Here is a 461,373-nt window from a genome sequence, read left to right as displayed (position 1 = left end):
AGCTACTTTATTTATTCAATCAGAGGTCCCTGCTCACGCCCAGGCAGGATGGATTATGCAATGTGTTGCCTATATTGGAGAACTTGAAAGAATGACACAATTTAAGGATAAATCTACTGGTAAAGAGGCTGTGCAGGCAAGTCTTTTAACTTACCCGCCACTCATGGCTGCGGATATCCTCTTATATAACACGAATCTTGTACCTGTAGGTGAAGATCAAAAGCAACATTTAGAATTAACACGAGATTTAGCTGAAAGATTTAATAAAAAATACAGGGACATATTGACTATCCCTGAGATTAGTATTCCTAAAATTGGTGCTAGAATTATGTCATTGCAAGAACCAACAAAAAAAATGAGCAAATCAGATCCAAATAAAAAGGCAATTATCACACCATTGGATGACCCAAAACAGATTGAGAAGAAAATTAAGAGTGCTGTCACCGATTCAGAAGGAATTGTTAAATTCGATAAATTAAACAAACCTGGTATATCTAACTTATTATCGATTTATTCTATCCTAGGTGGTAAAACAATATCAGAAATTGAAGGAATGTATGAAGGGAAAGGATATGGTGATTTTAAAGGCGATTTAGCAGATGTCGTCGTAAATTTCTTTCAGCCTATTCAAGAAAAATACTATGATTTACTCGAATCATCAGAACTCGATCGGATTCTAGATGAAGGTGCACAAAAGGCAAATCTAGTGGCAGCTAAAACCCTTAAAAAAATGGAAAATGCTATGGGACTTGGTAGAAAAAAAAGATAACAACAAAAAGCCTGACCCACAAAAGATATGGAATACATATCTTTTGGGTCAGGCTTTTAATTTACTTTCGGACCGTGCTCCATTTCCCAAAGCTTTTCAAAAAACGGCTGTCCTTTTATTAAATTTTCACAAAATGTCTCGTGTCGCTTAGACCACCCATACTTTGTTTCCTCAAACAATTGTTCCCATGCAGCTTCAAAATTTAATTCTTGAATGGTTGAATAATGCTCTGGGCACCATTCGGTATACCAATATCTAACTTCTGCTTCATTACTAGATGAGAGCAATTGATCTAAAGCCATAAATAACAGTTGTTTTAATTGACGCTCTTTTCTTGTTAAACCTCTCATTAGTTCTGGTTCAGGTGAGAGAATATGATAGTCCTTCATTTTTTCATGTTCATAAAAATGATATTTAGTAGCCTCATGTTGAGCAATCATTTCGTACACCAATTGCTCTTGTCTAGGTATTAACCGACTTTTTCGAATCGGGATATTATAGCCAATTGTATCAATTGCTAAGATCCCAATTCCATCAGTTACCACGAAGCAATAGTCAAGCTGAACTCTTTCATGGTTTTTTCTTAAATAGGCTTTCTGATAAATATCATCTAGAAGTTGTTGAGGTAATTCCGACAAATCGTTTTCAATGTACTTAAACAAAACAGGCTCAACTTTTATCAGTGGTACCTGATCTAACAGTTCCACCCCGTCATCCTTACGCCATTCATGAAAGTGACATACATTATAACCGTTTTCTTCCCCTTCAAACCAATTTACCCATACATCATGAAGATACAACATTTTACAACCCCTCACTTCAAGAAACTGTTTGTAAATCAGTATGGGCAGACCTTAGTTAAATTATTCCTTTATATATATTTTGCTCCAATTTCAATGAATGATCTACTTTTTTAGAACCTGTCCTATTATATATCTTATGTATATGGGTAAATGATATTGGTTATTCCCGAATGAAAAGAATCACAAAAAAATCCACCACATGAATGGCAGATTTTATCTTTTTGATTTTGGATTGAAAGCATCCTTTAGTCCTTCTCCGATAAAGTTTATCGATAAAATAGTAATCGTTATAATTAATGCCGGCGGTACCCATATCCAAAGCTTAAATTGGAGAACATCCGGCTCGTTTGCCGAATTCAACATATTTCCCCAACTTGGAATTTCCTGAGGCACACCAAAGCCAAGAAAACTTAATCCTGTTTCAGCGACAATCATTGTCGCAAATGTAATTGTTGCTTGCACGATAATGGTAGATAAAATGTTTGGTAATAGATGTTTCATAATTACTTTGGCTGGTGAACAACCAATTGAAATAGCAGCCGTAATATATTCATTTTCTTTTTCGGCGAGGATTTTACTACGGACAATCCGGGCGATTCCCCCCCAGCTTAACAAGCTAATGGTGCCGATTAATACCCATAACCCATTTACTTTTCCAAAAAGAATGGCATTAAGGACTATTACAAATACTAGAAATGGAAAGTTTAAGATAAAATCAGTAAATCTCATTAATATACTATCTACTGTTCCACCAAAATAACCTGAAATAGAGCCGATCAATGTCCCAAGTATAATGACAAATAATGTACAACTCATTCCAACTAATAACGATATGCGGCCCCCATAGAGTAATCTTGTAAAAACATCCCGACCGGCTTTATCCGTTCCAAGCCAATGATCACCCGATGGTTCTAACGACATTTGACCAATATTAATTCTAGTAATATCTGCAGTTGTAATAAAAGGAGCTAGTATCGAAACAATAGTAACAATTAATAAAAAGATAAAGCTGACCATTGCTAATTTATTTTTTACAAATTTCTTTCTAGCAATGGCAAAAGGAGATAAACTTTTTTTCGGGGGTGTGACGGTAACATTTTTTTCGTATTGTGTTACAACTTTCATTTTTTCTCCCCCTAATCTAGCCTAATTCTCGGATCTACAACACCATATAATACATCTGCTACTAAATTGCCGATAAGTGTTAAGAAAGAGAAAAACATGGTCAATGTCATTAATACCGGATAATCTCTTGTCCCGACAGACTGCAGGAATAATTGTCCAAGACCTGGATATGTAAAAATTGTCTCGGTGATAATAGCACCACTAATAATGGCGACAATATCAAAGCCTAAAAAGGTTATAAGTGGGATAATTGAGTTTCTTAAAATATGAACATTGTAGATCTTACTTTCCGGAGTCCCTTTTGCACGAGCAGTACGAACATAATCTTTACGGCTATTTTCAATAATATCGTTACGTAAAAATTGCGTATAACTTGCTGTACTTAATAATCCAAGTACGATAGCAGGTAAAAAAACATGGTGAAAACGGCTTAGCCACCATTCTAATGTTCCATCTGTAACACCAATGTCTACTGAGCCATTAGATGGAAACCAGCCTAACTTAAATGAAAAGAAAAAGATGGCGAATACCCCTGCAATAAAGGATGGAATGGCCAAGCCTATGTAGTTTAATCCTCCTATTAGGTTATCCATTAAGGTATACGGCTTTCGACCTGCATATGAACCCATAAAAAATGCAAGGACGTAGGTTATTAAGATAGCTGAAAGGCCTAATAGTATGGTGTTAGGGAGACGTTCTCCAATAACCTCAGATACAGCAATTTTGAATCGTGTTGATTTCCCAAAATCCCCCTCCACGAAACCACTAATCCAACGGAAATACTGCTGAGGCATCGGATCATTGTATCCCAATTTCTCACGCATTTCTGCGATGTATTCTGGATTTGTATTTCTTGGATCAATCTCTCCACTAAGAGAATCCCCCGGCATTAATTTTGCCAAGGAAAACACTACTATGGAAGTAAGGAGTAACATTGGAATCATTCCCAATATTCTACGAAATGCATATTTCAACATGTGCATTCTCCTTGTCTATAAGCTTTGGTAACCACAAGCTGTATATCTCGTGTTCAAATGGGAGAAGCAAAGTCTTCTCCCATTTGAAGTTCAAAATTGAGTTGTCAGTATTAGTAAGCCTTTAAAACAAATTGTATTAACTTTTTAGAAAACTGTTCTATTGTTTTATCCACCATTCATTTGGACGGTTCATACCAGATACGTCAAATTTAACTTCCTGCACTCGCTTGCTAACAGCCATTGTTTCTTCTAGTTCAGCAATTGGTAATGCCGGAAGATCTTGCATGAATAGTTTTTGCCATTGTACATATAGATCCTTACGTTTTTCGTTATCTGTTCCAACAACACTGATATCAAGTGCTTGATCCAACAATTTATCACTATCCGCATTTACCCAGCGTGGATAGTTCCAAAGTGCTTTTGAGCCCCAAAGTGGAGTTGGATCTGGATCTGCACCAGTTGACCAGCCTCCGAAGAATACTTCCATTGATTTGTCCGCTTTTTCAAGCATTTCATAGTAAAGATTTACATCAGTCATCGTTAATTTAGTTTTCAATCCAACAGCTTCCCAATATTGAGTCATTGCTTTGGCACGAGATTCAAAAGTTGGGTTATCCGTTGCATAGTGGCTGAAGTTTACAACGAATTTCTTACCGTTTGGATCTTCACGGAATCCATCGCCATCAACGTCTTTGTAGCCTGCTTCATCTAATAGTGATTTAGCTTTTTCCGGATCATATTTGTATTGCTCTAAATCTTCATTAGGTGCTGCAATCCAATGGTTTGTCGGAATTGGACGGTTTACAGGCTTACCTACACCAAAGAAGAACGCCTTAACCCATTCCTCACGATTGATTGCATAATACATTGCTTCACGAAGCTTTTTCTCTTGGTATTTTGGTTCGTTCATGACGTTTTTCTTGCCATCCCAAGTACCTAATCTGAAACCAACATAGTAATAGCTTACGCCAGGATAAGTTACTGCGTTTACATTATCAAGCGCTTTAACTTGATCAATAATACTAGGATGGAAAGAAGTCATATCAAGCGTTCCATTTTTAAGTTCTCCTACGGAAAGAGATGGGTCGATCACTTTAACAACGACTTTTTCGATATGCGGTTTGCCTCCGAAGTAATCATCAAAGCGCTCCATTTCAACTGATTCACCGGGGATAATTTTAGAAACTTTAAATGGTCCTAAACCAACTGGCTTTGTACGAACCTGTTCAGACCCCATCATATCTTTTACAGCAATTCCTTTAAATGCAGTACGGTTCATAGGGTATGTCCAAAGATTATCCAAGTTGTTTACACGGGCCTTATCGAATGTAATTTGAATGTGGTAATCGTCGACTACTTTAATACCAGCGATTTCCTTTGTTTTACCATCATGATAATCTTGTGCACCCATAATGTTTCTTACGTTATCAAAGCGCGGACCTTCATAATCCTTGTCAGCAACAACTTTCAAAGCGAATTCCCAATCCTTAACTGATAATTCATCCCCGTTGTGCCATTTAACACCTTGTTTGATTTCGAAGTCAAACACTTTATTGTCTGCTGTTTTCCATGAGGCTATATGTGGTTGTGCCTTGAGGTTCTCATCATAATCAATTAAGTTTTCATCAAAGAAATCAATTACATATGCATCAGTTTGTGTACCATAAAAAGAGTAGTTAAATTTACCTTCAGGTGCCGAATCCAGTGCATATACAAGTGTGCCGCCATCCTGTGGCTTTTCGGATGTTTCGCCACTGTTACCTTCATTTTCATTTTTCTTAGTACCCGCTTTTTCACCGCCGCTGCAAGCTACTAAAAATGCGGAAAGAACCAGCATTAATGCTGCTAACATAAGCATACTTCTCTTCTTCATTTGTTTCCCCCCTAATTGTTTTATATTTTTCCTTTTGCTAATGACTAGCTCCAGCCCCTAAGCACTTTCACTTTTCTAGTAAAGGTGGCAAGCTACTCGATGAGAGGGCTTCACCTCCTTTAATACTGGCTTACTTTTAGAACATTCCTCCATTGCCATTGGGCAGCGAGGATGGAATGTGCATCCAGAAGGAGGATTGATAGGGCTTGGCACATCACCTTTTAATATGACCCGCTCCTTTTTCACCCTGGGATCTGGAGTTGGAATAGCTGAAATTAATGCCTGTGTATATGGATGGAGAGGTTCAGCGTATAGGTGGTCTTTATCCGAAACCTCAACCATATTCCCTAGGTACATAACACCTATTCGGTCACTCATGTGTTTAACAACACTTAAGTCATGCGCAATGAAAAGAAAAGTAAGATCAAATTCTTCCTGTAAGTCCTTTAACAGGTTTAATACCTGTGATTGGACTGATACGTCTAGTGCTGAAACCGGTTCATCGGCAATAATTAATTTGGGTTTTAATGCTAGAGCTCTTGCTATTCCAATTCTTTGGCGCTGTCCCCCAGAAAATTCATGGGCATACTTGTAATAGGCATCGGGCGGCAAGCCTACTTTATCTAACAAATCCATGACTTCCCGTTTTAACTCAGCTTTATCTTTTTTTGAAAAATTATAAATGGGCTCTGCAATTATATCTCCAACCATTTGCATGGGATTCAAGGAAGCATAGGGGTCCTGAAAGACCATCTGCATATCTTTTCGAATCTCTCGAAGTGATTTACCAGTTACTTTGGTAATGTCTTTTCCATTAAAGAGAATTTGTCCCCCCGTTGGTTTAAGTAAACGAAGAATGGTTCTCCCTGCCGTAGATTTTCCACATCCGGATTCACCTACTAGTCCAAGAGTTTCTCCTTTTTTTATCTCAAAAGAGATATTATCTACCGCTTTTACATTTCCAATAGTGCGCTTGAAGAACCCACCTTTGACTGGATAATAGGTTTTAAGATTTTTAATCTCTAATAGATTTTCAGATTGAGAGGAAGAATGGGGTTCCTTTTTATGTATATAAATGGTACTCATTTTTTCACCCCTTCTCTTGGCTTGCTAGTTTCAAAGAGCAAACAGGCAACCTCATGGCCTTGTTCAACATCTTCAAGCAAAGGGGTAATTTTAGTGCATTCAGGCATGGAGTTTGGACATCGATGGGCAAAACGGCAGCCAATTTTCGGCATATTTATAAGCGATGGGACGATACCTTTAATCGAACTTAACCGTTCTTCTTGTCCATCCATTTTCGGGATTGCCCCTAAGAGCAAACTTGTATATGGATGTTTAGGATTATGGAAAAGTGTATCCACATCGGTCCGTTCTACAATCCTTCCAGCATACATCACCATTACTTCGTCACACATTTCAGCAATTACACCCAAATCATGTGTAATCAAAATAACAGACATATCATTTACGGTTTGTATATCTTTTAAAAGTTCGAGAATTTGGGCTTGAACGGTAACATCGAGGGCAGTGGTTGGTTCATCAGCAATTAATAATCTGGGTTGACAAGCAATGGCAATGGCGATCATGACGCGTTGTCTCATCCCGCCTGATAATTGGTGCGGATACTCATCAACGAGTTTTTCTGGCCGAGAGATGCCAACACTTTTCAATAAGGCGATCGATTTTAACCGAGCCTCTTTTTTAGTAATCTTTGTATGGTTAAAAAGGACTTCTTGGAGTTGATATCCAATTGTAAAGACTGGATTTAATGAGGTCATTGGTTCTTGGAAAATCATGGAGACGTCTTTCCCGCGAATTTTATTGATTTGTGATTCGGACATTTTCTCAAGATTTAGTCCATCAAAAATGACTTCTCCTGATTTTATTTTTCCACTTCCTTTCGGTAGTAACTTCATAATGGAAAGGCTCAAAACAGACTTACCACAACCAGATTCTCCAACAATACCGATAATTTTCCCTGGCATTACATGGAAAGAAACATTTTCTACTGCATTATAATCAGTTCCGTCAATATCAAAAGCGGTCTGTAAATTTTTCACTTCAAGCAATGGTGCCTCTTTGTGCAGCGATTTTTTTGCGCTCATAGTACACCTTCCAACTTTTTTAATTATTCAGTTTATTCTATATATTCAATAAAATTCTATTACAGAATTGTTACAATTGCAAGATTTTTTTGCACAATTCCTAATATATGTTATTTCACCATTAAAAAAAGCCTTATTTTACTGGCTTTTTTCGAAGGTTTTATTATAGTATTCTAGATATTTTATTGCAGGGTTTATAAAAGATAGTTTTGTAGAATAATTATTGTTTTTGTAAAAATGTTCAACCAAATGATATCCTGCAGCATAACCTAATAGATTTGGCAGTCTTCCTCCACCATAAAGTAATTCATCGTGTTTCTTTTCAAATTTTTTTGTGTTTAGCTGTTCTTTCAAATATTTCTCCCAAAAATTTAATAACTCTTTTTCTTTATACATACGGCACCATGGAGCTAAATATTCCCGTCCACAATTTTTTAAAACTGCATATTCTGCCAGTCCTTCTATGATAATGGAATCAAGCAAAGTATAGTCTTCCAGCTTTTTATCTAACAACCTAAGCCGGCAGACGTGGTGGTATTCATGAATCATAAGTGCCTCTACTTCTTTTGGGTCATCATAGGTAGAGAGAAAAAGAAACATTTTATCTGGGAACGAAACACCAGCCTTGCTTTTAACTTCTCTGATAAAAAAACCTCCTGACTGTGCTACTGGAAAGAGAAAAATTGGTATGTCAGGGCCATTCCATTTATGTTTATATTTATTAAATAGACGCTCTACTTTATCCCATGCTTTTTGTTCCTTCATCTGAACAAGATTGTTCCTTGCGGCCCTAGACGGCCGATACATCCCAAAATCCATCAATTGATTATAAATTTCCTTTGCGGTTTGTTTTTTAAAATATGGCTCTAATCTTTCACAAATCTTAACTGGTCTGTCAATCTCCACCTCTAACCATTGCTCTGTTCGAATGATTCCCATTACTTCACCCCATTTAACTTCACTCACCCTCTGATCAGTTTATTAAATGTAACCAAAAGTGGTTCATGTAATTCTGAGGTATTATTTCTCAAAAAAAATTCGACCAGAAATCATCTCCGGCCGAATTTTTTTCTTATTCATATTTTTTGAAAACAATCGTTGCGTTGTGGCCGCCAAAGCCTAGCGAATTACTCATGGCTGCCTTAATTTCTTTCGAACGTGCTTTATTGACTACATAATCTAAGTCACATTCAGGGTCTGGTGTTTCATAATTCATAGTTGGCGGAAGGATGCTGTCTCTTATTGCTAAAACAGTGAAAATCGCTTCTACACCACCTGCTGCACCTAGAAGGTGTCCTGTCATAGATTTAGTTGAGCTGATTGCTAATTTATATGCATGTTCGCCAAATACTTCCTTAACCGCAAGGGTTTCAAACTTGTCATTATATTCAGTACTAGTCCCGTGCGCATTCACATAATCAATTTCCTCAGGTTTTAATCCGCCATCATTAATAGCCATTTTCATTGCACGGGCACCACCTTCACCACCAGGTGCTGGTGCAGTTATATGATAGGCATCACCAGTTGCCCCATAACCAATAATTTCGGCATAGATTTTAGCACCACGTGCTAAGGCATGATCAAGTTCCTCCAGAACAATGATCCCGGCACCTTCACCAATAACAAAGCCATCGCGGTTTTTATCGAATGGTCTGCTTGCTGTTTTCGGGTCTGGATTTGTCGAAAGAGCGGTATTCGCGCAGAAGCCTGCGACAGACATTTTTGTGATTGGTGCTTCCGCTCCACCGGTCACCATTGCATCTGCATCGCCGCGTTGAATTACTTTAAAGGCATCACCAATGGAATTAGTTCCTGTTGCACAGGCTGTTACTGTACAAGAATTGAAGCCTCTTGCGCCGAGTATAATTGAAACCTGTCCTGTTGCCATATCAGGAATCAACATTGGTACAAAGAATGGGCTTACACGCTTGTAACCTCTCTTCTGAAATATTTCGTATTGCTGTTCAAATGTTTCCATTCCGCCGATGCCAGAACCAATCCACACTCCAACACGATGGGAGTTATCTTCATTAATTGTTAAATTAGCATCTTTTACTGCCATTAATGCCGATGCAACTGCAAACTGTGTAAAACGGTCCATTTTGCGTGCATCTTTTCTATCCATAAAGGCTTCTGGGTCAAAATCAGTAGATTCTGCGGCAACTTTTGCAGGATATTCATCTGCATTAACTCTTGTCAATGGCCCAATCCCTGATTTACCTTCTAATATGTGCTTCCATGTTGTTTCAGCATCATTTCCTAGTGGCGTTACTGCACCTATGCCTGTTACAACGACCCTGCGTTTTTCCATGTTATCTATCTCCTTCATTTCGTATCTTGTTTCGTATGGTTATTTATCAAAAAAATTCTCTTTATTTTCCCCATCTAATGGCAATTGCTCCCCAAGTTAAGCCTCCGCCGAAGCCAACCATGACAATGAGGTCATCATCTTTAATTCTTCCCTCTTCTAAATCTTCCACAATCGAAATTGGAATCGATGCAGCAGAAGTATTACCATATTTATTAATCGTTTTGGACATTTTTTCGACTGGCAGATCTAATCTTTGTCTAGATGCTTCCATAATACGAATATTGGCTTGATGAGGAATAAGGAAATCAACATCATCCTTTGTTAAACCTGCTTTTTCGAGAACATTGATACAGCTTTCCCCCATTTGCCTTACAGCAAATTTGAACACTTCTCTACCATTCATAATAATATATTCATCCTGGTAAAGGTGTTTTGATCCAGTCCCATCTGCCCCAAGCTCAAAGGAAAGGATTCCGCGATTTTCTGAAACAGGTCCAATAATGGTGGCACCAGCGCCGTCCCCAAACAATACTGCCGTATTGCGGTCACTCCAGTCGGTAACTTTCGAAAGCTTTTCCACGCCAACGACTAAGACATATTTATAAACTTCGGTTTCAATGAATTGTTTCGCTGTCACAATTCCGTACATAAAGCCAGCACATGCTGCACTGACATCCATCGCTGCCGCCTTTTTTGCTCCCAGCCTTTCTTGAATTCTGCAGGCAACCGATGGAAAAGGAGTATCAGGTGTAACTGTAGCTACCAAAATTAAATCAATTTCTTCAGCGGTAATTCCAGCATCTTGAATGGCCTTTTTTGCTGCTTCAAATGCCATATCTGATGTATTTACATCATCGGTAGCAATTCTTCTTTCTTCGATACCTGTCATCGTACGAATCCATTCATCAGAGGTATCCATTATTTTTTCTAAATCCTTATTGGTGACAATTTTCTCTGGTAAATACCTGCCAATCCCAACAATACCTGCTTTCACAAGTTCCAACTCCTTTTTTTCGCAAGATTCTCTATATCCTAAAGTTTAATATCAATTATTATGACTTGGTACTAATTTTATCAAATAAAGCCTATTTTAAGCAACTGTTTCTTCTTATTTCACTCTCCGCAAAAGTATATTCCATTAAATAAAATGGCTCAATTAAACTTGGCAGTTGATTTACGCTTCAGGCGCTTCGCTCCAATCAACTTGGCTGTAAAATCAACAATAATCCTTAACATAGCAAAAAAAATAAATAAGCCCCCTATTACGAGAGCTTACTTCCTCTTTATAGTTCTTTTCGACCTTCAGCTAGACCGAGTTCATATGCTTCTTGCATGACCTTTGTAAAAAGATTCATGAATGGCTCGATTAATTCCATTGATAATTCCACACCAGCCGTGTCCAATTGTTCCTTTGCTTCTGGTAAGTATTTCATCGCGATCTGCATAAATTGAAATGTTTTATCTTGACTGTTCATATGTACTCCTTCAATTTTTCATTTTGGCAAGTTTCCTGTTTTTTTATAATCTTCAATTTGATTGTTTATCTTCTGAATGAATTCTTTGTTTACATAAGGACTAAATTTACCAAGTGAAATAACATTGTCTTGAAAATCATAGGAAAGGTTTCCTGTCTTTAGTTCCCCTTTATTGTATAGATCTGCAACCTTTTCATATAAAATGTCTACCTGCTGTATGGTACTTGTTAATACCGTAGATTCACCTAAATCAGATTGGTCCGAAACGTAACCGATTACATACATGCCGTGTTCCTTTACCGTTTCTATTACTGGCACATTAAACCCGTCACCAGCAGGATAAATCACATCAATTCCCTTTTCCATCATGTCATTTGCTAATTGAACGGCTTTTATTTCATCATCCCAATTTCCTACATATTCTATACTAACATTCGTGTTTTTATTTTCAGCCAAAGCCCCCTGATAGAAGCCCTCAATCTCTGGCTGCCATTCATATGCAGCTATAACACCGACATTTTGTGCTTTTGACATATGTGCAGCTACCATTCCTCCAAAAAAACCCATCGCGTGTGCTTTAAAATTCAGACTAGTTGTGTTTTTGTTTTTAGCATCACCATTAAAACTAATAAAATGAATATCAGGATAATCCTTAGAAAGATTATTAAAGTATTCAGCATATTCAGACCCATGGCCGAATATTAGATTTACTCCTTTTTGGTCAAACTCTTCTACTGCACGTTCGACAACTGCTTCTGAATTCATCCCTTCTTTATAAAACACATCCACATCAAATTTTGACTGTATCTTTAACAAACCTTTAAAGCCCTTCGTCCCCCATACTTGGTCATTGACCGTTTCGGGTACTAACAATCCAACCTTTTTTATTTTACCTGTAGGTTTTGTAGCTCCGCAGGCACCAAGCAAAAAAAGGCATAAAAGTATGATTCCGAAACGGTTTATCATTTCATGCATCTCCTTTGTACTGTTGCCATTTCTATAACACGTTTCCTTTACATTATTAATTTATAGAACAAAGGAAAATAATTCTATGACTGCTTTTTCCAATTTTATTCTAACCTTTCAACAAATAAATGAAAAGACAATTTTAACACCACAACACATCTGGATCTTTTTTTTATGGTCATATATTTCATGATTCTTTCAAACAGTATGCCAAGTGCCTTATAAACGATTATCATACAATCGCTTCACATGTTCCATTTGTGCCAGGATAGAAGCTGAAATTGGGGTAACCTTTCTTACTGTTACTTTTAATACTGGAAGATCATCTTGTATTGATGATAAGTTACTTAACCGAGCCTGACTTTCATCGATTTTTAGGTAAGAAGCACATCTGATCCATTGGTCATCACTTCCACTTTCAATCAAATAACTGCCAGGTTTTGCTTTCTCTATGATTTCTAAGATTGATTCTATGGCATCATCAACAAAAATGACATCGTTTGTCCATTCCCGTTCTTCATGAGTTATATCTGTCTTTTTAAATTTGGAAACAATAGCTTGTTGAAACAAAAAAGCTGACGGCTGCCATGGACCATAAATAGCAGGTAAATACAATATCTGTGTATTCTTTACTAATCCGTTTATCTTACTTAGGAATCCCTCAATTTCTTTTCCCCTAAATGTTCTGGTAAGCATTTGAATTGGAAGAATAAAAACGATATTCGCATTTTTGTTATTGTCCTCTATATACTGAATTATCGGCTTTGTTACCTCTTCATTTTGTAAAATTTGTTCCTTTTTAAGCATAAATAAATCATATATCGAAAATATAAGCCTTGTATTACTTATGTCTTCTCTAGGACTATTCTCCAAATCGAATAACGATTTTTCCAGAAAGTTTGCATTTCGACCAACTTCAAGTCTTTTTTCATCAAGAAAATCTAAATTATCAAACTCATCTATATGAACGCCAATGACCTCTATTCCCTTATTCAGCAGGTTTTTGCCAACATGAAAACCAACAAAGTCAAACATCCCAAATATAATTGCCTTGTCCATAAATTATTCCTCCCCATACTTACCTTAATGAATCCTATGCGTATCGCTAAGGAATTATTTCTTTTTGGGGAGGACCAGCCTAGCCTAGAGGATCGTTTCATGTTTGTTGAAAAACTTTAACATCATTTGGCCAAGCTGTTGTTTTTTTTCAGGAAGAATGAAAGTAGGGTTTATTTCTGAATTACTGATTATTTGAGGATACACTTTAGATTGGTTATACGATTTCCCCCCTGACAGGACATGAATAATTTTAACTGGACATCCAAATTGAAGATTTATTTTATCATCCATACTAAAAATATGGTTTTCGAGTACTTGTTGGTCCATTTGATGCGCTGCTACTAATTCCCTCATTAACTTTTTATAAAAGAATTTATGTTCCTTTTCTTGTTCAAGATAGTTTTTCAAGGAAATAATGGGATTGAGCAGAATAATTGACCGTATCCGCCCTTTCATTTTCTCCATTAAACTTATGGCAACCAGTGCCCCCATACCTTCGGCTAAGATATGGATTTTGTTATTAAGTATTTCACTTCTTATCACATGCTGGTATAACCTCTCGGCAAGCTCAACTGCATTATTGCTCCCCCAGTTTCGCCCATATAGATTTGAGGAAAAAATGGTATACCCTTTTTCTTTGAGCTGGTTAACAATGGCTAACCTTCCTTCATTTTGTGTCCAAAAGCATTTACTTTCATCGACAAAATGTCTTTCATCTCCAATTATTAAGATCCCAAATCCGGTAGGCTTTTCAGGGTAGTGAATAATATTCCATTGGGTATCCATCTGAAAATTACGATTCTCCATAGATAAATCTCCTTTTACATATTTCCTCACAGTATTGTATGCCGTCTTATTAAAGATGAAAGGGGGGTTAGCCTATTTTTATTAAGCTCATCTGGAAAATCAGTGGCCACCCATTTAAAAATGGAAAATGCTCGGAAAAGCCTGAATGGTATTACTTACCACTGGTGTAAGTTTCACTTTATCATTTCAGAATCATATGATAATATAAATTAAGATGTAAAATAGGTTAGAGGTGAAAAATAGTGCGATTTTTTTGGACCTTTTTCTGGTCATTTCTTTTAGTGCAAATGCTTACATATGTAGTAAGTGCAATGACTGCAGGTGCTAAATATGAATTTATGCCTGCTGCTATTGCTTCAGTTGGGGTAACGATTTTGATTTACATTGCTGCTGCAATAATTCCTAACGAGCCTGCGACAAAACATTAAGAAAAAGGTCATCCTATCAAATGGATGACCTTTTTTTCTATAGGAATTTAATAAACCGATAAAGTAATTTGACCGTCGTTAATATTTATTTCCACTCTTGACTGATCATGTAACTTGCCAGCGATTATTTCACGGGCTAGCTTGGTTTCAATGTTTCTTTGAATAAATCGTTTTAAAGGCCTTGCCCCATAAATTGGATCAAATCCATTTACGGCAATGAATTCTTTTGCTTCCTCATTAATGATTATATCAATTTGTTGATGCTTTAACCGATTTTGAAGTTCTTTCATCATTTTGACAACGATATTCTTAATTTCGTCCAATGATAGCGGCTTAAAGAGGATCGTTTCATCAATTCGATTTAAAAACTCAGGACGGAAATGTCCCCGTAATTGACTCATCACTTTCTCCCTTACCGCTTCAGAGATTTCAACCTCGGTTTCACTTCGTTCTAGTAAAAAATGTGAGCCAATATTAGAAGTCATAATAATAACTGTATTTTTAAAGTCAACGACACGCCCTTTTGAGTCAGTAATTCTTCCGTCATCAAGCGCTTGTAAGAGAATGTTAAATACCTCAGGATGAGCTTTTTCAATTTCATCCATTAAAACAACAGAGTATGGTCTTCTCCTTACTGCTTCCGTCAACTGTCCTCCTTCTTCATAGCCAATATAGCCTGGAGGGGCTCCAATTAGGCGGGAAACAGCATGCTTCTCCATATATTCAGACATATCGATACGTATAATATGTTCCTCACTGTCGAATAAAGACTCGGCCAATGCTTTCGCAAGCTCCGTTTTCCCAACACCTGTCGGGCCTAAAAATAAAAACGATCCAATTGGTCGCTTAGGATCCTTAATTCCAGCACGAGCCCTGAGTACTGCATCTGCCACCAAATTTACTGCCTCATTCTGACCGATGACTCTTTCGTGTAGGATGGATTCCAATTTTAACAGCTTTTCTCTCTCCCCTTCTACTAGTTTAGAAAGAGGTATTCCTGTCCATCTTGATACGATATTGGAGATTTCTTCTCCAGTCACTTCTTCACGAAGTATACGTTCGTCCTTAGCAGTTGCCCTTTCGAGTTCCTTTAGCTCTTTTTCTGCTAACGGAATTTGACCGTGGCGAAGCTCTGCCGCTCGGTTTAAATCGTATTTATCTTCAGCTTGTTGCAGCTCCCTGCGAAGTTTTTCCAGTTGTTCCCTTTTCTCCTGCAATTTCTGTATACTTTGTTTCTCTTGAAGCCATTTTGCCTTCATTTCATTGGCTGTTTCTTTTAAATCAGCTAGTTCTTTTAGGAGAGCCTCCAGCCTCAACTTGCTTCCGTCATCAACCTCTTTACTTAAGGCAGCTTCTTCAATTTCCAATTGCATTACCCTGCGTGTTACTTCATCTAATTCGGTAGGCATTGAATCTATTTCAGTACGTATTAAAGCACAAGCCTCATCGACTAGATCAATTGCTTTATCAGGCAAAAAACGATCGGTGATATAACGATCAGATAATGTGGCGGCAGCAACCAAGGCATGGTCATGAATTTTAACACCGTGATGCACTTCATATCGTTCTTTTAGCCCTCTTAAGATTGAAATGGTATCTTCAACGTTTGGTTCTTGGACCAGTACCTGCTGAAATCTACGTTCAAGCGCTGGATCCTTTTCGATATATTTTCGGTGCTCATCTAGAGTAGTTGCTCCAATACAATGAAGTTCACCACGGGCAAGCATTGGTTTTAACATATTGCCTGCATCCATCGCGCCTTCCGTCTTACCGGCTCCTACTATCGTGTGAATTTCATCAATAAATAACAATATTCGTCCTTCACTTTTTTTGATTTCATTTAGGACTGCTTTCAATCTTTCTTCAAACTCACCTCTAAATTTGGCTCCAGCAATTAACGCACTCATATCCAATGAGAAAATTGTTTTATCCTTAAGTCCTTCCGGTACATCCTTCCTAACTATCCTTTGTGCCAACCCTTCCACAATAGCGGTTTTCCCTACACCAGGTTCACCGATTAAAACAGGATTATTCTTTGTTTTCCTTGATAATATCCGAATTACATTGCGGATTTCAGAATCACGGCCAATAACTGGATCCATTTTTCCTTCTTTAACCTCAGCAACAAGATCCCGTCCATATTTTTTTAGTGCTTCGTATCCTGCTTCTGGATTTTGTGATGTCACTCTTTGGTTCCCCCTAATTTCTTTAATTGCTTGCAAAACTTTGTCTGGTTGAATTCCAACGTTTTGTAAAAGCCTTCTCATTTCTGAATCCTTCGCGTATACTGCAGCTAACAGAATATGTTCAACTGATAAATACTCATCAGAAAACTTTTTGGCAAACTCCTCGGCACTGACAAAAAGTTTTTGCAGCTTGGCTGTGATATAAAGTTTTCCTTGTTCAACCCCACTTCCTGTAACCTCTGGTTTTTTAGCAAGAGCCTCATTAAGGTTCTTTCTAATTTTTTCGGGAGGGATACCTGACTTTTCTAATATAGAAGAAATGAGACTATCTTCTTGGTCCATTAAACATAAAAACAAATGGGGTTCATCAATCTCTTGATGATTTTTTTTGATAGCCAGCGACTGAGCATCCATTAGCCCCTTTTGTAACCTTTCAGTCATTCGATTCATGTCCATTTTTTACCACACCCTCTTTGACCAATTCTGACCTTTTCTTTTATTATAAAACTTCCTATATAAAAAGTAAATTTTTGCAAAGAAGAATATCGGCAAAAATTGCCTACAGACGCCTAGGTTCAGGCAAAAGAAAAAGCCACCCCATGGATGACCTTTTTCTTATTTATTCATGGTTTCCGCTGATATGTCCAAACACGTTCATCATTTGAAGTCTCAGGAAATGCATCTCCTGCTTTTAGCCTTATTTTTTTGGGATTATTAACATTGCTTCCAGTATCTCCAACTTCAATATAAACACCATTATTTGGGGCTTTACTCCCTGACTTAAACTGACGATTTTGGCCCATTCTTTTCCCTCCTTTGCTTCACATTCCTTATTATTACCCTTTAACGGGTTGTCATTATTGGAATTTCTTGCAAATTATCTTATGAGTCGACATTATTTCCGAAGAAATACGTAAAGATTAAACAAATTTTTGACGATTGTATGAACTTATCGCACATTTGTTGCTAATTATTCTTTGTTAACAATATAATTATAGTATTATCTAGCAAATTTAACCTTGACTGTCATTTTTTAAAATCAAATGAGCATTGAATTCGTACCTTTAAAGGTGGTTATGAGTATGCAGTCAGTAAAAGAAATGCCGGTAACACTGTCCCATCTTTTAGATACCGTTCACCATATAAAAAAAGTTGAAAAAGGTACCTTTTTATTTCAAGAAGGATCTGTAGCCGATGAATTGTATATTGTTCAAAGTGGCATACTTCAAATCAGCAAGATCATCCCTGATGGAAGAGAACTTACGTTAAGAATGTGCTCGCATGGTGATTTTGTTGGTGAATTAAACTTATTTTCCCCTTCTTCAAGATATTTATTAAGTGCACGTGTTGTCGAGAGTGGTGAAGTAGCCGTTATTATGAAAGACACGCTTGAAGAAAAACTCTCACAAAATCTGGCACTCTCATTTGAATTCATAAAGTGGATGAGTCAGCAATATCGAAAAACACAAACCAAGTTTCGTGATTTGGTTCTTCATGGAAAAAAAGGGGCTCTTTATTCCACACTTATTCGAATTACCAATAGTTATGGAATTAAAACCAATAAAGGAATATTAATTGAATTACCACTAACCAATCAAGAGTTAGCCAATTTTTGTGGTACATCAAGAGAAGTAGTAAATCGCTTGTTGAGTGATTTACGTAAGGCTGGTATCCTGTCAATAGATAAAGGAACAATTACTATTCATGATTTAGAGTATTTAAAACGAGAAATTGATTGTGAAGATTGTCCAACCGAAATCTGTAAAGTTGATTAGAATTGCTGCTGGCAAACAACTTAAAATAAAGCAAAAAAAATCGGTCATATCGACCGATTTTTTTATTTTAATGGCTATGTTAAAGCTCATTGCTGATTTTGGCACATGTTGATTGGAGCGGAAATCAGCCAAGTGTAACATAGCTCTTATTTTAATAAGATTATTTGAATCACCATGATCGTAAAGAATATAGCTGAATTTATTATTTCGTAAATGCCAATTTGTTTTGGCGATAGTGGTTTCCCATAAAATATAATAGCTCTCAGAAGACTTGGGATAAATGCTATTGCAACGATCCAAAAGCCAACTCCGAACCACACTGCCACTAAAAGAAAATGGTAAATCCATGAAATCCATTTAAATTGGGTATTCTTCTTCTCCCTAATCATTGTTTTGACATAAAAAGTACAGCCCACAAAAAACAGGACCGAAGTTACAAAGGCGAAAACAAGTGTCTCTATGTTCATAACACCGTGTCCTAAATAACTGCTTGCTAATCCAGCAATTGAAAAGGCAAAAATAGCAGAGATGTCATTCATAGAAGCACGGTCTTGATTTTTGGAAGTAAAGTAAGCATTTATTATAAAAAACGGAATCATTAGTAGACCAAAATAAAAAATCGTTGGTCTTTCCAAAAGAGGAATAAGTAAAAGTAATAGGGATGGAATCATATATACAATTTAGTATAAAACTGAAGTTTTTTCTTTTTAAATAAAAGAAGCATCGGATAGGTCGCCAAGTATAATAGGAGCCATCCAAAGAAAAATGGGACATGCTTCCACATAAACCCTCCTTCAATGACACCAAGCCAAAAAGGGATGATTAGCATTGCCCATGCACCATGTTGTTTCGGTAAAAATAACTTCATCATTTTCACTCCTCTTCCTTGACTAACCTAAATATAAGCCAGCTAAGCGGAAAAATAAGTGAAACACATCACATAATTACAGTAAAAAAGAAGGACTCCGCCTTCTTTTTGTGACAAATTTGTTTAGGTTAAAATGGAAGTACATCAAATCTATATCATCTACTAGGTAACTTCAATCTTCTCTAGGTCGGTTATCTGATGAGTGATTGCTGTATTTCCATTAAAGACCCATAATTCTATTTTAACAAACATTATATCCCCTAATTTGTATTGTAGAGTATATCCATATTTCAAGCTGTGATAAAAGTAACAGATTTGACAATTTTATTAACTTTTTTGATCAATATTATGAACATACTCTTGAAGTACTTGCGCAGTCCAGATTAATGCACCTCCATCGTTGATATGAAAGGTGGGCACTTTGATTCTTGATGTGATTTGCTCCTGCATTTCTTCCTTCCAATATACAATAGCAGAAACATTACTTACGGTATCTAACAAAGAAAGGTCCCTTTCATCTCTTAATAGCAGTAACTTCGGGAAGGACTTTAACTTATAACCTTCGATTAATATTACATCTGGATGAAAGAATTTCATTAACTCGATCTGATCTTCTAGTGATGGATAGAAATTGTCAGCCTGTAACATTAAACTTCCATCTCCTTCAACAATCGAGGCAAGTGCACCTGCATTTAGATGTTTTTCTGTATCTTTCTGCGGCAGGGCTGCAAGCCTGCCTCCATGACCATGATGCTTAATCGTAACTGTTTTAAGTCCTTTTTTTACTAAGTCTTCGATTAGTTTGGCTGTTATCGTGGTTTTACCACTATTTTGATAACCAACCACCTGAAAGACGACAGGCTTTACCACGGCCACAAACTGCCAACCTGGTCTTCAAGCAGGAGGACGTCCACTTCACTTCCGGCTGTAAAGCCTCTAGTTCCGCCTGGAAGAATCATCAACGAATTTGCTCCAGAAAGGCTCATAATAATGTTAGACTTGTCAAGTCCACTCGGTGTTGCCTTTAGTCTTCCCGCATCTATAAACGTAGAACTTCGGACAAACCTTGTAAATGGATTGGCTTTAGGAAAATCGACTTCTAAAAGTGCTTGCTCTTTACGAAGGTGAGGTTTTTCTGAAAAAAGCATCCTACGGATAATTGGGCGGGCAAACAATTCAAAGCCTACATAACAAGCCGAAGGATTACCCGAAAGCCCAAAGAGAAGCTTCCCATTGTGCTGTGCAACCGTCGTCACACTTCCAGGCCGCATGGCAACTTTATTAAAGAAAACCTCTGCCCCAAGCTTTTCATAAATAGCAGGCAGATAATCAAAATCCCCAACTGAAACCCCACCGGTGGTAATTAATAAGTCTACTTCATTTATTGCTTTTTGGACTGCTTCAAAGCAAGTGTCAAATTCATCAGGAAGCTTTCCAAAATAGTGAACAATGCCTCCCGCTCTTTCAATTTGGGCTGCAATCATATGTGAATTACTATTACGAATTTTTCCTGGAACCAAGGCTTCATTTACTTCTAAAAGCTCTGTCCCTGTTGCAAACAAACCAACACGTGGCTTTTTCGCAACGGACACTCGTTCATATCCAAATGTTGCAAGCATGGCTTGAATTCCAGGATTTATCAATGTTCCTTTTTTCACCAAAACTTCACCCTGCTTGGCATCTTCACCACTGAACGAAACGTTATCACCCTTTTTAAAGCTGCGTTTAATGGACATATATGGGATTCCATTCTTTTCGTAGGCCTTAGCCACCTCAAACATAACGACAGCATCTGTTCCTACTGGCATCATTGCGCCAGTCATAATCCTAACAGCTTGGTGCTCTCCTATTACTTTAGTAGAAACCATTCCTGCGCCGATGTGATCGACCACTTCAAATTCAACTACATTGGATAGCGAAGCCTCACGTGTATCGATTGACCTAACAGCAAAGCCATCATACGGTGCACGGTCAAAATGGGGCACATCGCTAGTTGCGATCAAATCCTCCGATAAAAAGCGGCCAAAGCTTTCATTTATCGAAACTTGTTCGGTCACACCAAGTAATTGATATTCCATTATGCTTTTGACCGCTTCTCCAATTGGTATCGGTCTTCTTCTTTCGAACAAAATAATCAGCTCCTGCCTTAAACAAATATCTATCCATTGTGATATGTACTAATAGTCATCGACTAATCAACATTATAAGCTTATTAAAAACTAACTAACATATCAAATGTCACAATATAAAAGAATCTTGCCAAAAAATATAAAATCATAGGGAATGTGTGATTCAGGTCACCTAGTTTTTTTCTATTTTACATTATGATTAGGTTAGATTTAATCTTGGACTTTGGGAGGAAATTAAAGATGAGTTTCACAATTACACCTATTTCATTAGTTAAAGATATTGTTAACGAATTACCTAAAACAAGTGATGTTTTTAAAAAGAACCGAATCGATTTTTGCTGCGGTGGTAATACCTCATTAACAGAAGCAGTTGCTCAAAATAAGCTTAACCTTGATACTTTGTTAGATGAATTAAAAGAAGTTTTTGAAAAATACGAAAACACCGAGAAAGATGTTGAAGTTTGGACTAATTCTGATTCAACTACAATTATTGATCATGTTATTTCAAACTACCATCGTGTATCTGAAGAGGAACTAACTATGCTAAGTCCCTATGTAACGAAGGTTTCACGTGTCCATGGAGATAACCATCCAGAGTTACTAAAGGTTTACGAACTCTTCTATGAATTCAAAAAAGAATTGATGGATCATATGGCGAAAGAGGAAGCTGTTGTATTCCCATTAATTAAGCAGCTTGCAGATGGAACCGTGGAGAATCGTGAAGAAGCAATTGCAATGATTGTTGAATTAGAAAAAGAACATGACCATGCCGGTGAAATTTTAAGAGAGATCCGTGCAGTAACTACTGACTACACTCTACCTCTGGATGCATGCGGTACGTACCGATTAGTATATGCACGCTTGGAAGCGTTAGAAGGATTAACCTTTATGCATGTGCATCTTGAAAACAACATCCTATTTCCTAGGTATCTTTAATAAAATCAACAGTCCGCTTTTCTTAAAGCGGGCTGTTTCTTTATAGAACAAAAGGCGCAAGCGCCCGTTTAGCTTCGTATGGACTGGAGCGCTCCAACTGAGATAAAGGAAACACGGAGAGCGTTAGCGCATTCGTGCTTGACTTATCATAGGGCGGAGAGCGAAGTACACTAGCAGCTAGGCGCTGGAGCTGGATTCAGAGAACTATTTCAAGTTATCCACAATAAATAATTTTATAATTTTCTATCCAACAAAAAAACTCTCTTCATGGAAGAGAGTTTAACCACCAATATAGGACATTTCTATTTTTTTACGGTTTTTGTGCGTTTCGGCTGTTCGTTCGTCTGAATATCTGTCATCTCTTCCATTCCAAATGGCGCTCACCCGCTCACGGATTTCTTCATCAGAGGCACCGTTTCTCATAAAATTACGGATATCATGCCCATTCCCATTAAATAAACAAGTAAAAATCTGACCATTCGCTGAAAGTCGAGAACGAGTGCAACTTGAACAAAACGATTCCGAAACAGACGTGATAAATCCTACATTCACATCTTTATCTTTATAACGGTACACCTTCGCCACTTCTCCGTAGTAGGCTGGGTCAACAGGTTCAAGATCAAATTGTTCTTTTAACAAATAATAAATCTGTTTTTTTGTAATAACATCATCCATTTTCCAGCCGTTCGTGGAGCCAACATCCATGAATTCTATATAGCGAAGCTCCAGACTGTTCTCCTTGCAGTACTTTGCCATTGGAATAATTTCAGTATCATTCAAACCTTTTTTGACAACCATATTTATTTTGACCCCAAGACCTGCCTGTTTCGCTGCTTCAATGCCTTCCAAAACTGGCCCAGTTCCAACCCCACGCCCGTTAATTTGGCCAAACAATTCATCGTTTAAGGTATCAAGGCTGACATTTACTCTTTTGAGTCCTGCTTCCTTTAAATCTTTGGCAAATTTCGGCAGGAGCACACCATTCGTCGTTAATCCGATATCAAGTAAGCCCTCAATAGCTGACAGCTTCTTAACAAGAATGGGCATATCTCTTCGAAGAAGAGGTTCTCCTCCAGTTAGGCGAATTTTTTCCACACCCAAATTAACAAAAATTTTCGCTATTCGTTCGATCTCTTCATAGGATAGCAAAGCACTTTTAGGAAGAAACTCAAAATCAGGACCAAATTGATCTGCTGGCATACAGTATTGGCAACGGAAATTACATCGATCAATTACAGAAATTCTTAAGTCATGCAATGGTCTATTTAATTTATCTTTAATAATGGTTTTTTCCATTCCATATCAACTCCATTATTTTTGGAACCTAATGATATTCAGTGTACCAGTCTTTAGATAAAAAAACTGTTACTTTATTCACTATAACAATACTTTTTAATACAATTCTTATCTTAGCAGATGTTTTACAATCTATAAATAACTGTTTTGGAAAAAAATTTCCTCTACAGATTTTATTCATTTAAACGATAATTCAAAAAGAAAATAAATAAACATGATTAATTTCATATGAGTTTTCACTATATTGTCATTGTTTACTTCTTCTTATTGATTCCTCATGAGATAAAATGGTACTAACAAACTAAACATTGATCACTTTGGAAAATAGATGGTTGTTAATATGACACATTGAGGTGAAGCTGATGACAGCAATAATGAAACCAACTCATTCAATTGAAATAAAAGAATTGCTTAAATTTGCAGACCGGAAATTTAAAAGTGAAAAAGGAAGCTTTTTATTTCAAGAAGGAATGCTTGCGGAAGAACTTTACATTATCATTTCCGGCAAAATTCAAATCAGTAAAATTACTTCAGATGGCCGTGAACTTTCATTAAGAATTTGTGGAGAAAATGATATATGCGGGGAATTAACCCTATTTACTGATAACCCCAGATATTTATTAAGTGCAATGGTTCTTGAAGAAGGAGAAATAGTAGCAATAAAAAAGGATATAATCGAAAGTGAAATTTTCCAAAACAGTAAGCTTGCTTTTGAATTTATGAAATGGATGAGTGATCATCTCCGGAAAACACAAACAAAATTTCGCGACCTCGTTTTAAATGGAAAACGAGGTGCCCTTTTCTCAACTCTTATCCGTATGTCGAATAGTTATGGTATTCAAAAGGATAATGAAATCTTAATAGATCTGCCGTTAACCAACCAAGAACTTGCCAACTTCTGCGGTACATCACGTGAGAGTACAAACCGTATACTTAGTGAACTAAAGAAAGATAAAATCATTTCAGTTAAAAAAGGAAAGATCTCAATATTGGATTTACAATACTTAAAAAATGAAATCGACTGTGAAAATTGTTCTGCCGTTTATTGCAATATCGAATAGGATGGCCTTGACTTATTTGCAGTTATCTATATACGCAAGGCTGTCTCACTATAATGAGGCAGCCTTTTTTTTCAGTTTTAATTACTATACTTGCTTTTCTCTTAATAATTTAGGAATATAAACGCAGAATGGCTCGCTTTCTAGATAATCTCCAGTCATTGCATAAGCTCTAGACCTTGATCCCCCGCAAACATGACGGAATTCACAGACACCACATTTCCCTTTAAAAAGATCTGGATTTCTTAATGATTGGAAAATTGGTGATTCACGATAAATTTCAGCTAATGGCGTTTCCCGGATATTACCCGCTTTAACGGGTAATAGTCCGCTTGGATATACATCGCCAATATGGGAGATGAAAACAAAACCATTACCATCATTAACACCTTTTGGTGCTCGTCCTAAACCATCGATAGAGCCTGTTAATCCTTTTTCTGTTAATGCGCTTAAATACTCAATCTCATCTGTTGTTTCCTTCGCTTCGCGCATTTTTTGTTGAATCACAACACGTCTATAGTGCATGGCTTCTGTTGTTTTGATATCAAAAGACACGCGCTTACTTAAATCATATAGCCATCTGAATACTTTTTCATGTTGAACTGGAGAAATCATATCTGATTGTTGACCTCTTCCTGTTGGCACTAGGAAAAAGACACTCCATAACACACATTCTAAATCTTCAACCATTTTTGCCATTTCATCAAGGTAGTCAATATTGTAACGGGAAATCACCGTATTAATCTGAATGGGTAATCCAACTTCATGCAAATATTTTATTTTTTCCATGGTAAGGTCAAATGATCCAGCTGTTCCCCTAAAATGGTCATGAATCTCAGCCCTAGGACCATCAATACTAAATGCCCAGCGAGCAAGACCAACTTCTTTTGCTTTTTCAATTGCTTCTTTTGTTACATTTGGTGTCGCGCTTGGGGTCATTGATACCCGTACGCCTTTTTCAACTGCATATTTCGCAATATCAAAAACATCTTCTCTCATCAGCGGGTCTCCGCCAGTAAAAACAAGCATCGGATTGTTCATTTCATATATTTGATCAATTAGATTTTTTCCTTCTTCAAATGATAGTTCACGTGGATCCCTTTTATACTGTGCATCGGCACGGCAGTGCAGACACTTTAATTGACAAGCTCTAGTGAGTTCCCATATTACGATAAAAGGGTCTTTATTAAAATCTCGGCTAATAGCCATATGAAACGCCTCCTAATAACGGCTATTCAAATCCAACAGCCTTATTAATCTGTATTATAAAGGTGTTTATATTTGAAAAAAGTGAACTATCTCACATTCTGTATGCTAGATATGTCTGAAACGTGAAGAAAAATACAAAAACAGCAGAAAATCTGCTGTTTCTAAAAAATACGCTTATTTTACTGAGAGTTCAAAAGCCTCTAATTAAGCTTAGCGAATTCCTAATGCGATTTTCGCATAACGTGACATCATTTCTTTATTCCATGGAGGATTAAAAACAATATTTACTTCTACTTCTTTGATCTCCGGAATGTCGGCCAATGCCCGTTTAACCTGGTCAACAATTGTTCCAGCAAGTGGGCAGCCCATTGAAGTTAACGTCATGGTAATCGTTACGTTTCCTTCTTCATCCATTTCAGCATTATATACTAATCCTAAATTAACAATATCTACCCCTAGTTCAGGGTCAATTACTAGTTCTAAGGCACCCATGATATTTTCTTTTAGTTCTTCATTCATGTTTTATCCACTCCTTCATTATCTTGTCCCACACTATTATAGCAAATGATTAAGTATGCTAAGATTGAGACTTAGTTAAAAAAAGTATATAGTTTTTTTATATCTTTTGGTGTGAATTTTTTTACAGTTTAGATATAAAATTGTTAACATAGTAAATATAGGAATAAGAAATTCCACTAAGTATTAAATTCATAATTGCAGTGTAACATGTATATAAATTTTTTCCTAAAGCGACGCACTTTATTAGCGATGAAAATTATAATTAGAAGGAGTTATTATGACAGATAGACACTTAATTGCATTAGATTTAGATGGGACATTATTAAAAGATGATAAAACGATATCATTAAAAACACACGGAATTATTAAAAAAGCAAGAGAACAAGGTCATATCGTTATGATTGCAACAGGAAGGCCTTATCGTTCCAGTGAGATGTACTATCGGGAATTGGATTTAGACACACCGATTGTCAATTTCAATGGAGCATTTATGCATCACCCTCGAAAACCTGATTGGGGATTTTATCATGAACCTCTTGATATAAAGGTGGCAAAAGAAATTGTGGAAGCGTGCAGAAGTTTCCACTTCCATAATATAATTGCCGAAGTGATCGATGATGTTTACTTCCATTATCACGATGAAAAGCTGTTAGATATTTTCAACTTTGGCAATCCAAAAATCACTACGGGAGATCTGGCAAATTATTTAAATGATTCACCCACGAGTTTATTAATTCATACAGAGGAGGATCAATTAAAGATAATTCGCGAACACTTATCGGCCGTCCATGCAGAAGTTATCGATCATCGCAGTTGGGCCGCTCCATGGCATGTGGTTGAAATTATAAAGGTTGGCTTAAGTAAGGCTGTGGGGTTAAAAAAGGCTTCTGATTATTATGGTATTCCCGCTGAGAGAATTATTGCGTTTGGCGATGAAGACAACGACCTTGAAATGCTTGAATTTGCTGGGCATGGGATTGCCATGGGAAATGCAATCGACAAAGCGAAAAATATTGCTAATGACGTCACTTTAAGTAACGAAGAAGATGGTGTTGCTCAATATTTGGCAGATTTGTTAAATATAAAATATTAATACTCATTTCACCATTGTTTACCTAAATGAACCTCCCCCTTTTGGTACATACTATTTTTTGAGGCAGCGTTGCTGTTTCAATATGAGCTATGAGCATATTGGAGGGATTCGAATGGGTAAACGAAACAAATCAAAACGCTTTGTCCAGCAAGGAGTGGATACGGTCAGTAAGCATGCTGAACGTATTCCTTATCACATGACTTACGCTGAAGCGGAAGCTCAGAAGATGTCCAATGTGCAAGAATCCTCGCTTGGAGGAATTTAACATGGGAAACCAATTGTTCCAAGAAGCACGAAGATTTGTTGAGATGGCGAAGTCTGCCGACCCAGCTGATCTTGATTCTGCTGTCGCGAAAGCTAAAAATGCATTAAGTTCTGCTTATGCAAATTCGACTGTAGCAGAACAAGCGCAGCTCCAACAAATGCAACAAGAGCTTGAACAGATGACTTAAAAAGAAAAGCGGAGGCACCTACGGGCGCTTCCGCTTTTCTTTTTATTCCTTACGAAAAAATCCATAGATATTGGTTGTTTGAATGATATTTGTAAAGGCATTGGGATCCACATCCTTAAGGATCCTTTCCAAATCAAAGAGCTCATAGCGTGTAATAACAACCATCAACATTTCTCTTGCTTCGTTTGAGAACGCACCTTTTGCTGGTAGAATCGTGATTCCTCTTACAAGTTTTTCTTGTATTGCTTTTTTCATGACATCAGCCTTTTTGGTAATAATTATTGCAGTGAGTTTTGCATGTCTAGTATGAATGGCGTCAATCACTCTTGTCGAAGTATATAAAGTGACAAGTGTATAAAGGGCTTTCTCCCAGCCATACAAAAATCCTGCTGTTATAATAATCACTCCATTTATAACCAACATATAGGGTCCAATCGGCTTATCTTTCATTCTCGATAAAACCATTGCAATGATATCTACTCCGCCTGTTGAAGCTCCCCATTTTAACGTAATCCCGACGCCAACAGCTTGGATGACACCACCAAAAACAGCATTTAGAAGAATATCATTCGAAACTTGTTTAATAGGAATTAGTATTAAAAACAACGAGGACAGAGCAACACTTATAAAGCTATAGACGGTAAAGGATTTCCCTACCTTTTTCCAGCCTAAAATGGCCACAGGAATATTCAGCAATAATAATAAGAACCCTAGTGAAACATGGATAGGAGTATAGTCACTTAACACCTTTGAAAGTAGTTGTGCTATTCCAGTAAATCCACTTGAATAAATATTTGCCGGTACTAAAAATAAATTCATCGCTAACGCACCTAACAATGAGCCCGCTGCCACCACTGCCAGTTTTTGCGCCTGGAGCCATATCATTTCAATTTCCCCCTTTTTATGTGATTGTCAATCCATTAATACTTTTGTGGTGATTGCTAATTGTATTTTTATGGTGAAACCGATAAACTGAAACTATAAATTAGCCTGAAAGCAGGTGAGCTTCATGCAGGTAAGAATACTAGCTGATAGCGCATGCGATTTACCAAAAAGTTTTTATGAAGAGAATCATGTTACTTTATTTCCTTTAAAAGTCGAGATTAATGGCAAAGAATTTGAAGATGTAAAAACAATTGATCCAAACACCGTCTATGAGGCAATCCGTAATGGCGTTGTTCCAAAAACATCTCAAGTCTCCCCACTTCTGTTTGAGGAAGTATTTACCGAAATGGCAGAAAAAGATGAAGATGGGATATACATAGCTTTTTCTTCAGCATTATCTGGTACATATTCAACCGCTGTTATGATTCTTGACCAAGTGAAGGAAAAATATCCAAATTTTAAGTTAACAATTGTCGATACAAAATGTGCATCGCTTGGATTTGGTCTTGTGGTTAAAGAAGCAGCATTACTCGCCATGAAAGGTGTCGATAAAGAAACAATCTTAGAAGATGTTGTTTTTAGAAGCCAACACATGGAACATCTTTTTACTGTTGAAGATTTAGATTATTTAGCAAAGGGTGGCCGAGTATCAAAAGCATCTGCCTTCCTCGGCGGATTATTGAACATTAAGCCAATCTTAAATGTGGAAGCCGGAAAACTTGTTCCAATTGAAAAAATCCGTGGGAAGAAAAAAATGATGCGCCGTATCATCGAAATTATGAAGGAACGCGGGGCAAATATGAAAGACCAGGTGATTGGGATTAGCCAAGCCGATTGTGAAGAAACCACATTAGAAATGAAAGTAATGATTGAAGAAGAATTCCATCCAAAAGAGGTATTCATTTCTTCCATTGGCTCTGCCGTTGGGTCACATACAGGTGCAGGAACAATCGCCATTTTCTTCTTAAATCAATTACCATCTTAATAAAAAAATGAGTGAGGTGCGCACCTCACTCATTTTTCATTACTCTATTTATGGTCTGTCTGCTTGGAGTATTGATTTTTTCCAGCTTGACGATTTTTTTCGCGCATCATATTCTTTTCATGGCGAAGGGCATTGTTGTCTTTTGCTTTTTTATCGTTGTCTGATGTATGTGGCATATCCTTACCCCTTTCAAATAGATTCACTTTAGTTTCTGTCAATTTGAAAAGAGTATGTAAAAACACATTAATCTTTCTTTACATATGTCCAGTTGCCCTCTTGGTATACCCTGCCCTCTTTCATAAGCTTACCAAGGGCCCGCTTGAAGGCACCTTTGCTCAAATCGAAGCGATCTTTAATATCTTCAGGCATGCTTTTATCGTTATAGGGCATGGCTCCATTTCTGCTCATAAGATATTCATATATCCGTTCCGCATCTAGATCCTGCGATTCCTCTTTCCTTGCTAGTAAAGAAACATTAATTGTTCCATCTTCCTTAACGTCAATAATCCTTCCCTCAACCTTTTCACCTATACGGGGCTCTTCTGGTCTTTGTGATTCATGAATGAAACCTTTGAACCCTTCTATTGTAAAGATCCAGCTGCCTACTTTAGCTGTACGATAAATATGTCCCTGCACATTTTTATTGAAATTTTCTCTTGTTGCTTTTACGGAAATAGACTCAATTACTTGGTCACTGGCAAGCTTCGCGTAAAGAAGGTAATTGCTGCTTAGCTTTAAAGTTATGTAGACTAAATCTCCTGGCATTGGCCATACTGTCTTATGCACAGGCAAATCATCGATTCCTAACAAAATATCCTTTGGAAGTCCTATATTGATAAAGACGCCAATTCTGGGATTTATGTCCGTTACTTTAACCCAAGCATATCGTCCAATCGCAACCTCAGGAATAGTCGTTGATGCAGAGATTCGACCTTCTGAATCAACATAAAGAAACACTTCAACCTGATCCTCTTCTTCTAATTCTTGATTGGCTTGATTTATATGCAGCAAAACATCTTCATTACCGTCTGTTAAAAAATAGCCAAAGGATGCTTTACGGGCGACTGTTAATGTGGTTGTTTGACCAATAAGTTCATTTAAAGACATATATAACTCCTTCTTTCTTTTTCGGAGAATTTTCCTAAGCGGTTGTTACAACTGCTATATTTTACTATAATGTACCCATAAAGGGAAACTTTAGCAGGCTGGGTTTCACATATCGTTATAAAATGGAGGTTTTGTTATGTCAAAAGATAGCTCATTTGATATTGTATCTCAAGTAGACTTATCTGAAGTTTCAAATGCGATTGCCCAAACCATGAAGGAAATTGGCACTCGCTATGATTTTAAAGGCAGTAAAAGTGAAGTCTCACTTGATAAGGAAAAAGAAGAGCTTGTTCTTATTTCAGATGATGAATATAAAATGGACCAGCTTAAAGATGTTTTATTTAGCAAATTGATGAAACGAAGCGTTCCCGTTAGAAATCTTGACTATGGGAAAGTCGAAAAAGCATCAGGCGGAACTGTTCGCCAAAGAGCCAAGCTTGTTCAAGGTATTGATAAAGAAAATGCCAAAAAAATCAATACAATTATTAAAAATAGTGGCGTCAAGGTAAAAAGTCAGGTACAGGACGACCAAGTTCGTGTTAGCGGTAAAAACCGCGATGATTTACAAAAAATAATCTCCCTCGTGCGCGAAGCGGACTTAACTGTAGATGTCCAGTTTATTAATTATCGGTAAAACAAAACGGCGGAAGGATTTAAAATCCTTTCGCTTTTTATTATCTTTATTTTTCATAATTTAACCCATTTAACTAAAACTAATTGTGAGTAAACACTTGGAGGTTTTAGTAAATGAGCAACAATCAAAATAAACAAAAGAATATCTTTCCACCTCAGCATCAGAACCATCAACCTGGTATAGAAAGTGAAATGAATCCTCGGCCTATTTCAGTTGATCCTAATTATAAGCCTGGAGGAAAATTAGCAGGGAAGACAGCGATTATTACTGGAGGCGACAGTGGTATTGGGAAATCTGTTGCTATTTATTTTGCCAAAGAAGGGGCAGATATTGCTATTGTCTATTTAGAAGAGCATCAAGATGCAGAAGAAACTAAACAAATGATTGAAGCCGAGGGCCGAAGATGTCTTCTTTATTCGGGTGACATTGGCAATGAAGATTTTTGTAAGGAGATTGTCAATAAGATTCATTCTGAGTTTGGCCAATTAGATATACTCGTCAACAATGCAGCGGAACAACATCCGCAAAAAAGCTTATTGTCTATTACTTCGGATCAATTGGAAAAAACGTTCCGAACGAATATTTTCTCCTTTTTTTATATGACTAAAATGGTGCTGCCTTTTTTAAAACAAGGGGCATCCATCATTAATACTGCCTCGATTACTGCTTACAAGGGGAATGAACAATTATTGGACTATTCAGCTACAAAAGGTGCGGTTGTTTCCTTTACCCGCTCTTTAGCGATGTCTCTTGCACCTCAAGGGATTCGTGTTAATGGTGTGGCTCCAGGTCCCATTTGGACACCACTCATTCCATCGACTTTCCCTGCAGACCAGGTTGCAGCTTTCGGATCAACTACCCCAATGGGGAGAGCAGGACAACCATTTGAATTGGCCGCAAGCTATGTTTTCCTAGCTTCAGATGACTCCTCCTATGTAAGCGGGCAAATGATTCATGTAAATGGCGGAGAAATTATCAATGGATAGAAAAGCGGAGGCGCCCGTTTAGCGGCGTATGGACTGGAACGCTTTAACTGAGATAAAGGAAACACGGAGAGCGTAAGCGCATTCGTGCTTGACTTATCGTAGGGAAAAGAGCGAAGTCCACTAGACGCTGGGCGCCGGAGCTAGACAGTTATCTAAGTTCAAATACTTATACTTTTTTATCTTTTAAAAAAATGTCGGGGATTTCCCCGACATTTTATCTTCTTCGTTTCCTTATTTTATAAAGAAATAAGAAACACAACAGGTATACAACGACTACGCTAGCAATTAATGAGAATTTGATGCCACTTTTCTCAGCTAAAATATATACCTCAGAATTATCCCGATCAAGGATGATCATGTATTTATTATCTTCACTTTTAACTTTATCTCCTGCCAACAGGCCCCGCAGCTCTTTTCCACCTTCAATTTGCCTATTTGTTAAAGTAACACTTTGGGATTTACTCGAATTATTGATGGCAATTATTGACGTTTCACCTTTATAAACTCGTTTATAAACTGCCATTCCCTTTTGATCATAGAGCATTTCCATTGTCCCTCTTGTTAGCGACGGAAGCTGATTTCTTAATTCACTCACCTTGGTAATATAATCAATCAGTTCCTTTTCCGCTCGAAAGCTCATTTGCCCACGGTTATCCGGGATTTCTCCCCCATTTAAAGCAATTTCACTTCCATAATAAAAGAAGGGGATTCCAGGCGTCGTATAAAGATAAACCAATGCAGTTTTCCAGCGTGAGCCTGGGAATTGTTTCTTTGCCACAATATCACTCGTAAATCTTGACGTATATTCGTTATCCATAAAATTTGCCCTTAATAAGGCGTTCTGACCATTATCAGCATCCGAATAAAGTGTGCTGAAAGATTGATCCGTACCTGCAAACGTTTTTCTTAACTTTTCACTATACGAGTAATCAACTACACTATCTATTCCGGCACTTTCATACTCTTTCAGATTAGTTGAGGTATTTTTTGACATGACTCCCAACAGAAAGAAATCCTTTTTTTCTTTCTTAACTTCAGTTGAAAAATCTGTCCAAAAGCTTACTGGAACATAATTTACTTCTGGTAGACTAAGCCCATCAATATCTGTTTTATTAATCCACCATTTTGCTGCATCAATTAAGTATTTTTTTACTTCAGGGTTGTCCTGATTAAGGTCAGGCAGGCCATCCGACCAGTCCATTTCAAGCTCCTTCTGATTTTCATTTCCAGCTAGGGTATCCTTTTTTTTATGAAACCAGTCCTGCTTATTAGTATCACTTAACCATGGATGTTCCGCAGCTACATTATTCGTCACAAAATCCATGATAACCTTCATCTTTCGCTTATGCGCTTCTTTTACAAGCGTTTGGAAAGTCTTAATTGTGCCAAAATGCTCGTCCACTTTGTAAAAATCATTCACCCAAAAACCATGGTAGCCATTCTTCGCATTGTCAACTATCGGAGATAGTCGAATCGAAGTAAATCCCATATCATGGATGTAATCCAATTTATCAATAATACCTTGGATATCACCGCCGTTATATGCTAATGGGTCTTTGGCATTAACATCGATGTCATTTTTTCTATCCCCGTCGTTAAAACGATCTACCATGATAGAATAAACGGATTCATCCTGCCACAAACGTTCTTCCTTTTCAACAGCAGCATTTGCAGGAAATGATGAATTTAGTAATAATAGCATTAAAATCAGTGTAATTTTTTTCATAAAGTTATATCCTCCTCTAAAAAAAAGAAGAGGATATCCTCTTCCCTACACCATTTTAATCTAATCAAGTCCTTATTCCAAATATTAATTCTTCGTTTTATCGGAAATTCATTTTTAATTTACTATGTTAATATTGTAATCCTTAAACCATGTGTGGAGCTGCACAAGATATGCTAATAACTGTGGTCCTGTCATCAACTGCCCAAACCAAGGTTCTTGAAATGAATTACCACCAGACTTGACGATACTCTCAAGCTGTTCTTTATTAAAAAATTCATGCAATGCTGAGGATTTATCTTGTAATATATTTTCCACCAGTTTTTGAACGGCAATGGTATAGGCAGGATTATGTGTTTTTGGATAAGGGCTTTTTTTCCGGTACAATACTTCCTCTGGTAATATACCTTCAAAGGCTTTTCTAAGAATCCCTTTTTCCCTGCCTCGATACATTTTCATGTCCCATGGGATATTCCATACATATTCGACAAGACGGTGATCAGCGAAGGGAACTCTGACTTCCAGGCTTGCGCCCATGCTCATTCGGTCTTTTCGATCAAGTAATGTCGTCATAAAATTAATCATATTAATATAAAATAATTCTCTGCGCTTAGAATCTTCCCCGCTTTCACCCTCTAGCCTCGGGGTTTCGGCGACCGCTTGATAATACTTTTCCATTACGTAGTCATTTAATTTTAATTTTTCCTGCCAATGCGATTTCAACAAATTTTGTCTTTCTGATACAGATCTCATCCACGGAAATCCTGGACGTTCTAAGTCTTGTTTTCGATGGAACCAAGGATACCCCCCGAAAATTTCATCAGCACATTCCCCTGAAAGGCTGACAACAAAATCCTGTTTAATTTCTTTACAAAACCATAGTAACGATGAATCCACATCAGCCATCCCTGGAAGATCTCTGACATGTGTAGCTTCCACCAAATCATTGACTAATTGCTTTTGAGTAATAATTTTGTTATGGTGCTTTGTATTAAATTTATTCGTTATCATTTGAATAAATTTCCCATCAGCATCCGGCTGGAATTCATTTGAAGAAAAGAATTTATCATTACCTTCATAATCGATTGAATAGGTATGGAGCTGTCCTTTGTTCTGCTCTTGGAAACCCTTTGCGGCAATGGCCGTTATGATGCTAGAATCTAGTCCGCCAGACAAAAAGGTACTTAGAGGAACATCGGAAACAAGCTGCCTTGTTACGGCATCGGTGACTAAATAACGAACCTTTTCTGCTGTTTCTTCCACATTATCCTTGTGTTGACCACTTTTTACATTCCAATATCTCCAAATTTTTAAACCATTTTTTGAAAATGTTAATGCATGGGCTGGTCTTAGTTCTTTAATCCCTTTAAATACACCAGACCCCGGTGACCTGGAAGGGCCGATTCCAAAGATCTCAGCAAGCCCCTCTTGATCAATTTCTGTTTTCACTTCTGGATGGGCTAAAATAGCCTTGAGTTCAGAGGCAAATAAAAGCCCCTTCTTGTGTTCTCTGAAAAATAATGGTTTGACTCCTAAGCGGTCACGTCCAATAAAGAGTTGTTCCTTCTTACTATCCCAGATGGCAAATGCATAAATCCCATTCAAGTAATTGACACACTCTTCCGCCCATTCTATATAGGCAGATAATAGAACTTCTGTATCAGAATGACCTTTAAATGAATATCCTTTAGTATGGAGAACTTTGCGGATATCTTCTGTATTATATAGTTCTCCGTTGTAGCAAATGGTGTAATGGAACCCGTCTTTTTGTTTGGACATTGGCTGCCTTCCCCCTTCAGGGTCAACAACAATAAGTCTCTTATGGCCAAAAGCGACATGTGTCTCAGACCAGATATTAGTCTCATCAGGTCCTCTTTTTGCCAGTGTATTGGTCATTTTTGTAAGTGTACCCGCTTCGTTCTTAATTGATTTATCATAATCAATCCAGCCTGTAATACCACACATTTCCTATCACACTCCTCAATAACAGAACTACTGTACATGAATTCATGTTTTTATAGTATTCAGCCCATAGGAAATGGTTAATTGTCCATATAGAAAAGCGGAAGTGCAATGAAGCAACAAACAGTTAAATGATTTAAAAGATAATACTTTATCTTTCAGTTATAAAATTTCATGAAGATGTCTAAAAAGAATATGATAGCATCTGGCACGGAGGTTAATAATGAATCGACAACAACGAATGAGACTTTACGATTTTCAGGAAAGAGCATACACAGAAGGAACTGTTGAACAAATTAATGAACAATGGATTTTTTTTGATGAGGAAACAGAGGAAGCTGAAATGTTAGATGATTACCTTCAGCAAGAAATAGAAGTCTTCCGAATGAATCGTTGGAAGAAAGGTAAATTGTATGAAACAGGAAAGGTCCGAATTGGAAACGAATCAACGATGCTTCGTAACCATGATTTAGTAAGAATTAGGAAACATTTAATTTATTCGCTTGAGAGGCTTTTAGATGGGATCAATGATGATGCTTTTTTTCAATTTGTGACCACTTTAAACTCCTTAAACTTTTCTATTTACGATTGCATCTATTGTTACAACCATTTATCCTTCTTATCGGATGAAAACCGCAAGGATGGAGTTAATTTTCTGGTTTTCGATAATCAGGAGCAAATTTGTAATGTCCAGCACCACTTTTGTTACTTTGAAAAAGTTAATGATCGATTTGAATTTACATTAAATACCGGAAAACGATTAGTAATCGAAAAAATGATCTCATAAGAAAAAGGCATGGGCACCGCCCACGCCTTTTTCATTTGGAAACAATTTAGTTCCCGATGTATTTTGAATAAAGCAATTTTGCTTGGACCACATCATTTGTCCCATGGATCAATACACGTGCATCTTTAAACACGACAATAGAAATATCTTCTTCAGGTGTAAAACGGATTAAGTAGTCATTCCCTGATACTTTACCACTTTTCTTAAGATTCGCAGCCACCTTTTTTACATCTAGTTCGCGTTTATTTCTTGGATTGATTTGGATTGTATTACGCCCACAAAGTGTCGTATAGGCGACCTGGAGTTCCGAGGATCGATCTAAAAAATCAAATTGATGATTTACACATGTCGGGCAATTTGGATTTCTACCCTCTGAAATATCCATTTGCATGGTGGTATAATCCCAAATATCAATTTGTTCTAGATTAGGTGTAGTTTTTTCATCAACTAATATTTTCATTGCTTCCATGGCTTGAAAGGAACCGATAATATCCGTTAATGGTGACAATACTCCGACTGTATCACATGTTTCCCCCGTCCCAGATGGGACATGCGGAAAGAGACAGCGGTAGCAGGGTGTGATTCCGGGTTTTATCGTGGTAAACATGCCCCTTGAACTTACAGCAGCACCATGAACCCAAGGGATTCCGAACTTAACGGCCACATCATTGATTAAAAATCGTGTCATAAAATTATCAGTACCATCAACGATACAATTAAATTCCTTTAATAATTCTTCTGCATTATCTAGATTTAAATCGGCAATTACAGTGTCGACTGTAATAGTAGAATTAATTTTATTTAATCTTTTTTTTGCAGCAATTACCTTTGGGAGCTGTAATTTTGCATCCTCTTCATCAAAAAGTGTCTGCCGCTGCAAATTTGATAGTTCAACCAAATCCCTATCAATTAACCTTATATAGCCAACCCCTGAACGAACCAGATGGTTTGCGATTACCGTGCCAAGTGCACCAACCCCGACAATTGCCACTTTACTATTTTGCAATTTCATTTGTCCTGACTCGCCAATCTGTTGAAAAAGAATTTGTCTTGAATAGCGTCCTAAATCACTCATGATCCACCTCTTTCCTAAGATAAAATGTAACCATGCTCCGCAAAAGGAAAAGTTATATTACTATTATCTTACCAAATTATGCTCGATTGTCTTTTATAAATATTTAAATTTTAAAAATAATGGAAAAAAGATATAATTAATAATGGGTTTTAGTATAATTTGGGAGGAATCTCTAATAACAATATCTAATATTATAAGAGATTAGTATATATTTTTTTAATATGGGAATGAGGGGGAAAAACTTTGAATCTAGGCGGTTTTAAAAACAAAGAAGTATTAGTCGACTTAACAAATGGTGTGGTTGATTACAGAGGAATCAACCAAGATGATGCAGTTAAGTACATAGGTGGTCGTGGCCTAGGGGTTAAGTATGTTTTAGATAACGGCCCTGAAGTCGAGCCATTATCTGCAGAAAACATCATTTGTATTATGACAGGCCCTGTCACAGGCTCACGTTCTTCGATGAGCGGACGGCTTTGTGTTGTTACTAAATCTCCGCTGACTGGTACGGTAACGGATTCACACATCGGCGGGTGGACTGCAGCGCGGCTCAAATGGGCAGGTGTGGATAATATTATTTTTTCAGGAAAAAGTGACAAGCCTGTATACCTATTTATTGAAGAAGGTAAAGCAGAGCTTCGTGACGCTTCAAACCTTTGGGGAACAAGCACACGTGCCTTTATTCAAGCAATGAAAGACGAACACGGTGAAGAAGACCTAAGTGTTATGACGATTGGTCAAGCAGGTGAAAACACCGTCCGCTTTGCTGCATTTATTAATGAGCATGACCGTGCTGCAGGCCGTGGTGGTACAGCTGCTGTTGCGGGCTATAAAAAATTAAAAGCAATTGTTATCAAAGCTGCTCAAAAAGGCAATATGCCACAACCAAAATTAGATTCCGATTACAAAGATGCCAATAAAAAAGCTGTAAAGGCGATCCTTGATGGCGGCTTAACGGCACCTAATAAAGGCGGATTATCCGTATATGGAACAAATGTATTAACCAACTTGATCAATGAAGTGGGAGCGCTTCCAACAAAGAACTCCCAATTAACACACTGGGATGAAGCTGAGAAACACAGTGGTGAATATTACAACACTAATTTACGTGTTGCTAACAAGACATGCCATGCCTGCCCGGTTGGTTGTAAAATTGAGGTAGAAGTAAAAGATGGTAAATATAAAACACGTGTAGAGAGCATCGAATTCGAATCCGCTTGGTCACTTGGATCAAACTGTTTATTAAGTGATGCAGAAGCGATTTCATATATGATCGACCGCTGTAATGAATATGGTCTTGATACAATTGAACTTGGACATTGTTTCTCCGTTACTATGGAAGCTTTTGAAAAAGGGATTATTAATCAGGAATTAATCTGGGGCGACGCTGATTCTATGATTGAATTAACCAAAAAAATCGCTTACCGTGAAGGATTTGGCGGCGTACTTGCTGAAGGGCCTGCACGTGCAACAGCACTTTGGGGTGCACCTGAATTATCAATGTCTGTTAAAGGCCAATCCATCCCTGCCTATGATCCTCGCGGCATTCAAGGTATTGGACTTGGTTATGCTACAAGTAACCGCGGTGCATGTCACCTTCGTGGATACACTGTAGCCAGTGAAATTGCCGGTATTCCTGAACCAACTGACCGATTAAAGCCAGAAGGAAAAGGCGAATTACTAAAAGTATTCCAAGATATGCTTGCATTCTCAGATTCTATGAATATTTGTAAGTTCTCATCCTTCTCAGAAAACGCAGAGCATTATGCAGAGCAATATAGTTCAATGACTGGAGTTCAACTAACAGCTGAGGATGTTATGAAGGCTGGGGAAAGAATCTATAATCTTGAACGTTATTACAACAATCTTGCAGGCTTTAATAAACGTGAAGATGACTTCCTTCCAAAACGTTTTACAGAAGAACCAGCGTCTGGAAACAGTGCGGGCCATGTAAGCCGGATGGATATCATGCTAGAAGAATATTATCAAGTTCGCGGCTGGAAAGACGGCCTCGTTACAGATGAAAAGCTTCGTGAATTAGGAATTATCGATCCTGAAGTAAAACAAAGTGTCTAAGAATTAATTTAGAAAGCTTCTGCACAAGTGCAGAAGCTTTTTTTCAATGCGTAAGTTTTTGAACTTAGATAACTTGCTTGCGCAAGCTCCTAAACAGGCGCTAATGCTATTCTTAATTAACCGCCAATTCTTGTTGTTTTATAGCGGTAATTTTTGATTAACACATCTAGAGCATGATCGTCCTTTGCACAAAATCGAACTTGGACGGTATTCACCTTAAAACTTGAAGTAAAAGAAATTTCCTTTTCCGAAAGTATTTGTCCCTTCCAGTTATCCGCCTCATAGACGTATGGAAACATATCTGTTCTCTGTAAAGCTCCAAGTTCTTCAAAATACAGACCAAGATGTTCAATTCTAATACCACGAAACTCTAATTCTCTGATAACCATATCAGCCACCTGCAACAGGCGGAAAAAGAGCAAATTGATCCTTTTCTTCTACTTTTGTCTGAAGGTCATCAAGGTGGATGATATTTCTTCCGTTGACATAGACATGAACAAATGGAAGCAGTTCCTTTTCAGTTGTAAAGATTTCATCTTTTAATAGTGGAAACATTTCTATCATTTTATCAAGTACATCTATTACCCGTTCACCATCAGGCTGAACGTCTACCGTTACCCCACCACATATTTGCCGGAGATTAGCAAACACTTTTACGAGCATATGGATCCTCTCCTCTCTACTAATTTCAATATTAAGACCAAACTAAGCAGTTGTCACGATGTTTATCATTTTTGCAAATATAAAAAGACTGCCGAAATTCTCGGCAGCCTTTACTAGTTACATTAGGTTTTATGGGTGTAAAAATGACATTGGTAATTTTGCAAAGCCTAGGTATAATACAAGCACCCATGCAATGATAAACTGAATCCAGAATACAGAAGTTCTTCTGTCATTAGCCACACGGCCAAGGATCATTTCAAATAATCCGATTATCCATAGACCTACAACTGCTTTTAAAATATACCACACATCAATTCTGTAAACCGAAAACAGAAGTCCTACACCTGTTGCTATTATAACTAAGTATAATACTCGTAAGATCATTTGTAGAATTTTAAATCCTTTTGCTTTTCCACTTTTATGTAAGGAAAGTGCAATGAAAAATAAAATTAAAGCTAAAACCCATGCAGTGATATGACCGTGAATCAATATAGTACCTCCTAATGAATGAAATTCATTTATTTCGACCTTATCATACCATAAATCTTTGATAAAAACGAAAAAAGTAAGTCAATCTAGTAACAAACATGGATATGTTACCCTACTATTTTGAGGTGTTTAACGAGTGCCTATTGCTTAATGGTATTTTTAAGTGTTCCGATTTTTTCAATGGTGACTTCCATCTGATCGCCAGAGGATAAAAATTTAGGAGGCTTAAACCCTTTTCCCACCCCTGCTGGTGTACCGGTCGCAATAATATCGCCTGGTTCAAGTGTCATCCCGGCCGAAAGAACGGAGATAACCTCCTCAATCGGAAAAATAAAATTCTTTGTATTTGAACTCTGTCTTACTTCCCCATTTACAATTGTTTCTATATTTAAATGGTTGGGATTTTCTATCACGCTTTTATGGACAATCCAGGGTCCCATTGGACAGGTAGTATCCAAGCTTTTACCAATGAAAAATTGCTTGTGTCTTGATTGTAAGTCTCGTGCGGTCACATCATTCAGAATGGTATAACCAAAAATGTAGTCGAGAGCCTCTTCTTTTTTTATCGCCCTTCCCTTTTTACCGATGATGACAGCTAACTCACCTTCATAATCAAGTTGATTCGTTACATCTTGATGGTTTAGCACTGTTTCATTCGGTCCAATAACAGTTGTTGGGGCTTTCGTAAAGACCATTACATGTTCCGGGATATCTGCTTCACTACCCATTTCAATCGCATGCTCTGCATAATTTTTTCCTACACAGAAAATATTCTTGTTTGGTCTTGGAATAGGAGCAAGCAAGGTGACTTCATCCAATGAGACATATAAAGATGCAGCATGCGCACCACTAATTACCCAATCATGCAAACCTTGGACTTGTTCGATAAAACTTTCTCCTAAATCGATACATTCCTGCAATGAAGATGGGAAACTTCTCTTCCCTGTCCTTACTTCTTCAGCAGGATTTAGTAAAAGGACTTTTGATTCATCTGAGTCTACTAAACCAACAAACGTTTCATGATTATGTTTGACTGTTACAAATTTCATCGGTTTCACCTCAATTTATAGTAATTACACTTTATATATTAAAAGAAACAGATGAACCGAACAAATATAAAGAATCAAAAATGTTGATCCCTAATTAAAAGGGAATCAGCCCTTAACTATTTTTAAAAGTATCGATAAATTGGATGATTGCCAGTCCTAACAAAACGATAAATAAACTTGGAAATATGAAAAGAACTAACGGAAAGAGCATTTTGATTGGTGCTTTCATAGCCGTCTCTTCCGCCCGTTGCTTTCTCTGTTCTCTGACTTCATTGGATTGAACTCGGAGCACTCGAACCATGCCGATTCCTAATTTTTCAGCTTGTAAAACATTACTGATAAACGCTCTAACAATATCTACATCAAGCCTATCTCTAATACCTGCTAATGCTTCCCTTCTGGTTTTCCCAAGCCGAATTTCTTCCAAACAACGATGAAATTCGTAAGCGAGGACCCCCTCTTTTTTTGAGATAACCTTCGACACTGCGGCATCAAATCCAAGTCCTGCTTCAAGACTTACTGTTAAAAGGTCCAATATATCAGGAAATTCCCTTAAGGCATGACGACTTCTCGCCTTTGTTTTCTTCTTTAAATATTGGTGAGGTGCAATGAAACCAAGAAGAAACCCTGCCAATATAAAGAGGACAATGGCCCCAGTTCCAGCATTTAACAGTGCTCCATATCCTCCAAATATAAGCGGAAGAACAACTATTGATACGATCTGAACAATCCGAAAATCAACAGCAGTCATACCAAAAGGATTTCCAGCCAGTTGAAGCTTTTGATCTATTTTTGCTTCTTTTTCCCCTGGCATTCTCTTTTTAAAGCTTTTTTTAAAATCAAGAAATAAGGGTTTAATAAATCTTACAAAAAACGATTGTTGTTTTTCACTCTCTTCTACTTCCAAGGGATTGGATTGTTCATTTAGTAAGAAGAAATTTACTCTCTCTTTTACATTGTCCTTTTTTTCAAACCTAATCAAATAAATCCCATAAATGCTCAAGCCTCAGTTTCCAATTTATTTGGGCGAATCAATCACATTACCTGCGCCCATACATAGGATGTAGAAGATACTATGAAAAAAGGGTGTTGAAAATGCCAGCGATTGTTGGAGTTGCACAGGTCATTACACTTGGCAGCAGTTCTGTTTTCCATATTGGAGATGTTTATAAAATTATGCCATTTTCTACTGCAAAAACCTTTTCCGGTGCTGGTTCCTTTAACACAGGGGATAGCTTACAGCTCCATAATAATGTTAGTTCCACAAATACCCATGATTCAGATGTTTACGATCAAGGAATTGCACTTAATGCTTAATGAATGGGTGATTTTCAAATGAATTTTTATATCCAGCAGACCATTCAAATTAATTTCATTAAAATTGGCGGGATTACCAATTCCTCAGTCTTACAAATAGGCAGTGCTGGAATTATCAAACCTACATCTCATTTATATAATACCGGTGGCTTTACACAACCAGCACCACAAACGCTTCAACCTTCAGGCGCATCATTAGGGGCACCATCAGTACCATTACAAGCCGCCGTTAGAAAGCAGGATATGTCAGCCTCCCAAGCAAACGAAACTTGATAAACCATTGGTGAAATAATTGTGAGGTGATTACATGTATCAGGATTATTCCCAATATCTTCAATGGCTGCAGATGTGTATTCAAGCACAGGAGCAGAGAATCCTAGCTTTAGAGAACGCTCTCCAAAAAATGAAAGAAGATATGAAAAAATTAAATGATAAAAAGGCTATCCATGTTGACAAAATTGAATATAAATTTGATCAATTGAAAGTTGAGACGCTTGAAGGCACATTAAACATAGGGCTGAACCCATCCGAATTAGCAGGAATCGAAGACTTCGCAGTACAAAATCAATCCTTATCCACACCAATATCACCCAAACATCAAATGCAAAGATCAATGAAAATTGAGGAAGCTATTTACAGATATTTAGAAACGGATCTACCTCAATTAGTAGAAAATGCCCAAAGGGAATTAACCGTTCAACCGAATGATGAATATTTATCGTTCATAAAACAAGACATCATTAAACAACTTCCTGGCAGAATTGAACAACATTTAAACACCCATTCCGCTAGTAGCCGCTCCTTTGAAAATGCCCCTTCCGACGATTTAATTATTGAAGGATTAAAAAAGGAGATTCAAAATGGGGTAATGGTTTTTTTCAGCAATTTACCTGAAAATTTGAAAGGAATGAAAACAGAATGAACTTTGAGGTTTATAACCGAGAACTCTTTGTCGAAAATATAAAAATCACTGGGGTAGCAAGTTCATCGTTAGTCATGGTAGGAGATACGGAAACGATACAGTTGGCCTCAACTTTTGATACCCCTGCAGAATCGTTAATCATAGGTCCTTTTGTTCCCCTCTCACCGGAGTGACCAACATGTTGCAGAGAACCTCTTGTGTAGACACTATAAATATTAAAATTGTCTCTTTTGCCTCTACGGTACAGCTAGGGGATTCCTGTATCATCAATGGACTTTCAAGAGCACTCGCTGTCCAAAGGGAAACCGATGTATTTTATGGAAATGAAGGGAATTTATCCCCTTACCGAGTCTATTCTGAACCTATTCCTTTTCAACCTATCGATGAACCTTTTTCATACGCCCGCCAAAATCCCAACCCACTAATTAGGGTAGGTAAAATAGATATTATCGCGATATCTTCAGCTTCCATTTTACACGTTGGGAACAGCCGCCATGTTTCCATGGAGACTAGAATTAAGCATATTCGACAGTTACTTCCTATTCCTAGAAAAGAAGAAGAAGTAGAAGTACAGGGACAAAGATAAAAGCATAAGTTACGTTAAGGGAAAATGCCGGGAATATACTAAAAAAGGATGTTTGTCATGCCAGCGATTATAGGTCCAGTCCAAATCGTTAACGTAAGTGGAGGTATTGTGCAATTTGGCGATGCCGTGTATATCTCTCCAAAGAGCGCCTCTAAGACGAATGGGGGTTCCGGTGCATTTAATACCGGTGGATTTATAGTAAATAATTCCGGGTTAAGCGGGACCAATGTACTTGATACAAATGTAATTGACCAGCCAATTGCAGGGAATAATTAAAAAATGACATAAACCATCTAAATGGTCTATGTCATTTTTTGTTTACTTAATCCTTTTCAACCTTCAAAAGATGGGCCCCATCAAAGAAAAATAAATACCTTTCTGTGACCTTTCTTTTCCAAATTTGTTCAATTGCTCTTGTATATAAGTTAATTTGCATCTTGTAACGGTCTTCAAGTATGGACTTTGCTTGGTCAAACCCACCTTTATACCTGTCGGAAATTTGATCCGTTTTATAATCGACCAAAATAAGACCGTTTTCATCCTCAAAGACACAGTCAATGATCCCTTGCACAAAAACAGATTCTTCTTCATCCTTCCAGGTGGGGTACACATCACGAGCAGGCATGGAAAGGGTAAAGGGAACCTCTCTGTTGATTGCTTTTGCGTTAAAATATCTAATCCCTAAATCTGAATGAAAGAATTGAACAATTAAATTTTTGTCAATGACTTCTGCTTGGTCTGGGGTTAACAATTCGTTGTTTACCATCCATGTTAACTGTTCCTGGAGAGATTCTTGACTAACTGAATTGGTTAAATCTACGTGCTGCATAACCATATGCATGGCAGATCCCCGTTCAGCTGGACTTAATTGCTTTTCCTGCATAAATTTCGGGCGTTTAACTATCGACTTTTTATAGTGATTCACATGGTTCACAAGGTCCGTCCCACTTTGTTCATCTGCCATTTCTCTTTGGCGTTTCATTTCAGAAACGGATTGCTTGGAGCGATGGGCTGCGGCATTTGAGAAGGAATACTCCCAGTCTAAGCGTAACTTAATTTCTTCATCAAATGGCGACGTGGCTGGGACATGTTCCCCTTTTTGGACCATTTCAAGAAATTGGTCTTCATTCTTCCCGATTTCTAATTCCGTCTTCTTGATTTCTTCTGCACTTATTAGAGAAATTTTCCATGAAGAAGGATGACTTGTAATTTCCTCAGGAACAAGGGCATTTCCCGTACTACTAAGCCTTAGTTCATTGGCTTCCTGATGGCGAACAAGCGCTGGTCCAATCCAGTCAATATAGCTTGAAACTGCTGCCCGCTCATAATCCTTAAACAACCATTCTGTATGGGAGGAAACTTCATTCCATTGGTCGATTTTTTTTTGCGCATCTTTAAGCGTAGCCGTTAAATAAAGTTTTTCTTTCGCCCTTGTCATCGCCACATATAACACGCGCATTTCTTCCGCGAGCATCTCCATTTTCTTTTTTCGCTTAAAAGCAATTTGCGGTAAGGATGGGTAAGAAATCCTTTTTTCCGCATTTACATACTTAGATGCAAATCCGTATTCTTTATCGAGCATATATGGTTTCCGAACATCGGCCATATTAAAAGTCCGTGCCATTCCCGCCATGAATACAACGGGAAATTCAAGTCCTTTACTACTATGGATGGTCATAATCCGGACAACGTCTTCTTGCTCACCAAGTGCCCTTGCTGCACCAAGATCGTCCCCTCTTTCAATCATTCTCTCGATAAAACGAAGAAACCTGAACAGTCCACGGAACGATGTTTGTTCGTACTGTCTAGCTCTGTCATATAATGCCCGTAAATTAGCTTGGCGTTGTTTTCCCCCTGGTAAACCGCCGACAAAGTCATAAAACTGGGTATCACGGTAGAGCTGCCAAATTAACTCAGACAACGAACCCTGTCTTGCCACCTCGCGCCACTCTGCTAGAAAGTCATAAAAGCGGCGCAGCTTTTGGTAAAATTCGGCCGTATTTTTGGATTCTTTACTTTTGCAAAAAGCGGTAACAGCCTCCCAAAAGGAACCTCGCTTCTGATGAATGCGGATGATTGATAGTTCTTCTTCGTTCAACCCAACGATGGGTGAGCGTAAAACAGCTGCAAGCGGTATGTCTTGGAAGGGATTATCAATAACTCGTAGTAATGAAATCATAATTGCCACTTCGGTTGCATTAAAATACCCTGTTGAAAGATTAGCATAAATAGGAATCCCTTGTTGCTTAAACTCTTCGATAATTTGCGGAGCCCAAGTCATTGAACGGAGCAGGATGACCGTATCCCGATACATAAGTGGCCGATTGGATTTCGTTTTTGTAGTATATACGGGTGCTCCACTTGCAACTAGTTCTTTTATTTTAGAAGCAATTATCCTCGCTTCGAGTTGGGATTGTTCAAGACCGATAGCATCAAATTCTTCTAGTTCTGACACCTCTGTCTCGCCTTCCGTTACAGGCGACTCATTATCCTGTGCATTTTGATCAATAAGCAAAAGTTCTACCGGATAGGGCTCATCGTCTGGATACGGTGCGCCAGCACGCAATTCTGCCGCCTCATCGTATTCGATTTCACCAACTTTAATCCCCATAATTTGTTTAAATAAATAATTGGTTGCATCGAGCACTTCTTTTCGGCTTCGGAAATTTCTTGCTAGATCAATACGTAGTCCCGTAGTATCTCCATCGGCTTTAAAGCGATTATACTTGCCTAAGAAAAGGTTCGGCTCAGCCAAACGAAAGCGATAAATCGACTGCTTAACATCTCCGACCATAAACATATTACCATTTAACTCATCCTTTTTAGTTACAAGCTTTAGGATCGTTTCCTGGACCATATTTGTGTCTTGATATTCATCGCAATAGACCTCTTTAAAATGCCTTTGGTAAGCGAGTGCCGCCTCGGATGGAAGAAATTCTCCCTCTGCTGAGATTTCCTTTGTCAAAATTGCTAGGCAGTAATGCTCTAAATCTGCATAGTCTACAAGCCCTTTTTCTCTTTTTACCTTTTCAAACCGCAGAGAAAATTCTTTGACAATATGAACTAGCGTTTCTATTAACGGCCGTATCTCATCCATATCACGTAAAAAGCTTTCAGGCTTTCGCGTAAATAGCTCTTCTTTGATATCTTGGATTTTTTTCTTCGCTTTTTCTCGGAGTTTTTGGGCCTTTTCTGTCAGCTCTTTATCATAGTGGTCACCTTTCACTTGCTTTGCCCGTGAAAAAGACCAGGTCTGCATTGCTTGATATAGAGTTTCCCATGAGTCCTGCTTGGCAAGAAGAAGAGTATCAATCATCTTTAAATCATCTAAAAAGTTTTCAGCTCTCGGTGCCGGTCCGCCAGGGAGCTTTGTTACTTCTAATCCCCGCTTAATCATTTCTCTGGAAGCTTCTAGTTGCAACTCAATATCAAAAAGAAGTGCCTGAATAAAGGAGAGTTCGGCTAGATTATTAATAGCTGAAACATCATACATACGAATGATTGACTTTAAATATTGGTCCGGTAAGGGATTAGAGCGTGCAAAATCGTATATCGATCGAACAATATCCATTAATGCGGCATCACTTCGATCACTTGTGAATGAATCGACCAAGTTGAAGAATGCCTCATTATCTTTTTTCCCGTATTCTTCTTCAAACAACTCGTCCATCACTTCATCTCGGATTAATTGTGCCTCTGTTTCATCGGCAATTCGAAATCCGGGATCGACATCGATTAAGTAATAATACTTTCGAATCACTTCCATACAAAAGGAATGAAGTGTTGAAATCGATGCTTTATTTAATAAGCTCAGTTGCTTTCTTAAATGCCGCGACCACGGGTCTTCATCAATGGCTTTTTCTAACGCTTCCCCAATCCGATGGCGCATCTCTGCAGCTGATGCGTTCGTAAAGGTCACCACCAATAATTCATCGACATCCATCGGGTCTTCTTTTGCGAGAATTTTTTGGATCATTCTTTCCACTAGGACTGCTGTTTTTCCCGAACCTGCTGCTGCAGCAACTAGGATGTCTCGATCCTTTGCCATAATTGCTTTCCATTGGTCGTCTGTCCATGTCACGTCTTCTGGCTTAGGCGGTATGACGAAATTGTTCAAGATTGACGTACCTCCTTCCTAATTAGTTCTAAAACATCTTCCTTCGAGTGGGGTGTGAGAACCCGGAATTGATTCGTTTCAATTGATTCATCAAATTGACATACTGATTTATAAGAACAAAATGTACAAGGTGTTTTGTCCTTTAATTTATAAGGAGCAATGTCTATTTGACCATCAATAATGGCGTTACCTGTTCTCTGATATAAATTCCGGACATACGTTTTCAGATCGTCAAATTCCGATAAACTAGCAACCTTGGATTTTTTGGATAAATTTCCATCCTTTTTTATTCCTGCGGCAATAATATGTGAATCACCTGATTCAAGTGTTTGGTCCATAAGCCGGATCACATTTTGATCGCTTAACATTAATCCATTCATCTTAAACTTTTTCATCATTTCCTTTTCAATTTCATCAATCGTTAGCATTTTAGTTGTATTAATGAATGGATTATGAACGTGAAAATAGAGGACACCTGCAGGACTAGCTTTCATCTCAACCAATTCATTCGAATGGGTCATGACAATATCAAGGTAGGTTAACATTTGCAGAGCAAGTCCATAATATACTTCACTAAAATTGACATCCTTTTCACTTGATTTATAATCAATCACTCGTAAAAAGACGCTGTCGTCTTCTGCTTTTGCCTGATCGACTCTGTCAATTCTTCCGGCCAATTCCATTCTCTTTCCATTTTTCAGTGAAAATGTTAGTGGCGGCAGTTTTCCATTGGGTCCAAAGCCTAATTCCAAACCAATCGGTGAGAATCCACTTACTTTTGCATGCTCACTTAACACGACAGAAGCTCGTGTAATAATTTGCTCCAATTTCCGTTTAATATAATGATGGCGCTCTGAGCTTAACAATATTTCGTTTTGCAATTTAGGGGCTAATGACTTGACCGCTTCCTTAGAAAGGTTTTCACATTGTTTCCTCGACAGCTCGGCCCAAGAAAGATTTTGTTCATTAACAATATCTGCAATCTGCTTTAATGCCGCATGAAACAGCTCCCCAATATCCGGAGCCTCCAAACGAAACACTTGCCGGTCACGAAGCTTTAGTCCATGCTGAGCGAAATGAGAAAATGCGCAGGAGTTATATAATTCCATTCTAGAAACACTGGCTTGAATGGCCTCACCATATAATTCATCCGCTGAATCTTTAGAGAGCTGTACGGCTGAATTTGTATAAAAAAGGCTTGATAACACTTTCTGAGCTTTGCCCTTTCCCGAACTTCCAAGGTAATAGTTATATACATCCCACCATAAATTTGAAATGGGGTACCCTCGCTTTTTCCATTGAAGCTGCGCATTAAGGAAAGATAACGTCGTTGTAAAATTTGAAATAAAGCCTAGTTGACTGGGCTCCGAAACTTGTGATGGGTCTGTCAAATAAAATAGCTCATTAGCATCAGGAAACATATCTTTTATTCTCTTAATATACGAAGATGGAATTAACGCTTTTCCTTCATCATTCGCAAGTGGATAACTAACATAAAGGGCTTCTGATGGTGCTGTAAAAGCTTTATAAGCAAGAAAATTTTCATCCAGCAAACGTGTCCGGCTGCTTGGTGCGATTTTAACACCTGTTGCTAGGAGCATTTCCCTGTCTTCATCAGAGAGGATTCCTTCATCAGATATTTTTGCAGGCAAAATTCCTTCATTGACGCCAACTACGAATTCTACTTTGATTTCATTTAGCCTTGATTTTTCTAAATCCCCAATCAGTACCTGATCAAGTGCCGGCGGAATAAGTGAAAAATGTAAGGATTCGAATCCTGACTCTAAAACAGCAGTAAACGCCTTTAATGTGACTTGCTCTTCCCCTAGAATTTCAACATATTGGTCCAGGAGATCAATCACAGCATTCCATACTTGTTCATGCTCCCGCATTTTTACAAGATTACCTTTTTCTTCGGCAGCTGCTTTCCATTTTTCAAGCTTTGTTGGGACATCCAATTCCTCTAGCAGCAAATAGATGGCTTCACAAAACTTTCTGCCTGAATCCGCTTTTTTCAAACGTCTTGATAACCGTAAAATGGGTGCAGTTACCATAAGCTTTAATTCATTTAACTCTTGTTCCATTTCTTTTTCTAGATCTGTTTGCGAGTTTACCTCTAATTCCAGTCCTCGAATGCGTCGATAACTCCAACGCTCTTTTTTCGTCCATTTACTTCCGTTAATTCCGTAAGCTAAACAATAATTCTCTAGTTTATCCATTTTCTCACGCATTTTTGCCGGCTTTTCTTGTAGTGGATATAGCAATTCTGTCTTGATCACTCTGAACACCGGCTCATAGCGCCAGTAGGAATTAATGACTTCAAGGCTTGAGCGAATGAATTCGATCAATGGATGGTTCAGCATCGTTCTTTTTTGGTCAATAAAATAGGGAATCTGATAATCGTCGAAAACTGGCTCAACAATCTCATGATAGTCCCCGCCATTTCGAATTAATAAAGCGATATCCCGGTACCGGTATCCCTTTGTCCTGACTAATTGGCGAATCTCTCTTGCAATCCCTTCAATCTCAGCTCTACGGTTTACGGCTTGGCAAATATTAATTTTTGTCTCACCAACATATGATACTGCAGGCCGGGCATCAAATTTTTCTTCAAAATGACTTAAAGACGGCTCTGTCCATTTTCTTTGTTCTTTTAGAACAACAGACTGCTCGATTTCAATACCATTAGCTTTAGCTAAATCATAGAGAGAATAACTAGTCTCACCTGATAAGCGAAACAGATCAAGCTCGTCCGGTGGAGAATCAATCGAGAGGTGATCAGTCGTCAATGCAATTGAAACGTTTTTACAATGTTTCATCAATTCGATCATTACTTGATATTCCTGCGGTGAAAAACTATAAAAACCATCAATATATATTTCTGCATCTTTTAAATATGAAGAGAAGGATACTTTCTCGGATAGGAGTTGAAAGTAATCCTCCGAATCGATATATTTACCAAAAACTTCGTCCTCAAACTTTTTATAGATCATTTCTAAATCTTGTAGTTTATCATTTAACGCATTGGAATCTTCACCCGATAAGGATGAGCCTTGAATTAGCTCCTCTGGCGTAATACAGTAACGTTTAAATTCTGTTATCATTTGCTCAAGCTTCTGGATAAAACCATTCTTATCTGCAGCTCGCTGAAAAAGCTTTAGTTGTTCCTTTTGCTCATCGATGATTTTGCGTATTAACATACTTATCCCGACACTACTTAAATGTGTTCGGCTAATCCCGCCTGTTTCTTGCAAGATACGCCACGCCAAGCGGGAAAAACTATAAACTTGGGCACGAATCATTCCGCTAATTGCCGGGTCAGTTGCCAAGCGATATTCAGATAAAAACGTCATCTGTTCTGGAACGATATAAATGATCGGTGTCCCATCTGGGTTTTCCACAAGCCGCCCCTTTATTTCATCAAGGAACATAGCTGTTTTTCCGCTTCCTGACCGACCGATTACCATTCTTAATGACATGTAAAAACCTCGCTTTCCACAACCACTCATAAACTTTATATCTCTCATTCTACCATAAAACAAGCACAAACGTTTGTATTGCGATAACACAGATTAGAGGCAAAAATGGTAATTTTATGACAGAAAAAAAACACGATTTAATCATCGTGCTCCTCCCTTAATCTATTCATCTAAAAATGGACGTCCATTTCATTTATTGGCCAATAACGTAAATCAACTTTGCCGACAACTTGACTAGCTGAGATAAAACCGAATTGGCGGCTGTCCCAACTACCTAATCGATTATCACCAAGGACAAACAATTTTCCATCAGGAACTATATTTTCACCGGTTATTTCCTTTAAACTGAAATCTCCAGTAATCCTGATTCCAGGTGATTTTTGTTTATAAACATTTAAAAATGGCTCTTCGTACTTGTGCCCATTTATATACAGTAGATCATCACGATATTCAATTTTATCCCCTGGCAGCCCAATAATACGTTTGACAAAGTCCTCTTTTTCATTGGCATGAAAAACGATGACATCAAATCTGTTCAATTCCCCGACTTGATAACCAAGCTTGTTGACTACCAGTTTGTTACCATCCTGCAGCGTCGGCATCATCGATTCGCCTTCTACCACATAATTTGAAAAGAAAAATGTACGAATAAAAGCAAAAATAATGATACCAATCGCAAAAGCCTTTGCCCATTCCATGCCTTCCTTTTTCCATTCAATCTTCATTAAAGCTCCTCCGTTTCTCCTGCTTATAATTTCTATCTATTTCACCATTATGGTCAGTTTCCGTGCCCTTATTCATTCTGCCTTCAATTCTTTTACCAACATACCAAAGAATGAAAATAACAAGCAATACTACAACAGTCCGAAGAGGCTTCGTCAGTAATGACTGAATATCATAGCCAACAAAACTAATCGTGAAAATCATCACCATTTTCCCAATACACACGGACAGCATGTATTGGGAAAATCGAATTTTGGAAAGACCAGCGACAATGTTAACAACTGCCGAGGGTGTAAATGGAAAACAAAGCAGTAGAAAGAGTGGGCCAAACCCATGACGATCTACCCAGTCCATTAGCTTACGGACTTGAGGGTGCTTAGGTAAAAAGGATAATAACCTTTTTTGCCCATACCTTCTAATAAGCGAAAATACGAGCATTGCCCCGATACAGGCTCCAAGCCATGAATACAAAAATCCTAACCAAAGTCCAAAGGCACTGGCATTAGCCATTACAAATAAAAACAATGGGAGAAATGGCAAGAATGCTTCAATGACAATAAGCAATACGCCTGGTATGGGTCCAAGGGCTCGGTATTCTTGAATAAGACTCATAATATGTTCAAGCGTAAACCATGCTTTTAATGATTCAATATCCATCCGGTTTCTCCTCATTTTTTACTAATTAGCTGTGCCTATGATTACTTTGTAATAAATTGATGGAGTGCCTCTTTATTTTTTTCGACATTGATCTCTAATACGGCTCCCTCCCCTGAGACTCGAGCATCGGAATAGCTATTTTCAACAGGAATCCGTAACGTATCGATATTTCCTCGATCATTCGAAAAGAAATCTTTAGCCATAAATGTTATGTCGGAAGTGCTCATATTTGTATTCACATAAGGCGTGACAACACCAATTAGCTTCGGGAGTTTTGGAATCGTTTGGAGGCCCATCAATTGGTCCCCAATGGCCTTAACCGCTTTTTGTTGACGTTCTACCCTTCCAAAATCACCAATCGCATCATGACGGTAGCGGACATACCCGAGCATTTCTGCTCCATTTAATTTTTGCAGACCTGGTTCTAAAGTGACATCAATATTTTTTGACATTTTCTTTTCTACATCGATTTCTACACCATTGGGAAATGCTTCATCAATTAGTTGCACAAATCCTTGAAAGTCCACAATGACATAGTATTGGAGGTCAATATCAAAATTTTGCTTAATAGTTTGTCTCATTAATTCTGGACCACCGCGTGCGAATGCGGAGTTAACTTTATGCTTTCCATGCCCCGGAATCTCAAGGTAACTGTCCCTCATAATAGAAGTTAGTTTAAATGTTCCTTTGTCTTCATTATAATGAACAATCATGATTGTATCTGCCCGAGATTTTTCCTTTCCTCTAGCATCACTACCAAGAACGAGGATATTTGTCCCCCCATACTGATCCTTTTTTCCTTCGAAATCATAGACAACATTAGATGCTTTGTTATTCATTTTTTTTAATGATTGGTTAACGCCCTGCTTGTATTGATAATAAGCATAACCTGCCCCTGCACCTATTATCAGTAAGAAGACAAGTAAAACGGATGGCCATCTTCTCTTTTTCTTGGTTTGATATTTATCAGATCTCATTGTTTATCACCTATTCATCCAGGTTTTTTATTCTTCTAAATTTATAACTGTTTTTTCTTTTTCAGGGTTTCTTCATTTAATTCATTTTCCCCTATCAGATATCCTTCTATTAATAAAAACTTTCTCATATATCAACTAAACATTTCAATAAATAAAACTCGCCCAATGACGAGTTTTTGTAAATGGAAAGTCCTATTGCTTTTGACGGTTCTTTTTTGTAAAATAAAGAAGAACATTTGTTCGTTTAATATAGAAAGGTGTGACTGGAAAAATGACCAGAATCCCCGAGGATGATCGAGACATAATGGAAAAGGCTATGTATTTACCAATGGTTCTAATTATCTTAAACAGGGATTTAACTGTAGTTGCAAATAGCCCGTTTAAATTAAAACAACCATATTTGGATTTGATTGAGGAAACGATGAAGGAGATCCAAAGGGAACTTGCTGAGGTAAAACTATATATGAAAAAGAATAAGCTTCAGGTGATTGAAACAAAACGGGACGATGCTTTTACGTTGTACAGGTTTATTTATAAAGGCTATGAAGAAAATCATAATTACTTTAATCCAAGAATCCGCAACAAAGTCCAAGAATTAATGGAGGCCTATTTATTAAAAAAACATCTGTCCCGTTAAAGTTAAGAAAATTCAACCCTTTATTTCGGGTCTTTTGAATGGGAATCAGCATCATATTCACGGGATCTTTCTAAGGCATTTAACGATTGGGGCCCGTTAGGCTGATAAAATAACTTTCTCCCATTACTTTCTATTCTTTGCAAAAGTTTTGTTTTTAGTAATGAGGTTCTTAACATTTGCCCCTCAATTGTACCAATTGGAACTGGAAAAATGTGAGATTGCTTATTGCGGAAAATAATCATCGTTTTCTTAGAGGATACGCGACGATAACACTCCACATGCTCAAGTGAAATCCATATACACTCAGGAGTTAGCGGCGATACGGTAGGAAAAAAATAGATGTGGTTAATTGGTTCAATAACAATTGGGATTTTTCGAGTATAGCCAATTAGTTGTCTTGTTCCCTTTTTCCTGCTTTCGTAATCAACACCAAAATAAACGCAGCCTTTTTTGATGATATCCAATGGCTTAAAGGGTGACAAGAATTCATCTTCTAATTCTACTGCACGTGAATAAATTTTCCCTCCATATGTCACCGGTTCTACAAACATCGTCCACGTATTTATCTCATATTCTTCGATTTGAGGATGCTTCAACCCATTCAACTCCTTTTCATATTATCCACCATATCTTACCACTACTGGTTTTTAATTCCCTCACTTTTCTGAATTGTTCCTAATTTATTCACAAAATTCATGTCAAAGAAATATTTATCAGAAAATTATAAAAACTAATGATATTCTTCAAAAAAAACCATATAATTTTAAAAAGCAACAGAGGTGATTTTCATGAATGAAAAATCATACACGGAATTAATGAAACTAGGAGCCATGAAACGAAATCGTCTGAAAGAGAACTTCGTCCAAGATTTATACATCGAAATGCTGTTGTCCGAAATTCAACTAAAAGTAGAAAAAGAAAAATTATTACAGAAAATTGATGTGGCCATTGATTGTCAAGACAAAAAGTCATTCCTCCTTCTATCCGGACAGCTCAATGAAATCAACAAACGATTTGGAACGTAGAATTTTGTTAAAGCCGTCATAGATTGACGGCTTTTTCATTGTATATTTTTCTAACGCATAAATAGAAAATGTAAGTGGACGAAGGCTCGTAAATAACATATTTTTGTAAAAAAAAAGACTGTAGACATATCAAAATGTCTCAGCCTTCCATGGATTGTATTTATTTGTTCCTTTGTTTAACTTCATAATCTTCAAGCATCGAAATTCTATCAAGCATTGAAGGATGGGTATAGCGGAAAATTTTCACCAATAGCGGTGGATTTACTTGACTTAATCCAGAGCGGGTTAATTCCTGAAAAGAAGTAATCGCTGCTTCTGGATTTTTGGTCATCTCAATCGCATATTTGTCAGCGCGTGTTTCCTGATAACGAGAAGTAAAATTCGTCAGTGGACTTGCAGCAAATAGGAGCATCGAAAGAATCATAAAAAATAATGGAAGTGATCGGATATCTCTAACGTCTGAGATATTTAATTCCTTGCCCCAGCGTCTTGTTGCCCAATTCATAATCCGATACGTCAAATACAATCCGAGCAGCGAAATTAGCAAATATCCAGCAATTCCAAAGTAAATATGTTTCTCGACATAATGGCACATTTCATGAGCCATTATAAATAAAATTTGATCATCTGTTAATTTATTTAAGGTAGTATCCCACAGGACAATCCGAGCATTAGAGCCAATTCCTGTAACATAGGCATTTAAAGCATTCGTTTCCTCTGACTTATTCACTTCAAAAACATTTTGTGCTGGAATATCAGCCTTATCGGCCAAAGTCAGTATCTTCGTTTCCAATTCCTTATTTGTTAATGGATAAAAGTCATTGTATAACGGGTCAATAACAACTGGCTGGAGAAACATCATAAATAATGTAAATGGAATCGATAAAAGCCATCCATAAAGCCACCACCGCTTTTGACTTTTCTTCATGAGCCAGTATAATACGGGGACAATGATCAACCATGTCCCATAATTAAGCCAAAAGTCAATCAACTCATCCTTCATCCAGGAAGCGAAGGTTTGAGTTGAAATATGATATGTTTTTGATAAAGAAAAACTAATATAGCTGAGAGGAAATGTCGCCAAATAAGCGAATACCGATAACCAAATAAGATAAATGGCTGTTTGAAGGAGCTTATATTTTGATGAGTTTTCCGCCCAGCGCTTGAATGCCTTGGAAAAACCAAATAATAAAATTAAGAAATATAAAAGCCATTCAAACGGAGTAGATAGGAAAAATAATAAATTCCTTATTTTTGAATACTCCTCGCTCAGCATAAGTTCCCTGCCATTTAAAAAGGTTGTCGGGTCCGCCTTTGATCCTTCGAATTCAAATGGCAGGTTTGTATCGGCAAAATGGAATAAATACCAATAAAAAAATAATCCATATAGAATGTAGCCCATAACCGCATAGACTCCCATTTTTCTCGCCATATTTGTCCTCCTTTGTGTACAGACTCTCTATACTTAGTTTAGTTAAAAAAGGACAAATTAGAACTGTAAAAGTGACCTGCCCAACTATTTAAGAATTAGTTACTGACAGTTTTGGCTACTTGTGCCTTTAGTGCCCTCCTTAATATTTTCCCAGTTGTATTTTTTGGAAGTTCTTCGATAAATTCAATCGAAGATGGAAGTTTATATTTAGCCAAGTGTTCCCTGCAATAATCTAGTAATTGTTCTGCCGTTAGCCCTGGATTCTTACTTACAACATAGGCTTTAACAGCCTCACCAAGATTTGGGTCTGGAACGCCGAGGACAGCCACTTCTAGGACATCCGAATGGTTATAAATAACCTCCTCCACTTCTCGCGGGTAGACATTATAGCCTCCAACAAGGATTAGATCCTTTTTTCGGTCGACAATATAAAAATACCCATCTTCATCCATTCTGGCGAGGTCACCGGTATGAAGCCACCCATTCCGAATGGCCGCCGCCGTCTCATCTGGCATTTTATAATACCCCTTCATTACATTGGGACCACGAACAATAAGTTCACCCACCTCACCAACGGGTACTTCCTCACCAAGCTCATTAAGAATTTTATTTTCGACACGCAGGATAGATGTTCCAATTGAACCGGGCTTGCGCGGGCGGTCTAGCGGATTAAAGCAAGTAACAGGTGAAGCCTCCGATAAACCATAACCTTCAGATACTACAACATTAAACTTTTGTTCGAAATTCTTTAAGAGGGCAAGAGGCAATGAAGCTCCTCCTGAAATACATAAGCGTAAGGATTTTAGGTCATCAGGATTGCCATCAGGAAATTGGAAGAGGAAATTATACATGGTCGGGACACCAGCAAAAACAGTCGCCTGATTATCTTTGATAAGCTCAAAAATTTCCTTTGGACTAAATTTGGGTGCAATTAATAGTGTCGCCCCACTTAATAAAGGTGCATTTAAAGCAACTGTCAAGCAGAAAACATGGAACATCGGCAGAACCGTTACTATTCTATCATCGGGATTCATTTTCAAGTATTCGCTGACATCTTTAGCGTTACTATACAAATTCTTATGAGTTAACATAGCACCTTTTGGTTTGCCAGTTGTACCCGAGGTATAAAGAATAATGGCTGTATCATCGTCTCCGAGATTTGGTCCCTTAAAGTTTAATTCTCCAGAAGCCACGATCGCTGTAAACGATTTCATTTTTGCAGAGCCTGAGAGGTTATCAATTTTCGATTCTATTCTGCTATTTGGGGTCGTTTCACAAAAAATATAATGCTTAATTTTAGGTAGGAAAGTATGCACTTTTTCGACTAACGGAATCGCATAGTCATGAGCGATCACTACTTTGACATCGCCATTATTTAATATGTAGCTAATCTCATCTGCAGTATAAATAGGATTCACGGGAATAACAGTTACCCCTAACCGTAATGCCCCATATAAGCTGATTACAAAGTGAGGGGAGTTACCCAACAATAATGCGATATGATCCCCCTTTCCCACCCCTAATTTTTCGAGACCCGATGCAAATTTCGTAATTGCCCCATCCAATTCATCATAAGTACATATTTGGTCCATAAAATGATAGGCCGGTTTAGTGGAAAAGTTCTTCGCAGATTCTTCAAACTGTGATAAAAGATTCATATTTCTCCCCCTAAGTTGAATGAATACTCATTCATAAAATTGTTGCAATTTTCTAAATTTATTATATTAAAAGAAAGTAATCTATTCAAGTATAATACTAAAAATTCACACAAAAAGGAAAACACAGCGCAATAAACGCTGTGCCCTGATCTTAGTATAGTAAGTTTAAAAACTCATCTTTCGTAACACTTCCAAAGTAATGGGTTGTATCAATATCTGCAAGCGCCTTGTCAATTTCATTTTTTCCGTAGCGAGTGCCTGTTAACTTCTCCTCAATTTCACTTACCTCACCAACACCAAAAAAGTCACCGTAGATTTTACAATTTTCAATGACACCTTTATTAACTTCAAGGCGGACATCAATGGAGCCTACTGGGAAGCGGTGAGAGTGCTGTAGATTGAACTTAGGTGATTTCCCATAGTTCCATTCCCAGTTTTGATAGCGTTCTTTTGATAGCTGGTAAATCTTTTCCCAATCCTCGTCCGTCAAAACATATTCTGGTATTTCATCTTGCCCTTCAAAAATATTCTTTAACAATAAAGACCGGAATTCATCAATTTCCACCTTTTCAGTAAGAAACTCAGAAATATTGGCAACCCGGCTGCGGACTGATTTAATTCCTTTTGATTCGATTTTATCTTTTTTTACTTTTAAAGCTGATACTACATTTTCGATTTCTGAATTAAGCATCAATGTACCATGGCTAAACATTCTGCCCTTTGTTGAAAATTGGGCATTACCAGAGATTTTTCGACCTCCAATCTCTAAGTCATTTCTGCCGCTTAATTCCGCATTTACTCCTAATTTTTTCAATGCTGCCACGACCGGTTCTGTGAATTTACGGAAGTTGTGAAAACTTTCCCCGTCATCCTTGGTAATAAAACTAAAGTTTAAATTTCCAAGATCATGATAAACCGCTCCACCGCCTGAAAGCCTGCGGACCACTTTAATTCCATTTCCTTCCACATACTCCGTATTAATTTCTTCAATAGTATTTTGATTCTTTCCAATTATGATAGAAGGTTCATTTATGTAAAATAATAAATATGTTTCATTAATATCAAGATTCTTCAGTGCGTACTCTTCGATTGCCAAATTTATCTGCGGATCGGTGATCCCTTTATTATCGATGAAAAACATAGTTTACTTCCCCTTCTTATAGTGAAATAGATTGAAATTCTTCTGCAAGTATGATTATACCAGTAAATTCACTGGCAGCCTCGGTGATTAACTCAGTTATTGAGCCATAATGCGGCAAATGGGTAAGAATTAATTGCTTAACATCAGCTTTTTGAGCAAATTTTCCAGCGTCGATACTATTCATATGTCCTGCCGACTTACCGTTTTGATGTCCGTAAAAGTTGCACTCACACAATAATACATCCGCATTCCGACTAAACTCGATAAATTCTTCCTTAAAGGAGCTGTCAGCAGTGTAGACGATTGCTTTTCCATTTGCCTCTATTCTCATTGCATAACAAGGGACTGGATGGTCTGTTTTTAGAAATGAAACCTGAAATGGACCAACTGTGAGAATCTCACTAGGATTATAGGCTACTCCTTTTGTAATCTCTTTATAGGTTAATTTGCTAAATTCATATGGATCCATATCATGACCATATAGAGTTAGTGTTGGGGTCTTCTTTCCTAAAAACCCTTGGATTAATCTCGCATGCTGCAAAACACCAATATCTGCAATGTGATCGGGGTGATAATGCGAAAGTAAAACAGCATCCAGTTCTTCGGGCTGGATAATATTTTGGAGCTTAGAAAGTACCCCGCTTCCACAATCGATTAATAGACGAAATCCCTCATGTTCAAGTAAATAACCCGAACTAGCCGCATTCAGTTTCGGATATCCACCCCAAAAACCAATAACCGTAAGTTTCAAATTAAACTCCTCCAATTCAATGTTTATATTTCTAATATACTCAAAAAATGATTTCTTTTCAGTATAGTACAAAAAACCAGCCGCATTTTTTTCACGGCTGGTTTTTTATTAATTATTCATTCATTTGATGTTTATATTTGTGATTCAATCTTATTGTAAAGTAAGCAATGGTTCCTACAGAGAAAATAAGCATAAAGCCTATTAGAATCATGAAATTTTGCCACATGAAACTGTAATCGCCACTTGAAATAACAGCCTTAAAGCCTTGAACCGAATAGCTCATCGGCAGATAGGCATTGAAATGCTGTAAGAAGTTCGGGATTAACTCAAGCGGGAATGTTCCGGCGCTGGTAGTTAATTGTAAAATCAAGACAATAATCGCAATAAAGCGGCCAGCATCGGCAAATACCGAGACAAGGAGCTGAATTAACGCGATAAACGTTAAGCTTGTTATTATTGAAAAAAGAATAAATTTTGGTACGCTTTGTACATCTAGACCTAATCCTCCAAGGAGAATCACATCTGCCAATAAAGCTTGGAAAATTCCAATCCCAGCCATGATTGAAAACTTACTAGAAAACCAGTTAAATCCATTGGCCGGAGCAATCGCTGTATCACGAAGTGGAAAGACAATTGAGAGAAGAAGTGCACCTACAAACAAGCCTAGCGATAGGAAATATGGTGTAAATCCCGTTCCATAGTTTGGCACATGATTAATTTTCTCACTATCGAGCCTTACCGGATCTGCCATCATATTATAAGTCTTTTCATTTGAGTGAACCTTTGCAACTTCCTTTCCACCTTCTGATAGTTTATCTGCTAATTCCTTGGCCCCATTAGAAAGTTTCGATGTACCGTCTTTTAACTGCCCGGAACCATCTGCCAATTGTCCCGTTCCAGCTGTTAGGGCAGACGCACCCGCTGTTAATTGATTCATACCATTTGTAAGATCCGCGGCCCCTTTTTTCAGATTTCCCGACCCTGATGCTAATTGTCCGGTTCCTGTGGTAATTTTATCAGCACCATCTGCCAACTGACTCATTCCTTCAGAAAGATTGTTGGTGCCATCTGTTAATTTTGATGAACCTGCATATAAATCATGGATCCCTTTTTGCAATTCCTGCTGACCGCCATTAACTTTGCCAATGCCGGCAATTAATTGATCAAAATAAGGGGTTGTTTGAGCTTTAATTTTATCCTCTAAGCCCTTCGATGAACCTGCTAATTTTCCATCCACCCCTGTTTTGAATTGGTTAAAACCAGCCTCCATTTTAGGGTTAAGTTCTGATAAAATTTGCTGCTCTAGCTGTTCTTTCGTTGGTGCATTTTTTTTCTCATTAGCCATTATTCCTTGAACCAGTGCTGGATCCACTTTGTTCTCAATTAAGGTTTGGGCTAGTTTCTGCATTTTCTCTGTTTGTTGCGTTATTGTTTGATCCGCAATTTGGGATGCTAATGTGTTAGTTAACTGTGATTGAAATTGATCAATACCCGAATTAAGTTCTCCAACACTTCCAGTCAATTCTTTTTCAATTCCTGCAGCAATCCCTGCGGGAAGGTCACGTTTTAATTGTTCTGCACCTGCAGATACCTCCTTCGTTCCATCAATAAGCAACGGAAGATTGGCATCAGCTTTGGCTAGACCTTTTTTCAACTCAGTCGATCCTCTGGCTACTTGTTTAGAGCCGGAAGTTGCTGCCTTCACACCATTGTCGAATTCAATCGACTTTTTGGCTAAAGTAGAAAGTCCGTTATACAAATCCTTCGATCCAACTGCAAGCTTATTAGATCCGGCATCAGCAGCTTTCATTCCATCGTTAAATTCACTTGTTTTTTCAGCAAGGGTTGCTAGCCCATCATTTAAATCCATTGAGCCCTTTTCAAGGTCAACAGAACCATCACTTAACTGGACTGCACCATCGCTCGCCTTTACAACACCATCGGCAAGCTCACTGATTTTATCAAACATGGTTTCAGCATAAGTTTCAGTTACCTTTTCAGCAACAGCTGTTTTGATTTTTTCTGCAGCCGTGGCGCCGATTTGCGCAGATAAGAAGTTATAACTTTCATTAGGTGTATAAACCAATTCCAGCTTTTCCGGTTGCTCATCCAATAAAGTTGTCGCATTTTTTGAAAAATCCTTGGGGATTTCGATGACCATATAATATTTCTGTTCTTTTAAGTTATCGTAGCCCTCTTTTTTACCCACAAACTCAAACCCAAATTGTTTATTTTTCTTTAGCTTAGATACTAAATCATCACCAAGCTTCAAATGGGTCCCATCGAGCGTTGCACCCGCATCTTCGTTGACAACGGCAACTGGAAGTTCATCAAGTTTTGCGTATGGATCCCAGAATGCCCATAAAAACATTCCTGCATATAATACGGGGACAAACATGACAGCAATAATTGGGATTAACACTTTTTTATTTCTTACAATAGCAAGGAGCTCTTCCTTAAATAGCATGTTTTTCACTTATGACCCTCCTTTTAAATTTATGACTATTTTGTTCATTTAGTCATTTTTGTTTAAAAAATTAGGACTATCCCATAGACAACCCTAAAATTGACTATTAACCTACCTAATAAATTATGACCACTTGAACAATTCGGTCATTTAATACTTTTAGAGTATACAATGATTCCTGCCTGATTGCAAGCAGAAAAAAGGAGCTGTTATCAATGAACAGCTCCTTTTGAAAAATCTTTTCTTGTTAAAAACTCCAGGACGTCTTTGACAGCTGCCTCTCCTTGATCAATACAATCCGGAAGTCCAACACCACCATAAGAAGAACCTGCTAAAAATACACCAGGTAGATCCGTTTTCATATGCTTTAAAATGTCAGCTAAACGTTGTTTATGTCCCACTGTATATTGGGGCATTGAATTTTTCCAACGTGAAATGATTGCAAAATCCGGATTCATTGTGATGTCCATCGTTTTCTTCAAGTCATCTAGTACAATCTTAATAATTCTGTCATCAGAGAGGTCAACGATGGTTTCATCTCCAGACCTCCCAACATAGCAGCGGAGTAATACTTTCCCTTTCGGAGTTGAATGATCCCACTTTTTATGTGTCCAAGTACATGCAGTGATCGAATAATCACTATTTCTAGAAACAACAAAACCTGTTCCATCGATGTCATTTTTCACTGCCTCTTCCGGAAATGCTAAAGCTACTGTTGCTACTGAGGTAGAAGGGACTAATTTCAAAGGATCAAAAAAACTATACTCTGCAAACATCGCCTGTGTTATTTTATGAGGAGTCGCTGCAATGACGCTATCTGCCACCATTGTTTCCCCATTATTGAGATAAACTTCATACTTATTCTCAACTTTGGTGATTTTGTCTACACGATGTCCTTTTAAAATAGATATTGGATCCAATTTTGCTTCAATGGCTTCTGCAAAGGATTGAAGCCCCGTTTTAAATGTTAAGAAAGCGCCTTTAGCTTTTTCCTTACTTACAGGTTTGCTGGGTTGGGCAGGGGTAGATTTTTTCATGCCAATGATCAGGCTTCTATATTTCTGTTCTACCTCATAGAATTGCGGGAAAGTAGACATGAGGCTTAATTGATCTATATCACCGGCATAAATCCCAGATAATAATGGTTCAATTAAATTTTCGACAACCTCATCGCCTAGTCTTCTTCTGAAGAATTCGCCTAATGATTGGTCTCTTCCGCTTTCGGACCGAGGTAAAAGGAAATCTGCCGCAGCTCTTAGTTTACCAGGAATAGAAAAAAGACCTGTTGTGAGAAAAGGTCCTACTTCCGTTGGAATTCCCATGATCGAACCACCGGGCATTGAGTGAAGTTTCTCGTTAACTAAAACGAATGATTTTCCCGTGGAATTATGGACTAATTGATCATCCATCCCTACTTCCGCAGCTAACCTGGAAATACTTGTCTTTCGTGCTAAAAATGAATCCGGGCCTCTCTCAATCGTATAACCATCCCTGACAACGGTTTGCATTTTGCCACCGAGACGGTGTGATGCTTCGATGAGTTTAATTTCATACGGGAGATTATGTTCTTGAATTGCTTTTTGAAGATAAAAAGCTGATGTGAGCCCAGCAATTCCTCCCCCAATGATAATAATCTTTTGTTTTTCTTCTGCCACGGTACTCACCTTCTTCCACTAATCTGAATCTTATTCAGCTGTCATTTTAAGAACAACTGTCGACAATGCATCAATAAATTCTTCCTTTGCATTCGGCATTTCCGGTCGATAATAGCTTACACCTAATTCTTCCGTCACTTTTCTACATTCATAATCATTATCATAAAGCACTTCAAGGTGTTCAGATACAAACCCTACAGGTGCATAAACAAATGCCTTATAATGATGCTCTTTATATAAATCCCTTGTTAAATCCTGAACATCTGGACCCAGCCAAGGCTCAGGAGTTTGCCCAGCACTTTGCCACCCAACAACGTATTTTTTTACCCCAGCCTGTTCAGCAATTAAGTCAGCTGTTTCTTTCAGTTGACTCGGATATGGATCCCCAAACTGCAAAATTTTCTCTGGCAGACTATGCGCTGAAACGATGAGAACTGCATCAGCCTTTTCTTCTTCAGGCATTTGGTCAAAGATTTTTTTAATCTTTCCTGCCCAATAATCGATAAACTGTGGTTCCTGATACCAGCTTTCAATTGTTCTTATCTTTAGCCCGCCTAATTTTTCTGCTTCTTCTTGGGCTCTTCCATTATAGGATTTTATGCTAAAGGTTGAAAAATGCGGAGCAAGAACTATACTTACAGCCTCTTCGATCCCATCAGCATGCATTTGATGAACAGCATCTTCAATAAACGGCTGGATATGTTTTAGACCAAGATACATTTTGAATTCTATATTTTGTTGGATTTTATTTAGATGTTCTTCGAGTTTTTCTGCTTGCTCGAGTGTGATCTTTGCCAAAGGGGAGATCCCGCCAATCGCTTCATACCGACTGCGAAGCTCTTCAATCATTTCTGGAGTTGGCTTCCGGCCGTGGCGAATATGTGTATAGTACCTCTCTAAATCATCTAAGTTATATGGGGTACCATATGCCATTACCAGCAGACCCATTTTCTTTTTTGTCATGTCCGCACCTCATTTTAAAGTCTCTTCGCTTTTCCGTATTCAATGTTGGACGACTGATTAGGTTGGGGGCCAATAAAAGCTGGAGTGCTCTTAATGACCCAATATCAAGCAGCCCATATTATTGTGCCAAAAAATTGGACTGCTTACCAATTTAAAGACTTAAGATGGAAACTTAACGACTGAGTTTTGATGCTGAATACTCATGGACAAATGAAGTTAATTTTTTCAACGTTTCTGGGTTAACTGAAGGGAATACACCGTGACCCAAATTAAAGATGTAACCATCTTGTGCCATTCCTTGGTCTAATATTGCTTTCGCTCTTTCTTCGATTACTTCCCATGGAGCTAACAAAATAGCCGGGTCAAGATTGCCTTGAACGGTTTTATGAATGCCCATTTCCCTTGCCTCGTGAATTGGCAAGCGCCAATCTAAACCTACAACATCAAGTGGCAGGTCATTCCATTCTAATGCAAGATGGCTAGCACCAACGCCGAACATAATTAACGGAACATTTTCCTCTTTTAATGAAGTAAAGATACGATTCATGACAGGCTTAATGAAATAACGATAATCCTCTACATTGAGTGCTCCCACCCATGAATCAAAAATCTGGATGGCCCTTGCACCAGCTTTAATTTGGGACTTTACATATGTAATGATCATGTCCGCAAGTTTTTCCATAAGTGCAAACCATGCCTTTGGCTCGGTGTACATAAACGCTTTGGTCTTATTATAGTTTTTAGAAGGGCCGCCTTCGATCATATAACTTGCCAAAGTAAATGGTGCACCAGAAAAACCGATTAATGGCACGGATAATTGCTCTTGGGTTAATAATTTAATTGTGTCCAATACATAAGGAACATCTTCTTCTGGATTAATTTCGCCTAGTTTTTCAACATCTGCTAAAGAACGGATCGGATTGTCAATAACTGGTCCAATCCCACCTTTTATTTCTACCTCCATACCAATCGCTGGCAGGGGTGTCATTATATCTTTATATAAAATGGCCGCATCGACGTTATATTGTTCAACAGGCAAGCGCGTTACATACGCACAAAGCTCAGGCTGGTGAGTGATTTCAAATAAGGAATACTTTTCTTTAATCTCTCTGTACTCTGGTTGTGAACGACCAGCTTGGCGCATATACCATACAGGTACATGGTCAGTTTTCTCACCTCTGGCTGCTTTTAAAAATGTTTCATTAATCGGTCTTGTCATTAGGGTAGTCCACCTTTCAAAAACATGTCTGTTGTCCATTTTAATATATATAGCATGAATTTAAAACTTACTGATTCTTTCTAAACTGTATTTACTATATCTATTAATCCTATTTGTGTATAGATAACGCTATTAACTGTCAAAAAAAAGTCGTTTTTATGGTTTAAAATTCGTTAAATCTGCAGGCTTACTTCCCAATATTTTTTTCACTTTCAGCTCTCACCACTTGATGCAATTTTCATATTCTGTATTACATCCAACAGGGCTATAGCCCCCCTGGGTGAAAGAAAGGAGGAAATTGTATGATTGTCGAGCTTACTGCTCTTCATTGGATATATGTGACCTTTATTGTTCTTATTATTGGGTTTATGGTAATGAGAAGGGACACATCCATTGTTTGTATCGTAGGTATTTTCCTAATTGCTATCACAGCAACCGGTTCGTTAAGTCATTCGATAAGTAGTATTTTCAACAGTTTCAGTTATGCCATTACAGAATTATTATCTACTATTCTTGTTATTTCAATAATTGTAGCGATGAGCAATACATTAACGGTAACCGGAATTAATGATGTCATGATTTCACCTTTTCGAAAACTTATTCGTAACCCAACTCTCGCCTATTGGACAATAGGAATTCTAATGATGATTATTTCCTGGTTCTTCTGGCCTTCCCCTGCTGTTGCACTTTTAGGTGCCGTCCTTCTTCCAGTTGCAATTCGAGCAGGACTTCCTGCCCTTGGTGTTGCCATGGCAATGAACTTGTTTGGTCATGGAATAGCTTTATCGGGTGACTTTGTGATTCAGGCTGCCCCTAAGCTTACCTCTGATGCAGCAGGTATTCCAATTCAAGATGTCATTAATGCCAGCATTCCATTAGTATTTATTATGGGTCTTGTTACAACCGTTACGGCATTCTACTTCTTACGAAGGGATATGAAGCGTGGTGTTCTAACCACTACAACTTCTGTCAACTCGGATTCGCCTTCGAGCAGCACTGACCATCCTGCGCTTTTATCACTTGCTCAAAAACGCTTCTTTGCTATATTAGTACCATTATTATTTGCTGCAGATGTTGCCGCCATGTCAATCCTTGATTTAGCAGGTGGTGATGCCACAGCATTAATTGGTGGTACCTCCATTCTTATTCTTCTGTTAATCACTTTAACGAGCCATAAAAATAAAGGCTTAGAAAAAACAACCCAATATTTAATAGAAGGATTCCAATTTGGTTTTAAAGTTTTTGGTCCTGTTATTCCAATTGCCGCGTTCTTCTATTTGGGTGACGCCGGATTTGGGAAAATCATTGGTGACTTTTTACCGAAGGCTTCCCAAGGGATTGTCAATGATTTAGGCGTTGCTCTCGCGAATATCGTTCCGTTAAGCAAAGAAGTTGGGGCGATTACCCTAACTACTGTAGGTGCCATCACTGGTCTGGATGGTTCAGGCTTTTCAGGCATATCGCTTGCTGGATCCGTTGCCAGCCTATTTGCTGTGGCTATAGGTAAAGGTGCTGCCACATTGACTGCACTCGGGCAAATCGCTGCTATATGGGTAGGCGGCGGAACACTTGTACCATGGGCGTTAATCCCGGCTGCCGCTATCTGTAATGTTGATCCATTTGAACTAGCCAGAAGAAACCTCCTACCAGTTGTGATCGGTCTCGTCGTGACAACGATTGCAGCAATGTTTCTCATTTAATCCAAGTAAAGAGGCTGATCCAGTGATCAGCCTCTTTACTTATTTTATACGTTTTTTTAAATAGGTATATATTTGAATCCAAATCACTACCCAAAGATAACCTAAGGCATAGCCTCCAAGGACATCGGAAGGATAGTGAACATGTAAAATAATTCGGCTAGCACCTATTAATAATAGTAAGATGGTTGTAATTGCAGCAATGGTTATTTTTCCTGCCTTTGATTTTGTTCCCTCAATTAAAAGATACGCAATCATAAAATAAACAATCATCCCTACCATGGCATGACCGCTCGGAAAACTGTAGCTTTTCACATTGACAAGATGTTCAAGGTCTGGCCTAGGTCGCTCAAAAAGATCTTTTAAAAGCTTACTAATTTCATTACCTAATGCTATTGATAAAGCCAGAACGGCAGCACCAACATAGTTCCTTTTTTTTAGTAGTAACCAGGCTAACGCTAGCAAGGCCACAACCCCAATCCCTTTTTTATCTCCCATTTCTGTTAGTTGAATAAAAAATGGAATGATTGTCTCAGGTACATGTTACAGCAATAAACATAAAAATAAAAGAAGGATTCCACTTGTTTTGATTTTTCCCCATTCCCCAAACCCTTTCCTGCATCTATCTAGTAGAAATTCTAATAAAAGTATAATGAATAGGAATATAAAAATCTACTTTATAGGATAAAAGTGATAAAATAGTTTGAAAATACATTCTTTATTTCTGAAAAGTTAGGGGGAATCGATTTGTTAAACAAGCTGTTTGCTGCCTTAGAAGGGTCATATGAAGAAATGGTTGCCTTACGCCGTTATATGCACCAGCATCCAGAGTTATCTTTTAAGGAATATAATACAGCAAAATTCATTCAATCCTTTTATGAGAAGCTCCAAATTGAAGTAAGAGTTAACGTGGGTGGTAATGGTGTAGTTGCTAAGGTTTATGGAAAGAAGCCTGGTAAAACGGTTGCATTACGCGCTGATTTTGATGCATTACCCATTCAGGATGAAAAGGACGTTCCATACAGATCCTTAGTTCCAGGAGTGATGCATGCTTGTGGACATGATGGTCATACAGCTACTCTCCTCGTCCTTGCAAAAACAATCAACGATTTAAAAGAGGAATTGGAAGGCACATATGTTTTTATCCATCAACACGCTGAGGAGTATGCTCCTGGTGGTGCGATTTCAATGATTGAAGATGGATGTTTAGATGGTGTTGATGTGATTTTTGGTACTCATTTATGGGCAAGTGAACCGACGGGAACCATCCAATATCGAACCGGACCAATCATGGCGGCGGCTGACCGCTTTGAAATTGACATCCAGGGTAAAGGCGGTCATGGTGCCCAGCCACATAAAACGGTAGATGCCATCGTAATTGCTTCTCAGCTTGTTTTAAATCTACAGCAAATTGTCAGTCGCAGGATTAATCCGATTGATTCCGCTGTTGTCACCATTGGCTCTTTCACGGCACAGAATGCCTTCAACGTAATAGCTGACAAAGCGCATCTCATTGGCACTGTGCGGACCTTTAATGATAGCGTCCGTCAATTTATCGAGGATGAAATGGAAAGAATTATTGCTGGTACATGCTCTATGTCAGGCAGTTCGTATGAATTTAGGTTTGATCGGGGCTACCCTGCGGTGGTCAATCATGAGAAAGAAACCGCTTATTTGACTTCCTGTGCACAGAAGGTCGCAGAAGTAACCACTATCGAAGAAAGCGAGCCGCAAATGGGCGGTGAAGATTTCGCCTATTATTTGCAAAACGTGCCAGGTACATTCTTCTTCACTGGAGCAAAGCCGGTAGGCAGCGAAACTGGATACCCTCATCATCACCCCAAATTTGATATTGATGAAAAGGCAATGTTAATTGCAGCGAAAACATTGGGTGTGGCCGCAATAAGTATTCATGGTAATGATTAAGGAAAATCCCCTGCACTCAAATTGAGTCAGGGGATTTTTGCAGTAGTCTTAATCGATAGGCATTCATAGCTGTTTCTCCTAAATGCTTAAGGAGATTGTGATTGGCATAAGCACCGACAAAAGCTCCAATGCCCGGGACTAGTTGGAGCATTTTAGCTAAGTCGATATAATCCCGATACTCCTGCTGAAACTTGCGCCAATCCATTTCCACAAGAACCCGCTTTCGATTCTCCCAGTTTTCAATTTCATCTAGTGTACTCTTACGGATGTCCTCACTTGAAAATGCAAGCTGAAAAACATGAAGAATAAAAAGTCTTTCTGCATATTCCTTTGTACTAAACCCATAGATGGATGCTGCTTCAAATAGAAATTTCATCTTAATGGAAAGCAGTAACGGAAAGTCAGCTAGTCCAAGCAAAATACCACCAGCCCCAGTCCCCGCACCTTCAATCATCGCTGTCTTTTGAAAAGAAGCAATTTTTTTAACTGCTAACTCATCTCTTTCTGCAAGCGTTAAGCCACGTGCCTGATCTTTACTGGTTGTCACCTGCGAGCCGAATAACGTTGCTTTTACCATTGCTTTGATACTTTCTGTCATTACCTCATGAACCTTTTCAGGAATTAATTCATTTATTTTCCCTTGAGCTTTTTTCGATAATCGGTTCATCATCCCTGAACGTCTCGTTAATTTTCGTTTCCACTCTTCGACTTCCTCAAAAACCTTTAATTCATACTCGTTCATTGGCAACCCCTCCACAATAATAATATGCATACATTCGAAGTTCTCCGCCCAATAGTTTCACAAAAATCCCCTTTTATGATTTAAAAGGGGATTTCCGATTATGATTTCAATCGTTTACTAGCGTAAAAATAAACAAAAACATAGCTAAAAACAAGTCCAGCACCTAAAGATAGCAACGATATGAACAAATCACCTTTAAACAATATAAATAATGAAAAGATGACTGCTTGGATCACTAAAATGGTCATTAATAAAGAGTAAAATGCTCCTGTTTTATATTTTTGTTCCACAGGATATAAGTCTACCCATAGTTTATTTTGATGATGATTCCAAAGTGGAAGAAGCTGAAAACCCGTTAAATATAAGAATAAAATTCCAAGTAAAATTTGACCTAACCCAAAAGAAATAAAATAAATCGCAAGTGCACCAATTACTGTTAAGCGCGTAAAGAGTCCTAGATAATCAGATGACCGTAAAAAGGCTCTCGAAAACAAATAATGATAGGTCTTATCGCGGGAAAAGGCAATTCGGTTAATGAATATATCTAACCATTTTCTTCTTTTTACCGTATCCCTTAATTTTGGCACGTCTGTAAACATATTCGCCAGCCGGTAAAAGGACGCCATCCTTTTCTCTTCTTGATTAATTAATAAATCCCATTTAAGGCCCATTTTCTTAGTTTGAACATAAAAGTAAAAGTAATAAAAAATACAAACTACAACAATTAGCAATAGGATAAAAATACTCGCATGTTTAAATAACAAATATGTAAAAGTTGCATTTATTAAATAGCGAACAAAGATATCCCATCTATGGATAGAAGATTGTACGAAAAAGTCGATTCTCCAGCTAGTCGCTAAATTCCAAGCCTTTAAGGCCAAAAGTATAACTAGAAAGGGGATAAATGAACGGAAGCCATTACTACTTATTTGGGCATACATTGGCATCAATACTGCCAACAACATAAGGAGAAGATACCCTTGAAAAACAAGACTCGTTCCTCCTGAACGAAGAAAATACCCTTTTAATTTTTCCTCAAGCGGGAGTATAAACACCTGATCGGCTTCAAGCAGGAAATTGTAAACTGGACTATAGGTTAACAAGATACCTATCAATACAGCGATAATTATTTCTGCAGGAAAACCATCTGTAAGAGTTTCAATCCACTTTTGATAATAAAATGAGGCCGTTCCAATTAAAAACAATAAAACAACGACCAGATGCCCATTGAAAATATAGCGTAAATACCTGCCTAAATCTTTAATACGACCGCTAGCTCGGTCTTTCCAAAGCTTTTTTTCATCAAACATAATTTTCTTCCTTTGTTAATTGAATATACAAATCATCTAAAGAAGCAGCTGGCATGGAAAATTGCTCCCTCAACTCCTCAAGCGTCCCTTTTGCACGTATTTTTCCTTCATGCAAAATCACAAATCGATTACAATACTTTTCCGCAGTGGCCAAAATATGAGTGGACATTAAAATACCTGCACCGTTATCTTTCACTTTTTTCATTAAATCAAGTAGGGATTGAATACCCAGTGGATCAAGACCAACAAAAGGTTCATCAACAATATATAGAGACGGCTGAATTAAAAATGCACACATAATCATTACCTTTTGTTTCATGCCTTTAGAAAAATGGGCAGGAAACCACTTTAAACGCTTTTCCATACGAAATTCTGTCAGCAATGATGTAATACGCTCTTTATAAGTAGCCTCGTCAAGACCGTACGCCATTGCCGTAAGTTTCAAATGCTCCTCAAGGGTCAATTCTTCATATAAAACCGGGGTTTCTGGAACAAACGTAAACATTTTACGATAAGCTTCTTTATTTTCTGTAAAGGTTTGTCCATTTATTTTTACTGCACCACGGTGTGGTTCCATTAATCCAATAATGTGTTTTATGGTTGTACTTTTGCCCGCCCCATTTAATCCAATAAGGCCGACAATTTCTTTTTCCTTTACTTCAAAGGAAACATCTTTTAAGACAGGGTTTCGTGTATATCCCCCGACAAGATTTTCAATCATTAATAAAGACATTTGCAACGTCCTTCCTAAGCACGATTATTTTATTATTTTAACAAATTGTCCTTGATAAAAATAGAAATTCAAATTTTTATCTTTTTTTTGTATATTTCTTTTCACATCGGACATCATAATATTCGAAGGGGAAATAACTTACTTCGATGAAGCGATTCATCAAAACTTGAGATGAGGTGTCTGTCAAAGACAATTTACATTTCAAATAAGTGAGCTTCCAATTCGTTTCAGATAAGGGGATGGTTGTTTTGTACCATGTGCACAGTAACCATTTTGAGTTCTAGTAACACCAAGTAACTGTTTATCTTAAAAAAATAAACATTAAATGAGGTGTTTACCGCAGATCGCTACCTGTTTTTATAAGTTGGGAAAACATATAAAAACACTATAGGGGATGGTCAGCTTGAACAATAATGTCTCTTTATAAAAAACACTCTATGAAAAATGAGGTGTTTATCAAAGAACACTCCTATTGAACGTACCTTTTGAAGCAATTCCCCTTCGAGAGGGCAGGATTCCACGCGGATCCTGCCTTTTTCTTTTTGGAGTTTGTATGGTAAAATAATACAAACCAATTAGAAGGGATCGTGTATGTAATGAGCGATTGTATTTTTTGTAAAATTGTTAATGGAGAAATTCCATCCGCAAAAGTTTTTGAGAATGAGCATGTATTAGCCTTTTTGGATATTACACAGGTAACTAAAGGACATACATTAGTTATTCCGAAAATACATAAGGAAAACTTATTTGAACTAACTCCAGAAATTGCCAGAAACCTTTTTGAAGTGGTCCCTGCCATTGCGAATGCCTTAAAAAAAGAATTTGAACCGATTGGATTAAATACGCTAAATAATAATGGTGAACATGCCGGTCAATCCGTATTTCATTATCATATGCATTTACTTCCGCGTTATGGAAAAGGGGACGGATTTGGAGCTGTATGGAAAAGTAATCAAAGTGAATATACTTTCCCAATGTTAGAAGAAATGGCTGCAAATATTAATAATCAAGTGTAAAACTAAGTTATTTTTAATTGTCTGAAAATTATATCTTTATTATTATTATATAATTATGTTATAATGAGAGCAGGTTTTTCGCTGCAGGCGACTAGAGCACTGCAGGAGGAACAAATAGATTAGTATAGCAGAGGAGAGAAGAGAAATGAATACGAAGAACATTGTAATTTTAGCACTATTAGCGGGGATTGGGGTGGTCTTGCATACGGTAATGCCAAGTTTTCTTGGAATTAAACCTGACATGATGCTTGCTATGATGTTTTTGGGAATAATCCTTATTCCTGAGATAAAGAGTGTCTTGCTCTTGTCCATTGTGACTGGAGTATTGTCTGCATTAACAACTGGATTTCCAGGTGGACAAATTCCTAATATCATTGATAAGCCCATCACTGCTTTGGTCTTCCTCGGTTTATTTTTATCCTTAAAAAAATACCGAAACTCTATTGTAAGTGTTGCCGTCTTAACTGCGGTTGGAACTGCTGTTTCAGGGACAATCTTTTTAACATCAGCATTCTATCTTGTAGGATTACCTATGTCTTTTACCGCACTATTTGCAGCAGGTGTTTTGCCGGCCATTGCACTCAATACCGTTACAATGGTTATTTTGTATCCAGTAGCTCAATCAATTGTTAAGCGAACTAAATTAACAACACCTTCCGTCATTCAAAAATAATGAACGGGATCCTTTTTAAGAAAAGAACCCAGAGGGGTTCTTTTCTTAATATACTTTCTATAAAAAATAGGTGATCATTACAGCAATTACCAGACAAATCCCTCCACCTCCAGCTAATGCAAATGTTCTTTTCTTTAATATTTGTTTAGGTGGATATACACCGGGGCTTGTTAATCTTAAAAAATATTTAATTGCTCCTAATAAAAAGATCGCACCAAAAATTAAAAAAAGGGTTGCAGCAAGCTTCATCTATCTTATCCCCCTATTTAGTTTCAAAAATTCGACCATTTGTTGTAACTATTTATATGTTTAGGCGTCCATTCCTATGAACAGGGTCTAATAAGTTAATAAAGGGATGACTGGAAACTGTTCTTTAAACAAAATTTTAGAGTGAATTTTCTAAATGTTGCTATTTTTCGGTGGATCTAGTCAAAACATATGATTCTTTTCAAGAATATGCATATTTTTTTAAAATTCAATAGGATATTATTCTAATTTTTAAAAATTTTGTGAATTTATACTTTATTAATTTTTACTTTATTGGCATAATGAAAATAGAGAAATATAAAGTGGGTGAAAATGGGGATGACTGAAAAACAATATTCAATGAAGGAAGCGATGATTTTTACTCAGAGAGTTGCACAATTAAGTAAAGCCTTGTGGAAATCGATTGAGAAAGATTGGCAGCAATGGATAAAGCCTTTTGATTTAAATATTAATGAACATCATATTCTATGGATTGCTTACCATTTAAATGGGGCTTCTATATCGGATGTGGCCAAGTTCGGGGTTATGCATGTTTCAACAGCATTTAACTTTTCGAAAAAGTTAGAAGAACGAGGTTTGCTTCAATTTTCAAAAAAGGAAAATGACAAACGTAATACTTATATCCAGCTTACTGAAAAGGGTGACGAGATTTTACTTCAACTAATGGAAACCTATGAGCCAAATGGCAATGCTGTATTTTCTGGTGCTTTGCCGCTTCGTGACTTATACGGCAAGTTTCCAGAGATTGTTGAAATGATGGCGATCGTCCGAAACATTTATGGGGAAGATTTCATGGAAATCTTTGAACGTTCCTTTCATAATATTGAAAGTAGGTTTGTTGAAGAAGATGGTAAGCTAAGAAAATCAAAAAATACTGAACAAGAACTCGTTTAATATTGTTTTATAAGTACTTTACCATCTCTTGAAAAAGGGGTAAGTAAAGCTTTTGCGTTAAACACGCGTTAATTACTTCTCTTATATTTAGCGTAGATGGTAATGATACAGATAATTCATGAAAAAGCGGATGGAAGTACACATACCCCTCCGCTTTTTGTTCTTCCATTTTTAGGTTCATTTTGTCACATAAAGAATAAAACTTCTCTATTTCCTGTTCGGTAATCCCATTTTCAATTATTAGTTTATATAATTCAAGCTTTGGATCATTAAGCAACTTTAATAATAGCTTTTGATGATATTCAAGCAAGTTTATTCTTTCCAGTAATTCATATTCATTCATCCTATTGCCCTCTTTTCAGAACTTTAACATTTTTATATGTTTATTATTAACCTTTTAAAACATTGGGTAAACCATTTTTAATAATATCAGGTAAAATTTTTAATTAGGTGTTCCAGACAGAATATAAATGGTTAATGCATCCATTAAGAGCCTAACATTCTTCCATTCTTTTTGACTATCTTTTTTGGGTGATTTTTGATATTGTATTAATCATAACACGTACATCAGGGAGGGAATCATTGATGATCTCCATTTTTATTGTCTTCGCTATTTTTATCTTGTTTTATGTAAATAAAATGACCAATTCACTCTGTATCCAAAAAGAAATTCCTGAAGAAAACCAACATAAGGTGTTTCGTACCATAAATATCCTAATTACGATTCTTCTGATCTCTTCATATTTGGAAATTTTATATACATAATCCAATTAGAATGCTTAGCGAGCGAAGGGATTTGTATTCATTAAAAATAGAAGCGATGAGAGCATTTCTCATCGCTTTTAGTTTGGTACTTTTATTAATAAACCCAAGAAGCTCCGATGATAATTAATAAAATGAATAGGACAACCACTAAGGCAAATCCTCCACCGTAACCTGCTCCACCAGACATATATTTACCTCCATTCATAAATGTTTAATTTGGTCTTACCAAATCCAAGAAGCCCCTACAATAATTAATAGTATGAAAAGTACTACAATTAGAGCAAAGCCAGCTCCACTTCCATGGCTCATCGTAATACCTCCTTTTTCATTTACTACGATATACTATTCAAACCGTATTCATTTCGTTTAGGCACTTCCCACTTTTTTTGAAATGATTTTTAGGCTGCCTTTTTTATAAATTTCAAAAAATAAACATCGTTATTATTTTTGCAGTAGTTCCCATTTATGTTATAGTAGAGTTTGTGGACAAGAATTTACTGTTTAGGAGAGATTTCATCATGAAAAAATGGTTATTAGCCCTTTCATTGGCTGGTGGAGTACTTGCATTAACTGCATGTAATCAAAGCGGATCTGATACAGTGGCAGAGAGCAAAGTTGGTAACGTTACGCAAGAAGAACTATACAATACAATGAAGGATAAATACGGGGACCAAGCCCTTCAGCAGCTTGTATATGAAAAAGTTCTATCTAAGAAATACAAGGTTACTGATAAGGAATTAAATGCGAAAATCGACCAATTAAAAACAGATCTTGGTGCAAATTTTGAATCTACGCTTGCACAATATGGTTATAAAAGCGAAGATGACTTGAAGAAAACGATGAAGCTCGGTATGATGCAGGAAAAAGCTGCGATGAAAGGCGTTAAGGTAACTGAAAAGGAATTAAAGGATTACTACGCTACTTATCAACCTGAAATAAAGGCTCGTCATATCCTTGTTGCTGATGAAAAAACAGCAAATGAAGTGAAGAAAAAACTTGATGGTGGAGCAAAATTTGAAGATATGGCAAAACAGTATTCAACAGATGAAGGTTCTAAAGCAAACGGCGGGGACTTAGGCTGGTTTGGAACTGGAAAGATGGATCCTGACTTCGAAAAAGCTGCATATGCTTTAAAAGTCAATGAAATTAGTGCTCCAGTAAAATCACAATTTGGTTATCATATTATCCAATTAACAGATAAAAAAGAGAAAAAACCATACGCAGAAATGAAGGACGAAATTGAAACTCAAGTAAAATCTTCTAAATTAACTACAGAAGAAATTAATAAAGCTATGGAACGTGAACTTAAGGCTGCTGATGTAAAGGTTAGTGATAAAGACTTAAAAGACGCACTTAAACCACAAACAGGAGCAGCAACTGCTGCACAATAAGAAATGAAAAAAGCGGAACGCCTCCTATGGGCGCTTCCGCTTTTCTTATTCACCTGTTGCCTTAAGTTCTTCTTTTAGTTCTTCTTTAAGTTCTTCCTTCAATTCCTTTTCTCTCTCCAGGCGTTTCATATAGATCTCGCCTTCCTGCTCAATGTTTTCCATTTCCATTAGTCGCTCTTCTCTTCCTGTTTTCAGTGCCATTAGTGCACTCACTACAATACCAACCACAACAGCATATACCCAAATAGGAATAGTCAATTTTTCTTGCTCCTTTCTTAGTGGTTGTCCACCTTTACTAAATGATATTCCCTTAAAATGAAATTATTCATATTACCTTTTAAAGCAAAAAAAATAACCCAAATGAGGGTTATTTTATTTATGAAAAACTGGCTTATAAAAGGAACGATTATCCAAGGCGAAAATCCGCTCGGTAAATTCACCTGGCTTCACTCTTTCTAATGCACGGTCAAGCATATTCATTTTTGCATCAAGATTATCGATATAATGTAAAATCTCAGCTTCTTTAATCATTGGCGGTTTTGGACTGCCCCATTCTGCTTTTCCATGATGACTTAAAACAAGATGTTGGAGAATAAGGACTTCTTCCCCAGAAATACCGAGTTCTTCAGCTGCTTTGCCTATTTCATTAATCATAATCGTAATATGCCCAAGCAGATTCCCTTCAATCGTGTAGACCGTCGAAATGGGACCGGAAAGTTCCAATACTTTACCCATATCATGTAAAATAACCCCTGCATAGAGTAAATCCTTGTCAAGGCTTGGATAAAGCATGGCAATTGATTTGGCCAGATCAAGCATACTGACAACATGATATGCAAGTCCTGACACAAACTCATGATGATTTTTAGTTGCTGCTGGAAACTCTAAAAAAGCCGCCTGATGCTTCTTAATTAAATGTCGTGTAATTCTTTGGATATTAGGATTTTTCATTTCAAAAATATACTGAGTGAGTTTGCCTGACATTTCTTCTTGGCTTAGTGGAGCGGTCTCCAAGAAGTCATCCAATTTTACGCCATCTGACGGCCCAGTACGGCGAATTTGACGGATTTTAAGCTGACTTTTCCCTCGATAACTATGCACATCACCTTGTATTTTTACAATGCTTTGTGGTGCATAACTCTTTCCATCCTCTTCATTAACATCCCAAAGCTTTGCTTCTATTTCCCCGCTTTTATCTTGGAGAATTAGTGTTAAAAAAGGTTTGCCATTACTTGCAATTCCTTTAGTAGAACTTTTTATTAATAAAAAAAGTTCCACCTGTTCCCCTACTTCATGCTTTAATATTCCTTTACCCATAATTTCACGTCCTTTCCACTAGTAAGAGTATAACATATCCAATTATCACTCTATGAAATTATCTGAACAGCACCTTTTTCTAAAAAAAGAACATTTTCCCTTGGGAAATGTGGAAGTAAATGTTTATGACAAGTGAAAAATAATAGTTGATTTCGCTCCAGCCCTTTTAGTAGTTCTATCACTTTTTGTGTTCTATTTGCATCAAAATTTACAAAACTATCATCAATAATAATTGGGAGCAGATGTTTCTCATATAACGTAACTGCAAAGGCAAGTCGAATGGCTACGTATAATTGTTCCGTTGTAGCTTGGCTTAGTTCATTTGCTTCAAATATAGTACGATCCTTGCGCTCAACTAAAAAACCCGATCCTGTGTCCTGTAAGTGAATCCTATGATAGTTGCCATCAGTGAGAAACAATAAATATTCCTCTGCTTTGGAGAGCATCATTGGTAAATGAATATTTTTATACTTTTCAATCGTATCTGAGAGGATCTCTTGTGCTAAACAATAGACGGACCACTCTTTCGCTGCCTCTTCAAATTCAAATTTTTTCTGCTTGTAGTGATGGAGAATATCTGAATAAATGCCGCCCTCTTCTAGGACTTGAATTTCATACTTAATGGAAGCTTGTTCTTCCAGAATTTTTTTTAATTTTGCTTGTAATAATTGGACCTCCTGATTACATTCAGTCAGTAATTCATCACTAGGTCGCATTTGGAGGAAGTTTTCCCGTTCCTGTTCAGAGAGAATCGAATATTGTAGTTGGCTCTGCAGTGATTCTAATCTTTCAGTCAGCTTTACTTTCTTTTCTGCCTTTGCTCCAAGTTCATAAAATTGATGTTCCGTTTCCACCTGTGCAGAAGAGATAAGTTTTTTATATTCTGAATGCAGATGAGACAACTCCTGAGACTTTTGACTTAAATCAGCTTCAAGGTCGGTAAGCTTAGCTAGTCTCTCTTGACTCGTTATTAGCTTGCTATGTTCTTCTTTCAACTTGTTTCGCAATACATAGGCAGCATTATACAAATCTAAACCTTTTTCATTTAAATAAAGCTTCTCAAAATGATGGAGGCTCTTTATTATTTTTTCCTGCTGCTGATTTATTTGCTCAATTCTTGAATGTAATTGTTTTTTCTCTCTATAAATCAACTTATAGTGTTCAATTAGTTCAAATGCTTCAAGTAAAAAGGAATTTGCAATATATTCAGGAATCCTTAATTCATTGCTAATTGATAACAGCTTTTCTTTATTTTGAGCTGACTCCAATTCCCATTGTTCAAATTTTGCAATGACCTTTTCATATTGAGCTTGCTGCTGCTTTAACTTCATTTTTACTATTTGCAGTTCTTCTTTCCTCTGGTTATCAAGCTCTAACTGCTCCTCAAGATTTGTTATTTCTATATATTCAGCTGATTGGAGTATTTTCGTTAACTCTTTTTCCTTTTCTCGTAAACCGTTTAATGTTTGATTTAGGTCTACTTCCTTCGATTGCTTCTTCGTTTTAGTCATAAAAATGGCTATTAAAATACACCCTAGTAAACCTAAAGTAACTAAAAACCATTGCTTTGAAAGTATGCCATACAGTGTTACAGCAGCTAGAATAAACTCAAAAAGATAAAACTGAAGTTTCTTCTGCTTATCTTGCTTTGCTGAAGTAGCTTTATCTCGTTCATTTATCTGTTGATAGAATTCTATTTTGTCTTGTAAGGCCCCTAGTTCTCCTTCAATGCTCTTCTTATCATTTCCCGAAACTAACTTCTCTTCAAGCCGCAACCGTTCCTGTACAGTTAGAACATGTCTCTCTGCTAGTCGGACCTCTTTTTCTATTTCTTCTAAATTGCCTTTTTCTTCTTGATATTGATTTTCTAATTCTTCCTTTACTTCTTCTAGCCTTTGAACTTTCCGAGAAACTACATCAACTTGGTTTTTCATATAAATATTTGTATTAATAGAAAAGATATTTTCCTCATTTAAATTTAAATGAAGCTTTTCTTTAGTTATAGAAAGCTCTTCTTCAATAGTTAAAAGTTTCGTTTCGCATTTCAGTTTCTCCTGTTTTAATTGCTCAAAGAGCGGGACTTGGTCAAGCAGGGAAAGAAGAGCCGGCTCGTTTTTTAGAAAAGAATGGTCTGGCTGAATCATCGCTATTTCTTTTTTTAAAATTCCAATTCTTTCGGTCATACTGTTAATCTCAGCACGATAAGGATGGATGAGTTGATTTATGTTGTCGACCCGTTCAATACCACGTGCCGGAAACCCAATCTCTCCTAGTTCCTTTAGCTCCTTCGATGTCCACTTTTCGTCCTTGACGGTGGATTCGATCCTTTTCCATTCATTTAGTAATTCAATCATTGTCCCAAGCTCCTGTATAGACCCGTTTATTCCGGTTAGTTCTTCCTGGAGCATCTCTTTCTTTTCTATTAAATTTGAATAATTTTTATTTTTTGCTTCTGCTATTTTCAATTCTTCATTGATTTCATGAAGTGCTTGTAACTTTTCATTTAATAAAGGTTTCTTTCCTGAAGGCTTAAAGCGCGCATCTAACTCTTTTTGCAGGAAACCTTCTGTTTTTGACAACCTTTCAGTTCCTAATGTTCCAGCGGAAAATAGGAATTTCCCTATCTCTTCACTTTTCATTTGATGGATATTTTGCAAACCATGCAAATTAAAAGAAAAAATAGCTTGAAATAAGCTTTTATCAAAGTTTCCAGTTAATTCTTTAAGTAATTCCTCGCCGCCCATCCTACCATTGTCCAAAACGACCTTGACATCGCCGGCAGCTTTTCCTTTAACACGTTCAATCACAGCCCCGCCGTGACTTTCATGATAAATTCTAATTTTTCCGCCGTATTTGGTACTATGTTTTGGCTCATATCGGAGCACTAATGATTGTTGTTTTGTAGGAAAACCGAATAGGATGCCATGGATAAACGCCATAATTGTGGACTTACCAGCTTCATTTTCTCCATAGAAAACTTGAAAATCGTGAAAGTTGGTAATTTGGACATTCTCTAATTGGCCATACCCGTATATGTGTAGTTCGAGGATTTTCAAATCTTCCTCACACCTTCCCTAAGCTTGATAAAGTAATTGTATAAGCAACTTCTCTGCTTTTCCGACTAGTTCTTTTTGCTCTGCAGCAGTAAACTGAGCTAAATATTTTCTCCCTAAATGGTGTTCGTACAATGGAGCCAAAGCATGCTCCACATCGTCATATTGGTCAATGGTATCAAAGAGCTCTGCATAAAAATTAGCGTCCCTTTTCATTTGTTCTTTATCTATTTGCTGACTAACTGTGATGGTTAAGTCGACAATCCAAACAAATGATTCCTCATCTTTTTCATCCTCTAAGAGAAGCTCTAAAAGTTCGGCATCGACGCTTCTTTTTTCCCGTTCATCGTCTAATTGGATATTTTTCAAAACAAGAGATAATAGCGTCCCCTTCTGTTCCTTCCGTACACTATTGATTTGAGTTTGGCATAATTGTAATAGTTCATGAAAACTTCTGGCTGAAGATCCATCAACCACTGCCTCTTCCCAAATAATATCAGCCGTTTCTAAAAAGGTCATTTTCAAATCAAGTTCGGTTAACGAAACATAATAAATTCCCTTTACTCCTGTTTCTTTCTTATTTCTACCTTGGATATTGCCTGGATAAATGATCGGCGGTTTATCAGATAGGATCGTTCTTTTATGGATATGGCCCAATGCCCAATAATCAAAATCTTTTCGAAGCAAATCACTAACTGTAAAAGGAGCATAGTTATCATGCTCAACCCCAGAACTCTCATTTCCATGAAGAATTCCGATATGGAAGTCGGCTCCTTCTTTCTTTATATAATCATCTATTTTTCTATCAAAGACATGTCTCGTCGGATAACTAAAGCCATATAGATGGATGATTTCTCCGCTCTTTGTATGTAAAACTTTGGTTCCTACCTCATTATTAAAAACATGTACATTTGGTGGCATGTCGAGGTGAACCCAGGATCCGTTTAAATGATCATGATTACCATGGACGATATAAACAGGAATTTCTTTTTCTGCAAGCTTTTGCATCTCGGTCCGAAAGCGGGATTGTGCCCGCAAGCTGCGGTCCTCACCATCGAACAAATCGCCTGCTAATATAACGAAGTCAACCTGATGATAAATCGCAGCTGCCGTAACCTTTTTTAAGGCTGTAAACGTACTTTCTTTCACTCCTAAAAAGATGTTATGCGGCAAATACTTTAATCCAACCATTGGGCTGTCTAAGTGCAGATCAGCGGCATGAATAAACGATATCTTTTTCATAAAAAATTCCTTTCCTCATCTTTTCTCCATTGTAGCACCTCTGAAATACGAATGCACGTTCTTGTTAATCGTGGGATGAAAAAATAAAGAGCTTTTACCCTGGGGTAAAAGCACAAACTTTTAACCTTGGTAATAGCTCAAACTTTTAACCTTGGTAAAAGCTAAAGTTCACCTTTATTCTTTCTTAGTTAACTGTAATGCTTTTTTAATATCTTTAAAGGAGTTTGACTGTCCATACATTAAGACGCCGCCACGATATACGCGGGCTCCAAATAACGCTAAGAAAATAATAGTTGTTACAAGGATAGCTATTCCTAATAGAGCCTCCCAGACTGGAATTGTCAACATTCCAACACGCAGAAACATGATCATTGGTGTAAAGAACGGTATATATGATGTTATCGTGATGAACGGTGCATCAGGCTTTCCCAAGCCAAACATAGCAATCATAAATCCAGCAACAACGAGCATGGTCATTGGCGTAATCATTTGCTGAACATCTTCAATTCTGCTGACAAGTGACCCGAGAAATGCTGCAAGTGTTGCATAAAGAAAATAGCCTAGAATAAAGAAAATGACCGCGTACACGATCGTATCTCCAGGGATATCACCAAAACCATATACACCAAAAAAACCTCCTTTTAAGGATTCCATATTTTGTTTAAGCGAGAAATAGCCTACAGACAGGAAGACAGCAAGTTGTGTCAGGCTTAAAAGACCTATTCCGATTATTTTTGCAAACATTTGCTTAATCGGTGAGACACTTGATATTAAGATTTCCATTACCCTTGAAGATTTTTCTGTCGCAACTTCCATCGCAATCATATTTGCATACATAATAACTGAAAAATAAATGATAAATAGCAAGACGTAGACAAGACCCCTTGCTTGATCTAATTCCTCCTCTGTTTTTGCGTTCTTCTCAAGAGCAATTTTCTCAAAAGAAACGGGTTCATAAAGCTTTTGAAGCTGGACAGGTGTCAGATTGATATGAGAAGCTGCAAGCATTGTTTTTAATTGCTGGAGGCTCGTTTGAAGATCAGTAAACAAGGCTGAATCAGCAATACTCATGGCTTTAAATTGTGCTTCTGGCAGTTTTTCATCATTGAAACTGAGCAGAAGAATTCCTTGATAATCTCCCTTTTCTACCGCTTTTTCAGCTTCAGCTTCACTGCCCTCGTAAAGAGACAGTTTAATATTTTTATTAATTGATCTAACTTGTTTTTCCAATGGTTTGTATAATTGTCCTGTTTCATCTAAAACAACAACCATTTCTTTCCCATCATTTTTATCAAATAAATCAATGATATTTGATAAGTTAGTTAAGACTAAGACGATTACAACCGTTAAAAGGGTAGTGATGATAAAGGATTTTGTTTTTAATTTGTTTAAATAAGTATGGAACAAAATAATCCAGAAACTATTCATAAGAGTCACCTACTTTCTCAATAAAAATATCATTTAAAGAAGGCTCTTCAAGAGCAAATTTCCGAATAAACCCTTGATTTACTATCTCTTTAAGAATTTTTTCGGCTATGTACTCTCCTTCAATTTGTAGATGAATTCCTTCCATAGTAGGTTTTGACTTAACAACACCAGAATAACTTTTTAAGGAATCTAACGAAAAATCGGCATGGATAACCAAGTTCTTTTTACCAAACGACCGCTTTATTTCTTTTAATGAACCATGGACCACTGGACTTCCTTTGTGTAAAATGCAAAGATGCTCACACATTTCTTCTACATGTTCCATCCGGTGACTCGAAAACACGATGGTTACTCCACTTTCTTTTAAGGATAAAACTGATTCCTTCAGCATTTCCACATTTACCGGGTCAAGCCCGCTAAATGGCTCATCGAGAATTAATAATTTCGGTTTATGCACGACAGCAGCAATGAATTGAATTTTCTGTTGGTTCCCCTTGGAAAGTTCTTCGACTTTTTTATTCTCATACTCTTGAATTTTAAATCGCTCAAGCCATGACCTTAATTCTGCAAGTGCCTCCGTCTTTTGCATCCCTCTTAATCTTGCTAAATAGACAATTTGGTCACGGACTTTAAGTTTTGGATACAAGCCTCGCTCCTCCGGAAGATAACCGACTAAGTGACTCGAAGAATAATCAATCGGCTTCCCGTCCCATGTAATCTTTCCACCGCTAGAATCGAGTAGACCTAAGATCATACGGAATGTCGTTGTTTTTCCTGCTCCATTTGCCCCTAAAAAGCCAAACATTTCTTTCTCTGGTATTTCTAAAGATAAATCGTCAACAGCAACAAAATCTCCAAACCTTTTCGTGACATGTTCAAGTATCAGACCCATTTCACACACTCCTCTCCATTTAATTACGAATATTGCACAAAATGGTTTCACTTTCTTTTTGCGCTTTTTTTTTAATTATGTGAAAATATAAAGTAACATTAGTTTATTAAGGGGTTGGTGGAATGAAGACTTATAAATTAACAGCATTTGAAACCACTGGAGAAAAGATTTTAGATGAAGCTATTCAGGCTGAACATGATGAGGCTGCAAAAGAATTAGCCAAAAAGATGTTAGCTGAAAAAAACTTATTAGAACGTACACATCGCTGTACCTCGCCAAGTGGAAAGTTAGTACTGTTTCATTCTTAAAAAGGCTAAAAACAAAGAAGCCGGGTGGCTTCTTTGTTTACTTTCCTATAAATCTAGGTGGCCTTTTTTCAATAAATGCTTGAATCCCTTCTTGGTGGTCAATCGTTTCACGCATTTTTTGTTGGGAGAGTTTTTCTAATTCTAATATTTTTAGTAAATACGGACGATTCATGTCTGCTAATATTTTTTTTGTTTTTATCATTGCTTGAACCGGTTTGCTTAACCAATCTGCGATTCTAGCATCTAATGTCTCCTGAAGCGTCCCAGTCGCTACCTCTTCAATTAACCCCAACTCCAATGCCTCAACAGCATTCATCATTTTACCGTCCCAGATTACGTGTTTCGCTTTTGCTTCTCCTAATTTTTTCTCTAAAAAGAAATGGGCACCTCCATCAGGAATCAAACCAATTCCGATAAAATTCATTGCAAACTTACTAGTCTTTTCGGCAATGACATGGTCTGTAGCTAATGCTAGGCTGAATCCCAAGCCTGCTGCTGCCCCTGATACAGCGCTAATCGTTAATTTCGGCATACTATAAAGAGTAATAATAAGCTCACTAATGCTATCCATGACTGGATAAAATTCGTTTTCATTCATGCTTGAAATCATTGTTTTAATATCACCGCCGGCTGAAAAGGCTCGACCTTTTCCGGTTATTACAACAATATCAATTTCATCGGATTCACTGATTTCTTTAAGCTTGCAGACAAGCCCCCTAATCATATCTGGGTCCATTGCGTTTAAAGCTTCGGGTCTATTCATTTCTAATGTTGCAACACGGCCAGCAACCTTCACATTCACCTTATCAGTAATAAAATTAATCGACATGCCCAACCCTCCAATCCTCTTGTCAATTCCATTATATAGGGAATTGATGGGATAAATAAATAAAAGTTTTTTAAATATAGTGAATTTTCCACATTTTATTTTTTATTCTTATGCACAGCCAAAAGAACAAAGGAATATCCCTTGTCCTCCTTACTTATGCTTTTCGAATCCTATCTTTTTGCATTTGATCCCTTAAAGTCATCTTCAGGAATTTTCCAACCGATGTCTTAGGAATTTCATTTAGGAAGAGGATATCATCAGGAATCCACCATTTTGCAAATTGCGGCTTTAAAAAATCCAATAGTTCTTCTTTCGATGTTTTCCCCTTATATGCCTCTTTTATAACGACACAGCCTATTGGACGTTCTTGCCATTGCTCATGTGGTACAGCAACAACCGCCGCTTCAAAAACGGACTCATGTGCCATTAATGCATTTTCTAAATCAACCGAAGATATCCATTCGCCACCGCTCTTTATTAAGTCCTTTGTGCGGTCGACAATTTTGACAAAACCTTCTTCATCGATTGTGACAACATCCCCAGTATGAAGCCAGCCTTCACGGAAAGCATCCTTTGTCCGTTCATCTTTATAGTATTCAGAAGCAATCCATGGACCCTTGATACACAATTCGCCCATTTCTTTACCATCCCATTTGACCTCTCCAGCTTTGCCAACCACTTTTAAATCTAAGCCTGGGACAAGAATTCCCTGTTTGGCTCTTATTTCTAGCCTTTCCTCTGCATCTAACTCTTCTTGATAGCTTTTTAAATTTGAAACAACAACTAAGGGACTAGTCTCTGTCATCCCATAGGCATGCATGAATGGGATATTATGCCGTTGTTCATAGGATTTAATCATTCCTTTAGGTGCTGCAGACCCACCGCATAATACCCCTCTTAAACTGCTCATATCATAGGATCCTTCATCTAGTTCTTTTAATAATCCAAGCCAAATGGTTGGAACCCCAGCCGTTATTGTTACTCGTTCCTGTTCAATGAGTTCTGCAATCAATTTAGGTGTGCAATATGGGCCTGGCAAAACAAGCGATGTTCCAAACCAGACCGCTGCAAATGGCATCCCCCATGCATTGGCATGAAACATTGGGACCACTGGAAGTGCAATGTCCTTTTCACTTAAAGCTGCGCAGTCGGCAAGTCCAAGAGCCATACTATGTAGAAAGATGCCTCGATGCGAATATACCACTCCTTTTGGATTACCAGTAGTAGCCGATGTATAACACATTCCAGCCGGATCATTTTCATCAATATCAACAGGGTAATGGAAAGTAGGATCGGCTTCGGATAATAGACTTTCATAATGATAGACTGGGGAGAGTGTTGTTTTAGGTAGTTCTTTTTCATCGGTCATAATGATAAAAGCTTTAACGGTTTTCAATTCTGAGGCACATTTTTCGAGCAATGGAAGGATGTCCGAATCAACGAGGAGAATCTTATCTTCTGCATGATTAATAATATAGGAAATATGCTGTGGGGAAAGGCGAATGTTTATTGTATGTAAAACAGCCCCCATACACGGAATAGCAAAATAAGCTTCTAGGTGGCGGTGATGATTCCATGCCAGTGTTCCGATCCGTTCGCCTTTTGATACGCCTAACTTTACCAAGCTGCTTGCAAGCCTTCTTGTTCTTTCAGCAATTTGTTTGTAAGTAAATGTATGGATGCCACTTGCAGTCCTTGATACAACTTTTTTCTTTGGAAAATACTTTTCTGCCCTTTCCATCATTTGTGTCATCGTTAAAGCGGTTTGCATCATAGATATATCCCCTCCTAATATGAAAGCGTTTACCTAAATGAATACAAAAAATATGGTCAACTTTATAAATTATTCGTCATTACGATAGATTATTCCATTATAAGAAACGGGATTACACGAAAAATCCCATAAAATAAATTCATATAGTAGAAGTTATTCTGGATAAGTAATTCAAAACAAAAAAGATATCAACGGCAATACCACTGATATCTTTACAAGGGTTATTTTTTAATAATGTTCATCCTTCTTAAAAACTCAATTGGTTGCTGTTTTCTAAAATGTTCTTTGACCATATAAGCTACACCATGTTCATTCTCTGACCTGGTAACCCAATCGGATGCTCTCTTTACTTCGAAATCGGCATTCCACATTGATACTCCAAGACCTACGGCTTCAAGCAATGGAATATCATCTAGACCATCACCGATATAGACCATTTCTTTTCGATGGATTCCAAGTTGGCTCGCTAGGTAGGATAAACCTGATAACTTTGAAACACCCACGGGTACAATATCTAACCGTAACGAGTCAAGCTCAATCAATTCAATCTCCGTAAACATTTTTCTAAGCGCCTTTTTGGCATCTTGAAGGTCACTCTCTTCTTCAAAATATACTTCAATCTTAGGGGGGCTCACTGGTTGGTCATGTAAATATTCCGATAGTGATGAAACAAATTGCTGCGAATAGAAGACTGGATCTCCTGAGGTAAAAACGGTTTTAGCCAACAAATTATTATTTAATTTTAATTTATTTGCTAATGAAAATTGTTCGTGGACTAGACGTATTTGACATGGCAGGGCCTCTAAGAAGCTCACTGTATCATAGGTTATATCTTCATTTATCCTTTTCACATAAATTGGTTTGTCCTCTGAACTGGCAATAAAAGCGCCTTGATGAGTGATTAATGGTGATTTTATTTTTAAGGCCTTCGCTACTTTCCTTGTAGAAGGAAAACTCCTTGATGTTACGAGTGTGACATAGATCCCTTTTTGTTGAACATATTCGATTGCCTCTTTTGTTGATTTATGGATTTTCCCATTTGTTTGAAGAAGTGTGCCATCAATATTTAAAGCAAGCAAGCGATAAATCATTACGTTGCCCCCTGTTCTTGGTGAATTAGCCTTTATATCACTTTTATGATTTTTTAGGCATTTATAGAACAGAAAAGCGGAAGCTTTACCTTGCAGGCATATTGACCAAAGCATAGTCATGGTAGGGCTGAAATTATTAATTGATTGTCCCTGCTAACTGGCCTGTTGATTTCCGCTCCGGGCACTCTCTTTCCGCGGGGAGGTAAATTAACCTAAAGCATTGCAACATTCTTTTTCTAGCCCAACTAAATCTTCTGATAAAAGTACATCAATAGACACAAATTCATATTCACTTTGGCAAAACTCTTTTGGCTTAAACATTGATTTCACACTTATTCTTAATATTTTTTGGCTGTTTTAGAAGATAATGTTGTTATAAATTAATGATCAGATAATTAAAAAGGATATTTTGTGTAAAATTACACTTCAGCATTTGAACATTCATGATATATTAATCGTCTTTTTCCTTCAATGAGCGAATTTTAGAGTTTTATGAGCGAATATTGGGCTTCAATGAGCGAATAATGAGCTTTTATGAGCGAATCTCGTGTTTTATGAGAGAGTTTAAGAAGCAACATTCTTTTAGAAAAGAGCGTATTTTTTAGATGAGTTGAAGAGCTTAAATTGAATACTACACCGTTGATTGGAGCGGAAGGCGCGAAGACTCCTGCGGGAGTACGGGGCAGGGGAGACCCCGCAGGATCAAAGCGACGAGGAGGCTCCCCGGCACGCCCGCGAACCGCACGCGCCTGGAGCGCAAATCAACAGACTAGTTGAAAATCTATATATTATTATTATTACAAATTAACGCGGTGAATTATTAAAGAAAGGGAATAAAAGAAAAGGCTATCGAAAGTTTTTCGACAACCTGAGCCTTCGGTCACTTTTCCCAAGGCTTTTCTAACTGAGTTTACATTTTTCCATAAAGGTCTTCTAATGGTTTCATGATCACTTTGTTTAATTCCCCAATAACCATGCTCATCCGTTGTTCCGCTTGCATAAGTTGAGCAATTTTTCCATTTTGCTGAACGAGTCCAACAGTTGATTGTGCTTGTTGTACCTCTTGTTCTGATATATCCTGCCCCATCATTTGTTTCTGTTGCAGGTCCATTTGGATTTGACGGAACTTATCAAACATCTGTTTTGCTGCTGGATCAGCATTTACCTCTTTATAAGCTTGCTGTAGTTGGGTATATTCTTCACTTTGACGAATGGCTGTTTCTAACGCATAAGCGGAATCATATAAATTAACTGCCACTTGTACTCACTCCTTTTTAATGATGTCTAGCTCCAGCGCCGCTAAACGGGCGCTTCCGCTTTTCTATTCTGAATCAACTATAACAAACTATTCACTTAAATGCGAGAATGTTAATATCACCATCTAGATTAATGTTACATACATTACTATATCAACTAATGCCTATAAGCTCTAGGTAGAAATTGAGGAATGCTTATGTTTTTTCCAATAACTCCAATAACGATTAAACCAAGGAAACAAAAAAATAAAAATGACTGCTTTGTGCAAATGTCCAACCAATTGTTTACCAATTTACTAGTGAATCATAACCTTGACTTAAATATCAAATTAGGACACAAGACGATAAAAACAAAAGTCAAAACGATTGAAATGGACCCAAATATGATGCTTATACCCGAAAATATCTTAAAAGATTTTTGTCTCCCCATTCAGGAATATAAATTTCAGGCTATCTATCATCCTGATTTACTTACACTTGAGCTTGGGCCTGTGATTGGACTATTAACTGATTTCCCTTCAAATGAGGAAGAGGAACCCCATTTTCGTTCTATTCACGCTTTTTGCGAGGAGCTTCATCATGGAATTACCGAGATTGGCGGCTTTTTTTATGTTTTTTCCTATGATCAATTTTTAAATCGTGGGTATTACCTTATAAATGGGAAATGGAGTCCTTTTGAACATCCCTTGCCAGATGTAATTTACAATCGAATCCATTCCCGCAAACTTGAACACTCTGAGCCATTCAAGCATTTCCGTAATAAACTTGAAGCCTTGCTGATCCCACTTTTTAATGAACGCTTTCTTTCAAAATGGGAAGTATATAATCAAATATTTCATGAGAAACATCTTTTTCCGTTTTTACCAAAAACCAAAATTTATACAAAAGAACACTTATATGAACTTACTCAAGAATTTGAAACGGTATTTATCAAGCCAGTTCATGGCAGTCAAGGCAGAAATATTATGAAATTGAAAAAGGAAGAAGATAGCCAATTCTCTTTACAAACCTCTATCGCTGCTCTTAACGATAGATCTAGAAATAATTATCTTTTAGATGAAGTCCACCAACTTATAAAGCAAATACTTCATAATCGTTTTTATATAATTCAACAGGGGATAGAGTTAGTTACTTATGAATCCTGTGCCATGGACTTTAGAGTTTTGTGTCACAAAACTCTAAACAACCATTGGCAAGTTACCTCGATTGTGGCAAGGGTCGCAGCGGAAGATGAGTTCGTTTCTAACATCGCTAGGGGCGGGAGAATCCTCAAACCCTTAAATGTTCTACGTACCTGTTTCGACCAAAAAAAATCTGTAGAAGTGTTTGCACTTATGAAGAAATTAGCGCTTGAAACGGCTTCGACTATTAGTGGTTCTTCAACAGGGATAACCGGAGAATTAGGGATCGACATCGGGGTCGATCAAGAGGGACAGCTGTGGATAATAGAAGTAAACTCTAAACCTTCTAAAAACTTTGAGGATGGGTTAGGAAAAATTAGGCCGTCTGCTAAGGCGCTCATCCAATTTTGTACGTTGCTTGCATTTGAATCTACAATTGTAAAGGAGGATCATTAAATTGATTGCATTTGGAATAATGACAGTTAGCATGGAAAGTGAACAGTCCTATATAAACGAAATCGCGAACCTTGCAGAATCCTGTGGGATGGAATGCTACCGCTTCATCCCTTCAAAAATAGATCCGCTGACACTTCAAGTAAAAGGGGAAAAATTTAATTCAACTACAAAATCCTGGGTCGACAGTGAATTTCACATTCCAACGATTATTTATGACCGTTGTTTTTACGGTGATGATGAGCATTCCAAACAATGCATTCCGATTGTATCTTGGCTAAAGACCAGAACTGACATAACCTTTTTAGGATATGGGCTGCCAAATAAACTAGAACTCTATGAAGAATTAAGAAAAACAGTTTTATCGGCTTACTTACCTGTAACTCAATCTGTTTCCGATACTAACATCGTATTAAATGTATTAACAACAAAGAAAAGGATTATTTTAAAGCCCATTAACGGATCGCAAGGGAATGGCATTTACTATTTGAAAAAAAATGAAAAATCCTTTCATGTTAAAACTGAAAAACAAAAGAAGATTATTTCACGGATTTTCCCAAATGAAACGAAGCTAACCCAGTGGTTACAATCGCTCATTTGTAATCGTCAATACTTACTGCAACCTTATCTTGAATTATCAAATAATGAACTGCAGCCCTTCGACATTCGCGTCCTACTGCAAAAAAATATGGATGGGAAATGGAGCGAATTAGGAAGAGGGATTCGTAGAGGAAATACTGGCGGTATTTTATCAAATTTAAGTGCTGGTGGGACCGTCCTCCCCTTTGCCGATTGGTCACCTTCTCTCCCACCTGCTACTAGGGAATATATTAATCAAGAATTAACATACATTCTCACCAATCTTCCTCCACTTCTTGAAAATGCATTTTTACCATTATTTGAACTCGGAGTAGATATTGGCATCGCGAAAAATGGTTCAATCTGGATTTTGGATGTAAATTCGAAACCAGGGCGAAAAGTGCTCTTGCAAACTCAACCAGACCTTAAAGATTCTCTGAACCTAGCCCCATTGCTTTACGGGAAACACTTAACCCTGATAGATTCAAAAGAAAGGAAGAGCTATTATGAGAAAACATTATCTCATTGAAGTTGCTCAAAATGATCAATTAGTTGTTTTCTGTCCTCCATCATTTCTTAAAGATAAAGAGATCACAAGGATTGCCTTTGGTTCGAGATCCATAGAAGTTGATTTTATTCCTCATCCTGATAAGGATGACCGGGTTTCGATAAGCAGAAAAATTCAAAAAGCACTCCATTTTCCTAATTTCAACACTCCACTTCATGTCTTTTTCAATAACCATAGTCTTATTATCGGTCCACTTGTAGGTATTTTCACAGCGGGATTTACCTCACTGCCTTTGGAACCTATTGGTGAAAGAACATTGTTCTTTTCAAAACTTCTATCCGTTAATAAAATGGTGGGTGCTTTACCTTTTGTATTTGGAGAACAGCATATTGATTGGGACCAAGGAATCATAGAAGGGTACATTTTTCAAAATAATGCATGGGAGACGCTTGAAGTGCCTTTTCCTAATGTTATTTATGATCGGCTGCCCAATCGGAGAAGTGAAAATAACCCAAAATTAATTAAGGTGCGTGACCGCTTGCAAAAGGAATACCTTATTCCTTGGTATAATCCTGGATTTTTTAACAAGCTTGATATTCATGAAAGGCTTATTCAAGATGACATAGTTGCAAGCTTCCTACCAGAAACACTGCCATTTACATCCTTCTCCTCAATCGAGACTATGCTTTCTACCCATGGCCATGTTTTTATTAAACCTAAAAATGGCAGTCTTGGTTTAGGTGTTCACCAAATAATATATGACAAGCACACCGATGATTATTTTTGCCGCTACCAAGATGAAAGTGGTGTAAATCGTTTGCGGAGATTTTCAAGTTTAGAACGATTGATGGGTATCGTATTCGCAAATCAATCACTTGAAAAAATGTTGGTACAGCAGGGCATAAATTTACTCAGAAGCGAATCAAGACCAATTGATTTTCGCGTCCACACGAATAAAGATGATCTGGGAAATTGGCATGTATCAGCGATTGCAGCGAAAATTGCAGGCCCTGGCAGCGTAACCACTCATAAAAGAAGCGGTGGTGATGTTAAAACGCTCGAAGAAATATTCTCAGGGGATGAACGTACTTTGTATAAAGAAAGACTCTCTCATTCCGCCCTTCTTTTAAGCAGTTCTTTGGATAGGAATGTAGAAGGCATTATTGGTGAGATTGGTTTTGATTTAGGTATCGACCGAAATGGAGATGTTTGGCTCTTTGAAGCAAATTCCAAACCTGGAAGGACCATCTTTGCTCATCCCGAATTGAAAGATTTTGATTTGCTAACGCGTAAATTGTCCATTGCGTTTGCTGTCTTTCTTACCGAGCAATCATTATTACACCCAGAGGAGTTATTCACATGAAAGCCAATCAAGCAGGGCCACTGATTGGTATTATGTCAGCGAGAAAATCAAATGGTTCTATTGCGGGTAATGGCCCGCTTTTTATAGCATTACAAAAGAAGCTTATTTCACTTGATGGAATAAGCTTTGTCTTTACTCCGGAAGATGTAGATACAGATCATATTACTGGCTATACCTATTCACCTGATAAAAATCACTGGGTTAAGGAAATATTCCCCTATCCTAACCTGGTTTATAATCGGGTTCCTTTCAGAAAGTCAGAACAAAATCAGCAATACCAACGTTTTTTTTCGATTTTAAAGGAGAAAAATATCCCTTTTTTCAATCCATGTTTTATCGATAAATTTGAGTTATATGAATTACTTAAAACCCATCCGTTTTTGCAAACCTTTTTGCCGCAAACAATCCTCATCCAGCAAAAAAAGGACTTGATCACTTTTCTGCAGAAGCAAATAAGCATATATTTAAAACCTACGCAATCATCGAAAGGAAAAGGGATTTTCCGCTTAAAGTTGATGGGTTCTTCCAAGGTTCAATTAGAAGGAATCTATCTTCAGGAAATTTATAAATCCTTTAATCATTTTTGGGATATCTGGGGCAAGGAGCTACTTGAGAAAAACTACCTAGCCCAAGAGGAAATAACATCAGCTGAATACGAAGGTAATCGTTTCGACTTTCGTATCCTTGCCCACGCAGATGAAGGTAAGTACATTTTAACTGGGATTGGGATTAGGCAATCACAAGAACAAGGAATTACTACTCATATACCCTTCGGTGGGAGGCTCTTGCCCTATGAAATTTTGCATTCTGAAAAGCATGATCAATTTATCGAAACAATTATCCCTTATATTGGAAGGGCATTATCTGACCGATTTGGCTATTTCGGTGAATTTTCCATCGACGCTGGGGTAAGTAAAACGGGGCAGTACTATATTTACGAGGTAAATTCCAAACCCATGAGCTTTGACGAACACGAAATAGAAGAAAAGAAAATTGAGCAACTTTGCCGCTTATTCTTCCAACTCTCAAATTTTCAGATCTGATAAAAAAATTGACAGAAAATTCTATTTAAAAAATCTCCCAAACAAGTTAAGCTAATAGTAAGTAAATTAAAAGGGGGATTTCACGATGTTAATGCACTTTCAATTCAAGCCATTATTTGAAAATAAAAATATTCCGGGATGGAATTTTTCCTTTTATCATAAAAAGCAAAGAGTCACCGGAATTTATCATCAAACTGGGAATATAGAATGGACAACAAATGTGCCTGAACGAGATGAGATCGAGGCATTATCAAGCCAAATCCATGAACTGATGCTTTACCATGTTTATGAATAGTGTAATACCGGGATCTTAAAGCGTATGAAAACTCATCTTTTCCACAAACTAGAAATAGTTTACTGAAAGGGATGATGGTTATGGATAAAGGAAAAGACAAGGTAACGGATTTAGGTTCTGCTTATGAAGGAAGAGATAAGGTGTTCATGGATGTGGACCGTATGATTAACGAAGGCATGTCTGGTGGTTCTGTCCATTCACGCCATGATACAACTAATATCGAAGAAGCCCATGAGTTCCTTGAAGAACAACCACCCTATGAATGCGATTAATCTTTATTACCACCATATATGATAGGCTAGCCCGTATTAACAAAGGCTAGCCTTTATTATTTTTTTGCTTTTATCAACTACTGTATAATAAATGAATCAAGTAAATATTAAAAAACGGGGAAATCAACCATGTTAAAAAAATTATTGTCTATTTATGAGAATTCCATTTTGTTTCAAGATAAGCCAGTGAATCCCTCTGAACAATTTTATATCTTCTATAATGAGATTGAAAACGAATGGATCGCTATTCCTAAAGCTGTGGTAACTGAAAAGGAATTAACCCTTCTTAAAACAATTTACCAATTAGTTGAATATAAAAATCCTGCGAGCAATTCCGCTGCGAAGGGATGGGATACCTATTTATTATTGGATGGTCCTCTCCCGACTTGTAAACCTGAGACGTATCTTCGTTTCATTCAGTTTCAATTTAACAGCGATGATACGAATCAAAGCGAAATTGAGTCTGCCTTAAAAGGCTTTTTTTCTGAAGAAGTCATAGTTATCTGGGAAAACAGCAATCGAGGTATTGTCATTGAAGCAGGCAGCGCAATTGCTCTGACAGAAGAAGATTTGATTTCAATGACTGAAACATTAGAAAGCGATTTTTATGTAAAAATTTCTATTTTTTCCGGAAAGTTCCATCCTTTTTCCAATCAACTCCGCGCAAAATATCTTCAGGAGAAAGAATACTTCTCTTTTGGGATTGCGAATCTTGTGAACCACTTGAATATCTTTACATTTGAGCGTGTTTTCCCAGCCTATTTAGCTTATCACTTGCCGGCTGATTTAAAACAAATGGTCAATCAAGTAATCTTTGGGGTATTTAATGAAGACACAGAGATGTATTCAACAATAAAAGTCTTTCTTGAGAATAATTTAAATGCCAGCTTAACGGCAAAAAAATTGTATATTCATAGAAATACACTTCAATACAGGATCGATAAATTCATCGATAAATCTGGAATCCAATTAAAGGATTTTTACGGTGCCTTTACAGTGTTTTTAGCGTGTTTACTATTTGAGCAGAGTCTAGAAAAGTAACAACCTGCCCAAAAAAGCGCTTTCAATCTTTGTGCACTCTGTCCATACTGATTTTCGCCCTCTAATTGTACAATATTGTTAACAAGATAAAGGGAGGAATTACTAATGGCAGAGTTAAAATTAGATCACATTTATAAAATTTATGATAATAAAGTAACCGCTGTTCAAGACTTCAATTTACATATTGAGGATAAAGAATTTATCGTATTTGTTGGACCATCTGGGTGCGGAAAATCTACCACACTTCGAATGATTGCTGGTCTTGAAGATATTTCAAAAGGTGATTTTTACATTGATGGTAAAAGAGTGAATGACGTAGCACCGAAAGATCGTGATATCGCCATGGTTTTCCAAAACTACGCTCTTTATCCACACATGACGGTATATGATAACATGGCATTCGGTTTAAAACTGCGCAAGTTCCCTAAAGATGAAATTGATCGTCGTGTACAAGATGCTGCAAAAATTCTTGGTTTAGAGGCATACTTAACCCGTAAACCTAAAGCTCTATCTGGTGGACAGCGTCAGCGTGTAGCATTAGGACGTGCCATTGTCCGTGATGCAAAGGTATTCTTAATGGATGAACCTTTATCAAATCTAGACGCAAAGCTTCGTGTTCAAATGCGTGCTGAAATTGCAAAACTTCACCGCCGCTTAGATACAACTACTATCTATGTTACGCACGATCAAACTGAAGCAATGACAATGGCTACTCGACTAGTTGTTATGAAGGATGGTGTCATTCAACAAGTTGGTTCACCTAAAGAAGTGTATGAAAAGCCTGAGAATGTCTTTGTCGGTGGCTTTATCGGCTCTCCAGCAATGAACTTCTTTAACGGAAAACTAGAAGATGGAAAATTTGTGATTGGAAAAACATCTATAGCCGTTCCAGAAGGAAAAATGAAATATCTTCGTGAACAAGGCTATGTTGGAAAATCAATTATTCTTGGAACTCGCCCTGAAGATATTCATGATGAGCCAGTTTTCATTGATGCATCTGCAGGTACAAAAATTAATGCTAACGTTGATGTTGCAGAGTTAACTGGTGCAGAATTAATGATCTATTCAAGCATTGGCGGCCAAGATTTCGTAGCCCGAGTTGATTCCCGTGGAGATATTCATCCTGGCGATACATTAGAACTAGCTTTTGATATGAACAAAGCACACTTCTTTGATGTTGAAACAGAATCAAGAATCCGCCCATAATTAAGAACCGATAAGCCCCGTTCACGAAACGGGGCTTATTCTTTTATAAAGAATACTTCTTCTTTATTACAGGAAGGACATCGATACACATGGGGACACTTTTGACCTGAATTTGTATCAGGATACCCATCCTCCATCTTCATTAGATCTATTTCCATATATGGACTATAATCATCATAAAAATCCATGAGACGTCCACTCTCCATCATAGGTTCACCGCAACTTGTACATAATAAGTAAGCTTCCCGAAAACCATTACATATTGGGCATACAGACATACAAATCACCCTTTTGTTTAGTTGATATTCTTAGTTTGTGTTAACTTGCAAACCATATGTGATGGAATCAATTACCAATTAAATTCTCGAATAAGTCTTTCCGTTTTAATCATAATAAGTATTACAAAGCAAGCAACACCTACTTACAACGATGGATGAAACCAAAAAGGGTAATAGCCGGTGCAAGTCCGACTCATCCAACCAAACAAAAGACAATGAATGAATCTCCAATTTGTAGAAGCTTATCAAAGGTAACATTGATAACATGGGTTAGGCCAAGGCGGCAATGGTTTAATCTCCATTATGGTTCAATTCCATACTGACCCCAAACTTATTAAGAGGAGTGTTATTCAACTATGGCAAGTAACAACAACTCTAATCAACTTCTAGTCCCAGGCGTCGAGCAAGCTCTTAGTCAAATGAAGTATGAAATTGCTTCAGAATTTGGTGTAAATCTTGGTGCTGACACTACTTCACGTGCCAACGGATCTGTTGGAGGAGAAATTACAAAGCGTCTTGTAGCAATGGCTGAGTCTCAACTTGGCGGATTCCAACGCTAATTTTTAGAAAAACCCAGTAAATACAAATAAATATTATGGCTAAGCCCCCTCCTTTTGGAGGGGGCTTTCATTTTGTTTAAATCATATTTTCAGGCATGACCCATTTTGAAAACTGTTCTTCTGTAACATAACCTATTTTTATGGCCGCTTCCCTTAATGAGCAATTATCTTTATAAGCAAGTTTGGCAATTTCTGCTGCCTTTTCATAGCCAATATGAGGATTTAACGCTGTAACCAACATCAAAGATCGGTTTACATGCTCTTTGATCATTTCTTCATTGGCTTGGAGACCTAAGGCACAATTTTTATTAAATGAATTAATTCCATCCGAAAGGAGCCTGATTGATTGGATAAAATTATTAATTATAACTGGTTTAAACACATTTAACTCAAAATTCCCTTGGCTTGCCGCAAAACCGATGGCGGCGTCATTCCCAAAAATCTGGCACGCAATCATCGTCAACGCTTCACTCTGAGTAGGATTAACCTTCCCCGGCATAATTGAGCTCCCTGGCTCATTTGCGGGAATGCTAAGTTCACCGATTCCACTGCGCGGCCCACTAGCAAGCCAGCGGACATCATTAGCCATTTTCATTAAATCAGCTGCCAAAGCTTTTAGCGCCCCATGAACATGAACAATTTCATCGTGACTTGTTAATGCGTGAAATTTATTCCCAGAGGAACCGAATGGATAACCTGTAAGCATGGAAATCTGCTCGGCAGCCTTGTCCCCAAACTGTGAGGGAGCATTGATTCCTGTACCAACCGCTGTCCCTCCTATCGCCAAATCAAGCAGATACTGGGTTGCCTCTGTTATCATCCTTTCACATTTTTCAAGCATTACCCGCCATCCGCTGATCTCTTGTCCCAGCGTTAGTGGTGTTGCATCCTGCAAATGAGTTCTCCCTATTTTGATTATTTTTGAAAAATCCTTCTCTTTTACAAGTAGCGTGTTTTTTAATTCTGAAATAGCAGGAAGGAGATCCTCAACTATTTTTGTATAGGCAGCAATATGCATTGCTGTTGGAAAGGTGTCATTGGAGCTTTGTGACATATTGACATCATCATTCGGATGGATTTTTTCAAGATTGGCTTCTTGCTCTTTTAAATATTCATTCGCCCGATTGGCAATGACTTCATTGACGTTCATATTGGATTGAGTACCACTGCCTGTTTGCCAAACTACCAATGGAAAATGTTCATCTATCTCTCCGTTATGAATAGAATCACATACTTTTATGATTGCTTTCATTTTCCTTTCGCTGAGTTTTCCTAATTGAAAATTGACAATTGCGGCAGCTTTTTTAATAAAAACCAGACCATAAATTAATTCCAATGGCATCTTTTCGGTGCCAATTTTAAAATTTTCCTTACTTCGTTGTGTTTGCGCACCCCAATATTTATCTACTGGCACACGAACCTCACCAAGCGTATCTTTTTCGATTCGATAATTTTCCACGTGTCATCCACACCTCACAAATTCGTATACTTCAATATATATACCCATTCCTACCCATTTTATTAATCAAATTACAATTATTAAGGCCATGTTGATTGGAGCGGAAGGGGCGAGACTCCTGCGGGAGTACGGGACAGGGGAGACCCCGCAGGCGCTTAAGCGCCGAGGAGGCTCCCCGGACCCGCCCGCGGAAAGCGAAGCGCCTGGAGCGGAAATCAACAGACAAGTTAAAAAGAGTATAAAAAAACTGCAGACACTTGTCTGCAGTTAATAATTTAATGTTTAATGATTGTATATCCGATATAATAAGAAAGGATTAAAAAACTACCGATCAATAGTACTACTGAATACTCTGACATATACATCCCACCCCGATATTATTTAAATACTTAAACATTTTTAAAATATCACAAGCGGCGGGTTTGACAAGTGATGATTATTACACATTATTGACTAAGAGGTGAACATTTTGTGAACATTTGCCTTTTTGGTGCAACGGGCAGGGTAGGCACAATCATTTTAGAAAATGCTATGTCCCAGCAACATTCTGTAACTGCACTAGTGAGAGATATGAAAAAGCTAAACAATATTGGTGCAGGTCTTAAGGTTAAGACAGGTAATGTCCTAAATGAAACAGACATTACGAATAGCCTAACCGGTTCAGACGTGGTTATTAGTACATTAAATACAAATGGCACCACCACACTGTCTGAATCGATGCCATTAATCATTAAACATATGAAAGAGCAGGAAATAAAACGAATTATTACAATTGGTACAGCAGGAATTCTGCAGGCTCGTTCTGCCCCACATTTATATCGTTTTCAATCATCTGAGTCGAAACGGAAAAGCACTCGTGATGCGGAGGAACATTTAAAAGCCTATTTAATGCTAAAAGATTCTGGACTTGATTGGACGGTTGTATGTCCTACCTACTTGCCTGTAGGTGAAAGAAAAGGGTATTACAGGTACGAAAAAGACTTTCTACCAGATCATCCTTCTTCCATCTCGATTTATGATACGGCTGATTTCGCCTTTCAACAGCTTTTTAACAATCAATTTATTGGCTCGCGAGTGGGACTTACTTATTAAGAAAAGCGCAAGCGCCCGTTTAGCGGCGTATGGACTGGAGCACTTTGACTGAGATAAAGGAAACACGGAGAGCGCTAGCGCATTCGTGCTTGACTTATCGTAGGGAAAAGGGCGAAGTACACTAGCCGCTGGGCGCTGGAGCTAGACAGTTGTCTAGATTCAAAAACCTATACTTATCTTGTGGAAAAATGGCCCCTTAACAAATTTCGTTAAGAGGCCATTTTCCTATCCTGCTAGATCTGTGCTGCCCTGCTGAAGTTGATACATCTGATAATATTTCCCCTTATTCTCCATCAATTCATCATGTGACCCCTTTTCAACGATCGTCCCTCGATCCAATACAATTATTTGGTCCGCATTTCGAATCGTTGATAGCCTGTGGGCAATAATAAAGGTTGTTCTCCCTTTTTTCAGGACATCCATAGCCTCTTGAATCACTGCTTCTGTCTCTGTATCAATACTAGAAGTGGCTTCGTCAAGAATTAGAATCGCAGGATTAAAGCTAAGCGCGCGGGCAAAAGAAATTAACTGCCGCTGCCCGCTCGAAAGGGTACTTCCTTTCTCAAGAACAGGTTCATCATACCCATTTTCTAAATTTTTGAATACCTTTTCTGCTCCAACATCCTTTAATGCTTTCTCGATTTTTTCTTTTGTAATCGAAGGATCATTAAGACTTACATTGGAAGCAATCGTTCCTGTAAATAGATAGGGATCCTGTAAAACGATGCCCATATGGTTTCGGATCGTTTGACGTGGGATGGATTCAATATCCCTTCCATCAATCGTAATTTTCCCCTTTTGACAATCATAAAAGCGGAAAAGTAAATTCATGATCGAACTTTTTCCAGAACCTGTATGACCAACGAGGGCAACTGTTTCACCTTGCTTCGCTTCAAAATCAATATTCTTTAGCACGAATTCTCCTTCTTTGTATCCAAACGAAACATGATCAAATCTTACATTCCCTTTAAAACGAGCAATCCGCTCACCACTAACATTTTCCCCTGGCTCATCCATCAACTTGAATACTCGTTCACCGGCCACAAGTGCCTGCTCTAAATTAGCCAATTGATTGACAATCCCCTGAACAGGCTGGAAAAGGCGGTTGATGTAATCAACAAAGGCATATAGCATCCCAAGTGATAGGATAGTAGAAGTATTCAGTGCCTGGCCCCCGAAATACCAAATAAATGCCACAAAAATGAGATTTCTTAATATCCCAACCAGATTATGAGAGGTTAATGCATTTAAACTTAATAGCTTATTCTGGTACGTAAAATGTTCATGGTTAATTTTTTCAAAATCTGCTTTTGATTCTTTTTCACGATTGAATGCCTGAATAATACTCATTCCTTGGATGGATTCATTGATGGTTGCATTTATATCGCTATTCCTGGACCGGATGACTCGGTTATATTTAGAAGCATACTTCCGGTAAATTAACATCCATACATATAAAATTGGCAATAACAATAAACAAATCGCTGCAAGCTTTACGTTCAAAATAAACAAGGCAACATATATACCGGTAATATATATGGCACTAGTAAAAAAGGTAGCAAGAACTGTTACGTATAACTCACGGATTGCTTCAGTATCATTTGTGATTCTTGCTACCACTTTACCTGCAGGCAAATTATCAAAATAATGAATCGGCAGCCGTTGTATCTGACCATAGACATCTTCGCGCATTTTTTGAATAATGCGGTTGGCTGATTTTTGTAATAAAAAACGTTCACCGTATTGAAAAACGGCTGATATAACCAAGAGTCCAAAATAGATGGCCAATAGTTGAAAGATAGCTGGAATCTCTGGCTCGTAAAAGGACAATGTTTCAGACCCCTTTAGGGTTTTCGCCTGATACTCTGCCTTTCGCACACCATTTTTAATCTCCAAAATTCCTTCTTTTAAGCTTCTCTTCCCATCAAATTCAGGTTTTTGGTCAATGAAAACGAACTTGGAACCGACTTGCAAAATTTGAATTTGTTTTCCCTTTTGTTCTGATTTAGATAAATATTTTTCTCTTGTGTAAAATTTACCGTCATAATTCACTGCCCGATTGCCCCTTGCCGTTTCATACCAAACAGATTCAATCCCTAATATATGCTGATCAATAATATTTTTAGCAATAAACGGTCCTGCAAGGTCGGTTCCGACAGAAATGGTCAGCATAAGCAATGCCGCTATAATAATTTTTTTATAAGTAAAAGCGTACCTGGTTAATCGCTTCCCAGTTGTCATGCTGATACCCCCTCCTCAACCTTACCTGCAATCTGTTGGCGGATAAATTGTTCCTTATACCACCCATCTTGTTCGATGAGCTGTTCATGTGTCCCCTCTTCAACAATTTTGCCTTCATCAAGGACGATAATATGGTCTGCGTGCTGGATAGCAGACATTCGGTGAGTGGTAATAATGGTTGTTTTATCTGTTCTTACTAGGCGGATATTATCAATAATTTGTTTTTCTGTTTTCGCATCAACGGCTGATAAGGAATCATCGAGAATTAGGATTTCTGGATTTTTGATAAGCGCGCGGGCAATCGAGATCCGTTGTTTTTGTCCTCCTGATAAGGCCACACCCTTTTCTCCTACGAGCGTAGCTAATCCTTCTGGAAGCATTTCAAGATCCTTACGGAACGCCGCTAAATCTATGGCTGTTTCTAACTCTTCTTCGCTAGAATCTGTCCTGCCGAAAAGAATATTGTCTTTCACACTTCGAGAAAACAAGACATGATCTTGGGGCACATAACCAATCCAGTTGCGGACTTGATTCAAGGTTTGTTCCTCTAATGATACCCCTGAAATGGATACCTCACCGGTTCCAAGTGGATATTGCCTTAATAACTGCTTAATAAAGGTGGTCTTTCCTGAGCCCGTTTTACCTACAATTCCTAATGTTTGCCCCTGAAGAAGTTTAACATCCACATTTTTTAGATTGTCATTTTTAGAAGATGGATACCTGAAGGTTACCTTTTGATAATCAATACGATCCGCTGTAGCGATTGCAACAGGTTCGAGTGGATTGCCAACTTCTACCTTATAATTAAGTGTCTCATTCACACGGTCTAGTGAGGCATTCCCTCGTTGCATCACATTGATTAACTCACCAATAGCAAACATTGGCCATATCAGCATCCCTAAATACACATTAAAGGAAACCAGATTGCCTAATGTAATCGTTTGATGGAAAACCAAATAAGCACCATACCCGAGACCTATTAAATAGCTTATTCCTACAAGCACCTTTATCGTGGGATCAAATAAGGCATCAATTTTTGCAACCCTAATATTCTTATGGTAAACATCCTCCGTGAGTTGATGAAACCGATTACTATCGGCCACTTCTTGAACATAAGCACGGATGACCCTAACTCCTGCGACAGATTCAAGCACCCGGTCATTCAATTCACCAAAGGCATCCTGAGCGTCCATAAAGCGAGTATGAATTCTTTTTCCATAAATTTTCATTAAAATGGCCATAAATGGCAGCGGGATAATGGCCGCTAATGTTAACTTCCAGCTAATGAAAAGTCCCATTGTCAACAGCAAGGTTAACATCCAGACGCTAGAATCCACTAGAGTTAGGATCCCAAAACCTGCTGTAATGGAGATGGCTTTTAAATCATTTGTAGCACGTGCCATTAAGTCCCCTGTTCGATTTTTTTCATAAAATCCCGGGGTCATTGCTAATAAGTGCTTGACAAATTGAGACCTGAGTTTCCTTTCAACGAGGAAGGCCCCCCCAAATAAACGATACATCCATACATAGGTGACCGCATAGGATGACACCATGATTAATAAAAGGAAACCGAGGTACCTGAGAATTTTCTCTTTACTTATAATACCGACATGAATATCATCAATCGCCATTCCAATTAATTTTGGCGGCATCACATCCAATATACCGACTAAAATTAATAGCGTTATTGCGATCACATATCGTTGCCAATTTTCTCTAAAAAACCAACTTAATTTTTTTAATACCGCAAACATAACTGAATGCCCCCTTATGTTTTACTATCCGCCTTCTAGCGCCTCCGTTGTCTTTCCAATCCTGACTAATTCTAATTTCCCCATCAAATTTACCTCCCTTAAGCACTTTTATCTATAAAAAAAGACATACCGCAGTAGTGCAGTATGCCTCCTTTTAAAAAAAGGGACTAAAAAACACACATTACGTATCAAATAAAACGTAACCTGTGTTTTTGTCATTTATTAATTTTCGCGTCTAAAATTAACTGGAAAATTCTTCAGGACAGGTTACATTCAAATATTCAATTGGTAAAAAAGCTTGATTGAATTTAATCATTTTTGTAACCCTCCCTTTCCTATTTTTTCTTCCTTTGTTAGATTATCACCAGTTTATTTGAAAGTCAATTCCCATTTTTCAGAATTGTTTTATATATTGTCTATTACGATAAAAATATTAGTGACCCTTACTATTCCCTTTACTCTTCCACCTCTTCTTCCACTTTTCCTTTTGCTTATTCCACTTCTCTTCCCATTTCTGAACCTCATTATTAAAGTTCTCTTGAATATTCCCCCGTTTCTTCGCCTCTTTTTCCTGCCTTTTCTTCTCTATCAATGAAGCAATATGTGGGACATTAAAGCTTTCCGATGGCGTATTCTTTAGTGCCTCCGTCATCGCTTCACGAAAAACAACCGCAGAACCATTATTGCTAGTAGGAGTTATATAATGCTCGGCATCTGTTTTATCATAGCCAACCCAGATGGCTCCAACCAGCTGTGGTGTATAACCCACAAACCATTGGTCCTTTACACCATTGATTCCCTTGATTGGAACCTGAGTTGAACCTGTTTTCCCTGCCGTTTCTCGGCCAGGTATTTGTGCAGCACTTCCTGTTCCTTGTTCAACTACACCAAGGAGCATTGTTGTCATATTATCGGTAACAGCTTTTGTAGTGACTCGCTCCTTTTTTGTTTTCCACTCGGCGATTACATTCCCGTCTGCATCAACAATTTTCTTGATTGCATGGGTCTTCACTCTTACACCATGATTCGGAAAAACAGCAAAGGCTTCTGCCATGTTCAAAGGAGAAACACCTTTATGCAAGCCTCCTAGGGCAAGTGATAAATTACGGTCATTTTTGTCCAATGAAATTCCAAAACGTTTTACAGATTCTAACCCTTTTTCGATTCCCAATTCGTTTAATAACCATACTGCTGAAACATTTTTTGATTCTTTTACGGCTTCATACATCGGTACTTCTCCAGCATATTGATGATCGTAATTACTCGGTTGATAATCGCCAAAATCCATAGGTTCGTCCTTTAACATATCGGTGATTTTCCAGCCATTTTCCAGTGCAGGTGTATAAACAGCTAATGGCTTAAAGGAGGATCCTGGCTGTGCTTCTAATTGTGAAGCACGATTATAGCCCCTAAAGGTGTGTTTCCCTCGACCGCCAATAATGGCCCTGATCCCGCCTGTCTTTGGATCAACTAATACTCCGCCACTCTGTATAAGGAGATCCTTTCCTTCTGGAAATAATGTATCATTTTGATACGTCTTTTCCATTGCTGTTTGCATCACCGGTTCCAGCTCTGTATAAATTTGATAGCCGCCTGTTAGTAATTTATCCTGTGATAAGCCATATTGGTTGATTGCTTCATCTAATACCTGATCAACATAGTATGGGAATTTACCTCGGAACAGGTCCCCTCCCCTATCGTTCAAAACCACCTTTTCATGCTTCGCCTTCCCATATTGCTGACTCGAAATATACCCTTGTTTTCGCATTTGAGTTAATACTAGATTTCGCCTTTCAGTCGCTTTCTCCATATGTTCGTACGGATTTAAGGCAGATGGCGCTTTAATTAACCCTGCGAGTAAGGTAGATTCACTGATTGATAGGTCTTTCACTTCTTTGGCAAAATATTTGCTGGCGGCAGTTTTTATTCCCCATGCACCATTTCCAAAGTAGATTTGATTTAAATACATTTGGAGGATTTCGGGTTTCGAATACTCCCGTTCAATTTGCAGTGCTAAAAAAACTTCCTCCATCTTCCTGTTTAAAGTTTTTTGTGATGTAAGTAGAGTATTCTTTGTCAATTGTTGAGTAATGGTACTTCCGCCTTCGACCATTCCCCCTGCTTTTAAGTCACGGATGAGTGCCCTAGCGGTTCCAATTAAATCGACACCCTTATGTTGATAAAACCGACGATCCTCAATGGCAATGATGGCATTTTTCATTGAATCAGGGACCTGCTTGATTGAGACGCCTTCATTTTTATTGGCCGACACTTTACTTGCTACATCCTCATTTACATCATAAAACACTGTTGCTTGGGGCAGCTCGTTTTTAAGTCCAGAAATATCTGCATCCTTGGAAAAATAATAAAGAAGACCGAAAAAACTTAAGACGAGAACCAATACTGATAGCACTAATATTTGTAGTAAGTGCCACTTTTTCCAATTTGTAAAAATGGCACTAACTTTATCTTTAAATACCAAATGAAAAACATCCTTTAACTGTAATCTATAACAGGTATACTTTTTGATTATGGGGTTGATTTTATGATGGTTTTCTATGAAAGATAACTCCACCGATTAGTATTCCACAAAAAAGAAAAAAGATGGGCAGAATTCCCATCTTTTCAATGTCTTTTATTCATTTTTTGTCAATTCTTTAAAGCGTTGTCTTGAAAGCTTTTCATCAATACTGCTAAAGATGCGGTAATTTCTTTCATCTAAGATGCGAAAATGTTTACTTAGAATATTTTGTTGAAGAATATAACCGTTTTTCTTTGATAATACTCTCCACCAGATCCTGCCGCCAAACGTTTTTGATTTACGAATATCTATTCCTTCGCGGGCAACCGTTTCTAACACTTCGAGCGGTTCATTTCCAAATAAGAATTGGACTGTTTCCGTTTCACGAAAAAGAGCGCAAATCGAAACAGCGGTAGACCAGTTGGCAAGAACTCTGCCCTTCTCAATTTGAACAAGTGTTTTCTTTGAGACACCAATGATTTCTGCCATTTTATCCTGAGTATAACCTGCTTCGGTTCGTATGAGACGAAGTTTTTCAGAAACCTGCATCATAATTTCATCCCTGGTCACGTTCAGCCCTTCCTTCAATTGCAACTAGTGTAATTTTACACTAGATTGTCGTATCATTCAAATATTATCATTAAAAAACTGCTACCTCATGGATAGCAGTCTTTTAATAATTATTGTATTTTAGGAGGGATGCCGCACTTGCTAGAACATGAATCTTTCAAATCACATGCGCCGCATTTTCCCTTTTTCGATTTATGAATAAACCTGACTAAGGCCCAGCTCGCGTATCCAAAAATAGCTGCCCCTATCAAAATATTGGCAATCATTTGTTCCACCTCTTTTAAGAATTACACAAGTGCAAACAGTTTGCCACCTTGATAGATAATCAAAGAGAGGACATACGCGATAGCAAATGCATAGATCATTGAAAAAGCTGTCCATTTCTTTGAATTCGTTTCTTTATAGATTGTTGCAACCGTCGCTAAGCATGGAATATATAACAATATAAAAACCATAAAACTATAAGCTGCAAGCGGTGTATAATAATTTGCCAATAAACCTTGCAGACTTGCATCGTTCGGAACAAAATAGATGATATTCATGGTAGAAATAATTGCTTCTTTTGCCAAGAATCCAGTAATTAACGAAGCGGATGCCTGCCATGTTCCAAAACCAATCGGATCAAAAATTGGCGCAATAACATTTCCAATTGCCGCTAAATAACTATCATCCATGTCAACCTTTAAACCATTGGGACCCGCATATGATAGCAGCCAGATAAAGACAGAACCAGCAAAAATAAATGTTCCAGCCTTTCTTACAAATCCTTTCCCTTTATCCCATGTACTTCTCCAAAGTGATTGAAATTGGGGCAGTCGGTAGGGCGGCAGTTCAATAACAAATAATGAAGTTTCTGATTTAAGTACAGTAGAAGAAAAGACTTTTGCCAAGGTTAACGCAACAATGATGCCAAGTACATACAGGCTAAGGACAACCAATGCTTTATTTCCTGCAAAAAACGCTCCAACGAATAATGCATATACCGGTAATCGTGCCGAGCAAGACATTAACGGAGTTAGTAAAATGGTTAACAGCCTCTCCCTTGGTGTTTCAATTGTTCTTGCTGCCATTATTCCTGGTACATTGCAGCCAAAACCAATCATCATTGGGATAAATGCCTTTCCATTTAAGCCAACTGATTCCATAATCCGGTCCATTACTAATGCGACTCGAGCCATGTACCCTGAATCTTCTAATAAAGATATAAAAAAGAAGAGGATAAAAATTTGCGGTACAAAGACGAGAACCCCGCCTACCCCTGCAACTAAGCCTTCAATAATTAACGCATGAATAAAATCGGAGGCATGGATAGCAGTGAATACCTTCTCAAATCCTGCCGTAATCGGTCCAGTTAAAAATCCATCCAAAAGATCAGATAATGGTGTTCCGAGCCAATCAAAAGTCAACATAAACATAAAATACATGAGCAACAAGAAAATTGGCATTCCTAAAAATCGATTCGTAACGATACTGTCAATTTTTTCAGAAAGAGGAATATCTGAATTACTTTTCCTAGCAACTTCCGCGAAAATCTTCTCGATTACTTCTTTTCTTTTTTGATAAATATAGTTGGCTAAAGATTTTACATCATATTGTTTCTGTAATATTGATTCAAGATTTGCCGTAATAGTAGTTAGCTTAGTTACATCTACACTGCTATTTAAATAGTCTCTGACGTATTCATTTCCTTCAAAATATTGGATCGCTAAAAAGCGTGCAGAAAGTCCGGTTTTTCCATTTAACATACCGGTCAATGTCACAATCGCTTCTTCGACCTCTTTTCCGTAGTAAACGAGGTTCTTTTTGACAGGCTGGATTGATTTTGTTGAGATGACATCTACTAGTTTGTCACAGCCTTTACCGCTTCTTGCCACCACCGGAACGACTGGCACCCCGAGAAACTTTGAAAGCTTTCCTGCATCTATTTGAATCCCGCGCTTATTCGCCACATCAATCATATTAAGTCCAATAAGGGCAGGCTTTTCAAACTCTAGCAATTGCAAGGTCAAATGTAAATTACGTTCTAATTGTGAAGCATCTAATATATTTAGCAGGCGATCAACGGATTCATTCAAAAAGAAGGATGTAACCACTCCTTCATCCTTTGACAGCGGATTAAGTGTATACACACCTGGTAAATCAATTAAATGGCCAATATTATTTTTAAAAATACCAACTTTCTTTTCAACGGTTACGCCGCTCCAGTTACCAACATACTCATAGGATCCTGTTAGATTATTAAACAATGAAGTTTTCCCAGTATTGGGATTTCCAATTAGAGCGATTTCCATTATATTTTCTCCACTTCAATCTGAACTGCTTCCCTACGGCGGATACCGACACATTGTCCACATGATTCAATCATAACTGGCCCGCCAAATGGCATCACACACTTCACACACACTTCTGAGCCTTCTGTGATCCCTAAGTCAAGTAAACGTCTTTGCACTATGAGACCAACTTGAGAAAGATTAACGATTTTCCCTTTACCCCCTGCTTTTAACAATCCGAACATTTATATCACCCTATCTATGTTAATTGAGAATGATTATCTTTCTATATGCCATTTTAACACTTATTCGTAGGTAATAAGCATAATAAATTTGTCAAAAGTTCGAAATCTTTTGTGGCTTTTACAAGGAAAATATAAACTGAGTGATGCTAGATTTTTTTCTTATTTTCCCATATGATCCTTGTATTATGATTAAATGGGAAGTAACACTCTTTATGATAAAATAAAGAAGGATTTTTGCTTTAATCATCGAATTTACACTGTAAGCAGTTTTGTCAATAGCATAGGGGGAAAACGGCATGTTCACGGAAAGCCAAACGGATTTAATTGACTATTTTAATCAAAATAAACAGAAATTGATTCAAGAATGGGAAAATGCTATTGTTACCAATAAAGCAGACCCTTTTAAATTGAAGATTCATGAAAACGGAGCCGCCTTACTCGAAGCTTTGCTTAATATGCATAAAATGACTAAGCAAGAGCTTTTAAACATTATCGAAAAGCTAGCCATAGAAGTTTCGGAAGAAAGAGTATTGGCTGATATTAACCTTGGAGATTTTGTTTATAATGTAAATCTTGGGAGAACAGTTTTATACAGCTATTTAGGTAACACTGGGATCCCATGGTCAGATATGCAAGAAGCGTTAAACAGGATAAATTTTTGCTTTGATAAATTTTTATACTATGCTGTTTCACATTACTCTGAAGCAAAAAACAAAATCATCGAAGAAAAAACAATGCACATCGATTCTACCCATCAGGATCGATTAACACTACTCGGCCAGATGACATCAAGCTTTATTCATGAGTTTAGGAACCCACTAACATCTGTTCAAGGATTTATTCAATTGCTGAAAGCTGATTATCCGGATATGAAATATTTAGATATCATTTCTAGTGAATTGGATCAACTTAATTTTCGTATTTCGCAATTCTTACTTTTATCAAAAAAGGAATTAATTGGAAAAGAAAAGGATGACTTCAATTTAAATAAATTAATTGATGAAGTATTAAACTTTCTATATCCAAGCATTCTCGATGGAAAAGTAAAAATAAGAAAAGAATTAAGTGAAGATATTACTCTTAATGGGTATGCGGATGAAATTAGGCAGGTATTAATTAATATCATATTTAATGCGATTGATGTATTAAATCATGATGAGAATCCCACTCCAACAATTGAGATCAATAGCAGTCTCAAAAATCAGTCCATCAAAATCAATATTTCCAATAATGGTCCAGTGATCCCAGCTGAACTTAGAAAATCCATTTTCGAACCATTTTTCACGACAAAAAAACTGGGTACAGGTCTTGGTTTGTTTGTATGTAAAGAAATTATTGAAAAACATAAAGGGAATTTAGATTGTGATTCCACCCCTGATAAAACTACATTTTCGATTAGCTTACCAGTCACAGCCATCAATAGTGGCAATGAACATGGTCATTCATAGTCCTATTATCCAATCCCACTTTCATTAAAGCAGGGATTTTTTTATTTCTCTTCAATATATCTTCCGTTATAGACTCCTGTTGCATATGATGAACTAAAATTTTTATCAGGAGATTAGGCCCATGTTTACATTAAAGGTTGATAATGAAATTGAGCTTCAGTTGTTTCAGCAGCATCACGCCTTAATGCTGTATAAGATGGTTGAGGAGAATCGTGAACATTTACGTGAATGGATGCCCTGGGTGGATAGCATGAACTCCCTTTATCAATTTGAGTCGATTATTCCCGTATGGCTGTCCCAGTTCTCAGAAAATAGCGGATTAAACGTAGGGATACTCTATAAAGGTGAACTAGTGGGCTCAATTGGATTACATCAAATTGATTGGCATAACCGTATGACAAGTATCGGTTATTATCTTTCCAAAAATGCAGAAGGTCATGGGATCATGACTCGTTCCGTTCAATCCCTTATAAACTATGCCTTTTTCACATTAGGCTTAAACCGTGTTGAAATTCGCTGTGGTATAAAAAACAAAAAAAGCCGTGCGATTCCTGAGAGATTCGGTTTTGTAAAGGAAGGGATCATTAGAGACGGCGAACAATTGTATGGACAATTTCATGATCTTTTTGTTTATAGTATGCTTGCCCGCGACTGGAATAAAAGAATTGCCTATTAAAAAATGTCTAATTACAAATCGTTGCATGCTGCCCATTGGCAGCATTTTTTATAGGCCGATTTGCTAATAGAATTTTTTTTTGAAATAATGTATACAGTAAAACGTAAGTGAGGTGGCAAACCTTACCTTTTGTAAGGTGATAGATGATTTGGATGAATGTAATTATTATTGTTATCCTAATAGCCTTTACCGCACTTTTTGTCGCTTCTGAATTTGCGATGGTAAAGGTTAGAACAACAAGAATTGATCAATTACTGTTAGAAGGAAACCCAAAAGCAGAAGCAGCAAAGAAAGTCATTTCTAATTTGGATGGATATTTATCGGCTACTCAGGTTGGAATTACAATCATCTCCCTAATATTAGGATGGCTGGGTGAGCCCACTATTCGAAAACTGCTAGATCCCGTTTTTGAATGGATTCAATTACCTTTATCTTTAAAACACATTATCTCGTTTATCATTGCTTTTATTGCTATAACCTATTTCCATGTTGTAATTGGAGAATTATCACCAAAAACGATAGCGATTCAAAAAGCAGAAGAAATCCTCTTGTTTTTTGCTCGGCCGTTAATCCTATTTTATAAGCTGATGTATCCCTTTATTTGGATTCTTAATCGTTCCGCCAGATTTGTTACTGGACTGTTTGGGATACAACCGGCATCTGATCATGATATCGTCCTTTCGGAAGAAGAACTGCGTTTAATCCTTTCTCAAAGCTATGAGAGTGGGGAAATAAATCAATCTGAATACCGTTATATGAACCGAATTTTTGAATTTGATAACCGGATTGCGAAAGAAATTATGGTTCCGAGAACTGAGCTTGTAACTCTATCCAGGGATGCCTCAATGGAAGAAATTATTGAAATAGTCAAGGAAGAAAAATACACTAGATATCCCCTTATTGATGGTGACAAAGATAATATTTTAGGTGTTGTTAATATTAAAGAGGTCTTAACCGATTGTATTCAGCAAAAATGTACCGGCGAAAGACCGCTAATCCCGTATCTTAAGCCAGTCATTCATGTCATTGAAACAATTCCCATTCAGGAACTACTAGTCAAACTGCAAAAAAACCGATCACACATGGCCGTTTTATCTGATGAATATGGAGGGACAGCAGGAATTGTCACTGTCGAAGATATTCTTGAAGAAATTGTTGGTGAAATACGGGATGAATTTGACTTGGATGAACTCCCACTTGTTCAGAAAAAAGCAGATGGTCATTTTATTTTGGATGGAAAAGTACTGATAAGCGAAGTAAACGATCTACTGGGCACATCACTTGATGAGCAAGATGTAGACACGATTGGGGGTTGGTTTTTAACACAAAAGTTTGATGTACATAAAGGTGATTCCATCGAAAACGACGGATTTGTATTCCAAATTAATGAGATAGAAGGTCACCATATCTTATATATTGAAGTTTATAAAGCAAAAACAGAACCAAAAAAAGTAGAAGTGGCTCCTGAATAGGAGCCAGTATTATTTTATATAATTTTTGTAATATTTCGTCTTTACTGTTCATATTCACTATGTTTTCCCATAAAATATAGTTATCAACCAATATACTAACCAGAACGTTTGACTGTACGGTTCAAATTCTTTATAATTATTGTTAATTTACAAAATTGTCGAGGTGGTATAATGACCATTAGACGAGATTAGCAGAAAACTAGATATGAGTATATTGTGATACGAGTTAATTTTTTTTATTAAACTGGGAGGTGACTCCTTACCTGTCTAAAAACGGGATAAGGGAACTTATTTGGACATATTTAACTTGGTTATTATAGCCATTTTAATTGCTTTAACTGCTTTTTTTGTAGCTTCAGAATTTGCTATTATCAGAGTAAGAAGCTCAAGAATTGATCAGTTAATCGAAGAAGGAAATTCGAGTGCTGTGACTGCTAAACGAGTGATTTCGAACCTAGATGAATACCTTTCTGCCTGTCAGTTAGGAATTACCATTACTGCCCTTGGATTAGGTTGGCTTGGTGAATCGACATTTGAAAAGATCCTGCACCCTATTTTTAAAGGCCTGCATATTCCCGAAAGTTTTAACCAAATATTATCTGTAGGCTTTGCATTTGCAGCGATTACATTTTTACATGTCGTAATTGGTGAACTTGCACCTAAAACATTGGCGATCCAGAAAGCAGAATGGATTACCCTGATGATGTCACGTCCGCTCATCCTTTTTTATAAGGTGATGTTTCCTGTAATTTGGCTGCTTAATGGCTCTGCACGAATTACAACACGTTTTTTTGGGCTTAAGCCTGTTTCTGAAAACGAAATCGCCCATACAGAGGAAGAGCTTCGAATTATTCTATCTGAAAGCTACAAAAGTGGTGAAATTAACCAATCAGAGTTTAAGTATGTAAATAAAATTTTTGAATTTGATAACCGGATTGCCAAAGAAGTTATGGTCCCTAGAACGGAAATCGTTTCCTTATCTAAGGATGATACATTAGAGACATTTCTTCAGGTTTTACGTGAAGAAAAATTCACACGGTATCCCATCATTGATGGTGATAAGGATCATATAATTGGGCTTATTAATATAAAAGAAGTTATGACTGATTTAATTGGTAATGAAAAACTAGCTGAACGGACTCTAGAAAACTATACACGACCAATAATTAGAGTAATAGAAACGATTCCTATCCATGACTTATTAGTAAAAATGCAAAAAGACCGTGTTCATATGGCGATTTTAATGGACGAATATGGCGGTACTTCCGGGCTGGTTACTGTTGAGGATATCTTAGAAGAAATTGTTGGGGAAATTCGTGACGAATTCGATATGGATGAAATTCCAGAGATTCGCAAAATTAAGGAAAACCATTATATTATCGATTCTAAAGTATTAGTTAGTGAGGTCAATGATTTATTGGGAGTGGAGATTGACGATGAAGATGTCGATACGATTGGCGGTTGGATTCTAACCGAAAATTACGAAGCAAAAGAAGGAGACATCCTACTTCATGATACCTATTCCTTTAAAATTCTCGATATGGAAGAGCACCATATTAAATATATTGAGGTCACGAAAAATGCCAATAATGGTGAGGCAGTTAGCTCACAAGTATCAATATCCAATTCAGAAGTGCTATCTTAAAAAACTTCCTAAACCAGATCGTTTTCCGGTCTGGTTTTTTTGTGGAGAAAAAAAAGATCAGATTGTTTGTATCTGATCTTTTTATCTTATGAAAAAAAATTATTTTGTTTTAATAATTATCATATCCTCTTCAACTTTTGCGATTTTAACTAAATGTGAATCAAGACGTCGATTAATATGCTGTATATCGCTATTGTTTGATTCTTCAATCCGCTGAAGTGATTCTTTAATATCGGAAAGGTCAATTTGGTTTACTTCTACACGGTGTTCAATGCTATCCATCTTTTCAAGCCTTGATAGTCGTTTTTCAATATTATCTAGTGTTTCATTGAATGTTTGAATTAAGCTTTTAATGTCAGTAACATTCTCTGTTAACTTATCGAACTCCTTCACCATTGTAAAACCCCCTTTTTTCTTGCCTTAATCGTAACATTATTTTCACTATATATATGTTACAATATCAGCAACACTTGTACGGTAGATTAAATGGTCATAAAAAATTAACTTTTCCAAACTCTTAATACATATCCACCACATCCACACTGATCAATGAATTTAATCTTTACTTGATCAGGATACAACTCCTCTAGTAGAGGCTGTATATAATCGACAGGATTTCCAAATGTTTCAGCTGTCACTAGATTTACAAAGTGCCCCTTTTTCGTTTCTTCCACTGCCTGCAATGCATCTTTAATGATCAGATCAATATTAAATTCATATTCATCATGCTCTAAATCCTTCGTCCAATCTTTATCCATATAATCCTCCATAAAAGATATATTTATTAGTTATATTTAAACCTTTTATAAAAAATAAGTAGTGACTCTTCGCATACAAGTGAACATTTTAAGGAAAAAAAATGAACATTTTTAAAAATTATGATACCTGAAGAAAGTCCGTGAATAATATCACATGCAAAACTAAATAAAAGTTATACTCTTTCAATATAGGGAAATGGGAATCAATTTTTATCTAGGTTCTTTTTTTACATCCATTTCTTTCCTTATGAATCATTACCTAATAGGAAAAGGTTGGTGCATTTAGATGTTTATTTCTATCGATGAAAGAGCTGCCTCATGGTTCACAAGAGAATTCGAATTTCATAAACCATTTAGCATTCGGATGTTTCCTCAATATGCCGGTTTTGGAATGAAGCATAGAGGATTTAGCCTTGCTTTTTCAGCAGAAACACCTGCTAATGTTGGTTATACAATTGATGTAAATGGAATTACCTTCTTTGTTGAAGTCAATGATGTTTGGTTTTTTGGAGATACCGAAACTTGCTTAACGATTGATAATGACTCAGAGGAACTATTGGTCCAATATAATGAACTTGCAAGCTCAGCCGTATCTTAAAATCAAGATAATTACTAACTAATTAAAGTATAAAAAAACAAGCCAGCATCGTACATCTGGCTTGTTTTTTAGTTTCATTAGTTTACTTGCTTATCTAGGCTTGGCGGCAGTAATTTTTCACTTTCGAATACTTTCCCAAGTTTTTCTTCAGCTTGTGTTAAGCTTGCTGATGCTGCATCAAGATTAGGAACATCTTTTTTCAATTCATCAGCTTTTGTTTGGTAGGAAGCGGCATAATCTTTAATAGCTGAGTCAAGGTCTGCTTTTTTATCCTTTAATTCCGCAGGCACTTGATAATTATTTAATTCTGTTGCAACAGCCGCTGCTGCTTCACTCGCTTTAGCCCGGTCTTCAGCAGTTGGTAATTCCTCAGGCTTGGCATCTTCCTTAGTTGCCTTTGCGACATAAACATTTAAATCAGTATCTTTTGCGTTAATTTTATTTCCAAGATCCATATAAAATTTGACTAATTCCTTTTTTACATCCACTTTTGGTGCTGCTTCTTCCTTTTTTTCCTTCTTATCTGTTTTTGATTCATTATTGCTGGAACATGCAGTTAGACCAATTGCCATAGCTAGTGCAAATAATAATACAAAAAACTTTTTCATTTCTATTCCCCCTAATTCTCTATTTAATAAACCTTGTATATTTTACAACATAAATTTAGACGAGAAAAGTAAAAGGGTCACAAAATTTAATTTTAAAGTTCCATCAACAAACTTACATTTATTGCTGGCTCTATTAGCCAGTGCTATATCCCAAGGATTTGTCGTCGCAGCTCTTGATCTGTGCCAATATTACTCTGGCAGGCGTTCTGCATTTTTATGGTTGTCATTCATCTGTACTGTTTTTATAGAATTTTCTGCTTCTTTGCTCTTTTGAATTGATCCTTTAACACAAGGTTAATTATTTTCAGTTAAAGCAAGAGCATTTTCTTAAAGAAGAACCTAAAATACAATTTTATATTACCGATCTTGATGGACTGATTACACATATAAAACCTCAGAAGAAGAAAATGGAAAACACCTCTCACAGTTGAGAGGTGTCCAGACTGTCGACAAATCCGAAAAACTTGGGTTTGCCGGCAGTCTTTTTTATGTCTTTGTTAAATTGTTTGTTGATTTGCGCTCCAGGCGCTTCGCTTTCCGCGGGCGTAGCGGGGAGCCTCCTCGGCGCTTAAGCGCCTGCGGGGTCTCCCCTGCTCCGTACTCCCGCAGGAGTCTTCGCGCCTTCCGCTCCAATCAACAAGTTTTAAAATCAATAATGACCTTTAAATCAGTCCTTTGTATAATTAAGATACAGACATATAGATGAGGTGGATGAAATGCTAACTAAAAATACACAGATGAATCGTGATCAAATAGAAATGATAGCTTTAGAACAAGTTGTACCCGCGAACCACTTGGTTCGTAAGATAGAAGCTGCTATTGATTTTTCATTTATCTATTCACTTGTTCAAGATATGTACTCATCTGAACGGGGACGTCCGAGTATTGACCCTGTGGTATTGATAAAGATGGCTTTCATTCAATATACCTTCGGTATTCGCTCTATGCGTCAAACCATTGCAGAAATCGAAACGAATATGGCATATCGTTGGTTTCTCGGCTTTGGTTTTTATGATAAGGTACCTCACTTTTCAACGTTTGGTAAAAACTACGAGCGACGCTTTAAGGATACTGATTTATTTGAACAGATATTCTATCGTATTTTAAAGGAAGCCTCAGAAAAGAAATTGATTAGTAGCGAGCACGTATTTATTGATTCTACACATGTTAAAGCTAGTGCAAATAAGCGTAAATTTGAAAAGAAAGTAGTTCGAAAGGAATCGAAGGTTTATGAAACACGTCTACAAGAAGAGATTAATAAAGACCGGGATGATCACGGAAAAAAGCCATTTCCTCCAGATAAATTTGAAAAAGAAGAATTAAAGGAAATTAAAGAAAGTACCACTGACCCAGAAAGTGGTTATTACGTAAAGGATGAGCGAACGAAACAGTTCGCATATTCATTTCATGCGGCTTCGGATCGAAATGGTTTTGTTTTGGGTGCAATTGTAACCCCGGGGAATATCCATGATAGCGTCATTTTCGAGCCACTACTTGAGAAGGTCATTGAAAAACACGGGAAACCTGAAGCTGTTGCTGCTGATGCTGGATACAAAACACCTGCTATTGCTCAATTCGTAATTGAAAATGATATGACTCCTGCATTACCATATACACGACCTCGTACGAAGGACGGTTATATGAAAAAACATGAGTATATTTATGATGAATACTACGATTGTTATATCTGTCCGCAAGGACAAATACTGAAATATGCAACGACGACGAAGAATGGAAAGCGTCAATACTTCTCTAATCCGTTTGAGTGCCAAAATTGTCCTTTACTTTCAGAATGCACGCAGAGTAAAGAACATAAAAAATTGATTGAGCGACATGTTTGGGAACATTACATAGAAGAAGCCGATCATCTTCGTCACACACAAGAAAATAAAAGCATTTACGCAAGACGTAAAGAAACGATTGAACGGGTCTTTGCGGATGCTAAGGAAAAGCATGGTATGCGTTGGACAACCTTAAGAGGCTTAAAAAAATTGTCCATGCAAGCGATGCTTACTTTTGCTGCCATGAACTTGAAAAAGATGGCCAGCTGGACGTGGAAAGGTCCAGAATTGGCGTAATAATAGTCAAAGGTAGGTCTAAATTTTGCTCTTATGAGCAAAAATCCAATAAAAAGGCATCCGAATGGGCTCATTCGAATGCCTTTTGTCTACAATCTGAACACCTCTCACAGTTGAGAGGTGTCTTCATTTCTATTCGGTGCTTTAACAAATAAGTCTATAATAAGTAATTTTTTTTGCTTTTTTTTCTGTAAAATTGAGATAATAGCTTTAGACAATAATATACTCAAAAAACGAGGGGTTTAATAATGTTAAATCGTAAGAATAAAACACGGCATTTAGCGACAATTTTTCTTGCTGTGATGGGAATCGGCTTTTTAGCCACTATTCCGATACAGAATTCAATCTGGGGGAGCATCCTACAAGGGGGATTTGAAGCCGGTCTGGTAGGAGGACTGGCTGACTGGTTTGCGGTAACCGCATTATTCCGTCATCCACTAGGAATTCCTATTCCACATACTGCTCTCCTTCCCAAAAATCGTAACAGAATTATTGCTGGAATAATTTCAATGTTAGAAAATGATTGGCTAACAAAAGAGAGTATTCGAAAAAAAATAGACACCATCAATTTCACTAAAAAACTATTTGAGATCATCTATAATGAATTACCATCACAAGCCGTTCAAAAGTCTTTCCTAATGATTTCTAAACATTTAATTAAAATATTTGATATAAAAAAATTTGCTCCGCTTCTAGAAAAAGAACTAAAATTACGAATCAACGATTTGGATAGCAAGAATTATCTCCCCTTGCTTATCGACCAGATTAGTATTAGAAAATATGATGAAAAAGTACTAGATTATATTCTAAAAGAAATTGATGAATGGGCCAGGAAAGAAAGTACAAAATACAAACTTGGTGGGTTGGCTGTAGATGCGGTGGAAAATATTAAGGCAGATGGTTTTATGCAATTTGCCTTAAAGTCATTTAGCAACCTTGTTAATGAAGAAAAGCTAGGGAACATTATCCAAAGTCTTATTCTAAAAGGTGTAGCCAGCTATAGTGACCCCTTAAATCAAAATAGACATACCTTAATGATTCATATGAATAAAAAGCTGCAATCAATAAAAAGTGATGAAAAGATTTATGAAGAACTTAATAACTTTAAATCCCAGCTAGTAGATAAATGGGAGTTGCAAGAACAAATTACTGATTTATTAAGTCAGATCCAGCAAAAAGCTTATGACTTTGTCGAAAAACCTGCCTTTTATGATGATTATCTCCTCCCTTTAATTAAAAAGGGCTTAGAAGGTATCGAATTAAATCCAGAAAAAGTGAACGTTATTGAAGCTTGGATTAAAAATCATATTTTTAGTTTTGTTGATAAAAATCATTCAAAAATAGGAATGCTTGTTAAAGAAAATTTAGAAAAACTAGATGATAAAACACTTATCGATATGGTTGAAACTAACGTTGGAAAAGACCTTCAATGGATCCGTGTCAATGGTGCAGTATGTGGATTTTTAATAGGGATTGTTTTAGTAGGTATTAAAGCACTTTTTTAATGCTTTGCAAAAAAAGCTACCATTTATTGGTGGCTTTTTTTCGTCCATGAAATTCTTGCTTCGTCCTCTTGAAATCAAAGTTATTTTTCAGAGTATGTCAACATAATTAGTACTGTAGTCATATCTTTTAGGTTAAAAAGAGGAGGCGGGAAAATGGCAATTAGGTTGATTAAAATTTCTGTTGTGTATTTTGTCATTGGGGTTTGCATGGGTATGTATATGTCAATGACGGAAAGTTTCGACTTCACACCGGTCCACGCCCATATTAATTTATTAGGTTGGCTGACTATGGCTGTCGCTGGTCTCATCTATGTTGGTTTTCCAGGTGCTGCGGAAACAACACTGGCAAAGGTTCACTTTTGGCTTCATAATATTTCTCTTCCCATTATGATGATTGGACTCGCTTTTTTAGTAACCGGAACGGAAAGTGCCGCGCCTGCAGTAGCTACAGGTGGGACCTTGATGGTATTAGGTATCATTGTCTTTGCAATCAATATCCTTAAAAATGTAAGGAATTGAGTTGCTCCTGTTGTCTATGATATTATTTATTTTATTTCGTCCAGACAAAAGACGCCTTTTCTGGCGTCTTTTTTATTCTAACGGTACGTTTGCATGAATTTCTTTCTTAGTTTGGCTTTTTCTTCATCAGATTTCTTGTAATCATAATTATAAATTGCGCCTTCCCAATCACCATACATTGGGTTTGGAAACAGAATCAGCTTTTTACCGAATTCCTCTCGATATCTGTCCACTGCTTGATTTCTTTCTGAAACGGATAACACATCAAAACCACTAAAATCTCCAAGGTTATCGCCAAATAATAGAAGTATTTCATGTGTTCTCCCTACTTGCCTGCGGCGCGTTTCTTTCCCAATTTCACCAGGCTGCAGTAATAATACATGGTCTGAATCAGCTTGGGGTGCACCTACAATCTGTAAATTTTTAATAGCTGCAGTTTTTTGTGATTCATAACGGTTGGAAATGTAATAAATCTCTACACCTAAAGAATTTGCATAATGCAAAAACTCTATTGCCCCCGGAAGTGGTTTTGCTTTAGTTCGATTGAACCATTCATTCCAATTAAAAGGAATTTTTCTTCCGGCAATTACATACCTAGCTTGGTGTGGGCTGTTATTTAAAATGGTTTCATCGATATCAAGGACAATTGCTGGCTTTAAGTTATTTTTCCCCCTTTCTTTTTTCATGATTTCGTCCAATCTCATCCTTCCAATGTTATAGCCTTGATAATATAACCCTTTTGCTTCCCCGGCGCTTTGAAACCAAAGTACCGACATCGTATTTTGTTCAGCCAAGTTTGCCGTTGTTTCTGCATTTGCAACAACTTTATAAAATGAAAGTGTTAAAACAATGGCCATAATCAGGACAGTTATTCTCCTCAACAACAAAACCATTACCTCCTTTAATTGACAATGTTAGTATGTGGAATCGCAAAAATCTCCATCCATCTATCGGGTTATGTTCTTTAATTGTCACTTTACTTCATTCCACTTATCGGATATATTTTACTTATCAACCGATAAGTAAATTTACATGAAGGGAATTCATTTTATGGGTAAGAACAATAAACAAATAGGAGCTATGGATCACAAGGAAACATACCAAACGATTATTAATACTGCTCAGCGCTTATTCATGGAGTTAGGTTATCGGGCAGTATCTACCAGGAAAATTGCACAAATTTGTGGAGTCACACAGCCAGCTATTTATCATCATTTTAAAAATAAACAAACGCTTTATGTTGCTGTCATGCGGCAAACTCTTCACCATACAGAAGCGGACCTAAAAGCTATCTTAGCCGAATTCACCTCATTTCAAGAAAGGTTTACTCAAATTGCAATCTATATGATGATTCATTTTGAAATCGATATGGCACAAATGTTTCATGACATTTCTCATGAGTTAGGCCCTGATGACCAACAACTCATTCATCAATGGTGGATGGAAGGTTTTTTTATGCCTGTCGTAAAAATGATTAATGATGGAATCTTAGAGGAGGAAATTAAAAATCCAGCATTGCTTAATACAAATTCAACCGAGTTAGCCTATTTAATATTAAATATAATTAAATCGATTCTCCAGCCTGAAACTACTACAAAACTATCCAAAAAACAGCGGCTTACAATGGCTGAGGAAAAAGCCAAGTTAATGGTTGAAATTTTTATTAATGGAATTAGGGCATAATTTTTTTGCCGGCAACTTATCAATTGATAAGGAAATAGATTGGAGTGAAAGACATGGAGAAAAAATGGTTTAAAATGTATGGCAATGCTGTAAGCGGGAAAAAAGGAAGATGGATAGTTCTTATAACATGGCTGTTACTTGTAGCAGTATTGAATGTTACTCTCCCACAAGCAGATTCCCAAAAGAATGAAATGGCACAAAATTTAGAATCACATTCTCCATCTCAGCAAGCCAAAAAAGTCGCTGAGAAGGAATTCCCGGCTACTTCAGGTACTCCTGCCCTATTAACCTGGTATAAATCAGCTGGAATTACTGATGAAGACCTTTCACTCATTCAAAAATATTCCAAGGAATTAGATAAAAATCCAGTAAACTCACTGGATTCCGTCGTGCCCTTTTATCAATTCCCTCTCCCTGTTCTTAAGCAACAGCTCTCACAGGATGGCACAACGTTAATTTTGCAAATGCACGAGGAACGCGCGCTAAAGAAAAGGAGAACTGTAGCACCTCAAAAAAGTAAAGCGGGATTTGCTGCACGACTAGGGAATCTAATCGTGAAAAAACCACTCCACTTGATGGTAATCACATTATTATTTTTAGGTGTTTTTGCCTTTTTTTCAACCAAGATAATCTATACCTATGATACTTTGTCTTCTTTTCCAAAGGATATGCCATCAAGAGAAGGCTTCAAAATAATTTCAGAGCACTTTAATCCTGGTGACCTGGCCCCAGTCCAAGTAATTGTCCAAACAGATGGAAAAGCCAACACTGTAAAAGAGGATTTACAGAAAGTATCCTTTGTTGAACTTGTTTCTAAGGGAATAAAAGGCTCAAAAAATTCAAATATAATAAGCTATAATATAGAAATGAATGTCAATCCTTATTCAAATAAAGCAATGAGTCATATACCAGACCTTCGGAATAAGGTTGAAAGGAGCTTAAAAAGGGCTGGAATTACGCATGCTTCTGATAAAGTTTGGATTGGGGGTCTAACAGCTGAACAATACGATACCGAACAGACAACCAATCAGGATAGCCGCATCATCATTCCGATTGTCATTAGTATCATTGCTGTTTTGCTGCTTGCATATCTACGTTCACTCACTGCAACAGCCTATTTAATTGGAACTGTTCTTTTATCTTTCTTTAGTGTACTTGGACTTGGCTGGGTACTTCTGCACTATATTTTCGGTGTTGAAGCAATCCAAGGTTTTATTCCGCTTTATGCCTTTGTGTTTATTGTTGCATTAGGGGAAGATTATAATATCTTTATGATTTCGAGCATATGGAAAAAAAGCAAGCAGTTACCACTGCCTCAGGCTATTAAAGAAGGAGTCGCTGAATCCGGATCTGTTATTACTTCAGCTGGAATAATTCTAGCAGGAACCTTTGCCATATTAACAACCTTGCCTATTCAAGTACTTGTTCATTTTGGTACGATCACTGCTATCGGTGTTTTATTGGACACCTTCATCGTACGGCCATTACTTGTACCATCGATTACAGTCCTGCTCGGCAAATGGGCATTTTGGCCTTCAAAACAGCACATTGAAGCGGTAGAACGTAATACTGCACATGAATAATTCCAACAAATAAAGCAGTGGGTTGCCCCACTGCTTTTTCCTAATCCTATTTCAAATAGTTTATTAACTAACTCGTTCTTCAACATTATTTTTGATTGAATCTCGTTTATGAAATCCTTTTGCATAATAAACTGCAACCAAGAATACTAGGAATAATGGTCCAATTACTAATGCAATCCTCGTATCAGGATTATAAGCCATTAACCCAATGACAAAAGCTAAGAAGGCTAATGAAATATATGAAGTAAATGGGAAAAGTGGCATCTTATATTTTAAAGCTTTCGTCTCAGTCGGCTTTAAGGTCTTACGATAGCGAATTTGCGATAAAAGAATGACTCCCCACGTCCAGATCGCACCAAAGGTCGCAATACTAGTAACCCATGTAAAAACTTTTGCAGGAACAATATAATTTAAGACGACGCCAATCAATAACGCACCGGCAGAAGCAACTACTGCAATCCCTGGAACACCACTTTTTGTAACCTTCGCGAAATTCTGTGGTGCCTCACCATGCTGAGCAAGGTTAAATAACATCCGTGCCGTACTAAAAATCCCACTGTTACAGGACGAAAGTGCTGCTGTTAGTACGACGAAGTTAATAATACCTGCTGCTCCCGGTATCCCGATTTGTTCAAAGGTTAGTACAAATGGGCTTCCTTTTGTACCAATTTCCTCCCATGGATAGATAGACATAATAACAAATAAAGCACCCACGTAAAAAATTAGAATACGCCAGAAAACAGAATCGATTGCTCTTGCAAGAGATTTTTCAGGATTTTTAACCTCACCTGCAGTTACCCCAATCATTTCAATCCCTAAATAGGCAAACATAACCATTTGTAAAGATAATAATACGCCTTTAATCCCATTAGGGAATAACCCGCCATGATCCCATAAATTCTTAATTCCAGTAGCAATACCACCGTTGCCAATACCAAAGAAAATCATTCCTATACCAATGGCAATCATCGCAATAATCGTAACAATTTTAATTAGCGCAAACCAAAATTCTAATTCACCATACGCTTTTACCGCAAGGAAATTGACAGTCGCCATAACCACCAGTGCGGTTAGTGCCCAAATCCACCGTGGAACATCCGGATACCAATACTCCATGTAAATTCCTACAGCTGTAATCTCTGCCATACAGGTAACGACCCATAAAAACCAGTAATTCCAGCCTGTTATGTATCCAGCAAGTGGCCCTAAATAATCCCGTGCATATTTACTAAAAGAACCTGCAACCGGTTTTTGAATTGCCATTTCTCCCAGTGCCCGCATGATAAAAAACATAATCAGTCCTGCAACTGCGTATCCAACTAAAATACCTGGTCCGGCCATCTTAATGGCTGTTGCAGAACCAAGAAATAATCCCACCCCGATGGCTGCCCCTAAAGACATCAAGGTGATATGCCTTTCTTCTAACCCACGATGAAGCTCTTTCCCATGAGTGCTTTTACTCATATAAATCCCCCTTTATGAATAAACTTCAAAATTTCTCTCATCCCATGAAATAATTTTGTCACTTTATTAATATATCAATGTTAGCCTATACTTTTAAGCCTTTTTTTAATAATTCCTCCTTTTTTCCTAATGGTAACGCTTTCAAAAGAGTAATTATTAAAATTTTTACTCTTTTTGGATTACTTGAAATAATTTTAACATTATTTCATATTATTTATTTTGTTAAAATACATGAAATTATTTTATATTTTTTGTAAAATTAAACAAAGGCATTTTATGAACTGAACAAGACTACCATATGTCATTATATATTAATCCGGGGGTAATCATTTTGAATACTAGACTACACGATCCATTTAAGACTGCCTTTGATAGCTTAGATGAATTTGCCGACCTTATTAGTCAGGTACTAATGTGCCCTATTACAATTGAGGATGCAAACCACCGTCTACTTGCCTATAGTACACATGATGAACGTACGGATCCAGCAAGAATTTCTACCATCATAGGCCGGAGAGTACCGGAAAAAGTCATTAATCAATTATGGAAAGAAGGAACGATTCCTGCTTTACTTAAGACCCAAGAGCCCATCCGTGTGAAAAACATGAATGATATAGGGCTTAACCATAGAGTCGCAATCTCAATTTGGAAACAAGATGAAGTGATCGGATTTATTTGGGCGATAGAAATTGATAAATCATTAACGGCTGATGATTTCACCCTTTTAAAAAAAGCAGCAGATTCAGCAAAAAATAAACTATTACAGCTTCAGACGAGAAAGAACAAAAAAGAAGAACGTTCACAAGAATTCTTTTGGAAACTATTAACAGGTCATTTGAAAACAAAAGAGGAAATTTCCGAACACTTCCATTCCTTACAACTAACACCGCCGACCTCTTATGCGGTTCTTGTGTTTCAGTTCCAAGAGAATATCACGAACAAAGTAGAGCAATCCATCTCATATCTTTTGAAAACAAATCAACGGATAAAAATTACTCTTTATACAATAGACTGCAATCAACTAATTCTATTGGTATCAGTTACTAATATTGAAAACCCCTTCAATGAACTTGATCAATTTGCGAAATTCTTTGTCCTGCAAATGAGTGAAAGATATGGAATAAAGGCGATCAATCCAGGCTTTAGCAGTATTAAAGAGGATTATCAAAAAACAAACAAAGCATATAAGGAAACATTGGCGGTTTTATCAATTAAAGAAAAATTCCCAATTGAAACTAAGGACATTTTTAATTATCAAAAGCTTGGAATATATCAAATTTTTGATCTTATTTTAGAAAAAAGACAAACCGAAGAATATGAAAATTATTCCTTAAAACTGCTTCATGAATATGACCAAAAACACAACAGCAATTTAATTGAAACTTTAGAGGTTTTCTTAAATAAAGATAACAACATTAATGATGCAGCCAAGGAATTAAATGTCCATGCTAACACATTAAATTATCGGCTTAAACGAATCACCGAAATTGGTGATGTAAATTTCAAGGATCCCAACCAAAAAATGATCCTCTACCTAGATTTAAAACTGGAAAAATATCAGGGGATTTGAACTTTTTGTGAAAATCCCCAAAAAGAATGAAAATCTTTCTCTTTTCTAAACAAAGAAATTCTCTGGCAAACATTCTATACTTTAGCCATAGCAAAACACTTTAATGTAACTAGGGGAGGAAATAAGATTATGTTTATAGGTGTACCTAAAGAAATTAAAAATAATGAAAATCGTGTAGCACTAACTCCAGCAGGTGTTGTTTCATTCCTAAATGCCGGCCACACTGTGTTAATGGAAAAGGACGCTGGAATTGGAAGCGGTTTCACTAACGACGATTATGCTAAAGCTGGTGCTGAGATTATAGATAGCGCTGAACAGGTATGGACAAAAGCAGATATGATTATGAAAGTGAAAGAGCCTCTTTCAAGTGAATATAAGTACTTCCGCCAAGGTTTAATTTTATTTACTTACTTACACCTTGCAGCTGAGCCAGAGTTAGCAAAAGCTCTTAAAGAAAAAGGTGTTATCGCAGTTGCTTATGAAACAGTTTCTGTAAACAGGACTCTTCCACTGCTTACACCAATGAGTGAAGTAGCTGGACGCATGGCTGCTCAAATTGGCGCACAGTTCTTACAAAAAAATCATGGTGGTCTTGGAATTCTCCTTGCTGGTGTCCCAGGAGTTAACCGTGGAAAAGTTACCATTGTTGGTGGTGGGATTGTTGGAACCAATGCAGCTAAAATGGCCATCGGTTTAGGTGCTGACGTAACAATTATTGATCTAAGTGCTGACCGTCTTCGTCAGTTAGACGACATTTTTGGAAATCAAATCAAAACATTAATGTCTAATCCTCTCAATATTGCTGAAGCAGTGGCAGAAGCTGACCTTCTGATCGGAGCAGTATTAATCCCTGGTGCAAAGGCTCCTAAGCTGGTTACAGAAGAAATGGTTAAATCGATGAAGCCTGGTTCAGTGATTGTCGATGTTGCGATTGACCAAGGTGGAATTGTTGAAACAATTGACCATGTGACAACACATGACAATCCAACCTTTATCAAACATGGGGTTGTACACTATTCTGTTGCAAATATGCCTGGTGCAGTTCCAAGAACTTCAACAATAGCACTAACCAATGTTACAGTTCCATATGCATTGCAAATCGCAAATAAAGGGGTTTTCAAAGCCATTTCTGAAAATGCTGCATTATATCTTGGCGTTAACGTTGCCAACGGAGAAATCACTTATGAAGCAGTAGCAAAAGATCTAGGGTTTGACTATGTAACAGTTGAAAAAGCATTAGAAAAAGAACTAGCTACGATTTAATTGTTGTTATTCCCCTCAAGAAACTCTTGAGGGGATTTTTGATTAAAGGGGATGGTTTTCATGAATCAATTGAGTTACCGCGATACATGGGCTGAAATTTCACTAGACCATATTAAAAATAATTTTCTACAGTTTAGGCAGTTTGTTCACCCACATGCAAAAATCATGGCAGTGGTTAAAGCAGATGGATATGGACACGGGGCCATTGAAATTGCAAAAACAGCGATTGAAGCTGGTGCAGATTATTTAGCAGTTGCTCTTGTAGATGAGGCCATCAAACTTAGACTGTCTGGGATCACACAACCCATTCTCGTACTCGGGTATACTCCGACACGTTCGATTCGGGCTGCCATTTTAGAGAATATTACGCTAACAGTCTTTGACCATGAAGTATTGGATGAAGTCATTGTCCAAGCGGATAGCTTAAGCAAAACTGCTTCTATTCATTTGAAAATTGATACCGGTATGTCCAGGATTGGCGTTACTTCCAGTGATGATGCACTAATTCTTGCGAAGAAGGCCATGAAAGCAACAAATGTTTGTCTTGAAGGGGTATTTACTCATTTTGCTAATGCAGATAGTGAAAACAGTGACCTTACATATGCACAGTTTAATAAATTTCAATCAATAGTAGAATATTTGGAAAATAACTGTATTTATATACCCATAAAACATTGCTGCAACAGTGCTGCAACAATGAAATTCCCAGAAATGCATCTGGACATGGTTCGAATTGGAGTTTCCTTGTATGGGTTATATCCAGATGCTTCGTTAAAAAACCACTCCATCCAGCTAAAGCAGGCCATGACCTTCAAAACGAAAATTGCAGCAATAAAAAAAGTAGCAGCTTCACAAGCAATCAGCTACGGGTGGACTTGGAAGCCGGAAAGAGTAAGTCTTATCGCAACCCTTCCGCTTGGATATGCTGACGGACTTTCCCGTCTCCTATCAAACCGTGGGAAGGTTTTAATTCATGGGCAAAAATCTGCTATTGCAGGAAGGGTGTGCATGGATCAAACGATGATCGATATTACGGATATACAAAATTGTTCTGTTGGTGATGTAGTCACCATATTTGGAGAAAGCTGCTCTTCTTTTCAGTCCGTAGACGAAATTGCCCATTTAATGAGCACCATCAATTATGAGGTTGTTTGTTTAATTGGGAAAAGAGTCCCCCGAGTGTATGACAACTACAATGAACTATTCAAACCTGCAAAGAATGTACAAAGTAATTTATTATTTTAATAACAAAGGCAGCTATTTCGACTAGCTGCCTTTGTTTTGTAACACTGTGTTTATATCTCCAATTACATTAGGTCTGCCAATTGAATAATATTCAACTGGATATTTTTTTATAGATTCTAATTGAAAGCAATTTCTCCCGTCAAAGATAACGGGTTCTTTCATTAACTCATGGAAGAGATTTAATGGAACATTTTTAATTTCATCCCACTCAGTTACAATAAACGTAAGGTCAGCATTCATAAGAGCTCGCTCGACCGTATCTGCATAAGAAATTAGCTTTCCTAAAACCTTTTTCACATTTGGAATAGAGACGGGATCATAGGCAATAACTATCGCCCCTTCTTGAACTAGACGCTTGGCTAACTTAATCGAAACGGCTTCCCTGATATCGTCTGTATTAGGTTTAAATGAAAGCCCCAGTAATGCAACTTTTTTCCCACGTAAACTTTGAAATCGGTTCAGGGCCTTTTCCACTAGTTTAAGTTCCTGTCTTTTATTAACTTTAATAACCTCCTCAATGAGGTTAAAAGCTTCTCCCGCATCATTACCCATTTGAACTAGTGCGTGGGTATCTTTCGGCAGGCATGAGCCGCCAAAACCTACTCCAGCCTTAAGAAATGATGATCCGATCCTTGAATCCATCCCCATTCCAAATGATACGTCTTCAATATTTCCGCCAACATGTTCACAAATACTTGCGAGTGCATTTACGTAACTAATTTTTAAAGCTAAGAATGAATTTGATGCTATTTTTATTAATTCAGCACTATTCGTATCCGTTTTAAAAATGGGAATACCAAACGGCTGATATAATTCTTCCAACGAATGGAGGGCTTCCTCACTATCAGATCCAATAATTATCCGATCCCCGTGAAAAGTATCATAAATTGCCGACCCTTGGCTGATAAATTCAGGATTGGAAACGATTTGAAATTTAAGACTTGTTTGCATTTCGGATTGAATCCAATTTTTAATTTTTGCATTGGTTCCCACTGGTACCGTACTTTTTGTAACGACAATGACGTTATTTCGCTTTATTGACCTGCCAATTTCTTTAGAAATCTGTTCAATATATTGTAAATCAAGGGAGCCATTTTCATTTTGAGGAGTTCCTACTGTTATTATGATGATTTCAGCCAATTTAAAGCCAATAGCAGGGCTAGTTGTAAACCGTAACCGCCCCTCCTCCATATTTTTCAACATCAGTTCATTTAATCCTGGCTCATAAATTGGAGGATTCCCATTGTTTAATGTACTTACTTTATGATGGTCCTGGTCTACGCAAATCACATCATGGCCGATGTCTGCTAAACAAACCCCTGTAACTAGTCCAACGTATCCTGTTCCAGCAATGGCTATTTTTTTCAATGAAGATTTTCCTTTCCTTATTGAGTATTTCTTATTAATTACTACTCAGTTCATTGCTCCATCCATTTATATAAAATTATTTCATGATAAACTGGATCAAAAAGTCCGTTGGAATGAAAAGTTGCTATCTTTTTGATTTTCCCATCTATTGAAATACCTTGTGACCTAAATCCTTGAATCACTTTATCTGTAAGTAGGACGGTCCTGCCTTGGAAATATTTCGCATCATACCGGAAATATTGATAAGTTTCTATCCTTTTGTGTGTATATGGAACCTCTAAATACTGTAACACCCTCGTTTCTTCCCATGTGTAGAGTATAACAGGTTCATTCATTTTCTCAATAAATGCATTCATTTTATAAACAGCTGGAGGTTCTTTAGCTTCCGTCGCTAATAGGGTTACATTTTGATTTACCTGATGGCCAAGGACGAAAATGCTGAGTCCCACTACTAGAAAAGGGATTCTTTCTGAAAAAAGACGAATACAAAGGAAAAATATCAATAAGACCGCAAGCGGGAGCGCATGTCTTGCTTTTTCTACATTTTGAGCCAATAGTGCCCAACCAAAATAACTGCTAAACAATATAAAAAGAAGGTTCATAAATGGCCATCTTTTTTTTGTTTTTTTGAACGCCCTAATAAATATATAAATGAGAAGGAAAATATAAATGACAGCACTAAGCACAGATTCAGTTGCAATTCCTGTCCATAAGATGTTCTTTGAGGAAAAAATGATAAATCTATCAAAAAAACCAATATTAGCTGCCTCTACCGTTCCTCCCCAATCATTGAAATGACCGCTGGTAAACGCTAAAGAAAGCTTAATAAAACCGATGATACTCCCCTCAGAAATGACAAGACCAATTACCCATATTGCTTGAAAGATGACTCCCGAGATCAAGTAATATATGATCTCTTTCATTTTTAATCCATCTTTTTTTACTTTCCAATAAAACAGAAAGATTATACCGATTGCAAAGGGCAAGTAGGAAAGGCGAATTCCTAGCATAAGACTCAAAAAACCTAATGGTATTAAGATCGCTCTTGAATTTTTTTTGTTTAAAGCAAAAAGAAGGCTCCATAAATACCACCAAAATGCTGCCAGTGCCGCTCCTTCTGACATCGGCTGATTAACCATAATAACACTGTAGCTTGCTGAATAAATAAGTGCTGTAGATAAACTAGCAAATGATCTCTGTATGAATCTCCTGGACAACTTATAAATGGGAAAAACAGAACTAGCATAACAAAAGACATTAAAAATCGTTAATGCTTTTGATGGGTCCATCACAAACAGATGAATGAATTTCCCTCCTAAAATAAAAAAGGGATATCCAGGGAAGTGCGGCTGCATAGCCATTAAATCATAGCGCTTCACTGCCAGTGCAAAATCTACCTGATCCCACGAGGAGGTATATGGATTAATAAAATACAGTTGAGATATAAAAACAATAATTATAGCTGCAACACTTATCACTAATAAAAAGGGATCTTTTAAATTACTTTTTAACAATAAATATCCACCACCTGATCTAGAGAAAAAGTACAAGGCATCGGCCTTGTACTTTAAATGTTCAAAAATTCATTTCACTTGTGTCTCAAGAATTTTAGTTGTCTTTGAATTCGTTTTATTCGTTTTATTCGTTTTATTCGTTTGCTTGCTTCCTGCAGGTTTGGAAGAGGTAAGCAATAAAATTGCGACAAAGTATCCGATATAAGCCAATATTTCTTCAATAGAAGGCATGGAAGAATAGCCGAACAGCGCCTTTAGAAATATTCCAATATCCCCGGATAAAAGCGGAGCCGAACCAGTATCACGAAGGTAATGTGTGTAATCAATCGGATGCTCTGGCAGGAACCATGTTAGATCATATACATGTGGAAGAACACTGCCAATGATGTTAAGGTCCTGCATCATAGAAATCGCTTGAACTAGTAGTCCTGCAGAGATAAGAATAATAAAAGCACCGGTTATCTTGAAGAAGCTGCTTAACGGAATCCTCATCGTTCCTTTAAAGAACACATAAGAGACAATGGCGGCTATGGCCACTCCAGTAATTGCACCCCATCCTTGCATTGCAGCACCGATGTCTCCCCCTGTAATGGCAGCAAAAAAGAACACAGTTTCAACACCTTCACGAAGGACCACAAGAAAGGAGTGGATAACCATCCCCACTACATTACCAGTAGAAATAAACTTATTCATTTTTCCTTCCATGTTTCCTTTTAGATCACGGCTGTGACTAGCCATCCAGAATACCATTTGGGTTAATAATACGGTCGAAACTAGCATAATGCCTATTTTCAAGTACATTTCGCTTCCCATTGCGGCGAATCCAGTAAAGACAATTTGAAATAAGAGAGCTACCCCGACACTTGCTAAAACTGCAAGACCTGCTCCTAACCAAACATATTTCGTGTAATGCTTATGGTCCACTTTTTTAAGATAAGTAGTTATGATGCCGACAATCAACAAAGCTTCTAATACTTCACGGAATGTAATTAATAGAGCTTGAATCTCCACAGCCGTTTCCCCTCCCGATGGTGTTGTTTCAGTTTCTATTTTCTTCTTCTGCGGATAACAACTATCAGTACAGCTATTATTAATCCTGCGATTAATACTAGTGGTATCCAGTTTCGGATATTCGAAATATCCGTCCAGTCCTTTTTAGCAGTCCCAGCTTCTGTAGCACTTTCAGAAAAATGCCCAACTTCAAGGCTTTTTAAATTGAATTCAGTTTTTAATGAGTTTAGAATCTCGTCTTTATTTTCCTTAAATGCGTCTAAATTCGCCTCTTTTTTCCCTACACCAAACAATCCGGGATTACCCAATGCTTCAAGGGCCTGATCAAAATCCGTTCTGATTTTCTTATCATTCTCAGGTTTTTCAGCTTCCACTTTAGGAGACAACGCATCGTATGTAGCAAAGGCTTTAGCTAGGAGTCTTTTCGTTGTGTCATATTCAGCAAAGTCCTTTTCAATACTCTCTAAACGCCTCGCAATATTTAAAACCAGTAGTTTTTCCATATTGTCAATGGTAGCTTCCTTGTCCTTATCTTTAAGGTTACTCAGAATTAGCTTAGCAGGCTCTTGGCCCATATGCATATCAATCTCTTCTTTAACAGTTTCAAAGTTTTTTTTGGCGGAATTGTAATTGGGAGGATTCTCATCAAGCTTCACTACCATTTCTTTGTACACCTCAGCAACCTTCTCCTCATTCGGATCACCATAGGAATAGGCAAAAGCACTACTTAAAGGAATGCTGTAAAAAATAAATGCGAAAGTAAAAAATAATCCAAAAAATTTTTTCATTAAGAATTTCCCTCCTACATGGATAATGATAATGATTATCATCCTCGCTGTCAATGCAAGGATTTAGAATGTCACATATTTATCATATTTATCTTACTTATTAATCTCCCTTGCTTTCAACAGGTGTAATTCCCTGTCTCTTGCACCAGATGTTGTCCTATTATGGATCACCTTTTTCACTGGCCTCCTCATTTCTTTTAAAATGGCAGGTAAGACCGATGTCATATAACTACGAAACTTGATAAATGATTCCCCTGCTTTACGGACCTGATATCGAATTGGGACTTCTTTCATCCGAAAGCCTTTTCTAATGAGATTCAGCGTGACAACTTGTGCATAATTGTAATCATGAACAATTTCAGCTTCTTCCATAGCTTGTTTAGAAAAAGCTCTCATCCCAGACTGTCCATCATAAATCCATTTTCTTAGTAAAAGAGCTTGTAGAAACGTAAAACAATAATTCCCGATTCTCCTGTTCCACTGCATTCCTTCAATAGTTCCAAGGAAACGGGAACCCATTACATAATCAGCTGTTCCCATTAAGATGGGTTTGACAATATCAGGAATCTGATCTGCAGGGTATTCATTATCAGCATCAATCATGACACCAATATCTGCTCCATTTAAAACACAAAGCTCCAGCCCTTTACGAACAGCAGCACCTAATCCAAGGTTTTTAGCAAAGGTATGGACATAATCTGCCCCTGCTTTCCAGGACTGCTCGACCGTTCGATCATTAGAGCCATCATTTATCACTAAAACCTCTACTTTCACCTTTGGATCGAAATCTCTTGGTATTTTTTGAATGACTTGGGCAATCGACTCTTCCTCATTGAAAGCTGGAAGAAAGACAATTACTTTTTGCTGCTCCATTGATTAAACATCCTTCCTTACTGCCTCTATTAATACTGGTCCACGGCTGTGACTAGGATATGGTGCCCCCAACAAATAGGAAATCGTTGAAGCGAGGGAAACCAAGCTATGCTTTTCCTCCACACTTTTTCCTGTTTCAATAGACGGACCATACATAAAGAACGGTACGAATCTTTCACCTTCATCGAGGTGGCCATGTCCACCAATCCCATCAGCTTGACCATGGTCAGCACAAACAATAAACGTGTAATTTTCAAGCTTACCTTTCTCTTTTAACCACTCAAAATATTCTTTAACTAAGGCGTCAGCCTCTTCGATTTTTTGAATATATTCGTTATATAATACACCTCGGCTATGTCCAGTTTGGTCTGTACTTATTAATTGCACAATTTGCAAATCAGGATCTTGTTCTTCCATGATATTTTTCGCTCGATCAATAATTTTACGATCGACAACATTATTGTGCATTACGGCTGTGAATGTCTCTACATCCTTTCCAAAGGAATCAACGAGATGGGCTACCGCTAATAATGAACCCTTTTTCCCTACTTTTCTTAATGTGTCAAATACGCTCTCTACTTTAATACCCTGCTTCCAAACCATATTCGACTTGATTCCATGTTCAAATGGGTATGTCCCTGAAAACATCGATGAAAAACAAACGACAGTTCTTGCTGGGTAGACGGTTTCCATTCTAGTATAGTCTGTTCCATTTTTTCTCAAATAGTCGAGAAAGGGAGTGTTCGCTTCTTCAAAACGCTCTTTCCTCATTCCGTCAATGACCATAACAATAACTTTCTTATTAATGGCATCTGTCCGCTCATCAACATTAGAAGTAAAGGTAGGGATAATCTTCGGCTTCCAATCGAACAGATTTTTATGAAGAATCCAAGAAAACAATAGAATTCCTAAATAGAAGAATACGATGACTCCAATTTCACTTCCCGACCAGGTTTGCTTCTCAATAGTCAAATTCCAAAGTGATAATAACAAAAGAAACTTTGGCAGTTGTTCTTGGGCATTTCCACTTGTTGAATCACTATTTTTTAAAACGAGCTTCCAGAACCGGGTAAAATTCAGCCATGAGGTGCCGATGCGCAAATGATAATAAAATGTGCCCCAAAAAAAGACTGTAAAAAAGAAATATAAACCAATACCAGTAAAAAGCAGACTAAGATTCACATGATCCCAAATGATAAGAAAGGCTGTAAATGGGATCCATAAATAGTTTCTAAGAAATAATGGATAATCGTACAGGTAGTAAATAATTAATAGAGGTAAGATGGCTAATAACCCTAAGAATAGATCTAAACTGTAAGAAGGGGATCCCAACTTAGATAGGGAATAAATCAACATGGTACCGATTGTAAATATTGGAGTAAACGGCTTCCCTTCATTCAGAAGGTTCCAACACCTTGCCGCAACTTTTTCAAAAGAAGATGCTTTTTTCATTTTTGTCTTCCTCTCATTCTTAGAAACACTTTTATTTGTTTAAAATTTGATGCAGGTGAATGAATCAATAGCAGGAAACCAACGAAATAGGAAAAAATAAACTTATAACTATGGCTAATAAGAGCAACCATATATCCATCCTTTGTCGGAAACCCAAAACTTGTTAAAGCCGCGGTCATGACTGATTCGTATGTAGATATTCCCCCAGGTGTAATTTGAAATACCTGCCCACCGACAGTAATAGAATTGACCCAAATTGACTTATAAATAGAAAGACCATCACCTAACGAAGCTGTTACCCCCCACAAAACAGCGCCTTCCATAGCCCAGCTTAATCCAATTAAGAAAAAAATATAAACAAAATTCCAGCCCTTAAAGCTTGTTCTTAATAATAAGATATGCTTTTCCACAAAGAGTGGACAGTATTTAAAGACTATAAATCCTCCTATTAGAAAGCTTAAACCTAAAATAAGCAATACTCCTAATGACAAATGAAAGATAAACGCTTTGGAAAAAGCAATTAGTCCTATTATGGAAAATAACATTAGGAACAACATATCAAGCGATCTGAGCACAACTACAGAATGCGCAGAAATATCAGGACTTATGTTTTTTTCCTTCCAGGACAACACCCCTACCCTAACCGCATCCCCAACCTTTATTGGAGTGATATGATTTACGAAAAGACTTAAGAGAATGCCTTGTAAACAGCTTATAAACTTGGCTTTCTTTCCTAGATATAATCTCCACGCCTCAGCTCTGAGGATAAATGAGGATAGGTATCCCACGGTAACAACTATGATAATCAAAGGATTACCCAAGAAAAATTTTTTGGACCCATTTAAGAAGTTTTCAGCATGAAAATATCGCCAGGACAACAGGATAAAAATTCCTGCCAGAATGAATCCCATCACTTTAACCAAACGTTTAACTGATTTCCGAAACATGCTTTTTGGCCCATTCTATTGTTTTAGCAAGTCCCTCTGAAAAAGATATTGATGGAGTAAATCCAAGCTGTTGATGTGCCTTCGAAATATCCGCCCATGTGGAATTGACATCCCCTTGGCGAAAACCACCTTGTTTTACAGTTATATCAGGAAAATGCTGCTTTAAATACTCAACTAATTCCTCAATAAAAATCGGTTTACCAGACCCTATATTATAGGTACCGACCCTTTCAGTTTGGTTAAAAGCACTAATGATCCCTGTTATACAATCTTCTATATATGTATAGTCTCTAGCCGTTCTATTTCCAAACAATGTAATTTCCTGTTTATTCAGCAAATTTTTAATAAATCCTGTTATGGCCATATCTGGCCTACCCCAGGGTCCATAAACGGTAAAAAAGCGAAGGATAGAAATTTTATAGTCAAATATTGAAGAATAGGCATGGCAAAAGGATTCAGCCCCAAATTTAGCTGCTGCATAAGGAGATACCACCTTTCCCATCGCCATCTCTTCTTGAAGCGGAACGTTCTTTTGTTCTCCGTAAACCGATGAGGAAGAAGCAAAAATAAAATGTTTTACGTTTGATTGACCCGCAAATCGCAGTGCATTAATGGTGGCTTTAATATCATAGTCAACATACTCATTTGGGGCCGCTATTGAATGTGATACACCAGGAATGGCCGCTAGGTGTATTACCATTTCTGGCTTGTAGGAAAGAAAGATTTCCTTTACTTCCGCTTCGTCATTTATAAGACTTTTTTGAAAGAAAGCGAACTCTCCTGCTCCACGTGCAAATTCTAGCTGACGTTTTTTCCTAGCAACAGAATAGTAAGAATGCAGTTCATCGATAATTAAAACCTCATGGCCTTCTATTAACAATTTCCTTGTAAGATGGGAGCCAATAAACCCTGCTCCGCCAGTAACAATTACTTTCAATGTATAACACCTCTATACCTAGTTGGTCATCACGACTTATTATGTACATTATTCTCTCATATCAGAGAAAAAAGGAAAAACCTTGCGTAAGTTAACAAGGTTTTTCCTCTGCATTATTTCGCTTTTTCTACGATTGTATTCAGAGTGGAAATTAACTCGTTCAATTGTGCTTCACCAGCAGCTTTATCTTTAGCTTTTGCTGTTTCAACATATTTCTGTGCTTTTTCAGTTAATGTCTTATAAGCATCTTCACCAAGAAGGGTTTTGATATCTTCACCGATGATATCGATAAATAACGCACCCTCTAAACCAGTGATAACAGCTTTATCTTCGCCAAATAATTCTTTACTCTCACCGTATTCATCAATAGCAATTTTCGCAAAACCACGTACGAACGCTTTGTTAACAGCTGCTGGATCAACTGCTTTTACATCAGATTCAAGATTGAATTGTTTTTCAATGAAGGCAGTTTCATCAGCTGCATGCTTGCTCAAGTAACTGCTTAGAGATTGGTAAAATGCCCAGCCTTCTGCTTGCTCTACCTTAGCAAGTGCAGCGTCTTTCCCCGCTTCAGCTGCTGCCTTTGTTGCATATCCGTTTGGAAGTGCACCAGTTGCGAGATAGAAAGTCTTCATTAATGTTTTGTCAACCACTTGCTTACCTAAGTTAAAGCCCAGTTGATCATTATTTTTAACCGCTGTCTCGATTTCGCTGAATCCACCATCAATTACACTAACAAGGGTAGTACCATATGCAGCATCACGTTTTTCTACAGTTGTTTTAAGAATGGCATAATAATTTTTTGCTTCTTCTAGTTCTGCATTCACTTCTTCTGTGTTACCCCATTTTTCAGTTACTTCTGTAAAATCGTGTTTAATCGATGTATAAAATACCTTTTGCATTAATTTATCAAAGAGTTGTTTGACGACTACTTTGTCCATTGATCCGTCTTTACCTGCAGATAGAGCAGCAGTGATTTTTTCGTCGATCGTGTCTTCAAATTCTGCGTCACGTTGTTGAACTAGCTCTTTAAAATTCTTATTATATAAATCTGTTACTTTATCAAAATCAACTTCTTTTCCTTCTTTAGCTTTTTCAAGTTCCGTAGTAGCTTCAGTAAATACATCAGCATACGCTACTTTTTCTTTTACTTCTGTTTCTTTCTTCTCTGCTGATTTTTCTTTATTTTCTACTTTTGGTTTGCTAGCTGTTTCTTCCGCTTTCCCACAAGCTCCAAGAACTAATGAAAGGGCTGCCATAGCTGCTAGAAGTTTAAATTTGATCGACATTTTGTTTCCCCCGGTTTGTTTTTTTATTTTGTTGATAATGATTATCATTCACATTTATGATTATAAAGAGAATGATTATCAATGTCAATGATATTTAAAATTTTGTAACAAAAAAGACACTATTTAAAAAATAGTAAATAATAGAAAAGCTATCTTGCAATCACAAGATAGCCTTTATCTTCTATAAATTCTTACTAACTTTAATTATCTCCTCAAGATCGCTCCAATGTTTAATACGTGGTAAATCCAGATGCCGATTATAGGATTGATCCCTGAGAAAAATTTTAATTGATTCGTTTAATAATGTATTTAAAACCTCTGGTTTATCATCAAAATAATAATCGAGTTTTAACTTTTTAATGATTTCTACCTTTTCATGATCCTGCATTCCATAAAAAAACCTCTCCTCATGAACAGGAAAACCGTTTTCTATTAACCATTCTTTCGTTCTTTCCCCATGTTCTTTGGGTCTTGCCGTAATATAATAGATTTCATGCCCCTTCTTCTCTAGTTCTTGTAATGTTTCAACAGCATCTGGAAAAGCAGGACATGACGTATAATAAATTTCTTCTAAAGAATTGCGCCACATTTCTTTCCCTTGTTCATCTGTTAATCCAAAGGGTCCATGTATCTCCACTCGTTTTAAGTTATGAAAAACTTCGATCGGAACATTTTGATTCAATCTTTGATTGTATATGTTAAAGGCATACTCGCGTAGATTTATTAATGTATCATCGATATCAAAACCAAATCTCATCACAAATTTTCCTCTTTTGAATAATTCGGATAGCCAATAAATTTATAGTCTTTTCCAATTTTAATGATCGATGTATCTACTAAATCGACCGCATCTGCCATTTTCTCAATTCCTGATCCTTCCAGGAAAGTAGGTGCATGCCTTCCACCAATTAATTTGGGTGCAAAATAAAGAATTACTTTATCAATACATTTATTTTCAAGAAAAGAAGCATTTATGGTGCCCCCACCTTCAATTAATACAGATGAGATAAGGTGCTCACCTAATATCTCCATGACTTCCTTAGGATCTACTTTTTCCACCCCATTGGTAGGAAAGACTTTCATCCCTAAGGACTTTAATGTTTTTTCCTTATCCTGATCATATTTCTGACACGTAAATATCCAAGTTTCAGCAAGGTTATCTGTTACAACTTTTGAATCTAAAGGGATCTTTAAAGTAGAATCCAAAATAACACGAATTGGATTTCTTCCATTCGGAATTCGCGCCGTCAGTTCCGGGTTATCTTTTATTACTGTATTAACCCCTACAAGAATGGCCATATTTTCATTCCTCAGAAGATGGACATCATGTCTGGATTGTTCCGAAGTAATCCATTTACTGTTTGATGCATAAGTGGCTATTTTCCCATCTAAAGTAATCCCTGATTTTAAGGTGACAAATGGTTTTTTCTCCACAATGAATTTATTGAATACTTCATTCATCTTTTGGGATTCCTCTTGATGAACCCCGATTATTACTTCAATTCCTGCGTCTTTTAGAATTTTTACTCCATTCCCTGACACAACAGGATTTGGATCAAGTGTGGCAATAACGACTGTTTTAATACCGGCTTCTACTATTGCAACAGCACATGGGCCTGTCCTGCCATAGTGGGAACATGGTTCTAATGTAACATAAATGGTTCCGCCTTTTGCTGCTTCGCCAGCCATACGGAGAGCGTGAATCTCAGCATGAGGTTCGCCAGCTTTTAAATGGGCTCCGATTCCCACTACTCGGTTATCATTCACAATCACAGCCCCTACTAGTGGATTTGGGTCTGTTTGGCCTTTCATTGCACTAGCATTTTTTAGAGCTAACTCCATATAAAATTCATGGTTAGTCATTTGGACAAGTCCCCTTATCTCCTATATGACCTGACTTATTTACTTTTGTCTGCAGATATTTTTCGTTATACTCTGATACATCTCCCCACAAAGGCTTTCTGCCTGCTACCTCTAATCCAGCATTTTTTAATGCTTCCAATTTTTTTGGATTGTTAGTAATAAGTGTGACAGGTTTAGAGCGTAATGCTTTAAGGACTTGAATAGCATCCCCATAGTTTCTAGAATCATCAACAAAACCAAGGCCTTCATTCGCTTCAACTGTGTCATAGCCGTTTTCTTGAAGAACATAGGCCATTGCCTTACTGAATAAGCCAATTCCTCTTCCTTCGTGGTTAGCTAGATAAAATAATGCCCCTGTTCCATGTTCGGAGATCATTTTCATTGATTGTTTTAATTGAAATCCACAGTCACATCGCTTGCTTCCAAATATATCTCCCGTATGGCAGATGGAATGCATTCTAATAATGACATCATCTTCATATTCAAAGTCACCATAAACTAAAACGCTTGATTGTTGAAACTCTGCTAAATTTGCAGAAGATAACTTATCAATAATTCTTTCAAAATCCTCTGTTACTTCATCACAATTTAGCCAACAATACCATTTGAAGACAACTGTTTCTCCGTATAAATTAACAGGAAGCCGGATCGGCCCTACTAAATATATCGCACCTTTTTCTGTTTTTATTAATTGAATTTTGTCTTCTAAAACTGAAAGAACTTTAGAATTAAGAGCTTGTTTCATTTATTTATCCCCTTTTTAAGAATAGTTTTAACTACATTAACAAATACATTCATGAAATGATTTCCTCTCTCCTTTTACGAGTAAATAAAAAGAGGCTATCTTGATAGTACAAGATAGCCTTAAGAAATTACAAATATTTACGATGGACTCCTTTACCATCATAAGAAAATAACATTTTTCTATCTTCAATCATCGATTCGATATGAACAGGTCTGCCCCAAAGCTGTTGGATATATGGAAGAACTTTTTCTAGATATTTAACGTCGAGTTCTACCCCTTCATACCAGTGTTTTAGATATAGTTCCCCATTTTTTAAATAATCGCCATCATTGACAGTGATGTAAGGGAAACCTCCATTTACGCGCATATTTACAAGTTGATCACGAATCTGTTCCCATTGTTTATCAACAATTTTGTAGTCTCTTCCTTGTTTTTGGAAAAGATACATATCTTCTCGCATGACAAGGTCCTTATTTAAGTAATTGCGAAGAAAAGATATATCGGATTCTACTTCACGGACCTCAAACATTTTTTCCCGCCCTGATCCTGGAACCACGCCTCTTCGCTTCATCTCTTCCGTTGGATTGTTATAGCGTTCTTCAATATCCTCAAAAATCTTTATCCCCAGGTAATAAGGATTAATGCCCGTTTTTGATGGCTGTACAACTCCCGCATTCAATTTAGCAAACTCGATTGCCTCACCGCTCGTTAAATCCATTTCCCGTAAAATTCGTTGATGCCAATAGGAAGCCCAGCCTTCGTTCATAATTTTTGTTTCAAGCTGCGGCCAGAAGTAGAGCATTTCCTCCCGCATCATTGTTAAGATATCCCGCTGCCAATCCGCTAACTCTCTGCTATATGTTTCAATAAATAGCAACAGATCCTTTTCTGGCCTTGGAGGAAATTTCTTTTTCCGCGGTTGATTGGTCTCCTTTTTATCTTTTTCATCCAATCTCCACAGATCATCGTATGGAGTTGCTACTTGAAGCTCTAGGTCATCATCTTCCTCGTCGTCTCCAATGGACCAAGATAACTTAGGCCTCATAAGCGATGGGTCTATATGTTCATCAATAGCCAATACCGCATCTAAAAAGGTTTCCACCTCTTTTTTACCATATTGAACTTCATATTGATGAATTCTTTCTGCTGTGGCAGCCATACTTTCGACCATATCACGTTTTGTATTTTGAAAACGAACATTATTTTTAAAGAAGTCACAGTGTGCTAAAACATGGGCAACAATTAGTTTATTTTGAATAAGTGTATTGGAATCAAGCAAAAAAGCATAGCATGGGTTTGAATTGATAACTAATTCATAAATTTTACTCAGCCCTAAATCATAATGAAGTTTCATTTTGTGGAATTGCTTGCCGAAGCTCCAATGTGAAAATCGAGTTGGCATACCATAAGCCCCAAATGTATAAATAATTTCGGCAGGACAGATTTCATAACGCATTGGATAAAAATCTAAACCAAACCCGGTTGCTATTTCAGTGATTTCACTGATCGCATATTCGAGTGAATTACGACCTTCCACATTCATTTGGCCATTCCCCCTTTTCCTCTTACCACAATGTATGAAGTAAAAAGGGGAATGATGAAACAAGATAGAAAAAACAATAGGCAAGTATTGCTTTAATCAGGGATTTTTTTGGCTTCCTCAGCAAGTTTCAGGCCAACATATCGATTCCGTTTCCATTCCTTTTTAAAAATAGATAAGGGGGGATTTGTTTCGCCAACTAAATAACATATCTCAATTGTCATGGCAGGTCTGTGATAGGTTGTGATAAACCAATCCGTGAAACCGCCACCTACTGCGTCTTTTTCTGGCTTCGTTAATTTATAGCCAGTTATTTTCGATATCTGTTTAGCAACCAGTTTATCTCGTTTAAAATGCTTGCCATTTTTATAATTCCAAAAAATTTCTCTTCCCGCTGTATGATACGCGACTGCAATCGATGGGTTAATTTCGTTTATAAATTTCGTTAAGGAGAGTACTTCTTTCGATTCTAACGGTTTTTCTCCTTTATAAAATTTGTAGGAGGGTGATGCAGGATCTTGATTAAGACGATCCCACCCAGCTGGATATTGCCTATTTAAATCAATGCCCATTCCGTTTGCTTTCCATCGTTTAAAGTTATCTGATCCATCATTCATTTTCATCAAAAGTTTCTGATGTTTAGATGGAAAATTTTTAAGATTATTCTGTTGAATGGCCACTCCATCTGGATTTAACATTGGCACAAACCATAATGATACTTCATTAAGAATATGATTGGATTTAAATCCGAAAAGACCCTTCTCCTCATAGGAAGCTGTATAAGACTCAAGCATTTTCATTAACATTAAGCTTGTCAGCCACTCTCGCCCATGATGCGAACCAATCAAAACGACATTTTTCTTCCCTTTTCCCAGCTTAATTGCCCAAATATCCCGACCAAAGTGTGTTGTTCCGATCGATTTGATTTTTACTTTTTCTTGATACTTTTCGTTAATTTTTGAAAGGTCATTTTCTAACATTTCATAAGAATATGGCTTATTGGTCTTAACAATTTTAGCGTTTGCAACATTTTCCAGTTGAAGGGATAAAAAGAGCATGACGCAAATAATAATTTTTCCCATATGACCTCCACCTTGTTCAAAATGAAAATAATTTATACAGGTAAATGTTGAAAACCGCGTAAACAATGGGTGTCCAACATTTTCTGTGAAAGTTATCGTCAAAATATCATACAATAATCTCAACTCCTAATAAGGAGGAGATAAAACAAATGAATAAAATGGATTATGATCGAGCGTTATATTATACACATCGATCTGAGTGGGATAATTTGCTGATTTTAATGGTACGAACAAAAGACCAATTTTTATCGAAAAGAATTGAACAATTCCTGCATGCCTACAATTTCGAACGTGATTACAGTGTAATTGAAACCAAACTATATAACCTTCTTCGCTACATTGACCATGCGAATGAAACCGTAGAGCCTGACCCTAATGAGATACCGATGTATAGTCTTTCCTAAAATGATAAGTGAATACAATTTCTGACTGAGAAACTTTTTACAACCGGACCAAAGAATTCCACCAAAAAAAACACGGCCTCCTGAAATGGAAGCCGTGTTTTATTTTCATATTGATGTTCTTAGATCGTATAAAGATTGGACTAAATTTCTTGAACCATTTTCATTTTATCGTCAACTAAAGCCATAAAATCATTTTCAATCGATTTTAGTTTTATCTTGCTTTCTTCTAAACTTTTACTATTGACTCCAAAATAGAATTTCACCTTCGGCTCCGTTCCTGATGGTCTTAAACAAACCCATGAACCATCCTCGAAAGTATATTTTAAAACATTCGATTTTGGTAAATCAATTTCTTCTTCTCCATTATTCTTTACACGGATGCTTGTTAAGTAATCTTCAGTCGTGAAGGTGGTCAGGTTTCCAAGACTCGTAATTGGCTCAGATCGGAAGGAAGCCAATAATTGTTGGATTGTCTCCGCCCCTTCCTTTCCTTTTAAGGTTAAGGAACGTAGGCCTTCTTGGTAATAACCATACTTTTCAAATACTTCCATCATTCCTTGATAAAGGGTTTTTCCTTGTTTCTTATAAAAAGCACACACTTCGGTTGCTAGTAGAGCCGCTTGGACTGCATCCTTATCCCTGGCAAAGTCACCAATTAAATAGCCATAGGATTCCTCATATCCAAATAGAAATTTCAAATTGCCAGTGGTCTCATATTCATTAATTTTTTCAGCGATAAATTTAAATCCGGTTAAGACATCAACTGTTTCTAAATCATAAGCTGTAGCAATTTTCCTGCCAATTTCTGATGTAACAATAGTTTTTAAAACAACTCCATTTTCCGGGAGTGTTCCTTTTTCCTTTTTCTGTGTGATAATGTAATCAAGTAACAAAGCACCTGTTTGGTTTCCTGTAAGAACAATATATTCTCCTTCAGGATTGCGCACAGCAATACCTAATCGATCGGCATCGGGATCTGTAGCAATGAGAAGATCCGCTCCTACTTCTTTTCCATCACGAATGGCCAATTCAAAGGCTGCATGCTCTTCAGGGTTAGGACTTTTTACAGTCGAGAATTCCGGATCTGGAAGTTCTTGTTCTTTAACGATTGTTACATTTTTATAGCCCAATGCAGATAAAGCAGCACGGACAGGCTTATTAGCAGTTCCATGTAAAGGGGTAAAGACGATTTTAATATCAGTTTCTTCAGCAAGGTTTGGATTCTCTGAAATAGTTCTTAATTTCTCAATATAAGCATTATCAATTTCAGCACCGATCGTTTTAATTAATCCGGCAGCTCTTAAGTTTTCTTCACTATCAACCTCAATTAGTAATTCATTCTCGATCTCATTTACCTTGGCAATAACCTTGTCTGCTCCATCTGGCGGAAGTTGGCCGCCATCTGAACCATATACCTTAAATCCGTTATATTCAGGCGGATTATGGCTTGCAGTGATGACAATTCCTGAAAAGGCATTTAAATATCTTAGCGCAAATGATAATTCAGGGGTAGGCCTTAATTCTTCAAATACATATGTTTGGATTCCTTTTGAGGCTAACGTTTTAGCGGCCTCCATTGCAAATTCTGGTGACTTATGACGGGAATCATAAGCAATCACAACACCGCGTTGTTTCGCTTCTATACCTTGGTTTTCTATGTATCCTGCTAAACCAGCTGAGGCTTTGCGTACAGTATAAAGATTCATTCGGTTCGTACCGACACCGATTTCGCCTCTCATACCACCAGTTCCAAATTCTAAGTTCTTATAAAAAACCTCTTCTAGCTGCCCTTCATTCTTCTCTATTTCTGTTAATTGATTTCTTAATTCAGTATCTAATCCTTCAAACTCTATCCAACTTTTTGCTTTCTTCTTCCAATCCATAGGTGTCCCCTCCAGTTTCTGTCTACTCTATATTATTTCTAATTCCATGTTTGTTACTCCTTTAAAAATCTACTGAAATTAGCCGACAATTTTCGCAGGAATATATAATTGTTATTTTCTTTCCTTTTACTATATTACCTTAAAAATACTCATTACTAATAGAAAAAAATAAAAGCCTGCAAGTGGCAGACTTTTTTTTCATTATACTAGCAACTCATTATCAGCATTAGAATAAATACTTAGCATGTTTGCTCTGAAACATTTTGCCTCTTCAAAATGTTCATATTTAAATGGAAAAAATATTCCAAATTCCTGTAAGGTCTCAACATTCTTATTAAATAATAATGTATACTGAATATCAAGTTGAGAGGCCTCAAGAATAGAGATTAATGTTTGAATACTTGTCATTACCTGAAAGGCATCTTTTAATGTGTTAAAATCTTCAGATATATGCAAAACCTTTAACTGTTCAAATTGATTAATTTCCTCATCGGTATAGTAGAGAGGAAAAATATTGGAATAGATGTACCTCACCAGTTCATTAATTTCTTCTTCCTGACTTGGTGTGGAGGCAAAAACAATTTTCACTTTTAACCCACCTTTGCCATCGCTTATTTCTGTCTGATTGTATATCATAAGAATAACATAACAAAGCCTGTATTTACGGTGGTAATTATAACCTGAAGGAGAATTAAATGCTAAAAACAATGCGAATGGGTGAATGGTTTCAACTAACGGTTCCTTTGGAATGGAATGGAAGAACCATTGCTGATATTTTTCGAAACGTATGGGGAGCCCCCAAAAAATTAACTCATTCTTTTAGAATGGAAAATAAGGTTTTACTAAATGGAGACCAGGCTAACTGGAATATCCCTCTTAGTCATGGTTCGAAGCTGCAAGTTAAACTTTTTGAGGAAGAAGAATTACTAATCACACCAAACTATATAGATGTTAACATCCTTTATGAGGACGACCATGTATTGGTTCTTAACAAACCGCCTTTTATGAATACCCATCCGAATGACCCAAACGCCGATCTATATACTCTTGTTAATGCGGTGCAATATTATTTGCAATCAAATGGGGAAATAAGAAACATTCGGCAGGTTCATCGATTAGATCGCGATACATCAGGTGCCATCCTTTTTGCTAAACATGCTTTAGCTGGTGCTATTTTGGACAATATGCTCGAAAAACGGGAGATTAAAAGAACCTACATTGCTCTGGTTCATGGGATAGTTAAACAAAGAAGCGGAACAATTAAGGATCCAATCGGCCGTGACCGCCATCATGCAACAAAAAGAAGAGTTTCTCCAACAGGTCAAGAGGCACTTACCCATTACATGGTCTTAAAGGTAGACAAAGACAAACAACGATCCTATGTAAAATGTTGGCTCGATACTGGGAGAACCCATCAAATCAGAGTTCACTTAAGTCATCTCGGACATCCTTTAGTTGGAGATACTTTGTATGGCGGGAAAGCAATTATTAAAAGACAAGCACTCCATGCAGCAAAGCTTGAGTTGATTCACCCATTTACTCAGGATAAAATTGTATGTCATGCTCCATTTTTAGATCAACCTGCTATTTTTAACGAGATTGACATATATTCAATTTAGGTTATTGAACCACAAACCATTGAAAAAGCCTCCTGGTTTAGGAGGCTTTTTCAATGGTTATTTATCTGTTCTTCTAAAGGCTCGCAAAATGAAGCTTACCAGCAGAACCAATACAGCAGCGCCAATGATTGCAGGAACTATTGCAAAATCAGCCACATGCGGGCCCCAGTTACCTAAAATCGCTGTCCCAAGCCACGCCCCAACAAATCCAGCTATGATGTTACCAATGATGCCGCCCGGTATATCTCTTCCAACGATAAGGCCTGCTAACCATCCAATAATCCCACCAATAATTAATGCCCAAATGAAACTCATTTAGAACACTCCTTTTTAGTATTCAATTATTTGTCTCAGGCAGTATTGGAAAAGTAACTTAATTTTCATGCTACCTGTACCTATAAAGTACCCTATTTTCATTTTTATACTCAGAAAAGAAAAAATCTTACAACCTTCCTTTAATACATAAATCAATGAATTTAGGCAAAAGTAAAAAGGTCTCCATCTTAAAAATGAACTATTCGAAAAATTCCAATGTTAAGTTTTTGTAAAGTTACATAGAATTTGTTTCTTTTTTCGACATTTTTCAGATAAAATATTTAAGTTAGTCTACAAGACGTTTTAAATTAAAATGGGGGTAATTACATGGCATTTAAAAAAACTGATAAATTTATGGCATTACTTAGTAATATTTCTGCGAACCTTAAAGAAAGTGCAAATTTCTTCACTGACTATAAATTAAAAAATGTGAGTGATTTGAAAATTTTCTCAGAGAAAATGAAAGAACTGGAAACAAAAGGAGATACATTCGTTCACGAGGTAATCAAAGAATTGAATGATGCTTTCATCACTCCAATTGAACGTGAAGACATTCTCCATCTTGCGATGAGCATGGATGATGTTCTGGATGGCCTTGAAGGATGTGCTGCATTATTTGAAATGTATTCCATTACTAATGCAGATGACTATATGAAGAAATTTGTGGATGCTATACAAGCCAGTGTTCATGAAATTGACAAAGCGGTTGAACTGCTTTCAAATAAAAAGTTACAACAAATAAGAGAACATGCGATTAAAATAAAAGATTATGAATCCAACTGTGATAATATCTTACGCCAGTCGATTAAAAATTTATTTACGGTTGAAAAAGATCCAATCCGTATTATTCAATATAAAGAAATCTACGAAAATCTTGAAGATATCGCAGACTATTGCCAAACCGTTGCTAATACACTTGAAACCATTATCATGAAAAATGCTTAAGGAGCAAATATATGAGTGTTGTATTAATTCTAACGATTTTAATTGTAATAGGTGCCCTGGCATTTGACTTTATTAATGGATTCCATGATACTGCAAATGCAATCGCAACTTCTGTATCAACAAAAGCCCTAAAGCCACGCCAAGCAATTTTGCTGGCAGCCGTAATGAATTTTGTTGGTGCTTTGACATTCACAGGCGTAGCCAAAACCATATCTAAGGATATTGTTGATCCATTCTCACTAACTGGTGGTCATACCGGATCAATTGTTATTTTTGCGGCGCTGCTATCGGCTATTATTTGGAACTTACTCACATGGTATTACGGTATTCCAAGCAGCTCTTCCCATGCAATTATTGGTTCTATTGCTGGTGCGGCAATTGCTGCCAAAGGATTTGACGTAATAAAAGCAGAAGGTTTTAAAAAAATCCTCGAGGCATTAGTCCTATCACCGATCTTAGCTTTCACAGTTGGGTATATTGTTTACAGCATTTTTAAAGTCGTGTTTAAGAACTTCAATTTAACAAAGACAAACCGAAACTTTCGTTTTATCCAGATTGCTACTGCAGCATTACAATCCTATTCACACGGAACAAATGATGCACAAAAATCCATGGGTATTATCACCATGGCTCTGTTAGCTAATGGTTATCTACATACTGATGAGGTTCCTTTTTGGGTACAGCTCTCTTGTGCGATTGCAATGGGACTTGGTACCTCCATTGGTGGATGGAAGATCATTAAAACAGTGGGTGGGAAAATTATGAAGATCCGTCCGATTAATGGTGTCGCTGCAGATTTAACGGGTGCCGCCATCATTTTCGGGGCCACCTATATCCATTTACCAGTTAGTACAACCCATGTCATCTCTTCAGGGATACTAGGGGTAGGCTCTGCACATAGACTTAAAGGTGTAAAATGGGATACAGCTCAACGGATGTTAATTACCTGGGTCATTACATTACCAATAACTTCCTTATTAGCAGGTATCATTTATTTTATTTTGAATATCTTCTTTTAAAAAAACAACCAGGAATTTTTTCTCCTGGTTGTTTTTTTAATCATTTATTATAGTCATTTTTTTGGTGATATCACTTCTAAATGCCTCGAACTTTCATATTTTTATGTTAGAGGACAAGTTTTGAGGTGAGATTGTGAAGGAAAAAATTGCAGCTATGCTGCTTGGGAGTTTGCTATTGAGTCTTGGGGTAAATGGATTTCTAGTTCCCTATCACTTGCTAGACGGAGGGGTAATCGGCTTAGGGCTACTCATTCATTATTTTTACGGATGGCCGACTGGTCTAAGTATTATCCTTTTAAGTCTACCTTTATATGTCTTAGCCTGGTTTTTTGAGCGACGCTACTTCTACTTTAGCCTCCACGGACTTATCATTTCTTCGTTTTGTATTGATTTTCTTTCATTTATGAACGGTAAAATACAATTAGGTATATTACCCAGTACAATAATTGGTGGATTACTTGTCGGCATTGGCATCGGTCTTATGCTTCGTTATGAAACAAGTACGGGTGGGACTGATTTACTGGCTCAGATTCTAACCAAATTCACTTCAATAAATGTAGGTATCATTATTTTCTTAATCGATGGTCTAGTCATAACGAGCGGCATTCAAATAGTCGGTTTAGAAAAATTTTTTTATTCCCTTCTTACGATCATATGCGTCGGCTTTATGACGACCTTAACTGTTAGTGGTAATAATAATGAGCATTTTCCTTACTATTGAGAGATAAGAGATTTAAAAGAAACGCTGGCTCTTTGCCAGCGTTTTAATTTGTATTCTAACCATCCTTAATTTCCGTCGTTCGAAAGGCCTCTTTCATGATTTCATAGGATTTTTTCAACCGTTCATAAAAGGCTGGCTCCTCCCACTTTTTCCAACTGTAGAAAAATGAATCAGTTTGATGCAGCTGATTATTAGTTATTTTAGGAAATGTCTGCTGGACCTTTCCATTCTCAGTTGTCACAATAGCAACCCTAATTCCGCTTGTTTCAACGTTGCTTGATAAGCCACTTTCCCACACATTTCCCATTACTTCTCTTAAACTAGGGTCCTTCACATTTAATAGCTGCCATGGAATCCTTCCTTCGAAAACCTTCTTATCCTTACTAATACTTACATCGGTTAACGAGTCGAATTCTTTATTTTGGGGATTCGCATTCCCAAACTTCAGTTTTCCAGTTTCGTATCCCTCAAAAGGAATGATTGTCTTTGTTGTCGGTATCGTTAATTCCTTATTAAGGGCAAGTCTAATGGGATGAAACACTCCATTATTCTTCTTTCTTACATATGATTGTTCGTCAATCAACTTCAACAGATGAGCATACTGATAATAGTATGTATCATAATAACTATCAACCAATATTCTTGAATTATTAGTTCCTGTAAGTTTTATTAAAAAATCAATTCCATAGTCTGTTTTTATAAAACTCTTACCTGCTAATGGTATATTAGTTTGCCCTTGCTTATTGTTGGTATCAAGTAATAGGAAAGTTCCTTGGTTACCAAAATCAACGGGACGATTATATTTTAGAAGAAAATATAAATACCCATTATCCGAAGAAAACCGAACTTCCTTTAAAGTGTCTTTCTTATTTTTGGTAAGATAACTTTTCCTAACTCCAGCTAAGTCCCAATCCTTTGAGACACCGTCAACAATGATTTCTTGTTCCTTTTTTCCTGGTTCAAAACCTTTTAAACCAAAATGCTGTTCATTTGTTTGCATGTTATTCCAGTATGGCCTTCGATCTGGGTTATCAAAATCCATAGTGTTCCAAGTCCGTTTAAACCATTCATCCTGCCAGGCGAAGACAAGCCCACCCATATATCCTTCTGAAACAATCGATTGATATAGATACTTATTAATATTCCCTTGTTCCTCTTCCGAACGAAACCCTTGGTTCATCCCATAAGCGTTCTTATGGGTTAAGCCTCTAGAAGCCGGCACACCAAATTCAGCAACAAGTACTGGCATTTGATGGGCAGCACGCAGTTCATTCAGATAGCCGGCATAATTGTTTTTCTTCCCAGTCTTATCAACATAGTTAAGGTACGACTCTTCAAAGTTTAGAAAGTCAGGATAGTATGGGTATATATGGTAGGATGCAAATAAACCTGAAGAAAACAACTTGGATGCTTTAATATGATTGGGATTAACCGATACCATGTCCTCATTCTCAAGCGGTTCAGCAGGATGCTTTAACATATCTGTAGTTAACCAGTTAGTAAAACTCATCGAATGCTGCCACATGTATTTATCGGCTTCATACTCAGCAGCATAGTCCATTAAACCAGCCAGCCAGACTTCAAAGGGATTTGCCCTTTCCGTTTTAAAGTAATCCCCTTTAAATTGACCGATAGCTGAATGCTTTTCATTTGTGTTCATAACCATCGCAGGATCCCATTCTGTGCCGACAATTATTCCGAGGACATATTTTGAAATGTCATATTTATAAACACCAGAAGCATGACCAGACCGCTCAGGAAGCTTAGCCTTTCCATGGATAATATCAATCATATTTTTAATTTCCAGCTTCGCATCCTCTAGATTAACTTTGGCAAAGGCGTCTTGGGTTTGAATGAGATTTTCCTCATTAACCCAGGTACCATGAAATAGAAAGAGCGGCTTTTTAGCAATTTGGTTATATTCATAAAAGGCTTCATAAAATTGTGGCGGGTGAAGCGTATAAATTCTGATGGCATTGGCATTCATTGCGCCAATTTCTTTAAACCATCGGAAGTATTCTTCCTTGGTAATTGCCGTCTCCCCAGGAAAATATCCTGGCTTTCCAATCCCCATGTTCACGCCCTTTATTAACAGATTCTCCCATTTCCCATTCTTTTGAACCTGTATATAGGAATCTCCTGTTTGGCTATTTGACTTTATTCCATCACGGTCTGTCACTTCTACTTTTTCTTGATTCGCTATGTGGTGCAAGCCATTTTCTAAGATGTCCTTCATCATTGGAACGTATGTTTCCCAATAAAAAGACTCGTTTGCTCCAACATTCCTTTTCCATGTATCCAAGCCCTTTGTTTGGTAAATTTCAGGAACTTCGGATTCGTCTGCATAATCTCCTGAGAAATAATAGGAGGAATACTTAGCATTTTCGTGATAAATAACTGCAGGAAAATGGGATGGGATCCCATATTCTTTTAGCGTTTCCTTTGCTTGCTTTGATATTGGCAGCTGATAAGCTGCAAATATTTCATCCTTATCTTTAGCATCTATAATGTCGAACCAATAGGTATACTTCCCATGAATATCGCGTGTAAAATGTTTCTTTCCTGTATCTGTTAATTGAAAAAGAAGCCCCTCATCATGAACATCCTTTTTCCCTATTACAACTACATAATTATTTTTACTGACAAAAACGAATCCCTCACCAGTAAAGGACCATTTCTTATTTTGTTTCTCATAATTCTCCTTTACCCATTCAGGTACTTCCGTACTTTTAAGGTCCGAAAAAAATCGTCCAATCCAGCCAGACCATTCTACATTTAGTAAATTAGAAATCTCAGCTTTGGCGGTTTCTGATGTAGGGCTCGCAAAGGTATTAAATTCAGCTATTAATGTTTTTCCCTTTGACTGGATAAGTGCTTTTTCAATTAGATTGACTTCGCTTGATTTAAGTCCTCCGTATATTTTTTCGGATCTTTTTCCCGACAGATTCTGTCCGAAAAACTCTTCTTTATAAACCCCGTATTGGTCTGTTAAATAGATAACATCATATTTTTTTAAGTCCTTAGGCAGGGGGGCAATCGTATATTTCTGTCCTTCTTTTGGTTCAAACCCCTTATAGTCATTTATCACCGAATATGGTCTTTGTCCATTTTTATAATATTTAGCATTGTTTAATATCCAAACAAGCCCCTTATGTTCTCTGTAGGAAGGATTTGGCACAGTCTTGTCGATAATTAATACGTTTAATTTTTTTACAGGCTGAATTTGCCATAGCCAAAAGGGGCAAGTCAATATAATAAAAAAAAGTATTGTATAAATGATTAAATAGACTTGTTTTTTCATTCGGAAACACCTTTTCTCTTCATTTCTCCCCAACTTCTATCCCCAATTATCATTTGCCATATTCCCTCGCATCGCCAGAGCACAGTCATAGGCCTGTACCATATAGTTTCAGTTAAAGAGTATAAAAATAGCTTGATGATATCTGTTACTTTTGGATACCTTGTTAAGCTCCATTCTTCTAAAAGAACAGCGGTCATTGAAAAAATAGACCCATATAAACAGGAAAGAAGAAACAACAAAATAGAAAATTCAACATAGATCCCGCCCAAAAATAAACAAAGGATCATAAAAAGATATCCTAATAATTCAATAACAGGACCCAAAAATTCAACAATCCAGAAGTATGGAAAAGATATAAGACCAATCGATCCGTATTTTGGATTAAATGTTATCTTTCTATGAGTCCATAAACTTTCAAACAGTCCTCTATGCCAGCGTCTCCTCTGCCTGCGTAAAAATGTAATGTCTTCAGGAACCTCAGTCCAACAAACTGGGTCAGGAACATAAACAATCTTTTTCTTTGTTTTCTTTTCTTTTAAGAGTCTATGAATCCTCACGACTAATTCCATATCTTCCCCAACCGTATCTGTTTTATAACCACCTGCAGCAATCACCCAGTGCTTGGAAAAAACACCAAACGCCCCAGAAATGATTAATAAAAGATTGTGGCGACTTAAGCCAATTCTCCCCATCAAAAAAGCTCGTAAATATTCGATGATTTGCATTACGACCAATGGTTTATTGGATAACCCGATTTTTTGAATATGTCCGTTAATGATTTGGCAGCCATTCGCGATTCGAACACTCCCACCTGAAGCAACAACTTCTTCATTTGAATCTATTATAGGCTTCATCACTTTTAAAAAGGCATCTGGCTCAAGAACTGAGTCGCCATCTAAAGAGCAAAAATAAGGGTAATGGGAAAAGTTAAGACCGACATTAAGCGCATCCGCTTTTCCCCCGTTTTCCTTGTCAATAAGAAACAAATTTGATAAAATGTCTGACTGATAAATTTTGCCAATTGGTTTTGTTTCCACCTGTTTTCTAACCACTTTTTTTATTTCCTTCATACCATAGTGTTCAATCACTTTTTCAAGTGTATGGTCAGTTGACCCATCATTTACCACAACCACTTCAAATGTAGGATAATTAACACTTAATAATGAGCGTACACTCTGAACAATACCTGCTTCTTCATTATAAGCAGGTACGATAATTGAAACTGGTTTGGTATAAAATTCATCCGAGTAATCTTCATAAGCTTGAACTCTGTCTAGTTGGTATTCCTTCCGAAGCTGAAAAAAGGAAATAACCAAAATAACAGAGTAAAAAGAAATGACAACTACCATATAAACTGCTATAAACCAAGCAAAAACAGTTACAACATCTCCCCATTGCAAAATTATCATTATTTATACCCCTTTATGAAGCCATTCCCAGGCCATGTCCTTGGCAAATGCATCCTTTGATGTTTCAAATACTTCCCGCAAAATCTCGTGCCCATTTGGAAATTGACAGATTGATTGGCCGGCCTGCGATCGAACCCACCATGTTTGATCATGTAAAAGTTCAATCAATCTCGATATACCTTTTACTTCTTTTAATGAACCCACAAGTTTAGCGGCTACCATTCTTTCTTCCCACTTGGTGGAATATAGAAGTTCTAAATAGGGATCTGGATTTTTTACATAACCAATTTCCGATAATGCCTTTAAGGATCTCAGCTTGATTTCCCCTTTATAGTTGCAAAAAATATTTTCAAGAAAAGATAAATAATTAATCTCCTTTTTCATCGAAATTACATCAAGAATTGCTTTTTGTAATGGTGGGCTGCTTTTATGAAAATGTAGAATAAACTGTTCAAATTGTTGTTGCTCGAGGCGTATTAAGATATGACGATACTCGAATTCGGATAAAGAATTGTAGTGGATTGTCAGCATTTCAAATAAATTTTCATATTGGAATAAAGCTAGGATTCTCAAGGTATGAATAAGTTCTTCATGGGAAATTCGTTTTTTCTGGGATAGCTTATGTATATCATCGATAAGTAGGCTTAGTTTGAAATCCTCAATATGATAGAGGGTATTCATCCGTTGACTCCACTTTTTGCTTTTAAGCTGCTTATGATAATACTCTGCTAAATACATGGATGCTAATTCTGATAAACGTTTCTTTTCATCCTCACCCTCTAAAACTTTACTATACATGCTTAGAAGTTTTTCGGTGGCTTTCCGTTCAAGAACTGATTTAGGATTCATTCCCCTAGAATATCCTCCCTCCATAAGCATCGTAAAAAGGATGGATTGATAATTTTCTATATATTGTTCAATCGCCTTTCTGTTTTTAATATCTATTGCTTTTCTTATCGTTAAGTATATTAGTAAAACCATTAATAACCCTAAAATGGTTATAGTTAGAATTGTTAGGAAAAATAACTCATTTCTCAGCATTTTATTTCATCCCTTTGATTAACCGTTCTATCCTAGATTGAAGTTCTTTAATACTAAAAGGTTTGGTCATATAATCATCTGCTCCAAGCTTTAATGCACGTTCAATGTCTGTTTCACTTTTTCTCCCTGTCAACATAAGGACATGAATAATTCTTCTATTTTCTATTTTTTTTACTTTCTGGAGGATTTCGATTCCATCCATGACAGGCATGACACCATCTAGTATTAAAAAATGATCTCCTTTTTCCGCTAAGCGCTTAGATTCAAAAAATTGAAGACCATTTTCAAATGCCTCAAGGTTCAGTTCGTAATGATTAAAATCCATTACCTTAAGTATTCTCATTAGTATTGTTCGAATAATCGCATCGTCATCTATAACCGAAATGAACAAGGTTTTTTTTTTAATTTCATTAAATAAGCCCATAAACGCTCTACTCCCTGATTGAAAATCATTCACTTTTGATGAACAGACCTTCTCGGTATTTGATTCATTGCTTTTACTATTCCCTTTTTTTCTAACAGTTTGAATGTATCTAAAGTTTATTATTAATAAAACCGTGTGTCACGAGTAAAATACAGAAAGTGTCGAAAAATAATATTTTTTGTCGAATTTCCCTGATTTTGAAAGTAGAAAAAAGGGATCCATCAAATTGGATCCCTTGAGTGCTGCTTATATAAGATTTTTTACTTTATTTGTGCAGTTGTCCATTGCTGCCAATATCGATCCTCTAAATTGCTTTTCCTCAAGGGTAACAACTGCTTCAATCGTTGCACCGCCTGGGGTACATACATTATCCTTAAGTTCACCAGGATGTTTTCCAGTCTCAAGAACCATTTTTGCTGCACCCAGTACGGCTTGAGCAGCTAGTCGATAAGCCTGATCCCTAGGTATTCCCTGCCTTACTCCTCCATCTGCCATAGCTTCTATTAGCATATAAACATATGCTGGTGAGGAACCACTGATTGCAGGTACGGCATCCATTAGTTTTTCATCTAGACGTTCGGTTTTACTAAAGGTGTGGAACACACTCTCTATCTCATTTATCTCGTTTTCGGAGAGATATTCATTTGCACAAATTGCACTCATTCCTTCTCCGACCACAGAAGGAGTATTGGGCATTGTTCGAACAACCTTTACTTGGAATCCAAACGACTGTTCAATATCTATTAATGTAATTCCGGCTGCAATCGTTACAATGATTACAGACTGCTTTATATCATTTTTTATTTCTTTTATGACAGTGTCATAGAGATCAGGTTTAACTGCAAGTATGAGTATGTCTGCAAACCTAGCAACGTCCCTATTATTTAATGAAGTAATAATACCGTATGCTCGTTCAATTATTTCAATCGTTTTTTCTGTATTCGCACTAGCCATGATGTTTTCTTTTGGAATCATTTGTGAATTTACAATTCCCCCCATCATAGCCTGAGCCATTTTTCCAGCTCCAATAAAACCTATTTTTTTCTTCATGTTAACTCCCCACCTATTTATACATTTCATTCTCCAGTACGATTATATTTTCTGCGTACGTAGTTCTCCCTATTTCTTTTGTATTTTCAACCAACCTATATATATTATCACAACATTGTTTTGCACCAATAACTAATAACGGCACACCGATAAAATCAATTTTTAAACCTCTTGAGAAAAATCCCCCCATGGACATTGCAAAAGGTACCGTTGGTGAAGTATTGGAGAAGACAATTTTCTCATCAAATTTAAATTTCTCTTGCAGCAACAAACACATTTCTTTTAATGCAGGAACCACATATTTGTTCCTTTTCCGTCCGATAGTGTATACAGAATGTCCATCTTCATCGATCCCATGGAAAATAATTTTCCCAAAATCGGCTTTTGTTAATTTATTAAAATATTTCACATTTAATATTTCTTCTTTCGTAAGTTTCCGTTCAGATTGTGGTAAATGTTTTAAGTGATAAGCTGCAGCTAAAGAAGTTGTATGTGTCCCACCAAAATCATTATAGATATAAATCATGGTATCATCCTTTATTTTTACTATGTATATTATGCACAATTAAGCAACTGCCAATTCCTGTTACAGTCCAAAGCAAAAAAGAAGTTTACCACAAAGGATAAACTTCTTTTACTTATTTATTTAAATCTTTAGGTGAAAAAGCTCCTGGAAGTAAGTCTTTTACTTTGAGTTTTAAAATATCACCCTTTAAGTTTGTTAGCACTACTTCCATTTCTGCATCACAAAGTTCTGAAATCACCTGACGGCAAGCCCCACAAGGTGAAACTGGCCCTTCAGTATCCGCCACAACAACGAGCGAATCAAATTGTTTTACACCCTCAGAGTACGCCTTAAACAAAGCCGTTCGTTCAGCACAGTTCGTCATGCTGTATGATGCATTTTCAATGTTACAACCATGATAAACTTGACCATCCTTTGATAATAGGGCTGCACCAACTTTGAATTTTGAATATGGTACATAAGCAAACTCTCTCGCTTTTTTCGCTTCAACGATTAAGTCGTTTTTTTCCATCATGTTCACACTCCGCCAAGGAAATTTAATGCTGAACTATTTTTGTAATCCATTCAAGCAGGACGCCGCCAAAATACACCCCGAAAACACCAACGACAGCCGAAAATACTGGAGGTGCAGGTAACGGAAGCTTTAAAAATTTAAACAACATACCAACTATTAATCCGGCAATTAATGCCATTATTACGTCTCTCATCCAATAAACCTCACAATAGTTTTTTAGTAATTGCTTAAAGATTGCTCACCTTTACTGATTGAAACACCAGAACTTGCACCAATGCGAGTTGCTCCAGCTTCTACCATTGCAATTGCGTCTTCACGACTGCGAACCCCACCAGAAGCCTTTACGCCAATTTCAGGTCCGACTGTTTGGCGCATTAAGCGAATATCCTCGACTGTTGCACCGCCTGTAGAAAAACCAGTAGAAGTTTTTACATAGTCTGCCCCAGCTTTTACAGAAATTTCACATGCTCTTATTTTTTCTTCTTTTGTTAACAAGCAAGTTTCGATGATTACCTTTACCAATGCTTTTCCCTTTGCAGCCCCCACAACTGCAGCAATATCTCTTTCAACCAAATCATCTTGCTTATCTTTAAGCGCAGCGACGTTAATCACCATATCTATCTCGTTTGCACCGTTATCAATGGCATTTTTTGTTTCAAATGCTTTTGTTTCTGATGTAGTTGCCCCAAGCGGGAAACCAATGACTGTACATACTTTCACTTCTGGGGTATCTGCAAGCATTTTAGCTGCAAAATTTACCCAAGTAGGATTTACACACACCGATGCAAATAAATATTTTTTCGCTTCTTCAACTAATTTTCCAATTTCTTCTTTTGTTGCATCTGCTTTTAATAATGTATGATCAATCATCCTAACAACATTTTGAGTCATAACCAATCTTCCTCCCTGTTTCCTGTAAATTTATATAAAGATTTTAATGGCATTTATCACAATGTAACTATATCAAACGCATTGAACATTTGTAAATACATTTATGAACAAATGTAAAAATTAATTTTTTAATTCTTATCAAGCAAGAATTGTGCTGTATATTGATCCGTTACGAGCACATTGGCGTACCCGCCTTTTAATGCTCCGTAAATTCCCTCAATTTTATTCGGACCTCCGGCTACAAGAATGGAATGGTCCTTTTTCTTTAATTCATTAAGATTTACTCCCAGTGTCCTTTCATTTAGGCTCTCGTTGCATACTTCTCCAGATTCATCAAAAAAACGCGAGCAAATATCACCGACTGCCTTTCCATAAAGAGACTTCAAGTCACTTTCTGTAAAATAACCTAACTGAAATAGTAAAGAGTTGGTTTTAATTGGACCAATCGTAAAGAGAGCAATATTGGCCTGCCTTCCTAGCTCGAGGATTTTTCGAATATGGCGATCAGCCTCCATTGCCTGTTTTACAACGACATGATCGACAATTGCAGGAAGCGGTAGGTTATGGGGAGTTGTATGAAAGGCCTTGCCAAAAAGATATAAAATCTCCGATGCATAGGTATTTGTTTCAGCGTGGCTAACACCGCCCTTTAATTGAACAACCTTTACCCCTTTTACAAATTTCTGCTTGAGTTCAACCGCAACATGGTATAAAGTTGTTCCCCAAGTCACCCCAATTATGTCGTCATCCTTGACAATTTCATCAAGATAAACAGCAGCTTTTTCACCTAGATAATTCTTTATGATGTGATCTTCATATTGTGGAATCGAAGCGACAACCGCCTTTTTAAGATTGAACTTTTGTTCAAGCTTCATCGCAAGATTCTCAACATCTTCTGTAGGATCCAAAATATTGATTTGGACAATACCATCACTTTTCGCCTGCTGTAATAGACGGGATACAGTAGGGCGGGAAACTCCTAGCTTCTTGGCAATTTCGTTTTGATTATAATCCAATAGATAATATAACTTTGCTGCTTCAATGACTTTCGCTAATTTTTCACGATCCACTGCTATCACCCTATGTTTTAATATTTTCTTAATTGTAACAAAAAAAACAAATGATTTCATTTATATTTTACATTTGTAAACACCATCTTGAATTTAATTTCAAAATATTTAAAAGTGGGCTTTATTAGGACGGTGAATTTTCATCATCTAATATGGGGAACATTTATTAAGATATTTATCTGAGTTGTTGACAATACAAAAAGACATGAAAAAGTCATCCGCTAATCATCAGTTCTTCTGTATACTGAAATAAGGAAAATGATTCCTTTTGAGGAGGCGATACATTGCAGAAATTAGGAGGATATATATACCGTAAACGTAAATGGGTACTCGTATTTTGGATTTTTATGATCCTGTTATTAGGATTTTTTGCATTAAAATTACCTTCAGTTCTTAGTGGAAATGGTTTTGAGTATAAAGGCGAATACAATCATACACGTAAACTCCTCGAACAAGACTTTGGACATCCTAAATCCTCCATTATCCTTGTGTTTGAAAAAGATAAAACGGTTAGTGACGACAATTTCAGGAAGTTCATTCAGGATATATTTGAAAAAATAACGGCTATTCATGACAGTGAACAAATGATTCTTCCTTTCGATCAGGACGGGATGGTAAAGGATAATTATGCCTATGGACTTCTTACTTTTAAAAAGAAGGCGGAGAATCTTGGAAAAGAAATTAACCAATTAAAAGATGTACTTGAAAATAAAAAGGGCTTAAAGGTCACCATGACTGGTGAACCAATTATTGTTCAAGACCTAAATACTGCGAGTCAGGAAGATTTAGCAAAAGCGGAAATGATCGGTTTGCCGATTGCCTTAATCGTTCTTATCCTAGCGTTCGGAGGTCTTGTTGCTGCCTCGCTCCCGATTGTAATCGGTGTTGTTTCGATATTATGTACAATGGGAACCGTTTACTTTTTTAGTTATGGTGCTGATTTAACCATTTTTATATTAAATATTGTTCCAATGATCGGGTTGGCACTGAGTATTGATTTTGCTTTATTGTTTATCAATCGATATAAAGAAGAACTAAAAACCAACTCCATTCAGTCTGCACTTGAAATAACAGTTTCAACCGCGGGACGATCCATCATCTTTTCCGGCCTTTGTGTTTTTATTGGCTTATCGGCTCTTTGGTTTATCAAAATTGATATCTTTCAAAATGTTGCGCTAGGCGGGATGACCGTAGTGTTAATTTCTGCCGTTTGTGCATTAACCTTTCTTCCTGCATTGCTTGCCATATTGGGAACCAAGATCAACAAATTAAGTATACTGCCCTTGGCAGACGAGCAAACAAGTATATGGTACCGATTTGCTAAGATTGTGATGAGGCGCCCTATTCTTATGACAGTTGCAGCCCTTGTTATTCTTTTGGCAGGATTGATACCTCTTAAACAAATGGTTTTAGCAATTCCTGGTACTGAATCTCTGCCGCCAAATTACCCTTCACGAACCGCTTTGGAAGTATTTAAGGAACATTTCGTGGCAAAAGAAGAACGCGATGAGAAAAAAGTGACGATGGTCCTAGAAACAAAAGGCAGCATTCTTGAAAAAAACAATCTTGAAAAAGTAAGTGAAGTGATAAAAAAACTTGATAACGAGAGGCTCGTAAATTCTATAAACTCACCATTTTCAGCCACAGGATTACAGGATGTGGACCAACTTTATCAAGTCCTCACCATTGGGAAAAATGCCAAGATGGCTCCTATTTATGATTACTATATTAGAGATAATAAAATGCTTATCGAGGTGTATTTAAAAACAGGCGAACATTCTTCTAAAGCAAGACGATGGGTAACTGATTGGTCTAATAAAGATTTAGGCTTAAAAGCTTCGTTTGGCGGACCCATAAAATTTGAGCAAGAAATTTTTTCGGAAATATTCCAAAAAGCTCCCTACGGATTCTTATTGATTGTCATTTCTACGTTTGTAATATTAATGGCAGCTTTCCGCTCGATTCTAATTCCATTGAAAGCCATCCTAATGAATGTGTTAAGCCTGGGCTGCACCTTCGGAATTGTTGTCTGGATTTTCCAGAAAGGTCATTTAGGAATCACACCAGTTGATATTGCCTTAATTTTACCTGTGTTTGTTTTTACACTTGTGTTTGGTCTTTCAATGGATTACGAAGTATTTCTCATCTCGAGAATACAGGAATTCTATTTAAAAACAAGAGATAATAGTGAGGCTACAATTTCTGGTTTGACTTATACCAGTAAAATTATTACCTCAGCCGCTGCCATTATGATTGTCGTTACTGGTGCCTTTGCTTTTACTGGGGTTATGCCTGTTAAGCAATTAGGGGTGGGAATTGCCACTGCAATTTTCATTGATGCGACGATTGTGAGGATGGTCTTGGTGCCAGCCTTAATGAAGCTGCTTGGCGATTGGAACTGGTGGTTTTTTGGCAAAAAAAATAAAAGACTACATAGATCAAGTAAAAAGCCAGCGTAATTTGGCTGGCTTTTACGTTAATTAGCTTTTCATAGTTTATATGTTCTTAGAAAAAAGTTCATTTGGAATTTTGCTTAAAACCACATATAAGCTTACCGGTTCTTTTCCATTATTATTAAAAGACATTTCTTCTTCGCTATTGACATGAATCAAATCTGCCTTCTGTCTCTCGGTTAAGGCAAGATTAATAGCAATCTCCGTTTTCCCGCTTCCAAAATGACCGGATAGAATGGTTATCTTTATATTTGGGCTCAACTATAACGTCACTCCCTTTTTCTGAAAGTGTAAGCGTTTCTAATAAAACACTTTAGGAAAAGCCCCAAAAATAATTCTCTTTATATTATATGATAAATATAGCTCAAACCGCTTTGATCAAAGTCACATTTCACTGGAGTGTCAAAAAGAATCATAATTCTATTAGAAATATGAATACTAAGAATACCTTTTAAAGCCAGATTCTGAAGGAGGTATTCATTTTGCATAAAAAAACTTTTCTTATCCTTTTTCTTTTATGTCTTTCGCAAACTTCCTTTTTGTCGATTGCAGAAAGTACACCAAATCAACAAGGCGTAGTTGATTTACGTATCCTGGAAACAACCGATTTGCATGCGTCTTTAATCAATTATGATTATTATCAAACAAAAGCAGACAACCGAATTGGACTTGTAAAGACAGCAACACTTATCCGCACTGCAAGGAATGAAGTCCAAAATTCTTTATTGTTTGATGATGGAGACCACCTTAAAGGAAATCCCCTTGGAGAGTATTTGGCTAGAATTCGGGGAATTCATAAGGGAAAAATACATCCAGTTTATCGTGCCTTTAATTTTTTGGACTATGATGCAATTGCCATTGGTAATCACGAATTTAATTATGGACTAGATTTCTTAAATGCCGCCATAAAGGGTGCCAAGATGCCAGTCATCAATGCAAATGTTTTCTCTGTTAAAAAGAATAAACCCTATTTTACCCCCTATGTTATTTTAAAAAGGAATGTGGTTGACCAAACAGGAAGAAAACATGAACTAAAGATTGGGGTCATCTCATTTATGCCAACACAAATCATGAAATGGGATAAGGCGAATCTTGAAGGGAAGATTACTGCAAAACCGATTGTTGATACAGCGAAAGAATATATACCGATCATGAAGTCTAAAGGAGCGGATATCATTGTCGCCCTTGCCCATACAGGAATCAGCTACGAGCCATATAATGCTGAATCAGAAAATGCTGTCTATTATTTAACAAAAATCCCTGGAATTGATGCCGTGTTAGCTGGACATTCACATAGCGTCTTCCCAGGAGCTGTTTTTAAAAATTCTCCTCATACCAACATAAAAATGGGACAAATAAATGGAAAGCCTGTTGTAATGGCAGGGGCCTTTGGAAGCCGACTTGGGATTATTGATCTCAGACTCCAAAAAAGCAATGGTACGTGGAAGGTAGTAAAAGGGACATCTATAACTAGACCCGTTGCTGATGAGTCAGGAAACCCTCTTGTAAGGAAGGATAAAGGACTATATAAGTTAGTTAAACCTGAGCATCAGGAAACGGTAGATTTTATTAAAAAATTGGGGCTTTAATAAGCAAAAGATTTTCTTTACATCCAAAGTATAGTTTTATAAAATAATGTAGAATATATATTTGGTGTTTTTATTGGGGGAGTCTGTCAAACAGGCTCCTTTTTGTCATTTTTTCACTAATGTACTGGATAAAATACTGGGGAGAAGAGGTCGCTACATGTCAACACAAGCACTAATCGCAATTGGTGTATTTTTAATTACATATGCCTTTATTGTCACAGAAAAGATCCATCGCACGATCATTGCCATGACCGGCGGAATTATGATGGTATTACTAGGAATTGTTGGGCAGGAAAAGGCACTTCATCATATCGATTTTAATACACTCGGATTGCTAACCGGTATGATGATCATCGTTGCTATAACTTCTGAGACTGGTCTGTTCAAATACATAGCTATTTGGGCTGCTAAAAAAGTGAAAGGGGATCCTTTAAAAATCTTGCTGGCGCTCGGTACCATTACTGCATTGGGTTCAGCGTTTTTAGATAATGTGACAACGGTACTCTTAATGGTTCCAGTTACATTCAGTATCACAAGACAGCTTCGAGTAAATCCGATTCCCTTTTTAATTACCGAAATTATCGCATCCAATATTGGAGGAACATCCACACTGATTGGAGACCCTCCGAATATTATGCTAGGCAGCGCTGTGAAGGAACTTACCTTTATGGCATTTATTAATAATCTTACAGCCATATCATTCTTTATCCTATTCGTTAATATTGGAATATTAGCATTCATTTATCGGAAACAGCTTCGGACATCAGAAGAATTAAAAGCTAATCTTATGGACCTGGATGAAAAGGAAGAAATAACGGATAAAAAGTTATTAATCAAATCATTAATTGCCCTTTTGCTGACGATTTTGGGATTCTTCCTGCATCAACTGCTTCACATTGAATCAGCAACTGTCGCATTGGCCGGTGCCTTTCTGCTTCTTCTCTTAACAGGGGAAAAATATTTAGATAAAGCATTTTCAAAAGTAGAATGGACAACTATTTTCTTCTTTATTGGACTGTTCGTATTGGTATCAGGTTTGATAGAAACAGGGGTGATTTCGTTATTAGCAGATTACTCTGTACACCTTACCGGGGGTGATGTTACTTCTACATCGATATTAATTCTCTGGGTAAGTGCCATCGCATCTGCCTTTATTGATAATATCCCGTTTGTCGCTACAATGATTCCGATGATTAAAGATATGGGAGAATTAGGAGTAAATAATTTAGAACCACTTTGGTGGAGCCTTTCGTTAGGGGCATGTCTTGGTGGAAACGGTACATTAATTGGTGCCAGTGCCAATGTAATTGTTGCCGGGCTAGCAGCGAAGGAAGGGCATCCGATTACTTTTGGTAAATTCTTGTTAATTGCCTTCCCATTAATGATTTTATCGATCATAATCTGTACGGTTTACATTTATCTAAGATATTTAATTTAGGGGGAGTATGATGAAGGTAGATTATCGATATGATGAGCAGATTCTGGAATTAAAGGAAACAGCGAACGGCGATGATTTTGAATTTACCCTTACTTTTGTTGATAACAATTGGAAGAAAAAGGTCGGAAAAATTCGCGAGTATTTTGATGAAAATAATATCTTAACTGATATCCATTTCTATATTCACCCAAACAATAGGTTTCAAATAATCGTAAGAAAAGACTTTTATAATGAATTTTTAATACAGTTGTTTAGACAACAAATAGTAAAAGAGATTAAATGGATCTAAAAAATGGCTGCCATCAATCTGGCAGCCATTTCTATTATCGTTTAAAGTCTTAATTTTTAAGTTTCTTAAAGCATTTCACGACATTTTCAACTGTGAAACCATACTTCTCAAGTAATATACTTTCAGGCGCAGATGCCCCGAACTGATTGATGGCAATGACGCTGCCATTGTCCCCAATATATTCTCTCCATCCAATTGACGAACCCATTTCAATAGCAAGACGTGATTTAATATTTTTTGGAAGGATTGTTTCTTTATATTCAAGCGATTGTTTCTCAAAACGATCCCAGCTTGGCATACTTACAACTGATACAAAAATCCCTTCACTTTCAAGCTCTTTTTGAGCTGCCATCGCCAAGGACACTTCGGATCCTGTTGCAAGCAATAAACCGCTAGCATTGCCGTTTGCTTCTGAAACAACATATGCACCTTTTTTAACACCTTCATAAACCGTTTGTTGTGGAACCGCTAATGTCGGTAAGTCCTGACGTGTTAAAACAAGGGCTGTTGGCGTATCTGTGCTTTCCATTGCTAATCTCCAAGCGGCAACAGTCTCCTTCGCATCCGCGGGGCGAAGAATGGAAATTCCCGGCATTGCACGTAATGCTGCTAGCTGTTCAACTGGTTCATGTGTAGGTCCGTCTTCACCTACAGCGATGCTATCATGTGTAAACACATAAGTAACAGGAAGCTTCATTAAGGCAGCTAGACGAATTGCTGGACGTAAGTAATCAGAGAATACGAAGAAAGTAGAACCAAATACTTTAACGCCGCCATGAAGAGCCATCCCATTTAGTGCGGCACCCATTGCGAATTCACGCACTCCGAACCAAATATTGCGACCTGCATAGCTATCAATATAGTAATTTTTTTCTGATGTAATAAGTGTTTTGTTCGATCCTGCTAAATCAGCAGACCCCCCCATAAAATGTGGGACAACATTTGCTGCCGCATTCAGTGTTTTCCCCGATGATACGCGAGTTGCGATTTTTTCTCCTTCTATAAAAACTGGTAATGCATCATCCCAATTTGCCGGAAGCTCTCCAATGATCGCCGCTTCAAATTGCTTAGCGAGCTCTGGGTAGTTCTTCTTATAAATCGCATATAATTCATTCCATGCATTTTCTTTGAGTTGTCCATCTAGCGTAAATAACTTGAAATGTTCTTTTACTTCTTCGGGAACGAAAAATGGTTCTTCATTGTCCCAATTATATGCAGCTTTTGTTAACTTAATTTCTTCTTTTCCAAGTGGAGACCCATGGGAAGCAGACTTACCAGCTTTATTAGGAGAACCATAGCCGATCACGGTTTTAACCTCAATTAAAGTAGGGCGATTCAACTCTGCTTTTGCTTCTTGTAATGCTTTTTGAATAGCATCAGTATCATTTCCATCTTCTACACGAATCACTTGCCATCCATAGGCTTTAAATCTATCCTCCACACTTTCAGAGAAAGATAAATGCAAATCTCCGTCTAATGAAATGTCATTTGAATCATACATAACAATTAGTCTTCCAAGTTTAAGATGACCCGCCAGGGATGCTGCTTCAGCAGATACACCTTCCATTAAATCACCATCTCCACAAATACCATAAGTATAATGATTAACGATGTCATATCCCTCTTGATTGTATGTAGCTGCAAGATGTCTTTCCGCCATTGCCATCCCCACAGCCATAGCAACCCCTTGTCCTAATGGCCCTGTAGTTGCTTCTATCCCAGGAGTATGACCAAATTCAGGGTGGCCAGGAGTTCTGCTTCCCCATTGACGGAAGTTTTTCAAATCATCAATGGTTACGTCATAACCGAATAAATGTAATAAACTATATAGAAGCATTGATCCATGACCTGCTGATAAAACAAACCTGTCTCTGTTAAACCATTTAGGATTCACTGGGTTATGATTCATTTCTTTTGCCCAAAGCGTGTAAGCCATTGGGGCTGAACCCATTGGCATGCCGGGATGACCAGAGTTGGCCTTTTCGATCCCATCAATCGATAAAGTACGAATGGTATTTATTGCTAATTGATCAAGTTTTGTTCCATTAAGTAATGTTGTCATGTGCTATTACACTCCAAATCTATTAAAATTGTATACCAACCTTGTTATAGAGCAGTTTGAAAGGCTTAGTTTACATTACCCAAAGCCTTCCAAACCATTTCGTAAACCTTTTTCAAGGGAATGTTATGTAGTTGTGCAATGCTTTTGCATTCCTCAAACTCCGGAGCTCTTTGCACAACATGTCCTTCATAAATTCCTTCTTTTACTGTCACTTCACCCCACTCAGTTGTAACCTTCCTAAACATTCTTTCTAACCGGTGTACTGTTAACGGATAATAACGTATTCCTAGTGTGGTGGTTTCCTTAAAAAGGATTTCCTTCATTGTATTTATATGTTTCTGCGAGCAAAGTAATTGAAGTAATACGCCTGGTCTATTTTTTTTCATATAAATCGGAGTATAGAAGACATCATTAGCGCCAGCTTCAAACAGCAAGTCCATCACATAGCCAAGCCATTCTCCAGGAATATCATCGAGATTAACTTCCATTTTGACCATCTGATCATCAAGATGCTCATTACTGGGAGGAAGATGAGAGACCATTGAATCATTTCCTTTCTTTCATAAAAAGGATTTAAGAGCTATTTTTCTATTCCCCAATGATGACACGGAGCACATTGGGATGGTTTATAAAGGTCTTCGTTCCAGCACCATAACCAATGGATGTAACCTTCATGGATGGTATGGGGCAAAATTCTTCTGCCAGTACAGCGACAATCGCTGCCCCCGTTGGAGTAGTGAGCTCGAAACGAATGTCCGATTGTTCAATTGGTACACCTTTCAAAATTTCAAGAGTAGCCGGTGCAGGGACAGGATAAATACCATGGTCAATATGGATACGTCCAGTTCCTACTGGGATGGGTGATGACTTGATTACGTCTATTTCTAATTGATGAATTAAGATAGCAGCTCCTAAAATGTCAATAATCGAATCTACTGCCCCTACTTCATGAAAATGGACCTTTTCTAGTGGAATTCCATGGATATGTCCTTCTGCTTCACCGATTCTTTTAAAAATTTTTAAAGCCATTTCTTTCACTGGCTCAGCAAAACCAGCACTCTCAATTAATCCAACAATATCCTTATATGCACGGTGCTCATGATGATGGTGCACATGTTCGTGGCTATGACTGTGATGATGGTGATTATGATCATGGTCATGGTCATGATTGTGGTCATGATCGTGCTCATGACCGTGCTCATGGACATGTTCATGATGGTGTTCGTGATCATGGTCGTGTGTATGGTCCTGAACATTATTCAATAGCACCACGTCAAATTTGGTACTTGTAATCCCATTCTTAATTAGCTTTGTCCATTTCAACTTATATTCATCATCAATATGAAGTTTTTTTAATTCTTCTACTAACCGATTGGGATCTGCTCCGGCATCGATAAGGGCTCCAATGACCATATCTCCGCTGATACCTGAAAAACAATCAAAATAAAGTGTTTTCAATTTTTTCTGGCCCCTTTTTGTGCAAGTTGATCAATTAATACTGCGTTATATCCCCCTCCAAACCCATTATCAATATTCACGACACTAATCCCGGATGCACATGAATTTAACATGGTTAATAAGGCAGATAGTCCATTAAAATTTGCTCCATACCCAATACTTGTTGGGACTGCAATTACAGGATGTGATACAAGTCCGCCCACTACGCTTGGAAGTGCCCCTTCCATACCTGCAACTACAACGGAAACCGTGGCATTTTGAATTTCCTCAGCATGGCTTAACAGGCGATGAATTCCAGCAACACCCACATCATAGATACGATGGACCTTGCTTCCTAATACTTCAGCCGTCACTGCAGCTTCTTCTGCAACCCTTAAATCCGAGGTTCCTGCACAAATCACAGCAATATACCCTTGTGAATCCCCCTCACTCGCATAGTCCTCTTTCCAAAAAAGAATTTGTGCTTCTACTTTGTAGATAAAATCAGGGCAAGAACGTTGGACAATATCTGCCTTTTCTTTGGAAATTCGAGTGACGAGCACTTGGTTGTTTCGAGCTCGTAACACTTGAATAATTGAAACGATTTGTTCAGTCGTCTTCCCTTCACCGTACACGACCTCTGGGAAACCTTGACGTTTCTTACGATGATGGTCAACTTTAGCAAATCCCAAATTTTCAAATGTTGCTAATTGCTCTTTTGCTTCTTTAACACTTAGGGTACCTCTTTGAACCTGCTCTAAAATTTCTTCAAGCATTCGTTCTCCCCCTTAATATTCACTTCAAAAATGTTTTGTCATTCCACTTGCCAATTTTTCATAGTTCTCATATATAATTCTATATTTTTCACTATTTTCCTTAATAGGAACGATTGCTTTACCCATTGGAATATTCTTTTTAATCTCTTCAAATGAATTGACTTTACCAGTTGCCACTAAAGCTGTCCAAGCTGCTCCCCATGCTGCACTGTGATAGCTCTCCGGCACATAAATTTCCGCATCGAATACATCTGCCATCATTTGCAGCCACAATGGAGATCTGGATAAACCACCGTTAGCATATATCTTTTGATGTTTCCCAGCTAACCTCTCTAATGCTTTGCCAATTTGAAAGAGGTTAAAAGTGATTCCTTCTAGAACAGCTCGGATAAAATGTTCTCTTTTATGCGTTACAGATAATCCAAAGAAATTCCCTTTTGCCCGTTGATTCCAAATCGGCGCTCTTTCGCCATTTAAATAAGGGTGAAAGATGATTCCGTCTGCGCCAAGCGGAACCTTTTCTGCATCGGCAAGGAATTCGGAGAAGTCTCTTTGGTCGTTCAAAAGGTCTTTTAACCATTGTAAGGCAATCCCGCCATTATTTGTTGGACCTCCAATGATAGAAAAATCTTCAGTAAAGGAATAACAAAAGGTTTCTTGATTTTCACTTATCTTAACGCCTTTTGTGATTTGTCTGATGGCCCCGCTAGTTCCAACTGAAACGGCAACTTCACCAGGGAGAATCGCTCCAATTCCCAAGTTAGCCAATTGGCCATCGGCAGCACCAATCACAAAAGGAAGTTCCGGGTCAATTCCCATTTCTTCGGCAATTTGTGGATTAATCCCTGTTAATATCTCAGTTGGAGGGACAATTCTTGAAAGCTGACCATCATGAATATCCGTTAGAGATAATAATGTTTGATTCCAAGTATGTGTGGCAGGGTTAAATAAACCTGTCGCAGATGCCATCGAATAATCAATAACCCGCTGATTAAACCAGCATTGTAGTAAATACTCTTTAATCGACATAAAGTACTTTGCCTGGAGGTAGGGTTCATATTTTGTTTCTTTCATCCATAACAACTTAACGAATGGTGTCATTGGATGAACCGGTGTTCCTGTGTTTGAATAAACCTCGTTACCCATTGTTTCTATCACTGATTCTGCTTGTAGATAACTTCTTCCATCAGCCCAAATTAAGGCCGGAGATATTGGACAGCCATTCTCATCTACACAAATCAGGGAATGCATTGCAGCTGAAAACCCGATTGAAATTAATTCATTTTTCTCAATACCAGCTTTTTGGATCGCCTCTTTGATTGCTTTTACAGCTGATTGTTCAATCTCAATGGGGTCTTGTTCCACCCATCCTTGCTGTGGATAATTGAATGTGTTCATTCTCTCGGCTTCTGCGATTAATTTACCTTGTAAGTCAAATACGCATGCTTTAACACTTGTAGTTCCGATATCAAGTCCAATTACAACTTCTCTTGACATGCTTCCTCTTCCTTTTCACATAACAATAAGTAATATTGAAGTTTATAATGTTCCTTTATTGCTATTTATATTATGTTAAAATAAGAGGCTTTGGACGATCCAAAGCCATTTTTTTAATGTACATTCCTAAGACAAATAGCGGAGCAGTAAGCTATTCAGATAACACCTTATTCATGCTTCCACTCTGATATCCAATTAAATCTAAGGTGATATATTTGTAACCAAAACCTTGAAGTGCTTTCACGATCGAGTCATGATTTTCAAGAATCGCCTTCATATCATTAGGTTCTACTTCGATCCTTGCAATATCCTGATGTGTTCGGACCCGTACCTGATGGATATCAAATGATTTTAAATAAGCTTCGGCTTTTTCAACCTTCGTCAGCTTTTCTTTTGTAATATATTCACCGTAGGCAATTCTTGAAGAAAGACAAGCTAAAGATGGTTTATCCCATGTCGGCAAACTAAATTCCCGGGAAAGTTCTCTGATCTCCTGTTTAAACAGATTAGCTTCTAGGAGAGGACCGCGTATCCCCTTTTCTTTAGCGGCTTGCATACCTGGTCGAAATTCATTCATATCATCAGCAATGACTCCATAAACTACATTTTGAAATCCCTTTTCTTCCATAACTGGAATTATGTGATCAAATAAACTGCTTTTACAAAAATAGCATCGATTTTTATTGTTTTCCGCGTATCCTGGGATTGCGAGTTCAGATGTTTCAATCACTTGGTGCCTGACACCAATTTGATTTGCAAGTACTATTGCCTCTTCAAGCTCACTAGAAGGGTAGCTTTCAGAGTCTGCTGTAATGGCGAGAACATGTTCAGCACCTAATGCGTTCACAGCAGCCTTTAATAGAAATGTACTGTCCACTCCTCCTGAAAATGCTACAACCACGGATTCCATTTCTCGGAGAATAGACGTTAATTTTTCGTATTTCTCTGTTAGCATGGTCCTTTTCTCCCCCTATCCCTCATCTAATATAAAGTCAGCCATTGTTAATTTATTTATTGAGCTGTAGATTTATGTGTACCTTGGATTATATAGTCATGCTGCCAAAGCCGCCATCAACCCGGACGAGGGTTCCTGTTACGAAACTTGACGCTTTCTCAGAAGCAAGCCAAACAGTAGCACCTTGTAACTCTTCCGCCTCACCAAAACGATTCATTGGGGTATGTCGCATGATTGATTCAATGCGTTCTTTGTCTAAAATTTTTCGGTTTTGTTCTGCAGGGAAAAATCCTGGAATAATTGCATTGACACGAATCCCATTTGGAGCAAATTCACGTGCTAAAAACTGTGTAACGCTGTTAAGGCCTGCTTTTGATACGGAATAGGTAAACACTCTTGAAAGTGGTGTTGTTGAAGAAACGGATGAGATATTAATAATGCTTCCTTTTCTATCCTGCTCAATCATTTTCTTCGCAAAAATCTGGCAGGTTAACACAATTCCTTTTAAATTTATATCCATAATTTTGTCCCATTCGTCCATACCAAGTTCAAAAAATGGTGTAGCACTATTTGTACCTGGTGCATTTAAAAGAATGTCCCAGCCGCCGGACCATTGTTCAATTTCATTCGCAACGGTAATTAAAGAATCCTTTGAACTAACATCTGCAGAAAATGCCTTTGCTTCCCCGCCGTTCTCTTCAATTTCCTTGACAACTTCCTCTGCTTTTTCAAGATTACGTCCTACAATCGCAACTTTTGCCCCTTGAGAAGCCAAGCCTTTTGCCATCGCTGAACCCAATACACCATTTCCACCAATTGCGACTGCAACTTTTCCACTTAAATCAAATAAATTTGACATCATTCTTCTCCCCTTTGTTCTATTAAAATAAATTTCCATTTTCATTAAAAGGAATATCATAAAGATCTGAACTTAGTTCCATATTTGGATGCTGTTTTACATATTCAAGTAAAGGCTCAGACACTTCAATTTCACTTAACACTAATGTATTTTTAATGCGGACTAATTTGACATTTCTAAAATCTAAAATATTACATGTTTTAATAGCCGCTTGGATCGCTTGTTTATCGTTTGGTAATGTCGTAGCAATTTTTGTAGGTGCAACAACGGTTGAAGTTAAACCATTTGCATAAGTTCCTTCTTTGTCCATCTTGTCTATTAGCCGTTGTGTCGTAAAATCAGCCGTTCCTACGCCATTGGCATTACCCTCTGATTGATGTGTTACATCGAGCACCACCATTTTGTTAACCTCAGGTCCACCAGATGCATACGGTGTTGGATAACGTCCCGTAATATTCGGATCCATACCATCCCCACTAATATTTTTACCGATTTCATCAATTACAAGGACATCCAATTGATCAAAGAAAAGCTTTGGTAATAACTCTTTTGCTTGTTTTTGAAGTTCATGTTCTCTATTAATAATCTCTTCTGGAGTAAGTACATCAATAATTGCAACTTTATCAAATGCATTTTCAACTGTTGCAACTCCGAAAAGTATGGGGGTCTCTTCCATGATGATCTTTGCCATGGCTGGTACATTTTCTGCCATATATTTAAATCCCATTTGATGACAGGCTTCTGCCCCTTTTTGCTTTCCTAATCCAATGCTAATCATCTTCATAATTCCACTTTCCACTGGTCCACGAAAAGCTGTATGTGGTTTCACACGATTAATAACAACGATTCCGTCCGCTTCTGAAGCAAATTTATCCACATAAACTGGTAATCCATTCGGCAGCTCACTAATCTTTACTACATCCATTGAAGATCGAATCTCACAACCAACACTTTCTTCGTTTACACCAAGATGCGCTAAAACTTCGCGTTGACCCTCTGCAGTCGCCCCCCCGTGACTCCCCATACTTGGTACAATGAATGGTTTTGCTCCTAAATCTTTAAGAAACTTGACTGTTACTGCAGTAATTTCAACGAGGCGATCAAGTCCGCGGCTGCCAACAGCAACCGCAATTTCCATCCCAGGCTGGACTTTTTTCTGAATATGTACTTGCTGTAATTGTTCCTTCAGCGTAGTACCAAGGTCATCAATCTTTGTGTTATCAAAGTGAACTTTGACCTTTGCCATTTTAGGAACTGGAATATCTTTTAATAATTCTTGTAGGATACCCATGTTTGTATCACTCCTTTTTTTTACCTATTAAAGTTTTCCTCATTCTATTACATTCCATGTATTGATGAGGCTATAATGAAATCCCCCTGTAATCCCTTACAAAAGAAACTAAAAAAAAGTATTATTTATTAATTTGTTTACCAAACAAACTAATTACTTGTATAATATCATTATGGCTAAATTACGTCAATATTTATAAGTTATTTCCTTTTAAAAATAGCAAGGAGGTTCTTTATGCTCACAGGAGATGCAGCATTTATCAAAAAGATGAACATGTCTTTAATCTTAAGTAAAATTATTGAGCATAAATTGATATCTAGAGCGGAGCTTTCAAAAATTACAGGATTAAATAAAGCAACGATCTCTGTACAGGTATCAGATTTATTGGACAAAGAATTAATTATTGAGACACAACAGGAACACAAAAGTTTGGGGAGAAGGCCAATCATGCTCTCAGTTAACAGAGAGGCAGGTTTTGCTCTGGGAATCGACCTAGATAAAAATTCCATTACTTTTACCATATCGGATTTAATCGGTACTTCCGTTCAGACCGATATAATTGAACTTCAAGTATCTGATTATGATGTCATTCTTAAGTTATTAATAGAACAGATTACTTGTTATAAATTTAAATTTGCCCATACTCGTTACGGTCTTGTTGGAATTACCATTGGAATACATGGAATTGTGAATAAAGATGAAATGATTGATTTTGTCCCTCAACACGGTTGGCGAAACAAAACCTTAAAAAAAGACTTAGAAAATGAAATAGGAGTCAATGTTTATATCGAAAATAATGCCAACTTATGCTCCATTGCGGAAAAGGTGTATAAGCACCACCAAAGTAACAACTTATTATCTGTCAGTTTGTATTCCGGAATTGGTCTTGGATTTATTATCAATGGTGGATTATTCAAAGGATTCCACGGTTACGCTGGTGAGATTGGGCATATGATTGTCGTTCCAAATGGACTCCCCTGCCGATGCGGAAATTTGGGATGCTGGGAACAATACGCTTCCGAATTGAGTTTTATTACCCAATTTGCTGAAAATCAAAAAGAACTAGCTTTCAACCTTGAAGATTTTCAAAATCGGATCAATGAACATGACCCTGTTTTCCTCAAAGAGATAGATCGATTTATTATGTATCTATCTATTGGATTAAATAATTTAATTAACCTTTATAATCCTGAAATCTTAGTGGTAAATAGTGAAATCCTTCGTTTATATCCTAATGCAGCTGAAGAACTTAAAGCCCATCTCTCTTCTTCAATTAGCCATTATTCGGATTTGTTGATCTCAGAATTTGGCAAAAGGGCGTGTATCATGGGTGCCTGTGCTTTGACCATTCAAAACTTTTTAGAGGTTTCAGAGCTTTGTTTAACTTTGTGTGAGGAAAGCTTTCTCGATAAATAGAATAACCAAAAAGTAACTATAAGCCTTCATTCCAGAGGGCTTTTTCTTTTTCATTTGGAATGAATGAAATAGCGAGAAAATCGGCGTAATTATAAGAAATAGGTTGATGTGAACACTTTCATAATCAATGTTCCCGTTTTCATCGCGTTTGTTTCCGTTTTCAGTGAGATTGTTTAAATATTGATAATGAATGATAATAAGAGTATCAAATTACTAGGAGGAATTGTAATGAAATATTTAATTAATTTAGTAGTTAAACAAATTGAAAAAAATGGTGAATACATACCATTTCATCTATCTGAACCTGTCAGAACCAATTCACGAAAATAAAATGTGAATTGGTTTTTTTTTTGAAAAAAAGAAAGTGCCTGACACCATAGTGCCTGACACCCAATTTACTTCATATCTTTTTACGGTCGTTTTAATTTTAAAACCATTCGCCAAATCCTAGTTTTCTCAGGTGATTTGCTGAAATTTCTAGGCACACAAATGGGTCACGACCATACGTATTATCTTGTTCTACCAAGAAATATTGTGCCCCACTTTCAAGACCTGCCTCAGTAATCGCTTTGATATCAAGGTTTCCTTCCCCAAGTTCAGCAAATTCAATCGTATTCGTAAAGACTTGCATGAATTTAACCATATCCTTAAAGTCTACTTCACTTAAATCCATCTGTCCGATCCGATAATCTTTCAAGTGCAATAGAGAAATCCGACCAGCATATTTTTTAACAAACTCGATTGGATTTTCACCAGCTCTTTGAATCCAGTGAACATCTAACTCAAAACCAAGCTTAGAGGTATTATTTTTAATGATATCCAATAAATATTCACCATCATATTTTTGGAATTCAAGGTGGTGTGTATGATAATACAATTCAATTCCATACTCTGCCAATCTATGAGCCATCGCTTCAGCTTTTTCAATAAATTCCATAATTTTATCTTTATGACCCATACAAGTTAACGGCAGCATTCCAATTCGTAAAAAATTACAGTCCAATGTCTTACAATCATTAACAATTTTTTCAAAGTCATTCGTTAACGTCTCGCCAGGCGCACCAGGTAGCATGGGTTCTAAAGCAGCAGAAAGGGCAGCAATTTTGATATCAAAATCTTCACTTGCTCTTTTTAACTCCTCTACGTTTTCTGTAGTCATTGGAATTTGTGATACTTCTACAGCACCATATCCAAGCTCTCTTACTTTTCTCATTGTTTCATAGGCACCAAGTTCGTCCACTTTGCCTTTTAGCATCATCATTTGAACGCCAATTTTACCTTTTTTCATGGTTACCCCTCCATTTTTATTGTTTGTTTTGTCTCGGATGATTTTCGAATTGCATCAATCATTTGAATGGAAACTAATGCATCCTTTGCATGAACATATTCATGAGTATTTTGGGCGACGCAATTATAGAATTGGTTAATAGTTTTGAAATGGCTAGCCCCATAATAGAATTTGCTTCCAGGCAGTCTCGCATCCTCCACCAATTCTACCTTTTTACCCTCTTCTGTCACTCTCGTAAGAATGCTATCTTTGATGTTGAATTTTCCCTTTTCTAAGACTACCTCTAGCTCGACACTTGCATTTTCTGCATTGGCATTCGTAGAAAAGAATAACCCCTTTGCACCATTTTTAAACTGAATATGAGCCGACGCTGTATCTTCGACTTCAATTCCGTAGTCCAATAACTGGTCAATGGTTCCTCTTATTGCTTCAATTTCACCGCCGAGCAGCTGAAGTAAATCTAAGGTATGAAGAGCTTGGTTAATCATTACGCCGCCGCCGGCATATTCCATTTGACCCCGCCAGGGCTTAATATCATAATAAGCCTTTGGTCTAAACCAAGGTACCAAACCCTTTACTCCAGTGATCTTGCCGTATTCGCCGCTCTTAACCATTTCTTGAAGCATTTCAAAAGTTTCATTATATCGGTTTTGTAAACACACGCCGATTTTAACTTCACTGTGTTCTTCCTCAAGTTTTACAAGTGCCTGTCCCTCTTCAGTGTTCAAGCCAAGCGGCTTTTCTTGAAATACATGTACTTCCTTTTCTACACAAGCTTTTGTTACAGGGTAGTGTAAGTAGTGGGGCAGACAATTATGGACACAATCAAGGACTTCTTTTTCTAGCATCTCATGATAATCTGTATAAAAGTTTACCCCAGGTACGGTATCTTTTAATGATTCATTAATATCACAAACTGCCACTAACTCAGCATTTGGGTTAGCTTGTATAGCTGGAATATGAATTTTAGAAATATCTCCAAGTCCTATTACTGCTACTTTTAGCATCAGCCTATCCCCTTTGCAAACAAACTCATGGCATGAAGGCTATGAGTTCGTTTGAATGATAAATCTCTTAAATGTCTATGATTATTTTCTAACAGGATACTTATTTTCTTCTTCAATCTTTTTATTTAATTCTGCTAAATAGACCTCTTCATCAATCGGAAGCTCAACTTCTTTACCTAACCAGCTTGATAAGTGGATAGCATTTGCCAAGGCTACTCCATTGATCCCATCGCTTCCAGGCGCGATTAATGGTGTGCCATCTATAATATTTGCTGCGAAGTTCTCCAAGACAGCAATATGTTGGCCGCCCCAAACACTTTCGAATACAATCTCTTCTGTGCTATAAATATCTGAAGTGTCTCCACCCATGAAAATACTCATGACATCTTGCATGTTCATCGTAGCATTCATTTCTGGTTCAGGTTTGTTAAGTCGTTTGATGGTAATTTTCTTGCTGTCATCAACAACGATTTTTCCGTTGTCTCCTAAAATTTCAAAACGGTCCGTACCAATAATGTCATGTGTCGCTGTAATAAATACACCAGTAGCGCCATTACCGTAGTCAAACATAGCTGTTACTTCATCTTCAACTGCAATATTACGTTGGTAACCGTATTTCACATTCGAATAAACCTTTTTAGGCATCCCGCAAATCCACTGAAGTAAATCAATTTGGTGTGGTGCTTGGTTGACTAGAACACCGCCGCCTTCGCCGCCCCATGTTGCTCTCCATTCACTTTGATCGTAATAACCTTGTGGTCTCCACCATGTAGTAATAATCCAGTTTGTACGGCGGATTTTACCAATTACATCATTATCAATAAGCTCTTTCAGTTTTTGATAAAGTGGGTTCGTTCTTTGGTTAAACATGATCGCATAGGTTAACTCAGGCTTTGTAGCGGCAAATTCATTAAGTTCTTTCACCTGTTTTGTATAAACACCTGCAGGCTTTTCAACCAATGCATGGATGTTTCTCTTCAACGAATCAATCCCCATTTCAGGGTGCAGGTAATGAGGTACACATGTCACAACAGCGTCAACTTCACCGCTTTCAAGCATTTCAATATAGTTATCATAAAAAGGAACATCAGGATATTTTTCTGCTGCTACTGCCTTTTTAGCTGGGTCGTTATCACAAATTGCTCCAATCACCATGTTTTTAACTTTTCCTTCTGAAATAAATTGAGCGTACGCTCCACCTTGCGCTCCTAGTCCAACAATACCTAATCTTACAGTTTTCATAATTATTTCTCCTCGCTTTCTATTTTTTGAAGAATTTCTAAAAGTGCTTCATATTGAAGCTTATAGCCGCCTGCACCATCGAGACCTTTGTCATCCTTAATAATCTCTGCAGCATCCTCCAGTTCTAAATCCTTTAATGAATCAAATAAAACGAGATGTGGTTCAAGCGTTAAGAAGCCTTTGTAACCGCTTTGAATAAATTGTTTCAGGAGCTCAGGTATTTTCCCTTCTCCAGTCCCACAGACAACATTTTGACTGTCAGATGTTACAGCATCCTTTATGTGTATATAAACAATCTCATTCTTTAAGAGATCGTAACACTCCTGTGTGTCCTCACCGCACTGTACGAAATTAGCGAAGTCGAAAATCCCTTTGAAGTAAGGAGAACCAACCTCTGTTAATATCTCATGACAGCGTCTTCCTATATCACCAAAGATATCCTTTTCATTTTCATGCAGTAAAATAACATTGTATTTTTCAGCAATGGCTGCATATTCCTTAAGCTTACTAACGACTTCCTTACGATATTGGTCGGCATTGTCGCCCTTAGGAATATAAAAGCTAAATATACGGATATATTTACAATTTAATAAGTTGGAAATTTGACAAAGCGTGTCCAACATGACCTTTTGATGGGCAAATCCATCTTCATCGTTTATGAACACCTTGCCAATTGGCGACCCTATTGAAGAAACACCGATACCTGCCTTTTGAAGCCGTGGTTGTACATTATCTTTAATCTCATCAACGGTATAATCACCAATATTTTTCCCATCAATACCGCGTAAAGAAAGATAATGCATACCAAGATTTGAGACAACTTCAAGCTGGGTATCAAAATCAGAAGAGATTTCATCTGAAAAGCCTGAGATCATTAAGTCTTTATTCATTTAGGAATGTTCCCCCTTTTTCACAGTAATGTTGCTAGAAATTTTATTTTTACGATAACGTGACGGTGTGGTGCCCACCTTCTCTTTAAAATACCGACTAAAATGGGCAACACTCTCGAAGCCAGTTACCCGTGACACCTCTGTTAGCGTTCGATCAGGCTCCATTTCCAACAAATACTTCACCTGATTGAGCCGGCACCCCATTACATATTCCATCACCGTAAAGCCAGTGATTTCCTTAAACACATGCGAAGCATAATACTTACTCAGATTCAACTCTGCAGCCACTCTATCTAAACTTATTTTTTCGCTATAGTGTTCATTAATCCAAGACGCAATGGCCTCTGCATGATGTTCCTTTTCAGTCTTTTTACTTGTTACTTGAGATAATTCTTTTTGACTCATTTTAAAAATTCCTAACAATAATTGAACTAACTCAAGTTTCACTTCGGCTTCTAATAGTTCATTTTTCTTGCCGGTTCGTTGCATTTCTTCATTAATTTGTTCCAACGACGCGGCGATTTCCTTTATCCGTCCATCAACAAATTGTCCCGCTTCATCATATCGTGTTCGCAGCAAACAATTGTTAAGTTTCTTAAAAGGATCTAACAAATTTGGGATTCCAAGAGCTGTCAATAACTCTTGCAGCCACGTAGGTGAAAAATGAAGCATACTCCTTGTATACGTGCTGCCTGTCCTCGGGTTCGGTTTATGCAATGTCATACCATCCAAAAGAATGATATCACCAGGCTGTAATTCATAAATCCTATTATTAATTAAATACTTACAATCACCCGAATGAAAAAAATAGATCTCATATTCTTGATGTGAGTGAAAATTAAATATGTTGGACTCCATACCTTGTACTCGGTAGAATGCGTTTATCCATTCATCCATTATTTTCCTTCTGTTAGGAGATATATTCCACTCATCCATTACTCTCACACCCTTATAGGTAAGCGTTAACAAATTAATTTGTTAACTTAACATACTATTATTATATTGCACTTAGAAACTAAAATCATTCTCTAAAACTGCTTAAAAAATAGTTGATTTTTGACTCACATTGCTTTTTAATAATAAATTTAAGGCAACCGACTATAAAAAAAAAGAGACGAAACCAGCCCCTATTGAGCTAGTTTTGTCTCTTTTGAAAGTGGTTCAAATCAAACTGCTTATTCCATCCAGTGTGTATGGAATACTCCTTCTTTATCAACACGTTGATAGGTGTGAGCACCAAAGTAGTCACGTTGTGCTTGTAACAGATTAGCAGGTAAAGTTTCAGTCCGGTAGCTGTCATAATAGGCAATCGCGCTAGCGAATGAAGGTACAGGAATACCACGTTCAATTGCCACAGCAAGAACTTGACGTAATGGCTGTTGATAGTTTTCTACAATTTCTTTGAAGTATGGATCTAACAATAAGTTTCTTAATTCAGGGTCGCGATCATACGCATCTTTAATCTTTTGTAAGAATTGTGCACGAATGATACAGCCTCCGCGGAAAATCATCGCGATATCACCGTAACGAAGATTCCAATCGTATTCTTCAGAGGCAGCACGCATTTGTGCAAAACCTTGTGCATAAGAAACAATTTTACTCATATATAATGCTTTTCGAACTGCTTCGATTAATTCTTCTTTATTGCCTTCAAACGCCTTAACTTCTGGTCCATTAAGAACCTTACTTGCCTTAACACGCTCATCCTTCATTGCTGAAATAAAGCGGGCAAATACAGATTCAGTGATAATTGGAAGTGGAACACCTAAGTCTAAAGCATTTTGGCTTGTCCATTTACCAGTACCCTTTTGACCAGCTGTATCGAGGATTAAGTCAACCATTGGTTTACCAGTTTCTTCATCCACTTTTGTAAAGATATCAGCCGTAATTTCAATCAAATAGCTGTCTAATTCGCCTTTATTCCATTCAGCAAAGACCTCATGAAGCTCTTTTGCATCTAAACCAAGGACATTTTTCAAAATAAAATAAGCTTCACAGATTAACTGCATATCTCCATATTCAATTCCGTTATGAACCATTTTCACATAGTGACCCGCACCATTTGGACCAATATACGTACAGCAAGGATCGCCCTCTACTTTTGCAGAAATGGCTTCTAAGATTGGTTTAACAAGGTTATAAGCCTCTTCTTTACCGCCTGGCATGATAGAAGGACCTTTTAATGCGCCTTCTTCACCACCTGAAACGCCAGTTCCGATGAAATGGAATCCTGCTGTCTCTAGTTCCTTATTACGTCTGATTGTATCTTGGAAGAATGTATTCCCACCATCAATTAGGATATCGCCTTCTTCAAGAAATGGCTTTAAAGAGTCGATGGTTGCATCTGTTGCAGTACCAGCTTTAACCATTAATAAAATTTTGCGAGGCTTTTCTAAAGAATTAACGAATTCTTCAACAGAACGTGCACCTACAAAGTTTTTTCCCTCTGCTTCATTCTTTAAAAACTCTTCTGTTTTATCGTATGAACGATTAAATACAGCAACGGAATATCCACGGCTTTCAATATTTAGGGCAAGGTTTTTACCCATAACAGCTAAACCAACTACACCAATTTGTTGTTTAGACATACTATCCCTCTTTCATTATTAATACTATTTAGATAACCACATTTCTTTCATTAATACAATTAAAAAGTGCTTTTTTAGCGTCTTAAAAAATATTTTTCGGCATTATCATAACAAATATTCCTTACCATTTGCTCCATTTGCTTCATGTCATTCGGCGCTAACCCTTTTTCAACCCAATCACCAAGGAGGTTACACAGAATTCGGCGGAAGTAATCATGACGTGCATAAGATAGGAAGCTGCGAGAGTCTGTCAGCATACCGATAAAGTGACTGAGTAATCCGACATTTGCAAAATCCTTCATTTGTCTCTCCATACCATCGATATGGTCTAAAAACCACCAGCCAGAACCTAATTGAACTTTTCCTGGAATCCCTTCTTCATAGAAGTTACCCATCATTCCTGCTAGCATAACATTGTCTTTTTGGTTCAAGTTAAACAGTACTGTTCTCGGCAATGCATTTTCTTGGTCTAAGGAATCTAGGAAACGAGATAATCCTTCTGCCATATTAGTTTCTCCAACTGAGTCAAATCCAACGTCAGTTCCAAGAAGTTCTTTCATTCTTGTATTATTGTTTCTCATCGCTCCCATATGGAGTTGCATAACCCATTGTTTCTCGGCATACATCTTGCCAAGCTCTTTTAATAAGTAGTAACGGTAAGAAACTAATTCACTAGTTGAAAGCTCTAAGCCGCTTAATCTTTTATTGAAAATTTCTTCAATCTCTTGTTTTGTAGATTCCACGTATTCCATATTTTGAATGTCATGGTCCGATGCGCGACCTCCGTTTTCATGGAAGTAGGCAATTCGTTGCTTTAACGCTGCTAATAATGCGTCAAATGAATCCACGTTTACACCTGAAACTTGTGTTAATTTTTCAATCCAGCTAGCGAAAGTTGGACGTTCAATAAAAAGCGCACCATCTGGACGGAATGTTGGAGCAATAATTGTTTTAAAGGTCTCATCATTTTTCAATAATTGATGGAATTCTAATGTAGAGATTGGATCATCCGTCGTTCCGATAAACTTTACATTTGATCTCTCAATTAAAGCTCTTGCACTGAATTCAGGCGTCTGTAACTTTTCATTACATTCTTCCCAAATTTCACGAGCTGTCTCAGGACTTAATACTTTATCAATACCAAAGACCATTTTTAATTCTAAGTGCGTCCAATGGTATACTGGGTTTCCAATTAAATGTGGAACTGTCTCTGCCCATGCTGCGAATTTTTCCCAATCACCTGCATCTCCGGTAATGTATTCCTCTCCAATACCATTCATGCGCATTGTTCGCCATTTATAATGATCCCCACCAAGCCAGATTTGAGTAATATTTTCATATGACTTGTTTTCCCATACTTCCTTCGGATCTAAGTGACAGTGAAAATCAAAAATTGGTGAAGATACTGCGGCATTTTCATAAAGCTTAACTGCAGTTTCTGTATTTAACAAAAAGTGTTGATCCATAAATTTTTTCATCGAATACCTCTCCTTTAGATAGAAATTCATACGGTTAATGCACATCTGTAACCCCTTACAGAAATATATAAGTATTTGTTATCAGATAGTTCTCTTTTAATTTGTTTATTAAACAAATTAATTACATTCCTAATTTATCATGTTTAATATGTTTAGTCAATTAACTATTTAGGAATTAATAGAATAATAACGACCTTTTAATGAAAGAACTGATATAATAAGGATATAAACAAAGGAATGCACGAAATGGAGGATAAAAATGGTTACTGGTGATGCGGCATATATAAAAAAAATTAATCGCTCTTTAATCCTTAGAGAAATTGTTAAAGAAGGAATGATTTCGAGAGCAGATCTATCCAAAGCCACTAACTTAACAAGAGCAACCATCTCAGCACAAGTTGCAGACTTATTGGAAGAAGGGCTTATTATAGAGACACAGCTTGAGCATTTTTCGGTTGGAAGAAAGCCGATTATGCTCTCATTGAACGGACAAGTTGGCTATGCACTTGGTATTGACCTTGATTATGGTCAAATATCATTTACATTATCAGACCTTCTTGGCGGTCCTGTTTCATCTAATATTATCAAAATAAATACTGCAGATTATACAGAGATACTTCATCTTTTAATTCAACAAATCAAAAAGTTCAAAGCAGATTACACTACGAGCCGCTATGGTATTGTAGGAATTGTTATCGCCATCCATGGTCTAGTTACAAAAGACGAAGAAATCCACTATGTTCCACGGTTTAATTGGCATGACATTAATCTCAAGCGTGATTTAGAAAGAGAATTTGATTCGGCTATCTACCTTGAAAATAATGCAAATCTAAGTTCTTTTGCCGAAAGGGTCTTTGTGCACCATGAAACAGACAACTTGTTATGTGCGACCCTCTATTCTGGGATCGGCCTAGGTATGATGATGAACAATGAGTTTTTTCGAGGGAATGACGGATATGCTGGTGAAATAGGTCATATGATTGTTGTTCCACAAGGTAAACCATGCAATTGTGGAAATAAGGGATGCTGGGAAAAGTATGCTTCAGAATCGGCCATTTTTGAACATTTATCTAAAAAACGACAAATAAAGAATCTAACTTACGAACATATTCAAAAGTGGCTTAATGAAGGCGATGTGGAAGTGCACGAACTGATGGAACAATTCCTTTTTTATCTTTCCATTGGATTGAATAATATGATTAACATGTATAATCCAGACGTACTCGTGCTTGATAGTGAACTGTTGCGTATGTATCCGGACTCTCTAGATAAAATTAGTGGAAATCTAAATTCTTCAATTAGTCATTACCGGGAATTAATGATCTCTACTATCGGGAAAGAATCCTGTGTCCTTGGGGCATGTGCACTTGCTATCAAACATTTTCTTGATGTCCCGATGTTAAATTTACCCTATGAGATAAAATCCAACCGAATTGGAAGCGCACTCATTTAGAACATGATTACTTCTTCTTTCAAGGGAAAAACCCCTTTTAGCTAGTGCTAAAAGGGGTTTTTAACGATGTTTATTACGCACTTTTTAAACTATCATTCACCTTTTGTTTATCTTTAAGTTCATCAACAATCTTTTTATAAAGATCCTCTGTTAAATTATACAGAACAATTAAGATAACCGCTGCAATTAAGTTTAGTCCGGCTGGAACGAGGAACATAAGCCCTTTAATACCAAGGAGTGCGCCAGCAGTTTGTTCTGCATTTGGAACATAACCTATTAATCCAAGGGCAACGCCAGGAATAAAACCAGCTAACGCCTGTGCTAGTTTACGGAAGAAACTGTAACTTGAATATACAATCCCTTCTGTCCGTTGTCCTGTTTTCCATTCATGATAATCCACTGCATCCGCAACCATTACCCATGGTAAACCTAGTGCAAAGCTAAGACCTAAGCTTCCAATTGTAAGTAATATAAGGAAAGTCGGTACGTTAGCTGGTAGAACAAAGTTTGCAACATCCGCGGCAATTCCAATAAAAAGACCGATAATAAATGTTTTCTTTTTTCCAAGTCTTTTAACAAGTGCTGGAATAAAAAATGAACCAATGACAGCGATTCCAATACTAGTAAATGAAAGCAAAGACATAAGACCTGAATTTCCTAAATTATATTGTAAGTAATATAACTGAACAGCTGTGCGTAGGTTACTCCCAGCAACCATAAACAAACAAACGAAACAAAGAGCAATTAGCGGTCTATTACTTAGCAATAATTTGAAGAGTTTTGACATCGGAAGCTTTTCTTCTTCTTTTTTAGGCACCCTAATCACATTTTCATTTGTATTACGATAGCAAATATAATGGAATATGACCCCAATTAACGCCATCGAACCGATTCCCACAGTATATCCTAATTTTTGATCTGGAAAATATAAAACAATTGGGATAACAACCATCCCCGAAATAAGCATTGCAAATTGGCTGCCAATAGCTCTGAAGGATCCAAGAGATGCACGATCCACAGAATCTTGGGTCATGGAAGCTGCGAGTGATCCATAAGGAATGTTAACAATGGAATACGACAACCCAAAGGCCATATAGGTTATAAAAGCAAATACAATTTTTCCTGTATCTGAAAAGTCAGGTGCCATGAAAGAAATGATAGTCATAATAGCAAGCGGAATCGATCCAAATAAGATGAACGGCCGGAACTTACCTCGTTTACCTACCTTCCGTTTATCCACAAAAGCACCTACTGAGGAATCTGCAAATGCATCAAAAATCTTTGATACTAAAAATACGAGGCCGCCCCAATAAGCCGAAATTCCTAAAATATCTGTATAGAACTTTAGCAAATAAATTTGCCCCATATCAAACATAAAGCCGTTACCCACATCACCTAAACCGTAGGAGATTTTTTCTTTTAAGGTTAATTTTTTTTGGGCACTATTCTCCATCATGACTCCCTCTTCCTTCTATAATAATTAAATGTGTTTTAGCTGTAACCCTTTTCAAAACTACAAAGAATAAATGTTTAAATCTTTGAGCTTGAAAAAAGGTTTTTTAATTTGTTTAATAAACTAACAAATTAACTTCATTGATAGAATACCACCGTCGACAAATTTCGTCAATAATAATTTGTAAGCGTTTATCATCCTATTCATCCCATTTATTAACATTTATCCAGTAAAGATCAATAAGGGAGTTCATAGCATAACAGAAAAGGCTCCGATTCGCATGAAATCGGAGCCTTTATTTACCTATTTAATTTTAGCCTTTTCTCTTTTCAGCTAAATCAGCTGCAAGTTGTGCTGTACGCTTTTTGTTTAATGGATAACAGAATACAATAATTAGGAACACAACAGCAAGTGTGATTGCAGGTACTAGAGTTCCAAGTGTATGAATTCCTTGAAGCGTATCTGCTGACTGTGCTTTAAGAGTTGGATTATAACCGACTGCTGCGATTGCTGCACCGCCAACACCACCGGCAACTGCTTGACCAACTTTACGTGCCATAGAATAGATCGAGTAAACGGTTCCATCTTCACGTAAGCCAGTTAAATACTCATGATAATCAATAACGTCAGTAACGAAAGCCCAAATGACAAGGTTGAAAATACCATAACCAAACATTCCAACGGTTAAAATTCCGATAAATTGTGTTGCTGTTATGTTAGGAAGGAAATATAGAACTCCGTATACAATAGCAGCAAGTAATAAACCACCAGAAGCCACTTCTTTTTTACCAAATTTCGCAACTAATGGTTTAACAAATGGCATACCTACAAATACTGCAATAGCTTGAAGAAGACCAACCATACTTAGTGCTTTAGCATTTCCAAAGTAATCCTTAAATAAATAAACGTTTACTGCACCAATTAACATAAAGACAACCAGGAACAATAATGAAGCAATAAGGAACCAAATTAATGGTCTGTTTTTTACAAGACCTTTCATTGTTTGTCCTAAGTTCATCTGTGGTTTAGTTGTTTCATTCAATGTAATCCGTTCAACCGATAATTTATAACAAGCCATATAACAAGCAAGTGCAAGTCCACCGAAAATTAATGCAGCTAATATGAAGCGATTAGCATCTGGTCGGTTGTTAACAAACAAAATCATAGGACCAACCACGTTAATAATTAAACCGGCCAAGTTTCCACCTAATGTTCTCCAGCTTGATAGTGCTGTACGTTCAACAGGATCGCCTGTGATAACTGAAGCCATTGATCCGTAAGGAATATTAACTGTACTATATAGTGTTCCCCAAATAATATATGTTACGTAAGCATAAGCAAGATAAAATCCATCGGACATTCCTGGAATGTGAACAAACATTAAAATACCAGAAATAACAAGCGGGAAAGACATTCTAAAAATCCAAGGCTTGAATTTGCCATTTTTCCCTGCTTTTCTTGTATCAATAAAACGGCCCCATGAAACGTCTGCTACTGCATCCCACAAACGGGCAAGTAAGAATAAACCACCGACTGCAGCAGGATTAATATGAAAGACATCTGTATAGAAAACCATTAAGAATGCGGCAACTAGAATAAAGAAGAAATCGTTCCCCCAATCACCAAACATATAACCAAGTTTGTCTTTCATTCCAAACTTTCTAAATTCATTTGCAGAACCTTGTACCTCAGCCGATTTTTTTGCAAGTTGACTCATTTTTTACCCCTCCATTATGCATTTAATTTGTAATTCACCCCGAAAGCTATACGTTTAACTCCATGAAACTTTAGAACTCTCAATACTTTGAAACCCTTTTCAAAACAAATTATAAAAAAGACAATTAGTGCACTTCTTTTAATTAGTTTATTGAACTAATTAATTAGTATAGTTGTATCTTATCATCGACTATTTACTCAGTCAACAACTTTTTGTAAGCGTTTAATTAAAAAATATTCCAATTATTAAAATCCCTTCTCTTACGTGATCAAGTGCTTAAGATAGTTTGAAGTCAGAAGTAGTATATTGATGTAATTAAAAGAAAACGACACTTAATGTTCAAGGACGTCACCTGTTGTTCAATATTGAGCAAGTTATTTATTACCTTTAATACAGGAATCCTTTTTTAATCTAACTTTGTCATAAATATCTAATTCATAGTATAATTGGAAGATGCAAATAATTCATGAAATAATATTGCACAATAGCTCTAAGAACTTTATTCACTATTCCAGGAGAGTATTCATGTTAAAAGATTTTGTTTCAAATGGCGCACTATTAATTGCTTCCTTTTCTATTATGGGAGTGTTATTTAAAGATAAGCCAATAAATCCTTCCTCTCCGCTATCCTCAAAATTATATTGGGGACTTTGTTTTGGAGTTCTAGGGAATATTTTAATGACGTTTAGTATTCAAATTAACGCAACCACAATTGCTGATCTACGCCATTTGGCAATAGTGATCGCTGCAACTTTCGGTGGGTATATCCCAGCAATATTGGCTGCTGTCCTTATTGCAGCAGGAAGAATCCTTCTTTTTGGTATGAATGAATCTTCCTTACTGGGAGCAATCGGGGCTGTACTAACAGGCATCCTCTGTGGCGGAATCGCAACATTAAACTGTTCCAGAACTTTAAAGGCTTTCATAATGAATCTGATTGGTTTGTTAATTGTTTCAATCATTTTCATTATCAGAATTGACAACTTCCCAACACTCAAAAATGTTTTAACCATACATTATTTAATTTCTCTCATTGGTGGTTTTTTTGCTTATCATTTTTTTGTCTTCGTGGTGAAGTCATACGAAGTACAAAATCAGTTAAAGCATAATGTCATGAAATTGAAGGAAACAGAAGAACGTTTTCGCCTCATAGCTGAATATTCCAGTGACATGATTACAATGCACAACGAAAAAGCCGAATATATTTATATTTCACCCGCTGTAAAAGAAATTATTCATTTTGAGTACACTGAACTTCTCGGAAAAAAAATGGAGGTTTTTATTCATCCAGATGATGTTGCCCAAACAAAAGACATGTTTGAAAAAGCACTTCATGAGGGTGTGGCTGAATCAACTTACAGGTACCGTACGAGTAAAGGAGATTATGTTTGGATTGAATCTACTTTAAAGAGTGTTCACTTCGAAGAAGATGGAAGTAAGAAAGTCATTATTGTATCAAGAAATATTACTGATCGAAAACTTACGGAACAAAAACTACAAGAGGCAAATCAATTACTCAATCAACTATCCTACTTAGATGGACTAACAGGGATTGCCAACAGAAGATATTTTGATGAAACGCTTGAGAAAGCATGGGCTAATTCTTCTATAAGTCATACACCAATCACATTAATTATGTTTGATATTGATTACTTTAAAAAATACAACGATACATACGGCCATCTAACTGGAGATTTTTGCTTACAATCAATTGCACAAGCTATTAACAATCAAATAGCTGTTAAATCTCATTATACTTTTTGCCGTTATGGAGGGGAGGAATTTGCTCTCATCTCTCCTTCTACAACCATGGAGGAAGGGATGAAAATTGCTTATCAAATTCAGGGGACAATTAAGTTACTTAAAATTCCCCATATTAGTTCTGACATTGCTGATATTGTTACGCTAAGTATTGGATTTGCCACAATGGTCCAACAACTTTAGAAAAACCGCAGGCATTAATCCAAATGGCTGATTCGGCATTATATTTATCTAAGACAAAAGGTAGAAATACAATTTCATCCTCTCATTTAAGCATGGAAGGCTTGTAAATAATACAAGCCTTCCTTTTTTTATCAAATCCAAACATATTTTTCTAAATATTATGCAAATTTTGTTGTATAATGCGGAAAATACATGTAAAATTTTCCTATCAGCCCTTTTTGGATGGTGATGACAATGGAAATTACGAAACATCTTTTCTTTAACCTCTCAATATATATCGTTTTATTGTTTTTTGTTTAATTTTTTTCGATAATTATAAAAAATTCACCCTATCCAAACCCTCACTAACATTCTTTTTTATTGTCATGTTATGGTTATGTATTCAATTCTCATACAATCCAATTTCATATGCTCGATATGATTTAAGGATTATTCCTTTGGTTTTGGGGGCCCTTTATGTTGGAATTGGCCCGATTCTAATTGGGGCAATTATTATTATACGGGGTTTCTATGGCTTTGATTCAGGTTTTTATCAAACAATGTTGCTTTATGTACCTCTCACAGTAGTATTTTGGCGATTATATCCTTGGTTTTTAAAGCAAGTGCCAGCACGCCGCATTTTCGTGACAGTATGTTTGGGAATAATCCTCGGCATAGTGACAGTTATTGGGATGAGTTTCGCCCATCCCCATTACTATTGGCTGGATGCATGGACTGCGTTCTTATTCATTCCCTCTCTCGGAATTGGGATCATTTCATATGGGATTGAATTTGTTAGAAGAAATAATGAAATGCAGCAGCAGCTGATTAAAGCTGAAAAGTTAAAAGCAGTTGAACAAATGGGAGCTGCCATTTCCCATGAGATTCGAAATCCACTAACTGCAGCTAGCGGGTTTGTTCAGCTCCTGCAAGATGATTACCTTTCAAGGCATAAGCGGAAAGAATATTTATCTATCGTAAAAGAGGAATTAATTTCGGCTGAACGGGTTATACAAGATTATTTAACCTTTGCAAAACCATCGATAGAAGCGTTTGAGGAACTAAATGTAAAAAGTGAATTACGGCAAATAATTAATATTCTTCAGCCCTTAGCCAATCAAAATTCAGTCGAGATTAGCACAGACTTTTCAGTGATTGGGTTTATAAAAGGGGATGGGCAAAAGTTCCGTCAATGCTTTGTGAATGTCCTCAAAAATGCAATTGAAGCAATGCCTAATGGAGGTTATTTAACTGTTACAACTGAGTATAGTAAAAACAATGTAACCATTAGTGTGAAGGACACTGGTGTAGGAATGACCATAGATCAGCTAGAGCGATTAGGAGAACCATTTTATTCCACAAAAGGAAAAAATGGAACAGGCTTAGGTATGATGGTGGTTTACAGCATTGCACGTGCAATGGATGGTACGGTTTGGGCTGAAAGTGAAGTGGGAATGGGAACCACTTTTCATTTTAAATTTCCAACGATTTCGTCGATAATGAAAAAAGAAAATAATATCATTTAAAAAGCAAACCGACAGAAGACTAACTTTTGTCGGTTTGCTTTTTACTTTATTTGCCAATAAACATTTGGGTCCAGTGTTTGCCTGTCGCTTCAAATCCTACCCCAATATGAGTAAAATTTGAACTTAAGATATTTTTACGATGCCCTTCACTGTTCATCCAAGCAGTTACTACTTCTTGTGGCGTTCGTTGTCCTTGTGCGATATTTTCACCTGCAGATTTATAAGTCACGCCAAAGTCTCTCATCATGTCAAATGGTGATCCATAGGTTGGGCTTGTATGTGAAAAATAATTTTTTTGCTGCATATCCAACGATTTTTTCTGTGCAACACTGTTTAACTGTGTGTCAGCCTTTAAAGCAGGAAGTCCGTTTTTACTGCGTTGGGCATTTGTTAAGTCAATTACTTGTTGTACGTATTGACTAACTGTCCCAGTAGCCGGTGCATTATTTTGTGTAGTAGTTGGCTGTTTTGGTGCCGGTTGGGCTTGTGGTGGTGCTGGCCGTTGTTGCTTCGGTGCTGGCTGTTGTTGAATTGGTGCTGGTTGTTGAATTGGTGCTGGTTGTTGTTGGACTGGTGCTTGTACATTCGGTCTTTGCTGCTGAATATAAGGTTGGATCTGTTGGAGTGCCAAATTACCTAGACTAGGATCGAGACGAATAAACTGGTACTTTGCATCTTGGATTAATACCGCCCTTGTATGAGGGTATTGATTACTGTTCAAATTTGTTTGATATGCAGAAATCATATCATCATTGTTTTTGTAATATTTCTTGTTTTTTCGATTATTGTTATAAAAATTTACATCAGAATCAGATTCGCTGTTATTATTGTTCGTGTAATCCTCAGTCAAAGGACCATTGTGGTCGATCCCATCATCTCTCCCATTACGTACATCCATATAAGGGGTATTGATTCTGTTATTGGTGTTCATTCCTATACGATTTGACCCTTGATCATTTATTTCTTTATTATCATTGTTATTACAAGCAGCAAGGCCCATTGTTAAGACCGCTGTTAAAAGTAACCCAACTGGTTTTTTTATCAATCGAAATACCTCCTTCTGAAATTCATGTTGCCTTCATAGTGTTAATGTTTTTCAAAGAAAGTATTGATGGAAAATAAACGTATTTAATAATCGGGCATAATCACAATTTTCCACAAAAAAAACCAACTATTGAAACTGTCGGCTTGTTTTTAAGGGGTCATTTTTCCAGCATTGGAATCCGGCCTTTATATTTGTTAATAAGATCTCGATTATGTTCTTCGGCACCATCTGCATTGCCACTTTTAAAGATTGGCGGTTCAAAATTATTTTCAATCATTATGCGGATCGCTTCAACCATTATTCCGTTAACAATTGCTGTCCCTATAACCGTTGAACCAGAACCAAAGTTTACACCAAGTGACTCGTGCTCCATTAATGCATCACCCACTTTAATATGATTATCAATGGAAAGGTCCGCCGTATGATACAAATATTTACCACTTTTATGTCTTGACTTCACTGTTTTTGTATAAACATACGATGTGACGCTAATGACAAATGCACCTTTATCTTTAGCAATCTCGGCCACATCAATTGGCACAGGATTCCTGCCAGAGGTTGATGCGACAATGACAACATCTTGAGGTTGAATCTTCACATTTATCATGAATTGTTCTGCAAAATCATTTTCTTTTTCTAATTGAGAGGAGCGAACCGCCCCTTTATGCAGCATTAAATCTTCTATTAGGATTGGATTAATTGGAACCAGTCCACCAGCTCGGTAAAATAGTTCTTCCCCAAGCATATGGGAATGTCCGCAACCAAAAACATGAACAATCCCATCCTTTTGGATGCACTTGGCCACTTTCTCTGCAGCTATTTTGAGGTTTTCATTTTCATCTTTTTCGATTAAGCTTAATAATTCTTTAAGCTTAGAAAAATAAAGATTGAACAAGATAAATAATCTCCTTTGTTTTCAGCGTTTCATCTGAATCATAAACTTGTAACGATCCGCCCGATATACAGATTTAACAAATTCAACCGGGGTAGTATCTTTAAGAAAAGTATTTCTTTGGATTAACATGACTGGTGACCCTTTGCTGATCTTTAAATAATTTGCCTCACTTTGGCTGGCAATTGATGATTCAATAATCTGAGAAGCGCTATCAATTTTTAAGTCTAACTGTCCTTCAATATGTGCGTATAGGGATTCATTTACAATTTGTTCCGTAAGCCCTTTAACGAGATTTGCTGAAATATAATTTGTTTCTAAGGCCATTGGGACACTATCTGCCATACGAATCCGTTTGATTTCATATACGGGTCCATATTCAGAAATCAAAAGCTGACCTGCTATTTGTTTTGTCGCCGGAATAATTTCAAAGTGGATTAATTGGCTCCCTGGTTCCAATCCTCTTGCCTTCATATCTTCTGTGAAGCTTGTTAATCCCTGAAGGGGCTGTTCGATTTTTCTTTCTGCAACAAATGTTCCTTTTCCTTGCAAACGATATAAATAGCCCTCATTTACTAACTGTGTAAAGGCCTGTCTAACTGTCATCCGGCTAATTTGATATTTCTCCGCATATTCTCTCTCAGGAGGGAGAGAATCACCAGGTCGCAATTCGCCGTTTTCAATTAACTCTTTGATATATCCTTCAAGTTGATAATAAATTGGGATGGGAGAATTCTTATTAATCATTTTCCTCCAACTGCATCCTTTCCTTTACATTGGCACCTTTTCGCTATAGTGAACCTTTAGATCTGCTATTGCCGCTTTATCTGCAATAATTGTAACACAAGGATGATTTTTCAACACGGATGCAGGAAAACTTTCATTAATTTCGCCGTTCAAAAGTCTAAACAGTGCTTCTTTTTTCTTTTCACCTGAAACGAGAAGAAGAATTTCTTTGCTTTTCATAATGGTTGCAATCCCCATCGTAATCGCTTTTGTAGGAACCTCTTCAATTCGGTTAAAAAATCTTGCATTTGCTTGAATGGTCGAAGGTGCTAACTTTACAATATGCGTTTTGGAATCAAAGGAAGTCCCTGGTTCATTGAATCCAATATGCCCATTACTGCCAATTCCGAGAATTTGTAAATCAACGCCACCATGCTTAGCAATTAAATCTTCATAACGATCACATTCTTCTTGAAAATCAGCAGCAATTCCGCTTGGAATATTTGTTTTAGCTTTATTCATATCAATATAATTAAAAAGTTGGTTATTCATAAAATACCGGTAGCTGTTCTTATTATCACCTGATAGTCCCATGTACTCATCCAAATTAAAAGTGGTTACTTTCTGATAAGAGGTCCCATTCATTTTGTGATCCTCGATTAGCCTTTTATAGGTTCCGATTGGTGTCCCACCTGTTGCTAATCCAAGTTTAATACTTGGATTCTGAACTACCTTTTCAATGATAAATTCAGCCGCTCTGTTACTCATTTGTTGATAATCTTTTACTTCGATAATTCTCATTTTGAGTTTTCCTCCCTATTAAATGCAATTGCCCCATGGCAAAGTGTCATATAAACTTCCATTTCTTCATCAAGAATGACAATGTCTGCGTCTTTTCCAACAGCAATACTGCCTTTCCGATCATAAATATTCAACTGCTTTGCTGGATTCACGGAAGCCATTTCAATTGCGTCTTCAAGTGGACAGCCAGTGTAAGCAATAATATTTTTTACTGCATGCCCCAATTTTAAAATACTTCCTGCCAGGGTTCCGTCCTCAAGGATCGCTTTTCCATTTTTTACCGTTACCTCTTGACCACCAAGATCATATTTACCATTTTTCAAACATTTTGCACGCATGGAATCGGTTATTAAGATTAACCCTTCACTTTGTTTTTGTTTGAAAGCAAGTTTTACCATTTCCGGACGAACATGCACCCCATCCACGATAATTTCAGCCTTTAATTCGTCTCGTAAAAAAGCTGCACCCACGACACCGGGTTCACGATGATGCAGTCCCCTCATTTGATTAAAAAGATGGGTTACGTGATTTGCGCCAGCATCAATGGCTTCGTCAACCTCATCAAAGGTTGCATCGGTGTGACCAATTGATGCAATGATCCCATTTGACTTTAAATATCGAATCATTTCTAGTCCACCTGGACGCTCTGGGGCAAGTGTGACAAGTTTAATATTTCCATTTGTGAGATTTTGCCATTTTTGAAATAAAGCAAGGTCTGGGTCAATAATATGCTGAATCGGCTGAGCCCCTGCTCTTTTTGAGTTTACAAACGGACCTTCAAGATGGAGGCCAAGTATTTCGGCCTTTCCAATTGATTGCTGCTCTTCAATGTATTGCCCTGCATTTATTAAAGCATTTTCAATTTGTTTACCTTCTTGAGTCATTGTTGTAGCTAAAAAACTCGTGGTTCCTTCTTTCGGTAAAGCTGTAACCATTATGTCCAGTGCTTCCTTAGTGGCGTCCATCGTATCAGCACCATTGACCCCATGAATATGAACATCGATTAAACCGGGAATTGCTTTATAGTGCCCAGGAAGCTCAATAATTTCAAATTCATTTTCCTTTTCAAGTTCTTCCATTGATCCGATTTCCACTATTTTTCCGTTATTTATTTTAATAAATCCATTTTCAATTAATATATCTTCTGAATAAACTTGGACTCCCTTAAGCAAAATATGACTAATCTGTTGAATCATTGATATTACTTCCCTTCAGGTAATTCTACAACTATATTCTAGCATCACCTATTTCTAGTTGTCTATACCAATTTTATCTGATGAAAAAATTAAAATCCTCCACTTATACTAACCATATGATAGTAAAGGAATGTAACTATCTATTATAAAATTTTTAAAATTGGTATAGACATCTATAAACGTTTAGTGGTATATTTACTCATGGAAAAGCGCTTACACCAATCATCAATTATTTTGATGGAATACTTCATTTTATAGTTAATTTTTTTAAAACTTTAGTTAGGAGGTAATACGATGAAGAAATATTTACAAAGAATTGGTCGTTCATTGATGTTACCTGTAGCTGTTTTACCGGCTGCAGCCATTTTGATGGGTATTGGTTATTGGATCGACCCTACAGGTTGGGGGGCGGATAGTCCGCTAGCTGCTTTCTTAATTAAAGCTGGTTCATCAATTATTGATAATATCCCCATCCTATTTGCTGTTGGGGTAGCACTAGGGATGGCGAAAGAAAAAGATGGTTCATCTGCGTTAAGTGGTCTAGTAGCTTACCTGGTTGTAACAACCTTGCTTTCAACAGGATCAGTGGCATTGCTACAAGGAATTAAACCAGAAGAAGTGGATCCTGCGTTTGGAAAAATCGGAAATGCCTTCGTTGGTATTATTTCGGGGATAGTCGCATCAATGATGTACAATCGATTTAGTCATGTGAAGCTTCCGGATGCTTTAGCATTCTTTAGCGGGAAACGACTCGTTCCAATTATGACAGCGGTTTCGATGTTAGTCGTTTCTGCAGTATTATTCTTTATTTGGCCGCCAATTTTTACAGGATTAGTTTCTTTTGGTAAAGGGATAAGTGGATTAGGTGCAGTTGGCGCTGGGCTATTCGGATTCTTCAACCGACTACTAATTCCAACTGGCTTACATCATGCCTTAAACGCAGTGTTCTGGTTTAATGTTGCAGGAATCGATGATATTGGTAATTTTTGGTCTGGAAAGGGAGTAAAGGGAGTCACAGGAATGTATCAAGCCGGCTTCTTCCCGATCATGATGTTTGGTTTACCAGCAGCAGGGCTGGCAATGTATCATACAGCTAAAACGAAAAAGAAAAAGCAAGTAGCATCCTTAATGCTGGCAGCAGGTTTCGCTGCATTCTTTACTGGGGTAACAGAACCATTGGAATTTGCATTTATGTTTGTAGCACCAATGCTTTATTTGGTGCATGCGGTATTAACAGGTATTTCATTAGCGATCGCAGCTGCATTTCATTGGACAGCAGGATTTGGGTTTAGTGCCGGTCTAGTAGACTTTGTTTTAAGTTCAAGATTGCCGATGGCAAACCACCCTTATATGTTAATCCTTCAAGGTTTAGTGTTTGCGGTTATCTACTATTTCTTATTCAGATTCATCATTACGAAATTCAACTTAATGACTCCTGGACGTGAAGAAGATGATGAGGAGTCTTCTGATGTTGTAGTTGCAGCAGGTGAAAGTAAATTTGCCGCAATGGCCGCACAGATATATGAAGGATTAGGTGGAGACGCAAATGTTACTTCTGTAGACAATTGTGTAACGCGCTTAAGAATGGAAGTAAAAGACATGAATGCAGTCGACCAACAAAAAATTAAAGCGACTGGTGTACCTGGAATCAATATCGTTGGGAAGCAAAGCATTCAAGTGATTGTCGGAACCAATGTACAATTCGTAGCAGACGAAATTATAAAATATCGTAATGGGACCAATAAATTTGATAAGGCTGGAATTAATTCGGATTTAGCACAAAAAGTGGCGGCTCCTACTGAAACTAATGAACTCTCACCACTTTCTGAAAAAGATTTTGTTATGCCAATCGAAGGGGAAATTATCCCGATTACTGAAGTGCCAGACCAAGTTTTCTCACAAAAAATGATGGGTGAAGGCTTTGGAATTATTCCATCTAAAGGTACTGTCGTTTCACCAGTGGACGGCGAAATCATGAATATTTTCCCTACTAAGCATGCAATCGGAATTAAATCAAAGCAAGGCTATGAAATCCTTATTCATATTGGCTTGGATACCGTTAATTTAAAAGGTGAAGGCTTTAATGTACTTGTAAAAGAAGGACAGCAAATAACTAAAGGTCAGGAAATCCTGAACTTTGATCTAGAATTCATTAAGAAATCAGTACCATCAGCTGTTACACCAGTTATCTTTACAAACTTAAGAAAATTAAATGTAAAGAAACAAGGACACTCAGCCCAAGGTCAAGACGGAATCCTATCAATTGAATAACAACAACGGCAGGTGCCAGGCACCTGTCGTTTTTTGGATAAAATGACTGAATATCAACTCAGCGATATTCAAATACTTATCAACTTGTGTTTTCGGAGCCCGCAACTTAACAAAGCTCACCCACAATTTTTGTCCCGTGAACTTCACTAATATTTAACATACTTGCTATATTATTTAGGTTCTTGTTAGTAATTCCCCCGCCGGGAAGAATAATAATTTTGTCACCCGCAAAATCCACAAATTCCTTCAAACGGCTAAGGTTGTCTTCGATTGATTTAGTACTAGGTCCTCCGTGTGTTAAAATTCGATTCACTCGATGTTTCACAAGCCAATCAATAGCTTCAAACTGATATTCATTTTTTATCTGATCAAACGCCATGTGAAAGGTTACATCCAGCCCTTTCGCAGATTCTAGCAGTTTGAGCATGGCATCCTCATCAATCCAATCAGAATCATTTAAGCAGCCAATCACCACTCCATCTGTCCCTAACTGTTTGAAATGGGCAATATCAATTTGCATAATCTCAATTTCTTCTTTAGTATAAGTAAAGTTTCCGCCTCTGGGCCTAACCATGGTCATTACCTTCGTATTTTTGGAGTGACAATATGAAATGGTTTTTGCAGCTACCCCGTGACTAACAGTAGTGCCTCCGACAGATAGGTTGTCACAAAGCTCAATGCGATGTCCCCCCTTTTCAATAGCCACAGGAACCAAAGTAAAATTCTCTACACAAACTTCTTTTAGCATATACACCCACCTTTCATATACAACTCAAAGAATACTCCAGGAACACTAAGCAAATCAAATCTCATGTTTTCTTGCAGGTTCATCATGTTATCCTACAAGAAAAAACCATTCATGAACCTTCCTACTTTCCCCCTATCACCCTGTCATCTTTACCAATTCCACAAAGCTTAATGTAAAGTAAATTGTAGCAATAGAAAAAAACGACTGGTGCCTGACACCAGTCGTTTTTGTTAAGCGAATAATTTCTCTTCTTCTGCTTGGAAAAAGCTCTTCATTGCATGAAATACATCTGCTTTTTGCTTAAGAATATAGTAGCGGAATTGATCATCTTTAATGTTCTTATAAGCCGACATTAAGGTTGAATGGCGGTTGTATTGGTTTACCTCTCCATACCCGAACATGTTTGACACCTTCATTAATTCTTCAACTAGCTTCACGCAGCGGGCGTTATCCGATGTGAGATTATCACCGTCAGAGAAGTGGAATGGATAGATGTTGAACTTTCGTGGATTGTATTTGGCATCAATGATTTCTAAGGCTTTGCGGTATGCGGATGAACAAATCGTCCCACCGCTTTCTCCTTTAGAAAAGAAGTCCTCCTCAGTAACAACTTTAGCCTCAGTATGGTGAGCAATAAACTCAATTTCCACTGTTTCATATTTTGTTCTTAAAAAGCGTGTCATCCAGAAGAAAAAGCTGCGTGCCATATATTTCTCCCATATCCCCATACTTCCACTTGTATCCATCATTGCGATGACCACCGCTTTTGAATCCGGTTTAACTACTTCATTCCAAGTCTTAAATTTCAAATCATCCTTATAAATAGGGTGAAAAGCAGGCTTCCCGCTCATTGCATTCCTTTTAAATGCAGACATCATCGTTCGTTTCTTATCGATATTCCCCATTAAACCTGTTTTTCGTATATCGTTGAATTCAATATTTTCAACGAGATGCTCTTCCTGTTCTTTTCTCTTTAAATTTGGAAGCTCTAACTGTTTAAATAAAGCTTCCTCAAGCTCCATTAATGATACTTCTGCCTCAAAATAATCTTCGCCTGCTTGGTCTCCCGCGCCTTGGCCTTTGCCTGGTCCCTTTTGGCCGCTGGAACCGTCACGTGCTACGACATCACCTACTTGACTGTCACCATCACCTTGGCCCACGTGTTTGTTTTTGTCATAATTATAACGAATTTTATATTCGTCCAATGAACGAATCGGAATTTTTACGACATCTCGACCATTAGACATAATTATGCTCTCTTCTGTAATTAAGTCTGGAAGATTGTTGCGAATTGCCTCCTGGACTTTTTCTTGATGCCTTTGTTGATCATCGTGGCCTTTACGGTGGAGGGACCAATCTTCTCTTGAAATGACAAATTGATGGTTGTTAACTGACAATGTAAACCCCTCCTTATTAATTTATTAGTTTCCAAAATGCACAAATTTTTATCAAATACATATTATAACTCGAGTGAAAAAATTAAGATAAATATGGATTACTTTATCCTATGCAGAAAAATAGAATAATTTACAAATTATTTTGACAATTGTGCTTTTACCTACTAAATTGGACAAATTATCAATGTGGATGCACCGAGGTTTATCCTTACCTTAATAAGGAAAAAAATAGACTGACAGATTTCCTTCTGCCAGTCCTAGCTATTTTAATCCACTTATCTATTTAATAGACTTCCAACATAACGCAGCAATTCATTAGCTGATGTTGTATTATAGCCATGCTCATCAACTAACCTGGCAACCACGTTATTAATCTTTTTCAATTGCTGTTCATCAGGTGTTTTCGATGAAGTGGTAATTTTTACTACATCCTTTAAATCGGCAAACAATTTCTTTTGAATAGCTTCACGCAGGCGGTCATGAGAGTTATAGTCAAAACGTTTGCCTTTTCTTGCAAAAGCAGAAATTCTTATTAGTACTTCTTCCCTGAAAGCCTTTTTCGCATTTTCAGAGATGCCGATTTGTTCTTCAATGGAACGCATGAGCTTTTCATCTGGATTGATTTCTTCTCCAGTTAGTGGATCGCGAAGCTTTGATTTGTTGCAATAAGCTTCAACATTGTCAAGGTAATTATCCATTAACGTTTTAGCTGACTCTTCGTATGAATAAACAAATGCTTTTTGGACTTCCTTCTTGGCAATATTATCATACTCTTTACGGGCTAAAGAGATATAATTCATATAACGTTCACGTAACTCTGTAGTGATGGACGGGTGTTGATCCAGCCCATCTTTTAATGATCTTAATACATCAAGTGCATTAATTGAAGGTATTTCTTTACGAATGATCGTGGATGAAATCCGGTTAATCACGTACCGAGGATCAATACCACTCATACCTTCATCTGGATATTCCTTTTTAAGTTCATCTACATCCGCCGTATTAAATCCTTCCACACTTTCCCCATCATAAAGTCGCATTTTCTTAAGTAAATCAATATCGCCTTTTTTCGGTTCCTTTAAGCGGGTAAGAATAGTAAACATCGCTGCTACCTTTAACGTATGCGGTGCAATGTGAACATCAGAAACATCACTCTCATTAATCATCTTTTCATAAATTCTTTCTTCTTGTGACACCTTCAAGTTATAAGGAATAGGCATAACAATAATCCTTGAGTGGAGTGCTTCATTTTTCTTATTGGAGATAAAGGAACGATACTCCGTTTCGTTCGTGTGCGCTACGATTAGCTCATCAGCACTAATTAAGGCAAACCGGCCTGCTTTGAAATTCCCCTCTTGAGTTAGAGACAACAAGTGCCAAAGGAATTTCTCATCACACTTTAACATCTCCTGGAATTCCATCATTCCTCGGTTCGCCTTATTAAGCTCACCATCAAAGCGATAGGCACGTGGGTCTGATTCTGAACCGAATTCCGCAATGGTTGAAAAATCAATACTTCCTGTTAAATCGGCAATATCCTGTGATTTCGGATCGGACGGGCTAAATGTTCCGATTCCGGTACGTTTATCTTCGGAGAAGAAGATTCTTTCTACTAATACATCTTCGATTCGTCCACCATACTCCTGTTCCAGACGCATCATATTCAATGGAGAAAGATTACCTTCGATGCGAATTCCATACTCATCATGGAAATCCTTGCGTAAATGATGTGGAATTAAATGAAGTGGATCTTCATGCATTGGGCATCCTTTAATGGCAAACACAGAGCCTCTATCCGTCAGAGAGTAAGCTTCAAGTCCCCTTTTTAGCATGGTAACAAGAGTTGACTTCCCTCCACTTACAGGACCCATTAATAACAAAATACGCTTCCTTACATCCAGCCGTTTTGCTGCCGGATGGAAGTATTCTTCAACAAGCCGTTCCAGCGATTCCTCTAAACCAAATAATTGATTGCTAAAGAATTCGTACTTTTTCGTCCCTTTTTCTTCAGTAATTCCTGCATCTTTAAGCATATTATAAACTCGTGAATGTGCCGACTGTGCAACCCATGGCTTCTCTTTCAACAACTGTAAATAATCTGCGAATGACCCTTCCCACCGTAGCTTTTCTTCTTCTTCGCGATACATCTCGATTTTTTTTAGAATATCCATAAGGCCCTCCCCCTGTAGGTTAATCAGAGACGATTAATATACTCTATGCTGATAAGCTTTTGAACATGCCTACCATTGTAAGTAGCGTCTATCTTTTTTGTATTAATAAAAAGAATCTCCCTCTTTTCATTTTTATCAGATAGGCTATAATAAAACTATATGTGTGATAAAAATGAAAAATGTATGACGAAGGAGGATTACATAAATATGAACACTTTCATCGTTTGTTTAGTAATGGTCACGTTTTTAGCGGCAATCTTCACATCAGGTTATAACGACAAACCAGGTTCTTCAAAATAAAAAAACTGCCAAACGGCAGTTTTTTTATTTAAGATTAAGTTTATTTTTTTGAACAAACTCCTTCATATACATTCTACTCTTCCTATCAAGCATAATAGCCATTTGTTCAGACCAGCGGTCCTTTCTTTTCCCTTCGGTCCGCTCTTCATAGTAGGACGAAATCAATTCATCATATTTTTGCAGTTGAGTAAGATAAACTTCAGTGTTTTGTTCATATTCATCTTCATGGTAAACATGTTCATAAGGGAGCCTAGGTTTTTTGTCTGTCAATTTGGTTGGTACTCCAACAGCTAGTCCAAACAAAGGAATAACCCGCTCAGGTGTCTTTAAAAGCTTTTTAACTTCTTCTAGGTTATTGCGAATTCCACCTATGTAACATATTCCTAACCCAAGCGATTCCGCTGCAATAGCTGCATTTTGTGCAGCTAAAGAAGCATCTATTAGAGCAACCATGAACTTTTCAGTACTTTCGATAGATGGAGTAACATCTTTTTGTTCCTTCTCCCCAATAATGGTGTGACGATAAAGATCGGCGCAAAAAACAAAAAAGTGACCATTTTTTTCAACATATTCTTGGTTACCAGCAATCTCAGCTAATTTTTTCTTTTTCTCTTTGTCCTTAACGCCAATAATAGAGTAGGCTTGAATAAAACTTGATGTTGCCGCTGCTTGAGCACTAGTAACAATCGTTTTGATTTGTTCATCTGTTAATGGCTTGTCCTCAAAATGACGAAGGGAGCGATGATTAAGAATTGTTTGGATAACTTCATTCATGACAAACTTCCTTTCATTTCGTAAAAAGGAGGCCCGATAGGACCTCCTTTTATTATTTTAGATGAGCATAGTTTTGCTGACGAAGTGCTTCATAAATAAGAATGGCAGCTGTATTGGATAAATTTAAAGAACGAATATTTTCATTCATAGGGATCCGCAAACTGACGTCTTTGTTATTTTCAATAACGTCTTTCGGAAGTCCTGTCGTTTCCCGTCCAAAGATAAAATAGTAATCTTTGCTTGAATTACTATAATCAAAGCTGCTAAAAGGCTTTTGACCAAATTTTGTGATATAAAAAAAATCACCGCCAGCATTCTTTTCATAAAAGTCATCAAGTGAATCATAGTAGACAATATTAACGTGTTGCCAATAATCCAAACCTGCTCTTTTTAACATTTTGTCATCGGTCGAAAAACCTAATGGACGGATTAAATGTAAATTGGTATCTGTTCCGGCGCATGTTCTTGCTATATTTCCTGTATTAGAAGGGATCTGTGGCTGATATAATACTACATTTATTGACACGTTTCTCACCTCGAAAAAAAAACTCTACATGCCATTATACCACTATGATATATCCTTTCAATAATGATGCATTTTTAACCCAGAATCGTATAAAACTTATATTTTATTTTAGGTGTGTAGGCAGATGAATCTTCATATGCCCAATACCTCATTCGGCTATTATAAGTATGGGCGTTCACTAACGGCATTCCATGTGCATCCTTACCCGTAACAATTGTATTATGATTAAATCGTCCATCCCCTTCAAAATCGTAACAAATTACATCACCTAATAATAATTGATCAGGACTGCTGACTTCCCGTGCCCGTAAACCACTTTTAGAATGTGCAAAATAAAGCTTAAATGAGTGTGCCACCGCCCAGCTATAACTCCAATTCTTATTTTGGAGCCACCACCCTGTACCCCGATTTGGATAGCCTCTCATCGGGGCTTCGCCCGTATGGAGGCATTGTGAAATAAAATTGGTGCAATCATTCTCAAATTTTTTGTAGGCAGGATTGTAGGTATTCCACCAGCGTTCCGCATATTGTACAGCTTTTAAGCGGTTGTATTGAAAGCTTAACCGTTCATCACTATCCTCTAAGCTCTGTGTAATTGGTACTTGATAAGGCTCATGATGTTCATAAGGATTGATTTCCTCATCCATCACTAAAGCCTCTTTATAAAACTTGGCTAATCTTTCTTCGACTTCTTCCTCCATGTAAAGAATACCTTTTTGCTTAATTAAATATTGATAATGAGCATGATATTTTACTGTTTGAAATTCATCCTCTTCATTTCTTTCTATTATTCTGCCGGCTGCTTTTACTTTGACAATTTCTGCAGACCTTTTTGACATTGCACTTTGTTTTATTTCAGCCTTTGGAAAAAATACTTTATGTGTTCTTTTATCGGAGACAAATTGATTTACTCTTTTATCAAATAAATCTTGTATCAAATGAAGCATATTTCTCACCCCTTTCTCTCATACATATGAGAGAAGACAGGATTTCAATCAAAAAAAATGAGCGAACCCTTGAGTTCACTCATTTTTACCTATAATAACTTAAACCTTTTTCTATTTCATTTTGTACTTCCAGATCAGTTTCAAGCTCTTGAGCTTTTTTTAAGGCAGCAAAAGCAGTTTCACCGCCAATTTTCCCAAGGGCCCAGGCAGCTGTTCCTCTTGATACTGGGCTTCCCTCATTTTCTAATACATCCACTAATTGGGGAATTGCTGTAGTATCCTTAAAATGTGCAAGCGCGATAATCGCATTCCGTTGAATCGGCTTTTTCCCTCGCCATGATCCAGCAACGGAACCAAATTTAGATTTAAATTCCCGATTACTTAATTTTAAGATTGGCTTTAGTAACGGTTTGGCAATATCAGAATCTGCTTCAAGTTCCTGATGAAAATGAAAATTCTTCCCCTTGTTAACCGGACATGCTGTTTGGCAGGAATCACAGCCATAGACGCGGTTACCGATTTTGTCTCTAAACTCATCTGCGATAAATGTTTTTGTTTGTGTTAAGTAAGAAATACAGCGCTGTGCATTAATTTGTCCACCTTGTACAAGAGCCCCTGTTGGACAAGCATCCAAACACTTTGTGCATGACCCGCATTGATCTTCAATTGGTGTATCTGGTTCAAAAGGGATACTAGTAATCATTTCCCCCAGATAAACATATGATCCGAACTCCGGTGTAATAATGGAACAATTTTTTCCGCTCCAACCAATTCCAGCACGCTCGGCAACAGCGCGGTCTGAGAGTTCTCCAGTGTCAACCATCGATTTTATTCTAGCTTCTGGTATTCTTACTGAGATAAACTCCTCAAGTTTGTGTAGCCGGTCATTTAGAACATGATGATAGTCGAGACCCCAAGAGGCCCTGCTGAAAATCCCTCTTCTCTCACCCTTTTTACTCTCAACACGGTTATTCATTTTTGAAGGGTAAGCAATGGCAATGGAAATGATCGAACGAGGTTCCTCTAGTAATAATGAAGGGGTCACTCTTTTCTCTATATCTGGTTCTTCAAATCCTGATTGGTATTTGAGTTCCTGTTGCTTTATTAATCGGCTTTTCAATTCAGTGAACGTGTCTGCGGTTGTGAAACCAATTTTATCGATTCCAATTTCTTTACTATAGGCGATGAGTTCTTCCTTTAAGTTTAGGACATCCATTTGATCCCCTCCTTCCCTAGAAGTCATTTATTTAATAATTAGCTTGTTATATTATTAGATGCGCATCTATTTATGATAAACTATTTTCAAGAAATTTTGGAGGTGAAATGGTTGGAAATTCAACTCTCACAGGAATTATTTGAGCAAATACCTAACTTTAAACTGGGGATAATTGAATATAAAGATATTATGGTCGGGGAATCGCAGCAAATGATAAAAGGAAGACTACAGCTTTTCCAAGAATCTATTTATTTTGATTTAGAAAATAAAAATGTTACTGAACTCTCTGGCATACAGGAATGGCGTACTATTTTTAAAAAGATCGGTAAAGACCCGAACAGGTATCGACCCTCAGTAGAGGCGTTATACAGGAGAGTACAAAAACAAAATTACCTTACTTCTGTTCATAGTGCGATTGATATTAATAATTTTTTCTCTTTCCAATATCAAGTACCAATCGGAATATATGACCTAGATCTCATAAAGGGGCAGGTGAGCATTCGGTTGGGAACGGAGGGTGAGGAATATACTGGATTGAATGGGCGAATAAATTCTTTAAATCGTCTAATTGTATCTTGTGATGAACTGGGGCCATTTGGTAGTCCGTTCGTTGATTCTGATAGAACACCAGTAACTTTTGCTACTAAAAATGCCCTGCAAATTATTTATTTGAGACCTTCAACCGACGTTGAAAACGCGATGAAATTAACAGAATCTTTAATGAACATGTTTACAAAATTACATGGAGGAGAAGCTTCCTTCCAAATCCTTAGGTGTCCATAGGGCATCTTTTTCTTTGTATAGAAAAAAACGCAATGCATCGTTCTCTTATGTAACGATACACTGCGTTAGTTAATATGTATGGAGCGGGTGATGGGAATCGAACCCACTACATCAGCTTGGAAGGCTGAGGTTTTACCAGTAAACTACACCCGCATTAATAAGTGACAAATTTTTGAATCATCAACTGACCTTTTCTATATTACACACTATTTTTAGTATCGTCAAGGGAAAAACGCAAACTTTGTCGAATTTATTTTGTTACATAGAAAATGATCTAACACAGTATTTTCTATGACTAGCCATTTTCACCAGCGAGGGGCACGAATAGATTCTATTATCCTTTAACATAGCAAATAACTTAGCTGTGACTTTTTTAGTGTATTAGTGGTCAATAAAGCACCAAATTTTCGCAAAAAAAAACACTTCTCAAATTAATGAGAAATGTTCTTTTAAAACAAAATGATACCGGTGATCGGGGTCGAACCGATACTCCTCACGGAACACGATTTTGAGTCGTGCGCGTCTGCCAATTCCGCCACACCGGCGAGTATAAAATTGTTTTGATAAAGCAATGCCGAGGACCGGAATCGAACCGGTACGGTAGTCACCTACCGCAGGATTTTAAGTCCTGTGCGTCTGCCAGTTCCGCCACCCCGGCAAAATCTAATTACCTATTTTTATCCATACCTAGCAAATGTTTTATGGAGGCGGCAACCGGATTCGAACCGGTGGTAAAGGTTTTGCAGACCTCTGCCTTACCACTTGGCTATGCCGCCATATACATTGGAGCGGAAGACGGGATTCGAACCCGCGACCCCCACCTTGGCAAGGTGATGTTCTACCACTGAACTACTTCCGCAAATTGGCTGGGCTAGCTGGATTTGAACCAACGCATGTCGCAGTCAAAGTGCGATGCCTTACCGCTTGGCTATAGCCCAATGTTATTTTAATTATTTAATAATCATATTATGGGGCGACTGATGGGAATCGAACCCACGAATGCCTGAACCACAATCAGGTGCGTTAACCACTTCGCCACAATCGCCACAATATAATTGGCAGGGGTAGTAGGAATTGAACCCACACCAAAGGTTTTGGAGACCTTCGTTCTACCTTTAAACTATACCCCTATAAATGGTGGAGGGGGACGGATTCGAACCGCCGAACCCGGAGGGAGCGGATTTACAGTCCGCCGCGTTTAGCCACTTCGCTACCCCTCCACATATTATATTCACTGTGTAACTTCTGGTGCCGGCGAGAGGACTTGAACCCCCAACCTACTGATTACAAGTCAGTTGCTCTACCAATTGAGCTACCCCGGCGTTATTTTTAGTATAAATGGTGGCTCAGGACGGAATCGAACCGCCGACACAAGGATTTTCAGTCCTTTGCTCTACCGACTGAGCTACTGAGCCAACATTAATGGCGGTCTGGACGGGACTCGAACCCGCGACCTCCTGCGTGACAGGCAGGCATTCTAACCAACTGAACTACCAGACCAATTGCGGGGACAGGATTTGAACCTGCGACCTTCGGGTTATGAGCCCGACGAGCTACCGGACTGCTCCACCCCGCGACAATGAAATTAACTTATTATTATCATGCTCATAGTTGGCATGGACTGTATCAATCTCAGAAGGCCTATTCAAGCAGCAGTTCGATTGATACAACTCGCAGTTTATTCATTGAAGCAACGCTCGTTGCTTCACCCCGCGACAATAATAATTATATGGTGGAGGATGACGGGCTCGAACCGCCGACCCTCTGCTTGTAAGGCAGATGCTCTCCCAGCTGAGCTAATCCTCCACATTAATGAAAGTTATTTTTCGCTAGTGCGTAAAAAACTTTGGTGACCCCTACGGGACTCGAACCCGTGTTACCTCCGTGAAAGGGAGGTGTCTTAACCGCTTGACCAAGGGGCCATATCTTTTAAAGAAATTATGGCGGAGAGCAAGGGATTTGAACCCTTGAGACAGGGTTACCCGCCTACACGATTTCCAATCGTGCTCCTTCGGCCACTCGGACAGCTCTCCATAATGGCTCCGCAGGTAGGACTCGAACCTACGACCGATCGGTTAACAGCCGATAGCTCTACCACTGAGCTACTGCGGAATAATAATACTACAGCCTGGCAACGTCCTACTCTCACAGGGACGCGTGTCCCAACTACCATCGGCGCTGAGAAGCTTAACTTCCGTGTTCGGTATGGGAACGGGTGTGACCTTCTCGCCATTATTGCCAGACCATTTATTCGACACTATTTTATTATAATGTCTTTTTCATATTTTTCAAGAGGAATTTTTTTTTTTTTCATTCCCTCAAAACTAGATAATGCAGAAGAAGTTTGTAAAAACGAGCTGCCTTAAAAAATATGGTTAAGTCCTCGAACGATTAGTATCAGTCAGCTCCACATGTTACCACGCTTCCACCTCTGACCTATCAACCTGATCATCTTTCAGGGTTCTTACTAGCTTGCGCTATGGGAAATCTCATCTTGAGGGGGGCTTCATGCTTAGATGCTTTCAGCACTTATCCCGTCCGCACATAGCTACCCAGCGATGCCCTTGGCAGAACAACTGGTACACCAGCGGTGCGTCCATCCCGGTCCTCTCGTACTAAGGACAGCTCCTCTCAAATTTCCTGCGCCCACGACGGATAGGGACCGAACTGTCTCACGACGTTCTGAACCCAGCTCGCGTACCGCTTTAATGGGCGAACAGCCCAACCCTTGGGACCGACTACAGCCCCAGGATGCGATGAGCCGACATCGAGGTGCCAAACCTCCCCGTCGATGTGGACTCTTGGGGGAGATAAGCCTGTTATCCCCGGGGTAGCTTTTATCCGTTGAGCGATGGCCCTTCCATGCGGAACCACCGGATCACTAAGCCCGACTTTCGTCCCTGCTCGACTTGTAGGTCTCGCAGTCAAGCTCCCTTGTGCCTTTACACTCTGCGAATGATTTCCAACCATTCTGAGGGAACCTTTGGGCGCCTCCGTTACTCTTTAGGAGGCGACCGCCCCAGTCAAACTGCCCACCTGACACTGTCTCCCACCCCGATCAGGGGTGCGGGTTAGAATTTCAATACAGCCAGGGTAGTATCCCACCGACGCCTCCACCGAAGCTAGCGCTCCGGCTTCTCAGGCTCCTACCTATCCTGTACAAGCTGTACCAAAATTCAATATCAGGCTACAGTAAAGCTCCACGGGGTCTTTCCGTCCTGTCGCGGGTAACCTGCATCTTCACAGGTACTATAATTTCACCGAGTCTCTCGTTGAGACAGTGCCCAGATCGTTACGCCTTTCGTGCGGGTCGGAACTTACCCGACAAGGAATTTCGCTACCTTAGGACCGTTATAGTTACGGCCGCCGTTTACTGGGGCTTCGATTCAGAGCTTCGCGTGAGCTAACCCCTCCTCTTAACCTTCCAGCACCGGGCAGGCGTCAGCCCCTATACTTCGCCTTGCGGCTTCGCAGAGACCTGTGTTTTTGCTAAACAGTCGCCTGGGCCTATTCACTGCGGCTCTTCGAGGCTATTCACCTCAAAAAGCACCCCTTCTCCCGAAGTTACGGGGTCATTTTGCCGAGTTCCTTAACGAGAGTTCTCTCGCTCACCTTAGGATTCTCTCCTCGCCTACCTGTGTCGGTTTGCGGTACGGGCACCATTTATCTCGCTAGAGGCTTTTCTTGGCAGTGTGGAATCAGGAACTTCGGTACTAAATTTCCCTCGCTATCACAGCTCAGCCTTATGCGAGAAGCGGATTTGCCTACTTCCCAGCCTAACTGCTTAGACGCGCATATCCAACAGCGCGCTTACCCTATCCTCCTGCGTCCCCCCATTGCTCAAACGATAAAGAGGTGGTACAGGAATATCAACCTGTTGTCCATCGCCTACGCCTTTCGGCCTCGGCTTAGGTCCCGACTAACCCTGAGCGGACGAGCCTTCCTCAGGAAACCTTAGGCATTCGGTGGATGAGATTCTCACTCATCTTTCGCTACTCATACCGGCATTCTCACTTCTAAGCGCTCCACCAGTCCTTACGGTCTAGCTTCAACGCCCTTAGAACGCTCTCCTACCACTGACATCTACGATGTCAATCCACAGCTTCGGTGATACGTTTAGCCCCGGTACATTTTCGGCGCAGAGTCATTCGACCAGTGAGCTATTACGCACTCTTTAAATGGTGGCTGCTTCTAAGCCAACATCCTGGTTGTCTAAACAACTCCACATCCTTTTCCACTTAACGTATACTTTGGGACCTTAGCTGGTGGTCTGGGCTGTTTCCCTTTTGACTACGGATCTTATCACTCGCAGTCTGACTCCCACGGATAAGTCTTTGGCATTCGGAGTTTGTCTGAATTCGGTAACCCGATGAGGGCCCCTAGTCCAAACAGTGCTCTACCTCCAAGACTCTTACTACGTGAGGCTAGCCCTAAAGCTATTTCGGAGAGAACCAGCTATCTCCAAGTTCGATTGGAATTTCTCCGCTACCCACACCTCATCCCCGCACTTTTCAACGTGCGTGGGTTCGGGCCTCCATCCAGTGTTACCTGGACTTCACCCTGGACATGGGTAGATCACCTGGTTTCGGGTCTACGACCACATACTCATACGCCCTTTTCAGACTCGCTTTCGCTGCGGCTCCGTCTCTTCAACTTAACCTTGCATGGGATCGTAACTCGCCGGTTCATTCTACAAAAGGCACGCTATCACCCATTAACGGGCTCTAACTACTTGTAGGCACACGGTTTCAGGAACTATTTCACTCCCCTTCCGGGGTGCTTTTCACCTTTCCCTCACGGTACTGGTTCACTATCGGTCACTAGGGAGTATTTAGCCTTGGGAGATGGTCCTCCCTGCTTCCGACCGGATTTCTCGTGTCCGGCCGTACTCAGGATCCACTCAGGAGGGAACGAAGTTTCGACTACAGGGTTTTTACCTTCTATGACGGACCTTTCCAGATCGCTTCATCTACCCCGTTCCTTTGTAACTCCATGTTGAGTGTCCTACAACCCCAAGAGGCAAGCCTCTTGGTTTGGGCTATGTCCCGTTTCGCTCGCCGCTACTCAGGGAATCGCGTTTGCTTTCTCTTCCTCCGGGTACTTAGATGTTTCAGTTCCCCGGGTATGCCTTCAATACCCTATGTATTCAGGTAAAGATACTGTTCCATTACGAACAGTGGGTTCCCCCATTCGGAAATCTCCGGATCAAAGCTTACTTACAGCTCCCCGAAGCATATCGGTGTTAGTCCCGTCCTTCATCGGCTCCTAGTGCCAAGGCATTCACCGTGCGCCCTTTCTAACTTAACCTAAAAGATTATTCTCTTACTTACATAAGAGAGAAAACTAAAATGGCTTTGACTCGGTTCTTACATTGACTTCTTCATTACGATTATCTAGTTTTCAAAGAACGATTAAAAAAAGCTTTGAGAGAATTGTACTCTCAAAACTAAACAAACAAAGATCGTGTCACAAACTGTTTTGTCTGGCTCACAGGTCCAGCTTTATCCTTAGAAAGGAGGTGATCCAGCCGCACCTTCCGATACGGCTACCTTGTTACGACTTCACCCCAATCATCTGTCCCACCTTAGGCGGCTGGCTCCTTACGGTTACCCCACCGACTTCGGGTGTTACAAACTCTCGTGGTGTGACGGGCGGTGTGTACAAGGCCCGGGAACGTATTCACCGCGGCATGCTGATCCGCGATTACTAGCGATTCCGGCTTCATGCAGGCGAGTTGCAGCCTGCAATCCGAACTGAGAATGGTTTTATGGGATTGGCTAAACCTCGCGGTCTTGCAGCCCTTTGTACCATCCATTGTAGCACGTGTGTAGCCCAGGTCATAAGGGGCATGATGATTTGACGTCATCCCCACCTTCCTCCGGTTTGTCACCGGCAGTCACCTTAGAGTGCCCAACTGAATGCTGGCAACTAAGATCAAGGGTTGCGCTCGTTGCGGGACTTAACCCAACATCTCACGACACGAGCTGACGACAACCATGCACCACCTGTCACTCTGTCCCCCGAAGGGGAACGTCCTATCTCTAGGAGTGTCAGAGGATGTCAAGACCTGGTAAGGTTCTTCGCGTTGCTTCGAATTAAACCACATGCTCCACCGCTTGTGCGGGCCCCCGTCAATTCCTTTGAGTTTCAGCCTTGCGGCCGTACTCCCCAGGCGGAGTGCTTAATGCGTTAGCTGCAGCACTAAGGGGCGGAAACCCCCTAACACTTAGCACTCATCGTTTACGGCGTGGACTACCAGGGTATCTAATCCTGTTTGCTCCCCACGCTTTCGCGCCTCAGCGTCAGTTACAGACCAGAAAGCCGCCTTCGCCACTGGTGTTCCTCCACATCTCTACGCATTTCACCGCTACACGTGGAATTCCGCTTTCCTCTTCTGCACTCAAGTCCCCCAGTTTCCAATGACCCTCCACGGTTGAGCCGTGGGCTTTCACATCAGACTTAAAGGACCGCCTGCGCGCGCTTTACGCCCAATAATTCCGGACAACGCTTGCCACCTACGTATTACCGCGGCTGCTGGCACGTAGTTAGCCGTGGCTTTCTGGTTAGGTACCGTCAAGGTACCGGCAGTTACTCCGGTACTTGTTCTTCCCTAACAACAGAGCTTTACGACCCGAAGGCCTTCATCGCTCACGCGGCGTTGCTCCATCAGACTTTCGTCCATTGTGGAAGATTCCCTACTGCTGCCTCCCGTAGGAGTCTGGGCCGTGTCTCAGTCCCAGTGTGGCCGATCACCCTCTCAGGTCGGCTACGCATCGTCGCCTTGGTGAGCCGTTACCTCACCAACTAGCTAATGCGCCGCGGGCCCATCTGTAAGTGTCAGCCGAAACCGACTTTCAGCTTTTCCTCATGAGAGGAAAAGGATTATCCGGTATTAGCACCGGTTTCCCGGTGTTATCCCAGTCTTACAGGCAGGTTGCCCACGTGTTACTCACCCGTCCGCCGCTAATCAACAGGAGCAAGCTCCTATTGATTCGCTCGACTTGCATGTATTAGGCACGCCGCCAGCGTTCGTCCTGAGCCAGGATCAAACTCTCCAAGAAAGTTGATTAGCTCATTTGTTACGTTGGCTTAGTTTCTTAATTGAAACTAAAATTTTTATTTGTTTGCACGATTTTGTTTGTTTAGTTTTCAAAGATCAATTTCTCATTCGCTCGTAAGCGACTTTAATAATATAACACAAAGCATTTGAAAGTGTCAATAACTTTTTTTAAAAACCGCCACTTACGAAAACATCATTTAGTTTGTTTCGCAGCGACGGTTATTAATATACCAAGTAACAACGAAAAGGTCAATAGGTTTTATTGCTTTTTTACGATAATTTTTTATTGAGTCGATAACCTCTATGAAAAACACCTTGGCCCTTCGTTTCAATATTAACTACATCTATCAAATGTTTATCAATTAAATATTCAAGAAGCACTCCCAAATCGACTGAGTATGGGATCAACTCTTCTTCACTCATAATTTCATTAAACATCCAAATTTCCTTACGACTAAGAATATCTAACAAATGGACTGTCCCAATATTTGTTCTCGAATGGATCATGAACTCGCTCGCAAGGAACAGCAGCTCAAGTCTTTTCTCAAGCGTTTCTTCGCTATAGACAAGTTCTTCGTATAGTTTATAAATTTCTGGTTCAATCTGTTTTACTTGATTCCAAACAGTCAGTTCTGGATGGAGTCCATTTTCTAATATGGCTAACCTGGCAAGATGGTGCAGCGAATGGACAACATAGTTGTATGCATCTAAAAACTGATGACCTTCAAACAAAGCTTTTCCATCCACATATCGCCGAATCAATTTGGCAAATTCTAAACCCATTTTTATTTTGCGTCCGTTAAAAGGAAATTCTCGCAATTCCGTTTTTAAATTGGCTACGTATTCGTTTCGATCAAAAATAATTTTTGCCTCATGAAGCCATTCAAATATTTTCCGATTCGATCCTAATAATAACCACTCTTGCAACTGCGCTTCTGTGATGATATGCATTGCTGCCTTTTTATCGTAGTAAGTATAGTGCTTAATGAATAGCGGCTGATCCGCTTCTTTGACAAGAACTAAAAGAATTTCATCAAATGAATCTGTTATGTGGCTTAACTTTTGTTTTTTTTGTACCATTAATACTCCAAGAGTATTTAATTGGCTCGCCCTTTCTTGATAAATAGGCCGAAGGATGTCTTCCATCTTCATTCCTCCATTTTTTTCAGGTAGCAATATAAGTTCGACAAGGAAAACAAATCTCCTTCTTTATCCAAAGACAAATTTCGACATTCTTCTACCTAGATTTTTCTTTTCTATTTATAAATATGGTATAGTTTTCTCTAGGAGGGAGTTACATGGCAAAATATTCGAGTAAAATAAATAAAATTCGTACCTTTGCATTATCGTTAATTTTCATTGGTTTCATTGTTATGTATGGTGGTATCTTTTTTCGATCTTCACCACTTATTATGACCATTTTTATGATTTTGGGTCTTCTTTTTATTATTGCCAGTACTATTGTTTATTTTTGGATTGGAATGCTTTCTACAAAAACCATCCAAGTAAAATGTCCAAGCTGCGGTAAGCATACTAAAATGCTTGGTAGAGTGGATATGTGTATGTATTGTCGTGAGCCATTAACCCTTGACCCTAATTTAATAGGCAAGGAATTCGATGAGTCCTATAATAAAAAATCCTAAAAATAAAAAGAGGAAGAAGTAAACCAATCTGCAGAATAGCTGCCATGGATTACTTCTTCCTCTTTTATTTGCAGCAAAAGACTGATTTTTTAAAAATCAGCCGCCCTCCTATTTAATGCATCTCTTTACTTGCGCACTCTGGGCAAGAACCGTAAATTTCCATGCGATGATTCTCGACCTTAAAGCCGGTTACATGCGATGCTAAGTGCTCCACTTCATTTAAGCCCGGATAAAGAAAGTCAACAATTTTCCCACACTTCTCACATATCACATGATAATGATGGGATGTTACAAAATCAAAACGGCTGGAGGCATCTCCAAAAGTTAATTCCTTAACTAGACCCACTTCACGAAATACTCGTAAATTATTGTAAACTGTCGCCACACTCATATTAGGGAATTTTCCCTCTAGAGCTTTATAAATATCATCTGCGGTAGGATGTGACATCGAGTTTATTAAATATTCAAGTATCGCATGACGCTGCGGAGTAATCCGTACCCCTGTTTCTTTTAAGGTATCCAACGCTTCTTTTAAATGATTCATCGCCATGCACCTTCTTTCTAAAAAGTATTCTTAGATTATAATTGTTATAATTAATTTTACTAAGTAATTTGTACTTTTGTCAATATTGTTATCTCATTAACGGGAAATGTTTATGGTGTAGCAAGCTCCGCCACCACATAAAAAAGATTTGTTTGTATTTTATGATAAATATTATCAATTATTTCTTTCTCTTGAAAATTTTCATTATTAAATGACTCACCGCAAGTCCAAGCCTAGAACTTATTTCATGATAAATCCCATATATGCTTATTTAAATTGAAATTTAGAAATCCTTTTTATTTCCATAAAAAAAGGGGCCACTATGGACCCAAAGTTTATCTGAGGAGGTATGCCCTAATAAAATGATATTCAATCTAACGTTTCTTGCATTGGACAAATGCCTTTTCTGTACAAAATAGGCTTCAGTAAGCAGATCAGCTTAACTGTTCTCGTATGTAAGATAAAGCCTCTTCTACATGACCTTTAACTTTGACCTTTCTCCATTCTTTGACGAGTTTGCCTTCCTTATCAATAATAAAAGTAGATCTTTCTATACCCATGTATTCTTTCCCAAAGTTTTTCTTTAACTTCCAAACTCCAAATGCTTCCGCTAAAAGATGTTCCGTATCTGCAAGTAGCAAAAATGGTAAACCATATTTTTCTACAAATTTCTGATGGCGGTCAACCGGATCCGGACTGACTCCTAAAATCACGGCATTTACCTCAGTAAATTGTTGAATTTGATCCCGAAAATCACATGCTTCGGTTGTACAGCCTGGAGTCATGTCTTTTGGATAAAAATAAATAACAACATTTGTGCCCCGAAATTTTGAAAGATTTACTGTTTCTCCATTATTGGCTTCTAACTCAAAATTCGGTACTTTCATTCCGATTTCAACTGTCATCCCTACCACTCCTATTGTAAATTATTCCTTATCGTTAGCGTAGCAAAATCCTAACTGACAAAACAACTATCCTGCATCGCTAACTTACTTTTTCCCGATCAAAAACAACGCGGGCAACAAATGCAGCAGGTAGTGTATAACCGATCAACGCCTCTGTAACGGTAAGGATTCTTCCAATCCCATGTGGAATGACATCACCATTCCCAACTGAAAATAAGGTCATTGCACTAAAGTAAAAGCTTGTTTCAAAAATATTTTTGTTTTGATTATTTACCTCTATCAACAATGACATTCCGATTAACTCAAAAAGCAAATAAATAAGACCAAAACCAATAATGACAGTCAAATACACAGAACCTAAATACAAAAAATTATCAATTGATACCAATTTACCTTTTAAGGTATTTGGAATAAAAAGCGTCCGTAAACTCATAAAGATGCAAAAGATGACGATTGGAAGCAAGAAAAAAAACACCACAGACCACCTCTATTTTAACATCTGGTATTTAATTTCTATGCACGCTTGACCAATAAAATATCAAATTCTAGTTAATTGCCCGCACCTCTGTATTTTTTTACCCCTTGATTCCATAGCATTACGGAAAGTACGAAAAAAACAACTCCCATCACAGGTGTTAAAAACGAATACCATAACCATTCTTTTTTTCCAAGGAAAAAGGCAGCAGGATAAACACCAACAAAGGCAAATGGCATCACCCATGTTAGTACAAAACGAATTAGTTTATTATAGATATTAACTGGGTACCTGCCATAGTTGCTAATATTGTACATCATCGGCATAAGAGATGTACGCGCATCTGCCCAAAAGCTAATGCAGGCAATCATGATGAAAACTCCACCATAAACCAATGCCCCACCAAGGACAAAAACAATAAATAAGATTGGATCGAACCAATGGACTTCCAGTCCCAATCGACTCCCCGCATAAAACATAACAGCAAGTCCTGTTAATGCCCCTAACAATGATTCCAATTCAATTCGTTCAAGGATAATTTGAAAGAGACTGTGTATCGGCCTTGTTAAGATACGATCCAGCTCCCCCTTTACGATATAGCGCTCATTAAAATCCCAAATGTTAAAGAAGGCAGAAAAGACTGCGGAAGGTACTAGAAAAAATCCATAGATAAATATGATTTCATCCCTGTTCCAGCCATTTAACAAATTGGTATGTCCAAAGACGACCAAAATGAAAATAAGGTTTATTGCTTGTGATAGTAAATCAGAGAAAAACTCTACAAATATATCTGCTCGATATTGAAGTCTCGTTTTTAAATATTGAGATATATATTGAAAAAACATAGATATATAAAACAACTCTTACCCCCCTTGAATAATCAGTTGTTTCTTCGCCAAAATCCAAAGAATTTGGATTGGAAAAAATAATATGATTACCCAAACAAATTGTTGTGAAATTGCTTCAAGTGCCTGGGTATGGGAAAAACCTTTAGTAACAATCATACTGGGAAAATAACTGATTCCTTGAAAGGGAAGAAATTTCATCACATCCTGTGCCCAGCCTGGAAAAAAACTAATCGGCAGTAGCAGCCCTGAAAATAAATCAATAACGACACGTTTTGCCCGAATTAGCCCAGAGTTATTATATAAGAAGAAAGTAGTAATCCCAGCTAATAAATTCAGTTCCGTATTAATAAAAAAACTTAACAGGATGGAGAGCGCAAACAATCCCCAGACACTTGGATCCCAGGTAAATTTAATAGGAAAGACGAAGTAAACAATGATCATTCCCGGTGCAGAAAAAAAGAATAACCTGAAAATCCCTTCTCCCAGACCTTGCATCGTTTTCATACCAAGATAATTATAGGGCCTGATTAATTCAATAGCCACTTTACCTTCCATAATTTCTAATGCCATTTCACGATCAAGATTGTTGAAGTAAAATGCTCGAGCCATCCAGGAGACCGCTACATATGTGGTCATCTGAGTGACAGATAAACCAACAATATGTTCCTTAGAACCATAGATCGCCGACCATAAAAAATAATATGCCCCAATGTTAATGCTATAGATTAGAATTCCTGTGTAATAATTGGTACGGTATGCAAGCATCATTAAAAAGCGGATTCTAATCATTTCAAGGTATTTCTCCACTTATACTGCACCCTTTTCATAAATATTTCGAATGATTTCTTCTGTAGATGTTTCGTTTATTTTAATATCTTTAATTTTAAATGCAGCTACTACTTTGGCAATTACTTGTGAAATAAGTTCATCATTATCTTCAAGTGTGGCGGTAAAGATTTGCTCTTTTTCGTCAAGGTCCCACTTAACAGGCATTCCGCTGGTGAGATTTTGCACGGCAGAAATTCCAACCTTCTCAAGAAACTGAAACTGAAGTTCTTTCCCTTCGCCCCATTTCTCCTGGAGATTCTTAAGCGCACCATCATAAATAACCTTACCTTCATCGAGCATAATCACCCGCTCGCATAATGCCTCAATATCGGTTAAATCGTGTGTGGTTAAGAGGATTGTCGTCTGATATTTCTCATTGATTTCTTTTAAAAAATCACGAATCTTCAACTTAACGAGTACATCTAAGCCGATCGTCGGTTCATCCAAAAACAATAGTGGCGGATTATGAATCAATGCAGCCGCAAGCTCACACCGCATTCTTTGGCCAAGAGATAATTTGCGCACAGGCTTATCTAAGAGCGGCTCGATATCTAATGTTTGTATCACATGATTCATGTGGCTGTTATAATCTGCATCTGATACCTTATACACCTTTTTCAAAAGGCGAAAGGATTCTTGAACAGCAATATCCCACCATAATTGCGAACGCTGTCCGAAAACAACTCCAATGGTTTGAACAAATCGTTCCCGTTCTTTATGAGGATTCATTCCATTTACTGTGATCTCCCCTGAAGAGGGCGTTAAAATTCCTGTAAGCATTTTAATCGTAGTTGATTTCCCGGCACCGTTTTCACCGATATAACCGACCATTTCACCCTTTTTCACTGTAAAATTAATATCATTTACAGCCGGAACAACTTTATAATTTCTTGTTAGTAAGTCCCGAAACGCCCCTTTTAAACCTGTCCTGCTGGAATATGACTTAAACTCTTTTCGTAAATTTTTGACTTCAATCACATTTTTCATTTTTACCTCCCGAAACAATGCCCTAAAGAATTAGTTTAGCCAATTGAGGTTGATAAAACAACAATCAAGTACCCCATTAATTTTCGCAAAAGTGAAAACAGATTAAGTGAGTGAAGAAAAGTGATAAAATAGGTAAGAAGCAATTTAAGGAGGAAAAAAATGAAATTTATTAATTCAGAAAGATTACATAATGAAGCACTTGAACACATTGTTGGTGGAGTTAATAGCCCCTCACGTTCTTATAAAGCTGTTGGCGGAGGTGCTCCGGTTGTAATGGAGCGCGCACAAGGTGCTTACTTTTGGGATGTCGACGGCAATCAATATATCGATTATCTCGCAGCATATGGGCCCATTATTACTGGTCATGCCCACCCACATATCACAGAGGCAATCAAACGTGCAGCAGAAAGCGGCGTCCTTTATGGTACACCAACACCTCATGAAGTGAAATTTGCGAAAATGTTAAAAGAAGCAATTCCTTCTATGGAAAAAGTTCGTTTCGTAAACTCAGGAACCGAAGGCGTGATGACAACGATCCGAGTTGCTCGTGCCTACACTGGAAGAGATAAAATTATTAAATTTGCAGGCTGTTATCACGGTCATTCAGACCTCGTCCTTGTTGCAGCAGGCTCGGGGCCATCTACATTAGGCACTCCAGATTCTGCGGGAGTTCCGAAAAGTATTGCTCAAGAAGTGATAACTGTACCTTTCAATGATATCGAACCATTTAAAGAGGCAATCGCTAAGTGGGGCGACCAAATCGCAGCAGTATTAGTGGAACCCATTGTCGGTAACTTTGGGATTGTAGAACCAAAGCCAGGTTTCTTGCAGGAAGTGAATGATATTACTCATGCAGCAGGCGCTCTTGTGATTTATGATGAAGTCATCACGGCCTTCCGCTTTATGTACGGCGGTGCTCAAGATTTATTAGGCATCCAGCCAGATCTAACCGTGTTAGGTAAAATCATTGGTGGTGGTCTTCCCATTGGTGCCTACGGTGGCCGAAAAGAAATTATGGAAACCGTTGCACCGCTCGGACCCGCCTACCAGGCAGGGACAATGGCAGGAAATCCCGCTTCCATTCTTTCAGGTATCGCCTGTCTAGAGGTTTTAAAACAAGAAGGAATTTATGACTATTTAGACCGTTTAGGTGCGATGCTTGAAGCAGGAATTTTAGAGGCAGCAAAGGAAAATAATATTCAAATTACCATTAATCGTTTGAAGGGTGCGTTAACTGTTTATTTTACAAATGAAAAAATCGAAAACTATATACAAGCTGAAAACACAAACGGTGAAACATTTGCAAAGTTCTTTAAACATATGCTCCATCAAGGAATAAACCTTGCTCCATCCAAATATGAAGCATGGTTCTTGACAATTGCTCATACTGAAGAAGATGTTGAAGCAACACTACATGCGGTAAGAAATGCATTTTTCTCACTTACTAACGAATAAATATGCACATTTTATGCACAAAAGGGAGTGGGAATCACTTCCTTTTTTTTATAAAATCATCTTGAAAACGTTTACAATAAGATGTTCCCTCATTTATCCTACACCATTTAACCACTATTTTCTTATCCAAATTACTGCATATTTATTTGATTTCTGAAAATTCTTATGATACTATTATATTATTATTTTTAGATATACTTTTTAACTTTATACCTCGTTAAAGTAACAACCGAAATCTAACTACAAACACTATATTCTCAAACTTTAAGTTTCATAGGAGGTGAAAGAGGCCTTAGCAGATATCTGCTAAAGCCTAATAAGATGACACAAAAATGGACCCCTTCCCTTTTCAAAGATTTCCATAAACAAGAACACGATGCCTGCGGGATTGTCGCATGCCTTGAAAAAACTAAGAGCCCAACTAGAAAAAATATCTTTGATTGTATAGACGCTCTTGTGACAATGAATCATCGCGCAGGTTTTATTAACGGTGAAGGCGATGGCGTTGGCATTCATACCGATATCCCTGTCGAGCTTTGGAAGGAAAAATTGCTTCAGGCTGGCCAGGAACCATCACTAGCTGAAAAAGAAGAATTTGCTGTTGGTCATGTTTTCATTAGTCAAATGGTAAACTGGGAAACTACCAAACAAGAATTAATTAAGAAGGTGGAGAAATACGACTTTGATTTAATTTATGAAACTGATAAGGTTACGGACACTTCTGCACTTGGTCCCATTGCCATTCAGGAAAACCCTGTTTTTTGGCAATTTGCCTGTCTTTCCACAAAAAAAGGTCAGGAATTATCAAAAGCCCTTTTCGATGCATTAGTTGATTTAGAAACAAACGAGCATGTCCATGTGGCTTCACTAAGTCAGAACCATGTGGTTTATAAGGTAATGGGAGCTGGGGATATTCTTCCACGTTACTATTATGACCTTGCGAATCCACTTGTTGCTTCAACAATGACACTCGGACATAATCGCTATTCTACGAATACACTTTCAAGCTTTTTCCGGGTACAGCCGTTTAGTGTTCTCGGACATAATGGGGAGATTAATACCATTGCAAAGCTTCGTGATGAAGCAAAAATGATTGGTGTACCACTTGTCAAAGATGGCAGTGACTCCCAAGATTTAAGCCGTACAATGGAAACATTAATTTGCCGTGAAGGATTTTCATTATTTGAAGCAATGGATGTTTTATTCCCGCCAATTATCAATGAAATTAAGGCATACCCTGAAAATCTCCAAGATCTATATACCTATTTAAGGGAAGCATGGGGACACTTTGCCCAAGGACCTGCAGGTATTATTTCTAGATTTGGTGATGAAGCAGTATTTAGTGTGGATGCTCTTGGCCTTCGTCCGCTTTGGATGCTTGAAATTGATAGTTCTTATCTGTTTTCTTCAGAACCAGGAATCATTTCTTCAAGCGAATATACGAACGATCCGAAGCCTTTAGCACCAGGTGAAAAGGTTGGCTTTAAATGGAACGGTGAAACGTTAGAAGTATTTGAACAAGCTCGTTTTCAGAATGAGGTCTATACCCGTTTTTCTGAAAAGTTAAATTTCAGTGAGGTTAGGGTACGTTTGCTTCCTCCTTCTTTAGGAAAGACAGTTACGATGAATTATCCTGACAAAATCCATAATGGACAATATAAAGCTTTTGGCTGGGAAAGAGATCATATCCAATTAATCGAACAAATGGCAGAAAAAGGTGTGGAACCAATTCGTTCACTTGGCCACGATGCCCCACTTGCTGCGCTTAACCCAGAGCGTAAAAATATTGCCGATTATTTTAAAGAAAGTGTTGCCGTTGTAACGAATCCTGCTATTGATAGAGACCGTGAAACAGAACACTTTTCCACACGTGTAATTATTGGTAAGCGTCCAACCCTATTCAATAAAGAAAATAGTGAAACTGTAATCGAACTTACAACTCCTCTATTATTGGAAGGAAAAGCTGGCTACAGCCTATCCGAAAGTTTAGATCAGCCGAGTTTTGATCAAGTTGTCCACCATTTTCAGGAACAAAAGTTAGTAACCTTTATATCTACGACCTTTAAAAAAGAAGAGAAGTTAGAGCTTGCATTAGAAAGACTAGCAAATGAGGCAGTCCAAGCAGTTCAGGCTGGAAAAACATTACTTGTTCTTAATGATGCAAAAGCACACCAAGAAGATTCCTATTGGATTGACCCGCACTTAGTAACATCTGCGATTGATCAAGCACTAGTTAAGGCAGAAATAAGAAGGGATTGTTCTTTAGTTCTACGATCTGGAGCTATACGATCACTTCATGACATTATCACTGCTTTTGGATTAGGTGCCGATTTAATTAGTCCTTATTACATGTTCTTAACGGTTCTAGACGAGACAACTAAGCCTTTAACCAATCTATATAGTGCTTTGACAAAAGGATTGGAAAAAGTAATTTCAACAATAGGCATTCACGAACTGAGAGGTTACGGTCGCCTTTTCTCAAGTATCGGATTACATGAGGAAATCGCTAGCCTATTAAACATCGTTAACTTTTTTGGCTCGAAGGAACTTGAGACTGATTTTGAAGCGATGAAGATGGATGCTTTGTCTAGAGCAGAAGATTACCATAATGAAAAGGAAAGAGTCGGAAAGACTTTCCATCTCTTCCCACGTATTTGGAAGGCCATTGGTGAAGTGGCTGCTACTGGTGACTACAGTAGTTATCGTGATAAAATCTCAGAACAAGAAACAGAGAATCCAACAACGATTCGCCATTTAGTTCAACTTAAAAAGAGTCATAAATCTCTCTCACCTGATGAGGTTAATCTTCGTGTTGGGGACCATGATTTACCGTTTCTTATTTCTTCGATGTCATTTGGTTCTCAGAATGAAACAGCATTCAGAGCTTATGCTGAAGGAGCAGACCGGTTAAACATGATTAGCCTAAATGGTGAAGGCGGAGAAATAAAAGATATGCTTGGCAAATATCCAAAAACAAGAGGTCAGCAGATTGCCTCTGGAAGATTTGGCGTAAATGCTGAACTACTTAACTCTTCGAATCTATTAGAAATCAAAATTGGGCAAGGCGCTAAGCCTGGTGAAGGCGGTCACTTACCAGGTTCAAAGGTAACTGCGAAGGTTGCAGAAGCACGTAATGCAACACTTGGTTCTGATTTGATCTCACCATCAAACAACCATGATATCTACTCAATTGAAGATTTAGCACAAATGATTCTTGAATTAAAAACGGCAAACGATCAAGCAAAAATTGCTGTTAAAGTTCCAGTTGTACCGAATATCGGAACGATTGCTGTCGGTATTGCCAAAGCTGGTGCAGACATTATCACCTTGAGCGGCTTCGATGGCGGTACTGGTGCTGCCAGAATACATGCCCTTCAGCATGTTGGTTTACCTGTAGAAATTGGTGTAAAAGCTGCACATAATGCCCTACTTGAAAGCGGCCTTCGCCATAAAGTAGAAATCTGGGCTGATGGTGGTATGAAGAGTGCCATGGACGTTATGAAGATCATGCTCCTTGGTGCAAACCGAGTTGGTTTCGGTACGCTTTCAATGCTGGCAATTGGTTGTACGACTTGCCGTGGTTGCCATTTAGACACCTGTCATGTTGGTATCGCGACACAAATTGAATCAGAAGCACAAGCAAAAGAGCATGGCTTACGACGTTTTGTTCCACGCCAATTAGAATTAGCAGTGCAGGGAATTATGAATCTCTTCACAGCCTTTGGGACAGAGTTGAAGACAATTGCAGCATCGGTTGGTATTCGCAATTTACAGGATGCTGTTGGACGTTCTGATTTATTAGAGCAAATGAAAGGCCAAGGCCAACTTAGCCTCTCCTATTTGTTAAAGCCGCTAGAAATTAGCCAATTTGCAAAAACAGAAGCATCTAAATCAATTGAAGAAGTTCAAATGCAGGTTGCAGTGGGTGCAGAGTATCTTGATGGCAGTGTCGATCAGTTACACTCATCTCGCGAATTTGCAAGTGTCACTTCGGAACAACGTGTGCTAGGAAGCCGTGTTTCATGTCACCGTGTTCGTGGAAGACTTGATGGTTCATACAAGCAACTTCCATCCGTACAACTTAAATATAAGGGTGGTTCCATTCCTGGAAATGGTTTGGGTGCTTATAATAGTGAAGGAATTGACATCACTGTGAATGGCGGAGGTCAGGACGGTGTCGGAAAGACTTCTTTTGGCGGAAATATCTATATCCTAAAATCCAAAGGTAAAGATGGCAATTATTACAACGGTTCCGTCGGAAAAGGGTTTGGATATGGTGCTCAAAAAGGGCTTCTTGTTGCACAAGGAAATGCCGACGCACGCGCAGGGATTAGACTTTCAGGTGCTGACTTAATTATTGGCGGTGCTGTTAAGAAGCCACTTCCAGAAAAAGAAGCAGGTAACATTGGTTCAAATGCTAATATTAAAGGTTTTGCCTTTGAATACATGACTAATGGCCGCGGCCTTGTACTGGGAGACCCAGGACCATGGATTTGTGCAGGAATGACGGGCGGGGTTATCTATATTCGCCAGCAGCCTGAGATGGGATTAACGAAAGAAGCCATTCAAAAAAGGATTGCAAAAGGAGCTAAGGTTTCAGTTGTTGATCTAGACGAAAAAGGCAAACAGGATATTAACGAACTATTAACCAAATATACTGACTTGCTTGAACAGAATGGTCAGGCTGACGAAGCTAATCAACTTCGTGTACTTTTAACTGATCTTGAAAATCAATTTGTGCAGGTTCTTCCTGTCAAAGAACAAGCTGATCCAGCTGTATCAACAGAATGATCAAGAATACTAATAGTAACGTCCGCTGCTCTAGCGGGCGTTTTTTTATATGACATTTTCCTGTAACAAATGAAATATAAATTCATATAATTTCTCTTGATAATATATGATAATCAATGTATAGTAACTTATTGCTAATTGAAAAAGCGTCAGTTCTGTTTTCGATGTAAAACTGTTACTTGGGGCTGCCATAAACTATATATTTATTTTTGAAAGGAAACTATTTGGAATGAAGTTAGGTGCCCGCATCTTAAAAACGGGAATTGCTATTGTGTTATCCCTTTACTTAGGTCAGTTATTACATTCACCCTCACCGGTATTCGCCGGCATTGCTGCCATATTTGCGATACAACCGACCATTTATCGCTCCTATTTAACAATCATTGAACAAATTCAAGGAAATATCATTGGTGCTTTACTTGCAGTGGTTTTTGTACTTCTGTTAGGAAATCATATTATTGTCATTGGCTTGGCTGCTATTATGGTGATTGGCATTAATTTAAAGCTTAAACTCGAAAATACGATTGGTTTATCACTTGTTACGTTAATATCCATAATGGAAACACCAGGTGGCGATTTCATACCATTTGCCGGGATCCGTTTTTCTACCATCATGATTGGGGTCTTTTCTGCATTTTTAGTCAATCTAGTATTTATGCCGCCAAAGTATGAAAATAAACTTTATTTTAGAATGACGAGCACAACAGAAGAAATTATTAGATGGATCCGTTTAAGCACCCGGCATGACTTCGATCATAATCTTCTCAAAACAGATATTGATAAATTAAAAGAGAATATCATTCAAATGGGCCAGTTCTACAGTATGTACAAAGAAGAACGCAGTTATTTTAAGAAAAATAGTCTGGAAAAATCCCGTAAGCTTGTTATTTATCGGCAAATGAATTCTGCAGCAAAAAAGGCACTTGATACTTTAAAAAGACTTCATCGTTTTGAGAATGAATTATTACACCTTCCAGAAAAATTCCAACAATCGATACAGGAACAATTAGACTGCCTAATTTACCATCATGAACAGCTCATGCTTAGATTTATTGGTAAAATTCCAAACCCACCTGCCAATTCTGAAAATACGATCTGCTTAAATAAAAAGGAATTATTTGATTTATTTTTACTCCACCAGCAAGAAATTACCGACCATGATAATCCACTTCATTATCATACCATGCAAATTGTTGCTTCGATTATTGATTACGGTGAACAGGTAGAACATCTTGATACACTGATTACAAGCTTCCATTCGTATCATCATAATGAAGTCTCGATCGACGAAGAAAGTATATAAAAAACCGAAGCAAATTACTCTGCTTCGGTTTCTTTTTGTTCTAACTGCTGCACTTGAAAAAGTTTATAATAATTTCTTTTCTTCTCCATCAACTCGTCATGTGTTCCGACTTCTACAATTTGACCATGTTCAATCAGGACAATTCGATTTGCGTGAGTAATCGTTGACAATCGGTGTGCAACAATAAAGGTAGTCCTATCCTTGGCTAACTCCTTGAGTGATTCTTGTATAGCATGCTCACTCTCTAAATCTAGTGCAGAGGTTGCTTCGTCAAGAATTAAGATAGGTGGATTTTTCAAAAAGACACGGGCAATCGCAACTCGTTGTTTCTGTCCTCCAGAAAGCTTAACCCCACGTTCGCCTACCTTGGTGTTATACCCTTCTGACAGGTTTAAGATAAACTCATCGGCATTGGCCGCTTTTGCAGCCTTGTATACCTCTTCAGCAGAAGCACCTGGCTTTCCTAATAAAATATTATCCATAACCGATTCACTAAATAAAATATTATCCTGAAAAACCACACCAATTTTGTCTCTCAGAGTTTGAACCTTAAATTGACGGATGTCTACCCCGTCTAAAGTGATGCTTCCTTCGGTCACGTCGTAAAAACGGGGAATCAGACTAACAAGTGTGGATTTCCCGCCGCCGCTCATTCCTACGAGCGCTATCGTTTCTCCCCTTTTTACATCTAAAGTAATATTTGTCAAAACCATTTCCTCTTTTTTTTCATAAGAAAAATAAACATTCTCAAACGAAATGTCCCCGTGTACCTCGCTGCATTCTCTTGCATTAGGTTTATCCACGATATCATACTTCTCATCCAAAAATTCAAATACCCGATCCATAGATGCAAACGATTGAGTAATAGTGGTGGAAGAATTAACTAACCTTCTTAATGGATTGTAAAGTTTATCAATATAGGCAAAAAACGCAACCATTGTCCCAAGTGATAGTTGACCTTGAATGACGAGGTAAGCAGAATAGCCAATGACTATTAATGGGGCAATATCCGTAATCGTATTAACAGCCGAAAAGGCTTTCGCATTCCAGCTTGTATGCTGTAATGCCTTTTCTAAGAAGTTTTTATTCTGCTTATCAAATTGGCCTTGTTCATAGTCTTCGATCGCAAAGCTCTTGATTACGGGCATCCCTTGCACCCGCTCATGTAAATAGGCCTGGACTTCGGCTAGGGCCTGTGAGCGCGAACGTGTTAATTTCCGTAAATTCCCAAAGAAAAATCTAATCGAGAAGGCGTAGAGTGGAAACAGCAAAATCGAAACAAACGTCAGCTTAACATTCATAGAAAACATAAGAATAATTGCAATAATAATTGTGGCTATATCCAGCCAAAGGTTCATTAATCCTGAAATGACAAATGTTTTCGTTTGCTCAACATCATTGATGACTCGTGATATAATTTCTCCAGCACGGGTATTTGAAAAATACCTAAAGCTTAACTTTTGGATATGTGTGTACATCGTATCCCGAATATCATATAATATTTTACTGGACGTCCACTGGGCAAAATATTGCCGATAATATTCGATTGGCGGCCTCACGATGACAAAGATTACTATCATTACACCCATAATTAACATCAGTTTATCCATTTTTTCACCGTGGGATAGGGTAGGACTTCCAACAATGTCATCAACAACATATTTAATCAGCATCGGAATCATTAGTGGAATGGAAAATTTGATTACTCCAATGATAATTGTCCCAATTACTTGCAAACGGTATGGTTTTACAAATTGAAGATACCTGCGAATACTGCTCAAATTGGTCCTCCTTTCGGAATCTTCTTTAATAAGCAAATAAAAACCTGTTGATCAAATCAACAGGCGCATATATTTCTAATTGCCATCTAACGTCTGTATGTTAAATAACGTTCGTACCAGATATCGATAAAATCTGGTGCAAAAGGGCCATTCCGCTGCCGAATCCATTGAATCAACTTGTCAACATTCCTTTTTAGGATTTGATCGATAGGAGCTGGATAATTCATTTCCCGGCGATGACGTTCATACTCATCCTCGTCTAATAAATTAAAGGTCATATCAGGAAACACCTTTATATCAAGGTCATAATCAATATACTTTAGTGCTTCGCCATCAAAGATAAATGGTGAACTGATATTACAGTAATAATAGATACCATCCTCACGGATCATTCCAATCACATTGAACCAATATTGTGAATGAAAATAACAAATAGCTGGTTCTCTTGTTATCCAGGTCCTGCCATCTGATTCTGTCACAAGTGTTCGGTCATTGCCTCCAATCACCAAATTCTGTGTCCCTTTTAAAACGGTTGTTTCTTCCCAGACGCGATGGATGTGCCCATTGTGCTTATAACTATGTATTTGCATTGGTTCACCTTCGATGGGTACGCCCATGTTTCTCCCCTACCTTCATTCCTGAACGCTTTGTAACCTATTCTTAACTATATATAAATAAATAATGACAAAAGGCAACAAAGTACAATTCCTATTTTCTATTATTATAACGGTTGGGAACAGATTTTAAAACAAAAGAGCCATATTTCGATGGCTCTTTGTAAAAATTTGCGAATTTTTTTAGATATTCTTTGTTTTTTTACCTAAAAAGATGCTGTTAGGTTCATTTCCCGATAGGAATTAATTACCTCTTCTGTCTGCTTTTCAAAAATGGTCTGGATCTCTTTCAACTCTTTTTTCTTCAGTCGGATATCAGCTTGAACACTTTCAAGGTCTGTAGCATCCTGCAATGTTTGTAGTTCTTCTTTGATTTGTTGACAACGTTCAAGTTCTCCTTGAAGGTATAGCAATTTTTCCATCGTCACCATTTGATCGGAAACTAATCGGTTAAAATGATCCATTTCCCTCACCGCCTTATTAGTTGTATCTAATATGTATTCTCGAACAGGACCTATTCTCCTTTGACAACATATGTAACCTTAAGAGAAGTTTTGTCGAAACAGAAAGAAGACACTCTATACGAATCTAGAGTGCCTTCTGCATACTTTTATTAGCTTTGACCAAATTGGCCATTACCTTGGTTTTTACGAGCTTGAGATTGTTGGTTTTGTTGTCTTACTTCTTGAGCATCTGTTTGGCTTGCAAATTCAGTTCCGAATTGGCCTGAAGAGCCTTGGGAACCTTGTCCTGAAGCAGATTGAGACTTTTGAGCCGATTGTTGGTTTTGTTGTCTTACTTCAGCAGCATTTGTCTCACTAGCGAATTCAGTTCCGAATTGGCCTTGAGAACCTTGACCAGAAGCAGATTGAGCGTTTTGTTGTCTTACTTCCTGGATGTTAGTCCCAGCTGAAGTTTTGTTTGGCTGTTGATTGAAGTTTGCCATTGATATCACCTCCACGAATATAATGTAACCATGCTTCGTGGAGATTATCCGCAAAAAATATTATTTAAAAATAATTTAAACAAGTAATGAAATTCCACCATCAATAATAATAGTCTGTCCCCTTATCATGCTTGAATCATCAGATAAAAGGAACATTACACAGTTAACCATGTCATCAATTTCGACCATTCTTCCAGCAGGAGTCTTTTCTTTTGCTTCTTGTAAAAGTTCTTCACGGTTTGGAAAATGCTTTAATGCTTCAGTATCGACAGCGCCGCCTGAGACCGCATTTACAACAATATTTTTCGGAGCTAACTCAACTGCCAAATATCTTGTCAAAGCCTCAAGCGCTGCTTTAGAGACTCCTACGACAGTGTAATTTTCTAAATAGCGGATCGAACCGAGAGAGCTGATGCTGACAATTTTCCCCCCGCCATTTCTTTCCATCAATTTTGCTGCTTCCTGTGCACAGAATAACAAGGCTTTACTATTTATGTTTAAGGTCCAATCCCAGTGGGATTCTTCTAACTCCATTACTGGACGCTGAACTCCTGATGCTGCATTATTGACAAACACATCCAGGCGGCCAAATTCTGCCTCAATTTGCACGAACATTTCTTTAATTTTAGCAACATCGCCAACATTTGCTTTTACAATTAATGCCTTTCTCCCTAATGCCTCAATTTGCTCGGCAGTCTCTAGAGCACCCTTTTTACTTCTTGCATAATTGATAACAATATCATATCCTGCTTCTGCCAAACGTAATGCTGTTGCCTTACCGATTCCCCTGCTGCTTCCTGTAATGAGTGCTACTTTCTGAGTCATCTAACTATTCCCTTCTATATTCAAGTATTGTTATCATTTTAACTTTTCCAGGAATAGAAGACAATTATTATAAAACACTAAGGAATAAATAACCTATGAAAGGAAGTAGAAAATATGTATGTTGGACGGGATATGACAGAGCTTTCAATGATGGCTAAATCTGATTGGGAAAACAGTGAGCTTGCTTTTTTTCATCACTCATTTCAGCAAATTACTCCATATTTAAATAGCGAAGGACAAACGATTCACCGCGAGATTATTGAAGAAATTGAGAATCGCGGCGGAATCAATCGTCAAGAAGCAGATTATACACATGGAACAAAAACGGTATATGATTGAAAAATGAACGCCGCTTGAATAAGGCGTTCATTCCTTTTGGTGTTCGTGAAATATTTTGAGCATCTTCTGAGAGGATACAGGGAAAGCAAATTGTTTCATTTCTTCGAATGAAACAAGTTTCCATTCTTCACTTTCTTGAAAAACAGAATTTAACGTACCTGAATATACTTTAATATTCCAGACCAAGTGCGAAAAAGTGTGTTCAAGTTGCCCAATAATTCGCTCGAGTTTTATGTTTATCTCAAGTGAATGGTGAAATAGGTCCGCTACCTGCTCCCGTTCATTTTGTAAGGGGTGATGGATCTCAACATTAGGGAATTCCCATAAATTTGCGAGCAGTCCAGTTGCCGGCCTCTTGTGAATTAATACCTTCCCATTTCCATCCAAAAGGATAGCAGAAGCAAGTTGAACGTTTCGTGTCTTGGTTTTTTTAGTTTTTATCGGAAGTTCATTTTGAACTCCCTCATCAAAAGCTTGGCAATGTTCTCGAACTGGACATAATAAGCACGAAGGAGAAGTGGGTGTACAAATTAACGCTCCCAATTCCATTAATGCTTGGTTGAAAGAGGAAGGGTCTTCATGTGAAATTAACTGTCGCACTGCTTTTTCAAAAATCTTCCGTGAAGATGATTTGGCAATATCCTCCCAGATGGAAAGGACTCTTGAAATAACCCTCATCACGTTTCCATCCACAGCCGGCTCTGGAATTCCATAAGCAATACTTAAAATCGCACCAGCTGTATAAGGTCCCACCCCTTTTAGTTCAGCTATCTTTTCTGGAGTATTTGGCACTTCACCGCTATACTTCTCGCTTACTTCCTTAACAGCTGATTGCAAATTTCGAACCCTTGAATAATATCCCAGCCCTTCCCAGGCCTTTAGCACTTTATCCTCCTCTGCCTCGGCAAGGTCTTCAATCGTGGGAAACCATTCAATAAAGCGATTAAAATAGGGAATTACTGTATCAACTCTAGTTTGTTGGAGCATTATTTCTGAGACCCATATTTTGTATGGATCTAGGTCTTTTCGCCAAGGCAAGTCCCGTTGTTCTCGTTTAAACCAGGATATTAAATCATTTTGAAAAGCAGATATATTGATTTTTTCTATATTCTTTAGTTCAATTATCATAACTTTTGTTCCTCCAGATGTTGTTAACATGTATGAAAAAAGGCAATATAATAAGTAATGTATTTGTTTTACGATAATTCAATTTGTTTAGTTTTACAAGAACTATATTGAAGGAGGATTTCCTTTTGGATACAGGAACTCATGTTGTCATGGGTATTGCTCTTGGTGGTCTTGCTACACTCGATCCCGCAGTAATTAGCAGCCACGCGACCACGACGAGTGTTTTAATTGCAACAATTGCTGGGTCGCAAATACCTGATATAGATACCGTTTTGAAGCTAAGAAATAATGCCATATACATTCGAAATCATCGCGGGATTACCCACTCTATCCCCGCTGTAATATTGTGGCCGCTTGTACTGTTAGCCGTTATCTATCCGTTTTTTCCTGATGCCAATCTTTTTCATTTATGGGCTTGGACATTTGCAGCTGTTTTTATCCATGTATTTGTTGATATATTTAACGCATACGGCACACAGGCTCTAAGACCTTTCTCTACAAAATGGGTCGCTCTAGGGGTTATAAATACGTTTGACCCGATTATCTTTGGGATCCATATCCTTGGAATCGTTATTTGGGTATTAGGAGCAAATCCAGGTTATACCTTTTTGATAATGTATGCATTCATTATAGCTTACTATCTTGCTCGTTTTAGGGCGAAAAAAAGGGTATTGGTTGAGGTAAAAAGAATGATTCCCGATGCAACAGAAATAATTATTGCACCAACCATGAGATTTCATCAATGGAGAATTGCTGCCATGAACAAGAAACAATTTTTTGTGGGAAAAGCAGTAAATAAAAAAGTTGAAATCTTAGACCATTTTAATCGAATACCCGTTCCGAATACACCCGTAATCGAGGCAGCAAAAAAGGATAAAAACCTTTCAGCATTTTTATCATTTTCACCAGTCTATCGCTGGGAAGTCGATGAATTTATTGATTTTTACGAAGTTCGCTTCATTGATTTACGCTATCGGAGCAATGGACACTATCCATTTGTGGCCGTTGTTCAATTAGATTGTAACTTAGTTCCAATTAGCTCCTATACGGGGTGGGTGTTTAGTGAGAAGAAATTAAGAAAGAAATTAAGTATAATTCCTAGTTAAAAAGCGGTGACTTTTCCACTCCAGGCTGTCGAAAAACTTTCGATAGCCTTTTTATTAATCCACTTTCTTTAACAATCCACCGCATTAAATCGTTATAATATTATATAGTATATATTGGTTTTTCGACATGTCTGTTGATTGGCCTCCAGGTGGCACTTCGCTTTCCGCGGGCGTGCCGGGGAGCCTCCTCGTCGCTTCGCTCCTGCGGGGTCTCCCCTGCCCCGTACTCCCGCAGGAGTCTTCGTGCCTTCCATTCCAATCAACAGAGTGTAATATTCATTTAAGACCCTCAACTCATAATGAAATTAAGAATAAGCAATGAAGTCAATGTTTAAGCCAAAAGAGTCCAGGTCAATAAAAAGGGGTTATATAGCCTGTTCCCGTTAAAAAATCACTGGCGAGGTCAATAAGAAGGGGTTATAAAGCCCGTTTCCGTTAAAAAATCATTGGCGAGGTCGATAAGAAAGGGTTATAAAGCCTGTTTTCTTTAAAAAATCACTGGCGAGGTCGATAAGAAGGGGTTATAAAGCCTATTCTCGTTAAAAAATCACTGGCGAAGTCAATAAGAAGGGGTTATTCTGCGACCTGCCAAAATAAAAAAGATTTCAAAACAAGTACTCTAGGAGAAGTATGTTGCAATGCTTTAGGTTGATTTACCTCCTTGTTGATTGGAGCGGAGGGCACTCGACTCTTGCGGGATAGAGAGGTCACGGGAGACCCCGCAGGCGCCAAAGCGCCGAGGAGGCTCCCGGACCTCCCCGCGGAAAGCGAGTGCCCGGAGCGGAAATCAACAGACCATTTCAAAGACAATCAACTCATAAAAAATCAGTAATTTAGTTTAGACAAAATAAAAAATTGCCGAGAAAAATATCCTTTCTCAACAATCTGCGGTGACTTTGTCACTCGCTTTTTTAGTTTACGCTATTTTTATCCTGATTTAAATAATCCTTGTATTTTGGGTTTGTTGCTGCAAATTCATGCAGTTTATCACCGTAGTTTTCTATCCATTGCTTGACAATTCTTTCTGCTACTTCACTGCCCATATATTCCCTGCCTGCTTTTGCATAAGTGGTTTCAAAATCATCCCAAAGAAGTTCAACCCAGGTTCGTGCCTGATTATAGGAGAGTTGATCGTTTTTAGCTAAAAGTAGTTTTGTCAATCTTTCATGATAATCGTTCATTTATCCACCTCATTGCCAATTTCTTTTAACATAACCTATTTTAAAAAAGCAGATACTATCTTTACGTGGTAAGCATTGAGAATGCTTTGCTTTTCACGTGTTCTCATTCCCTTAATGGAGGTCCAGCATGAGAAATAAAGCAACGAATTTCCCAAATCAAAATAATAACAAGTTCGAGGGAGAGCCAAGAGCAAAAGCAGAATATGCTTCAAAAAGAGCAGATGGCACGATTAATACCCATCCACAAGAGCGGATGCGTGCTTCAGGTGAGCGCGATGATGAGTCGCCACAGGTTTATAAATAAACCTTCCGATCTGTAAAAACAAGACAAGCCAGAGGTCTTATTCTCTGGTTTGTCCAATTATTTTTTTGGCTGATTCAATAATGAGATTGGCAACGCTTCTTCTTTTCCCTCTCCTGCAAGTCGATAACCCCAAGCAAACACACCATTCATATAATCAATTTTAAAATATTGTCCTGGGTCCCCGTCTATTTCATAAATTTCTCCAGGTTTAAACGAATGAGGGTCAATCAGGTATGCTCTCGCCATTTGAACCTTTCGTTCGAGCACGGCAAACTCACTGACCATTCCCATTTGTTCTGCTTTTCTGGCTTGTTCTTGGAGCATGCCAATTTCTTGTCTTAATTCATGTTCTGACATGGTACTGTAGCGTTTCTCCTGTTGCATTTGAATTCACTCCCCTTATAACCTCATTTTAGTATATTATAATATAATAAATAAAGGATGAACTAATATACAAAGGAGATTTTAAAATGAAAACGATCATTATTACTGGGGCAGGCTCTGGTTTAGGAAAAGAATTAGCGCATCTCTTTTCGCAAAAAGGCTATCACCTTTTGTTAACAGGGCGGAACTTTGATAAATTAACAACTACAAAAGCAGAAATTGAAACAAATGGAGGAAGTGCTGATATCCTCCCTATTGATATTGGAAATGCGAAAGATGTTTCGAAAAAAGCTGAAGAAATTAGTCATACCTATAATATATACGGATTAGTTAATAATGCTGGAGTTGGGCATTTCGGTCCATTTGTGGAAATGAATGAACATCACATTACTGAAATGATCAACACAAATGTTTCAGGGACTATTTTAATGACCAAAGCAATTTTACCTCAACTGCTAAAGACTTCGGAAGGACGTATTTTGAATATTATTTCAACAGCAGGCTTGCGTGGAAAAGTGAATGAAGCGGTTTATGTGGCCAGTAAATTTGCAATTAGAGGCTTTACAGAGAGTCTGCAGAAAGAATACGAAGGGAGAGGGATTAAATTTAACGCGGTGTATATGGGCGGTATGGACACACCATTTTGGGATAATAGTGACCATGTCAAAGATACTTCCCGTTTCCGCTCACCAAGGGAAGTTGCCGAAATGATTATCGAACAAATGGATCAAGATTCCATTATTATCGAAAGTAAAAAATCATGATGCTTTTGTCATGATTTTTTACTTTCTGATAAGTATGTTTCGATGAGCTCGATCGGGAACCCTTTTCGATATAATGCTTGTTTCATCTTTTGTTCATATTCAAAGCCACTGTATTTACTAAATTTTCGATGGGCCTTCTCACCTTGGAATCTGATTGCCTCCATTTCCTCATCCATCTCGTTGTTCATCCCGACATCATTAACAGCAATATTAATGACTTCATATGGATAACCTTTTCTAAGGAGCAGGTTCTCAAGTTTCTGTTTTTGAATTTTTAATGATTCCTTTGTATTCTTTTCGTAAAACTTTGAGCTTATTTTGGTGGCTTTTTCAATCTGTCGCTCGAGAGGATATTCCTTCAGTGCATGGTTGAGAATTCCCTCTACTATTCCCTTTTCCTTTAATTCCATTTTAATTACATTAGGACCTTTATCAGTGGTATTCGCTTGGGTTCGTACATAGGCCAACGCGAATTCCTCGTCATTTATGTATTTCTGTGCAGTTAATCTATGAAGAATTTCATTGATGACAGGTTCATCTATTTCCTTTAATACAAGATAATCTTTTATTTCTTTTTCCGATCTCATTCTTCTAGCTAAGTAATGGATGGCTTTGTTGTATGCTTTGCGAATGTCATCTTGATACTGAATTTCCACAAAGGAAAAATCATCAAGCTCCATTCCTTTTTTTAATTGAAATTTGATTAGAACATCACTGTCGACACTAAAGGCAAATTCCTCACCCTTACCCTTACCGTAATCCATAAAAATATTGAATCGATCCTGAGTTTTCTGTTGTGTGGTGATCTTTGTTATAATGGCCACGTTATTCACCTCATCAATACTTTACCATATTCCTCATTATCTATTGTAAGATTAAACGTAAAAGGGGGCGGAAAACATGAAAATAACGATTGCAGGCGGAACAGGCTTTGTAGGCCAAGCACTTACCAAACACCTGTTGAAAAACAATCATGAGATAATTATTTTATCAAGAAAATCGATTGAGACAAATCGTACTGATGGAATTCGATACGTCGAGTGGCTAAGTGATAGTTCAAGCATTCATGAACTCCAAGATACTGATATTTTTATCAACCTTGCAGGCGAATCGATTAATAGTGGACGTTGGACGGTAAAAAGAAAAGAAAAGATCCTAAACAGTCGCTTAGAGTCTGTTCATGCACTGCTAGCCATTATAAATAAATTAGACACCAAACCAAAGGCACTGATCAATGCAAGTGCAATTGGGATTTATGGAACATCCTTGGATAAAATTTTTACTGAAAAAGATAACCATGGCTTTGGGAATGATTTCTTGGCCGATACAGTTAAGCAATGGGAAATCGAAGCTGGAAAAGCCAGCCAATTAGGGATACGTACTGTCTTTTGCAGGTTCGGAATCATCCTTGATAAACACCAAGGGGCTCTTCAAAAAATGGCAATCCCTTATCAATCATTTATCGGTGGACCCATTGGAAATGGACGTCAGTGGATGTCATGGATTCACATTGAGGATGTGGTCCAAGGGATATCCTTTATAATAGAAAATGAAAAAATGGATGGAGCCATCAATTTCACTGCACCGAAACCGGTAACGATGACTGAGTTTGGAAAAACACTTGCACGAGTATTAAACCGCCCCCACTGGCTTCCGGTCCCAAGTTTTGCACTACGTCTGCTGCTTGGTGAAATGAGTATATTGGTGGTTGATGGACAAAAGGTATTATCGAATAAGCTTTTAGAAAACGGCTATCAATTTAAGTATTCGGAATTACATTTGGCATTGAAAAATATATTTTCTTAAAAAACAGTATCATTCTTTTCTAATAAGGTAAAAATGGAAATAAGTACATAACGTGCTTTTATTTTTTACCACATAGCTTGATGACAATTAACTAAAAAATGTTGAAAGGAATGAGCAAAATGGCGGAAAAAAAGAAAAAAGATAAGGATCGAGGCAAATACTCATTAACCAGTATGCAGGAAGTATCTTATCAAAGGGAATTTAAAATGGCGGACCGTGCAGGCGGATACCACGACAAAAAAACCAGACTCTAGTTTGACCTCAGTTTCGACCATATAGCTCTGCTGAAGTATTTTCCATTCATGGTTACCTTTCTAATTGTAAATGATATTAAAGGGAGCAATTCGGCTCCTGAAAGTTAACAATGAAAGGGGTTTTTAGTAATGGGTCGTATGCATAATGGAACTGGTAATAGTAACAAAAGCTCACTTCCACAAACACCTAAGAACCTAAAAATAACTGATGGAAATGACGTTGAATATTCTGCAGAATTTGCAGACCATGCAGATCTTGAGGCACTCGCACGTGCCAATGCTGCTAATCAACGTGTAAAAACGAAAAGAAATAAATAAATGAAGAAAGAAACAAAAAAGAAGAAGCAGGACATCCTGCTTCTTTTATATATTAAAGGGGGAATACCTTTATCTCAGCCGATACTAGTGGTTGGAAATTTTCTGTATAGGCGATTGTTTCTCCCCATTCCATAAGATCCTTATCAGCAATCTTCCATGTATGTTTTTCGGTATCATGTCTGATGACTGCAAAATGAAAACGTTCAGTTGAATAGACATTAAAGCCCTTCTCTTTACATTGATCAATGAAAAAGTAATCCTCCGCTCGATTTACTTTTTCAAATTGAACTTGTTGGAACACGTCTTTTCTAAATATTAATGTCGCTCCAGCAACAGTGTCTGTGATTGAATTCTCACTACCTGATACATGGATCAGCGCCTTTTTATTTTTAAAATAAATATATAAAGAACTTTTTCCGATAATAGAAATATCTTTATTTTTAAAAGCATCCATCGAACTTTTAATGTAGTCAGGCCCGTAATAATCATCGTCATCAAATTTTGCAATAATATCATGACTTGCTTTCATAATCCCAAAATTTAAGCAGTCACCTAAGGTTGCTTTTTCGTGTAGCTGATAAATCTGGACATTACGATATTTCCTTGCCTTTTTGATCCATCTATCAATATTCATAGAATCCTTATTTAAGATAATAATGAGTTCTTTATCCTTCCAGGATTGCTGTTTATAATTTTTGAAAACATTTTTGATATTTTCTTCTCTTATTGTACATGTAATAATGGAAACCACACTTTCACTCCTTTACCTTGGAGAATTTTTTTAAGAGATCTTGATCTTTTCTAAAAGGGAAGTTAATTTTGTAAACTTGTTTAGACCTTTGATTGAATTAATATCTTCTTGAAGTTCTTTTCTGTCGTCAGAGCTAAAGCCTGCAGCTCCTAAGATATTTATGTGACGGATGTCGATTTGAAGTATAAGGAGGATTGTTTCAAGGATGCAAATGAATTTTTCTTGGAATTTTAGAAATCGCTCTGGATGGGATTGAACGAGTAACTTATATTCGCTTAATACCTTATTCATTGTTAATAAATCTGCTAGACCTGATATCTCTATTCCAAGAATTAGAACATCGATGTCATGATGCTTTTTCAAAAACAGTCCCAGATTGTTAATTGCCTCATTCCATTTACTTTCTCCAACAGGATGTTCTTGATGGTACGTGATCAAATCGTTTCTAACAATATATTTGGCGCCCATTTTATATAAACGATAACCTATTTCCCAATCTTCGTAACCGTACTTGACAAAGTCTTCATCGAACAATCCCGCCTCAATAATAAACTCTTTACGAATGGACACATTCCCTGTTAGAAAAGCCATCCATGGAAACGCAAACCCTTCTAAATCAGCAGGAAAATTGCGGGTTATCTGTTGGAACCATGGGTATACTTCAACACCTAAATTCTTAAATACTTTCTTTTCAATATCTTTTTTTTCTAACAACTGATACGGTTCTTTACTTGGATATTTAAAGTCTTTAATCCTCGAATAAATCTCCTGGTTATTTTTAGATATAGTTGAGATTTTGTTTATCTTCTTTTGAGTAAATTCAGGAAAGATACATGAGTGTATAACTCTTGAATGCATTGCACCTGATATAATAAGCTTACTATTTGATTGGTGGAGCTTATGATGTCTTTCAACAAAATCGGGTTCTGTTATCATTTCTGCATCTAGAAAAATAAGAATGCTGCCTCTTGCAGAACGAATGCCTAAATTTCGAACCTTAGCTCTTCCAAGATTCTTTTTATTACGTATAAATTTAAAATGATACGGAGGCTTATAGCCCTTTACCTTTTCTTCCGTTTGGTCTGTTGAAGCATCATCTATAAAGATAACTTCCATTTTTGAAGGATTGAATGTTTGGTATTCCAGTGAATAGAGAGTAAATAGATTGAGTGGATATTTATTGAGGGAAGGAATAATAATACTGACTTCAATATCTTCGTTCTTACTTACTAGGGGGATTTCATTTTGTCGCTCTTTAGCAGAAGGACGCTTTTTTATTTTGCGGGTTTTGGTTTTTGCATTTGCCTTTTTTGTTTCTAGTTCATTTACAGATGGAGTTGGCCAAACACCATATAGCTCTGTTTCACTTCCAGTGAGCTTTTTATTCAAATAATTATTAAGATTTTGTTCTGTCCGGCAGTGATTCCAAAGCCTAATCTCGTTGATATCTCCATTAAAGAAAAGACCAGGTTGCCCCCCAATCATCCCCGATGGGTATACAAATGATTTAGGGCTTCGTTCACCTTTTTTTACAAACTTCCCATTAATGAATAGCTGGGGCTCTCTATCATCATAGACAACAGCAACATGAATGAGCTGATTAATAATAGCTTCATAGACTAACACTGCATAGATATTTTTCTTAGTATGTTCATAGACCGTTATCCCATTTAATCCAACTGAAACACTAACCCCAGCATCATTATCGGACACTCCATGTCCAGGTCCTATGATATAATTTTTTCCATTTACATCTGCGGGCCTATCACGTGTTTGTTTATCGATACGATGAACGCTTTCAGGCATTACCCAAAACTCATAGGTGAATGTATTATTCAGATTCGTTAATAAACGTCCATTTAAGCTATTCCCTAACATGATGCACCTCTTCATTTTCTTTTTTTTAAAAAAATCCATTTGGTCAAGCTTTTACACAATATGAATACCATTTAATTTTGACTAAACTTATCCCCAGTTAAAGGATGTTTTGTTTAATATTTTTATAGATATTAATAAATACCATACACATAAGTGAGTAGTAATTCTTCATAAAAAAAAGAGCACCTAAATGCTCTTTCGGGAATAACCGCTTGCTCGCTACATTCCTTTAACTTAAAGGGCAGCTAAGGTTACCTCACTAATTTTGTTCTCTGTTTCATACTCACCTATTATTTGAAAGTAACACCTTGCCTGCTGGTCATTAATTAAACGTTCAATTTCTTCCTTTGTTGCCCGGATAATGGCTGTCTCATCAATAGCTTGAGTAATCCATGTAATCAAAGGGTTTTTATAATTTTTTGAGAGACCTTGAATTAACCATAAGCCTTCTACATCCTCTTTTTTCTCTCCATCACATAATGCAATTGTTTCTTTGAAATTCTTATTTGAAGGCCGATTTTGACAGACATAGACCAAATCTTCGATAACAGCACTAGCAGTTGGATACATCCCAGCTCCAGGTCCTTGCAAAGTAATACTACCAACGATATCAGAATGAATATTTACCGCATTTTCTACCCCTTCAACGGAATAAAAAGGATGCGACTTTCCAACAAGAACCGGTCTAACCGTTGCATTAATTTGATCACCTATCTTATTAATACTTGCAATATGTTTAAACCTTAACCCTAGCTTTTCAGTTGATTCGATTAATTCACTTGTGATCGAAGTAATTCCTTCCCGTTCAACATCCTGCCAATTTGGTTCTATACCAAAAGCTATTCTGCTTAGAATTATTGTTTTATAAAAAGCATCAAACCCTTCCACATCGTTGGTTGGGTCCGCTTCAGCATACCCCTTCCCTTGTGCTAAACTAAGCGCAGCAACAAAGGACTGTTTTTTCTCCCGCATTTCAGTAAGGATGAAATTTGATGTCCCGTTAAGAATGCCTTGTACGGTACGAACACGGTTAACATTTAATAACTGCCTAAGGGTTTGAATAACTGGAATTCCTCCCGCAACTGTTGCTTCGAAACCAACTGAAACTTTATGACTCTCTGCTAGCTTGAGCAGCTCATTACCGTGATGTGCAAACATCTCTTTATTTGCTGTGATTATGTGGCAACCACTTTGTATAGCTTGTTTTAAAAAAGTAAAGGGTTGTTCTTTGTCGACTATTGCTTCGACAACAACATCCAGTTGAGGTAGTTTAAGAATTTCGGCAAAGTCTGTAGTTATTAAAACGTCTTCACTTATGTCTCTTGTTTTTTGTTTATTTTTTATTAGCACTGCAGCTACTTCTACTTTTCTTCCTAAAACATTAGTTAGTTCATCAGCGTGGGATTGTATTGTTTTATATACCCCTTCACCCACTGTACCAAAGCCTAGAATTGCCACTTTAATGACAGACATGCTTTCCACCCCTTAAATAATATTAGACATGACTAATAGGTTGTTTCTTTTAATATCATATAAATAAGAAAAACCCTCTTCATAAGAAGAGGGTAGATTTCCTCCTCTTATCTGTCAGGTTAAAAATAACCTGCAGGAATTAGCACCTTTTCAAGAATTACCTTGATGGTTGCCGGGCTTCATCGGGCCTAGTCCCTCCGCCGCTCTGGATAAGAGTTTTATTTAGTTAGTTTTTCATTAAATTTCCAAGTTATAAAGAGAATTCTAGTTGATTCCAAGATAGTTGTCAATATTATTTGAAATTTCTTTTTATTAAAGTGGTAATAGGGAGACAAATTCCTTTTTCCCCAGTCGATCTATCATTTCGAGCCAATCCTTCGGCTTATTTGTAAGAATTGAATAGTATGTCGTCAGAAAATCCTTTACCAGGTTTGCTGGTAGTGAATTAAGTCCTTCATCTTGAATTGGCATGAAACATAAATCTAGACCTGCTACAGCTTCCCCATTGTTTTTCCAGGAAGGATGAACATATGAAAAATCAATGCGTTTATAACCCAAATGGGAGAGAACTTCACGTCGGACATATGGATCCATAACCTTTACTCCACCAAATTCGTGTTGTTCAACCCGGTACGGATCGTATATTTCTGCAAACATCCCGAATAGCTCGTTACCATTTTCTTTAGCTAATTGTTGTAAATCCGTTAAACGGTTATGCGCTAAAAAACGGCCAAGGCTTAAGCCTGGTTTACTGATGATTGTAAAATCTGTCATAGCAATATTCCAATCCGGATAATAACGATATTCAGTTGCTCCTGTGACTTCGTCTCCATCGACAGCAACAAACACGCGAATACTCGGATCTTCTAATGGCTCTTTCCATAGCTCATATTCTAATACTTCTTCTGGAGGAAAAATTTCTCCCATTAAGTTATGAAGCTTTTTAAAATTAGAGTCTTCTATACTGGTTATTCTAATATATTCCATTATGATTCATTCCTCTCACTTATCTAAAAGGGTTTTTCCATTCCATTAATGCAGCATAATTGCAGGATTCTTCATCCTCGAGATAATTTTCAATAATCCCTATTGGCACACGACCACAATGCAGCAAGAAAGTGATAACAGGATCTTGAACCTCCCCTTTAATTGTTGCATCTAAATATTGTCCTGGTGTCATGATATCAGCTTTTCTATGATATCCTGGCATTCTGCCCCCGCCAAGTAATCGATATAACTCTTTTTCTATCACAACATGGTACATAGACTGCATCATCAATTTACCAAGCCCTAGTTTGCGGTACTTCGGACGAACACTTATATCAACAATATACAAGGTATTCCCATTTGGATTATTGTTCCGTATATATCCATGGTCAGTGATTTCTTCCCACGAATGGTTTTTATCGCTAGGATCAAAGTCGATAGTTAAGCCGGTAATTGACCCAGCTAATTCACCATCTACTTCAACACACAATGCACCTTCTGGAAACATGTACACATGGTTTGTTAATTGCTCTTTATTCCACCATAATTCTGAAGGAAAAGGAGGTGGGAAGCACTCGGATTGAATCTTGATAAGATCGTCAAAATCCACATTTGAATAATTTCGAATGATAACTGACACAGGCCGCTCTTGGTCATAGACGTAAAATTCACTTCGATACATTCTATACCCACCCCTTCAGTTTATTTTTCCCAATCTGTGTAAAGATCCGTTCTTCGATCACGCCAGGTTGTAACGGAACCACGTTCTCTTACTTCATATAACAAGTTTATATCTAGGTCAGCCGTCACAATCATGTCATTATTGATTTCCCCTTCCACCAAGATTCCTTTTGGTGGAAATGGTATATCGTTAGGAGTAATGATTGCCGCCTGGCCAAAATTAGCGCGCATAAAATCAACAGTCGGCAGTGAACCGACAGTTCCCGTTAGGACCACATATACTTGGTTTTCAACTGCACGAGCATGGCTGGTATAACGAACACGATGAAAACCATGACGGTCATCTGTGCATGATGGACAGAAAATCACATCGGCACCTTTGGCCTTTGCCATACGTACAATTTCTGGAAATTCAATATCATAACAAGTAAGGAGGGCGATTTTCCCTTTTTCTGTTTCAAATATCTGAAATGAGTCCCCAGGTGCCATATTCCATTCATTTACTTCAGTCGGTGTAATATGGAGTTTGGCCTGCTCACCAATTCTTCCATCTGGATAAAATAAATGTGCTGTATTATACAGCTTGCCATCCCTTTCAATCACATGTGTTCCCGCAATAATATGTAAGTTCTTTTTTTGTGCAAAATTTGAAAATAGTTCTAGATATTGTTGGGTATAACTTGGCAGGTCATTAATTGTCAGGCTCTTGCCTTGACCATTACCTATTGAAAGTAATTGAGTTGTAAAGAACTCTGGAAATAAGACAAACTCTGCCCCAAATTCCTCAGCAGTTTTTATGTAGTGCTCACATTGTGAGGTAAATTCCTCGAAGGATTGAATGGTATGTAGTTGGTACTGGACGGCAGACACACGAATTTTCATCATTTTTTCCTCCTGTCATTAGTTAAAATTCCCATGGGTAAATTATCTAATATTTTACTATTTAATACAAATTTTAAAAACTAAAAGCCTACCAAATGGCAGGCTTTTAAAAAATTATTTTTATTGCTCTAGTTTTCCCTCAGCAAGCTTGATTTGCTTTTCCACTTGCTCTGGAGCTGTTCCCCCAAAGCTATTTCGGACACCAACAACATGCTCAGGAGCTAATACAACATAAATATCTTCCTCAAATAATGGACTAAAGCCCTGATATTCTTCGAAGCTCAAATCTAGCAAAAATTTGTTAGACTGAATAGCATATAAAACAATTTTTCCGATAACTTCATGCGCATCACGGAAAGGCAGACCTTTTCTTACTAAGTAATCAGCAATATCTGTGGCATTAGAAAAGTCATTGTTAATGGCCTTACGCATCACGTCTTTATTTACTGTCATCGTTTCAATCATCGGTGCTAATAACATTAAGGAACCTTCAAGCGTTTCAACCGTATCAAACATACCTTCCTTATCTTCCTGTAAATCCTTGTTATACGCGAGTGGCAGACCTTTAAGAACGGTGAGCAGTCCGATTAAATTACCATATGTCCGTCCGGTTTTTCCACGTAGCAGCTCAGGTACGTCTGGATTTTTCTTTTGCGGCATAATACTTGAACCTGTGCAAAATGAATCATCCAACTCGACGAACTGAAACTCCTGGCTCGACCAAATGACAAGCTCTTCGGATAATCTGGAAATATGGGTCATGATTATTGAACCAATCGATAAAAACTCAAGGATAAAGTCGCGATCACTGACAGCATCCATACTATTAGGATAAACCGTTTCAAACCCCAACAGTTCCGCGACACGTTCACGATTGATCGGAAACGTCGTTCCTGCCAATGCCCCTGAACCAAGAGGTAACCAATTGATACGCTTTAAACTATCAATCAATCTCTCTTTATCACGTTCAAACATCCAAAAATATGCCATTAAATGATGGGCAAAGGATACAGGCTGGGCACGCTGCAGGTGAGTATACCCAGGTATTAACGTTTGGACATTCTCTTTCGCCTGCTCAATTAATGCCTGTTGGACATCTTCTATTAATTTAATAAGCTCAGTTGTTTTCGTTCTTAAGTATAGATGCATGTCGGTGGCCACCTGATCATTACGGCTTCTCCCTGTATGGAGCTTTCCTCCCACCGGACCAATTTTTTCTATTAATAACTTTTCAATATTCATATGGATATCTTCATCTTCAACTAAAAACTCTACCGCGTTATCATCGACCATTTTCTTGATGGAGAGTAGTCCGTCCTTAATCTTTATAGCATCCTCCATTGGAATAATACCGCACTCACCCAGCATTTGCACATGGGCAAGACTTCCTGCAATATCCTCCTTAGCTAGCTTTTGATCAAATGTAATTGAGGCTGTAAATTCCTCAACTAGTTTATTCGTTTCTTTCGTAAAACGGCCGCCCCATAACTTAGACATTGATTGCTCCCCCTTAACCTAACAAGACAGCCCTCGAAAAAGGATTCGAGGGCAATCCGAATTATTTTAAAATTGATTCCTTTTTATTCACTTCTGAATAGACCTTTGTTGGCAGACCCCAAATCTTAATAAATCCTACTGCGGCATTATGATCAAACGCATCACCTTTTGAATACGTTGCTAGTTCCTCGTTATATAAGCTGTAAGGAGACTTTCTGCCCACAACCGTATGATTACCTTTATGAAGCTTGACACGAATTGTTCCAGAAACGTTCTTTTGAGTTTCATTAATAAATGCATCAAGTGCTGGTTTTATCGGAGAATACCAAAGTCCTTCATAAATGATCTTCGCCATTTGCTGTTCAACCTGTGTCTTAAATTGTGTAACCTCACGAGTTAGAGTTAAAAACTCTAATTCTTTATGGGCATTGATTAAAATTAGCGCAGCAGGATTTTCGTACACTTCACGAGATTTAATTCCTACTAATCTATTTTCAATATGATCAATACGGCCAACACCATGCTTGCCGCCAAGCTCATTTAAGGTTTCAATTAATTGAACAAGTGGGAGTTTCTCACCGTTAAGGGCAACAGGTACCCCCTGTTCAAATTCAATTTCAACATACTCCGCTGCATCTGGTGTAAGTTCTATTGGATTCGTCCAATCAAAGGCTGCTTCTGGCGCCTCAGCCCATGGATCCTCTAGAACTCCGGCCTCACAAGCACGTCCCCAGATATTGGCATCAATTGAAAATGGATTATCTAAATCGACTGGGATTGGAATTCCGTTCTCCTCAGCATATTTGATTTCTTCGTCACGTGTCATTCCCCATTCACGAACAGGGGCAACAACTTTTAAACTTGGGTTCAATGCTTGGATGGAAACTTCAAAACGTACTTGGTCATTTCCTTTACCTGTGCAGCCATGAGCAACAGCAGTAGCCCCTTCTTGTTCAGCTACCTCTACTAATAGTTTTGAAATAAGCGGTCTAGATAAAGCTGAAGATAATGGATATTTTCCTTCATATAAGCAATTAGCTTTTAATGCTGGTAAAATATATTCCTTTGCTAATAATTCTTTAGCATCGATCATATATGCTTTAATGGCTCCGACATTCAGTGCCTTATTTTTGATGGCTTCTAAGTCTTTTCCTTCACCGACATCTAGACCTAATGCAATTACATCGTAGCCATATTTTTCTTGAATCCATTTTACTGAAACTGATGTATCTAAACCGCCTGAGTAGGCTAAAATAATTTTTTCTTTTGTCATTGTTATTATTCTCCTCTTACCGTATGTGTATTTTTATTCAACCGATAGAATTATTATACAACAAATCTCATAGAAAAGGAAACTATTATGCTAGTAAAAGTTTTAAAATTGCTTTCTGGGCATGAAGACGGTTCTCCGCTTCATCAAAAACCACTGAATGAGGACCATCGATGACCTCTGCTGTTACTTCTTCGCCTCGATGAGCAGGCAAGCAATGCAAAAAGATATAGTCCTCCTTTGCATTCTTACAAAGTTCATTATTTACTTGAAATCCATGGAACGCCTCGAGTCTTTTTGAAGTTTCTTCTTCCTGCCCCATACTGGTCCAGACATCTGTTACGATGACATCTGCATCTTTAACAGCTTCTAGCGGATCATTTGTAATCACGAGCTTACATCCAGTTTGTTTTCCAACTTTAATTGCCTTCTCTGTTATTTTTCCATCAGGCAAATATCCTGGGGGACTGGCAATGCTAATATCCATTCCAACCTTCATCGCGCCTTCCATTAAAGAATGAGCCATATTGTTATTGCCGTCCCCAATATAGCACATCTTTAAGCCGGACAGTTTCCCTTTATACTCAAGAATCGTTAAAAGGTCTGCTAACACTTGGGTAGGGTGCTGCAGGTCAGTTAAACCATTAATAACTGGTACTGTTGCATGCTCAGCTAATTCTTCGACTGAATCGTGTGAAAACGTTCGAATCATTAATCCGTCCACATAGCGCGACAACACTTTTGCGGTATCAGAAATACTTTCTCCTCTTCCAAGCTGGATATCCTTTGAACTTAAGAATATTGCATGACCGCCTAACTGCAACATCCCTACCTCAAATGATACCCTTGTACGGGTGGATGATTTTTCAAAAATCATCCCTAAAACCTTCCCGCTTAAATACGGATGCGGTTTTCCTTGTTTTTGGAGCTTTTTCATCTCTATCGCCTCGTTTAGAAGATAGAAGATTTCATCTGTACTAAAATCGGAAAGCTGTAAAAAGCCCTTTCCTTTAAGTTTCGGCTTATTTATATTACTAATTTCATTTAATTTAATGGCCTCACCCATGAACGGCACCTCTCTCTTCCAACTTGTAATATTCATTCATAGATCGAACCTCAGAATCGGATTGAGATCCTTTTTCCAGGCCGATAATCGCTTCAATTGTATCTAAGTGTGTAAATACTGGTACCTTGTAGCGAACCGCATGTTCGCGAATCTGGAAACCAAATTTAATTTTATTTCGTCCTTGATTCGGTATATTAATGACAGCATTCATGGACTGATTTCGGAAAAGTTCAATGACTTCTGCATCTTCCTTAATCACTTTTTCAACATCAATTCCATGGTTTTGGAAATATGAAGCAGTCCCCTCTGTAGCAACAATCTTGTATTGTTTTATTACAAGTTCTTGAATGATAGGAAGAGATGCTTGCTTATCTCGATCAGAAATGGAACAGAAAATATAATTTTCATCTTGTTGCCCGCCAAGAGCAGGAATAGACTTTTCAAGTGCCTCTTGATAGGTTACTCCCATGCCAAGCGCTTCACCAGTTGATTTCATTTCTGGTCCTAGCACATGGTCAACACCTTTTAGCTTACTTGATGAAAAAACAGGAGTTTTTACTGAAAAATAGGATGGCTCATCCATTAGTCCCTTTGTTGAACATAGATCTGAGAGGGTCTCTCCTAATTGAACGCGTGTCGCCCATTCAATCATCGGAATTCCTGTGACCTTACTCATGATTGGCACTGTTCTAGAAGAACGCGGATTGACTTCAAGCACATTAACCTGGCCTTCATAGATAACAAATTGAATGTTCATGATTCCAATAACTGGTGCTGAATTTGCAATTTTTTCGGCATAATCAATTAACGTTTCTTTAATTTTCTCTGACAGTGATATCGGCGGGAACACTGAGATGCTATCCCCTGAATGGACCCCAGCTTTTTCTATATGTTCAAAGATACCTGGGACGAGGATATTTTCCCCATCACATATGACATCAATCTCGCACTCTAATCCAGGTAAGTATTTATCTACTAATAATGGCCACATCGTTGCCTGCGAATTTTTCTCCAGTTGCAGTATATACTGGCTCAATTCCGCTTCTGAAAAAATAGTAAACATTGATTGGCCGCCAATGACATAAGATGGGCGCACAAGGACTGGATAACCCAGTTTAGTGGCTGCTTCTATTAATTCGTCAGAATGCGAAACGGTTTGACCCTCTATATGCGGAATGTTTAAGTCTTCAAGCAACTGGTAAAATTCTTTACGATCTTCTAGGCGATCAACATTTTTCACCGTAGTACCTAAAATTTTGATCCCTTCTTCTTCTAAATCATGGGCTAAATTAATGGCTGTTTGCCCACCGAACTGAATCAATACACCTTCCACCTGTTCTTTTTCGATGACATGAAGTACATCCTCTGCTGCAAGTGGTTCAAAATAAAGGCAGTCTGCAATCGAATAATCGGTACTAACAGTCTCAGGGTTGTTATTGATAACAACCGCTTCGTAGCCCTTTTTCTTGATCGCTTTTGCCGCGTGTACCGAGCAGTAATCAAATTCAATCCCTTGGCCGATTCGAATTGGGCCAGAGCCAATGACAAGAATCTTTTTCTTGCTCGTCACTTCAACTTCATCAAACCCGTGCCAGGTTGAATAATAGTAAGGTGTAACAGCATCAAATTCTGCTGAACAGGTATCAACCATTTTATAACCAGGTTTCCAGTTGAGTTCTTTCCATTTACTTCTTACCTGCTTTTCAGGAATAGCAAATATTTGAGATAAGAGCTTATCGGAAATATTATTTCGCTTTGCTACCTTAAGCAAGGAAACTGGAACATCGCTCCAATTATAGGCAGCTAATTCCGTTTCTAACGTAACGATTGAGCTAATTTTGTGTAAAAACCATGGATCAATCTCGGTCAACTGTCGAACTTTTTGAAGTGAGATCCCTCTTCTAAGCGATTCTGCAATGATGAATAATCGCTGATCATTTGCCTGGTTAAGAAGTTCAAGCAAGTTCTTTTCATCAATTAATTTATTTCCTTCGAGGCAAAGTCCATAAACATTCATTTCCATCGAGCGAATGGCTTTGTTTAAGGCACCTTCAAATGTCCGATCAATCGCCATAACTTCCCCAGTTGCCTTCATTTGCGTTCCTAAGGTCCGGTCCGCTTCAGGGAATTTGTCAAAAGGAAAGCGAGGTAGTTTTACCACAATATAATCAATCGCTGGCTCAAATGATGCAAAGGTATTACCTGTTATCGGATTCACAATCTCATCCAAATGATACCCAATCGCACACTTCGCAGCCATCCTGGCAATTGGATAACCAGTCGCTTTAGATGCAAGCGCCGAAGAACGGCTCACCCTTGGATTTACTTCGATAATGTAATACTGATTCGATTCCGGATGAAGAGCAAACTGGATGTTACAACCACCGATAATCTTTAATTCTTTAATAACTTTTATAGAAGAATCACGAAGCATTTGATATTGGACATCTGTTAATGTTTGCGACGGAGCAACGACAATAGAATCCCCTGTATGAACACCGACTGGATCCATATTCTCCATATTACAAACGATGATGCACGTGTCATTGTCGTCTCTCATGACTTCATACTCAATTTCTTTCCAGCCTTTGATACTTCTTTCTACCAACACCTGCTGAATCGGACTTGCCGCTAGGCCTTTTTTCAGAACAGTTTCCAGTTCTTCATCATTATAAGCAAAGCCGCCTCCATCCCCTCCAAGTGTATACGCAGGGCGAATGATGACTGGAAATCCAATTTCCTTTACAAAGGACACGCCTTCCTCAAAGCTGTGAATAATCGCGGACTCTGGAATTGGTTCACCAATTTTAAGCATCAAGTTACGGAACTTCTCTCTGTCCTCACCATTTTTGATAGACTCAACAGATGTTCCTAATAATTCAACATTATATTTTTCTAAAATATTTTGTTCGTAAAGCTGCACAGTTAAATTCAGACCCGTTTGGCCGCCTAGTGTACCAATAATACCATCAGGTTTTTCTTTCTTGATGATTTTTTCAATGGTTTCAACGTTAAGCGGTTCAATATATACCTTATCGGCAACGGCTTCATCTGTCATGATGGTGGCCGGGTTATTATTAATTAAAACAACTTCAATTCCTTCTTCTTTCAAGGCTATACATGCCTGTGTACCTGCATAATCAAATTCTGCAGCCTGCCCAATAACAATTGGACCTGATCCAATCACTAGTACCTTTTTTAAACTTTTATTTAATGGCATAAACAGTCTCTCCCATAGAAGCTATCTGAGTTACGAAATTTTTTAAAATATATTCTGTATCACTTGGTCCTGGATGGGCTTCAGGATGAAATTGCACGGTTTGTATCTGATGGTTCTTATGCATTAGCCCCTCAATCGAACGGTCATTTACGTTTCGGTAGGTGACATCGAATTCCTTGTTGTCAATACTTTCGTCAACGACAACATAGCCATGATTTTGTGCTGTGATTTTCACTTTTCCAGTCGTAAGTTCCTTCACTGGATGATTACCACCGCGATGTCCATAGGCTAGTTTTTTTGTTTTAGCCCCATAGGCAAGGGCGATTAATTGATGCCCAAGACAAATGCCCAGTGTAGGATAGTTCTGACTTATTTTTTTTATTTCTGGAAACCATTTTTTTAATTCCATTGGGTCCCCAGGTCCATTACTGAACAGGACACCATCTGGGTTCAAGGCCTTTATTTTTTCATAAGGAGTATTGTATGGGACGATTGTTACCGCACAGTTTTCATCTAGCAGGGCGTTGAGAATCGACTTTTTAAATCCATAATCCATGAGCACCACATGCGGCCCTTGGTTTTTGAAATATTGTATTTTTTTAGTTGATACTTTCTCCACCCAAAATGAAGATTTTTCTGGTGCTGATATTTCGCCATTCTTGGACTGGCTTAAATACCCTTTTACCGTCCCACGGCTGCGAATGGTTTTTACTAAAAGACGCGTATCAATTCCTGCAATCCCAGGAACTCCTGCCTGCTTTAGTTTTTCAGAGAATTTATTTACGGATTGATAATGGCTCGGTGTTTCACATAAATCACCGATAATCACCCCTGATAATGCTGGTGTGATGCTCTCATCATCGATTGCGTTAACCCCATAATTACCGATAATGGGATAACAGAAGGTAATGATTTGTCCTGCGTATGATGGATCGGTGATAATCTCTTGATACCCAGTCATGCTTGTATTAAAAACCACTTCTCCTAGAGACTCTTTTTCGGCACCAATTAGTACCCCCTCAAATACTTCTCCCGTTTCCAAAGTAAGGTATCCATTCTGCAACATACTCACTCGCCTTTCTCAATACCTTGGAAAGTTATTTCCAATGCTTTAATAAATTCATTTATTTCTTCCTTTGTTACTGTTAACGGAGGTAAAATTCTCACTACATTTGGTCCAGCTGTTAAGATAAGAAGATGGTTTTCGATTGCCTTTTGAACAATTCCTAAAGCATTCGTTTCGACGACCATTCCCTTAAATAGGCCGAGGCCGCGGATATCTTTTATAAAAGAGTACTTTTCCTTCAGTTCTTGTAACTTTTTATCTAAGTACCCTGAAATTTCGTTGGCGTTATTTAATAAATTACTTTCAGTAATATGTGTAACAGTCGCGAGTCCTGCTGCTGTTGCTAATGGATTTCCTCCAAAAGTACTGCCGTGGCTTCCTGGGTCAAATCCTTTAGCGGCTTCTTCTTTTGCGATCATTGCTCCAATTGGAAAACCTGAACCAAGTCCCTTTGCAATGCTAATGACATCGGGCTCTATGCCGTATTGTTCATATGCAAACAGTGTGCCTGTTCTACCGATCCCTGTCTGGATTTCGTCCACCATTAGGAGGATTTCTCTTTCTTGGCAAATTTTCGCAAGTTTACTAACCCATTCTTGGTTCGCTGGGATGACTCCACCTTCTCCTTGAACAAGCTCAAGGAGAACGGCTGCAGGCTCGAGTGTATAGAGCAGTTCAAGTGCTTCTTCATCATTAAAAGGAAGATAATTAAACCCGGATACTAACGGCAAAAATCCTTGCTGAATTTTTTCTTGTCCTGTGGCCGATAAGGTGGCTAGCGTTCTACCATGAAAGGATTGCTGAAACGTTACTATTTCAGGTGATTCCTTTCCCTTCACTTTGTTGGCATACCTTCTAGCTAACTTGATCGCTGCCTCATTTGCTTCCGCCCCACTGTTACAAAAGAAAACTTGGTCACCGCAGCTATTGTCAGTAAGAATCGCTGCCAATTGCTGCTGATTCGGTATGTTATAGAGGTTTGAACAGTGCCAAAGATTCTGTAATTGCTCCTCAAGTGCTTCTTTTACGACATCAGGCACATGCCCTAGGTTACAGGTCGCTATACCAGAAGTGAAATCTAAATACTGAGTACCCTTTTCATCCCAAACATAGCTTCCCTTCCCTTTAACGACAGTAACAGGGAATCGACTGTATGTTGCCATCACTGGCGAGGCTAGGGAGATTGAATTATTGATTGACATTACGCGATCCCCTCTTCTAAGACAATTTTTGTGCCGACTTTTTTTCCATCCATATAATCTATCAAGCTATTTTTCTCAAATCCATTGATAATACCAACCTCAGGTATGTTATGAACAAGACCGTCAATAGCGGCTTTTACCTTCGGAAGCATCCCACCATAAATTGTTTTATTATTGATTAACGTTTCAATTATAGATTTGGAAGCTTTATCTAGTTTCGTCTTCATTCCATTTTCTTCAATTAAAATCCCTGGAATATCACTGATAAAACAAAGATTTGCTTCCAAAGCTTTGGCAATCGCACTTGCTGCTATATCTCCATTAATGTTGTATCGCTGTCCGCTAGCATCTATTCCGATGGGTGAAATGACTGGGATATATCCTTGTTTTACGATTGTATCTATTACATTGTGATTTACTTCGATTACGTCCCCTACAAAACCTAAATTCTTTGAATCAGATGTTGGCTCTGCTTTTAACAAACTGCCATCAACACCGCTCACACCTAGTGCTTCTCCGCCAACTTCCACAATATTTCTTACAACTTGTTTGTTGACTGAGCCGCTTAATACCATTTCGACGACATCTAACACCTCATGATTAGTCACTCTTAAACCATTCACAAATGTAGTTTCGACATTTAAGTTTTTTAATAACGAAGTGATAAGTGGCCCGCCACCGTGGACAATGATTGGTGTCCACTTACCAGCTTGATGCATTTTTACGACATCTTCATAAAAGGATCTTGGGAGATTATCTAACACACTTCCGCCGCACTTGATGACTATATATTTCATTTTCTTGTCCTCCCTTACGTGCGGTAAGATGCGTTGATTTTCACATAATCATAAGTTAAATCGCATCCCCAGGCTGTAGCGCTATATTTACCTTGATTTAATTCAACACTTAATTTAACATTTTCCGACTCTAAGTATTCCTTTACTTCTTCTTCTACAAACGTGCTTGGCAGACCATTTTCGAACACAGTGAAAGGTCCGATATTCACCTTAATTGCGTTTGGTTCAACCGGTACACCGCTGTAGCCAATTGCAGTAACAATTCTTCCCCAGTTTGGATCCGTTCCATAAATTGCAGTTTTAACTAGGTTTGATGAAATAATCGCTTTACCGACTGCACTTGCTGCGTTTTGACTGTAAGCACCATTTACTTGAACTTCTACTAGTTTTGTAGCACCTTCACCATCTCTTGCAATTTTTTTAGCAAGTGACTCACAAACGATTTTTAACCCTTGTTTAAAAATATTCCATTCAGGGTGATCTTTAGTTAGTGGTTTATTATCAGCCAAGCCATTTGCCATAACTAAAACCATATCGTTCGTACTGGTATCACCATCAACCGTAATCATATTGAAAGTTTGATTAGTTATATCTCTCAATGCTCCAAGCAGGTCTTCTTGGGCAATGTTTGCATCTGTTGTTACAAATCCAAGCATGGTAGCCATGTTAGGGTGAATCATTCCAGAACCCTTTGAGGTACCGCCAATGGAAACTGTTTTTCCATCGATTTTCATTTGCACTGCTATATGTTTGATACAAGTGTCAGTTGTTAGGATAGCATCCATAAAATTATTTTCATTTTCATTATCTTTATTTAGGATTTGTTTTATCCCTGCATTTACTTTATCCATCGGCAGTAGTTCCCCGATCACTCCCGTTGAAGTAACCGCTACGAGATGGTCTTGTATTCCCAGTTCGCTTGCAAAGCCCTTTTGCATAGCGAACGCATCAAGTAAACCTTGCTCTCCTGTACAGGCATTGGCATTCCCTGAGTTTACGATAATTGCTTGAATCATATTTTCTTTTGCGATACTTTCTTGGGTAACTAACAATGGAGCTGCTTGAAATATGTTGGTTGTATACACCCCTGCAGTTGTTGCAGGAACTTCTGAAACGATATATCCCAGATCAAGTCTCTTTCTTTTTATTCCACAGTGCATGCCGCCTGCTTTGTATCCTTTAGGTAAGGTCACACTACCTTCTTCTATAATTACGATTTCGTTTGTTGATGTAGCTTGTGTCAATTTAATTTCCCCCTTCAAATTTCCCTTCGTTCTATACATAAAAGGTAGTAGTTTTACTTATGGATACATTGGAATGTCTGTAAGCCCTGTTCGCTCATCCCAGCCATTCATCAAATTCACATTTTGGATGGCCTGCCCGGCAGCCCCTTTAACTAAATTATCGATAACTGAAATGATGGTCAGGCGGTTTGTTCTTTCGTCAACATGCAGCCCGATATCACAAAAATTACTTCCAGCAACCTCTTTTGTTGAAGGTATATTCCCTTCTGGACGTACCCTTATAAAATGAGAATCTTGATAAAATTGTTTATATAAATCTATAATTTTTTTTGATGAAATTTCTTCTGTTAGATTCACGTACATCGTGCACATGATTCCCCTTGTCATTGGAACAAGATGGGTTGTAAATGTAACCGTTATTGGACTTCCACTCTCATCTGAAAGTACTTGCTCAATTTCCGGAATATGCTGATGTGCTCCTAGTTTATAAGCTTTTAAGTTTTCATTGATTTCCGAGTAATGGGCTGTTAAGGAAAGTCCTCTTCCAGCTCCAGAAACACCAGATTTTGCATCAATGATAATCGACGTTTCATCAGCCAAATTTGTTTTTAATATTGGAATAAGACCGAGTGTAGTCGCAGTCGGATAGCAGCCCGGATTGGCTATTAAGTTAGCTGTTTTAATTTCTTCTGCATATATTTCACTTAATCCGTAGCTTGCTAGTTGTAGATATTTCTCATCGGCAGGTTTATGTTTATACCAAGATTCATATTCTTCAGTAGACCTTAATCGAAAATCACCGGATAAATCTATACATTTAACCCCGCTATTTAAAAGTGACGGAACAAGATTACTACTCACACTGGAGGGCGTCGCCAAAAACACAATATCATTATTTTCCCCTAAAGCATCTGCATCAAAGGATTCAAGAGGTTGATCAACAATGTCAGATAAGTGGGGATAAATATCACTAAACCTAGCGCCCGCTTGGGAGTTAGAAACAACAGAACCAATTTTCAAATGAGGATGCTTTTGAATTAAGCGAATAAGTTCAATCGAACCGTAACCAGTACCACCGATAATTGCAGCTTTCAATTTACCCAACTCCTAAGTGTCTTTCATAATGAATTATTATACATAGTTATATATAAATATTCAATAGATAGATACCTTAATTTTCAGTTTTATTTAGTTATTTCGCCTCCTTTTAATGAAAACGCTTACATTGTGTTGTGTGATATTATTCCATTTTTATGCAACTTTATGTATAAGAAAAACAGTGGACCTGCTATTAAAAAATAGAAGTCACTGGTAACGATTGGTGCTTATTCGTGCCCGTCTCCTTACAAAAATAGAAAAAGCACTCCTCTGAGTGCTTTTCGGATATTTATAGACTTTCATGCAACAAGTTTAATACACTTCGCAACTCTTTCACATTTACCTGTCCGGGTGCTGAGGCTTTTTTTGCTGCCCCAAAAGTAACAGCAGACCCAAATACTTCGCCAGCTAATCGACTTATGACCCCTTTACCTGCCATAGACATGGTAATGAACGGACTATCCGCAAACTGTTCGTTCATTGTATTTGTTGCATCTAAGAGGGTTAGCACATCGGCTGTACTATTTGGCATTACAGCAATTTTTGGTATATCGCCCCCAAACTCTTGTGCTTTCCGTAACCGCGAGATAATTTCCTCTTTTGTTGGCGTCTTATGAAAATCATGGTTAGAGACAATAACAAAAACATTTTTTGCATGTGCCTTTTCAATTATTGTTTTGACTTCATTTTCATCATTAAATAACTCAACATCAATGATATCCACCAGACCTGTTTCTGCGACCGTCTTGTTTAATTCAAAATAAAAAGAAGTGGTTATTTCCTTATTGCCGCCTTCTTTATGACTTCGAAAGGTAAAGATAAGTGGTGTAGTAGGCAGGATCGTGCGAATTTCAGCAAGAGCCTTTTTCACCTGCTCAAAATCTTCTACTTGGTCAAAAAAGTCAACCCGCCACTCCACTACATCTAAGTCAATTGTTTTTAAAAATTCGGCTTCTTCCTTTAATTGTACAAGTGTTTCTCCCACCAACGGGACACAAATTTTTGGCATTCCTTCCCCAATGACGAGACCTCTAACCGTTACTGTTTTAGTCATTTGTTCCCACTCCTTGTCCCATTCTACATAAGTTTTGATACCTATTTTACCCTAGATTGAATTTAATTCGTCAATAATTTGGTCAGCAATTTCTTTTGCATCCTTGCTATCAGTTGAAATCTTCAAATGATGGTTAACATAAATATCTTGTCTTTTGTAAAAAAGATCTTCCATTTCCTCAATTGACTTTCCTTTTAAAACAGGTCGGCTGTCTATAATCAGGCCTAATCTATCTTTCCAGCCCTCCAATGATAAATCTAGCAGAATAACAATACAAGATTCTAAACAGGTCTTTCTAATTTCTTCTTGTAGGAAGGCACCGCCGCCGACAGAAATAACCTTTTGTTGTTGCTGGGACGCTAGACTTGCAATTAAACTTTTTTCTCTTTCTCTAAAAATTTTCTCACCAAATTCAGAGAAAATTTGAGAAACTGGCATGTTATATTCTTTTTCAATTTGTTCATCCACATCAATAAAATCACGATTTAGTTTATTAGCAACCATCTTGCCGATAGTAGTTTTTCCAACCCCCATAAACCCAATAAAAACAATACTCTTATTTCTGTTCCCCATAATACCCCGAACCCCCAATTGGTAAAAACAAATTATTAAGAATAATTATAATGCTATATTGAGATTTTAGACAATTATTAATTAATCAAGTTAATGGTGCCTGACACCAAAAGAAAGAGACCCACACAGGAGTCTCTAAATCTATTGTTTCATTTTCGGATCTAGGATGTCCCTCAGCCCATCTCCCATTAAGTTAAATCCGAGCACGGTCAGCATTATAGCGACCCCTGGGAAGAATAACGTCCATGGTGCCTGAGTGATATAATTTTTTGAATCGGCAAGCATTTTCCCCCACTCTGGTGTCGGTGCTTGTGCACCCATTCCAAGGAAACCAAGGGCTGCTGCCTCAATAATTGCTGTGGCAATCGCTAATGTAGCTTGAACGATTACTGGTGATATACTATTAGGTAATATATGACGGAGAAGAATACGTGAATCTTTCATTCCGACGGCACGGGCAGCCATAATATATTCTTCCTGTTTAACACTTAATACTTTGGAGCGAACAAGTCGTCCAAAGTTCGGTATATTAATAACCGCAATCGCAATCAAAGCATTTTGCAGAGATGGCCCCAAAATAGAAACAACCGCAATCGCCAATAGAATACTTGGAAAAGCTAGCATAATATCAAAAATACGTGAGATAATCGCATCTACCCAGCGGCCGTAATATCCAGCGACAATTCCTAGTAATGTCCCTGCCACAACTGAGCCTAAAACTGAGAAAAAGCCAACCCACAATGATATTCTTGCACCATAAACAATACGAGAAAAAATATCTCGGCCAAAGTCGTCTGTCCCAAACCAATGCTCACTTGAAGGTGGGAGCATTCGATCTGCCAACACTTGATCTTTAAAGCTATATGGAGCAATAATAGGAGCGATTATAGCAATGCTAATAAAAAAGACAACAATTCCTAAACCAACAACTGCTAATCGGTTTTTATAAAATGAAATCCATGCTTCCTTCCAGGGAGGTGTCAGCTTTTCTTCAACAATTACCGTTGCCATATTTGCCGGTTTTTTTGCAAGTTCCGCCACTTTAAGATCCCCCTCCTCTACTTGGTATATTTAATTCGTGGATCAACAAAAACATATAATAGATCCACAATTAAATTAATGAGTACAAAAATTGCCGCAATAATTAATATCCCTGACTGGATAACAGGATAATCTCGATAGCCGATCGCATCATATAGATATCTCCCGATTCCTGGCCAGCCAAAGATCGTTTCCGTCAATATAGCTCCTCCAAGTAAAAGACCGGTTTGCAACCCGATGATAGTTAGAACAGGGATAACGGCATTTTTTAAGGAATGTTTATAAACGACCCAGAACATGCTCAGTCCCTTTGCTCTTGCGGTACGGACATAATCTGACTTCATCACTTCCAGCATGGTTGCGCGGGTCATTCGAGCAATAATCGCCATTGGAATCGTTGCGAGTGCAATGCTAGGTAACACCAAATGCTTAATGACCGTTATAAATTGATCAAATCTTCCTTGTAAGAGGGTATCTATTAAATAAAAATTAGTAATTGCTGCAACGGGATCTCTAACATTCTCTCTTCCTGTCGTTGGAAGCCAGCCCAATTCAATTGAAAATACCCATTGCTCCATTAAACCAAGCCAAAAAATCGGCAATGACACCCCAATCAGTGCAAGAACCATCGCAACATAATCAAACCATGATTTGGAGAACCAAGCACTGACAATTCCTGCATTTACCCCTACAATGATGGCAATTAACATTGCCACTACGGTTAGTTCAGCGGTTGCTGCTAAATAGGACCATATTTCTTCGTTAATTGGACCCCTTGTCCTGAGTGAAATGCCTAAATCCCCATGAAGTAAAGAATTAATATAATCGGCGTATTGTATGTACCAAGGTCTGTTCAACCCTAATTCCTTTGTTAACGTGGCAATTGATTCTGCAGTTGCTCTTTGCCCAAGAATTACCTGAGCGGGATTTCCTGGAATAGCATGGATGATGGCAAAAACCACTAGAGTCATCCCAATTAAAACAGGTATTAAAGAAAACACACGGCGGACTGTATAAGTAAACAAATTTTTCACCTCACTGAAAAGCGTAAGCGCCTGGTTAGATGCTTTAGCTAAACAATTTTTCTACAAAAATACTGAATGTGTTTAGTTAATAAAAGGGGAGGCTATGCTCCCTCCCCTTTCAGCCATTATTATTTGGGTCTGTTCAACTTGTCTGTTGATTTCTGCTCTAGGCGCGGGCGGTTCGGGGAGCCTCCTCGGCGCTAAGCGCCTGTGGGGTCTCCCCGGCCCAGTCCTCCCGCAGGAGTCTTCGCGCCTTCCGCTCCAATCAACTGTGCTAAAAAATCAAAGGTGACCTTAAACTCAGCCTATTATTTAAATTCAACTTTTGTTAGTGCTTCAGAACCAGTTGGGTGCGGTAAATAATTTGCCACATCTTTCCCTGCTGCTAACAAAGGTGTAGAATGTACAAGTGGAACCCAAGGGGCATCATCATGAATGATTACTTGTGCTTCCTCATAAAGTGCATTACGCTTTGCTTGATCAATTTCTGTTTGTGCCTTAATTAAGACGTCATGTAATTTGTCATTGCTGTACTGGGAATAGTTATTACTTCCAATACTGTCTTTATCAAGCAATGTGTACAAGAAGTTATCAGGGTCACCATTGTCGCCTGTCCAGCCAAGCATGAACATATCAAATTCACCTTTTGCTGCTTTATCTAAGTAAGTAGCCCAGTCCACAGATTGGATTTTGGCTTTGACATTGATTTTGCTTAAGCTCTCTTGAATAACTTCAGCAACTTTTTGTGCTTCAGGCATATATGGGCGAGCAACAGGCATTGCCCATAGGTCAATTTCAAATCCTTTTTCGTATCCAGCTTCTTTTAACAATTGCTTTGCTTTCTCTAAATCATATGGATACGGCTCAACTGCCTTATTATAACCTTCGATGGAAGGAGGCATTGGGTTGACCGCTGCAAGGGCTTTCCCACCATAAAACGCATCGATGATTGATTTTTTATCGACAGCGTAGTTAATCGCTTGACGAACGAGTTTATTATCAAATGGTTTACGAGTGGTTGTTAAACCAATATAGCCAACGTTCATTGATGGACGTTCAATCACTTGGAGATTGGCATTTGCTTTAACAGTCGCCTCATCTGAATTGTTTAGTCCATCCATCACATCAATCTCGCCATTTGCTAGAGCGTTCAAACGTGCAGTATTTTCAGGAATCACGCGGAAAATAACTTTGTTTAACTTAGGCAAACCTTTTTGCCAGTAGTCAGGGTTCTTTTCAAGTGTGATTGTATCGTTTTCTTTCCACTCTACGAATTTAAATGGACCTGTTCCTACCGGATTTTGTCTAAACTTATCACCGTATTTTTTAACAGCCGCAGGGCTTGCAATTCCAAACGGAGACATGGCTAGGTTCTTAAGAAACGGTGCCTGTGGTCTAAATAAGACAAATTGTACTGTATTTGGATCAACAGCTTTAACTTCTTTAATTACGTGTCCTTTTTCCCCTTTAAATCCACCAAACATGGTGTAATATGGGAAGCTATCAGCATTACCATTCATCCAGCGATCGAAGTTAAAAACGACCGCGTCTGCATTAAAATCAGTACCGTCATGGAATTTAACTCCCTGACGAAGCTTGAATGTGTAAGTTAAGCCATCTGGTGTCACTTTCCACGATTCAGCAAGTCCTGGATTAATAGTAGTATCTTGATCACCATATTGAATCAATGTTTCATAAATGTTTTCTGTTACTTTGAATGCTTCACCTTCAGTTGTTGTGATCGGATCTAGAGATGTAGAATCTCCACCACGACCATAAACTAGTGTATCTTTTTTCGATCCACTTCCAGTGGCAGGATCTTTCTTGCCTCCCGTTTCTTCATTGGTTTTGCTGTTACAGCCAACTAGAAACATACTGATGGCTAATAGAGAGATTAACAGCAGTTTAAAAGATCTCTTCTTCATAAGTTTTGTTGCCCCCTTATATTTTTGCTTTTTTATCATAAATGCTGCAAATCACTTGTTATATAAGTGACATGCGACAAAATGACCGTTTAGATTTTGTTCCGCAGGTCTAGTCTTTTTACAAATATCCATCACCTGAGAGCATCGTGTATGGAAGGCACAACCTGAGGGAGGATTCGCAGGACTTGGAAGTTCTCCTTCGATTAAAATCGTTTCCCTCTTTATATCTGGATCAGGTATTGGCACAGCCGATAGCAGCGCTTTTGTATATGGATGCCTCGGATTTTCATATAGATCTTCACTTTCAGCTAACTCTATTAATCTTCCTAAATACATAACGCCAACACGATCACTAATATGGCGTACAACTCCTAAATCATGAGCAATAAATATGTAAGTAAGCTGAAATTCCTTTTGTATGTCCTTCATCAGGTTAAGAACCTGAGCCTGAATGGATACGTCCAGTGCTGAAACAGGCTCATCGGCGATAATTAGTTTTGGTTTGGTCATTAACGCTTTTGCAATTCCAATTCTTTGACGCTGACCGCCGCTAAATTGGTGGGGATATCTTTTGGCGTGGTAACTGCTTAAGCCAACTACCTCAAGCATATCTCTCACTTGCTTTTTACGTTCTTCTTTTGTCCCTATTCCATGAACAATAAGCGGCTCTTCAAGAATCTGTTCGATCGAATGTCTTGGATTAAGCGATGCATAAGGGTCTTGGAATACCATTTGGATATCTCGTCGAGTTTTTCTTAATTCAGATTTTGACATACTAGTAATCTCTTGATCTTCAAAAACAATCCTACCCTCACTTGCTTCAATCAAACGCATGAGCAGACGGCCTGTGGTCGATTTACCGCAACCGCTTTCACCAACGATGCCCAATGTTTCTCCTTTTCTAACGTAAAAGGATACGTCATCAACCGCTTTGACTTCTCCTTGTTTGCTCCCAAAAAGGCCGCCTGTAATCGGAAAGTACTTTTTTAATCCATTTACTTCAAGAAGTAACTCTGACATAGTTGTCACTCCCCTTCTTCAATGTTTGTAGGAAACAGCGCACTTCATGTTCGTCTTTTTCCGTTTTATATAAATCTGGCGTTTCTTCCTGGCATTGACCGAATGCCTCTGAACATCTAGCCGCGAACCGACAGCCCTTTTGGATCGATCCTGGTGTAGGGACAGTGCCGGGAATACTATAAAGCCGCTCCTTTTTCCCTCTTAAATCAGGGACGGATTTTAATAGGCCCTTTGTATAAGGATGCTGAGGATTTTTGAGTATCGTTCTAACATCCCCCTGCTCCACGATTTGCCCAGAATACATGACAATTACGCGTTCACAAATTTCTGCAACGACACCTAAATCATGGGTAATCAGAATGATTGTTGTATTTGTCTTTTTATTTAAGTCCTTCATTAAGGCAAGGATCTGTGCTTGAATTGTTACGTCAAGTGCGGTTGTTGGTTCGTCTGCAATCAACACTCTAGGATTGCATGCCATGGCCATCGCAATCATTACCCGTTGCCGCATACCACCCGATAGTTGATGTGGATGCTCTTTAAGGATTCCTTCTGCTCTTGGAATACCAACCAGTTTTAATAATTCAATACTACGTACAATTGCTTCTCGCTTTGATAGGTCTGTATGTAATCGAATCGCTTCTATTAATTGATTGCCAATAGTAAACAGCGGATTTAATGATGTCATTGGCTCTTGAAATATCATTGAAATTTGATTACCGCGGATTTTTCTCCACTCTTTTTCGGAGATATTTTTCAGGTCTTTTCCTTCAAAAATGATCTCACCATTCTCGATTTTTCCTGGTGGAGAAGGAATCAAACCCATGGTCGCTAAAGAGGTGACACTTTTACCACTCCCTGATTCACCTACAATCCCTAAAATTTCTCCATCCTTTAATTCGAAACTGATGCCATCAACTGCCGGCACTAGTTTTTTCCCTGATTGAAAAGACACCTTTAAGTCTTTTATTCGAAGAATAGGATCCTTTTCCACATTTACACCTACCTGTACATTGATTGTTTTTATGTATTCTTTCTAATCAGAAATATAACAATATAATAAATTTTAAAATAATTATGACATATATTACTTTAGTGGTACTATCCATTTTTGTCAATTACGTGAAAAAAGTTCAAAATACCCCAGTAGCACATAGTCGCGTTAATGTACTAAGGCATTTTTTTATGTTATACACCAAATTTTTTCTTTAGATATTAAAATAATAAAAAAGGATAAAAAGTAATAAAAAAACCCTGTAAGACTATCGCTGTCTTACAGGGAATCTCAATACAGTTTTTAGTTTGTGCATTTCTGTCTTGCGCGGGTCAGATAGATAGATTTCACGGTGGGTTTTACACGTTCGAATATATCCACTTTCTTCGCAGAAGGACTCCATCTTGGCGAAACTTTCTTGTTCATTATTGTACGGACCGATATGCATGACTTGGCAGGAAAGTCCATCAGACATTTCGCCAAATAGCACTTTCTCAAGGTACGGATTAGGCTTCTTCTTTTTCGTTTGTTCCACGAACTTTGCAAATAGATTGCTGGTTAAAAAATCCGGCTGGCGAATCATAATCGTATATTTGTAATTACTCTTGTCTTGTACCGGCTTAGACTTATCGATCAAATCCCAAATACCTTCAAGCGGAAAAACAGTATACTCATAATATCCTTCCGGCACTTCCTTACTTTTGTAGGACATTTTTACTGCATAACTAAGACTGTATAATGCTTCGGTTTCTAAGGCAAATTCATCACCGTTTGGGTCACCTGTGCCGCTGATCATAAAAAAAGGCATCATTGGTACATCGATTATTACTGGTTTGGTTTTTGGAAGGTAAATATGCTTATATGTTTTTTTATACTCTACTTTTGCACCCATAGATTACTCTCCTGTTTCTATTGTAAAAAGTTATTTTTTCATACCCGTATAAATGTGAATGGCATCCCTTAAAAACTCGGCGGTCCCTGGCTGTTGTTTATCATAATAGGCGGTGAATCTTTCATCATCCACATACATTTGTGCCAGACCTGCATGGGCTTCCTTACTATATTCATTCCAATAGTAGCATAACCATTGCTTATGGAGGTCAGCGGCTGTTTGTGCCTTTTCTCCGGCTGGATCCCCTGTTTTAAAAGCATCTGCTAACGTTTGTGTCAATTTTTCAGCTAGTGCTGTTACCTCATCATGCTGTTCTTGTGTCATATTTTGAAGTTTGGTGTTTGACTTATTAATGGTTTCATCTCCATACTTTTCTCGAATTTCTTTCCCGTATTTCTTCTCATTTTCGTCAATCATTTTTTTCTTAAAACCCTCGAACTTTTCTTTATTTGACATTTTCATTCTCCCTTCTGTTACTGCGATCGTTTTATCTACATTCGCAATTAATATTTCCAACTGTTCCTTTTTCTCAAGGAGTTTATCACGATGTTCTTTAAGTGCTGCAGCGCCATCAAAGTTTGGAGCCGTTACAATTTCTTTTATACTTTCTAAACTGATCCCTAATTCCCTGTAAAATAAGATTTGTTGAAGACGGTCCACCTCCGCTTGACCATAGATGCGGTATCCTGACGAATTAATTCTAGCTGGCTTAAGAATTCCAATTTCATCATAATACCTAAGTGTTCTAGTACTAACACCAGCTAGACTTCCAAGCTTCTGCACTGTATACTCCATTCGTTCACCCCCTTATAAACTAACGATACACCTTTACGCAACGTCAATGTCAATCACTATTATGCCTAATTTTCGGAAAAAAGGTGCCTGACACCACAGATGGACAAATGTCCATCTGTGGTGTCAGGCACCCAATTAAGGTCTATTAGAGCGAAAAGTCCCTCTTATCTGAAATCATTTACTATTTTAAAAAAACTTTCTTTTCTCCCTTTATTAAACTGAAATTCAGTATTATCAATGTTTATAACCCTTTCATAACTTATTTTCCAAAAAAAGTTTTTGACAATTCAAAACAACAGAAAGTATTATAATATAATAAAAGGGAGGTTGTAACATGTCAAACATAAATAGACAGAAAATTGTGGATAGTGTGCCTCAAACAGGATTTTTCGGACATCCTAAAGGACTATCGACCCTTTTCTTCACTGAATTCTGGGAGCGTTTCTCTTACTATGGAATGAGAGCCATCCTTGTATTCTATATGTATTATGAAGTTTCTAAAGGTGGATTGGGCATTGATAAAAATCTCGCACTTTCTATCATGTCCATCTATGGATCACTTGTTTATATGTCTGGAATAATTGGCGGCTGGCTTGCTGACCGGGTCTTCGGTTCTTCAAAAGCCGTGTTTTACGGCGGAATCTTGATTATGTTTGGACATATAGCTCTAGCTATTCCTGGCAGTGTTTCTATGTTCTTTGTTTCCATGGTATTGATTGTCCTAGGTACTGGAATGCTTAAACCAAATGTTTCTTCCGCAGTAGGTGAATTGTACAGCGAAAAGGACGAACGTCGTGATGCAGGTTTCACTATTTACTATATGAGTATCAACTTGGGAGCATTTTTATCCCCATTAATCGTTGGATCGGTTGGTAACTTCCACTTAGGTTTTGGAATTGCCGCTGTTGGTATGTTCTTAGGATTAATCGTGTTCAGACTTACAAAGAAAAAAAATCTAGGTCTTGCAGGAACGATGATTGCCAATCCAATGTCACCTGCAGAAAAGAAAAAGGTCCTCACTTTTATTGGATTAGCTGTAATTATTCTTGCTGTTTTATGTGCAGTATTAATACCAAACGGACTTTTAACATTTGCTAGCTTTATAAATATTGTTACTTTTCTTGGTATTTTAATTCCAACGATTTATTTCGTTGTGATGTACCGTAGTCCAAAAACAACAGCTGTAGAACGTTCAAGGATTATTGCTTATATCCCGTTATTTATTGCAGCGGTTATGTTCTGGGCAATTCAAGAGCAAGGTTCAACCATCCTTGCAAGCTATGCTGATACTCGTACACAATTACATTTTGCTGGAATTGAAATTAAGCCAGCGTGGTTTCAATCTTTAAACCCGTTATTTATTATTATATTTGCTCCTGTATTTGCTTGGTTGTGGGTTAAATTAGGAAAGCGTCAGCCATCAGTACCTCAAAAGTTCTCATTATCATTATTATTTGCTGGTTTGTCATTCCTAGTTATTCTTATACCTGCTTATTTTGGCGGTACGGATTCATTGGTGAGTCCAATGTGGCTTGTTCTTAGTTATCTAATTGTTGTATTTGGAGAATTATGCATGTCACCTGTTGGTTTGTCAGCGACTACTAAATTAGCTCCTGCAGCCTTCTCTGCACAGACGATGAGCTTATGGTTCTTAGCAAGTGCTGCTGCACAAGCACTTAATGCACAAGTTGTTAAATTCTACACACCTGAAACTGAAATGACCTATTTTGGTGTGATTGGTGGAGCATCCATCGTACTAGGTATTATCCTATTAATGTTAGCTCCGAAAATTCAGGGCTACATGAAAGGTATCAGGTAATAAGAAAAGCGTAGGCGCCCGTTTAGCTGCGTATGGACTGGAGCACTTTGACTTATCGTAGGGAAAAGGGCGAAGTCCACTAGCCGCGGGGTGCTGAGCTAGTCAGTTATCTAAGTTCAAAGGTGTCTAGTCTTCTCATCCCTTGATGGTGAAGGCTGGGCACCTTTTTTATTTGTGATAAAATATAGTGTGAATGGAGGTATTCATATGGATCTTAAAGAAAAGGTAAAAAACCTTCCCTCTTCCCCTGGAGTGTATCTTATGAAGGACTCCAGAGCACAAATTATATATGTAGGAAAAGCAAAAAACCTTAAAAATCGTGTGCGGTCTTACTTCCAAAATTCAAAGGTCCATCCTAAAAAGATAATAAAGCTAAAAGCAAGCCTTAAGGATTTTGACTATGTCCTTACTGACACAGAATTTGAAGCGTTTATGTTGGAATGTAAATTAATCAGTGAAATAAAGCCCCTTTTTAATAGAATGATGAAAAATCCTCAATCCTATATCTATATTATGATTGAAATGGATGCCGGCTATCACAGAATCAATACTTGTAGCAGTCCTGATAATCCTAACAGTCTTTATTTTGGTCCGTATACAAGCAAGCATACTGTCGAAAAAGCGCTCCAAGGTATCAAGGAATTCTATAAGATCTGCTGTAGCAGCCCTTCAAACAAGAACACTCCCTGCTTAAATTATTCCTTAGGTTTATGCCTTGGTATGTGTTTAGGAGGAGATGCACTTGATCGATATAATGAAAACATAACTAAGATTATCGGCTTACTGCATGGCACCGATTTGAGCCTGCTTGAAGTTATGGAGAGAAGAATGACAGAGGCTTCTGAAGAATTTGATTTTGAAGTGGCTGCAAAGTATAGAGACACGTTGGATGCCATCCACTCCCTTCTTTATAAAGAAAAAGTGATTGAATTTATGGAAAGTAATAAAAATCTCGCAGTCGTTGAACCCTTAAATCAAAGTACTTTTAAACTATTCCTAATTAAGAAGAACAAAATACTCTTTAGTGAAAGATATTCATGGTCTGAGATTGAGTCATTGAGAGAAACAATCAAGTCCAATATATTAAGCATTTTTAAAACTACAGAAGTTAATTCATCAAAAAAAGTACGCAGAGATGAAATTGATGCCGCGCAGATTATCTATAGTTATTTAAAAGGAAGCAACAGCAGTTATATCGTCATTTCTGAACAATTGCTTGATACTAAAAACACAGCCGAATTAGACGATGAGCTAAACAGATTAATGCAAAGCTATACGATTAATTGATAAATTAAAAATCTCTCATTAGAATTATGTTCATAGAAGTAAGGCAACGTGATTTCTTTTTTCAATTCAAAAGAGGTATCGTTTTCTAAATAATAAATATAATCTTCTGATGGGTAATATAAAATCAATTCAATATTACGCTCGGATTTTTCCACCGATAGTAATATATTATTAATGGTTTTCATAAAAATTTGAATCGAAAACGGATTAAAAAAGTAAAATCGATTGTCAAAAGGGTCTATCTGGTATTCTTCCGCCAAACCGCAATAAAAATCAATATTGCTATTTCTCGTGTTGGTTTTCTTTAAATAACTAGTTCGATTTTCAATTGCTTCTTGATAGAAATCCTCGTTCATTTCAACGCCGACAACCATTGCATTAAATAGATAATGAATAAAAAAGTTTAACCGCCCTTTGCCACACCCAAAGTCAACTATTCGATCACGGCTAGTTAATTTATAGTTGTTAAATAATTCTTCGAGGGCGCTATATGGCGTTGGCTCATAACGATGGTAGTGAAAGGACTTATTAAATCCCTCTTGGTCCCCTCCCGTTTTTATCCCCATTAATTTATCATAATAATATTCTTTCATTGAAAACTCATAACTCCTATCCGAAAGAGTTCATCCCCCACTTTTCGTGAGGGATTCTTTTCAGGCTACTTTAATTGCTTTGCCAAAAGGAACCCTTGGCAAAATAGCTCCAGGTACAAGCCAAATCATTTCATAACTAACATTTTCTATGTCTTCTGAAATAAAGCCAGTTACATCGGTAATATAAAACAGTGTATCGATATTTTCTTCTTTTGCCCACTCAAGCACCAAAGTATATGAAGATTTCCCATGTGTATAGTATTTAATTGTATCACTTTTGATTGGTGTAGTACTTCTAATTTTAAAATCTGCTTGTACCAAAATGGTATCTGGTTTTAATTGTTCAAACAGTTTTACTATGTTATTGATTAATATGCTTGGGGCTTCATTCGTGGAAGTGTCTACAGCTAACGCAACCTTTTTATCTTGACGCTGTTGAATCATTGAAAGTATCGTTTTGTGCCATTTCAACACGACCAACTCCTTTGGAATGTATAAGTGAACTATATTATTTTGGTTTATAAAGAAAAGGTTTATGTTTGGATAATTGCGGTAATCAGAACAACAATAGAAACCTATGCAAGTAAAAAAGAAATGCTCATCTTGGTCTATTCACAGATGAGCACTACATTTTACTATTCCTTGATTTCATTGAGTTCATCAATCAGTTGTTTGGTTCGTTTCGCATTTCCTTCGGCAAAGTTTTCGAGGCGTTCCTTTAGTTCATCATCATCATGAATTCTTTCTGCAGTTATAAGATATGTCCGCATTAAATTTTCTTCCTTTTCGATTGAATCCTCAAGAACGTCATTAAGTATTTCCTTTTCTTCTCCATTTTTACCATTAAACAAATTTATACCCATTGGAAAACCCTCCTTTTCATCTTTATCTTTCTCTTTTCCATTCCAGATATCCATCTGTTAACAAATTCAGACTTGCAACACTCAATTAAATCGCGTAAGATTAAATCGTAAACGATTTAATCTAAAAAATTCCATAGTAATAACCAAGGGGGAGAATCAATTGACAACGATTTATGATTTTAGTGTAAAGATGACTAATGGTGAGGAAAAATCTTTAATTGATTATGAAGGCAAGCCATTACTTATTGTGAATACTGCTAGTAAATGTGGTTTAACACCTCAATTCAAAGGACTTCAAGAATTATATGAAAAGTTTAATGAGAGTGGTTTGGAGATTTTAGGTTTCCCATGTGATCAATTTAATAATCAAGAATTTGCTAATATTGAAGAAACAACTCAGTTCTGCCAATTAAACTACGGGGTAACCTTTCCAATATTCGCTAAAATAGATGTAAATGGCAATAATACTGATCCCCTATTCACTTATTTAAAGAACCAGAAGCCAGGTGCTCTTACAAAAAATATTAAATGGAATTTCACAAAATTTCTAGTCGATCCTAAAGGCAAGGTTATTGAACGGTATGCACCCACGACTGAACCAAGCAGAATTGAGAAGGATATAAAAAGATTATTTTCATAATTAATTAAAGTAAGGTGATCATCCTGGAAGACTTCATGTTATTAAAAAACCAACTATGCTTTGCCGTTTATGAAACAGCAAGTGAATTCAATAAGTTATATTCAAGTGCACTTCAACCTTATGGAATAACCTATCCTCAATATTTAGTTCTATTAGTATTATGGGAAAAAGATGGTATAACGGTTAAGGAAATAGGAGAAAAATTAAGTTTAGGTACTGGAACATTGACTCCCATGCTAACAAGAATGGAAGCAAATGGTTGGCTAAGAAAAGAACGTTCAAAGGCAGATGAGAGAAAAGTCTATATCCATTTACAAAAGAAAGCACTGGAAGAAAAACAAGCCATTACAAAAACAGTTGGAGAAGAAATACAATCCTGTAATATTGAACTCGAGGAATATAAACAATTAATGGTGCGATTGAATCAATTGCATAGTAAGTTGAAAGAACGGGAACATTAGACTTACAACAATCATATCATGTGGGATTTTATGAAGAGATTACGAGTTTCTTTATTTGAGGTGACTTAACAATAACCCGATTGCTCCATTTGCAATCGGGTTATTGCTTTCATACATATTCTAAATGGCTAGTCCAACTACAAGAAAGATTACCATCTGCATTCAATAATTGTAGTCTTAAACAAGACCTGTTACTAAATAAACGCCGATGATAAAGAAAGCAGCGATTGTTTTAATAATGGTAACAGCGAAAATGTCACGGTAGGACTGCTTATGTGTTAAGCCTGTGATCGCAAGCAACGTAATGACTGCTCCGTTATGTGGAAGTGTATCCATACCCCCTGAAGCCATGGAAATTACGCGGTGCATTACTTCAAGCGGGATACCGAATTGAGTTGCTAATTCAATATATTTATCTGCCATAATTCCAAGTGATATGGCGATACCAGCCGATGCGGAACCAGAAATAGCAGATAGAACATTCGTTGTAACTGCTCCATTTAATAGAGGATTCGTAAATAATTTAGCAATTCCATCTCTCGCCATCGTAAAACCAGGTAGGTTTGAAATTACCGCTCCAAAACCATATTCAGTTGCAGAGTTCATGATGGCTAATAATGCACCAGCAATACCAAGATTCATGCCATCCTTGAAATTCATAACAACGGGTTTACGATTATATAAAATGGTTGTAAGAATACCGACAATAAGAGCAATTTCAACTGACCAAATACCGACAACCTGGGAAGTTTCAATATTTGGAAAATTTAAGCCAATCTTAGAAAAATCAAAGCCGTTAGGATACCATTTTGGGATCCATGTGGTTAACACTTTATTTAAAACACCGACAAGGACTACTGGAACAAATGCCAAGATTTTACGGGCTATACTTTCATTTTGGTCTAAATCAATGTCGATCTGTTTTTCTTTGATTGTGCCGAAACTATAATAGCCTTCGCCCGCTTTTTCTGCCTTTTTACGACGGGAATTTAAATAGAGCATCCCAATTATGAAGATAAAGATGGCACCGATAATCCCAAGCGTTGGCGCGGCATAAAGATCTGTTTTGAAAAAAGTAGTTGGGATAACGTTTTGGACCTGAGGTGAACCAGGAAGCGCATCCATCGTAAAGGTAAATGAACCTAGCGCAATCGTACCAGGAATTAATCGCTTCGGAATATCTGACTGTCTAAATAAATTTGCTGCAAATGGATATACTGCAAAAGCAACAACGACTAAACTTATGCCACTGTATGTTAGAATCGCACACAATAAAACGATAACCAACATTGCACGTTTTCGTCCTACTAACTGAATAAGGGTAGATGCAATTGAACGAGCTAATCCTGACATTTCTACCACTTTACCGAAAATAGCCCCTAATAGGAAAATTGGAAAGTAGAGTTTAATATATTCAACCATTTTCCCCATAAATACATTGGAGAAAAACGGAAGAACCCAATCTGGGTCTGTTAAAAAGACGGCGAATAATGCACATAACGGTGCAAACATGATAACTGAAAATCCCCGGTATGCAATAAACATTAACATTCCGAGTGCTAATAATATAATAACTAATTCCATAAAACTTCTCCTCTATTCCTAGGATGTAAATTCCAACTAAGATGAAATTAAGACGGTTATCTATCTCTTCTTAAAGGTTAAAACGGTTACATAAGCAGTTAAAATAGAAAATAAATTAAATCATTCCGATATAAGCTAGTTGATGGAGGTGGATACATTTTAGTCCACTCTTCCATCAACTCTATTATTTTTAATGTTCTATAAATCTATTTGTAATGGGTTATAACTATTAGGCCAAAACAATCTTTGACTTGTTTTTAGCAATCTCTGCAGCCACTTCAACAATCATATCCTCTTGACCGCCAACTACTTTACGCTTTCCTAGTTCAATTAAAATATCACGTGAATCCACACCAAATTTTGCAGCTGCACGTTTTGCATGAAGAGCAAAGCTAGAATATACACCAGCATACCCGAGTGTTAGGCTGTCTTTCGTGATTTCTTGTGGTACTTGTAAAAGTGGTGCCACAATGTCCTCAGCTAAGTCCATCATTTTATATAAATCTACCCCAGTTTTAATACCCATCCGTTCGCAAACGGCTACAAGTACTTCTGTTTGTGTATTACCGGCACCAGCACCAAGGCAACGAACACTGCCATCAATACGAGTCGCACCTTCTTCGATTGCGGCAAGTGTATTGGCCATCGCTAAAGATAAATTGTTATGACCATGGAAACCAACATTAACGCCAATGGATTGTTTAAGAGCACGAATACGTTCGCGAACTTGGTCTGGAAGTAAGTAACCTGCAGAGTCAACAACGTATACTGAATCTGCTCCATAGCTTTCCATTAATTTAGCCTGTTCTACTAATTTAGCAACAGGTGCCATATGGTTCATCATTAAGAATCCAACTGTTTCCATCCCTAATTCTTTTGCGTAGGCAATGTGTTGTGGTGCCACGTCTGCTTCTGTTACATGTGTTGCAATACGAGCCATTTTTGCTCCTAAATTAGATGCTTCTTTTAATTCATGTAAAGTACCGATTCCCGGTAAAAGTAACACAGCAATTTTGGATTTGTCGGCAACAGAAACGGCTGCTTCGATTAATTCCATTTCATTTGTACGGGAAAGTCCATATTGTAAAGAAGATCCTGCTAAACCGTCTCCATGTGATACTTCGATATAAGGAACATTTGCGTCATTTAATGCCTTTGCAACCTTAAGTACTTGTTCAACTGTAAATTGATGATTGATCGCATGGCTTCCATCGCGTAATGCTACCTCTGTGATAAGAATATCTCTTTCATTTGTCATTATTTTTTACCCCTTTCTACAGTTCAAACTGTTTCTTTCGTTAATAATTTTTTAGCAAACGCTTCGGCAATTTTAACACCGGCAGATGTCATGATATCTAAGTTTCCTGCGTATTTAGGAAGGTAATCACCAGCCCCCTCTACTTCAAGGAAGATGGTTACTTTATTTCCTTCAAAAATTGGTTCTGTGCGGAGTCGATAGCCTGGAACATAGGATTGAACAACCTTTGTCATTTCCTCAATCGATTTCCTAATCGCTTGTTCATCCATTTTTCCATCTTCAACAAGGGTATAAACGGTATCACGCATCATAATTGGCGGTTCAGCAGGGTTTAGAATCATTATCGCTTTTCCTTTTTTAGCACCACCAACCTCAGCAATTGCACGTGAAGTTGTCTCTGTAAATTCATCGATATTTGCACGTGTTCCTGGGCCAGCACTTAAGCTCGCAATCGTTGCAACGATTTCTGCATATTCTACTGGAGCTACTCGGTGAACTGCATGAACCATTGGAATGGTTGCTTGACCACCACAGGTAATTAAATTGATATTATCTTTATCTAAATGTTCATCAATATTTACAGCAGCACATACATATGGGCCTACAGCCGCAGGAGTCATGTCAATTACTTTTATTCCTGCTTCTTTTAACACTTTTGCATTATAAAGATGAGCTTTGGCTGAAGTTGCATCAAAAACGATGTCTGCTTCTAGTGTTTTGTCTGCAAGAAAACCATCAATTCCTGTATCAACCCCAGCATAACCTAATTCTCTAGCACGGCGTAATCCGTCTGATTGCGGGTCAATCCCAATCACAGCTGTTAGCTCTAAATATTCAGAGCGTCCCAGTTTGATCATTAAATCTGTACCAATGTTCCCTGAGCCAAGAACGGCAACTTTTACTTTTGACAAAATAATTCTCCTCCTAAAAGTTAATGTGTTTTATTTTTTCTCTCTAGTTTTTCTATAAGATGTATTAAACTTTATAGCCTAAACAACTTGAAATCTCTGCTGCAGCACTTTTAATTCCTGCTATCACCTTAGGTAGCCGATTTTCATCCAGCCTCATTTTAGGTGCAGCACAACTTATTGAAGCGATTACATTTCCCTGATGATTAAATATTGGCGCAGCTATACATTTAAGCCCTAACTCAATTTCTTCATCATCGACCGCATAGCCTTGCTCACGGATGGAATGCAAATGTTCTTTAATTTCCTCAATATTTGTCATCGTGTGCTTAGTAAATGATTCCAAATTGATAGATGATAATATTCTGTTAACATCATTTTCATTAAGGTTGGCAAGTATTGCCTTTCCCACACCCGTACTATGAAAAGGAGCCCTTTTTCCAATATGCGAATAAATAGTAAGGGCACTTTGACCTTCTACTTTTTCAATGTAAATAATTTCATCTCGCTGTAACGAAACTAAGTGAACAGTTTCATTTAGTTCATCCACTAAATCTATAATAATGGGCCTTGCAATTTTCCCAATATCGAGATGTTTTCCGACAAAATTGCCAAGTTCAAAAAGCTTGATCCCTGGCTTATATTTCAAATCCTCAGGATTTTGTTGAAGAAACCCTCTATGTTCCAAAGTCTTGATAATACCGTGGACAGTACTTTTTGATAAATTTAAATTCTCACTAATCTCTTTGATACTTAGTTCTGGTTTAGTAACCAAAAATAATTCTAGGATATCAGCGGCTCTTTCAACAGACTGAATTAAACGTTCTGACACAACCATCCTCCTCTCATTCGACATTATCGAATGACGTTCGCATTTCTTTAAGGACAATCTAATAGTAACTCTCGTTCATTATTCTGTCAATATTTTAAATAATTTTACTGTTTTTTTAATTTACATTGAAAATAAAACAAAAGGCGCAAGCGCCCTGTTCAGCGGCGTATGGCCTGGAGCGCTCCAACTGAGATAAAGGAAACACGAAGAGCCGAAGGCGATTCGATGTTGACTTATCGTAGGGCGGAGAGCGAAGGACACTAGCCGCTAGGGCGCTGGAGCTGGATTCAGAGAACTATTTCAAGTTATCCACAATAAATTATTTTATTATTTCCTATCCAATAAAAAAAAGGAGCCTGATTTCATAGAAATCAGACTCCTTTTTAAATAATCTCAAATTGCTTAAAACCTGTTGTATCTGGGATAAAATCTAACGTTTTATTATTGAAATAATGGCACTCACCATTGTCAATAATGAAATGCAATTCATCCTTAGTAATTTCTGCATCATTTGGCTGAATCGTTTCTTCCAAGGTCAATTTCACTTTCATAAAACAACTTTTACGCATTTGCAGCCGGATAAATTGTTTTGAATCTGCTAGTTCCAACCTATTTTGTAGTTCTGTTTTGGCATTTTCAGTTAATAGAAACACGCGATCATCCTCACACCTTAATTTCCTAAAAAGAGATTTAATTAATGATTATCATGTACCACAAAAGGTTTGGTAAGGCTGGGTTGATTGCTCAGGAAGCGTGCAGTATTCCGCCTGTTCTGGGGAGTGCGCATATGGGCTTGAAAGTACATCAAGCAACCGCTCCATTACGCTGTAGTCTTCTTGATTCACGGCAGCGTCTAGTGCGGCCTCCACCCGGTGGTTACGAGGGATTACCGCAGGATTGCTATTACGCATCAACTGGTGTGAGGAGTCTTTTGATTCCTGCTGTCTGTTTAGACGCGCTTGCCATTGCTCATACCACTGCTTAAATTCTGAAGTCTCCACTAAGACTGTATCCTCCGGCTTATCAAAAGTTAATGCTCGGAAGGTATTGGTATAGTCCACCTTATACTTTTGCATCATAGTTAAAAGATTATCAACAAGAGATGCGTCCTGTTCTTCCTCGTTAAATATGCCGAGTTTAGCTCTCATTCCAGCCAGCCAATTAACCTGGAACAACTCCATAAAATGTGAAATCTCATCCTGAGCCAGTTGGACAGCCTGTTCTTGATTGTCATGTAAGAGCGGCAAAAGAGTTTCAGCCAATCGAGCGAGATTCCAACCGGCAATATACGGCTGATTGCCATAAGCATAACGTCCTTGCCTATCAATAGAACTAAATACTGTTGCAGGATCATAGGTATCCATAAAAGCACACGGACCATAATCAATCGTTTCTCCGCTAATGGTCATGTTGTCGGTGTTCATGACCCCGTGGATAAAGCCAACCAACTGCCATTTCGCTACTAGCGCTGCCTGACGTTTGATTACTTCCTGTAGCAGCGATAGATATCGTCTCTCATCAGTGTCAACGTGTGGATAATGGCGTTTTAGTGTATAGTCTGCTAGTACCTGGAGCTCCTCAACTGTGCCCCATTTTGCTACGTATTGAAAGGTACCAACGCGCAGATGGCTGGCTGCCACACGAGTCAGAATTGCTCCTGGCAGGGCGGTTTCGCGGAATACTGCCTCCCCGGTTGTCACAACGGCTAAACTTCGGGTGGTTGGTATCCCAAGCGCATCCATCGCTTCGCTGATGATGTATTCACGCAGCATCGGTCCAAGCCCCGCTCGACCATCGCCTCCGCGGGAGTACGGTGTTCTACCTGGACCCTTAAGTTGAATATCAAACCGTTCGCCTTTCGGGGTGATTTGTTCACCAAGCAAGATGGCCCGTCCATCCCCTAATTTCGTGAAATGCCCAAATTGATGCCCTGCATATGCTTGGGCAAGCGGCATGGCCCCATCAGGTATCCGGTTGCCAGCAAATACTGCTACGCCATTTACGCTCTCGAGCTCCTGTATATTCAAGCCAAGGGAGGTTGCCAGCCGGTTATTAAGAATAATCAACTTGGGTGAACGGACAGGCGTTGGGTCTGTCCTGGTAAAAAATGAGTCTGGCAGTCGGGCATAACTGTTATCTAAGTTCCAGCATAGTTCATTAATTTCTTTAGCCATCGTATCCCCTTTTCTTTTTTTGTCTTATTAAACTTACTTTACACAAAAATTATAGGAATTCTAAAAGACTGTGTGATTAAATTACCCTATATTTAAAAGCTAAACCTTTTAAGAAATTCCTAGCGTACTTATCACCGCACTCTTTATAATTCTTATGTCCTTCTTTTCTTAATAAAGCGCCGAGTTCTCCTTTTGTTACAGTTATTCCTGCATTTTCAAATATTTCCAGCATATCCTCAGTAGTTAAGGCCAGCGCTATTTTTACTTTCTTCAACAGGAGATTATTAACGTTTGCGCTTTTCTTTATTGACGGTTCCGGTGTTTCCGACTGTCCTGGTTTGGTCTCTTGTTTCCCTCTTTTAAAAATAATAAGTCCATTTAAAAATGAATCTAACATACTGTTATTACATTTTATTTGATCGTCATATTCAGCCTCATCATCAGTTTTTGTTAGAATCTTTATTACCTCAGGGACTGTTACTTCCACTCCGCCAAGTTTAAATATTTCTGCCATTTCTTTATTTTTTATTTCTAGTGCATATCTCATTCGAATTAATATATCATTATTATCCATCAGTAAGTCTCCCTTTAAAATTGATGTTCCACTTTTAGACTGTCATTTTCCAACTTGATAAAGCTAGCCAGTTCTCCATTTGCTCATACTCGGGGATTATTTTACCTACAAGGCGCCAAAAAGATCGATCATGATTCAGATGAACCATATGGCACATTTCATGAACAACTACATAATCAATTACCTTCAATGGTGCCATCGCGAGCTTCCAATTGAAGGTTAATTGCTCCCTGGAATCACAGGTTCCCCAGTTCCTGTTATTATCAGAAATACGGATAGACCTTGGTTTTATTTTGAAGTTGCTTTGATAGGAACGAATACTCCTCTCTACTAAGGTTTTACACTGCTGATAATAAAACCGTTTTAAGGCTTGTTTTATTTTCTCATCCTCAAGCTGTTTCACATATATATATAACTTATCCCCTTCTAACACTACATAGTCTTGCTTGATATTTATATCTTGAGAGACCTGGATAGGATAATCGTTTCCTAAATAAAGAAAGGTTTCACCATGATCATAGACCTTTACCTTTTGGCCAAGCCTTCTATCCTTCATTTCTGTTGATTTTTGCTGGATCCAATCCCATTTTTCCTCTAATAATTGCAGGATAAGTTCATCGGAGGTCCCTTTAGGAGCCTGGATTTCAACATTTCCATAAACATCTATATAAATGCCCATGGAAGTACGATTTTTATAATTTATCTCAAAACTAAGGGTCTGACCTAAATATTTATGTATCATTTAATCACCTTCATTTATGACAATGGGTAAAATAACAGCAAAAAAAATTAGAGTAAGTATAAATAACCTACTCTAACATGATTTTGCCTATGTTTATTTGAAAAAGCAATTAACTTTTTTTGCAAGGGTCTCACTATTTAAGGTTACATTTCAAAAAATTGTTACTTCTAACGCAATACTCTAGCAGCACTAGAAAATTTAGACGGATTATACGAAGCAATTTTCACAACATCGCCCGTTTGCGGAGCATGTATATATTGCCCGCCTCCAATATAAATGCCGACATGATAGGCAGGAGAACCCCTGAATACTAAATCTCCTGGCTGTACTTGACTCGGAGAAATTCTTGTTCCAACATTTTGCTGGTCTCGTGAAACTCTTGGCAGATTAATGCCAACTGAACGAAACACATAGGAAGTGAATCCCGAACAATCAAATCCGCTTGGCGTTGACCCGCCCCAAACGTAAGGAACGCCCAAAAATTGTTTAGCGTAAGCAATCATCGCACTTGCCGATCCAGAGTTAGTTGAAATGGCTGCAACTGACGGTGGTGCAGACTTAGAAGGTCTGCTGCTTACTGGTGCCTGCTGTTGAGTTTGTTGCTGGGCTTGTTGAGCAGGCTGTTCAGACTGTTGTTGGACTTGTTGAGCGCGTTGTTGGGCTTGTTGTTGTGCAGCAAGCTGACGGGCTTGTTCAGCCTTTTGTTGTGCCAGTTGAGCCTGTTGGTTTTGTAATGTGTTTTTCGCCTCAGCTATTCCTTTTTCAACTTCTTTTTTATCTTCTTCAATCTTTTTTTGTTCAGAAGCTAATTCAACCTGGCTGTTTTTTAATTGGTCAAACTCATTATGTAATTTTTCCTCTGCATTTTCTAACGCTTGTTCTTTATCATTTAAACCGTTCAGTAAGTCTGTGTCAGTTTCCATGATATGCGATATAGCAGTAAAACGAGTTAAAAACTCTGAAATGTTATCAGACGAAAGTAAAAGCTCTGCGTAAGTAGCGATTGATTGTTTGCCCTCTAACTGAATGCTTTTTAGACGATCAGAATAGACCTTTTTATGAGCATCTAAGGACTTTTTAGCGTTTTCAATTTCAGCCTCTGTTTTTTCAATTTTTCCTTGTTGTGTTTTAATCTGATCGTTTAGTTTTTGACTTTTCTCCATGGATAAGGAGATCCGGTTGTCTAATTGCTGGATCTTTGTTTCAAAGTCATTGATTTGTACTTGTGTAGAATTGATTTCTTCTTGTGTAACTGGTGAATCTACTGGACTTGCAAAAGTTGGTGTTGCTTGAATCATAGTGGCGAGGATGGCAGCCGATACTGTATATTTAAATAATTTTTTTATCATTTTAAAATCTCCTCTTGTTACCTATTGTTAATTCGATTTTTATATATTAATAGTTTATCTTCCTAACGGACTAATAACAATGAAACAGTCGATAATGTAATATAATTGTAATTTTATGTAGAATAATCTGATAAAGATTCGACACCTGCTCCCAACTTTTAGACAGATACCCACCACGGTATTCTAAATCATAAACTTAAACATGTATTGTTAAAAATAGAGCAAAAAAAAGAAACAGGATATTATCCCATTCCAAATTTGCAGCTTCTTAATAACAATTCTAAAAATTCCTTTGTATTTTCCAAATTCCTCAGTATAGGCTTTTCCTATCAGAGGATTTTTTAATAAATCATCTGTTTCTAAACAAGTTGAGAAATAAATTTTGTCAACTTTGGTCAAGACCTTAAGTCAGCACTGCATGCATAAAACCACTCCTATTTTTTTAATAACTTCGATTTAACCGGCAACATTCCCATTTATTCAAGTTATTAAATGAATTTATTCGTTTCAGCATTTTAACTGGAAGTTATTATAAGAAGGCATGAGAGTGGGTTTAAAATGATGAAAAATAAAGGGGAAGAAGATTGGAGATTTATTTAGACGAAATCCAAATTTCAAAAACTTTTATTATCTTTATTATCATTTTGACATTTTTCAACCTCCTTTTCGCTAAATTATATCACATTATATTTCATGATAATTTTTTCTCTACTTATGTTTTCTACAATTATGTGAACACACCGTTTTGACTAAATTCCGTACCCTTTAGCTCCACTTCAGAATAGTATAAAAACTCATTTGCAATTTATTATTGCAAATGAGTTTCAATAGCTGACATCTAGCTTTGATTTAAAATATGGTTTGTTTAAATCATTCTAATCTAATTATTTTGCTCGAGGCATTGATAAACCGCCATCATATCTCGTTTATTTAACTCACGAATACGATTGAAAATTGGAATATCGGCAACATCCTCAGTACATAAACTTTCATCAACAACATCACTTACTTTGCCAGTTAACCATGTTTCTACTGTTATGCCTTCGACCATTTCCTTGCGACCTTCATCATTGATGCCACTTGCACGACAACTCACACATGGTATCGTTAATTTAAACACGCCATCATGGAGATTCTCTTCTGTAATGACTTTCTTTCCTTTACAGAATGGACATGGATGACTTTTTATAATCTTATTAATTTGAGTGACAATTTTTTTGTAACCAAATGTTTCATAAACATATGTTAGTTTTTTGTATTTTCCATTAGTGAAATACTTATTAATGATGGTTTCTCTCGTCTCATTGATATTGGCAAAATCACAGATGGTAATCTCATTATTGATGCTGATGGATTCAATATTGTTTTTAATGCTGTCCCAGAATGGTAAGACATTTTGTAATACCATTTCATACCCAACAAAGCTTGCGAGTTCCAATTCAAACATTTTCAATGCGACTTGTGTTTCCCTAGGCAGCAGGGAGACATCTTCTGTCAAAGTCATATCGCCGCCAACAATAGATTTTAGCTTTACGAGTACAGGTAACTCTCCAACTATTTGTAACACTTGATCAAGTGGCTGATTGATCATCTCACGAATATCTGTGTCACCAAATGTAAGCTGTTTATGATGATTAAGTACAGTTCCATTACAAATCGGACAGGTAATCTTTTCTTTAGATGCTTTCATTTTCTCTTTAATCACCGATTTCGAAATGACCATATACCCACCAACGATGGTATTAAAGCCTACCCAGGTCCTCTGTGTCTTGCCTGCTTTATCATAGAATGTCTTTTCAAAATATCCGTACCAAAAAATATGCTTTTCTTCTTCTGACATCTCATTGTAGCTTTTCGTCAGATCGAACCCGAGCTCATTCTTAATTTCCTCAAATAGAAACTCTAATTTTGGATATTGATAATATTTTAATACTTCCATCACTTCAGGATAAAATAGGCCATCCCAGAATGGAACGGTTTTGTCCTGAATGACAAGATCTTTATCAAATATTTCAATCTTAAGGCGTCCTGAGCATGATGGACAATGATTGTCCTGTGAATAGAAATCGAAGCTTCTCGTATCTTTAATGGTCGGATGCGACGCGATAATATGGTTGATCACGCCACCCATTTCATAGAGAAAACTATATTGGCTATACAAATGTCTTTCAAGATCTATAGCAATGACAGGCGCAATGGTGTCAGATTCGTATTCGCCGTAAATTAAACGGGCCATTGATGATAAACTTTTTAAGATTCCACCCTTATAGACATTTTCTGCATTCTTAAAATAGTCGATATGATTTTCTTTTAAATATTTAATGCCATTTTGCGCTTTGAGTGTCGAAGAAATTTGCGATGGAAGCACAACATCTTCCTTATTTTTAAGCTCGTAATATTCGTTATGACTGACAACTTCAAGATGAGTGACAGGTTCAATCTTTCTTTTACCAAAATCAGCGATAAAATCAGAGCTTTCTAACATATAGGCATTATGTTCAATCATCATAACTGAGACAGATTCATCTTGCAGAATGACCCTGACGCTATCAATGAATTGATTTAGAATATTTTGTGATAAACCTTTTGAAGGTTCGTCAAAAATGAAAAGTGTATGAGGGTTTCTAGAATTCGCAAACAGTTCAGAAACTAAATGAACACATTGAAATTCACCAGTCGATAAGGTTTGTGTTTTTCTTTCTAATGTCAAATAACCTAGTCCAAGTTTGATCAGTAAACTCAAACGTTTATGTGCAATATCTTGATTTGGAAGTTCATCAATAATATCTTCAATCGAACGCTCAAAAATATCATCAATATCTTCACTATATTTTGTAAGTTTCTTTTTGATATCAAGAAAAGTCGCAACGGTTGACCGACTAGTAATCGATTGGTTTCGATCTTGCCCTACCATTACTAGTTTATCTTTTGGATAACGCTTCTGAAAATCTTTGGCGATACATTCATTGACTAGTGTAGACTTGCCACATCCAGATTCACCCGTAAAGGTTACAAGCCTATTTTTGGGTACCTGAATTTCAGCCATTTGAATATTACGGCAATGCAGTTCACGAAATTGATAGTAATCCGTTGGCATTTCTTGATTTTGTTCCCAATGGATGGGTTGTGGACGCGGTGATTCTTCCACAATTTTTCCGCCATATTTCCCACTGCCGGGTCCAAAGAACAATTGCTCATCCGTTGTATCTAGGACTGTGTCAGAATGATCAATGAACCAAATTTGGTTCTTATAGCCTAATTGTTTAATCTGTTCTAAAATCTTCAATAGTGTTTGGTGATCAAGACCAACGGAGATTTCATCAATAATAATCACGGTATTTTCACTGGCTGCCATGAATTCTGCCAAGTAAAGACGTGTTATTTCCCCTCCTGACAATGTACCCATGATCCGATTTAATGTTAAGTAACCAATATTCATATTGATAATATTTTTAAGAATATGCTGTTTCGCTTCACCAATATGTAAAACTTCTGCTAGTGATAGAATCGATTCAATGCTTAAATTGTTGATATCGGAAATACTATGTGGTTGATCAAATAATTCAATTTTATATTGTTCAACTTCTTGATTATAGCGCTTTCCCTTACACTTTTTACATTCGACATTTTTAGTAGTTCCACGACCCTTACACTCTGGACACCAGCCTAATGCATTATTAAAGGAAAACACTTCCGGAGAAAGATTATATTTTTCAGCAAGACTCACACGAATCTCTGTAAACACGCCAGTATGTGTGCCAATTGTTGAACGTGGATTGGAAGAAATGGATGATCTTCCTAGAAAAAGTACAAGTGGCATTTCTTCCATCTTGATAGCACTAAAATTGGTTTCCATTATGTTAGGAAATAAATACTGATATTCAGCCTTTGACAATAAGGAAACGAGACGTTTCTTGGATTCTTCACCAATGGTTTGACAAAAAGTTGTTTTTCCAGATCCCGACAAACCAGCAATTCCTAACGATTGATCTGCTGGAACTGCTGCATTTAATTTGTTAATATTGTTCGCAATTAATTGATTTATTTTCATAGCGTTCTCCTCTCTATTCTCTAAATCTAGTATTGCCATGTTAGCACAACTTCAAATGAATATGTTGTGTTATTTTTTGAAAAAACAAACAGCTCAGTCCTATACTGAGCCGTTTGCTTTTTCCTATTCGTTAGCTTAAAACTAAAAAACTCACTTCAGAGGTTTGGTCTTACATTTCCCCTAACACTTTTTTAAGATCTTCGCCCATTTTCGCCCAACCATATTTCGCACCATTGAACGCTTGATCTTCTTTTTCGAATCCTGCTTGTTCAAGATGTAAGTAGGTTGTGCCATCCTCTTCCTTCAATGTCCATGTGACAGTAGTGTTTATCGGACCACCTACCCATGTGTAAGATAACTTATTAGGCTCGTCCACTACTAATACTTCACAATCTACAATTAAATTCCACTGCGGATTTCGGAATTGACATTTATGTCCTACGATTGGTTTAAAATCATTTTCCATTATCCATTTTGCAAGAGTATCCGAATCGGTTAATGCGTTCCACACCTTATTGATTGAACTTGTAAACTGAAAATCTAATGATACATCTGCCATTTTTTATTCCTCCGCTAATAAATTTTTTAAAAGTAACACTCTTTCATTCCAAAATTTCTCGTAAAAGGATACCCAATCTTTAATTTCCCTTAAGGGGGCTGCATTTAGTCGATACCTTGTTTCTCTACCCACTTTACGGTCGGCAACTAGACCAGCTTCTTTAAGGATAGCCAAATGTTTAGATACAGCAGTACGCCCCATTTGAAATTGAGCAGTTAATTCGTGAAGAGGTAACTCTTCTGCCTCCGCCAACAAACCTAACAATTTACGTCTTGTTGGGTCAGCGATGGCTGCATAAACATCACGCTCTTGATTTTTCTCGCTCAAAATCCCCCCTCCTTTTAAATTGGACACCAATTGGTGTCTTTATTATAGGACACCAAACAGTGTCCAGTCAATTTTTATTTTTGACATAATCGCATTAATTCTATTCTCCTATCATCAAGTATATAGGTGCCCTCTTTAAGGAATTAACGCCTCAAGTCCTTCATTCTCTGGTTGAAAAGATCACTTGTAATAACTATGACACTGTCGATATTCATTACAGCTTTGATAATCCGCTTCAAGAAATGTAAAAAGGCAACACCCAAATTGGGTTAGTTGCCTCTTTGAAAAATGAGTTGCGAGATACATTCAACATCCAGAGTGTATGTGGCAACACATGGGTGTTGGTGAGTTACTTTGATAAATAATACTAAATAAAAAAACAAGCCAGCTAATATTACACTGGCACGTCCATTATACTTGCTTTTCTTATTGTCTCATATGGAAAATAACATTTGTGTCTACAGCAAAATTTTATTCTTATTGAATCCAATCACTACCATAATATACCCGTGAAATACTAATCAAAAAGTAATGTACCAATGCGAACAATCCAGGATGGATTTTCTACTAATTTGTCTTCTTCCTTTAACCCCTTAAGTATGGCAACCCATTTGCCTTCACTTTGACCAGTTTCTACCTTTTGTTTCTGAATCTTTCCTTTTTTATGTACATATACATAGGTCGATTTTCCAAAGCCCATGATGCTCGTTTCAGGAACTGCTAACAACTGCTTTGACTGTACTATTACATCAAGCGTGGTATTGTAGCCAGGATATAGGCCCTTTTGTGAATCTATACTTGCTTTAAAGGAATAGTATGGACTAGTTTCTTGTTGTGTATCTTTATCCTTTTTTGCAGTTGTTTTATATGTAGGATAATTACTAACCTCCGCAATTTTCCCTTTCCATTTCTTATTTGCTACTACTTTAGAAGTTACTGTAATAGATTGGCCTGATGAAATTTTTGCCTTTTCTGCTTCTGTGAGCTTTCCTTCAATTTGAAACGGATCATTAGAAGCGATTTGCATGATTGCTAGTTGCTGATTTTCTTTTGCTCGAAAACCTTGACCTACATTTTGGTTCAGGTTTGATATTACACCTGCAGTGTTGCTGATGACAGTTAATGTTTCGAGCTCAGCTTTTAGCTTTTCAGCCTGCAACGTATTTTTTTCTACATTGAGTTCTGCTGTACGGAGCTCAGCTTTTGCTTTATTTAGTTCAGCTTGAAGTGACTGGATCGTGATAGCTTTAGTAGCTATGTTAGCTGAATCAACTGTATCAGTTGTATCAGTTGTATCAGTTGTATCAGTTGTATCAGTTGTATCAGTTGTATCAGTTGTATCAGTTGTATTGGTTGTATCAGGTGTAGTGGTTGACTCAGCTTCTCGTATATCCTGCTCTAATGAAGTGATTTGCTCTTTCATCTGAGTAACACTTGTTTCTGCTAGCTTTTTATTTACTTCTGCTTGTCCTAGCTCAGCCGCGACTGTTGAGCCTTCATAAGAAAAGAGCTTTTGTCCCTTTGTAACTATTTCCCCTTCTTTTACAAAGATCTCCTGTATAGATCCTTTTGTTGCATTTACATAAATCGTTTCAGCATGACTTTGTACAACACGACCTGACACTGTTTTTGTTTTAGTAAATTTTTTTTCTGTTTGATTTATTAACACTAACGGCTTAGATTTACTTTTTTTAACTTCTATTACAGCTATGCTTAACATCACAGAAATGAATAAAAGAACAAGGATCCCAAGTAAAATCCATTTCTTTTGCCGCGAGGTACGTACTTGTTCATTTTCTATACCAATTCTTTTTGCTGTTTCCATAACCCTACCCCTTACTTAATAGATATATAGCGAAGTGTTTAATCGAACTACTAATATCTATTGTCCATTTTTAATAATAAAGTTACAAGGAGTAATTTTTAGAAAATTAAATATGTTATTCATACCTTAGCCCGAATACAGGGCTAAGGCTGCTTAATAAATAACATTTTCATTACTTTCTACTTGAAAGAAGTAGGTCTAAGGGTTAGTTGCCTTTCTTTAAAATAAGTTGCGACACGCACTCAACATGTGCCGTATGCGGGAACATGTCCACTGGCTGGATATATTTTACTTCATATTTCGCGCTTAAGTTCTGAATGTCCTTAGCCAAAGTTGAAGGATTACATGAGATGTATATCAACTTTTTTGGTTCTGCCTGAAGGATGGTTTGGATGAGCTGCCCCTCTAGGCCTGTTCTAGGTGGATCGACTACAATAACATCTGGCTTCCAACCCTTTTTGACCCATTTAGGAAGGACCTCTTCTGCCTTGCCAGGCACGTATTTAGTATTGGTAAATCCGTGGCGCTTTGCGTTTTTCTTCGCATCCTCAATCGATTCCGTGATGACGTCCATCCCACGGACTTCTCCCGCCTCGTCAGCGAGCCATAATCCAATGGTTCCCACTCCACAATAGGCATCCACTATTTTTTCTTCGCCAGTCAGTGCTGCTGCTTTTTTCACTTCATTATAAAGCTTTACAGTTTGCACAGGATTTAACTGGAAGAAGGTCCTTGCCGAAAGCTCGAATTGTAAGTCTCCCAATGTCTCTTGGATGAAATCTTCACCCGCTAACGGGAGTGTTTCCTCTCCAAAAATAAGGGAAGTTTTTTGCCCATTAATGTTCTGGACAATAGATTTCACATGGGGTAGACGTTTTTGGATTTCCTGAATAATAATATCCACTTTCGGCAATTCTTTTTGTGTAGTTATCAGAACTATTTGAAGCTCCCCTGTTTGGATGCCGACACGAGTGACAATGGTCCGGATAATACCTTTTCTAGATTTTTCATTATAAATGGGAATTTTTAATTCCTCTAAAATCCGCTTAACTTCAGATGTTGCTTCATTTGTTTGCGCATGCTGCACAGCACATTCGTCAATATTAATCAATTGATGGGAATTAAGGCCATAGAGTCCGGCTAATACCTTGCCGTCGATTGCCTTGACTTGAAAACTGCTCTTGTTTCTGTATCCCCACGGATCTTCCATCCCAATTGTTTCACGGATGTCGAGCTTGTTGATGTCGACTTTCGTATGGCGCTCAAGTGATTGAATGATAATATCACGTTTTTCCTTAAGCTGTTGATCGTATTTCAAGTGCTGTAGCTGACATCCTCCACATTGATCATACACTGGGCAAAGCGGCAGGACACGATGCGGGGATTTAATGCGGATTTTTTTGATTTTTGCCTCAGCAAACTTAGGGTTAATCTTCGTTGCCTCTACGACAACTTCTTCACCTGGAAGAGCTCCCGGTACAAAGACAACCTGCCTTTTAAAATAGCCCACACCTTCCCCATTAATGCCGAGCCTTTTAATGGTAAGCGGAAAGGTTTGATTTAGTTCTATTTTGATGTTTTGATCAGTTTTCATCTATTTCACTCCAAATTATTATATAAAATCAAAGAAGCTAAGTTACTGTACCTTCTTTACAGATAGTTTCATTTTAATTTTCCCCGTATTATAGCATGATTTACATAGAAAAACCGAATCTCCATGATTCGGCATTGATAACTATTGATAGCTTACACCTTTCCCAAGTAGCTTCGTGTGATATTTGGTAATTTTATTTGCCCATTATTACTATATTTTTCGAATAAGTTTGATAGGGCGGTTATAAAGAGGTCATACTCCACATCCGTCTTTTTCGGAGAATAGGAAGCGGACAAATATCTTCCCAGAAATCCTTCAAAATCTAATTCCAAGTCATTTCGAAAACTTTTAAAATCATAAATTCCATCTTTAAAAAATTGATGATAAACTTCCTGAGTTTCGTCCATCCCGCCGCTAAAACCTTTAAAATTCGGACAATACTTTTGGCAAATCTCTTCACTTTCCTTGTTTAAATCACTTGATGCATCTCGACTATTCCACACAAGCGCAGCCTTTGCATCTAGTTTCAATATCCGATTACATTCCAATTTGAATTTGTCTTTTTCGAACCAATGAAATGCTTGTGCCACCGTCACTAAATCAACACTTTTATCCTGCAAAGTGGTTTGTTCAGCCTCACCTTTTACCGAAATAAACCGGGTATTCTGTTTTAACAATTGTTCTGCTTTCTCTCTCATATCATCGTTTGGTTCCACACCAATAACAGTTACGTTTCTTTCAAGTAATTGCCTGCTGAATATACCGGTCCCAGATCCAATATCCGCTATGATCGAATTCTCATTTAACTTAGTTGCTTCGAGTAAATATTGTATATATTCATCCGGATAACCTGGGCGATATTTTGCATAGACTTCTGCCTTGTCCGTAAATTTTTCTGTTGATTTCACTATACCCCCTCCTCCTGGATAATATTGTATATTATAAAATGAATCATTAAAAGGCGAATTTTTGAATAAATTCGCCTTTACCTTTGATTATTTTTTCTCCGGAAACTTATCCAAGCTTTTGAACTTGTAGCCTTTTTTCTTTAAGTCCTGAATCGCCTTTTCAAGTGCATCGGCATTGTCTTTTGAAACAGTGTGTAATAGCAGTATACAACCGGGATGGATTTGTCTCATGATATTGTCGTAGGAATATTGCCAGCCTTTTTGCTGGTTCACATTCCAATCGACAAAGGCAAGGGACCAGAAAACATGTGTATAGCCCTCTTCTTTAGCAATTTGCATCGTTCTCTCGCTAAAGACTCCTTTTGGCGGGCGGAGATATTTCATTTCCTTTTGGCCCGTTAATTCTTTCGTTTTAACGCGGACCTTTTCCAGCTCTTCACGTATCCTTTCGTCACTTACAGCTGTGAGGTCTGGATGATGCCACGAATGGTTACCAACAATATGCCCTTCTTTTACCATCCTTTTAACTATATCCCCTGCTGAGAGCAAGTAATGTCCAGTTACAAAGAATGTTGCAGGGACCTTTGCCTTTTTTAAAATATCAAGAATCTGAGGGGTATAGCCTTGTTCATATCCGTTATCGAAGGTAAGGTAAAGCGTCTTTGAATTAGGGTTACTTTTATAAAAAGCCCCGTATTTTTCGATCAACTGATCAAGTTCAGCCCCTGCTTCTGCTGGCTGTTCATTAACACCCTTTATAAAGCCCCAATGAACCGGCTGATTGGAAACTGCCGCATATGTACTCTGAGGTATCAAAACGAGCAGCATACTAAGGATGCACAATAATCTTTTCATCCATGTTCCCCCTATTTTTGTTTATATTATTGTTTGCTTTTAGGTGGAAAAACATGATTGGTGAAAAAAGGAAATGTTGGTTGGTGGTAGATTCGACCTTTTTTTGTACCAGTTTGGGGAAGGTTTAGTTTTGGTAGAAATGATATGGTCGATCTCGAAGATGGCAAGAGAAGAAATTTCCGTATTTCAGGATTACTAAATGAGGAATTTATCAGCAAGAAATAATCGTTAATACCATAAATGGATGCTTCTTTTGAAAATAAGAGACATTCAGGGCATATCCATTTTGACCTTCTATAATCCATGGGGACGTATAAACATCTTGGGCATTGCACTCCTGTGATTAGTTCGTCTTCTGTAATTTGAAAAAAATTAAGAATATCAATTTTTTGTGGAGTGTGTTGTGTTTTTAAAAGGTTAATCACTTGATTAAGATGCTTTTGATTTAACTTTTTTTCAGTATACTTTTCCTCTAATTCATCTACTTTTTTTAATAAATCATATGCTCTGATGACTTTTTGCGCTGCTTCTTGATAGCCTGGATTGATTATGATTTCGGTAGAGGGTTTACAAACTGTTACAAGATTTTCGATGGGGATAGGAGGTATTTTAAATTTTTCAAATAAATATCTTAATAAAATTTTATGTCGATTTACTTGAGCAACTGGATTTTCATAAACATCTCTATTGTCTCCATATTCATGAATCAATTGATTTATTTCGAAGCGTAACGTTCCAGAATGGTTTTTAGCATCAAGGATTAATATTAATTTATTTGAAAGTAGAAGCGTGTCAATTTGGAAGAGAGTATTACCTATGGGGAGGCGGAGACCGTAAAAAATATAATATTTGTGTTCCGGAATTTGGTCCAGATAATATTTGATTGTTTTTTCTCCATTGTATCCGGATCTTAAAATTCTAATTTTGGCCTTTACATCCTGCATCTTTCTATGATTATCTGCTATCCGTCTTTCTAAAGCCTCAGCTTGTAGTAAAAAGGTGGGTGGGGTGAGTTCCATTTCAATCAAGATTTATTCCTCCTTTGTATTTAATAGTATATTTTCAATAGAAATCCTAATCCACCTCCGCTTTTTCAGTAGTTGATATGACATTTTTGTGTCTATTTTTGCTCCTTTGGAAATTCCCCATAAAATTTAGAATAATAACTGGGAATCAGCCAAAAAATCCGTATCTTTATTACATAATTTTGGGCACTTACTACATATTTTCAGGCTCTTACTACATCTTTTACGAAACTTACGACATTTCCTGGATATTTTTTGGTAATCCCCTCAAACTTCAGATACTTATTACATATTTTTTGGCACTTTCTACATATTTTCAGGCTCTTACTACATCTTTTACGAAGCTTACGACATTTTCTGGATTTTTATCCCATATACCTTTTTACAATCTACTTCTCCAGACATAAAAAAAGGATAGACGCAATACCTCACGTCTATCCTCACAACACTATATCCTTATTTAAAAACCGGTTCCTTAAACTGGGCTAATTTTTCTAAGGAAGATTTATCTACGTCGGCGTGCAAGCTGTTTCCGTGCGAGTCCATGGTTACTACGGCTGTGAAGCCCTCTACACGTAGATGCCACATCGCTTCTGGAATACCAAATTGCATTAAATCGACACCCTCCACAGATTTAATACAATCTGCATAATACTGGGCCGCACCGCCAATCGCATTCAGGTACACACCTCCGTGCTCTTCCAACGCCGCCAATGTTTTCGGGCCCATCCCGCCTTTACCGATGACAGCGCGGATTCCGAACTTCTTCATGATATCGCCTTGATAAGGCTCCTCCCGAATACTTGTTGTCGGGCCCGCAGCTTTAACATGCCACTCACCAGCGTCATCCTTCAACATTACCGGACCGCAATGATAAATAACTTGTCCATTTAAATCAACTGGTGCCTCGTGATCACTTAAATACTTATGAATTGCATCACGGCCTGTGTACATCATGCCGTTAATTTGAACGACATCTCCAACTTTAAGGGCACGGATCTGTTCTTCGGAAATTGGCGCCTCAAGCGTGATAACACCCTCAGATGTAGCTGCTGTTTCCTTCGCTGCTTCTCCCTCAGCAAAATCAATGAATTCCCCGTCTTGGTACATCCATTCGTTAATTTCGCCTGTTTCCGAGTTCACACTTACACCTAAACGGCGGAATGCCCAGCAATTGTAGGCAACAGACACATAAAAGCTTGCTGGAATACGATTCATCACACCGACTTTACAGCCTAAAAGAGTTGCCTCGCCGCCAAAGCCCATGGTGCCAATTCCTAATTTATTTGCATTTTCCATAACATACTCTTCTAACTTGCGAAGTTCTTCATTTGGATTCACATCTTCCACTGAGCGGAATAACTGCTCTTTGGCTAAATCATATCCGGAGGAACGGTCGCCGCCAATCCCAACGCCAATAAAGCCAGCACTGCAGCCTTGTCCTTGTGCTTGATATACGGAATGCATGACACACTTACGGATTCCATCAAGGTCCCGTCCAGCGCGTCCTAGACCATCTATTTCACATGGTAAGCTATATTGAATGTTTTTATTTTCACAACCGCCGCCTTTTAAAATAAGACGTACGTCGATATAGTCTTTTTCCCATTGGTCAAATTTGATAACCGGCACCCCTGCACCAAGATTATCACCACTATTTTCACCTGTGAGTGAATCAACCGAGTTCGGGCGCAATTTTCCTTCTTTTGTTGCTAAAACAATGGCATTGCGAATCGCTTCTTTAATTTCTAACTGGTTTACACCAACTGGCGTTTTGATTTTAAAGGTTGGTAAACCGGTATCCTGGCAGATCGGTGACACTTGATCGTCAGCCATTTTGATATTGTTTGTAATCGTCGCAAGGCTCATCGCCGCACTTGTTCCAGCGTTTTCTATTTCCTTCGCTCTTTTAACGGCCCGGCGTACATCCTTAGGAAGCTTTGTTGATGTTTCAACGACTAGCTTGTACATGCTTTCTTGAAATTTAGAAATATTCAATTCGAGTACCCCTCTCCCTATGTTCTCCAATAATCTTTTTCAATTTTCGACTTTTTGCACGTTTATATTATACTCCTATACCCTCTAGAATTAAAGGATTAGCTTGCAACCGTTGCCATGTTAATCGTGAAAAAACCATGTAAATATTGGATAAGAAAACTCCTCCAAGAAAAAAAAGAGCCTGTTGATTAAACAGACTCACTCACTTCGCGATTATTAAATTCTCTGCATTTTGATTCCATATCATCTAACATTGAAATTAAGCGGTCAATATCTTCAAGATCCGTATCTTCAGGATCAATGGCATCGAGCACGTCAATGAACATGTTTAAACGTTGTTTTAAAAAATTCACTTGTGTATTTTTATCTTCAATTGGATTACCCAAACTGATTCACTCCTTTTCGTTAACGTTCTCATCCTACCGAAAAATTTATACTTTGACAATCGATTATTATTATTTTGCCCTATTTTTTAAAAATAAGGCTGTGTTCCTTGGCTGTTGATTTCCGCTCCAGGCGCGTGCGGTTCGCGGCGGTCCGGGGAGCCTCCTCGGCCCCGTCCTCCCGCAGAAGTCTTCGCGCCTTCCGCTCCAATCAACGTAGGCTTTAAATCATCAATGAACTTAACCATAGCCAAAAATAAATAGACTCCTGCAAAGAGGAGTCTCTACAAATCATCTTGGTCTTTCAGATGCGGCAAATCCAAAGGAAACATAATCCTGTACTGGGATCCATGCACCAATTCCTTGGGACGTGACATTTTTAATTACAATAAACTTTTTGCTTCCTTTTAGCATTAAGTAGACTTCACCGTAGGTTACTTTTCCTTTTTCATTCACACCTGGTGCATAAGCGTATAAGTAGCCTAGGCGGTTAGGAGGGATGTTATAAATATGATCATTCTTTGTTCCTGCTCCAATAATCGTATCAAACGAAAGTGGAAGATTCGTTTTTTCCATCGCTTTTAATAGCATCATTTTTTTCACATCTTCGGCATTGGCGATTTTAGCCGTTAGGCCGCCTCTGATAATTTTTTGGGACTCCTGAACATACTTAATCTGATATGGCACCTTGCCGCCACGATTATCGAAATAATTGGTGTTAATTTTTTGGAACTCCCAATTAGGGGAGGTTTCCGTTGATTCATAATTTAGCGGCCACTGGCCTAAGTAGACAATGGCACGATAACCTATTGCAAACGGTGTGCTATTAATACTCGATTCATTCAGCATCCGGATTAAATCAGGATTTTCGATCTTGACCTTTGAAGAGTTGATTAATTTTTTTGTCAAATCACTCGGCTGTAATAATGGCAAGTTCTGTGTCGAATTCGGGTAAGTATTTTCCTTGGTAATATTCCGAACCGAAGCTGGTACTTGATATTTTACCAAGACTTTTTTCACTGGGCCCTTTTGCGCGTAGGCTGACGGAATAAAAGTTAACATTAATAGCAGTGTCATAAGAACAGAAATATTTTTCTTCACGAGTTAGACTCCCTTCACAAATAGCATTAATCAGTCTGCTAGTAGTTTTTTCGGAGTTGATAAATTTTATCCATCCAAGCAAGTAATTTCAATATTTCGCCTGAAGTCGGACCATTAATTTCTCAAAAAATGGAAAAAATAATTGAATGGCAGGACCTACGGTAAAAGTGATAATAATGGTCCCGTATGAAATAGGTCCATTTAGAAAAAATGCTGGAATTAAGGCTGTAATTTCACCAATCGTTTTCGCTACCATTAAATTAACACGGAAACGTTCCTTGATTGCCAACATAAAATTATCGATTGGACTTTGCGGGAATTTAGCTTGGATATAAATGGATGCACCAAATCCAATAATCAAGATGCCCATCAATAACATTCCGATTTTCCCCATAAGTTCGTTGACTTCAAATAATTCAAAAACAGTGCCTAGCCAAAAATCGACTAAGGAACCAATAATAATAATAGTTAGTAATGAAAGCAGATCCGGTCTTTTTTTTAATAAAAGAGAAACAACGATGACTAAAACCGCGCCATCAATCATCACCCATTTTCCCACTGATAACCCAACCTTTTCAGTTAGGATTACATTAAGTGCGTCCCATGCTCCTACACCTATATCGGCTACTTCAATGGTCATACATACTCCGAAAGTCATCATAGCCAAACCTAAAATAAAAAATAAAAACCTAATTAATAATTTCATTTGTGGCTCCTTTTAGGGGAAAAGTAACATAAATGTAATAATCAGAACATTTACAAAATTACAATTTCATTATATAATATACTTAATCTATCAAGTAAGGAGGGCTGTAATCAATCTGCTATCCATTTACCTAATTAATATTAAGGAGGTTGGGATTCCCGTCTTATATGAGATTCAACACTCGTGTTCATGTATCTAAATAAACATGAAGGTTGGTGATTGATGGCCCAAAGAAAAGCGATTGATACTTAACCCTACAAAAAAGTTATTTTATTATGATAGTCCAGGCAAGATGATTAACTCCGTACATGGAAGAATTTAAAAATAGTATATATTTCAAAGGAGACTCTAATCCATTAGGCTTAGAGTCTCTTTAATGTAAATTTAGAGTAAGTAAAAACCAATTCCCATAATCAAATAGGCTGCCAGTAAAGTTAACCCTTCAAACCAATTGGATTCTCCATCGTTGGAAATGACAACCATAAGGAGCACCGATGAAACCATCGCAATCAATTCCTGCCAGCTAAACAGAAGCGGCATCGTGGTATTAAACAAAAGAGAGATAAGAACAAGGACAGGTAAAACAAACATCGCCACTTGTAGGGTAGAACCGATCGCGATTTCCACCGCAATATCCATTTTGTTCTTAAATGCCATGACAATAGCAGAAGCGTGTTCTGCGGCATTACCAACAATTGCCACGATAATTACCCCGATAAATAATTCAGACCAACCAAGAGTATCCCCTACATATTCAAAGGTATGAACAAGACGCTCGGAAATGTATGCGACCGCCAATGTAGCGATGAAAAGAACGGCGATGGCCTTTCCTTTACCCCATTCTGGTACTTCTTCCTCATGAGCCACTTTTTCAGTACTGGGCTGATACACGCCTCGATGGGTAACCAACTTAAAAAATAAGGCTGCTAGATAAAGGACAATCAGAATGACCGATATGCCGACACTTAAGGAAAGTGTTTTTGTCTCATTCATATTCATCGAAAAAACCTCTGGAATAACAAAGGCGATTATAACAGCAAACATAAGTAGTCCCGAATTGTGACGTGCATCGTACACATTAAATGTCTGCCTCTTAAATTTTAATCCTCCAATAAAGAAAGATAGTCCTGCCACAAGTAGTAAATTGCCTAACACGGAACCCGTTAATGAGGCAAGAACAATACCAACAAGTCCTGCCTTCAACGAAAAGATAGAAATAATAAGCTCAACCGCATTTCCAAACGTGGCATTTAACAAACCGCCTATCCGTGGCCCCGCCACAATCGCAAGACTTTCTGTTGCCCTCCCCATAAAACTGGCTAATGCAACTATGGTTAAACAGTAAATAATAAATAAGATGATATTTGACCAGTGCATAAGCGAGCCAATAACTGAAAGTGGCACCCCAATAAGTGTCATAAGCATAAAAATCTTGTTCACCGTATTCCCTCCATATTCTCGGATTTCTAATATATATATTTTTTCCTTTTGTACCCTAATTTACCTAAACTAATCATAAAAGTCTAGGGAGTTTGTTCACTTGCAAATGGCGGATTTTCTCGTTACCATCATTTAGGAACTATTTAAAAATATTTGAATAAGGAAGTTCTATGAATATTAATAACCTTCGTTTTTGGATTCTTGTTAGTATTGTTGCCATATCTGGTTTTTCGCAAGGCATGCTGTTGCCACTCATCGCAGTAATTTTTGAAAAAAGTGGCGTTTCACCTTCTTTAAATGGCTTAAATGCTACAGCACTTTATATTGGAATTCTACTTGTGTCCCCTTTCATGGAAATGCCTCTCAGAAAATACGGTTATAAACCGGTTATTATCTATGGTGGCGGGCTCGTAATTGTTTCACTTGCTTTATTTCCATTATGGGAGACATTTTGGTTTTGGTTTGCACTCCGATTACTGATTGGCATTGGCGATCATTCCCTCCATTTTGCCACACAGACTTGGATTACTTCCTCCTCCCCAGCTGCAAAGAGGGGACGTAATATTTCTCTGTATGGTCTGTTCTTTGGGATTGGTTTTGCCTCCGGGCCATTAATGACACCATTAGTAAACGTAAATCAATCACTGCCCTTTATTGTTTCCTCGATTTTATGTTTTATTGGCTGGGTCTTTGTTTTTACTCTTAAAAATGAACTGCCTGAACAAGAAGTTGGGATCAATTCATTCCTAGCCACAATCAAGCAGTTTAGAAAGGCATTAAAATTTGGATGGGTTGCTTTCTTACCCCCATTCTCTTACGGCTTTTTAGAATCCTCCTTAAACGGAAGTTTTCCTGTCTACGCATTAAGAATGAATATAGATGTATCCAGTGTTTCAATGGTGTTATCTGCATTTGCAATCGGCAGTATTATTACCCAGCTTCCGTTAGGAATTATAAGTGATAAGTATGGGCGCAAAAATATCTTAATAACTATTCTTTTTCTTGGTTTTTTCAGTTTTACAGCTGCAAGTTTTTTTGAACATTCCTTTATTGGGCTGTTTGTAGCTTTCCTCATTTCTGGGATGATAGTCGGTTCGACCTTTTCGCTTGGCATTAGTTACATGACAGATTTAGTTCCAAAGAACTTGCTATCGACAGGAAATTTGTTATGCGGCATTTTTTTTAGTCTAGGCAGCCTAAGTGGTCCAATCATCGGGGGATTGTTCATTAAATTCACAGAAAATGTGAGTTTCTTCTATATCATTAGTACAATGCTTTTGATCTTATCAATTATCATTTTTGCTTTTGGAAAAAAGACTTACTTGGCTTTTGAACAACCAAATTCTTAATCCACGATTGTGGAGCAAATTCATATCTAATGCATAAAATATGTGGTAAGATGAAAGAAAATAAAGAAAAAATTAAGAATTGTTGCTGTCATCCCTTTGATGACAGCTTTCGTATTTTTTAAGGGGATTGATTTTGATTATTCTTATCAACTAGGAAATTGAGAGGGGGAGATCCTATGAATTCAGAAGCAAAGACTCTAACAAAGAGTATTCACAAAGTAGGTTTCTTAGAAAAAATCAAACCGCATGCAGAATTGATTGCTGCTGGATTAAGCGGTGGATTCATTGCTGCTGGCTGGTTATTGGATAAGTACGGAGATGGAGCAGATTCCATTATTGCTTACCTGCTGGCATTTGTAATTGGCGGGTTTGCCAAGGCTAAAGAAGGCATTGAAGCCACTTATGAAAATAAAGAATTAAATGTGGAAATGCTAATGATTTTTGCTGCCATAGGTTCAGCAATTATTGGTTACTGGACAGAGGGTGCCGTTCTAATTTTCATTTTTGCTGTAAGTGGAGCATTAGAAACCTATACCATGAATAAAAGCCACAAGGAAATTTCCTCTTTAATGAAGCTTCAGCCCGAGGAAGCCTTGCTCATCTCAAGTGGTTATGAAAAAAAGGTTCCTGTTTCAGTGCTTCGTGTCGGTGATTTTATTTTAATTAAGCCTGGGGAACGAGTTCCTTCTGATGGAATCATCATCAAAGGACAAACGAATATCGACGAAGCAGCTATTACTGGTGAATCCATGCCGGTTTCAAAAGGAACTGAGGAGGATGTTTTCGCGGGCACCGTTAACATGACTGGTTCAATTACTGTTAAAGTGACAAAAGCGAGTCATGATACCCTCTTCCACAAGATCATACAGCTTGTTCAATCAGCTCAAAGCGAGAAATCACCCTCACAGCTGTTTATTGAACGTTTTGAAGGAACCTATGTAAAAGTAGTCCTATCCGTTGTTTTATTAATGTTTTTCCTCCCACACTTTATGTTAGGCTGGAGTTGGCAAGAGGCCTTCTACAGAGCAATGATATTATTGGTGGTTGCATCCCCATGTGCCCTTGTTGCTTCTATTATGCCGGCCACTTTATCCGCCATATCAAATGGAGCGAGACATGGGATATTGGTTAAAGGTGGGGTTCATCTTGAAAATTTAAGCCATCTAGGGGCCATCGCATTTGATAAAACGGGAACACTTACCAAAGGGAAACCAGAAGTATCTGAAGTGATTGTTAAGGAAGGTCTTGATCGAGAGGACCTTATTTGGAAAGCTGCTTCAATTGAAAGCCATTCTAACCATCCGCTTGCAACCGCGATAGTGAATTATGTTAAATTGAGCATTAATAAGGACCTCCTTTATCCAGAAAGTCTTGAGGATGTTCCAGGCTGGGGTGTTAAAGCGACAATTAACGGTGAGAAGTGGAAAATTGGTAAAGCTGCCTTTATTGGCAATAATCATGTTGAAAAGTTTGCTGAAGGTAAGGCAAAGGATCTTGCAAGTCTTGGCAATACACTTGTATACATTGAAATAAATGGTGAACTGAGTGCGATCATTGCCATGAAGGATGTAGTTCGCAAGGAAACAAAACTTGCCATTGATCATTTAAAAAAGCAAGGTATTCATACGGTCATGCTTACTGGGGATAGTGAAAAAACAGCACGAGCGATTTCCTCTGAAAGCCATGTAGATGAATTTTTCGCCGAATGCTTACCTGAGGTAAAAGTAGAAAAACTTAAGGAATTGAAAGAAAAGTATAAAACTGTGGCAATGGTAGGTGACGGGATTAATGATGCACCTGCGCTAGCAATTGCCAATGTCGGTATTGCCATGGGCGGAGGAACTGATGTTGCCCTTGAGACTGCTGATATTGTCCTCATGAAAAATGATTTGCCGCGAATTGCCGAGGCCATCGATCTTTCCAAACGCATGAACAGAATCATTAAACAAAATGTGGTTTTCTCCATAACTGTAATCATGATCTTGATCGCATCGAATTTCTTTCAGATGCTCGATTTGCCATATGGAGTAATCGGTCATGAAGGCAGTACCATTTTAGTCATTCTAAATAGTCTTCGATTACTTAAATAGTGAAATACCGGATGAACATTCATCCGGTTTTTTTATTTTTATATGGGATTTAACTCATTAGTGATATCCATTCGAGCCGTTCGCAGACCCCGAAGTTTTATTTCCTTTACTACCTTTACCTTTTTGCTTTGTACCGCCATCTTTTTTGGTCTTCTTTGTCATAATAAGAACCTCCCTGAAGTTAGTTAGCCTTCTATCTTAGTTTGTACAGTTGGGCTATTTTCATGAAGGAAACTATTAGCAATTCTTACGATTCTTTTCACTATAAAAAGCATTAATTTCTCCACCTAATATAATAATAAATGCCGATATGTATAACCAAATCATTAAGACAATAATTGCCCCTATACTGCCATAGGTGAGCGAATAATTACTGATATTTCCAACATAAAATGTTAATCCAATCGAGGAAATAATCCAGCCCACGGTAGCAAAAGCTGCCCCTGGAAAGGCACTACGGCATTTTATTTTTACGTTCGGTGCAATCCAATACAATCCTGTAAAAATGAGAAACAAAATAATCGCACTAACCAGCCAGCTTAATGTATCCCATACCTTAATAAATTCTGTCGTGTAGCCCATTTGAGAAAATAAAAAAACACCTATTTCTCTGCCGAATACAGGAAGAACAATCGCCAGAATTAAAACAAAAATCATTCCAAAAGTTAAAAGAATAGCCATCCCTCTTGAAACAATAAACGAGCGACTTTCCTTTACATTATATGCCTTATTAAAAGCCTTCACAATCGCATTAATACCGTTCGATGACGACCAAATCGTACCGATAATCCCGAACGATAACAACCCGCCATTCCGATGATTCATTATGTCATGGACGTTTTTTTCAATTAGGTCCATGGCATCGACAGGCGCAAAATCCCTTATGACCCCAAGCATATCCTGATGGGGAATTGGAATATATGGAAGGAGTGTAAATAAAACAATCAGGAGCGGAAACAAGGACAGTAGAAAATAATATGCTAGCTGTGCACTTAATCCAGGTAAATCATCTTCATCGACCCGGTGCCAAAGTAATTTTAATAAAGATGAGCGAACATTCCCCACCTTTTCCATTTCCATCCTCCTTTTTATTGGATTTTTTCTTCTTCACCTAATACTTCATTTAAAAGGATTTCTTCGTCACTTTTTGTGAAGGTATCCTTCGTTTCTTTTAAAATGTCCGTTACTTGAGGAGTTATCTCCCGTAACTCTTCCACTTTATCTGTTAGATAAGATATATCCTCACTGACCTGCTTAACGGTTGTCTTTAATTTTTCTGCAGTTTCCTTCACCTTATCAGTAATCTCTCCTGGATTTTTCATGATATAGGTAACCTTAGTAGTAGTTTTTTGTACGTTTTCTTTCATCACTTCACGTGTTTGTTTATCTAAAAGGCTGATTGCTCCGCCAGCAAGTGCTCCAAGTAACACCCCGCGCCAAAATTGATTTTTCTTTGCCATGTTAACGTCTCCCTTAATCATAATTATTATTATCATTAATAATACCCGATGATAATAATACCAAAACCCTCTTTCATTTATTTTGCTTCATAGAGGATGGCCACGCAAGTCCAACTGATATTTTTATCCATTTTTTTTGGTTTACTAAATTGGGAGTCTTTCCTAGGAATTTTGTATTGACATATAATTTTCAACATGAAAAGATGGACATATTAACTCACGGAAAGGGTGACCCAAATGAATTTATCAGAAAAATCGATTGAGAATGTCGAATATATGATTGAACAAATTAAGGAAAAGCTAAAGGTCCTAAACCTTGGAGCCATAAAACCTTCGCATTTTGATGAAGAAATGTACGAGGAATTAAAAGAGATTTATGATATGGTACTTAGAAAAAATTCATTTAGTCCTAATGAAATGCAGGCCTTAGTAGAAGAGCTTGGAAGCCTCCGAAAAAAATAAGCTAAAAACCCGTTATTGCACATAACGGGTTTTTAGCTTATTCCTGTTCAGTTAAGATGACAGGTCCATCCTTTGTAATCGCAAGTGTATGTTCGTATTGTGCTGAATATTTCCCATCAATGGTCCTTGCTGTCCAGCCATTGTTGTCCATCTTCGTTTGGTATCTTCCTACATTAACCATGGGTTCAATTGTAAAGACCATACCTTCTTTAATTCTTGCGCCTTTTCCTGGCAGCCCGTAGTGTGGAACATCCGGCTTCTCATGTATCACTGCTCCAATCCCATGGCCAATAAAGTCTCGAACAACAGAAAAACCTTCGCTTTCAACATAGGTTTGAATTGCGTGTCCGATATCCCCAATTCGATTGCCGACAATCGCCTGTTCTATCCCTTTATAGAGTGCTTCCTTTGTAACATTTAATAGACGTTCGGTTTCCTCAGATACCTTTCCTACTGCATAAGACCAGGCGGAATCAGCCAAAGCACCATTGTAATTGACAACCATATCCACTGTCACAATGTCCCCATCTTTTAAAGGTTCCTTCCTTGGGAAACCATGGCATATTTCGTCATTTATGCTTGCACAGGTTGCATATTCATAACCCTTATAACCCTTTTGTTCTGGTCTCGCTCCATTTTTCTTAAGAAATTCTTCAACAAATACATCGATTTCCCAAGTGGTTATACCTGGTTTGATTAATTTTCCGATTTCTTTATGACAAGCTGCAAGTATTTCTCCTGCCTTTTTCATTGCTTCAATTTCACGTTGTGATTTAAGGACAATCATTTTAGGAGGGTCCCCTTCCTTTTTGTTTATTTTTATGTATAATATTCATAATTGTTATCCGTCTATACGCAAAAACTTTTAGTGAATTATACAATTAACCACTATTGGCAACACTATTAATATTAACCCTATCCTGTTAATTTTTCAAAAATACTTTATATGGTGAAACTTTTTCTCAAAGTTCATATTTTTGTTCATATTCCTTTGTTCTTAATATGGTACTTTTCTATTCCTTTTGATAGAATTAATGTAAAGTGAATAATAATTAGGTGTGTGAGAATTATGATCGGTGATCGCGTAAAAAAATTTCGCTTAGAAAAGAAAATGTCACTTTCCGAACTTGCTGCTCAAGCAGGAGTGGCAAAATCTTATTTAAGTAACCTTGAAAATAACAAACAAGAGAATCCTTCTATAAAGTTTCTTGAAAAAATTGCAGTTGTCTTAAATATTCCTGTTGATCATTTAATACATGAAGAAGTCAATAAAGCGGAATTAGACATTGATTGGATGAATCTTGTCAAAGATGCAATGAATTCTGGTGTTTCCAAAGAACAATTTCGTGATTTTCTTGAATTTAACAAGTGGCGTATTAATCAAAACGACGATAAATAATAACCTGCTTTTTAAAAGGTCTTTTTCAATTTGAAAAAAGAAAAGCATTCTACAAATACTCCCATTTGTAGAATGCTTTTTTATTTATGTATACTGTCGTTCCGTTTTTAACTCATTACTTCTTGTTGGCTAAGGAAGTCACGAACTGCTTTTATGGATAATCCCAAGTCTTTTGCTTCTAATATGAGGTCCATCCATTCTTGATCGATTACTTCTACTTCACTTTTTGTAATAATCATTTTTCTCACTCCTAAAATACATTGTGTATTCCAGGTAGCCCGGCCATCGTAACAAGTTAAACCTGCCTTAGATCCTCGGCTTTGCGTCCCTGCTTTTCAACAGGTTTGCCTTTTTCTGAACTAATACAACTTAAGTATGACTGTATTAGCCAATCGTTCTTTTGTGATAGGTCGATTTACTTAATCCTTATTGATATTATATCTAGTGCTATTTTAGTAGGGTGTTGTAATTTGTCGTATTATTTAAATTTTCACACATTTTTTTCTAACAAATTATGCCATATATCTACAAAAATATCCCAATTACTGCCTAACTCCTTTGATGTTCTATGTCTAAGGTCTTGAGCTTTAGACGAAATTCCTTGCCATTTCTTTATTTCCTCGTGGAAACTAAATTAATTTTACAATTGATATGACTTTAATATTTGTCTAAACTGTGACAATCAGCATATAATTAAACAACAAAATAATAAACTTAATATTGTTAATATTCAAATAATGGTGGTGAAGCATTGCGATGACCCTTATTCATGTATTAAACTTTTCCATTCCGATTGCGTTTATTGTGTTTGCTGGGTATGTATTAGACCGCATGTGTAAACCAGATCCCCCGAAAGATAAAGCTGGTGAAGAGTGAATCTATTTATTAGATTCCACTTTCAGACAGCTTTTTCTTTTTAAAAGGAATTATTTTCACTCCAATCAGGGAATGCTACTTTTGATGACGAAAGGAGTGTTGAATTTGGCACGTGGAGAACATTTTGAACATAAAAAGAAAAACCACCCAGGTAATTTTCCAAAAGACAGTTTAACGGAAAAGCATGCGAAACAAGCAATTGGGGACGAAGAATTTTTAGTGGTAAGGGAAGCCTTTAAAAATCGAGTGGAAGATGAGGATGAATATCGAGGAGATACTGCTCGTTTACTAAATGACCAGACAGAATAAAAGGCGTGAGCACTCACGCCTTTTTATATTTTATATCCTAGAATTTTCCTTTTTCCATACTTAAATTTCTAATAAAATGTGAAAATTCAATTGTTTTAAGCCAATTAGCTGCTTTTTCGATGTCCTTGGAAAACACCCTGTCTTGTTTAATCGAAGCTACCTGTTCGCGGCCTTTATCATAAAAAACCCTGGTATGAGATGCCATTTTTTCGATCCCGCGAATTTCAACCGCCTGCATGGCACAAATTAGTTCAATTGCGATAACTCTGCGTGCGTTCTGGATAATTTGATAAGCATGCCTAGAAGCAATTGTTCCCATACTTACATGATCCTCTTGATTTGCGGATGAGGGAATCGAGTCGACACTGGCAGGATGTGCGAGTGTTTTATTTTCTGAAACAAGCGCTGCTGCCGCATATTGCATAATCATTGCACCCGATTGCAAACCAGGTTCAGGACTTAGAAAAGCCGGTAAATCATTTAGCTGTGGATTGACTAATCTTTCAATTCGTCTTTCCGAGATATTTGCTAGTTCCGCTACGGCAATCTTCATAAAATCCATCGCAAAAGCTATGGGCTGTCCGTGGAAGTTCCCCCCAGATATCACCTTTTCTCCATCATCAAAAATTAATGGATTATCAGTTGCAGCATTCATTTCGATCTCTAATTTTTCTTTCACATAATCCAAGGCCTGCCAAGATGCCCCGTGAACTTGTGGAATGCAGCGGAGAGAATAAGCATCTTGAACTCGTAACTCGCCCTGCTGTGTTGTCAATAAACTATCGCTTAAATAACGACGAATTCTCGCTGCTGTGTCTATCTGCTGATTGTATCCCCTTGCGACATGAACTTCTTCTGCAAATGCATCGATAATTCCGTTTAACCCTTCCATTGTCATTGCAGCAATCAGCTCACTTTCATGTGCTAACTGTTCTGCCTCTAAGTAACCAATAACACCCATTGCTGTCATAGCTTGAGTACCATTAATTAGAGCTAGACCTTCTTTTGCTTCCAATGTTACTGGTAGAATTCCTTCTAACTGGAGCGCATCAAAAGCATCGATTTGCTTACCTTTGTAAAATACCTCTCCTTCCCCAATTAGAACTAAGGCAAGGTGAGAAAGCGGGGCTAAATCACCGCTCGCACCAAGGGAACCTTGCTGTGGGATGACAGGAATGATATCTTTATTCACTAACTCTAATAACTTTTCAATGACAATAGGTCTGACTCCAGAAAAGCCCTTTAGTAGTGCGTTAGCCCGAAGAAGGACCATGGCTTTAGAAACAATTTCCGGAAAAGGTTCACCTACCCCGCACGCATGGGAACGAATTAAATTAAGCTGCAGGTCTTGAACATGATTCTTATCGATAAGTACATCGCTGAATTTTCCAAATCCAGTCGTAATTCCATAAACTACCTTTGATTCTGAAACAATTCTTTCTACTGCTTCACGGCTCTTCTTGACAGCTTCCATACTCTTGTCTGAAGCATTAACCTTTTGCTTGCCATATAATACATCTTTCATCTGCTCTAACGTTAAGCTTCCACCTGTAAGTGTGATCATATTGTCTCTCTCCTCTACCACTGTAGTATAATAAAGAAAGAGGCTGGATTCCGAATCTATTTGATTTGGAGTCCAGCCTCTTCTATGATTAATTGATTGAATATTATTAGATGTCTCATGGGATCATTCCATTCTTTAACTATCTTATTGATAATTATTGTATGTGATGAAAAGCTTATCTGTCAATTAAATTTTCTGAATTTTAGCACGATAACACTTTAGTACGATAATAATGAAAAGCGGAATCGCCGGTTTAGCGGCGTATGAGCTACAACGATTTAAAATAAAGGAAAGTTCCGTTATACTATAAAAAGGTCAAATTGGATTTACCCGAAAGGAGTAATTATGAAATCTCTCGTACTTGCAGAAAAGCCAAGTGTGGCTCGTGAACTTGCTCGTGTCCTTGGCTGCAATCAAAAACATAAAAGCTATATGGAAGGCAATCAATATATTGTCACATGGGCCCTTGGACACTTAATCGAATTAAAAATGCCCGAGCATTATGACACGAAATATAAAACATGGAATTTGGAAGATTTACCGATCATTCCACAAAAAATGGGCTTGATGGTCATGAAGCAAACAAACCATCAATTCCGTGCCATTGAAGCGTTATCCAAACGAAAAGATATTAACGAATGTATCATTGCAACGGATGCAGGTCGGGAAGGCGAACTGGTTGCCCGCTGGATTCTTGAAAAGCTCCACTGGAAAAAACCTTTAAAAAGATTATGGATTTCTTCACAAACAGATAAGGCTATAAAGGATGGGTTCAAACAATTAAAACCAGGCAAACAGTTTGAGGACCTCTACCATTCAGCAGTTTGCCGAGCAGAGGCTGATTGGTTAATTGGTCTAAATGTGACAAGAGCATTGACCACCAAATACAAGGATCCTCTATCTGCGGGTCGGGTTCAAACCCCTACGCTTGCACTTGTTCTTGAGCGTGAGCAGCAGATTCAATCCTTTGTACCAAAGGAATATTGGACAATTCGGGCAGAAATCGGCCCGCTTTCAACTGATTGGGAACGAGACAATGAAAAGCGCATTTTCGATAATGTAAAAGCGGAAGCGATCCAATCGAAAATCAATGGAAAAAAAGCTGTGCTTGAAAAAATTGAGCGAAAGAAAAAATCAGAGCCGCAGCCTCTACCCTATGATTTAACAGAGCTACAGCGTGATGCCAATAAGCGATTTGGTTTTTCTGCAAAAAAGACTTCGACCGTCTTACAGCGTCTTTACGAGCAATACAAATTAGTTACTTATCCAAGAACCGATTCACGCTATTTAACAACAGATATGATGAACACAATGACAGACCGCCTGCAAGGAATGGCTTCTGGATATAGAGATGAAGTCCGCCCTCTTCTTGCAAATAAGGGTACTGTGCTTGCCAAACGCGTTTTTAACAATGACAAGGTATCGGATCACCATGCCATTATTCCTACGGAACAACGGCTGAATCTTAGTGAACTCGATTCAGATGAAAGAAAACTATACGATATCATTGCCAGACGTTTCTTAGCCTTGTTTTTACCTGCTTATGAATATGAAACCATTCAGGCTACCTTCAAGGTAGAAGGTGAGACATTTACAGCAAAAGAAACAAATGTAATCGATTTGGGCTTTAAGAAAGTCTTAGGAAAAGAAGATACTGAACATGCTGTAACTGGCCTGCAAAAATTAGCCCAAGGTCAGTCCTTTACGGTTAAAAATAGCTCCATCAACCAAAAATGGACCGAACCACCGCAGCGTTATTCTGAAGCGGATGTTCTAGCTCAAATGGAGAAATTCGGTTTAGGAACCCCAGCAACCAGAGCAGAAATTATTGAAAGACTTGTGGAAACAGAAGTTGTTGAACGGCAAAATGGGCGCTTCCATCCAACGAAAAAAGGCAAACAACTAATCGACCTTGTCAATGATGAATTAAAATCACCAGAATTGACGGCCAAATGGGAGCAGGAACTGGAACGAATCTCAAAAGGAAAGGCTGACCCAAAAGCCTTTTTACAAAAAATTCGACGTCAAACAGAGCAGCTGGTTTCCGAAATAAAAACGAGCGACAAAACGTACAGGGCTCACAATTTAACCGGCTCGAGATGTCCAGAATGTAACGAATTCTTAAAGGAAAGAAATACAAAGGATGGGAAAATTCTTGTTTGCTCAAGTCCTGAGTGTTCTTACCGGAAAAGAAAGGATCCGAAGCTTTCAAATCGACGCTGTCCACAGTGCCATAAAAAAATGGAGATTCATGACGGGAAAGCAGGCGCCTACTTCCAATGCCGCCGATGCAATGTAGTTGAAAAAGCAGAAGACAAGAAAAAAGCAGTCAATAAGAAAGAAGCACAAAAACTTGTCCAGAAATATACGCAAAAAGAGGATTTTGGAACAAGCTTAGGTGATTTACTGAAACAAGCCTTAAAAAATCAAGACTAACCATAATGGTAAGCACAATCCATGTGCTTACCATTTCTGCTGTATGTTCTTCCAGTTAGAAAGTATGATGGTACGGTCAAAAATTTAGAAACGAGGACAATGTATGAGGATTAGGGATTGGGATCCTAATTTAAAAGTTCGCCTGTTTAGCGAAGGGATGATGAACATTACCTTTTGGATGTTTTTTCCTTTCTTAACGATTTATTTTGCAGAAGAGTTCGGTAAAAGTAAAGCAGGATTATTACTAGTTTTTTCACAAATTTTTTCTGTATTGGCTAACCTTATGGGCGGATACTGTGCCGACCGGTTCGGGCGGAAACGAATGATGGTTTTGTCTGCTATCGGTCAGGGACTTTCGTTTATAGCCTTTGCCTTCGCAAGTTCCCCCTGGTTTCAATCCCCATGGATGGGGTTTGCAGCCTTTGCAGTCGCCGGTGTGTTCGGTTCTTTTTACTGGCCAGCCAGTCAAGCGATGGTCGCAGATGTTGTCGATGAAAAAGATCGAAGTAATGTGTTTGCTATTTTTTATTCATCTATTAATATTGCAGTTGTGATTGGCCCTATTCTAGGTGCTATTTTTTATGTTCATTACCGATTCCAACTCTTACTTGTAGCTGGGATAGTATGTATTTCCTTGGGACTTATATTAGCCAAATGGATTCGAGAAACGGTTCCGGTTAAAAATAACGCATTTTCGCCTGACGGGAAATGGTATTACTTTTTAAAAAATCAACTGAAGGATTATTCACTGATTGTTAAAGATAAAACCTTTCTGCTCTTTATTCTTGCTGGGGTATTAGCTGGGCAAACATTTATGCAATTGGACTTATTAATTCCAGTTTATATAAAGGATGTCTTCGAATCTCAAAGTCTTTTTTCATTAGGGAATTGGACGTTTTCGGTTAATGGTGAGCAGGCATTTGGATTGGTGCTCGCGGAAAATGGTTTCCTCGTTGCCTTGTTGACCGTTATCGTCACAAAGTGGATGAGTAAATATTATGAACGGAATGTATTTGTTCTCTCGTCTGTTGTTTACGCCATTTCCATTATTCTTTTTAGTCAAACCACGTGGATTTGGGGGTTAATGGTTGCCATGGCGGTTTTCACATTCGCTGAATTAATGGGGGCTGGGCTCCAGCAAAGCTTTGTGTCGAGACTTGCTCCTGAGCATATGCGAGGTCAATATTTCGCGGCTGCTAGCTTACGATTTACAATCAGCCGTACCATTGCACCGCTTGCCATTCCACTGACGGTTTTGCTTGGTTATGGTTGGACATTTTCCGTCATAGCGATTCTTGCTCTTTCAAGTGCTGGGATGTATTGGGTAATGTTTTATTCGTTTGAAAAGCAAAAAATAGGAACACAGATGTAAAAAAGGGTCAATAATTCATAAAAAATTGTACTAAAATGTTCACATTTGCCTAATTTGTATTATAATTAACTTACAAAAGTTAATATTATAAGGGCGGTGGAAACAATGGAATTATCCCAGTTCATGGCTCCAACTTCATTGTCAGGAATTATTACATTTTTAGTCCTATTTTCCGCAGGTGTTTATTTAAATATAAAAGTATACGGCAGTAAGTTACAGTAAAGATGAAAATCTTTACTATTTTTTTGTTTTTATCAGGTATCCTTTTGCGTAATGGCTTTCAGTTTCTTTTTCCAATTGGAAACGCTACAATAAAGGAAGATTCAGAAGAAAGGGAGACGTACATATGAGTGAATTTCAAAAAAACCTTGAAAAATATGCTGAACTAGCCGTTAAAGTGGGCGTAAATGTTCAGAAAGGTCAAACCTTAGTCGTAAACGCCACCTTAGATGCGGCCGAATTTGTTCGTCTGATTGTTAAAAAGGCATACGAAACTGGTGCACAAAATGTCATCGTTAACTGGAACGACGATACCGTTACGAGAACAAAATATGACTTAGCTCCCGAGGAGGCATTCCTTGAGTACCCTGTTTGGCGTGCCAAAGAAATGGAAGATCTAGCAGATCAAGGCGCTGCCTTTATGTCGGTTATTTCCACTAGCCCTGATTTGCTAAAAGGCGTGCATCCAGAACGGATTGCCAACTTCAATAAAGCTGCTGGAAAAGCACTGGCGAAGTACCGGAAGGCAGCACAATCAGATAAGGTAAGTTGGACTGTTATTGCAGCTGCCGCGCCGGCATGGGCAGCTAAAGTTTTCCCGGATGAGCCTGCTGAAAACCAAGTAAGCAAACTTTGGGATGCGATTTTCAAAGCCGTGCGTGCAGACGTTAAAAATCCAGTAGAAGCTTGGAAAAAACATGATGAAACCCTTCATGAAAAAGTTCATTATTTAAATGAAAAAAGATACCAAAAGCTCCATTACACAGCTCCTGGTACAGATTTAACAATTGAACTTCCTGAAAAACACATCTGGGTGGGCGCAGGCAGTGTAAATGAGAAAGGCTTCGAGTTTATGGCCAACATGCCGACAGAAGAAGTGTTCACTGTTCCTTATAAAACAGGTGTTAATGGAACAGTTGCTAGCACAAAGCCTTTAAGCTATGGTGGAAATATTATTGACCGCTTTTCGATTACGTTCGAAAATGGAAAAATTGTTGGGGTAAAAGCCGAAGAAGGCGAAGAAATCCTTAAGCGTCTTGTCGATACAGACGAAGGCTCACATTATCTTGGGGAGGTTGCACTTGTACCATATAACTCACCCATTTCCCAATCAAATGTCCTTTTCTTCAATACATTGTTTGATGAAAATGCCTCAAACCATTTAGCGATCGGCAGTGCCTATGCTTTTTGTGTTGAAGGCGGCAAGAAAATGTCTTCCGAAGAATTGAAAGAGAACGGTCTGAACGAAAGTATCACCCACGTTGATTTCATGATTGGTTCCACGGAGATGGACATCGATGGAATCACTGCTGATGGAAAAACAGAACCCGTATTTCGAGGCGGAAACTGGGCTTTTTAATTTAAGAACAAAAAGAGCAGGACTCCCTGCTCTTTTTTCTAACTAAAAAAAAAGAGTTTGGAGGATATTTTTTATGTGGAATGAATTTAAACAGTTTGCCATGAAGGGCAATGTTATTGATTTAGCAGTAGGTGTTATTATCGGCGGAGCATTTGGGAAAATAGTTTCTTCCCTCGTCGCTGATGTCATCATGCCATTGTTTGGATTATTTATTGGGGTAGGCACCTTTTCGAAACTGACATATGGAAGCATAAAATACGGACTGTTTATTCAAACAGTTGTTGATTTCTTAATCATTTCATTTTCCATTTTCCTATTTATAAAGTTTCTTAACCGTTTTAAAAAGAAAGAGGAACCAGCAGCGGTTGTTGCGAAAGTGGACCGAACGGAAGAGCTTTTAGCAGAAATTCGCGATTTATTAAAAGAAGATAAAGATTTTTTAAGAAAAAATGAAACATCTTGACCATATCATCGTATATGTTAGTAATAAATAATTTTTGAGGTGAAAAATTTGTATACTCAAACATCTACTGAATTTTTGCCATCTGTTTTACGAACATTTGCCCTTTCGCTTGCGATTGCTTTCTTGGGTACAATGGCAGGAGTATTTGTTCCATCTAGCCTATTTATGCCATTAGCTATTTTAGAATTTGTCATGCTCATGGTTGCCTTCTTTTTCAGACGCAAAAAGGCGATTTCTTATTCATTCTTATACATTTTTACATTTATATCTGGAATAACCCTTTATCCAATCGTAGCTTATTACTTAGCTACAGCAGGTGCAAACGTGGTGGTTATGGCATTCGCCAGTACAACGGTTGTTTTTACAGGTGTTGCTATTTATGCGACTAAATCAAAACAAAACTTTTCCTTTTTAGGAGGTTTCCTGCTTGCTGCCTTGCTTGCATTAGTGGCCATATCCATTTTTAATATCTTCTTTCCATTAGGCTCTACAGGGATGCTTGCTTACTCCTTTATCGGCGTATTAGTATTTAGTGGGTATGTCCTCTTTGATTTCAGCCGAATGAAGCATTACGGGGTAAGACCGGAAGAAGTCCCATTGATGGCATTGAACCTATACTTGGATTTTATTAACCTTTTCGTCAGCATCCTTCGTATTTTGGGGATTCTTTCAAGCAAGGATTAACTAGAAAAGCGGAAGCGTCCGTTTAGCGGCATATGAACTGGAACGCTCCAACTGAGATAAAGGAAACACGGTGAGCGGAGCGAGCCGATGTTGACCTATCGTAGGGCGGAGAGCGAAGTCCACTAGCCGTTGGGCGCTGGAGCTAGACAGAATGAGAAAGGAGCTTGGGTATCCAAGCTCCTTTTACGTTTAGCTATTATATAATAACGTGAATCCGCGCTGAATCACCTGCTTTATTGATTTTTCCCAGTTTTTTTTCAGTAACATTTCAGTTATACGCTTAACGTTGGGATGGCTGCCATTGTGCTTCTTATAGAGTTCTAGTATTTCAAGCCTCACTAACCACTCATTGGGGTACTGCTGATCTAAGGTTGATATTACTTTTTCCAAGCTGGACCAACTTTGTTCATTCCACACCGGACTCTCACGTAAACTGCGGATTTCCTCATATAGCTTTTCTAGTTGATTCCAATTCTGCTGCACTACTGTTTCCTCTACAACATTTGTTTTCTCTATTGCTGGCCAGTCAAAGTAACCGTCCGGGTCAGCCGCGCCTGCAAAAACAGAGGTTATTTCTGCTCCCACCGCCATATCATAGGTCCCCCAAGATGGTTCAAAAAGGACTTGATCCTTGAATTTTACTTGGCAATCCTTAAATGAGATTAAAATAGGCTTACTTGCTGACAACGAAATCGTTTTCACGATCCCCTTTACATTGACACCACTTTCAAATTTTAATACTGCTTCGCTTCCTTCAATAATGCCTAAATCCTTTAATTGATCAAGCGAGCTATTCTCAATTACCATCTTTCCTTCAAGTCTTCCTATGGGTGTCCCAAAGCCTTTATGATGTGTCTCTCTGCCATGGTCCTCTAATTGTTTCTGATCCAGCGATAGTGCTGTAGGACCCTTCGTTCTGATATAAACAGCTTCCCCTTTATCATCCTTCAAAATCGTTGTTAGTGTGCCGGTCACTTGCAACCTTGAAGAGAAGACAAAGGTTGCGAGATTATCAGATTGCAAAGCTTTTTCTAGGCTTTCCGTTCCACCTTTTTGAAATGCCATGGTAGAAGCAAATTGATCTATAGCCGCTGCCAGTTCATCAAAGTTCTTACAAACAAATAGTTGCGGCTGCGGCTTTGTGACATCATATGGTGTCTTAATACATTCTTCTACTGAGAATGGGATCTTTTTGACATCATCAGCAAGACAACTTTGACTCTCACCTACTGATGATAGTAGGCCTGCTCCATAAATTTTCGGATTGTTTAGGTCACCAACTAATCCATATTCTACCGTCCACCAAAAAAGCCTTGAAACTTGATCGGCCTCTGATAGACCTTTGACCTTCTTTCTAGCTTCTGCTACCAATTTTTCTGCCTCTTTAACCTGCTCTGGTGTAGAATTTGGATCTTCGGCAACAATCGTTAAATGACGAACTGCTTTAAATACCACTAGCTTCTCTTTACTTGAGAGTGCTTTTGCTCCCATTTCGCCGATTTTCTTAACAAATTCTCGATATGATTTATCTAATAAAATGGGCGCGTGTCCAGCTGCCTCATGGATCATATCCGGTGCAGGGGTATAGGCAATGTTTTGTATTTTTCTTATTTCCGTTGCAATTGGTAAAATACAATTTGCCAGAAAGCCATAAAACGCTGTGCCAGGAATTAACCCAGCAATCGTGACGGCCCCCCAGCCCACTTTTGCTAGACTGGTATTCATGTCATCTACTTTTGGAATCGATTCAGTTTTAATTCCTGAATCGTTTAGGCCATTCACATATGCGGGATGAGCGATATCTTTTAAAAAGTAATGATTTTGTTTCATGACAAAACGCCATACCGCATGATCGATAGGCGTATATCGGTTGTAATATTGCTTTGAAATATACGGAAGTAACTGTACCGGAGACCTTTTTGTTTCATTTCCTGTCATCTTCAACATTCTCCTTTGCAAAGAATATTCTTTGATGAAGCAATTATGCGAGTGATTGCATTTTTGGGCGAAGTCTCTCCTTCGCTCTTTTCATTCTGGTTTTTACTGTCGACATTGGCAGATTACTTTTCTTCGCGATTTCAATGAGTGAGAAATTTTGATAGTAATAAAGATATATAGGATAACGATAAATTTCCGGTAATAGGTTTACCTTTTCAGCCATCTGTTCAGCAGAAAATTTATGTAAGACTTCCTCTTCTGGAATGACGCTTGGTTCGAATGAGGCTGAATAGGAATAAACTCCTTCCTTCCAAAATTGCTTAGATTTATTTTCCTTCCGCCAATAATCACGGCATTTATTGATTGCAATCGTAAAAAACCATCCTTTGTATTTAGATTGCTCTTTAATTGAAGGATATGCTAAATAAGCTGAGAGTAATACCTCTTGATAGATGTCCTCTGCAAGTTCTTTATGCTTCACTAAAGACAAAATATATTTATAAATGGATCTTCCATGTTCCATTACCACTTCTTCAAATGATGGGACAATTCCAGCAAGCATGTTCTCCATCCTTTCCATCTTTAAAATGATCTACATTCTATTAGACGGAATTGACAGCATTCCCCCCTACAGTTATACAGAAAATTTCTCAGGAGTTTATCGCTCAGTAGTATTTTGAATGAAGCCTTTCATAAAAATACTGACGCCAATTTTCTTGCAGATCGTTAGATAATGCATGAGGGCTAACAAAACAGCGCCTGTATTCATCCCAATAATAACGCCATTCATTCTCCATTCAGGCATCGCTGCAAGCAATAGAATGATTGAAAAAGAGATGACCGTCGACCAAATGATATGAATGAAGGTCTCTTTAAGTAGATTAAGTCCAAACAAAAAGGCCTGCATCGGCATGATAAAAAAGTGAAATAAGAAAAATGGCCAAAGCAATTGTAAAAATAGGGCAGGTGTTTCTGATTTAAAAAATAGCGAGGTTAACTCTGGTGCAAAGAAGTAGAAAATAGCTACGGATGCGACCCCATATACAAAGGTTAGCTTCATCACCTGTTGAAGCATTTTTTGGAGCCTTTGGTAATCACCCTCTGCGTGTGTCTTGGACACAGCTGGGATTAGAACGACCATTAACGAGTGAGCAATAAAACCCGGAAAAAAGCCTATCGAAATGGCCACCCCCATCAGCATTCCAAATTGCTCTGTCGCTAATGTATCGCTCAAGCCAGAACGAACCAACGCTGCCTTAATGATAAAGGGCTGTATGGCACCAGTAAAAGCAGAAAACAAGCGAAGACCTGTTGTTGGAATCGAAACTGCCATTAGATTTTTCTGAACTACCTTGCGTTTCATATTAGAAAATGGTTGTCGCTTCAATTGCTGAAATTGGATAATAAACATGTATATTAAATAAAGGAACACAACTATCTCGCTTCCTATAAACGTACCAATCGCGATTAACACTGACTCAGCTGTGTCGAAAGCAAAGAAACGGAAAAGGAGGAACAGTCCTGAAAGTTGAATCGTTTTCCTTAAAAAATTTGAGACTGCTATTTTCCCCATTTGCTGCTTGCCCATAAAATATCCCCTCGCGACGGAGGTGAAGGAAATGATTGGTATTAAGATCAAAACAAGCCATCTTACGTATGGATGATATTTGTCAAACACAGGAATAAACGGAATGATTACAGTAGCTGCTAAAAAAAGGACAGCCGAGAACACAATCGTAATCGTAATCGCATGATGAAGGATATTTCGGTGATAACGGTCTTCCCTTTCAGCAATAAATTTTGAAATCGATACAGGCAACTCAAAGCTGGATAGTAACACAATTAAGAAGATCGATGGCAAAATGGACATATACAGACCTAGTCCGTGTGGTCCTAGCTCTCGAGCAAGAATCATATTTACTAAAACTTCAATACCTTCCCCCAAAAAAGCAGCTACAGCTAAAAAGAATATCCCCTTATAATAAATAGCCAATTTTTTCTCCTCCATACTCATCTCACTTTTATAAACTTATGAGACAAGTTCTTTGATTATTAGAGAAAAATTTTTAGGAGAACGAAAAAAAGGGCTCGCAGCCCTTTAAACGTTCACCATTACTGTTTTTTTTCTGATCATCCATGTTAATAAAATAATAGCCATGACTAATATTAACTGTGTAATCGTCGTTTCCCAGGTTGGATATAATCCGATCCAATCAATAAACGGAAACTGATGTACAGTGCTAGTCGGCAGCACATTCGAAATTTGCAAAGCATGGATACTAATACCAAGAATTTTAAAGGCTAAGGAAAGCCTCCGAAATTTATTTAATTAATGAATGCTTAAATGCATAAATGACCGCTTGTGTTCTATCTTGGACGTTCAACTTGCTCAAAATATTACTGACATGGGTTTTGACGGTTTTGAGGGCAATAAATAACTCATCAGCAATGTCTTGATTGGTTTTGCCTTCTGCCATTAATAATAATATTTCAATTTCACGGGTGGTAAGGTCTTCGTGTGGCATATGTGTATTTTTTTGGCGCATTTTCACCATCATTTTTCCGGTTACTTCCGGTTCAAGGACTGATTGTCCATGGTATGTAGCACGGACTGCATTGGCAATTTCACCCGCTTTAGAGGTCTTCAGCATGTAGCTGGTTGCCCCTGCTTCAAGTGCAGGATAAACTTTTTCATCGTCCAAAAAGCTTGTCACGATTATGACCTTTGCTTCCGGCCACTGTTCAATGATTTGCTTTGTCGCTTCAATCCCGTCCATTTCCTTCATCACTAAATCCATTAGAATGATATCAGGGCGAAGTTCGAGGGCAAGCTCCACACCTTTTTTTCCATCGTCAGCTTCTCCAACTACCTCAATGTCTGGCTGCGCTGATAAATAAGAAGAAACTCCGATTCTAACCATTTCATGATCATCAACAAATACGACTCTAATCATTGGCACCATCTCCATTAATCATCACCGGAACCTTCACTTCCAGCCTTGTTCCTTGATTTTTTACACTAACCACTTTTAACGTGCCTCCTACTTCTACTGCACGCTCATGCATATTTTGCATTCCATAGGAACCTGCTTTCATCTCGTTTACATTAAAACCTATTCCGTCATCAATAATCCTTAAGATGACAAGATCATCCCGTTTCACCATCAGAACTTCGAGTTTATTGGCTTTCGAATGTCTTAACGTATTTGAGATCGACTCTTGGAGGATACGGAAAAGATGATCCTCTACTCCTTTATCTAACGGAAAAACCTCTGTCTTCCATTTAATATCCATCTCAACCTTTTGTGATAATTCGATTAATAGCTCTTCAATTCCTTCTTGAAGTGTTTTATTTTTTAAGGCAACGGGCCGTAAATGTAAAAGCAGGGCACGCATTTCCAACTGTGATTGGTGAATCATTTCTTCGACTAATTTCAATTGTTTCGCTTCGCGGTCATTTTCTACTGGTGATTGCTGTTTAGTTTCGTTGATTGCTGACATCATCATCGAAGCAGCAAATAATTGCTGACTGACAGAATCATGCAGTTCACGGGCCAATCGGTTCCGTTCCTGTTCGATAATTTCTTGGATTCTTCCTTCAAGGTCTTCCACTTTTTCAGTGGCTAATCGCTGCGAAAGCTTCGCTTGTTCAGACATTTGTTTGCCTATTTTCTCAATTCGGTTTGCAATGAGCTGCATTTCTGAGATAGCAGGTTTCTCCTTAACTACTTCTATTTGTTTTCCTTCCTCTAATAGATGCAAGGAGTGTTCAATTGATAGAAACTGCCTTCTCCAAAACACCCCAGAGACTGCACCTAGGAGAATCCCAACGGCAATGCTAAAGGCAGGGATAAAGATTACAAACGGAACATTCATGAAATGTTTACTCCACAATTCCGCCCAACTGCTTAGTGGGAAAACGAAGATAAAAATGGCACTGACAATAATCGCAAGAAAAAAGGAAAAGCCAACACTCCAGAAAATTTTACGCTGGGTAGTGCTCATATCCGGCTCACCTCTAAATTTCCAACCATGAGCGAGGTGAAAATTTTCACTTTGTGCTCAGCTGTCTCATATCCTGGTGTTTTTAGGTGTAATACTCGATTGAAAAGTTTAGAGTCGTGGTGCTCGAAAACAGTCGTTGAACCCATGATGCATGAATGCTGGACACTAACATCAATATCATAAGGAACAAGGATTTGTATATTCCCTATCAGATTGCGAATAAAGATAACCGTTTCCCCTTTAGGCAGCATCGTAAAGCTCAGATCAATGATGGTATCACCGATCCCTGCCTGAATATTTACATCATTCCATTCGTAGGCACCCGGGGGTGTCTTTTGCTGACCAAGGACGATATTTTCAAACAGAGGTTCTGACTTTATCATTGTTTCTTCATCGGAGGTTGGTTCGATTTTCGTGATTTCAGGTGAGATTTTCTTAGGTTTCTTTTTGGCATTTAAAAATTGAATAAAAAAGTGCAGTAATATCGCGACTAGTAAAAACTTAAACGTCATCATATTTAAGAGACTAAGGACTAAGAAAATAATCCCGCCGATAAAAAGTATTTTCCCCTTCTTTTTCCCCGCTCGTTTGCGGCCGAGGTAAATCATGCCTCCAGAGATAAAAAGAGAGAAAATTAGCCCACTGTTAAAAAATAGTATTTCCATGACTAAAATGATCGCACCGATAATGACCAGCCAGCCTATATAATCATTTTTAGTATTTTTAAACATGGTCCACCCTCCCTTATTACCATCTGGATAACTCTTTTATAGTTTGTATTACTATTGTTTATGGCCAAAAGGCGCAGAAATCCTACGCCTTTCGTGTCTAGCTCCAGCGCCTAGAGGCGCTTCCGCTTTTTTATTTAGCATACCATGTTTTGGATTTAAATGGACTTGCTTTCTTCTAATTTCATTTCCTTTTCTAGTTGTGCAACTCGAGCATCGATCGTATTGCGATAGTATGAGCTATTCACTTGATGCTCTAAGCGGTCAAGATAATTTTCAATATCTTTAAACTTCGAGTAGGATTTATCTGAATAAGTATTAGAATCAAGCACCTGGTTGATTTGGAGGTTCGCTCGTGTTACATTTTCACGGCCCATTAATTCCATCCGTCTTAGGTGCATATCTTTTAGCTTGTGCTTCATTTCTTCATACTTTCTTTCTAATTCTACTAGTTGACTCTTTACTTGTTCAAGTGATGCACTCAAGCGGCTTGCACGGTCTGCATATTGCTGATGCTCTGCAGAGGCAAACTGATAAAGTTCTGATTCTCCTGCTTTAGAAGCAATTTCAGCTTGGTACTTTCTTTTTTCAGCTAACTGGGACGCTTGCTGATATTCTCTTGTAAATTCATCTTTAAGTGTGTATTGACGTTCTAATAGCTTTCTAACTTTCTCTGTTTCTTGCTCACACTGGCGTAGGTATTGATTTAATAAAGCAATTGGATTTTGTTTATCTTTTTGATCAAGTGCCTGGTGTAAATCTGCTGTAATCGTGTTTTTAATTCTTGTAAATAAGTTTGTCATGTTTATTCTCTCCTTTATTTCTTAATTATTTTTCAATTCATTCCACTGTTTTTCAAAATTAACAAATGGGTCATTTTCTTCCTTCACGGTTGTGTGCTTTTTCTCATTCCATTTTTTATAAACAAGGTATAACACATAAGCTGCCGCAATCCCTATAATTGCTGGAGCGTTATGAATGGATGCGATGAGGACAATGAATCCAATGATCCCAAGCCCAATTTTTCCTCCTGTCGATTCAGCTTTTAAGAACTGTTTGAATATGAAGTATAGGAGTACTAAGCTGACGAGTAACCCCACCATTGGACCAATTGTGGAAAGCAAGATTATCGCTGCAATTCCACCTGCTAACAGTAAACCAAATTTTTTCATTTTGTTTTGCTCCTTTCTTTATCTTGATTTCATCTTACCTCTTTTCATTGTTTATCATAATTGCGCTTGAGCTTGATTTTCATATCGGTCCTAAGACGTAGAAAGGGTCAGTCCCTAAGCGAAATGCTTAAGAAACTGACCCTTTTGTCTTACTTAGAAATAAACATCTGTACCCAATAGTGTCTTTGTGAGCCACCCTGTGCGTAGCCAACCCCAATGTAGGTAGATCTCGTGCTTAAAATATTTGCCCTGTGACCGGAGCTATTCATCCAAGCTTGAACGACTGAAGCCGGTGTCGTTTGCCCTGCTGCAATGTTTTCAGCAGCTGAACGGTAGGAAATCCCAAAGCTTTTCATCATAGCAAACGGACTGCCATACGTTGGACTGGTATGACTGAAATAGTTTTTATCTCTCATGTCATTGGCTTTATAACGAGCGACCCTTGAGAGCTCCCAATCAGGTGTTAATGCCTTCAAACCATTTTTTGCACGCTCCTGATTGGTTAACTGGATTACCTGGCTTTCTGTACTTTTTACAGCATCGAAACTTGGGATAGTAACCTTTTGACCTGGATAAATTAAATTTGGATTCGAAAATTGTTGGTTTGCCGAAATAATTTCGGAAATTCCAACTTGATACCTAACTGCGATTTTCCAAAGTGTGTCCCCCGGCTGAACGGTGTAAATTTGCTGGGCAAAAGACACACTTGGAATACAGAATAGTGATAATAAAAACAGAAAACTAAACCAAAAAGATTTTTTCATTTTTTCGCCTCCTCCGAATATATAATTTTGATTTCAGGCTCAAAATATACAGGGAAATGAAAAATAAAATGGAGCTGTCCATTAGGGAGAGACCAAGTGGATTTTGGAGGATTGAAGACGTGGAAGATATCTCATGGATGACCTATATCATGTTAATTCTAGCGAGCTACCGTTTAACTCATTTAATTGTCTTTGATAAAATTACTGAATTTATCCGTAGACCTTTTGTTAAGAAAGTAAAAGTAGAAACGGACGATGGAGTGGAAACCAAGGAAGTTCCAACATCTATGTTTGGTTATTTATTGAAATGTTATTGGTGTGCTGGTGTTTGGAGCGCTTTTTTACTTGGTGGAGCATATTTGCTCTTTCCGCGTATTACCTATGTGGTTATTTTAATTTTCTCGATTGCCGGCGGCCAGTCGATTATCGAAACCTTTGTCGGCGTTAATATCAAAAAAGTTGACTACTATGCCGCACTTAAGAAAAAAGACTAATATAAAATAGTATATTTCCATCAGTGATTCATAGGAAAAATCCTCCCCCCTTATGCATATATCTTTAGAAAAGCTTAAGAAATTAATGCTTAAGCTAGACAAAGGGGGAATACAATGTCTGCAATTTGGTGGGTCACAACGATTGGTTTTGTCTTTTTTCTCGGCTGCATTGGAGGAACATTTTTCCATTTCGTCAGAAGCGCCTTAAATACTGAAGACTCTACCCGTATTGATCCATTAAAAATTGATAAAGAGGAATGATTCTTTCTAATTCAGTCAAAGCGAAGATTAAGGTTTGTCATATGCTTCGGCATCTTGCTATGTTAATTCAGATTCTGTAGACCACGGGTTCATCATTTTTAAACCTCCTAATATATAACGGGAAGAACCATGCATAAAGCAAGGTTCTTTTTTTGCGACTAAGGAAATATTTCCATACCTACATTAATTTAATCACTTTTGGAAAAATTAAATTTGATGTCATTTTTTTAGGCTGGAGGAATATATATGAGTTCATCTGAAAAAATCCCAAAATTCCCAAAAACGTATTGGCGTGAAATAGAATTACCTGCTTTTATTTCATTAGAACAAGATCTTTCTGTGGATGTTGCCATTGTAGGTGCCGGGATATCTGGAATAACTGCTGCCTATTTGCTGTCAAAGGAAGGCTTAAAGGTAGCTCTCTTAGAAGCAGGCAATGTCTTGAATGGGACTACTGGCCACACAACTGCAAAATTAACGGCACAGCATAGCATTATTTATGATGAATTAATAAATCATTTTGGAGTAGAAAAAGCACGGCTTTATTATGAATCACATATGAATGCCATTCGATTTGTCGAAAGCTGCGTAGAGGAAAAGGGAATTGATTGTGATTTCAGTAAGCAAGACGCCTATGTTTATGCAACAACGGATGAGTATGTCGACAAGCTTAAAACGGAATGGGAAGCGTATAAAAGTCTAGAAATCGATGGGGCTTTAAAGGATACGATCCCCTTTAATATTCCTGCAAAAGGCGCTCTCATGATGCACAATCAAGCGCAATATCATCCACTTGAATTTCTAAAAGCACTTCTAGATGATGCGGTTAAGGCGGGCTGTTCTGTTTATGAGAATACAGTCGCTTCAGACATTGAGGACGATGATACGGAACCAAAGGTTGTTACTAAATCGGGGCATAGAGTTTCATGCAAGCATGTGATTATTGCCTCCCATTTCCCTTTTTATGATAAACCAGGGCTTTATTTTGCGAGAATGTATGCGAGCAGGTCTTACGCAATCGGGATAAAAACAGATAAGGACTACCCTGGTGGCATGTATATCAGCGCCGATAACCCACCTCGATCGATTCGTTATACACCGCTTAATGGGGAAAAAGAAAAGTTATTGATCATCGGTGGTGAAAATCATAAAACGGGACAAGGAATGGACACGCTGAAGCATTATGAAGCACTAGAAACGTTTGCTGAAGAGGTTTTTGGGATTAAGGAATACGATTATCGCTGGTCTGCCCAGGATATGGTTACACTAGACAAACTTCCCTATATTGGACATTACACTGAAGGTCGTGAGAATGTTTTAGTGGCCACGGGTTTTAAAAAATGGGGGATGACAACAGGGATTCTCGCGGGTCACTTGTTGACCGATTATGTCATGGAAAGGGACAACCCATATATGGATCTCTATACACCGTCCCGATTCCAAGCTGATCCCGACTTAAAGAGTGTCATCACAACCAATGCAGATGTAGCTAAACATCTAATTAAAGGCAAACTTGAATATACGGATAAGTCCGCAGATGATTTACAGGTGGGTGAAGGCTCCGTTGTCATGTATAACGGGAAAAGGGCTGGCGGCTATAAGGATGAAAACGGTAAACTTTATGTTGTCGACACCACCTGCACCCATCTTGGCTGTGAGTGTGAATGGAATCATGCCGAAAAATCTTGGGATTGCCCGTGCCATGGTTCACGTTATGCTTATTCAGGCGATGTTATTGAGGGCCCCGCTAAAAAAGCACTTAAATTACTTGCAGAAGAGTGATTTTCGTCGTGTTTAACAAGATATCTTATGTGATGATTTCCCATAAAAAAATGCGCCTCCCTATTCAAGAAGGAGGCGCACTTTGTTATTTACTATTTGGACGGTTATGTTTTAGTGCTTCTCCAGTTGTAAATTCAACCAGTTCTTCACTATCTCTCATTGGTTTTTTGCGATTATTATTACGCTGAGCATTTGCATTACCAAGCTTCTGTCTTCCCACACTACCATCTCCTTTTTCGAGAAATACATTGATAGTATGAGTGAAAATAATTAGTCTTATTCTTTTTCAAGGACTGGAGCTTTTTCTAAATTTAGTCATTTGCTCATAATACTAGTTCTTTGGATGTAAGTTCGCCATTTTCAAACTTTTCCTGAATCTCGATGATGGCAGCTTCTTCAAGCCACCATACATTATCTCCGTAATTTCTGGTCTCTTTGTCCTTCTTCAGCAATTAGACCTTTGTAAAATACTCTTTTATGCAACGGAACGTTTAACTCACGGCAATACTGTTTCAATTCTCTTTCTTCCCTTTCGGTAACAAGCGAAATTACAATCCCATTTGCACCCATTCTTCCTGTTCTTCCAGCCCTGTGCACATATTGCGATATATCCTTCGGAGAATCGATATTGACCACATGGGTAACCCCTTGAATATCAAGTCCTCTCGCCGCCACATCTGTAGCAATAAGCATGTTCATTTTGCCATCACGGAAAGACTTTAATGCGGCCTGCCGTTCGAGCTTTTTCATGTCGCTATGCAAGATTCCGATCGATAAATCTTTAAAATGTAATTTTTCCTTAAATACTTCAATTTCACCAATATCATTAATAAACGCAAGCGATTTACTATTTTCTAAGCGCGTGATTTTTTCGAGGAGCTTGATTTTATCTCTTGGATCACATGAAAAATAAATATGCTCGACTTCTCCAGACGAAGCAAGTTCATCCTTTTCGATGCGAAGAACTTCCGGGTCCTTTGTCATTTCTTTTGCCAATTTCTCTGTTGCCGGTTTCATTGTAGCAGAAAACAAAACAACTTGGCGGTCACTCATGGTTGATTTTACAATGTTTAGGACAGTATTAAGATGCTCGTGAATAAGTAATTGATCACCCTCATCGAGAACAACCAATTTTACTTCATGCATTTTCACCTTTTTCTGTTTGATCAGTTCAAATAAACGACCAGGTGTTGCAAAAATTACATGCGGGCGTTTCTTTAATTTTTCAAGCTGGCGTTTCATATTGGCTCCGCCAATAATCGAAGTGCCCCTTATTCCGCTGCCTTCCGACCATTTTTGAAATTCTTGATAGACCTGCATTACTAGCTCTTGCGAAGAAGCTAACACAACCGCTTGCAAAGATTGTAAACTTGGGTCCATTTTATCTAACAATGGCAGCAAATAAGCCAGCGTTTTACCAGTACCTGTCGGTGACTCGGCAATTAAATTCTTGCCTTCAAGAATCATTGGAATAGCGGCTTCTTGAATGGAAGTAGGTTGTTGAAATCCTGACTTTTCCCAGGCTTCCTGCAAGTATGGTTTTAAGGTATTAAACATATTGAACTCCTTTATATAAAAATCATTTTTCTTATTATTTGTCTTTCCATATCGTATTGATACTAACTGAATAACCTTGGAGTGTCTAGTTAGGAATAGAGGAAAAGTCATGATGCAGTATTAAAATAGAGGACAATCCACACCATATGATATACCAGGACGGAGAGATAAAGAACACAAGTGGAAACCAAAAGAGTCCGAATCCACCCTTTTAGTGGTCGTAAGTAGAACAAACCAAGCAACACGAGGGGCAGAAAGATTTTTATGATGTAAAAATAGGACCAGCTTTTTTCAATTACAAGCTTCATCATTGGATTTCCCTCTTCAACAATACCTGAAACAATTCCAAAATGGGTTAAAACAGCATCCAACAGTCCGGCAATCAACAGGAATAAACAAAGTCTCATTATTACCACCTCAAAAGAATTAGTTCAATTAGTTTTCATTATTTCTAGTGATGTCTATGCAGATACATAAAGATTTTTCTCCCGGTTAAAAACGAATATAAAAGTGATATAAAAGAGCTGCATGAGTCAGCAGCCCAAGTTTCTTCAGAAATTACTAATTCACATATTTCCCACTGTCAGGCCGGCCAATTTCAGCAAAATGCTCCACTAAATAATTTAGATTTTCTGCTAGGTCCTCCCCACTCATCGGAAGACCATGACCAGTCACTGCTACTTGCGGCTTGAGTGCCTCTAACTTTTTTACAGATTCAAAAGCAGCATCCCAGTGAGTAGTGTAATATTTTGGTGGACCACTAATCTCTTGTGTTTGCGTCATTACTTTATATAGGGATTCTTGTTTTACCGTAACAAATGCATCTCCGGCGATCAGTGCACGGTCTTGTTCACGGAATAAGGAAATATGTCCCGGCGTATGCCCTGGTGTATGTACCCATTTCCAATTAGGCAAATTTGGAACAGTTCCGTCGGCAGGAAGCGCATGAACATGGGCACTTATATCAATCCCATGGTTGGGGAACATCGGCGACATTTTTGCAACAAGTCCACTATCAACATTAGGGTCACCCGGCGGATAATCTAACTTTCCAGTCAAATAAGGGATTTCCAGCTCATGTGCATAAACCGGAATCTCCCATTCCTCCAACAATTCAGCCACTGATCCGACATGGTCAAAATGTCCATGCGTTAATACGATCGCTTTAGGAAGGGCACCCTCACCAAAACGTTCTTCAACCATTTCCTTTATCTCATCTGCTGACTTAGGCATGCCCGTGTCAATTAAAACAAAATCATCCGGCTCATTCGGGTTGCCTACAAGTACTAGGTTCACGATTTTGTCGGTGTAACAATAAATATCAGGCAAAACTGCTATACCAACTCCACTGCCGATTGAGGTCACTGGAAGAAAGGTTTCTTCAAATTTACTATCCTGATTGCGCTCCAAAAAAAAATCCCTCCCTTTTTGTTTATTATTAATCTGGAAGGGAAAATTATTACAACCTCTTATCCTTGGTTCTTTAATGTTAATATTATAACGAATTTTCCGTTCTTAATATAGTTTTTATTTTCAAAAAAAACTGCCCACAAGGAGCAGCCTTTAATCAAATGTTCGCAAAGTCATTTTATACAGATTACGATTAATTTCCTCCGAATGAATAATATTTTCATTGAAGCTTATTTTAATTTTTCCACTACCGGACATGATCTTTACTTTTTCAATCCCATTGGTTCTTTGCATCTCTCTTTTAATCTTCCCGATACATCCTGAGCACGCGACCTCATTCAATGCCAATTCCATGATACTCATTCGAATCAAATCACCTCTTCTTTTTCTTTTATTGTAATGCGAATAGTTCTCATTAACATTGACCTATATCAAGAAAAGCAGAATTGATATAAATCACTACAAGGATTGATCAAAACAGATACTATTAAGTTAATAGAAATGTGGAGGAGTGACGTAAGAATGTGTTGTAACCATTGCTGCTCTCAGGAATCATCGTGCATTACATCCGTACCTGTTTTTAAAGGAATGAAGGAAGCGGATCGTCAACCGCTGCAAAAGGTAACAAGAAGCAGAAGCTTTGTGAAAGGAGAATTTATTTTTCGAGAAGGAGAACATTCGGAAACATTATTCGTTGTCAATGAAGGACTGATCAAGTTAACAAAAATGTCCCCAGAAGGGAAAGAACAAATTGTTAGATTGCTGTTCCCTGGGGACTTCTTTGGATTATTTTCATTATTAAAAAATGAAAAACACTATATGAATGCAGAAGCCGTGGGATCTTCAACGGTTATTTGTTATATCGAAAAAAAGGACTTTCTTAAAACAATGGAAAATAACGCGGAGTTGTCCTACCAATTCTTACTAGCTGTAAATGACAGGCTATTTGAAGCAGATGAGTCGGTTGGTTTCCTAAGTTTACTAGAGGTTGAACAACGGCTTGCAAGAGCACTTATTCTCTTTCATGATAAAATGATCGCTAAGAACGGGACCTTTTCCTTGCCAATCACAAAAAAGGATTTAGCTAGTTATATTGGAACAACTCCAGAATCGGTAAGCAGAAAGTTGTTGTCGTTCATGTCGCAAAAGCTGATTAGCATGGACGGACGCCGCCAAATACAGATTCTAGAGTTGCACCGGCTTAAACAGATCGCAGGTATTAGTTAATTTCATCTAACTTTATTGCCATTAGTCTAAAATGCATGGCTTCAATTTCGTTGACAATTACATTCATTCCTAATGATTGCAAACTGCCAATAAGCGGTTCACCTCGATGTGGCAAATGAATTTCAAATAAGGTTCCTACAGGTGCAGCTTTCACAAAATTTATTATTTCTCGTCGCGGATGTTCCCCCTTTGCAATGCGCTCGCGGATATCCATGACTGCTTTTTTATCAACTATTTCAAACATAGTTCTCGCTCCCCTTTGTTAAGAGTTTAAGTTTATGCTTCAGTTTATCACCATTCTTCTTTAATGAAATTGATTTATATCAAGTTTGAGTTTGGAATAATTAAGATAAATATGGCTCAATACACTGTGTATTCCAATGGTTTGGCAGACATTTGGTTAGATTAATGAGTTTTAAATTCGAAAGCTTTGTGAACAATGCCTTCAATTTGATATCACCTTCAAGAATCGGTGATAGAATGAACAACAAGAAGATTTTCAATATAGTGGAGTTGAAAATGATGTTTAATAAGATTTCTCTTATCACATCAATGTTGTTTTTTCTATTGGGAACGAATGTCTTTGCCGATTCTAGATTAGAAGTCTCTTCTCCTCAAATTAATCGAGTATTAAGCCAAACAGTTCCGGTTATCCCCCTAACCACCGTTAATCATAAAATAGTATCAGCAAATAATAAGACCATGACACAAATGGAGCATGCCTCATCGACTCCTAAACAAGAGAAGGATGATGAGCCTACCGTTAATAATTATGTTATTCCTGTTTTGGTCGGTTTATTTTTTATCTTCGGACTGGGGAGTTACTGGCTAGTATTTCGTAGAAAACATAGGTAGAACTAAGAGACTCTGGAGGTTTTTTCCTTATAGATTGATGTGTTATTTCTTAAACCAAACAAATCTGATTGTGACTTTTAACAGAAAAAGCGTGAATCCTATTGAGATTCACGCTTCTTTTTTAATCCAAAATGGTGCCTGACACCATTTCATTTCTGACGCAGGACTGCTCGAACTGGACTCCCGTCTCCTTCGACTAATGGGAGCGGCAGGGCAATGAGTTCGTAATCTCCTGGCTCAATTTCATCGAGCATTAGTGACTCTAGGATGTGAATGCCATGTTCATTTAAGCTATGATGGGCAGGCAGCTCTTTACTGTCGATTGGATCAACAGATGGAATATCCAAGCCGATAAGCTGAATCCCTTTCCTTCCTAAGAAAGGAGCTAAGTTTGGCTCAATATGTGGGATTTTTTCAGGAAATTGATTGGGATTTTCCCACGCAAGGGTTCTGAACAACACCCGTTTGCACCCATCAAGATCAATCTCTCTTAAATCAGCTGCACCAATGCTTTCCTTTCCAATCATATCAATAACCTTCGCTGGACCGATGTATAGATTAAGGTCCAACTCAATGATTTTTTTTCCTGCGTTATCAAAATGAAACGGAGCATCCACATGTGTTCCCGTGTGGGTACTTAATTCGAGTCTGCCAACATTAACAGAGCCGCTTTCCTCCATTGGCCATGAGACCTCGTATTTAAAGGTGGTATCACCTGGCCAGACTGGCATCCCGTTTATTAGTTTTCTAGAAACATCAAAAATCTTCATTCCAATCCACTCCCCTAGACACTATTCTTGACTGCATCACCATTATTTCATTCTTTTTCATTAGAATCCATGAAAAAAAGACAGGTTTGATTCCTGCCTTTGTTAATGAAACGATTTCCAAAATTCGCTGTTAACATTAATGATATTCTTTAGGTCCTCAAAAGGGATGGTAAAGGTAGGAAAACCAGCTGCAAAAGCGGCGATTTCATATGGATTAAAGTAGATATTCAAGCCCGCCTCACTAATAAAAAATGACTGATCAGCTTGGATTCCATGGTACTCATCAGGAAATAAGTAAGATGAATATTCTTCTTTATTTTTTATTTGATCACCAATCAAATCACTGATAACTTTCACATACGGGCTGCCAGACTTAAAGAGGTCTTTTAATTGATAGATCGAGCCTGTTTTAAGGTTAATATGAGCATATTTTTCCACTGGCATTCCGTGAGCGGCACAAAACGGGTAGTCGTACCCTGTTATCTTAATGACCAGTAAATTTTTCTCGTAAAGGGTTACCTCAAAATCCCCCGTATAATTCGATTCCAACTGTGTGTGTGCCGGCATGGGTTTTACCCCCGCCAGCTCCTTTAATGCATGATTTACTTTTTCCTGATGAATTTTAATACCTTCAATCTGCGGGAAATAGACTAAATAATCCTTATTCGGCTTATATTTATGCTCGACAACTGAATAGTTATTATTTAGCGGGACAATCGTGGTTTGCTTCCAGAGTAACTCACCATTTCGATTAAAATAGTGCAGGCGCTCGTCAACATCACCTTTGATTAACGTTTTCTCAAAACTAAGCGAGCCGCTGCCCCTGACCATTGGCAGCTGTTCGATTCTCTTTCCAAGTTTGTCAATAAAGTAAGTATGCTGAGCATCGGAGACAGATGCATGGCCGTCCTGAAATTTCGTGATTCCATTAAAGATAAATCCTGTAAGGATATGACCACCCGAATCTGCTAAGGCGTAAATAGACCTCATACAGGGTAGGTTCGGATCCATCTCTTTCCCGATGGCAAAGCGTCCCTCATCTAGATATAAGATTTGGTCATAGTTTGGCTTAATCACATAATGGCCAGTTTGATCAATAACGCCATACTGTTCCCTATTAATATCTGACAAACTAACAATGGCACGTCCGACTATAAATGACTCTGCAGATGAAAATTTAGGCTCTATGACGATTTTTCCCTTTTCATCGATATATCCAATCTTCCCATCGTTGTTTTCCTTAAATGCAAGCAAACCTTGGCCATAATTACTGACATAAGCATAAGGGTACGATTGTAATATCTTTCCGGTAAGGTCGATTAATTGAAAACTGCCATCTTTTGTTTTTACAATTGCTTTCCCCTGATGAAAATCACTAGCGGCTTCAAAGGTTATCGGAATAACCACTTTCCCTCGTTTATTCAAATAACCGTATAAATACTGCCCATGCTCATCTTTTTCTACAGCACGTACGCGTCCCTCTTTATACTCTCCGACAATAATCGAATAAGCCCGATCCGTGATTTCTTTGCCACTTTCATCAATCACCTTGAATCCTTGAGGGTCATTGACAACGGCCCGGCCTTCTGAAAAAGGATTAATTGTATCGTATTTGGGCTGCACAATAAAATACCCTTGGGCATTAATAATTCCTGATTTGTCCATTAAACCAACAATAGCTAAACCATTCTCCTGAAAATCCTCGGCATGTTCATAGCTGTTAGGAAGAATCTGTTTCCCTTTCGCATCGATATAGCCCCACTTCTTTCCTCCAATTTCTTTCTTCACCACTGGGAAAAGGTAGACGGCTCTTGTATCTCGAAAAATTGAAAGCGCTCGGACTGCCTTTTTCTCCACCTCAGGAGGCATGGGATAATAATATATTAAATGACCAAAGTAATTTTTCAGAACAAATAAATAAGGCTTTCTGTTAAGACGATACACCCCAAATATTTCATATAGGCCATCCCCATCTATATCCATATATTGGAGCATCGCTTGTGAATCTCGATATTCTAATTCTGCTCCAGCTGGGAGGTATGGCACTATCCAAGTTATTAATTCTCTGGTAGATCCAAACATCATAACTCACCCATTTTAGTTTTCTATATTTATATGATCAAATGTGGGCTATGTGTTTAACACTTATACGGGAAAACACCGCTAATTATTTTATGTTTTTGGCCTCTGGGATTAGTTGTTTCCATTCTTCATAGGAGATGATTGAATCCCAGTGACCTGTTATTTTTGCAAAAGTAATAATAACGAAAAACAGCACGAAGAAGGTAACTGGTACAAACCACTTATTCACCTTTTTACGCGCAACCGTCATGTTGAGTGTGTCTTTTACGGGGCATGCCTCTACACAGGACATACATGCTGAACAATTAAAAGAATTTACAGTCTCCACCTTGTGTACCTTTAATCGTTGCGGACAAACCTTTGTACACATTTCGCAGTTTGTACAAGTATCTTCATTCCGCTCAATTTTTGTAATCCTAAAGATACTTCCAAGACCAATTAATGCACCATACGGACAGAGGAAGCGGCACCAAAAGTTTCTAAAGAATAATGACAAGATGAAGATCACAATAATAAACTTCAAGGCAAAGCCGCCAAGATTTGTGAATAAAAGAAGCATTTTCACATCAGAGACCTTATTATACGGCTCCTCGAGAAACCTTTTAGCCGTAAAAGTAGGCATTTGAATAACCATTAGGACAAAAAAGAGCATTAATAAGTATTTAATAGGTGTTAAAAGCCAAGTTACCCATCTTGGAATTTCAAAATTCCTTTTAAACATCTTTCTGCCAAACCAGCCAATCATTTCACTAAATGTTCCAACAGGACATATCCAACTGCAGAACGACTTACGAAATATAATTCCTGCATCCACAAAAAATGCTAGTAAAACCAGACCCGCAGGATGAATCACATCAAACTCTCCACTCGTCAGCCATACCTTTAAGGCGACCAAGCCGCTGATTGGTAAAAAAACTTCGACCGCAGATGGCCGTTCAACGAAAGGAGCTTTTCCGAGGGTTTCAAAATGCAGATAAAATTGATAAAACTGCAGACCAACATATAGTAAAAACAGCAGGAACAAGCCTTGAACAGTATATCTTGTCATTTGCACAGGCTTACGTTTCAACTGTTTCTTATACCATGCTTTTGATTTCATAAGGTTTTCCTCCAATCCTGTTACATCAACTATAAAGAACATACAATTCATGGAATGTGATAAAAGTCATTGAGAATATTGAATTCATAAAGAGTTCACATAACCATTATTAAAAATGTCAACTAAGTTCATTACCATTGAAGAAAACCCCATAAGAAAAGGCCAGAGGATGTATCCCCTGGCCTGTTTTTGTTATTTTTCTGAAGCAAATAAAATATTATTTTGTTTCCTTGCCTCTTCTGTGATTCTAAGGACAATTTCGCTCCAACTTTTTAATTGCTGATATTCTTGATCATTTTCGGTTGCAATAATCCTGGCAATATTTTTACATTCATAAACCATGTTTTGTTCTTCTAGTTCGACACTCAAGATTTCGCTCTCTATTCCACGGTTGTCAACGAAGGTTATTTTTGAAATCGGGGCCGCATCCTCGAGGACAAAGGTTCCCTTTTCTCCATGTATTTCACACGGTAATTCTGAATGAGATATTTTCGAACAAAGGATTGTACAAACAAAATCGTCATACGTTAACACAAGTGTTCCACTTCCATCCACACCGCTGCGGAGGAGGACCGGGTGATAGGTTACCTGCTTGGGCTCACCAAACAACCCGACGGCTAAATAGAGTGGATAAACACCTAAATCAACAAGTGCGCCGCCAGAATAGGTGGCAGAAAAAATATTTGGTTCCTCCCCTTGTAAAAATAAATCATAGCGGGAGGAATATTGCACGTATGGTAACATGGTACTTCGCAACTCCCCGACCATAGGGAGCCTGTCCTTTAATATTTTGAAATTAGGGGTATGCACATTTCGAATTGCTTCAAATAAATAAACCCCATTTTCCGCCGCTGTCTGGTATGCCTCCGCCAACTCTGCACTATTTGAAAATATTGGTTTTTCGCAGATCACGTGTTTCTTATTTTTCAAAAACATTAGTGTCTGGTCAAAATGGACTGAATTTGGCGATGCTATGTATACAGCTTCTATTTCAGAACTTGTCGCCATCTCCTCTAGATCTGTATAAAAATTAGGAACATTATATGTATCTGCAAATTGTTTCGCTTTATCCTCTGTTCTTGAATAGACACTAGTTAATTGCCATTGACCGCTAAGTTGTGCTGCTTGGATAAAGGATTCCGTAATCCACCCTGTCCCGACTGTACCAAAGTTAATCATTGTACTTCCCCTTCCTTTATATATCTTCAAGAAACCATTGTAGTCTTTTTCAACCACACTTGCCAATTCCGAATTTCAAAAAAATGGGCAAACATTTCATTTTATGTGTGTTTTTCACATGAATTGTAGGGAACAATGGAAAAATATCAGTATTTATGTTATTTATAAAGTAGTAGTTAAGAATGAAAGAGGTTGAAAAGGGTGGAAAATCATACATCAAATTTTATTAAAGATATTATGATAAAAGATTTGGAGTCCGGAAAGCACAACAAAATCGTCACTCGGTTCCCGCCAGAGCCAAACGGTTATTTACATATCGGACATGCAAAATCGATTGTAATCAATTTCGGTTTGGCAGATGAATTTAACGGGCTTACCAATTTACGCTTTGACGATACGAATCCGTTAAAGGAAGATATCGAATATGTAAATTCGATCAAAGAAGATGTAAAATGGTTAGGTTTTGAATGGGATAACTTATTATTTGCATCGAATTATTTTGAAGAAATGTTTAGGAGAGCGGTTCTTTTAATTAAAAAAGGATTAGCCTATGTTGATGACCTGTCAGCGGATGAAATTCGTGAATACCGTGGAACACTTACCGCGCCCGGCAAAAATAGCCCCTATCGCGATCGCTCCATAGAAGAAAACCTTGAATTATTTGAAAATATGCGAAATGGTATGTGCGACAACGGTCAAAAGGTCCTGCGGGCAAAGATTGATATGTCATCAGCAAATATTAATTTACGTGATCCTGTTATTTACCGTATTGCTCATGCGACACATCATAACACGGGCGATAAATGGTGCATTTATCCGATGTACGCATTTGCTCATCCACTCGAAGATGCGATTGAAGGGGTAACGCATTCGATCTGTACGATTGAGTTTGAGGATCAACGCCCCCTTTATAATTGGATTGTTGAAAACTGTGAAATGGAAAGCATCCCACAACAAATTGAATTTGGCCGCTTAAATGTAACCAATACTGTGATGAGTAAACGCAAGCTGAAGCAATTGGTTGACGAGGGATTTGTTGATGGCTGGGATGATCCGCGTATGCCGACGATTTCCGGGATGAGAAGAAAAGGATTTACCCCAGAATCGATTCGTGCTTTTGTCAGTGAAACTGGCGTTCATAAGGGTTCAGGTGCAGTTGATTCACAAATGCTTGAACATTTTGTCCGTGAAGATTTGAAATTAAAAGCACCTCGTACCATGGGCGTAATCAACCCATTAAAGGTAGTCATCACGAATTATCCAGAAGGACAAATTGAATTGCTTGATGCCGAAGTCAATTCAGAAAATCCTGAGATGGGATCAAGGAAAATTCCATTCTCTCGTGAAATCTATATTGAACAAGACGACTTCATGGAGGAACCACCTAAGAAGTATTTCCGTCTATTCCCAGGCAATGAGGTCCGCCTTAAAAACGCTTATTTCATTAAATGTGAAGAAGTTGTCAAAGATCCAAATGGTAAGGTCGTCGAACTGCGCTGTACCTATGACCCTGAAACAAAAAGTGGTACAGGTTTTACAGGCAGAAAAGTAAAAGGAACCATTCATTGGGTGGAAGCAGCTCATGCAGTTCCAGCTGAATTCCGACTTTATGAGCCGCTTATTTTGGATACAGCCGATGAAGCTGATGGGGCTGAAAAATCCTTTCTTGATAACGTTAATCCACATTCACTTGAGGTGTTACAAGGTTTTGTAGAACCAAACATGAAGGAAAGCAGACCGCAGGAAAAATTCCAATTCTTTAGACACGGTTACTTCAACGTCGATCCCAAAGAAACAACAGTCGATAAGTTAGTATTTAACAGGATTGTTTCCTTAAAAAGTTCTTTTAAAATATAACAGCAAAGAACCAGGCGCAAAACATTGCCTGGTTCTTTTTCTATTCTATAATAGAGATGGGTACTTCTAAGATAAGTTTGGTTCCCATCCCAGGGGAAGAACTAATAAATAGTTCTCCTCCGACAGAGCGAGCACGCTCATCCATACTAAACAAACCTACACCCACGGATTGATTTTTAATCTCAAAACCCTTTCCTTTGTCCTCAACCATCACCCGGACGATATCATCCAGCTCTCTAACAGTCACTGTTGCTTCGGTAACTTCTGCATATTTTCGGATATTTGTTAGCGCCTCCTGAATAATACGGTAAATCGTAAGTTCAATGCTGATGTTCAAGCGGCGATTTAACACGCATTCAAAATAAACATCAATATTATAGTGATCAGAGTAACGTGATAGAAATGAGCGAATGGCTGGTACTAAGCCTAGGTCATCTAAGACCGACGGTCGCAGCTCCCATGAAATTTCGCGGATTTCTTCGATTAACTGGGTTGCTTCTTTTTGCATCTGCAAAAGAAGCGGATGATCCATTTCGGCAAGAAGTCGATTGATCGTTATTAAATGACTATAAAGGTTTTGACCGATACCATCGTGTAAATTACGCGACAAGCGCTTACGTTCTTCTTCTTGAACATTGATGATGGTTGTCATCATGTTTTGGAGTTCTCGTTCGACTCGCTTTCGCTCGGTGATCTCATAACGAATCGCTAAGTATTGATAAGGCTTTCCTTTTTCATTTAAAAAAGGGACAATCGTGGTATCCATCCAATAATATGTACCATCTTTTGCTCTGTTACAAATTTCACCTTTCCAGACTTCGCCGGAACCAATTGTTCTCCACATTTTTTTAAAAAATTCTTTTGAATGGTACCTGGAATTCACAATTCGATGATCTTGACCCAGGAGTTCTTCTCTGGAATATTTCGAGATATGACAAAATTGATCATTTACATATGTAATTATCCCCCGAGAATCTGTGATGGCAACAATAGAAGATTCATCTAGCGCAAACTTTATATCTACCAATTCTTGCATCGATTTTTTTAATTCTATCTCAAGATCTGCGAAATTATTTGCAGGCTGGTCCATTTTCTTGTCCATTAGCATCCCCCTGCATCTTTCATAGTATCTGCTCCTTTAATATCTGTTCCAAGGCTTGAGCGGATTCTCTTACATACTGCTGATCTTCTTCAGTAAACGTTGTGGTTCTTCTATTACCAATGAGCAAAACCCCTTTTGGTACAGCATTAAAAAATAAAGGGACGGCATAGGAGGAAACAAGTTTTTCAGCAAGCATAATTGGATAATCTGTTACTTTTCCGATAACTCCATTCGGAAAATCTGTTATCATCATCGGACTGCCGCTTGAGATTATTTTTCCCGCGATCCCTTTACCGAAACGGACGGTTATTCTTTTGTATTTATCATTTATATTGGCGGATGCATAATGCCACCTAACATCCGGGCCCACTTCATTTTGCAACGCCAAGGCTACAAATTCGCAGCCTACCACAGCCATAAGACTGTCACAAACCTTGATAACCTCTTGCAGTTCCATAATCTCTTTCATCCCAAGTAACTCTCCTTAAATACCATAACCTAATAAACCTTTCCTAACTGCGTATTCCACTAACTCAGGTCTGGTTTTCATCTGGAGTTTCTCCATCAAGTTACCTTTATGGGTTTCGACCGTTTTTACACTGATTACCAGCTGTTCAGCAATTTCCTTATTGGAATACCCTTTAGCAATAAGTGTTAGAACTTCTTTCTCCCGCTCGGATAAAAGATTATACGTATCATTCCCATCTTGTTTTACGCTACTCAAATATTCTTCCATCAATCGCTTCTGTGCAGATGGATGTAAATAGGCATCCCCGACTGCAACTGATTCGATTGCTGACATTAGTTCATCATGTGGGGCGCTTTTTAAAATACAGCCTGAAGCTCCCCCTTGAATTGCTCGAAAAAGGTATTCTTCATCATCATGCATCGTGAGAATCAAAATATTTATTTCCGGCTTTAGCTTTTTTAATTCGGTCGTTGCCGATAAGCCGTCTTTTCCATGTGGCATACTTAAATCCATGACTACGACATCCGGTTTTAACTTCAAGGCTTTTTTGATTCCTTCATTACCTTCTGATGCTTCACCAATTACTTCCATTTCAGGATTTGTGTTCAAAAGCATTTTTAAACCCATTCTAACTACGGCATGATCATCAACCAATAGAATCTTTATCACTCTTAACTCCCCTTTAATCCCTATTTACTAACGGAAGGGCTAGCACTATGGATGTTCCTTCTCCTATTTTAGAAGAAATGGTACACTGTCCGCCAGTCAGAAGCATTCGTTCTTTCATGCCCGCAATACCTGATGAAGGATTAATGAAATTGTTTTCGTCCTGTTGAAACCCTCTGCCGAAATCATAAATGGAAATTTTCAGCTCTTGCTCTGACCAAATAAAATTCATTTTTACATTGGATGTATCTGCATACTTGGCAATATTGGCAAGTGCCTCCTGGCATACACGAAATACCGTGATCCTATTTTTTTCAGATATCCACTTTTCTTCATCCGTTGAATCTAAATCCACTTGGATCCCAAACGTGGATGTATATAACTTAATATAGCTCTTCATGGCTGGTAGTAAACCAAGAGTAGTTAGGGTAGGCGGATGCAATTCAACCGAAAGAAGCCTAATTTCTTGAATGGTCTTTTCAATCAACTGCGACATTTCGCGGACATAACTTTTCATATGCGGCTCTTTTGCACCTGATTCAATAAACTGCAAGCCTGTTAAAATACTATATAGATTTTGTCCAACACCTTCGTGCAGCTCTAAGGCAATCCGTTTTATTTCTTCCTCTTGGGAATGAATAATATAAGAGCTAATCTGCTGTTTTGAATTTAATACATCCATCCCGCACCTCCGGTTATAAAAAAAAGGCAGGTTCTTTTTTAAAAGACCTGTACCTTTTTTACAGTAAACGTTAAGCCGCTCTCCGAATCAAAAGCCGACCATTGTCCATCCATCTGACTTACTCGACAAGAAATCGGTACCGCAAGAAAATAAAAATCATCAAAATAAAAGCGGATATGGGTTCTATCAGGACAGAACTGCACCTTTTTTATGGTTTTCTTCACAGCTGGTGCCTGATCTCCACCATCCGCATCTTGAATCGCAATTGTTACCGGCACACCCACAAATATGTTCAAATCATCTAATTTAATGAGTTCCACAGCTGTTACATCCTCTCTTCGCAGGATAGATGAACATCTTAAAGCCCTGCAAATACTCCCAAAACTTCTCATCGGCATTTTCCTCGATGAATTGAATCGTTTCTTCTTCAGAACCCCAGTCACTCATTCCTTTTATTTCAGCAATAACCATCTCTGCCCCATCGAGTGTTTTTTCTTCAAGAAACCAATTTAGGCGTTTTTTCGAAAAAGTGGTCTTCAATAACTCATCAATTTCATGGCTAAAGCTGCCTGCTTCTGGCCGGACAAAACAAAAATCAATATAGGTTTCACTAGTCATTGATATTCACACCTTTTTTATAAATAAGGAATGCGACTGGAAATAAAATAACGTTAATGACTGCAGCAATTATTGTATTAGTATAGTTTTCATAGAAGTATTGATGAACCATATATTGTGTAAAGATAATGTTTAACATCAACACCACAAGTAGTAGGGCAACTGGCAAATAACTACGCTTCATAACGCTTCACCCCCACGGCATAAACCACTCCGTTTTCTACTTTTACATATATTTCAGGAAGTGGACGTCTCGGTGGACCAGCAATCGGCGCACCTGTTTCTACATCGAATTTCCCGTGATGGCAAGGGCAAAGCATTTCTCCTTCATCCTTTTTCCAAAACACAGGGCATCTTAAGTGGGTGCACGCATTTTGGTAGGCTACATATTTATTTTCGGAGAGTCTAATTAAAATAGCACTATCATGTTCACCAGGAAAAGCAAAGTCGACTGCATCTCCGATAGGCAGAGATTTAACATCGGTAATTTTTTGCTTTGGATATATTTTATCGCCCAATCCTGTTAATTCTTTTGCAGCCAAGGCTCCCCAAGGAAGTGAAGAAACAGCGAAAACACCTGCCGCACCAACTAGCGTTTTCATAAATCCACGTCGGTCGAGCTTTCTTTCATTATTGCGGTTTATATTATGTGTGTAATTATCTTCTTTGAACGGGATTTTATTATTTTTATCTGTCATGCGAATCCCTCCTAAAACAATTTAGTGACGCCCTGCAGAATACCAGGAAGATTCACTTTTACATTTGTTTCGCCTTCTAAATAAGGCATACTTGTTACCCATTTACCATTATCTAAGTTAAATTTCTTTTGTTTCGCTTCAATTTCTTCATCTGTTAGCCATTGTAATGTATTTGACGGGCAAACACTTGCACACATTGGCGGGATGCCATCCTTTGTACGGTCGATACAAAGATCGCACTTGTACATTAAATTTTGCTCTGTATCAAACTTTGGTATTCCATACGGGCAAGCAATTGTACAGTTTTGGCAGCCAATGCACTTTTCCACTAGAGCCGAAAGAACGGCTCCTGTTTCATGGATTTGGATCGCCTGGGCTGGACAGCTTCTTGCACAAGCTGGATTCACACAGTGAAGGCACATCAGAGGCATCGTTTGACGGTTAACAAGCGGATTCACATCGTAAACATAGTTACGGTTACGTTCCTCATGCCCTCCGCACTGCGTACAAGCCGCCAAACACGAGCGGCACCCTATACAGTTTTCAAGTTCGAGATATAGCCTCTTTTTCATTTACTGCACCTTCTTCATTTCTAGTTTTTCAATCTGAGCGGCACACGCTTTGAATTCCGGCATCCGTGACATAGGGTCAAGCGCTGCAATCGTTAATAGATTAATAGATTTATCGTGACCAAAATGGTAAGGAACAAATACAGTATCTTTTCGAATGGCTTCAGTGATTTTCACTTTATATTTCGCTTCACCTCTACGAGTAAAGAGGCGAACAAATTCTTCGTGTTCAATGTTATATTTAGCAGCAGTTTCTGGATGTACTTCTACATACGGTTCTGGGCACATATCGCGCAAGAATTGGATCCGGCGGGTTTGGTTTCCAGATAGATAATGGTAGACGACACGTCCTGTGGTTAAGCGTAATGGATATACTTCATCAGGCTCTTCAGCCGGTGGACGATAGGGCAGGGCACAGATTTTTGCCTTTCCATCTGGATGATAGAACTTTTTATCTAAGAACATGTGGGGTGTTCCTGGATCATTTTCGTCTTTACATGGCCAAAAAACACCATCTTGCTTTTCGATTTTATCCCATGTGATACCATAGTAGTCGGCATAGCCGCCTTTAGAAGCTAAACGGAATTCATCCCCAACATCGCTTGCTGTTTTTAAATGTGAGAAGTATTTTCCTCTGCCTAGACGCTCACATAATTCCACTTGGATTTGCCAATCTGGTTTCGATTCTCCCAGCGGTTCTTGTGCCTTGTTAATTTTAATACAACGTCCTTCAAGGTTGGTTACTGTTCCTTCGTCTTCAGACCAAGTTGTGGTTGGAAGAATGACATCCGCAAACTCAGCTGATTCCGATAAGTAAAAGTCTGCACACACCATAAAGTCTAGATTTTTCATTTGTTCACGTACATAATTTAGATTTGGAGCCGATACGGCTGGATTGGAGCAAAGCAGGTACAAACCTCTAATTGTTTTTTGCTCCATTAATTCGAACATTTCGTATGCAGATACACCCTCTTTTGGCATTTCTTCGGGTTCAATTCCCCACACTTTGGCAACTGCCTTCACGTGCTCTGGATTTGTGATTTTACGATAACCAGGAAGGGCATCTGCTTTTTGACCGTGCTCCCGGCCGCCTTGACCGTTCCCTTGACCAGTAAATGTAGCAACTCCTGCTTTCGGGCGGCCAATTTTCCCTGTGACTAAGGCCATGTTTGTGTATGCTGATACGTTATCAACACCTTTATGCTGTTGCTCAATTCCTCGGGCAAACATGACAATGGCATTTGGTGCTTTACCGTAGATTTCTGCTGCACGTATGATTTTTTCTGGTGCAACCCCAGTAAGCTCACTCGTATATTCAGGTGTAAATTCTTTTACCAATTCTTTTGTTTCTTCAAAGCCATTTGTATGGTTATTTACGAATTCTTCATCCGCATAGCCATTTTGAATAAGTAAGTTTAGAATTCCATTGGCAAGGGCTAAGTCTGTTCCAGGTCTTAAATCTAAGTGAACATCGGCTCTCCTGGCAATGGGGGTCTCACGCGGGTCTGCTACAATTAAGTAGCCTCCTCTTTCCTGGACTGCCCACACACGGAACATCGAAGTTGGGTGACATTCTGCTGTATTGCTTCCTGCAATAAACAAGCAATCCGTTTCATGAAGATCTGTCCAAGGCAGGGTTGATCCTCGGTCGACTCCAAAGGATCTCAGAAAGCCACCTGCGGCACTTGCCATACAGAATCGGCCGTTGTAATCAATGTAACGAGTCTGTAAGCCGACACGGGCAAACTTTCCTGATAAATAACATTTTTCGTTTGTCATCGATACACCGCTATAGACACTAAGCGAATCCTTACCATAACTTTTTTGAAGCTCTTGAAATTTTTTCACGATTAAATCATAGGCTTCATCCCAGGTTGCCTCACGAAAGCCATCTTTTGTTCCCTTTAGTGAGGCATCATCACGAATTAGTGGTTTTAAAATACGATCATCATGGTTGGTTTGCTGGTAAGCAGTAACCCCTTTGGGACACATTTTACCGACCGTTACTGGCCAGTCATATCGAGGCTCCACCCCAATTATTTTATTTGTTTTTGTATTTACCCGTAAATTCATCCCGCATTGCATCCCGCAATAACTGCAATGAGTTTTTACAAGCGTTTCATTCGGATGACGAACATTTTCGACTTCTTTGAAAAATTTATCTCTTGGGTTCCGAAAATTATCCTTTTGCATTCTGGTTTGCCTCCTTGACCTTTACTTGATGAGTTGCGAAGCCTGAGAATCTTGAAATTCTATATTTTCTGCGACATGGCAGGCATAGTTCAGCTAGATTAAAGCCATCTTGCATATTGAAGTCGATCTCGTTAGCGCCTAATACTTGAATAACATCACTAGATTGTTCCACTGATACAAAATGATCGCCGCACACCTTACATTTCTTCATTTGCTGCTCAGCATAATGTTCACGGTAATTTCTTGCGAATACACTCATTGGACGGAATGGAATATGCGCTAGCTTTCCAAACGGTAGATAAATTAACGTGACGATTACGGAAAATTGGTGAATCAGTGACATTTGCGGCTGCATCCAGCCATGCATGACAATGTTTTGAAAGGTTAGTAAAAGCCCGGTTACAGATATAAATAACAATAGATAAAGTGGTAAAAAATCATACATGAATTTTTGTTCTGCTCTCGCCTGCATGTTACCTAAGCGACGGTAGAGCGCCATGCACACACCCGCAGTCACCATGATAGCTGCGATATTCAGTGCATTATAGGAGAGCCATGCAATAATTCCTTCGGCTTTAACCTGCATGACGTTCATTCCAAAAAACACGATCGTATAGTACCCATTGTCTTCCATCGTAAAATACATCCAGCTGAATACGAGCGGAAAGGTCACCAAGCACGCAAGGACACAGCCCCAACCGATTAAAATATGCTGTACCCATCGGTAAATCCCGCGATTTCGGATAAAATCGTAAATGGCTAAATGATTAACAGCCGTTTTCGGAGTACTTTTTCGAAATAAAAGCTTTAAGCCTTTTTTAATAAAAATCTTGGTCGGTGGTCTCTCGCCCCAAGCAATAAAGCGGTAGAAAAATCCGCCGATAAAGACGATTGTTCCGACCATATACCCATAAAGATTCAAGTCAACGTGCGTAAACATTCTTGTGCCAATAAAAGTTAAAATAGCGAGTCCGGCAATAGTTAAAAACATTGATTTAGCAAAATGTGAAGCAAAGGCATCATTGACCGAGCTTCCTGTTTTTTTATTTGTAGCAATATTTGATTGCATCCTCTAGTCCCTCCTAAAAAAATAACACCACCGTTTTTCTTACTCTTATTGTAAGAAAAACGGTGGTGTTATAAATATCAGGGAGTTCCCCTATCATGGAAGGAAAAAACCCTTAGAAATATTATTTTAGACAAATGTTTGTCACATCTAGTATTAAGATCTATCTTTGAGTGTACTTTTTCCGCCAGGAATATAGAAGAAGCAATAAACCAATTAGTATTTGCAAGGTAAAAAGTATTGCATCCCAGAATGGAAGCGAGGACGGTCCTTGAGAAAAACCAGGAAGAATTCTTTTCCATGCAAATAATAATTGGGGGACATAAAAAAATGTATATATGATAACTGTCAGGATGACTCCGACAAAATAAAAGATTGAATATAAAAAAACTATCTTTTTTTCTCCCTCAAAAACAACCTCTTGTATTGATGGTGAGTTGAGAAATGAAAGCTTCTTCCTTATCGCTTGCTGGGCATTTTCCATTAAGTTATAGCAGCCCGATACATTTTCAATGAAGTAATATAAATCGGTTTTCATATAAATGAAGCCTTGGTAAACCATTCGAATAAATGTATCCAAGACCACTACATTCATAACACCAAGGAAAATCTCTGACCCATTTGCAAAAATTAGATGGCTAATTAATGCGCATGAAAGAATAAGTGTATCAAAGCAAAGGCCCGCCAGAAATAAAACATTCCGCTTATTAGAAGGAAGTTTCCAAACCGATGACATATCAGTCTCAAGGACAACAAGTATTAATCGATGCCCGACCTCCAGCTTAGTCGGAAGATTTTGAGCCCTCATCGCTAATATGTGGCCAAACTCATGAATAAAGACAAGGATAATCGTAATTCCCATCCAAGTCGGGATATTCAAAATCATTAAATCAAAAACAAACAAATCCTTATAGTGCGGAAATAAGCATGGATGGGATAGAAGGATAAACACATTAACTAGCAATAAAGTGAAATAAACAAGGTATGCAGCCTTATTAAAGAAAAACTCCCCGATCTTTGGTGAAATCCATAAAAGGCCTAAGTCTTTCTTTTTCTTTTCCTTCAATTCAACTTTTACACCATCAACTTCACCTATCAAGCCCATAATTAGTAATTGTTCGGCAAAATCGAGCATATCTACTTCATCAATAGGATATTTATCTTTAAGCACCCGTTCAATTTCCTCTATCGACCCACCGTTGTTGATTAAATGGATTGCATCAATACAAACCCTCGGCATCTCATAAAACTCGCCTAATACAATATCTTCAACGATATAATGTTTTTTATCCTTGCGAATATTGACTGGGACCAACAAAAGACGCGAATGAAGTGTTAGGTTCATATTAACACCCTTTATCTCATATTTTATCATTAAGAAAGGATGCTTAGCTTTTCGCTAGCATCCTTTTTTTTTTAACCTTTCCAACCAGGAACAAATTGACACCACCAGCAAGTTGTTTTTACCTTTTTCAGCTTTCGGATTTTCATAAATCCACCTCCTTAGGAAATTCCCATTCTTTTAACCATGGATATTTTTCATGAAATTTAATCCATGCTGGATATACCTTTTTGAATTCTTCCACTAAAATGGGATCAAATTGGGAACCTTTTCCGTCAATGATGCGTTGATAGGCTACTTCAACTGGCATTGCTGCTCGATAAGATCGAGAAGATGTCATTGCATCAAAAGCATCTGCAACTGCAGCCACTCTAGCAAGGAAGGGGATTTCTTCTCCTTTTAATTGATCAGGATACCCTTTACCATCCCAACGTTCATGATGCGAACGAATAACAGAAAGACTACCTTTAATCCCCTCGACATTATCAACTGCTTCAGCACCAACAACTGGATGTGATTTTATTATTTCAAATTCATCGTTTGTCAGCTTCCCTGGTTTCATTAGAATACGGTCAGGGATATGAACTTTTCCTATATCATGTAATAAACATGCATAATAAAATGATTTTTGCTCATCTTTAGAAAGCTTACCTATTTCCTTTGCTAACAACAAAGCATAACTGGCTACTCTTTCACTATGTCCCTTAGTATACGGATCCTTTAACTCCAGAGTAGCAATAACACCTTTTACAATTCCTTCTAATTGTTTGTCGTATGAAGTACTTATCGCTTTTACGTATCCCTGAAAACGAACTAATAAAAAAAATGCCATGATAGACAGTACAGCTATTAAAATAATCGGGATTATTACATAAGAAGTCTTTAATATAATACCAACGAATAAATATCTTGCTGTAACACCTAAACTTACTAGCCAAAAATATTTTCTACTAAGGAAAAGAGGTAGTGATAAAAGTAAAAACACTTCTATTAAATTCCCACTTTTGTAAGACGCTCCCCTTCCATAGAAGGATAAGATATCCACAATAAAAGTAACCAATAGATAGCTTGTAAAAAATACGTATTTTATTGAAGCTTGCTTATTCCGCTTATTTAAATAATATGCTATTGGAATTAATATTATTAAAAGGACATAAGTTAAATAAAAAAATTTATTAGGCGGGCCCACTTCTTCATGTTCTATGAAGGCTGGGAAAAGATAGTAATAAAAAAAATCATAACCTACAAGAATTATATAAAAAAATAAAAGAAACCATTTAACAGTTCTTATTTCTTCATTAGGTAACATAAACTCCTCCATGTATCTATCCCATTGTACTTTCCATAAAATCCTCATAGAAATGCTAATATAAAATATTTTTACTTTTTTCAATCTATACAAGAATATTACAAAATCTACTAATGTTCAGTATTCCTCTACATTATATATCATTGATAATACCCGTGAAACACTTTATTTTGATGAATTTTGTATAATTGTAGAACTATTTATCTATTTGTAATATCGGTAAAGTTACAATTACTCGTGTTCCTTTATCAATAATACTTTTTATTTTCATCGCACCCCTGTGATCCTTAATTATTTGATCTGTAACCATTAAGCCTAAGCCTGTTCCATCCGTTTTTGTAGTAAAAAATGGTTCTCCAAGATTTAGGATATTCTCATCAGCAATTCCACACCCCTCATCTTGAATTGAAACGGACAGTGTGTGTTTTTCTAATACTTTAACACGTATTTCTATCCTACCGCCCTCAGGCATTGCTTCGATCGCATTTTTTATCAAATTAATAAATACTTGTTTTAATTGTTTATCATCACAATCAAGAGGTGGTAAGGGGCCAGCCATTATTGTTTCAACAATTACTCCTTGTCTTTCGGCCTGTTGTTGCGTAATGGATAATGTATAAGCAATTATTTCTTCAATACTTGCCTTTTCAAATTTGATTACTCTTGGTTTTCCAATGTACATCAGATCATTAACAATGGAATTAATCCGGTCGATTTCCTGTATCATAATGGGATAATAATCGTTTGTGTTTGGGTACCGTTCCTGCTGCAGTTGTGTAAAGCCCTTTAATGATGATAGGGGATTCCGTATTTCATGGCCGATTGCCGCAGCCATTTGACCAATAACAGCCAGCTTTTCTTTTTGTCGTAGTTCTTCGTAAACGGTTGTCAAGGTTTGAATATAGGAATTAAAGCGTATCACTAAAATATAGGCTATCACTGATAAGATGACATAGATAACTGTTGGAATTAATACGTTTAAATCTTGTAAAATTAATCCTAACAATAATTCCTTCCCTATCATCCCCAACGAAACAACCCAGAAATATTTTTTATTTACAAAAATAGGACTAAATAGAACAAATAATACTTCCACGATATTTCCTGAAGCATAAGAAGCTGTCGTTCCTAAAATTTCTAATAGGGTGTCCAAAATATCAATACCGATATAGCTAATGATGTAGATATATTTAACAATGTAAGGATTTCCCTTTTTAATAAAGTAAATAGCAAACGGCAACAAAGCAAGGATTAATATATATAACCAAATTCCTAGACCAACTCTCTCTGTATCAAATTGACTTTCCTGGTCATTTAAGTGAGGTCTAATATAATTATAGAAAATATCAAACGAATAAAACATAAAGTAAAATAACCATAAAAACAGTGTTATTGCCTTTCTCTCTTCAAATAAAAGCTTCGTATTGTTGATGCCTTCTTTCATGTTTGTTTCTCCTCAATCTGATCATCTTGTATTAAATTAGATAAAAAACCTGCTCCTATTTTATCATCTTTCTTATGTTTAAATTACTTTATTTTTGTAAAAGCGATGAGTTTCGACATTTTTCGATAAAATCAAACAAACAAAAAAAGGACTTACCTAGAGTAAGCCCCTTTCTTGTTTGTTCCAATTAGCTAACTTTTTTCAACTGATCCACTGTTTTATTCAAGGTTGAATGTTTACGTCCATACCCGAAATAAACGAATAGTCCGATCACAAGCCAAACTCCGAAGCTAATCCAAGTCGTTTTTGGTAACTGAATAATTAAATACCCACAGAACACAAAAGCAAGAATTGGAATATAAGGTACAAATGGAACCCGGAAGCCTGTTTTAGGTGCTTGTTTATTTTTTCGAAGATATAAAATCCCCACTGCAACCGTCATAAAGGCAAAGAGTGTTCCGATATTTGTTAGTTCTGCAAGTTTGTTTAATGGAACTAAACCTGCAAAAATCGATACTAGCAAACAAATAATCCATGAATTCACCATTGGTGTCTGCTTGTTCTTATCTACTTTTGAAAATACTTTTGGCAATAGGCCATCACGGCTAATCGCATAAAATAAACGAGATTGTCCATAAAGTAAAACCAATAATACTGTTGTAATACCTGCAATCGCACCAAGCGAAATAAAACCAGCCACCCAATCCTGATGGATATAATTAAGTGCAAATGCAACCGGGTTTTTCACGCCTAACTCTTGGTAAGGAACGATTCCAGTAAGAATGGCAGAGACAATAATATATAACACCGTACATACTAGTAAAGATGCGATAATACCAATTGGCATATTCTTTTGTGGATTTTTCACTTCTTCAGCTGCAGTTGAGACGGCATCAAAGCCAATATAAGCAAAGAACACCGTTGCAGCTCCAGCAGTAATACCTGAAAATCCAAACGGCATAAATGGCGTCCAGTTTGAAGGCTTTACATACCAAGCGCCCACACCGATAAATAACAAAACAACGACTAACTTTATAATTACCATAATTGTGTTAAAGCGAGCAGATTTTTTAACACCTTGTGTTAATAGCAACGTGATGATTACTATAATAAGAATTGCCGGAACATCGATAAATGTGCCGTTTGCTGGATCATATGCACTTGTGATTGCTTTAGGAAAATGAATACCAAAGCCAGCTAGAAGCCCTTGTAAATACCCTGACCAACCACTAGCAACAGCAGATGATGCGAACCCGTATTCAAGGATTAAATCCCAGCCTAATATCCAAGCAATTATTTCACCAAAGGTAGCGTAGCTATACGTATACGCACTCCCTGAAACCGGTACAGTGGATGCAAATTCCGCATAACATAGGGCAGCAAATACGCACGCTAATCCAGATAAAACAAAAGATAAAATAAGTGCAGGTCCTGCATGTTCAGCTGCTGCAACACCAGTTAATACAAATATTCCAGTACCTATAATAGCTCCAATTCCAAGCATGGATAAATCAAAGGCACCTAAATCTTTCTTTAAATTTACATCTTTTTGCCCAGCTTCTTGTATAAGATCATTTATTGATTTTTTTCTAAATAAATTCATTGGTTTACCTCCACGAAATGATGGCGGAATGTTCTGAAAAAACAGTTCGCTAAAAATGTATATCGAAATAATATAATTATTTTAGCGAAAAAGCAATATTTTTTGAAAAATAAAACTATTTGAATATTATTCCATGGAAATTCATGTGATGGAAATGCCCTGCCTTAATCTTTTATTAATTAGTAGAAACCTTTTTTCAAAGGTTTCTACTATCCTGATATAATTATATATGATTTCCATTTTAATGAATATTCATTTCCTAAATAACAAAAAAACAGATTCCTCGAAGAAATTGACATCCGAGGTAATCTGTTTCGTTTTTTTAAGCTACATTTCTTTCAAGCTTAATCCGCGGTGAATTCCACATAGTGATCCATTTTCTAATAGCAGTCACCATAATAATCATACCAAGTGCTAACATAATAATAGATAAAACCCCATTTAAGACACTATAGCCTGCTGCTGCAGAATTTAGATAAACATTTTTCACCATCCAGTAGCCCGCATAGTTTACAGTTACAAAGAGATAAGCCAGCGGTACCAAGCATGTAAGCATATATCGACGTTTATCAGCAATGCTCAGTATTACTGTTGCACCGATAATTAGACCGATGGATGCCATTAGTTGATTAGAAACACCAAACAGCGCCCAGACGGAGCCAATATCACCCGAGAAGAGTAGGTAACCCCACATAAAACATGCTAATGCGCTGGCAAAAATAGAACCCGGAAGCCAATCTGTTTTCTTCAATGGCTTATAGAATTCACCGAAAAAGTCTTGGATTAAATAGCGAGCAACTCGTGTTCCAGAGTCAATGGCTGTTAAGATAAATACAGCTTCGAACATAATAACAAACTGGAAGAAGTAAGATGATAATTTTGCAAACCATGGAATGGCTGTGAAGATATAGGTCATACCTACTGCTAATGTCACCGCACCACCGGTTCTACCTTCAAGATTAATGCCAATTTCATTGGCAAGTTTCGGTAGCTCCTGCACTTGCATGCCAAGTGTTTTAAAGACTTCAGGTGTTGAGTTAATCGCAAAATAGTCTGCAGGCTGAAGGGCTGTTGCCGCAATCAATGCCATGATGCCAACCACACATTCTACAAGCATGGCGCCAAAACCTACCACTTTTATATCAGACCAACGATCAAGCATTTTAGGAGTCGTACCTGAACCTACGAAAGCATGGAAACCGGAGATCGCTCCACAGGCAATCGTAATTGAGATAAATGGCCATACAGGACCACCTAATACCGGTCCACCGCCTGATGTGAATTTTGTGAAAGCAGGCATCTCAATTGCGGGATTGATAATGAATACTCCAATGATAAGTGCAATAAATACGCCAATTTTCATAAAACTGCTCAAGTAATCACGTGGTGCAAGTAAAAGCCATACTGGCAACGCTGCTGCAAAGAAAGCGTAAATTGGTAGTATAATAGCTAATGTTTTTGTATCTAATGTCAGCCAATCACCTAATACCGTATTTTGAATGGACGGACCAACAAACACTCCGACCATAACGAGAATAAAACCTATAGTCGATGTTAATTTCAAGTTGCCGGTTTTTTTATAAGCGATCCCAATAAACATCGCAATTGGAATCGTGATTCCCACTGAGAAGGTTCCCCATGGATTGTGTTCAAGTGCATGAAGAACAACCATTGAAAGACCTGCCATTGTGATGGTAATAATGAACAACATGGCAAGACCCGTACAAAAACCTGCAACAGGTCCAAGTTCATCCTTCGCTACTTCTGATAAGGACTTTCCCTTTTTTCTCATCGATGCAAATAGTACCACCGCATCATGAACTGCTCCACCAATAACAGCCCCAATTAACAGCCAGAGTAGACCAGGCAAGTAACCAAATTGCGCTGCAAGGATTGGACCTACAAGCGGGCCTGCCGCAGCGATTGCTGCAAAGTGGTGACCAAATGTTACCCATTTATTGGTTGGAACATAGTCCTTACCATCGTTTAATTCATGTGCCGGTGTCTGCTTTGAATCATCTAATTTTAAAACCTTTGCTGCCATGAATGTTCCGTATAAACGATAAGCAATCATTAAAATACAGATCGAACCAATTACAACTGAAACCGCATTCATATTATTCTAGCCTCCTATATTCATACTTCACTTGTCTCTATTTTAACGAAAGAAAACGCCAACATTGGGTTTTCAAGCTAAAATGCAAGGATTAGACGATGAAAAACAAGAATAATAGAATGAAATGCAAAAAACAGCTTCTTAAAAACCAAGAAACTGTTTTAGCTCTTTTGTATAGGTTCTGCTTACTGGAACCTTTTCTCCATCCTTCATAATTAAGTTGTAGGTAGAATTAAACCAAGGCTCTATCTCAATAATGGCATCGACATTAACTAAATAAGCGCGGTGGACACGAATGATCGACGAATGCTGCAGCTTCCTTTCGAAAGTGATTAGCGTATCACTGACAGAGTACTTTGAGTTCCCTGTCGCAATAACTGTTTTCCCTTCATTTGTACCGATATAGAGTATGTCACTTATGTTTACGATAACAATTTTTTCATCAATTGTTATCGCAAGCTTTTCAGACCTTTCGTTAACAAAATTATTTTTCTGAATTGAAAAAGGAATAGCTTGTTTTTTATATTCGATAAGTTTATAAAGCTTCTCAATTGTTTGAAAGACTCTTTTTTCATCAAAAGGTTTTAAGATGTAATCAACAGCATTTAATTCAAAAGCCTTAAGGGCATATTCATCAAACGCTGTCGCAAATACAATTAATGGAGGGTGATCAAGTTTATTAACATGAGCTGCAATTTCAATTCCACTTTCATCAGCGAGCTGGATATCTAAAAAAATAACATCAAGTTCTAGATTGCTTATTTTTTCAAATGAGCCTTCTACACTATCAGATTCCCCTACTATTTCAATCTGTTTGCTTCGTTTAAGAAGATAGGTCAGCTCATCTCTAGCTAACGGCTCATCATCCACAATAAAAGCCTTTAACAACATCCTCACCCCACTTTTGTTGTGTTAACGGTAGTGTAATCGATACTTTCGTTCCTTCATTAAGGCTACTTTCAATTTGAAAAGAAGCATTTTGACCATAAATTTCTTCAATCCTTTTTTTGATATTCCAGAGCGCTGTTCCTGTCCCTCCAGATGAATCCACTGTTTGGTTTCCCAGTGTTCCAAGCAGCGCTGCTGAGATACCCTTTCCATCATCTTCAGTTAAAAGGACCATTTTCTCCCCTTCCTGGAAGGCACGGACTTTTACGGTTCCATGTTTCGCCTTCGGAAAAGCATAACGAATTGCATTTTCAACAAGCGGCTGCAATGTAAAAGGCGGAACTAGTACCCTTTCTAGCGGTGGTGAAATATCCAATTCAACATGATAACGGTTTGGAAAGCGTGCTTGCTCAATGGTTAGGTAAGCCTCAATATGTTCGAGTTCTTTTTCGAGCGGTATTAACATTTGCCTTGCTCCCTGTAGATTACTTCGGAAGAAGGTACTTAGTTTGATTAATAGACTCCTAGCTTTATCGGCATCTGTTCGAATAAGACTTGAAATCGTATTAATAGCATTGAATAAGAAATGTGGGTGGACTTGGGCTTGCAAAGCCTTTATCTCCGCATCTTTTAATAATCTTCTTTGCATTTCCAGCTCCGCCATTTCTAATTGGACCGAAAATAGGTTGCTTAAACCTTCTGCCAACTCTTGTTCAACCCGGTCTAGTTTACTAGTTTCAGTGAAATACAGCTTCAGTGTCCCCACTGTTTTTGCATGGACCTGTAAAGGTAATACAATGGCTGCTTTCAGAGGGCAGTTTGGGTTAAAACATTGAATTTCATGAACCGATTTTGCAATTGTGATCTTCCCTTGTTCCAGCACCTTTTTCGTTAATTCCGTCGCCATGTTTCCTGATGGAATATGATGGTCAGAACCTGTGCCTACATGGGCAAGAACATGGGATTGATCTGTAATCGAAATGGCATCCGCATTGGTCCAATGGAGAATAATCTCCGCTGCTTTTGTACAAGATTCCACATTTAAACCTTGGCGAAAAAAAGGGAGAGTCTGGTTGGCGATGTATAAGGCTTTATGTGTTTGAAGTGCTCTCATCCGCTCTTGTTCTTGCAGAATTTCCTGGATTATCAAAACAAAAAGAAGTGTTCCAAACCCATTAATCGTAATCATCGGGAAAGCAATTACCTCTACAAGATGCAGAGCCTCATTAAATGGTCTGGCTTGTAAAAGAATAATCCCCATCTGGGCACATTCCATTAATATCCCCATGAAAACAGCCTTCCAAGGCGAATTCCACTCTTGAATCTTAAATCGCTTACTTAAGATTCCTGTGACAACTCCAGCCATAATCGTTGACAGGGCACAAGCAGCAGCTGTAAAACCACCTAGGGTCAATCGGTGTATACCAGCAATTAAACCGACCCCAATTCCAACAACGGGTCCGCCAAGTAAACCACCTATCGTTACACCCATAATTCTAGTATTAGCGATCGCACTTTCACTGTCCATTTTTGTCAACCAGTCCTGGGAGGTAATTGTTCCATGTCCAATCTCTACACCAGTATAATTACTGATAACACCGAAAGTTCCGAAAATAGCAATCATAGCTACCTTAGCTCTAATGCCATGTTCGTTATGAATGATTTGACGGAAAGATTTCATCCTCGAGAGAAGAAACGCTACAATGATAAGAATACCGACACGTTCAAGCATGAGAGGCAATAATTCGAGCATGGTATCTCACCTTTCGTCATTACTTTTCCCTACTACTATACCAAAAAAACAAGCCAACCGTGTCCTAGGATCGGTGAGCCTTGTTTATTAAAAATTTACCAATGCTGTTTTTTGACTGCCAGGAAGGACCATCCTTACCTCCGTCCCAACTCCCGGCTTGCTCTTGTAAAAGACTTTTCCGTTCATTGTTTCAATAATTCTTAAGGAAACGGATGTACCTAGCCCTGTTCCCATATCTTTTGTTGTATAAAACAAGGTTCCAATCTGTGCTAATTGCTCTGGTGTCATTCCCTTACCAGTATCCATAATTAATATAGACGCTTTATTATTATCGGAATTGTTATGTATTGTTACTTTCCCACCATCAGGGGTTGCTTCAATTGCATTTTTAATTAGGTTAACCAGCGCCTGTTTTAATTGGTTTCGATCAGTGACGAGTGTGAACCCGGTTGAGTCAAGTTCGCTTTCAAGCCGCACTCCTTGTTTGGCAGCCAGTGGCTCCAAAAGCATGACAACTTCTGCTAAGACTTCTTTTAAAGGAAACTCTTCTATTTTTTCAAATTTCGGCTTTGCAAAATTTAAATAATCACTAATAATCGACTCTGCCCTACCTAATTCGCTCAAAACAAGTGAAAGATATTGATAATTTTTCCCCTTTTCATCCTGCTGCATCAATTGAAGGAATCCCTTCACCACAGTTAATGGATTTCGAACCTCATGAGCAATGGATGCCGCAATTTCCCCTAGTGTATTTAGCTTTTCAGCCCGCTGAATCTCTTTCTGCATTCGACTTCGTTCGATAATCCCCTCAACAAGCTTTGCCTCTAGGGCAATTGCCCCTGTTTGAATGAGGGCAACAAGGAGGAGGTCAGGAATATTAAAATCTAGTTTTAAGAAATTCCCCTCAAAATAGCGAAACGTGGTAAGCGAAATATAACAAAGGAGCAGGGACCATCCACATAATAAAGTTGTGAGAACTAACCTTTTATTTGGGGTATAACTAAAAAACCTTTTGTTTAAGAGGAACGGGACAAGAGCCGTTAAAAGAGTATTTACTAAGCCAAAAACAACTGTTTCGCCCCCCATTAAGATGCGTGCGCCAAGCAGGGTCGTTACAACCATCCCTCCCGCAACTGGACCTGCGTAAAGAAAGGCTAGTATAAGAGGAACATAGCGGAGGTCCCAATTTAATCCATAGTTCGAATACGAAAAAATCATACAAGTAAGTGCAGCAATGCTTTGAAGCAAACCACATAAGACTGGATAATTAATTTTGCGCTTATTTTCAATTAGTATGCTAAAAAGTAGGACAGGTGCTAATGAAATTAATACATTCAAAAGAAGTTTTTCTACAAGCATCGTTATTCCTCCAGGACAATACATCTATATCCCTAAAAATACGACAAAAATCGTCTTTTTCCTTTATAAAATCACAGGTTTTTTCTTTTTTAGTGTACTTTCCTTCCGTACCCTACTAGTAAAATAGCACACGTTATTGTGTGCTATTCACATCTATCGAGTTTTCCCAGTGAAACTCCCATAATAAACATAACATTTTCGGTCTTCGTCAATTTCCCTTGAATCAAGGGCGAATTCTAGAAACCTTCCGTCTCTCTGAATGTAAATAATATCGGAGTGAAGGACAACCAAAACTTCTTCATGATTCCAAACATCTTTTTTCTCGATCAGGTCGGACCTGTTTCTCTGAAGCTCTCTAACTTCAAAACCAATATGGGAATACTGTTCTTCAATTATGTCGTCATAGGATGGCTTTTCTTTTTTCACGTAAAGGACAGCCGTCCCGTCTGGATCTATGGCTGTGGCCGTTACCACATACGTTTCAGATTCTTTGACGAAGTATTCACATGTCATTCTTGCTACTGCCTCACTAACAGTTAAATCTAAATAGCTCCAAAGGGCAGGAAACTTTTGATATTCATCATCCAATCGATATTCCAACCTCAAATTTCATCCCTCTTTCATTTTTTCTTTTATTTTACCATTGTTTTCCTTAGGTTTACTTTTATAATTAATATATACATTCAATAAGGAGCGTGAAACAGTGAAGAAAACCCAATGGTTAGTGACTGGTGTTATCACTTCCCTCATAGCCGGAACACTTTCTGCCTGTTCAGACGACCGCCCCCCAAAGCCCGATGACAGCAGGTGCCGAGACTGGGACTGGGATGATGACCAAGGGGTATGGCAATGTGATGATACCCACTCGTCACATTATGGTCATTTTTTTTACGGGGGAAGCTATTATCGAAATAAATCATCACTTTTGAAATCCTCCTCTTACAAGTCATACAAATCCTCTTCAAGCTTTAAAGGAGGATTCGGCAGTGGTTCAAAGGGTGGATTTGGAGGTTAGAAATGTCGAATTATTCTACGAATCGAAAGGTGTTTTATTCGCAATTCCCAACCTTTTGGTCAGATTTATACGAGAGCGAATATAGTCTTTACCAAGTTTATTCGATAACGGAACATACATCCTGCCTTTTAAAAGAAGCAACAGAACGCATGGGTCACATTTTTTTCAAAACCGCCCGCCTGTTACGGAGTCTTACTGATGAACAACTCCTTGAACTTGGGTATCCACCTGTAAGTCTTCCATTTTTAAGGTTGAAAAACTTCTCCCCTGAAACCATTATCGCTCGGTTCGATTTTGTGTTAACCGAGGATGGATTCAAATTAATTGAATTCAATAGTGATACACCGACTTTTATTGTGGAATGTTTTCATATGAACGGAATGGTTTGTTCAGAGTTTGGTTATTTGGATCCAAATGAAGGAGGGGAACGCCTGCTTTCTTCCGGTATTACACGCGCAGTAATCGAAGCATCAAAAGGAAAAAGGAAGGCTAATATTGTGTTCACAGCCCACTCTGATCATATCGAAGACTGGAATACCATTAAATATTTAAGCAAGTTATGTCAGGTTAAAAATCGGATCGTTCCATTGTCCACTCTCCGGATTATAGACGGTACTCTTGTCGACGATGAGGGTATACCTATTGATGTGTTGTACCGCCAAACCTATCCTCTTGAACATTTGGTTGACGATCGGGATCCTATAACAGGTGACCCGGTTGGAATCGAATTATTGCAACTAGTCAAAGAAGGCCAACTCTCTATTTTAAATCCTGTCTCAGCCTTTTTGTTGCAGCCGAAATCCATTCAATGTTTAATTTGGGGATTAGCAGAACAGGGAGCATTTTATACAAAAGAAGAGCAAGGATGGATTATGAAATATATGCTGCCTACCTATCTTGAAGCAGATGCATTTAAGGGACAGCTTGACTATGTTCAAAAACCATCCTTCGGCAGAGAAGGAGATACGGTGACAATTTGGGATCAACACTCCAATATTACCGCTCAAAATTCCTTTCAAACCTATAAAGAGGAAGTTTCGGTATTTCAACAGTACGTCCCTCTCCCTACTGTTTCATTGGAAACAGAAAAGGGAATCGAGGTACTTTTATTAGTATTCGGATCTTTTCTCATTGCCGGAAAGGCCGGAGGTATCGGCATTCGGGCAGGTGGAAAAATCACTGGCAACGAATCTTATTTCTTACCAGTAGGTTTAAAAAACAAGGGGGAATGGAAATGACGAATTTCTTATTATATTTAGCAGTTTCACTTGGTCTTTTATTCGTAGGACTGTTTCTTATGGAAGTAACAACAAAGGTCAAAGAGTTCTCTTTAATGGCAAAAGGAAATAAGGCAGCAAGCTATGTCCTTGGGGGAAGGCTTCTAGGCCTTGCCATTGTTTTGTATTCTACTGCTGCCAATTCTATTTCTCTTACGGATATGGCCATATGGGGTGCAATCGGAATTGTGGCTCAAATTGTGGTTTTTTACCTGGCCGAATGGCTTACACCTCGTTTTAACGTCAGTCAAAGCATCGAGGAGGATAACCAGGCAGTCGGCCTTTTTCTAATGCTGCTTTCGGTTTCCATCGGCATCGTCATTGCTGGGTGTTTAACATATTAAAAAAAGCGCAAGCGCCTTGCACAGGGGCGACAGGCATAAGACGAGCCGGCGTGAAGGTTGCTTTTTAACCTTCAGGACGGATTGGCTTATGACCCCAAGCCCCTAGGCGCTGGAGCTAGATTGAAAAAAACGCATCTCGAGATGCGTTTTTTATAGTGATTTATATGTATTCTTATCGCATATCACGAACAATCGAGCCTCTTTCGATAGAGGTTCATTCCACTTTTTCAATATATTTAAATCACTCCGGTCCGCAATGAGCTGGGCCCCTTTTTGCTTTAGGTGCTCGTACGCATCTCCGTATGTTTTCCAGTCGGACTTAACTTCAACTTCCCATAAATCACTGCCCCCGTCTCCATCCTTTCGGCTTAATAACTGAGTAAAAAGATGACTTGCCCCTTTTGCCTGCGCCGATTTTGCCATCAGGTTGGACACCGATTCATGAGAAAGGATAAATTCATCAATTTTGACATGTTTAAAATTGCCGACATGCTTTTCATTTAGAATTTCTGCAATCGTATAAATATTTTTTTCCGTACCTTCATCATAGCGCTCGATGGAGGAAGCGGTTAAAAGCGTTTTACCATCCGCTAAATCTGGGTTGTCGATCCCATCTGGGGCAAAGAGCAAAACTGCTTTTGATCTTTCAATTTTTGCTCTTTTCAATGTTTCTTCATCTGTGGGGCTCCCCTGGATATATAAAAACCGCTCATGTTCATATGGTGTCTTCTCTAATTCATCAATTAGTACGATTTCTGTTTTATCATCTCCAATAAACAGCTCTTTTATCGTGTTTTTGCTTTTGGCAGTCCAGCCGATAATAACGTAATGATTTTCTCCTTTAAAAGACATTCTTCCTTCCTCCTTCATCCGTTTGTAGCGTGACACGGCATCGACGATCATCCCTATAACCGTACCAAAAAGCCCGATACCTGCAGTATAGACAATGACCATCGCCCAAACTCTCCCCAACAGTGTCGTCGGATACACGTCCCCGTAGCCAACCGTGGTCATCGTGGTAAGAATCCACCAAATAGCATGGAAAGTATTTTCAAATGTTTTAGGCTCTAGTATTCTCATAACCTCAGCGTTTATAAAAATATAAAATGTCGTAAATAACAGCACCGTACGATACCGATACTTAGCTGCCGTAAGAAACAACCTTCGAAAAAGTATCATGGATAAACCTCCATTCTCTCATTCCCCTTTATAAGAGTTTATAGAATTTATATTTCTGCTATATCTTTGGTTATTCCTCTAAAGAAAATAGTTTTATTATTATTGTTGACAAATAGGCACCAGTCCTGTAATATTAGTATTTGTGCTTCACATTTAATTGTAACTTGTAAAAGATAAGATAACGCAAAGTAAGAATTTTTCTGGCATTCTGCTTATGTTTTAAAATTAAAACTTATTCACACTGGATCGGCTTCGGAGCCGTTAGGATGTAAGAGAGGTAGGGCTTACGTCGTTTAGGTATAAAACCTTCAGGTGGAAAAATAACCGCGGCAAACTTGTTTTTATAAACAATGATTATTATATAAGTTTTTACCTTGCGATTGCTAACAAGAAGTACAACCAATCACAAGTTACGATACGTATTCATTAAATGAATAAAACTAAGAAGGCAGAGGGATATTTCATTCCTCTGCCTTCGCCCATTTTAGAACATATTTACTAACTTTACTTCCAAAAAGTCCAAAACAAAAGGCCTGAATCGGTATCAGGCCCTTTTCATTTTATTTTTCGATAACAATCGCTTGTTTACCCATCTGCTCCCAAGCTTTAATAAAACTGGCGCGATTTAATTTCTGATTCTTTTCACCGTAAGGATTGTTAATATAAATATAATTCTCATCGTAACCTGTAATCGCTACACTATGTTCACTAAAGGTAATTTTGATTTGTCCTTGCGGGGTGTTCCACGTTTGAAAAACAGAAACTGGAGCAAAACTGGACGTGGTAATGACCCAAACAGGAAGTCCTTGACCTACTTTTTCTAATACATCATCAAACGAATGATTTGTTAAATTAACTGCTTTATCACCGACATATTTTTGGGCAAGTTCTAATACGGGACCGTTATAAACTCCTAGTCCTGGTCCATGTGCCATATCGCCGACAAATCCGGCATTCGGATTACCCTTTTTACCGTTACTATAGTTTAACGGAACTGTTTTAATTTTTTCTGCTAACTCATTTTTAGTCACTTTTACACCGTGATAATTAAGAATCATCGCAAGGCTTGTTACCTCACAGCCGTTGTAAAGTATGGGTTGGTCCATTTGATTTATTAATGGTACATCTAGGATGATACTATCTGGAATACTCGGTGCCTCTTTTGCGAGAAGTGCCACTATCCGGGTTTTTAATGGAGCGGCTTCGGTGACTTGTATCGCTTCTTGACGATCAAACTTTACAGCTAAAATCGTTTTAGCACTAATAAATAATAGTAAGACAACTAGAATTGCAATTAGTATTTTTTTCATATATGAATGTACCATTCCTTGTAATAGACTTTGTTGACTGACAATTGGTAATAGTAATATACTACTATATCACCTTACTAAAAAACAATAATGGAAAGAATTTTCAAATTAATGATAATCTTTAAAGCTTAAGTTTTCCTTAAAAAAAGTCCCTTTAGTAGTTTGCACTAAAGGGAATAGGTTAAATTCGTACCTTATTATGGTTAATTTTTCGAATTATTTGATTGATTACTTCTGAAAAAACTAATCCAAAGGCGATGGATCCTGCCAGCATGAGGACTTTTGCCGCTAATGCTATCGCTGAATTATAATCGTTCTCAACAAAATTCCGCATCGCATCATATGCCAGGCCTCCAGGCACAAGCGGAATAATTCCAGCTACACTAAAAATAATCACTGGCGTTTTATAGAACTTTGCTAATTGTTGACTGATGACAGCAATAAAAATGGTCGCAGCTAATGTTGCTAAAATGGCGTTATTTGAGTAGTCTTCTAGCTGGAAATAAATTAACCAGCCACCCATTCCTATCAGTCCGCACTTCACTAAGGATTCTTTCGGTGCATTAAATAGAATTCCAAAGGCACCTGTTGCAATTAAGCTTGTTAATGCCTGAGCAAGAACAGCCACAATAAATACACCTCACTTCACATAAAAGATAATACAACCGCAATCCCTGCCCCAATCGCAAATGCGGTTAGAAAAGCTTCCGCCCCCTTTGATAACCCCGATACTAAGTGACCCGCCATTAAATCTCTAATCGCATTGGTCACTAAGAGCCCAGGAACTAAGGTCATCACCGAGCCAATAATAATTTTATCTAATTGCTGACCGACTCCAATTTTCACAAATAAAAATGAAAGCAATCCAATTACAAACGATGCTAAAAACTCCGAGAAAAACTTGATTGGGACAAAGCGATGAAAATGTACAAAGCTTAGATAACCCATTCCGCCTGAAATCATCGCTGGAATAAAATCATTCCAGCCTCCCTCAAACATAATCATAAAACAACCGCTGGCGAGTGACGCAGCGGCCACTTGGAACCTAAAGGGAAACGTTAAATTAAGGGAGTCAATTTCCTTTAGATTTTCCATAGCTTCTTTTAGATTGACTTCTCCACCTGTAATTTTCCTTGAAATGCTATTCACCATAGAGACTTTTTTCAAGTCTGTTGACCGCTCCGATATTCTAATAAGCTTGGTCTTCGTGGGCTCTGTTCCTTCTGCTGAAAAAATAATTCCGGTTGGAGTTACGTAGCTATGAGTACTTTCTATACCAAAGGCTGCAGCAATGCGCATCATCGTATCTTCTACCCGATAGGTCTCCCCGCCGCTTTGAAGCATGATTTTCCCCGCTAATAAGCAGACCTCCATAACCTCATATGTTTGTTCTACTGGTTTTTCCATTTATCTCACCACACACAATTCTCCATTTTTACTTAGTTTAAATTAAAACAAACGTTTAATCAAAGTTGACTTGCAGTTTGCAAGATTTCCTGTAAATGGAATAGGAAAAAATCCAATATTTTATAAATATGATAAATCTTATCAATAATTCCTATACAACACATGTATACTTGTTATATAATATTATATAATGACCTATTGTTTCGAAAGGAATTTTATCGATGAAATTAAACAATTCAATTTCAACACCTTTATATGACCAATTAAAACAAATACTGAAGGAGGCCATTGATCAAGGAGTTTATAAATCAGGGGAAAGACTTCCGAATGAAACGGAATTATGTGAGTTATATGGCGTTAGCCGAATAACTGTAAGAAGAGCGATTCAGGATTTAGCAGATGAGGGTTTTTTAGAACGAAAGCAAGGGAAGGGAACTTTTGTAACGCGAACCAAAATTGCCCGAGAATTGGTTTCTATTGATGGATTCTCAGATTTTAGTAAACAAATTGGCAAAAATCCTTCCAAGCGAATTCTTGCCTGTGAAGAAATGAAAGCTACTCCGGAAATTGCCGAAGCACTTCAAATCGCCATTGATTCACCTGTCTTAAAGTTGGTCCGGATCATGTCAATCGATCAACAGCCTTTTACTCTAGATATCGCCCATTACTCGTTAGAACGCTTTCCCGATTTGACTGCACGATTCACAGAACATGCATCAACCTATGAAGTTTTGAAAAACATTTACCACATCAATATCAATTCTGGAAAAAGCAAAAAAATAATTACAGTTACTCCTGCTTCAAAATTTGATGCGGAACATTTGGACTGCGAAATTGGTGAAACACTTTTTAATATTGATAAAACCGTTTACGATGAAACAGGCGTTCCGATTCATATTTCAAATTTCAAAACACAAACCCAATTAATTGCCCTTACCATAACAACTTAAGAAAAAAAGGAATGAATGGGTATCCATTTCATTCCTTTTGTTTTTAGAAAGTTAATTGTCTACCAAACCCAAATGCACCGTTCACTTCACAAGTTCTTGCAGCAATCTGTGCCGCTGCTTTCAAAGATTCCTCAATGGTAAACCCATTAAAGTGGTTGGTTAAAAAACCAGCAATGAAAGAATCCCCTGCACCTAAAGTATCAATCACATTCGCTTCTTCAATTCCCTGTTTGTATCGTTTGTTATGATGAGACATAATTACGCCCTTAGAACCTCTAGTGATAATGATAAACGGCGTTCCAAGTCCATGTATTTTACGGAAGAGCTCTTCTAGTTCAACTTCTGTAAAATCACTTCCTGAAATAAACGCAAACTGGATATGAGGGCAAACCTTTTCTAATTGTTCTGTTGTAAAATGATTAGAGAAATCATAGGAAACGGGTAAATGTTGTTTAAGCAATGGCAATTCTTCCTCTAAATGACTATATATACTGGTATGTACCACATCAAACGCTTTGATGTATTCATAGTCATCTACGGATAGATTAAGCTTGAGTTTAGCCTGAACACCGCCTTTATTTGATTTAATAAAGATTCGGTCCCCTTCCACATTTAGATCAACATATGCTTTTCCACTTTCCCCAACCGCTCTTCTAACATGACTAGTTTCTATTAAGTTCTTGTTTAAAGAATCTAAGATATGATCCCCTTCCACATCCGTTCCAACAATACCTATAAATGCCGCGGACTCCGCTCCATTTTGTTTAGCTAAAACAGCAACATTTAAAGCATTTCCACCTGGAAACATTTCATTACGATCCTGGTAAATATCAACAACATTATCGCCTATTCCAATAATTTTCATATTTCCCCACTCCTCCTTATCCTTTAACACTGCCTGATGATAAACCTCTAATAAAATACTTCTGCATAAACATAAATAAGAGAATGATCGGCAGGGCTGAAATCATTAAGCCAGCCATCAGAACTCCCCAATTCGTTTGAAGGGCATCCCGAAATTGCATCAATCCAGCAGGGATGGTTTTTAGCGCATCAGAATCAACAAAGATTAACGCAAACATAAACTCGTTCCAAGTAAAATATGCAGTTAACACTACCCCTGTTAGTAAAATCGGTTTATTTAAAGGAACAAAGATTTTTGTAAAAATGGTCCATGTATTACATCCGTCCAAAAAGGCAGACTCCTCTAATTCTTTCGGTACCTCTAGAAAAGCAGCTCTGATCAGTAGGATGGTGATTGGAATTCGGTAAGCAACATAGGGAAAGATCATTGCAAAATACGTATCATGAATTCCTAATAATTGAATGAGCTTGTATAGTGGGACTAAACTAACTTGAGGGGAGAGCATCATTCCTCCCATACAGAAAACTAATAGGATGTTCTTCCCTTTAAATTCAAACCTAGATAAACTGTAGGCTCCGAGTGCACTTATTAATACTGTTAGGAAGCAGGTAGTTGCTGTAACAATTAAACTATTAACAAAATATCCAGAAATCCCTGTGTTCCATGCCTCTGTATAATTTGAAAACAGCCATTCTTTTGGTAAAGCCCAGCTGCTGGAGAAAATCTCTGGAGTGGACTTAAATGAGTTAATTACCATCCAAAAAAGCGGATAAGCAATCACTACAAAATACAAGATTAGGATTGTAAAAATTGGCAGACTTTTAACAACATTCTTTTGCTTCCTATTTTTTTTTGTGATTGGGATCGAATGATGGTAGTCCATTACTTTGCTTGTCTCCACTCTAAACATCCTTTCCTGTTTTAAATAGTTTCAACTGAACCAAGGAAACAATTAAGGTGATGATTAAAATCACAGTGGCCACAGCCGAAGCATAACCCATTTGGTCTTTACCGAAAGCTGAATGGTAGAGTAATGTTCCTAATACTTCACTGGAATTACCCGGTCCGCCGCCTGTCAAAATATACGGTTCATTAAAGACGGTAAATGCACCGGTTAAGGTAATAAGTGTTGTAACGAAGAACATCTCTTTTACTTGTGGAACAGTGATTGAAAAGAATTTACGAATTTTCCCTGCCCCATCGATCTCTGCAGCCTCATACAATTCTTGGGGGATATTTTGAATCGAGACAATAAATAACATCATAATGTAACCAATACTTTGCCACTGTGACACAGCAATAACAGCGAAAATAGCTGTTTCAGATTCTCCCAGCCAAGCCCTAGTTAAATTTCCAAGCCCTAACCAATTTAATAGCCCATTTAAAATTCCGATATCCGGGTTATAAACAAACGTAAACAGTAAAGCAATGACAGTCATCGAAATGACAACTGGCAGGAAAAATACGGTACGGAACAATCCACTTATGATTCTTGTAAGCGGATCTTCAAGTATAGCCGCTAAAATAAGTCCGCCAAATACCTGAAAGATAATTGAGATGACTGCATACCAGAGATTATTTTTTAATGCTATATAAAAAACTTCATCTTTAAAAAGATTAAGGAAATTTTCAAAGCCAACAAATGTTTTTTCTACGGAAAAAGCAGAGAAATCATAGAAACTATAAAAAAAGTTTTCAACAATTGGATAGTAAACAAAAAGGGCCATAAAGATTAAGCAAGGTGCAATATATAAGTATGGTAACCACTTGTTTGTATTTTGCATAATAACTCCCCTTTTTTAACAGGCGTATCTTTGGAAAAAAGGTGGTCAACTTGCAACCACCTTTTCTGGCTTCCTATTTTTTTGCAGACGCCTTAACTTCTTTTGCTGCTGCTCTGACATCCTTCATTACATCTTCTGGACTTTTCTTGCCGTCCAACATTAGCTGTGTTCCATTTAAATAAGCATCGACTATTTTAATATCAACAGCTGTATCAAACCATAAGTATGTTTGTTCAGCCTTAACAATTAAATTGATGGCATCCTGTTGAAGCTTGGATGCATTTTCATCGGTTGTTGTTCCTTTAACCGCACTGTATTCACTTACCTCTTTTAACTGCTCTGTACCTTTTTCCTTCGAAGTTAAGAATTTGACAAATTCCATTGCTTCTTTTGGATGTTTTGTTTTCGAAGAAATCATGATTCCTTCTGGTGCTGCTGTGATGGAGTTGGCATTTCCTTCTCCACCTTCCACACCTGGTACATTAAACACACCTAAATCCTCTTTTAAAGATGGTTCAATAAGCCCGATTTCTGCAAGCTGGAAGAAGCCGATCGCTGCTTTTCCACTGTTAAATAACTCCCGTGAATATTCATGGTCTACAGAATTAACTCCCTTATTAAAGTACGGCTTCAGTTCCATGAATTTCTCTAATGCTTTAACATAACCTGGATGTGAGTAATCACCTTCAGGATTTTTGGGATCATAATCTTTATCAAGAACATCCTGTGGCACCATCAATTGATTCAATGTTCCAATATAATGGGAAATCGTCCACGGTGCTTTGCTTCCGAATGTAATTGGCGTAAGTCCTGCGGCCTTTACCTTTTTAGAGACATCAATTAGTTCGGACCAAGTGGTTGGAACCTCAAGATTTAAATCCTTGAAAATTTTCTTATTGTAAAAGAAGGCCTTTCCGTCAGTCGACCAAGGAATTCCGTAAATTTTACTGTCTAAAGTGAAGGCATTGAACTGGGAGGCAATGATTTGATCTGACCACGCTTTATCTTCATTAACAAAATTAGTTAAATCAAGTGATTGTCCCTGACGCGCGAAGTTATAAGCGAATTCTCCGCTCCAAGAAAAGAATACATCTGGAGGGGTGCTTGATCCTAAGACAACGCGAATCTTTTCTTTATAAGAGTCGTTTAAAACGGCTTCCGTTTTAATTTTAATATTGGGATGGGCCTTCTCAAACTCTTTGACTGCCTTTTCAAAATATTGCTTTTTAGGTTGATTCGGCCAGCGGTGGAAGAACTTTAGTTCAACTACATCTTTTCCATTCGTTGAACTAGAACTCTTAGAACAGCCAGCAAAAAAGGATAGAAAAAGGATAGAAATAATACTTAAAATCAACAACTTCTTCATTAAGCTTTCCCCTCCAGAAAGGAATCCGTTTCTATGATTAATGCATTGTATATTAGCTAGGTTTAGTATTCAACTGTCCACATATATCTTCTTTTTGATAGCGGATGATTTCGTGCATCTGCTAACTGATCCGCGTATTTTCTTAAAACATAATTTAACACTAATGGAGCGATGTATCCCTGTACTTCCTCTGCTACCCCAGTGAAATCAAAGTCCTTTGCATCAAGGACAACCAGTTTCTTTCCATAACGCTTAGAGAATTCTAGTGCTCTTTCTTCTAATGGTCTTGTTTCATCTAAACCAAGCAAGATAATGAATGGTGTTTCTTCATCAATAATTTCAAATGGTCCGTGGAAGTATTCTCCCGCGTGAATGGCATGGGAATGAACCCACTGCATTTCCATAAGGATACAAATTGCATAGGAGTAGGCAACACCATAGTTTACTCCGCTTGCCATTGTATAAATGATCTTCTCGTCTTTATAATCTTGTCCAAATGCTTCTGCTTTCGATTGATAAAGTGCAGCTGCTTTTTCGTAAACATTCTGTAAATTCTCAAGACTTTCTTCTACTATACTAGCTTTTTCGTTATTTTCAACAACTTTTAGTACACCAAATACTAGTTGATATAAAACCGAATAGTTCGTCGTGAAAGCGTTTACTTCTTCACCCCATTGATACTTCAGCACGACATCTGAAGCTAGCGCCAACGGTGACGCTTCCACATTAGTTAAAGAAACAGCCAAAGCCCCTTTTGCTCTAGCAAATTTTGCTGCTTCTACTGTTTCAGGTGTGGTTCCTGAGTGCGAGCACAGAATAACCAGGGAATTGCTTCCAAGTTTTGCATGATTGCGATGGATAAATTCATTTGCACTAAACAGGTGGGCATCAAGAACCTTTGCTTCACGGTCAATTACATACTTGCTTGGATACATAATGGCAGATGAGCCTCCACATGCTACAAAGAAAATATTGGAAATATTTCTTTTTTCTACCTCTGCTAATGCTTGTTGCACTTGATTTTTTACGTCAATTACTAATTCAGTCGTCATTTTGTTGCCTCCCTGATAAAATATTTTAGTCAATGAACACTAGTAAACTCTTTAAACAATATACAACTTTATATAACGTTATATGTTGTTATATATAAATTACTATACTTTCAAACTCTAGTCAATTGAATTTTCAGAAAAATGAAACGACATTTCTCGACAAAAAGCAAAATAGCCAGGGGCCTTCCCTGGCTGCTTGTTCTCGTTACTCCCCAATATTGTTTTCAAACCACTCTTGGAGCTCTTTCAATGAGTTAAACGTAAAAATCTCCTCGCCATTTTGCCCATTATCAAACCCAGTGTTACCTCTTAAGGTAATTTGCCCTTCATCCTCAGAAATTAAGATAGCATAGGGATGATTAACATTTATATACCTTGAATCTAAATCGGTATCTACCCAATTCTTACTTCTCAGAAATGCTTCATAATGTTCCATTAAGATCCCTCCTATCTCTAAATATTGTTCCTCAAAACTTACTTATATTTGTAGATTTTACTCTGGTTTTTCAAAAAAAATAAACCTATCCGCAAAATGGATAGGTTGATCATAGTTCAATTATTTTTGTTTATAATACGTAATTGCTAACGCAAAGGCCAAGACGGTCCCTTTAACAATATCCATCGCATAATACGGGACGGACATCATCACGAGTCCGTTTTGGAGAATCCCGATCAGGACGGCTCCAACAAATGTTCCAAACGCGTTGGCCTTTCCAGCCCCGAGCACTGAAAAGCCAATATAGGCAGCGGCAACTGAATCCATTAAATAGGGAGCACCAGAGTTAATTTCTGATGTCAAAACCCTTGAAGCGAGCACAATCCCGCCAAAGGAGGCAAACAGAGCCGAAAGCAAATACGCTGCCACCTTATATTTATTAACTGGGATACCTGATAGTCTCGCCGCTTCTTTGTTACCACCGATCACATACATATATCGACCATGCTTTGTATAGTTCAAAAAGATATGCACGAGGATCACGGTCACAGACATGATGATAATAATCCACGGCACTTCTCCGATTTTTGCAAAAAATGGACTGATCAGACCCGATGCCATCGAGCCATCAGACATAACCATGTTTTGTGAAACCGTGGCCCCTTTTGTATATGTCAGTGCGGTCCCTTGAATAATAAACATCGTAGCAAGTGTCATCAGCATATCTGGAATTCTTAATTTCACAATCATGAATGAGTTTATTGCTCCTACTACTAAGGAAGCACAAATTGCAGAAATGACCGCCACCAATGTGTTTTGTGAAAACCAAACAAACATCGAAATGACAATGGCGTTTGATAAGGAAGCGACCGATCCCACCGATAAATCAAAACCATCGACAGACAATGAAATCGTAATACCGATAGCGATAATCGTAACAATGGAGATCGAACGTAAGATATTGATGATATTACTGCCCTGAATAAAAGTAGGATTAGCCACTGAAAAAATAATAATAAGTGCAAGAATCGTAATAATCGTCCCATATTTATATAAAAAGCGAAATAACTCAAAGACTTTTTTTGCCGGGGCTACCTGATTCTTTGCTGCAATATTTGCCTCCATTTTACCTGCCCCCTGTTGAATAAAATAATAGTTCTTCTTCGTTCGTTTCTCTCGTATCAATTTCCTTTACGGACCTACCGTCATATAAAACATAGACCCGATCAGTAATCCCAATAATCTCCGAAAGCTCTGAAGAAGCATAAATAATTGCTTTACCCCGGTTTGCTAGTTCAGCTATTAACTCAAAGATATCCTTCTTTGCGCCAACATCGACGCCTTTGGTTGGTTCGTCAAAAATATATACATCTGCTTCAGCTACGAGCCACTTTCCGATTGCGACCTTTTGCTGATTCCCCCCGGAAAGATTCTGTACCTTGGTTTCTTCGGAAGGGGTTTTAATTCCGAGGCGACGGATCAACTGCTTTGCCGTTTCTTTTTCTTTTTTTCGATCTAAAAAGCTACACACCTTTGAAAATTCCCCTAAGTTTGCAGCTGTTAAATTGGTTTCTACCGATTCAAGAACCAGAATTCCTTCCTTTCTCCGTTCCTCTGGAACTAGAGCAATTCCCTTCTTAACCGCATGATAGGGGCTCTTTAATTTTAATTTATTGCCATGAAGAAAGATGTCTCCCCCAGTTAATTTCTCAGAGCCAAATAACGCCTTACACAATTCTGTTTTTCCAGCACCCACAAGTCCAGCAATTCCAAGGATTTCCCCTGATTTAACATGAATATGTAAATCTTTAATTTTCTCTCTATCTGAAAGTCCTCTTACCTCAAGGACCGTGTTTCCAATGGACGTATTCTTCACTGGGAACTGTTCTTCTAATTTTTGTCCCAGCATATGCTCCACCACTTTGTTGATGGTCGTATCAGTAACTCGCTCTTTTGCAACAAATTCACCGTTTCTCATTACGGTCACTTCATCGCAGACTTCAAAAATTTCTGGCAAGCGATGGGAAATAAAGATAACTCCTACATTTTGCTTTTTTAAATCACGGACGATCCGGAATAATTCCGTCGTTTCAGTATGACTCAATGGTGCAGTCGGCTCGTCTAAAATAAGAAACTTACACTGATTTGAAACAGCCCTAGCGATTAAGATCATTTGTTTTTCCGCTAACGTTAACTCACTTACCAGCTTCTTCGTCGGAAGCTTAATGTTCATACCCGCTAATATTTGCCCCGCCTTTTGATGAAGGTCCTTCCATTTCATCCATTGCTTTTTCCCCATGTTATGGACTGTATCATGGAGCATAATATTTTCTGCGACAGTTAAATATGGAATGAGAGCCGTATCTACTTCTTGATAAACGATTTGTATTCCTGTGTCCTGGGCATTTTTCGGAGAACGAATCTTCAGGTTTTTTCCATCTAACCTTATTTCACCGGTATAGTGGTCATAAGCACCCGCGAGAACCTTCATTAACGTTGATTTCCCTGCCCCATTTGCCCCAATCAAAGCTTGGATTTCTCCCGTTTCCATCGAAAAGTCGACCTGATTCAATGCCTTCACACCAGGAAACTCTATTGAGATGTTTTTCATCTCCAATGTTGATCTCATCAAAATCATCCCCCGTAAGCAAACACTCTCTTCATCTATTGAAAAAGAGAGTGTCTAGTTGTATACCGACTATTCTTTATAATGCTTCTTTAACGTCTTTATCCACTCTTCCTCAAATGCCGTCGATTGACCCCAGCCTGGGATAATTTTTGCGAGATCTACCATGTTTACAGGCTCTTTTGCTTTGAGAAGGTTTTCTTGTGAAACAAGTGAAGCATCTAAATCATAGGTCTGTGGTGTTTCTTCACCTGCAAGCTTTTTCGCAAGTATTCTCATATCAACAGCACCGATAAGTTTCGGATCGACAGCTGCTGTGTATTTCCAAGCACTGCCTTTTCTTTGAATTTCTTGCAGATCAGCATTGGAAACATCGATTCCATAAATCTTCACTTCTTCACGTCCCGCTTCTTTCAAAGCTCGTGCTGCTCCGATTGCAAAAGCATCCCAAGTAGCAAATATGGCATCCAGTTTGCCCTTTGGATATTTATTTAACATGGCTGCAACTGCGTTTTGTGTTTGTACACTTGTGTCTGCCGCTGCCACACCAAAGCGTTCCACTTCTTTAATTTCAGGATTTTTTGAAAGGACATCTTGATAAACCTTATTACGTCTAACCATTGCAGGGAAACCGTCGACCCATAGGTATGCAATATTTGCTTTTCCTTTTGTATTCTTTACGAGTTGATCAAGGGCCAAAGTTGCTAAGGCTTCATCATCCTGTGAAGTAAGCGTTACTCCATCAACCTTCGCAATATTTGGATTCGAGTCAAATGTAACTACACTTTTTCCTTTTTCAACTATCTTTTTTACATCATTAACAGTCGCATCATCGTCACCATGAGAAATGATAAATCCATCATAATCCTGGTCTAATGCCTGATTAATAGCATCATGGAACTTAGCTGTGTCACCATTTGCGGTAAACACGTCCACTTGAAAACCTAAGGCTTCTCCCTCTTCTTTTGCACCTGCTAAGAACTGGGCAGTATGATCGTCACCGCCAATTTTTCGGATAACCTTGATTTTTAACGGATCACCACTTGTAAACTTTTCAGATACACCTTCAAGTGAAACCTTTTTATGAGCGCTTGCTTGTTTTGTTTCTCCCTCAGAAGCACAGCCTGTGAGTAAGAGTGTTGCTGCTAATGCTGATACGAGTGTACTTTTAAAGATATTTCTTTTCATGATTAAAGCTCCCCCTTTTAGATTCTTATCAATACTCCATTACTCCGATTGGAAAGGTTTGTTTTTATATAAAAATAAAAAACCTCTCCAGAAAAGAGAGGTTTCATCACAAAATAAGGGACTACTCCTCTCTTATCTTTCAAAACAATAAATTGTTTTGCAGGATTTAGCACCAATTCCAAACGGAACGGTTGCTGGGCGTCATCGGGCCAGTCCCTCTGCCACTCTTGATAAGAGAACGTATTATTCATTTAAAGTAATAAATTAGATTTTAGTCTCCCATTAACAAGTTGTCAATAGTGTTTTGAATATTTGTAATACAGTTATTATTCCCAATCCGCCAAAACCTTTGAATAGTAGTAAACGTAATTTCCAATTTTATTTATAAGGGAAATCCCTTTAAAATTATCAGAAATTTCGGTATGATAATATTTAGTTAATCGAAATATATTTCAGAAAGAAGTGTTTTTTATAGTGTATCAGGAGAGAAGTGCAAAGCGTAATTTAATGATCATGTGGTTTGCGAACTTCTTTGTAGCAGGAAGTATGACAATGGTTATGCCGTTTATTTCATTGTACATTGAGACGTTTGGTAACTTCACGGAAAAATATGTTCAGCATTGGTCGGGAATCACCTTTGGGATCACATTTGTTTCTGCCTTCCTATTCTCACCAATTTGGGGTAGAATTGGCGACCGTTATGGGAGAAAAAGAATCCTTATCATTTCCGGATTAGGGATGGGCTTATCTATTTTTCTAATGGGCTATGTCCATTCTGTCTGGCAACTACTGTTGCTGCGCTTTTTCATGGGCTTTTTTTCGGGCTTTATTCCGATGTCACAGGCTTTTATCTCAACGCAAACACCGAAGGAGATTGCCGGACGTGTTCTTGGTACATTGCAAACAGGTAGTATTACAGGTTCATTGTTAGGACCGATGCTGGGTGGTGTTTTAGCTGATTCTCTTGGCTATTCCACTACCTTTAAATGGACGTCCATTTCGATTTTCATCTCTGCCCTGTTAGTGATTGCCACAAAGGAATTCTTGATACCTATTTCTAAGGGTGCAAAAACACATTACTCAAGCAAAGAAGTTTTTAAACATATTATTCGTAACCCTGTGTTATTAACAGTCCTACTAATTTCAGCCCTAGTTCAGATCGCTCACTTTAGCATTCAACCAATTTTATCATTATTTGTTAGTGATCTGCATGGCACAACTAATGTTGCCTTTTATTCAGGGATTGCTTTTTCCGCTGCGGGACTGGGGAATTTGTTAATGTCGAGAAATTGGGGGAAAATCGCTGATAAGTATGGGTATATCAAAATATTAGTTATTCTTCTTTTTCTAGCGGGGATTGTCTACTTGCCTGGGGCAGCGGTTTCTAGCCTTTGGCAACTGGTTATCATCCGCTTTGCACTGGGTGTTACGATTGGCGGAATTATTCCTGTACGGATTGCATATATCCGTCAAGAGGCACCGATTGCGATGCAAGGCGAAGTATTAGGCTATAATACCAGCTTGCGCTTCCTTGGGAATATTGTCGGCCCGATGCTGGGTGGATTCGTATCTGGTTACTACGGTTTTTCTGCCGTTTTTATCATTACAAGTTCATTATTAATTATTAGCGGATTTATTTTATTTGTTTCAATGCATCGTCACCCAAAGCTTGTAAAACACTCGATTTAATTACTTTAAGATTGGGCAAGGAATAAGTAAAAAAGCACTTTAAATTTAATGCATTTAAAGTGCTTTTGCTTTATTACTTTATTCTGCTTTTTCGTTTAGTAAAGTCCATTTCCTGATAATAACTGTTCTTAACTAATATATTTGGCCCGAGACATTTGACAGCTGGGCAATGACAGCTTAATTCCTTTGCTAAGGCAGATGACTGCCAGGTATCATATGCATGTAACAGATTTGTAGTCTGGATATTTCCAAGGGGTGGTGTATCACCGAAATCAGTAACAATAATATCTCCGTTAAAAATATTTACATTCAGTCGCGAACGTCCATCAGGGTCATTTCTGACGGTGACATTTTTACTTTTATATAAACGTTGTAAAAGAGCTAAATCCTCTTGATTATCGCTGCATGCATAAAATGGGAGCGTGCCAAACAGCATCCACACATTTTCATCTCTGACATCTAGTAAGTGATGGATTGCTTCTCTTATTTCATTAAGTGATAAGTTTTCGAGATTGCTAGCAAAATCACTTGGGTACATTGGATGTATTTCATGGCGCTGGCATAGCATTTCATCAACAATTTGGCGGTGAATTTTTTCTAAATACGGTAGTGTCCGCTTGTTTAGCATCGTTTCCGCCGATACCATCACCCCTGCTCTTACCAGTCCACGACTATTTTCTATCATTCTATTAAAATATTTTTCCCGTTGTTCATATTCAGGCTTCCGTTCCATTCTGGCAAAGCCACCCTCGACAAAATCATCGACGGTCCCCCAGTTATGCGAAATATGTAAAACATCTAAGTAAGGCACGATTAATCCATAACGATCTAGATCTAGGGTTAAATTGGAATTAATCTGCGTCCGTACACCGCGCTCATGGGCATATTTTAAAATCGGTACAACATAATTTTTTACCGAGGATAAGGATAACATCGGTTCTCCTCCGGTAATGCTTATCGAACGTAATGTTGGAATTTCCTCTAATCTTTTTAATAGCAAATCAAGTGGAATCGCCTGTGGATCCTTTGTTTGGAGTGTATAGCCTACCGCACAATGCTCACAGCGCATATTACAAAGTGTTGTTGTGGTGAACTCGATATTGGTTAACTGAGGCTTTCCATATTGCTCGATATCTAAATAGGCTTCCCATGGATCATACGAAGGGGTAATTTTTTTCAATGTCGACATAATGACTCCTTAAAATCAGTCTTCAAAAAACTCCTCTATTATAACTGAATTACGGATGTTATTGCTATTTTTAACCATTACAAAAGTTTATGTTTTATAAAATGTTATTATACTAAGCTTGTTTAATGAAAAATTTACCCACTAATACATAACTAAGCCCTTTTCGATTAAAAATAAACGGATAATATCTATTAGTGAATGGTGGTTATGACAAACATGGAAATGCAGCCTTTAGGTGAAGCCGAGAAACTCGCCCTAAAAAAGATGAAAATTTTCCGGCAAAGCATCCTCCGTTATATTTTACGGGCGGCGCTTGCTAGTATGTTTATCGGCTTTGGCGTCATTGTAGCGTTTAAAACGGGGAATTTCTTTTATGTTAAAGATAACCCGTTTGCCTATCCGATGGCGGCACTTACCTTCGGATCTGCTATCATATTAATCGCTTATGGCGGTGGCGATTTATTTACCGGAAATACGTTTTATTACACTTATGCAGCGCTGCGTAAGAAAATGACCTGGACAGAGGTTTTGAAGTTATGGGTTTGCAGTTATGCTGGAAATATTCTCGGGGCGGCGGTCTTTGCCTTTATTATTTTTACAACAGGGCTTTATGAAAGTTCAGAGGTTAACGGCTTTTTACTCCATGTTGTCGAGATCAAAATGCAGGTCCCAACAACCGAGCTATTTTTCCGAGCGATTCTATGTAATTGGCTCGTCTGTATGGCCTTTTTTCTTCCGATGGGTCTAAAAGGCGATGGACCGAAGATGTTTGCGATGATGCTGTTTGTTTTTTGTTTCTTTATTTCCGGATATGAACATAGTATCGCTAACATGTGTACGTTTGCCATTGCCTTAGTTTTAAACCATCCAGGGACGATTTCATGGGGTGGAGTGATTCACAATCTAGTGCCTGTAACGATTGGCAACCTGATTGGCGGCGCTGTTTTCATGGCGATGATGTACTATTATGCTAATCAGCCATTTTTAGATGAATATGATAAAGAACAGGGCAGCTAAGTTTACAAGCTGCCCTGTTCTTTTATTAGGTGATATCGACAAATTCCCGGGGAAATATCAACAAGATAACAGGGATATCGACAACAATTAAGAATATTCTAAAAATATTGATAATTGTATTATTTCTTTGATGTATGCCTTCTTTTTGCCAATCTATTTCTTTTTGCTAATAAAATAAACATAGGCTTTGATCATAAAATAGCTTACTTCCTCGGGAAGCAATTCCTTGATTGGTTTGAGGCGCTCCCGTCCAGCTTCTGCCAAGGCTTTTTCTAGAAGCGGCATGTATTCATCCGGAATATGTTTTGAAAAATCAACTTCTAACCCTTGTTGCGCACATTGAAGTAAGTGGGTTTCCACCGTGCTAACTGCTAAATTCCGCTGCTCAGCAATTTCCGCAATCGAAATATTCCCTTGATGTAATTTTAATGTCTCCAAATGAGAATCGGTTACCCCAGCTTTTTTAGCGGGCTTCTTTGGAGCTTTCTCTAAAGGTACCAACTCACTTTGATAGTCTACATTAGTTTCACAGAAGGTACGGATGGCTTGAATAAATTCTAGGCCATATTTTTTAAGTTTCAGTTCTCCCACTCCACTAACTTGTAAAAATTCTTCCGTAGACTTCGGCAGCTTTGCACACATATCCTTTAAGGCAGCATCAGAAAAAATGACAAATGGAGGTACTTTTTCTGATTCGGCAATCTGCTTCCGCACTTCTCTTAACACTTCAAACAATGGATCATCTTTGGCCACTTGTTTCACCTGTACAGTTTCACGGCGATGGACCTGTTCTTTACCTAACAGAATATCTTTTCCTTTTGGTGAAACGAATAGGGTTGGAAATTGCCCTTGCTCGATCGCGATCAATTCTTGTGATATCAAGAATTCAATAAAGTCGCTGACATCCTTCGAACTCCTATCCTTCATGATTCCATAGGTTGGAAGTCTGTCAAAACCCATTTCTGTTACTTTTTTATTTTTCGATCCTGTTAACACTTGGGCTGTGATCGTTTTACCAAAGCGCTGCCCCATCCGAATGACGCAGGACATCACCATTTGGGCTTCCTTCGTTACATCGATGCTTGTCCTCGTATCCAAGCAGTTGCCGCATCTGCCGCAAGGCTCTGTTTCGGTTTCACCAAAATATTTTAAGATAAATTCCTGCAGACAGTTTTCGGTATGGCAATAATCGACCATTTGCTGGAGTTTAGCTAATTCTTGTGTGATGCGGCTCCGATCACTGGATTGATCAATTAAAAAACGCTGAATTTGCACATCCTGTGAGGAATGAAGCATGATACATTCACTCTTCAAACCATCCCTGCCCGCACGGCCCGCTTCCTGATAATAACTCTCCATATTTTTGGGCTGCTGATAATGTACCACATAACGGATATTAGATTTATCTATTCCCATTCCGAAAGCAGAGGTGGCTACCATCACAGTCGCTTTATCTTCTAAGAATCGTTCCTGCTCACGATTTCGCTCCACATCGCCCATCCCCGCATGATAGCGGGCCGCCTTAATATTTGCTTTCAGTAATTTCTCATAAATTTGGTCGACATTCTTTCTTGTTGCTGCATAGATAATGCCTGCTTCTTTATCATTCTTTTTCAAATAGTCTTTAATAAACTTGTCCCGATCCTGGCCCTTGATAACCGTAAAGGACAGATTTTCCCGCTCGAATCCGGTAATAATCGTATTCTCTTCATCAATGTTTAATAAATCGCAAATATCCTCACGTACTTTTGGTGTGGCTGTAGCAGTAAGAGCTAATACAATTGGCCTTTGCGGCAGGCTATTAATTAGTTGTTGAATATGGCGATAGCTTGGCCTAAAATCATGTCCCCATTGCGAAATACAGTGGGCCTCATCCACGGCTACTAATGGAATGTCCATGCTGTAAAGATCTTCAAGAAATTCACGTGATTCCAAACGCTCAGGCGCTATGTACAGAAGCTTATATTTTCCTTCGGCCGCTTCTATCATTCGCCTATTTGCCTCGCCAAGACTTAACGAACTATTGATAAATGTTGCCGGAATACCGACTTGAATGAGGGCATCAACCTGGTCCTTCATTAAAGAAATCAGTGGGGAAATGACAATCGTGGTACCGGGAAGGACAAGTGCAGGAATTTGATAACAGATGGATTTCCCGCCACCCGTTGGCATAACAGTAATTGTGTTTTCACCTGATAAAACAGAACGGATTGCCTGCTCCTGGCCCGTCCTGAAGGAGCTATAACCGAAGTGGGATTCTAGTAATGGCAATGCTTTTTCAAACAACATTTTTCCTCCTTTCAAACCTTAAATAAACATATTAAATTCATGATAATCTCACTCTATTATACTGCTTGTCACTTGATTTTCAAAAAGCATTTATTCAAAAAATAGACTGCCAAATGATCCTCGGGCAGTCTAGATTCTCCTTTTATATCAAAATATTATTCAATATCTCGTCTTTATGCTCGTTTTTTTGAGGTGGAGGGACAATGGATTCCTGCTCAAAGTCACTATGCATTTTAACTTGATAGTCTCCCCAAGAAGAGGCAAAGATGAGCTCCTTCTCTTGAAAGTAAGGGTTCTCGTTTAATTCCCCTATCTCAAGGACAGGAGCCATACAGCAGTCTACCTTTTGGGCGAATTCAATCCACTCAAAGAAGGTTTTGCTCTTAAAAAGTGCTGAGATTTCTTGAAAAATTGGATTGGACTCCACCGATTGGGAAAAGTGCGACTGAATCCATTCTTCACGACCATGAGCCCTGCAAAAATTATCCCAAAACTTTGGTTCGAGAGCGCCAATGCTCATGTGACGTCCATCCATCGTTTCATATAAGGCGTATGAAACAATGCTTCCATTAAGAACATTAATGCCAGTTCCCGCCCCGGTTTCTTTCTCAACCATGACATGGTTCCCCAATAATGACACCAGTTGGTCAGTAATCGAAATAGAATGATAGCTCCCTTTTCCCGTTAATGCTCTCGAAACGAGTCCGGCCAATATCCGTTCATTAGCCGCAAAACCGCCTATATAATCGGCAAGCGTAATCGACGGATGGACAGGTTTGCCGGCCTTATCCTTGAATTGGGCTAAAACCCCACTTAAAGCCATATAATTGAGGTCATGGTTACCCAGTTTACATAGCGACCCCTTTTGTCCATATCCTGATATAGAGCAGTAGACGATATCAGGTTTTACCTGTTGAACCGCCTCATATCCTAACCCGAGCTTCTCCATGACACCTGGTCTAAAACTTTCGAGAACCACATCCGCGTTTGCAATTAATTTCCGGGCAGTGTCAATTCCTTCTTGCTCCTTCAAGTTAAGAGTGATGCTTTTTTTCTGACGGTTGTTAGCTAAAAAAACAAGCCCGTTTCCCTGCTTTGAAATCCCCGTATGCCTGGCAGGATCTCCTTCAGGAGGCTCCACCTTAATAATCTCCGCACCCAATTCGGCCAATCGTAGGGTTGCGAAAGGACCTGGCAAGTAGTTCGTGAAATCAATGACTTTTATACCTTTTAACATAGTAGGGACCCTCTTTTATGAATTTGTAGTACCTGGGGTAAATAACTCCCCAAGTTGTTTTCTCAAGACAAATTTCATGATTTTCCCACTGGCATTTCGAGGAAGCGCTTCACAGAAAATATATTTTCTCGGGCGTTTGTAATTGGCAAGCTGATTGCTGTTTTTGCAGTGTATATCCAGTTCTTCGTCAGTTACTTTCGGATCCTTTTTTACCACGAAGGCAGTTACAGTCTCACCCCACCGGTCATTTGGCTGGCCAACTACTGCCACGTCAAGGACACCTGGGTGGGCATGTAAGAGGTCTTCGACTTCCCTTGGATAGATATTTTCGCCGCCACTGATAATCATGTCATCGACACGGTCATTGACATAAAGGTACCCCTCATTATCGAGGTAACCAATGTCTCCGGAATGGTACCAACCTTTATACAATGCTTTTTCTGTCGCTTCTGCTCGGTTGAAATAGCCGGCCATCATACATGGTCCTTGAACAATTATCTCTCCGGTTTCACCGACTGGTACCACATCATCTGGATCTGAGGGGCCGTCTTCTCTAGTGCGAACAACCCTAATATCATGACTCAAGGCTGCTTGCCCTGCCGAACCCGCTTTCCTCAGTTGGTCCGTTTCTGATAGAAAAGTAATGGCTGGTCCCATTTCAGTCATTCCATAGGCTTGAATTAATGAGATTCCTAGGCTGTCATGGAGTGCATGAACGAGTGATGGGGCCATTGGCGCCGCACCATATAAACCAAGCTTCAGACTGGATAGATCATATTTACTTAGGTCCTCTTGTAGGAGCATGTTCCACATGGTTGGCGCAGCAAAGAATTTCGTGATTTTTTCTTTTTCGATCAATGGGAGGATCGCCTTTGGATTGAATTGATGCAAAATGACATTACTTGCTCCTGCATGAATCCTTGGCAGGAACGCACAATGGAGTTCGGCGCAATGAAACATTGGTGCTGTTACGAGACCAACATCTTCCGCTCTTAGTTTGCATGAAGCAATGCAGAATACACTTTGGTCTACCATATTGCGGTGGGTGTGCATAACTCCTTTCGGTCTTCCCGTTGTCCCGCTGGTATAGATAAACGCATATAGATCGGTTTCCTTTACGTCCGCCTGAACGCCCTCGGTTGATGAAGCGGCCAGTTTTTCCTGATAACTAACAGCATACGAGGGGGCTCCATCATCAATAAACCAGAAGGAGGCCTTGTCGAAGCGATTGGCGATCGCTGATATAGCAGGTTCCAATGCTTTTTCAAAAAGAACAACCTTTGGGGTGGCATCAGAAAGAATATAGGCAACTTCTTCTTGCATCAAGCGAAAATTAATCGGATTGAAAATCGCTCCGATTTTCGCACAGGCGAAAAAAGCTGTCCCTAATTCTTCGGTATTAAACATGAAGGTGGAAACACGATCGCCTTTTTGAACGCCTTCTTTTAAGAGGGCATTGGCGAGCCGGTTCACTTGTTCGCTCCATTCCTTATAAGTATACCGGACATTTTTTCTGACATCGTAAATCGCTTGTTTGTTCGGATACTTTTTCACCGTTAAGTCAAAGATTTTCCCGATTGTCGTGCTCATCGAATCGCCTCCAACTCTTAGTTTAAACGCTCAATAATCGTCGCATTTGCCATTCCGTGGCCTTCGCACATGGTTTGCAATCCGTAGCGCCCGCCTGTCCGCTCAAGTTCGTGCATCATTGTCACCATTAAACGCGCCCCGCTGCCGCCAAGCGGATGACCAAGGGCAATCGCTCCGCCATTTGGGTTTAGTTTCGCTGGGTCTGCTCCCGTCTCCTTCAGCCAAGCCAGCGGAACAGAGGCAAAGGCTTCATTGACTTCAAACACATCAATATCATCGATGGATAAGCCAGACTTTTCTAGTGCCTTTTCTGTAGCCGGAATTGGTCCTGTCAGCATCAAAGTTGGATCCGAACCAACCACCACGCGTGTGTGAACACGGAAGCGCGGTTTTAGACCAAGTTCTTCTGCTTTTTCGCGCGACATTAGTAATAAAGCAGCTGCCCCGTCGCTTATTTGGCTGGAGTTTCCGGCATGAATCACTCCATCTTCTTTAAAGGAAGTGCGGAGACCTGCCAATGCTTCTATAGATGTTCCTTTTCTCGGACCAGAATCATTCTTGATGACAGTTGTTGTACCGTCAGGAAACTTTACCTCGATTGGGTAAATTTCTCTTGAAAAATAACCTTCCTCCTGTGCCTTGAGTGCTTTTTGATGACTTTCAAGTGAAAATTGATCCAGCACTTCACGGGTAAAGCCATAGTTTTCCGCAATCCGCTCGGCCGACAATCCTTGATGAATCATTTCGTACTTTGACCTTAAATTCGGACTAAAAGGTTCCTCAGCCCCTTTGTAATTGGAGCCCATCGGAACACGGGACATGCTTTCAACACCGCCGGCGATCACAATGTCCATATCACCGGCAAGGATCGCTTGAGCAGCGAAATGCACAGCTTGTTGACTTGAGCCGCATTGGCGGTCAATTGTTGTCCCCGGGACTTCGATTGGGAAGCCGGCAATTAATGCAGCAACTCTTGCTATATCACCTGCTTGCTCACCGGCTTGGGTAACACAACCCCAAATAACGTCCTCCACAAGCGCTGGGTCGATCCCTGCTCGATTGACTAGTTCCTTTAATGTTAGGGCTGATAAGTCATCCGGACGGATATCTTTTAACACGCCATTTCTTCTTCCTACTGGTGTACGTACTCCTTCAACAATTACTACTTCACGCATAGTCATCTTCCTCTCTATAATCCTAGATTTTTCGCAATAATCGTTTTCATAATTTCGTTGGTTCCAGCGTAAATGCTGGAAACAGGAATATCACGGAATCGTCTCGCAATCTCGTATTCTTCCATATATCCATAGCCGCCATGGAGCTGCATACACTCTCCGGCAATCTTCTTGGCGATATCGGTTAGCTTAAATTTCGCCATTGAGACCTTCGTTACTACGTTTTTCCCTTCAATATGCTCGGCAATTAACTGATCCAAAAAAGCTCTGCCCATTTCAATATCGGTTGCCATTTCCACAATTTTAAACTGGGTGTTTTGAAACTGGCTGACTGGTTTTCCGAACGCTTCTCTGCTTTTTACATAGTCAATCGTCATTTTGAGCATGACTTCCGAGGCAGTTTGCGCCCCAATTGCGACAAGAAGCCGTTCTTGTTGTAGTTTTTCCATCAAATAAAGGAAACCATTACCTTCCTCCCCCAGCAGGTTTTCTTTCGGTACACGGCAATCTTCAAAGATTAATTCCGCTGTATCCTGGCAATGGAGCCCGACTTTGTTTAACTTTCTTCCACGTGAAAAACCAGGGGCATCTCTCTCGATGACGAGGAGGCTAACACCTTTATGCTTTGGTACCGCATTTAGGTCCGTTTTAACAGCAACAACGATGAGGTCGGATTGAATCCCATTGGTAATGAATGTCTTTTGTCCATTAACAATATAGTGGTCTCCATCCAATTTTGCCGTTGTTTTGATGTTTGCCAGGTCAGATCCTGTACCCGGTTCTGTCATGGCAATCCCTGTAATAATTTCACCGGTAACACATTTCGGAAGCCAGCGCTGCTTTTGCTCTTCTGTCCCATAAGCAGTGATGTAAGGGACGACAATGTCATTGTGGAGGCCAATCCCAATTAAGCCTGAGCCCACTCGTTCCAACTCTTCATTTATGACAACCGCGAATCCCCAATCGACCTCACTGCCGCCATATTTTTCATCTATATCAGGGGAAAGAAACCCCTGCTCCCCCATCTTTTTCCAGAAGGAACGCGGAATCATCCGGTCCTCCTCCCACTGCTCATAAAAGGGATATGCTTCTTTGTCCAAAAACTTTCTCAATGACTTGCGAAAAATTTCATGATCCTCATTTAAATATGGATGTTTCATGTTAAATTACCTCACTTTCGAGTGGAAGCGCTTTCTATTTGGGTTTTTTTTTTAATTCTTCTCCTTACTACATATTTTCGGATACTCACTACATATTATTGGGCACTTACTACCTATTTCACGATTTTTACGACATTTACTGGAAATCGATTACCAATTTTGATTTTCTTAGTCCAATTTACCGCTTCTCACCTCTCTCATTTTCTGACGAAGCTGGTACTTCAATACTTTCCCAGAAGCGTTCTTCGGCAGCTGCTCTTCTATAAAAATTCGCCTTGGAACTTTATAGCCTGCTAGTTTTTGACGACAGAAGTTCTTCAATTCCATCTCATCTATCACTGCACCTTCCTTTGGCACAATAATCGCACAGACTGCCTCTCCCCAAACCTCATCGGGCAAACCAATAATAGCCGCATCGAGGACGTCCGGATGTTCAAAAAGAATACCTTCAACCTCAACGGAGTAAACATTTTCTCCGCCTGATATAATCATGTCTTTTTTACGATCAACTAACGTGGTATAACCTTCTTCATCAATCGTTGCTAAGTCTCCGGTATAGAGCCAGCCATTTTTCAAGGTGCTCTTCGTTTCTTCCGGCTTTTTATAATATTCCTTCATCACCATGTCACTGCGAACAATAAATTCACCGATCACTCCAGGTAATACATCATTACCTTCTTCATTGACAACCCTTGTTTCCGTCAAGAAAATAGGTTTTCCCCCCTTTCCAAGGTGATGTTTATGTCCTTCTGGATCGAGGAGAATTCCTCCAGGCCCTGCTTCAGTCAGACCGCAAAGATTGTAAACCTGATCGGTTTTAAAGAGTTGAATGGTTTTTTTGACATGTTCCGGTGCCATTGGGGCTGCCCCGTATCCGACTCTTTTAATAGAAGATAAATCATAATCTGCTGCATTGGGAACTTGGAGTAGAAAGTTATACATAGCTGGAACCGCAAAAAGATGGGTAATTTTATGTTCTTGAATCGCTTGGAGTGTTTTAACTGGATGAAAGTCACGATGAATAATATGAGTAGCACCAAGTGCCACCCCGGAAATCAGGAATAAGTTTAATTGGGCTGAGTGGAACAGTGGTGCGAGGTGAAGAATTCGTTCATGCTGTCTAATCCCCATATTAATAACAACAGCAATCCCTACTTTAAAAATTTGACTATGATCAAACAGAGCTCCCTTCGGTCGGCCGGTTGTACCCGATGTGTAGAGAATTTCTAAATCATCCTGCTCGGAAACCTCAACATCCGGCTCATTTAGATTATTGGATAAAATCCTTTCATACGAATGGTATCCAGTTGTTACTGGGTCACCAACGGTAATGACCAACCGAGTTTCCGTTCCTTGTTTGACCGTTGCGATTATTTGTTCAAACTCCTTGTCACACACAACTAAAGACGTATCGGACTGGTCTAAAATGTAGTGAACCTCTGATGCAGTTAGACGAAAGTTAACAGGTACGGCAACCGCCCCAATTTTGGCAGCGGCAAAAAACGTAAAGACAAAGTGATCGGAATTCTTCATCATCAATGCCAGCTTGTCACCCTTATTTACCCCCTGGACCAATAAGCCGTTTGCAAGCCTATTTACTTCTTCATTAAATTGGCGATACGTATAGCTCCTGCCTTCACATTCGATGGCTAATAATTCGGGAAACTTGCGGGAATTTTGCGCTAAAAGGCTTCCGATATTCATATAAGGATCCTCCTTCAAAAAGACTTCCCTCAATATTCATGCAATTTTTGTGCCAGTATTCAAAAAAAACAATATATAGGCTATCAGCCCGAAAAGCAGCAGCCTTAAATGACGATATGTTTTTCAAGCAAACACAAAACACAAAAAGGTGTCCATTTTTTGGACACTCTTCTCCCTAGGTCGGCAGTTTGTATTTTTTGATTTTTTCATATAAACCGGATCGGCTGATTCCTAGTAATCTAGCCGCTTTTACTTTATTCCCTTGCACTTGAACTAATGCCTTTTTAATCGCTTCGAGTTCTGCGTTTTCGACAAGTGATACATTTAAAGAAGGCTCTACAACGGAAACCTGCTTCACTAAATAATCGGGAAGATCCTCCAATCTAATTTTCCCATTTTCCGCAAATGTCATGGCCCGTTCCATGACATTTCGCAGTTCACGGACATTTCCAGGCCAGGCGTAATCTAACATCGCTCCTCTTGCCCTATCTTCGATACCAGTAATGCTAGTGCCTAAAATTTGATTCAATTCAATCATGAACCGCCCAATCAAATGATTTGTATCATAAAGTCGATTGCGGAGTGGCGGGACATTTAATGAAATAACATTGAGACGATAATATAAATCCTCTCTAAAAAGACCCTCTTGGACCATTTCTTCAAGATTTCGATTGGTGGCAGCAATGATTCTGACATCAACCTGTATTCTTACCGTACCGCCAACCCGGTAGAACTCTCTTTCCTGAAGCACGCGCAGCAGCTTGGCTTGCAATGAGAGTGACATGTCCCCTACCTCATCAAGGAAGAGCGTTCCGCCATTAGCTAAATCAAACTTTCCAAGTTTGCCTTTTTGCCTGGCCCCCGTAAAGGCCCCTTCGTCATAGCCAAAAAACTCTGATTCTAGCAAATCCTCTGGTATCGCTGCACAATTCACCACAATAAACTTCCCTGTATTTCTTGCACTGCTATTATGAATAGCTTGAGCAAACAATTCTTTACCCGTACCACTTTCACCACGGATAAGAATAGTTGACCTTCCTTTTGCTGCTTTGGCCGCACTTTTTTTCAACTTATCCATATATGGATCAACTGTTAATAGGTGATCCCAGGTAAACCTGGCTGACTCTGACTTCTGAAATTGCTGATGATAAAAACTCGCTTTATTTTCCGCTTTCTGTAACTTTTTGAATAACTCGCTGACCTCATTTAATTGTCTGAACACGACCTTGCCAATGGCTCCAATGATTCTTCCATTCTCTTGAATAGGAATTCGGTGGACGATATATTTAATACCATTGATTTCTAGAAATTCGCTAACCTCAGCCGTTTCTGATTGATAAACATTGTCTAATTGTAGTTCCGGTAATACTTTCGCAACGGGATGGTATAGAACTGCTTCCAGTTGAAGATTAAATAATTCGAGTAGAGGAGGACTGACCATCTGGATGTTTTTCTTTTCATCCGTCATGACAATCCCGTCATAGGCATGGTCTAAAGCTGTTTCTAATGTCCTTTTTAAGGTTTTTACTGTTTTTAACTCTTGTGAGGTTTGCAGCAGTGACATGACCATATCCGTTTTCGTAAGGATTCCAACGACATGTTCCTGGTCATCAATGACCACACCGGTGCCAACCTGACTGTTTTTGACAATCAATTCAATTTTTTCATATGGGGTGTTAATGGGCAGTGTTTCAACCTGAGCTTTTATGTATTTTTTGATAGGAGTGGTTAGGGGGTTCTCATCCAAAACCATTTGAAACAAACTGCTTCGGGTAAAAACGCCAACTAGTTTTCTACCAATATCCGATACAGGAAGCAGGTTCCACTTCTTTTTGTTCATCAGATCGATGGCTTCAACTAGTGTCGTATTTTCGGTAACTATACAATCGACTGGCGTAATAAGCTCTTTAATTTGGAGCATTTCGTTACCCCCTTTTATTCATATCTTTATTGTAACAAAAAAGGGGGATATTTTTGAATATTTTAACAATACTTCTGATCATTCCATACAAACAAAAAGAGAAGTCTTGTGCCTTCCCCAACTTCACCTTTATTTCGGCTGCATTCTTATTGCTCCATCAAGCCTAATTGTTTCACCATTTAACATTGGATTTTCGATGATACTTTGAACGAGTTGTGCGTATTCACTTGGGAATCCCAGCCTTGAAGGGAACGGGACCATATTTCCTAGCGAATCTTTCGCCTCTTGTGGAAGGGTATCAAACATCGGTGTATGGAAAAGTCCAGGAGCAATGGTCATCACACGAATTCCGTAGCGAGCAAGCTCTCTTGCAATCGGCAGGGTCATTCCGACAATTCCACCTTTTGAGGCACTATAGGCAGCCTGGCCAATTTGTCCATCATAGGCCGCAACAGAAGCAGTATTAATAATCACACCTCTTTCACCCTGTTCATTCACTTTATTACTAGTCATCTTCTCAGCAGCAATCCGAATTACATTGAAAGTACCGATTAAATTCACCTGAATGACTTTTGAAAAAAGTGAAAGATTATGCACGCCATTCCTGCCGAGCACTTTCTCTGCAATCCCAATCCCTGCACAGTTCACTACACTATTCACTCCACCCATAAACGCAGCAGCTTTACTAACTGCTTCCTGAATGTCTTCATCTATAGTGACATCTGCTTTTAAAAATAAAACGGCTTCACCAAGTTCGTTTTGGAGACGTAAACCATTTTCTTCCGATTGGTCAAAAATAACCGCTTTTCCTCCGTTTTGAACAATGGTACGGATGGTTGCCTCTCCAAGCCCTGAGGCACCGCCGGTAACAATCGCACGACAAGTTTGAATTTGCATTGTTTATACCTCCTATTAGGATTTCCTATGATTCTCTTTTGCAAGTATTATGCCAAAGAGAAAAACTCTAGAATAATGGTCATTTACTGTTGACCTTTAATGAATGTGTTTTAGGTATGGACATCTATGCCCGAAAAGTAATCAATTACTGAACAGTTTTATAAAGTTGTAGATGAAATGGCTCCCAGGCTGGATTAAGACATAAAAAGGTCAGGACCTCATTTAATATGATGTCCTGACCTTTTCCTTTGCTACCACGTCTTCTTGTAATGACGCTCGTCTTCTTCTTTCCATTATTACAACTAAAACAATAGCTGCTATGAGAAAAAGACTAGCGATTCGAAAGATGGATGCCGTCCCAACAAACTGGGCGAGCAACCCAAAAATAAGACCGCTTAGCCCAATCCCCAAATCAATCGACGAAAAGATCATCCCGTTGGCCACACCTCGCCGATGTGCAGGTGTCATGAGTAAGGCCCAAGATTGCAGCGTTGGTATCAAGCAACCGAATCCGATACCGAATAATGCACCTGAAATGGCAATAAATAAGCTGGAATGTGCAAAAGAGAGTACCCATATGCCAACAAATGTAGCGAATGTACAGAACAATACAAGTCCTATTGGGCCCTTTTCATCAAACCATCTCCCTGCAAATGGTCTGCCCAATGTGGCCATCACCGCATTAAAAATATAAAATAAAAAGATCTGCTCAATGCCACGATCTTCACCAAAAATGACAATAAATGTGACCACCGATCCGTAACCTAAATTGATGATAATCGTGATAAATGCTGGAAACCAACTTGATGTTTCAACCAGTGAACCTAGATAGGAAAATTTCAATTCTTCTTTTCTAGTATTTATCACTGCTTTAGGAGTTTGATACTTTACAGCAGTAAGTAAAATGATCGAGATAACCCCTAATATCGCTGAAAAATAAATTAGATTCGTGAAAGAAGTAATATTGTAAACAAATATTCCTACACTAGGGGCAATAATGTATGCAATTGTCATCGAAAGTCCGAAATAGCCCATCCCTTCACCGAGCCGTGAATTTGGAATCACATCAACCGCCGCTGTGCCATTTACAGTTGTTGACCAGCCCCAGGCAAGACCATGGACAAAACGGAATAATAGAAAAATCACCACAACCTGTGAAACTGGATAAAGAATCGTGACCAGTAAAAGCATAATTGCTCCTATTAAAACTAGTGCCTTTCTAGGCCTATACTCAAGCATAAAGCCGATAAACGGCCGGCTAATGACAGCGCCAATCGAAAACAATGCCGTCACTAGGCCAATCTCCAGCCCCGAAGCCCCAATGGATTTTATATATGGCGGTAGTGTGGGAATAAGCATTTGAAATGACATAAACACAAACAGATTTCCCACCATGAGCATAATAAACGACTTCGTCCACAAACGCTCTTTCAAACAATCCGCTCCCTTCACTCCAATAAAAAAGAATCTTCACACTGAAGATCCGCTTACTTATATTTACTTCGTATTTCTAAATAATAGCACAGAAGATGGAAAAAGAATATTTTGATACCAGATAGTTTTATAAAATTTGCTGGTTTCTTCGGATTAGTGTCCGACTAGTAAACAAAAACCTTATCAATTTTTTTGATTTCCGTTATCATTAAATATAGTAAACATTGTTAAATTGGAGGAATCCCCACTTATGAAAAAAATGGTTATCACCCGTAATATTGATCAAGATTACATAACACAAATCAATGCGATGATTCCTGATTGGGAATTGATTGTAGGCAAGGATAAAAATATTTGGCAAGAGCATCTAAAGGACGCTGAAATCATCGCTGGCTGGCATAATGGGATAGAAGAATACTGCCTCGCTCCACATTCCAAGTTGAAGTGGCTCCAATCATGGAGTGCCGGTGTTGATTACCTGCCGCTTGAAGAGATGAATTCTAGAAACATTTACTTGACTAGTGCTAATGGCGTCCATGCCTATCCAATTTCTGAGACAATTTTTGCATTAATGCTTGGCTTAACACGGAAAATCCATACCTATGTTAAAAACCAACAGAAGAAAACTTGGCATCATGCCCATATGGGACTAGAAATACATGAAAAAACCATTGGCATTATCGGCGTCGGTACCATTGGGAAAGAAACAGCGAAAATCGCTAAAGCATTTGGCATGCACGTCCTTGGTGTCAGGCACTCTGGAAAGCCAGAGGACTATGTGGATGAAATGTATACTCCAGACCAATTAGATCAGCTGCTCCCAAAATGTGATTATGTTGTGGTTACATTACCGCTCACCAAGGAAACGAATCAAATGTTTGGCGCAGAACAATTTAAGCAAATGAAGACATCCGCATTCTTTATGAATATCGGCCGAGGGGAGATTGTCGTGGAAGCTGACCTTATCCAGGCATTAAAGGAAGGAACAATCGCGGGAGCAGGACTCGATGTGTTTGAAACAGAACCGTTGAGTCCGGAAAGTCCGTTATGGGAGATGGAAAATGTAATCGTCACCCCACACACATCTGGGTCAACCGATCACTATAATCAGCGGGTCATTGAAAACATATTGATCCCTAACTTAAAAGAATATCTTTCTAGTAATATCCCATCGATTAATCTTGTTAATTTTTCAAAAGGATATTAATACAGGAGTACAGAAATTATTGAAAAAAGAAAATAGAGAGACTATTATTACAGTCTCTCTCTCCCAAATCTATCATTTTTTAAATCTTCCAGGCGTGAACTTTTCACTGGCTTTAAAGTTATAAACCGGTTTAATGAAACCTGCAATCTCAACAGTTTCTTCTACCTTTTCTAAAATTTCATTCATTGACTTATAGGCCATTGGCGCTTCATCTAAGGTTTCTTCCGAAACAGACGTCGTCCACACGCCATCCATTGTTTTATGAAAATCGTCCATATTGAGAGTTTTCATTGCTTTCGTCCGGCTCAATACGCGACCCGCACCATGCGGAGCAGAATAATTCCATTCATCGTTCCCTTTACCGACTGCTAGAATCGACCCGTCTCTCATATTAATCGGAATAATAAGACGTTCGCCTTTTTGCGCGGACACGGCCCCTTTTCGTAAAATCAGGTTCTCCGTGTCGATATAATTGTGTACCGTATCGAAGCGGTCCTGCTCCTCTAGTCCTATATTTTCCGTGATCGCTCTTGCAATTTCTTCGCGGTTAGCTTTTGCAAATGCTTGAGCCAACTTCATATCATGCATATAGTTATGAAAATCCTCGCCTTCCAAATACGCTAAATCATTCGGAATAACGGGATTCTTTTCTTTATAGCTTTTAATCATTGCTTCGATTTCTTTTTGACGTCCTTCTGCCTTTAATTGGTCAATGATATCAGTTAAATCCTGCTGACGAAGTTTTGAGATTGCTACCATTTGATAGTAGCTGGCAATCTTCGCCCCAACATAGCGGCTGCCAGTGTGTATGGTTAAATAGTGATAGCCATCGGTATCCACAGAGACCTCAATAAAATGGTTCCCTCCACCTAATGTACCTAAGCTATAAAGGCTTCTATTTTCACTCAATATGTGTTCTGCTTTAAATTCTTGACTGGTGGGAAAACTCGTAGTAATAAACCCGACTGTCTCCTCTGTATGAAGCTCCTGCCCACTCGGGACATACGTACGGATCACTTGATCAAGTTTATTAAAATCAATTTTTTGATCCTGAAGTTTGACGGTTAACACGCCGCAGCCGACATCTACACCCACTAGATTGGGGACGACCTTATCCTTTAGCTGAATGGTTGTTCCAATCACACAACCTTTACCGGCGTGATAGTCTGGCATAATACTAATCTTTGTATCCTTTAAAAAAGCTTGATTGCATAGCTCTTGGATTTGCTCTAAGGCTGTTTCCTGAGGATAGTTCGAAAAAACACAAGCCTCTGTTTGTGCACCCGTTACTTTAATCACTCGTTTTCCCTCCTTCAAAACAGATTACCCATAGGCTACCATTTTTTTGACATTTGGGCAACGCAAATTCAGAACAAAAGGCGCAAGCGCCCGTTTATCTGCGTATGGACTGGAGCGCTCCAACTGAGATAAAGGAAACACGGAGAGCGTTAGCGATTCGATGTTGACTTATCGTAGGGCGGAGAGCGAAGGCCACTAGCAGCTGGGCGCTGGAGCTGGATTCAGAGAACTATTTCAAGTTATCCACAATAAATTATTTTATATTTCCTATCCAATAAAAAAGGAAGATGCCTCGGACACCTTCCTTTTTCAAATATTAATAGACGGTTTGCATACCTTTTCCTGCCACCGTCATCCACTCAAACTGACGCAATCTAACTTCAAACAATGTTAACGGATCGCGGAACATTTCTGGATTGGTATTCATATTCGTAAGCATTTCTTGGTTTGACTGAATTCCTAATCTTGCTTCCTCCACTGAACGATTTAACAGATTCAATGGACTCTTGAAAAATAGGGTAACATCTCGCTCCAGTGATTTTTCAAACAGCTCAAATTGCTGAAAAAACTGTTGCTTGACGGCAGAAATCGCTTCGATATACTCCTCATTTTCTACAAATGATTTGTATTTGTTAAAAAGCAGTGCTTTATTTTGTGTCATGGCACCAAACAGCTTACCAGCGCTTTTTAATAAAAATTGAGACGGGGTTCTGCGCAGCAGAATATTGACAGTTTCCAGCTGAAAGCGACTTGTCATCCGATCAGTATCACGGTGCCAATCATCGAGCACTTTAAAATCGCAATCAAGGCTGAGGCGTTCTTCCCCATACATGTGATTAAAGCCTTCACCTATTTCATTCAAGAACTCCTGACCTTGCACGAACTCCTCTTTGCTTCCCTCGATCCATTCCTGGAGCAAGCGGTAATATTTTGGCATGACCGTCTGATCTAGGTACACTTCCAGTCTCTTGTTCATCTCATCATTAAGTTCTAAGTGAATCTTGCTAAAATTACTGTCTTCTTTAATGAAAGAGGAACACTCTTGAAGCATCTTTGGAACAGACTCTGATATATCCTTTTCAATAGAATCTTTGATGGCACGGTAGGACTGCACCACTGCTTTTGTTTTTTGAGTCTCCGTATCCTTCAGTTGATTTACGGCCCCCGTTAACTTCTGCAGCATTTCTTCATTCCAACGTACGGATTCTACTAATTGATTTTCAACATCGATCCGTTTTTGCATAAGGCTGGCAATCGTGGTCCGAATATAGAACAACAGCTTTGCCAACCGCTTATCTTCAATGTTTCTCATGTTTTTAATGGATTGGATAAACTCTTTTAAGTCCTTAAGCTGCTGACTGCTTTCATATTGCGATGAAAAAGCAAACACGAAAGCATCCGGTAAATAGGATTGAATCCTCGCCCTAGTTTCATCGAAAACTCTTATCGCTTCCTGCTCATTTACAAGCGTATCGGTCTTACTCAATAGAAAATGAACTGGAATATCAGGAGCTAACTCTTGAATCTTTGCAAGCACTGATCTTTCTTTATCCGTAAACGGTGCATTTGCATCGAGCACAAAGAGGACGGTATCTGCCAATTGCAGATTCTTCAATACTTCATAGGAATCATTATAGTTTCCTTTTAGGCCAGGGGTATCAATTAAAGCGACCTTATTTTCCTGTAAAAAGGCGTTCGGACGCCTAAATTCAATCATAGATTCTAACGCATTACGGCGTCGGTCCATTCGTTCTTGAAAATCAGAAAAACCAGATAAACGAGTCATCTCTCGATCAGTAATTTCTATGATTTCTTCTTCCTTGGAATCCTTAAACATGACCACCGAAGAGGTTGGGCTGTCCTGTAAATCTTCTCCTAGAACCAAATTAACAAAGGTTGATTTACCACTTCCGCTCAACCCGGTAATTAGAAGATGCTGTGTGTCAAAATCGACTAATTGCTCGACAATCCATTTTACTCGATTATTCTCGCCCATCTCATTTGATTGTGCCCAATCCGTAATAGCATCAAATAGTGTCAGGCACTCCTCTAATTCGTCCATATCAGTTTCCGTAATGCTGATCAGTTTTTCAGCCTCACTAACGATAGACATACTTATGCTTGCTGGAAAAAGCTCATTCCATGAGAGCACGGCAGCTGCTGCAAGCACGGTATCTTTACGATCGGCAAGCCGTAACCAATTTGTCAGGAAGTCTGGAATAAAATCCTGCAGACTTTTAATGAAATACCTTCCATCAATTAAGTTGAAAAATGCTTCCTTATGGAGGCTTGAAAGTACAGATAAGTTACTATCCCGACTGATATCAAGGTTTAATAACAAATGGTTCATTTCTCTGATCCAAGTAAAATACGATTCCTCATTCTTATAGCTGTTCCAAATGGCGGAAATAAGCTTCTCGAATTTTTGTTTATTCAGGCTAAACACTTCAAGTAAAGCCTGTGAAAAATAACTCGGCGCATGACTTCTAGCCACACCATTTTCCACATAGGTAATGATCATATCGTACCAGTCTAATGATTCCGTCCGTTTTGCCTCGTTTACTGCTAGTTCAATCGCATGATTCCAATCCTGCTGCTCTTCAAAAAAAGAACGGGCGATTTCCGTTACGTTTGGATAATCCGGGTTTGCAGCAATTGTTTTTTTAATCACCGACAAGGCCAAGTCGAGCTTTCCTCGCTCTATATACAACGAAAATAACTGTAAGGCCACTTCCGTATTTAGGGTGAGATTATTGGTTTGAATTGCACAATAAAGGTCTTCAGCAGTCGATAATAAACCTAACTCATAATATGCATCCGCAGTATTTTTCTTTGCCCAGGGTTCAAGTTCATTGATTATATTCTCCCATTTAAAGATGGCAGCCTCATAATCTTTATGATGGAAGTACACTTCCCCCTGTGCAAAGCGAATAGATGATAAATCAGGCAGGTCCTTTAGCGCTTCCTCCTGAAACAGTTCACCAAGCACCTGGATCGGATGAATATTTTCATGTTCATTAATGAACATTTCATAATACGTTTTCTGTTTTAATTGCGTCTCTAATGTCATATCTTTCCCTCCAATTACACCACTCTCTGTCATTCATATGGAAAAGAGGCCTAATTATTCTATATACTATTCGACGGATTTTCTGATTATAAGTCCTAATTATACGATTCTACCAGAGCAATTTTTTAAAAGGATGTCATTTGTATTTCATTTTGGAGACAAAGAAACATAATTAATGACACTTACTACATATTTTACAGAACTTATTACATATTTTACGAAACTTACTACATATTTTCAGACTCTTATTACATGTTTTACGAAACTCACGACATTTTCTGGATATTAATGGATATATATTGATCAAATCAAACTATAAAAATAAGCCCACCATGAAATGGCAAGCTTCATAGAGTTCACTTATCTGACTGATAAAGGTTTTTCACTTTTCGAATTCAAAACAATTTCCGAAAAGTATTCGACTGTCCTCATTTCTTCATTGAACAAGTAAGAAGACTTCCATGTTTCCTCTAAAAAAACCTCCATTACCATGATGGCACGGCGGTCACCGCTTGCTGCCTGTTCAAGCGCGACAATACTCTCAAAAATTTTTACCATAAGTTCAGCAGCCTTTTTCGAGTGAAAGGTTTTATGGTCTGCAGATGCCGTACGTAATGATTTCGATAGGTTCTGCAATTGAATTAATTTATTTTCAACCAAATAAGTCCATTCGGATGGCAAAAGGGCAACTCCCCGTAAGCGTTGACTCATCTCTTCTAAAAACAGCTCTTCTGCCTTATACTTCTCGATTAAACGCAGAACCTCTAATCCGAGAATATTGGCCGTTCCTTCCCAAACAGTCAGTACCTGGGCATCCCGTAACAGTCTAGGGGTGACGAAGTCTTCGATATAACCATTTCCACCGTGCATTTCTATCGCTTCATGTGCATAATGAATCGCTTGTTCTGCCGTTTCTTTTTTCAAGAGGGCGATGTAGAGACGATTGAGAATGGCCTCTTTTTGACTTGCTTGATTATTCATGACCCGCTCAAATAAAGGAATATAAGTAAAAACGGTGCGGGTTTCAATTTCGAGCTTAACCGCAAGCCGTGTCAGCGTGTCCTTGACCATGGGATAGTTTGCGAGCTTACTTCCGAACGCATCCCTTTTTAAAGCATATTCCTTTGCTTCATAATAGGCTCTTCTCATAATTCCTAATGAGGCAACAGCATTGCAGACTCTTGATAGATTTAGAGCTTCCATCATATAGTAAAAACCTTTCGCTGGATCGCCCACAACAAATGCATCTGCGCCATCAAATTCCACCTCAGCAGAAGGGACTGCCCTGACACCGAGTTTATCTTTTAAACGGCGAATACGAATACCATTAAGTGTTCCGTCCTGGTTTCGCCATGGCACTGCAAATAGAGTCAGTCCCTTCGTTCCTGATGGTGCACCTTCTTTCCGCGCTAAAACCATAGCGACCCCGCACATACCGGCATTGGAGGCAAAGTACTTTTCTCCATAGAGTTTGAAATGATCCCCTTCTTCAACAGCCTTCGTCTCATTCGCACCGACATCGGAGCCTCCTTGACGCTCTGTTAAAAATGTCGCACCCTCATAATGTGTAACTTCACCTGTTGAGAGGACATGCGGCAAAAATCGCTCCTTAATATCTTTAAAAGCATATTGGTTTAGTAAATAAGCTGTAGCCATCGACAATGTGACTGGACAGTAAAATCCAGGCTCTGTTTGTGAGAGCAAATACCCTTGTGCATAAGAATAAATGTAATTTCCTTTTTCCCCGAGCGCTGGAATTTCTTTATGAACATAACCAACTATTCCGGTATTGTAAGTTTCTTCAACGGTTCTTCTGTAGCCTTCGTTCACCCATACTTCAGAAATATCTTCACCATAGGCATCATATTTGTTTAAGCGCGGCTGTCCTTCCCGGTCCGTAAACCTTGCCCGATCATCGACAGCAGTTGCACATTTCTCACCAAAGACAGTTAACTCCTTGTCTGCATATTCAAAAAAGGGTTGATCGAGTAACTCTTTAAGCAAGGATTGAAACTGAAAATCTTCTTTGTAAAAATTCATTAAATAACCTCCTGGTTTATTTTTCAGAATAATCAATAAATAAAGTATATCACTTTCTAATTCAGTTAAAAATAAGTTTAAGTTAAATTTGGACATTCTTTCTTTTTCATCCACTTTCAAAGTATAATTGGTTCAAATACATAAAGGGGAAATCTAAGTTGGAAAAGGAACAAGCCATATTTTTAGCTAACTGTATCGAATCCTCTAATTCATCGATCTATGAGATTAAAAAACTTGAAATTACTGGTGGCAGCCTCCAAAAATTTCATCAATGGACAAATGGGAAACCAACGTTAGCAGCATATGAAGTAACCAGGCCAGATAGCGATACGGGCTATTACTTTTTATTAATTGATTGGCATCGTAATGACAACTATTATTTAGTCATTTATGCACATGATCGGTCCACAACTTGCGCAGAGATACGACAAATCCAAGAAATTGATGGGGTCCCTCATATTGTTTGGGGATACAAACCATTTAAACGGGATGGAAAAAATGACCAAAGAAAAGCCTACTTTAAACAAATGTTTGGTTCAACAACCGTTCAAATCAAACTGCCTTCTACATTACTTGAGGTTGAAGTATTTTTGGGACAATTATTTAAACTGTGTCAAAACCGGCTAAAAGCAGACCGGATTGTTGATGTTTTTGACTTTGAATAAAGAATGGAGTGATAGAAATGACCACCTATAAAAGCTGTCAAAGCTGTGGAATGCCGTTAGCAAAAGATGAGCTTGGGGGCGGGACAGAAAAGGATGGAACGAAAAGCACCAAGTACTGCAGCCACTGCTATATGAACGGAGAATTCACTTTACCTCATATTACAGTTGCCGAAATGAAAGAAAGAGTAAAAGAAAAGATTGTTGAATTTGGGATGCCGAAGTTTATTGCGGGGATGTTTACAAGAAACATTCCGAAGCTGGAAAGATGGCATTCGAGGAAATAACAAAAAGGAGGCTTTGAGCCTCCCTTTTAGTTATAAAACCTTACTTAAAAACGCCTTTGTCCGTTCTTCCTTCGGATGATCAAATAATTCGTTCGGAACATTTTCTTCGACAATCAATCCGCCATCCATAAATATAACCCGATCGCCCACTTCTTTGGCAAAGCCCATTTCATGTGTCACAACCACCATCGTCATTCCTTCTTTAGCTAGCTCCTTCATAACCTCAAGTACCTCGCCAACCATTTCAGGGTCGAGTGCAGACGTTGGTTCATCAAAAAGCATGATTTTCGGCTCCATTGCTAGCGCCCTTGCAATCGCAACCCGCTGCTTTTGCCCGCCTGATAAAGAATCGGGATAGGCATCTGCCTTATCCTCTAATCCAACTTTCCGTAAAAGTTCCAAACCCTTAGCTCTCGCTTTTTCCTTTGGAATATTTCTTACTTTCATTGGTGCAAGCATTATATTTTCAATCACTTTTTTATGCGGAAAAAGATTGAATTGCTGAAAAACCATTCCCACTTCTGTACGTACTTTATTGATATCTGTTTTTTTGTCCGTCAAATCGATTCCTTCAATTAAGACATGACCACCGGTAATCGTTTCTAGCATATTTATGCAGCGAAGAAATGTTGATTTTCCGGAACCCGAAGGTCCAATTACAACGACTACTTCTTGATTCTTGACTGTAACATTGATGTCCTTGAGGACTTCGTTTTTGCCAAAGGATTTTTTTAAATTCTTCACCTGAATCATTCGGTTGCCAACCTCCTTTCAAGAAGATTTAACAGAAAGCTTAAGGAAAGTGTTAACACAAGATAAATAACTGCGGCCGCAAGATACGGTTCCCAGACTCGGAAATATTGTCCTTGCATGGCTCGTCCCCAATACATAAGCTCAGGGGCTGCAATTAAAGCCGCAAGCGATGACTCTTTTATTAAGACGATAAATTCATTTCCAAGCGGTGGAATCATTCGTTTAAAGGCTTGCGGAAGGATGATTTCCCGCATAGCCTGTACATGATTCATCCCTAGTGAACGAGCTGCCTCCATCTGCCCCCGATCAATTGATTGAATACCCGCGCGGAAGATTTCAGCGATATATGCCGCAGCGTTTAATGATAGAGTAAGAATTGCAGCTAAAATAGGACTTGTTTTTCCAAGAAAAAGAGGTACGACGGCAAAATGGATTAATAATATTTGAACGAGTAATGGTGTACCTCGAAAAAAGGTAATGTAAATGGTAAAAGGCCAGGCGAGGAGCTTATTTTTCATTATTTTCCCTAATCCGATGAATAAGCCAAGAATGGTACCAATCAAAATACTTGCGATTGAAAGTCCAATGGTTAGTAATGTCCCTTTAAGAAAAAAAGGAGCATATTCAACTAAAATATCCCAACGAAAATCCATACTTTAAATCCCCCTATTAAACAACAAGCTAATTATCGAATCTAACAACAAAAATTGCGTAACTGCTAAGTTAAGAGTTACGCAATTTAATAAGCAATATTACTGCTGATCCTTTAAGATCTGGGTATCCGGTTCTACTTTAAACCACTTCTTGTATACATCTGCATACGTTCCGTTATCAATAACCGCTTTTACAGCTTTATCAAAGTCTGCTTTAATCTTGCTTCCCTTTGGAAACATTAGTCCGTAAAATTCCTTAGCAAAAGCAGCTGAATCATCAATGACAACAAAATTATCTTTCGGGTTGTTTTTTGCATATTGCTCGATAACTGTGTTATCAGCAACTACAGCATCTGCTCCGCCGCTTTTTAGTTCTAAGATTGCTAGGTTATTATTTTCAAACTTTTTGATTTTATCGCTATTTTTGCCTAAAAGACCTTCAACTGCTTCTTGTCCAGTTGTTGCATTTTGAACAGCTACCGTTTTATTATTCTTTAAATCTGCTGCACTCTTAATATCACTATCTTTTGGAACTAAGATTTTATTGGTTGATAAAAAGTAAGGTACTGAAAAATCATAGGTTTGTTTTCTTTCATCGTTGATGGTGATGGCAGAAAGTCCAATGTCAGCGATTTTCTTATCTAATTCAACGAAAATCGGATCCCAGCCAACATGCACCACATTAATTTTATAACCAGCTTCTTTTGCTACTGCATTGATAAAATCGATATCAAAACCGACGACTTCCCCTTTATCCTGGTATTCAAAAGGTGCATAGGCGGCATCTGTTACCACACGCAATGTCTTCTTTTCCCCGTCTCCCCCAGTTGTTGTGCTTGTACTCTTACTCGTTCCACAAGCTGAAAGAACTAAGAGTAGTGCTACCATTAATACAGTTGAAAATAGTTTAAATTTTTTCATTTGTTCAGACCTCCAATGTTTTTTTATAAAAGTAATTATTATGAGTATTGATAATATTTTGAATATACATGATTATAACCTGTTTTGACTTTATATTCAATATTTTTAATATTTTACTATATTAATACTATAATAACCTGAAGTGTGTAGCATCGTAGAATAATGACTTATAACATTCCTCTGCACTACTCTTTAACATTCTGTTTTTACTTATGATATTACCTGTCACCTTCCTGTCATTGATTAGTTGGGAATGTATATTTATATTTAACTAATTGAGATGCATAGGGGGTTAAAAAATGAACGAACCATTTAAGGCATTAGTTATCGACAAGACGGAAAATGACTTTACTGTAAACGTAAAAAAAGTAACCATTCAAGACCTTCAAGCAGGTGACGTCCTAATCAAGGTCAGCTATTCAAGTGTGAACTACAAGGATGGATTGGCAAGTACCCCTGATGGGAAAATTGTAAGATCCTACCCTTTTATTCCAGGAATCGACTTAGCCGGTGTGGTGGTCAGTTCTAATGATTCACGCTTTAAAGCAGGCGATGAAGTGATTGCTACTAGTTATGAGATTGGAGTCGCTCATTATGGCGGCTATGGTGAATATGCTCAGATTCCTGCCGAATGGGTTGTACCATTGCCCGAAGGCTTGTCCTTAAAAGAAGCAATGGTATATGGCACGGCGGGGTTCACGGCCGCATTATCTGTCCAACGCTTAGAGGAAAACGGCTTAACACCTGAAAAGGGAAGTGTCCTAGTTACAGGTGCTACAGGCGGGGTTGGCAGTATCGCTGTAGCCATTCTTGCTAAACGAGGCTATCATGTCGTTGCCAGTACAGGTAAACAATCAGAACATGACTTCCTCATTGAAATTGGAGCGAGTGAGATTCTTTCGCGCGAGGACGTAACAGGCGAAAAAATCAGAGCGTTAGATAAACAACTTTGGGCGGCCGCTGTGGATCCTGTCGGCGGCAAAACGCTTGCCTCTATCCTTAGTAAAATTACTTACAACGGTTCTGTAGCAGTCAGCGGTCTTACTGGCGGCGGCGATGTACCTACTACGGTATTCCCTTTCATACTAAGAGGAGTCAATTTGCTTGGAATTGATTCAGTTTATTGTCCAATGGAAACCAGAATCGCCTTGTGGAAGCGAATGGCTACTGACTTTAAACCAGATAATTTATTAAATGTGATGAATAAAGAAGTATCACTCGAAGAATTACCCAATGATTTATCCTCGATCCTCAAAGGTGAGGCACGCGGAAGAACAATTGTAAAGCTGTAAATTCTTTTCCCCTGAGATGACTTTGGTCATCTCATTTTTAGTTTCATAGGTTGAAATATCCACGAAGTCAGAGAATGTCTATGGGCATTAGCCGTTACAGCTCCCATACACCCACATAATCTATAGGGTATTTACCACATAAGGAGAGATGCCCAATGAATCCGTATGGTTATTATCAAATGCCACAAATGCCGGTTGATTATAATGCCTATGTACAACCAGAACAAGTGAATTACTATGGTCAACCAGAACAATTTATTTCCTATGATATACAAGAGCAAATGAATCCCTATGTTCAGGAAGAACCATTTAATCCCTATCTTCAACCTGAACAATATGACCCAGCAAGGCAGCCACAGCAGGTTGAGCGCAGACTGAATCAACTGGAGAGAGCGAATGAACGTCAAGAAAGGGAGATCAATCAACTACAACGTCAAGTAGCCCAAATCGACCGAAGACTCCAACGCGTGAATCAACGCCTCCGTGCAGTTGAAAGAAGATTTAATTTCCCATTCACACCATTTGATGGAGAATACTAAGAGAAACTTTAAGGACCGGGCATGCCCGGTTCTTTTTATTCCCCAAGCATACATAGTCAGATTGTTTTACCCAATCTTGGATGGAGATTTAAAATTCCTGTCAGCTTATCTAACAAAACCACTGACAAGGAGTGAAAATTCAGTTAACTTTTCATTATAAACAAGGAAAGAAAGGAGGATTTCAAATGTATCGAAGAAATGATATTAAGCTAGCTGAAAGAATCCTTCAATTAGATAAGTTAAGAGATGAGTTATATGAAGAACTTATGAAAGCAATGGGATCTCAAGCAAATGAGCTTTTAAGAAGACTACAAAATTATTAAATTCAGTTTGAAGGGGTGATGAAAGTTGGCCACTCATTTGCGTAAAGGACTCGAACGCCTTAGGCAGTTTTATATTAAGAAGTTGTTAGACTCAGGCATGTCTAATTCTTCTGACCACGAGCTTTACTCTCTTACCTTCAATGAACTGGAAAGCCTATACAAAAAAATATTTCCCCCAACAAAATCATGACGAATGCACTCCATAGAAATTTCTTCTGAAAAACAAGTAAAATGGTTTGAATACCCAGTCCAATGTAAGAAAATCTAACATATTATAATATTAAATTAACAAATTGATTAATTATGCAAACAATAGGGTGTGGTGAGACGCAAAAATGGGAAAAGACATATCATATAAAGATAAAAAAGTGATTACAATCGGGATTGTTCGGGACCTCACCGGTCTCTCCGAACGACAAATACGGTATTATGAAGAACGAAAGCTTATTTTTCCTGAAAGGTCTGCTGGTGGAAGCCGCAAATTTTCATTTTCAGATGTTGAACTATTGATGGATATTGCCAATAAAATTGAAGATGGAATTCAAACACATGATATTAGGAAAGAAATGCTTCGTGAACAAAAGAAACACAACCAAGAAGATATACGCAGAAAGATGATTCAAGGGCAATTAAACGCCCAATTTGGTATAAGGAAAAAGTAAAGAGCTAACCTTCAATCCCATTCCTTCTATAGAGAATGGGATTTTTTATCGCACTTTTCTCCCTCCGTTCTGCCAACAACCGGGAGTTATGCCACTTTATTAAAAACCATGTTAGATTATCTTCCAAATTTATAGAAACTAATTCGGAATCATGTAAGAATACTAACATACCGAATGTTAAGAAAATTAACATCATTTAAAAGGGGGAGAAAAAATGGATACTTTATTCTTAATGAACAGTCTTTGGGTAATGCTAGGAGCGATACTTGTCATTTTAATGATCGGCGGGTTCATCCTGTTAGAAACAGGTTCCACCCGAATGAAAAATGCAGGACATATTGCTGGTAAAACCATTCTCACATTTAGTATTAGCTCGATTGTATTTTGGGCAGTTGGATTTGGACTAATTTTCGGAAAAGGAAATGCACTTATAGGATTTTCTGACTTCTTATACTCAGGCTATGATATCGATAGTTTATCACTTTCTGGTTCTGTTTTCTTTTTGTTCCAATTAGCTTTTGCAGGTATTTCCTTAACGATTGCATTTGGCGGGTTTGCTGAACGAGCAAAATTAGGCGTCTATCTCGTATTCGCGGTATTATTTTCTGTTATTGTTTATCCTCCAATTGCTCACTGGATTTGGGGCGGCGGCTGGTTAGCAGAGATTGGTCAACAAGATTTCGCTGGTTCAACCGTTGTTCACTTAACTGGTGCTATGGCGGCATTGGCAGCTACGATTCTATTAAAACCACGTATCGGAAAATTTAATAAAGATGGTTCCGCCAATAATCTAGCTGGTCATAACCAAGTATTTACAGCACTAAGTGTTTTACTCTTATGGGTTGGATGGTTCGGATTTAACGCGGGCAGTACATTATCCGTGGACAAAGGTTTCTTTGGCTTCGTCGCATTAAATACAAACCTTGGTGCTGCTGCTGGTACTGTTGCCGCAATGATTATCTCCTGGATCGTATTGGGTAAGGCAGATGTTCCAATGATGTTAAATGGTGCATTAGCAGGCCTCGTAGCGATTACTGCTTCTTGTGCATTTGTTGATACTTGGGCCGCTGTCCTGATTGGTTTTATCTCTGGTATTCTTGTATTTTATAGTATTCGCTTCTTTGAGAAAAAAGGAATTGATGATCCAATCGCAGCACTATCTGTACATGGTACTGCTGGTGTCTGGGGAACGTTATCGACTGGTTTCTTTGCCACAAAAGAATTAGCCACGGTCGGAAAACCTGGATTATTTTATGGCGGCGGCTTCCATCAGCTCGGGGTTCAAGCATTAGGCGTTATCGCCTCTGGTGCCTTCGCCTTGGTCGCATCCTTTATCTTGCTCGCCATTATTAAAAAAGCAATGAATGGCTTGCGTGTCACAGAAGAAGAAGAGATTATGGGCTTAGATATGAGCGAGCACGGTAGCTATGGATATCCCGAATTGCTTAAAGCGGAACAAACAAAGGCTTTTTAATTGTAATAATGAAGTGTGCAACTCCTATTTAGGGCTTGCACACTTTCTAGATTTTTTAAGTGGAGGTGATAAACATGAATGATAATACCTACTCAGCCATTGCAGAATATAGAAGATTTCACATGAAGCCCGTTGTACATGATCACTTTAAATTAAACGAACTTCATGACAACATGATTAAACAAGTATTGGAGATATCACTGAAAGAAGTTCTTGCTCGATATGGTCCGCCGCCGTCTACCTTTTCTTTCTTTGTGATGGGGAGTGCCGGACGTTTTGAACAATCTGTATGGAGTGACCAGGACCATGGAATTGTTTATCTCGATCCAACTACAGAAGCAAAAGCTTATTTTTTGTCATTAGGAAAGGAAATTTCAAAAGGTCTTTATCAAGTAGGCTATCCTTATTGCGATGGCGGTGTCATGTCAGGCAATCCGTTTTGGTGTAAGTCCCATTCCGAATGGGAGAAACAAATAAAGAACTGGGCCCTAGAGGCATCTTGGGAATCGTTACGGTATCTACTCATTTTTATTGATGGACGTTCTTTTTATGGAAAGCATCAACTCTTGGAACAACTAAAAACCTTTGTTTATCAAACAGTTCAAACGGAACAACTTCTGTCAAGAATGTCAAACAATACTCTACATTTCAAAAAGGGCATTGGCGTATTAGGTCAGCTTTTAGTGGAGACCCATGGGGTACATACTGGATCTCTAAATATAAAGGAGACTGCCCTCTTTCCATATGTGAATGCAGCTCGTCTATTGGCAGTTAAAGAAAATCTACAAGAGACCTCTACCCTATTAAGGCTAGACAAACTTCAGATACATGACAAGGATTTATATACAAATATGTTTTTAAAACTGTTAAACTATCGTCTTCTTTTTGCCAGTCACACAGACTATGATTCTGGTCACTATTTACCAGTCGACAACCTAACAAAAGAGCAAAAGAATGAAATGAAAGACATCATTAAAAATGGGGTAACTCTTCATCAAACTGTAAGAAAATTAATAGAAAAGGAGGGGTAACATGAGAATGAATGATTTAGCACAATACTTTAGGCTAATATCCGGCAAGCTTAGTTCTAATATTTATGCTGGGATTCAGGGACAAAGTAATCCTCAACAGCTCTCGTTCATCCGGCAGCTCCAGAAAGAAATGAAAGTAAAAAACAACTTAGATACCCCGCTTAACGAATTAGAAGTCGTTGTCTTTGATTTGGAAACCACTGGGTTTTATCCAGAAAAGGGAGATCGTGTCCTATCGATTGGAGCTGTAAAAATGATCGGTCCGCATATCGAGGATAATCATACTTTTTATTCCCTTGTTAAATCAGACCTTCCTCTTACCTCAGAAATTTCTACTTTAACAAATATTCATGAAGATCAATTGCGGGATGCACCAGATGCCAGGGATGTCTTAGTTCAATTTTTCAAGTATACACAAAGTCATATCCTTGTCGCACATCACTCTAAACATGAAAAGTCCTTTATGCAAAAAATGACATGGGATCTGTTAAAGACTCGATTTGAACATCGAATCATCGATACCTCCTTCTTAATTCGACTTTCAGATTCATCAATGAAATCATTACCACTAGAAGAAGTCTGCCATAAATGTGGGATTGTTATAAAAGATCGCCACCATGCACTTGGCGATGCAATCATGACAGCGCAAATTTGGTCCAGCTATTTAAAAATAGCTCAAAAAAACGGATATAGTAATTTACGAGAAGTATATGAACATCTTGCAAAGCTTTGAGCATATGAACACTATTTTAAACTAGTGTTTTTTTGTCCAGAATTAAAAATTTTAAGTTTGAAATATAATCCACTTTGCAACACCACCCTCTTACTTACCTCTGAATATTCCCTCGTTTCAATCCATTTCGAGGACAAAATAACCTAAAAATAAAAAAATTTCAAAAAAATTTTTTTCGCTGTTTTCCTTATCACAACAATAATGTAAACGCTATCAACTTTTTTGATTTATTTGAATTGTCAGATTTTTATATTGACCATGTTTTCGATTGGTTGTATGATTATCGAAAATAATCATCTATTCAATAACTGTCATAGCTCCTCACCATTTGGAGATGGGTATGGCAATTCTTTTAAAAAATTTGTTTAGTCATTTAAAGCGTTCTATCACAAAAGAGGAGTGGTTAGGTTGGGGAGTCAATGGATTTTCCTTGGCGGCGAGTTCGTCAAGAAAGAAGATGCTGTAGTTTCAGTTTTCGATCATGGTTTTTTATATGGTGATGGTGTGTTTGAAGGCATACGCGTTTATAGCGGAAACGTCTTTAGACTCGATGCTCACCTGAAAAGACTGTATGAATCAGCACAATCCATTATGCTGAATATTCCATACACACAGGAGGAAATGACTCAATTAATCGTCGAGACAATTAGAAAAAATCAGCTAGAAAGCGCCTATATTCGTGTCGTTGTTTCCCGTGGAAAAGGGAATCTCGGCCTAGACCCTTCTTCCTGCTCGAAGCCAAGCGTCATTATTATTGCTGAAGAACTTAGCATGTATCCTAAAGAGTATTACGAACGTGGAATTAAAATTGCATCTGTTGCGAGTCGAAGGAATCGCCCAGATGTCCTAAGTCCACAGATTAAATCACTTAACTATTTAAATAATATTCTAGTAAAATTAGAGGCTAATCAAGCTGGCGTTGAGGAAGCATTAATGCTTAATGATCAGGGTTATGTTACTGAAGGCTCAGCTGACAATATCTTTATTGTAAAAAATGGTGCCATCTATACCCCGCCTGTTTATTTAGGGGCATTAGAAGGAATTACCCGTAACGCTATCCTAGATATTGCAAGAGCCAAGGGCTTTGAAGTCCGTGAATCACCATTTACTAGACATGATGTCTATGTGGCTGATGAGGTGTTCTTAACCGGCACAGCTGTAGAAGTAATTGCAGTTATTGATGTGGATGGCCGTAAAATTAGTGATGGAACACCTGGTGAAGTTACTAAAGTTCTTTTAGAAGAATTCAGGAAAATTGTAACAACAGACGGAGTGGCTTGTTACCCAACAGGTTCAAACCATGCAATCGTCAGTTAGGAGCTAAATTAATATGCGTAGCGATATGATTAAAAAGGGAATTGATCGGGCACCCCACCGGAGCCTTTTATATGCAACAGGGGTTAAAACGAGTGATCTCGAAAAGCCGTTTATCGGCGTCTGTAACTCGTTTATTGAAATTATCCCAGGACACAAACACCTTAATCATTTCGGTGAGATTGTAAAAGAAGCCATCCGTGAGGCTGGCGGTATTCCATTCGAATTCAATACGATTGGTGTGGATGATGGCATTGCGATGGGACATATTGGAATGCGATATTCCCTTCCAAGTCGTGAACTTATCGCTGATAGTGCCGAAACAGTAATTAATGCTCATTGGTTCGATGGTGTTTTTTACATTCCAAACTGTGACAAGATTACACCTGGAATGTTAATGGCAGCAGCGAGAACAAACGTCCCTTCTGTATTTGTATCAGGTGGACCGATGGAAGCAGGTGTTTCGCCTTCAACTGGAAAGAACCTTTCCCTTACTTCTGTATTTGAAGGTGTTGGGGCTTACCATAACGGTACAATCAGCCAAAAGGAACTGCTTGACATTGAAAACAATGCCTGCCCTACTTGCGGGTCATGTTCAGGGATGTTTACAGCCAACTCAATGAACTGTCTAATGGAAGTATTAGGAATGACGGTTCCTGGCAACGGAACAATTGTTGCAACGTCAGATGAGAGGCATGAATTAATTCGTCAAGCAGCAAGGCATCTAATCGAATTAGTAAAAAAAGATATTAAACCACGTGACATTATTACTAGAGAGGCAATCGATAATGCCTTTGCCCTAGATATGGCCATGGGTGGTTCAACCAATACAGTGCTTCATACATTAGCCATTGCCCATGAAGCCGGGATTGAATACGATTTACGTGAGATAAACAAAATTGCTGAGAGAGTTCCTTATCTAGCTAAAATTATGCCAGCATCCGATTATTCAATGGAAGACATTCATCATGCAGGCGGTGTTAGTGCCATTATTAATGAACTTTATAAATTGGAAGGCGCCTTGCATGATAACTGTTTAACCATTACCGGAAAAACACTTTCTGAAAATGTGAAGGAAGCAACAATCACGAATGAAACCGTCATCCGGACAAAAGACAATCCATATAGCCCTGTTGGTGGACTATCCATCCTATATGGAAACATTGCTCCAGATGGTGGTGTAATCAAGGTGGGTGCAGTTGATCCATCGATAAAAACCTTCTTGGGTGAAGCAATCGTTTTTGAATCTCAGGATGATGCACAAGAAAATATTAATAATGGGACAGTTGAAGCCGGACACGTAGTCGTTATCCGCTATGAAGGTCCAAAAGGCGGTCCAGGAATGCCTGAGATGCTTGCTCCTACTTCCGCAATTATGGGTCGTGGATTAGGCAAAGAAGTTGCCCTAATTACAGATGGACGCTTCTCAGGAGCCAGCCGTGGTATCTCCATCGGTCATATCTCTCCTGAAGCAGCCGAAGGCGGACCAATCGCCCTTGTTGAAAATGGAGACAAAATCTTAATCGATCTTGAAGCACGCTCGATTGAACTTCTTGTAGATGATGAAGTGTTAGAAGAAAGACGTAAGGCATGGGTAAAACCAGAGCCAAAAATCAAAACAGGTTACCTTGCAAAATATGCAAAACTCGTTACATCTGCCAATACTGGCGGGATTATGAAATTTTAGAAATACCAATGGGAATTCGTAGTACCCCTCCCCTTCCTAAGGAAGTTAAGGTACTAAAAGCGTTAAATGAAGATCTTTTGACAAAAAAATAGCGAATAAATCGATGACGGGAATAAAGGAATAAGATTTAGTATTTTCAGAGAGCTGGGGTTGCTGGAAGCCCAGTAATACAACTTATTCCGACATCATCCCTGAGTGTTGAGCTGAACGGTCCTGACTTTAGTAGGCTCAATCGGGTGCATATACTTTTGAGCACCTGTTACAAAAAGAAGCGTTCTATGTTTTAGTGGATCGCTTCATAAGGCAGTATTCGTAAGGATACTGTAAAACCGGGTGGTACCGAGAAAATGAAAGGCCTTTTCTCCCCGATTATTCTGCTTATGTTTTCGTTTTTGCAGTTAATTCGTGGAGAATGGGCCTTTTTAACTATGCATAAAGATTTATTGTCAGATTCCGACGTTTTACCAACAAAATTTTCTGTTTATTTACAATTTCTATATTATAATACAAAAAAAACAAATCACTATTTTCCGACATCTACATTTAATTTTTACCCTTAAGGAGGGATTATGACGTGAAAGTAGAAGCAAAAAAGCTTGAGGTCCAAACTACAACAGAGCCGAGAACCGGTGCAGACCTTCTCATCGACTTACTGAAAAAAGAAGGTGTGGAAACGCTGTTTGGATATCCCGGGGGTGCCGTCCTTCCAATCTATGATGCCATTTACCGCGCCCAGGGTACAATCAAGCATATTCTCTTCCGACATGAACAAGGAATGATCCATGCAGCTGAAGGGTATGCCCGAGTTACAGGGAAACCTGGAGTCGTTCTTGCCACATCAGGACCTGGGGCGACCAACCTTGTGACAGGAATAACTGATGCGATGATGGATTCCCTGCCGCTTGTTATATTCACAGGTCAGGTTGCACGAAGTGTCATTGGAACTGACGCCTTCCAAGAGGCTGATGTTATGGCGATTACAACACCAATTACCAAACATAACTTTCAGGTTCAATCGATCGAGGACTTACCACGCATCGTCAAGGAAGCTTTTCATATTGCTTCTACCGGACGGCCTGGGCCAGTCTTAGTCGACGTCCCTAAAGATATTTCCGCCGGAGTATTAACGAATGAACCTGAAGAAGCGAGCATTAATTTACCTGGATACCAGCCAACAACAAAGCCAAATCCATTACAAATTAAAAAGCTTGCCGATTCGATTTCAAAGGCTATCAAGCCTGTAATTCTTTCAGGCGCGGGTGTTCTCCATGGGAAAGCATCTGCTGAACTAACGGCTTTGGCGGAAAAACACCAGATCCCGGTGGTCACAACTTTACTTGGACTTGGTACTTTTCCGGCAGATCATCCCCTCTCGTTAGGAATGGGTGGAATGCACGGAACATATGCAGCTAACACGGCCATTTACGAATGTGATCTGCTTATCAATTTTGGAGCCCGCTTCGATGACAGACTAACAGGAAATCTAAAACACTTCGCACCTTTTGCGAAGGTTGCCCATATTGACATCGATCCAGCCGAAATTGGTAAAAATGTTCCAACAAATCTCCCAATCGTTTCTGATACGAAAGAGGCACTTACTGAACTGCTTGATCAAGCGATTGAATCACCAAATTCTGCTGCATGGCTGGAAAAACTGAGCCAAAACAAGCAGGAATATCCGCTTTGGTATAAGCATGATCCAAACGGAATGTGTCCGCAATGGGTCATTGAAGCAGTCCATAAAGTAACGAACGGTGACGCCATCGTCGCAACCGATGTAGGGCAGCACCAAATGTGGGCAGCACAGTATTACACCTTTAAAGAGCCGCACCGCTGGATTACCTCTGGCGGACTTGGGACAATGGGCTTTGGCTTCCCTGCTGCGATTGGCGCACAAATTGCCGCACCGGATAGTACCGTTGTTGCAATTGTTGGAGATGGCGGTTTTCAAATGACACTTCAGGAATTATCGATTATTTATGAAAGAAACCTTCCTGTAAAAATCATTATTGTCAACAACGGCGCACTTGGAATGGTTCGCCAATGGCAGGAATTATTACACGGAAACCGTATTTCAGAATCGATCCTTCATACACAGCCTGATTTTGTCAAACTTGCAGACAGCTATTCGATTAAGGGCTATCGGGTTAATAATCAAGAAGAACTGATCACTGTTTTACCAGAAGTATTTGCTCATAATGGTCCGGTATTAGTTGATTGCCGTGTACTTCAACAAGAGAAAGTATTCCCAATGATTGCCCCTGGCAAAGGAATCCATGAAATGATTGGGGTGAAACCATGAAACGAATCATTACCGCAACCGTTCAGGATCGAGCCGGTGTACTCAACCGCGTTACTGGACTTTTGCAAAGACGGCAATTCAATATTGAAAGTATTTCCGTTGGTCCAACAGAAACGGAAGGTATTTCAAGAATGACCCTGGTTGTCGAGATTGAAGATGAACAGCGTCTCGAACAAGTGACAAAGCAACTCAATAAACAGATTGATGTTTTAAAAGTTTCTGATATTACTGATAAAGCAGTCGTTGTCCGCGAATTGGCCTTGATTAAAGTAGCCAGCAGCAGCCAGCTCCGCAGTGAGATTAACGGAATTATTGATCCGTTTCGTGCGATTGTTATTGACGTAAGTAAGGATAGCTTAGCCATTCAAATCACCGGCAAACCTGAAAAAATCGATGCATTACTAGAATTGCTTCGCCCTTATGGAATTAAAGAGATTGCCAGAACAGGGTTGACCGCCCTTTTACGCGGGCATCAACCGCAAGTAAACGAACTAACTCACCACACCCTACTAAAATAATAATTTACCTTGAAAGGATGATAGATCATGGCAAAAGTACTATATAACGGAGATATTCAAGAAGAGGTTTTACAAGGAAAGAAAATCGCAGTAATTGGATATGGTTCACAAGGTCATGCACATGCACTTAATTTAAAAGAGAGCGGTTTTGATGTGGTAGTTGGATTAAGAGGTGGAAAATCATGGGATAAAGCAGTTGAAGATGGCGTTGAAGTTACTTCAGTTGCAGAGGCAGCTGCAGCAGCTGACGTAATTATGGTTCTTCTTCCTGATGAAATGCAGCCAAAGGTTTACAAAGAAAGCATCGAACCACACCTTGAAGCAGGTAAAGCCCTTGTTTTTGCCCATGGTTTCAATGTTCACTTTAGCCAAATCGTTCCTCCTGCAGATGTAGACGTATTTTTAGTAGCACCAAAAGGCCCTGGTCATTTAGTACGCCGTACTTACACTGAAGGCGCTGGTGTACCAGCACTTTACGCAGTTTATCAAGACTACACTGGTCAAGCACGTGACCTTGCCCTTGCCTATGCAAAAGGTATTGGCTCAGCCCGTGCAGGTGTTTTAGAAACTACATTCCAAGAAGAAACAGAAACAGATCTTTTCGGAGAACAAGCTGTTCTTTGCGGCGGAACTACTGCCCTTATCAAAGCTGGATTTGAAACTCTTGTTGAAGCTGGTTATCAGCCTGAAGTTGCCTACTTTGAGTGTTTACATGAATTAAAATTAATCGTTGACCTTTTATATGAAGGTGGCTTTGAAAATATGCGTTATTCAATCTCCGATACTGCACAATGGGGAGATTTCGTTTCTGGACCACGTGTCGTAAATGCGGATACCAAAGCACGGATGAAAGACGTATTAACAGATATCCAAACTGGAGTGTTTGCAAAGGGCTGGATCCTTGAAAACCAAGCAAACCGTCCACAATTCAACGCAATTAATCGCGCTGAAAACAATCATCAAATTGAACAAGTTGGCCGTGAACTTCGTGCATTAATGCCGTTTATTAAAAACAAACCAGTAAATGCAAAGAAGGAAGTGGTGGTAAATGGTTCACGTTAACATCTTCGATACGACATTACGCGATGGCGAACAGTCCCCTGGTGTAAATTTAAACCAGCTTGAAAAATTGGAAATCGCAAGACAACTTGAACGGTTTGGTGTTGACATTATGGAGGCCGGCTTCCCGGCTTCCTCCCAAGGCGATTTTGAAGCAGTAAGAGCAATCGCCCGGAATATTAAAAATGTATCGGTCACAGGCCTGGCAAGAGCGACGAAATCGGACATTGACATTGCGTGGGATGCGTTAAAAGATGCTGCAGAACCAAGGTTGCATGTTTTCCTTGCCACCTCCCCTATCCATATGCAATATAAACTAATGAAAACACCAGAGGAAGTCACCCAAATAGCGGTAGACATGGTTTCATATGCGAAAAGGAACTTTCCTCATATTGAGTGGTCCGCTGAAGATGCATCTCGATCTGACCTTGATTTTCTTGTTCAAATAATTACAAAGGTTATCGATGCTGGTGCAACAGTCATCAACCTTCCGGATACAGTCGGGTATACCACACCTGAAGAATATGGACGCATGTTCCGCTACATCCGCGACAACGTTCCAAATATTCATAAAGCAGCATTATCTTGCCATTGTCATGATGACTTAGGGATGGCCGTTGCCAATTCCCTAGCTGCCATCGAAAACGGGGTTACACAAGTCGAGGGTACGATTAATGGAATTGGAGAACGTGCAGGTAATGCAGCTCTTGAGGAAATTGGAGTTGCCTTAAATATTCGTAAAGATAAGTATCCTTATACTACGAATCTCGTGTTAAAAGAAATAAAACGGACGAGTGACCTTGTCAGCCGCTTTACAGGGATGATTGTTCCTCCGAATAAAGCAGTTGTTGGAAAAAATGCCTTCGCACATGAATCAGGAATCCACCAGGATGGCGTCTTAAAAAATACGCTAACCTATGAGATTATTACACCTGAATTAGTAGGCGTTAAATCTAATGATTTAGTTCTTGGCAAACATTCCGGCCGCCATGCATTCAAAGATAAAATTGAGCAAATGGGCTTTGAACTCTCGGACGAAAAACTAGTCGAAGCGTTTACTGCTTTTAAACTATTAACCGATCGTAAGAAAGAAGTAACAGACGAAGATTTATTTGCAATTTTAACCGATATCCAAACAACAGCTGTTGATATTAAAAAATATGAACTGGTTGCCTTCCAAGTCCATTACGGTTCAGCAAACTTGCCAACCGCAACTGTGGCTCTAACCACTCCCGAAGGTATTCGCGTGGAAACGGCGCGCACAGGCTCAGGCAGTGTCGAAGCTTTAATGAATACCTTAGAAGCATTGATTAAAGAAGAAATCCATCTTACTGACTTTAGATTAAGCTCGATCGGTCAAGGACGGGATGCACTTGCTGAGGTTCATGTCAAAATGTCGGTGAACGGATCACCTGTAACCGGGCGCGGTTCAGCACAGGATGTACTGGAAGCTTCAGCAAAATCATTCTTAAACGCAGTTAATCGTGTATTTTTCAACCAAAATAGCGCAGTTAAAGAAACCGCTAATCTATAAAAAACAAACAAAAAATGAGGAGGTTGCTTCTAATGAAAAAACGAATTGTCTTACTTCCCGGTGATGGCATTGGTAAGGAAGTTATTAACTCTGCAAAAGACGTGTTAAATGCAATTGCTGAAGAATACAATCATACTTTTAGCTTTGAAAGCCATGAAATCGGAGGAGCAGCCATTGACCTTTACGGCACACCGCTTCCTGAAACAACCGTTAATGCTTGTAAACAGGCAGATGCGGTCTTGCTGGGTGCTGTTGGGGGGCCAAAATGGGATACCAATCCCTCCCATTTACGTCCTGAACGAGGCTTGCTTGGAATCCGAAAGGCACTTGATTTATATGCGAATTTAAGGCCGATCAAAGGATTTAAAAACCTTCTTCATGCATCACCCTTAAAGGAAGAAGTAGTCTCTGGGAGCGACCTCCTTATCGTTCGCGAATTAACTGGCGGCCTTTATTTCGGAACACCAAGTGAACGCCGCTACAACGGAAACTCCGTTGTAGACACGCTTGTTTATTCTCGTCAAGAGATTGAAAGAATTGTCGATAAGGGCTTTCAAGCAGCTCAGCAGCGCAGCGGTCATCTTACTTCGGTTGATAAAGCAAATGTACTTGAATCTAGTAAGCTATGGCGTGAAATTGTCGAAGAGAAAAAAGCTCAGTATCCAGATGTAGCCGTTGAACATGTTTTAGTAGATGCTGCTGCTATGAAATTAATCACTAACCCAACTCAGTTCGACGTAATTGTAACGGAGAATCTATTTGGGGACATTTTAAGCGATGAAGCCTCTGTTATCACAGGATCACTTGGTATGCTTCCTTCTGCTAGTTTAAATGAAAATGGGGTTGGTCTTTATGAGCCTGTTCATGGCTCTGCCCCAGACATCGCTGGTAAGGGTATTGCCAATCCAGTCGCAATGATTTTGTCTGCAGCACTGATGCTTCGCTATTCATTCCAATTGAATGACGAAGCAAAAGTGATTGAAGATGCTGTCCAATCGGTTTTAGATGCTGGCTTCCACACTGGTGATCTTCAAGTTGCAAATGGACGCCTTGTTGGGACAGCGGAAATGACAAAGCTTATTGCAGATTATATTAAATCGCAAAACGCTTCGAAATGTATCGCCAGCTGTTATTTTTAATGATTGATTGGGTGGGTAAATCGTCTTTGTTGCGATTTACCCCTAAATTTATCCAAAATATTTGTTAGTTAGTCACACAATAAAATTCATTAATGTGAGGAAGGACGCTATGCAAACACCAAAAAATATAATCCAAAAAATTTGGGAAAAGCATGTTGTACATCAAGAAGAAGGAAAGCCGGATTTATTATATATTGATTTACACCTTGTTCACGAAGTAACCTCTCCTCAGGCATTTGAGGGCTTGCGAATGAACGGGCGCAAGGTGCGACGACCGGACCTTACTTTCGCAACGATGGATCATAATGTTCCAACTCGCCAACGTCTTGTAATCAATGACCCTATTTCAAAAAAACAAATCGATACACTGCAAGAGAATTGCCAGGAATTCGGGATTACTCTCGCTGATATTCATCATCCGGATAATGGGATTGTCCATGTAATTGGACCTGAACTTGGTCTTACACAGCCTGGTAAAACAATTGTTTGCGGTGATAGTCATACCTCTACACATGGTGCATTTGGTGCACTTGCTTTTGGAATTGGTACAAGTGAGGTCGAGCATGTTCTTGCAACACAAACACTTTGGCAAGCACCGCCTAAAACGTTAAATGTCAAAGTGAACGGTAAGCTAGGTACTGGCGTAACTGCTAAAGACTTAATTCTTGCCATCATCGGTAAATTCGGTGTCCAATTTGGAACGGGTTATGTGATGGAATACACAGGGGAAGCTATCCGCTCTCTCTCCATGGAAGAGCGAATGACCGTTTGTAATATGTCCATTGAAGCGGGTGCTAGAGCCGGGCTTATTACTCCGGATGAAACCACTTTTGAATACTTAAGAGGAAGACGGCATGTCCCTAAAGGGGAAGCGTTTGAAGAAGCAGTTGCACAATGGAAGGCTCTTGCTACGGATGAAGGTGCTGCTTATGATCGGGTTGTTGAAATTGAAGCAACCGAAGTTGAACCACAGGTAACGTGGGGAACAAATCCGGGAATGTGTATTCCAATTACTGCCAATGTGCCAAACCCTGATGAAACTGAGAAGATAAGCGAAAAGGACGAGATTAACCGTGCGCTTGAATACATGGGCCTTGAAGCAGGTCAGCCTATTTCAAGTGTAAAAATTGACCATGTTTTCATCGGTTCTTGCACTAATTCGCGCATAAGCGACTTACGAAGTGCAGCTGAGGTTATACGGGGCTTAAAGGTCAGCCCATCTGTTACCGCCATCGTCGTTCCAGGTTCATTTAGCGTTAAGCTTGCGGCAGAAAAAGAAGGACTTGATAAAGTCTTTACAGATGCAGGCTTTGAATGGCGCGAAGCAGGCTGCAGTATGTGCTTGGCGATGAATGATGATATTGTTCCACCTGGGGAACGCTGCGCCTCTACTTCTAACCGAAATTTTGAAGGCCGTCAAGGTAACGGGGCCAGAACCCACCTTGTCAGTCCTGAAATGGCAGCCGCTGCCGCTGTTGCAGGCCACTTCGTTGATGTCCGACAATTCTCTGCAGCACAGGAGGTTAGATAATATATGGAACCGTTAAAAATACATCAAGGCCTTGTTTATCCATTAAACCGGTCAAACGTTGATACTGACCAAATTATCCCTAAGCAGTTTTTAAAGCGGATTGAACGCAGCGGCTTTGGACAATTCCTGTTTTATCATTGGCGTTTTGATGACAATGGAAATCTTCGACCTGATTTTTCATTGAATGATCCAAAATATAATGGTGCATCAATTTTGGTTGCCGGTGAAAACTTTGGCTGCGGCTCCTCACGTGAGCACGCTCCATGGGCTGTTCAAGATTTTGGCTTTAAAATTGTCATTGCCCCAAGTTATGCAGATATTTTTAAAAACAATTGTGTAAAAAATGGGATTCTCCCTATCCAGGTTAGTGACGAACAAGTTCAGTACATTATTAAAAAAGCTGAATCCGTGGAATACCAATTAACCGTAGACCTTGAGAATCAAGTGGTTTATGATAACGAAGGCTTTAAGGTTACATTCGAAATTGCCCCGTATCCTAAAGTCATGCTGCTGAATGGCTGGGATGAAATTGGTGTTACCTTGACATATGAGGATAAAATTTCACAATACGAACTAAGTAAATAATAAAAAATGAGCTTGGATACCCAGGCTCATTTTTTTATTATTTATTTAGAGAAAGCATGGGTGTTACAACTCGTTTAATATATTTTTATTCTCAGATTCTTCGTTAAAGGTTAAAGCCTCATCCACCGGCTCGTAGGATTTACCATAAAAGTGGTGATCTTTATAGGTGTGAATTGTATCATATGTTTGTTTAATTGCTTCAAAAATCATTTCTTCGGATTCATTATTTGGTGCCCAATAGAGAATTTCCATCCTATTTACCTCATTAGTCGCCAATGATTTCCTCTCATATCCAATGGACACGGCGTGCTCGAATTTTTCTCGTTTATAAAAATGGAGACGTTTTTCAGTATCGCTATCCTCATAATTGACTGGTTCCACTTCAAGAATGATCGGCTTCCCTTTTTGTTTTAACTTTTCCAATAGTTTATGACCTAGTCCCTCACCACGGGCATTTTTTGAAACAAATAAATAATCAATAAATACAAACTTATCTAGTTCTGCATACATTAAAACATGATTCGGTCCCTCATCCTTATGATAGATGTTTGATCGCTCTTTCAGTAAGGTTTCCATATGTGCTCTTGATTTCATTTCTTCAACAGGAAAATACTGATTCAACTTTTCATACCAATGCATGGACACACTCCTTAAAAACCAGGTAATTGATCCAGATTATTTTCTTTAATTCCGTCTGGCTCACTGCGGATGATGTCACGACCATATTTGTGAAAGACATCCACATGAGCGATCTTGCCAGCTTTCGCCTCATTCAAAGCCGTGATATAATCCAACTCGCGTCCAGCGCTTGTTTTAAAAGCGATAATATCTCCATCATCGTTCTTCCTGACGGAAACGAATACTTCTTTGCCATCTGGATTACTATCACCTGCTTCAATTTGGGCTTGCTGCTGACTCTCCTGCTTGTATTCTTCATAAATTTGTTCAAAATCTTTCTGTTCCATTGATTCCACCTCCGAACATTTGTTAGTATTTTTCTTTTTTTGTTAATTATCCCCCGCCAGACACCTCATTTACGTTTTTCATAATTAAAAACATGAGATAAATGACAACGAGCAAAAAAAAGCTTGTAGACAGGTCAAATTCTGTCCACAAGCTAATCTTTCCTTTTGTTAAAACTTCTGTGGGAACTGTTTGATGATTCCATCTGATAAGACGTCAGCAACTTTTATTAGGTGAATTTCCCCTTCATCAAACGCACGAATGTCTCCGTTCCAATCCTTTTTAAGTCTTGCAAGTACACTATTTGTAACCATCCTTAAGTCCGCATGTAACAACTGCTTCAATGCAGTGTTATTCCAATTTGGATTTGCACTGCTGAGGAATGCTGCAATATCATCCGCATTTTTGTACCATGCAGTATTATATTTTTTCAAATCAGCTTGGTTTTTGGTTTTGGCAGCTTCGAGGACCTTTCCGGCAAGCAGAATGTGTTCTCGTAACAATTGGGCAAGCTTGGTGCCTGCTGCTTCACCGTAAAAAGGTTTGATTGCATTTCCGATTTCATCTTGGTTTTTCAAAAGTCTAGCCAAAACCATTTGTTGGTCTTTAAGGTTTGCTTCTGCGCTAACAATATAACGGCTCGTCCAAATAGCATGCTCGATCCAAAGTCTTCTGAAGTTAAACTTTAGTTGGTGAGCAGACTCGCTCATGGTCTGCTTCTGGCTAACTGGTGGTGGGGGCGGGGCTGCCTTCACGCTAATGGCAGGTAGAATTAGGGCGATAGACAATAGCAATACGGTAAATTTTTTAGTTAATTTTTTCAAATGATAATCTCCTTCTAGTAATGTTAATTCAAAAAGATTTTTCCCCAAAATGAAAATTTTATTTATCGCCGAATAATGACATAATAATTTTAATTAGAATGTCCTTTGGAGTGAGAAACAATTGCTTTATTTAGAGAAAAACCATGATCCAAGAAAGAATGCTGCAATTCTAGCCCAATTTACAAACCAATTGGACCTAAAAAAGGCCATTCAAGAAACCGAGCAGCTTTTCAATCGAACACGAGGGAATGAAGCCTCTCCTCGTCAGAAGGAAATTCGACATTTAACCGGATCACTTCCTCAAAAAATGACAGCAGCTTTGTTCCGCCTTTTATCGACGACCGCCACTTCTGATGATCAAGTAAAGGTTAAGGTAGATCCTGAAGGAAATGTGTTTCCGGATTGGAAAGGTATGTTGGATGAAGAATACTTGAATTTACATCAGAATATGGTGAAAGAGGTCCATGTTGAAGATTTTGGAGCAATTGGCGATGGGAAGACGGATAACACCCTTGCATTTAAAAAAGCGATTGGCAACGGCAAAGTGAAAGTGATTGTACCAGCTGGGGTATTTATAACAAAGGGAATCCAACTGCCCTCTTGGACCATGTTTGTTGGTGCAGGAAAAGGTGTGACGACGATTAAACTCCATGATGTTGCCGATAAAGGTACTCGGCTCATTACTAACAAGAATCACTGGAAAGGGAATCATCATCTTTACGTCGGCTCCCTAAGTTTGGACTGGAATGTCGAAAGGCTTGGCAACGTGGCGAAAACAAGTACTTGGGGCAATCACTCAAGTTGCTTAACCTATGCAAATGTTACTTATGGCTGGATAAGGGATGTTGAAGGGATTAATCCAGGACTGCATTGCTTTGATGTTTCATCAACTCTGTACAATTATGCGGGTGACGGCTTTCGCGCCCGCAATGGCAGTAAGTATGTCTGGCTCGATAACTTGAATGGCTATGGCTTCGGTGATGATGGTATCACCACCCATCACAGTGATTATGTCTTCATCTCCCGCTGCCATCTGTGTGACCCAAGCGGTCGTGCCCACAAGAAAGGCTTTTCTAACTCTAACGGAATTGAGGTCGATGATGGTTCGAGGAATGTGTTGCTTGTAAATAATTCTTCTGCCCGATGCTTTGGCGGGGTGGAAATAAAAGCGCACGAAAATTCTTCAGCCGCTTCAAACGTACAAATTATCGGACATATTTCGGTCCACGATAACCGCTCGTTTAATTTCCGGCATATTGGACATCACAAAAGCACGGAGACTGAATCTCAAACTGCCTACAATATTAGTGCTACCAATCTTGTATCCATTGCGCCGATTTTTACTGAGTTATATAAAGACTCAACGCCGCGCGGAATGGTTGTCTCAGCTTATAAAAATGTAATCATTAACCATTTTACTTTGGTTGGTGACCCCGATTATGACTACAAAGGCCACCCGGTAATTGCCGTTCAGTATCGGGCAAGAAATGTGATATTAAAACATATATCTGTTAAAGATTTTAAAAAAGCGGGGAGCGATATTAAAGTATTCGGCGGCGAAAATCGAGCGGATTCAATTCAAATTTATGATTTGATGAGCCGAAATTCCGCACCAAAAGCGATCGAAGTCGGATTAGGGGTCAAAGATATTACCATTGAAAATGCAGAAAGCGTCGACAATTATTTGTGACGCTTTGCTTCTTTTTTTACTGTTATGTCATCGACTAGTTTTTCGGCCACTTTCCGATATAAATTACTCATATGAACGAGAGATGAAATCATTAATACCTGCTCAAGATACGGCGAGTTTCCTTTTTCATCCTCGGTGATTTCTTCTCTAACATCCTTTACTCTTTCCTCAATGTCTACTTTGAAATCCTCAACATTTTGGCGTGTTAAATTCAGATAACTCGTATAAAAAGAATCTAACTCCATCTCCTCTTTGATAATTTTTTGATTGATCCCTTGAAGGGTAACTTTAATATCATTAATGGATAAGGCCCCTTTTAGCTGGTAAATTAAGCTCATGAGGATCAGGTGTTCTTTTGAATATTTTTTATTATGGATTGGAAAAATGAGCTTTCCTTTTGCATAGTTATTGATCATAGTTTTGGTGAGGACTTTGTCGTCATCATTTCGTTTGGTATTCGTGAATTTATTTTCAAATAATTGAATCACCTGGTCCATATATAAATCGATCTGTGGTATCTCATCTAAAGCTAAGCTGGCTTCTAAGCCGAGTTGCTCAATAATTTGATTGATATTTTCCATTCATCTATCTCCGATCATGGTCTTTATTTTTTTATTATACCTAAAGATATATGCATTGACTAGATGTTGATATATCGTTATTATAATAAGTAGTTATTAAAACTACATGATGTGCTGGGAGGCATATAAAATGAATAATTACATTCGCGAACCTATCAACGGATTAACCCATTTAGCTGGAGCAGTTTTAGCCTTCGTCGGGCTCCTTGCGATGGTTATCAAAGCGGCTGCGACGACAAGTTCACCGTCTGCAATTACTGCTGTCATTATTTTCGGCGTTAGTATGATTCTGCTTTACTCGGCTTCGGCCACCTATCATATGGTAATTGCTCGCGATAAAGTCATTGCCTTTTTACGACGGCTGGATCATTCAATGATCTTCATATTAATCGCAGGTACGTATACTCCTTTTTGCTTTATCAGTTTGAACGGAAAAATAGGAGCGATTCTATTTTCAATTATTGCAGGAATTGCAATTAGCGGGGTTGTTTTTAAAATGGTCTGGTTTAATTGCCCTCGCTGGATTTCTACCTCCTTGTATCTAGCGATGGGTTGGATGATTGTGTTTGTATTCTCACCGCTAACTGGAAGCTTAAACCCGATTGGTTTATTTTTGCTCATCCTCGGGGGAATTTTTTATACGATTGGCGGGGTGATCTACGGTGCCAAACCTAAGTTCTTGCAGTCAAAATACATGGGCTTCCATGAGATTTTCCATATTTTCATTTTGCTAGGAAGTCTGGCGCATTTTTTAACCGTGTTCCTATATGTCATTTAATTTTTGGTGCATTTGAAACGCCTTCTTTTGATGGCGTTTTTTGTTTTTTGAAATAAACTTTTTAAAAATAGCACAAAATAATAGGAGGACTATTAATAAAGCACCACAAAAAGATAGAGGTGTTCATGTTGTTTCGATTGATTTCTCAACTGATTGTGATTGGGCTTTGTTCGATGTTATTTGGATTTGCCTTTAATACGTTTCTTATTCCACATAAACTAACTTCCGGTGGTGTAACAGGCATCGCCTTTTTTATTCACCATTTTTTACATATCAATACTGGCTGGATTATTTTGCTGATCAATATTCCCCTATTTTTAGTAGGATTAAAATATTTAGGAAAAAAATTCATTTTGCTCACTGGTTATTCCGTTATTGTTTTATCATTCAGTATGAAATTTATTCCAATTCATCCAATTAGCAATGATATTCTTCTTTCTTCCATCATTGGAGGGGCCCTTTATGGAATTGCGGTAGGAATAATCATTCGGATTGGAGGCTCGACTGGAGGAACGGATATTGTTAGTCTCACTCTTGCGAAAAAAAGGAACTTACAGGTTGGCTTTTTAAATATTTGTATGAATTTTTTAGTGGTGGGGATTTCCGGGCTGATTTTTGGATGGGGCATCACACTTTATACGATTATCGCCATTTATGTGTCTGGTCGTGCCGTTGATATGGTATACACTAATCAGAATAAATTAACCCTAACGATTGTGACGGATAAGTATGAAGAGCTTACGGATGCCCTCATTCATTTGCATGCACGAGGGGTCACGGTTACGGATGCAGAAGGGGCATTCACCCATAAGCCCAAAAAGGTGTTAACCACTGTGATTACCAAATACGAATTAAATGAAACAAAACACACGATTAGAACGGTGGATCAAAAGGCCTTTGTGAACATCATGCAAACGATGGAGGTAATGGGGCGATTCCGACGAGATTAAAGAGGGCCGATGCTCATGGAGATTAAGATTTTTCGGTTGAAGGGATTAGTCGTATTACTAGTTACCGCTGGGCTGATTTTTCATCCTTCAAGGCATCATACGCGACCTATGGTTACCATTGGACCGATTCTTCATCCTTCACGGGCATCATACGCTTGAAAGTCCTCCTACTTCATCGTTCCATTCCAATTAATCTACCAAGTTCCTCCATCAATACCAAGGCGTGATTATGGACCTTTTCCTTTGCTCCATAGAGGAGTGTTACTGGACCCTCAGCTTCCATTTCAATGATTTGCCGGATATATTCCCGCTTTTGTTCGTCCGTGCGAAGCTCATCAAGGTATCTTCTACTAAATTCCTCAAACAACTCAGGCTTATGACAAAACCACTTCCGCAGCTCACTGCTTGGAGCTAGATCTTTAAACCAAAACGAAAGCTTCGCCGCATCCTTCGAAATTCCCCTCGGCCATAAACGGTCAATTAAAATTCTACAGCCATCCATTTCCTCATAGGGCTCATAGATCCTTTTCATAAAAAGATTAGACATAATAATTCACCTCATTCTTATATTAGTTTTTGTGTCCACCCCGTATGTACAAACCCATAGATTTGTCCACGAATGGTGTCAGGCACCAACATTGAAATGGTATCAAATGCGACCCAGTTAATCTTCGTCTTTTACGTCGATACTTTCTGGAATGGGTTCGTTCAGGATTTCTTCGATTAGTTGTTTGTATTTTTCCATTTGTTTTAGGTGGGTGCTGAATTGTTCTTTGTAGATTAGGTACTCTTCCCCGTCAAATAGGGCGCGGATTTTCTTTTGTTGGATGAGGCTTTTGACAGTTGCCTCAGGAACCGATAAATATTCTGCTGTCTCTTTTATAGTAATGTACAATATGATTACTCCTCTTTTAATAAATTGATTTGTCGGACAACCCGGCCAGCTTTTCCCATTGTATTTCCCGCCTGTGACAATGAATTGAGTATCGCTTCCTCTGTTGCTTCAGCCGTCGCTGTAAAAAGTTGATTCATCATCGGATGATCCTCACGGAGCTGGCTGCGGGTTTCAATCTTCTCATCTGAGTAATGAGGAATTTTATGTGCCGTGGAAAAAGCGATGACTATATCCCCACTGCCATGACTAAAATGACTGCCGGTTCGACCGAGACCAATGCCGCAGCGTTTCGCCAAGCGCTGCAATTGCCGATCACTTAACGGGGCATCGATTGCTAAGACAATGATAATCGAGCCATCCGAAGTTTCAGATAAACCTTCGCTCTCTGAATAGCGATATCTCTGCAGTTCTTCCTTTTTACCAAAATTGCAGAGGACAAGGCAGCCAACTGTGTAGTCCTCAACCATACGTGAAGAGGAACCAATTCCCCCTTTATAACCGAAACAAATCATTCCCTTGCCTGCCCCGACTGCCCCTTCAACCGCCCGGCAATCCGATGCATTCTTGATTGCCTCAACTGCATGCTCAGGTTTAACAGGAAATAAACGAATAGAATTTAAGTAGCTATCATTGCATTCCCCCACTACTACGTTAACAGTTCCTGTCGTGTCACCAATTTCTTGATTCTCCTCTAACATGTATTCCAGCACTCCTTGTGTGACAGCTGGTACCGCGAATGTATTCGTTAGCATGATGGGCGATTCAATAACTCCAAGCTCATTTAACTGAACAAGACCAGTGGTTTTTCCAAAGCCATTAATGACATAACTCGCTGCGGTTACTTTTTCTTTAAACAAATTGCCCTTATGTGGCAGTATCGCCGTTACACCTGTACAGGCATACTCTTCCCCAGACTCATTAAGAGGGTAGTCAAGTGTTACATGTCCCACCATCACATCTGCAACATCCGTTATACAGTTTTTCTTGCCAGTTGGCAGCTTGCCAACGATGATCCCTTTTTCTCTAACTTTCATGGTCTAAATCCTGGCCGATGGTCAAGAAAGTTTTGATAGGCAAATCCGCGGACCACTTCTTCACTATAATATTTTAATAGTTCATTAATAAGATTTTGGCTCTTAGAGGCGTCTTCCAAATTAGTAATAAATGTTGAAATCCCATCAAAATCCGAGCCGAATCCAATTTGTTTTACCCCACCCAATGAGCAAAAGTGATCGATATGTTTAACAAGGTCTGGAATCGTCACTTCGCCAAATTCTCTTACAAAAGGTGGATGGTAAACAACATGAATCAACCCGCCTTTAGCAAACATCGCCTGCGCCTGCTCATCTGTTAAATTACGTAAATGGTTGCAAAGTGCTCGAGCATTCGAGTGGCTCGCAATCGGATACTTGGCTAATTCAATGACTTCCCAAATCCCCTTGTCGCTTAGGTGAGAAACATCGGTCAAGATTTGATGCTCGTTATTAAACTCGACAATTTCTTTTCCGAACAGCGTCAGCCCCGCGCCTCGCGGTTCACCAGCGCCATCAGCGGCAAGATTGGCTTGGTTCCATGTCAAACCAACGGAACGAACACCTAGTTGATAGAGAATATGGAGCCTCGATAAATCGTTCCCAATTGGATCCACGCCTTCAAGTGTTAACATTGCGCCAATCTGACCGATCTTTAAGCGATCAAAATCCGACCATTCTTTGATATGGACCATGTCTGGATTTTTTCCAAGCACTTCCTTGTAAAAATAATCGATTTGCTCAAGGACAACCTGAAATTTCTGGTCCCCCTTTATTTCGGGTTCAATAAATATGGCAAAGCATTGGACTTTGATTTGGCCTTGCTGTAATCGTGTTTTATTGGTTTGTAACTCCGGCGCATCAGCAAATCGTAACGTACCATGCGCTTCTTGGAGTTTCATTAGGGCATCACAATGTAAGTCAATGATATTCATTTAGCAAATCTCCTTTTTATAAAAATTTTAACACAACAAAATGGGCTAGGTTGATACAAACCCAGCCCAACACAAATTTAATGATTTATTATAAATTAATTAGTTTGATTCCGCCATCATTTTTATACTTGGGAGCACCTTGTCCCAAATTTCTGCACTTAAATCGCGGAATTTTTTCCCTTCAGGCATCACAGAAAAATCCCCTTGTAAAATATGTAGAGTAGTCTTTCCATTGTCCTCAGACAAATGGAAGGTGATCCCGTCTTCTTCCGTGACAAGTGCCTTTTCCTCACTCCGAACATCAAATACAGTAAACCGAAGGAGTTTATTCTTCTCGAGAGCCGTTACATTTCCTTCAACAATGACGGTCCCATCCTCCCCTTTCCATAGGACAGGACTTCCGAGCTCCCAAGTGGAATCGAGATGAAACTGTGGTCCGCCGCTTGAAAATTCCGTCGCCCAACGGTTATTATACTCACTGACCGTAAGAACATCCCATACCTTTGACGCTGGAGCATTGATTTCAATCGTTTGGTCAACAAAAAGCTTACTCATTTCATTCCTCCTCAAATATAGGCATTATAGATATTCTCATTATACTTCACTGAAAATCCTAACTACAATAATTCCAGTAAAGACAAGAAAAAATCGGCGATGGTTGATACACCAGCCGATTAATATTTTCTTAGAAAAACAGGTTCTTTTTCCAATACTTTGATCCTAATGATTTCATGGCAGACATGTAAGACTTTTTCTATATTCTGTGTGGTATTCGCCAATGCCCTTAGCGCGAACCCTGATACGGCCAGTATCGAAATACCAATTCTAACATCAAGGAAAGTATCGAGAATTTCTTGCAACTCTTCTACTAAAGCAGGATTGATACGATAATCAATAACAATCATCGTCCCAAAATGAGAAAATCCTTCCATCATGCCAATCCCTTTAAGATCATTGTCAGGTTGAAGTTTTACATGATCAAATAAAATAAGTTTGTCTTCCATATAAATTTCCATTTTTGCTTGGAGTAAGTCATATTTAAAAAGTGTCCCATCAGGAGCCCAGCCTGGAGTAAAAATATCTTTGCATATAAGGGAAGAGTTTTGTTCCATTCGAATGACCGTACGCTGCTTGAAACAAGCATGCTGGTAAGCAATGACTGGATCTGGCAGATATTCTAAAACACTTCCGCTTTTCAAATGAATGTCCATTTCCTGAAAAGCCGGAGAGGTTCGTGTTTTATATATTTTAGTAGAAGATTGGGTGGTAACAACCACCTCAGCATCCTCTTCCAAAAGGATGACCGTTTGGTAGGAATCACCATCAATGTATCCCCCACCCGGATTCATCACATAAATATAGGCTTCGCCGCCTCCTGTTAGGTAAACAGGTCTAGTAATTTTTAATGCACCCTCTGAGTAGGATTCTTTTAAAATCGTTTTCTTACCTTTTCTTGCACCTGTTAGCCGCAAATATCCGGTCCGCTGTTCCACCTACCCTAATCCTTCCAATAGCGCATTTAACTTGAGCCACTCAATAACCTCGTTCACACCAACATCCTCTTTTAAGTTTGTAAAGATATATGGCTTCTTGCCTCTTGCCAGCTTTGTATCTGCCTCCATGACTTCTAAGCTTGCTCCTACATATGGAGCTAAATCAATTTTGTTGATAATAAACAGATCAGATTTAATCATCCCTTGGCCGCCTTTACGCGGAATTTTTTCACCTTGGGCTACATCAATAATATAAATAGAAAAGTCTACGAGTTCGGGACTAAAGGTGGCAGCTAGGTTATCGCCGCCGCTCTCGACAAAAATAAGTGATAGATTCGGATGTTTCTCCTTTAGCTCATCAATTGCAGCAAAATTCATGGATGCGTCTTCCCGGATCGCCGTATGCGGGCATCCTCCTGTTTCCACACCAATAATTCGATCCTCTGAAAGTACACTATTTTTTATTAAAAATTGTGCATCTTCCTTGGTGTAAATGTCATTGGTTACGACCGCCATGTTATATTCATCTTTGAGGTATCTCGTTAATCGCTCCACAAGCAACGTCTTCCCTGCTCCAACTGGTCCGCCAACTCCTATACGTATCGGTTCCATCGTTACCCCTTCTTTCATCATTTTTTAGGACATAAACAAACGGGTATGTAATCTCTCGTGACGCATTTGTGAAATTTCAATTCCAGGGGCCACAGCTCCAAAGTCATCTGCATCCATTTCTTCAATTATCTCTGTAGTCTTTTGTAAATAGGGGTGTAATTCTAAAAGAATACGTTGACCGGCTGTTTGCCCAAGTGGTATCCCTCTTACACCATTCTGAATAAGGGTCACCATACTTGAATATAGGAAAGTCAGTATTCCTTGTCTTTTCTCGATTCCTAAGTACTGGTAGATAATCGAAAAAGCAATTCCAGGATGACCATACGCCTCCTTGGCACGTATCTTTTTTAGGTATTCTTCTAATAATGGTATCGAATATAAATCAATTCCCATTCGAATCAATCTTTCTCCAATCCTTCGGTTTGCCTCTCGTGCTTCTTTAGGGATATTCTGGACAAACAATTTTTGATCGAGCACCCATAGCTCTGGCCTATCATTTTTTTGTAAGGCGTCAAAGGTCAATCTGCAGGCAAGTCCGTCCGTATAGGCGATTTGTTTTTCCAAGTAAATTCGAATCCATTCAAAAAAGGTTTCCTTACTATCGACGATTTCTTCCTGGATGTAGGTTTCCAATCCAAATGAATGAGAAAAAGCTCCCGACGGAAAATTGGAATCCCCTATTTGCAATAAGGACAAGAGTTGATTATCCATGGGAGTGACCGATATGCCGGAATGCCTTTTTCACTTTTCTATCTTCCCTTGCGTATGGAATCTCTAATTGTTTCAGCAGTTCTTCCACAAGGTAATCATATTGGACGAGCATCACCTTGCCTTCAAATTGTGCAGGCAAGTGGCGGTTACCCAACTGATGCGCAATTTCCCCCATTTGCTTAAAGCTTGTCGGATGAATTACCAGCAAGTCGTCATTCGTGACAGTGACAACGATCATATTTCGGTCATCCATGAATAATACATCGCCATCAATCAGGTCTTTTGGTTCCTTCAGCCGGATGCCAATCTCTTTACCGTGGTCCGTTGTCACCCGCTGAATTCGCTTCACTAAGTCATCGCTTGATATATATACTCTTTCAATGTGGCGGCCAGAGGCTGTGATTTCATCTACATTTCCTACGATTTGTTCAATGATCATGATTTTCCTCCTAAAATAAGAAATAACGCTGTGCCATCGGTAATACTTCTGCTGGATCACAGGTCACAAGTTCACCATCCACAATGACTTCATAGGTTTGTGGGTCCACTTCAATTGTTGGCATCTCCGCATTGAGCATCATATCTGTTTTTGATAGCTGGCGAATTCCCTTTACTGGTTTGATTTGTTTTTTTAGTCCAAGCTTTTCAGGTACACCAAGTTCAATGGCTGCTTTTGACATGAAAGTAATTGAGGTGCTGTACTTGGCTTTTCCGAAGGAAGCAAACATTGGACGGTACAGAACTGGCTGCGGAGTAGGTATGGAGGCATTCGGATCTCCCATTAAACTGTGGGCAATCATTCCACCTTTAATGACGATCTCTGGTTTAACGCCAAAGAATGCAGGTTCCCAAATGACGAGATCCGCCAATTTCCCCACTTCCACCGAACCAACCTCCTCAGCAATACCGTGCGTAATTGCCGGATTAATCGTATATTTGGCAATGTATCGCTTTACACGAGAGTTATCTCCTACTCCTGTGTCTTCAGGCAACTTGCCTCGTTGCTTTCGCATCTTATCAGCGGTTTGCCAGGTTCGAGTAATCACTTCGCCGACTCTTCCCATCGCTTGTGAATCTGAACTTATCATGCTGAATACGCCCATGTCGTGGAGAATATCTTCCGCTGCAATCGTTTCTTTTCTGATGCGTGAATCAGCAAAGGCAATGTCCTCAGGTACGTCCGGGTCTAAGTGATGACAAACCATTAGCATATCTAAGTGTTCATCTAAGGTATTTTTTGTATAAGGCCGTGTTGGATTGGTGGATGACGGCAGGATATACGGAAAGCTTGCGACCTTAATAATATCGGGAGCATGACCGCCGCCGGCTCCTTCTGTATGATAGGTATGGATAACTCGGCCATTAATGGCTGCCAAAGTATCTTCTACAAAACCGCCTTCATTTAATGTATCGGTGTGAATGGCTACTTGGACATCATACTTGTCCGCAACCCTGAGGCAATGGTCAATGGCTGAGGCGGTCGTCCCCCAGTCTTCATGCAGTTTAAGTCCAATCACGCCGGCATTGATTTGTTCAATTAACGGTTCTTCAGCGGACGAATTCCCCTTTCCTAAGAATCCAAGATTCATTGGGAATTCTTCGGCAGCCTCTAACATTCGGTGAATATTCCATTCACCCGGTGTACAAGTGGTTGCATTTGTTCCGGTTGCCGGACCAGTGCCGCCGCCAATCATCGTTGTAATCCCAGATGAAAGGGCGGTTTCGATTTGCTGCGGGCTTATAAAATGGATATGGGCATCAATGCCGCCAGCCGTTACAATCATGCCTTCTCCAGCAATGACTTCCGTTGAAGCCCCAATGATCATATCTACCCCTTCCATTAAAAGAGGATTTCCACTTTTTCCAATCCCAGCGATTCGGCCATCACGAATTCCAATGTCCGCCTTATAAATCCCACTATAATCTAGAATAATCGCATTGGTTATGACAGCATCAAGTGCCCCATCTACTCGTGTAGCAAGCGGATGCTGTCCCATCCCATCACGGATAACTTTTCCGCCGCCAAATTTGACCTCATCTCCATAAACGGTAAAATCCTTTTCTATTTCGATAAATAAATCGGTGTCCGCTAGCCGGATGGCATCGCCTGTTGTAGGACCAAACATGTCTGCATATTGCTTTCTCGACATTCGAAAGCTCATAACGGGTTCCCCTCTCCTTGGTCCAATGGGCCATCGGTTTTATTATTTAACCCATAGACTTCTCGCTGACCGGCGAAGGGAACGAGTTCTACTTCTTTCGCATCTCCTGGTTCAAACCGAACAGCGGTACCAGCAGGGATATTTAGGTGCCTGCCAAATGCTTGGTCTCGTTCAAATCTTAAAGCGCCATTTACTTCGTAAAAATGAAAATGGGACCCGATTTGAATTGGCCGGTCGCCTTGATTGAGCACCATAACTTTAGAAGCCTTCCTACCCTGGTTGCAGATAATCGGCTCTTGTCTTAATCGATATTCTCCTGGTATCAACATCGCACCCCCTTATCTATAAAAATATCAATCTAGCGAATTGGCTCATGTACGGTAACAAGCTTGGTTCCATCTGGAAATGTTGCCTCTACTTGGATATCGCGAATCATTTCCGGTATCCCTTCCATCACATCTTCGCTTGATAATATCTTTGTTCCCTCACTCATTAATTCAGCCACCGATTTCCCATCTCTTGCCCCCTCCATAATTTCGTAGGTGATGAGGGCAATCGCTTCGGGATAATTTAATTTTAGTCCCCGGTCCTTTCTGCGCCTTGCCAAGTCTGCTGCGATGACAATCATTAATTTTTCCTGCTCCCGCTGGGTTAATTTCATCCCCTTACCTCCCCCTAGTAAATCATAAAGTGTACAGGCAATAATCTTGGTGGCATCCACCAGATCATCTACACGGATATTTTCATCAGCCCGGTGCCCATTAGCCTCTTCCAGCAATTTGGGCCCAACACCAAACATGATCGTTGGGATGCCTTTTTCATAAAAATGACGGGCATCTGCATAGATCGGTACTCCGTTTATCGCTAAATCACCTTTCCCTTTCATAATGGACTGCCAGTTCGCGGATAATGCTGAAATCAGTGGTGAATCTTCCGGAACAGGCCCGAAGCTTTCTGCATGAAGTATTTTTCGAATTTCTAGTTTTATTCCTTGGGTCGTCTTAACCGCTTCTTCCACAACTTTTCTAAATTCCACTTCCGCTTGAACCCCGTCTTCACCTGGAATCAATCTTCGGTCAACCCTTATTGTACATTCGTCAGGTACAACATTTGTGTTAATTCCTCCAGAAATGAGACCGACTACCAAGGTTGGGTGGTCAATCCCAGGCACAGAAGATTTATTGGCCGCGAGAGTTTGCCGATATTCGTATAAACCATTTAAAATCTTTGTCGTCGCCTCAAGTGCATCAATTCCTGTATGTGGGAGGGCGGCATGGGCAGACTTCCCTGTTGTTTTCACTTCAAAATGTAAACAGCCGTTATGGGCATTAACTGCCGAATAGGTAAAGCCAGCTGAAATCGCCTGGTCAGGACTGATATTCCCTTGATCTAGCAGCCTTTTGGGTCCTAATTCTCCGCCTGTTTCTTCATCAAAAGTAAAAGCAAGGTCGACTTTCCCTTGCAGAGGGTGACTGATTTTGACTTTTTTTAAGGCTAAAACGGCGTATGAATAGGCAGCAATATCGGATTTTGAAACTGCCACGCCCCGTCCATACATCTTTCCATTAATGATCTCCCCTCCGTATGGATCAACACTCCAGCCTAACCCAGGGGGCACCACATCACCATGTGCATTTAAGACAATATTTGTTCCTGCCCCGTTCCCAAACTCGGTGCTGCTAAGGACATTGGCCAAACTAATCATTCCAGCGGCTTTGACTTCCTCTTCATCTACCTCTAATAGAGATATATCCACAAAGCCAAGTTCTTGAAGCTCGTGGTGTAAGAAGGCAGCAATAGGGTAACAATCACCAGCAGGGTTATCTGAAGGAACTTGCACTATTTTTTTTAAGAAATCAATCATTTCTGCTTGGTGCTCCTCAATCCACTGGACCAAACTTTTCTTATCCTGATTCATAAAGCTCCTCCTTTTGGTTGCGTGTCCACTTACAGGCAAACACCAAATTTCTCCTGGATCACCCCGGATTGTTCATCATAAATGACCTTTCCTCTTAAAATCGTTTTCTTCACCTTAAGTAAAAACTCTCTATTTTCATAAGGTGAATAGGCATTTCGAAAAGCCAATGATTGTTTATCAGCAATCGTTGTTTCATCTAAACGTATCAAAATAAGGTCAGCATCTAAGCCGGGACGAATTCGCCCTTTTCGGTCTGCTATTCCAAACCGTTCAGCCACATTCGCCGTCCCTAATGGTAAAATTTGTTTAAGGTTAATTCTCCGTTTAAGGGCCTCATCAAGCAAGGCCAGCCAGGTAAATTGAACCCCTTGAATCCCTCCCCATGCATCCCAGATGGAATCCGTTGCTTTCATCGAATAAAGACACGGGGAATGATCAGATCCAATCGTGTCAATCCAGCCTCTCTGAATGCAGTCCCATAGCCCCTCTACCTCTTCGCGCGATCTTAGCGGCGGCGCACATTTGAGGATGGCACCACTTTTAATAAAATCCTCTTCATCAAAAAGTAAATAATGCGGGCAGGTTTCAACTGTAACGTCTACTCCGCTTTTTTTGGCTTGATCGATAATTCCGATTACCTTCGCCGAACTAATATGAACAAGATGAAGGGCTGTTCCGTATTTGGCAGCAAGCTCTAAGGCATAACGAACTGCTTTCTCTTCTGCTGATACGGGCCTGCTCGCGAGAAAGGCCTTTCGTTCATTCATCCCATCCCTATGTTTATAGAAAGCTGTAAATTTATTAATCTCCTCTTCCCATTCCGCATGGAGAGCGAGAATCTTCTTATGCTCCTTTGCAGCCTGCATGGCTTGTTTCAATCCATCAGGTGGAACAAAGCGGAAATCCTCAATCCCACTCTCACTCATAAATGCTTTCCAGGCAATAATCCCCTTACTCATTTGAGTGAGTTCTCGCCGGTTAGCGAGGTTCGTATCTGTCATTCCACCCCAGAGAGCATAATCGACATGAGACATAGAGGTTAAATACTCTTTTTTATCAAGTAAATTCTTAACAGTAGTAACAGAAGGTGCACAATTTAGCGGCATATCAAAAATGGTAGTGGTTCCGCCGATAGCTGCAGCTCGGCTTCCTGTCTCGATTCCTTCCCAATCCGTTCTTCCTGGATCATTGAAATGGACATGGGCATCAATAAAGCCAGGAACAACTAGACAGCCGCTTGCATCAATAATCGTATCCGTTTCCTCTTTCAATGGTTCTCCTTCACTTTTTACAAGGGAGTCAATCCGTTCATCAAGGACTCGAATGTCTACCTCTCGAAAACCGTCCGCGGTAAAAACGAGCCCATTCTTCACCCATAGTTCTTTCATCTTTTACCCTCCTCAACTCCCCCGATAGGTACTATACCCACCAGGTGAAATCAACAATGGGACATGATAGTGGGAGGTGGGTTCAGAAATGCCAAAGCGAACGGGAACACAATCTAGGAACGAAGGATCTCCGAGTAAAGGGCCGCGATTCCGAAAATAATTTCCAACATGAAAACGAATTTCATAGATTCCCTTTTTCATACTGTCCCCTTCGAGGAGAGGTTGATTTACTCGGCCATCTTCATTGGTTTGGCTGAATTGAATAAATTCGTATGTGTTGTCTGGACCTACCTGCCATAATTCCACTACCACTCCACTTGCCGGTTTTCCCAAACTTAAATCAAGGACATGTGTGGTTACCTTTCCAGTCATTTCGGTGATTCCCCTGGATTTTCTAAATCTTCACGTGTCATGGAAAAACATTGAAACCCATACGGAGGACGCGGTTCGGTAAAAACTTTCCCTTCTTGTGAGGCAGGAATTTCGTCTAAAACGGTTTCCCAGGTCCGGTTATTGGATTCAAAGCGAACCTCCACTAACTGTAGAAAACGCTCTAATATACGAAGACCAATGCGGTAGATAAGATTTTGAATGGAGGGAGATTTCTCTTCATGAAAAACCGTATAGGCAATATCTCTAACTTGCTCTGCTGCGACATACCCATCTGTCGTACTGCCCTTTGCAGCATCGAAATCGTTATAGCGCCACCCAATATTCAAAAAGATAAATAGCGGCCGGTCATAAGACTCTGGCAGTGTCGTATATTCATCCTTCACAAATCCATAAAAGGAGCTGCCACGTACCTTTAAAAGCTTTAGTCCCTTCAAACTGCTGAGATGATCGGCTGTGATAATCTTTTCTCCAGAGCGTTTCACTTCAACTTGAGCCAACGATTGTTCATTTAATGAATAGCGGAATACGAATGGACTCGGTTCAAAACTATCTTTCGTTGGTACTGGGAGCTCGTCAAATGGGATTTGTTCGCTAGAGATATCGACAGCACTCATATGAGGATACGTTTCAAGGAAACGGCGGGCGACAAATTCTAGGAATCCTTCTTGTGTTGAACCTTCATAATCGCCAGCATGTTTTAGAATGAAATTTTTCATCGAATCCGTTGCCACAACTAGTGTATTATCCCCGTCTTTAAAAGACGATAAGAAGGCTTCGCCTTCTACTGCCACCTTAACATTCATTCCAAACAGAATATTGCTGCGGCCCGTAAAGGCTGATTCAGGAATGGTACGGACTCCTGTTAATGGGGCTGCGTAGGTGCGATAAACCCAAACATCTGCTTTACCATAGCGCATCGTTCTTTGCATATCATCATCCCCCTTTATTGAATAACATCATTTAAGCGGAACCCTGCAATTTTATAGACCTCATCCAAGGCTGTCGGGAATTCCTGTTCATAGGTATTGCCCACACGTTCTTTCATCGCTGCAAGAATTGTTTCCTTGCTTTGGCCCTTCACTGCCATAATAAAAGGAAAATCAAATTGCTCGACATACCTCTGATTGAGGGAAACAAACTCACTATGTTCATTCTTCGAGAGCCGATCAAGACCTACTCCCGCTTGCTCCTTTTGAGAAACCTCTGATATTTTTAATCTAGTACCAAGATCCGGATGGGCACGGAGCAGGGCCAATTGAAAGCCTGCCTCTGCATTTTTTACAACTGTCACCATTATTTGTAAGAGTTCCTCACGAGATTTAAAGGGTATACTCTCCCATGCCTTCTCAGCCACCCACGGGGAGTGCTCAAACACCCAGCCTACTGTACTCACAAATTCCTCTTTGTTCATTTGATTTATTTCCTCTATGGAGCCTTGATTATTTTCCTTTACATCCATGGTTTCATCTCTCCCAAACCAACTGATTTCAGCAGGATTTCAGGAGAAACAGACAACATGCCTCTCCTCACCACTCGTGCCTCCACCCTTTCAGCCGGTCATATTCTTCTTTGGTATCGACGTCAAAAAAGTCCCAACCGTTCTCATAATTAACTAGTATGCCAGTTAATTTTTCCTTTTTAAAAAGCTGTCGTGCTCCTTCATCCCCCTCAAGTTTCAGTAAATCAGGAACCACCTTTGGCGAAAAAATAATGGGCGGCCTCGGAATCCCCTGAAAACTAGCTGCTATAAACGGAACATTTTTATTTTCCTGATATTCCTTCAGGTATCGTTTAACCAAATCATTGATGATTTCTACTGGTAAGAGCGGTTGATCAGCAAGAAGAATCATGATTCCTTTCGGTTCCATTTCCATGGCTGCAAGCAATCCACATTGCAAGGAATGTGCCTGCCCTTTATCCGCATCACGGTATCTCAAAGCTTTCCAGCGTTCTCTGAGGGGACTCCCGAAAAGGGTGCCGTCAATCCATTTGAGCGTATCCTCTTCCCTTGTCACAACAAACGTAAAGTCCAGTTTGGAATTCACTGCCTTTTCTAAGGCTGAATTACCAACTGTTTTCTGCCCCCAAGGGAGTTCAAGCTTGTTAACTCCCATCCGGCGGCTCTTACCCGCCGCAAGATAGACTGCGATGACTCCGTCGTTATCCATCAAGAAAAACCACCATCATGACCCCCCATTCTTTCCTTGCTATCTAACACTATATATATTGATAGACCTCCCAAAATACACCCATGTTCTTTTTCAATTTTCTGATGATGGGTAGATTTTCAGTAGATAGACGAACATTACTAACAAAGCATATGTCATCTTTTTTCACCATAATATCCAAAAGGGGAAATAGTATCTACACTAATGTCATATAATCTAACATGGAAAAATTGTTGATTGGAGCGGAAATCAACAGGCAAGTAACCAGAGCTATTTTATAAAAAAATATGTTAGATATACCTACAACAATTGAGCAATTGTAAGCATCATGTAGAATAATGTATTTTAAATTAATTAACTGGAATGGAGAGGTTGTATGACAGATTCTCACTTTATGGAAAAGGCAATTGAACTAGCGCTAAATAATGTTTTGACGAAGCAAGGGGGACCATTTGGAGCGGTCGTCGTCAAGGACGGAAAGGTCATTGGAATCGGCCGAAATGAAGTAACCGGGACAAACGATCCCACTGCACATGCCGAGGTGCAAGCCATTCGAGATGCCTGCCGGAATTTAAACGACTTCCAGCTGAACGATTGTGAAATCTATACCAGCTGTGAACCTTGTCCGATGTGCATCGGCGCCATTTATTGGGCGCGCCCCAAGGCTGTTTATTATGCTTGCACCAAACAAGATGCAGCGAAAATAGGGTTTGATGATCAATTTATTTATGATCAACTCTCCCTCCCCATCGAATATCGAAAAATACCGATGAAAAAGATTTTTCCACCAGATGGAGATATTCCGTTTAGAACATGGGAGAATTCACAAGATAAAGTAGAGTATTAATATGACAGAAAAGGATGTTGTCCTATGGAGGCAAATCAGTTAAAGAGAAGAATCTCTGTAGCATCTAAAAGAGAGCCAGCGGATACGGTCATTAAAAATGGGAAAATTATCGATGTCTTTAATGGAGAAATTATCGAAGGAGACCTTGCGATTGTTGATGGATACTTTGCCGGTATAGGTGATTATGAGGGGAATAGGGTGATCGATGCAAATGGCCGTTATATATCCCCTGCTTTTATCGATGGTCATGTTCATATTGAGTCCTCGATGATCACTCCAAATGAATTTGCAAAGGTTCTTCTTCCGCACGGGGTAACTACCATCATTGCAGACCCACATGAAATTGCCAACGTATTAGGCACTGAGGGGATACAATACATGCTTGATTCCTCTGAAGATCTACCGTTTGACTTTTTCTTTATGCTTCCTTCATGTGTTCCTGCGACCGAATTTGAAAATTCCGGCGCTACTCTTAATGCAAAAGATCTAAAACCCTTTTATCAGCAGCCACGAGTTTTAGGTTTAGCTGAAGTCATGAATTTCCCAGCAGTTTATAAGGCTGAGGACGACATGCTTGAAAAAATATTAACGGCAAAACAATCTGGCAAAAAAATTGACGGCCATGCGGCGGGGTTATCGGCCAATGATTTGAATGTGTATCTGGCAGCAGGTATTCGAACAGATCATGAAAGTACAACAGCTGAAGAAGCAAAGGAACGTCTCAGAAGAGGAATGTACCTAATGATTCGCGAAGGTACGGTGGCAAAAGACTTACAACAATTGATTCCCATCGTCAATGAGCGAAATGCAAGAAGATGTTTATTTGTAACGGATGATAAGCATTTAGACGACCTCATCCATGATGGCAGCATCGATCACAACGTAAGGCTGGCTATCGCCTCAGGTATATCTTCCATAACAGCGATTCAAATGGCAACCATTAATGCAGCAGAATGCTTTGGGCTGGAGGCTAAGGGTGCGATTGCACCTGGATACAAAGCGGATTTCTTCCTGTTTGATGACCTTGAGAACATTACTATTACAACCGTTTATAAAGATGGGATTGCCGCTGTCGAGAATGGACGGCTTATTATTGAATCACAGGACCATTCCTTGGTTGAAACAGACCGGTTAAAAAATTCTGTTCGTTTCCATGAATTAACAGAAAATCATTTTCAAATTCCATTAAAAACAAACAAAGCAAATATAATTGAAATTATCCCCAATAGTCTTGTAACGCGTCATATTATTGAAAAAGTTAATGCTAATGATTCAGGGATATTTCAACCCTCTATCATAAAAGACCAATTAAAGCTGGCCGTGATTGAGCGCCATCATATGAAAAATCAAATTGGATTAGGGATTGTCAAAGGTTTAGGTTTAAAATCCGGTGCGATTGCTACCACCATTGCTCACGATTCCCATAATCTTATTATTGCCGGAACAACCGATTTGGATATGGTAGTTGCTTCCAAAGCGATCAAAGATATCCAAGGGGGGCTCGTTGTTGTCAATCAAGGCGAAGTGATTGCCTCATTGCGACTTTCCATCGCAGGGTTAATGTCAGATCGCCCGTATCAAGAGGTTTATTCAAGTTTAAATGAGATAAATCTTGCCCTCAAAAAACTAGGTGCACACGACCACTTCAACCCATTTTTAACGATTTCGTTTTTATCACTTCCTGTCATACCGGAACTAAAGCTAACTGATAAGGGTTTGTTCCAGATTAGTAAGTTTGAGCATATAGATCTCGACGCTTAGGAAATAATAAAATATCTAGCAAAGGTGCTGGATAGAAGAAAACACCCTGGTTTGAAAGGATGGGAAAATGAAGAAAAGTATATTTAATGAGGGTGATGAAGTAAATATTCGTTCTTCGGGTGAATCAGTAACAATCAATAAATCTCAATATGTAAAAAACATGAAAAGGTACTCTTACATTGTCAATGAACATCCAAATACCTTTTTCTTTGAAGAAGAACTAACGAAAGAATAATTTCCATACCATTGAAAAAGAAGCTTTTTACTGCTGAAATCCTTGTAAATAGAGATAATTGTTTTAATTCAAAGGAGAACGTCCACTTCATGTCGAAGTTAAGGTAAAGGGGTTGTCCAATGAATAAAGCTGAATTATTAAAAAATCTACACTATGCCAGTCGGAGTAATTTATTTTCAATTGAGATTCCAAAGACTGTAAAAGAAGATGAAAAACTTATTGAAGGATTGGTTAGAGAATTAGTACAAGATGGAAAAATAAAAATGAGAGAAGTTGTGCAACGAGACTGCTCCGTTTATTTATCTGGAATAATCAAGTATGCAACAAAGTAATCGGCTCTTTTGAGGGAATTCCCTCATAAAAACATCCCCTCGCAAATAATTCCGAGGGGATTTCTTTTTTTAAACATCCTTTTACATTGCAATCGATTCTTGCTTTTCCACATTTTTATTATAGTAACGATTAAGAAAATGTCCATTTAACGAGGCGAGTATTTGCTGAAATAACATCCCAACCACTACTGGTACCGCAACTGCAGCTGGGAAGTAAGTAATAGCTATAACTGCCCCAGCACTGATATTTCTCATCCCGCCAGTGAATGTCAGCGAAATGACGATGTCTCGTCCACCATTAAAAAATCGACCAATTAAAAATGAAAACAAGTAACCAGTCAGCGCAATCAAGAAGACCGTTAAGGTAATACTTACAAGTTTAAAATTAGGATTTCTTAAATAGGGCGCGACCACTGCACCATTAAGCATGACTACAAATCCAAGGCTAATTTTCGAAAAAGGAGCAAGACGTGTCCCTAATTGGTCTTTAATTTTCCCCTTTGTAACTTGGTTTAAGTACATCCCAATCAAGGAAGGAATGACCACCATTCCCAATAGACCCTTCATTATACTGATAAAGTCCATTTCAATTTTTTCACCTATAAATAATGATAGCGAATATGGAACAATGATTGGTGAAAGCAAGGTATCAATTAAAATGATCGACAAGACCAATGGAATGTTTCCTTTGTAAATGGCCACCCACATGAAGCTTGTCACTCCTGTTGGAATGACCATTCCTAAAACAAGTCCGGTAATCGTGTAAACATCACCAGAAAAGGCGACATGACCTACGCCCCAGGCCCAAATTGGCATGAGGACATGAAGGATTGCCATTGCAATAAAAATTGGAAACGGATGAACGATCACCTCTTTTAATGAATGGAAATTGGAACTTAAACTCCCAGCGAAGGTCATAAAAGCAAAAATCCAAGGAATTAAATATGAATAATCCTTTAGATGGACACTGAACAATACTCCAGTCAATACACCAACCGGGGTAATTAATGGCATGATTCTTTCTAGTTGTTTATTTATCTTTTGCAGCATGTAGAGTGTCTCCCTATTCGTCTCGTAGCGAACTTATATATGCCTTCCAAGCAGTAATTCCTCCCTCTAAAACCGTCACTTGATAATTATGAGCGTCCAGAATCTGTGCACATTTCGTTGCCGAATTCCCCGTAGTGCAAGTCACGATCATTTCTTGGCCCTTGGGTAAGGACTGCAGTGTGATTTCACCAGACTCTTTAAGGCCAAAAATCACTGATTTCGGTACGTTACAACTTTCTTCTATATGAAATTGATTGTATTTTTCTTTATCCCGAACATCAAGAAGAACTAATTTTTCTTCACCTTGAAGCCTTTCATGGAGCTCTTTTGGCGTTATTTTATTAATTGTCATTGAATGCACCCCCATTACAAAGAATACCACACTTTCTTTTCATTTTAATCAATGTTCCCAAAAATTCCTTCGAAAACCGAAAAATATACATGTCAAAAGATCAATGAAGTTGTATAATAATTGCAATCTATTTACTTTGTATATGAAACAGAAAGAAGTGAAGCTGTTGGCTAAAGCTCAAAAATATCAGATATACATGCTATTAGTGTTTGTAATGGCAGCATGGGGACTTAATGTCATTGCGACTAAAATTATCGTTACGACCTTCCTGCCTGTGACGATTACAGCACTAAGAGTTTTCACAGCGGGTATAAGCGTATTTATCATCATTGGTTTTTTAAAGAAAGTCAGGCTTCCAACCAGAAAAGAGATTCGTTATATTTTTTTGGCAGGCTTTTTTAACGTGGTTTGTCACCATTTCTTTCTATCGCTAGGATTGTCAAAAACATCTGCATCTAACGGGGGTCTTATTTTAGGCCTTGGTCCATTACTAACAACTATTGTCGCCTTTTTCTTATTAGGAACTAAGATCACTTTCATACGTTTGTTAGGAATTATTATGGGTTTTACAGGTGTTACCTTTATTGTTGTTTTAGGAAGTGGCGGGGTAAGTGGCGTCTCCATAGGGGATTTTTATGTTTTCCTCGCAATTTTCACGCAAGCATTCAGTTTTATAATAATAAAAAAAGTTTCCAAGACGCTGGACCCACACTTGATGACTGGCTATATGCTAGTCATCGGTTCCGTCATTTTATTTATCATTAGTCTATTTAAAGAACCTAACGGATTAAAAGGACTTGTTCACGGGACTTTTGAAGTTTGGATGATTTTCCTTGCCTCAGCAGTTATCGCTACGGCACTTGGACATATGATTTATAACTCTGCACTAGGTAAAGTTGGCGTAGCAGAATCAGCCATTTTCATCAACCTAAATCCCTTCTTCTCGCTAATCGGTGCCGTTATTTTTCTCGACGAACAAATTACTTCATCACAAATCTTTGGTTTTATCTTCATACTCTTTGGTGTTTTATTTGGCTCAGGTACTCTAGAGGAATTCCTTTATCAATCAAAACTTAAAAAGAAATTAATTTTTTTAAATAAGACAAAAGACTTCAATTAATGTGACTCAAATCTGGGTCACATTTTTTGTTTTTATATCCATTATTACCGAAAAGCGCAAGGATTTCTAATCCAAACGCGTTTTCATTTCTAGGTAACAAAAACCGTGAAAATATCATATCCTATTCTGGCTTGTGTTTTAACTATGGAAGGAGAGTAACAATGTATTATTACCCATATCAATATCAAATCTATCCTCCATTGCCCGTTTACCCACCTCAAATGGGGTATCAATTCCCACCAATTACAAGGAGTTATCCACCAGTAGATGTAAAAATATTTGAAAACTCAGTCAAGTCATTTCGACTATTAATGGCTCAAGGAAGTATTTTGCTAGATCGCTTAGGGGATTTAGGTTTCGCTCGAAAAATGATGAGTGCTGCCCAGCAAGGAAAAAAAGCGGATGTTGATCATTTAATCGGTACCGTCGGATTAAAAGTCCCTGTGATAACTACATTTACGCCAAGTGGCGTCATCTTCGAACTCACCACTCAACCAAACCAAAATAATCCTGCCAGCTGCTGCACTTTAAAGGTGTTCATGAAATGGGGAATTTAATGATTGGAAAGAGACCTATACATTCCACCTGGAAAAAACTAATCTCCCCAAAAAAAGTGGTATCCCAAACAAATGGGGATACCACTACTCTTTTCATTTCTAGCTAAACCAGCTTCATATTGAAAACGATTACATAGATTTATATCTAGAGTAACAAACATGAATAAAGACGCTTCGGCACCGAATCGTCTTTTTCGTATTATTTAGCATTTGCACTATATTTAATTTTTAAAGTTAATATTGTTACAGCTAAAATTAACGTTACAGCGTTTGCAACAATTATTGGAATATCGTTTACAAATAGTCCATACAACAGCCACATTAAAACCCCGCTAGTGAACAAGCTGTACATGACTAATGATATTCCTTCTGTATTTTTCTCTTTGATGGTTTTAATTGCCTGTGGCAGGAATGAAAGGGTGGTTAAAATAGCTGCAACATAGCCAAAAAGTGGAACGAGCTCCTGCATTCTTTTGTCTCCTTATCTCCATATATCGTTTAAAGTCCATTAATCTAATTTTATTAAATTGGCTACTCCACCCTCACTAAATAATTCTACAGAAGTACTTAACGGGTCAGGATATATACGTGTTGTCATTACTGTTTCTCTATCATTGACAAACAACTCTAACGATGACCTGTCAATAAATAGGTGGAGTTTAATAGAATCATGATTTCCATGCACCACACTTGTTCTAATTCCACCTTCTCCTTTGCCCGAGTAATTTCGGTCCACATAAATTTTACCATCTTTGACATCATAAATTACAGAAGTTTTTTCTTGCCCATCCAATGAACAGCGAACGTGGATGCCAAACTTTTCAGCAGAACGTTCGTTTAAAGAAAACTCTGCAATAATTTCCAGACATTCCCCCTGGATATGTTCCAAAGTTATTTTTTCTGAAATGTTCGTTTGCGGTACAAAAATGTATTCATTCCGTAACTTCTGCAACTCTTCAACAGGGGCCATAGATAAGTTGCCATGTTGACAAACGTTGTTGATGATTCTGTTCCATGAATATCCCTCACTTTTTTATCTACAAAAAAGAAAAACGATGAAGCCATTTAACACATTGGTTTTCATCGTTCCCTTATAACTATTTATGGACTTTAACTATCAAAAACTATAGTTCTTTCAAATGCCAAACAAAACTTTGAAAGTCTCCCTTTATTTCCACCGGAATAGCGAGTCCAACATAAGAGAGTTCATCCCCGCCAAATACTTGATCAGTACCGTCAACTCGATATTGTTTTGAATGATCAATTCCCTTTAGCCTTAACACTGCAGTTGGTGCAGCTGGTTCTGCCAAAACCCGGAAATAATAGACGATTGCTTCTGTCTTGTCCTTAGTAGTGAAAAGCCAAGATGTCTCATTTCCTTCAAATGGACTTTGCAATCGATAAAAATCACCAAACTGGATTAATTGACGAATTTCCTTATAGTGAGAAACTTGCTCTTTGACAATTTCTTTTTCATCCTCTGATAGATTCGATAAATCAAGTTCATAGCCTAAATTCCCAGACATCGCTACATCGCCACGCATCTGTATAGACGGACTTCGATGAACCTGATGATTCGGAACAGCAGATACGTGTGAACCCATGGTAACAATCGGGTAAACAAGACTTGTGCCATATTGAATTTTTAACCGTGAGACAGCATCCGTATTGTCACTTGTCCATGTCTGCGGCATGTAATAGAGCATTCCCGGATCAAATCTTCCTCCTCCGCCCGAGCAGCTTTCAAATAGAACATGCGGGAAGGAAGATGTGATAGATTCCATCACCTTATATAATCCAAGCATATAACGGTGCGCTGTCTCTCTTTGTCTTTCAGGAGGAAGAGCAGCCGAACCGATTTCGGTCATATGGCGGTTCATATCCCATTTCACATATGAGATTGGGACACTTGCTAAAATATTACAAACTCTCTTTGTAATTTCATAGCAGACATCCTCCCTTGAGAAATCGAGTATTAATTGATTACGACTCTCCGAACGATTGCGCCCTGGAACATGTAGGCACCAATCTGGATGTTCACGGTATAGATCACTGTCAACAGAAACCATTTCCGGTTCAAACCATAGTCCAAAATCCAGTCCCAACTCCTTGACACGAAGAGCGAGATGATTCAAACCTTTGGGAAGTTTCTGGCGATCAACGAACCAATCTCCCAATGAAGATCTATCATCATTTCTCTTACCAAACCACCCATCATCTAAGACAAACAATTCGATTCCTAACTCACGTCCTGTTTCTGCAATATCCAAAATCTTGTCCGCATTAAAATCAAAATAAGTTGCTTCCCAGTTGTTCACTAAAATTGGGCGTTCTCTATCCCGGTAATTGCCTCTCACTAAGCGCATACGATACAACTCATGAAACGTCCTTGACATACTGCCTACACCTTCTGATGAATATACCATAACAACTTCTGGTGTTTGGAAGGCTTCATTAGGTTCAAGCGTCCAGTTAAAATCAAAGGGATTGATCCCCATAGTGACTCTCGTGTTCCTAAATTGGTCCACTTCCGCCTGCGCTAGGAAATTACCACTGTATACAAAGTTAAAGGCATATACTTCTCCTGAATCTTCTGTTGTGCCTTTCCTTAACAATGCAATAAAAGGATTATGCTGATGACTGCTGGCACCTCTTGTGCTTTCAACTGACTGGATTCCATGACGGAGCGGCAATCGTTCAATATGTCGTTCCTTTACATGGGCACCATGAAGATGTAAAAACTCAAAATCTGCATCCCTGAAATCAACACAGAGACTGTGCGCACTTACCAACTTTAGTGACTGACTCCCCTCATTTATAAATCGTACGGAACGTGTAATGACATTAAACTGCTCGAAAACGGTATAACTTAGGATCACTTTCAGGCCGATTAAAGAATCTTCCATTGTAATTTCAAGCGTTTCCGCCTCGTTGTCACACTCTGTATACGTTGCAGGCAGCCCCTCCAAAGGAGCTTTCCCCTTAAAAATCGAATGGGTTTGGTATCTTAGGTCAGTAATGGTTGAACCGTTTTCGAGCTGGATTTGATAAGCAGGCTTCCTAAAATCTGTATTCCCATACTGTGGATACTCTTGCGGAAGTGTATCCAAGGAGAAAGTCCTGTCATCTTTATGCTGATAAGGGTTTCCTGAGAAACCGCGATCTAAAAACTGCAGAAAATTAGAATGACGATAGGTGTTGATTTTTCGGCCCCAATAAAGGTGCACCAAATATCCTTCATGGAGAATTTCCATGACATAACTTGTATCCTTGGCCTGTAAATGAAACGTTTTATTTTTTGAATCAAATTGGATTCCCACGAAAAACTTCAACTCCTTAACTGCTATTTAATAGCTCCCTTTACCACACCGCCGATAATCCATTTCTGTGCTAAGATGTAGACTATGACCATTGGTGATAAAGCTAATAGGTATGATGCAAATGCTAAATTAAAGTCCGTACCAAACTCAGACTGGAAAATATATTGAACCAAAGGAAGAGTCGCATCTGCTGGATCATTTAAGATGATCAATGGCAGCATAAAGTCGTTCCAAGCCCATAAGCATGTTAGAATTCCAACAGTTGCATTAATCGGGGTTAACAAGGGGAAAATCACTTTCCAAAACACTCCCCAAGTACTGCAGCCGTCTACGATGGCCGCTTCCTCCAGTTCCTTTGGAATCGAACGAATGTATCCTGTGTAAATAAAGATATTTAATGCAGCTCCATAAACAATGTATAAAAAGATCAGTCCACCTTGGTTATCCATACCAAAAGCTGCTGTCTGTTTTACCAGTGGTAGCATAATAATCGGAAATGGGATAAACAGGGCACTGACAAAATAGTAATATAGACCTTTGAAAAATTTGTGATGCAAATTTCTGGCGATGGCATAAGCAACCAATGAGTTTGTTAAAATCGTAAAAACAACTGTAATTACTGTAATAAATGCACTATTTTTTAATGCTGCAAAAAAGTTAGTAGATTCAATCGCCTTTTTAAAGTTATCGAAATGAAAACCTAAAGGAAGAGAAAGTACAGATTGCGCGAGCTCATCAGGTGTTTTTAACGCAATTGAAACTGCAATATATAATGGGAAAAGTATAAATAATGATCCTAATGCAATTAGAATCGTAACTGTCCAATTCGTCTTTTGTTTCAACATTACATATCCATCTCCCTTCTTTGGAGAACCTTGATTTGAAATACAGAGACGATAACAATTACAATAAAATAGATAACGGAGTTGGCTGATTGGTAAGCAAATTCTCCGCCTTGGAAGCCACCTTTATAAATGAGAAGTGAAATGGACTCCGTGGCACGGCCTGGTCCGCCACCTGTTAAGGCAACTACCTGATCAAAAACCATTAAGAAGCTTTTCATAGAAAGCACCATATTGATTGTGAAGAAAGGAGCAATCATTGGAAATGTTATCTTCCAAAATTCCTGCCATTTATTAGCTCCATCGAGACTTGATGCTTCGTATAGTTCTGTTGGAACTGTCTGCAAACCTGATAAATAGAGAATGACATTGAAGGCACATGCTTGCCATACAGCTACAATGACGATTCCTATCCATGCAGTGTTTTCACTCCCTAGAATATTAGTCGATAAAAATCCAAGATCCAGTTTATCGCCTATTTGTGGGATTACATTAGAAAATATAAAATTGAAGATAAAACCAACAATTAACACGCCAAGGACATTTGGTAAAAAGTATGCAGCGCGAAAAAAATTCTTTCCTTTAATTTTTGCATTTAGTCCCATGGCTATCATTAGACTCAAAACGTTAACGAGTGTCGTTGAAATAATAGCAAACTTAAAGGTAAATAAATAAGAATTTAATATGTTAAAGTCCTTAAATAAATTAAAATAATTTTTGAATCCTACAAAGTCGTAAGTGAAACTTAAGCCGTCCCAGTTTGTAAATGAATAATAAATGCCTTGAATAGCTGGAAATGTATGAAAAATAGCGAAAAGGAGAAGTGCAGGCACTGTCATTAAATAAAACGGTACGTTTTTGAGTTTCATAGTTTTCTTCTTTTCTTTTATCCTAGCAGAAGGAATACTCCCATTTTTTAACGCCAAATCTTCCTTACTCACTTCTTTCACTCCTTTATAAAGATGGAGAAATTAGGATTCCCCCCATTTCTCCATGATTGAATTATTATTTACGGTTAGCTACCTTTTCCCATTCAGTATCTAGAGTTTTCAAGTATTGATTAACATCTTTTTTCTGTGTTAGTACTTGCAATTGTTTTTCAAGGGCTACAGCAGTTGGTACATAGTGGTCAGGGAAGTCAACAACAGCACCTTTTTCAAAGCTTGCTTTTAATCCTTCTAACTCAGGTGCTTCCTGTACGATACCTGTTTTAGCTGAAAAGGCGTTTTGCTGTGTAAGATATTCTTTCATATTTTCATCACTCAAAAGAAATTCAATAAACTTTTTAGCTTCTTTCGGATGCTCAGTCGTCGCAGATTGAGCAAGTAATAAATCTACACCTGATACAACTTTTGAGTCTCCAATTGGGTAAGGGAATACGCCCACCTCAATGTTTGGATTTGCTTTTTTAATTTCTGGAATCGCCCAAATACCTTGAAGATACATAGCAGACTCACCCTTTGCAAAGGCTACGTTTCCATCATTATACGCTTTACCATTCTGATCTTTATGGCCAAATTCGAGCAGGGTTAATAGCTTTTCAGCTGCTTCCTTGTGCCCTTCTGCAAATTTCGTATCTCCCTTATCTAACTTTTTAAAGAAGTCATCTCCCTGTGTGTTTGCTGCGAGAACATTGTAAGCAGGTAAGGCTGTCCAAGCATCTTTAAAGGTAAAGTAAAATGGAATTTTCCCTGCAGCTTTAGCTTTTTCCGCTGCCGCGATAAATTCTTCCCATGTTGTTGGTACTTCAATGCCTAATTCTTTGAAAATAGTTTTGTTATATATTACTGCATTGGCATTTGCTGCATAGGGAATTCCATATACTTTGTCCTGTTTTGAAATATCCTTTAACA

Annotated in this window: 436 protein-coding genes, 17 tRNA genes, 3 rRNA genes, 4 pseudogenes and 3 riboswitches (2 of these 463 running past the window's edge); of the genes and pseudogenes, 135 read left to right on the top strand and 325 right to left on the bottom strand. The window is 38.4% G+C overall.

Going from position 1 to position 461,373, the window contains the following annotated elements:
- On the top strand, nt 1-769 hold the 3' portion of the coding sequence (gene trpS, locus CCK98_RS07865) for a tryptophan--tRNA ligase (protein WP_088090335.1). Its footprint begins 224 nt before the window's first position; 769 of the gene's 993 nt are visible here — the last part of the coding sequence; the start codon falls outside the window, past its left edge; its stop codon occupies nt 767-769.
- Nucleotides 770-825: 56 nt separating this feature from the next.
- On the opposite strand, the gene CCK98_RS07860 is transcribed toward trpS, so the two are convergent.
- The 13 genes from CCK98_RS07860 to CCK98_RS07800 form a co-directional block, all read right to left on the bottom strand.
- The gene (locus CCK98_RS07860) at nt 826-1,572 is read right to left on the bottom strand and encodes a YjbA family protein (RefSeq protein ID WP_088086071.1); all 747 of its coding nucleotides are present in this window, start codon (nt 1,570-1,572) and stop codon (nt 826-828) included.
- Nucleotides 1,573-1,785: 213 nt separating this feature from the next.
- Complete coding sequence (opp4C, locus tag CCK98_RS07855; RefSeq protein WP_088086070.1) at nt 1,786-2,697, bottom strand: oligopeptide ABC transporter permease; 912 nt, start codon at nt 2,695-2,697, stop codon at nt 1,786-1,788.
- A gap of 11 nt (nt 2,698-2,708) precedes the next feature.
- Nucleotides 2,709-3,674 carry an oligopeptide ABC transporter permease gene (opp4B, locus tag CCK98_RS07850; protein WP_088086069.1) on the bottom strand — a complete coding sequence of 322 codons (966 nt, stop codon included), beginning with the start codon at nt 3,672-3,674 and terminating at the stop codon, nt 2,709-2,711.
- A gap of 157 nt (nt 3,675-3,831) precedes the next feature.
- Nucleotides 3,832-5,547: an oligopeptide ABC transporter substrate-binding protein gene (gene opp4A / locus CCK98_RS07845; RefSeq protein ID WP_088086068.1), complete on the bottom strand. Its 1,716-nt coding sequence runs from the start codon at nt 5,545-5,547 to the stop codon at nt 3,832-3,834.
- A gap of 75 nt (nt 5,548-5,622) precedes the next feature.
- On the bottom strand, nt 5,623-6,633 hold the full coding sequence (locus tag CCK98_RS07840) for an ABC transporter ATP-binding protein (protein ID WP_088086067.1): 1,011 nt from the start codon (nt 6,631-6,633) through the stop codon (nt 5,623-5,625).
- Nucleotides 6,630-7,655, bottom strand: coding sequence for an ABC transporter ATP-binding protein (locus CCK98_RS07835; protein ID WP_088086066.1), 1,026 nt, complete (start codon nt 7,653-7,655; stop codon nt 6,630-6,632). Before CCK98_RS07835 ends, CCK98_RS07840 begins: the two co-directional genes overlap by 4 nt.
- A gap of 138 nt (nt 7,656-7,793) precedes the next feature.
- Nucleotides 7,794-8,594: a DUF2268 domain-containing protein gene (locus CCK98_RS07830; protein ID WP_088086065.1), complete on the bottom strand. Its 801-nt coding sequence runs from the start codon at nt 8,592-8,594 to the stop codon at nt 7,794-7,796.
- A 133-nt stretch (nt 8,595-8,727) separates the two neighbouring features.
- Entirely contained in the window at nt 8,728-9,966 is a 1,239-nt protein-coding gene (gene fabF, locus CCK98_RS07825) for a beta-ketoacyl-ACP synthase II (protein ID WP_088086064.1), read from the bottom strand.
- Nucleotides 9,967-10,027: 61 nt separating this feature from the next.
- Nucleotides 10,028-10,960 (bottom strand): beta-ketoacyl-ACP synthase III, encoded by a 933-nt coding sequence (locus CCK98_RS07820; RefSeq protein WP_088086063.1) that lies wholly within the window; start codon nt 10,958-10,960, stop codon nt 10,028-10,030.
- Nucleotides 10,961-11,249: 289 nt separating this feature from the next.
- On the bottom strand, nt 11,250-11,441 hold the full coding sequence (locus CCK98_RS07815; RefSeq protein ID WP_088086062.1) for a ComZ family protein: 192 nt from the start codon (nt 11,439-11,441) through the stop codon (nt 11,250-11,252).
- 18 nt (nt 11,442-11,459) lie between these two features.
- A complete protein-coding gene (locus CCK98_RS07810) occupies nt 11,460-12,407 on the bottom strand; it encodes a BMP family ABC transporter substrate-binding protein (RefSeq protein WP_088086061.1) in 948 nt (315 codons plus the stop codon).
- Between the two features lie 219 nt (nt 12,408-12,626).
- Nucleotides 12,627-13,466 (bottom strand): hypothetical protein, encoded by an 840-nt coding sequence (locus tag CCK98_RS07805; protein WP_088086060.1) that lies wholly within the window; start codon nt 13,464-13,466, stop codon nt 12,627-12,629.
- Between the two features lie 84 nt (nt 13,467-13,550).
- The gene (locus CCK98_RS07800; protein ID WP_088086059.1) at nt 13,551-14,273 is read right to left on the bottom strand and encodes a hydrolase; all 723 of its coding nucleotides are present in this window, start codon (nt 14,271-14,273) and stop codon (nt 13,551-13,553) included.
- A gap of 242 nt (nt 14,274-14,515) precedes the next feature.
- On the opposite strand from CCK98_RS07800, the gene CCK98_RS07795 reads away from it, so the two are divergent.
- The gene (locus CCK98_RS07795) at nt 14,516-14,701 is read left to right on the top strand and encodes a YjzD family protein (RefSeq protein WP_088086058.1); all 186 of its coding nucleotides are present in this window, start codon (nt 14,516-14,518) and stop codon (nt 14,699-14,701) included.
- Between the two features lie 47 nt (nt 14,702-14,748).
- On the opposite strand, the gene clpB is transcribed toward CCK98_RS07795, so the two are convergent.
- Both clpB and CCK98_RS07785 read right to left on the bottom strand, forming a co-directional pair.
- A complete protein-coding gene (clpB, locus tag CCK98_RS07790; RefSeq protein ID WP_088086057.1) occupies nt 14,749-17,343 on the bottom strand; it encodes an ATP-dependent chaperone ClpB in 2,595 nt (864 codons plus the stop codon).
- 167 nt (nt 17,344-17,510) lie between these two features.
- A complete protein-coding gene (locus tag CCK98_RS07785; protein WP_088086056.1) occupies nt 17,511-17,690 on the bottom strand; it encodes a YjzC family protein in 180 nt (59 codons plus the stop codon).
- Between the two features lie 279 nt (nt 17,691-17,969).
- Here CCK98_RS07785 and CCK98_RS07780 point away from each other — a divergent pair, with 279 nt between their 5' ends.
- Nucleotides 17,970-18,662, top strand: coding sequence for a Crp/Fnr family transcriptional regulator (locus CCK98_RS07780; protein WP_088086055.1), 693 nt, complete (start codon nt 17,970-17,972; stop codon nt 18,660-18,662).
- Between the two features lie 146 nt (nt 18,663-18,808).
- On the opposite strand, the gene CCK98_RS36775 is transcribed toward CCK98_RS07780, so the two are convergent.
- The 5 genes and pseudogenes from CCK98_RS36775 to glp all read right to left on the bottom strand — a co-directional run bounded on the left by CCK98_RS36775 (nt 18,809) and on the right by glp (nt 21,659).
- Nucleotides 18,809-19,201 carry a hypothetical protein gene (locus CCK98_RS36775; protein ID WP_306298999.1) on the bottom strand — a complete coding sequence of 131 codons (393 nt, stop codon included), beginning with the start codon at nt 19,199-19,201 and terminating at the stop codon, nt 18,809-18,811.
- A gap of 9 nt (nt 19,202-19,210) precedes the next feature.
- Nucleotides 19,211-19,333: pseudogene (locus tag CCK98_RS36990) on the bottom strand (YwiC-like family protein); the annotation flags it as partial.
- The gene (locus CCK98_RS36985) at nt 19,330-19,533 is read right to left on the bottom strand and encodes a YwiC-like family protein (RefSeq protein WP_373408488.1); all 204 of its coding nucleotides are present in this window, start codon (nt 19,531-19,533) and stop codon (nt 19,330-19,332) included. The pseudogene CCK98_RS36990 and the gene CCK98_RS36985, both read right to left, overlap by 4 nt.
- Nucleotides 19,534-19,857: 324 nt before the next feature.
- Nucleotides 19,858-20,406, bottom strand: a complete 549-nt coding sequence (mobB, locus tag CCK98_RS07770; RefSeq protein WP_088086054.1) for a molybdopterin-guanine dinucleotide biosynthesis protein B — start codon at nt 20,404-20,406, stop codon at nt 19,858-19,860.
- On the bottom strand, nt 20,394-21,659 hold the full coding sequence (gene glp / locus CCK98_RS07765; RefSeq protein WP_088086053.1) for a gephyrin-like molybdotransferase Glp: 1,266 nt from the start codon (nt 21,657-21,659) through the stop codon (nt 20,394-20,396). The genes mobB and glp overlap by 13 nt, the downstream gene beginning before the upstream one ends.
- A gap of 240 nt (nt 21,660-21,899) precedes the next feature.
- On the opposite strand from glp, the gene ric reads away from it, so the two are divergent.
- Entirely contained in the window at nt 21,900-22,595 is a 696-nt protein-coding gene (gene ric / locus CCK98_RS07760; RefSeq protein ID WP_088086052.1) for an iron-sulfur cluster repair di-iron protein, read from the top strand.
- 279 nt (nt 22,596-22,874) lie between these two features.
- Here ric and moaA read toward each other — a convergent pair whose 3' ends face one another.
- Complete coding sequence (moaA, locus tag CCK98_RS07755) at nt 22,875-23,891, bottom strand: GTP 3',8-cyclase MoaA (RefSeq protein ID WP_088086051.1); 1,017 nt, start codon at nt 23,889-23,891, stop codon at nt 22,875-22,877.
- A gap of 362 nt (nt 23,892-24,253) precedes the next feature.
- Between moaA and CCK98_RS07750 the strand changes: the two genes are divergently transcribed.
- Complete coding sequence (locus CCK98_RS07750) at nt 24,254-24,952, top strand: Crp/Fnr family transcriptional regulator (RefSeq protein ID WP_088086050.1); 699 nt, start codon at nt 24,254-24,256, stop codon at nt 24,950-24,952.
- Between the two features lie 84 nt (nt 24,953-25,036).
- Here CCK98_RS07750 and CCK98_RS07745 read toward each other — a convergent pair whose 3' ends face one another.
- Entirely contained in the window at nt 25,037-26,158 is a 1,122-nt protein-coding gene (locus CCK98_RS07745) for a TIGR04053 family radical SAM/SPASM domain-containing protein (protein WP_088086049.1), read from the bottom strand.
- Between the two features lie 210 nt (nt 26,159-26,368).
- Nucleotides 26,369-26,677 (bottom strand): metal-sulfur cluster assembly factor, encoded by a 309-nt coding sequence (locus CCK98_RS07740; protein ID WP_088086048.1) that lies wholly within the window; start codon nt 26,675-26,677, stop codon nt 26,369-26,371.
- A gap of 277 nt (nt 26,678-26,954) precedes the next feature.
- Here CCK98_RS07740 and CCK98_RS07735 point away from each other — a divergent pair, with 277 nt between their 5' ends.
- From CCK98_RS07735 to CCK98_RS07730, 3 genes are all read left to right on the top strand, one after another.
- Entirely contained in the window at nt 26,955-27,770 is an 816-nt protein-coding gene (locus CCK98_RS07735; RefSeq protein WP_088086047.1) for a Cof-type HAD-IIB family hydrolase, read from the top strand.
- Between the two features lie 112 nt (nt 27,771-27,882).
- Complete coding sequence (locus tag CCK98_RS35160) at nt 27,883-28,035, top strand: hypothetical protein (RefSeq protein ID WP_168242474.1); 153 nt, start codon at nt 27,883-27,885, stop codon at nt 28,033-28,035.
- 1 nt (nt 28,036) lies between these two features.
- Nucleotides 28,037-28,222 carry a DUF3813 domain-containing protein gene (locus tag CCK98_RS07730; protein WP_088086046.1) on the top strand — a complete coding sequence of 62 codons (186 nt, stop codon included), beginning with the start codon at nt 28,037-28,039 and terminating at the stop codon, nt 28,220-28,222.
- A 42-nt stretch (nt 28,223-28,264) separates the two neighbouring features.
- Here the strand turns inward: CCK98_RS07730 and CCK98_RS07725 are convergent, their stop codons facing one another.
- Nucleotides 28,265-29,107 carry a YitT family protein gene (locus tag CCK98_RS07725; protein ID WP_088086045.1) on the bottom strand — a complete coding sequence of 281 codons (843 nt, stop codon included), beginning with the start codon at nt 29,105-29,107 and terminating at the stop codon, nt 28,265-28,267.
- Between the two features lie 124 nt (nt 29,108-29,231).
- Between CCK98_RS07725 and CCK98_RS07720 the strand changes: the two genes are divergently transcribed.
- Nucleotides 29,232-30,092, top strand: coding sequence for a DegV family protein (locus tag CCK98_RS07720; RefSeq protein WP_088086044.1), 861 nt, complete (start codon nt 29,232-29,234; stop codon nt 30,090-30,092).
- A 44-nt stretch (nt 30,093-30,136) separates the two neighbouring features.
- Here CCK98_RS07720 and CCK98_RS07715 read toward each other — a convergent pair whose 3' ends face one another.
- Both CCK98_RS07715 and CCK98_RS07710 read right to left on the bottom strand, forming a co-directional pair.
- Nucleotides 30,137-30,268 carry a DUF3941 domain-containing protein gene (locus CCK98_RS07715; RefSeq protein ID WP_024028473.1) on the bottom strand — a complete coding sequence of 44 codons (132 nt, stop codon included), beginning with the start codon at nt 30,266-30,268 and terminating at the stop codon, nt 30,137-30,139.
- Nucleotides 30,269-30,335: 67 nt separating this feature from the next.
- A complete protein-coding gene (locus CCK98_RS07710) occupies nt 30,336-31,199 on the bottom strand; it encodes a S1 RNA-binding domain-containing protein (RefSeq protein ID WP_088086043.1) in 864 nt (287 codons plus the stop codon).
- A 136-nt stretch (nt 31,200-31,335) separates the two neighbouring features.
- Here CCK98_RS07710 and CCK98_RS07705 point away from each other — a divergent pair, with 136 nt between their 5' ends.
- Together CCK98_RS07705 and CCK98_RS07700 are read left to right on the top strand one after the other, a co-directional pair.
- Nucleotides 31,336-31,833 carry a YajQ family cyclic di-GMP-binding protein gene (locus CCK98_RS07705; protein ID WP_088086042.1) on the top strand — a complete coding sequence of 166 codons (498 nt, stop codon included), beginning with the start codon at nt 31,336-31,338 and terminating at the stop codon, nt 31,831-31,833.
- Nucleotides 31,834-31,946: 113 nt separating this feature from the next.
- Nucleotides 31,947-32,819, top strand: a complete 873-nt coding sequence (locus CCK98_RS07700; RefSeq protein ID WP_088086041.1) for an SDR family oxidoreductase — start codon at nt 31,947-31,949, stop codon at nt 32,817-32,819.
- Between the two features lie 214 nt (nt 32,820-33,033).
- On the opposite strand, the gene CCK98_RS07695 is transcribed toward CCK98_RS07700, so the two are convergent.
- Both CCK98_RS07695 and asnB read right to left on the bottom strand, forming a co-directional pair.
- The gene (locus CCK98_RS07695) at nt 33,034-34,545 is read right to left on the bottom strand and encodes an alpha-amylase family glycosyl hydrolase (RefSeq protein ID WP_088086040.1); all 1,512 of its coding nucleotides are present in this window, start codon (nt 34,543-34,545) and stop codon (nt 33,034-33,036) included.
- Between the two features lie 114 nt (nt 34,546-34,659).
- Nucleotides 34,660-36,507, bottom strand: coding sequence for an asparagine synthase (glutamine-hydrolyzing) (gene asnB, locus CCK98_RS07690; RefSeq protein WP_088086039.1), 1,848 nt, complete (start codon nt 36,505-36,507; stop codon nt 34,660-34,662).
- A 220-nt stretch (nt 36,508-36,727) separates the two neighbouring features.
- On the opposite strand from asnB, the gene CCK98_RS07685 reads away from it, so the two are divergent.
- Nucleotides 36,728-37,291: a DUF2777 domain-containing protein gene (locus CCK98_RS07685; protein ID WP_088086038.1), complete on the top strand. Its 564-nt coding sequence runs from the start codon at nt 36,728-36,730 to the stop codon at nt 37,289-37,291.
- A gap of 46 nt (nt 37,292-37,337) precedes the next feature.
- On the opposite strand, the gene CCK98_RS07680 is transcribed toward CCK98_RS07685, so the two are convergent.
- Nucleotides 37,338-38,366: a ThiF family adenylyltransferase gene (locus CCK98_RS07680; protein ID WP_088086037.1), complete on the bottom strand. Its 1,029-nt coding sequence runs from the start codon at nt 38,364-38,366 to the stop codon at nt 37,338-37,340.
- A gap of 243 nt (nt 38,367-38,609) precedes the next feature.
- Between CCK98_RS07680 and CCK98_RS07675 the strand changes: the two genes are divergently transcribed.
- Nucleotides 38,610-40,442, top strand: coding sequence for an aldehyde ferredoxin oxidoreductase family protein (locus CCK98_RS07675; RefSeq protein ID WP_088086036.1), 1,833 nt, complete (start codon nt 38,610-38,612; stop codon nt 40,440-40,442).
- Between the two features lie 116 nt (nt 40,443-40,558).
- Here CCK98_RS07675 and CCK98_RS07670 read toward each other — a convergent pair whose 3' ends face one another.
- The 5 genes from CCK98_RS07670 to CCK98_RS07650 form a co-directional block, all read right to left on the bottom strand.
- Nucleotides 40,559-40,831, bottom strand: a complete 273-nt coding sequence (locus tag CCK98_RS07670; RefSeq protein ID WP_088086035.1) for a hypothetical protein — start codon at nt 40,829-40,831, stop codon at nt 40,559-40,561.
- A 1-nt stretch (nt 40,832) separates the two neighbouring features.
- On the bottom strand, nt 40,833-41,105 hold the full coding sequence (locus tag CCK98_RS07665) for a ubiquitin-like small modifier protein 1 (RefSeq protein ID WP_088086034.1): 273 nt from the start codon (nt 41,103-41,105) through the stop codon (nt 40,833-40,835).
- 129 nt (nt 41,106-41,234) lie between these two features.
- Nucleotides 41,235-41,594: a YisL family protein gene (locus CCK98_RS07660; RefSeq protein WP_088086033.1), complete on the bottom strand. Its 360-nt coding sequence runs from the start codon at nt 41,592-41,594 to the stop codon at nt 41,235-41,237.
- Nucleotides 41,595-41,734: 140 nt separating this feature from the next.
- A complete protein-coding gene (locus tag CCK98_RS07655) occupies nt 41,735-42,643 on the bottom strand; it encodes a fumarylacetoacetate hydrolase family protein (RefSeq protein WP_088086032.1) in 909 nt (302 codons plus the stop codon).
- 112 nt (nt 42,644-42,755) lie between these two features.
- A complete protein-coding gene (locus CCK98_RS07650; protein ID WP_256942278.1) occupies nt 42,756-43,625 on the bottom strand; it encodes a type II secretion system F family protein in 870 nt (289 codons plus the stop codon).
- A gap of 113 nt (nt 43,626-43,738) precedes the next feature.
- Between CCK98_RS07650 and CCK98_RS07645 the strand changes: the two genes are divergently transcribed.
- The 6 genes from CCK98_RS07645 to CCK98_RS07620 are packed head-to-tail and all read left to right on the top strand — an operon-like array spanning nt 43,739 to nt 45,744.
- Complete coding sequence (locus CCK98_RS07645; protein WP_088086031.1) at nt 43,739-43,960, top strand: spore germination protein; 222 nt, start codon at nt 43,739-43,741, stop codon at nt 43,958-43,960.
- Between the two features lie 18 nt (nt 43,961-43,978).
- On the top strand, nt 43,979-44,233 hold the full coding sequence (locus CCK98_RS07640; RefSeq protein ID WP_088086030.1) for a spore germination protein GerPB: 255 nt from the start codon (nt 43,979-43,981) through the stop codon (nt 44,231-44,233).
- Between the two features lie 34 nt (nt 44,234-44,267).
- Nucleotides 44,268-44,882 carry a spore germination protein GerPC gene (gene gerPC, locus CCK98_RS07635; RefSeq protein ID WP_088086029.1) on the top strand — a complete coding sequence of 205 codons (615 nt, stop codon included), beginning with the start codon at nt 44,268-44,270 and terminating at the stop codon, nt 44,880-44,882.
- Nucleotides 44,879-45,055, top strand: a complete 177-nt coding sequence (locus CCK98_RS07630; RefSeq protein ID WP_088086028.1) for a spore gernimation protein GerPD — start codon at nt 44,879-44,881, stop codon at nt 45,053-45,055. The genes gerPC and CCK98_RS07630 overlap by 4 nt, the downstream gene beginning before the upstream one ends.
- Nucleotides 45,056-45,060: 5 nt before the next feature.
- Nucleotides 45,061-45,468 carry a spore germination protein GerPE gene (locus CCK98_RS07625; RefSeq protein ID WP_088086027.1) on the top strand — a complete coding sequence of 136 codons (408 nt, stop codon included), beginning with the start codon at nt 45,061-45,063 and terminating at the stop codon, nt 45,466-45,468.
- Between the two features lie 57 nt (nt 45,469-45,525).
- The gene (locus CCK98_RS07620; RefSeq protein ID WP_088086026.1) at nt 45,526-45,744 is read left to right on the top strand and encodes a spore germination protein; all 219 of its coding nucleotides are present in this window, start codon (nt 45,526-45,528) and stop codon (nt 45,742-45,744) included.
- A gap of 46 nt (nt 45,745-45,790) precedes the next feature.
- On the opposite strand, the gene addA is transcribed toward CCK98_RS07620, so the two are convergent.
- From addA to CCK98_RS07595, 5 genes are all read right to left on the bottom strand, one after another.
- Nucleotides 45,791-49,585 carry a helicase-exonuclease AddAB subunit AddA gene (gene addA / locus CCK98_RS07615; RefSeq protein ID WP_088086025.1) on the bottom strand — a complete coding sequence of 1,265 codons (3,795 nt, stop codon included), beginning with the start codon at nt 49,583-49,585 and terminating at the stop codon, nt 45,791-45,793.
- Nucleotides 49,582-53,064, bottom strand: a complete 3,483-nt coding sequence (addB, locus tag CCK98_RS07610; RefSeq protein ID WP_088086024.1) for a helicase-exonuclease AddAB subunit AddB — start codon at nt 53,062-53,064, stop codon at nt 49,582-49,584. Before addB ends, addA begins: the two co-directional genes overlap by 4 nt.
- A gap of 170 nt (nt 53,065-53,234) precedes the next feature.
- Nucleotides 53,235-53,789, bottom strand: a complete 555-nt coding sequence (gene lepB, locus CCK98_RS07605) for a signal peptidase I (RefSeq protein ID WP_088086023.1) — start codon at nt 53,787-53,789, stop codon at nt 53,235-53,237.
- Complete coding sequence (locus CCK98_RS07600) at nt 53,779-54,444, bottom strand: TVP38/TMEM64 family protein (protein WP_088086022.1); 666 nt, start codon at nt 54,442-54,444, stop codon at nt 53,779-53,781. The genes lepB and CCK98_RS07600 overlap by 11 nt, the downstream gene beginning before the upstream one ends.
- A 41-nt stretch (nt 54,445-54,485) precedes the next feature.
- The gene (locus CCK98_RS07595) at nt 54,486-55,421 is read right to left on the bottom strand and encodes an LCP family protein (protein WP_088086021.1); all 936 of its coding nucleotides are present in this window, start codon (nt 55,419-55,421) and stop codon (nt 54,486-54,488) included.
- Between the two features lie 271 nt (nt 55,422-55,692).
- On the opposite strand from CCK98_RS07595, the gene CCK98_RS07590 reads away from it, so the two are divergent.
- Nucleotides 55,693-56,058 (top strand): hypothetical protein, encoded by a 366-nt coding sequence (locus CCK98_RS07590; protein WP_088086020.1) that lies wholly within the window; start codon nt 55,693-55,695, stop codon nt 56,056-56,058.
- A 20-nt stretch (nt 56,059-56,078) separates the two neighbouring features.
- Here CCK98_RS07590 and CCK98_RS07585 read toward each other — a convergent pair whose 3' ends face one another.
- On the bottom strand, nt 56,079-56,654 hold the full coding sequence (locus tag CCK98_RS07585) for a competence protein ComK (RefSeq protein WP_256942277.1): 576 nt from the start codon (nt 56,652-56,654) through the stop codon (nt 56,079-56,081).
- Nucleotides 56,655-56,846: 192 nt separating this feature from the next.
- Between CCK98_RS07585 and CCK98_RS07580 the strand changes: the two genes are divergently transcribed.
- Nucleotides 56,847-57,083 (top strand): IDEAL domain-containing protein, encoded by a 237-nt coding sequence (locus CCK98_RS07580; RefSeq protein ID WP_088086018.1) that lies wholly within the window; start codon nt 56,847-56,849, stop codon nt 57,081-57,083.
- 160 nt (nt 57,084-57,243) lie between these two features.
- Here CCK98_RS07580 and CCK98_RS07575 read toward each other — a convergent pair whose 3' ends face one another.
- The 8 genes from CCK98_RS07575 to hemE all read right to left on the bottom strand — a co-directional run bounded on the left by CCK98_RS07575 (nt 57,244) and on the right by hemE (nt 68,369).
- Complete coding sequence (locus CCK98_RS07575; protein ID WP_088086017.1) at nt 57,244-58,515, bottom strand: M48 family metallopeptidase; 1,272 nt, start codon at nt 58,513-58,515, stop codon at nt 57,244-57,246.
- A 95-nt stretch (nt 58,516-58,610) separates the two neighbouring features.
- A complete protein-coding gene (locus tag CCK98_RS07570; RefSeq protein ID WP_088086016.1) occupies nt 58,611-60,173 on the bottom strand; it encodes a fatty acid--CoA ligase family protein in 1,563 nt (520 codons plus the stop codon).
- A gap of 151 nt (nt 60,174-60,324) precedes the next feature.
- On the bottom strand, nt 60,325-61,314 hold the full coding sequence (locus CCK98_RS07565) for a lipoate--protein ligase (protein ID WP_088086015.1): 990 nt from the start codon (nt 61,312-61,314) through the stop codon (nt 60,325-60,327).
- Nucleotides 61,315-61,330: 16 nt separating this feature from the next.
- Nucleotides 61,331-62,065, bottom strand: a complete 735-nt coding sequence (locus CCK98_RS07560; RefSeq protein ID WP_088086014.1) for an MBL fold metallo-hydrolase — start codon at nt 62,063-62,065, stop codon at nt 61,331-61,333.
- Between the two features lie 112 nt (nt 62,066-62,177).
- Nucleotides 62,178-64,532 (bottom strand): YhgE/Pip domain-containing protein, encoded by a 2,355-nt coding sequence (locus tag CCK98_RS07555; RefSeq protein ID WP_256942536.1) that lies wholly within the window; start codon nt 64,530-64,532, stop codon nt 62,178-62,180.
- A 212-nt stretch (nt 64,533-64,744) separates the two neighbouring features.
- Nucleotides 64,745-66,187 (bottom strand): protoporphyrinogen oxidase, encoded by a 1,443-nt coding sequence (gene hemY, locus CCK98_RS07550; RefSeq protein ID WP_088086012.1) that lies wholly within the window; start codon nt 66,185-66,187, stop codon nt 64,745-64,747.
- A 30-nt stretch (nt 66,188-66,217) separates the two neighbouring features.
- Entirely contained in the window at nt 66,218-67,150 is a 933-nt protein-coding gene (gene hemH / locus CCK98_RS07545) for a ferrochelatase (protein ID WP_088086011.1), read from the bottom strand.
- A gap of 172 nt (nt 67,151-67,322) precedes the next feature.
- Nucleotides 67,323-68,369, bottom strand: coding sequence for a uroporphyrinogen decarboxylase (gene hemE / locus CCK98_RS07540; RefSeq protein WP_088086010.1), 1,047 nt, complete (start codon nt 68,367-68,369; stop codon nt 67,323-67,325).
- Between the two features lie 302 nt (nt 68,370-68,671).
- Here hemE and CCK98_RS07535 point away from each other — a divergent pair, with 302 nt between their 5' ends.
- On the top strand, nt 68,672-70,069 hold the full coding sequence (locus tag CCK98_RS07535; protein WP_088086009.1) for a hypothetical protein: 1,398 nt from the start codon (nt 68,672-68,674) through the stop codon (nt 70,067-70,069).
- A 39-nt stretch (nt 70,070-70,108) separates the two neighbouring features.
- Here the strand turns inward: CCK98_RS07535 and CCK98_RS07530 are convergent, their stop codons facing one another.
- Nucleotides 70,109-70,531: a phosphatase PAP2 family protein gene (locus CCK98_RS07530; RefSeq protein ID WP_179195735.1), complete on the bottom strand. Its 423-nt coding sequence runs from the start codon at nt 70,529-70,531 to the stop codon at nt 70,109-70,111.
- A gap of 282 nt (nt 70,532-70,813) precedes the next feature.
- Here CCK98_RS07530 and CCK98_RS07525 point away from each other — a divergent pair, with 282 nt between their 5' ends.
- Nucleotides 70,814-71,992 (top strand): M20 family metallopeptidase, encoded by a 1,179-nt coding sequence (locus CCK98_RS07525; protein WP_088086007.1) that lies wholly within the window; start codon nt 70,814-70,816, stop codon nt 71,990-71,992.
- Between the two features lie 16 nt (nt 71,993-72,008).
- On the opposite strand, the gene CCK98_RS07520 is transcribed toward CCK98_RS07525, so the two are convergent.
- From CCK98_RS07520 to CCK98_RS07510, 3 genes are all read right to left on the bottom strand, one after another.
- The gene (locus CCK98_RS07520) at nt 72,009-72,734 is read right to left on the bottom strand and encodes an EcsC family protein (RefSeq protein ID WP_088086006.1); all 726 of its coding nucleotides are present in this window, start codon (nt 72,732-72,734) and stop codon (nt 72,009-72,011) included.
- 98 nt (nt 72,735-72,832) lie between these two features.
- Complete coding sequence (locus tag CCK98_RS07515; RefSeq protein WP_088086005.1) at nt 72,833-74,044, bottom strand: ABC transporter permease; 1,212 nt, start codon at nt 74,042-74,044, stop codon at nt 72,833-72,835.
- Nucleotides 74,037-74,777, bottom strand: a complete 741-nt coding sequence (locus tag CCK98_RS07510) for an ABC transporter ATP-binding protein (RefSeq protein ID WP_088086004.1) — start codon at nt 74,775-74,777, stop codon at nt 74,037-74,039. The genes CCK98_RS07515 and CCK98_RS07510 overlap by 8 nt, the downstream gene beginning before the upstream one ends.
- 596 nt (nt 74,778-75,373) lie before the next feature.
- On the opposite strand from CCK98_RS07510, the gene CCK98_RS07505 reads away from it, so the two are divergent.
- On the top strand, nt 75,374-75,793 hold the full coding sequence (locus CCK98_RS07505) for an HIT family protein (protein ID WP_088086003.1): 420 nt from the start codon (nt 75,374-75,376) through the stop codon (nt 75,791-75,793).
- Between the two features lie 145 nt (nt 75,794-75,938).
- Nucleotides 75,939-76,466, top strand: a complete 528-nt coding sequence (locus CCK98_RS07500; RefSeq protein WP_088086002.1) for a tryptophan transporter — start codon at nt 75,939-75,941, stop codon at nt 76,464-76,466.
- Nucleotides 76,467-76,523: 57 nt separating this feature from the next.
- On the opposite strand, the gene CCK98_RS07495 is transcribed toward CCK98_RS07500, so the two are convergent.
- A complete protein-coding gene (locus CCK98_RS07495) occupies nt 76,524-76,715 on the bottom strand; it encodes a hypothetical protein (RefSeq protein WP_088086001.1) in 192 nt (63 codons plus the stop codon).
- 336 nt (nt 76,716-77,051) lie between these two features.
- Between CCK98_RS07495 and CCK98_RS07490 the strand changes: the two genes are divergently transcribed.
- Nucleotides 77,052-77,627 (top strand): HTH-type transcriptional regulator Hpr, encoded by a 576-nt coding sequence (locus tag CCK98_RS07490; RefSeq protein ID WP_088090333.1) that lies wholly within the window; start codon nt 77,052-77,054, stop codon nt 77,625-77,627.
- A 7-nt stretch (nt 77,628-77,634) separates the two neighbouring features.
- Here the strand turns inward: CCK98_RS07490 and CCK98_RS07485 are convergent, their stop codons facing one another.
- Entirely contained in the window at nt 77,635-77,970 is a 336-nt protein-coding gene (locus CCK98_RS07485) for a DUF1878 family protein (RefSeq protein ID WP_088086000.1), read from the bottom strand.
- A gap of 242 nt (nt 77,971-78,212) precedes the next feature.
- Here CCK98_RS07485 and CCK98_RS07480 point away from each other — a divergent pair, with 242 nt between their 5' ends.
- Complete coding sequence (locus CCK98_RS07480; RefSeq protein WP_088085999.1) at nt 78,213-78,392, top strand: hypothetical protein; 180 nt, start codon at nt 78,213-78,215, stop codon at nt 78,390-78,392.
- A 94-nt stretch (nt 78,393-78,486) separates the two neighbouring features.
- Here CCK98_RS07480 and CCK98_RS07475 read toward each other — a convergent pair whose 3' ends face one another.
- The gene (locus tag CCK98_RS07475; RefSeq protein ID WP_066251949.1) at nt 78,487-78,579 is read right to left on the bottom strand and encodes a YjcZ family sporulation protein; all 93 of its coding nucleotides are present in this window, start codon (nt 78,577-78,579) and stop codon (nt 78,487-78,489) included.
- A gap of 35 nt (nt 78,580-78,614) precedes the next feature.
- Entirely contained in the window at nt 78,615-78,701 is an 87-nt protein-coding gene (locus tag CCK98_RS07470; RefSeq protein WP_088085998.1) for a YjcZ family sporulation protein, read from the bottom strand.
- A 209-nt stretch (nt 78,702-78,910) separates the two neighbouring features.
- Here CCK98_RS07470 and CCK98_RS07465 point away from each other — a divergent pair, with 209 nt between their 5' ends.
- Nucleotides 78,911-79,783 carry a peptidylprolyl isomerase gene (locus CCK98_RS07465; protein WP_088085997.1) on the top strand — a complete coding sequence of 291 codons (873 nt, stop codon included), beginning with the start codon at nt 78,911-78,913 and terminating at the stop codon, nt 79,781-79,783.
- 45 nt (nt 79,784-79,828) lie between these two features.
- Here CCK98_RS07465 and CCK98_RS07460 read toward each other — a convergent pair whose 3' ends face one another.
- The 6 genes from CCK98_RS07460 to CCK98_RS07435 all read right to left on the bottom strand — a co-directional run bounded on the left by CCK98_RS07460 (nt 79,829) and on the right by CCK98_RS07435 (nt 87,715).
- The gene (locus tag CCK98_RS07460; protein ID WP_088085996.1) at nt 79,829-80,041 is read right to left on the bottom strand and encodes a sporulation YhaL family protein; all 213 of its coding nucleotides are present in this window, start codon (nt 80,039-80,041) and stop codon (nt 79,829-79,831) included.
- Between the two features lie 114 nt (nt 80,042-80,155).
- Nucleotides 80,156-81,100, bottom strand: coding sequence for a 3'-5' exoribonuclease YhaM (gene yhaM / locus CCK98_RS07455; RefSeq protein WP_088085995.1), 945 nt, complete (start codon nt 81,098-81,100; stop codon nt 80,156-80,158).
- A 50-nt stretch (nt 81,101-81,150) separates the two neighbouring features.
- Nucleotides 81,151-84,156, bottom strand: a complete 3,006-nt coding sequence (locus CCK98_RS07450; RefSeq protein WP_088085994.1) for an AAA family ATPase — start codon at nt 84,154-84,156, stop codon at nt 81,151-81,153.
- 18 nt (nt 84,157-84,174) lie between these two features.
- Nucleotides 84,175-85,395 (bottom strand): DNA repair exonuclease, encoded by a 1,221-nt coding sequence (locus tag CCK98_RS07445; protein ID WP_088085993.1) that lies wholly within the window; start codon nt 85,393-85,395, stop codon nt 84,175-84,177.
- A 174-nt stretch (nt 85,396-85,569) separates the two neighbouring features.
- The gene (locus tag CCK98_RS07440) at nt 85,570-86,823 is read right to left on the bottom strand and encodes an ABC transporter permease (RefSeq protein ID WP_088085992.1); all 1,254 of its coding nucleotides are present in this window, start codon (nt 86,821-86,823) and stop codon (nt 85,570-85,572) included.
- Nucleotides 86,816-87,715: an ABC transporter ATP-binding protein gene (locus tag CCK98_RS07435; protein ID WP_088085991.1), complete on the bottom strand. Its 900-nt coding sequence runs from the start codon at nt 87,713-87,715 to the stop codon at nt 86,816-86,818. Before CCK98_RS07435 ends, CCK98_RS07440 begins: the two co-directional genes overlap by 8 nt.
- A gap of 122 nt (nt 87,716-87,837) precedes the next feature.
- Between CCK98_RS07435 and CCK98_RS07430 the strand changes: the two genes are divergently transcribed.
- On the top strand, nt 87,838-88,023 hold the full coding sequence (locus tag CCK98_RS07430) for a YhzD family protein (RefSeq protein ID WP_088085990.1): 186 nt from the start codon (nt 87,838-87,840) through the stop codon (nt 88,021-88,023).
- 37 nt (nt 88,024-88,060) lie between these two features.
- On the opposite strand, the gene CCK98_RS07425 is transcribed toward CCK98_RS07430, so the two are convergent.
- From CCK98_RS07425 to CCK98_RS07410, 4 genes are all read right to left on the bottom strand, one after another.
- Nucleotides 88,061-88,852: an enoyl-CoA hydratase gene (locus tag CCK98_RS07425; protein WP_088085989.1), complete on the bottom strand. Its 792-nt coding sequence runs from the start codon at nt 88,850-88,852 to the stop codon at nt 88,061-88,063.
- A gap of 154 nt (nt 88,853-89,006) precedes the next feature.
- Nucleotides 89,007-90,626 (bottom strand): long-chain fatty acid--CoA ligase, encoded by a 1,620-nt coding sequence (locus CCK98_RS07420; RefSeq protein ID WP_088085988.1) that lies wholly within the window; start codon nt 90,624-90,626, stop codon nt 89,007-89,009.
- Nucleotides 90,627-90,847: 221 nt separating this feature from the next.
- Nucleotides 90,848-91,717 (bottom strand): Cof-type HAD-IIB family hydrolase, encoded by an 870-nt coding sequence (locus CCK98_RS07415; protein WP_088085987.1) that lies wholly within the window; start codon nt 91,715-91,717, stop codon nt 90,848-90,850.
- Between the two features lie 910 nt (nt 91,718-92,627).
- On the bottom strand, nt 92,628-92,975 hold the full coding sequence (locus CCK98_RS07410; RefSeq protein ID WP_088085986.1) for a YlbF family regulator: 348 nt from the start codon (nt 92,973-92,975) through the stop codon (nt 92,628-92,630).
- Nucleotides 92,976-93,170: 195 nt separating this feature from the next.
- Between CCK98_RS07410 and CCK98_RS07405 the strand changes: the two genes are divergently transcribed.
- The 8 genes from CCK98_RS07405 (at nt 93,171) to CCK98_RS07370 (ending at nt 100,854) form a co-directional block, all read left to right on the top strand.
- Nucleotides 93,171-94,550: a YheC/YheD family protein gene (locus CCK98_RS07405; RefSeq protein ID WP_179195734.1), complete on the top strand. Its 1,380-nt coding sequence runs from the start codon at nt 93,171-93,173 to the stop codon at nt 94,548-94,550.
- Nucleotide 94,551: 1 nt separating this feature from the next.
- Complete coding sequence (locus CCK98_RS07400; RefSeq protein WP_088085984.1) at nt 94,552-95,655, top strand: YheC/YheD family protein; 1,104 nt, start codon at nt 94,552-94,554, stop codon at nt 95,653-95,655.
- A complete protein-coding gene (locus CCK98_RS07395; RefSeq protein WP_088085983.1) occupies nt 95,633-96,997 on the top strand; it encodes a YheC/YheD family protein in 1,365 nt (454 codons plus the stop codon). Before CCK98_RS07400 ends, CCK98_RS07395 begins: the two co-directional genes overlap by 23 nt.
- The gene (locus tag CCK98_RS07390) at nt 96,994-98,040 is read left to right on the top strand and encodes a YheC/YheD family protein (RefSeq protein WP_088085982.1); all 1,047 of its coding nucleotides are present in this window, start codon (nt 96,994-96,996) and stop codon (nt 98,038-98,040) included. The genes CCK98_RS07395 and CCK98_RS07390 overlap by 4 nt, the downstream gene beginning before the upstream one ends.
- Before the next feature lie 85 nt (nt 98,041-98,125).
- Complete coding sequence (locus CCK98_RS07385; RefSeq protein WP_088085981.1) at nt 98,126-98,335, top strand: YheE family protein; 210 nt, start codon at nt 98,126-98,128, stop codon at nt 98,333-98,335.
- Between the two features lie 80 nt (nt 98,336-98,415).
- Nucleotides 98,416-98,607, top strand: a complete 192-nt coding sequence (locus CCK98_RS07380; protein WP_088085980.1) for a hypothetical protein — start codon at nt 98,416-98,418, stop codon at nt 98,605-98,607.
- Between the two features lie 129 nt (nt 98,608-98,736).
- Nucleotides 98,737-99,648 carry a CdaR family transcriptional regulator gene (locus CCK98_RS07375; RefSeq protein WP_088085979.1) on the top strand — a complete coding sequence of 304 codons (912 nt, stop codon included), beginning with the start codon at nt 98,737-98,739 and terminating at the stop codon, nt 99,646-99,648.
- Nucleotides 99,649-99,753: 105 nt separating this feature from the next.
- Nucleotides 99,754-100,854 carry an ABC transporter ATP-binding protein gene (locus CCK98_RS07370; protein ID WP_088085978.1) on the top strand — a complete coding sequence of 367 codons (1,101 nt, stop codon included), beginning with the start codon at nt 99,754-99,756 and terminating at the stop codon, nt 100,852-100,854.
- Nucleotides 100,855-100,889: 35 nt separating this feature from the next.
- On the opposite strand, the gene CCK98_RS07365 is transcribed toward CCK98_RS07370, so the two are convergent.
- The gene (locus CCK98_RS07365; RefSeq protein ID WP_088085977.1) at nt 100,890-101,132 is read right to left on the bottom strand and encodes a hypothetical protein; all 243 of its coding nucleotides are present in this window, start codon (nt 101,130-101,132) and stop codon (nt 100,890-100,892) included.
- Between the two features lie 356 nt (nt 101,133-101,488).
- Here CCK98_RS07365 and CCK98_RS07360 point away from each other — a divergent pair, with 356 nt between their 5' ends.
- Nucleotides 101,489-101,692 carry an alpha/beta-type small acid-soluble spore protein gene (locus CCK98_RS07360; protein WP_026566044.1) on the top strand — a complete coding sequence of 68 codons (204 nt, stop codon included), beginning with the start codon at nt 101,489-101,491 and terminating at the stop codon, nt 101,690-101,692.
- A gap of 76 nt (nt 101,693-101,768) precedes the next feature.
- Here the strand turns inward: CCK98_RS07360 and fumC are convergent, their stop codons facing one another.
- Entirely contained in the window at nt 101,769-103,151 is a 1,383-nt protein-coding gene (gene fumC / locus CCK98_RS07355; RefSeq protein ID WP_088085976.1) for a class II fumarate hydratase, read from the bottom strand.
- Between the two features lie 471 nt (nt 103,152-103,622).
- On the opposite strand from fumC, the gene CCK98_RS07350 reads away from it, so the two are divergent.
- The gene (locus CCK98_RS07350; protein ID WP_088085975.1) at nt 103,623-104,243 is read left to right on the top strand and encodes an NAD(P)-dependent oxidoreductase; all 621 of its coding nucleotides are present in this window, start codon (nt 103,623-103,625) and stop codon (nt 104,241-104,243) included.
- 225 nt (nt 104,244-104,468) lie between these two features.
- Here the strand turns inward: CCK98_RS07350 and CCK98_RS07345 are convergent, their stop codons facing one another.
- From CCK98_RS07345 to CCK98_RS07315, 7 genes are all read right to left on the bottom strand, one after another.
- The gene (locus CCK98_RS07345) at nt 104,469-106,484 is read right to left on the bottom strand and encodes an ABC transporter ATP-binding protein (protein WP_088085974.1); all 2,016 of its coding nucleotides are present in this window, start codon (nt 106,482-106,484) and stop codon (nt 104,469-104,471) included.
- A complete protein-coding gene (locus CCK98_RS07340) occupies nt 106,481-108,238 on the bottom strand; it encodes an ABC transporter ATP-binding protein (protein ID WP_088085973.1) in 1,758 nt (585 codons plus the stop codon). Before CCK98_RS07340 ends, CCK98_RS07345 begins: the two co-directional genes overlap by 4 nt.
- Nucleotides 108,239-108,671: 433 nt before the next feature.
- Nucleotides 108,672-110,720, bottom strand: coding sequence for a transglycosylase domain-containing protein (locus CCK98_RS07335; protein WP_088085972.1), 2,049 nt, complete (start codon nt 110,718-110,720; stop codon nt 108,672-108,674).
- Nucleotides 110,721-110,873: 153 nt separating this feature from the next.
- Nucleotides 110,874-111,329, bottom strand: a complete 456-nt coding sequence (locus CCK98_RS07330) for a helix-turn-helix transcriptional regulator (protein ID WP_088085971.1) — start codon at nt 111,327-111,329, stop codon at nt 110,874-110,876.
- A gap of 110 nt (nt 111,330-111,439) precedes the next feature.
- Nucleotides 111,440-111,595, bottom strand: a complete 156-nt coding sequence (locus tag CCK98_RS07325; RefSeq protein ID WP_088085970.1) for a FeoB-associated Cys-rich membrane protein — start codon at nt 111,593-111,595, stop codon at nt 111,440-111,442.
- 21 nt (nt 111,596-111,616) lie between these two features.
- Nucleotides 111,617-113,620 (bottom strand): ferrous iron transport protein B, encoded by a 2,004-nt coding sequence (gene feoB / locus CCK98_RS07320; protein WP_088085969.1) that lies wholly within the window; start codon nt 113,618-113,620, stop codon nt 111,617-111,619.
- Nucleotides 113,620-113,844 carry a FeoA family protein gene (locus CCK98_RS07315; RefSeq protein WP_088085968.1) on the bottom strand — a complete coding sequence of 75 codons (225 nt, stop codon included), beginning with the start codon at nt 113,842-113,844 and terminating at the stop codon, nt 113,620-113,622. The genes feoB and CCK98_RS07315 overlap by 1 nt, the downstream gene beginning before the upstream one ends.
- Nucleotides 113,845-114,140: 296 nt before the next feature.
- On the opposite strand from CCK98_RS07315, the gene CCK98_RS07310 reads away from it, so the two are divergent.
- From CCK98_RS07310 to CCK98_RS07295, 4 genes are all read left to right on the top strand, one after another.
- A complete protein-coding gene (locus CCK98_RS07310; protein ID WP_088085967.1) occupies nt 114,141-115,292 on the top strand; it encodes a histidine kinase N-terminal domain-containing protein in 1,152 nt (383 codons plus the stop codon).
- 121 nt (nt 115,293-115,413) lie between these two features.
- Complete coding sequence (locus CCK98_RS07305) at nt 115,414-115,968, top strand: GNAT family N-acetyltransferase (RefSeq protein WP_088085966.1); 555 nt, start codon at nt 115,414-115,416, stop codon at nt 115,966-115,968.
- Nucleotides 115,969-116,111: 143 nt separating this feature from the next.
- Nucleotides 116,112-117,440, top strand: coding sequence for a hemolysin family protein (locus CCK98_RS07300; RefSeq protein WP_088085965.1), 1,329 nt, complete (start codon nt 116,112-116,114; stop codon nt 117,438-117,440).
- Between the two features lie 292 nt (nt 117,441-117,732).
- On the top strand, nt 117,733-119,085 hold the full coding sequence (locus CCK98_RS07295; RefSeq protein ID WP_088085964.1) for a hemolysin family protein: 1,353 nt from the start codon (nt 117,733-117,735) through the stop codon (nt 119,083-119,085).
- 99 nt (nt 119,086-119,184) lie between these two features.
- Here CCK98_RS07295 and CCK98_RS07290 read toward each other — a convergent pair whose 3' ends face one another.
- Together CCK98_RS07290 and CCK98_RS07285 are read right to left on the bottom strand one after the other, a co-directional pair.
- Entirely contained in the window at nt 119,185-119,481 is a 297-nt protein-coding gene (locus tag CCK98_RS07290) for a hypothetical protein (protein WP_088085963.1), read from the bottom strand.
- A gap of 104 nt (nt 119,482-119,585) precedes the next feature.
- Nucleotides 119,586-119,843 (bottom strand): CGCGG family rSAM-modified RiPP protein, encoded by a 258-nt coding sequence (locus CCK98_RS07285; RefSeq protein WP_088085962.1) that lies wholly within the window; start codon nt 119,841-119,843, stop codon nt 119,586-119,588.
- 286 nt (nt 119,844-120,129) lie between these two features.
- Here CCK98_RS07285 and CCK98_RS07280 point away from each other — a divergent pair, with 286 nt between their 5' ends.
- A complete protein-coding gene (locus CCK98_RS07280) occupies nt 120,130-120,441 on the top strand; it encodes a HesB/YadR/YfhF family protein (protein WP_088085961.1) in 312 nt (103 codons plus the stop codon).
- 77 nt (nt 120,442-120,518) lie between these two features.
- Here CCK98_RS07280 and CCK98_RS07275 read toward each other — a convergent pair whose 3' ends face one another.
- On the bottom strand, nt 120,519-121,049 hold the full coding sequence (locus tag CCK98_RS07275; protein ID WP_088085960.1) for a hypothetical protein: 531 nt from the start codon (nt 121,047-121,049) through the stop codon (nt 120,519-120,521).
- A 299-nt stretch (nt 121,050-121,348) separates the two neighbouring features.
- Here CCK98_RS07275 and CCK98_RS07270 point away from each other — a divergent pair.
- The 4 genes and pseudogenes from CCK98_RS07270 to CCK98_RS07255 form a co-directional block, all read left to right on the top strand.
- A pseudogene (locus CCK98_RS07270) lies at nt 121,349-121,480 on the top strand (DUF3939 domain-containing protein); the annotation flags it as partial.
- 285 nt (nt 121,481-121,765) lie between these two features.
- Nucleotides 121,766-123,127 (top strand): IS1182 family transposase, encoded by a 1,362-nt coding sequence (locus tag CCK98_RS07265; RefSeq protein ID WP_088085959.1) that lies wholly within the window; start codon nt 121,766-121,768, stop codon nt 123,125-123,127.
- A gap of 248 nt (nt 123,128-123,375) precedes the next feature.
- Complete coding sequence (locus CCK98_RS07260; RefSeq protein ID WP_088085958.1) at nt 123,376-124,632, top strand: DUF445 domain-containing protein; 1,257 nt, start codon at nt 123,376-123,378, stop codon at nt 124,630-124,632.
- Between the two features lie 153 nt (nt 124,633-124,785).
- The gene (locus tag CCK98_RS07255) at nt 124,786-125,151 is read left to right on the top strand and encodes a cytochrome-c oxidase (RefSeq protein ID WP_088085957.1); all 366 of its coding nucleotides are present in this window, start codon (nt 124,786-124,788) and stop codon (nt 125,149-125,151) included.
- 77 nt (nt 125,152-125,228) lie between these two features.
- On the opposite strand, the gene CCK98_RS07250 is transcribed toward CCK98_RS07255, so the two are convergent.
- On the bottom strand, nt 125,229-126,008 hold the full coding sequence (locus tag CCK98_RS07250; RefSeq protein ID WP_373408524.1) for a 5'-nucleotidase, lipoprotein e(P4) family: 780 nt from the start codon (nt 126,006-126,008) through the stop codon (nt 125,229-125,231).
- Nucleotides 126,009-126,201: 193 nt separating this feature from the next.
- Here CCK98_RS07250 and CCK98_RS07245 point away from each other — a divergent pair, with 193 nt between their 5' ends.
- On the top strand, nt 126,202-126,834 hold the full coding sequence (locus CCK98_RS07245) for a TetR/AcrR family transcriptional regulator (protein ID WP_179195733.1): 633 nt from the start codon (nt 126,202-126,204) through the stop codon (nt 126,832-126,834).
- 53 nt (nt 126,835-126,887) lie between these two features.
- On the top strand, nt 126,888-128,417 hold the full coding sequence (locus tag CCK98_RS07240) for an MMPL family transporter (protein ID WP_088085954.1): 1,530 nt from the start codon (nt 126,888-126,890) through the stop codon (nt 128,415-128,417).
- A 63-nt stretch (nt 128,418-128,480) separates the two neighbouring features.
- Here the strand turns inward: CCK98_RS07240 and alaP are convergent, their stop codons facing one another.
- Nucleotides 128,481-129,881: an alanine permease AlaP gene (alaP, locus tag CCK98_RS07235; protein ID WP_088085953.1), complete on the bottom strand. Its 1,401-nt coding sequence runs from the start codon at nt 129,879-129,881 to the stop codon at nt 128,481-128,483.
- Nucleotides 129,882-130,212: 331 nt separating this feature from the next.
- On the opposite strand from alaP, the gene CCK98_RS07230 reads away from it, so the two are divergent.
- The 3 genes from CCK98_RS07230 (at nt 130,213) to alr (ending at nt 133,959) form a co-directional block, all read left to right on the top strand.
- A complete protein-coding gene (locus tag CCK98_RS07230; protein WP_256942276.1) occupies nt 130,213-131,451 on the top strand; it encodes a PucR family transcriptional regulator in 1,239 nt (412 codons plus the stop codon).
- Between the two features lie 129 nt (nt 131,452-131,580).
- Nucleotides 131,581-132,714, top strand: coding sequence for an alanine dehydrogenase (ald, locus tag CCK98_RS07225; protein ID WP_088085951.1), 1,134 nt, complete (start codon nt 131,581-131,583; stop codon nt 132,712-132,714).
- 60 nt (nt 132,715-132,774) lie between these two features.
- Nucleotides 132,775-133,959, top strand: a complete 1,185-nt coding sequence (gene alr / locus CCK98_RS07220; protein WP_088085950.1) for an alanine racemase — start codon at nt 132,775-132,777, stop codon at nt 133,957-133,959.
- A gap of 21 nt (nt 133,960-133,980) precedes the next feature.
- Here alr and CCK98_RS07215 read toward each other — a convergent pair whose 3' ends face one another.
- The 14 genes from CCK98_RS07215 to CCK98_RS07150 form a co-directional block, all read right to left on the bottom strand.
- Complete coding sequence (locus CCK98_RS07215; RefSeq protein WP_088085949.1) at nt 133,981-135,327, bottom strand: UDP-glucose/GDP-mannose dehydrogenase family protein; 1,347 nt, start codon at nt 135,325-135,327, stop codon at nt 133,981-133,983.
- 50 nt (nt 135,328-135,377) lie between these two features.
- Nucleotides 135,378-136,841 (bottom strand): glycosyltransferase family 39 protein, encoded by a 1,464-nt coding sequence (locus CCK98_RS07210; protein ID WP_088085948.1) that lies wholly within the window; start codon nt 136,839-136,841, stop codon nt 135,378-135,380.
- A gap of 69 nt (nt 136,842-136,910) precedes the next feature.
- Nucleotides 136,911-137,852 (bottom strand): FTR1 family protein, encoded by a 942-nt coding sequence (locus CCK98_RS07205; protein WP_088085947.1) that lies wholly within the window; start codon nt 137,850-137,852, stop codon nt 136,911-136,913.
- Between the two features lie 35 nt (nt 137,853-137,887).
- Nucleotides 137,888-138,640, bottom strand: coding sequence for a hypothetical protein (locus tag CCK98_RS07200; RefSeq protein ID WP_088085946.1), 753 nt, complete (start codon nt 138,638-138,640; stop codon nt 137,888-137,890).
- A gap of 93 nt (nt 138,641-138,733) precedes the next feature.
- A complete protein-coding gene (locus tag CCK98_RS07195) occupies nt 138,734-139,513 on the bottom strand; it encodes a glycosyltransferase family 2 protein (RefSeq protein ID WP_088085945.1) in 780 nt (259 codons plus the stop codon).
- 3 nt (nt 139,514-139,516) lie between these two features.
- Nucleotides 139,517-140,965 carry an alkaline phosphatase family protein gene (locus CCK98_RS07190; protein ID WP_088085944.1) on the bottom strand — a complete coding sequence of 483 codons (1,449 nt, stop codon included), beginning with the start codon at nt 140,963-140,965 and terminating at the stop codon, nt 139,517-139,519.
- Entirely contained in the window at nt 140,962-141,876 is a 915-nt protein-coding gene (locus CCK98_RS07185; RefSeq protein ID WP_256942535.1) for a lysylphosphatidylglycerol synthase transmembrane domain-containing protein, read from the bottom strand. The genes CCK98_RS07190 and CCK98_RS07185 overlap by 4 nt, the downstream gene beginning before the upstream one ends.
- Nucleotides 141,877-141,892: 16 nt before the next feature.
- Nucleotides 141,893-142,849 carry a GDP-mannose 4,6-dehydratase gene (locus CCK98_RS07180; protein ID WP_088085942.1) on the bottom strand — a complete coding sequence of 319 codons (957 nt, stop codon included), beginning with the start codon at nt 142,847-142,849 and terminating at the stop codon, nt 141,893-141,895.
- A gap of 113 nt (nt 142,850-142,962) precedes the next feature.
- The gene (locus CCK98_RS07175) at nt 142,963-144,138 is read right to left on the bottom strand and encodes a hypothetical protein (RefSeq protein WP_088085941.1); all 1,176 of its coding nucleotides are present in this window, start codon (nt 144,136-144,138) and stop codon (nt 142,963-142,965) included.
- 181 nt (nt 144,139-144,319) lie between these two features.
- A complete protein-coding gene (locus CCK98_RS07170) occupies nt 144,320-144,895 on the bottom strand; it encodes an HAD family acid phosphatase (RefSeq protein WP_088085940.1) in 576 nt (191 codons plus the stop codon).
- Nucleotides 144,895-146,001 (bottom strand): bifunctional diaminohydroxyphosphoribosylaminopyrimidine deaminase/5-amino-6-(5-phosphoribosylamino)uracil reductase RibD, encoded by a 1,107-nt coding sequence (gene ribD, locus CCK98_RS07165; RefSeq protein ID WP_088085939.1) that lies wholly within the window; start codon nt 145,999-146,001, stop codon nt 144,895-144,897. The genes CCK98_RS07170 and ribD overlap by 1 nt, the downstream gene beginning before the upstream one ends.
- Nucleotides 145,994-146,746, bottom strand: coding sequence for a GTP cyclohydrolase II (locus CCK98_RS07160; protein ID WP_088085938.1), 753 nt, complete (start codon nt 146,744-146,746; stop codon nt 145,994-145,996). Before CCK98_RS07160 ends, ribD begins: the two co-directional genes overlap by 8 nt.
- 127 nt (nt 146,747-146,873) lie before the next feature.
- Nucleotides 146,874-148,289, bottom strand: coding sequence for a SpoVR family protein (locus CCK98_RS07155; protein WP_088085937.1), 1,416 nt, complete (start codon nt 148,287-148,289; stop codon nt 146,874-146,876).
- A gap of 92 nt (nt 148,290-148,381) precedes the next feature.
- Nucleotides 148,382-149,368: a M14 family zinc carboxypeptidase gene (locus CCK98_RS07150; protein WP_256942275.1), complete on the bottom strand. Its 987-nt coding sequence runs from the start codon at nt 149,366-149,368 to the stop codon at nt 148,382-148,384.
- Nucleotides 149,369-149,517: 149 nt separating this feature from the next.
- On the opposite strand from CCK98_RS07150, the gene CCK98_RS07145 reads away from it, so the two are divergent.
- Nucleotides 149,518-149,772, top strand: a complete 255-nt coding sequence (locus CCK98_RS07145; protein WP_088085936.1) for a YhdB family protein — start codon at nt 149,518-149,520, stop codon at nt 149,770-149,772.
- A 140-nt stretch (nt 149,773-149,912) separates the two neighbouring features.
- Here the strand turns inward: CCK98_RS07145 and CCK98_RS07140 are convergent, their stop codons facing one another.
- Complete coding sequence (locus tag CCK98_RS07140) at nt 149,913-151,655, bottom strand: phospho-sugar mutase (RefSeq protein ID WP_088085935.1); 1,743 nt, start codon at nt 151,653-151,655, stop codon at nt 149,913-149,915.
- A gap of 201 nt (nt 151,656-151,856) precedes the next feature.
- Nucleotides 151,857-152,243, bottom strand: a complete 387-nt coding sequence (locus CCK98_RS07135) for a YhcU family protein (protein WP_088085934.1) — start codon at nt 152,241-152,243, stop codon at nt 151,857-151,859.
- Between the two features lie 107 nt (nt 152,244-152,350).
- Here CCK98_RS07135 and CCK98_RS07130 point away from each other — a divergent pair, with 107 nt between their 5' ends.
- Nucleotides 152,351-153,274 (top strand): RluA family pseudouridine synthase, encoded by a 924-nt coding sequence (locus tag CCK98_RS07130; protein ID WP_088085933.1) that lies wholly within the window; start codon nt 152,351-152,353, stop codon nt 153,272-153,274.
- Nucleotides 153,275-153,331: 57 nt separating this feature from the next.
- Here CCK98_RS07130 and CCK98_RS07125 read toward each other — a convergent pair whose 3' ends face one another.
- Nucleotides 153,332-153,589, bottom strand: a complete 258-nt coding sequence (locus tag CCK98_RS07125; RefSeq protein ID WP_088085932.1) for a GlsB/YeaQ/YmgE family stress response membrane protein — start codon at nt 153,587-153,589, stop codon at nt 153,332-153,334.
- A gap of 327 nt (nt 153,590-153,916) precedes the next feature.
- On the opposite strand from CCK98_RS07125, the gene CCK98_RS07120 reads away from it, so the two are divergent.
- The 3 genes from CCK98_RS07120 (at nt 153,917) to CCK98_RS07110 (ending at nt 156,274) form a co-directional block, all read left to right on the top strand.
- On the top strand, nt 153,917-154,534 hold the full coding sequence (locus CCK98_RS07120) for a DUF47 domain-containing protein (RefSeq protein ID WP_088085931.1): 618 nt from the start codon (nt 153,917-153,919) through the stop codon (nt 154,532-154,534).
- An 11-nt stretch (nt 154,535-154,545) separates the two neighbouring features.
- Nucleotides 154,546-155,553, top strand: a complete 1,008-nt coding sequence (locus CCK98_RS07115; RefSeq protein ID WP_088085930.1) for an inorganic phosphate transporter — start codon at nt 154,546-154,548, stop codon at nt 155,551-155,553.
- A gap of 133 nt (nt 155,554-155,686) precedes the next feature.
- Nucleotides 155,687-156,274, top strand: a complete 588-nt coding sequence (locus CCK98_RS07110) for a YitT family protein (protein ID WP_088085929.1) — start codon at nt 155,687-155,689, stop codon at nt 156,272-156,274.
- Nucleotides 156,275-156,329: 55 nt separating this feature from the next.
- On the opposite strand, the gene CCK98_RS07105 is transcribed toward CCK98_RS07110, so the two are convergent.
- From CCK98_RS07105 to CCK98_RS07060, 10 genes are all read right to left on the bottom strand, one after another.
- On the bottom strand, nt 156,330-159,575 hold the full coding sequence (locus CCK98_RS07105; RefSeq protein ID WP_088085928.1) for a hypothetical protein: 3,246 nt from the start codon (nt 159,573-159,575) through the stop codon (nt 156,330-156,332).
- Nucleotides 159,572-160,984, bottom strand: a complete 1,413-nt coding sequence (locus CCK98_RS07100; protein ID WP_088085927.1) for a glycosyltransferase — start codon at nt 160,982-160,984, stop codon at nt 159,572-159,574. The genes CCK98_RS07105 and CCK98_RS07100 overlap by 4 nt, the downstream gene beginning before the upstream one ends.
- A 3-nt stretch (nt 160,985-160,987) precedes the next feature.
- Entirely contained in the window at nt 160,988-162,025 is a 1,038-nt protein-coding gene (locus CCK98_RS07095; RefSeq protein WP_088085926.1) for a HEAT repeat domain-containing protein, read from the bottom strand.
- Between the two features lies 1 nt (nt 162,026).
- Nucleotides 162,027-162,449: a PleD family two-component system response regulator gene (locus tag CCK98_RS07090; RefSeq protein ID WP_088085925.1), complete on the bottom strand. Its 423-nt coding sequence runs from the start codon at nt 162,447-162,449 to the stop codon at nt 162,027-162,029.
- 246 nt (nt 162,450-162,695) lie between these two features.
- Complete coding sequence (proC, locus tag CCK98_RS07085; RefSeq protein ID WP_088085924.1) at nt 162,696-163,499, bottom strand: pyrroline-5-carboxylate reductase; 804 nt, start codon at nt 163,497-163,499, stop codon at nt 162,696-162,698.
- A gap of 13 nt (nt 163,500-163,512) precedes the next feature.
- Complete coding sequence (locus CCK98_RS07080; protein ID WP_088085923.1) at nt 163,513-164,025, bottom strand: DUF3189 family protein; 513 nt, start codon at nt 164,023-164,025, stop codon at nt 163,513-163,515.
- Between the two features lie 112 nt (nt 164,026-164,137).
- Nucleotides 164,138-164,536 (bottom strand): cytidine deaminase, encoded by a 399-nt coding sequence (locus tag CCK98_RS07075; RefSeq protein WP_088090331.1) that lies wholly within the window; start codon nt 164,534-164,536, stop codon nt 164,138-164,140.
- Nucleotides 164,537-164,561: 25 nt separating this feature from the next.
- Nucleotides 164,562-164,732 (bottom strand): DUF1427 family protein, encoded by a 171-nt coding sequence (locus CCK98_RS07070; protein ID WP_088085922.1) that lies wholly within the window; start codon nt 164,730-164,732, stop codon nt 164,562-164,564.
- A 23-nt stretch (nt 164,733-164,755) separates the two neighbouring features.
- Nucleotides 164,756-165,430 carry a deoxyribose-phosphate aldolase gene (gene deoC, locus CCK98_RS07065; RefSeq protein ID WP_088085921.1) on the bottom strand — a complete coding sequence of 225 codons (675 nt, stop codon included), beginning with the start codon at nt 165,428-165,430 and terminating at the stop codon, nt 164,756-164,758.
- A 128-nt stretch (nt 165,431-165,558) separates the two neighbouring features.
- Nucleotides 165,559-166,500, bottom strand: coding sequence for a sugar-binding transcriptional regulator (locus CCK98_RS07060; RefSeq protein WP_088085920.1), 942 nt, complete (start codon nt 166,498-166,500; stop codon nt 165,559-165,561).
- A gap of 284 nt (nt 166,501-166,784) precedes the next feature.
- Between CCK98_RS07060 and CCK98_RS07055 the strand changes: the two genes are divergently transcribed.
- Entirely contained in the window at nt 166,785-168,959 is a 2,175-nt protein-coding gene (locus CCK98_RS07055; RefSeq protein WP_179195732.1) for an MMPL family transporter, read from the top strand.
- A gap of 36 nt (nt 168,960-168,995) precedes the next feature.
- Here the strand turns inward: CCK98_RS07055 and CCK98_RS07050 are convergent, their stop codons facing one another.
- Nucleotides 168,996-169,214: a hypothetical protein gene (locus tag CCK98_RS07050; protein ID WP_088085919.1), complete on the bottom strand. Its 219-nt coding sequence runs from the start codon at nt 169,212-169,214 to the stop codon at nt 168,996-168,998.
- A 221-nt stretch (nt 169,215-169,435) separates the two neighbouring features.
- On the opposite strand from CCK98_RS07050, the gene CCK98_RS07045 reads away from it, so the two are divergent.
- From CCK98_RS07045 to CCK98_RS07035, 3 genes are all read left to right on the top strand, one after another.
- Nucleotides 169,436-170,542, top strand: coding sequence for a metallophosphoesterase (locus CCK98_RS07045; RefSeq protein WP_179195731.1), 1,107 nt, complete (start codon nt 169,436-169,438; stop codon nt 170,540-170,542).
- 157 nt (nt 170,543-170,699) lie between these two features.
- On the top strand, nt 170,700-171,980 hold the full coding sequence (locus CCK98_RS07040) for an ArsB/NhaD family transporter (protein WP_088085917.1): 1,281 nt from the start codon (nt 170,700-170,702) through the stop codon (nt 171,978-171,980).
- Nucleotides 171,981-171,987: 7 nt separating this feature from the next.
- On the top strand, nt 171,988-172,269 hold the full coding sequence (locus tag CCK98_RS07035; RefSeq protein WP_142292136.1) for a hypothetical protein: 282 nt from the start codon (nt 171,988-171,990) through the stop codon (nt 172,267-172,269).
- Between the two features lie 49 nt (nt 172,270-172,318).
- On the opposite strand, the gene tkt is transcribed toward CCK98_RS07035, so the two are convergent.
- From tkt to CCK98_RS06995, 8 genes are all read right to left on the bottom strand, one after another.
- A complete protein-coding gene (tkt, locus tag CCK98_RS07030; RefSeq protein ID WP_088085915.1) occupies nt 172,319-174,331 on the bottom strand; it encodes a transketolase in 2,013 nt (670 codons plus the stop codon).
- Between the two features lie 65 nt (nt 174,332-174,396).
- A complete protein-coding gene (gene larC / locus CCK98_RS07025) occupies nt 174,397-174,873 on the bottom strand; it encodes a nickel insertion protein (protein WP_088085914.1) in 477 nt (158 codons plus the stop codon).
- A 46-nt stretch (nt 174,874-174,919) separates the two neighbouring features.
- Complete coding sequence (locus CCK98_RS07020; RefSeq protein WP_088085913.1) at nt 174,920-175,789, bottom strand: LarC family nickel insertion protein; 870 nt, start codon at nt 175,787-175,789, stop codon at nt 174,920-174,922.
- On the bottom strand, nt 175,786-176,544 hold the full coding sequence (gene larB, locus CCK98_RS07015; protein ID WP_088085912.1) for a nickel pincer cofactor biosynthesis protein LarB: 759 nt from the start codon (nt 176,542-176,544) through the stop codon (nt 175,786-175,788). The genes CCK98_RS07020 and larB overlap by 4 nt, the downstream gene beginning before the upstream one ends.
- Before the next feature lie 24 nt (nt 176,545-176,568).
- Entirely contained in the window at nt 176,569-178,041 is a 1,473-nt protein-coding gene (locus CCK98_RS07010) for a gluconokinase (protein ID WP_088085911.1), read from the bottom strand.
- A gap of 151 nt (nt 178,042-178,192) precedes the next feature.
- Nucleotides 178,193-178,996: an ATP-dependent sacrificial sulfur transferase LarE gene (larE, locus tag CCK98_RS07005; protein ID WP_088085910.1), complete on the bottom strand. Its 804-nt coding sequence runs from the start codon at nt 178,994-178,996 to the stop codon at nt 178,193-178,195.
- An 88-nt stretch (nt 178,997-179,084) separates the two neighbouring features.
- On the bottom strand, nt 179,085-179,855 hold the full coding sequence (locus tag CCK98_RS07000; RefSeq protein WP_088085909.1) for an SDR family oxidoreductase: 771 nt from the start codon (nt 179,853-179,855) through the stop codon (nt 179,085-179,087).
- Between the two features lie 22 nt (nt 179,856-179,877).
- On the bottom strand, nt 179,878-181,146 hold the full coding sequence (locus CCK98_RS06995; RefSeq protein WP_088085908.1) for a lactate racemase domain-containing protein: 1,269 nt from the start codon (nt 181,144-181,146) through the stop codon (nt 179,878-179,880).
- A gap of 234 nt (nt 181,147-181,380) precedes the next feature.
- Here CCK98_RS06995 and CCK98_RS06990 point away from each other — a divergent pair, with 234 nt between their 5' ends.
- Nucleotides 181,381-182,562 carry an ROK family transcriptional regulator gene (locus tag CCK98_RS06990; protein ID WP_088085907.1) on the top strand — a complete coding sequence of 394 codons (1,182 nt, stop codon included), beginning with the start codon at nt 181,381-181,383 and terminating at the stop codon, nt 182,560-182,562.
- Between the two features lie 427 nt (nt 182,563-182,989).
- On the opposite strand, the gene CCK98_RS06985 is transcribed toward CCK98_RS06990, so the two are convergent.
- From CCK98_RS06985 to uxaC, 7 genes are all read right to left on the bottom strand, one after another.
- The gene (locus CCK98_RS06985) at nt 182,990-183,850 is read right to left on the bottom strand and encodes a sugar phosphate isomerase/epimerase (protein ID WP_088085906.1); all 861 of its coding nucleotides are present in this window, start codon (nt 183,848-183,850) and stop codon (nt 182,990-182,992) included.
- A 2-nt stretch (nt 183,851-183,852) separates the two neighbouring features.
- Complete coding sequence (locus tag CCK98_RS06980; RefSeq protein WP_088085905.1) at nt 183,853-184,857, bottom strand: Gfo/Idh/MocA family protein; 1,005 nt, start codon at nt 184,855-184,857, stop codon at nt 183,853-183,855.
- Between the two features lie 81 nt (nt 184,858-184,938).
- A complete protein-coding gene (locus tag CCK98_RS06975) occupies nt 184,939-186,099 on the bottom strand; it encodes a Gfo/Idh/MocA family protein (protein ID WP_179195730.1) in 1,161 nt (386 codons plus the stop codon).
- 2 nt (nt 186,100-186,101) lie between these two features.
- On the bottom strand, nt 186,102-186,989 hold the full coding sequence (locus CCK98_RS06970) for a sugar phosphate isomerase/epimerase (protein WP_088085903.1): 888 nt from the start codon (nt 186,987-186,989) through the stop codon (nt 186,102-186,104).
- Entirely contained in the window at nt 186,990-187,925 is a 936-nt protein-coding gene (locus CCK98_RS06965; RefSeq protein WP_088085902.1) for an AraC family transcriptional regulator, read from the bottom strand.
- A gap of 239 nt (nt 187,926-188,164) precedes the next feature.
- The gene (gene gndA / locus CCK98_RS06960) at nt 188,165-189,577 is read right to left on the bottom strand and encodes an NADP-dependent phosphogluconate dehydrogenase (protein ID WP_088085901.1); all 1,413 of its coding nucleotides are present in this window, start codon (nt 189,575-189,577) and stop codon (nt 188,165-188,167) included.
- Between the two features lie 74 nt (nt 189,578-189,651).
- Entirely contained in the window at nt 189,652-191,055 is a 1,404-nt protein-coding gene (uxaC, locus tag CCK98_RS06955; RefSeq protein WP_088085900.1) for a glucuronate isomerase, read from the bottom strand.
- 259 nt (nt 191,056-191,314) lie between these two features.
- On the opposite strand from uxaC, the gene CCK98_RS06950 reads away from it, so the two are divergent.
- Nucleotides 191,315-192,508, top strand: coding sequence for an ROK family transcriptional regulator (locus tag CCK98_RS06950; RefSeq protein WP_088085899.1), 1,194 nt, complete (start codon nt 191,315-191,317; stop codon nt 192,506-192,508).
- 73 nt (nt 192,509-192,581) lie between these two features.
- Here CCK98_RS06950 and CCK98_RS06945 read toward each other — a convergent pair whose 3' ends face one another.
- Nucleotides 192,582-193,964, bottom strand: coding sequence for a glycoside-pentoside-hexuronide (GPH):cation symporter (locus CCK98_RS06945; protein ID WP_088085898.1), 1,383 nt, complete (start codon nt 193,962-193,964; stop codon nt 192,582-192,584).
- Nucleotides 193,965-194,274: 310 nt separating this feature from the next.
- The gene (locus tag CCK98_RS06940; RefSeq protein WP_088085897.1) at nt 194,275-195,678 is read right to left on the bottom strand and encodes an MFS transporter; all 1,404 of its coding nucleotides are present in this window, start codon (nt 195,676-195,678) and stop codon (nt 194,275-194,277) included.
- Nucleotides 195,679-196,203: 525 nt separating this feature from the next.
- Here CCK98_RS06940 and CCK98_RS06935 point away from each other — a divergent pair.
- Both CCK98_RS06935 and CCK98_RS06930 read left to right on the top strand, forming a co-directional pair.
- On the top strand, nt 196,204-197,622 hold the full coding sequence (locus CCK98_RS06935) for a diguanylate cyclase domain-containing protein (RefSeq protein ID WP_179195729.1): 1,419 nt from the start codon (nt 196,204-196,206) through the stop codon (nt 197,620-197,622).
- Between the two features lie 437 nt (nt 197,623-198,059).
- On the top strand, nt 198,060-199,127 hold the full coding sequence (locus CCK98_RS06930) for a HAMP domain-containing sensor histidine kinase (protein WP_256942274.1): 1,068 nt from the start codon (nt 198,060-198,062) through the stop codon (nt 199,125-199,127).
- 46 nt (nt 199,128-199,173) lie between these two features.
- Here the strand turns inward: CCK98_RS06930 and CCK98_RS06925 are convergent, their stop codons facing one another.
- The 5 genes from CCK98_RS06925 to nagA form a co-directional block, all read right to left on the bottom strand.
- On the bottom strand, nt 199,174-200,172 hold the full coding sequence (locus tag CCK98_RS06925) for a CAP domain-containing protein (RefSeq protein WP_373408487.1): 999 nt from the start codon (nt 200,170-200,172) through the stop codon (nt 199,174-199,176).
- A gap of 157 nt (nt 200,173-200,329) precedes the next feature.
- On the bottom strand, nt 200,330-201,067 hold the full coding sequence (locus tag CCK98_RS06920) for an SIS domain-containing protein (protein WP_088085895.1): 738 nt from the start codon (nt 201,065-201,067) through the stop codon (nt 200,330-200,332).
- A gap of 21 nt (nt 201,068-201,088) precedes the next feature.
- Nucleotides 201,089-201,811, bottom strand: coding sequence for a GntR family transcriptional regulator (locus CCK98_RS06915; RefSeq protein ID WP_088085894.1), 723 nt, complete (start codon nt 201,809-201,811; stop codon nt 201,089-201,091).
- 24 nt (nt 201,812-201,835) lie between these two features.
- Nucleotides 201,836-202,591, bottom strand: a complete 756-nt coding sequence (gene nagB / locus CCK98_RS06910) for a glucosamine-6-phosphate deaminase (protein WP_088085893.1) — start codon at nt 202,589-202,591, stop codon at nt 201,836-201,838.
- Nucleotides 202,588-203,787 (bottom strand): N-acetylglucosamine-6-phosphate deacetylase, encoded by a 1,200-nt coding sequence (gene nagA, locus CCK98_RS06905; RefSeq protein ID WP_088085892.1) that lies wholly within the window; start codon nt 203,785-203,787, stop codon nt 202,588-202,590. The genes nagB and nagA overlap by 4 nt, the downstream gene beginning before the upstream one ends.
- A 294-nt stretch (nt 203,788-204,081) precedes the next feature.
- Here nagA and nagE point away from each other — a divergent pair.
- Nucleotides 204,082-205,518, top strand: a pseudogene (nagE, locus tag CCK98_RS06900) (N-acetylglucosamine-specific PTS transporter subunit IIBC); the annotation flags it as partial.
- A gap of 111 nt (nt 205,519-205,629) precedes the next feature.
- On the top strand, nt 205,630-206,058 hold the full coding sequence (locus CCK98_RS36085) for a PTS glucose transporter subunit IIA (RefSeq protein ID WP_256942534.1): 429 nt from the start codon (nt 205,630-205,632) through the stop codon (nt 206,056-206,058).
- Nucleotides 206,059-206,164: 106 nt separating this feature from the next.
- Here CCK98_RS36085 and CCK98_RS06895 read toward each other — a convergent pair whose 3' ends face one another.
- The 7 genes from CCK98_RS06895 to queG form a co-directional block, all read right to left on the bottom strand.
- A complete protein-coding gene (locus CCK98_RS06895) occupies nt 206,165-206,806 on the bottom strand; it encodes a copper homeostasis protein CutC (protein ID WP_088085890.1) in 642 nt (213 codons plus the stop codon).
- 230 nt (nt 206,807-207,036) lie between these two features.
- Nucleotides 207,037-208,203, bottom strand: coding sequence for a sporulation protein YhbH (gene yhbH, locus CCK98_RS06890; protein ID WP_088085889.1), 1,167 nt, complete (start codon nt 208,201-208,203; stop codon nt 207,037-207,039).
- 275 nt (nt 208,204-208,478) lie between these two features.
- On the bottom strand, nt 208,479-210,374 hold the full coding sequence (locus CCK98_RS06885) for a PrkA family serine protein kinase (protein WP_088085888.1): 1,896 nt from the start codon (nt 210,372-210,374) through the stop codon (nt 208,479-208,481).
- Between the two features lie 324 nt (nt 210,375-210,698).
- Nucleotides 210,699-211,448, bottom strand: a complete 750-nt coding sequence (nfsA, locus tag CCK98_RS06880) for an oxygen-insensitive NADPH nitroreductase (RefSeq protein ID WP_088085887.1) — start codon at nt 211,446-211,448, stop codon at nt 210,699-210,701.
- A gap of 52 nt (nt 211,449-211,500) precedes the next feature.
- The gene (gene trmL / locus CCK98_RS06875; RefSeq protein ID WP_088085886.1) at nt 211,501-211,974 is read right to left on the bottom strand and encodes a tRNA (uridine(34)/cytosine(34)/5-carboxymethylaminomethyluridine(34)-2'-O)-methyltransferase TrmL; all 474 of its coding nucleotides are present in this window, start codon (nt 211,972-211,974) and stop codon (nt 211,501-211,503) included.
- Nucleotides 211,975-212,048: 74 nt separating this feature from the next.
- Nucleotides 212,049-212,921 (bottom strand): amidase domain-containing protein, encoded by an 873-nt coding sequence (locus tag CCK98_RS06870; RefSeq protein ID WP_088085885.1) that lies wholly within the window; start codon nt 212,919-212,921, stop codon nt 212,049-212,051.
- Nucleotides 212,922-213,006: 85 nt separating this feature from the next.
- The gene (queG, locus tag CCK98_RS06865) at nt 213,007-214,137 is read right to left on the bottom strand and encodes a tRNA epoxyqueuosine(34) reductase QueG (RefSeq protein ID WP_088085884.1); all 1,131 of its coding nucleotides are present in this window, start codon (nt 214,135-214,137) and stop codon (nt 213,007-213,009) included.
- 111 nt (nt 214,138-214,248) lie between these two features.
- On the opposite strand from queG, the gene CCK98_RS06860 reads away from it, so the two are divergent.
- Entirely contained in the window at nt 214,249-214,920 is a 672-nt protein-coding gene (locus CCK98_RS06860) for a B3/4 domain-containing protein (protein WP_088085883.1), read from the top strand.
- 79 nt (nt 214,921-214,999) lie between these two features.
- Here the strand turns inward: CCK98_RS06860 and CCK98_RS06855 are convergent.
- The 21 genes from CCK98_RS06855 to CCK98_RS06755 form a co-directional block, all read right to left on the bottom strand.
- Nucleotides 215,000-215,073 (bottom strand) — tRNA-Gly (locus CCK98_RS06855).
- A gap of 310 nt (nt 215,074-215,383) precedes the next feature.
- Nucleotides 215,384-215,465: transfer RNA gene (locus CCK98_RS06850), tRNA-Leu, on the bottom strand.
- 27 nt (nt 215,466-215,492) lie between these two features.
- Nucleotides 215,493-215,578 (bottom strand) — tRNA-Leu (locus tag CCK98_RS06845).
- Nucleotides 215,579-215,622: 44 nt separating this feature from the next.
- Nucleotides 215,623-215,696, bottom strand: a tRNA-Cys gene (locus CCK98_RS06840).
- Nucleotides 215,697-215,704: 8 nt separating this feature from the next.
- Nucleotides 215,705-215,779, bottom strand: a tRNA-Gly gene (locus tag CCK98_RS06835).
- 4 nt (nt 215,780-215,783) lie between these two features.
- Nucleotides 215,784-215,858: transfer RNA gene (locus tag CCK98_RS06830), tRNA-Gln, on the bottom strand.
- A gap of 31 nt (nt 215,859-215,889) precedes the next feature.
- A tRNA-His gene (locus CCK98_RS06825) sits at nt 215,890-215,965 on the bottom strand.
- Between the two features lie 11 nt (nt 215,966-215,976).
- A tRNA-Trp gene (locus tag CCK98_RS06820) sits at nt 215,977-216,050 on the bottom strand.
- A gap of 5 nt (nt 216,051-216,055) precedes the next feature.
- Nucleotides 216,056-216,140: transfer RNA gene (locus CCK98_RS06815), tRNA-Tyr, on the bottom strand.
- A 26-nt stretch (nt 216,141-216,166) separates the two neighbouring features.
- A tRNA-Thr gene (locus CCK98_RS06810) sits at nt 216,167-216,242 on the bottom strand.
- A gap of 17 nt (nt 216,243-216,259) precedes the next feature.
- A tRNA-Phe gene (locus CCK98_RS06805) sits at nt 216,260-216,335 on the bottom strand.
- A gap of 8 nt (nt 216,336-216,343) precedes the next feature.
- A tRNA-Asp gene (locus CCK98_RS06800) sits at nt 216,344-216,420 on the bottom strand.
- Nucleotides 216,421-216,422: 2 nt separating this feature from the next.
- Nucleotides 216,423-216,496 (bottom strand) — tRNA-Met (locus CCK98_RS06795).
- Between the two features lie 154 nt (nt 216,497-216,650).
- A tRNA-Val gene (locus CCK98_RS06790) sits at nt 216,651-216,726 on the bottom strand.
- A gap of 41 nt (nt 216,727-216,767) precedes the next feature.
- A tRNA-Glu gene (locus tag CCK98_RS06785) sits at nt 216,768-216,842 on the bottom strand.
- A 19-nt stretch (nt 216,843-216,861) separates the two neighbouring features.
- A tRNA-Ser gene (locus CCK98_RS06780) sits at nt 216,862-216,953 on the bottom strand.
- 4 nt (nt 216,954-216,957) lie between these two features.
- Nucleotides 216,958-217,032 (bottom strand) — tRNA-Asn (locus CCK98_RS06775).
- Between the two features lie 14 nt (nt 217,033-217,046).
- A 5S ribosomal RNA gene (gene rrf / locus CCK98_RS06770) occupies nt 217,047-217,163 on the bottom strand.
- 128 nt (nt 217,164-217,291) lie between these two features.
- Nucleotides 217,292-220,227, bottom strand: a 23S ribosomal RNA gene (locus CCK98_RS06765).
- Between the two features lie 204 nt (nt 220,228-220,431).
- A 16S ribosomal RNA gene (locus CCK98_RS06760) occupies nt 220,432-221,981 on the bottom strand.
- The 16S, 23S and 5S rRNA genes sit together here with 17 tRNA genes alongside, the layout of an rRNA operon.
- A gap of 269 nt (nt 221,982-222,250) precedes the next feature.
- Nucleotides 222,251-223,126, bottom strand: coding sequence for a nucleotidyltransferase-like protein (locus CCK98_RS06755; protein WP_088085882.1), 876 nt, complete (start codon nt 223,124-223,126; stop codon nt 222,251-222,253).
- Nucleotides 223,127-223,278: 152 nt separating this feature from the next.
- Between CCK98_RS06755 and CCK98_RS06750 the strand changes: the two genes are divergently transcribed.
- On the top strand, nt 223,279-223,623 hold the full coding sequence (locus CCK98_RS06750; RefSeq protein WP_088085881.1) for a YgzB family protein: 345 nt from the start codon (nt 223,279-223,281) through the stop codon (nt 223,621-223,623).
- 112 nt (nt 223,624-223,735) lie between these two features.
- Here the strand turns inward: CCK98_RS06750 and perR are convergent, their stop codons facing one another.
- The 6 genes from perR to CCK98_RS06720 all read right to left on the bottom strand — a co-directional run bounded on the left by perR (nt 223,736) and on the right by CCK98_RS06720 (nt 228,210).
- Nucleotides 223,736-224,173, bottom strand: coding sequence for a peroxide-responsive transcriptional repressor PerR (gene perR / locus CCK98_RS06745; protein ID WP_088085880.1), 438 nt, complete (start codon nt 224,171-224,173; stop codon nt 223,736-223,738).
- 428 nt (nt 224,174-224,601) lie between these two features.
- Complete coding sequence (gene bcp / locus CCK98_RS06740) at nt 224,602-225,072, bottom strand: thioredoxin-dependent thiol peroxidase (protein ID WP_088085879.1); 471 nt, start codon at nt 225,070-225,072, stop codon at nt 224,602-224,604.
- Nucleotides 225,073-225,151: 79 nt separating this feature from the next.
- Nucleotides 225,152-225,550, bottom strand: coding sequence for an ion channel (locus CCK98_RS06735; RefSeq protein ID WP_088085878.1), 399 nt, complete (start codon nt 225,548-225,550; stop codon nt 225,152-225,154).
- A gap of 71 nt (nt 225,551-225,621) precedes the next feature.
- Complete coding sequence (locus tag CCK98_RS06730) at nt 225,622-226,407, bottom strand: ABC transporter permease (RefSeq protein ID WP_088085877.1); 786 nt, start codon at nt 226,405-226,407, stop codon at nt 225,622-225,624.
- A 3-nt stretch (nt 226,408-226,410) separates the two neighbouring features.
- Nucleotides 226,411-227,202 carry an ABC-2 family transporter protein gene (locus tag CCK98_RS06725; protein WP_088085876.1) on the bottom strand — a complete coding sequence of 264 codons (792 nt, stop codon included), beginning with the start codon at nt 227,200-227,202 and terminating at the stop codon, nt 226,411-226,413.
- Complete coding sequence (locus CCK98_RS06720) at nt 227,203-228,210, bottom strand: ATP-binding cassette domain-containing protein (protein WP_088085875.1); 1,008 nt, start codon at nt 228,208-228,210, stop codon at nt 227,203-227,205.
- A gap of 159 nt (nt 228,211-228,369) precedes the next feature.
- On the opposite strand from CCK98_RS06720, the gene CCK98_RS06715 reads away from it, so the two are divergent.
- From CCK98_RS06715 to CCK98_RS06705, 3 genes are all read left to right on the top strand, one after another.
- A complete protein-coding gene (locus CCK98_RS06715; protein WP_088085874.1) occupies nt 228,370-229,665 on the top strand; it encodes a glutamate-1-semialdehyde 2,1-aminomutase in 1,296 nt (431 codons plus the stop codon).
- Between the two features lie 321 nt (nt 229,666-229,986).
- Nucleotides 229,987-234,456 carry a glutamate synthase-related protein gene (locus tag CCK98_RS06710; protein ID WP_088085873.1) on the top strand — a complete coding sequence of 1,490 codons (4,470 nt, stop codon included), beginning with the start codon at nt 229,987-229,989 and terminating at the stop codon, nt 234,454-234,456.
- A gap of 229 nt (nt 234,457-234,685) precedes the next feature.
- Entirely contained in the window at nt 234,686-235,759 is a 1,074-nt protein-coding gene (locus CCK98_RS06705) for an aromatic acid exporter family protein (protein ID WP_088085872.1), read from the top strand.
- Between the two features lie 14 nt (nt 235,760-235,773).
- Here CCK98_RS06705 and CCK98_RS06700 read toward each other — a convergent pair whose 3' ends face one another.
- From CCK98_RS06700 to fabL, 5 genes are all read right to left on the bottom strand, one after another.
- On the bottom strand, nt 235,774-237,540 hold the full coding sequence (locus CCK98_RS06700) for an ABC transporter ATP-binding protein (protein ID WP_088085871.1): 1,767 nt from the start codon (nt 237,538-237,540) through the stop codon (nt 235,774-235,776).
- 86 nt (nt 237,541-237,626) lie between these two features.
- Nucleotides 237,627-238,157 carry a DUF402 domain-containing protein gene (locus tag CCK98_RS06695; RefSeq protein ID WP_088085870.1) on the bottom strand — a complete coding sequence of 177 codons (531 nt, stop codon included), beginning with the start codon at nt 238,155-238,157 and terminating at the stop codon, nt 237,627-237,629.
- A gap of 203 nt (nt 238,158-238,360) precedes the next feature.
- Complete coding sequence (locus CCK98_RS06690; protein WP_088085869.1) at nt 238,361-238,618, bottom strand: YgaB family protein; 258 nt, start codon at nt 238,616-238,618, stop codon at nt 238,361-238,363.
- Between the two features lie 149 nt (nt 238,619-238,767).
- Nucleotides 238,768-239,100: a gamma-type small acid-soluble spore protein gene (locus CCK98_RS06685; protein WP_088085868.1), complete on the bottom strand. Its 333-nt coding sequence runs from the start codon at nt 239,098-239,100 to the stop codon at nt 238,768-238,770.
- Nucleotides 239,101-239,175: 75 nt separating this feature from the next.
- Nucleotides 239,176-239,925, bottom strand: a complete 750-nt coding sequence (fabL, locus tag CCK98_RS06680; protein WP_088085867.1) for an enoyl-[acyl-carrier-protein] reductase FabL — start codon at nt 239,923-239,925, stop codon at nt 239,176-239,178.
- A gap of 114 nt (nt 239,926-240,039) precedes the next feature.
- On the opposite strand from fabL, the gene CCK98_RS06675 reads away from it, so the two are divergent.
- Entirely contained in the window at nt 240,040-240,264 is a 225-nt protein-coding gene (locus CCK98_RS06675) for a hypothetical protein (RefSeq protein ID WP_088085866.1), read from the top strand.
- Nucleotides 240,265-240,291: 27 nt separating this feature from the next.
- On the opposite strand, the gene mutY is transcribed toward CCK98_RS06675, so the two are convergent.
- Nucleotides 240,292-241,392, bottom strand: a complete 1,101-nt coding sequence (gene mutY, locus CCK98_RS06670) for an A/G-specific adenine glycosylase (RefSeq protein ID WP_088085865.1) — start codon at nt 241,390-241,392, stop codon at nt 240,292-240,294.
- A gap of 125 nt (nt 241,393-241,517) precedes the next feature.
- On the opposite strand from mutY, the gene CCK98_RS06665 reads away from it, so the two are divergent.
- Nucleotides 241,518-242,498 carry a metal-dependent hydrolase gene (locus CCK98_RS06665; protein ID WP_088085864.1) on the top strand — a complete coding sequence of 327 codons (981 nt, stop codon included), beginning with the start codon at nt 241,518-241,520 and terminating at the stop codon, nt 242,496-242,498.
- A 911-nt stretch (nt 242,499-243,409) separates the two neighbouring features.
- On the opposite strand, the gene CCK98_RS06660 is transcribed toward CCK98_RS06665, so the two are convergent.
- Nucleotides 243,410-243,679: a YfhJ family protein gene (locus tag CCK98_RS06660; protein WP_088085863.1), complete on the bottom strand. Its 270-nt coding sequence runs from the start codon at nt 243,677-243,679 to the stop codon at nt 243,410-243,412.
- A gap of 127 nt (nt 243,680-243,806) precedes the next feature.
- On the opposite strand from CCK98_RS06660, the gene CCK98_RS06655 reads away from it, so the two are divergent.
- Nucleotides 243,807-243,983, top strand: coding sequence for a small, acid-soluble spore protein K (locus CCK98_RS06655; protein ID WP_088085862.1), 177 nt, complete (start codon nt 243,807-243,809; stop codon nt 243,981-243,983).
- Nucleotides 243,984-244,040: 57 nt separating this feature from the next.
- On the opposite strand, the gene CCK98_RS06650 is transcribed toward CCK98_RS06655, so the two are convergent.
- Nucleotides 244,041-244,367: a YfhH family protein gene (locus CCK98_RS06650; protein WP_088085861.1), complete on the bottom strand. Its 327-nt coding sequence runs from the start codon at nt 244,365-244,367 to the stop codon at nt 244,041-244,043.
- Between the two features lie 86 nt (nt 244,368-244,453).
- Here CCK98_RS06650 and CCK98_RS06645 point away from each other — a divergent pair, with 86 nt between their 5' ends.
- Nucleotides 244,454-245,131 carry an SDR family oxidoreductase gene (locus CCK98_RS06645; RefSeq protein ID WP_088085860.1) on the top strand — a complete coding sequence of 226 codons (678 nt, stop codon included), beginning with the start codon at nt 244,454-244,456 and terminating at the stop codon, nt 245,129-245,131.
- A gap of 8 nt (nt 245,132-245,139) precedes the next feature.
- Here the strand turns inward: CCK98_RS06645 and recX are convergent, their stop codons facing one another.
- A complete protein-coding gene (gene recX, locus CCK98_RS06640; protein ID WP_088085859.1) occupies nt 245,140-245,955 on the bottom strand; it encodes a recombination regulator RecX in 816 nt (271 codons plus the stop codon).
- 76 nt (nt 245,956-246,031) lie between these two features.
- On the opposite strand from recX, the gene CCK98_RS06635 reads away from it, so the two are divergent.
- From CCK98_RS06635 to CCK98_RS06625, 3 genes are all read left to right on the top strand, one after another.
- Nucleotides 246,032-246,937 carry a TIGR01777 family oxidoreductase gene (locus CCK98_RS06635; RefSeq protein WP_088085858.1) on the top strand — a complete coding sequence of 302 codons (906 nt, stop codon included), beginning with the start codon at nt 246,032-246,034 and terminating at the stop codon, nt 246,935-246,937.
- 119 nt (nt 246,938-247,056) lie between these two features.
- The gene (locus tag CCK98_RS06630; RefSeq protein ID WP_082797355.1) at nt 247,057-247,191 is read left to right on the top strand and encodes a YfhE family protein; all 135 of its coding nucleotides are present in this window, start codon (nt 247,057-247,059) and stop codon (nt 247,189-247,191) included.
- A gap of 129 nt (nt 247,192-247,320) precedes the next feature.
- On the top strand, nt 247,321-247,509 hold the full coding sequence (locus CCK98_RS06625) for a YfhD family protein (RefSeq protein WP_088085857.1): 189 nt from the start codon (nt 247,321-247,323) through the stop codon (nt 247,507-247,509).
- A gap of 52 nt (nt 247,510-247,561) precedes the next feature.
- Here CCK98_RS06625 and CCK98_RS06620 read toward each other — a convergent pair whose 3' ends face one another.
- The 24 genes from CCK98_RS06620 to CCK98_RS06500 all read right to left on the bottom strand — a co-directional run bounded on the left by CCK98_RS06620 (nt 247,562) and on the right by CCK98_RS06500 (nt 275,940).
- Nucleotides 247,562-248,260 (bottom strand): glycosyltransferase family 2 protein, encoded by a 699-nt coding sequence (locus CCK98_RS06620; protein WP_088085856.1) that lies wholly within the window; start codon nt 248,258-248,260, stop codon nt 247,562-247,564.
- A 30-nt stretch (nt 248,261-248,290) separates the two neighbouring features.
- The gene (locus CCK98_RS06615; RefSeq protein WP_179195728.1) at nt 248,291-250,138 is read right to left on the bottom strand and encodes a glycosyltransferase; all 1,848 of its coding nucleotides are present in this window, start codon (nt 250,136-250,138) and stop codon (nt 248,291-248,293) included.
- 234 nt (nt 250,139-250,372) lie between these two features.
- Complete coding sequence (locus CCK98_RS06610) at nt 250,373-251,611, bottom strand: homoserine dehydrogenase (RefSeq protein WP_256942273.1); 1,239 nt, start codon at nt 251,609-251,611, stop codon at nt 250,373-250,375.
- Between the two features lie 104 nt (nt 251,612-251,715).
- A riboswitch (SAM riboswitch) is annotated at nt 251,716-251,827 on the bottom strand.
- A 96-nt stretch (nt 251,828-251,923) separates the two neighbouring features.
- Entirely contained in the window at nt 251,924-252,598 is a 675-nt protein-coding gene (locus CCK98_RS06605) for a GNAT family acetyltransferase (RefSeq protein ID WP_088085854.1), read from the bottom strand.
- 19 nt (nt 252,599-252,617) lie between these two features.
- Complete coding sequence (locus tag CCK98_RS06600; RefSeq protein ID WP_088085853.1) at nt 252,618-253,280, bottom strand: GNAT family N-acetyltransferase; 663 nt, start codon at nt 253,278-253,280, stop codon at nt 252,618-252,620.
- Nucleotides 253,281-253,300: 20 nt separating this feature from the next.
- Nucleotides 253,301-254,161, bottom strand: a complete 861-nt coding sequence (locus CCK98_RS06595; protein ID WP_088085852.1) for a carbon-nitrogen hydrolase family protein — start codon at nt 254,159-254,161, stop codon at nt 253,301-253,303.
- A 120-nt stretch (nt 254,162-254,281) separates the two neighbouring features.
- Complete coding sequence (gene argH, locus CCK98_RS06590; protein ID WP_088085851.1) at nt 254,282-255,658, bottom strand: argininosuccinate lyase; 1,377 nt, start codon at nt 255,656-255,658, stop codon at nt 254,282-254,284.
- Nucleotides 255,659-255,719: 61 nt separating this feature from the next.
- Nucleotides 255,720-256,931 (bottom strand): argininosuccinate synthase, encoded by a 1,212-nt coding sequence (locus CCK98_RS06585; protein WP_088085850.1) that lies wholly within the window; start codon nt 256,929-256,931, stop codon nt 255,720-255,722.
- Between the two features lie 85 nt (nt 256,932-257,016).
- Nucleotides 257,017-257,994 (bottom strand): ornithine carbamoyltransferase, encoded by a 978-nt coding sequence (gene argF, locus CCK98_RS06580; RefSeq protein WP_088085849.1) that lies wholly within the window; start codon nt 257,992-257,994, stop codon nt 257,017-257,019.
- Nucleotides 257,987-261,214, bottom strand: a complete 3,228-nt coding sequence (carB, locus tag CCK98_RS06575) for a carbamoyl-phosphate synthase (glutamine-hydrolyzing) large subunit (RefSeq protein ID WP_088085848.1) — start codon at nt 261,212-261,214, stop codon at nt 257,987-257,989. The genes argF and carB overlap by 8 nt, the downstream gene beginning before the upstream one ends.
- Nucleotides 261,201-262,277: a carbamoyl phosphate synthase small subunit gene (locus tag CCK98_RS06570; RefSeq protein ID WP_088090328.1), complete on the bottom strand. Its 1,077-nt coding sequence runs from the start codon at nt 262,275-262,277 to the stop codon at nt 261,201-261,203. The genes carB and CCK98_RS06570 overlap by 14 nt, the downstream gene beginning before the upstream one ends.
- A 5-nt stretch (nt 262,278-262,282) precedes the next feature.
- Nucleotides 262,283-263,482, bottom strand: coding sequence for an acetylornithine transaminase (locus CCK98_RS06565; protein ID WP_088085847.1), 1,200 nt, complete (start codon nt 263,480-263,482; stop codon nt 262,283-262,285).
- Nucleotides 263,482-264,279 (bottom strand): acetylglutamate kinase, encoded by a 798-nt coding sequence (gene argB / locus CCK98_RS06560; protein WP_088085846.1) that lies wholly within the window; start codon nt 264,277-264,279, stop codon nt 263,482-263,484. Before argB ends, CCK98_RS06565 begins: the two co-directional genes overlap by 1 nt.
- 14 nt (nt 264,280-264,293) lie before the next feature.
- Nucleotides 264,294-265,562: a bifunctional glutamate N-acetyltransferase/amino-acid acetyltransferase ArgJ gene (argJ, locus tag CCK98_RS06555; RefSeq protein WP_088085845.1), complete on the bottom strand. Its 1,269-nt coding sequence runs from the start codon at nt 265,560-265,562 to the stop codon at nt 264,294-264,296.
- Between the two features lie 18 nt (nt 265,563-265,580).
- Entirely contained in the window at nt 265,581-266,618 is a 1,038-nt protein-coding gene (gene argC / locus CCK98_RS06550; RefSeq protein ID WP_088085844.1) for an N-acetyl-gamma-glutamyl-phosphate reductase, read from the bottom strand.
- 292 nt (nt 266,619-266,910) lie between these two features.
- Nucleotides 266,911-267,675, bottom strand: coding sequence for a type I 3-dehydroquinate dehydratase (gene aroD / locus CCK98_RS06545; protein ID WP_088085843.1), 765 nt, complete (start codon nt 267,673-267,675; stop codon nt 266,911-266,913).
- A 51-nt stretch (nt 267,676-267,726) separates the two neighbouring features.
- Entirely contained in the window at nt 267,727-268,248 is a 522-nt protein-coding gene (locus tag CCK98_RS06540) for a shikimate kinase (RefSeq protein WP_088085842.1), read from the bottom strand.
- Between the two features lie 141 nt (nt 268,249-268,389).
- On the bottom strand, nt 268,390-269,289 hold the full coding sequence (gene nikC, locus CCK98_RS06535) for a nickel transporter permease (protein ID WP_088085841.1): 900 nt from the start codon (nt 269,287-269,289) through the stop codon (nt 268,390-268,392).
- A gap of 17 nt (nt 269,290-269,306) precedes the next feature.
- Nucleotides 269,307-270,314: an ABC transporter permease gene (locus CCK98_RS06530; RefSeq protein ID WP_088085840.1), complete on the bottom strand. Its 1,008-nt coding sequence runs from the start codon at nt 270,312-270,314 to the stop codon at nt 269,307-269,309.
- Nucleotides 270,315-270,622: 308 nt separating this feature from the next.
- On the bottom strand, nt 270,623-272,239 hold the full coding sequence (locus CCK98_RS06520) for an ABC transporter substrate-binding protein (RefSeq protein WP_088085839.1): 1,617 nt from the start codon (nt 272,237-272,239) through the stop codon (nt 270,623-270,625).
- 51 nt (nt 272,240-272,290) lie between these two features.
- The gene (locus tag CCK98_RS06515) at nt 272,291-273,259 is read right to left on the bottom strand and encodes an ABC transporter ATP-binding protein (RefSeq protein WP_088085838.1); all 969 of its coding nucleotides are present in this window, start codon (nt 273,257-273,259) and stop codon (nt 272,291-272,293) included.
- Nucleotides 273,240-274,253: an ABC transporter ATP-binding protein gene (locus CCK98_RS06510; RefSeq protein ID WP_088085837.1), complete on the bottom strand. Its 1,014-nt coding sequence runs from the start codon at nt 274,251-274,253 to the stop codon at nt 273,240-273,242. The genes CCK98_RS06515 and CCK98_RS06510 overlap by 20 nt, the downstream gene beginning before the upstream one ends.
- A gap of 268 nt (nt 274,254-274,521) precedes the next feature.
- Nucleotides 274,522-275,145: a GyrI-like domain-containing protein gene (locus CCK98_RS06505; protein WP_088085836.1), complete on the bottom strand. Its 624-nt coding sequence runs from the start codon at nt 275,143-275,145 to the stop codon at nt 274,522-274,524.
- A 30-nt stretch (nt 275,146-275,175) separates the two neighbouring features.
- Nucleotides 275,176-275,940, bottom strand: coding sequence for a MerR family transcriptional regulator (locus CCK98_RS06500; RefSeq protein ID WP_088085835.1), 765 nt, complete (start codon nt 275,938-275,940; stop codon nt 275,176-275,178).
- Between the two features lie 334 nt (nt 275,941-276,274).
- On the opposite strand from CCK98_RS06500, the gene CCK98_RS06495 reads away from it, so the two are divergent.
- A complete protein-coding gene (locus CCK98_RS06495; RefSeq protein ID WP_088085834.1) occupies nt 276,275-277,759 on the top strand; it encodes a peptide MFS transporter in 1,485 nt (494 codons plus the stop codon).
- A 207-nt stretch (nt 277,760-277,966) separates the two neighbouring features.
- Nucleotides 277,967-279,046 carry a UvrB/UvrC motif-containing protein gene (locus CCK98_RS06490; protein ID WP_088085833.1) on the top strand — a complete coding sequence of 360 codons (1,080 nt, stop codon included), beginning with the start codon at nt 277,967-277,969 and terminating at the stop codon, nt 279,044-279,046.
- On the opposite strand, the gene CCK98_RS06485 is transcribed toward CCK98_RS06490, so the two are convergent.
- From CCK98_RS06485 to CCK98_RS06475, 3 genes are all read right to left on the bottom strand, one after another.
- Complete coding sequence (locus CCK98_RS06485) at nt 279,031-279,639, bottom strand: methyltransferase (RefSeq protein ID WP_088085832.1); 609 nt, start codon at nt 279,637-279,639, stop codon at nt 279,031-279,033. The two genes, CCK98_RS06490 and CCK98_RS06485, sit on opposite strands and share 16 nt — an antisense overlap.
- A 60-nt stretch (nt 279,640-279,699) precedes the next feature.
- Entirely contained in the window at nt 279,700-280,110 is a 411-nt protein-coding gene (locus CCK98_RS06480) for a VWA-like domain-containing protein (RefSeq protein WP_088085831.1), read from the bottom strand.
- 164 nt (nt 280,111-280,274) lie between these two features.
- The gene (locus CCK98_RS06475) at nt 280,275-280,502 is read right to left on the bottom strand and encodes a hypothetical protein (RefSeq protein WP_088085830.1); all 228 of its coding nucleotides are present in this window, start codon (nt 280,500-280,502) and stop codon (nt 280,275-280,277) included.
- A 160-nt stretch (nt 280,503-280,662) separates the two neighbouring features.
- Here CCK98_RS06475 and CCK98_RS06470 point away from each other — a divergent pair, with 160 nt between their 5' ends.
- Both CCK98_RS06470 and CCK98_RS06465 read left to right on the top strand, forming a co-directional pair.
- Nucleotides 280,663-281,142 (top strand): glutathione peroxidase, encoded by a 480-nt coding sequence (locus CCK98_RS06470; RefSeq protein WP_088085829.1) that lies wholly within the window; start codon nt 280,663-280,665, stop codon nt 281,140-281,142.
- Between the two features lie 35 nt (nt 281,143-281,177).
- Nucleotides 281,178-281,603 (top strand): MarR family winged helix-turn-helix transcriptional regulator, encoded by a 426-nt coding sequence (locus CCK98_RS06465; protein ID WP_373408486.1) that lies wholly within the window; start codon nt 281,178-281,180, stop codon nt 281,601-281,603.
- A gap of 177 nt (nt 281,604-281,780) precedes the next feature.
- Here the strand turns inward: CCK98_RS06465 and CCK98_RS06460 are convergent, their stop codons facing one another.
- From CCK98_RS06460 to cax, 22 genes are all read right to left on the bottom strand, one after another.
- Nucleotides 281,781-283,187, bottom strand: a complete 1,407-nt coding sequence (locus CCK98_RS06460; protein WP_088085828.1) for a GntP family permease — start codon at nt 283,185-283,187, stop codon at nt 281,781-281,783.
- A 229-nt stretch (nt 283,188-283,416) separates the two neighbouring features.
- A complete protein-coding gene (gene dmpG / locus CCK98_RS06455; RefSeq protein ID WP_088085827.1) occupies nt 283,417-284,445 on the bottom strand; it encodes a 4-hydroxy-2-oxovalerate aldolase in 1,029 nt (342 codons plus the stop codon).
- Nucleotides 284,446-284,468: 23 nt separating this feature from the next.
- Complete coding sequence (locus CCK98_RS06450) at nt 284,469-285,356, bottom strand: acetaldehyde dehydrogenase (acetylating) (protein WP_088085826.1); 888 nt, start codon at nt 285,354-285,356, stop codon at nt 284,469-284,471.
- A gap of 64 nt (nt 285,357-285,420) precedes the next feature.
- The gene (locus tag CCK98_RS06445) at nt 285,421-286,185 is read right to left on the bottom strand and encodes an IclR family transcriptional regulator (RefSeq protein WP_088085825.1); all 765 of its coding nucleotides are present in this window, start codon (nt 286,183-286,185) and stop codon (nt 285,421-285,423) included.
- A 383-nt stretch (nt 286,186-286,568) separates the two neighbouring features.
- Nucleotides 286,569-286,838, bottom strand: coding sequence for an iron-sulfur cluster biosynthesis family protein (locus CCK98_RS06440; protein ID WP_088085824.1), 270 nt, complete (start codon nt 286,836-286,838; stop codon nt 286,569-286,571).
- 51 nt (nt 286,839-286,889) lie between these two features.
- On the bottom strand, nt 286,890-288,359 hold the full coding sequence (locus CCK98_RS06435) for a YdiU family protein (RefSeq protein WP_088085823.1): 1,470 nt from the start codon (nt 288,357-288,359) through the stop codon (nt 286,890-286,892).
- Between the two features lie 76 nt (nt 288,360-288,435).
- Complete coding sequence (locus CCK98_RS06430; protein ID WP_088085822.1) at nt 288,436-288,933, bottom strand: DUF1456 family protein; 498 nt, start codon at nt 288,931-288,933, stop codon at nt 288,436-288,438.
- A 34-nt stretch (nt 288,934-288,967) separates the two neighbouring features.
- Nucleotides 288,968-289,675 (bottom strand): M48 family metallopeptidase, encoded by a 708-nt coding sequence (locus CCK98_RS06425; RefSeq protein ID WP_088085821.1) that lies wholly within the window; start codon nt 289,673-289,675, stop codon nt 288,968-288,970.
- Nucleotides 289,676-289,842: 167 nt separating this feature from the next.
- Entirely contained in the window at nt 289,843-291,024 is a 1,182-nt protein-coding gene (locus CCK98_RS06420) for a C40 family peptidase (RefSeq protein ID WP_088085820.1), read from the bottom strand.
- Nucleotides 291,025-291,904: 880 nt separating this feature from the next.
- Nucleotides 291,905-295,075 (bottom strand): ATP-binding cassette domain-containing protein, encoded by a 3,171-nt coding sequence (locus CCK98_RS06410; RefSeq protein ID WP_088085818.1) that lies wholly within the window; start codon nt 295,073-295,075, stop codon nt 291,905-291,907.
- Nucleotides 295,076-295,244: 169 nt separating this feature from the next.
- Entirely contained in the window at nt 295,245-295,634 is a 390-nt protein-coding gene (locus CCK98_RS06405) for an SRPBCC domain-containing protein (RefSeq protein ID WP_088085817.1), read from the bottom strand.
- Between the two features lie 3 nt (nt 295,635-295,637).
- On the bottom strand, nt 295,638-295,961 hold the full coding sequence (locus CCK98_RS06400) for a helix-turn-helix transcriptional regulator (RefSeq protein ID WP_088085816.1): 324 nt from the start codon (nt 295,959-295,961) through the stop codon (nt 295,638-295,640).
- Between the two features lie 517 nt (nt 295,962-296,478).
- Nucleotides 296,479-297,786 carry an efflux RND transporter periplasmic adaptor subunit gene (locus CCK98_RS06395; protein WP_088085815.1) on the bottom strand — a complete coding sequence of 436 codons (1,308 nt, stop codon included), beginning with the start codon at nt 297,784-297,786 and terminating at the stop codon, nt 296,479-296,481.
- Nucleotides 297,787-297,991: 205 nt separating this feature from the next.
- On the bottom strand, nt 297,992-299,380 hold the full coding sequence (rlmD, locus tag CCK98_RS06390; protein WP_088085814.1) for a 23S rRNA (uracil(1939)-C(5))-methyltransferase RlmD: 1,389 nt from the start codon (nt 299,378-299,380) through the stop codon (nt 297,992-297,994).
- A 152-nt stretch (nt 299,381-299,532) separates the two neighbouring features.
- A complete protein-coding gene (locus CCK98_RS06385) occupies nt 299,533-300,288 on the bottom strand; it encodes a class I SAM-dependent methyltransferase (protein ID WP_088085813.1) in 756 nt (251 codons plus the stop codon).
- An 87-nt stretch (nt 300,289-300,375) separates the two neighbouring features.
- The gene (gene pdaA / locus CCK98_RS06380) at nt 300,376-301,143 is read right to left on the bottom strand and encodes a delta-lactam-biosynthetic de-N-acetylase (RefSeq protein WP_088085812.1); all 768 of its coding nucleotides are present in this window, start codon (nt 301,141-301,143) and stop codon (nt 300,376-300,378) included.
- Between the two features lie 26 nt (nt 301,144-301,169).
- Entirely contained in the window at nt 301,170-302,162 is a 993-nt protein-coding gene (locus tag CCK98_RS06375) for a nuclease-related domain-containing protein (protein ID WP_256942533.1), read from the bottom strand.
- Between the two features lie 462 nt (nt 302,163-302,624).
- Nucleotides 302,625-304,166 (bottom strand): fumarate hydratase, encoded by a 1,542-nt coding sequence (locus tag CCK98_RS06370; protein WP_088085810.1) that lies wholly within the window; start codon nt 304,164-304,166, stop codon nt 302,625-302,627.
- A 188-nt stretch (nt 304,167-304,354) separates the two neighbouring features.
- Nucleotides 304,355-304,552: an SE1561 family protein gene (locus tag CCK98_RS06365; protein WP_088085809.1), complete on the bottom strand. Its 198-nt coding sequence runs from the start codon at nt 304,550-304,552 to the stop codon at nt 304,355-304,357.
- 288 nt (nt 304,553-304,840) lie between these two features.
- Nucleotides 304,841-305,650 carry a YfkD famly protein gene (locus CCK98_RS06360; RefSeq protein WP_088085808.1) on the bottom strand — a complete coding sequence of 270 codons (810 nt, stop codon included), beginning with the start codon at nt 305,648-305,650 and terminating at the stop codon, nt 304,841-304,843.
- A gap of 88 nt (nt 305,651-305,738) precedes the next feature.
- Nucleotides 305,739-306,356, bottom strand: a complete 618-nt coding sequence (locus tag CCK98_RS06355; protein ID WP_088085807.1) for a YitT family protein — start codon at nt 306,354-306,356, stop codon at nt 305,739-305,741.
- Between the two features lie 384 nt (nt 306,357-306,740).
- Nucleotides 306,741-307,781, bottom strand: coding sequence for a calcium/proton exchanger (gene cax / locus CCK98_RS06350; RefSeq protein WP_088090326.1), 1,041 nt, complete (start codon nt 307,779-307,781; stop codon nt 306,741-306,743).
- 185 nt (nt 307,782-307,966) lie between these two features.
- Here cax and CCK98_RS06345 point away from each other — a divergent pair, with 185 nt between their 5' ends.
- On the top strand, nt 307,967-309,145 hold the full coding sequence (locus CCK98_RS06345) for an MFS transporter (protein ID WP_088085806.1): 1,179 nt from the start codon (nt 307,967-307,969) through the stop codon (nt 309,143-309,145).
- A gap of 176 nt (nt 309,146-309,321) precedes the next feature.
- Entirely contained in the window at nt 309,322-311,235 is a 1,914-nt protein-coding gene (locus CCK98_RS06340) for a heavy metal translocating P-type ATPase (protein ID WP_088085805.1), read from the top strand.
- A gap of 237 nt (nt 311,236-311,472) precedes the next feature.
- On the opposite strand, the gene CCK98_RS06335 is transcribed toward CCK98_RS06340, so the two are convergent.
- Nucleotides 311,473-312,309, bottom strand: a complete 837-nt coding sequence (locus CCK98_RS06335) for a YihY/virulence factor BrkB family protein (protein ID WP_179195727.1) — start codon at nt 312,307-312,309, stop codon at nt 311,473-311,475.
- A gap of 14 nt (nt 312,310-312,323) precedes the next feature.
- Nucleotides 312,324-312,695 carry a YtxH domain-containing protein gene (locus CCK98_RS06330; RefSeq protein ID WP_088085804.1) on the bottom strand — a complete coding sequence of 124 codons (372 nt, stop codon included), beginning with the start codon at nt 312,693-312,695 and terminating at the stop codon, nt 312,324-312,326.
- A gap of 237 nt (nt 312,696-312,932) precedes the next feature.
- Here CCK98_RS06330 and CCK98_RS06325 point away from each other — a divergent pair, with 237 nt between their 5' ends.
- A complete protein-coding gene (locus tag CCK98_RS06325) occupies nt 312,933-313,157 on the top strand; it encodes a DUF1128 domain-containing protein (RefSeq protein WP_066251264.1) in 225 nt (74 codons plus the stop codon).
- Between the two features lie 37 nt (nt 313,158-313,194).
- On the opposite strand, the gene map is transcribed toward CCK98_RS06325, so the two are convergent.
- Nucleotides 313,195-313,944, bottom strand: coding sequence for a type I methionyl aminopeptidase (gene map, locus CCK98_RS06320; RefSeq protein ID WP_088085803.1), 750 nt, complete (start codon nt 313,942-313,944; stop codon nt 313,195-313,197).
- Nucleotides 313,945-314,226: 282 nt separating this feature from the next.
- Here map and CCK98_RS06315 point away from each other — a divergent pair, with 282 nt between their 5' ends.
- Complete coding sequence (locus CCK98_RS06315) at nt 314,227-314,556, top strand: helix-turn-helix domain-containing protein (RefSeq protein ID WP_088085802.1); 330 nt, start codon at nt 314,227-314,229, stop codon at nt 314,554-314,556.
- Nucleotides 314,557-314,663: 107 nt separating this feature from the next.
- Here the strand turns inward: CCK98_RS06315 and CCK98_RS06310 are convergent, their stop codons facing one another.
- Complete coding sequence (locus CCK98_RS06310) at nt 314,664-314,795, bottom strand: anti-repressor SinI family protein (protein ID WP_088085801.1); 132 nt, start codon at nt 314,793-314,795, stop codon at nt 314,664-314,666.
- A gap of 30 nt (nt 314,796-314,825) precedes the next feature.
- A riboswitch (cyclic di-GMP riboswitch) is annotated at nt 314,826-314,915 on the bottom strand.
- A gap of 622 nt (nt 314,916-315,537) precedes the next feature.
- On the opposite strand from CCK98_RS06310, the gene CCK98_RS06305 reads away from it, so the two are divergent.
- Nucleotides 315,538-315,741, top strand: coding sequence for a hypothetical protein (locus tag CCK98_RS06305; RefSeq protein WP_088085800.1), 204 nt, complete (start codon nt 315,538-315,540; stop codon nt 315,739-315,741).
- Between the two features lie 37 nt (nt 315,742-315,778).
- On the opposite strand, the gene hutH is transcribed toward CCK98_RS06305, so the two are convergent.
- A complete protein-coding gene (gene hutH / locus CCK98_RS06300) occupies nt 315,779-317,305 on the bottom strand; it encodes a histidine ammonia-lyase (RefSeq protein WP_088085799.1) in 1,527 nt (508 codons plus the stop codon).
- A gap of 345 nt (nt 317,306-317,650) precedes the next feature.
- On the opposite strand from hutH, the gene CCK98_RS06295 reads away from it, so the two are divergent.
- From CCK98_RS06295 to CCK98_RS06275, 5 genes are all read left to right on the top strand, one after another.
- Nucleotides 317,651-319,741: a DNA topoisomerase III gene (locus CCK98_RS06295; protein WP_088085798.1), complete on the top strand. Its 2,091-nt coding sequence runs from the start codon at nt 317,651-317,653 to the stop codon at nt 319,739-319,741.
- A gap of 103 nt (nt 319,742-319,844) precedes the next feature.
- A complete protein-coding gene (locus CCK98_RS06290; RefSeq protein WP_088085797.1) occupies nt 319,845-321,113 on the top strand; it encodes an MFS transporter in 1,269 nt (422 codons plus the stop codon).
- A 346-nt stretch (nt 321,114-321,459) separates the two neighbouring features.
- Nucleotides 321,460-322,692: an aminopeptidase gene (locus CCK98_RS06285; RefSeq protein ID WP_088085796.1), complete on the top strand. Its 1,233-nt coding sequence runs from the start codon at nt 321,460-321,462 to the stop codon at nt 322,690-322,692.
- Nucleotides 322,693-322,765: 73 nt separating this feature from the next.
- Entirely contained in the window at nt 322,766-323,155 is a 390-nt protein-coding gene (mscL, locus tag CCK98_RS06280; protein WP_088085795.1) for a large conductance mechanosensitive channel protein MscL, read from the top strand.
- Between the two features lie 48 nt (nt 323,156-323,203).
- Entirely contained in the window at nt 323,204-323,839 is a 636-nt protein-coding gene (locus CCK98_RS06275; RefSeq protein ID WP_088085794.1) for a Bax inhibitor-1/YccA family protein, read from the top strand.
- A gap of 189 nt (nt 323,840-324,028) precedes the next feature.
- Here the strand turns inward: CCK98_RS06275 and CCK98_RS06270 are convergent, their stop codons facing one another.
- From CCK98_RS06270 to safA, 9 genes are all read right to left on the bottom strand, one after another.
- Complete coding sequence (locus CCK98_RS06270; RefSeq protein WP_256942272.1) at nt 324,029-325,777, bottom strand: aromatic amino acid hydroxylase; 1,749 nt, start codon at nt 325,775-325,777, stop codon at nt 324,029-324,031.
- Between the two features lie 43 nt (nt 325,778-325,820).
- Nucleotides 325,821-326,348 carry an RNA polymerase sigma factor gene (locus tag CCK98_RS06265; RefSeq protein WP_251026959.1) on the bottom strand — a complete coding sequence of 176 codons (528 nt, stop codon included), beginning with the start codon at nt 326,346-326,348 and terminating at the stop codon, nt 325,821-325,823.
- An 87-nt stretch (nt 326,349-326,435) separates the two neighbouring features.
- Nucleotides 326,436-327,770 (bottom strand): polysaccharide biosynthesis protein, encoded by a 1,335-nt coding sequence (locus CCK98_RS06260; protein WP_088085791.1) that lies wholly within the window; start codon nt 327,768-327,770, stop codon nt 326,436-326,438.
- Between the two features lie 328 nt (nt 327,771-328,098).
- Nucleotides 328,099-328,731: a response regulator transcription factor gene (locus CCK98_RS06250; protein WP_088085790.1), complete on the bottom strand. Its 633-nt coding sequence runs from the start codon at nt 328,729-328,731 to the stop codon at nt 328,099-328,101.
- The gene (locus CCK98_RS06245; protein WP_088085789.1) at nt 328,724-329,782 is read right to left on the bottom strand and encodes a sensor histidine kinase; all 1,059 of its coding nucleotides are present in this window, start codon (nt 329,780-329,782) and stop codon (nt 328,724-328,726) included. The genes CCK98_RS06250 and CCK98_RS06245 overlap by 8 nt, the downstream gene beginning before the upstream one ends.
- Entirely contained in the window at nt 329,779-330,513 is a 735-nt protein-coding gene (liaF, locus tag CCK98_RS06240) for a cell wall-active antibiotics response protein LiaF (protein ID WP_088085788.1), read from the bottom strand. Before liaF ends, CCK98_RS06245 begins: the two co-directional genes overlap by 4 nt.
- Before the next feature lie 155 nt (nt 330,514-330,668).
- Nucleotides 330,669-331,313 carry a PspA/IM30 family protein gene (locus CCK98_RS06235; RefSeq protein ID WP_088085787.1) on the bottom strand — a complete coding sequence of 215 codons (645 nt, stop codon included), beginning with the start codon at nt 331,311-331,313 and terminating at the stop codon, nt 330,669-330,671.
- A 21-nt stretch (nt 331,314-331,334) separates the two neighbouring features.
- Nucleotides 331,335-331,682: a flagellar basal body rod protein gene (locus CCK98_RS06230; RefSeq protein WP_088085786.1), complete on the bottom strand. Its 348-nt coding sequence runs from the start codon at nt 331,680-331,682 to the stop codon at nt 331,335-331,337.
- Between the two features lie 149 nt (nt 331,683-331,831).
- Entirely contained in the window at nt 331,832-332,446 is a 615-nt protein-coding gene (safA, locus tag CCK98_RS06225; RefSeq protein WP_088085785.1) for a SafA/ExsA family spore coat assembly protein, read from the bottom strand.
- Nucleotides 332,447-332,514: 68 nt separating this feature from the next.
- On the opposite strand from safA, the gene CCK98_RS06220 reads away from it, so the two are divergent.
- From CCK98_RS06220 to CCK98_RS06215, 3 genes are all read left to right on the top strand, one after another.
- Nucleotides 332,515-332,940, top strand: a complete 426-nt coding sequence (locus CCK98_RS06220) for a DUF1360 domain-containing protein (RefSeq protein WP_088085784.1) — start codon at nt 332,515-332,517, stop codon at nt 332,938-332,940.
- Between the two features lie 114 nt (nt 332,941-333,054).
- Nucleotides 333,055-333,201: a hypothetical protein gene (locus CCK98_RS35155; protein WP_168242201.1), complete on the top strand. Its 147-nt coding sequence runs from the start codon at nt 333,055-333,057 to the stop codon at nt 333,199-333,201.
- Nucleotides 333,202-333,447: 246 nt separating this feature from the next.
- A complete protein-coding gene (locus CCK98_RS06215; RefSeq protein ID WP_088085783.1) occupies nt 333,448-334,983 on the top strand; it encodes an FAD-dependent oxidoreductase in 1,536 nt (511 codons plus the stop codon).
- 85 nt (nt 334,984-335,068) lie between these two features.
- On the opposite strand, the gene CCK98_RS36080 is transcribed toward CCK98_RS06215, so the two are convergent.
- From CCK98_RS36080 to CCK98_RS06195, 5 genes are all read right to left on the bottom strand, one after another.
- Nucleotides 335,069-335,203, bottom strand: a complete 135-nt coding sequence (locus CCK98_RS36080; RefSeq protein ID WP_256942271.1) for a hypothetical protein — start codon at nt 335,201-335,203, stop codon at nt 335,069-335,071.
- A gap of 191 nt (nt 335,204-335,394) precedes the next feature.
- Complete coding sequence (locus CCK98_RS06210; RefSeq protein ID WP_088085782.1) at nt 335,395-336,540, bottom strand: DEAD/DEAH box helicase; 1,146 nt, start codon at nt 336,538-336,540, stop codon at nt 335,395-335,397.
- Nucleotides 336,541-336,647: 107 nt separating this feature from the next.
- Nucleotides 336,648-336,947, bottom strand: coding sequence for a DUF5658 family protein (locus tag CCK98_RS06205; protein WP_088085781.1), 300 nt, complete (start codon nt 336,945-336,947; stop codon nt 336,648-336,650).
- A gap of 154 nt (nt 336,948-337,101) precedes the next feature.
- A complete protein-coding gene (locus CCK98_RS06200) occupies nt 337,102-337,950 on the bottom strand; it encodes an MBL fold metallo-hydrolase (protein ID WP_088085780.1) in 849 nt (282 codons plus the stop codon).
- 153 nt (nt 337,951-338,103) lie between these two features.
- Nucleotides 338,104-338,313 (bottom strand): heavy-metal-associated domain-containing protein, encoded by a 210-nt coding sequence (locus CCK98_RS06195; RefSeq protein ID WP_088085779.1) that lies wholly within the window; start codon nt 338,311-338,313, stop codon nt 338,104-338,106.
- A gap of 159 nt (nt 338,314-338,472) precedes the next feature.
- Here CCK98_RS06195 and CCK98_RS06190 point away from each other — a divergent pair, with 159 nt between their 5' ends.
- Nucleotides 338,473-339,177, top strand: coding sequence for a Crp/Fnr family transcriptional regulator (locus CCK98_RS06190; protein ID WP_088085778.1), 705 nt, complete (start codon nt 338,473-338,475; stop codon nt 339,175-339,177).
- On the opposite strand, the gene CCK98_RS06185 is transcribed toward CCK98_RS06190, so the two are convergent.
- Nucleotides 339,170-339,421: an amino acid decarboxylase gene (locus CCK98_RS06185; RefSeq protein WP_088085777.1), complete on the bottom strand. Its 252-nt coding sequence runs from the start codon at nt 339,419-339,421 to the stop codon at nt 339,170-339,172. The genes CCK98_RS06190 and CCK98_RS06185 overlap by 8 nt on opposite strands.
- Nucleotides 339,422-339,657: 236 nt before the next feature.
- Between CCK98_RS06185 and CCK98_RS06180 the strand changes: the two genes are divergently transcribed.
- Nucleotides 339,658-340,032 carry a hypothetical protein gene (locus CCK98_RS06180; protein ID WP_142292135.1) on the top strand — a complete coding sequence of 125 codons (375 nt, stop codon included), beginning with the start codon at nt 339,658-339,660 and terminating at the stop codon, nt 340,030-340,032.
- Between the two features lie 149 nt (nt 340,033-340,181).
- On the opposite strand, the gene kynB is transcribed toward CCK98_RS06180, so the two are convergent.
- The 4 genes from kynB to CCK98_RS06160 form a co-directional block, all read right to left on the bottom strand.
- Nucleotides 340,182-340,802, bottom strand: coding sequence for an arylformamidase (kynB, locus tag CCK98_RS06175; protein ID WP_088085775.1), 621 nt, complete (start codon nt 340,800-340,802; stop codon nt 340,182-340,184).
- A gap of 102 nt (nt 340,803-340,904) precedes the next feature.
- Nucleotides 340,905-342,887 (bottom strand): WG repeat-containing protein, encoded by a 1,983-nt coding sequence (locus CCK98_RS06170; RefSeq protein WP_256942270.1) that lies wholly within the window; start codon nt 342,885-342,887, stop codon nt 340,905-340,907.
- An 82-nt stretch (nt 342,888-342,969) separates the two neighbouring features.
- Nucleotides 342,970-343,983 (bottom strand): 4Fe-4S binding protein, encoded by a 1,014-nt coding sequence (locus CCK98_RS06165; protein WP_088085774.1) that lies wholly within the window; start codon nt 343,981-343,983, stop codon nt 342,970-342,972.
- A gap of 192 nt (nt 343,984-344,175) precedes the next feature.
- Entirely contained in the window at nt 344,176-345,159 is a 984-nt protein-coding gene (locus CCK98_RS06160) for a Gfo/Idh/MocA family protein (RefSeq protein WP_088090323.1), read from the bottom strand.
- Between the two features lie 204 nt (nt 345,160-345,363).
- Between CCK98_RS06160 and CCK98_RS06155 the strand changes: the two genes are divergently transcribed.
- Nucleotides 345,364-347,019, top strand: coding sequence for a glutamine--tRNA ligase/YqeY domain fusion protein (locus CCK98_RS06155; protein ID WP_088085773.1), 1,656 nt, complete (start codon nt 345,364-345,366; stop codon nt 347,017-347,019).
- A 40-nt stretch (nt 347,020-347,059) separates the two neighbouring features.
- Here CCK98_RS06155 and CCK98_RS06150 read toward each other — a convergent pair whose 3' ends face one another.
- From CCK98_RS06150 to CCK98_RS06055, 20 genes are all read right to left on the bottom strand, one after another.
- Nucleotides 347,060-348,121 (bottom strand): sensor histidine kinase, encoded by a 1,062-nt coding sequence (locus tag CCK98_RS06150; protein ID WP_256942269.1) that lies wholly within the window; start codon nt 348,119-348,121, stop codon nt 347,060-347,062.
- Nucleotides 348,122-348,140: 19 nt separating this feature from the next.
- Nucleotides 348,141-348,590 (bottom strand): GAF domain-containing protein, encoded by a 450-nt coding sequence (locus tag CCK98_RS06145; RefSeq protein ID WP_088085772.1) that lies wholly within the window; start codon nt 348,588-348,590, stop codon nt 348,141-348,143.
- Nucleotides 348,591-348,605: 15 nt separating this feature from the next.
- Nucleotides 348,606-349,259 (bottom strand): response regulator transcription factor, encoded by a 654-nt coding sequence (locus tag CCK98_RS06140; protein WP_088085771.1) that lies wholly within the window; start codon nt 349,257-349,259, stop codon nt 348,606-348,608.
- Nucleotides 349,260-349,272: 13 nt separating this feature from the next.
- Complete coding sequence (locus CCK98_RS06135; protein WP_088085770.1) at nt 349,273-349,938, bottom strand: sensor histidine kinase; 666 nt, start codon at nt 349,936-349,938, stop codon at nt 349,273-349,275.
- Between the two features lie 38 nt (nt 349,939-349,976).
- Complete coding sequence (locus CCK98_RS06130; RefSeq protein ID WP_088085769.1) at nt 349,977-350,258, bottom strand: hypothetical protein; 282 nt, start codon at nt 350,256-350,258, stop codon at nt 349,977-349,979.
- On the bottom strand, nt 350,245-350,556 hold the full coding sequence (locus CCK98_RS06125; RefSeq protein ID WP_088085768.1) for a hypothetical protein: 312 nt from the start codon (nt 350,554-350,556) through the stop codon (nt 350,245-350,247). The genes CCK98_RS06130 and CCK98_RS06125 overlap by 14 nt, the downstream gene beginning before the upstream one ends.
- Complete coding sequence (locus CCK98_RS06120) at nt 350,549-350,740, bottom strand: hypothetical protein (RefSeq protein WP_088085767.1); 192 nt, start codon at nt 350,738-350,740, stop codon at nt 350,549-350,551. Before CCK98_RS06120 ends, CCK98_RS06125 begins: the two co-directional genes overlap by 8 nt.
- Nucleotides 350,730-351,254 carry a Rieske 2Fe-2S domain-containing protein gene (locus tag CCK98_RS06115; protein WP_088085766.1) on the bottom strand — a complete coding sequence of 175 codons (525 nt, stop codon included), beginning with the start codon at nt 351,252-351,254 and terminating at the stop codon, nt 350,730-350,732. The genes CCK98_RS06120 and CCK98_RS06115 overlap by 11 nt, the downstream gene beginning before the upstream one ends.
- A gap of 11 nt (nt 351,255-351,265) precedes the next feature.
- Nucleotides 351,266-351,826, bottom strand: a complete 561-nt coding sequence (locus tag CCK98_RS06110) for a 4Fe-4S dicluster domain-containing protein (protein WP_088085765.1) — start codon at nt 351,824-351,826, stop codon at nt 351,266-351,268.
- Nucleotides 351,827-354,016: a molybdopterin oxidoreductase family protein gene (locus tag CCK98_RS06105; protein ID WP_088085764.1), complete on the bottom strand. Its 2,190-nt coding sequence runs from the start codon at nt 354,014-354,016 to the stop codon at nt 351,827-351,829.
- On the bottom strand, nt 354,003-355,085 hold the full coding sequence (locus tag CCK98_RS06100) for a hypothetical protein (RefSeq protein ID WP_088085763.1): 1,083 nt from the start codon (nt 355,083-355,085) through the stop codon (nt 354,003-354,005). The genes CCK98_RS06105 and CCK98_RS06100 overlap by 14 nt, the downstream gene beginning before the upstream one ends.
- A 160-nt stretch (nt 355,086-355,245) precedes the next feature.
- Nucleotides 355,246-356,427, bottom strand: coding sequence for a hypothetical protein (locus tag CCK98_RS06095; protein WP_088085762.1), 1,182 nt, complete (start codon nt 356,425-356,427; stop codon nt 355,246-355,248).
- Nucleotides 356,428-356,569: 142 nt separating this feature from the next.
- The gene (locus CCK98_RS06090; protein WP_088085761.1) at nt 356,570-357,733 is read right to left on the bottom strand and encodes an HD-GYP domain-containing protein; all 1,164 of its coding nucleotides are present in this window, start codon (nt 357,731-357,733) and stop codon (nt 356,570-356,572) included.
- 196 nt (nt 357,734-357,929) lie between these two features.
- Complete coding sequence (locus CCK98_RS06085; RefSeq protein WP_088085760.1) at nt 357,930-359,177, bottom strand: ATP-binding protein; 1,248 nt, start codon at nt 359,175-359,177, stop codon at nt 357,930-357,932.
- A gap of 187 nt (nt 359,178-359,364) precedes the next feature.
- Nucleotides 359,365-360,780 (bottom strand): amino acid permease, encoded by a 1,416-nt coding sequence (locus CCK98_RS06080; RefSeq protein ID WP_088085759.1) that lies wholly within the window; start codon nt 360,778-360,780, stop codon nt 359,365-359,367.
- Between the two features lie 322 nt (nt 360,781-361,102).
- Nucleotides 361,103-362,896 (bottom strand): carbon starvation protein CstA, encoded by a 1,794-nt coding sequence (gene cstA, locus CCK98_RS06075; RefSeq protein WP_088085758.1) that lies wholly within the window; start codon nt 362,894-362,896, stop codon nt 361,103-361,105.
- A gap of 141 nt (nt 362,897-363,037) precedes the next feature.
- Nucleotides 363,038-363,784 carry a LytTR family DNA-binding domain-containing protein gene (locus CCK98_RS06070; protein WP_088090321.1) on the bottom strand — a complete coding sequence of 249 codons (747 nt, stop codon included), beginning with the start codon at nt 363,782-363,784 and terminating at the stop codon, nt 363,038-363,040.
- Complete coding sequence (locus CCK98_RS06065; protein WP_088085757.1) at nt 363,759-365,537, bottom strand: sensor histidine kinase; 1,779 nt, start codon at nt 365,535-365,537, stop codon at nt 363,759-363,761. Before CCK98_RS06065 ends, CCK98_RS06070 begins: the two co-directional genes overlap by 26 nt.
- 87 nt (nt 365,538-365,624) lie before the next feature.
- Nucleotides 365,625-366,896 (bottom strand): ATP-binding protein, encoded by a 1,272-nt coding sequence (locus CCK98_RS06060; protein WP_088085756.1) that lies wholly within the window; start codon nt 366,894-366,896, stop codon nt 365,625-365,627.
- A gap of 153 nt (nt 366,897-367,049) precedes the next feature.
- Entirely contained in the window at nt 367,050-367,502 is a 453-nt protein-coding gene (locus CCK98_RS06055) for a hypothetical protein (RefSeq protein WP_088085755.1), read from the bottom strand.
- Between the two features lie 97 nt (nt 367,503-367,599).
- Here CCK98_RS06055 and CCK98_RS06050 point away from each other — a divergent pair, with 97 nt between their 5' ends.
- From CCK98_RS06050 to CCK98_RS06040, 3 genes are read left to right on the top strand one after another with little or no spacing between them, the layout of a single operon-like run.
- Nucleotides 367,600-367,911: a hypothetical protein gene (locus CCK98_RS06050; protein ID WP_088085754.1), complete on the top strand. Its 312-nt coding sequence runs from the start codon at nt 367,600-367,602 to the stop codon at nt 367,909-367,911.
- A gap of 2 nt (nt 367,912-367,913) precedes the next feature.
- Complete coding sequence (locus CCK98_RS06045; RefSeq protein WP_088085753.1) at nt 367,914-369,149, top strand: glutathionylspermidine synthase family protein; 1,236 nt, start codon at nt 367,914-367,916, stop codon at nt 369,147-369,149.
- On the top strand, nt 369,146-369,532 hold the full coding sequence (locus CCK98_RS06040; protein WP_088085752.1) for a DUF350 domain-containing protein: 387 nt from the start codon (nt 369,146-369,148) through the stop codon (nt 369,530-369,532). The genes CCK98_RS06045 and CCK98_RS06040 overlap by 4 nt, the downstream gene beginning before the upstream one ends.
- A gap of 150 nt (nt 369,533-369,682) precedes the next feature.
- On the opposite strand, the gene CCK98_RS06035 is transcribed toward CCK98_RS06040, so the two are convergent.
- The 4 genes from CCK98_RS06035 to CCK98_RS06020 form a co-directional block, all read right to left on the bottom strand.
- Nucleotides 369,683-370,711, bottom strand: coding sequence for a TrkA family potassium uptake protein (locus tag CCK98_RS06035; protein WP_088085751.1), 1,029 nt, complete (start codon nt 370,709-370,711; stop codon nt 369,683-369,685).
- Nucleotides 370,712-371,271: 560 nt separating this feature from the next.
- Nucleotides 371,272-372,021 (bottom strand): C39 family peptidase, encoded by a 750-nt coding sequence (locus tag CCK98_RS06030; RefSeq protein WP_088085750.1) that lies wholly within the window; start codon nt 372,019-372,021, stop codon nt 371,272-371,274.
- Nucleotides 372,022-372,202: 181 nt separating this feature from the next.
- Entirely contained in the window at nt 372,203-372,649 is a 447-nt protein-coding gene (locus tag CCK98_RS06025; protein ID WP_088085749.1) for a threonine/serine exporter family protein, read from the bottom strand.
- Between the two features lie 17 nt (nt 372,650-372,666).
- Complete coding sequence (locus tag CCK98_RS06020; protein WP_088085748.1) at nt 372,667-373,428, bottom strand: threonine/serine exporter family protein; 762 nt, start codon at nt 373,426-373,428, stop codon at nt 372,667-372,669.
- Nucleotides 373,429-373,649: 221 nt separating this feature from the next.
- Here CCK98_RS06020 and CCK98_RS06015 point away from each other — a divergent pair, with 221 nt between their 5' ends.
- Nucleotides 373,650-374,378 (top strand): UTRA domain-containing protein, encoded by a 729-nt coding sequence (locus tag CCK98_RS06015; protein WP_088085747.1) that lies wholly within the window; start codon nt 373,650-373,652, stop codon nt 374,376-374,378.
- 43 nt (nt 374,379-374,421) lie between these two features.
- Here the strand turns inward: CCK98_RS06015 and CCK98_RS06010 are convergent, their stop codons facing one another.
- From CCK98_RS06010 to CCK98_RS05970, 9 genes are all read right to left on the bottom strand, one after another.
- Nucleotides 374,422-375,243, bottom strand: coding sequence for a PfkB family carbohydrate kinase (locus CCK98_RS06010; RefSeq protein WP_088085746.1), 822 nt, complete (start codon nt 375,241-375,243; stop codon nt 374,422-374,424).
- Between the two features lie 16 nt (nt 375,244-375,259).
- Nucleotides 375,260-376,153: a carbohydrate ABC transporter permease gene (locus CCK98_RS06005; protein WP_373408485.1), complete on the bottom strand. Its 894-nt coding sequence runs from the start codon at nt 376,151-376,153 to the stop codon at nt 375,260-375,262.
- Nucleotides 376,146-377,027, bottom strand: coding sequence for a carbohydrate ABC transporter permease (locus CCK98_RS06000; protein WP_088085745.1), 882 nt, complete (start codon nt 377,025-377,027; stop codon nt 376,146-376,148). Before CCK98_RS06000 ends, CCK98_RS06005 begins: the two co-directional genes overlap by 8 nt.
- Nucleotides 377,028-377,100: 73 nt before the next feature.
- Nucleotides 377,101-378,393: an ABC transporter substrate-binding protein gene (locus CCK98_RS05995; protein WP_088085744.1), complete on the bottom strand. Its 1,293-nt coding sequence runs from the start codon at nt 378,391-378,393 to the stop codon at nt 377,101-377,103.
- Between the two features lie 62 nt (nt 378,394-378,455).
- The gene (locus tag CCK98_RS05990) at nt 378,456-379,445 is read right to left on the bottom strand and encodes an SIS domain-containing protein (protein ID WP_088085743.1); all 990 of its coding nucleotides are present in this window, start codon (nt 379,443-379,445) and stop codon (nt 378,456-378,458) included.
- Nucleotides 379,446-379,650: 205 nt separating this feature from the next.
- A complete protein-coding gene (locus CCK98_RS05985) occupies nt 379,651-379,881 on the bottom strand; it encodes a hypothetical protein (RefSeq protein ID WP_088085742.1) in 231 nt (76 codons plus the stop codon).
- Between the two features lie 120 nt (nt 379,882-380,001).
- A complete protein-coding gene (locus CCK98_RS05980) occupies nt 380,002-381,006 on the bottom strand; it encodes an ABC transporter permease (protein WP_088085741.1) in 1,005 nt (334 codons plus the stop codon).
- A gap of 1 nt (nt 381,007) precedes the next feature.
- Nucleotides 381,008-382,510, bottom strand: a complete 1,503-nt coding sequence (locus tag CCK98_RS05975) for a sugar ABC transporter ATP-binding protein (RefSeq protein WP_088085740.1) — start codon at nt 382,508-382,510, stop codon at nt 381,008-381,010.
- Between the two features lie 69 nt (nt 382,511-382,579).
- Complete coding sequence (locus CCK98_RS05970) at nt 382,580-383,695, bottom strand: sugar ABC transporter substrate-binding protein (RefSeq protein WP_088085739.1); 1,116 nt, start codon at nt 383,693-383,695, stop codon at nt 382,580-382,582.
- Nucleotides 383,696-383,824: 129 nt separating this feature from the next.
- A riboswitch (SAM riboswitch) is annotated at nt 383,825-383,932 on the bottom strand.
- A 270-nt stretch (nt 383,933-384,202) separates the two neighbouring features.
- Between CCK98_RS05970 and CCK98_RS05965 the strand changes: the two genes are divergently transcribed.
- Nucleotides 384,203-385,384 (top strand): MFS transporter, encoded by a 1,182-nt coding sequence (locus CCK98_RS05965; protein ID WP_179196004.1) that lies wholly within the window; start codon nt 384,203-384,205, stop codon nt 385,382-385,384.
- 73 nt (nt 385,385-385,457) lie between these two features.
- On the opposite strand, the gene yfkAB is transcribed toward CCK98_RS05965, so the two are convergent.
- Nucleotides 385,458-386,573: a radical SAM/CxCxxxxC motif protein YfkAB gene (gene yfkAB / locus CCK98_RS05960; protein ID WP_088085738.1), complete on the bottom strand. Its 1,116-nt coding sequence runs from the start codon at nt 386,571-386,573 to the stop codon at nt 385,458-385,460.
- 216 nt (nt 386,574-386,789) lie between these two features.
- Between yfkAB and CCK98_RS05955 the strand changes: the two genes are divergently transcribed.
- Nucleotides 386,790-387,590 carry a formate/nitrite transporter family protein gene (locus CCK98_RS05955; protein WP_088085737.1) on the top strand — a complete coding sequence of 267 codons (801 nt, stop codon included), beginning with the start codon at nt 386,790-386,792 and terminating at the stop codon, nt 387,588-387,590.
- A 153-nt stretch (nt 387,591-387,743) separates the two neighbouring features.
- Here CCK98_RS05955 and recQ read toward each other — a convergent pair whose 3' ends face one another.
- The 9 genes from recQ to CCK98_RS05910 form a co-directional block, all read right to left on the bottom strand.
- Complete coding sequence (gene recQ, locus CCK98_RS05950) at nt 387,744-389,876, bottom strand: DNA helicase RecQ (RefSeq protein WP_088085736.1); 2,133 nt, start codon at nt 389,874-389,876, stop codon at nt 387,744-387,746.
- A gap of 145 nt (nt 389,877-390,021) precedes the next feature.
- The gene (locus CCK98_RS05945) at nt 390,022-391,116 is read right to left on the bottom strand and encodes a CaiB/BaiF CoA-transferase family protein (protein ID WP_088085735.1); all 1,095 of its coding nucleotides are present in this window, start codon (nt 391,114-391,116) and stop codon (nt 390,022-390,024) included.
- Between the two features lie 15 nt (nt 391,117-391,131).
- On the bottom strand, nt 391,132-392,706 hold the full coding sequence (locus CCK98_RS05940; protein ID WP_088085734.1) for a fatty acid--CoA ligase: 1,575 nt from the start codon (nt 392,704-392,706) through the stop codon (nt 391,132-391,134).
- A gap of 17 nt (nt 392,707-392,723) precedes the next feature.
- The gene (locus CCK98_RS05935; protein ID WP_088085733.1) at nt 392,724-393,881 is read right to left on the bottom strand and encodes a thiolase family protein; all 1,158 of its coding nucleotides are present in this window, start codon (nt 393,879-393,881) and stop codon (nt 392,724-392,726) included.
- A 14-nt stretch (nt 393,882-393,895) separates the two neighbouring features.
- Nucleotides 393,896-395,041, bottom strand: a complete 1,146-nt coding sequence (locus tag CCK98_RS05930; RefSeq protein ID WP_088085732.1) for an acyl-CoA dehydrogenase family protein — start codon at nt 395,039-395,041, stop codon at nt 393,896-393,898.
- A 168-nt stretch (nt 395,042-395,209) separates the two neighbouring features.
- Nucleotides 395,210-396,745 carry a class I adenylate-forming enzyme family protein gene (locus CCK98_RS05925; protein ID WP_088085731.1) on the bottom strand — a complete coding sequence of 512 codons (1,536 nt, stop codon included), beginning with the start codon at nt 396,743-396,745 and terminating at the stop codon, nt 395,210-395,212.
- 175 nt (nt 396,746-396,920) lie between these two features.
- A complete protein-coding gene (locus tag CCK98_RS05920) occupies nt 396,921-398,666 on the bottom strand; it encodes a sigma-54-dependent Fis family transcriptional regulator (protein WP_088085730.1) in 1,746 nt (581 codons plus the stop codon).
- Between the two features lie 129 nt (nt 398,667-398,795).
- Nucleotides 398,796-399,563, bottom strand: coding sequence for a 3-hydroxyacyl-CoA dehydrogenase (locus CCK98_RS05915; RefSeq protein ID WP_088085729.1), 768 nt, complete (start codon nt 399,561-399,563; stop codon nt 398,796-398,798).
- Between the two features lie 222 nt (nt 399,564-399,785).
- Nucleotides 399,786-400,997 (bottom strand): MFS transporter, encoded by a 1,212-nt coding sequence (locus CCK98_RS05910; RefSeq protein ID WP_256942267.1) that lies wholly within the window; start codon nt 400,995-400,997, stop codon nt 399,786-399,788.
- A 250-nt stretch (nt 400,998-401,247) separates the two neighbouring features.
- On the opposite strand from CCK98_RS05910, the gene CCK98_RS05905 reads away from it, so the two are divergent.
- Nucleotides 401,248-402,204 carry a D-2-hydroxyacid dehydrogenase gene (locus CCK98_RS05905; RefSeq protein ID WP_088085728.1) on the top strand — a complete coding sequence of 319 codons (957 nt, stop codon included), beginning with the start codon at nt 401,248-401,250 and terminating at the stop codon, nt 402,202-402,204.
- 72 nt (nt 402,205-402,276) lie between these two features.
- Here CCK98_RS05905 and CCK98_RS05900 read toward each other — a convergent pair whose 3' ends face one another.
- From CCK98_RS05900 to CCK98_RS05890, 3 genes are all read right to left on the bottom strand, one after another.
- Entirely contained in the window at nt 402,277-403,503 is a 1,227-nt protein-coding gene (locus tag CCK98_RS05900) for an RtcB family protein (RefSeq protein WP_088085727.1), read from the bottom strand.
- Nucleotides 403,504-403,819: 316 nt separating this feature from the next.
- Nucleotides 403,820-406,573, bottom strand: coding sequence for a dynamin family protein (locus CCK98_RS05895; protein ID WP_088085726.1), 2,754 nt, complete (start codon nt 406,571-406,573; stop codon nt 403,820-403,822).
- 360 nt (nt 406,574-406,933) lie between these two features.
- Nucleotides 406,934-408,613: an acyl-CoA dehydrogenase family protein gene (locus CCK98_RS05890; protein ID WP_088085725.1), complete on the bottom strand. Its 1,680-nt coding sequence runs from the start codon at nt 408,611-408,613 to the stop codon at nt 406,934-406,936.
- Between the two features lie 158 nt (nt 408,614-408,771).
- Here CCK98_RS05890 and CCK98_RS05885 point away from each other — a divergent pair, with 158 nt between their 5' ends.
- A complete protein-coding gene (locus CCK98_RS05885; RefSeq protein ID WP_088085724.1) occupies nt 408,772-409,278 on the top strand; it encodes a hypothetical protein in 507 nt (168 codons plus the stop codon).
- A gap of 17 nt (nt 409,279-409,295) precedes the next feature.
- Complete coding sequence (locus CCK98_RS05880) at nt 409,296-409,562, top strand: zinc ribbon domain-containing protein (RefSeq protein ID WP_088085723.1); 267 nt, start codon at nt 409,296-409,298, stop codon at nt 409,560-409,562.
- Nucleotides 409,563-409,592: 30 nt separating this feature from the next.
- Here CCK98_RS05880 and CCK98_RS05875 read toward each other — a convergent pair whose 3' ends face one another.
- The 3 genes from CCK98_RS05875 to CCK98_RS05865 form a co-directional block, all read right to left on the bottom strand.
- Entirely contained in the window at nt 409,593-410,315 is a 723-nt protein-coding gene (locus tag CCK98_RS05875) for an amino acid ABC transporter ATP-binding protein (protein WP_088085722.1), read from the bottom strand.
- On the bottom strand, nt 410,312-410,968 hold the full coding sequence (locus CCK98_RS05870; protein WP_088085721.1) for an amino acid ABC transporter permease: 657 nt from the start codon (nt 410,966-410,968) through the stop codon (nt 410,312-410,314). Before CCK98_RS05870 ends, CCK98_RS05875 begins: the two co-directional genes overlap by 4 nt.
- Before the next feature lie 99 nt (nt 410,969-411,067).
- Nucleotides 411,068-411,889 carry a basic amino acid ABC transporter substrate-binding protein gene (locus CCK98_RS05865; protein WP_088085720.1) on the bottom strand — a complete coding sequence of 274 codons (822 nt, stop codon included), beginning with the start codon at nt 411,887-411,889 and terminating at the stop codon, nt 411,068-411,070.
- Between the two features lie 299 nt (nt 411,890-412,188).
- Between CCK98_RS05865 and CCK98_RS05860 the strand changes: the two genes are divergently transcribed.
- The 17 genes from CCK98_RS05860 (at nt 412,189) to leuD (ending at nt 429,612) form a co-directional block, all read left to right on the top strand.
- On the top strand, nt 412,189-413,181 hold the full coding sequence (locus CCK98_RS05860; RefSeq protein WP_088085719.1) for an acryloyl-CoA reductase: 993 nt from the start codon (nt 412,189-412,191) through the stop codon (nt 413,179-413,181).
- Nucleotides 413,182-413,336: 155 nt separating this feature from the next.
- A complete protein-coding gene (locus tag CCK98_RS05855) occupies nt 413,337-413,720 on the top strand; it encodes a hypothetical protein (protein ID WP_179195725.1) in 384 nt (127 codons plus the stop codon).
- A 185-nt stretch (nt 413,721-413,905) separates the two neighbouring features.
- Entirely contained in the window at nt 413,906-414,043 is a 138-nt protein-coding gene (locus tag CCK98_RS35150) for a hypothetical protein (RefSeq protein ID WP_179195724.1), read from the top strand.
- Nucleotides 414,044-414,068: 25 nt separating this feature from the next.
- The gene (locus CCK98_RS36980; protein ID WP_088085718.1) at nt 414,069-414,233 is read left to right on the top strand and encodes a Fur-regulated basic protein FbpA; all 165 of its coding nucleotides are present in this window, start codon (nt 414,069-414,071) and stop codon (nt 414,231-414,233) included.
- Nucleotides 414,234-414,378: 145 nt separating this feature from the next.
- Nucleotides 414,379-414,705: a MerR family transcriptional regulator gene (locus CCK98_RS05845; protein ID WP_088085717.1), complete on the top strand. Its 327-nt coding sequence runs from the start codon at nt 414,379-414,381 to the stop codon at nt 414,703-414,705.
- A gap of 214 nt (nt 414,706-414,919) precedes the next feature.
- Entirely contained in the window at nt 414,920-416,179 is a 1,260-nt protein-coding gene (locus CCK98_RS05840) for an ammonium transporter (RefSeq protein ID WP_088085716.1), read from the top strand.
- Between the two features lie 74 nt (nt 416,180-416,253).
- A complete protein-coding gene (locus CCK98_RS05835; protein WP_088085715.1) occupies nt 416,254-417,210 on the top strand; it encodes a DUF294 nucleotidyltransferase-like domain-containing protein in 957 nt (318 codons plus the stop codon).
- 1 nt (nt 417,211) lies between these two features.
- Nucleotides 417,212-417,943: an exonuclease domain-containing protein gene (locus CCK98_RS05830; RefSeq protein ID WP_088085714.1), complete on the top strand. Its 732-nt coding sequence runs from the start codon at nt 417,212-417,214 to the stop codon at nt 417,941-417,943.
- A gap of 408 nt (nt 417,944-418,351) precedes the next feature.
- Nucleotides 418,352-419,260 carry a branched-chain-amino-acid transaminase gene (gene ilvE / locus CCK98_RS05825; RefSeq protein ID WP_088085713.1) on the top strand — a complete coding sequence of 303 codons (909 nt, stop codon included), beginning with the start codon at nt 418,352-418,354 and terminating at the stop codon, nt 419,258-419,260.
- Nucleotides 419,261-419,273: 13 nt separating this feature from the next.
- A complete protein-coding gene (gene ilvD, locus CCK98_RS05820) occupies nt 419,274-420,944 on the top strand; it encodes a dihydroxy-acid dehydratase (protein WP_088085712.1) in 1,671 nt (556 codons plus the stop codon).
- A 574-nt stretch (nt 420,945-421,518) separates the two neighbouring features.
- The gene (ilvB, locus tag CCK98_RS05810) at nt 421,519-423,246 is read left to right on the top strand and encodes a biosynthetic-type acetolactate synthase large subunit (RefSeq protein ID WP_088085710.1); all 1,728 of its coding nucleotides are present in this window, start codon (nt 421,519-421,521) and stop codon (nt 423,244-423,246) included.
- Nucleotides 423,243-423,764: an acetolactate synthase small subunit gene (gene ilvN / locus CCK98_RS05805; RefSeq protein WP_088085709.1), complete on the top strand. Its 522-nt coding sequence runs from the start codon at nt 423,243-423,245 to the stop codon at nt 423,762-423,764. Before ilvB ends, ilvN begins: the two co-directional genes overlap by 4 nt.
- A gap of 27 nt (nt 423,765-423,791) precedes the next feature.
- Nucleotides 423,792-424,826 (top strand): ketol-acid reductoisomerase, encoded by a 1,035-nt coding sequence (gene ilvC / locus CCK98_RS05800; RefSeq protein WP_088085708.1) that lies wholly within the window; start codon nt 423,792-423,794, stop codon nt 424,824-424,826.
- Nucleotides 424,813-426,357: a 2-isopropylmalate synthase gene (locus tag CCK98_RS05795; protein WP_088085707.1), complete on the top strand. Its 1,545-nt coding sequence runs from the start codon at nt 424,813-424,815 to the stop codon at nt 426,355-426,357. Before ilvC ends, CCK98_RS05795 begins: the two co-directional genes overlap by 14 nt.
- A gap of 32 nt (nt 426,358-426,389) precedes the next feature.
- Nucleotides 426,390-427,496, top strand: a complete 1,107-nt coding sequence (gene leuB, locus CCK98_RS05790) for a 3-isopropylmalate dehydrogenase (RefSeq protein WP_088085706.1) — start codon at nt 426,390-426,392, stop codon at nt 427,494-427,496.
- Between the two features lie 109 nt (nt 427,497-427,605).
- On the top strand, nt 427,606-429,027 hold the full coding sequence (gene leuC, locus CCK98_RS05785) for a 3-isopropylmalate dehydratase large subunit (RefSeq protein WP_088085705.1): 1,422 nt from the start codon (nt 427,606-427,608) through the stop codon (nt 429,025-429,027).
- Nucleotides 429,028-429,030: 3 nt separating this feature from the next.
- Entirely contained in the window at nt 429,031-429,612 is a 582-nt protein-coding gene (gene leuD / locus CCK98_RS05780; protein ID WP_088085704.1) for a 3-isopropylmalate dehydratase small subunit, read from the top strand.
- A gap of 63 nt (nt 429,613-429,675) precedes the next feature.
- Here the strand turns inward: leuD and CCK98_RS05775 are convergent, their stop codons facing one another.
- The 3 genes from CCK98_RS05775 to CCK98_RS05765 form a co-directional block, all read right to left on the bottom strand.
- A complete protein-coding gene (locus tag CCK98_RS05775; protein ID WP_088085703.1) occupies nt 429,676-430,251 on the bottom strand; it encodes a GNAT family N-acetyltransferase in 576 nt (191 codons plus the stop codon).
- Nucleotides 430,252-430,262: 11 nt separating this feature from the next.
- A complete protein-coding gene (locus CCK98_RS05770; protein ID WP_088085702.1) occupies nt 430,263-430,577 on the bottom strand; it encodes a DUF3892 domain-containing protein in 315 nt (104 codons plus the stop codon).
- Between the two features lie 168 nt (nt 430,578-430,745).
- Complete coding sequence (locus CCK98_RS05765; RefSeq protein ID WP_088085701.1) at nt 430,746-431,399, bottom strand: glycosyltransferase; 654 nt, start codon at nt 431,397-431,399, stop codon at nt 430,746-430,748.
- A gap of 121 nt (nt 431,400-431,520) precedes the next feature.
- Here CCK98_RS05765 and CCK98_RS05760 point away from each other — a divergent pair, with 121 nt between their 5' ends.
- Nucleotides 431,521-433,089 (top strand): glycosyl hydrolase family 28-related protein, encoded by a 1,569-nt coding sequence (locus CCK98_RS05760; protein WP_088085700.1) that lies wholly within the window; start codon nt 431,521-431,523, stop codon nt 433,087-433,089.
- On the opposite strand, the gene CCK98_RS05755 is transcribed toward CCK98_RS05760, so the two are convergent.
- Complete coding sequence (locus tag CCK98_RS05755) at nt 433,080-433,670, bottom strand: DUF1836 domain-containing protein (protein ID WP_088085699.1); 591 nt, start codon at nt 433,668-433,670, stop codon at nt 433,080-433,082. The genes CCK98_RS05760 and CCK98_RS05755 overlap by 10 nt on opposite strands.
- 130 nt (nt 433,671-433,800) lie before the next feature.
- Here CCK98_RS05755 and CCK98_RS05750 point away from each other — a divergent pair, with 130 nt between their 5' ends.
- Both CCK98_RS05750 and CCK98_RS05745 read left to right on the top strand, forming a co-directional pair.
- Nucleotides 433,801-434,448, top strand: coding sequence for a hemolysin III family protein (locus CCK98_RS05750; protein WP_088085698.1), 648 nt, complete (start codon nt 433,801-433,803; stop codon nt 434,446-434,448).
- A 125-nt stretch (nt 434,449-434,573) separates the two neighbouring features.
- The gene (locus CCK98_RS05745; protein ID WP_256942266.1) at nt 434,574-435,398 is read left to right on the top strand and encodes a YitT family protein; all 825 of its coding nucleotides are present in this window, start codon (nt 434,574-434,576) and stop codon (nt 435,396-435,398) included.
- A gap of 172 nt (nt 435,399-435,570) precedes the next feature.
- Here the strand turns inward: CCK98_RS05745 and CCK98_RS05740 are convergent, their stop codons facing one another.
- The 18 genes and pseudogenes from CCK98_RS05740 to CCK98_RS05660 form a co-directional block, all read right to left on the bottom strand.
- Nucleotides 435,571-435,945, bottom strand: coding sequence for a DUF488 domain-containing protein (locus CCK98_RS05740; RefSeq protein ID WP_088085697.1), 375 nt, complete (start codon nt 435,943-435,945; stop codon nt 435,571-435,573).
- A gap of 117 nt (nt 435,946-436,062) precedes the next feature.
- Nucleotides 436,063-436,293, bottom strand: a complete 231-nt coding sequence (locus tag CCK98_RS05735; protein ID WP_088085696.1) for an excisionase family DNA-binding protein — start codon at nt 436,291-436,293, stop codon at nt 436,063-436,065.
- Nucleotides 436,294-436,298: 5 nt separating this feature from the next.
- The gene (locus tag CCK98_RS05730) at nt 436,299-437,327 is read right to left on the bottom strand and encodes a P1 family peptidase (RefSeq protein WP_088085695.1); all 1,029 of its coding nucleotides are present in this window, start codon (nt 437,325-437,327) and stop codon (nt 436,299-436,301) included.
- Nucleotides 437,324-438,259: a dipeptidase gene (locus CCK98_RS05725; protein WP_088085694.1), complete on the bottom strand. Its 936-nt coding sequence runs from the start codon at nt 438,257-438,259 to the stop codon at nt 437,324-437,326. Before CCK98_RS05725 ends, CCK98_RS05730 begins: the two co-directional genes overlap by 4 nt.
- 99 nt (nt 438,260-438,358) lie before the next feature.
- Nucleotides 438,359-438,814 carry an SRPBCC domain-containing protein gene (locus tag CCK98_RS05720; protein WP_088085693.1) on the bottom strand — a complete coding sequence of 152 codons (456 nt, stop codon included), beginning with the start codon at nt 438,812-438,814 and terminating at the stop codon, nt 438,359-438,361.
- Nucleotides 438,815-438,933: 119 nt separating this feature from the next.
- Complete coding sequence (locus CCK98_RS05715) at nt 438,934-439,752, bottom strand: urease accessory protein UreD (protein ID WP_088085692.1); 819 nt, start codon at nt 439,750-439,752, stop codon at nt 438,934-438,936.
- Nucleotides 439,753-440,364 (bottom strand): urease accessory protein UreG, encoded by a 612-nt coding sequence (gene ureG, locus CCK98_RS05710; RefSeq protein ID WP_088085691.1) that lies wholly within the window; start codon nt 440,362-440,364, stop codon nt 439,753-439,755.
- Between the two features lie 24 nt (nt 440,365-440,388).
- The gene (locus tag CCK98_RS05705; protein ID WP_088085690.1) at nt 440,389-441,075 is read right to left on the bottom strand and encodes an urease accessory protein UreF; all 687 of its coding nucleotides are present in this window, start codon (nt 441,073-441,075) and stop codon (nt 440,389-440,391) included.
- A complete protein-coding gene (ureE, locus tag CCK98_RS05700; RefSeq protein WP_088085689.1) occupies nt 441,068-441,514 on the bottom strand; it encodes an urease accessory protein UreE in 447 nt (148 codons plus the stop codon). The genes CCK98_RS05705 and ureE overlap by 8 nt, the downstream gene beginning before the upstream one ends.
- Nucleotides 441,515-441,524: 10 nt before the next feature.
- Nucleotides 441,525-443,237 (bottom strand): urease subunit alpha, encoded by a 1,713-nt coding sequence (gene ureC, locus CCK98_RS05695; protein WP_088085688.1) that lies wholly within the window; start codon nt 443,235-443,237, stop codon nt 441,525-441,527.
- Nucleotides 443,234-443,563 (bottom strand): urease subunit beta, encoded by a 330-nt coding sequence (locus CCK98_RS05690; RefSeq protein ID WP_088085687.1) that lies wholly within the window; start codon nt 443,561-443,563, stop codon nt 443,234-443,236. Before CCK98_RS05690 ends, ureC begins: the two co-directional genes overlap by 4 nt.
- 32 nt (nt 443,564-443,595) lie before the next feature.
- Nucleotides 443,596-443,898 carry an urease subunit gamma gene (locus CCK98_RS35955; protein ID WP_098930224.1) on the bottom strand — a complete coding sequence of 101 codons (303 nt, stop codon included), beginning with the start codon at nt 443,896-443,898 and terminating at the stop codon, nt 443,596-443,598.
- A gap of 39 nt (nt 443,899-443,937) precedes the next feature.
- Nucleotides 443,938-445,101: pseudogene (locus tag CCK98_RS05685) on the bottom strand (ArgE/DapE family deacylase); the annotation flags it as partial.
- Nucleotides 445,102-445,184: 83 nt separating this feature from the next.
- The gene (gene allB, locus CCK98_RS05680) at nt 445,185-446,543 is read right to left on the bottom strand and encodes an allantoinase AllB (RefSeq protein WP_088085685.1); all 1,359 of its coding nucleotides are present in this window, start codon (nt 446,541-446,543) and stop codon (nt 445,185-445,187) included.
- 12 nt (nt 446,544-446,555) lie between these two features.
- The gene (gene uraH, locus CCK98_RS05675) at nt 446,556-446,915 is read right to left on the bottom strand and encodes a hydroxyisourate hydrolase (RefSeq protein WP_088085684.1); all 360 of its coding nucleotides are present in this window, start codon (nt 446,913-446,915) and stop codon (nt 446,556-446,558) included.
- Nucleotides 446,912-447,865 carry a factor-independent urate hydroxylase gene (gene pucL / locus CCK98_RS05670; RefSeq protein WP_088085683.1) on the bottom strand — a complete coding sequence of 318 codons (954 nt, stop codon included), beginning with the start codon at nt 447,863-447,865 and terminating at the stop codon, nt 446,912-446,914. Before pucL ends, uraH begins: the two co-directional genes overlap by 4 nt.
- Before the next feature lie 14 nt (nt 447,866-447,879).
- Complete coding sequence (gene uraD, locus CCK98_RS05665; protein ID WP_088085682.1) at nt 447,880-448,395, bottom strand: 2-oxo-4-hydroxy-4-carboxy-5-ureidoimidazoline decarboxylase; 516 nt, start codon at nt 448,393-448,395, stop codon at nt 447,880-447,882.
- Nucleotides 448,396-448,462: 67 nt separating this feature from the next.
- Nucleotides 448,463-449,104 carry an NTP transferase domain-containing protein gene (locus CCK98_RS05660; protein WP_088085681.1) on the bottom strand — a complete coding sequence of 214 codons (642 nt, stop codon included), beginning with the start codon at nt 449,102-449,104 and terminating at the stop codon, nt 448,463-448,465.
- Nucleotides 449,105-449,480: 376 nt separating this feature from the next.
- Between CCK98_RS05660 and CCK98_RS05655 the strand changes: the two genes are divergently transcribed.
- The 4 genes from CCK98_RS05655 to CCK98_RS05645 all read left to right on the top strand — a co-directional run bounded on the left by CCK98_RS05655 (nt 449,481) and on the right by CCK98_RS05645 (nt 452,279).
- Nucleotides 449,481-449,951, top strand: coding sequence for a nucleoside deaminase (locus CCK98_RS05655; RefSeq protein WP_088085680.1), 471 nt, complete (start codon nt 449,481-449,483; stop codon nt 449,949-449,951).
- 24 nt (nt 449,952-449,975) lie between these two features.
- On the top strand, nt 449,976-451,712 hold the full coding sequence (ade, locus tag CCK98_RS05650) for an adenine deaminase (RefSeq protein WP_088085679.1): 1,737 nt from the start codon (nt 449,976-449,978) through the stop codon (nt 451,710-451,712).
- Nucleotides 451,713-451,779: 67 nt separating this feature from the next.
- Nucleotides 451,780-451,947, top strand: coding sequence for a hypothetical protein (locus CCK98_RS35145; RefSeq protein WP_179195723.1), 168 nt, complete (start codon nt 451,780-451,782; stop codon nt 451,945-451,947).
- 119 nt (nt 451,948-452,066) lie between these two features.
- A complete protein-coding gene (locus tag CCK98_RS05645) occupies nt 452,067-452,279 on the top strand; it encodes a hypothetical protein (RefSeq protein ID WP_088085678.1) in 213 nt (70 codons plus the stop codon).
- A gap of 81 nt (nt 452,280-452,360) precedes the next feature.
- Here CCK98_RS05645 and CCK98_RS05640 read toward each other — a convergent pair whose 3' ends face one another.
- Nucleotides 452,361-453,329 carry a bile acid:sodium symporter family protein gene (locus tag CCK98_RS05640; protein WP_088085677.1) on the bottom strand — a complete coding sequence of 323 codons (969 nt, stop codon included), beginning with the start codon at nt 453,327-453,329 and terminating at the stop codon, nt 452,361-452,363.
- 13 nt (nt 453,330-453,342) lie between these two features.
- A complete protein-coding gene (locus CCK98_RS05635; RefSeq protein WP_088085676.1) occupies nt 453,343-453,681 on the bottom strand; it encodes a rhodanese-like domain-containing protein in 339 nt (112 codons plus the stop codon).
- A gap of 157 nt (nt 453,682-453,838) precedes the next feature.
- Between CCK98_RS05635 and CCK98_RS05630 the strand changes: the two genes are divergently transcribed.
- Complete coding sequence (locus tag CCK98_RS05630) at nt 453,839-454,801, top strand: DMT family transporter (RefSeq protein WP_306298983.1); 963 nt, start codon at nt 453,839-453,841, stop codon at nt 454,799-454,801.
- A gap of 161 nt (nt 454,802-454,962) precedes the next feature.
- The gene (locus tag CCK98_RS05625) at nt 454,963-455,358 is read left to right on the top strand and encodes a hypothetical protein (RefSeq protein ID WP_088085674.1); all 396 of its coding nucleotides are present in this window, start codon (nt 454,963-454,965) and stop codon (nt 455,356-455,358) included.
- Between the two features lie 199 nt (nt 455,359-455,557).
- Here CCK98_RS05625 and CCK98_RS05620 read toward each other — a convergent pair whose 3' ends face one another.
- From CCK98_RS05620 to CCK98_RS05595, 6 genes are all read right to left on the bottom strand, one after another.
- Nucleotides 455,558-455,827: a SemiSWEET transporter gene (locus tag CCK98_RS05620; RefSeq protein WP_088085673.1), complete on the bottom strand. Its 270-nt coding sequence runs from the start codon at nt 455,825-455,827 to the stop codon at nt 455,558-455,560.
- A 39-nt stretch (nt 455,828-455,866) separates the two neighbouring features.
- A complete protein-coding gene (locus CCK98_RS05615) occupies nt 455,867-456,328 on the bottom strand; it encodes a GH32 C-terminal domain-containing protein (RefSeq protein ID WP_088085672.1) in 462 nt (153 codons plus the stop codon).
- A 154-nt stretch (nt 456,329-456,482) separates the two neighbouring features.
- Complete coding sequence (locus CCK98_RS05610) at nt 456,483-458,678, bottom strand: alpha-galactosidase (RefSeq protein WP_088085671.1); 2,196 nt, start codon at nt 458,676-458,678, stop codon at nt 456,483-456,485.
- Nucleotides 458,679-458,701: 23 nt separating this feature from the next.
- Nucleotides 458,702-459,520: a carbohydrate ABC transporter permease gene (locus tag CCK98_RS05605; protein WP_088090315.1), complete on the bottom strand. Its 819-nt coding sequence runs from the start codon at nt 459,518-459,520 to the stop codon at nt 458,702-458,704.
- Nucleotides 459,521-459,522: 2 nt separating this feature from the next.
- Nucleotides 459,523-460,389, bottom strand: coding sequence for a carbohydrate ABC transporter permease (locus tag CCK98_RS05600; protein WP_088090314.1), 867 nt, complete (start codon nt 460,387-460,389; stop codon nt 459,523-459,525).
- Nucleotides 460,390-460,525: 136 nt separating this feature from the next.
- On the bottom strand, nt 460,526-461,373 hold the 3' portion of the coding sequence (locus CCK98_RS05595) for an ABC transporter substrate-binding protein (protein WP_088085670.1). The gene runs 376 nt beyond the window's last position; only the last 848 of its 1,224 coding nucleotides appear in the window; its start codon lies off the right edge, out of view; it ends in the stop codon at nt 460,526-460,528.

The sequence above is a fragment of the Bacillus sp. OV166 genome, from assembly GCF_900177675.1.
In the GTDB taxonomy this organism is placed as follows: domain Bacteria; phylum Bacillota; class Bacilli; order Bacillales; family Cytobacillaceae; genus Neobacillus.
This window is presented reverse-complemented; position numbering and strand designations above follow the sequence as displayed.

Coding starts and splice junctions, on each gene's coding strand:
- CCK98_RS07860 (WP_088086071.1), bottom strand. CDS start 1,572: ATGTTGTATCTTCATGATGTATGGGTAAATTGGTTTGAAGGGGAAGAA.
- opp4C (WP_088086070.1), bottom strand. CDS start 2,697: ATGAAAGTTGTAACACAATACGAAAAAAATGTTACCGTCACACCCCCG.
- opp4B (WP_088086069.1), bottom strand. CDS start 3,674: ATGTTGAAATATGCATTTCGTAGAATATTGGGAATGATTCCAATGTTA.
- opp4A (WP_088086068.1), bottom strand. CDS start 5,547: ATGAAGAAGAGAAGTATGCTTATGTTAGCAGCATTAATGCTGGTTCTT.
- CCK98_RS07840 (WP_088086067.1), bottom strand. CDS start 6,633: ATGAGTACCATTTATATACATAAAAAGGAACCCCATTCTTCCTCTCAA.
- CCK98_RS07835 (WP_088086066.1), bottom strand. CDS start 7,655: ATGAGCGCAAAAAAATCGCTGCACAAAGAGGCACCATTGCTTGAAGTG.
- CCK98_RS07830 (WP_088086065.1), bottom strand. CDS start 8,594: ATGGGAATCATTCGAACAGAGCAATGGTTAGAGGTGGAGATTGACAGA.
- fabF (WP_088086064.1), bottom strand. CDS start 9,966: ATGGAAAAACGCAGGGTCGTTGTAACAGGCATAGGTGCAGTAACGCCA.
- CCK98_RS07815 (WP_088086062.1), bottom strand. CDS start 11,441: ATGAACAGTCAAGATAAAACATTTCAATTTATGCAGATCGCGATGAAA.
- CCK98_RS07810 (WP_088086061.1), bottom strand. CDS start 12,407: ATGATAAACCGTTTCGGAATCATACTTTTATGCCTTTTTTTGCTTGGT.
- CCK98_RS07805 (WP_088086060.1), bottom strand. CDS start 13,466: ATGGACAAGGCAATTATATTTGGGATGTTTGACTTTGTTGGTTTTCAT.
- CCK98_RS07800 (WP_088086059.1), bottom strand. CDS start 14,273: ATGGAGAATCGTAATTTTCAGATGGATACCCAATGGAATATTATTCAC.
- clpB (WP_088086057.1), bottom strand. CDS start 17,343: ATGGACATGAATCGAATGACTGAAAGGTTACAAAAGGGGCTAATGGAT.
- CCK98_RS07785 (WP_088086056.1), bottom strand. CDS start 17,690: ATGGGCCAAAATCGTCAGTTTAAGTCAGGGAGTAAAGCCCCAAATAAT.
- CCK98_RS07780 (WP_088086055.1), top strand. CDS start 17,970: ATGCAGTCAGTAAAAGAAATGCCGGTAACACTGTCCCATCTTTTAGAT.
- CCK98_RS36775 (WP_306298999.1), bottom strand. CDS start 19,201: ATGAATGACATCTCTGCTATTTTTGCCTTTTCAATTGCTGGATTAGCA.
- CCK98_RS36985 (WP_373408488.1), bottom strand. CDS start 19,533: ATGATGAAGTTATTTTTACCGAAACAACATGGTGCATGGGCAATGCTA.
- ric (WP_088086052.1), top strand. CDS start 21,900: ATGAGTTTCACAATTACACCTATTTCATTAGTTAAAGATATTGTTAAC.
- moaA (WP_088086051.1), bottom strand. CDS start 23,891: ATGGAAAAAACCATTATTAAAGATAAATTAAATAGACCATTGCATGAC.
- CCK98_RS07750 (WP_088086050.1), top strand. CDS start 24,254: ATGACAGCAATAATGAAACCAACTCATTCAATTGAAATAAAAGAATTG.
- CCK98_RS07745 (WP_088086049.1), bottom strand. CDS start 26,158: ATGGCTATTAGCCGAGATTTTAATAAAGACCCTTTTATCGTAATATGG.
- CCK98_RS07740 (WP_088086048.1), bottom strand. CDS start 26,677: ATGAATGAAGAACTAAAAGAAAATATCATGGGTGCCTTAGAACTAGTA.
- CCK98_RS07735 (WP_088086047.1), top strand. CDS start 26,955: ATGACAGATAGACACTTAATTGCATTAGATTTAGATGGGACATTATTA.
- CCK98_RS35160 (WP_168242474.1), top strand. CDS start 27,883: ATGGGTAAACGAAACAAATCAAAACGCTTTGTCCAGCAAGGAGTGGAT.
- CCK98_RS07730 (WP_088086046.1), top strand. CDS start 28,037: ATGGGAAACCAATTGTTCCAAGAAGCACGAAGATTTGTTGAGATGGCG.
- CCK98_RS07725 (WP_088086045.1), bottom strand. CDS start 29,107: ATGATATGGCTCCAGGCGCAAAAACTGGCAGTGGTGGCAGCGGGCTCA.
- CCK98_RS07720 (WP_088086044.1), top strand. CDS start 29,232: ATGCAGGTAAGAATACTAGCTGATAGCGCATGCGATTTACCAAAAAGT.
- CCK98_RS07715 (WP_024028473.1), bottom strand. CDS start 30,268: ATGCCACATACATCAGACAACGATAAAAAAGCAAAAGACAACAATGCC.
- CCK98_RS07710 (WP_088086043.1), bottom strand. CDS start 31,199: ATGTCTTTAAATGAACTTATTGGTCAAACAACCACATTAACAGTCGCC.
- CCK98_RS07705 (WP_088086042.1), top strand. CDS start 31,336: ATGTCAAAAGATAGCTCATTTGATATTGTATCTCAAGTAGACTTATCT.
- CCK98_RS07700 (WP_088086041.1), top strand. CDS start 31,947: ATGAGCAACAATCAAAATAAACAAAAGAATATCTTTCCACCTCAGCAT.
- CCK98_RS07695 (WP_088086040.1), bottom strand. CDS start 34,545: ATGAAAAAAATTACACTGATTTTAATGCTATTATTACTAAATTCATCA.
- asnB (WP_088086039.1), bottom strand. CDS start 36,507: ATGTGTGGTATTACAGGCTGGATTGATTATGATAAATCAATTAAGAAC.
- CCK98_RS07685 (WP_088086038.1), top strand. CDS start 36,728: ATGAATCGACAACAACGAATGAGACTTTACGATTTTCAGGAAAGAGCA.
- CCK98_RS07680 (WP_088086037.1), bottom strand. CDS start 38,366: ATGAGTGATTTAGGACGCTATTCAAGACAAATTCTTTTTCAACAGATT.
- CCK98_RS07670 (WP_088086035.1), bottom strand. CDS start 40,831: ATGGTTATCAGAGAATTAGAGTTTCGTGGTATTAGAATTGAACATCTT.
- CCK98_RS07665 (WP_088086034.1), bottom strand. CDS start 41,105: ATGCTCGTAAAAGTGTTTGCTAATCTCCGGCAAATATGTGGTGGGGTA.
- CCK98_RS07655 (WP_088086032.1), bottom strand. CDS start 42,643: ATGAAATTTGTAACAGTCAAACATAATCATGAAACGTTTGTTGGTTTA.
- CCK98_RS07645 (WP_088086031.1), top strand. CDS start 43,739: ATGCCAGCGATTGTTGGAGTTGCACAGGTCATTACACTTGGCAGCAGT.
- CCK98_RS07640 (WP_088086030.1), top strand. CDS start 43,979: ATGAATTTTTATATCCAGCAGACCATTCAAATTAATTTCATTAAAATT.
- gerPC (WP_088086029.1), top strand. CDS start 44,268: ATGTATCAGGATTATTCCCAATATCTTCAATGGCTGCAGATGTGTATT.
- CCK98_RS07630 (WP_088086028.1), top strand. CDS start 44,879: ATGAACTTTGAGGTTTATAACCGAGAACTCTTTGTCGAAAATATAAAA.
- CCK98_RS07625 (WP_088086027.1), top strand. CDS start 45,061: ATGTTGCAGAGAACCTCTTGTGTAGACACTATAAATATTAAAATTGTC.
- CCK98_RS07620 (WP_088086026.1), top strand. CDS start 45,526: ATGCCAGCGATTATAGGTCCAGTCCAAATCGTTAACGTAAGTGGAGGT.
- addB (WP_088086024.1), bottom strand. CDS start 53,064: ATGTCATTAAGAATGGTAATCGGTCGGTCAGGAAGCGGAAAAACAGCT.
- lepB (WP_088086023.1), bottom strand. CDS start 53,789: ATGAAGATTGAATGGAAAAAGGAAGGCATGGAATGGGCAAAGGCTTTT.
- CCK98_RS07600 (WP_088086022.1), bottom strand. CDS start 54,444: ATGGATATTGAATCATTAAAAGCATGGTTTACGCTTGAACATATTATG.
- CCK98_RS07595 (WP_088086021.1), bottom strand. CDS start 55,421: ATGAGATCTGATAAATATCAAACCAAGAAAAAGAGAAGATGGCCATCC.
- CCK98_RS07590 (WP_088086020.1), top strand. CDS start 55,693: ATGACCAGAATCCCCGAGGATGATCGAGACATAATGGAAAAGGCTATG.
- CCK98_RS07580 (WP_088086018.1), top strand. CDS start 56,847: ATGAATGAAAAATCATACACGGAATTAATGAAACTAGGAGCCATGAAA.
- CCK98_RS07575 (WP_088086017.1), bottom strand. CDS start 58,515: ATGGCGAGAAAAATGGGAGTCTATGCGGTTATGGGCTACATTCTATAT.
- CCK98_RS07570 (WP_088086016.1), bottom strand. CDS start 60,173: ATGAATCTTTTATCACAGTTTGAAGAATCTGCGAAGAACTTTTCCACT.
- CCK98_RS07565 (WP_088086015.1), bottom strand. CDS start 61,314: ATGTTTTTCATCGATAATAAAGGGATCACCGATCCGCAGATAAATTTG.
- CCK98_RS07555 (WP_256942536.1), bottom strand. CDS start 64,532: ATGCTATTTAAGGAAGAGCTCCTTGCTATTGTAAGAAATAAAAAAGTG.
- hemH (WP_088086011.1), bottom strand. CDS start 67,150: ATGACAAAAAAGAAAATGGGTCTGCTGGTAATGGCATATGGTACCCCA.
- hemE (WP_088086010.1), bottom strand. CDS start 68,369: ATGACAAGACCGATTAATGAAACATTTTTAAAAGCAGCCAGAGGTGAG.
- CCK98_RS07535 (WP_088086009.1), top strand. CDS start 68,672: ATGATTGTCGAGCTTACTGCTCTTCATTGGATATATGTGACCTTTATT.
- CCK98_RS07520 (WP_088086006.1), bottom strand. CDS start 72,734: ATGAACGAGTATGAATTAAAGGTTTTTGAGGAAGTCGAAGAGTGGAAA.
- CCK98_RS07515 (WP_088086005.1), bottom strand. CDS start 74,044: ATGTTTGATGAAAAAAAGCTTTGGAAAGACCGAGCTAGCGGTCGTATT.
- CCK98_RS07510 (WP_088086004.1), bottom strand. CDS start 74,777: ATGTCTTTATTAATGATTGAAAATCTTGTCGGGGGATATACACGAAAC.
- CCK98_RS07505 (WP_088086003.1), top strand. CDS start 75,374: ATGAGCGATTGTATTTTTTGTAAAATTGTTAATGGAGAAATTCCATCC.
- CCK98_RS07500 (WP_088086002.1), top strand. CDS start 75,939: ATGAATACGAAGAACATTGTAATTTTAGCACTATTAGCGGGGATTGGG.
- CCK98_RS07495 (WP_088086001.1), bottom strand. CDS start 76,715: ATGAAGCTTGCTGCAACCCTTTTTTTAATTTTTGGTGCGATCTTTTTA.
- CCK98_RS07490 (WP_088090333.1), top strand. CDS start 77,052: ATGACTGAAAAACAATATTCAATGAAGGAAGCGATGATTTTTACTCAG.
- CCK98_RS07485 (WP_088086000.1), bottom strand. CDS start 77,970: ATGAATGAATATGAATTACTGGAAAGAATAAACTTGCTTGAATATCAT.
- CCK98_RS07480 (WP_088085999.1), top strand. CDS start 78,213: ATGATCTCCATTTTTATTGTCTTCGCTATTTTTATCTTGTTTTATGTA.
- CCK98_RS07475 (WP_066251949.1), bottom strand. CDS start 78,579: ATGTCTGGTGGAGCAGGTTACGGTGGAGGATTTGCCTTAGTGGTTGTC.
- CCK98_RS07470 (WP_088085998.1), bottom strand. CDS start 78,701: ATGAGCCATGGAAGTGGAGCTGGCTTTGCTCTAATTGTAGTACTTTTC.
- CCK98_RS07465 (WP_088085997.1), top strand. CDS start 78,911: ATGAAAAAATGGTTATTAGCCCTTTCATTGGCTGGTGGAGTACTTGCA.
- yhaM (WP_088085995.1), bottom strand. CDS start 81,100: ATGGGTAAAGGAATATTAAAGCATGAAGTAGGGGAACAGGTGGAACTT.
- CCK98_RS07445 (WP_088085993.1), bottom strand. CDS start 85,395: ATGAAAAAGATATCGTTTATTCATGCCGCTGATCTGCACTTAGACAGC.
- CCK98_RS07440 (WP_088085992.1), bottom strand. CDS start 86,823: ATGAATAGTTTCTGGATTATTTTGTTCCATACTTATTTAAACAAATTA.
- CCK98_RS07435 (WP_088085991.1), bottom strand. CDS start 87,715: ATGGGTCTGATACTTGAACATGTCACGAAAAGGTTTGGAGATTTTGTT.
- CCK98_RS07430 (WP_088085990.1), top strand. CDS start 87,838: ATGAAGACTTATAAATTAACAGCATTTGAAACCACTGGAGAAAAGATT.
- CCK98_RS07425 (WP_088085989.1), bottom strand. CDS start 88,852: ATGTCGATTAATTTTATTACTGATAAGGTGAATGTGAAGGTTGCTGGC.
- CCK98_RS07420 (WP_088085988.1), bottom strand. CDS start 90,626: ATGATGCAAACCGCTTTAACGATGACACAAATGATGGAAAGGGCAGAA.
- CCK98_RS07415 (WP_088085987.1), bottom strand. CDS start 91,717: ATGATTTATCGCTTGCTTGCTTTAAATATTGATGGCACACTTCTTCAA.
- CCK98_RS07405 (WP_179195734.1), top strand. CDS start 93,171: ATGTTTTTTCCAATAACTCCAATAACGATTAAACCAAGGAAACAAAAA.
- CCK98_RS07395 (WP_088085983.1), top strand. CDS start 95,633: ATGAGAAAACATTATCTCATTGAAGTTGCTCAAAATGATCAATTAGTT.
- CCK98_RS07390 (WP_088085982.1), top strand. CDS start 96,994: ATGAAAGCCAATCAAGCAGGGCCACTGATTGGTATTATGTCAGCGAGA.
- CCK98_RS07385 (WP_088085981.1), top strand. CDS start 98,126: ATGTTAATGCACTTTCAATTCAAGCCATTATTTGAAAATAAAAATATT.
- CCK98_RS07380 (WP_088085980.1), top strand. CDS start 98,416: ATGGATAAAGGAAAAGACAAGGTAACGGATTTAGGTTCTGCTTATGAA.
- CCK98_RS07375 (WP_088085979.1), top strand. CDS start 98,737: ATGTTAAAAAAATTATTGTCTATTTATGAGAATTCCATTTTGTTTCAA.
- CCK98_RS07370 (WP_088085978.1), top strand. CDS start 99,754: ATGGCAGAGTTAAAATTAGATCACATTTATAAAATTTATGATAATAAA.
- CCK98_RS07365 (WP_088085977.1), bottom strand. CDS start 101,132: ATGTCTGTATGCCCAATATGTAATGGTTTTCGGGAAGCTTACTTATTA.
- CCK98_RS07360 (WP_026566044.1), top strand. CDS start 101,489: ATGGCAAGTAACAACAACTCTAATCAACTTCTAGTCCCAGGCGTCGAG.
- CCK98_RS07345 (WP_088085974.1), bottom strand. CDS start 106,484: ATGACAACTGGGAAGCGATTAACCAGGTACGCTTTTACTTATAAAAAA.
- CCK98_RS07340 (WP_088085973.1), bottom strand. CDS start 108,238: ATGTTTGCGGTATTAAAAAAATTAAGTTGGTTTTTTAGAGAAAATTGG.
- CCK98_RS07325 (WP_088085970.1), bottom strand. CDS start 111,595: ATGATTGCCAATATTTTGATAGGGGCAGCTATTTTTGGATACGCGAGC.
- feoB (WP_088085969.1), bottom strand. CDS start 113,620: ATGGAAATCGCTCTAATTGGAAATCCCAATACTGGGAAAACTTCATTG.
- CCK98_RS07315 (WP_088085968.1), bottom strand. CDS start 113,844: ATGTTCGGATTGTTAAAAGCAGGGGGTAAAGGGAAAATCGTTAATCTT.
- CCK98_RS07310 (WP_088085967.1), top strand. CDS start 114,141: ATGTTCACGGAAAGCCAAACGGATTTAATTGACTATTTTAATCAAAAT.
- CCK98_RS07305 (WP_088085966.1), top strand. CDS start 115,414: ATGTTTACATTAAAGGTTGATAATGAAATTGAGCTTCAGTTGTTTCAG.
- CCK98_RS07300 (WP_088085965.1), top strand. CDS start 116,112: ATGATTTGGATGAATGTAATTATTATTGTTATCCTAATAGCCTTTACC.
- CCK98_RS07290 (WP_088085963.1), bottom strand. CDS start 119,481: ATGGTGAAGGAGTTCGATAAGTTAACAGAGAATGTTACTGACATTAAA.
- CCK98_RS07285 (WP_088085962.1), bottom strand. CDS start 119,843: ATGGATAAAGATTGGACGAAGGATTTAGAGCATGATGAATATGAATTT.
- CCK98_RS07280 (WP_088085961.1), top strand. CDS start 120,130: ATGTTTATTTCTATCGATGAAAGAGCTGCCTCATGGTTCACAAGAGAA.
- CCK98_RS07275 (WP_088085960.1), bottom strand. CDS start 121,049: ATGAAAAAGTTTTTTGTATTATTATTTGCACTAGCTATGGCAATTGGT.
- CCK98_RS07265 (WP_088085959.1), top strand. CDS start 121,766: ATGCTAACTAAAAATACACAGATGAATCGTGATCAAATAGAAATGATA.
- CCK98_RS07260 (WP_088085958.1), top strand. CDS start 123,376: ATGTTAAATCGTAAGAATAAAACACGGCATTTAGCGACAATTTTTCTT.
- CCK98_RS07255 (WP_088085957.1), top strand. CDS start 124,786: ATGGCAATTAGGTTGATTAAAATTTCTGTTGTGTATTTTGTCATTGGG.
- CCK98_RS07250 (WP_373408524.1), bottom strand. CDS start 126,008: ATGGCCATTGTTTTAACACTTTCATTTTATAAAGTTGTTGCAAATGCA.
- CCK98_RS07245 (WP_179195733.1), top strand. CDS start 126,202: ATGGGTAAGAACAATAAACAAATAGGAGCTATGGATCACAAGGAAACA.
- CCK98_RS07240 (WP_088085954.1), top strand. CDS start 126,888: ATGGAGAAAAAATGGTTTAAAATGTATGGCAATGCTGTAAGCGGGAAA.
- alaP (WP_088085953.1), bottom strand. CDS start 129,881: ATGAGTAAAAGCACTCATGGGAAAGAGCTTCATCGTGGGTTAGAAGAA.
- ald (WP_088085951.1), top strand. CDS start 131,581: ATGTTTATAGGTGTACCTAAAGAAATTAAAAATAATGAAAATCGTGTA.
- alr (WP_088085950.1), top strand. CDS start 132,775: ATGAATCAATTGAGTTACCGCGATACATGGGCTGAAATTTCACTAGAC.
- CCK98_RS07200 (WP_088085946.1), bottom strand. CDS start 138,640: ATGAAAAAATTTTTTGGATTATTTTTTACTTTCGCATTTATTTTTTAC.
- CCK98_RS07195 (WP_088085945.1), bottom strand. CDS start 139,513: ATGGAGCAGCAAAAAGTAATTGTCTTTCTTCCAGCTTTCAATGAGGAA.
- CCK98_RS07190 (WP_088085944.1), bottom strand. CDS start 140,965: ATGAAAAAAGCATCTTCTTTTGAAAAAGTTGCGGCAAGGTGTTGGAAC.
- CCK98_RS07185 (WP_256942535.1), bottom strand. CDS start 141,876: ATGGGATTCATTCTGGCAGGAATTTTTATCCTGTTGTCCTGGCGATAT.
- CCK98_RS07175 (WP_088085941.1), bottom strand. CDS start 144,138: ATGTCGATCAAATTTAAACTTCTAGCAGCTATGGCAGCCCTTTCATTA.
- CCK98_RS07170 (WP_088085940.1), bottom strand. CDS start 144,895: ATGAGATTTGGTTTTGATATCGATGATACATTAATAAATCTACGCGAG.
- ribD (WP_088085939.1), bottom strand. CDS start 146,001: ATGACTAACCATGAATTTTATATGGAGTTAGCTCTAAAAAATGCTAGT.
- CCK98_RS07160 (WP_088085938.1), bottom strand. CDS start 146,746: ATGAAACAAGCTCTTAATTCTAAAGTTCTTTCAGTTTTAGAAGACAAA.
- CCK98_RS07155 (WP_088085937.1), bottom strand. CDS start 148,289: ATGAATGTGGAAGGTCGTAATTCACTCGAATATGCGATCAGTGAAATC.
- CCK98_RS07150 (WP_256942275.1), bottom strand. CDS start 149,368: ATGGGAAAAATTATTATTTGCGTCATGCTCTTTTTATCCCTTCAACTG.
- CCK98_RS07145 (WP_088085936.1), top strand. CDS start 149,518: ATGAATAAAATGGATTATGATCGAGCGTTATATTATACACATCGATCT.
- CCK98_RS07140 (WP_088085935.1), bottom strand. CDS start 151,655: ATGGATTGGAAGAAGAAAGCAAAAAGTTGGATAGAGTTTGAAGGATTA.
- CCK98_RS07130 (WP_088085933.1), top strand. CDS start 152,351: ATGCTAAAAACAATGCGAATGGGTGAATGGTTTCAACTAACGGTTCCT.
- CCK98_RS07125 (WP_088085932.1), bottom strand. CDS start 153,589: ATGAGTTTCATTTGGGCATTAATTATTGGTGGGATTATTGGATGGTTA.
- CCK98_RS07120 (WP_088085931.1), top strand. CDS start 153,917: ATGGCATTTAAAAAAACTGATAAATTTATGGCATTACTTAGTAATATT.
- CCK98_RS07115 (WP_088085930.1), top strand. CDS start 154,546: ATGAGTGTTGTATTAATTCTAACGATTTTAATTGTAATAGGTGCCCTG.
- CCK98_RS07105 (WP_088085928.1), bottom strand. CDS start 159,575: ATGAAAAAACAAGTCTATTTAATCATTTATACAATACTTTTTTTTATT.
- CCK98_RS07100 (WP_088085927.1), bottom strand. CDS start 160,984: ATGATAATTTTGCAATGGGGAGATGTTGTAACTGTTTTTGCTTGGTTT.
- CCK98_RS07095 (WP_088085926.1), bottom strand. CDS start 162,025: ATGCTGAGAAATGAGTTATTTTTCCTAACAATTCTAACTATAACCATT.
- CCK98_RS07090 (WP_088085925.1), bottom strand. CDS start 162,449: ATGGGCTTATTTAATGAAATTAAAAAAAAAACCTTGTTCATTTCGGTT.
- proC (WP_088085924.1), bottom strand. CDS start 163,499: ATGAAGAAAAAAATAGGTTTTATTGGAGCTGGAAAAATGGCTCAGGCT.
- CCK98_RS07080 (WP_088085923.1), bottom strand. CDS start 164,025: ATGATTTATATCTATAATGATTTTGGTGGGACACATACAACTTCTTTA.
- CCK98_RS07075 (WP_088090331.1), bottom strand. CDS start 164,536: ATGGAAAAAAACGACTTAATCGTTGAAGCGAAAAAAGCGAGAGAGTTT.
- CCK98_RS07070 (WP_088085922.1), bottom strand. CDS start 164,732: ATGAGAGACGTAATAATGGCATTAATTGCCGGATTAATAGTTGGTATG.
- deoC (WP_088085921.1), bottom strand. CDS start 165,430: ATGACTCAAAATGTTGTTAGGATGATTGATCATACATTATTAAAAGCA.
- CCK98_RS07040 (WP_088085917.1), top strand. CDS start 170,700: ATGTCAACACAAGCACTAATCGCAATTGGTGTATTTTTAATTACATAT.
- CCK98_RS07035 (WP_142292136.1), top strand. CDS start 171,988: ATGATGAAGGTAGATTATCGATATGATGAGCAGATTCTGGAATTAAAG.
- tkt (WP_088085915.1), bottom strand. CDS start 174,331: ATGACAACATTACTTAATGGAACAAAACTTGATCAATTAGCAATAAAT.
- larC (WP_088085914.1), bottom strand. CDS start 174,873: ATGGTCTCTCATCTTCCTCCCAGTAATGAGCATCTTGATGATCAGATG.
- larB (WP_088085912.1), bottom strand. CDS start 176,544: ATGCTTGAAGAAATTTTAGAGCAGGTTCAAAGAGGTACCCTAAGTGTT.
- CCK98_RS07010 (WP_088085911.1), bottom strand. CDS start 178,041: ATGTCAAGAGAAGTTGTAATTGGACTTGATATCGGAACTACAAGTGTT.
- larE (WP_088085910.1), bottom strand. CDS start 178,996: ATGCTAACAGAGAAATACGAAAAATTAACGTCTATTCTCCGAGAAATG.
- CCK98_RS07000 (WP_088085909.1), bottom strand. CDS start 179,855: ATGTCAAATTTATTTGATTTAAGTGGAAAAGTTGCAGTCGCAATTGGT.
- CCK98_RS06995 (WP_088085908.1), bottom strand. CDS start 181,146: ATGGGTATCCTACAAGAATTATTAAAAGATATTCCAGTTCCTAAAATG.
- CCK98_RS06990 (WP_088085907.1), top strand. CDS start 181,381: ATGCTCACAGGAGATGCAGCATTTATCAAAAAGATGAACATGTCTTTA.
- CCK98_RS06985 (WP_088085906.1), bottom strand. CDS start 183,850: ATGAAAAAAGGTAAAATTGGCGTTCAAATGATGATGCTAAAAGGCAAA.
- CCK98_RS06980 (WP_088085905.1), bottom strand. CDS start 184,857: ATGCTAAAAGTAGCAGTAATAGGACTTGGAGATATTTCTAAAATTCAT.
- CCK98_RS06975 (WP_179195730.1), bottom strand. CDS start 186,099: ATGAAAACTGTAAGATTAGGTATTGTTGGACTAGGAGCGCAAGGTGGA.
- CCK98_RS06970 (WP_088085903.1), bottom strand. CDS start 186,989: ATGAATAAAGACTTAATGATCTCAGGCTTTTCAGATGAAATCTCTTCT.
- CCK98_RS06965 (WP_088085902.1), bottom strand. CDS start 187,925: ATGGATGAGTGGAATATATCTCCTAACAGAAGGAAAATAATGGATGAA.
- gndA (WP_088085901.1), bottom strand. CDS start 189,577: ATGTCTAAACAACAAATTGGTGTAGTTGGTTTAGCTGTTATGGGTAAA.
- uxaC (WP_088085900.1), bottom strand. CDS start 191,055: ATGAAAAAATTTATGGATCAACACTTTTTGTTAAATACAGAAACTGCA.
- CCK98_RS06950 (WP_088085899.1), top strand. CDS start 191,315: ATGGTTACTGGTGATGCGGCATATATAAAAAAAATTAATCGCTCTTTA.
- CCK98_RS06945 (WP_088085898.1), bottom strand. CDS start 193,964: ATGATGGAGAATAGTGCCCAAAAAAAATTAACCTTAAAAGAAAAAATC.
- CCK98_RS06940 (WP_088085897.1), bottom strand. CDS start 195,678: ATGAGTCAACTTGCAAAAAAATCGGCTGAGGTACAAGGTTCTGCAAAT.
- CCK98_RS06935 (WP_179195729.1), top strand. CDS start 196,204: ATGTTAAAAGATTTTGTTTCAAATGGCGCACTATTAATTGCTTCCTTT.
- CCK98_RS06915 (WP_088085894.1), bottom strand. CDS start 201,811: ATGATTAATAAGAATTCTCCCATCCCAATTTATTATCAACTTGAAGGA.
- nagB (WP_088085893.1), bottom strand. CDS start 202,591: ATGAGAATTATCGAAGTAAAAGATTATCAACAAATGAGTAACAGAGCG.
- nagA (WP_088085892.1), bottom strand. CDS start 203,787: ATGATTCAACAGATTAGTCATATTTTGCTTAAGGGAGTCCAAGTTTAT.
- CCK98_RS36085 (WP_256942534.1), top strand. CDS start 205,630: ATGCCAATCGAAGGGGAAATTATCCCGATTACTGAAGTGCCAGACCAA.
- CCK98_RS06895 (WP_088085890.1), bottom strand. CDS start 206,806: ATGCTAAAAGAAGTTTGTGTAGAGAATTTTACTTTGGTTCCTGTGGCT.
- CCK98_RS06885 (WP_088085888.1), bottom strand. CDS start 210,374: ATGGATATTCTAAAAAAAATCGAGATGTATCGCGAAGAAGAAGAAAAG.
- nfsA (WP_088085887.1), bottom strand. CDS start 211,448: ATGAATGAAGTTATCCAAACAATTCTTAATCATCGCTCCCTTCGTCAT.
- CCK98_RS06870 (WP_088085885.1), bottom strand. CDS start 212,921: ATGCTTCATTTGATACAAGATTTATTTGATAAAAGAGTAAATCAATTT.
- queG (WP_088085884.1), bottom strand. CDS start 214,137: ATGGATGTCCTAAACTTAAAGGAAGAACTCATCGCCTATAGTAAAGAA.
- CCK98_RS06755 (WP_088085882.1), bottom strand. CDS start 223,126: ATGGAAGACATCCTTCGGCCTATTTATCAAGAAAGGGCGAGCCAATTA.
- CCK98_RS06750 (WP_088085881.1), top strand. CDS start 223,279: ATGGCAAAATATTCGAGTAAAATAAATAAAATTCGTACCTTTGCATTA.
- perR (WP_088085880.1), bottom strand. CDS start 224,173: ATGGCGATGAATCATTTAAAAGAAGCGTTGGATACCTTAAAAGAAACA.
- bcp (WP_088085879.1), bottom strand. CDS start 225,072: ATGACAGTTGAAATCGGAATGAAAGTACCGAATTTTGAGTTAGAAGCC.
- CCK98_RS06720 (WP_088085875.1), bottom strand. CDS start 228,210: ATGAAAAATGTGATTGAAGTCAAAAATTTACGAAAAGAGTTTAAGTCA.
- CCK98_RS06715 (WP_088085874.1), top strand. CDS start 228,370: ATGAAATTTATTAATTCAGAAAGATTACATAATGAAGCACTTGAACAC.
- CCK98_RS06710 (WP_088085873.1), top strand. CDS start 229,987: ATGACACAAAAATGGACCCCTTCCCTTTTCAAAGATTTCCATAAACAA.
- CCK98_RS06705 (WP_088085872.1), top strand. CDS start 234,686: ATGAAGTTAGGTGCCCGCATCTTAAAAACGGGAATTGCTATTGTGTTA.
- CCK98_RS06695 (WP_088085870.1), bottom strand. CDS start 238,157: ATGGGCGTACCCATCGAAGGTGAACCAATGCAAATACATAGTTATAAG.
- CCK98_RS06690 (WP_088085869.1), bottom strand. CDS start 238,618: ATGGATCATTTTAACCGATTAGTTTCCGATCAAATGGTGACGATGGAA.
- CCK98_RS06685 (WP_088085868.1), bottom strand. CDS start 239,100: ATGGCAAACTTCAATCAACAGCCAAACAAAACTTCAGCTGGGACTAAC.
- fabL (WP_088085867.1), bottom strand. CDS start 239,925: ATGACTCAGAAAGTAGCACTCATTACAGGAAGCAGCAGGGGAATCGGT.
- CCK98_RS06675 (WP_088085866.1), top strand. CDS start 240,040: ATGTATGTTGGACGGGATATGACAGAGCTTTCAATGATGGCTAAATCT.
- mutY (WP_088085865.1), bottom strand. CDS start 241,392: ATGATAATTGAACTAAAGAATATAGAAAAAATCAATATATCTGCTTTT.
- CCK98_RS06660 (WP_088085863.1), bottom strand. CDS start 243,679: ATGAACGATTATCATGAAAGATTGACAAAACTACTTTTAGCTAAAAAC.
- CCK98_RS06655 (WP_088085862.1), top strand. CDS start 243,807: ATGAGAAATAAAGCAACGAATTTCCCAAATCAAAATAATAACAAGTTC.
- CCK98_RS06650 (WP_088085861.1), bottom strand. CDS start 244,367: ATGCAACAGGAGAAACGCTACAGTACCATGTCAGAACATGAATTAAGA.
- CCK98_RS06645 (WP_088085860.1), top strand. CDS start 244,454: ATGAAAACGATCATTATTACTGGGGCAGGCTCTGGTTTAGGAAAAGAA.
- CCK98_RS06635 (WP_088085858.1), top strand. CDS start 246,032: ATGAAAATAACGATTGCAGGCGGAACAGGCTTTGTAGGCCAAGCACTT.
- CCK98_RS06630 (WP_082797355.1), top strand. CDS start 247,057: ATGGCGGAAAAAAAGAAAAAAGATAAGGATCGAGGCAAATACTCATTA.
- CCK98_RS06625 (WP_088085857.1), top strand. CDS start 247,321: ATGGGTCGTATGCATAATGGAACTGGTAATAGTAACAAAAGCTCACTT.
- CCK98_RS06615 (WP_179195728.1), bottom strand. CDS start 250,138: ATGTTAGGGAATAGCTTAAATGGACGTTTATTAACGAATCTGAATAAT.
- CCK98_RS06610 (WP_256942273.1), bottom strand. CDS start 251,611: ATGTCTGTCATTAAAGTGGCAATTCTAGGCTTTGGTACAGTGGGTGAA.
- CCK98_RS06605 (WP_088085854.1), bottom strand. CDS start 252,598: ATGGAATATATTAGAATAACCAGTATAGAAGACTCTAATTTTAAAAAG.
- CCK98_RS06600 (WP_088085853.1), bottom strand. CDS start 253,280: ATGTATCGAAGTGAATTTTACGTCTATGACCAAGAGCGGCCTGTGTCA.
- CCK98_RS06595 (WP_088085852.1), bottom strand. CDS start 254,161: ATGAAAATTCGTGTGTCTGCCGTCCAGTACCAACTACATACCATTCAA.
- argH (WP_088085851.1), bottom strand. CDS start 255,658: ATGTCTAAGTTATGGGGCGGCCGTTTTACGAAAGAAACGAATAAACTA.
- CCK98_RS06585 (WP_088085850.1), bottom strand. CDS start 256,931: ATGACAAAAGAAAAAATTATTTTAGCCTACTCAGGCGGTTTAGATACA.
- argF (WP_088085849.1), bottom strand. CDS start 257,994: ATGGGTGAGGCCATTAAATTAAATGAAATTAGTAATATAAATAAGCCG.
- carB (WP_088085848.1), bottom strand. CDS start 261,214: ATGCCATTAAATAAAAGTTTAAAAAAGGTACTAGTGATTGGATCAGGT.
- CCK98_RS06565 (WP_088085847.1), bottom strand. CDS start 263,482: ATGTCAATCAATAATTCAATCTCCCTAGCCTCGCCAGTGATGGCAACA.
- argB (WP_088085846.1), bottom strand. CDS start 264,279: ATGAAATATATAGTCATCAAGTGCGGCGGAAGTGTGTTAGATAATCTC.
- argJ (WP_088085845.1), bottom strand. CDS start 265,562: ATGTATAGAACGAAGGGAAATTTGAAGGGGGAAATTAAATTGACACAA.
- aroD (WP_088085843.1), bottom strand. CDS start 267,675: ATGACTAAAACAGTAACGGTTAGAGGTCTCGTCATTGGGGAAGGAATG.
- CCK98_RS06540 (WP_088085842.1), bottom strand. CDS start 268,248: ATGGGGAACAGAAATAAGAGTATTGTTTTTATTGGGTTTATGGGGGTT.
- CCK98_RS06520 (WP_088085839.1), bottom strand. CDS start 272,239: ATGAAGAAGAGATCTTTTAAACTGCTGTTAATCTCTCTATTAGCCATC.
- CCK98_RS06515 (WP_088085838.1), bottom strand. CDS start 273,259: ATGTCAGAGTTACTTCTTGAAGTAAATGGATTAAAAAAGTACTTTCCG.
- CCK98_RS06505 (WP_088085836.1), bottom strand. CDS start 275,145: ATGGGTGCAAAAGTAGAGTATAAAAAAACATATAAGCATATTTACCTT.
- CCK98_RS06500 (WP_088085835.1), bottom strand. CDS start 275,940: ATGGAGTATACAGTGCAGAAGCTTGGAAGTCTAGCTGGTGTTAGTACT.
- CCK98_RS06495 (WP_088085834.1), top strand. CDS start 276,275: ATGTCAAACATAAATAGACAGAAAATTGTGGATAGTGTGCCTCAAACA.
- CCK98_RS06490 (WP_088085833.1), top strand. CDS start 277,967: ATGGATCTTAAAGAAAAGGTAAAAAACCTTCCCTCTTCCCCTGGAGTG.
- CCK98_RS06485 (WP_088085832.1), bottom strand. CDS start 279,639: ATGAAAGAATATTATTATGATAAATTAATGGGGATAAAAACGGGAGGG.
- CCK98_RS06475 (WP_088085830.1), bottom strand. CDS start 280,502: ATGGGTATAAATTTGTTTAATGGTAAAAATGGAGAAGAAAAGGAAATA.
- CCK98_RS06465 (WP_373408486.1), top strand. CDS start 281,178: ATGTTATTAAAAAACCAACTATGCTTTGCCGTTTATGAAACAGCAAGT.
- CCK98_RS06460 (WP_088085828.1), bottom strand. CDS start 283,187: ATGGAATTAGTTATTATATTATTAGCACTCGGAATGTTAATGTTTATT.
- dmpG (WP_088085827.1), bottom strand. CDS start 284,445: ATGACAAATGAAAGAGATATTCTTATCACAGAGGTAGCATTACGCGAT.
- CCK98_RS06435 (WP_088085823.1), bottom strand. CDS start 288,359: ATGGCTAAAGAAATTAATGAACTATGCTGGAACTTAGATAACAGTTAT.
- CCK98_RS06430 (WP_088085822.1), bottom strand. CDS start 288,933: ATGGATAATAATGATATATTAATTCGAATGAGATATGCACTAGAAATA.
- CCK98_RS06425 (WP_088085821.1), bottom strand. CDS start 289,675: ATGATACATAAATATTTAGGTCAGACCCTTAGTTTTGAGATAAATTAT.
- CCK98_RS06420 (WP_088085820.1), bottom strand. CDS start 291,024: ATGATAAAAAAATTATTTAAATATACAGTATCGGCTGCCATCCTCGCC.
- CCK98_RS06410 (WP_088085818.1), bottom strand. CDS start 295,075: ATGAAAATAAATCAATTAATTGCGAACAATATTAACAAATTAAATGCA.
- CCK98_RS06405 (WP_088085817.1), bottom strand. CDS start 295,634: ATGGCAGATGTATCATTAGATTTTCAGTTTACAAGTTCAATCAATAAG.
- CCK98_RS06395 (WP_088085815.1), bottom strand. CDS start 297,786: ATGGAAACAGCAAAAAGAATTGGTATAGAAAATGAACAAGTACGTACC.
- rlmD (WP_088085814.1), bottom strand. CDS start 299,380: ATGAAAACTGATCAAAACATCAAAATAGAACTAAATCAAACCTTTCCG.
- pdaA (WP_088085812.1), bottom strand. CDS start 301,143: ATGAAAAGATTATTGTGCATCCTTAGTATGCTGCTCGTTTTGATACCT.
- CCK98_RS06375 (WP_256942533.1), bottom strand. CDS start 302,162: ATGGAACTCACCCCACCCACCTTTTTACTACAAGCTGAGGCTTTAGAA.
- CCK98_RS06355 (WP_088085807.1), bottom strand. CDS start 306,356: ATGAAATTATTAATTAGGTTTTTATTTTTTATTTTAGGTTTGGCTATG.
- cax (WP_088090326.1), bottom strand. CDS start 307,781: ATGCTTATGACACTTATTGGGGTGCCACTTTCAGTTATTGGCTCGCTT.
- CCK98_RS06345 (WP_088085806.1), top strand. CDS start 307,967: ATGAATATTAATAACCTTCGTTTTTGGATTCTTGTTAGTATTGTTGCC.
- CCK98_RS06340 (WP_088085805.1), top strand. CDS start 309,322: ATGAATTCAGAAGCAAAGACTCTAACAAAGAGTATTCACAAAGTAGGT.
- CCK98_RS06335 (WP_179195727.1), bottom strand. CDS start 312,309: ATGGAAAAGGTGGGGAATGTTCGCTCATCTTTATTAAAATTACTTTGG.
- CCK98_RS06330 (WP_088085804.1), bottom strand. CDS start 312,695: ATGGCAAAGAAAAATCAATTTTGGCGCGGGGTGTTACTTGGAGCACTT.
- CCK98_RS06325 (WP_066251264.1), top strand. CDS start 312,933: ATGAATTTATCAGAAAAATCGATTGAGAATGTCGAATATATGATTGAA.
- map (WP_088085803.1), bottom strand. CDS start 313,944: ATGATTGTCCTTAAATCACAACGTGAAATTGAAGCAATGAAAAAGGCA.
- CCK98_RS06315 (WP_088085802.1), top strand. CDS start 314,227: ATGATCGGTGATCGCGTAAAAAAATTTCGCTTAGAAAAGAAAATGTCA.
- CCK98_RS06310 (WP_088085801.1), bottom strand. CDS start 314,795: ATGATTATTACAAAAAGTGAAGTAGAAGTAATCGATCAAGAATGGATG.
- hutH (WP_088085799.1), bottom strand. CDS start 317,305: ATGATCACACTTACAGGTGGAAGCTTAACGTTAGAGCAGATGAAAGAT.
- CCK98_RS06295 (WP_088085798.1), top strand. CDS start 317,651: ATGAAATCTCTCGTACTTGCAGAAAAGCCAAGTGTGGCTCGTGAACTT.
- CCK98_RS06290 (WP_088085797.1), top strand. CDS start 319,845: ATGAGGATTAGGGATTGGGATCCTAATTTAAAAGTTCGCCTGTTTAGC.
- CCK98_RS06285 (WP_088085796.1), top strand. CDS start 321,460: ATGAGTGAATTTCAAAAAAACCTTGAAAAATATGCTGAACTAGCCGTT.
- mscL (WP_088085795.1), top strand. CDS start 322,766: ATGTGGAATGAATTTAAACAGTTTGCCATGAAGGGCAATGTTATTGAT.
- CCK98_RS06270 (WP_256942272.1), bottom strand. CDS start 325,777: ATGACAGGAAATGAAACAAAAAGGTCTCCGGTACAGTTACTTCCGTAT.
- CCK98_RS06265 (WP_251026959.1), bottom strand. CDS start 326,348: ATGGAGAACATGCTTGCTGGAATTGTCCCATCATTTGAAGAAGTGGTA.
- CCK98_RS06250 (WP_088085790.1), bottom strand. CDS start 328,731: ATGATTAGAGTCGTATTTGTTGATGATCATGAAATGGTTAGAATCGGA.
- CCK98_RS06245 (WP_088085789.1), bottom strand. CDS start 329,782: ATGAGCACTACCCAGCGTAAAATTTTCTGGAGTGTTGGCTTTTCCTTT.
- liaF (WP_088085788.1), bottom strand. CDS start 330,513: ATGTTTAAAAATACTAAAAATGATTATATAGGCTGGCTGGTCATTATC.
- CCK98_RS06235 (WP_088085787.1), bottom strand. CDS start 331,313: ATGACAAACTTATTTACAAGAATTAAAAACACGATTACAGCAGATTTA.
- CCK98_RS06230 (WP_088085786.1), bottom strand. CDS start 331,682: ATGAAAAAATTTGGTTTACTGTTAGCAGGTGGAATTGCAGCGATAATC.
- safA (WP_088085785.1), bottom strand. CDS start 332,446: ATGAAAAAATCTTTTTGGTTTAGTTTTCTGTTTTTATTATCACTATTC.
- CCK98_RS06220 (WP_088085784.1), top strand. CDS start 332,515: ATGGAGCTGTCCATTAGGGAGAGACCAAGTGGATTTTGGAGGATTGAA.
- CCK98_RS35155 (WP_168242201.1), top strand. CDS start 333,055: ATGTCTGCAATTTGGTGGGTCACAACGATTGGTTTTGTCTTTTTTCTC.
- CCK98_RS06215 (WP_088085783.1), top strand. CDS start 333,448: ATGAGTTCATCTGAAAAAATCCCAAAATTCCCAAAAACGTATTGGCGT.
- CCK98_RS06210 (WP_088085782.1), bottom strand. CDS start 336,540: ATGTTTAATACCTTAAAACCATACTTGCAGGAAGCCTGGGAAAAGTCA.
- CCK98_RS06205 (WP_088085781.1), bottom strand. CDS start 336,947: ATGAGACTTTGTTTATTCCTGTTGATTGCCGGACTGTTGGATGCTGTT.
- CCK98_RS06195 (WP_088085779.1), bottom strand. CDS start 338,313: ATGAGTATCATGGAATTGGCATTGAATGAGGTCGCGTGCTCAGGATGT.
- CCK98_RS06190 (WP_088085778.1), top strand. CDS start 338,473: ATGTGTTGTAACCATTGCTGCTCTCAGGAATCATCGTGCATTACATCC.
- CCK98_RS06185 (WP_088085777.1), bottom strand. CDS start 339,421: ATGTTTGAAATAGTTGATAAAAAAGCAGTCATGGATATCCGCGAGCGC.
- CCK98_RS06180 (WP_142292135.1), top strand. CDS start 339,658: ATGAACAACAAGAAGATTTTCAATATAGTGGAGTTGAAAATGATGTTT.
- kynB (WP_088085775.1), bottom strand. CDS start 340,802: ATGAAGATTTTTGATGTTTCTAGAAAACTAATAAACGGGATGCCAGTC.
- CCK98_RS06170 (WP_256942270.1), bottom strand. CDS start 342,887: ATGATGTTTGGATCTACCAGAGAATTAATAACTTGGATAGTGCCATAC.
- CCK98_RS06165 (WP_088085774.1), bottom strand. CDS start 343,983: ATGAAATCAAAAGCATGGTATAAGAAACAGTTGAAACGTAAGCCTGTG.
- CCK98_RS06150 (WP_256942269.1), bottom strand. CDS start 348,121: ATGGACAAGAAAATGGACCAGCCTGCAAATAATTTCGCAGATCTTGAG.
- CCK98_RS06145 (WP_088085772.1), bottom strand. CDS start 348,590: ATGAAAGAGATTATGGAACTGCAAGAGGTTATCAAGGTTTGTGACAGT.
- CCK98_RS06135 (WP_088085770.1), bottom strand. CDS start 349,938: ATGGATGTATTAAATTCAAAACAGCAGATTAGCTCTTATATTATTCAT.
- CCK98_RS06125 (WP_088085768.1), bottom strand. CDS start 350,556: ATGACTAGTGAAACCTATATTGATTTTTGTTTTGTCCGGCCAGAAGCA.
- CCK98_RS06120 (WP_088085767.1), bottom strand. CDS start 350,740: ATGAAGCGTAGTTATTTGCCAGTTGCCCTACTACTTGTGGTGTTGATG.
- CCK98_RS06115 (WP_088085766.1), bottom strand. CDS start 351,254: ATGACAGATAAAAATAATAAAATCCCGTTCAAAGAAGATAATTACACA.
- CCK98_RS06110 (WP_088085765.1), bottom strand. CDS start 351,826: ATGAAAAAGAGGCTATATCTCGAACTTGAAAACTGTATAGGGTGCCGC.
- CCK98_RS06105 (WP_088085764.1), bottom strand. CDS start 354,016: ATGCAAAAGGATAATTTTCGGAACCCAAGAGATAAATTTTTCAAAGAA.
- CCK98_RS06100 (WP_088085763.1), bottom strand. CDS start 355,085: ATGCAATCAAATATTGCTACAAATAAAAAAACAGGAAGCTCGGTCAAT.
- CCK98_RS06095 (WP_088085762.1), bottom strand. CDS start 356,427: ATGAACCTAACACTTCATTCGCGTCTTTTGTTGGTCCCAGTCAATATT.
- CCK98_RS06090 (WP_088085761.1), bottom strand. CDS start 357,733: ATGTTACCTAATGAAGAAATAAGAACTGTTAAATGGTTTCTTTTATTT.
- CCK98_RS06085 (WP_088085760.1), bottom strand. CDS start 359,177: ATGAAAGAAGGCATCAACAATACGAAGCTTTTATTTGAAGAGAGAAAG.
- CCK98_RS06080 (WP_088085759.1), bottom strand. CDS start 360,780: ATGAATTTATTTAGAAAAAAATCAATAAATGATCTTATACAAGAAGCT.
- cstA (WP_088085758.1), bottom strand. CDS start 362,896: ATGAATGCGGTTTCAGTTGTAATTGGTTCGATCTGTATTTTAATGATT.
- CCK98_RS06065 (WP_088085757.1), bottom strand. CDS start 365,537: ATGCTCGAATTATTGCCTCTCATGCTTGAACGTGTCGGTATTCTTATC.
- CCK98_RS06060 (WP_088085756.1), bottom strand. CDS start 366,896: ATGCTTGTAGAAAAACTTCTTTTGAATGTATTAATTTCATTAGCACCT.
- CCK98_RS06045 (WP_088085753.1), top strand. CDS start 367,914: ATGTCGAATTATTCTACGAATCGAAAGGTGTTTTATTCGCAATTCCCA.
- CCK98_RS06040 (WP_088085752.1), top strand. CDS start 369,146: ATGACGAATTTCTTATTATATTTAGCAGTTTCACTTGGTCTTTTATTC.
- CCK98_RS06035 (WP_088085751.1), bottom strand. CDS start 370,711: ATGATACTTTTTCGAAGGTTGTTTCTTACGGCAGCTAAGTATCGGTAT.
- CCK98_RS06030 (WP_088085750.1), bottom strand. CDS start 372,021: ATGAAAAAAATACTAATTGCAATTCTAGTTGTCTTACTATTATTTATT.
- CCK98_RS06020 (WP_088085748.1), bottom strand. CDS start 373,428: ATGGAAAAACCAGTAGAACAAACATATGAGGTTATGGAGGTCTGCTTA.
- CCK98_RS06015 (WP_088085747.1), top strand. CDS start 373,650: ATGAAATTAAACAATTCAATTTCAACACCTTTATATGACCAATTAAAA.
- CCK98_RS06010 (WP_088085746.1), bottom strand. CDS start 375,243: ATGAAAATTATTGGAATAGGCGATAATGTTGTTGATATTTACCAGGAT.
- CCK98_RS06005 (WP_373408485.1), bottom strand. CDS start 376,153: ATGTTTAGAGTGGAGACAAGCAAAGTAATGGACTACCATCATTCGATC.
- CCK98_RS06000 (WP_088085745.1), bottom strand. CDS start 377,027: ATGCAAAATACAAACAAGTGGTTACCATACTTATATATTGCACCTTGC.
- CCK98_RS05995 (WP_088085744.1), bottom strand. CDS start 378,393: ATGAAGAAGTTGTTGATTTTAAGTATTATTTCTATCCTTTTTCTATCC.
- CCK98_RS05990 (WP_088085743.1), bottom strand. CDS start 379,445: ATGACGACTGAATTAGTAATTGACGTAAAAAATCAAGTGCAACAAGCA.
- CCK98_RS05985 (WP_088085742.1), bottom strand. CDS start 379,881: ATGGAACATTATGAAGCATTTCTGAGAAGTAAGAATTGGGTAGATACC.
- CCK98_RS05980 (WP_088085741.1), bottom strand. CDS start 381,006: ATGGAGGCAAATATTGCAGCAAAGAATCAGGTAGCCCCGGCAAAAAAA.
- CCK98_RS05975 (WP_088085740.1), bottom strand. CDS start 382,510: ATGAGATCAACATTGGAGATGAAAAACATCTCAATAGAGTTTCCTGGT.
- CCK98_RS05970 (WP_088085739.1), bottom strand. CDS start 383,695: ATGAAAAGAAATATCTTTAAAAGTACACTCGTATCAGCATTAGCAGCA.
- CCK98_RS05965 (WP_179196004.1), top strand. CDS start 384,203: ATGATCATGTGGTTTGCGAACTTCTTTGTAGCAGGAAGTATGACAATG.
- yfkAB (WP_088085738.1), bottom strand. CDS start 386,573: ATGTCGACATTGAAAAAAATTACCCCTTCGTATGATCCATGGGAAGCC.
- CCK98_RS05955 (WP_088085737.1), top strand. CDS start 386,790: ATGGAAATGCAGCCTTTAGGTGAAGCCGAGAAACTCGCCCTAAAAAAG.
- CCK98_RS05945 (WP_088085735.1), bottom strand. CDS start 391,116: ATGTTAAAAGGTATAAAAGTCATTGATTTCACGAACTACTTGCCAGGT.
- CCK98_RS05940 (WP_088085734.1), bottom strand. CDS start 392,706: ATGAGCACGACAATCGGGAAAATCTTTGACTTAACGGTGAAAAAGTAT.
- CCK98_RS05935 (WP_088085733.1), bottom strand. CDS start 393,881: ATGCGTGAAGTAGTAATTGTTGAAGGAGTACGTACACCAGTAGGAAGA.
- CCK98_RS05930 (WP_088085732.1), bottom strand. CDS start 395,041: ATGAAACATCCATATTTAAATGAGGATCATGAAATTTTTCGCAAGTCA.
- CCK98_RS05925 (WP_088085731.1), bottom strand. CDS start 396,745: ATGAATATCGGAAGCCTTTTAGCGCAAAATTCCCGCAAGTTTCCCGAA.
- CCK98_RS05920 (WP_088085730.1), bottom strand. CDS start 398,666: ATGCTCCAAATTAAAGAGCTTATTACGCCAGTCGATTGTATAGTTACC.
- CCK98_RS05915 (WP_088085729.1), bottom strand. CDS start 399,563: ATGCAAATTCAAACTTGTCGTGCGATTGTTACCGGCGGTGCCTCAGGG.
- CCK98_RS05905 (WP_088085728.1), top strand. CDS start 401,248: ATGAAAAAAATGGTTATCACCCGTAATATTGATCAAGATTACATAACA.
- CCK98_RS05895 (WP_088085726.1), bottom strand. CDS start 406,573: ATGACATTAGAGACGCAATTAAAACAGAAAACGTATTATGAAATGTTC.
- CCK98_RS05890 (WP_088085725.1), bottom strand. CDS start 408,613: ATGAATTTTTACAAAGAAGATTTTCAGTTTCAATCCTTGCTTAAAGAG.
- CCK98_RS05880 (WP_088085723.1), top strand. CDS start 409,296: ATGACCACCTATAAAAGCTGTCAAAGCTGTGGAATGCCGTTAGCAAAA.
- CCK98_RS05875 (WP_088085722.1), bottom strand. CDS start 410,315: ATGATTCAGGTGAAGAATTTAAAAAAATCCTTTGGCAAAAACGAAGTC.
- CCK98_RS05870 (WP_088085721.1), bottom strand. CDS start 410,968: ATGGATTTTCGTTGGGATATTTTAGTTGAATATGCTCCTTTTTTTCTT.
- CCK98_RS05865 (WP_088085720.1), bottom strand. CDS start 411,889: ATGAAAAAATTTAAACTATTTTCAACTGTATTAATGGTAGCACTACTC.
- CCK98_RS05860 (WP_088085719.1), top strand. CDS start 412,189: ATGAACGAACCATTTAAGGCATTAGTTATCGACAAGACGGAAAATGAC.
- CCK98_RS05855 (WP_179195725.1), top strand. CDS start 413,337: ATGAATCCGTATGGTTATTATCAAATGCCACAAATGCCGGTTGATTAT.
- CCK98_RS35150 (WP_179195724.1), top strand. CDS start 413,906: ATGTATCGAAGAAATGATATTAAGCTAGCTGAAAGAATCCTTCAATTA.
- CCK98_RS05845 (WP_088085717.1), top strand. CDS start 414,379: ATGGGAAAAGACATATCATATAAAGATAAAAAAGTGATTACAATCGGG.
- CCK98_RS05840 (WP_088085716.1), top strand. CDS start 414,920: ATGGATACTTTATTCTTAATGAACAGTCTTTGGGTAATGCTAGGAGCG.
- CCK98_RS05835 (WP_088085715.1), top strand. CDS start 416,254: ATGAATGATAATACCTACTCAGCCATTGCAGAATATAGAAGATTTCAC.
- CCK98_RS05830 (WP_088085714.1), top strand. CDS start 417,212: ATGAGAATGAATGATTTAGCACAATACTTTAGGCTAATATCCGGCAAG.
- ilvD (WP_088085712.1), top strand. CDS start 419,274: ATGCGTAGCGATATGATTAAAAAGGGAATTGATCGGGCACCCCACCGG.
- ilvN (WP_088085709.1), top strand. CDS start 423,243: ATGAAACGAATCATTACCGCAACCGTTCAGGATCGAGCCGGTGTACTC.
- ilvC (WP_088085708.1), top strand. CDS start 423,792: ATGGCAAAAGTACTATATAACGGAGATATTCAAGAAGAGGTTTTACAA.
- CCK98_RS05795 (WP_088085707.1), top strand. CDS start 424,813: ATGGTTCACGTTAACATCTTCGATACGACATTACGCGATGGCGAACAG.
- leuB (WP_088085706.1), top strand. CDS start 426,390: ATGAAAAAACGAATTGTCTTACTTCCCGGTGATGGCATTGGTAAGGAA.
- leuC (WP_088085705.1), top strand. CDS start 427,606: ATGCAAACACCAAAAAATATAATCCAAAAAATTTGGGAAAAGCATGTT.
- leuD (WP_088085704.1), top strand. CDS start 429,031: ATGGAACCGTTAAAAATACATCAAGGCCTTGTTTATCCATTAAACCGG.
- CCK98_RS05775 (WP_088085703.1), bottom strand. CDS start 430,251: ATGCATTGGTATGAAAAGTTGAATCAGTATTTTCCTGTTGAAGAAATG.
- CCK98_RS05770 (WP_088085702.1), bottom strand. CDS start 430,577: ATGGAACAGAAAGATTTTGAACAAATTTATGAAGAATACAAGCAGGAG.
- CCK98_RS05755 (WP_088085699.1), bottom strand. CDS start 433,670: ATGGAAAATATCAATCAAATTATTGAGCAACTCGGCTTAGAAGCCAGC.
- CCK98_RS05750 (WP_088085698.1), top strand. CDS start 433,801: ATGAATAATTACATTCGCGAACCTATCAACGGATTAACCCATTTAGCT.
- CCK98_RS05745 (WP_256942266.1), top strand. CDS start 434,574: ATGTTGTTTCGATTGATTTCTCAACTGATTGTGATTGGGCTTTGTTCG.
- CCK98_RS05740 (WP_088085697.1), bottom strand. CDS start 435,945: ATGTCTAATCTTTTTATGAAAAGGATCTATGAGCCCTATGAGGAAATG.
- CCK98_RS05730 (WP_088085695.1), bottom strand. CDS start 437,327: ATGAAAGTTAGAGAAAAAGGGATCATCGTTGGCAAGCTGCCAACTGGC.
- CCK98_RS05725 (WP_088085694.1), bottom strand. CDS start 438,259: ATGAATATCATTGACTTACATTGTGATGCCCTAATGAAACTCCAAGAA.
- CCK98_RS05720 (WP_088085693.1), bottom strand. CDS start 438,814: ATGAGTAAGCTTTTTGTTGACCAAACGATTGAAATCAATGCTCCAGCG.
- ureG (WP_088085691.1), bottom strand. CDS start 440,364: ATGGAACCGATACGTATAGGAGTTGGCGGACCAGTTGGAGCAGGGAAG.
- CCK98_RS05705 (WP_088085690.1), bottom strand. CDS start 441,075: ATGGATAATCAACTCTTGTCCTTATTGCAAATAGGGGATTCCAATTTT.
- ureE (WP_088085689.1), bottom strand. CDS start 441,514: ATGATCATTGAACAAATCGTAGGAAATGTAGATGAAATCACAGCCTCT.
- ureC (WP_088085688.1), bottom strand. CDS start 443,237: ATGAGCTTTCGAATGTCGAGAAAGCAATATGCAGACATGTTTGGTCCT.
- CCK98_RS35955 (WP_098930224.1), bottom strand. CDS start 443,898: ATGAAATTAACCCAGCGGGAGCAGGAAAAATTAATGATTGTCATCGCA.
- allB (WP_088085685.1), bottom strand. CDS start 446,543: ATGAAAGAACTATGGGTGAAGAATGGGCTCGTTTTTACCGCGGACGGT.
- uraH (WP_088085684.1), bottom strand. CDS start 446,915: ATGACTGGAAAGGTAACCACACATGTCCTTGATTTAAGTTTGGGAAAA.
- pucL (WP_088085683.1), bottom strand. CDS start 447,865: ATGCAAAGAACGATGCGCTATGGTAAAGCAGATGTTTGGGTTTATCGC.
- uraD (WP_088085682.1), bottom strand. CDS start 448,395: ATGGATGTAAAGGAAAATAATCAAGGCTCCATAGAGGAAATAAATCAA.
- CCK98_RS05660 (WP_088085681.1), bottom strand. CDS start 449,104: ATGGATAACGACGGAGTCATCGCAGTCTATCTTGCGGCGGGTAAGAGC.
- CCK98_RS05655 (WP_088085680.1), top strand. CDS start 449,481: ATGACAGATTCTCACTTTATGGAAAAGGCAATTGAACTAGCGCTAAAT.
- ade (WP_088085679.1), top strand. CDS start 449,976: ATGGAGGCAAATCAGTTAAAGAGAAGAATCTCTGTAGCATCTAAAAGA.
- CCK98_RS35145 (WP_179195723.1), top strand. CDS start 451,780: ATGAAGAAAAGTATATTTAATGAGGGTGATGAAGTAAATATTCGTTCT.
- CCK98_RS05645 (WP_088085678.1), top strand. CDS start 452,067: ATGAATAAAGCTGAATTATTAAAAAATCTACACTATGCCAGTCGGAGT.
- CCK98_RS05640 (WP_088085677.1), bottom strand. CDS start 453,329: ATGCTGCAAAAGATAAATAAACAACTAGAAAGAATCATGCCATTAATT.
- CCK98_RS05635 (WP_088085676.1), bottom strand. CDS start 453,681: ATGACAATTAATAAAATAACGCCAAAAGAGCTCCATGAAAGGCTTCAA.
- CCK98_RS05625 (WP_088085674.1), top strand. CDS start 454,963: ATGTATTATTACCCATATCAATATCAAATCTATCCTCCATTGCCCGTT.
- CCK98_RS05620 (WP_088085673.1), bottom strand. CDS start 455,827: ATGCAGGAGCTCGTTCCACTTTTTGGCTATGTTGCAGCTATTTTAACC.
- CCK98_RS05615 (WP_088085672.1), bottom strand. CDS start 456,328: ATGGCCCCTGTTGAAGAGTTGCAGAAGTTACGGAATGAATACATTTTT.
- CCK98_RS05600 (WP_088090314.1), bottom strand. CDS start 460,389: ATGAAACTCAAAAACGTACCGTTTTATTTAATGACAGTGCCTGCACTT.